General features: G+C 70.1%; 365 protein-coding genes, 7 tRNA genes and 14 pseudogenes (2 of these 386 running past the window's edge). 216 read left to right on the forward strand and 170 right to left on the reverse strand.

The window, feature by feature from the left end:
- On the reverse strand, positions 1–608 hold the 5' portion of the coding sequence (gene ehuB / locus OHA11_RS29850) for an ectoine/hydroxyectoine ABC transporter substrate-binding protein EhuB (protein WP_266501668.1). Its footprint begins 319 nt before the window's first position; 608 of the gene's 927 nt are visible here — the first part of the coding sequence; its start codon is at positions 606–608; the stop codon falls past the left edge of the window.
- Positions 609–703: 95 nt separating this feature from the next.
- Here ehuB and OHA11_RS29855 point away from each other — a divergent pair, with 95 nt between their 5' ends.
- Positions 704–1,204 (forward strand): DUF3830 family protein, encoded by a 501-nt coding sequence (locus tag OHA11_RS29855; protein ID WP_266501671.1) that lies wholly within the window; start codon positions 704–706, stop codon positions 1,202–1,204.
- 155 nt (positions 1,205–1,359) lie between these two features.
- Here the strand turns inward: OHA11_RS29855 and OHA11_RS29860 are convergent, their stop codons facing one another.
- Positions 1,360–2,775 carry an amidase gene (locus OHA11_RS29860; protein WP_266501673.1) on the reverse strand — a complete coding sequence of 472 codons (1,416 nt, stop codon included), beginning with the start codon at positions 2,773–2,775 and terminating at the stop codon, positions 1,360–1,362.
- A gap of 32 nt (positions 2,776–2,807) precedes the next feature.
- Positions 2,808–3,782 carry a D-2-hydroxyacid dehydrogenase gene (locus OHA11_RS29865; protein WP_266501676.1) on the reverse strand — a complete coding sequence of 325 codons (975 nt, stop codon included), beginning with the start codon at positions 3,780–3,782 and terminating at the stop codon, positions 2,808–2,810.
- A gap of 315 nt (positions 3,783–4,097) precedes the next feature.
- On the opposite strand from OHA11_RS29865, the gene OHA11_RS29870 reads away from it, so the two are divergent.
- The 3 genes from OHA11_RS29870 (at position 4,098) to OHA11_RS29880 (ending at position 6,850) form a co-directional block, all read left to right on the forward strand.
- The gene (locus OHA11_RS29870; protein ID WP_266501679.1) at positions 4,098–4,895 is read left to right on the forward strand and encodes an aspartate/glutamate racemase family protein; all 798 of its coding nucleotides are present in this window, start codon (positions 4,098–4,100) and stop codon (positions 4,893–4,895) included.
- On the forward strand, positions 4,892–5,623 hold the full coding sequence (locus tag OHA11_RS29875) for a decarboxylase (protein WP_266501680.1): 732 nt from the start codon (positions 4,892–4,894) through the stop codon (positions 5,621–5,623). The genes OHA11_RS29870 and OHA11_RS29875 overlap by 4 nt, the downstream gene beginning before the upstream one ends.
- Before the next feature lie 96 nt (positions 5,624–5,719).
- Complete coding sequence (locus tag OHA11_RS29880; RefSeq protein WP_266501682.1) at positions 5,720–6,850, forward strand: LLM class flavin-dependent oxidoreductase; 1,131 nt, start codon at positions 5,720–5,722, stop codon at positions 6,848–6,850.
- Here the strand turns inward: OHA11_RS29880 and OHA11_RS29885 are convergent.
- Complete coding sequence (locus OHA11_RS29885; RefSeq protein WP_266507565.1) at positions 6,841–8,532, reverse strand: bifunctional diguanylate cyclase/phosphodiesterase; 1,692 nt, start codon at positions 8,530–8,532, stop codon at positions 6,841–6,843. The two genes, OHA11_RS29880 and OHA11_RS29885, sit on opposite strands and share 10 nt — an antisense overlap.
- A 1,079-nt stretch (positions 8,533–9,611) precedes the next feature.
- Here OHA11_RS29885 and OHA11_RS29890 point away from each other — a divergent pair.
- Positions 9,612–10,886 carry a M6 family metalloprotease domain-containing protein gene (locus tag OHA11_RS29890; RefSeq protein ID WP_266501683.1) on the forward strand — a complete coding sequence of 425 codons (1,275 nt, stop codon included), beginning with the start codon at positions 9,612–9,614 and terminating at the stop codon, positions 10,884–10,886.
- Between the two features lie 113 nt (positions 10,887–10,999).
- Here OHA11_RS29890 and OHA11_RS29895 read toward each other — a convergent pair.
- From OHA11_RS29895 to OHA11_RS29925, 7 genes are all read right to left on the reverse strand, one after another.
- Positions 11,000–11,073: transfer RNA gene (locus tag OHA11_RS29895), tRNA-Lys, on the reverse strand.
- A complete protein-coding gene (locus OHA11_RS29900) occupies positions 11,064–11,945 on the reverse strand; it encodes a bifunctional DNA primase/polymerase (protein WP_266501685.1) in 882 nt (293 codons plus the stop codon). Before OHA11_RS29900 ends, OHA11_RS29895 begins: the two co-directional genes overlap by 10 nt.
- Positions 11,946–12,144: 199 nt before the next feature.
- On the reverse strand, positions 12,145–12,510 hold the full coding sequence (locus OHA11_RS29905) for a hypothetical protein (protein WP_266501687.1): 366 nt from the start codon (positions 12,508–12,510) through the stop codon (positions 12,145–12,147).
- A 221-nt stretch (positions 12,511–12,731) separates the two neighbouring features.
- Positions 12,732–14,066 (reverse strand): AAA domain-containing protein, encoded by a 1,335-nt coding sequence (locus OHA11_RS29910; protein ID WP_266501689.1) that lies wholly within the window; start codon positions 14,064–14,066, stop codon positions 12,732–12,734.
- Entirely contained in the window at positions 14,063–15,730 is a 1,668-nt protein-coding gene (locus tag OHA11_RS29915; RefSeq protein WP_266501697.1) for a hypothetical protein, read from the reverse strand. The genes OHA11_RS29910 and OHA11_RS29915 overlap by 4 nt, the downstream gene beginning before the upstream one ends.
- Before the next feature lie 289 nt (positions 15,731–16,019).
- Positions 16,020–17,153 carry a hypothetical protein gene (locus tag OHA11_RS29920; RefSeq protein WP_266507566.1) on the reverse strand — a complete coding sequence of 378 codons (1,134 nt, stop codon included), beginning with the start codon at positions 17,151–17,153 and terminating at the stop codon, positions 16,020–16,022.
- A 1-nt stretch (position 17,154) separates the two neighbouring features.
- Positions 17,155–18,183, reverse strand: coding sequence for a phosphatase PAP2 family protein (locus OHA11_RS29925; protein ID WP_266501700.1), 1,029 nt, complete (start codon positions 18,181–18,183; stop codon positions 17,155–17,157).
- A 207-nt stretch (positions 18,184–18,390) separates the two neighbouring features.
- Here OHA11_RS29925 and OHA11_RS29930 point away from each other — a divergent pair, with 207 nt between their 5' ends.
- Positions 18,391–19,059, forward strand: coding sequence for a histidine phosphatase family protein (locus tag OHA11_RS29930; RefSeq protein WP_266501703.1), 669 nt, complete (start codon positions 18,391–18,393; stop codon positions 19,057–19,059).
- A 97-nt stretch (positions 19,060–19,156) separates the two neighbouring features.
- On the opposite strand, the gene OHA11_RS29935 is transcribed toward OHA11_RS29930, so the two are convergent.
- Entirely contained in the window at positions 19,157–20,659 is a 1,503-nt protein-coding gene (locus tag OHA11_RS29935; RefSeq protein WP_266501706.1) for a hypothetical protein, read from the reverse strand.
- Positions 20,660–20,932: 273 nt separating this feature from the next.
- On the opposite strand from OHA11_RS29935, the gene OHA11_RS29940 reads away from it, so the two are divergent.
- Positions 20,933–21,301, forward strand: a complete 369-nt coding sequence (locus tag OHA11_RS29940; protein ID WP_266501709.1) for a hypothetical protein — start codon at positions 20,933–20,935, stop codon at positions 21,299–21,301.
- 275 nt (positions 21,302–21,576) lie between these two features.
- Complete coding sequence (locus OHA11_RS29945) at positions 21,577–22,467, forward strand: spermidine synthase (protein WP_266501711.1); 891 nt, start codon at positions 21,577–21,579, stop codon at positions 22,465–22,467.
- A gap of 131 nt (positions 22,468–22,598) precedes the next feature.
- Here OHA11_RS29945 and OHA11_RS29950 read toward each other — a convergent pair whose 3' ends face one another.
- Positions 22,599–23,153, reverse strand: a complete 555-nt coding sequence (locus tag OHA11_RS29950) for a hypothetical protein (RefSeq protein ID WP_266501714.1) — start codon at positions 23,151–23,153, stop codon at positions 22,599–22,601.
- A gap of 110 nt (positions 23,154–23,263) precedes the next feature.
- Here OHA11_RS29950 and OHA11_RS29955 point away from each other — a divergent pair, with 110 nt between their 5' ends.
- The 3 genes from OHA11_RS29955 (at position 23,264) to OHA11_RS29965 (ending at position 27,004) form a co-directional block, all read left to right on the forward strand.
- On the forward strand, positions 23,264–23,977 hold the full coding sequence (locus tag OHA11_RS29955; protein WP_266501716.1) for a response regulator transcription factor: 714 nt from the start codon (positions 23,264–23,266) through the stop codon (positions 23,975–23,977).
- Positions 23,974–25,377 (forward strand): HAMP domain-containing sensor histidine kinase, encoded by a 1,404-nt coding sequence (locus OHA11_RS29960; protein WP_266501717.1) that lies wholly within the window; start codon positions 23,974–23,976, stop codon positions 25,375–25,377. Before OHA11_RS29955 ends, OHA11_RS29960 begins: the two co-directional genes overlap by 4 nt.
- A 136-nt stretch (positions 25,378–25,513) precedes the next feature.
- Complete coding sequence (locus OHA11_RS29965; RefSeq protein WP_266501719.1) at positions 25,514–27,004, forward strand: cellulose binding domain-containing protein; 1,491 nt, start codon at positions 25,514–25,516, stop codon at positions 27,002–27,004.
- Positions 27,005–27,234: 230 nt separating this feature from the next.
- On the opposite strand, the gene OHA11_RS29970 is transcribed toward OHA11_RS29965, so the two are convergent.
- Both OHA11_RS29970 and OHA11_RS29975 read right to left on the reverse strand, forming a co-directional pair.
- Complete coding sequence (locus tag OHA11_RS29970) at positions 27,235–27,426, reverse strand: DUF397 domain-containing protein (protein ID WP_266501721.1); 192 nt, start codon at positions 27,424–27,426, stop codon at positions 27,235–27,237.
- An 11-nt stretch (positions 27,427–27,437) separates the two neighbouring features.
- Positions 27,438–28,319 (reverse strand): helix-turn-helix transcriptional regulator, encoded by an 882-nt coding sequence (locus OHA11_RS29975; protein ID WP_266501723.1) that lies wholly within the window; start codon positions 28,317–28,319, stop codon positions 27,438–27,440.
- 234 nt (positions 28,320–28,553) lie between these two features.
- On the opposite strand from OHA11_RS29975, the gene OHA11_RS29980 reads away from it, so the two are divergent.
- The 3 genes from OHA11_RS29980 to OHA11_RS29990 are packed head-to-tail and all read left to right on the forward strand — an operon-like array spanning position 28,554 to position 29,670.
- Positions 28,554–29,048 carry an ATP-binding protein gene (locus tag OHA11_RS29980; protein ID WP_266501725.1) on the forward strand — a complete coding sequence of 165 codons (495 nt, stop codon included), beginning with the start codon at positions 28,554–28,556 and terminating at the stop codon, positions 29,046–29,048.
- Positions 29,045–29,254: a type II toxin-antitoxin system VapB family antitoxin gene (locus OHA11_RS29985; protein WP_266501727.1), complete on the forward strand. Its 210-nt coding sequence runs from the start codon at positions 29,045–29,047 to the stop codon at positions 29,252–29,254. Before OHA11_RS29980 ends, OHA11_RS29985 begins: the two co-directional genes overlap by 4 nt.
- Complete coding sequence (locus OHA11_RS29990; protein WP_266501730.1) at positions 29,251–29,670, forward strand: PIN domain nuclease; 420 nt, start codon at positions 29,251–29,253, stop codon at positions 29,668–29,670. Before OHA11_RS29985 ends, OHA11_RS29990 begins: the two co-directional genes overlap by 4 nt.
- A 176-nt stretch (positions 29,671–29,846) precedes the next feature.
- Here the strand turns inward: OHA11_RS29990 and OHA11_RS29995 are convergent, their stop codons facing one another.
- The 4 genes from OHA11_RS29995 to OHA11_RS30010 form a co-directional block, all read right to left on the reverse strand.
- On the reverse strand, positions 29,847–31,283 hold the full coding sequence (locus tag OHA11_RS29995; protein ID WP_266501733.1) for a GH1 family beta-glucosidase: 1,437 nt from the start codon (positions 31,281–31,283) through the stop codon (positions 29,847–29,849).
- A 189-nt stretch (positions 31,284–31,472) separates the two neighbouring features.
- Entirely contained in the window at positions 31,473–32,390 is a 918-nt protein-coding gene (locus OHA11_RS30000; RefSeq protein WP_266501736.1) for a carbohydrate ABC transporter permease, read from the reverse strand.
- Positions 32,387–33,415: a carbohydrate ABC transporter permease gene (locus OHA11_RS30005; protein WP_266501738.1), complete on the reverse strand. Its 1,029-nt coding sequence runs from the start codon at positions 33,413–33,415 to the stop codon at positions 32,387–32,389. The genes OHA11_RS30000 and OHA11_RS30005 overlap by 4 nt, the downstream gene beginning before the upstream one ends.
- On the reverse strand, positions 33,412–34,734 hold the full coding sequence (locus OHA11_RS30010; protein WP_266501741.1) for an ABC transporter substrate-binding protein: 1,323 nt from the start codon (positions 34,732–34,734) through the stop codon (positions 33,412–33,414). The genes OHA11_RS30005 and OHA11_RS30010 overlap by 4 nt, the downstream gene beginning before the upstream one ends.
- A 411-nt stretch (positions 34,735–35,145) precedes the next feature.
- Here OHA11_RS30010 and OHA11_RS30015 point away from each other — a divergent pair, with 411 nt between their 5' ends.
- The gene (locus tag OHA11_RS30015) at positions 35,146–36,201 is read left to right on the forward strand and encodes a LacI family DNA-binding transcriptional regulator (protein ID WP_266501744.1); all 1,056 of its coding nucleotides are present in this window, start codon (positions 35,146–35,148) and stop codon (positions 36,199–36,201) included.
- A 199-nt stretch (positions 36,202–36,400) separates the two neighbouring features.
- Here OHA11_RS30015 and OHA11_RS30020 read toward each other — a convergent pair whose 3' ends face one another.
- The 6 genes from OHA11_RS30020 to OHA11_RS30045 form a co-directional block, all read right to left on the reverse strand.
- Positions 36,401–36,796, reverse strand: coding sequence for a hypothetical protein (locus tag OHA11_RS30020; RefSeq protein WP_266501747.1), 396 nt, complete (start codon positions 36,794–36,796; stop codon positions 36,401–36,403).
- A gap of 117 nt (positions 36,797–36,913) precedes the next feature.
- Complete coding sequence (locus OHA11_RS30025; RefSeq protein WP_266501750.1) at positions 36,914–37,123, reverse strand: hypothetical protein; 210 nt, start codon at positions 37,121–37,123, stop codon at positions 36,914–36,916.
- A 547-nt stretch (positions 37,124–37,670) separates the two neighbouring features.
- Positions 37,671–38,519: a helix-turn-helix transcriptional regulator gene (locus OHA11_RS30030; protein WP_266501753.1), complete on the reverse strand. Its 849-nt coding sequence runs from the start codon at positions 38,517–38,519 to the stop codon at positions 37,671–37,673.
- A 12-nt stretch (positions 38,520–38,531) separates the two neighbouring features.
- A complete protein-coding gene (locus tag OHA11_RS30035; RefSeq protein WP_323186705.1) occupies positions 38,532–39,050 on the reverse strand; it encodes a DUF6879 family protein in 519 nt (172 codons plus the stop codon).
- Complete coding sequence (locus tag OHA11_RS30040; protein WP_266501756.1) at positions 39,031–39,303, reverse strand: hypothetical protein; 273 nt, start codon at positions 39,301–39,303, stop codon at positions 39,031–39,033. Before OHA11_RS30040 ends, OHA11_RS30035 begins: the two co-directional genes overlap by 20 nt.
- 374 nt (positions 39,304–39,677) lie before the next feature.
- On the reverse strand, positions 39,678–39,809 hold the full coding sequence (locus OHA11_RS30045) for a hypothetical protein (protein WP_266507890.1): 132 nt from the start codon (positions 39,807–39,809) through the stop codon (positions 39,678–39,680).
- A 235-nt stretch (positions 39,810–40,044) separates the two neighbouring features.
- On the opposite strand from OHA11_RS30045, the gene OHA11_RS30050 reads away from it, so the two are divergent.
- Positions 40,045–40,461 (forward strand): PASTA domain-containing protein, encoded by a 417-nt coding sequence (locus OHA11_RS30050; RefSeq protein WP_266501759.1) that lies wholly within the window; start codon positions 40,045–40,047, stop codon positions 40,459–40,461.
- Positions 40,462–40,736: 275 nt separating this feature from the next.
- Here the strand turns inward: OHA11_RS30050 and OHA11_RS30055 are convergent.
- The 4 genes from OHA11_RS30055 to OHA11_RS30070 form a co-directional block, all read right to left on the reverse strand.
- A tRNA-His gene (locus OHA11_RS30055) sits at positions 40,737–40,809 on the reverse strand.
- Between the two features lie 93 nt (positions 40,810–40,902).
- Entirely contained in the window at positions 40,903–41,505 is a 603-nt protein-coding gene (orn, locus tag OHA11_RS30060) for an oligoribonuclease (protein WP_266501762.1), read from the reverse strand.
- Positions 41,506–41,741: 236 nt separating this feature from the next.
- Positions 41,742–42,971, reverse strand: a complete 1,230-nt coding sequence (locus OHA11_RS30065; protein ID WP_266501770.1) for a helix-turn-helix domain-containing protein — start codon at positions 42,969–42,971, stop codon at positions 41,742–41,744.
- A 377-nt stretch (positions 42,972–43,348) separates the two neighbouring features.
- Entirely contained in the window at positions 43,349–43,672 is a 324-nt protein-coding gene (locus OHA11_RS30070) for a hypothetical protein (protein ID WP_266507568.1), read from the reverse strand.
- A gap of 580 nt (positions 43,673–44,252) precedes the next feature.
- Here OHA11_RS30070 and OHA11_RS30075 point away from each other — a divergent pair.
- Positions 44,253–44,780, forward strand: coding sequence for a universal stress protein (locus OHA11_RS30075; RefSeq protein ID WP_266501773.1), 528 nt, complete (start codon positions 44,253–44,255; stop codon positions 44,778–44,780).
- Positions 44,781–44,982: 202 nt separating this feature from the next.
- On the forward strand, positions 44,983–45,552 hold the full coding sequence (locus OHA11_RS30080) for a GPR1/FUN34/YaaH family transporter (protein WP_266501775.1): 570 nt from the start codon (positions 44,983–44,985) through the stop codon (positions 45,550–45,552).
- Positions 45,553–45,728: 176 nt separating this feature from the next.
- On the opposite strand, the gene glmS is transcribed toward OHA11_RS30080, so the two are convergent.
- On the reverse strand, positions 45,729–47,546 hold the full coding sequence (glmS, locus tag OHA11_RS30085) for a glutamine--fructose-6-phosphate transaminase (isomerizing) (RefSeq protein WP_266501777.1): 1,818 nt from the start codon (positions 47,544–47,546) through the stop codon (positions 45,729–45,731).
- Positions 47,547–47,699: 153 nt separating this feature from the next.
- A complete protein-coding gene (locus OHA11_RS30090) occupies positions 47,700–47,957 on the reverse strand; it encodes a hypothetical protein (protein ID WP_266501780.1) in 258 nt (85 codons plus the stop codon).
- 163 nt (positions 47,958–48,120) lie between these two features.
- On the opposite strand from OHA11_RS30090, the gene OHA11_RS30095 reads away from it, so the two are divergent.
- On the forward strand, positions 48,121–49,701 hold the full coding sequence (locus tag OHA11_RS30095) for a metallophosphoesterase family protein (protein WP_266507569.1): 1,581 nt from the start codon (positions 48,121–48,123) through the stop codon (positions 49,699–49,701).
- A 164-nt stretch (positions 49,702–49,865) separates the two neighbouring features.
- On the opposite strand, the gene OHA11_RS30100 is transcribed toward OHA11_RS30095, so the two are convergent.
- Positions 49,866–50,744: a DUF4429 domain-containing protein gene (locus OHA11_RS30100; protein WP_266501782.1), complete on the reverse strand. Its 879-nt coding sequence runs from the start codon at positions 50,742–50,744 to the stop codon at positions 49,866–49,868.
- Positions 50,745–50,806: 62 nt separating this feature from the next.
- On the opposite strand from OHA11_RS30100, the gene OHA11_RS30105 reads away from it, so the two are divergent.
- Positions 50,807–52,402 carry a beta-N-acetylhexosaminidase gene (locus tag OHA11_RS30105; protein ID WP_266501785.1) on the forward strand — a complete coding sequence of 532 codons (1,596 nt, stop codon included), beginning with the start codon at positions 50,807–50,809 and terminating at the stop codon, positions 52,400–52,402.
- Positions 52,403–52,598: 196 nt separating this feature from the next.
- Here OHA11_RS30105 and OHA11_RS30110 read toward each other — a convergent pair whose 3' ends face one another.
- The 6 genes from OHA11_RS30110 to OHA11_RS30135 form a co-directional block, all read right to left on the reverse strand.
- The gene (locus OHA11_RS30110) at positions 52,599–54,413 is read right to left on the reverse strand and encodes an IucA/IucC family siderophore biosynthesis protein (protein ID WP_266501788.1); all 1,815 of its coding nucleotides are present in this window, start codon (positions 54,411–54,413) and stop codon (positions 52,599–52,601) included.
- Positions 54,410–55,009: a GNAT family N-acetyltransferase gene (locus OHA11_RS30115; RefSeq protein ID WP_266501791.1), complete on the reverse strand. Its 600-nt coding sequence runs from the start codon at positions 55,007–55,009 to the stop codon at positions 54,410–54,412. The genes OHA11_RS30110 and OHA11_RS30115 overlap by 4 nt, the downstream gene beginning before the upstream one ends.
- Positions 55,006–56,259, reverse strand: a complete 1,254-nt coding sequence (locus OHA11_RS30120; protein WP_266501793.1) for a lysine N(6)-hydroxylase/L-ornithine N(5)-oxygenase family protein — start codon at positions 56,257–56,259, stop codon at positions 55,006–55,008. Before OHA11_RS30120 ends, OHA11_RS30115 begins: the two co-directional genes overlap by 4 nt.
- Positions 56,260–56,296: 37 nt before the next feature.
- Positions 56,297–57,763: a lysine decarboxylase DesA gene (desA, locus tag OHA11_RS30125; RefSeq protein ID WP_266501795.1), complete on the reverse strand. Its 1,467-nt coding sequence runs from the start codon at positions 57,761–57,763 to the stop codon at positions 56,297–56,299.
- 208 nt (positions 57,764–57,971) lie between these two features.
- Complete coding sequence (locus OHA11_RS30130) at positions 57,972–58,865, reverse strand: siderophore-interacting protein (RefSeq protein WP_266501798.1); 894 nt, start codon at positions 58,863–58,865, stop codon at positions 57,972–57,974.
- 122 nt (positions 58,866–58,987) lie between these two features.
- Positions 58,988–60,037 (reverse strand): ABC transporter substrate-binding protein, encoded by a 1,050-nt coding sequence (locus OHA11_RS30135; protein ID WP_266501801.1) that lies wholly within the window; start codon positions 60,035–60,037, stop codon positions 58,988–58,990.
- A gap of 248 nt (positions 60,038–60,285) precedes the next feature.
- Here OHA11_RS30135 and OHA11_RS30140 point away from each other — a divergent pair, with 248 nt between their 5' ends.
- From OHA11_RS30140 to OHA11_RS30155, 4 genes are all read left to right on the forward strand, one after another.
- Positions 60,286–64,179, forward strand: coding sequence for a LamG-like jellyroll fold domain-containing protein (locus OHA11_RS30140; protein ID WP_266501805.1), 3,894 nt, complete (start codon positions 60,286–60,288; stop codon positions 64,177–64,179).
- A 161-nt stretch (positions 64,180–64,340) separates the two neighbouring features.
- Complete coding sequence (locus OHA11_RS30145; RefSeq protein ID WP_266501816.1) at positions 64,341–71,276, forward strand: polymorphic toxin-type HINT domain-containing protein; 6,936 nt, start codon at positions 64,341–64,343, stop codon at positions 71,274–71,276.
- A gap of 61 nt (positions 71,277–71,337) precedes the next feature.
- The gene (locus tag OHA11_RS30150) at positions 71,338–71,781 is read left to right on the forward strand and encodes a hypothetical protein (RefSeq protein WP_266501819.1); all 444 of its coding nucleotides are present in this window, start codon (positions 71,338–71,340) and stop codon (positions 71,779–71,781) included.
- Between the two features lie 322 nt (positions 71,782–72,103).
- The gene (locus OHA11_RS30155; RefSeq protein WP_266501821.1) at positions 72,104–72,679 is read left to right on the forward strand and encodes a hypothetical protein; all 576 of its coding nucleotides are present in this window, start codon (positions 72,104–72,106) and stop codon (positions 72,677–72,679) included.
- A gap of 83 nt (positions 72,680–72,762) precedes the next feature.
- On the opposite strand, the gene OHA11_RS30160 is transcribed toward OHA11_RS30155, so the two are convergent.
- Positions 72,763–72,957, reverse strand: coding sequence for a DUF397 domain-containing protein (locus tag OHA11_RS30160; protein WP_266501824.1), 195 nt, complete (start codon positions 72,955–72,957; stop codon positions 72,763–72,765).
- A gap of 11 nt (positions 72,958–72,968) precedes the next feature.
- Positions 72,969–73,820: a helix-turn-helix transcriptional regulator gene (locus tag OHA11_RS30165; protein WP_266501827.1), complete on the reverse strand. Its 852-nt coding sequence runs from the start codon at positions 73,818–73,820 to the stop codon at positions 72,969–72,971.
- A gap of 250 nt (positions 73,821–74,070) precedes the next feature.
- On the opposite strand from OHA11_RS30165, the gene OHA11_RS30170 reads away from it, so the two are divergent.
- Both OHA11_RS30170 and OHA11_RS30175 read left to right on the forward strand, forming a co-directional pair.
- A complete protein-coding gene (locus OHA11_RS30170; protein ID WP_266501830.1) occupies positions 74,071–74,568 on the forward strand; it encodes an ATP-binding protein in 498 nt (165 codons plus the stop codon).
- On the forward strand, positions 74,549–75,289 hold the full coding sequence (locus OHA11_RS30175) for a Uma2 family endonuclease (RefSeq protein WP_323186706.1): 741 nt from the start codon (positions 74,549–74,551) through the stop codon (positions 75,287–75,289). The genes OHA11_RS30170 and OHA11_RS30175 overlap by 20 nt, the downstream gene beginning before the upstream one ends.
- Positions 75,290–75,346: 57 nt before the next feature.
- Here the strand turns inward: OHA11_RS30175 and OHA11_RS30180 are convergent, their stop codons facing one another.
- From OHA11_RS30180 to OHA11_RS30195, 4 genes are read right to left on the reverse strand one after another with little or no spacing between them, the layout of a single operon-like run.
- The gene (locus OHA11_RS30180) at positions 75,347–76,513 is read right to left on the reverse strand and encodes an acyl-CoA dehydrogenase family protein (protein ID WP_266501833.1); all 1,167 of its coding nucleotides are present in this window, start codon (positions 76,511–76,513) and stop codon (positions 75,347–75,349) included.
- A 5-nt stretch (positions 76,514–76,518) separates the two neighbouring features.
- On the reverse strand, positions 76,519–77,475 hold the full coding sequence (locus OHA11_RS30185) for a hydroxymethylglutaryl-CoA lyase (protein ID WP_266501836.1): 957 nt from the start codon (positions 77,473–77,475) through the stop codon (positions 76,519–76,521).
- Positions 77,472–79,628, reverse strand: coding sequence for a biotin carboxylase N-terminal domain-containing protein (locus tag OHA11_RS30190; RefSeq protein ID WP_266501838.1), 2,157 nt, complete (start codon positions 79,626–79,628; stop codon positions 77,472–77,474). The genes OHA11_RS30185 and OHA11_RS30190 overlap by 4 nt, the downstream gene beginning before the upstream one ends.
- 28 nt (positions 79,629–79,656) lie before the next feature.
- The gene (locus tag OHA11_RS30195; protein WP_266501840.1) at positions 79,657–81,273 is read right to left on the reverse strand and encodes a carboxyl transferase domain-containing protein; all 1,617 of its coding nucleotides are present in this window, start codon (positions 81,271–81,273) and stop codon (positions 79,657–79,659) included.
- Between the two features lie 154 nt (positions 81,274–81,427).
- On the opposite strand from OHA11_RS30195, the gene OHA11_RS30200 reads away from it, so the two are divergent.
- On the forward strand, positions 81,428–82,015 hold the full coding sequence (locus OHA11_RS30200) for a TetR/AcrR family transcriptional regulator (RefSeq protein ID WP_266501843.1): 588 nt from the start codon (positions 81,428–81,430) through the stop codon (positions 82,013–82,015).
- Positions 82,016–82,369: 354 nt separating this feature from the next.
- Here OHA11_RS30200 and OHA11_RS30205 read toward each other — a convergent pair whose 3' ends face one another.
- Positions 82,370–82,735, reverse strand: a complete 366-nt coding sequence (locus OHA11_RS30205; protein WP_266501846.1) for a hypothetical protein — start codon at positions 82,733–82,735, stop codon at positions 82,370–82,372.
- A gap of 663 nt (positions 82,736–83,398) precedes the next feature.
- Here OHA11_RS30205 and OHA11_RS30210 point away from each other — a divergent pair.
- From OHA11_RS30210 to OHA11_RS30235, 6 genes and pseudogenes are all read left to right on the forward strand, one after another.
- Entirely contained in the window at positions 83,399–84,556 is a 1,158-nt protein-coding gene (locus OHA11_RS30210) for an acyl-CoA dehydrogenase family protein (protein WP_266501849.1), read from the forward strand.
- 69 nt (positions 84,557–84,625) lie between these two features.
- Entirely contained in the window at positions 84,626–85,498 is an 873-nt protein-coding gene (gene tesB / locus OHA11_RS30215; RefSeq protein WP_266501852.1) for an acyl-CoA thioesterase II, read from the forward strand.
- Between the two features lie 80 nt (positions 85,499–85,578).
- Positions 85,579–86,022: a GNAT family N-acetyltransferase gene (locus tag OHA11_RS30220; RefSeq protein ID WP_266507573.1), complete on the forward strand. Its 444-nt coding sequence runs from the start codon at positions 85,579–85,581 to the stop codon at positions 86,020–86,022.
- Between the two features lie 45 nt (positions 86,023–86,067).
- Positions 86,068–86,310 (forward strand): annotated as a pseudogene (locus OHA11_RS30225) (ATP-binding protein); the annotation flags it as partial.
- A gap of 144 nt (positions 86,311–86,454) precedes the next feature.
- Entirely contained in the window at positions 86,455–87,384 is a 930-nt protein-coding gene (locus tag OHA11_RS30230) for a helix-turn-helix domain-containing protein (protein ID WP_266501855.1), read from the forward strand.
- A 262-nt stretch (positions 87,385–87,646) separates the two neighbouring features.
- On the forward strand, positions 87,647–87,994 hold the full coding sequence (locus OHA11_RS30235) for a hypothetical protein (protein WP_266501858.1): 348 nt from the start codon (positions 87,647–87,649) through the stop codon (positions 87,992–87,994).
- A gap of 203 nt (positions 87,995–88,197) precedes the next feature.
- Here OHA11_RS30235 and OHA11_RS30240 read toward each other — a convergent pair whose 3' ends face one another.
- Complete coding sequence (locus tag OHA11_RS30240) at positions 88,198–88,995, reverse strand: phosphatase (protein WP_266501860.1); 798 nt, start codon at positions 88,993–88,995, stop codon at positions 88,198–88,200.
- Between the two features lie 458 nt (positions 88,996–89,453).
- Between OHA11_RS30240 and OHA11_RS30245 the strand changes: the two genes are divergently transcribed.
- Both OHA11_RS30245 and OHA11_RS30250 read left to right on the forward strand, forming a co-directional pair.
- Positions 89,454–89,915 carry a hypothetical protein gene (locus OHA11_RS30245; RefSeq protein ID WP_266501863.1) on the forward strand — a complete coding sequence of 154 codons (462 nt, stop codon included), beginning with the start codon at positions 89,454–89,456 and terminating at the stop codon, positions 89,913–89,915.
- Between the two features lie 57 nt (positions 89,916–89,972).
- Positions 89,973–90,812, forward strand: coding sequence for a transposase family protein (locus OHA11_RS30250; RefSeq protein ID WP_266501866.1), 840 nt, complete (start codon positions 89,973–89,975; stop codon positions 90,810–90,812).
- Between the two features lie 250 nt (positions 90,813–91,062).
- Here the strand turns inward: OHA11_RS30250 and OHA11_RS30255 are convergent, their stop codons facing one another.
- Complete coding sequence (locus OHA11_RS30255) at positions 91,063–91,734, reverse strand: TetR/AcrR family transcriptional regulator (protein WP_266501868.1); 672 nt, start codon at positions 91,732–91,734, stop codon at positions 91,063–91,065.
- Between the two features lie 106 nt (positions 91,735–91,840).
- Between OHA11_RS30255 and OHA11_RS30260 the strand changes: the two genes are divergently transcribed.
- Both OHA11_RS30260 and OHA11_RS30265 read left to right on the forward strand, forming a co-directional pair.
- Positions 91,841–92,674: an SDR family NAD(P)-dependent oxidoreductase gene (locus OHA11_RS30260; protein WP_266501871.1), complete on the forward strand. Its 834-nt coding sequence runs from the start codon at positions 91,841–91,843 to the stop codon at positions 92,672–92,674.
- 77 nt (positions 92,675–92,751) lie between these two features.
- Entirely contained in the window at positions 92,752–93,501 is a 750-nt protein-coding gene (locus OHA11_RS30265) for an SDR family NAD(P)-dependent oxidoreductase (RefSeq protein WP_266501873.1), read from the forward strand.
- Between the two features lie 101 nt (positions 93,502–93,602).
- On the opposite strand, the gene OHA11_RS30270 is transcribed toward OHA11_RS30265, so the two are convergent.
- Positions 93,603–93,728 (reverse strand): hypothetical protein, encoded by a 126-nt coding sequence (locus OHA11_RS30270; RefSeq protein ID WP_266501875.1) that lies wholly within the window; start codon positions 93,726–93,728, stop codon positions 93,603–93,605.
- A gap of 166 nt (positions 93,729–93,894) precedes the next feature.
- Here OHA11_RS30270 and OHA11_RS48575 point away from each other — a divergent pair.
- Positions 93,895–94,191: pseudogene (locus OHA11_RS48575) on the forward strand (DUF4158 domain-containing protein); the annotation flags it as partial.
- A gap of 4 nt (positions 94,192–94,195) precedes the next feature.
- Positions 94,196–94,484 (forward strand): annotated as a pseudogene (locus OHA11_RS30280) (Tn3 family transposase); the annotation flags it as partial.
- Positions 94,485–94,496: 12 nt separating this feature from the next.
- Here OHA11_RS30280 and OHA11_RS30285 read toward each other — a convergent pair.
- Both OHA11_RS30285 and OHA11_RS30290 read right to left on the reverse strand, forming a co-directional pair.
- Positions 94,497–95,360 (reverse strand): SDR family NAD(P)-dependent oxidoreductase, encoded by an 864-nt coding sequence (locus OHA11_RS30285; protein ID WP_266501879.1) that lies wholly within the window; start codon positions 95,358–95,360, stop codon positions 94,497–94,499.
- 466 nt (positions 95,361–95,826) lie between these two features.
- Positions 95,827–97,224: an NAD(P)/FAD-dependent oxidoreductase gene (locus tag OHA11_RS30290; protein WP_266501881.1), complete on the reverse strand. Its 1,398-nt coding sequence runs from the start codon at positions 97,222–97,224 to the stop codon at positions 95,827–95,829.
- Between the two features lie 210 nt (positions 97,225–97,434).
- Between OHA11_RS30290 and OHA11_RS30295 the strand changes: the two genes are divergently transcribed.
- Entirely contained in the window at positions 97,435–98,397 is a 963-nt protein-coding gene (locus OHA11_RS30295; protein ID WP_266501883.1) for an AraC family transcriptional regulator, read from the forward strand.
- A 210-nt stretch (positions 98,398–98,607) separates the two neighbouring features.
- Here the strand turns inward: OHA11_RS30295 and OHA11_RS30300 are convergent, their stop codons facing one another.
- The 5 genes from OHA11_RS30300 to OHA11_RS30320 form a co-directional block, all read right to left on the reverse strand.
- A complete protein-coding gene (locus OHA11_RS30300) occupies positions 98,608–99,447 on the reverse strand; it encodes a transposase family protein (protein WP_266501886.1) in 840 nt (279 codons plus the stop codon).
- Between the two features lie 57 nt (positions 99,448–99,504).
- Positions 99,505–99,645, reverse strand: a complete 141-nt coding sequence (locus OHA11_RS30305; RefSeq protein WP_266501889.1) for a hypothetical protein — start codon at positions 99,643–99,645, stop codon at positions 99,505–99,507.
- 102 nt (positions 99,646–99,747) lie between these two features.
- Entirely contained in the window at positions 99,748–100,413 is a 666-nt protein-coding gene (locus tag OHA11_RS30310; RefSeq protein WP_266501891.1) for a class I SAM-dependent methyltransferase, read from the reverse strand.
- A 13-nt stretch (positions 100,414–100,426) separates the two neighbouring features.
- Positions 100,427–100,981, reverse strand: a complete 555-nt coding sequence (locus tag OHA11_RS30315; RefSeq protein WP_266501894.1) for an SRPBCC family protein — start codon at positions 100,979–100,981, stop codon at positions 100,427–100,429.
- 192 nt (positions 100,982–101,173) lie between these two features.
- Entirely contained in the window at positions 101,174–102,766 is a 1,593-nt protein-coding gene (locus OHA11_RS30320; RefSeq protein ID WP_266507574.1) for a PucR family transcriptional regulator, read from the reverse strand.
- 244 nt (positions 102,767–103,010) lie between these two features.
- On the opposite strand from OHA11_RS30320, the gene OHA11_RS30325 reads away from it, so the two are divergent.
- The 3 genes from OHA11_RS30325 (at position 103,011) to OHA11_RS30335 (ending at position 107,265) form a co-directional block, all read left to right on the forward strand.
- Entirely contained in the window at positions 103,011–104,486 is a 1,476-nt protein-coding gene (locus tag OHA11_RS30325) for a sodium:solute symporter (protein ID WP_266501896.1), read from the forward strand.
- Positions 104,487–104,548: 62 nt separating this feature from the next.
- Complete coding sequence (speB, locus tag OHA11_RS30330) at positions 104,549–105,550, forward strand: agmatinase (protein ID WP_266501899.1); 1,002 nt, start codon at positions 104,549–104,551, stop codon at positions 105,548–105,550.
- On the forward strand, positions 105,547–107,265 hold the full coding sequence (locus OHA11_RS30335) for a thiamine pyrophosphate-binding protein (protein ID WP_266501901.1): 1,719 nt from the start codon (positions 105,547–105,549) through the stop codon (positions 107,263–107,265). Before speB ends, OHA11_RS30335 begins: the two co-directional genes overlap by 4 nt.
- Before the next feature lie 49 nt (positions 107,266–107,314).
- Here OHA11_RS30335 and OHA11_RS30340 read toward each other — a convergent pair whose 3' ends face one another.
- Both OHA11_RS30340 and OHA11_RS30345 read right to left on the reverse strand, forming a co-directional pair.
- Positions 107,315–107,512, reverse strand: coding sequence for a hypothetical protein (locus OHA11_RS30340; RefSeq protein ID WP_266501904.1), 198 nt, complete (start codon positions 107,510–107,512; stop codon positions 107,315–107,317).
- Between the two features lie 99 nt (positions 107,513–107,611).
- The gene (locus tag OHA11_RS30345; protein WP_266501906.1) at positions 107,612–110,284 is read right to left on the reverse strand and encodes a LuxR family transcriptional regulator; all 2,673 of its coding nucleotides are present in this window, start codon (positions 110,282–110,284) and stop codon (positions 107,612–107,614) included.
- A 224-nt stretch (positions 110,285–110,508) separates the two neighbouring features.
- On the opposite strand from OHA11_RS30345, the gene OHA11_RS30350 reads away from it, so the two are divergent.
- Positions 110,509–111,798: an MFS transporter gene (locus OHA11_RS30350; RefSeq protein ID WP_266501909.1), complete on the forward strand. Its 1,290-nt coding sequence runs from the start codon at positions 110,509–110,511 to the stop codon at positions 111,796–111,798.
- A complete protein-coding gene (locus OHA11_RS30355) occupies positions 111,795–113,138 on the forward strand; it encodes a carotenoid oxygenase family protein (RefSeq protein WP_323186711.1) in 1,344 nt (447 codons plus the stop codon). Before OHA11_RS30350 ends, OHA11_RS30355 begins: the two co-directional genes overlap by 4 nt.
- A 178-nt stretch (positions 113,139–113,316) precedes the next feature.
- Here the strand turns inward: OHA11_RS30355 and OHA11_RS30360 are convergent, their stop codons facing one another.
- The 3 genes from OHA11_RS30360 to OHA11_RS30370 all read right to left on the reverse strand — a co-directional run bounded on the left by OHA11_RS30360 (position 113,317) and on the right by OHA11_RS30370 (position 118,329).
- The gene (locus OHA11_RS30360; protein ID WP_266501911.1) at positions 113,317–114,798 is read right to left on the reverse strand and encodes an FG-GAP and VCBS repeat-containing protein; all 1,482 of its coding nucleotides are present in this window, start codon (positions 114,796–114,798) and stop codon (positions 113,317–113,319) included.
- Positions 114,799–115,002: 204 nt separating this feature from the next.
- Positions 115,003–115,806, reverse strand: coding sequence for an endonuclease I family protein (locus OHA11_RS30365; protein WP_266501913.1), 804 nt, complete (start codon positions 115,804–115,806; stop codon positions 115,003–115,005).
- 237 nt (positions 115,807–116,043) lie between these two features.
- Entirely contained in the window at positions 116,044–118,329 is a 2,286-nt protein-coding gene (locus OHA11_RS30370; RefSeq protein ID WP_266501916.1) for a glycosyltransferase family 39 protein, read from the reverse strand.
- A gap of 471 nt (positions 118,330–118,800) precedes the next feature.
- Between OHA11_RS30370 and OHA11_RS30375 the strand changes: the two genes are divergently transcribed.
- From OHA11_RS30375 to OHA11_RS30395, 5 genes are all read left to right on the forward strand, one after another.
- Positions 118,801–119,325 carry an AAA family ATPase gene (locus tag OHA11_RS30375; protein WP_266501918.1) on the forward strand — a complete coding sequence of 175 codons (525 nt, stop codon included), beginning with the start codon at positions 118,801–118,803 and terminating at the stop codon, positions 119,323–119,325.
- 357 nt (positions 119,326–119,682) lie between these two features.
- The gene (locus OHA11_RS30380; RefSeq protein WP_266501920.1) at positions 119,683–120,705 is read left to right on the forward strand and encodes an esterase-like activity of phytase family protein; all 1,023 of its coding nucleotides are present in this window, start codon (positions 119,683–119,685) and stop codon (positions 120,703–120,705) included.
- A gap of 125 nt (positions 120,706–120,830) precedes the next feature.
- Positions 120,831–124,565, forward strand: a complete 3,735-nt coding sequence (locus OHA11_RS30385) for an ABC transporter ATP-binding protein (RefSeq protein WP_266501922.1) — start codon at positions 120,831–120,833, stop codon at positions 124,563–124,565.
- 90 nt (positions 124,566–124,655) lie between these two features.
- Positions 124,656–125,048, forward strand: coding sequence for a hypothetical protein (locus OHA11_RS30390; protein ID WP_266507578.1), 393 nt, complete (start codon positions 124,656–124,658; stop codon positions 125,046–125,048).
- Between the two features lie 171 nt (positions 125,049–125,219).
- Positions 125,220–126,677 carry a S28 family serine protease gene (locus OHA11_RS30395; protein ID WP_266501924.1) on the forward strand — a complete coding sequence of 486 codons (1,458 nt, stop codon included), beginning with the start codon at positions 125,220–125,222 and terminating at the stop codon, positions 126,675–126,677.
- 158 nt (positions 126,678–126,835) lie between these two features.
- On the opposite strand, the gene OHA11_RS30400 is transcribed toward OHA11_RS30395, so the two are convergent.
- The 7 genes from OHA11_RS30400 to OHA11_RS30430 all read right to left on the reverse strand — a co-directional run bounded on the left by OHA11_RS30400 (position 126,836) and on the right by OHA11_RS30430 (position 135,017).
- Positions 126,836–127,462, reverse strand: coding sequence for an ATP/GTP-binding protein (locus tag OHA11_RS30400; RefSeq protein WP_266501925.1), 627 nt, complete (start codon positions 127,460–127,462; stop codon positions 126,836–126,838).
- Positions 127,443–127,844, reverse strand: a complete 402-nt coding sequence (locus OHA11_RS30405; protein WP_266501926.1) for a DUF742 domain-containing protein — start codon at positions 127,842–127,844, stop codon at positions 127,443–127,445. The genes OHA11_RS30400 and OHA11_RS30405 overlap by 20 nt, the downstream gene beginning before the upstream one ends.
- A 21-nt stretch (positions 127,845–127,865) precedes the next feature.
- Complete coding sequence (locus OHA11_RS30410) at positions 127,866–128,294, reverse strand: roadblock/LC7 domain-containing protein (protein WP_266501927.1); 429 nt, start codon at positions 128,292–128,294, stop codon at positions 127,866–127,868.
- On the reverse strand, positions 128,291–130,738 hold the full coding sequence (locus OHA11_RS30415; protein ID WP_266501928.1) for a nitrate- and nitrite sensing domain-containing protein: 2,448 nt from the start codon (positions 130,736–130,738) through the stop codon (positions 128,291–128,293). Before OHA11_RS30415 ends, OHA11_RS30410 begins: the two co-directional genes overlap by 4 nt.
- Positions 130,739–131,037: 299 nt before the next feature.
- Positions 131,038–131,709 carry a hypothetical protein gene (locus OHA11_RS30420; RefSeq protein WP_266501929.1) on the reverse strand — a complete coding sequence of 224 codons (672 nt, stop codon included), beginning with the start codon at positions 131,707–131,709 and terminating at the stop codon, positions 131,038–131,040.
- Between the two features lie 110 nt (positions 131,710–131,819).
- Positions 131,820–133,634 carry a glycoside hydrolase family 3 protein gene (locus OHA11_RS30425; protein WP_266501930.1) on the reverse strand — a complete coding sequence of 605 codons (1,815 nt, stop codon included), beginning with the start codon at positions 133,632–133,634 and terminating at the stop codon, positions 131,820–131,822.
- Positions 133,635–134,207: 573 nt separating this feature from the next.
- The gene (locus OHA11_RS30430) at positions 134,208–135,017 is read right to left on the reverse strand and encodes a helix-turn-helix domain-containing protein (protein ID WP_266501932.1); all 810 of its coding nucleotides are present in this window, start codon (positions 135,015–135,017) and stop codon (positions 134,208–134,210) included.
- A 359-nt stretch (positions 135,018–135,376) separates the two neighbouring features.
- Here OHA11_RS30430 and OHA11_RS30435 point away from each other — a divergent pair, with 359 nt between their 5' ends.
- Positions 135,377–136,882, forward strand: coding sequence for a short-chain fatty acid transporter (locus OHA11_RS30435; protein WP_266501933.1), 1,506 nt, complete (start codon positions 135,377–135,379; stop codon positions 136,880–136,882).
- Between the two features lie 9 nt (positions 136,883–136,891).
- Here OHA11_RS30435 and OHA11_RS30440 read toward each other — a convergent pair whose 3' ends face one another.
- Complete coding sequence (locus tag OHA11_RS30440; RefSeq protein WP_266501934.1) at positions 136,892–137,197, reverse strand: DUF397 domain-containing protein; 306 nt, start codon at positions 137,195–137,197, stop codon at positions 136,892–136,894.
- Positions 137,194–138,012, reverse strand: a complete 819-nt coding sequence (locus tag OHA11_RS30445; RefSeq protein ID WP_266501935.1) for a helix-turn-helix transcriptional regulator — start codon at positions 138,010–138,012, stop codon at positions 137,194–137,196. The genes OHA11_RS30440 and OHA11_RS30445 overlap by 4 nt, the downstream gene beginning before the upstream one ends.
- Positions 138,013–138,259: 247 nt before the next feature.
- On the opposite strand from OHA11_RS30445, the gene OHA11_RS30450 reads away from it, so the two are divergent.
- Positions 138,260–138,616 (forward strand): ATP-binding protein, encoded by a 357-nt coding sequence (locus tag OHA11_RS30450; protein WP_266501936.1) that lies wholly within the window; start codon positions 138,260–138,262, stop codon positions 138,614–138,616.
- Positions 138,617–138,671: 55 nt separating this feature from the next.
- Here OHA11_RS30450 and OHA11_RS30455 read toward each other — a convergent pair whose 3' ends face one another.
- Both OHA11_RS30455 and OHA11_RS30460 read right to left on the reverse strand, forming a co-directional pair.
- A complete protein-coding gene (locus OHA11_RS30455) occupies positions 138,672–139,472 on the reverse strand; it encodes a sugar phosphate isomerase/epimerase (RefSeq protein ID WP_266501937.1) in 801 nt (266 codons plus the stop codon).
- Positions 139,473–139,727: 255 nt separating this feature from the next.
- Positions 139,728–140,669, reverse strand: coding sequence for a bifunctional helix-turn-helix transcriptional regulator/GNAT family N-acetyltransferase (locus tag OHA11_RS30460; RefSeq protein WP_266501939.1), 942 nt, complete (start codon positions 140,667–140,669; stop codon positions 139,728–139,730).
- A 166-nt stretch (positions 140,670–140,835) separates the two neighbouring features.
- Here OHA11_RS30460 and OHA11_RS30465 point away from each other — a divergent pair, with 166 nt between their 5' ends.
- On the forward strand, positions 140,836–141,681 hold the full coding sequence (locus OHA11_RS30465) for an aldo/keto reductase (protein WP_266501940.1): 846 nt from the start codon (positions 140,836–140,838) through the stop codon (positions 141,679–141,681).
- Positions 141,682–141,915: 234 nt separating this feature from the next.
- Positions 141,916–142,377: a pyridoxamine 5'-phosphate oxidase family protein gene (locus OHA11_RS30470; protein ID WP_266501941.1), complete on the forward strand. Its 462-nt coding sequence runs from the start codon at positions 141,916–141,918 to the stop codon at positions 142,375–142,377.
- A 448-nt stretch (positions 142,378–142,825) separates the two neighbouring features.
- On the opposite strand, the gene OHA11_RS30475 is transcribed toward OHA11_RS30470, so the two are convergent.
- The gene (locus tag OHA11_RS30475; RefSeq protein ID WP_266501942.1) at positions 142,826–143,878 is read right to left on the reverse strand and encodes a LacI family DNA-binding transcriptional regulator; all 1,053 of its coding nucleotides are present in this window, start codon (positions 143,876–143,878) and stop codon (positions 142,826–142,828) included.
- Between the two features lie 519 nt (positions 143,879–144,397).
- On the opposite strand from OHA11_RS30475, the gene OHA11_RS30480 reads away from it, so the two are divergent.
- The 3 genes from OHA11_RS30480 to OHA11_RS30490 are packed head-to-tail and all read left to right on the forward strand — an operon-like array spanning position 144,398 to position 147,581.
- Positions 144,398–145,561, forward strand: coding sequence for a Gfo/Idh/MocA family protein (locus tag OHA11_RS30480; RefSeq protein ID WP_266501944.1), 1,164 nt, complete (start codon positions 144,398–144,400; stop codon positions 145,559–145,561).
- Positions 145,558–146,736: a dihydrodipicolinate synthase family protein gene (locus OHA11_RS30485; RefSeq protein WP_266501946.1), complete on the forward strand. Its 1,179-nt coding sequence runs from the start codon at positions 145,558–145,560 to the stop codon at positions 146,734–146,736. Before OHA11_RS30480 ends, OHA11_RS30485 begins: the two co-directional genes overlap by 4 nt.
- Positions 146,737–146,783: 47 nt before the next feature.
- Positions 146,784–147,581, forward strand: a complete 798-nt coding sequence (locus OHA11_RS30490) for a sugar phosphate isomerase/epimerase (RefSeq protein WP_266507580.1) — start codon at positions 146,784–146,786, stop codon at positions 147,579–147,581.
- Positions 147,582–147,785: 204 nt separating this feature from the next.
- Here OHA11_RS30490 and rbsD read toward each other — a convergent pair whose 3' ends face one another.
- The 5 genes from rbsD to OHA11_RS30515 all read right to left on the reverse strand — a co-directional run bounded on the left by rbsD (position 147,786) and on the right by OHA11_RS30515 (position 153,725).
- Positions 147,786–148,178, reverse strand: a complete 393-nt coding sequence (gene rbsD, locus OHA11_RS30495; protein ID WP_266501947.1) for a D-ribose pyranase — start codon at positions 148,176–148,178, stop codon at positions 147,786–147,788.
- Positions 148,175–149,074 (reverse strand): ribokinase, encoded by a 900-nt coding sequence (locus OHA11_RS30500; protein WP_266501948.1) that lies wholly within the window; start codon positions 149,072–149,074, stop codon positions 148,175–148,177. The genes rbsD and OHA11_RS30500 overlap by 4 nt, the downstream gene beginning before the upstream one ends.
- 73 nt (positions 149,075–149,147) lie before the next feature.
- Positions 149,148–151,103, reverse strand: a complete 1,956-nt coding sequence (locus tag OHA11_RS30505; RefSeq protein ID WP_266501949.1) for a substrate-binding domain-containing protein — start codon at positions 151,101–151,103, stop codon at positions 149,148–149,150.
- Positions 151,093–152,643 (reverse strand): sugar ABC transporter ATP-binding protein, encoded by a 1,551-nt coding sequence (locus OHA11_RS30510; protein WP_266501951.1) that lies wholly within the window; start codon positions 152,641–152,643, stop codon positions 151,093–151,095. The genes OHA11_RS30505 and OHA11_RS30510 overlap by 11 nt, the downstream gene beginning before the upstream one ends.
- Complete coding sequence (locus OHA11_RS30515) at positions 152,640–153,725, reverse strand: LacI family DNA-binding transcriptional regulator (RefSeq protein WP_266501952.1); 1,086 nt, start codon at positions 153,723–153,725, stop codon at positions 152,640–152,642. The genes OHA11_RS30510 and OHA11_RS30515 overlap by 4 nt, the downstream gene beginning before the upstream one ends.
- 468 nt (positions 153,726–154,193) lie before the next feature.
- On the opposite strand from OHA11_RS30515, the gene OHA11_RS30520 reads away from it, so the two are divergent.
- Complete coding sequence (locus OHA11_RS30520; RefSeq protein WP_266501954.1) at positions 154,194–156,455, forward strand: ATP-dependent RecD-like DNA helicase; 2,262 nt, start codon at positions 154,194–154,196, stop codon at positions 156,453–156,455.
- Between the two features lie 501 nt (positions 156,456–156,956).
- Positions 156,957–158,246, forward strand: a complete 1,290-nt coding sequence (locus OHA11_RS30525; protein WP_266501956.1) for a citrate synthase — start codon at positions 156,957–156,959, stop codon at positions 158,244–158,246.
- 627 nt (positions 158,247–158,873) lie between these two features.
- On the opposite strand, the gene OHA11_RS30530 is transcribed toward OHA11_RS30525, so the two are convergent.
- Both OHA11_RS30530 and OHA11_RS30535 read right to left on the reverse strand, forming a co-directional pair.
- Positions 158,874–161,159 (reverse strand): cation-translocating P-type ATPase, encoded by a 2,286-nt coding sequence (locus OHA11_RS30530; protein ID WP_266501958.1) that lies wholly within the window; start codon positions 161,157–161,159, stop codon positions 158,874–158,876.
- Between the two features lie 25 nt (positions 161,160–161,184).
- Entirely contained in the window at positions 161,185–161,424 is a 240-nt protein-coding gene (locus OHA11_RS30535; protein WP_266501959.1) for a heavy-metal-associated domain-containing protein, read from the reverse strand.
- Between the two features lie 552 nt (positions 161,425–161,976).
- On the opposite strand from OHA11_RS30535, the gene OHA11_RS30540 reads away from it, so the two are divergent.
- Positions 161,977–163,020 carry a zinc-dependent alcohol dehydrogenase family protein gene (locus tag OHA11_RS30540; RefSeq protein WP_266501960.1) on the forward strand — a complete coding sequence of 348 codons (1,044 nt, stop codon included), beginning with the start codon at positions 161,977–161,979 and terminating at the stop codon, positions 163,018–163,020.
- Between the two features lie 82 nt (positions 163,021–163,102).
- Here the strand turns inward: OHA11_RS30540 and OHA11_RS30545 are convergent, their stop codons facing one another.
- Positions 163,103–163,303, reverse strand: a complete 201-nt coding sequence (locus OHA11_RS30545; protein WP_266501961.1) for an AlpA family transcriptional regulator — start codon at positions 163,301–163,303, stop codon at positions 163,103–163,105.
- Positions 163,304–163,700: 397 nt separating this feature from the next.
- Between OHA11_RS30545 and iolC the strand changes: the two genes are divergently transcribed.
- From iolC to OHA11_RS30580, 7 genes and pseudogenes are all read left to right on the forward strand, one after another.
- Positions 163,701–164,687, forward strand: coding sequence for a 5-dehydro-2-deoxygluconokinase (iolC, locus tag OHA11_RS30550; protein ID WP_266501963.1), 987 nt, complete (start codon positions 163,701–163,703; stop codon positions 164,685–164,687).
- 80 nt (positions 164,688–164,767) lie between these two features.
- A complete protein-coding gene (locus tag OHA11_RS30555; RefSeq protein WP_266507581.1) occupies positions 164,768–165,646 on the forward strand; it encodes a deoxyribose-phosphate aldolase in 879 nt (292 codons plus the stop codon).
- Between the two features lie 39 nt (positions 165,647–165,685).
- Positions 165,686–165,901: pseudogene (locus tag OHA11_RS30560) on the forward strand (5-deoxy-glucuronate isomerase); the annotation flags it as partial.
- Positions 165,902–166,119: 218 nt separating this feature from the next.
- Positions 166,120–168,003, forward strand: a complete 1,884-nt coding sequence (gene iolD / locus OHA11_RS30565) for a 3D-(3,5/4)-trihydroxycyclohexane-1,2-dione acylhydrolase (decyclizing) (RefSeq protein ID WP_266501965.1) — start codon at positions 166,120–166,122, stop codon at positions 168,001–168,003.
- 14 nt (positions 168,004–168,017) lie between these two features.
- Entirely contained in the window at positions 168,018–169,520 is a 1,503-nt protein-coding gene (gene mmsA / locus OHA11_RS30570; RefSeq protein ID WP_266501966.1) for a CoA-acylating methylmalonate-semialdehyde dehydrogenase, read from the forward strand.
- A 156-nt stretch (positions 169,521–169,676) separates the two neighbouring features.
- Positions 169,677–172,325 carry an alpha/beta fold hydrolase gene (locus OHA11_RS30575; RefSeq protein ID WP_266501967.1) on the forward strand — a complete coding sequence of 883 codons (2,649 nt, stop codon included), beginning with the start codon at positions 169,677–169,679 and terminating at the stop codon, positions 172,323–172,325.
- Positions 172,322–173,263 carry an ABC transporter permease gene (locus OHA11_RS30580; protein ID WP_266501968.1) on the forward strand — a complete coding sequence of 314 codons (942 nt, stop codon included), beginning with the start codon at positions 172,322–172,324 and terminating at the stop codon, positions 173,261–173,263. The genes OHA11_RS30575 and OHA11_RS30580 overlap by 4 nt, the downstream gene beginning before the upstream one ends.
- A 67-nt stretch (positions 173,264–173,330) precedes the next feature.
- On the opposite strand, the gene tnpB is transcribed toward OHA11_RS30580, so the two are convergent.
- A complete protein-coding gene (gene tnpB, locus OHA11_RS30585) occupies positions 173,331–174,782 on the reverse strand; it encodes an IS607 family element RNA-guided endonuclease TnpB (protein WP_266501969.1) in 1,452 nt (483 codons plus the stop codon).
- Positions 174,779–175,354, reverse strand: a complete 576-nt coding sequence (locus OHA11_RS30590) for an IS607 family transposase (protein ID WP_266501970.1) — start codon at positions 175,352–175,354, stop codon at positions 174,779–174,781. Before OHA11_RS30590 ends, tnpB begins: the two co-directional genes overlap by 4 nt.
- Before the next feature lie 273 nt (positions 175,355–175,627).
- Here OHA11_RS30590 and OHA11_RS30595 point away from each other — a divergent pair, with 273 nt between their 5' ends.
- A complete protein-coding gene (locus OHA11_RS30595; RefSeq protein WP_266501971.1) occupies positions 175,628–177,298 on the forward strand; it encodes a VWA domain-containing protein in 1,671 nt (556 codons plus the stop codon).
- A 311-nt stretch (positions 177,299–177,609) separates the two neighbouring features.
- Here OHA11_RS30595 and OHA11_RS30600 read toward each other — a convergent pair whose 3' ends face one another.
- The gene (locus OHA11_RS30600; RefSeq protein ID WP_266501972.1) at positions 177,610–177,759 is read right to left on the reverse strand and encodes a hypothetical protein; all 150 of its coding nucleotides are present in this window, start codon (positions 177,757–177,759) and stop codon (positions 177,610–177,612) included.
- 113 nt (positions 177,760–177,872) lie between these two features.
- Here OHA11_RS30600 and OHA11_RS30605 point away from each other — a divergent pair.
- The 5 genes and pseudogenes from OHA11_RS30605 to OHA11_RS30625 form a co-directional block, all read left to right on the forward strand.
- Positions 177,873–178,232: pseudogene (locus OHA11_RS30605) on the forward strand (SDR family NAD(P)-dependent oxidoreductase); the annotation flags it as partial.
- A 141-nt stretch (positions 178,233–178,373) separates the two neighbouring features.
- Positions 178,374–180,314: a long-chain fatty acid--CoA ligase gene (locus tag OHA11_RS30610; RefSeq protein ID WP_266507582.1), complete on the forward strand. Its 1,941-nt coding sequence runs from the start codon at positions 178,374–178,376 to the stop codon at positions 180,312–180,314.
- A gap of 150 nt (positions 180,315–180,464) precedes the next feature.
- Complete coding sequence (locus OHA11_RS30615) at positions 180,465–180,809, forward strand: hypothetical protein (RefSeq protein WP_266501973.1); 345 nt, start codon at positions 180,465–180,467, stop codon at positions 180,807–180,809.
- A 464-nt stretch (positions 180,810–181,273) separates the two neighbouring features.
- Positions 181,274–181,588 (forward strand): hypothetical protein, encoded by a 315-nt coding sequence (locus OHA11_RS30620; protein WP_266501974.1) that lies wholly within the window; start codon positions 181,274–181,276, stop codon positions 181,586–181,588.
- Between the two features lie 719 nt (positions 181,589–182,307).
- Positions 182,308–183,072, forward strand: coding sequence for an LPXTG cell wall anchor domain-containing protein (locus OHA11_RS30625; protein ID WP_266501976.1), 765 nt, complete (start codon positions 182,308–182,310; stop codon positions 183,070–183,072).
- Between the two features lie 68 nt (positions 183,073–183,140).
- On the opposite strand, the gene OHA11_RS30630 is transcribed toward OHA11_RS30625, so the two are convergent.
- Both OHA11_RS30630 and OHA11_RS30635 read right to left on the reverse strand, forming a co-directional pair.
- The gene (locus OHA11_RS30630; RefSeq protein ID WP_266501977.1) at positions 183,141–184,394 is read right to left on the reverse strand and encodes an NAD(P)-binding domain-containing protein; all 1,254 of its coding nucleotides are present in this window, start codon (positions 184,392–184,394) and stop codon (positions 183,141–183,143) included.
- Positions 184,394–185,653, reverse strand: a complete 1,260-nt coding sequence (locus tag OHA11_RS30635; RefSeq protein ID WP_266501978.1) for an ATP-grasp domain-containing protein — start codon at positions 185,651–185,653, stop codon at positions 184,394–184,396. The genes OHA11_RS30630 and OHA11_RS30635 overlap by 1 nt, the downstream gene beginning before the upstream one ends.
- 201 nt (positions 185,654–185,854) lie before the next feature.
- Here OHA11_RS30635 and OHA11_RS30640 point away from each other — a divergent pair, with 201 nt between their 5' ends.
- Positions 185,855–187,198: a glycoside hydrolase family 26 protein gene (locus OHA11_RS30640; protein WP_266501979.1), complete on the forward strand. Its 1,344-nt coding sequence runs from the start codon at positions 185,855–185,857 to the stop codon at positions 187,196–187,198.
- Here the strand turns inward: OHA11_RS30640 and OHA11_RS30645 are convergent.
- The 9 genes from OHA11_RS30645 to OHA11_RS30685 are packed head-to-tail and all read right to left on the reverse strand — an operon-like array spanning position 187,141 to position 197,836.
- Entirely contained in the window at positions 187,141–188,325 is a 1,185-nt protein-coding gene (locus tag OHA11_RS30645; RefSeq protein ID WP_266501981.1) for a GNAT family N-acetyltransferase, read from the reverse strand. The genes OHA11_RS30640 and OHA11_RS30645 overlap by 58 nt on opposite strands.
- Positions 188,322–188,981: a lipopolysaccharide biosynthesis protein gene (locus OHA11_RS30650; protein WP_266501982.1), complete on the reverse strand. Its 660-nt coding sequence runs from the start codon at positions 188,979–188,981 to the stop codon at positions 188,322–188,324. Before OHA11_RS30650 ends, OHA11_RS30645 begins: the two co-directional genes overlap by 4 nt.
- On the reverse strand, positions 188,978–190,126 hold the full coding sequence (locus OHA11_RS30655; RefSeq protein WP_266501983.1) for a glycosyltransferase: 1,149 nt from the start codon (positions 190,124–190,126) through the stop codon (positions 188,978–188,980). Before OHA11_RS30655 ends, OHA11_RS30650 begins: the two co-directional genes overlap by 4 nt.
- A 1-nt stretch (position 190,127) precedes the next feature.
- The gene (locus OHA11_RS30660; protein ID WP_266501984.1) at positions 190,128–190,892 is read right to left on the reverse strand and encodes a polysaccharide deacetylase family protein; all 765 of its coding nucleotides are present in this window, start codon (positions 190,890–190,892) and stop codon (positions 190,128–190,130) included.
- Positions 190,876–192,675 carry a lipid II flippase MurJ gene (locus OHA11_RS30665; RefSeq protein WP_266501985.1) on the reverse strand — a complete coding sequence of 600 codons (1,800 nt, stop codon included), beginning with the start codon at positions 192,673–192,675 and terminating at the stop codon, positions 190,876–190,878. The genes OHA11_RS30660 and OHA11_RS30665 overlap by 17 nt, the downstream gene beginning before the upstream one ends.
- Positions 192,666–194,027, reverse strand: a complete 1,362-nt coding sequence (locus OHA11_RS30670) for an O-antigen ligase (RefSeq protein ID WP_266501986.1) — start codon at positions 194,025–194,027, stop codon at positions 192,666–192,668. The genes OHA11_RS30665 and OHA11_RS30670 overlap by 10 nt, the downstream gene beginning before the upstream one ends.
- A 5-nt stretch (positions 194,028–194,032) precedes the next feature.
- Positions 194,033–195,460: an exopolysaccharide biosynthesis polyprenyl glycosylphosphotransferase gene (locus OHA11_RS30675; protein WP_266501988.1), complete on the reverse strand. Its 1,428-nt coding sequence runs from the start codon at positions 195,458–195,460 to the stop codon at positions 194,033–194,035.
- Positions 195,457–196,638, reverse strand: a complete 1,182-nt coding sequence (locus OHA11_RS30680) for a glycosyltransferase (RefSeq protein ID WP_266501989.1) — start codon at positions 196,636–196,638, stop codon at positions 195,457–195,459. Before OHA11_RS30680 ends, OHA11_RS30675 begins: the two co-directional genes overlap by 4 nt.
- 49 nt (positions 196,639–196,687) lie before the next feature.
- On the reverse strand, positions 196,688–197,836 hold the full coding sequence (locus OHA11_RS30685; protein ID WP_266501990.1) for a DUF3344 domain-containing protein: 1,149 nt from the start codon (positions 197,834–197,836) through the stop codon (positions 196,688–196,690).
- Positions 197,837–198,660: 824 nt separating this feature from the next.
- On the opposite strand from OHA11_RS30685, the gene OHA11_RS30690 reads away from it, so the two are divergent.
- From OHA11_RS30690 to OHA11_RS30705, 4 genes and pseudogenes are all read left to right on the forward strand, one after another.
- Positions 198,661–198,945 (forward strand): hypothetical protein, encoded by a 285-nt coding sequence (locus OHA11_RS30690; RefSeq protein ID WP_266501991.1) that lies wholly within the window; start codon positions 198,661–198,663, stop codon positions 198,943–198,945.
- 688 nt (positions 198,946–199,633) lie between these two features.
- The gene (locus OHA11_RS30695) at positions 199,634–200,071 is read left to right on the forward strand and encodes a tyrosinase family oxidase copper chaperone (RefSeq protein ID WP_266507584.1); all 438 of its coding nucleotides are present in this window, start codon (positions 199,634–199,636) and stop codon (positions 200,069–200,071) included.
- Positions 200,055–200,921 carry a tyrosinase family protein gene (locus OHA11_RS30700; RefSeq protein ID WP_266501994.1) on the forward strand — a complete coding sequence of 289 codons (867 nt, stop codon included), beginning with the start codon at positions 200,055–200,057 and terminating at the stop codon, positions 200,919–200,921. Before OHA11_RS30695 ends, OHA11_RS30700 begins: the two co-directional genes overlap by 17 nt.
- A gap of 265 nt (positions 200,922–201,186) precedes the next feature.
- Positions 201,187–201,725, forward strand: a pseudogene (locus OHA11_RS30705) (IS5 family transposase); the annotation flags it as partial.
- A gap of 240 nt (positions 201,726–201,965) precedes the next feature.
- Here the strand turns inward: OHA11_RS30705 and OHA11_RS30710 are convergent.
- Positions 201,966–202,038 (reverse strand) — tRNA-Arg (locus OHA11_RS30710).
- 311 nt (positions 202,039–202,349) lie between these two features.
- Between OHA11_RS30710 and OHA11_RS30715 the strand changes: the two genes are divergently transcribed.
- The 4 genes from OHA11_RS30715 (at position 202,350) to OHA11_RS30730 (ending at position 208,501) form a co-directional block, all read left to right on the forward strand.
- The gene (locus OHA11_RS30715) at positions 202,350–203,957 is read left to right on the forward strand and encodes a dynamin family protein (protein ID WP_266501995.1); all 1,608 of its coding nucleotides are present in this window, start codon (positions 202,350–202,352) and stop codon (positions 203,955–203,957) included.
- 5 nt (positions 203,958–203,962) lie between these two features.
- A complete protein-coding gene (locus OHA11_RS30720; RefSeq protein WP_266507586.1) occupies positions 203,963–206,014 on the forward strand; it encodes a YfjP family GTPase in 2,052 nt (683 codons plus the stop codon).
- A 306-nt stretch (positions 206,015–206,320) separates the two neighbouring features.
- The gene (locus OHA11_RS30725) at positions 206,321–206,773 is read left to right on the forward strand and encodes a single-stranded DNA-binding protein (RefSeq protein WP_266501997.1); all 453 of its coding nucleotides are present in this window, start codon (positions 206,321–206,323) and stop codon (positions 206,771–206,773) included.
- Between the two features lie 315 nt (positions 206,774–207,088).
- Positions 207,089–208,501, forward strand: coding sequence for a TQXA domain-containing protein (locus tag OHA11_RS30730; protein ID WP_266501998.1), 1,413 nt, complete (start codon positions 207,089–207,091; stop codon positions 208,499–208,501).
- 219 nt (positions 208,502–208,720) lie between these two features.
- Here the strand turns inward: OHA11_RS30730 and OHA11_RS30735 are convergent, their stop codons facing one another.
- Complete coding sequence (locus OHA11_RS30735; protein WP_266501999.1) at positions 208,721–209,692, reverse strand: GNAT family N-acetyltransferase; 972 nt, start codon at positions 209,690–209,692, stop codon at positions 208,721–208,723.
- Positions 209,693–210,105: 413 nt separating this feature from the next.
- Between OHA11_RS30735 and ettA the strand changes: the two genes are divergently transcribed.
- The 3 genes from ettA to OHA11_RS30750 are packed head-to-tail and all read left to right on the forward strand — an operon-like array spanning position 210,106 to position 212,953.
- Entirely contained in the window at positions 210,106–211,770 is a 1,665-nt protein-coding gene (ettA, locus tag OHA11_RS30740) for an energy-dependent translational throttle protein EttA (protein ID WP_266502000.1), read from the forward strand.
- A gap of 2 nt (positions 211,771–211,772) precedes the next feature.
- Entirely contained in the window at positions 211,773–212,210 is a 438-nt protein-coding gene (locus OHA11_RS30745) for a thioesterase family protein (RefSeq protein ID WP_266502001.1), read from the forward strand.
- Positions 212,207–212,953 carry a hypothetical protein gene (locus tag OHA11_RS30750; RefSeq protein ID WP_266502003.1) on the forward strand — a complete coding sequence of 249 codons (747 nt, stop codon included), beginning with the start codon at positions 212,207–212,209 and terminating at the stop codon, positions 212,951–212,953. The genes OHA11_RS30745 and OHA11_RS30750 overlap by 4 nt, the downstream gene beginning before the upstream one ends.
- 70 nt (positions 212,954–213,023) lie before the next feature.
- On the opposite strand, the gene OHA11_RS30755 is transcribed toward OHA11_RS30750, so the two are convergent.
- A complete protein-coding gene (locus OHA11_RS30755; protein WP_266502005.1) occupies positions 213,024–213,986 on the reverse strand; it encodes an ABC transporter ATP-binding protein in 963 nt (320 codons plus the stop codon).
- Positions 213,987–213,998: 12 nt separating this feature from the next.
- Here OHA11_RS30755 and OHA11_RS30760 point away from each other — a divergent pair, with 12 nt between their 5' ends.
- Positions 213,999–214,322, forward strand: coding sequence for a hypothetical protein (locus OHA11_RS30760; RefSeq protein ID WP_266502006.1), 324 nt, complete (start codon positions 213,999–214,001; stop codon positions 214,320–214,322).
- Here OHA11_RS30760 and OHA11_RS30765 read toward each other — a convergent pair.
- From OHA11_RS30765 to OHA11_RS30775, 3 genes are all read right to left on the reverse strand, one after another.
- The gene (locus OHA11_RS30765; protein WP_266502008.1) at positions 214,291–217,218 is read right to left on the reverse strand and encodes an FtsX-like permease family protein; all 2,928 of its coding nucleotides are present in this window, start codon (positions 217,216–217,218) and stop codon (positions 214,291–214,293) included. The two genes, OHA11_RS30760 and OHA11_RS30765, sit on opposite strands and share 32 nt — an antisense overlap.
- Before the next feature lie 364 nt (positions 217,219–217,582).
- Positions 217,583–221,083: an FtsX-like permease family protein gene (locus OHA11_RS30770; RefSeq protein ID WP_266502010.1), complete on the reverse strand. Its 3,501-nt coding sequence runs from the start codon at positions 221,081–221,083 to the stop codon at positions 217,583–217,585.
- A gap of 213 nt (positions 221,084–221,296) precedes the next feature.
- Positions 221,297–221,710, reverse strand: a complete 414-nt coding sequence (locus tag OHA11_RS30775) for a globin (RefSeq protein WP_266502011.1) — start codon at positions 221,708–221,710, stop codon at positions 221,297–221,299.
- A 229-nt stretch (positions 221,711–221,939) separates the two neighbouring features.
- Between OHA11_RS30775 and OHA11_RS30780 the strand changes: the two genes are divergently transcribed.
- Entirely contained in the window at positions 221,940–222,929 is a 990-nt protein-coding gene (locus OHA11_RS30780) for a methyltransferase domain-containing protein (protein WP_266502013.1), read from the forward strand.
- A gap of 181 nt (positions 222,930–223,110) precedes the next feature.
- Here the strand turns inward: OHA11_RS30780 and OHA11_RS30785 are convergent, their stop codons facing one another.
- The 13 genes from OHA11_RS30785 to OHA11_RS30845 all read right to left on the reverse strand — a co-directional run bounded on the left by OHA11_RS30785 (position 223,111) and on the right by OHA11_RS30845 (position 241,322).
- Entirely contained in the window at positions 223,111–224,487 is a 1,377-nt protein-coding gene (locus OHA11_RS30785; protein WP_266502014.1) for an FHA domain-containing protein, read from the reverse strand.
- Between the two features lie 159 nt (positions 224,488–224,646).
- Positions 224,647–225,993 carry a VWA domain-containing protein gene (locus OHA11_RS30790; RefSeq protein WP_266502015.1) on the reverse strand — a complete coding sequence of 449 codons (1,347 nt, stop codon included), beginning with the start codon at positions 225,991–225,993 and terminating at the stop codon, positions 224,647–224,649.
- 139 nt (positions 225,994–226,132) lie between these two features.
- Positions 226,133–227,617, reverse strand: coding sequence for a PP2C family serine/threonine-protein phosphatase (locus OHA11_RS30795; RefSeq protein ID WP_266502017.1), 1,485 nt, complete (start codon positions 227,615–227,617; stop codon positions 226,133–226,135).
- Positions 227,618–230,416 (reverse strand): serine/threonine-protein kinase, encoded by a 2,799-nt coding sequence (locus OHA11_RS30800; RefSeq protein ID WP_266502018.1) that lies wholly within the window; start codon positions 230,414–230,416, stop codon positions 227,618–227,620.
- A 12-nt stretch (positions 230,417–230,428) separates the two neighbouring features.
- A complete protein-coding gene (locus tag OHA11_RS30805) occupies positions 230,429–231,760 on the reverse strand; it encodes a hypothetical protein (protein ID WP_266502019.1) in 1,332 nt (443 codons plus the stop codon).
- 120 nt (positions 231,761–231,880) lie between these two features.
- Positions 231,881–232,894, reverse strand: coding sequence for a glutamate ABC transporter substrate-binding protein (locus tag OHA11_RS30810; protein WP_266502020.1), 1,014 nt, complete (start codon positions 232,892–232,894; stop codon positions 231,881–231,883).
- A 14-nt stretch (positions 232,895–232,908) separates the two neighbouring features.
- The gene (locus OHA11_RS30815; RefSeq protein ID WP_266502021.1) at positions 232,909–234,366 is read right to left on the reverse strand and encodes a hypothetical protein; all 1,458 of its coding nucleotides are present in this window, start codon (positions 234,364–234,366) and stop codon (positions 232,909–232,911) included.
- 227 nt (positions 234,367–234,593) lie between these two features.
- On the reverse strand, positions 234,594–235,568 hold the full coding sequence (locus OHA11_RS30820) for an N-acetylglucosamine kinase (RefSeq protein ID WP_266502022.1): 975 nt from the start codon (positions 235,566–235,568) through the stop codon (positions 234,594–234,596).
- Entirely contained in the window at positions 235,559–236,824 is a 1,266-nt protein-coding gene (locus OHA11_RS30825; protein ID WP_266502023.1) for a 6-phospho-beta-glucosidase, read from the reverse strand. Before OHA11_RS30825 ends, OHA11_RS30820 begins: the two co-directional genes overlap by 10 nt.
- A 1-nt stretch (position 236,825) precedes the next feature.
- The gene (locus OHA11_RS30830) at positions 236,826–237,743 is read right to left on the reverse strand and encodes a carbohydrate ABC transporter permease (RefSeq protein ID WP_266502024.1); all 918 of its coding nucleotides are present in this window, start codon (positions 237,741–237,743) and stop codon (positions 236,826–236,828) included.
- Between the two features lie 3 nt (positions 237,744–237,746).
- Positions 237,747–238,688: a carbohydrate ABC transporter permease gene (locus OHA11_RS30835; RefSeq protein ID WP_266502025.1), complete on the reverse strand. Its 942-nt coding sequence runs from the start codon at positions 238,686–238,688 to the stop codon at positions 237,747–237,749.
- Between the two features lie 6 nt (positions 238,689–238,694).
- Positions 238,695–240,023 carry an ABC transporter substrate-binding protein gene (locus tag OHA11_RS30840; protein WP_266502026.1) on the reverse strand — a complete coding sequence of 443 codons (1,329 nt, stop codon included), beginning with the start codon at positions 240,021–240,023 and terminating at the stop codon, positions 238,695–238,697.
- Between the two features lie 87 nt (positions 240,024–240,110).
- Entirely contained in the window at positions 240,111–241,322 is a 1,212-nt protein-coding gene (locus OHA11_RS30845; RefSeq protein ID WP_266502027.1) for an ROK family transcriptional regulator, read from the reverse strand.
- A gap of 219 nt (positions 241,323–241,541) precedes the next feature.
- On the opposite strand from OHA11_RS30845, the gene OHA11_RS30850 reads away from it, so the two are divergent.
- Complete coding sequence (locus OHA11_RS30850; RefSeq protein ID WP_266502029.1) at positions 241,542–242,813, forward strand: hypothetical protein; 1,272 nt, start codon at positions 241,542–241,544, stop codon at positions 242,811–242,813.
- A 23-nt stretch (positions 242,814–242,836) separates the two neighbouring features.
- Here the strand turns inward: OHA11_RS30850 and OHA11_RS30855 are convergent, their stop codons facing one another.
- Entirely contained in the window at positions 242,837–243,319 is a 483-nt protein-coding gene (locus OHA11_RS30855; protein ID WP_266502031.1) for a hypothetical protein, read from the reverse strand.
- 697 nt (positions 243,320–244,016) lie between these two features.
- Here OHA11_RS30855 and OHA11_RS30860 point away from each other — a divergent pair.
- Entirely contained in the window at positions 244,017–245,135 is a 1,119-nt protein-coding gene (locus tag OHA11_RS30860) for an IS630 family transposase (protein WP_266493617.1), read from the forward strand.
- A 22-nt stretch (positions 245,136–245,157) separates the two neighbouring features.
- A pseudogene (locus OHA11_RS48420) lies at positions 245,158–245,295 on the forward strand (IS5/IS1182 family transposase); the annotation flags it as partial.
- A gap of 264 nt (positions 245,296–245,559) precedes the next feature.
- On the opposite strand, the gene OHA11_RS30870 reads toward OHA11_RS48420, so the two are convergent.
- Together OHA11_RS30870 and OHA11_RS30875 are read right to left on the reverse strand one after the other, a co-directional pair.
- The gene (locus OHA11_RS30870; protein ID WP_266507588.1) at positions 245,560–245,733 is read right to left on the reverse strand and encodes a DUF397 domain-containing protein; all 174 of its coding nucleotides are present in this window, start codon (positions 245,731–245,733) and stop codon (positions 245,560–245,562) included.
- Positions 245,733–246,584: a helix-turn-helix transcriptional regulator gene (locus tag OHA11_RS30875; RefSeq protein ID WP_266507589.1), complete on the reverse strand. Its 852-nt coding sequence runs from the start codon at positions 246,582–246,584 to the stop codon at positions 245,733–245,735. Before OHA11_RS30875 ends, OHA11_RS30870 begins: the two co-directional genes overlap by 1 nt.
- A gap of 202 nt (positions 246,585–246,786) precedes the next feature.
- Between OHA11_RS30875 and OHA11_RS30880 the strand changes: the two genes are divergently transcribed.
- Genes OHA11_RS30880 through OHA11_RS30890 form a run of 3 tightly spaced genes read left to right on the forward strand, consistent with a single transcriptional unit; the run spans position 246,787 to position 247,830 of the window.
- A complete protein-coding gene (locus OHA11_RS30880) occupies positions 246,787–247,239 on the forward strand; it encodes an ATP-binding protein (protein WP_266502035.1) in 453 nt (150 codons plus the stop codon).
- A 47-nt stretch (positions 247,240–247,286) separates the two neighbouring features.
- Positions 247,287–247,640, forward strand: coding sequence for a hypothetical protein (locus tag OHA11_RS30885; RefSeq protein ID WP_266502037.1), 354 nt, complete (start codon positions 247,287–247,289; stop codon positions 247,638–247,640).
- Positions 247,633–247,830, forward strand: a complete 198-nt coding sequence (locus OHA11_RS30890; RefSeq protein WP_266502038.1) for a hypothetical protein — start codon at positions 247,633–247,635, stop codon at positions 247,828–247,830. Before OHA11_RS30885 ends, OHA11_RS30890 begins: the two co-directional genes overlap by 8 nt.
- A gap of 186 nt (positions 247,831–248,016) precedes the next feature.
- Here OHA11_RS30890 and OHA11_RS30895 read toward each other — a convergent pair whose 3' ends face one another.
- On the reverse strand, positions 248,017–249,096 hold the full coding sequence (locus OHA11_RS30895; RefSeq protein ID WP_266502039.1) for a mechanosensitive ion channel family protein: 1,080 nt from the start codon (positions 249,094–249,096) through the stop codon (positions 248,017–248,019).
- A 275-nt stretch (positions 249,097–249,371) separates the two neighbouring features.
- Between OHA11_RS30895 and OHA11_RS30900 the strand changes: the two genes are divergently transcribed.
- A complete protein-coding gene (locus OHA11_RS30900) occupies positions 249,372–249,908 on the forward strand; it encodes an HNH endonuclease (protein WP_055611422.1) in 537 nt (178 codons plus the stop codon).
- A gap of 262 nt (positions 249,909–250,170) precedes the next feature.
- Here the strand turns inward: OHA11_RS30900 and OHA11_RS30905 are convergent, their stop codons facing one another.
- The 3 genes from OHA11_RS30905 to OHA11_RS30915 are packed head-to-tail and all read right to left on the reverse strand — an operon-like array spanning position 250,171 to position 252,784.
- Positions 250,171–251,517 carry an ABC transporter permease gene (locus OHA11_RS30905; RefSeq protein WP_266502041.1) on the reverse strand — a complete coding sequence of 449 codons (1,347 nt, stop codon included), beginning with the start codon at positions 251,515–251,517 and terminating at the stop codon, positions 250,171–250,173.
- Positions 251,514–252,224: an ABC transporter ATP-binding protein gene (locus OHA11_RS30910; RefSeq protein WP_266502042.1), complete on the reverse strand. Its 711-nt coding sequence runs from the start codon at positions 252,222–252,224 to the stop codon at positions 251,514–251,516. Before OHA11_RS30910 ends, OHA11_RS30905 begins: the two co-directional genes overlap by 4 nt.
- Positions 252,225–252,250: 26 nt before the next feature.
- Positions 252,251–252,784 (reverse strand): PadR family transcriptional regulator, encoded by a 534-nt coding sequence (locus OHA11_RS30915; protein ID WP_266502043.1) that lies wholly within the window; start codon positions 252,782–252,784, stop codon positions 252,251–252,253.
- A gap of 262 nt (positions 252,785–253,046) precedes the next feature.
- Between OHA11_RS30915 and OHA11_RS30920 the strand changes: the two genes are divergently transcribed.
- From OHA11_RS30920 to OHA11_RS30930, 3 genes and pseudogenes are all read left to right on the forward strand, one after another.
- A complete protein-coding gene (locus OHA11_RS30920; RefSeq protein ID WP_266502044.1) occupies positions 253,047–253,298 on the forward strand; it encodes a hypothetical protein in 252 nt (83 codons plus the stop codon).
- Positions 253,298–255,547, forward strand: a pseudogene (gene malQ / locus OHA11_RS30925) (4-alpha-glucanotransferase); the annotation flags it as partial. The gene OHA11_RS30920 and the pseudogene malQ, both read left to right, overlap by 1 nt.
- Positions 255,548–255,768: 221 nt before the next feature.
- A complete protein-coding gene (locus OHA11_RS30930; RefSeq protein WP_266502047.1) occupies positions 255,769–256,053 on the forward strand; it encodes a hypothetical protein in 285 nt (94 codons plus the stop codon).
- A gap of 172 nt (positions 256,054–256,225) precedes the next feature.
- Here OHA11_RS30930 and OHA11_RS30935 read toward each other — a convergent pair whose 3' ends face one another.
- Entirely contained in the window at positions 256,226–256,900 is a 675-nt protein-coding gene (locus OHA11_RS30935) for a TetR family transcriptional regulator (RefSeq protein ID WP_266502049.1), read from the reverse strand.
- A 204-nt stretch (positions 256,901–257,104) separates the two neighbouring features.
- On the opposite strand from OHA11_RS30935, the gene OHA11_RS30940 reads away from it, so the two are divergent.
- On the forward strand, positions 257,105–258,706 hold the full coding sequence (locus tag OHA11_RS30940; protein ID WP_266502050.1) for an FAD-dependent monooxygenase: 1,602 nt from the start codon (positions 257,105–257,107) through the stop codon (positions 258,704–258,706).
- Between the two features lie 18 nt (positions 258,707–258,724).
- Here OHA11_RS30940 and OHA11_RS30945 read toward each other — a convergent pair whose 3' ends face one another.
- The gene (locus OHA11_RS30945; RefSeq protein ID WP_266502051.1) at positions 258,725–259,279 is read right to left on the reverse strand and encodes a MarR family winged helix-turn-helix transcriptional regulator; all 555 of its coding nucleotides are present in this window, start codon (positions 259,277–259,279) and stop codon (positions 258,725–258,727) included.
- A 109-nt stretch (positions 259,280–259,388) separates the two neighbouring features.
- On the opposite strand from OHA11_RS30945, the gene OHA11_RS30950 reads away from it, so the two are divergent.
- The gene (locus OHA11_RS30950) at positions 259,389–260,354 is read left to right on the forward strand and encodes an EamA family transporter (RefSeq protein WP_266502052.1); all 966 of its coding nucleotides are present in this window, start codon (positions 259,389–259,391) and stop codon (positions 260,352–260,354) included.
- Positions 260,355–260,518: 164 nt separating this feature from the next.
- On the opposite strand, the gene OHA11_RS30955 is transcribed toward OHA11_RS30950, so the two are convergent.
- Both OHA11_RS30955 and OHA11_RS30960 read right to left on the reverse strand, forming a co-directional pair.
- The gene (locus OHA11_RS30955; RefSeq protein ID WP_266502054.1) at positions 260,519–260,731 is read right to left on the reverse strand and encodes a helix-turn-helix transcriptional regulator; all 213 of its coding nucleotides are present in this window, start codon (positions 260,729–260,731) and stop codon (positions 260,519–260,521) included.
- Positions 260,728–261,177 carry a hypothetical protein gene (locus tag OHA11_RS30960; protein WP_266502055.1) on the reverse strand — a complete coding sequence of 150 codons (450 nt, stop codon included), beginning with the start codon at positions 261,175–261,177 and terminating at the stop codon, positions 260,728–260,730. Before OHA11_RS30960 ends, OHA11_RS30955 begins: the two co-directional genes overlap by 4 nt.
- Positions 261,178–261,564: 387 nt before the next feature.
- Between OHA11_RS30960 and OHA11_RS30965 the strand changes: the two genes are divergently transcribed.
- A complete protein-coding gene (locus OHA11_RS30965; RefSeq protein ID WP_266502057.1) occupies positions 261,565–262,920 on the forward strand; it encodes a M14 family zinc carboxypeptidase in 1,356 nt (451 codons plus the stop codon).
- A 40-nt stretch (positions 262,921–262,960) separates the two neighbouring features.
- Here OHA11_RS30965 and OHA11_RS30970 read toward each other — a convergent pair whose 3' ends face one another.
- A complete protein-coding gene (locus OHA11_RS30970) occupies positions 262,961–264,178 on the reverse strand; it encodes an erythromycin esterase family protein (protein WP_266502058.1) in 1,218 nt (405 codons plus the stop codon).
- Between the two features lie 58 nt (positions 264,179–264,236).
- Between OHA11_RS30970 and OHA11_RS30975 the strand changes: the two genes are divergently transcribed.
- Positions 264,237–265,055, forward strand: coding sequence for a TioE family transcriptional regulator (locus OHA11_RS30975; RefSeq protein ID WP_266502059.1), 819 nt, complete (start codon positions 264,237–264,239; stop codon positions 265,053–265,055).
- A gap of 105 nt (positions 265,056–265,160) precedes the next feature.
- On the opposite strand, the gene pepN (OHA11_RS30980) is transcribed toward OHA11_RS30975, so the two are convergent.
- Positions 265,161–267,758, reverse strand: coding sequence for an aminopeptidase N (gene pepN / locus OHA11_RS30980; RefSeq protein ID WP_266502060.1), 2,598 nt, complete (start codon positions 267,756–267,758; stop codon positions 265,161–265,163).
- Positions 267,759–267,871: 113 nt separating this feature from the next.
- On the opposite strand from pepN (OHA11_RS30980), the gene OHA11_RS30985 reads away from it, so the two are divergent.
- The gene (locus OHA11_RS30985) at positions 267,872–268,369 is read left to right on the forward strand and encodes a DUF1203 domain-containing protein (RefSeq protein WP_266502062.1); all 498 of its coding nucleotides are present in this window, start codon (positions 267,872–267,874) and stop codon (positions 268,367–268,369) included.
- A gap of 128 nt (positions 268,370–268,497) precedes the next feature.
- On the opposite strand, the gene OHA11_RS30990 is transcribed toward OHA11_RS30985, so the two are convergent.
- Positions 268,498–269,541: an aspartate-semialdehyde dehydrogenase gene (locus OHA11_RS30990; RefSeq protein WP_266502064.1), complete on the reverse strand. Its 1,044-nt coding sequence runs from the start codon at positions 269,539–269,541 to the stop codon at positions 268,498–268,500.
- 43 nt (positions 269,542–269,584) lie between these two features.
- Here OHA11_RS30990 and OHA11_RS30995 point away from each other — a divergent pair, with 43 nt between their 5' ends.
- The 3 genes from OHA11_RS30995 to OHA11_RS31005 all read left to right on the forward strand — a co-directional run bounded on the left by OHA11_RS30995 (position 269,585) and on the right by OHA11_RS31005 (position 271,208).
- The gene (locus OHA11_RS30995) at positions 269,585–269,728 is read left to right on the forward strand and encodes a hypothetical protein (protein ID WP_266502065.1); all 144 of its coding nucleotides are present in this window, start codon (positions 269,585–269,587) and stop codon (positions 269,726–269,728) included.
- Positions 269,729–269,794: 66 nt separating this feature from the next.
- The gene (locus OHA11_RS31000) at positions 269,795–270,349 is read left to right on the forward strand and encodes an RNA polymerase sigma factor (RefSeq protein ID WP_266502066.1); all 555 of its coding nucleotides are present in this window, start codon (positions 269,795–269,797) and stop codon (positions 270,347–270,349) included.
- A gap of 1 nt (position 270,350) precedes the next feature.
- Entirely contained in the window at positions 270,351–271,208 is an 858-nt protein-coding gene (locus OHA11_RS31005) for a hypothetical protein (protein ID WP_266502068.1), read from the forward strand.
- Between the two features lie 89 nt (positions 271,209–271,297).
- Here OHA11_RS31005 and OHA11_RS31010 read toward each other — a convergent pair whose 3' ends face one another.
- Positions 271,298–274,603: a S8 family serine peptidase gene (locus OHA11_RS31010; RefSeq protein ID WP_266502069.1), complete on the reverse strand. Its 3,306-nt coding sequence runs from the start codon at positions 274,601–274,603 to the stop codon at positions 271,298–271,300.
- Between the two features lie 342 nt (positions 274,604–274,945).
- On the opposite strand from OHA11_RS31010, the gene OHA11_RS31015 reads away from it, so the two are divergent.
- The 3 genes from OHA11_RS31015 to OHA11_RS31025 all read left to right on the forward strand — a co-directional run bounded on the left by OHA11_RS31015 (position 274,946) and on the right by OHA11_RS31025 (position 278,330).
- Positions 274,946–275,464 (forward strand): NUDIX hydrolase, encoded by a 519-nt coding sequence (locus tag OHA11_RS31015; RefSeq protein ID WP_266502070.1) that lies wholly within the window; start codon positions 274,946–274,948, stop codon positions 275,462–275,464.
- A gap of 233 nt (positions 275,465–275,697) precedes the next feature.
- Positions 275,698–277,464 carry a TIGR03767 family metallophosphoesterase gene (locus OHA11_RS31020; RefSeq protein ID WP_266502071.1) on the forward strand — a complete coding sequence of 589 codons (1,767 nt, stop codon included), beginning with the start codon at positions 275,698–275,700 and terminating at the stop codon, positions 277,462–277,464.
- 251 nt (positions 277,465–277,715) lie between these two features.
- Positions 277,716–278,330: a hypothetical protein gene (locus OHA11_RS31025; RefSeq protein ID WP_266502072.1), complete on the forward strand. Its 615-nt coding sequence runs from the start codon at positions 277,716–277,718 to the stop codon at positions 278,328–278,330.
- Positions 278,331–278,523: 193 nt separating this feature from the next.
- Here OHA11_RS31025 and OHA11_RS31030 read toward each other — a convergent pair whose 3' ends face one another.
- Both OHA11_RS31030 and OHA11_RS31035 read right to left on the reverse strand, forming a co-directional pair.
- Positions 278,524–278,751, reverse strand: a complete 228-nt coding sequence (locus OHA11_RS31030) for a DUF397 domain-containing protein (RefSeq protein ID WP_266502073.1) — start codon at positions 278,749–278,751, stop codon at positions 278,524–278,526.
- Positions 278,752–278,755: 4 nt separating this feature from the next.
- Complete coding sequence (locus tag OHA11_RS31035; RefSeq protein WP_266502075.1) at positions 278,756–279,637, reverse strand: helix-turn-helix transcriptional regulator; 882 nt, start codon at positions 279,635–279,637, stop codon at positions 278,756–278,758.
- A 203-nt stretch (positions 279,638–279,840) separates the two neighbouring features.
- Here OHA11_RS31035 and OHA11_RS31040 point away from each other — a divergent pair, with 203 nt between their 5' ends.
- Positions 279,841–280,254, forward strand: coding sequence for an ATP-binding protein (locus tag OHA11_RS31040; RefSeq protein WP_266502076.1), 414 nt, complete (start codon positions 279,841–279,843; stop codon positions 280,252–280,254).
- Positions 280,255–280,469: 215 nt separating this feature from the next.
- Positions 280,470–281,579, forward strand: a complete 1,110-nt coding sequence (locus OHA11_RS31045; protein WP_266507590.1) for a serine hydrolase — start codon at positions 280,470–280,472, stop codon at positions 281,577–281,579.
- 118 nt (positions 281,580–281,697) lie between these two features.
- On the opposite strand, the gene OHA11_RS31050 is transcribed toward OHA11_RS31045, so the two are convergent.
- A complete protein-coding gene (locus OHA11_RS31050; RefSeq protein ID WP_266502077.1) occupies positions 281,698–282,756 on the reverse strand; it encodes a hypothetical protein in 1,059 nt (352 codons plus the stop codon).
- Between the two features lie 244 nt (positions 282,757–283,000).
- Between OHA11_RS31050 and OHA11_RS31055 the strand changes: the two are divergent.
- Both OHA11_RS31055 and OHA11_RS31060 read left to right on the forward strand, forming a co-directional pair.
- Positions 283,001–283,642 (forward strand): annotated as a pseudogene (locus OHA11_RS31055) (IS5 family transposase).
- A gap of 72 nt (positions 283,643–283,714) precedes the next feature.
- Entirely contained in the window at positions 283,715–284,314 is a 600-nt protein-coding gene (locus tag OHA11_RS31060; protein WP_266502078.1) for an SMI1/KNR4 family protein, read from the forward strand.
- 227 nt (positions 284,315–284,541) lie between these two features.
- Here OHA11_RS31060 and pepN (OHA11_RS31065) read toward each other — a convergent pair whose 3' ends face one another.
- Positions 284,542–287,145, reverse strand: a complete 2,604-nt coding sequence (gene pepN / locus OHA11_RS31065) for an aminopeptidase N (protein WP_266502080.1) — start codon at positions 287,143–287,145, stop codon at positions 284,542–284,544.
- 224 nt (positions 287,146–287,369) lie between these two features.
- On the opposite strand from pepN (OHA11_RS31065), the gene OHA11_RS31070 reads away from it, so the two are divergent.
- Complete coding sequence (locus OHA11_RS31070) at positions 287,370–288,029, forward strand: DsbA family protein (RefSeq protein WP_266502081.1); 660 nt, start codon at positions 287,370–287,372, stop codon at positions 288,027–288,029.
- Positions 288,030–288,077: 48 nt separating this feature from the next.
- On the opposite strand, the gene OHA11_RS31075 is transcribed toward OHA11_RS31070, so the two are convergent.
- Entirely contained in the window at positions 288,078–288,305 is a 228-nt protein-coding gene (locus OHA11_RS31075; RefSeq protein ID WP_266502082.1) for a hypothetical protein, read from the reverse strand.
- A gap of 171 nt (positions 288,306–288,476) precedes the next feature.
- The gene (locus tag OHA11_RS31080; protein ID WP_266502083.1) at positions 288,477–289,118 is read right to left on the reverse strand and encodes a superoxide dismutase; all 642 of its coding nucleotides are present in this window, start codon (positions 289,116–289,118) and stop codon (positions 288,477–288,479) included.
- A gap of 375 nt (positions 289,119–289,493) precedes the next feature.
- Between OHA11_RS31080 and OHA11_RS31085 the strand changes: the two genes are divergently transcribed.
- Complete coding sequence (locus OHA11_RS31085) at positions 289,494–290,075, forward strand: biotin transporter BioY (protein ID WP_266502084.1); 582 nt, start codon at positions 289,494–289,496, stop codon at positions 290,073–290,075.
- Between the two features lie 121 nt (positions 290,076–290,196).
- On the opposite strand, the gene OHA11_RS31090 is transcribed toward OHA11_RS31085, so the two are convergent.
- Positions 290,197–290,994, reverse strand: a complete 798-nt coding sequence (locus OHA11_RS31090; protein ID WP_266507591.1) for a hypothetical protein — start codon at positions 290,992–290,994, stop codon at positions 290,197–290,199.
- A gap of 151 nt (positions 290,995–291,145) precedes the next feature.
- On the opposite strand from OHA11_RS31090, the gene OHA11_RS31095 reads away from it, so the two are divergent.
- Complete coding sequence (locus OHA11_RS31095) at positions 291,146–293,395, forward strand: serine/threonine-protein kinase (protein WP_266502086.1); 2,250 nt, start codon at positions 291,146–291,148, stop codon at positions 293,393–293,395.
- 158 nt (positions 293,396–293,553) lie between these two features.
- Here OHA11_RS31095 and OHA11_RS31100 read toward each other — a convergent pair whose 3' ends face one another.
- Positions 293,554–295,032 carry an amino acid permease gene (locus tag OHA11_RS31100; RefSeq protein WP_266502088.1) on the reverse strand — a complete coding sequence of 493 codons (1,479 nt, stop codon included), beginning with the start codon at positions 295,030–295,032 and terminating at the stop codon, positions 293,554–293,556.
- 318 nt (positions 295,033–295,350) lie between these two features.
- Between OHA11_RS31100 and OHA11_RS31105 the strand changes: the two genes are divergently transcribed.
- Positions 295,351–295,836 (forward strand): ribose-5-phosphate isomerase, encoded by a 486-nt coding sequence (locus OHA11_RS31105; RefSeq protein WP_266502089.1) that lies wholly within the window; start codon positions 295,351–295,353, stop codon positions 295,834–295,836.
- 163 nt (positions 295,837–295,999) lie between these two features.
- A complete protein-coding gene (locus OHA11_RS31110) occupies positions 296,000–296,809 on the forward strand; it encodes an Fpg/Nei family DNA glycosylase (RefSeq protein WP_266502091.1) in 810 nt (269 codons plus the stop codon).
- 83 nt (positions 296,810–296,892) lie between these two features.
- On the opposite strand, the gene OHA11_RS31115 is transcribed toward OHA11_RS31110, so the two are convergent.
- On the reverse strand, positions 296,893–298,128 hold the full coding sequence (locus OHA11_RS31115; RefSeq protein WP_266502093.1) for a GNAT family N-acetyltransferase: 1,236 nt from the start codon (positions 298,126–298,128) through the stop codon (positions 296,893–296,895).
- Positions 298,129–298,314: 186 nt separating this feature from the next.
- Here OHA11_RS31115 and OHA11_RS31120 point away from each other — a divergent pair, with 186 nt between their 5' ends.
- Positions 298,315–299,496: a PP2C family protein-serine/threonine phosphatase gene (locus OHA11_RS31120; protein WP_266502094.1), complete on the forward strand. Its 1,182-nt coding sequence runs from the start codon at positions 298,315–298,317 to the stop codon at positions 299,494–299,496.
- Positions 299,497–299,944: 448 nt separating this feature from the next.
- Here the strand turns inward: OHA11_RS31120 and OHA11_RS31125 are convergent.
- Positions 299,945–300,196, reverse strand: a pseudogene (locus OHA11_RS31125) (cation/H(+) antiporter); the annotation flags it as partial.
- Between the two features lie 371 nt (positions 300,197–300,567).
- Here OHA11_RS31125 and OHA11_RS31130 point away from each other — a divergent pair.
- From OHA11_RS31130 to OHA11_RS31140, 3 genes and pseudogenes are all read left to right on the forward strand, one after another.
- Positions 300,568–300,807: pseudogene (locus tag OHA11_RS31130) on the forward strand (ABC transporter ATP-binding protein); the annotation flags it as partial.
- Positions 300,807–301,820, forward strand: coding sequence for a hypothetical protein (locus tag OHA11_RS31135; RefSeq protein ID WP_266502095.1), 1,014 nt, complete (start codon positions 300,807–300,809; stop codon positions 301,818–301,820). The pseudogene OHA11_RS31130 and the gene OHA11_RS31135, both read left to right, overlap by 1 nt.
- A complete protein-coding gene (locus OHA11_RS31140) occupies positions 301,817–302,296 on the forward strand; it encodes an HD domain-containing protein (protein ID WP_266502097.1) in 480 nt (159 codons plus the stop codon). The genes OHA11_RS31135 and OHA11_RS31140 overlap by 4 nt, the downstream gene beginning before the upstream one ends.
- 202 nt (positions 302,297–302,498) lie before the next feature.
- Here the strand turns inward: OHA11_RS31140 and OHA11_RS31145 are convergent, their stop codons facing one another.
- Entirely contained in the window at positions 302,499–303,683 is a 1,185-nt protein-coding gene (locus OHA11_RS31145; RefSeq protein ID WP_266502099.1) for an acyltransferase family protein, read from the reverse strand.
- Positions 303,684–304,261: 578 nt separating this feature from the next.
- Here OHA11_RS31145 and OHA11_RS31150 point away from each other — a divergent pair.
- Together OHA11_RS31150 and OHA11_RS31155 are read left to right on the forward strand one after the other, a co-directional pair.
- Positions 304,262–304,456, forward strand: a complete 195-nt coding sequence (locus OHA11_RS31150) for a hypothetical protein (RefSeq protein ID WP_266462266.1) — start codon at positions 304,262–304,264, stop codon at positions 304,454–304,456.
- 84 nt (positions 304,457–304,540) lie between these two features.
- On the forward strand, positions 304,541–305,389 hold the full coding sequence (locus tag OHA11_RS31155) for an alpha/beta fold hydrolase (RefSeq protein WP_266502101.1): 849 nt from the start codon (positions 304,541–304,543) through the stop codon (positions 305,387–305,389).
- A 90-nt stretch (positions 305,390–305,479) separates the two neighbouring features.
- Here the strand turns inward: OHA11_RS31155 and OHA11_RS31160 are convergent.
- Positions 305,480–305,550: transfer RNA gene (locus OHA11_RS31160), tRNA-Gly, on the reverse strand.
- 153 nt (positions 305,551–305,703) lie between these two features.
- Between OHA11_RS31160 and OHA11_RS31165 the strand changes: the two genes are divergently transcribed.
- The 5 genes from OHA11_RS31165 (at position 305,704) to clpX (ending at position 310,737) form a co-directional block, all read left to right on the forward strand.
- Positions 305,704–305,780: transfer RNA gene (locus OHA11_RS31165), tRNA-Pro, on the forward strand.
- Between the two features lie 186 nt (positions 305,781–305,966).
- Entirely contained in the window at positions 305,967–307,406 is a 1,440-nt protein-coding gene (tig, locus tag OHA11_RS31170) for a trigger factor (protein ID WP_266502103.1), read from the forward strand.
- A 483-nt stretch (positions 307,407–307,889) separates the two neighbouring features.
- Positions 307,890–308,495, forward strand: a complete 606-nt coding sequence (locus OHA11_RS31175; RefSeq protein WP_186001018.1) for an ATP-dependent Clp protease proteolytic subunit — start codon at positions 307,890–307,892, stop codon at positions 308,493–308,495.
- 114 nt (positions 308,496–308,609) lie between these two features.
- Positions 308,610–309,290 carry an ATP-dependent Clp protease proteolytic subunit gene (locus OHA11_RS31180; RefSeq protein ID WP_266502104.1) on the forward strand — a complete coding sequence of 227 codons (681 nt, stop codon included), beginning with the start codon at positions 308,610–308,612 and terminating at the stop codon, positions 309,288–309,290.
- 160 nt (positions 309,291–309,450) lie between these two features.
- Positions 309,451–310,737, forward strand: a complete 1,287-nt coding sequence (gene clpX, locus OHA11_RS31185) for an ATP-dependent Clp protease ATP-binding subunit ClpX (RefSeq protein ID WP_055611895.1) — start codon at positions 309,451–309,453, stop codon at positions 310,735–310,737.
- A 98-nt stretch (positions 310,738–310,835) separates the two neighbouring features.
- Here clpX and OHA11_RS31190 read toward each other — a convergent pair whose 3' ends face one another.
- On the reverse strand, positions 310,836–311,783 hold the full coding sequence (locus OHA11_RS31190) for a hypothetical protein (protein ID WP_266502105.1): 948 nt from the start codon (positions 311,781–311,783) through the stop codon (positions 310,836–310,838).
- A 135-nt stretch (positions 311,784–311,918) separates the two neighbouring features.
- Here OHA11_RS31190 and OHA11_RS31195 point away from each other — a divergent pair, with 135 nt between their 5' ends.
- The 19 genes and pseudogenes from OHA11_RS31195 (at position 311,919) to obgE (ending at position 341,535) form a co-directional block, all read left to right on the forward strand.
- The gene (locus OHA11_RS31195) at positions 311,919–314,549 is read left to right on the forward strand and encodes a valine--tRNA ligase (RefSeq protein ID WP_266502107.1); all 2,631 of its coding nucleotides are present in this window, start codon (positions 311,919–311,921) and stop codon (positions 314,547–314,549) included.
- A gap of 203 nt (positions 314,550–314,752) precedes the next feature.
- Positions 314,753–316,258, forward strand: coding sequence for a folylpolyglutamate synthase/dihydrofolate synthase family protein (locus tag OHA11_RS31200; protein WP_266502109.1), 1,506 nt, complete (start codon positions 314,753–314,755; stop codon positions 316,256–316,258).
- 3 nt (positions 316,259–316,261) lie between these two features.
- Positions 316,262–316,621, forward strand: coding sequence for a DUF4233 domain-containing protein (locus tag OHA11_RS31205; protein ID WP_266502110.1), 360 nt, complete (start codon positions 316,262–316,264; stop codon positions 316,619–316,621).
- Between the two features lie 115 nt (positions 316,622–316,736).
- Positions 316,737–317,150, forward strand: coding sequence for a nucleoside-diphosphate kinase (gene ndk, locus OHA11_RS31210; protein ID WP_266502112.1), 414 nt, complete (start codon positions 316,737–316,739; stop codon positions 317,148–317,150).
- Between the two features lie 796 nt (positions 317,151–317,946).
- Entirely contained in the window at positions 317,947–318,966 is a 1,020-nt protein-coding gene (locus OHA11_RS31215; protein ID WP_037747701.1) for a rod shape-determining protein, read from the forward strand.
- Between the two features lie 203 nt (positions 318,967–319,169).
- The gene (mreC, locus tag OHA11_RS31220; RefSeq protein ID WP_266502114.1) at positions 319,170–320,123 is read left to right on the forward strand and encodes a rod shape-determining protein MreC; all 954 of its coding nucleotides are present in this window, start codon (positions 319,170–319,172) and stop codon (positions 320,121–320,123) included.
- 19 nt (positions 320,124–320,142) lie between these two features.
- Positions 320,143–320,823 (forward strand): rod shape-determining protein MreD, encoded by a 681-nt coding sequence (gene mreD, locus OHA11_RS31225; RefSeq protein ID WP_266502116.1) that lies wholly within the window; start codon positions 320,143–320,145, stop codon positions 320,821–320,823.
- 106 nt (positions 320,824–320,929) lie between these two features.
- On the forward strand, positions 320,930–323,197 hold the full coding sequence (mrdA, locus tag OHA11_RS31230; protein ID WP_266502118.1) for a penicillin-binding protein 2: 2,268 nt from the start codon (positions 320,930–320,932) through the stop codon (positions 323,195–323,197).
- Complete coding sequence (gene rodA / locus OHA11_RS31235; RefSeq protein ID WP_266502120.1) at positions 323,194–324,393, forward strand: rod shape-determining protein RodA; 1,200 nt, start codon at positions 323,194–323,196, stop codon at positions 324,391–324,393. The genes mrdA and rodA overlap by 4 nt, the downstream gene beginning before the upstream one ends.
- A 50-nt stretch (positions 324,394–324,443) precedes the next feature.
- The gene (locus OHA11_RS31240) at positions 324,444–325,958 is read left to right on the forward strand and encodes a CYTH and CHAD domain-containing protein (RefSeq protein ID WP_266502122.1); all 1,515 of its coding nucleotides are present in this window, start codon (positions 324,444–324,446) and stop codon (positions 325,956–325,958) included.
- Between the two features lie 141 nt (positions 325,959–326,099).
- A complete protein-coding gene (locus tag OHA11_RS31245) occupies positions 326,100–328,058 on the forward strand; it encodes a TIGR03960 family B12-binding radical SAM protein (protein WP_266502124.1) in 1,959 nt (652 codons plus the stop codon).
- A 353-nt stretch (positions 328,059–328,411) separates the two neighbouring features.
- Entirely contained in the window at positions 328,412–330,550 is a 2,139-nt protein-coding gene (locus OHA11_RS31250) for a restriction endonuclease (protein ID WP_266502126.1), read from the forward strand.
- A 119-nt stretch (positions 330,551–330,669) separates the two neighbouring features.
- Positions 330,670–332,103: pseudogene (locus OHA11_RS31255) on the forward strand (hypothetical protein).
- A gap of 48 nt (positions 332,104–332,151) precedes the next feature.
- Positions 332,152–333,000, forward strand: a complete 849-nt coding sequence (locus OHA11_RS31260; RefSeq protein ID WP_266502128.1) for a TIGR03936 family radical SAM-associated protein — start codon at positions 332,152–332,154, stop codon at positions 332,998–333,000.
- A 249-nt stretch (positions 333,001–333,249) separates the two neighbouring features.
- Positions 333,250–337,500, forward strand: a complete 4,251-nt coding sequence (locus OHA11_RS31265) for an Rne/Rng family ribonuclease (RefSeq protein WP_266502129.1) — start codon at positions 333,250–333,252, stop codon at positions 337,498–337,500.
- A gap of 281 nt (positions 337,501–337,781) precedes the next feature.
- Positions 337,782–339,131, forward strand: a complete 1,350-nt coding sequence (locus OHA11_RS31270) for a phospholipase D-like domain-containing protein (RefSeq protein WP_266502130.1) — start codon at positions 337,782–337,784, stop codon at positions 339,129–339,131.
- Between the two features lie 224 nt (positions 339,132–339,355).
- Entirely contained in the window at positions 339,356–339,676 is a 321-nt protein-coding gene (rplU, locus tag OHA11_RS31275) for a 50S ribosomal protein L21 (RefSeq protein WP_006374708.1), read from the forward strand.
- Between the two features lie 14 nt (positions 339,677–339,690).
- Entirely contained in the window at positions 339,691–339,945 is a 255-nt protein-coding gene (gene rpmA, locus OHA11_RS31280; RefSeq protein ID WP_006374707.1) for a 50S ribosomal protein L27, read from the forward strand.
- A 153-nt stretch (positions 339,946–340,098) separates the two neighbouring features.
- Positions 340,099–341,535 carry a GTPase ObgE gene (gene obgE, locus OHA11_RS31285; RefSeq protein WP_266502131.1) on the forward strand — a complete coding sequence of 479 codons (1,437 nt, stop codon included), beginning with the start codon at positions 340,099–340,101 and terminating at the stop codon, positions 341,533–341,535.
- A 255-nt stretch (positions 341,536–341,790) separates the two neighbouring features.
- On the opposite strand, the gene OHA11_RS31290 is transcribed toward obgE, so the two are convergent.
- Complete coding sequence (locus OHA11_RS31290; RefSeq protein WP_266502133.1) at positions 341,791–343,893, reverse strand: hypothetical protein; 2,103 nt, start codon at positions 343,891–343,893, stop codon at positions 341,791–341,793.
- A gap of 451 nt (positions 343,894–344,344) precedes the next feature.
- Here OHA11_RS31290 and proB point away from each other — a divergent pair, with 451 nt between their 5' ends.
- The 5 genes from proB to OHA11_RS31315 all read left to right on the forward strand — a co-directional run bounded on the left by proB (position 344,345) and on the right by OHA11_RS31315 (position 349,691).
- The gene (gene proB / locus OHA11_RS31295; RefSeq protein WP_266502135.1) at positions 344,345–345,451 is read left to right on the forward strand and encodes a glutamate 5-kinase; all 1,107 of its coding nucleotides are present in this window, start codon (positions 344,345–344,347) and stop codon (positions 345,449–345,451) included.
- A 319-nt stretch (positions 345,452–345,770) separates the two neighbouring features.
- Positions 345,771–346,229, forward strand: coding sequence for a hypothetical protein (locus tag OHA11_RS31300; protein WP_266507594.1), 459 nt, complete (start codon positions 345,771–345,773; stop codon positions 346,227–346,229).
- A 74-nt stretch (positions 346,230–346,303) separates the two neighbouring features.
- Positions 346,304–347,590 (forward strand): glutamate-5-semialdehyde dehydrogenase, encoded by a 1,287-nt coding sequence (locus tag OHA11_RS31305; RefSeq protein WP_266502137.1) that lies wholly within the window; start codon positions 346,304–346,306, stop codon positions 347,588–347,590.
- Between the two features lie 295 nt (positions 347,591–347,885).
- On the forward strand, positions 347,886–348,482 hold the full coding sequence (locus OHA11_RS31310) for a hypothetical protein (RefSeq protein ID WP_266502138.1): 597 nt from the start codon (positions 347,886–347,888) through the stop codon (positions 348,480–348,482).
- 141 nt (positions 348,483–348,623) lie between these two features.
- Entirely contained in the window at positions 348,624–349,691 is a 1,068-nt protein-coding gene (locus OHA11_RS31315; protein ID WP_266502140.1) for a hypothetical protein, read from the forward strand.
- Positions 349,692–349,945: 254 nt separating this feature from the next.
- On the opposite strand, the gene OHA11_RS31320 is transcribed toward OHA11_RS31315, so the two are convergent.
- Positions 349,946–351,076: a M48 family metallopeptidase gene (locus OHA11_RS31320; RefSeq protein ID WP_266502142.1), complete on the reverse strand. Its 1,131-nt coding sequence runs from the start codon at positions 351,074–351,076 to the stop codon at positions 349,946–349,948.
- A 101-nt stretch (positions 351,077–351,177) separates the two neighbouring features.
- Here OHA11_RS31320 and OHA11_RS31325 point away from each other — a divergent pair, with 101 nt between their 5' ends.
- From OHA11_RS31325 to OHA11_RS31355, 7 genes are all read left to right on the forward strand, one after another.
- The gene (locus tag OHA11_RS31325) at positions 351,178–351,333 is read left to right on the forward strand and encodes a hypothetical protein (protein ID WP_266502144.1); all 156 of its coding nucleotides are present in this window, start codon (positions 351,178–351,180) and stop codon (positions 351,331–351,333) included.
- A 238-nt stretch (positions 351,334–351,571) separates the two neighbouring features.
- Positions 351,572–351,736 carry a hypothetical protein gene (locus tag OHA11_RS31330; RefSeq protein ID WP_198655517.1) on the forward strand — a complete coding sequence of 55 codons (165 nt, stop codon included), beginning with the start codon at positions 351,572–351,574 and terminating at the stop codon, positions 351,734–351,736.
- 46 nt (positions 351,737–351,782) lie between these two features.
- Positions 351,783–352,457, forward strand: a complete 675-nt coding sequence (nadD, locus tag OHA11_RS31335; RefSeq protein ID WP_266502145.1) for a nicotinate-nucleotide adenylyltransferase — start codon at positions 351,783–351,785, stop codon at positions 352,455–352,457.
- Positions 352,458–352,473: 16 nt separating this feature from the next.
- Positions 352,474–354,228 carry a LytR C-terminal domain-containing protein gene (locus OHA11_RS31340; RefSeq protein ID WP_266502147.1) on the forward strand — a complete coding sequence of 585 codons (1,755 nt, stop codon included), beginning with the start codon at positions 352,474–352,476 and terminating at the stop codon, positions 354,226–354,228.
- Positions 354,229–354,567: 339 nt separating this feature from the next.
- A complete protein-coding gene (rsfS, locus tag OHA11_RS31345) occupies positions 354,568–355,014 on the forward strand; it encodes a ribosome silencing factor (protein WP_266502149.1) in 447 nt (148 codons plus the stop codon).
- A 38-nt stretch (positions 355,015–355,052) separates the two neighbouring features.
- Positions 355,053–355,712: a histidine phosphatase family protein gene (locus tag OHA11_RS31350; protein ID WP_266507596.1), complete on the forward strand. Its 660-nt coding sequence runs from the start codon at positions 355,053–355,055 to the stop codon at positions 355,710–355,712.
- 288 nt (positions 355,713–356,000) lie between these two features.
- Positions 356,001–356,073, forward strand: a tRNA-Ala gene (locus tag OHA11_RS31355).
- A gap of 17 nt (positions 356,074–356,090) precedes the next feature.
- Here OHA11_RS31355 and OHA11_RS31360 read toward each other — a convergent pair.
- Positions 356,091–357,011: a helix-turn-helix transcriptional regulator gene (locus tag OHA11_RS31360; protein WP_266502151.1), complete on the reverse strand. Its 921-nt coding sequence runs from the start codon at positions 357,009–357,011 to the stop codon at positions 356,091–356,093.
- Positions 357,012–357,273: 262 nt separating this feature from the next.
- Here OHA11_RS31360 and OHA11_RS31365 point away from each other — a divergent pair, with 262 nt between their 5' ends.
- From OHA11_RS31365 to OHA11_RS31380, 4 genes are all read left to right on the forward strand, one after another.
- Positions 357,274–358,650, forward strand: a complete 1,377-nt coding sequence (locus OHA11_RS31365; RefSeq protein ID WP_266507597.1) for an MFS transporter — start codon at positions 357,274–357,276, stop codon at positions 358,648–358,650.
- A gap of 66 nt (positions 358,651–358,716) precedes the next feature.
- Complete coding sequence (locus OHA11_RS31370; RefSeq protein ID WP_266502153.1) at positions 358,717–358,890, forward strand: hypothetical protein; 174 nt, start codon at positions 358,717–358,719, stop codon at positions 358,888–358,890.
- Between the two features lie 3 nt (positions 358,891–358,893).
- Positions 358,894–359,127 (forward strand): hypothetical protein, encoded by a 234-nt coding sequence (locus OHA11_RS31375; protein WP_010986886.1) that lies wholly within the window; start codon positions 358,894–358,896, stop codon positions 359,125–359,127.
- A 215-nt stretch (positions 359,128–359,342) separates the two neighbouring features.
- Positions 359,343–359,415 (forward strand) — tRNA-Ala (locus OHA11_RS31380).
- A gap of 205 nt (positions 359,416–359,620) precedes the next feature.
- On the opposite strand, the gene OHA11_RS31385 is transcribed toward OHA11_RS31380, so the two are convergent.
- Positions 359,621–361,240, reverse strand: coding sequence for an NADH-quinone oxidoreductase subunit NuoF family protein (locus OHA11_RS31385; RefSeq protein ID WP_266502154.1), 1,620 nt, complete (start codon positions 361,238–361,240; stop codon positions 359,621–359,623).
- Complete coding sequence (locus OHA11_RS31390; protein WP_266502156.1) at positions 361,240–362,559, reverse strand: cytochrome b/b6 domain-containing protein; 1,320 nt, start codon at positions 362,557–362,559, stop codon at positions 361,240–361,242. Before OHA11_RS31390 ends, OHA11_RS31385 begins: the two co-directional genes overlap by 1 nt.
- A 416-nt stretch (positions 362,560–362,975) precedes the next feature.
- Here OHA11_RS31390 and leuS point away from each other — a divergent pair, with 416 nt between their 5' ends.
- The 9 genes from leuS (at position 362,976) to holA (ending at position 375,676) form a co-directional block, all read left to right on the forward strand.
- Positions 362,976–365,852 carry a leucine--tRNA ligase gene (gene leuS, locus OHA11_RS31395; RefSeq protein ID WP_266502158.1) on the forward strand — a complete coding sequence of 959 codons (2,877 nt, stop codon included), beginning with the start codon at positions 362,976–362,978 and terminating at the stop codon, positions 365,850–365,852.
- Positions 365,853–366,012: 160 nt separating this feature from the next.
- Positions 366,013–366,846 carry a hypothetical protein gene (locus OHA11_RS31400; RefSeq protein WP_266502160.1) on the forward strand — a complete coding sequence of 278 codons (834 nt, stop codon included), beginning with the start codon at positions 366,013–366,015 and terminating at the stop codon, positions 366,844–366,846.
- 72 nt (positions 366,847–366,918) lie between these two features.
- Positions 366,919–367,764 (forward strand): DegV family protein, encoded by an 846-nt coding sequence (locus tag OHA11_RS31405; protein WP_266502162.1) that lies wholly within the window; start codon positions 366,919–366,921, stop codon positions 367,762–367,764.
- Positions 367,765–367,871: 107 nt separating this feature from the next.
- Positions 367,872–369,206, forward strand: a complete 1,335-nt coding sequence (locus tag OHA11_RS31410; protein WP_266502163.1) for a ComEA family DNA-binding protein — start codon at positions 367,872–367,874, stop codon at positions 369,204–369,206.
- A gap of 83 nt (positions 369,207–369,289) precedes the next feature.
- The gene (locus tag OHA11_RS31415; protein WP_266502164.1) at positions 369,290–371,971 is read left to right on the forward strand and encodes a ComEC/Rec2 family competence protein; all 2,682 of its coding nucleotides are present in this window, start codon (positions 369,290–369,292) and stop codon (positions 371,969–371,971) included.
- 4 nt (positions 371,972–371,975) lie between these two features.
- The gene (locus OHA11_RS31420; protein ID WP_266502166.1) at positions 371,976–372,797 is read left to right on the forward strand and encodes an arylamine N-acetyltransferase; all 822 of its coding nucleotides are present in this window, start codon (positions 371,976–371,978) and stop codon (positions 372,795–372,797) included.
- Between the two features lie 176 nt (positions 372,798–372,973).
- Positions 372,974–373,855, forward strand: coding sequence for a YceI family protein (locus OHA11_RS31425; RefSeq protein WP_266507599.1), 882 nt, complete (start codon positions 372,974–372,976; stop codon positions 373,853–373,855).
- An 86-nt stretch (positions 373,856–373,941) separates the two neighbouring features.
- A complete protein-coding gene (locus OHA11_RS31430; RefSeq protein ID WP_266502168.1) occupies positions 373,942–374,187 on the forward strand; it encodes a hypothetical protein in 246 nt (81 codons plus the stop codon).
- A 502-nt stretch (positions 374,188–374,689) separates the two neighbouring features.
- The gene (gene holA, locus OHA11_RS31435; protein ID WP_266502170.1) at positions 374,690–375,676 is read left to right on the forward strand and encodes a DNA polymerase III subunit delta; all 987 of its coding nucleotides are present in this window, start codon (positions 374,690–374,692) and stop codon (positions 375,674–375,676) included.
- Between the two features lie 386 nt (positions 375,677–376,062).
- On the opposite strand, the gene rpsT is transcribed toward holA, so the two are convergent.
- A complete protein-coding gene (gene rpsT, locus OHA11_RS31440; protein WP_266502171.1) occupies positions 376,063–376,329 on the reverse strand; it encodes a 30S ribosomal protein S20 in 267 nt (88 codons plus the stop codon).
- A 256-nt stretch (positions 376,330–376,585) separates the two neighbouring features.
- Here rpsT and lepA point away from each other — a divergent pair, with 256 nt between their 5' ends.
- Entirely contained in the window at positions 376,586–378,454 is a 1,869-nt protein-coding gene (gene lepA / locus OHA11_RS31445; RefSeq protein WP_266502172.1) for a translation elongation factor 4, read from the forward strand.
- Positions 378,455–378,960: 506 nt separating this feature from the next.
- Positions 378,961–380,847 (forward strand): long-chain fatty acid--CoA ligase, encoded by a 1,887-nt coding sequence (locus OHA11_RS31450; RefSeq protein ID WP_266502173.1) that lies wholly within the window; start codon positions 378,961–378,963, stop codon positions 380,845–380,847.
- 30 nt (positions 380,848–380,877) lie between these two features.
- On the opposite strand, the gene OHA11_RS31455 is transcribed toward OHA11_RS31450, so the two are convergent.
- Together OHA11_RS31455 and OHA11_RS31460 are read right to left on the reverse strand one after the other, a co-directional pair.
- A complete protein-coding gene (locus OHA11_RS31455; RefSeq protein WP_266502174.1) occupies positions 380,878–381,462 on the reverse strand; it encodes a two-component system response regulator in 585 nt (194 codons plus the stop codon).
- A gap of 18 nt (positions 381,463–381,480) precedes the next feature.
- Complete coding sequence (locus tag OHA11_RS31460; RefSeq protein WP_266502175.1) at positions 381,481–385,659, reverse strand: HAMP domain-containing protein; 4,179 nt, start codon at positions 385,657–385,659, stop codon at positions 381,481–381,483.
- Between the two features lie 133 nt (positions 385,660–385,792).
- On the opposite strand from OHA11_RS31460, the gene OHA11_RS31465 reads away from it, so the two are divergent.
- Together OHA11_RS31465 and hemW are read left to right on the forward strand one after the other, a co-directional pair.
- Positions 385,793–387,973 carry an ATP-binding SpoIIE family protein phosphatase gene (locus tag OHA11_RS31465; RefSeq protein ID WP_266502176.1) on the forward strand — a complete coding sequence of 727 codons (2,181 nt, stop codon included), beginning with the start codon at positions 385,793–385,795 and terminating at the stop codon, positions 387,971–387,973.
- 73 nt (positions 387,974–388,046) lie between these two features.
- Complete coding sequence (gene hemW / locus OHA11_RS31470; protein ID WP_266502177.1) at positions 388,047–389,279, forward strand: radical SAM family heme chaperone HemW; 1,233 nt, start codon at positions 388,047–388,049, stop codon at positions 389,277–389,279.
- Between the two features lie 263 nt (positions 389,280–389,542).
- Here the strand turns inward: hemW and OHA11_RS31475 are convergent, their stop codons facing one another.
- Both OHA11_RS31475 and OHA11_RS31480 read right to left on the reverse strand, forming a co-directional pair.
- A complete protein-coding gene (locus tag OHA11_RS31475; protein WP_266502178.1) occupies positions 389,543–390,346 on the reverse strand; it encodes a DUF3097 domain-containing protein in 804 nt (267 codons plus the stop codon).
- A 45-nt stretch (positions 390,347–390,391) separates the two neighbouring features.
- Entirely contained in the window at positions 390,392–391,258 is an 867-nt protein-coding gene (locus OHA11_RS31480; RefSeq protein WP_266502179.1) for an MBL fold metallo-hydrolase, read from the reverse strand.
- A 270-nt stretch (positions 391,259–391,528) separates the two neighbouring features.
- On the opposite strand from OHA11_RS31480, the gene hrcA reads away from it, so the two are divergent.
- The 18 genes and pseudogenes from hrcA to OHA11_RS31570 all read left to right on the forward strand — a co-directional run.
- Positions 391,529–392,545 carry a heat-inducible transcriptional repressor HrcA gene (hrcA, locus tag OHA11_RS31485; RefSeq protein WP_266502181.1) on the forward strand — a complete coding sequence of 339 codons (1,017 nt, stop codon included), beginning with the start codon at positions 391,529–391,531 and terminating at the stop codon, positions 392,543–392,545.
- Positions 392,546–393,682: a molecular chaperone DnaJ gene (gene dnaJ, locus OHA11_RS31490; RefSeq protein ID WP_266502183.1), complete on the forward strand. Its 1,137-nt coding sequence runs from the start codon at positions 392,546–392,548 to the stop codon at positions 393,680–393,682.
- Positions 393,683–393,906: 224 nt separating this feature from the next.
- Positions 393,907–395,019, forward strand: coding sequence for a nitronate monooxygenase (locus OHA11_RS31495; RefSeq protein WP_266502185.1), 1,113 nt, complete (start codon positions 393,907–393,909; stop codon positions 395,017–395,019).
- Positions 395,016–395,762 (forward strand): 16S rRNA (uracil(1498)-N(3))-methyltransferase, encoded by a 747-nt coding sequence (locus OHA11_RS31500; protein WP_266502187.1) that lies wholly within the window; start codon positions 395,016–395,018, stop codon positions 395,760–395,762. Before OHA11_RS31495 ends, OHA11_RS31500 begins: the two co-directional genes overlap by 4 nt.
- Before the next feature lie 258 nt (positions 395,763–396,020).
- Entirely contained in the window at positions 396,021–396,608 is a 588-nt protein-coding gene (locus tag OHA11_RS31505; RefSeq protein WP_266502189.1) for a hypothetical protein, read from the forward strand.
- 146 nt (positions 396,609–396,754) lie between these two features.
- The gene (locus tag OHA11_RS31510; protein WP_266502190.1) at positions 396,755–400,009 is read left to right on the forward strand and encodes a S41 family peptidase; all 3,255 of its coding nucleotides are present in this window, start codon (positions 396,755–396,757) and stop codon (positions 400,007–400,009) included.
- 139 nt (positions 400,010–400,148) lie between these two features.
- Positions 400,149–400,502 carry a histidine triad nucleotide-binding protein gene (locus tag OHA11_RS31515; RefSeq protein WP_266502191.1) on the forward strand — a complete coding sequence of 118 codons (354 nt, stop codon included), beginning with the start codon at positions 400,149–400,151 and terminating at the stop codon, positions 400,500–400,502.
- A gap of 31 nt (positions 400,503–400,533) precedes the next feature.
- Positions 400,534–401,439, forward strand: a complete 906-nt coding sequence (locus OHA11_RS31520; RefSeq protein WP_266502192.1) for a ribonuclease Z — start codon at positions 400,534–400,536, stop codon at positions 401,437–401,439.
- Positions 401,440–401,461: 22 nt separating this feature from the next.
- Positions 401,462–402,454, forward strand: coding sequence for an adenosine deaminase (locus OHA11_RS31525; RefSeq protein WP_266502193.1), 993 nt, complete (start codon positions 401,462–401,464; stop codon positions 402,452–402,454).
- Between the two features lie 252 nt (positions 402,455–402,706).
- Positions 402,707–403,831: a carbohydrate kinase family protein gene (locus OHA11_RS31530; protein WP_266502194.1), complete on the forward strand. Its 1,125-nt coding sequence runs from the start codon at positions 402,707–402,709 to the stop codon at positions 403,829–403,831.
- A gap of 229 nt (positions 403,832–404,060) precedes the next feature.
- On the forward strand, positions 404,061–406,199 hold the full coding sequence (locus OHA11_RS31535; protein WP_266502195.1) for a PhoH family protein: 2,139 nt from the start codon (positions 404,061–404,063) through the stop codon (positions 406,197–406,199).
- A 12-nt stretch (positions 406,200–406,211) separates the two neighbouring features.
- Positions 406,212–406,709 (forward strand): rRNA maturation RNase YbeY, encoded by a 498-nt coding sequence (gene ybeY / locus OHA11_RS31540; protein WP_266502197.1) that lies wholly within the window; start codon positions 406,212–406,214, stop codon positions 406,707–406,709.
- The gene (locus OHA11_RS31545; RefSeq protein WP_266502199.1) at positions 406,706–408,010 is read left to right on the forward strand and encodes a hemolysin family protein; all 1,305 of its coding nucleotides are present in this window, start codon (positions 406,706–406,708) and stop codon (positions 408,008–408,010) included. The genes ybeY and OHA11_RS31545 overlap by 4 nt, the downstream gene beginning before the upstream one ends.
- The gene (locus tag OHA11_RS31550; protein WP_266502201.1) at positions 408,007–408,366 is read left to right on the forward strand and encodes an MmcQ/YjbR family DNA-binding protein; all 360 of its coding nucleotides are present in this window, start codon (positions 408,007–408,009) and stop codon (positions 408,364–408,366) included. Before OHA11_RS31545 ends, OHA11_RS31550 begins: the two co-directional genes overlap by 4 nt.
- A 43-nt stretch (positions 408,367–408,409) precedes the next feature.
- Positions 408,410–408,763 (forward strand): cytidine deaminase, encoded by a 354-nt coding sequence (locus OHA11_RS31555; protein ID WP_266502202.1) that lies wholly within the window; start codon positions 408,410–408,412, stop codon positions 408,761–408,763.
- 476 nt (positions 408,764–409,239) lie between these two features.
- Entirely contained in the window at positions 409,240–409,716 is a 477-nt protein-coding gene (locus tag OHA11_RS31560; protein WP_266502203.1) for a hypothetical protein, read from the forward strand.
- A gap of 306 nt (positions 409,717–410,022) precedes the next feature.
- Positions 410,023–411,348 (forward strand): beta-xylosidase, encoded by a 1,326-nt coding sequence (locus OHA11_RS31565; RefSeq protein WP_266502204.1) that lies wholly within the window; start codon positions 410,023–410,025, stop codon positions 411,346–411,348.
- A gap of 160 nt (positions 411,349–411,508) precedes the next feature.
- A pseudogene (locus tag OHA11_RS31570) lies at positions 411,509–412,552 on the forward strand (DUF916 domain-containing protein); the annotation flags it as partial.
- Here the strand turns inward: OHA11_RS31570 and OHA11_RS31575 are convergent.
- Entirely contained in the window at positions 412,449–412,787 is a 339-nt protein-coding gene (locus tag OHA11_RS31575; RefSeq protein WP_266502206.1) for a P-II family nitrogen regulator, read from the reverse strand. The pseudogene OHA11_RS31570 and the gene OHA11_RS31575 sit on opposite strands and share 104 nt — an antisense overlap.
- 152 nt (positions 412,788–412,939) lie before the next feature.
- On the opposite strand from OHA11_RS31575, the gene OHA11_RS31580 reads away from it, so the two are divergent.
- Both OHA11_RS31580 and era read left to right on the forward strand, forming a co-directional pair.
- Positions 412,940–414,133, forward strand: coding sequence for an RNA-guided endonuclease TnpB family protein (locus OHA11_RS31580; protein ID WP_266502207.1), 1,194 nt, complete (start codon positions 412,940–412,942; stop codon positions 414,131–414,133).
- A 210-nt stretch (positions 414,134–414,343) separates the two neighbouring features.
- The gene (gene era, locus OHA11_RS31585; protein WP_266502209.1) at positions 414,344–415,303 is read left to right on the forward strand and encodes a GTPase Era; all 960 of its coding nucleotides are present in this window, start codon (positions 414,344–414,346) and stop codon (positions 415,301–415,303) included.
- Between the two features lie 112 nt (positions 415,304–415,415).
- On the opposite strand, the gene OHA11_RS31590 is transcribed toward era, so the two are convergent.
- The 4 genes from OHA11_RS31590 to OHA11_RS31605 form a co-directional block, all read right to left on the reverse strand.
- Positions 415,416–416,729, reverse strand: a complete 1,314-nt coding sequence (locus OHA11_RS31590; RefSeq protein WP_266502210.1) for an MFS transporter — start codon at positions 416,727–416,729, stop codon at positions 415,416–415,418.
- A complete protein-coding gene (locus OHA11_RS31595) occupies positions 416,726–418,060 on the reverse strand; it encodes a GH1 family beta-glucosidase (protein ID WP_266502212.1) in 1,335 nt (444 codons plus the stop codon). Before OHA11_RS31595 ends, OHA11_RS31590 begins: the two co-directional genes overlap by 4 nt.
- A gap of 144 nt (positions 418,061–418,204) precedes the next feature.
- Complete coding sequence (locus OHA11_RS31600; protein WP_266502214.1) at positions 418,205–418,471, reverse strand: protealysin inhibitor emfourin; 267 nt, start codon at positions 418,469–418,471, stop codon at positions 418,205–418,207.
- Positions 418,472–418,557: 86 nt separating this feature from the next.
- Entirely contained in the window at positions 418,558–419,628 is a 1,071-nt protein-coding gene (locus OHA11_RS31605) for a M4 family metallopeptidase (protein ID WP_266502216.1), read from the reverse strand.
- A 440-nt stretch (positions 419,629–420,068) separates the two neighbouring features.
- Here OHA11_RS31605 and leuA point away from each other — a divergent pair, with 440 nt between their 5' ends.
- The 4 genes from leuA to OHA11_RS31625 all read left to right on the forward strand — a co-directional run bounded on the left by leuA (position 420,069) and on the right by OHA11_RS31625 (position 426,439).
- The gene (leuA, locus tag OHA11_RS31610; RefSeq protein ID WP_266502217.1) at positions 420,069–421,790 is read left to right on the forward strand and encodes a 2-isopropylmalate synthase; all 1,722 of its coding nucleotides are present in this window, start codon (positions 420,069–420,071) and stop codon (positions 421,788–421,790) included.
- A 172-nt stretch (positions 421,791–421,962) separates the two neighbouring features.
- Positions 421,963–422,673, forward strand: a complete 711-nt coding sequence (locus OHA11_RS31615; protein ID WP_266502219.1) for a TerB family tellurite resistance protein — start codon at positions 421,963–421,965, stop codon at positions 422,671–422,673.
- A 113-nt stretch (positions 422,674–422,786) separates the two neighbouring features.
- On the forward strand, positions 422,787–423,977 hold the full coding sequence (locus OHA11_RS31620) for a hypothetical protein (RefSeq protein ID WP_266502220.1): 1,191 nt from the start codon (positions 422,787–422,789) through the stop codon (positions 423,975–423,977).
- Between the two features lie 533 nt (positions 423,978–424,510).
- Positions 424,511–426,439, forward strand: coding sequence for an HEXXH motif domain-containing protein (locus OHA11_RS31625; RefSeq protein ID WP_266502222.1), 1,929 nt, complete (start codon positions 424,511–424,513; stop codon positions 426,437–426,439).
- Between the two features lie 109 nt (positions 426,440–426,548).
- On the opposite strand, the gene fxsT is transcribed toward OHA11_RS31625, so the two are convergent.
- The 4 genes from fxsT to OHA11_RS31645 all read right to left on the reverse strand — a co-directional run bounded on the left by fxsT (position 426,549) and on the right by OHA11_RS31645 (position 435,190).
- Positions 426,549–431,072, reverse strand: a complete 4,524-nt coding sequence (gene fxsT / locus OHA11_RS31630) for an FxSxx-COOH system tetratricopeptide repeat protein (protein WP_266502223.1) — start codon at positions 431,070–431,072, stop codon at positions 426,549–426,551.
- Complete coding sequence (locus OHA11_RS31635) at positions 431,069–432,124, reverse strand: AAA family ATPase (protein ID WP_266502225.1); 1,056 nt, start codon at positions 432,122–432,124, stop codon at positions 431,069–431,071. Before OHA11_RS31635 ends, fxsT begins: the two co-directional genes overlap by 4 nt.
- Positions 432,121–433,821 (reverse strand): hypothetical protein, encoded by a 1,701-nt coding sequence (locus OHA11_RS31640; RefSeq protein WP_266502227.1) that lies wholly within the window; start codon positions 433,819–433,821, stop codon positions 432,121–432,123. Before OHA11_RS31640 ends, OHA11_RS31635 begins: the two co-directional genes overlap by 4 nt.
- Positions 433,822–433,942: 121 nt before the next feature.
- Positions 433,943–435,190 carry a hypothetical protein gene (locus OHA11_RS31645; protein ID WP_266502229.1) on the reverse strand — a complete coding sequence of 416 codons (1,248 nt, stop codon included), beginning with the start codon at positions 435,188–435,190 and terminating at the stop codon, positions 433,943–433,945.
- Positions 435,191–435,504: 314 nt separating this feature from the next.
- Between OHA11_RS31645 and OHA11_RS31650 the strand changes: the two genes are divergently transcribed.
- The 4 genes and pseudogenes from OHA11_RS31650 to OHA11_RS31665 all read left to right on the forward strand — a co-directional run.
- Entirely contained in the window at positions 435,505–437,607 is a 2,103-nt protein-coding gene (locus OHA11_RS31650) for an MMPL family transporter (protein WP_266502230.1), read from the forward strand.
- Positions 437,608–437,830: 223 nt separating this feature from the next.
- Positions 437,831–439,132 carry a sensor histidine kinase gene (locus tag OHA11_RS31655; RefSeq protein ID WP_266502232.1) on the forward strand — a complete coding sequence of 434 codons (1,302 nt, stop codon included), beginning with the start codon at positions 437,831–437,833 and terminating at the stop codon, positions 439,130–439,132.
- On the forward strand, positions 439,129–439,800 hold the full coding sequence (locus OHA11_RS31660) for a response regulator transcription factor (RefSeq protein ID WP_266502234.1): 672 nt from the start codon (positions 439,129–439,131) through the stop codon (positions 439,798–439,800). Before OHA11_RS31655 ends, OHA11_RS31660 begins: the two co-directional genes overlap by 4 nt.
- A gap of 81 nt (positions 439,801–439,881) precedes the next feature.
- A pseudogene (locus OHA11_RS31665) lies at positions 439,882–440,487 on the forward strand (exo-alpha-sialidase); the annotation flags it as partial.
- A gap of 25 nt (positions 440,488–440,512) precedes the next feature.
- Here OHA11_RS31665 and OHA11_RS31670 read toward each other — a convergent pair.
- Genes OHA11_RS31670 through OHA11_RS31690 form a run of 5 tightly spaced genes read right to left on the reverse strand, consistent with a single transcriptional unit; the run spans position 440,513 to position 447,271 of the window.
- The gene (locus OHA11_RS31670) at positions 440,513–441,448 is read right to left on the reverse strand and encodes a dihydrodipicolinate synthase family protein (RefSeq protein ID WP_266502236.1); all 936 of its coding nucleotides are present in this window, start codon (positions 441,446–441,448) and stop codon (positions 440,513–440,515) included.
- Positions 441,448–442,524 carry an ABC transporter ATP-binding protein gene (locus OHA11_RS31675; RefSeq protein ID WP_266502237.1) on the reverse strand — a complete coding sequence of 359 codons (1,077 nt, stop codon included), beginning with the start codon at positions 442,522–442,524 and terminating at the stop codon, positions 441,448–441,450. The genes OHA11_RS31670 and OHA11_RS31675 overlap by 1 nt, the downstream gene beginning before the upstream one ends.
- A 23-nt stretch (positions 442,525–442,547) precedes the next feature.
- Positions 442,548–444,653, reverse strand: coding sequence for a dipeptide/oligopeptide/nickel ABC transporter permease/ATP-binding protein (locus OHA11_RS31680; protein WP_266507600.1), 2,106 nt, complete (start codon positions 444,651–444,653; stop codon positions 442,548–442,550).
- The gene (locus tag OHA11_RS31685; RefSeq protein ID WP_266502238.1) at positions 444,653–445,615 is read right to left on the reverse strand and encodes an ABC transporter permease; all 963 of its coding nucleotides are present in this window, start codon (positions 445,613–445,615) and stop codon (positions 444,653–444,655) included. The genes OHA11_RS31680 and OHA11_RS31685 overlap by 1 nt, the downstream gene beginning before the upstream one ends.
- Positions 445,616–445,642: 27 nt before the next feature.
- Entirely contained in the window at positions 445,643–447,271 is a 1,629-nt protein-coding gene (locus OHA11_RS31690) for an ABC transporter substrate-binding protein (RefSeq protein WP_266502240.1), read from the reverse strand.
- A 232-nt stretch (positions 447,272–447,503) separates the two neighbouring features.
- Between OHA11_RS31690 and OHA11_RS31695 the strand changes: the two genes are divergently transcribed.
- From OHA11_RS31695 to OHA11_RS31705, 3 genes are all read left to right on the forward strand, one after another.
- On the forward strand, positions 447,504–448,376 hold the full coding sequence (locus tag OHA11_RS31695) for a FadR/GntR family transcriptional regulator (RefSeq protein WP_266502241.1): 873 nt from the start codon (positions 447,504–447,506) through the stop codon (positions 448,374–448,376).
- 20 nt (positions 448,377–448,396) lie between these two features.
- Positions 448,397–448,855, forward strand: coding sequence for a protein-tyrosine phosphatase family protein (locus OHA11_RS31700; protein WP_266502242.1), 459 nt, complete (start codon positions 448,397–448,399; stop codon positions 448,853–448,855).
- A gap of 113 nt (positions 448,856–448,968) precedes the next feature.
- On the forward strand, positions 448,969–450,204 hold the full coding sequence (locus OHA11_RS31705; RefSeq protein WP_266502243.1) for an abortive phage infection protein: 1,236 nt from the start codon (positions 448,969–448,971) through the stop codon (positions 450,202–450,204).
- 46 nt (positions 450,205–450,250) lie between these two features.
- Here OHA11_RS31705 and OHA11_RS31710 read toward each other — a convergent pair whose 3' ends face one another.
- Positions 450,251–450,823 carry a class I SAM-dependent methyltransferase gene (locus tag OHA11_RS31710; RefSeq protein WP_266502244.1) on the reverse strand — a complete coding sequence of 191 codons (573 nt, stop codon included), beginning with the start codon at positions 450,821–450,823 and terminating at the stop codon, positions 450,251–450,253.
- 238 nt (positions 450,824–451,061) lie between these two features.
- Here OHA11_RS31710 and OHA11_RS31715 point away from each other — a divergent pair, with 238 nt between their 5' ends.
- Positions 451,062–451,784, forward strand: a complete 723-nt coding sequence (locus OHA11_RS31715; RefSeq protein WP_266507601.1) for a helix-turn-helix transcriptional regulator — start codon at positions 451,062–451,064, stop codon at positions 451,782–451,784.
- A gap of 32 nt (positions 451,785–451,816) precedes the next feature.
- Here OHA11_RS31715 and OHA11_RS31720 read toward each other — a convergent pair whose 3' ends face one another.
- Complete coding sequence (locus tag OHA11_RS31720; RefSeq protein WP_266502246.1) at positions 451,817–453,253, reverse strand: mucin-1; 1,437 nt, start codon at positions 453,251–453,253, stop codon at positions 451,817–451,819.
- A 289-nt stretch (positions 453,254–453,542) separates the two neighbouring features.
- Here OHA11_RS31720 and OHA11_RS31725 point away from each other — a divergent pair, with 289 nt between their 5' ends.
- The 4 genes from OHA11_RS31725 to OHA11_RS31740 all read left to right on the forward strand — a co-directional run bounded on the left by OHA11_RS31725 (position 453,543) and on the right by OHA11_RS31740 (position 458,006).
- A complete protein-coding gene (locus tag OHA11_RS31725; RefSeq protein ID WP_266502248.1) occupies positions 453,543–454,562 on the forward strand; it encodes a LacI family DNA-binding transcriptional regulator in 1,020 nt (339 codons plus the stop codon).
- Positions 454,563–454,677: 115 nt separating this feature from the next.
- On the forward strand, positions 454,678–456,072 hold the full coding sequence (locus OHA11_RS31730; RefSeq protein ID WP_266502249.1) for a sugar ABC transporter substrate-binding protein: 1,395 nt from the start codon (positions 454,678–454,680) through the stop codon (positions 456,070–456,072).
- Positions 456,073–456,076: 4 nt separating this feature from the next.
- The gene (locus OHA11_RS31735) at positions 456,077–457,102 is read left to right on the forward strand and encodes a carbohydrate ABC transporter permease (RefSeq protein ID WP_266502250.1); all 1,026 of its coding nucleotides are present in this window, start codon (positions 456,077–456,079) and stop codon (positions 457,100–457,102) included.
- 1 nt (position 457,103) lies between these two features.
- Complete coding sequence (locus OHA11_RS31740) at positions 457,104–458,006, forward strand: carbohydrate ABC transporter permease (RefSeq protein WP_323186715.1); 903 nt, start codon at positions 457,104–457,106, stop codon at positions 458,004–458,006.
- A 21-nt stretch (positions 458,007–458,027) separates the two neighbouring features.
- On the opposite strand, the gene OHA11_RS31745 is transcribed toward OHA11_RS31740, so the two are convergent.
- Positions 458,028–458,408: a helix-turn-helix domain-containing protein gene (locus OHA11_RS31745; protein WP_266502252.1), complete on the reverse strand. Its 381-nt coding sequence runs from the start codon at positions 458,406–458,408 to the stop codon at positions 458,028–458,030.
- A 254-nt stretch (positions 458,409–458,662) separates the two neighbouring features.
- Between OHA11_RS31745 and OHA11_RS31750 the strand changes: the two genes are divergently transcribed.
- Positions 458,663–459,070 (forward strand): RidA family protein, encoded by a 408-nt coding sequence (locus OHA11_RS31750; protein WP_266502253.1) that lies wholly within the window; start codon positions 458,663–458,665, stop codon positions 459,068–459,070.
- Here the strand turns inward: OHA11_RS31750 and OHA11_RS31755 are convergent.
- Both OHA11_RS31755 and OHA11_RS31760 read right to left on the reverse strand, forming a co-directional pair.
- Positions 459,060–459,332 carry a DUF397 domain-containing protein gene (locus tag OHA11_RS31755; protein ID WP_266502254.1) on the reverse strand — a complete coding sequence of 91 codons (273 nt, stop codon included), beginning with the start codon at positions 459,330–459,332 and terminating at the stop codon, positions 459,060–459,062. The genes OHA11_RS31750 and OHA11_RS31755 overlap by 11 nt on opposite strands.
- Complete coding sequence (locus OHA11_RS31760; protein WP_266502256.1) at positions 459,314–460,147, reverse strand: helix-turn-helix transcriptional regulator; 834 nt, start codon at positions 460,145–460,147, stop codon at positions 459,314–459,316. Before OHA11_RS31760 ends, OHA11_RS31755 begins: the two co-directional genes overlap by 19 nt.
- A gap of 162 nt (positions 460,148–460,309) precedes the next feature.
- Between OHA11_RS31760 and OHA11_RS31765 the strand changes: the two genes are divergently transcribed.
- The 3 genes from OHA11_RS31765 to OHA11_RS31775 form a co-directional block, all read left to right on the forward strand.
- On the forward strand, positions 460,310–460,522 hold the full coding sequence (locus OHA11_RS31765) for a hypothetical protein (protein ID WP_266507603.1): 213 nt from the start codon (positions 460,310–460,312) through the stop codon (positions 460,520–460,522).
- On the forward strand, positions 460,519–460,734 hold the full coding sequence (locus OHA11_RS31770; RefSeq protein ID WP_266502257.1) for a hypothetical protein: 216 nt from the start codon (positions 460,519–460,521) through the stop codon (positions 460,732–460,734). Before OHA11_RS31765 ends, OHA11_RS31770 begins: the two co-directional genes overlap by 4 nt.
- A gap of 67 nt (positions 460,735–460,801) precedes the next feature.
- Positions 460,802–461,373, forward strand: partial view of a DUF1266 domain-containing protein gene (locus OHA11_RS31775; RefSeq protein WP_266502258.1) — the 5' portion only. 85 nt of this gene lie beyond the right edge of the window; the window shows 572 of its 657 coding nt (coding positions 1–572); its start codon is at positions 460,802–460,804; the stop codon falls past the right edge of the window.

Genomic DNA, 461,373 nt, shown 5'->3' on the forward strand with positions numbered 1-461,373 from the left:
TCCGGCACGATCAGGATGTCGCTCTCCTTGTACCCGGCGTCGACCGCGTACTGGATCTCCGCGTAACCGGTTCCGGTCGCGAACTTCGCCTTCGACTCCACGACGTCCTTGTAGTCGTGCAGGTCCTTCGGGTTGCCCTTGCGCACGATGAAGGAGTCGAGCATCTGGTAGTCGGGGTCGGAGAAGATCACCTGCTCGCAGCGCTCGGCGTTGATGTACATGCCGGCGGCGACGACGTCGAACTGCTGGGAGTTCAGACCGGGGATGAGCGAGCCGAACTCCGTGGGCACGGGCTGGACGCTGTCCACCCCCAGCCGCTTGAAGATGACCCGCGCGAGTTCCGGCGCCTCGCCGGTGAGCTCGCCGTTCTTGTCGATGTAGCCGAAGGGGATCTCGCCGGCGATGCCGAGACGTACGACACCCTGGGCCTTCAACCGGTCCAGGAGATCACCGCCGTCCTTGCCGGACGCCGTGGCCACGCGGCTGCATCCGGCCGCGCCGAGCGCACCGAACGCCGCGATGCCGGCCAGCACCGACCGGCGGCCGGCACTGTGTTTGCGTCGTTCCGCGGAAGCTTCTTTCTCGTCGTTCCCAAGTGGTGGAGCCATGGCCGCGCGGCTACCCGGGACGATGCGAGTTATGCGGATCCATTTGCGCCCCGTTTGCGAAGGGCCCTCTTGACCCGGGGTGGACCATGGAAATCATGACCGACCGCTACATCGACGTGACCCTGTCCAAGCGTGGAGTCCACTGCACGGCGAAGCTGCTCGACGACCGCGCGCCGATCACCTGCGAGGCCGTCTGGAACGCGTTGCCGCTGAGCAGTGACGTGTACCACGCGAAGTATGCCCGCAATGAGATCTACGCCCTGTTCCCGGCGTTCGCACCGGCCGAACCGCCGCTGGAGAACCCGACCGTAACGCCCATTCCGGGCGACCTCTGCTATTTCTCCTTCTCCGGTACGCAGCTGGGTACGCAGGCGTACGGGTATGGCTCGGGCGCCGGAGTCCAGGCCGGCGCTCCGGTGATCGACCTCGCCCTGTTCTACGAGCGGAACAATTTGCTGCTCAACGGGGATGTGGGGTGGGTCCCGGGGATTGTGTGGGGGCAGGTGGTGGAGGGGCTGGATGCGATGGCTGAGGCGTGCAATGACCTGTGGCGTGCGGGTGCGCTGGGGGAGACGTTGAGCTTCTCCCGGGTCTAGGGGCGGGAGGGCTGAGGGGTGGCGGGGAGCTGCGGGCCGGTGGGGGGCTGGCCGCGCAGTTCCCCGCGCCCCTAAAAAGCAGGGGGCTGCCGGCACCGCCTGCCTTTAGGGGCGCGGGGAACTGCGCGACCAGCCACGACGGACCCGCAGTCGAATCACCGGCCTTCCAGCGGAGCGCCCGGCGGGGCGATTCCGCCGAGCCCCGCCTCGTACAGCGCGTGAGCCGTCCGCAGGACCAGCGCGTCCTGGTGACGCGCCCCCACGATCTGAAGGCCGACCGGCAAGCCGGTCTCATCCGTGCCGACCGGGACGGTCGCCGCAGGCTGCTGCGTCATGTTGAAGGGGTAGGTGAAGGGCGTCCAGCCCGTCCACCGGCGGTGGCCCGAGCCGCGAGGAACCTCCGTGCCCGCCTCGAACGCGGTGATCGGGATCGTCGGAGTGACCAGCACGTCGTACGTCTCGTGGAAGAGGCCCATCCGGCGGCCGAGTTCCATGCGGACATCCACCGCGGCGAGGTAGTCCAGCGTGCTGGACCGGGCCCCCAGATCGCAGATCTCCCGCAACCCGGGGTCCAGCAGTTTCCGCTGGTCGGGGCCGAGTCGCTGGGTGACCCGGGCCGCCCCGCCGAACCACAGCACGTGGAACGCCTCGACGGGATCCGTGAAGTCGGGGTCGGCCTCCTCGACGTACGCCCCGAGGGCCGCGAGCCCCTCCACCCCGCGCCGCACCGCCGCGGCGACCCCGGGCTGGACAGCCACCTGCCCGCCGAGGGACGGCGAGTACGCGACCCGCAGCCCCCGCACACCGCCCGCCAGTCCGTCCACGAACGAGCCGCTCACCGGGCCGAGTTGCGACCAGTCCCGTGGGTCCGGACCGCTGATGACGTCCATCATCAGCGCCGCGTCGGCGGCGTCCCGCGTCATCGGCCCGACGTGCGCCAGCGTGCCGAAGGCGCTCGCGGGATACAGCGGCACCCTCCCGTACGTCGCCTTCAGGGCGAAGATCCCGCAGAAGGCGCCGGGGATACGGACGCTGCCGCCCCCGTCCGTGCCCAGCGACAGCGGGCCCGCGCCCAGCGCGACGGCCGCCGCGCTGCCGCCGCTGGACCCGCCCGAGGTGCGCGAGGGGTCGTACGGGTTCCGTGTCACGCCCGACTGCGGTGAGTCAGTGACGCCCTTCCAGCCGAACTCGGGTGTCGTCGTCCGGCCGAGGAACACGGCCCCGTGCTCGCGCAGCCGGGCCACGGAGGGCGCGTCCTCGTCCCAACGGCCCTGCGGGGAGATCGTTTTGGAGCCCTTCAGGGTCGGCCCGCCACGCATCAGCAGGATGTCCTTCACCGAGACCGGCACCCCGTCGACCAGCCCGGCCGGCTCGCCGCGCCGCCACCGCTCGGCCGACTCCCGGGCCTGCGCGAGGGCCTCGTCCCCGTCGACGCGTACGAACGCGTTCACCGCGGGCTGGACCTCCTCGGCCCTGCGCAGCGCGGCCCGCACCACGTCCACGGGGCTGAATTCGCCCTTGCGGTATCCCTCGACGAGTCCTACCGCGGTCAGCTCGGTGAGCTCGGTCATCCGCCCCTCCAACGTGCTTCAGTGAACGTGCTTCAGTGGCCAGGTACGTATCCACGCTGCTTGTCGACGACGTTCGGCAGCGGCTTGCCCGCCTCCCAGAGCTCGTACAACTCCACGAACTGCGTACCGAGTTCGTCCCGCCAGCCCACCGTGTCCCCGCTCATGTGCGGCGACACGATCAGACCCGGGGCCTCCCACAACGGACTGTCGGGGCCCAGCGGTTCGTGCTCGAAGACGTCGAGCGCCGCCCCCGCGATCCAGCGGCTCGCGAGAGCCTCGGCCAGCGCTTCCTCGATCACAAGCTGCCCGCGCCCGACGTTCACGAAGCGTGCCGACGGCTGCATCAGTCCAAAACGCCGCGCGTCGAACATCCCGTACGTGTCCTCCGTCAGCGGCGCCGCGGACACCACCCAGTCGGCGCGGGCGATCAGCCGGTCGAGGTCCTCCGGGCCGTGCACCCCCTCGCGCGCTGTGCGCCCCACGAGCGCCGTCGTGATGCCGAGGGCCTTCAGGGTCCGCTCGATCGCGCGCCCGATCGGCCCGGAACCCACCACGCACGCGCGCGTGCCCGCGATCCGCTGCGACTCGCGGTGCCGCCACTCCCGCGCCCGCTGCAACTCCCAGGTGCGCGGCAGATCCTTGGCCATGGCGAGGACGAGCGCGGCCACGTACTCCGCGATCGGCTGGTCGAAGACGCCGCGCGCGTTCGTCACCAGCGTGTCGGACGCGGCGAGTTCGGGGCACATCAGGTGGTCCACGCCCGCGCTCGCCGTGTGCACCCAGCGTGGTCGCGGGCCCTCGCCGGGCCAGGCCCGGCGCACGGCGTGCGAGGCGAAGTCCCAGACCAGCAGGACGTCCGCGGAGGGCAGGAGCGCGGCCAGCGAGGACTCGTCGGCGTGCTCGATCCGCACCCGGCCGGTGAGCCGGCCGAGCCGGGGCGGCGGCTCGGCGTCGAGCACCAGGAGGGTTGTCTTTTCGGCCAGGTTCGGGGGCGTGGCAGAGGTCATCGGGGGGAAACCATTTCGCAACGAGGGTCCGCTTCTCTGGTATCTGGACGCTGGACGCCGGGCTCTGAGTGCTTGCGGGACATCGGCCGAACCGTCTGGGACCGGCCGTCGGGCCGGGGGCGCACAGCCGTCTCAGATGCGCGGATTGACCACGCTCGCACCGGAACCTACCTTCGTCAACAAGGGCTAGTTTCCGTGGGAATCCCGGAGTCCCGTCCGTTCCCCTGTCCCGACGTCCCGGCACGCGCCGGCTTGTGTCCCCCCGGCCTCCCGGCCGGTCACCACCGCTCGCTCGACCTGAGTTTGGGGCTGCTCATGGACGTCTCCTTCCTTGGTGGACCACACCCTCAACGGGGTGTCGGTGTCGTCGCTCCCTTCGACTTCGCCCTCGACCGCGAACTGTGGCGCTGGGTCCCGGACGAGGTCTCACTCCACCTCACCCGTACCCCGTTCGTGCCCGTCGAGGTCAGCCTCGACCTGGCCCGGCTGGTCAGCGAGCACGAGACGCTCGGCGACGCGGTGCGCGCGCTGAACGCCGTCGGGCCGGAGATCGTCGCGTACGCCTGTACGTCCGGCAGTTTCGTCGGCGGCATCCCGGGCGAGCGCGCGATGTGCGAGGCCATGACCCGGGCCGGCGAGATCCCCTCCGTGACCACGTCCGGCGCCCTCCTGGAGGCGCTGGAGGAGCTGGGCGCACGCCGGATCGCGCTCGTCACGCCGTACACCGTCTCCGTGACCCAGTCCCTGGAGGACTACCTCGCCGAGGCGGGCATCACGGTCACCGGCCGCGCCTACATGGGCCTGACCAGGCACATCTGGAAGGTCCCGTACCGCAACGTGGTCGACATGGCCCGCGGCGCCGTACGCGACCACGCGGACGCTCTCTTCATCAGCTGCACCAACCTCCCGACGTACGACGTCATCCCGCAGCTGGAGGCCGAGCTGCGCATCCCGGTGATCTCGGCCAACCAGGTGACGATGTGGGCTGCCCTGCGTCACCTGGGTACCCGGGCAGTAGGGCCGTACCAGGCACTGATCGACGAGTCGGCACGACAGCGACCCGTACCGCCGGTACCGCCCGCACTGCCGGAAGAACAGGAAGGTTGGGCATGACGGCTCTCGGATTTCTCTACCCGGGCCACTCGGCCGAGGACGACTACCCGCGCATCGAGCAGCTCCTTGGCAGCGACATCCGCCTCCACGTCGTCCACACGGACATCGGTGAGGACGCCCATCGCGTGGACGCGCTGCTGGAGATGGGCTCGGCGCCCCGTCTCGCCGCCGGGATCGAGGATCTGCGCCTGTCCGGTGCCGAGGCGGTGGTCTGGGCCTGCACGAGCGGCAGTTTCGTCTACGGCTGGGAGGGCGCCCACGACCAGGTCCGCACGCTGGCCACGACGGCGGGACTGCCGGCCTCGTCGACGTCCTTCGCGTTCGCCCACGCGGTACGGGAGCTGGGGGTGAAGCGGGTCGCGATCGCGGCGACGTACCCCGACGACGTGGCCGTCCTCTTCGGGACCTTCCTGAGTGACGCGGGCCTGGATGTCCTCGGCGTGCGCAGTTCCGGGATCATCACGGCGGCCGAGGTGGGCACGTGGGGTGAGGCGGAAGTGCTGGCCCTGGCCCGCGCGGGTGACCATCCGGAGGCGGAGGTTGTCCTCCTGCCCGACACGGCCCTCCACACGGCCTCCCACATCCCGACCCTGGAAAAGGAACTGGGCAAGCCGGTCCTCACCGCGAACCAGGTCACGGTCTGGGAGGCGCTACGCCTCACAGGCCGCCGCGTGAACGCCCGCGAACTCGGCGCCCTCTTCACACGGGAGCCGATCGTCCAGGTGTGACGGGCCCGGCGGGGGCGGCGGGGGCGAGGGAATAAGCGGAGCCCCCCTCCTGTTAGGGCACCGCGGACAGCGCGACGTACCAAACAGGAGGAACCCGTGGCGGCACCGGACCACACCACCCCCACCGACCCCGACGAGATCAGGGCGGAGGCGAAGGGCACCGCCCCCGTCCCCCTCTCCGTCCTCGACCTGGTCACGGTCGGCGCGGGCCGTACCGCGAGCGACGCCCTCCGCACCAGCGTCACGCTCTCCCGCCTCGCGGAGGACAGGGGATTCCACCGCTACTGGGTCGCCGAGCACCACTCCATGCCAGGCGTCGCCTCCACCTCTCCCGCCGTGATCCTCGCCCACCTCGCCGCCCACACGACCCGCATCCGCCTCGGCTCGGGCGGCGTCATGCTCCCGAACCACGCCCCGCTGGTCATCGCGGAGCAGTTCGGCACGCTGGAGGCGATGGCTCCGGGCCGCATCGACCTGGGCCTCGGCCGGGCCCCAGGGACGGACGGCCCCACCGCCGCCGCCCTCCGCCGCACCGACCGGCTCAACGAGGGCGCGGACGACTTCCCCCAGCAGCTCGCGGAGCTCACCCGCTTCCTGGACGACGACTTCCCCGACGGCCACCCCTACGCCCGCATCCACGCGGTCCCGGGACCGATCCAGGCGACCTCCCCCGGCGGCGTCCAGTCCCCGCACCGCCCTCCGGTCTGGCTGCTCGGCTCCTCCGGCTTCAGTGCCCGTCTCGCGGGCGTCCTCGGCCTGCCCTTCGCCTTCGCGCACCACTTCTCGGCGCAGAACACCGTCCCGGCGCTCGACCTCTACCGCGAGTCCTTCCAGCCGTCGGCCGTACTCGACTCGCCCTACGCCCTGATCGGCGTCTCCGCCCTCGCGACGGACGACGAGAAGGAGGCCCGCCGCCAGATCATGGCCGCCGCGCTGAACATGGTCCGCCTGCGCACCGGCCGCCCCGGCCTGGTCCCCACCCCGGAGGAGGCCGAGGCGTACGAATTCAGCCCGATGGAGCGGGAGTTCGTCGACTCCTGGAACGCGAACGTCATCCACGGCACCGCCGACGAGGTCCGCTCCGGCCTCGACGACCTCCAGAAGCGCACCGGCGCCGACGAGTTGATGCTCACCTCCAACGCCCACAGCGGGGACGTACGCCTGCGCTCCTACGAACTGATCGCGGACGCCTACCAGTTGCCCACGATCGGCCGGCCTCAGGTCTGAGGGACCGCCGCCGCCGTCAAGAGCGCGGAGATACGATCCGGCGCCACCGGCCGGGAGTACAGCCACCCCTGGCCGGTGTCGCAGCCGATGCGCCGCAGCCGGGACGCCTGGCCCGCCGTCTCCACGCACTCCGCGGTGACCGTCAGACCGAGCCGGTGCGCGAGCTGGATCATCGCCTCGACGACGACCTCGTCGGCCGGGTTGGGCGGGGCCGCGGAGCCGTCGCCGCTCTCGTACTGGAAGCCGCGCACGAACGAGCCGTCGAGCTTCAGGACCGAGACCGGCAGCCGGCTGAGGTAGGCGAGGTTCGAGTAGCCCGTGCCGAAGTCGTCGATGGCGATGCGTACGCCCATGTCGCTCAGCGCCTGGAGGGCCTGGAGCGGGCGGCCCGCCGAGCCCATCACCGCTGACTCGGTGAGCTCCAGTTGGAGGAGATGCGGAGCGAGTCCGGTTTCCGCGAGCGTCGCCGCCACGTCCGCCACCAGGTCGGAGTCCCAGACCTGACGCACCGCCACGTTCACGCTGACGAAGATCGGTTCCGCGTCCGGGTGGTCCAGCTGCCAGCGGCGCGCCTGCCGGCAGGCGGTGGCGAGCACCCAGCGGCCCAGCTGCACGATCGAACCGTCCTCCTCGGCAAGTCCGATGAACCGATTCGGCGTCAGTGTGCCGAACTGAGGATGGTTCCATCGGACCAGTGCCTCGACCCCGCGCACCCCGCCGTCCTCCATGCATACGAGCGGCTGGTACTCCAGGGTGAACTCGCCCTTCTCGATGGCCGGGCGGAGGGTGGAGGAGAGGGCCTGGCGGGTCATCCGGTGGGCGTTGCGCTCCGGGTCGAAGAGCGTCCAGCGGGACTTGCCGTCGGCCTTCGCCCAGTACAGCGTCGTGTCGGCGGCCTGCATCAGACCGGTCGCGGTGGTGCCGGCCGCGTGCCGCTCGACGACACCGATCGAGGCCGAGACCGAGAGCCGCTGCCCGGAGAGGTCGAACGGCACCTGGAGGGACTTCAGTACGGAGTCCGCGAGGTCCGCGAGTTGCTCCGTACCCGTGGAGTCCTCGACCAGCAGGGCGAACTCGTCGCCGCCGAGCCGGGCGACCAGCGGGGTGGCCGGTCGCGCGTGCCCCGCCTCGTTCGCGCAGCGCGTCAGCCGCTCGGCGACGGCCGCGAGCAGCCGGTCGCCGACGCGGTGGCCGAGCGTGTCGTTGACCGCCTTGAACCCGTCGAGGTCCAGATAGCAGAGCCCGATCCGGCCGGTGCCGGACTCCTCGTACGACTCGACCTCCAGTGCGGCCGAAAGTCGCTCGAAGAACAGGGTGCGGTTGGGCAGCCGGGTCACCGCGTCGTGCATCTGCAAGTGACGTAGCCGGGCCTGTAGTTCGCGGCGGGAGCTGATGTCGGAGACCGAGAGCAGCACCGCGCGCTCCTCCTCGGGCAGCGGACTGACCGTCACCTGCGCCCAGAGGGAGTGGCCGTCGGGGTGTTTGAGACGTCGGGTGCAGCGGAGTCTGGCCTGCCGGCCGCGGAGCACCTCGCGGTACGCGTGCCACGTACGGGCGTCCGAGGCGAGGTCCACCAGGTCGGCGGCGATCCGGCCGGTCAGCCCTTCCGGACCCGCGCCGAGGAGCGCGGCCAGCGTGTCGTTGGCCGTCACGACCAGGCCGTCCCGGTCCACGACGGCCATCGCGAGGGGAGCGGCGGCGAAAGTGGCGCGGAATGTGCGGGCGCCGGCTTCGGCACCGGCACCAAAACCGGCCTTGGCACCGGTTGCGGCAGGGCGACCGGCGTCGGCGAGGGGGGCGCCGCCGGCGAGGGGATCGGTGCCGCCGGCAAGGGGATCGGTGCCGACGGCAAGGGGATCGGTGCCGACGCGGGGGTCGGTGCCCGCGTCGAAGTCGATCCCTGGGCGAGGGGGGAACCCGGCCGGGGAACCGGCCGAGAGCAGGGCCGGAAGTCCGGCCAACAGACCGGACGGGAATCCGGCGAGGAAGTCGGCCGGAAGCCCGGCCGGAAGTCCCTCCGAGAGGTCCAGAGGGGGTGCGACCAGGGGATCGACGCGTGGGACCCGTTCCTCGTGAGGAGGGGTCCCGACGCGACGAGAGGCCGCGATGTGACTCTCTGTGACAGTTGGCCGGACGAGGTCTGTCGTGCGCGCCGGCCCATCGGACGTTCCGCTCACCGTTCGCTCCCGCTGTGCACTCGTTCGTCGTACAGGACTCGTCGGGGGGTCGGCCGGTGGTGGACGGCCGCTCTAGCCGTGTCTGCGCAGGAAAGTGTGCCGATCATAGAGGGTGGCCGTTTGGCCTTCCAGCTACTCTCCAGTGTCCCCGATGAACCCCTCTCTCTGACAGATCGTTTCTGCCCGCAGCTGGATGGGTTCCTTCCCTGGTCGATCGCTTGTGACGTTCCGTGAGTGCTCGGGGTGTCGGCGCGTCCTGGCGCCCCCTGGCGCTCCCCGATGTTCTCGGTCGGATGTCGGCCCTCTCACTCCTTTGGTTCAGATAAACAGGGCGTAGGTGATCAAACCGGCACAGGCTGGTTGCGGTATCCCGAATTCCGCATCCGGAGGTCGACGTGCCGCGTCTGCTCCCCTTCAAGGGGCTCACCCGTGGCGGGGTTCGACCCCGTCGGCGAGGCCACGGCCGCCCCGGTGCGGGCCGGCCCGGGGCGGCTCGACGCGGGCATGTCCGGCGCGGGCGGGCCTGGCGCGGGCAGTCCTGGCGTGAGCGGTGGTGGCACGCGCCCGCGGCCGTGTTCACCTCCATGACGGCCCTCGCCGCCACCTCCCTCATCGCGGGCCCCTCGGTCGCCGTCCCCCTCTCCCTGCCGTGCACCCTGACGCGCACCGGCGTGCACCACTCGGAGGGCCTGGACACCTGGAACGCCGCCTATCCGCGCCCCACCAGCCAACTTGACGCGGTGATGGTCTTCCTCTCCTTCCCGGACGCCGCCCCGCTGACCACGCCGGCCGAACTGGCGACCGACTACTTCCCCGCCACCAGCCGCTTCTTCGAACGGGCCTCGTACGGCAAATTCCACCTCCGCCCGCACCCGATCGCCGAGTGGATCCGGATGCCGCGCGCCTCCACCTCGTACGCCATACAGCGCGACTGGACCGCGGCGGCGCGCTCCGCGTATCTGCGCGACGCCCTCGCCGCGGCGGACGACCGGGTCGACTTCTCCCGCTACGACGTCGTCTACTTCGTCGCCGACCCGGACGCGCCGGGAGTCGACTCGGACGCGACGAAGGTGGTGAACCTGGATGTGCCGCTGCGGGCCGACGGCAAGGACATCCGGCGGGTCGTCACGGTGTTCGAGGAGCATCCGCCGGACCGGCTGGTCCTCGCCCACGAGACCGGACACGTCTTCGACCTGCCCGACCTCTACCACCGGCCCACCGACGGAAAGGGCGACTGGGACACGCATGTCGGCGACTGGGACCTCATGGGCAGCCAGTTCGGACTGGCGCCCGACCTGTTCGGCTGGCACAAGTGGAAGCTCGGGTGGCTGGAACCGCACCAAGTGGCGTGTGTACGGAGCTCGGGCGGGCGGGGTACGAGGCTGACGCTGGAGCAGCTGGGAGCGGGACCCGGGGTGGCCGCGGCGGGTTCGGAGGCCTTCCGGAGGGCGGGTGTTCCCGGGGCCGGGGCGGGGGCGGGGGCCATGGGATTCGGGTCCGGGAACGGGACGAAACTCGCGGTGGTGCGGACCGGGCCGGACACCGCGGTCGCCTTCGAGGCGCGCGGACCGGTCGGCAACGACGAGTCGGTCTGCTCACAGGGAGTGCTCGTCTACCGCGTGCGCGGCGGGACCCAGTCCGGCGGCGGCCCCATCGAGGTCGTCGACGCGCATCCCGAGTCCGCGGCCTGCTGGGACGGCTCGGTCTATCCGCAGCTCGCCGACGCGCCGGTCGCGCTCGGGGAGAGCTTCACCGTGCCGGGCGACGACGTACGCGTCGAGGTGACGGACCGGACGGCCTCGGGCGCGTGGACGGTGACGATTTCGATCGGGAGTGCCGGGAGCGCTCGGGAGCGCTGAGAGCACTGGGAGTGCCGAGAGCACCGGGAGTACTGGGCGCTGAGAGTGTCCCGCCGGACGTACGGAGGCATGCGAAAAGCCCCCCGCTTCCGCGAGGGGCTTCTCACCGTCTGTGCGCCGCCAGGGACTCGAACCCCGGACCCGCTGATTAAGAGTCAGCTGCTCTAACCAACTGAGCTAGCGGCGCTTGCTGACGTCGTAGACCTTAGCATCCTGATCGGCGCGAGGAAAAATCGATATCCGGGCCTCGGGGGAGGGCTCCGGTGTCCGCCGCCGGGCCGCTGACCGGGCAGCTCGTATCGCGGCCCAGAGCAGGATCGCCGGGGTCGGCAGCCACGGGTGGCGGGTGTCGGGAGCGACCAGCCAGCGGGATTCGGCACGGGGACAGGACTCGGCGCGGGCGCAGGATTCAAGGCGGGCAGGGGATTCGACTCGGGCAGGGGATTCGACTCGGGCAAGGGATTCGACTCGGGCAGGGGATGGGGTGCGAGACGGGGATTCGATGCCGGGCGTGGCCGGGACGGTCAAGGCGGGCGGCGGGACCGTCACCGCGTCGCCGGTTCCGTGGCAGAGGAGCGGCGGGACGGTCCGGCCCCGGTCCGAGGCGCCGCGCGAGCCCCACTCCTCCCACTTCAGGAGCGCGGGCAGCCGTTGTGCGGTGCCCGGCGCGGCGAACAGGAGCAGCCGGCCTCCGTACGTGGCCACGGGGCCCGATCCCGGGCCCTCGTCCCATAACCGGTCCAGCATGCGGCGGCCGAAGAGCGCGGGCGCGTTGACGACGTCGAAGGCGGAGCCGCAGGACAGGACCATCGGGGCGGTGGGCCGCTCCTCCCAGAAGGGGAGCGTGTCGCGCGGATGGGTTCCTGCCGAGGCGAGCCAGGCGGCGCCCTCGGAAGTGACCCCCGAGACGTCGAAGCGGTCGGGGAGCGGCTCGATGGCGCTGTGGGTGTGGCTGTGGATGCAGCCGTTGCCCTCGCTGCCGCTGCCGCCGGGGTCGTGGCCGGGTCCGGGGCCGGGGCTGTCGGGGGTGATGCTTGCCAGGTTCCGATCGCTGCTCATGGCATCTAGAGCTACCGGGGGTGAGCGGACAGTCCCTGAGGGTTGCGGGAACTGGGGACAGCCGGGTGCGAGGTGGGGTATCTTGCCCGCCTGGCATATGCCGCAGGCGATTTTCGGAAATGCGTGGCTTGGATGTACGACATGCGGGCCCGGTTTGTGCGCCGGTTTGTGCGCCCGGTCCGGCTGGGTGTGTCGGCGCTCAGACCGGGTCGGCGTACCCCTCGGCGTCCGCTCCGCGCAGCAGTTCCCGGCCGAACTCGACCATCTTCTTCGCGTAGTCCTCGGTCCACTCGGCCTGCTCGGCGATCGCCGCGGGCGTCAGCCGGTCGAACCGGCGGGGGTCGGCGAGCTGCGCGGCGGCCATCGCCTGGAACTCGACGGCGCGGTCGGTGGCGGCGCGGAACGCGAGGGTCAGCTCCGTGGCCCGGGCCAGCAGCGCCCCGGGGTCGTCGATCGACTCCAGGTCGAAGAAGTGCTCGGGGTCGGCGCCGGCGTCCGCGGGCTCGAAGAGCAGCGCTGCGGGGCGAAGCCGCGGCTCGTTCCGACGCGACGTGGGCTCCGCCATGACTTCTCCTCCTCGTACGGTGGTCGGCCCGTCCTGTGTGGGTGGGCCACCGTCCATTGTCCCTTGACCGCGCAAGAGGGCGACAAGCCTGGCCTGACCGGCCCTGATGCACGCTCTGTACTACCCTTCGCGATCCCTTACGACTCCCACGCGACCCGGTTGTTCCGACAGATGGGACAGCACCGCGTGGTTCGCCCCCTCGGGTGTCCGGGGTGCGTCGATCACGGCTGCCAGACCACCCGGTGCTTGGACCAGTGGTCCCATGTGGACATCATCGCCTCCCAGCCGTCGGGGAACTTCACCGTGACGCCGAGCTGGACCGGTTCCGTGGACGGGTGGTCGTCGAGGAGGTCGCTGACACCCGCGCGGCAGACGACGACGCAGGCGTGGCGGTGGCGGGACGCCAGGACGCACAGGCGGCCCGTTTCGAGGTGGAAGGCCGTTGCGTCGGGGCGGCCCGACAGGGGGTGCAGGACGACGGTCACGTCGTACTCGCGGCCCTGGAGACGGTTCGCCGTGTCCACGGTCACGTCCGTGACGCCCAGCTCCGCCAGGGCCGAGCGGACGGCCGCCGCCTGGTCGCGGTGCGCGGTGCCGACGGCGATGCGGTCGGCCGTCAGCGGGGTGGCATCGGGGGAGCGCTCGGACGTCGCCGTGCCGCCCCGGTCCAGGAGACGGCGTACGACCTGGGCGAGCGCCCGGATCGCTTCCGGGTCCGTGCGTGGCGTGTGGCGGGCGGGCAGTTCCAGCAGGCCCCAGCCCGATTCGGCCGCCTCGTCGATGACCTGGTCGAGGCCGGAACCGTCCGACGGGACGGTGAAGGCGAGGTGGCGGTCGCCGTGGCCCGTGCCGCTGCGGAACGGCGTGAAGGGGTAGAACGCGTCCGAGACCAGCGGCGCCGCCGACGCCGGAAGCCGCCAGGAGACGGGGAGGCGGTGCTGCGGCAGCTCCGGGTTGTGGGCCAGGAGCGTGGTGACGGCGGAGGCCGAGGGGTCGTACGACAGCCCTGCCCACTGCTCGCTGCCGACGATCGCGAACGGGTCCAGCTGGCCCGGGTCGCCCACGAAGAGCGCCCGCTCGAACAGCCCGGCCACGGCGAGCAGCGCGTCCGAACGCATCTGGTACGCCTCGTCGACGATCGCGTGCCGCCACGGCTCGACGCCCTTGACGTGCGCCCACTTCGCGGCCGTCGAGATGACGACGTCGAGTCCGGTGAGCTCCCCGGCCTTCGCGGACTTGCGGACGTGTCGCAGGTCGTCGAGCGCCTTGTCGTACGGGTCCGAGTCGCTGCTGTGCAGACGGCCGACGGGCAGCTCGGGGTTCTTCTCGGCGAGCCGCAGCACGAGGTCGTCGACCTGTGCGTTCGTCTGCGCGATGACCATCAACGGGCGCCCGGCGTCGGCCAGTTCGAGCGCGGCCCGCACCACGAGTGTGGACTTGCCCGCGCCGGGCGGGGAGTCGACGACGACTCCGCGGTGCGTCCCGTGGAGGGTGTCGCGCAGGATCGCGTCGGTGGCGCGGGCCGCCTCGGCGCCCGGATCGAACACGGTGGTCACAGGACGTCCTCTTCGGTCACGGCGTCGGGCCGCACCTCTGGTGGCGGGGCGGCGGCGTCGGTCTCGCCGGGCGGTCCGCCGTGCGTCCACGGCGTCTCCTCCGGGTCGGGCAGCTTCGCACCGCCCCGCTGCTCGTGCTCGAAGAGCGTGAAGCAGACGAGGTCGCCCTTCTCCGGTACGGATCCGGTCTCGGGCACCTTGCCGCGGCCCATCTTGTCGACCACGCGCAGTACGAGGAGGGCGGGGTTGCCGTCGCGGCTGCTCTCGTGGCTGCTCTCGCGGGTGTCGGCGCCGTCGTCCTCGTATCCGAGGTGCTCGACGAATTCGGCCGCCTGTGGTTTGCCGCCCAGGGACCGGTAGACCTTGGCGCGCTCGCCGAGGTGCGGCCGGTCGTCCGTGCGAACGGTCACGAGGGGGCGCGGGCTGGGCCGCTTGCCCTCGCTGTACGCCATCACGACGTCCGTGACCTCGCCCGAGAAGGCCTCGCCCGCGAGCCGCCGGCCGGCCATGACGAGCGGGTCGTCGAGGGCCTCCTGGGCGTCCAGGCGGGCCTGTTCGCGTTCGCGCGTGGCGAGTTTGTTCGCCGCCGTGACCGCGTCGTCGTGGCGCGGCTGCGGGGGTTCGCCGGCCAGGACACGGTCCCGGTGGCCGGTGAACGACCAGCGGTCCCGGGTCCACCGGTCGGCCGCGTGGGCGCCTTCGGGCAGTTCGCGCAGGAGGTCGAGGCCGCGCCACACCGCGTCCCAGGTGGGCCGGGTGCGGCTCTCCACGAGGTCGCGGATCCGGCGCTCGGCGGCGGCGAGTTCGCCGAGCCGGTCGTCCGCCTCGACGCCGTCCTCGGCCGCCGCGAGCGCCGTACGCGCGCGGTCGTAGAGCTCGATGGCGGGGGCGAGCAGTTTGTTGTCGAACGCCGGGTCGGTGGCCGGCCCGGCAGGCGGGCAGACGAGTTGTCCCTTGCCGTCCCGACGGAGCTCGGCCCGCAGCGCGGCCTCGGCGCCGGACTCGCCCTCCGGCGGATCGATCCAGGCGAGCAGCGCCCCGAGGTGCTGGTCCTCCAGGCTGGACTGTCCGGTCGCCCAGTGCCGGGACAGGACGTCGGTGAGCGCGAGGAGGAGCGAGGACCCGGGTACGCGGGAACGCTCGCCGTAGTGCGTGAGCCACCGGCCGAGCAGGGGCACGCGCGGGGGCGCCGGATGCGGTGTCTCCGGGTCCTGCTCGGCGGTGCGCCTAAAGCGCATGGATCGGCCGAGCAGCCGTACGAAGTCGATGCCCGAGCGGCTCGGCACGATCAACTGCGGGGCGTCAGCGCACAGTTCGACTTCCACCTTGACCCGCTTGCCGGTCTCCGGGTCGGTCTCGTTGCGCTCGGCCGCCTCGACGTCGTCTGCGTACGCGTCGATGTACGGCAGGACGACGTCCGCCAGCTCGGCGAGGAACGCGAACCGGAGGTCGCGGTCGCGGGGCTGCGGTACGACCAGGAGGCGGGGGGTGTCGCGGGCCGTGCCGACCAGTGCCCCTAGCGGGGCCCCGGCTTCTCCTGCGGTGGTGAGCGGTACGAAGACGAGGGGGTGCTCGGAGAGGTGGCGGTGGCGGGCGGTGGCCAGGGGCTGGGTTCGGCCGGTGTCCACGGCTTCCAGCCGGGCGAGGGTGGTGATCAGTGACATGGGGCTGCCTCCCCGGCGGGGTACTCCGAGTGATGCGGTGCCGTGTGCGGTGCCATTTGCTGTGCGGTATATGCGGGTTGTGTTCTGTCTGCGGGGTGGTGGGGGCTGGTCGCGCAGTTCCCCGCGCCCCTTTTGGGGCGCTGTGTGTGGGGCGGTGCTGGATGAGTCGGGCGGTGAGTGGGGTGGTGGGGGGCGGTCGCGCAGTTCCCCGCGCCCCTTTTGGGGTGCTCTGTGTGAGGCGGCGCTGTATGAGTGGGGCGGGCCTGTGTGCGGCAGGGGCGGGAGGGCTTCAGCACGCTGTCCGTCCTGAGGTCTCGGTCCGTAGGCCGTCCTCGTTGCCCAGCAACTCGGTCCCCGGCCTTGCCCCGGCGCCCAGGGCCTCCGCACGCAAGGCCGCCGCTCTGCGCAGCGAGGCGACCGCCGGGTCGGCCGGGTCGCCGGATTCGCCGCGGGCCGCCGAGAGGACGTCGCCGACCGTCGTCAGGCCGCCCAACTCGGCCCGCAGGGACCGGCCGAGCGAGGTCACCGCGCCCTCCGCGCGGGAGTGGTCGCGGCAGTGGAAGGCGAGTTCGCAGGCGGAGAGGCACTCGGGGGCGTAGGACGCCGGGACCGATTCCACCGCGGCCGTCAGGTCGGCGGCGGGGAGGTCGGGAGCGAAACAGGTGCCCTCGGGGAGCGCGTCGGCGATGTCCTCGATGCGGGTGAGGCGGTCCAACTGGCGCCGGGTGACCGAGCGCTGCTTGCGGACGTCGACGGCGGACGCGGTGGGCAGGTTGGAGAAGTCCTTCGGGCAGACCAGCAGCACGGTGTGCCGGACTTCGGGCGCGGGGGCCAGCCGGGCCGCGACCCCCTCCAGGGCCAGGACGTACACCGCGGCCTGGCGCGCTGCCGCGCCCACCTTCGCCGGGTCCGCCGAACCGTCCAGCATCGGGAAGGACTTGATCTCGACGACGGTCCAGGACCCGTCGGGGTGCACGACCACCGCGTCCGGTTCCAGGAAGGCGGGGGAGCCCGCGACCTCCAGGGCGAGCAGGGGGTGGTCGAGCAGCGTCCAGACGCCTGCCTCGGTGGCCTCGCGCAGCGCCAGGGCCGTACGCGCCGTGCGTCCCTCGGGGCCCACGGCGGACAGGTCGGGAACGGCGCCCGACGTGGGCGGCTCCGCCCCGGCGTCCAGCTTCTCGTGCACCAGCCGCAGCAGCTCCGCGCCGCCGTCGGCCTTGACCCGCGCCTCGAAGGCGTTGCCCCGCATGAACGCGAACTGCGACTGCCCGAAGGCCGATGGCGAGCCCAGCGCGCTCGCCAGTACGGCCTTGTTCACCCCGGCGCCGTCGAGGATCGCGCGCCGCTCGCACCCCGGATTCGCGGCGAGCGCCGCGAGGGCGCGCGCGTCGAGCGGCTGCGGCGGGACCGCCGGGCCGCGCAGCTCAGCGAGCCGCTGCCGGAGCCCCGTCCTCCGCGCCCGGGGGACTCGCTCCCGGTTCGGCTCGCGACTCGGCTCGCGCCCGGGCTCCCGGCTCGACGGCACCCGGGACGGCTGGGACCCGCTCCGGGACGGCTGGGACCTTGCGCTGTCGGGGAATTCGCTCACCCGGGGAAGTCTGGCACCCCGCACTGACAATTGAGGAACCTGCGCCGTGCGAGGCGCCTGTGGAATCCCTGGCGGCCAGGGCGAAGGGCCGGATCCCGAGCCGCGCCCGGAGCGTGTCCGCGAGCCGCAGCACCGGCCGCGTCAGCAGGAACCCGATCCCCATCACGACGAAGCCCGCGACCGCGTCGAGGAAGTAGTGGTTGGCCGTGCCCATCACCACGATCGTGGTGATCAACGGGTACAGGACCCCCGCGACCTTGGTGAGCCGCGTGCCGCCGTACGTCCAGAGCATCACACCGCACCACAGCGCCCAGCCGCAGTGCAGGCTCGGCATCGCCGCGTACTGGTTCGTCATGCCGCCGAGTCCGCGCGGCGCGCTCGCCTCGGCGCCCCACCAGCCGTAGTCGCTGTACTGGGCCATCGTGTCGACGAACCCGTGGCTCGCGGACAGCAGCCGCGGCGGGCACGTCGGCAGCAGCGTGAAGCCGATCAGGCCGATGAACGTGGACGTCATCAGCCAGGTCCGGGCGGCCCTGTAGCGCACGGCACGGGACCTGAAGAGCCAGATCAGGACGGCGGGCGTGACCATGTAGTGCAGTGACGCGTACCAGAAGTCGGCCGGTATGCCGAGCCAGGGCTCACGGGTGAAGAGACGGTTCAACGGGTGCTCGGCGTTGAGGAAGAAGAACTTCTCGACGCGCAGGATCGCCAGACCGTGGTCGACGGCGCTGGTCACGTCCCCGCGCGCGAGGAGCCGGCCCGCCGAGTACGCCCCGTACACCAGCAGGATCAGTGGCAGCTCGGTCCACCAGCGGAGGCGGGTGCGTGGTGCCGCCTCGGTGCCCGGTGCATCGGTCCGCAGCATCCGATCCCTCCCCCTCGTGCTTCCCCCGGCCGCAATGCCGCGGCCCAATTTACGTTCTTCGGGCGTCCCCCGTGGCCGCGCCCCCGGTGCTCAAAGACGCAGAGATCGCCCGGCGGGTTGCTCAACCTGTGAGTGAGTGATGATGGAGTGATCCACCTCTCGTTCCTCCGCGGTTCACCGCTCGATCTTCCCTGAAAGGCCCCTTCCATGGCACCGCGTTTCCTGCTGGCCCGGCACGGACAGACGGAATGGTCGTTGTCCGGCAAACACACCGGCAGGACGGACATCCCCCTCCTGGAGGAGGGCAGGCGCGGCGCCAAACTGCTCGGCGAGCGCCTGCGCAGGGCCCCGCTGAGCGGGCTCCCCGGGGTGGAGGTCCGCACCAGTCCGCTGGCACGCGCGCGTGAGACCTGCGAAATCGCCGGGTTCGGCGACCGGGCGACCCCCTGGGACACGCTCATGGAGTGGGACTACGGCGCGTACGAGGGCATGACCCCCGCCGAGATCCAGGCCGAACGCTCCGACGGTTCCGGCGGTTCCGGCGGTTCCGACGGTCCCGACGGTCCCGGCGGTCCCGGCGGTTCAGGCCGTCCCGACTGGCTGATCTGGCGGGACGGGGTGCCCGGGGGCGAGACCCTCGCCGAGGTCTCCGCGCGCGCGGACGAGGTCGTCGAGTGGGCCCGCTCCGCCGACCGTGACGTGCTGGTCTTCGCCCACGGCCACATCCTCCGCTCCATCGGCGCCCGCTGGCTCGGCCTGGACATCGACTTCGCCGCACGCATCCGCCTCAACCCGACCTCCCTCTCGATCCTGGGCTGGGCCTACGGAGAGCCCGCGATCGAGACGTGGAACGACTGCGCCCACCTGGCGGCGTAGTCCCACTGCGGTAACCCCGCGCCCCTCAGGGGCGCGGGGAACTGCGCGACAAGCCCCCACCGGCCCGCAGCTCTGTCACAACGCGTCCAGCGGAGCGCTAGCGCGGCAGCGCCCCGTGCCGCTCCAGGAAGTCCGACACCCCCGACGCGCGCTGGTGCGGCAGCAGTACCCGCGCCGTCCCCGCCAGCATCGTCTGGACCCGGGACGACTGGACCTCGTCCAGCAGGTCCAGGACGCGCAGCCCGGCCGCGGCCGCCTCGTCGGGGTGCCCGGCGCGGGCCAGGTCGTCGGCCAACTCGGCTGTGTAGAGCGCGAGGTTGCGCGTGAAGTGCGGGTCCTGGAGCCGGGTCGCGCGCCGCGCCTGATGGGCCGCGCGCGGCCAGTCACCCAGCGTCGACCAGCACTGGGCCTCCAGGCCGGCCAACTCGGCGTCTCCGTAGAAGCTCATCCACTCCGGGTCGGCGTCACACGGGCCGCGTCCGTACAGTGCCTGCGCGCGGGCCAGTGCCTGTGCGCAGCCCGTGCGGTCGGCGAGCCCCGCCCAGCCGCCCGCCTCGCGCAGCGAGAGGAGCGACAGGAGCCGCGCCGAGCCCAGCGGGCGCGCCGCGTACTGGGCCGCCTGGGCCGCCCGTACCGCCTCGCGCGGCCGTCCCGCGTCACGCGCGAGGAAGGACGTGTTGCAGAAGGCGTGTGCCTCCAGGGCCGGGTCGCCGGCCACCCGGGCGGTCGCGAGCGCCTCCGCGTAGTGCGAACGTGCGTCCTCGTAACGGCCCGAGTCGTGGGCCAGCCAGCCCACGGAGATGGCCAGTTCACCCGCCCCCGTGTGCAGCCGCTCGGCGGTCGTCTGCCGCGTCGCGCCCGCGTCCAGCAGGGCGTACGCGGCCCGCAGCGGAGCCGACGCCCTGCGGTACAGCCCGTCGGCGCCGTGCCGGTCGTCCAGCAGGCGGATCTTGCGTACGGCCTCTTCCAGCGCTCCCGCCTCGGCCTCGCCGGCCCGGCGCGTGGAACGCTCCGCGGCCGCGGCGGCGCCGTTGAACGCGAGCCCTATGGGGCCCAGTGAGGCGGCCGCCACGGTGGCGGTACCGCCGCTCATGAATGCGCGACGTTGCACGTCGCTCTCCTCGTGGTTCTGGTCGTCGATCTCGTGCGGGTCATGCAGGTCGTGCTCGTGCGGGTCGCCCCGGTCGTGCGGATCGTGCATGCCGTACGGGGTGTCATACGGCTCGTACGCCCCGTCCGTCTCATGCGGGGCGTACGTCGGGCTCGTGGTGTGGGGGCCGGGCGCTTCCTCGGTGGTGCGCGCCCCCCGGCCTCGTACCGCCGAACGGGGCACGAACCCCAGGTCCATCAGCGTCCGGCCGGGGAACATGTGCAGGAACACCCGCTCGTACGCGTAGTTGGGACACCGGATCTCCCCCGCCTCGACGCGCCCGATGTAGCGCGCGTCGCAGCTGACCTGTTCGTCGATCTCCCGGGCGGCCCGTCGCACCGCCGCGGCGAACTCGCCCGGCGAGCGCTGACCGCGCAGCCGCCGGAAGGCGAGATTCGGCCGTGGCGGCCGAGGTGACTGGGACGACGAGGTCATCGGTGACGACGCCATGGCCGGGCCCTCTCTCACGAACCGTCGAACCATGCCGGAAACAGGGCGAGTTGATCATGTTGTCGACCTAGGACCTGTGTTTCCGGCGGGCACGAACGTACCCGCTGTGATGAGCCCACCACGCGGAGTTTGGCTACAAAACGGATATCTCATCCCTGATCTGCCATGAACTGCCATCCTTTGCGGCCGAGTTTCGCCGTAGCCGTTGACGCTGAACGGCGTTGAACCATGCGGTGTGCCCGATCGAGGAGGGGTTCCGTGGTGGAGGCCAGGATGGAGACCAGGCAGGGCGTCGATCCTTGTGATCTCGTGACCGTCCCGGCGCGGCAGGGGCTGGAGGCGGTCGACATCCTGCGGCGGGGTGCGTCTGCGGAGGCGGTTGGGCCCGTCCTGCACGACGACAACTGCGGCACGCTCGGATTTCTGGTGCCGCCGGGGACGGCTTCTGCCTGGGATGTCCCAGGCAGTACGTGTACGCGGACGGACGGGCGGGGGCTTCGGCTGGCGCCGGAGCCGCCGGTGGAGGGGTCGGACTGGCTGTTGCCTCCGGGGGAGGCGGAGCTGGCCACGGATCCTGTGGTTCTGCGGGCCGCGTTGGGGGAGGCGGCTCGTCTGATCGAGGCGGCGGACAACTGCAGTTGAGGTTGGGCGGGGGGTTCGGGGGGCTCGCGGGTCCTTGTTGTCTGCGGGTTTGTTTGGGCTGGCCGCGCCCACGATGGGGGTCCCCCCGCTCATGGGGGTCCCCCCGCTCATGGGGGTCCCCCCGCTCATGGGGGTCCCCCCGCTCGAGCGAAGCCGAGAGTGGGGGAGAAGCCGAGAGTGAGGGAGGAGCCGCACAATGTCACAGCCCCGCGCCCCTAAAAGCAAGGGCCTGCTGTCGCTGAGCCGAACCGTCCGGTGCCGTCGATAATGGGCAGATGGCGAGGGCTAAGAACAAGCGGGCGGACGACAAGCGGGCCGGTGACAGACGTGTTGCCGTCTCAGCTGTCGTCGAGAGCGTGGACGGCGGGCTCGCCGAGCTCATGCCCGACCGGGATCGGGGGCGCGCCTGGACCCTGCTCATCGACGGAGCCCCGCAGTCGCACGTCGACCTCGACGACCCCTCGTATCTGAGCTTCGAGTACCAGCGTCGGCTCGGTCACGTCATCGATCTCGTCGCCCCGCCCGGGAAGCCCGCGCAGGTCGTGCACCTCGGCGGCGGCGCCTTCACCCTCGCCCGGTACGTGGCCGCCACCCGGCCCCGCTCCACCCAGCAGGTCGTCGAACGCGACGCGGCCCTCGTCCAACTGGTCCGCCGCGAACTGCCCTTGGACCCGAACGCCCGGATCCGCGTACGGTCCGTCGACGCGCGCGAAGGGCTCGCCAAGGTGCCGGACGGCTGGGCGGACCTGGTCATCGCGGACGTCTTCAGCGGGGCGCGGACCCCCGCGCATCTGACGTCGGGCGAGTTCCTCACCGACGTACGCCGGGTCGTCAACGCCGGTGGCCTGTACGCCGCCAACCTCGCCGACGGCCCGCCCCTCGCCCACCTGCGCGGCCAGATCGCCACCGCCGCCGGCGTCTTCCCCGAACTCGCCCTCATCGCCGACCCGGCGGTCCTGCGCGGCAAACGCTTCGGCAACGCCGTCCTGGTCGGCTCGGCCCTCCCCCTGCCCGTACGCGAACTGACCCGCCGCGCGGCCTCCGACCCCCACCCGGCAAGAGTCGAACACGGCAAGGTCCTGCGGGACTTCACGGGAGGGGCGACACCGGTGACGGACGCGGCAGCAGTCGCCTCACCGGCACCTCCGCCGTCGGTCTTTCGGTAGGAATGTCCCGTTGACTGTTTTGGCTCAGGGCGACGGAGGCGTTTTAGGGGCGCGGGGCTGTGACATTGTGCGGCTCCGCCGCGAGGGCGCGACCAGCCCAAACGCAACCGCAGCCAACCCACCCGCGGCGCTCAGTAATCGTTGATCGAAACCCGCGGCGCCGAGTCGTGCCACGTGCAGAACACCGAAACCCGATCCGCCCCCGCCGCGAACTCCACCCGAATCCACGTCTCGGTCTTCCACACCTGCATCGACCACGGTGACGCGGGCGTCGCGGACACCAACGACGCCGACGACGTGCCGAGGTCGAATACGACCCGGCCCCCATCGGTGTCGTAACTCTTCACCTCACCGGAGGTGTCCGTACTCCCGGCCCCGCCGGAGGCGCCCTCGCTCGGCGTGGCGCGCGCGGACTTCGGCGCCGAGGGCGAGGGCGAACGGTCCGTACTCCGCTCGCGGCTCTTCGACTCCTCGCGCTCGCGCCCGGTCTCGGAATCCGGCCGACTCGTCGGGGAGGCAAGCGGCTTCGAGCTCTGCGTGGTCGCCCCGTCCGCCGTGATCGGCAGCGCGCGCGGCGGGTCGTACGCCGTCACCGCCAGCACCGTGTGGACACCCCACCACGACAGCGTGACCGCCGCGCCCGTGGCGAGCGACCAAGCCAAGCCGTGTACGAGTCCTCTGCGCATCGCCGGCCATACTGCCCCACGCGCCCCGTACATGTCCCGCGTCCGTGCTGCCCGGGTGGTTATCCACAGGCCCCGGACCGGCCCAGCCCGTATGGCGTACGGTGCGGGCCATGGCAAGTGTGCTCGTGGTCGAGGACGACCAGTTCGTACGCTCGGCCCTCATCCGGCATCTCACCGAGGCCGCGCACACGGTGCGCAGTGTCGGTACGGCACTTGAGGCGCTGCGCGAGGTCGCCCATTTCCGTTTCGACGTCGTGATCCTGGATCTCGGCCTGCCCGACCTCGACGGGTCGGAGGCGCTGAAGATGCTGCGCGGCATCACCGACGTGCCCGTGATCGTCGCGACCGCGAGGGACGACGAGACGGAGATCGTGCGCTTGCTGAACGACGGCGCGGACGACTACCTGACCAAGCCGTTCTCGGTCGAGCACCTGGCGGCCCGCATGGCGGCGGTGCTGCGCCGCGCCCGGTCCTCGGCCGGGGACGCCCCGCCGTCCCCGGCGATCCGCGTCGGCGGTCTGGCCATCGACCCACTGCGCCGCCAGGCCGAACTGGACGGCGTACGACTCGATCTGACCCGGCGTGAGTTCGATCTGCTGGCCTTCCTCGCCGGGCGGCCCGGGGTCGTCGTGGCGCGCAAGGAACTGCTCGCCGAGGTGTGGCAGCAGTCGTACGGTGACGACCAGACCATCGACGTCCATCTGTCCTGGCTGCGGCGGAAGTTGGGCGAGACGGCCGCCCGGCCGCGCTATCTGCACACCCTGCGCGGGGTCGGGGTGAAGCTGGAGCCGCCGGGCCCCTCGGGCACGGAGTCACCGCGATGAGGTGGGCGCTGGTCAAGGTCTGCGTCGCGGTCACCACCATGGTCGTGGTGGCCTTCGCGGTGCCGCTCGGGCTCGTCATCAGGGAGATGGCCAGGGACCGCGCGTTCTCGAACGCGGAGCGGGAGGCCGCGGCCATCGCCCCCGCGCTCTCCATCACCACCGACCGGGACCAGCTGGTGCGGGTCGTCGCCTCGGCGGGTTCGGACGAGGGGATGGCCGTGCACATACCCGCGAGCGACGGGGTGAAGGCCGTCGATCTCGGGCGGCAGCGCGCCGTCGACAAGGACATCGCCACGACCCGGAGGCTGGGCCGGGCCTCCACCACCGAGGTCCCCGGCGGCTCCACGCTGCTCCAGCCCGTCGCGCTGAGCTCGGGCGAGATCGCCGTCGTCGAGGTGTACGTCCCGCAGTCGGAGGTCGCCAACGGGGTGGCCACGGCCTGGGCCGTGCTCGCGGGTGTCGGTATCGCTCTCATCGTCGGCTCGGTCGCGGTGGCCGACCGGCTCGGTGTACGGATGGTGCAGCCCGCGCAGCGCCTGGTGGAGAGCGCGCACGAGCTGGGGGAGGGGAAGCTGGGCGCCCGGGTGCCGGAGGAGGGGCCGACCGAACTGCGGCTCGCGGCGGTCGCGTTCAACTCCATGGCCGACCAGGTGGTTCAACTGCTGGCAAACGAGCGGGAGTTGGCGGCCGACCTCTCGCACCGGCTGCGTACGCCGCTGACAGTACTGCGGCTGAACGCGGCCTCGCTGGGGGACGGGCCCGCCGCCGAGCAGACCCGGGCCGCCGTCGCGCAGTTGGAGCGCGAGGTCGACACGATCATCCGGACGGCCCGGGACGCCAAGCCGCAGACCGCGGCGGTAGGCGTGGGCGGCGGGTGCGACGCGGCCGAGGTCGTCCGGGAGCGGATGGACTTCTGGTCCGCGCTCGCGGAGGACGAGGGGCGCAAGGTGCGGGTGGCCGGGGTCGACCGGCCGGTACGGATACCCGTGGCCCGCGCCGACCTCGTGGCCGCGCTCGACGCGCTGCTCGGGAACGTGTTCCGGCACACCGCCGAGGGCACGGCCTTCGCGGTCGACGTGCACAACGGCGAGGACGCCGTGATCATGCTCGTGTCGGACGCGGGCCCGGGGATCACCGACCCCGAGGCGGCGATGGCGCGGGGCGGCGGGTCGGGGAGCGACGGCTCGACCGGGCTGGGGCTCGACATCGTGCGCCGGCTCGCGGAGTCGACGGGCGGGGACGTACGGATCGGGCGTTCCGTCCTGGGCGGGACCGAGGTCCGCATCTGGATCCAGCTGGACGGCCGGGAGCCGGAGCGGCGAGGTCACCGGGGCTCGGTGCGCCGCCGCCGGTCGGCCAAATTGGTCTCGACCTTTAACCGGTCCCGATCCCTTCCTTAAGCGCACTTTAAGATCCCCAACGCCCGTCCGTATCAAGCGCTTTGCCCGTTTCCCGCTCGCTAGCGTGCTGCCGCACCACACCCCCCACAGCCGTGACCCCCTCGGGGACTCCCGGAACAGCGAAGGCAGGCACGCTATGAGCACGCACCGGCGCATGGTCAGTGTCAGAAGCAGAGCGATCGGAGGCGTGGTCGCCGCGGCCGTGGTCGGCGGCGGAGCCGTCGCGTTGTCCGGTACGGCACAGGCGGCCGGGGTCGGCGCCGCCTACACCAGGACCAGCGACTGGTCGACCGGCTACACCGCGCAGTACGTCGTCACCAACGACAGCGGCGCGGCGAAGCCGGACTGGACGCTGGAGTTCGACCTGCCGTCCGGCGCCGAACTGAGTTCGCTGTGGAACGGCGAGTCGAGCGTGAGCGGCCGGCACGTCACCGTGAAGCCGCCCGCCTGGGACAAGAACGGGCTCGCCAGGGGCGAGTCCGCGACGGTCGGGTTCGTGGTGAACGGCTCGGGCAATCCCACCGGTTGCCGCGTCGACGACGCCACTTGCTCGGTGGGCGACGAGACACCCCCGGAGCCGGCCGGCCGCCCGACGCAGACCGAGACCCCGAAACAGACCCCCACCCCTCCCCCCACGGCCACCGGCTCGCCGTCGGAGTCCACCGGCAGTGGCACCGGCACCGGCACCGGCAGCGGCACCGGCAGCGGCAACGGCACCAGCAACGGCACCGCGGCCACCGCCGCCTTCGCGCCCTACGTCGACACGTCCCTCTTCCCTGCCCTCGACCTGCTGGCCACTGCCGAGGCCACGGGCGTGAAGGACTACAACCTCGCCTTCGTCACCGACGGCGGCGGCTGTACCCCCAAGTGGGGCGGTGTGACGGACCTCGGCAGCGACGCGGTCGCCGCGCAGATCGGCGCCCTGCGCGCCAAGGGCGGTGATGTCCGGGTCTCCTTCGGCGGCGCGTCCGGCTCGGAACTGGCGCTCAACTGCTCCTCGGCGGACGCCCTCGCGGCGGTGTACGAGCAGGTGGTGAACACGTACCAGCTCACGAAGGTCGACTTCGACATCGAGGGCGCCGCGCTGCCCGACACGGCGGCGAACACGCGCCGGGCGAAGGCGATAGCCAAGCTCCAGGCCCAACACCCGGACCTGGACGTCTCGTTCACCCTCCCCGTCATGCCCGAGGGCCTCACCCAGGACGGCGTGAACCTGCTCGCCAACGCCAAGTCGAACGGCGTCGGCATCGACACGGTCAACATCATGGCGATGGACTACGGCCCGGCGTACAGCGGCGACATGGGCACCTACGCCGAACAGGCCGCGACGGCGACGCAGGCGCAGATCAAGGGAGTTCTGGGCCTGTCCGAGTCCGCGGCCTGGAAGGCGCTCGCGGTCACCCCGATGATCGGCGTCAACGACGTGGTGACGGAGATCTTCAAGGTCGACGACGCCACCCAGCTCGTGGACTTCGCCAAGTCGAAGGGGATCGGCTGGCTCTCCATGTGGTCCGCCACCCGCGACAAGCAGTGCCCCGGCGGCACCAAGCCCACCGCCGACGCGACCTGCAGCTCGATCCTCCAGGCCACCCACGCTTTCACGAAGGCATTCGCGGCACTCAAGTAGCCGACCCTCGCCCCTACGAACAGCCCGACACACAGCCCGACACACAGCCACCTCCGCACGGGGGAGATACGCGCCCCGGCCGGCCTTCCCCCCACCCGGCCGGGGCGCCCTTCACTCTCCTTGCGGAAGCCCTCACCCCGGACGCTGGTACCACGCCGTCCCGGTCCTCGCCGCCATCGACCCCGACGCCGCCCGCCGCGTACGGAGCGCCGGCTTCGCGCACCTGGGCCTCAGCGACTCAGGCTTCCGGCCTTCACGGTGTGCAGCAGGTTCGCCAGGGCGTGGGTCGTGGTCGTGGTTATCTCGTACGGCTGATCGCTCTCGCGGAGGTGGATGCGGTCGGGGGCCGCTGCGGTCAGCTCTACGCAGTTGCCTTCGCCGCCACCGCTGAACGAGGACTTCTGCCAGATGAGTTGGGGCATGGCCGGTCCTTTCACAGGGTGTACATGACGTGCTGGATGAGGCTCAGTGAGTCGCGTGACGCGTGTGTCTCCGGCGCCGACTCGGGATCGACCGGGGCCAGGGCCAACTCGCAGAGCCGCTCGAACATTTTGGCGTACTCGTCGAGCTGGACTCCATCCCGCAGGAAGAGGGAGTTGGCCGGGTGCTCCAGATAAACCGTGTCCAGTTCCGGGGGTACGCCGCCGAAGATTGCGAACGATTGGCTGTACGCGGAGTAGATGCCCGCCTCGAACGGGAAGACCTGCACGATCACGTGAGGCAGCCGGGACACTTCCATCAGCCGCAGCAACTGCCTGCGCATTACGTTGGGGCCGCCCACGCGGGCGTGGAGCGCGGCTTCGTGGATGACGGCGCGGCAGGTGACGGGGGTGTCGCCGGTGAGGATGCGTTGCCGTGCGAGGCGGAACTCGACGTATCGGTTGGTCCGTTGGGGGTTACCTTCCGTTTCGCTGAGCACGGCATGGGCGTACTCCTCGGTTTGCAACATGCCCGGGATGAACAGCGGTTCGTGTGTGCGCAGGACGGCTGAGCGCGATTCGAGTTCGGCCAGGTCCCGGGCGGCCGGGCCGATCGTGTCCGTGAACTCGTCCCACCATCCCTTCCCGCTCGCCTGCCCCATGCTCATGAGCTCGTCGAAGTACGGCCCCGACGGGCACCCGTACTCGCGCAGCAGCTTGTGCAGGCGGTTATGGGAGACGCTGAGCCGCCCGGACTCGATGTAGCTGATCCGTGAGCGCTCGCCCTCCAGCAGTTTGGCGGCGTTGTCGCTCGACATGCGCGCGCGGAGGCGGAGTTTGCGCAGCTCAGCGCCCAGGCGTCGTTGTCGTTCGCTGGGGCTGCTCCTTGGTGGCATGTTCCCTCCCTGTAGCCGTGCGCAGTGTGCCGCGAATGCGCTTACGTCGTCGACGAGTTGCCGCTCGCGTCACCCACAAGGGTAGAGAGTGGGGTTCACGATTGAACCTGGGTCACGACTGACCCTACAGTCGCCAGAAAGCAGTCCACCCCGCGCCAGGCGGAAGCACCCCCACCCCCGGACCTGGTCACCGCGTGCGCACCCACCCCGCAAACCCAAAAAGGAGCCCCCTCCATGGAGGACCCCCCACGCCCACTCCCCACCGACGTCTCCCTCGTCTTCCCGCCCCACCCCGTCTGGGTCCGCACCGCCCGCGAAACGGTCCGCACCCTCCTCACCGCATCCGGCCACCCCGAACTCACCGACACCGCAGTCCTGTTGACCTCAGAAGCCGTCACCAACGCCATCAACGCCTGCGCGGCCAAGCACTGCACCACCCCCGTCACCCTCCACGCCGGCTGGGCCGACCCCGCCCGCCTCCGCGTCCTCATCCACGACGAAGCCCCCGGCCGGCCCACCTGCCGCACCCCGACCCACCACGACGAGGACGGCCGCGGCATACAGCTCATCTCGTACGGCGCCGACGCCTGGGGTGTGTGTACGCATGGTCTCGGCAGGGGCAAGGCCACCTGGTTCGAGCTGGCAGCGCGGAGGGCGGTGGCGACCGCGATCGACGTCACGTCGGATATACTCGACTCCCGCGAGGATATCCTGGAGGTTCGATCATGACCAAGACGCTGATCGACATTGACGAGGATCTGCTGGCCGAGGCGGCCATAGCGTTCGGAACCAAGACCAAGAAGGACACCGTCAACGCCGCGCTCAAGGAAGGTGTCGAACGTAAGAAGCGTGCGCTCGCGCTGGCCCGGCTCGCGGCACGGGCGGACGCGGGTGACTTCGACGCGTTGCTGGACAAGGAGAACTACCGCCGATGAGTGCGGCCACCTTCCTCATCGACACCAGCGCTCTGGTCCGCATCCTGAAGCGGCAGGCCCGCGCCCGCTGGGAGAAGCCCCTGGAGGAGGGGCTGATCGCTCGCTGCCCGCTGACCGAGGTCGAGTTTCTCTACAGCGCCAGGAACGCAGAGGATCGGGCAGCACTGGTCCAGGATCTGGATGCGTTGTTCGGCTGGACGCCTCTGGACGACCGGGCCGTGATGCGGGCATGGGACGTGCAACGGGAACTCACCGAGAAGAGCCGACACCGTTCCGCTGGGGCGGTAGACCTGCTCGTCGCCGCGACCGCCGAACTCCAGGGGCTGACCATGCTGCACTACGACAACGACTTCGAGACCATCGCCTCGGTCACCGGACAGCCGACCCAGTGGCTCGCGCCCCCCGGCAGCCTCTGATGCTGTTGGCGAATCCCGATCAGCGCCAGTTAAGTGGCGTGAGAGTCCCAGCGACACGCCGTCTGCACGGCGTGTCGCTGGGACTGTGCGCACACTTGGCTCTCGCTTGGCGATACGCCAGCCCGAGGAGCCCGTGAGGAGCCCGTGAGGAGCCCGGGAGGAGCCCGGGAGAAGGTCTACTCGGCCGGAGTCACCGGCGGAAGCTCCCCCGTCCGGGCCGTCTCGCCGTACCAGAGTGCGCTCGACTTCGGTGTGCGGGTCTGGGTCGCGTAGTCCACGTACACCGCGCCGAAGCGCTTGCCGTAGCCGTACCCCCACTCGAAGTTGTCCATCAGGGACCACAGGAAGTAGCCGCGGACGTCCGCCCCGTCGGTGATCGCGCGCCGCACGGCCGACAGATGGCCGTGGAGGTAGGCGATGCGCTCCGGGTCGTGCACGCGGCCGTCGGGGTCGGGCTTGTCGTCGTACGCGGCGCCGTTCTCCGTGATGTACAGGGGCAGCCCGGGGGCCTCCCGCGTGTAGCGCATGATCAGCTCGTGCAGGCCCGTCGGGTCGATGGTCCAGCCCATCTCCGTACGTTCGCCGGGGGTTTGATGGAACATCACATCGTCCGCGCCGGGCCACGGCGAGTGGTCGCTCGCGCCGTGGCCGTCCGCGCCGTGGCGCGGGCTGTTCGGGGCGGTCTCGGCGGCGCCGACCAGAGTGGGGGTGTAATAGTTCAATCCCAACGCGTCCAACGGCTGGTTGATCAGGGCGAGATCGCCGTCCAGAACGTACGACCAGTCCGTCACCGAGGCCGTCGCCGTGAGCAGGGTCTCCGGGTACGCGCCGTGCAGCATCGGGCCGTGGAAGATCCCGTTGGCCAGGTCGTCGATGCGCCGGACCGCCTCCAGGTCCGCCGGGTCCTGCGAACGCGGCCTGACCACCGAGGAGTTGAGGCTCACCGCGATGCTGTTGCGGGCGGGCATCGCGGCCCGCAGAGCCGAAGTCCCCAGCCCGTGCGCCAGGTTGAGGTGGTGCGCGGCGCGCAGCGATGCCTCCGGGTCCGTACGGCCCGGCGCGTGCACCCCGGATCCGTACCCCAGGAACGCGCTGCACCAGGGCTCGTTGAGCGTGATCCACTGCTCGACGCGGTCGCCCAGCGCCTCACCGACGATGTGCGCGTACTCGGCGAAACGCAGCGCCGTCTCGCGCTCGGGCCAGCCGCCCGCGTCCTCCAGTTCCTGGGGGAGGTCCCAGTGGTAGAGGGTGAGCGCCGGCTTGATGTCGTGGGAGAGCAGCTCGTCGACCAGCCGCCGGTAGAAGTCCAGGCCGCGCTGGACGGCGGGGCCGCGGCCCGTCGGCTGCACCCGGGACCACGACACCGAGAAGCGGTACGCGGTCAGGCCGAGCTCCGCCATGAGGGCCACGTCGTCGCGGTAGAGGTGGTAGTGGTCGTTGGCGATGTCACCGGTCTCGCCGCGCGCCGTCTTGCCGGGCGTGTGGCTGAAGGTGTCCCAGATCGACGGCGTACGGCCGTCCTCCCGCACCGCCCCCTCGATCTGGTACGCGGAGGTGGCCGCACCCCAGAGAAAGGCGGGCGGGAAGGTCACGGGCGTTTCGAGCTCAGACATGGAAGCGCTCCCATGGGGAAAAGGTCGTCGGAGACCAGGGATATGGGGTCGGAGGGGGAGAGGAGAGGGAGGGGAGGAGGGGAGCCGAGGCAGCGGTGGCTCGGGCCCTTCGGCCAGGCGCGGCGGCTCGCCTCGTCCGGCCATTCGCCGCAAGCGTTGACTCCGCCGGGTGAAGGCGGGTGCGGCGGTTCAGCCCTTGATCGCGCCCTGCATGATCCCGCCCACGATCTGCCTGCCGAACAGCAGGAAGGCGATGAGCAGCGGCAGGGTGCCGAGGAACGCGCCCGCCATGATCACCGCCTGGTCGGGAACGTAGCCGGTACCGAGCGAGTTGAGGGCGACCTGCACGGTGGGGTTCTGCTGGTTGAGCGCGATGATCGGCCACAGGAAGTCGTTCCAGGCCATCACGAACGTCAGCAGCCCGAGCACGGCCATCGCCGGCCGCGCCGCCGGGAAGACGACGTGCCATACGACGCGCAGACTGCTCGCGCCGTCGACCCGCGCCGCCTCGATCAGCTCGCTGGGCAGCGCCTGTACCAGGTACTGCCGCATGAAGAACGTACCGAAGGCGCTGACCAGGGTGGGCAGGATGACCGTCTGCAACTGGTTGGACCAGCCCAGATCGCTCATCCACAAGTACAGCGGTACGACCGCGAGTTGCGGCGGGATCATCATCGTGCCGATGGTCAGCAGCAGCAGGACGTTGGAGAACCTGAACCGCAGCTTGGCGAAGGCGAACCCGGCGAGCGTGGAGAACAGGACCGTACCGACGGTGATGGTCCCGGCGACGATCGTGCTGTTGAGCATCGCGGTGCCGAGGCCCGCCTCCTCCCACGCGGCCTCCATGTTCTTGAACAGGTTCCCGCCGACCCACAGCGGCGGTGGCGTCTGGGCGAGCCGCTGGTCGGTGCGCGAGGCCGCGACCACCGTCCACAGCAGCGGCGCCAGCGAGACGACGGCGAAGACGGCCAGCACGACGTACGTGACCGGCCCCGCGTGCAGTTGTTTGCCCGCGCCGAGCAGCCGGCGGCGCCCGGAGCCGTCCCGGCCGGTCTTCTCCGCCGCGTCCACCTTCGCCTGAGGAGGCGTCAGTTCACTTGTGGTCATTGGGACTTCCTCAGCCGTCGGGTGATCAGCAGGTTGATCGCGGCGACGATCAGCAGGATCAGGAACATCGTCCAGGCGATCGCGGACGCCTTGCCGAGGTTGCCGATGATCCAGCCCTGGTCGTACATGTACAGGCCGAGCGTCTGGTAATCGTGCCCGGAGCCGCCCTTGGAGCCGCTGACCCCGCCGAACAGGAGCGGTTCACCGAACAGCTGGGTCGCGCCGATGGTGGAGACGACCACCGTGAACAGGATGGTCGGCCGCAGCATCGGGATCGTGACGTGCCGGAACTGCTGCCAGCGGCCCGCGCCGTCCAGGGCCGCCGACTCGTACAGGTCGGCGGGGATCGCCTGCATCGCCGCGAGGTAGATCAGGGCGTTGTAGCCGGTCCACCGCCAGATCACGATCGAGGAGACGGCGAACTGCGAACCCCAGGTGGACTCACGCCAGTTGATTGGGTCGACCCCGACGAAGCCCAGCAGCCAGTTGATCATGCCGCCGTCCCAGGAGTACAGCAGCACGAACACCAGGGTCGCCGCCGCCACCGAGGTGGCGTACGGGGTGAGCATCACGACGCGCCACACGGTGGAGCCACGCAACTTGTAGTTGAGCAGGTGCGCGATGCCGATCGCCATGATCAGCTGCGGCACGGTCGAGATCACACCGATGGTGAAGGTGTTCTGCAGCGCGTTCCAGAAGAAGTCCGAGGACATCAGGTTCTGGTAGTTGTCCAGGCCCACCCAGGTCTGCTGGTCCAGGTTGGACAGCTGCACGTTGTGCAGCGAGTACCAGGCCGTGTAGAGGAGCGGGACGAGCCCGAAGGCGCCGAAGAAGAGGAAGAAGGGGGAGATGAACGCGTACGGCGACGCCTTCATGTCCCAGCGGTACAGCCGGCTGCGCCAGGAGCCGGGGCCAGGGGGCGGTGTACCGCGACCGTGAGCACGGCGCGCCGCGCCCGGCTGGGAGCCGGGCGCGGCGTCGGCGCTCGACGCGGATCGCGCGAGAGCCTGCTTGGAGCTGGTCACTGGCCGAGCACGTCCTTGATCTCCTTGGTGGCCGCGTCCCAGCCCTGGTCAGGGGTCTTGCCCTTCTGCTCGACCTGGAGGATGCCGATGTCCGAGATGGCGGTGTTGATCGGCTGGTCCTTGACGCCGAAGATCTGCGTCGGGATGGTCTTCGCCGAGTCGGAGAAGATCTGCGTGATCGGCGCGTCCGAGAAGAACGCCGTGGTGTCGGCCTGCGGCTTCAGGTTCGCGTACGCCGACGGGGTCGACGGGAAGCTCGCCTGCTTGGCGAAGACCTTCGCCTGCTGCTCGGGGGCGGTCAGCCACTTCGCGAGCGCGATGGCCTCCTTCTGGTGCTTGCTCGCCGTGGGCACACCGACGAACGCGCCGCCCCAGTTGGCCGCGGTGGGCGCCGCCGCCACGTCCCACTTGCCCTTGCCGGAGTCGCCGGACTTCTCCTGGATGTAGCCGATCATCCACGCGGGGCACGCCACCGTCGCGAAGCCGGCATTGGCGAAGGCTTGGTCCCACGGCTTGTCGAACTGCTTCAGCTTCGCCGACATGTTGCTGGTCGCCACCTCCATCGAGGCGTCCCAGGCCTTCTTCACTCCGGTGGACTTGTCCCAGATGACGTTGCCGTCCGCGTCGTAGTAGCGCTGGTCCTCGCCACCGAGTGCCGCGTTGTAGACCGAGGAGGCGGAGTCCACGAACTTGGTGCCCTTGGGCGCCTTCTTCATGTACTCCTTGCCGACGTCGACGTACTTGGACCAGTCGCCCTTCCACTGCTCGGCGAGCTTGACGCGGTCCGTCTCAAGACCCGCTGCCTCGAAGAGGTCCTTGCGGTAGCAGATCGCCATCGGGCCGATGTCGGTGCCGAGCCCGATGGTCTTGCCGTCCTTGGTGGTGGCCTGCGCCGTCTTCCAGTCCAGCCACTGGGACTTGTCGACTTCCTTGCCGAGGTCGACGAACTTGTCGGCCTGCGTCTGCACCGCCTCGGCGACGTTGCCGATCTCGATCGCCTGGAGGTCGTCGGTACCGGAACCGGCCTGCAGACGGGTGAGGGTCTTCGGCCAGTACACGTCGGTACGGGTGGTGACGTTCTCCTTGATGGTGATGTCGGGGTTGATCTTCATGTACTCGTCGTAGAGGCCGGCCTGCTTGTAGCCGAAGACACCGAAGGTGCCGATGGTCAGCGTGGTCTTGCCACCGCCGCTACCGCCGTCCGAGTTCGACGAGCCGTCGTCCGAGTCCTCGGCGCAGCCGGCCAGCAGCCCCGTCGTCAGCGCGGCGACGGCCGCGAGGGCCATCAGCCTGCGGGACCCGCGGGTACTCGTGCGCATTGCGTCCTCCTGTTGCCTGACGTGCCGACCCCCCGGCCAACTGCATTGTTGGGCACGTTAGTTCACGCTGCGGCTCGGGCGGGGAACGTGCGGGATGTGTATGTGTCAGGTACTGTGGGAGCGCTCCCACAAGTGATGTGTTGAAGGTTCGTCGCTCGGCGCGGGGGTGTCAAGGGAGAGGACGTAGAGATATGTCTTCGGTTATCGGGCTGTTAGGTAAGGCCGGTTGGGGTTCGGGAGCGTAGGGCTCCGGCGGTTTCGGGAGGGCCTCGGGGGAGTGCGGCCGGAGCGTGGCGGCGGCCCGGTCTCCGGGCGTCTCACCGGGCGTCTCTCCGGGCACCCGGGCCGGGATCACGACTGTTACATTCCAGGCCAAGTGCGGCGCGAGCCGTGTCGGACGGGAGGCGGACCATGGCAGTCCACGGAGCGCGGGGCCGGAGCGGCGGGCGGCCGACCCTGGAGGAGGTCGCCGCGCGCGCCGGTGTGGGCCGCGGCACGGTCTCCCGTGTGATCAACGGTTCTCCGCGGGTCAGCGACGCCACCCGCGCGGCCGTCGAGGCGGCGGTCGCGGAACTGGGCTACGTGCCCAACACGGCGGCCCGTGCCCTGGCCGCCAACCGTACGGACGCGATCGCCCTGGTCGTCCCCGAGCCCGAGACGCGCTTCTTCGCCGAGCCGTACTTCTCGGACATCCTGCGCGGAGTGGGCGCGGCGCTCTCCGACACCGAGATGCAGCTCCTGCTGATCTTCGCGGGCAGTGACCGGGAGCGGCGCCGGCTGGCCCAGTACCTGGCGGCGCACCGGGTGGACGGGGTCCTGCTGGTCTCGGTCCACGCGGACGACCCGCTGCCCGACCTGCTCGCCCAGTTGGAGATCCCGTCGGTGATCAGCGGCCGGCGCTCGGCCGACGAGACGCTGCCGTCGGTGGACTCGGACAACTTCGGCGGCGGCCGTTTCGCCGTGGAACACCTCATCGCGCAGGGCCGGCGCACCATAGCCCACCTCGCGGGACGCCTCGACGTGTACGGTGCCCAGCGCCGCGTCGACGGCTACCGCGAGGCGCTCCGCGAGGCAGGGCGAGAGGTCGACGACCGCCTCATCGTCCCCGGCGACTTCACGGAGGAGGGCGGCCGCCGGGCGATGGAGGAGTTGCTCTCCCTCTGCCCGACCCTGGACGCGGTCTTCGCCGGCTCCGACGTCATGGCGGCGGGGGCCCGCCAGGTCCTGCGCGAGGCCGGCCGCCGCATACCGGACGACGTGGCCCTCGTCGGGTACGACGACTCGGCCATCGCCCGCCACATGGACCCGCCCTTGACGAGCGTGCGCCAGCCGATCGAGGAGATGGGCCGCGCGATGCTCAACCTCCTGATGGACGAGATCGCGGACCGCCGCCCGGCGGTGTCCCGGGGGTTGGAGAGGCGTCAACTGGTCCTGCCCACGGAGCTGGTGACACGGGCGTCGTCGTAGCCGCAAGCATCGCGTGCGAGCTTCCGGGGGTCTGCGGGGCCCGCAGGGGAGCCTGCGTGAACCATCCGAAAACGCCGGGAGCCCCGCCCCGCTCGGAAGGCGGGAACGGGGCTCTCGTTCTCGTACGGGTCCTCGTACGGTCCTCGTACGGGTCCCGGTCGGTTTCTCGTACAGGCTCTCGTACGGTTGCCGCTCAGGCTTACGCGTGGCTCCAGAGCAGGCCGCCCTGCGGCTTCTCCTCGCTGCCCCGCACCGTGACCGCCCACAGGGCGATGGGCGTGCCCTCGGCGAGGTCGGCGTAGACCCATCCCGTGCAGTACGGGGCGTCGTGGCCGCGCGTGGAGACCTGCTGGTCGGTGGTGCCGTTGCGGTTGACGTCGAGCCTGGCCTCGATGCCCCAGCCGTCGGCCGTGGTGTCGCAGGCACGGAAGGAGTCACCCGGGATGCCGTCGTACGGGTCGGCGTTCCACTGGACGTAACCGCCCTCGGTGTTGGCCCGTACCGGCGCGGCGGCGGCGGTGCCCTGCGCGGCGAAGAGGAGCGCGGCGGTGCCGACAGCGGTTGCGATGACCCGGCCTCGGGTGAACGACAGCATGATGGATCCCCCTGGTGTGTGAACTGTGTGTCTGGTGTGGCGAATTCGCGTGCTAGGCGAACGTACATTCTAGGTTCAAGTGTTCGCAAGATCTTTGTGGTGCTACTCGACTGCTGCTCATGACCGGCCGCCGCGGCGCTTCTTGGGGTGGGGGTGGTTGCGGATCTCGACCTCGCAGTCCGTCGAGCGTCGGATGTTTCCGGCCTCCTCGTACTGGATGCGCTGTGTGTCGAGGGACGCGCAGACGTCGCAGTCGGGCGCCGGTCGTGGCGGCCGCGTCGGATCAGGCAGCGTGATGGATGGTTCCGGGGTTGTCCGCTGGATCATCCGAATGCCTCCGAGGGGAGTCGGGGACCGCCGCCTATCCCTAGAACGGCGGCGAGTTGGGCAGGATCGGTGAGGCGACCGGACCCGTCCGGCCAGTTCACCCAGAAGCGGTTGCAGCGCGGCCGGCCAGTAGGCGGGCAGAGCAGGGGCCACCCGATCGGATGGACCGTGATGGCAGCCACGTGGCGGAAGCGCGCTTCGGAGCCGACGAGCGGTACGAGCCACCAGGCCAGGTCAATGCTGGGGTCCACGAGGGTCGGTCCCCGGCGGAGGACCGGTATGCGGCTCATCGCGGTGAGGACCGCGGGGAGGGGAGCCTCCGCAGCGAGCCAGTGTTTGCCTGTGCGGATGGGGGCGAGGGCGCCGAATTCCCAGGCCTCGCGCGCGAGGTCAGGATTTCTCGGCGCAACCGGCGAGCCAGGCGTCTCCTGCGTCGTGCTGTTCCTGCTGGGTGACCATGTCCGCCCCGTCTCGTGAGGTCCTGTCACGGACCGTACGGACGAGGCGTCAGAGAGTTCCAGAAAGTTCTACGAGATTCTACGGCGATTCACCCGAGGGCCTGTAGCGCCATCGCGATGATGCTCCGGGCCTCGGCTCCGTAGACGGCGAGGTCGGCCAGTTCGGCGAACGTCTCGGCGTACATGGCGACTTCGCGCTGCCGCGTGAGAGTCAGGTAGCCGGAGACCAGCTCGACGGCGACCTGTGCTGAGTCGTAGATCCAGAAGCCCTCGACGGGCATACGTGTCCGGTCGGCGCGCATGGGGACGATGCCGAGGCTGACATTGGGCAGCGAGCCCACGGTGATCAGCTGCCCCAGCTGGCCGGCCATGACTTCCCGCCCGCCCATCCCGGACCTGAGCACGGACTCCTCGATGAGGAACGCGAAGGTGCGGCCGCCCTCGTGCAGGATCTGCTGACGCTCCATCCGTGCGGCCACGGCCGCGTCGACGTCATCGGCGGCGACTCGGCGGCGCTGCACCGCCCGCAGCACGGCCTCTGTGTACGCGCGGCTCTGGATGAGGCCCGGCACGAACCATGAGGAGTAGGCCCGGAATCGGGTCGTGCGCTCGAAGAGCGGCCGTACGGACTCCTGGGCGCGGCGCAGGCCGTCGCGCTCCATGCGTCGCCACTCGACGAACATGCCCTCGACGTCGCGGAGTTTCTGGACGAGGTCCGCGGCCTGGTCCTTTGCGCCGCACGCCGTGCACCAGGCACGGATGTCGTCGGCCGACGGGGACGTGCGGGCGGACTGGATACGGGACACCTTGGACGGGTACCAGCCCAGCCGTTCGGCGAGCTGACTCCCCCTCAGCCCGGCATCCAGACGGATCTCGCCGAGACGCGCGGCGAGATCCTTCCGTGCTTGCTCTGCGCTGGATGATGCCGAAAGGGCCATGGGCGTGCGCGGTCAGACGGACGGGTACTCGTCGTGCGGAACGGCCCGTTGCCAGACGGACTCGAACGCGTCGGCGCACTGCTTGGCGAGCACGGGATCAGGCAGGTACTCGCGGCCATCCTCGGCGAGTTGGCCGTCGCCGGTGAAGTGGTGGACCAGGAGCAGCTCGTCGTCGAACACCCAGAAGTCGTTGACCGGGAGCAGCAGTCCAGTCGTCTTTCGGCGTGGCAGCCATCGGACTTGCTCGCCAGCCGCCACGTTCCCGGCAGTCAGGTCGTACTCGTAGCGGACGTAGTCGTGCAGTGGTTCGGACACAACGCGAGCCCGGCGCACCGTGACGCCACGGTCGGTCGCGGCCTGGACGGCGGCATGCCAGCCGCCCCACCAGGAGGCGCGGTCGTCCAGGTTTAGGCGCTTGCCCTGCTGCCACGCGATGAACTCGGGGTCATCCAGCATGTAGCTGTCGCGCAACTCCAGGTGCACCGCTGATCGTTGAGCCTGTGCCAGGGCGTTACGCGCGGGTGGCTGCACTTGCTGCCTCTCCGTAGTTCTCCGGGTGGGGAATGTACTTCAGCATGACCGCAGGCAGCCTAATGATCGCCTCGTGGTCCGGCACATCTGTGGAGTGACCGGGGATGGAGCCGATCTCCTGGCACTCCCGCACCTCCTCGTCTGTCGCCTTGTACGACTGGATCAGCAGATCCCCAGTCTCCTCGTGCAGCCAGATGGTGGGGGACTCGTCGACCGGGGTGTTCGGGATGATGTCCAGGAACTTCATAGCCACCGCATGCTCCTCTGCCGGGATTCCACGCTGTTGCACGCACCGTCTGCCCGGCAGGTGGGGTGCGTCAAGGGAGCGCCACAGCCAGTGACCGGATCTGGTTGATGAACTGCCGTGCGATAGTCCGCGTGTCTCCCAACGTCGCGCCTTCTGGGTTCGCACGGTCTGCCGCCGCGCCCAACGACCAGATCCGCGAACTCTGGGCAGGTTCTGGCGGACAGCTCAGGACGGAGCAGCGGCGTGGGCACCAGTTGCTCGTCACCCGGTGGGCCTCGGCTGTCGAGCGTGAGCGCCAGGCTGCCCCGGTCATGACCAAGCGGCCCTCGTTCTCCCACGGGAGAACGAGGGCCGAGGCCTTGCCGCGTAGGTTGCCACAGTTAATGGCGGCGGCTGGGGTCGAGGCTGGCCGCCAGCGGGGAGGACGGCTGGTCGCCGCCCGAAGGCGCCCTGTCGCGTCGGCGGGCGAGGGCGTCAGGATCGTCAGCCCGGGGGTTGGAGGGAGTAGTCATCGGGGTAGCTCCGTCGTCGCGGCCGTCAGTGCCCGCGGCCCTGGCTCACCCCGAGGTCCGGTGGGTCCGGGCTCGCTGTCGGATCCTGGGTGCCCAGTCCCGGCCGACGCCATCGAATCCGTCTACCAGCGGCGGGGTCTCATCCGTACGAGTGGCAGCCGCAACGTCTCTGCAACCACACGGCCCACGCACGAGTCGTACACCCCACATCCACACCCGCGCCCCTGGGGGACCCGTGAACACCCGCACCGCCGTCGCACTCGCCGCCACGGCACTCCTCGTGCTCGCAGCATGTGAAGCTCAAGACACCAGCCCTCAGATCCCGGCACCAACAACCAGTCAGGAAAGCACCCCACCGAGGGACTCGGCCCCAAGCGCCACCACCGACCCCAGTGTCGAAGAGGAGCCCTCCGCCGCCGAAGCCGAGACCGCGATGCTGCCCGACATGACGGGCAAGGTCCTCCAGGCCGCCCAGGACGAAGCCCAAGCCCTCGGTTTCTACAGCCTCACCTCGTCCGACGCCACGGGCCAGGGCCGCTTCCAGGCTTTCGACCGCAACTGGAAGGTGTGCAGCCAGACCCCGGAGCCAGGCGAACACCCCGTTGACACGACGATCGACTTCGCCACGGTCAAGCTGAGCGAATCATGCTGACGAGCAGCCGGACGGGTCCGTGCACGGCAATTCATTCACCACCGGCGAGGCCTGTCGCCTCCTGGGTTTACGCGAGTAGCGAAGACAAAGGCCTCGAACTGCTCGGCCTGCTCCTCGCAGCCGGGCTCTTTCTGAGGCGCTCAAAGATGCTCGCCATGGGCGGAGGCTGGGCCCTGAATCGGGCGTCTGGGAGGGCCGTGTTGCCCGAATGTTCCCAAAGAGCCGGATGTGACGAAGGCCCGACCTGTTTGCAGGTCGGGCCTTGATCGTTCGAGGGTGAGTGACGGGACTTGAACCCGCGGCATCCTGGACCACAACCAGGTGCTCTACCAGCTGAGCTACACCCACCATGACCGGATGGTTCTCCGAGTGGTTCACCGACCGGCCGAGAAAAAGTGTACAGGGTCCGAAGGGGTGCTCGCGCCCGCGTTTCGGCGGGGGCTATCCCGCAGGTAGGACGTGCTTCGAGGCGATGGTGCGGGCCGTGTCCGAGTCGGGTCCCGGCTGGGGGACGAAGATCGCCTCGCGGTAGTAGCGCAGCTCCGCGATCGATTCGCGGATGTCGGCGAGCGCGCGGTGGTTGCCGTTCTTCTCCGGGCTGTTGAAGTACGCCCGGGGGTACCAGCGGCGGGCCAGCTCCTTGATCGAGGAGACGTCCACGATGCGGTAGTGGAGGTACTCCTCAAGCGTCGCCATGTCACGCAGGAGGAAGCCGCGGTCCGTGCCGACCGAGTTTCCGCACAGCGGGGCCTTGCCCGGTTCCTTGACGTGCTCACGGACATAGGCGAGGACCTGTGCCTCCGCGTCCGCCAGGGTCGTGCCACCGGCCAGCTCGGAGAGCAGGCCGGAGGCCGTGTGCATCTGGCGCACCACGTCCGGCATCGTCTCCAGCGCGGCGTCCGGCGGGCGGATCACGATGTCCACCCCCTCACCCAGTACGTTCAGCTCCGAATCCGTCACCAGCGCGGCCACCTCGATGAGCGCGTCGTCCGACAGCGAGAGACCGGTCATCTCGCAGTCGATCCACACCATGCGATCGTTCATGGGTTCACCCTACGGCCCGCTCCCGCGCCCGGGCAGGCCCGGGACCTCGGCAGTCCGCACGGAAGTGGGACAGCGCCGAGGGCGGACAGAGTCGAGGGCGGACAGAGTCGAGGGCGGGACCGGGCCGAGCCGCGCCGGTCCCGAACCGCGCCGGTCCCGAACCGCGCCGGCCCCGGACCGTAACGGTCCGGGGCCGGCGCGCGACGCTGTGGCGCTACCGCGCCGACGGTATGGCGCTACGGCGCGCTCCGCTGGCCCGGCAGGCTCGGGCGGCCAGCCGCGTACATCTCCGCGCCGGTCCGTCCCTCCGTGGAGAGGGACGACGTCGCCGGGCCGACCGCGTGCGCGGCCGCCGTACGCCGGGTCTGGAACGGCAGGGGCGCCTCCTGCTGAACCTGCGGCGGTGGTGGCGCGCCGGAACCGTCCGAGTCCGTCTGCTTGTCGCTCTGCGGGCGGCGTGCCCGGTACGCGGCCCGGTACGCGGCGGGCGACGAGCCGAGCTGGCGGCGGAAATGGCCGCGCAGGGCCACCGGGGAGCGGAAGCCACAACGGCCCGCCACCTCGTCCACCGAGTAGTCGGACGTCTCCAGGAGCCGCTGCGCCTGGAGCACCCGCTGCGTGATCAGCCACTGCAGGGGAGCGCTCCCGGTGAGCGAGCGGAACCGGCGGTCGAACGTACGCCTGCTCATGTACGCGCGTGCCGCCAGCGTCTCCACGTCGAACTGTTCGTGGAGGTGCTCCAGCGCCCAGGCGACGACCTCCGCGAGCGGGTCGGCGCCGATCTCCTCTGGTAAAGACCTGTCGAGATAGCGCTCCTGACCGCCGCTGCGGCGGGGCGGGACCACCAGGCGACGGGCCAGCGCTCCGGCCGCCTCGTTTCCGTGGTCCGTCCGCACTATGTGCAGGCAGAGATCGATCCCGGCCGCCGTGCCCGCCGACGTGAGTACGTCGCCGTCGTCCACGAACAGCTCGCGGGGATCGACGTGCACCGACGGATAGCGCTTGGCCAGCGTCGGCGCGTACATCCAGTGTGTCGTCGCGGGGCGGCCGTCCAGCAGTCCGGCCGCCGCGAGCACGAAGGCGCCGGTGCACAGCCCGACTATGCGGGCACCCTCCTCATGCGCCCGGCGCAGTGCGTCGAGCGCCTCCTCCGGTGGTGGTGAGGTGATCGACCGCCAGGCCGGCACGACGACCGTGCCTGCCCGGGAGATCGCCTCCAGCCCATTGGGCGCGGTGAGTTCCAGGCCTCCTGTGGTCCGCAGCGGGCCTTCCTCGCCGGCGCTCACCAACAGTCGGTAGCGCGGCACGCCGGCGTCCTGGCGGTCAATCCCGAACACCGACAGCGGAATGGAACTCTCGAAGATGGGGCCGCCGCTGAACAGCAGCACCGCGACGATCTCCTTGCGGCGTCGCCCGGAAAGTTTCCGGGCCGCGGCTTCCGGCGCGGCAGTGGAGTCGTGGCTCATACTGCTAAGCCCCCCTCGGTGGTCGCGGCTCCTCGGTTGTGTCGCTCCTGCACGTTTCCCCTCGGTCCTGCACGAGTCCCCCGCCGTAAGACGTCAAGATCGAATCTACTGTGTCCCGTGGTGCCGAGGTGGCCAGTTCAGCACTCGGCAGATTGTCGACATGGCAACTTGGCGTGAAGCATTCGATCACGAAGCGTTGCACTCGTGGGCCGTGCAGGGAAGTGCGCCTCGCCCCCGTGGCCGGTCCCAGTAGGGTGCGGGCACCCTACTGGACCCTTTCAGTGCAGGTCGAACGGGGGGTGGGGGCCTGGTCGGCCAAGGGGTGCGTGGTGTCGAGAAGTTGGCTGAAAAGCAACGGGCTCGTGCGCGGAAACCGGTCAGTCAACCGGCGTATTTCCACCGGCATGACGACCGCCCCGGTGCGTTTGCGTACCGACCCTGCCGTGCCGCACATGATGCGGTACCGGCTCCTCGGTACGCAGCCGCGCCGCGCTCCGCTCGGACCGGTGCAGCCGTGCCACGCCGCGCTCGGACCGGTGCAGTCGTGCCACGCCGCGCTCGGACCGGCGCAGCAGCACCCGGCACGCCCCCGTCACCGCGGCCAGGCCGAGGGCCGTGCCGGCGGTGCCCGCCAGAGAGGTTCCGTACCCGACGAGGACGACCGGAACCAGGACGCAGCTGAAGGCCGCCCAGCGGATCACGTCGCTCGCCGTGTCCTGGGCGGCGGCCCGGGCGGAGGTCGGGGTGGAGGTCGGGGTGGAGGTCGGGGTGGAGGTCGGGGTGGAAGCCTGGGCGGCGGGTGTCCTGGAGGGGGGCTGGGGTGCGGTCTGGGGTCGTCCGGACACGGTGGGGCTCTTCCCTGGGGTGATGGCTTACCGGGGTTCAACGCGTGTGCGACCCGGCCGGTCACGGGGAGTCTTCCGGGGGGACCCCGGGAGACTCTGGGGGCGTCGAGGGTGGGCTGTCGGCTGAGGGTGCGTTGTGGTTGGTCGCGCAGTTCCCCGTGCCCCTGGTGGGGCGCCCCCTGTAGGCGCTTTACTGCGGTGGGGCTTCCTATGCTGGGTGAACGCTGTGCAAACCGCCTGTACGGGGCAGCAACCATTGCGTTACGGGCGCCCTCTCGTGCATGCTCCGGGGAACCCTCCCGCGGCGAGAGCGGGATCTGGGCAGAGGAGGCGTGCCGCCGTACCCTTGGGGGTATGGGGTTGGGAAGATGATTCCCGGACACAGCTCCGCAGCACCTGTCGTCCTACCCACGAGGATCCGAACGCCGAGACACCCATGGCCGGACACGAATTCTTCGAACCCGCGGACCGCAAGCGCCCTGTCGCCGACCCCACGTCGGCCGAGCCCTTGGCGGCGGAAGAACCACGTCAGTCCTGCGACCCTGCCTTCAAGCACGGCGTCGTGGTGGGCTTCGACGGCTCCACGTCCAGCGAGCGCGCGCTCGCGTACGCGATCGGGATGGCCTGCCGCTCCGGCTCGGGCCTGATCATCGTCCACGTCGCGAACCGGCTGCCCACCACGGTGTGGGCGGGCTGTGAACCTCCGGTCTTCGTCGACGTCCCGGATCACCGCACCGAGGTCCTGGGGCTCGAACTCGCCTGTGCGGAGTATCTGGCCGAGGTCCCCTGGATCCTCGTCGAGCGCGGCGGCGACATCTGCCACGAACTCGAAGAGGTGGGGCGGGAGTACGAGGCGGACGCGATCGTCGTCGGATCGACCCACGGCATCGTCGGGCGCATCTTCGGCTCCGTCGCCGGCCGGCTCGCGAAACGCGCGCAGCGCCCGGTGGTTGTCATCCCCTGACCGATCTCTGATCGGCCGTTGGTTGAACGCCTCCGGTGTTGCCGTTCCGTAACTCCAGGTCGTCCCAGGTGAGATGAGCCGTGGGGCAGGTCAACTCCCTTTGCGTGTCGGGTAAATCTACTCGCGCGTAGATGTGTTTGTGCGTTTGTGAAGGGCATATACCGGTCACCGCACAACAGCACATGCATGAAGGGAGCCCGCCGTGGACAATGACGTCTCCGCGGGAAGCACCACCTGGACCCTCGGCCACCTCGCGCTCGGACTCACCCTGCTGGCCTTCGGCCTCGGTCACACCGAAGTGATCGACGGCGTCACGGCAGCCGACTCCGTCTCTCTCGCCACCTATGTCGGTGGCATCGCACTCTTCGTCGCCGGCCTCATGGCCTTCCGCGACCGCGACGCGTTCACGGGTACGGCCTTCGCCGGGCTCGGGGCGTTCTGGTTCACCTGGGGCGTCGGGGCCGACGCTCAGGTCTCCGACAATGCGGCGGGGCTGTTCCTGCTGCTCTTCGCGCTTGTCGCGCTCAGTCTGACGCTGGGGGCGTCCGCCTCGGCTCCGCTCACGCGGGGGTCGTACGCGCTGTTGTTCGTGGCGATGCTGCTGCTCGCCATCGCGCAGTTCGGTGACTCCGCGGGGCTGGCCAAGGTCGGCGGATGGTTCGCTGTGGCGGGCGGTCTGGTGGCCTGGTACGCGGCGACGGCCGCGCTGGCGCACTGGCCTACGGCCATGCCGCGACGTGCTGCCGGTCGGGGCGTGACGGCAACCGGCTAACTGGCAGCCGGCCGGGGTTTTGGGCGGCCCCGGCGATGAACGGACCCCCGCGTGTCCTGGTGGCAACACGTGGGGGTCCGTCCCCTTTTTTGCGCCTAAACCGGCGCCGCTCTCGCGGACCTGGTTGCTCGCCGCAGGGGTTCCTCAATTGTCGCTTCGGTGGGCGGGTGGAATTCCTACTCCACTGTTACCGACTTGGCGAGGTTGCGCGGCTTGTCGATGTCCCGCCCTAGTGCCAACGCCGTGTGGTAGGCGAGGAGTTGGAGAGGGATGCCCATCAGGATGGGGTCCAGTTCGTCCTCGTTCTTCGGGACGATGATCGTCTGGTCGGCCTTCTCCTGGTGCTCGTGGGCCACGGCCAGGATCCTGCCGCTGCGGGCCTTGATCTCCTCCAGGGCCGCGCGGTTCTTCTCCAGCAGGTCGTCGTTCGGGACGATCGCCACGGTCGGCAGCGCGGGCTCGATCAGTGCGAGCGGGCCGTGCTTCAACTCCGAGGCGGGGTAGGCCTCGGCGTGGATGTACGAGACCTCCTTCAGCTTCAACGAGGCCTCCCGGGCCACCGGATAGCCGCGTACCCGGCCGATGAAGAGCATCGAGCGCGCCTGAGCGTACTCCTCGGCGAGCTTCTTGATCTCGTCCTCCTGGTCGAGGATCTCCGTGATCTGGCCGGGCAGCTTGCGCAGGCCCTCGATGATCCGCTTGCCGTCGGAGACCGACAGGTCACGGGTGCGGCCGAGGTGCAGCGCGAGCAGCGCGAAGGCCACCGTGGTGTTCGTGAAGCACTTGGTGGAGACCACGCACACCTCGGGGCCCGCGTGCACGTACATGCCGCCGTCGGCCTCGCGGGCGATGGCCGAACCGACCACGTTCACGATGCCGAGGACCCGCGCGCCCTTGCGCTTCAGCTCCTGCACGGCCGCCAGGACGTCGTACGTCTCACCGGACTGGGACACCGCCACGTACAGCGTGTCGGGGTCGACGACCGCGTTGCGGTAGCGGAACTCCGAGGCGGGCTCGGCGTCCGCGGGGATCCGGGCCAGCTCTTCTATCATCTGCGCGCCGATCATGCCCGCGTGGTACGAGGTGCCGCAGCCGAGGATCTTCACGCGGCGGATCTGGCGCGCCTCGCGGGCGTCCAGGTTCAGGCCGCCGAGGTGCACCGTCGAGAACCGGTCGTCGATCCGGCCGCGCAGCACGCGGTCCACGGCGTCGGCCTGCTCGTGGATCTCCTTGTGCATGTACGTGTCGTGGCCGCCCATGTCGTACGAGGCGGCCTCCCACTCCACGGTGGTCGGCTCGGCGGTCGTGCGCGTGCCCTCGGTCGTGTACGTACGGAAGTCGTCGGCCTTCAGTGTCGCCATCTCGCCGTCGTCCAGCGTGACGACCTGGCGGGTGTGGGTGACCAGCGCGGCGATGTCGGAGGCGACGAACATCTCCCGCTCGCCGATGCCGAGAACGACCGGGGAGCCGTTGCGGGCCACCACGATGCGGTCCGCGAAGTCGGCGTGCATCACGGCGATGCCGTACGTGCCCTCGATGACCCGGAGGGTCTCGCGGACCTTGTCCTCCAGCTTCTCGGCCTGGGAGCGGGCGATCAGGTGGGTGAGGACCTCGGTGTCGGTCTCGGAGAGGAACTCGACGCCGTCGGCCTCCAGCTTCTTCCGCAGGTCGGAGGCGTTGTCGATGATGCCGTTGTGGACGACGGCGACCTTGTTGTCGGCCGACATGTGCGGGTGCGCGTTCACGTCGGAGGGGGCGCCGTGGGTGGCCCAGCGGGTGTGGGCGATGCCCGTGGTGCCGGCGAAGCGCTTGGGGACGCGGGCCTCCAGGTCACGGACGCGGCCCTTGGCCTTGACCATCTTCAGGCCGGCCGTCTTCGGAGACGTCACGACGATGCCCGCCGAGTCGTAGCCGCGGTACTCGAGGCGCTGCAGGCCTTCGAGGAGGAGCGGTGCCACATCACGCCTGCCGATGTATCCCACGATTCCGCACATACGTTTTTCGAATCCCCTCTGTCTGCCGGCCGCGCTGAAACGGCTCCGTCGCGACCGGCTCTGTCGTTCTGTTCGGCTCTGTCGTGCTGTGCATCTGTGCATCTGTGCATCTGTGCATCTGGGCATCTGTTCGCCCGGCTTTTCGCCCCGCGGTCAGCCGTAGACGATGCGGCGCAGTTGTCTGAGCGTGAGCTCGGGCGGTGCGACCGCGCGGTACTTCAGATCCGCCGCGATCCGTTCGAAGATCGCCGCGTTCACCAGTCCCTGGGCCTGGAGCTCGCGGTGGCGGCGACGGACGTAGTCGTCGGTCGTCTCGTCGAAGTACGCGAGGACGTCCTGGAGCACCCGCAGCGCCTCGCCCCGGTTGAGGGGTGAGGAGCGCGTCAGATGATCAACAAGTTCGTCGTGCACCCGTCGATCCTGAGGTAAAGCGCTGGCAATCGCAAGAATCCTGCCCGATATCGGGCACGAGCCTGTTGAAACTCTTATGGGAGGCTGTTCGGGGCCTGTTCATCCTGTGGCCCGCGGTGCGATGGTTGCCAGGAGCACCTTTTCGGCCATGGACACTCCACGCATGGGCGTACCGGAGAAGCTCGCCGCGCGCATGAACATGGCCGAGCGGCACGAATACCTCCGCGCCAGATTCTCGCGGCGCACGATGATCAGGGGTGGCGCCGTCACGCTGGGCGCCGTCGCGGGCGGGGCCTTCGTGCCCGGCGCCGTCGCACAGGCCGCGACAGCGACACAGACTTCCGTACTGACGCAGACCGCCGCGAGCCGCGACAAGGTCGACGGCGCTCTCGTCGCCCCGTTCGGCCGCCACCTCGCCTGGGGCAACGACCCCCGTACGGAGATCACCGTCTCCTGGCAGGTCCCGGTCGCGGTCAAGGAGCCCTTCGTCCGTATCGGCGCACACCCCTTGAACCTCTCCCACAAGATCGAGGCCGAGGTCCGCACCCTCTTCACCCCGGCCGGCGTCGGCGCGAGCGGCAACCACACCCAGTACTACGTGCACGCCAAGCTCACCCACCTGCGGCCCGGCCGGACGTACTACTACGGAGTCGGCCACGCGGGCTTCGACCCCGCCGAGGCGCACCTGCTGGGCACGCTCGGCACCTTCACCACCGCCCCCGCGCACAAGGAGCCGTTCACCTTCACGGCCTTCGGTGACGAGGGCGTGAGCTACCACGGCCTCGCCAACAACAGCCTGCTGCTCGGCCAGAACCCGGCCTTCCACCTGCACGCCGGGGACATCGCGTACGCCGACCCGGCCGGTGCGGGCCAGACCGCCGACGCCGGTTTCGACTCGCGCGTGTGGGACCAGTTCCTCGCGCAGACCGAGTCGGTCGCCAAGTCCGTCCCGTGGATGCCGGCCTACGGCAACCACGACATGGAGGCCTGGTACTCGCCCAACGGCTACGGCGGCGAGGAAGCCCGCTGGAACCTCCCCGACAACGGCCCGGACGCCAAGAACCTGCCGGGTGTCTACTCCTTCGTCTACGGCAACACGGCGGTCATCTCGCTCGACGCCAACGACATCTCCTTCGAGATTCCGGCCAATCTGGGCATCTCGGGTGGCACTCAGACCAAGTGGCTGGAGGCGCAGCTGAAGAAGTACCGCGACTCGAAGGACGTCGACTTCGTCGTGATCTTCTTCCACCACTGCGCCTACTGCACCTCCACCGCGCACGCCTCGGAGGGGGGTGTGCGTCAGGAGTGGGTGCCGCTGTTCGAGAAGTACACGGTGGATCTCGTCATCAACGGCCACAACCATCAGTACGAGCGTACGGATGTGATCAAGGGCAACAAGGTCACCAAGAAGCTTCCCATCGGCGGGACCGCGTACCCCGAGACGGACGGTGTCGTCTACGTGACGGCGGGTGCGGCCGGGCGCAGTCTGTACGCGTTCACGGCGGCGCAGTCGTACGAGGGCCATGAGAACGAGGTCGGCTCCGTGGCGTCCTTCATCAACACCAAGGAGGGCAAGGTCAACGAGACGGTCGCCTGGTCTCGGGTGCGGTATCTCGACTACTCGTTCTTGCGGGTGGATGTGACGCCTGCGTCTCCGGGGCGGCTTGCCACGTTGAAGGTGCGGGGGATCGCGGAGACGGGTGAGGAAGTTGACCACTTCACTGTGGCGCGGCGGGTTCGGTGACCTGTTCGTGGTTCGGCGGGTGCGGGTGCGGGTGCGGGTGCGGGTGCGGGTGAGTGGGGGCTGGTCGCGCAGATCCCCGCGCCCCTAAAAGACTGCGCAGTTCCCCGCGCCCCTAAAGGCCCCCCGCGCCCCTTCAGGGGCGCGGGGGGCCTTCCTCTGAAGGGCTACATCCCCCTCAGCACCGCCTGCTTGGCCAGTGTGAACTCCTCGTCCGTGAGGACGCCGGACTTGTGGAGGTCGCCGAGTTCGCGCAGGCGGCGCAGGAGGGCGTCGTGGTCGGGCTCCTGGGGCGGCTCCGGGGCGGCGGCCAGTTGCTTCCGTGGGGTGTCCGTGGTGGGCGGCGCCGACGGGTGCGGGAGGCGGGCCTGTACCGCCGCCGCCACCAGGGCCATCAGCGGGTCCTTCTTGAAGCCCCACAGGTCCACGGAGTTGGGGTCGTACTTCGGCGGGGCCTTCGTGGACGCGCCCCGGACGGTGAAGCGCAGGGAGCCGTTCTCCAGGCCGACCGCGGGGTGCCACTCCACGGACTGGATGTCGGCCAGGGCGATCGTGCGGGCGCCGGCGGCCGACTTGGCCTCCTCCGTCTTCCAGTTCCACTCCAGGCGGATGTGCTCGCCGTCGAAGCTCGCGGTGCCGTCGCCCGCGGAGACCGACAGGGGCACGGCAGGCCCCGGCAGCAGATATCGGTCGACGGCGGTGGCCGGAACCTCGTCCAGGAGCAGCGCGTTGCGGATCTCGTCCACGAAGTACTCGGCGACGCCGTAGCGGTCCGATTCGACGGTCAGCTGGTAGGGGTCGGAGGCGTCCGTGAGCCTGCCGCCGGTCGCGTGCAGCAGCGGGTCGGCGCCGTCCCGCAGCCTGAGCCTGAGCCGCCCGGACTTCTTGCCCTGCTCGAAGGAAACCCCCGCTAACGCGCCCAGCGGGACGGCGAGTTCGCCCAGCGTCTTGCGCAGCAGACCCACGTTCTTGTCATGGCCGGGCACGAGGCGCAGGGCGTCGCCGTCGAAGGTCCAGGTGCCGTCCCGCTGGATGATTTCCGCCATGAGGGGGATTGTTTCACCGGCTGTGCGGGAGAGTGGTCTATACCCATTCGAAGGGAGCGCATGTGAGACAGCACAGAACGCCCCGACTCCTCGGTACGCTGCTGCTCGTGGTGGCCGCAGGTATCTCCGTCGTCGGCGCGGCACCGTCCGCCGCAGACCGAACCGCCACCCCGCTCGGCCAGGTGATTCCGGCCCCCGCATCTGTTGACGCGACCGGATCCCCGTACCGGATCAGCAGTGGTACGCGTATTCGCGTGGACGACTCGGGGGAGGTCCGCCGCATCGGCTCGTATCTCGCCGACGTCCTGCGTCCCTCGACCGGCTATCGGCTGCCGGTCACCGACGACGGCGGTCGCGACGGCATCCGGCTCCAACTCACCGGCAAGGACTCCGCGTTGGGCGCGGAGGGATACCGGCTGAAGAGTGGCAAGAGCGGCGTCACCATCATGGCCCGGGAGCCCGCCGGGCTCTTCCACGGTGTGCAGACGCTGCGCCAGCTTCTCCCGGCCTCCGTCGAGAAGGACTCCGCGCAGCCGGGACCCTGGACGGTCGCGGGCGGCACCATCACCGACACACCCCGCTACGGCTACCGCGGCGCGATGCTCGATGTCTCCCGGCACTTCTTCGGCGTCGATCAGGTCAAGCGCTACATCGACCAGATGGCGCTCTACAAGGTCAACAAGCTGCACCTGCACCTCAGCGACGACCAGGGCTGGCGGATCGCCATCGACTCCTGGCCGCGGCTCGCCACGTACGGCGGGTCCACGCAGGTCGGCGGCGGGTCCGGCGGCTTCTACACGAAGGCCCAGTACAAGGAGATCGTCCGGTACGCCTCCTCGCGCTTCCTCGAAGTCGTGCCCGAGATCGACATGCCGGGCCACACCAACGCGGCGCTCGCCTCGTACGCCGAGCTGAACTGCGACGGGGTCGCCCCGCCGCTCTACACCGGCACCGAGGTCGGCTTCAGCTCGCTGTGCGTCGCCAAGCCGGTGACGTACGACTTCGTGGACGACGTGATCCGGGAGCTGGCCGCGCTCACGCCCGGCAAGTACATCCACATCGGCGGTGACGAGGCGCACTCGACGCCCCACGAGGACTTCGTGGAGTTCATGACCAAGGTGCAGCCGGTCGTCGCCAAGTACGGGAAGACCGTGATGGGCTGGCACCAGCTGACCGGGGCGACCCCCGCGAAGGGCGCGCTGGCCCAGTACTGGGGTCTGGACGACACGGACGCCGCCGAGAAGGAGCAGGTCGCGGCGGCAGCGCGGAACGGGACCGGGCTGGTCCTGTCGCCCGCCGACCGGGTGTACCTCGACATGAAGTACACCGCGGACACCCCGCTCGGCCTTGACTGGGCCGGTCTGGTTGAGGTCAAGCGGTCGTACGACTGGGATCCCGGCAACTACCTTGCGGGCGTGCCCGGTTCGGCGGTCCGGGGCGTCGAGGCGCCACTGTGGACGGAGACCCTCTCGACCTCGGCGAACCTGGACTACATGGCGTTCCCGCGGCTGCCCGGGGTGGCCGAGCTCGGCTGGTCGCCCGCGGCCACGCACGACTGGGACACGTACAAGGTGCGGCTCGCGGCCCAGGCGCCGCGCTGGGACGCGATGGGGACGGGTTATTACCGGTCGCCGCAAGTCCCTTGGCCCGCAGGGTAGTTGAACTCCATAGCGCAAGTCCCTCGGCCCGCCGGGTAGTTGAACTCCGCAGCGCAAGTCCCTCGGCCCGCCGGGTAGTTGACCCCGCCGGGTTGAGGGCCGGCATGGTGGAGTGCGATAGCTGACACGGCGGCGGGCGTCCCCTGGGACCGTACGTGGGGACGCCCGCCTGCTTGTGGGAGCGGTAAGTCGGTGCCTACCGCCCGGCGATGGGGTTCTGCAGTTTCCCGACGAGCTGGAGGGCTCCGGCGGGATCGGCGAGATCCACCATCTGTTCGTTGTCGCGCAGCTGGAGACGGTTGAGGCAGGACAACGCGAACTCGGGCGCGAACAGGTCGAACTGCTTGAACCTGTCCGCGAGTTCGGGCGTGGCCGCCTGGTACTCGCGTACGCACTCGGCGACCGTCCGCCAGAATTCGTCCTCCTCCAGGACGCCCTCGCTCGCCAGGTTCGCGGCGAGGAAGCGGAAGAAGCAGTCGAAGACGTCGGTGAAGATCGACAGGAGTTTCTTGTCCTCGGGGACGTCGACGCGCAGCCGCTCGACCGTCGGTGGCAGCACCGCGTCCGGGTCCATGACGACGATCTCCTCGGCGATGTCCTTGTAGATCGCCCGCTCGACAACACCGTCCTTGAGGACCAGGATGACGTTCTCGCCGTGCGGCATGAACACCAGGTCGTACGCGTAGAAGCTGTGCAGCAGCGGGGTGAAGTAGGCCCGGAGGTAGCGGGCGAGCCACTCCGCCGGCGCCAGTCCCGAGCGTTCGACCAGCGCGGTCGCGATCGACGCGCCCTCGTGGTCGACGTGCACGAGCGAGGCCATGGTGGCCAGGGACTCGCCGTCCTGGAGCGAGGGGACCGGGCTCTCGCGCCACAGGGCGGCGAGCATTTTCCGGTACGGGGAGTAGCGGTCGGTGGCGGCCTCGTACTCCAGGTGCCGGTAGCCGACGGCCGCCCGCTCGCGGATGATCGACAGGCCCGTCGACTTCAACACCGGGTCGTTGTCGATGAGTTGGGCGAGCCAGTCGTTGATGGCCGGGGTCGCCTCCATGTACGCGGCGGACAGCCCGCGCATGAAGCCCATGTTGATGACCGACAGGGCGGTCTTCACGTAGTGCTTCTCGGGGGCGCTCCGGTTGAAGAACGTCCGGATCGACTGCTGGGCCAGGTACTCGTCGTCGCCCTCGCCCAGACACACCAGGTGCTTCTGGGCGACCTCGGCGGCGAAGGTCACGGTGAGCTTGTTCCACCACTGCCACGGGTGAACCGGGATGAACAGGAAGTCGGCCGGGTCCAACTCCTGTGCGCGCAGGGTGTCGTTGAACCGCGCGACCGTCCCCTCGCCCAGCTCCTCGCGCAGGAAGGACTCGTACTCGATGCCCACGCCCGCAGTGAAGGCGGCCCGCGAGCGGTGCGCGGCCAGCCACACGAGCCGTACGGGACTGGCGGTCTCCGGCGCGTACGAGAGGTACTCGTGGACCCCGAAGCCGAGTCGGCCGTTGTTGGCGACGAAGCAGGGGTGGCCCTCGGTCATGCCCGTCTCGATCTCCTGGAAGCCGCTGTTCGCGAGCTCGGCGGAGGTGAGCTGAGGCTTGGTGAGTTTGTAGCAGGTGCCGGAGAGGGTGGAGGAGATCTCCTCCAGGTAGACCGGGAGAACCTCGTCGCTCAGGCCGAGCGCGCCCTTCAGCTCGATGAAGAAGTCCAGGGCGTGCAGGGGGAGTTCGCCGCCGTTCCGGTGGCGGGTGATCGACTCGGCGTCGACCTGCCAGTGGTCGAGGGCGCGGCGGGTGGCGGTGAACCGGTAGCGGGTCAGCCCGTCGTCACTGCGGATGGCGTACTCGCGGTACTCGCGGTACTCGCCGTGGTTGCCGTCGGTGCGGTCGGTGGCGTCGACCGCCTCCGGTGTGATCAGCCGCTCGTGGGCGAACTCGGCGAGGGCCTTGCGGATGAGGAGGCGGTTGGCCCGGGCCCAGCGGTGGGGGGACAGATGCGCCACGGCGTCGGACAGGGTCACAGCGAAACTCCTCGGGTGGCCAGGCTGCGCTTGCTCAGGAACTGCTCGCGCGTGCAGAAGGAGAGCAGCGCGCGCTTCTCCGGTTTGTCGATCTCGCGCGCCGGGACGAAGCCGACGGCCTCGTTCAGCGCGTGGACCGCCGTGTTGGTGACATCCGGCTCGACGACGACCCGCCGGGTGCACGGGTCGGCGAACAGCTCGTCCATCACCGCGGTGATGACGGCCCGCGTGAAGCCGTGCACGGGCCGGTCGGTGGGGGCGACCAGGAAGTGCATACCGACGTCACCCGGCTCGGGCTCGTACAGCCCGACCAGCTCGATGTACCGGGGGTCGTACTTCTCCATCAGGAACGCGGGCCGACCGTCGTGGAAGCCGAGATACGCGTGATGGTGCTCGCTGGCCGCGACGGCCATGTACTCCCGCTCCACGTCCTGGAGTTTCGCCTCCTGCATCATCCAGAAGGCGGCCTTGGGATGCGTCACCCAGGAGTGCAGCAACTCGGCGTCTTTCAGGGGGTCGAGGGGGCGGAGGCTGAGGGGACCGACGGTGTTGCCCGTTCCCGTTCCCGTGCTCGTTCCGGTGCCAGCGGCGCTCATATCGCGAACTCCTGGAACGCGATGGACTTCTCCACCGGGTAGTACTCGGTGCCGAGCAGCTCCCGGATGATGTACGCGTTGCGGTAGGCGCCCATGCCCAGGTCGGGCGAGGTGATCGAGTGCGTGTGGACGCCGGCGTTCTGCAGGAAGATGCCGCGTCCGGTCGTGTCGATGGCGTAGTTGCGGGCCACGTCGTGGTTGCCCTGCTCGTCGTAGCGGATGCGGTCGCGTACGGGCTTCAGGAACGCGGGCTCCACGTACTTGTAACCGGTCGCGAGGACCACGCCCTCGGAGTGCAGCTCGTAGTCCTTGCCCTGCTCCTCCTGGCGCAGGCCGAGGGTGTACGTGCCGGACTCGTAACTCGCGCTGCTCAGAGCGGAGTTGGTGAGCAGACGGGTGGGGACCGGGCCGCCGAGGTTCTTCTGGTAGAGCAGGTCGAAGATCGAGTCGATCAGCTCGCCGTCGATGCCCTTGAACAGGCCCTTCTGCTCCGTCTGGAGGCGGTAGCGGGTCCGCTCGGGCAGTGCGTGGAAGTAGTCGATGTACTCCGGGGAGGTCATCTCCAGCGTCAGCTTGGTGTATTCGAGCGGGAAGAAGCGCGGCGAGCGGGTGACCCAGTTGAGCCGGTAGCCGTGGACGTCGATCTCGCTCAGCAGGTCGTAGTAGATCTCGGCGGCGGACTGCCCGCTGCCGACGAGCGTGATCGACTTCTTCGCCTGCAGCTCCCGCTTGTGCTGCTGGTAGCGGGAGTTGTGGATGAAGTCCCCGCCGAGGTTCTGGCAGGCCTCCGGTATGTACGGGGGAGTGCCGGTGCCCAGGACGAGGTGCCGGGCGTGGAACTCGACACCGGCGGTCGTCCGTACGACGTACACGTCGTCCGCGTACGTCACCTCGGCGACCGTCGTGCTGAACCGGACGCTGGTGAGCTTCGAGGCGGCCCAGCGGCAGTAGTCGTCGTACTCGACGCGCAGCGGGTAGAAGTTCTCGCGGATGTAGAACGAGTACAGACGGCCCGATTCCTTCAGGTAGTTGAGGAAGGAGTACGGGGACGTCGGGTCGGCCAGGGTGACCAGGTCCGACATGAACGGGGTCTGGAGGTGCGCGCCCTTCAGGAACATCCCGGAGTGCCACTCGAAGTCCGGCTTGGACTCCAGGAAGACACCGTCGAGTTCGTCGATCGGCTCGGTGAGGCAGGCGAGGCCGAGGTTGAAGGGGCCGAGCCCGATACCGATGAAGTCGTGGATTTTCACGGCGGATCCGGGAAGCGCGGATTCAGGAAGCCCGGATTCAGGAAGCGCGGACAAGGGACTCTCCCAGGTACTGCTCGGCGTGGCCGGCGATCAGATCGAGTACGGCGGAGATGTCGTCCGGCGTGGTCTCGGGGTTGAGCAAGGTGAACTTGAGGAAGTGGCGGCCGCCGACCTTCGTCCCCGCGACCACCGCGTCGCCGGAGGCGAACAGGGCCTTGCGGGCGTACAGGTTGGCGCGGTCGATCTCGGCCGGGTCGGTGACGGCCGCCGGGATGTAACGGAAGACGAGGGTGGAGAGCGAAGGCGCGACGACGACGTCGTAGCGCGGGTCGGCGGCGAGCAACCGCCAGCCCTCCTCGGCCAGTTCGCAGACCTCGTCGAAGAGCTGGCCGATGCCCTCGGCGCCCATCACGCGCAGCGTCATCCACAGCTTGAGGGCGTCGAAGCGGCGGGTGGTCTGGAGGGACTTGTCGACCTGGTTGGGTATGCGCTCCTCCACCATGCGGCGCGGGTTGAGGTACTCCGCGTGGTAGGTGGCGTGGCGGAGGGTGGCCTCGTCGCGGACCAGCACGGCGGACGAACTGACCGGCTGGAAGAAGGACTTGTGGTAGTCCACGGTCACGGAGTCGGCGCGCTCGATGCCGTCGATGCGGTGCCGGTTCTTCAGGGACGCGAGCAGTCCGCAGCCGTACGCGGCGTCGACGTGCAGCCAGGCACTGAACTGCTCGCACAGCTCGGCGATCTCGGGCAGCGGGTCGATGGAACCGAAGTCGGTGGTGCCCGCGGTGGCGACGACGGCCATCGGGACCAGGCCGTCGCGCTTGCAGCGCTCCAGCTCGTGGGCGAGCGCGACCGTCTGCATGCGCTTGTCGTTGCCGACCGGGATCGAGATCACGGAGTCCTGGCTGAGGCCGAGCAGTTTGGCCGACTTCTTGACACTGAAGTGGCTCACCTCGGAGGCGAAGATGCGCAGTTTGGCGTGCGAGGCCGACGCTTCCCACCCTGCCCGCCCTGGCTTGGCCTCCTCGCGGGCCAGCAGCAGCGCCTGGAGGTTGGACTGTGAGCCGCCCGAGGTGAACACGCCGTCGGCGGCGGGCCCGAACCCGATGCGCTCGTTGGTCCAGTCGATGAGCCGGCGCTCGATGAGGGTGCCGCCGGCCGACTGGTCCCAGGTGTCGAGCGAGGAGTTGACGGCGGAGAGGACGGCCTCGCCGACCACGGCGGGTATGACCACCGGGCAGTTGAGGTGCGCGAGGTAGCGGGGGTGGTGGAAGTAGATCGCGTCCCGGAGGTAGACGTCCTCCAGCTCGTCGAGCACCGCGGTGGTGTCGTGCAGCGGCTTGTCGAGGTCGATCCGCTCGATACGGGGCGCGAGGGCGTCGACCGTGACACCCGTGTACGGACGGTCGGTGGTGGCGAGTTTGGCCGCCACCCGCTCGATTCCTTCGGTCACGGAACGGCGGTACCGCTCCGCGGTCGTGTCATTGAGCAGGTGCGAGCGCATGGGGGAGTCCTCCGGGGGCAGGAGACAAACGGGCGCGTGAGAGACGTGGGGGGCGGCGCTTAACTTAGGTAAGCCTAACCTAAGTTCCTATGGGTTTCCGTTCCACCCGTGCCGCTGTGACCTACGCCTCTCGCCCGTCACTTCTCCGCTACTTCTCCTGCTGCATCTCCCGCTCCTGCTTCCGCTACTTCTCCCGTTGCTTCCTCCGTCACTCGCCTCGCTCGCGCAGCTGCTCCTCGCTCAGTCCGCGGCGCCAGTAGCCGACGAAGGTGACACGCCGGCGGTCGAACTCGCGCTCCCGCACGAGGTGGCGCCGCAGCGCCTTCACACAGCCGGACTCGCCTGCGATCCAGGCGTACGGGGCCTGGGCGGTGGGGAGTTGGGCGGCGCGGATGGCTTCTAGGGCCAGGGGGGTGCCGTCGGTGTGTGTCTCGTTGGGGGGCTGGTCCTGTACGTCGCCGCGTACGAGCCAGGTGATCTCGGCGTCCGCGGCCGTGGTGGGCTCGACGCGGTCACCGGCGTGCGGGACCTCCAGCCAGACGCGGGCCTTCGTCCCGGCAGGCAGCGCCTCCAGGATGGCCGAGGCGGCGGGCAGGGCCGTCTCGTCGGCCCAGATGACGATGAGGTCCGCGTCGGCGGGCGGGCGGAACCGGATCGCCGTGTTGTCGGCGACGGCCGGGCCGAGCAGGACGGCCCGGTCGCCTTCCGCCGCGTCCGCGGCCCAGCGGGAGGCCGGGCCCGCGGGGGTGGCGGCGCCGGGTTCCGTGCCGTGCAGTACGAAGTCGATGTCGATCTCGGTGGTGGTCCCGTGCGTGTCCTGGCGCAGGGCGCGCAGGGTGTACGAGCGCATGACCGCGCGGACGTCTTCGGGGGTGTCGATCCAGGCCTGGCGCCAGCCGTCGCCGTACTCCATCGGCATGACGGGGGTCTGCTGGCCCGGGCGGGGGAGGAAGAGCGAGAGGCTCTGGTCCTGGCCGTCGGAGGCGAAGGCGTGGATGTCCGGGCCGGTGAAGGTGACGCGGACGAGGGACGGGCTGAGCCGCCTCGTCCGTGTGACCTGAAGGGTGAAGAAACGGAACGGGGCGGCTACTGCCGTCGGCATGGTTTTTGGCTCCTGAGTTGCGTCAGGGGGTGGGTGGTTCGCTTGTGTTCGGTCTGCGGTCCCGGTGGGGGCTTGTCGCGCAGTTCCCCGCGCCCCTGAATGGGCACCCCGAACCGAACAGGTCAGGCGACCTTCTTGGCCTTCTCTATTGCCTCGGCGAGGTCGTTGAGCATGGGGGTGCACTTGGCGTAGGAGAGGATCGGCTCGGGGGTGCGGGCGATGACCTGGCCGGCCTTGACCGCGGGGAGATTCTTCCAGGTCGCCTCGGTGATGTCGGCGGGCTGGATGGTCGCGGTGCGGTCGTCCATCATGATGATGTCCGCCGGGTACTTGTCGACGTTCTCCCAGCTCAGGTTCTCGAACCAGCCGCCGCTGGCCTTCAGGGTGTCGGCCGGGGGCTCGACGATGTTCACGCCGAGGGCCTTGAAGTACTCCAGGTCGACGGAGAGGTTCGAGCCGGAGACGTAGAAGATGTCCTGGCTCGCGGAGCCGATGAGAACCTTGATCTCCGGTCGGGCCTTGGCGGCCCTGCGCAGCCGCTCGGCGGCCGTCTCGAAGTCCGTCTTCGCCTCGACGGTCTTGGCGGCCTTCACGTCGGCGCCGAGCGACTCGGCGAGCGCGAGCATGCGCTCCAGCGGCTGGGGCAGCTGGCGGTCGTAGACGGAGAGGCCGACGCTCGGGGCGAGCTTGAGGATCTTGTCCTTGGACTCCTCGGGGACGTACCAGAGGGTGCCCGCGTCATCGAACATCGTGGTGATCAGGACGTCGGGAGCCAGGCCCGCGTACTTCTCGATGTTGAACTGGCCCCACTCGTTGCCGAGGATCGTCAGCTTGCTGATGTCCATGTCGCCGGCCTGGACATCGGCCTTGCCGTCCTTGGTCTTGGTCGGGCCGAAGACGCCCTTGACCTCGATGCCGTAGTCGAAGAGGGCGGCGGCGACACCGGTGAAGGCGACGATGTTGGCCGGAGCCTTGTCCAGCTTCACCGTCGTACCGCGGTCGTCCTCGAAGCTCCAGGGGCCGGCAGCGGCGGCGCTCTTCTTCGAGTCCGCCGAGCCACCGCTCTTCGAGTCTTCGTCACCGCAGGCGGCGAGCACGGCACCGAGGCCGAAAGCGCCTCCGGCGGCGAGGATGCCGCGGCGGGTGAGGTGGGTGGCACGGGCGTTGGACATGGCTTTGGCTGCTTTCGAACAGGGCGGATGACCCACTGGACAGTGCGGAAGGTAGGTTAGCCTAACCTCACCATTTGTCCAGAAGGCGGGTTCCACCTGCTGAAATGCCCGCGGTGGTCCGGGTCGACGCCTGCGAGTGGCGCGTGAGAGCCGGGTGGGCGGGGAAATCCGCGGCGTGATCTTTCGGTCAATGAGCCCCCGGTTCCTTGCGGTCGAAGCCCTTTTGGTCAGGCCTATTTGTCATTGACATGTGCGCACCATGGGTATGTAGGGTGCCTCAACGTGAACATCCCGTGACTTCCTGTTGGGGAATTCGTGGGATTCGGGGGAGGCACGGGGTGGGCTTGTCCATGTGGAAGAGCGGCAGCGGCAGAGCGTTTGTGACAGCGCTTTCGGTAGCGGTCGTCGGGGGTGTGCTGCCGGTGGCCGGGTTTGGCACTGCGGCTCATGCGGATGCGTCGTCGACGCAAAGAAATGTCGCGACGGGAAGTGTTCCGCAGGCGGCCCGATCCGCGGCGGCGCAGGCGGCCGAGGCCGGGGAGCCCGTGGAGGTGCTCTACGAGCGCACCGAGTACTCGCAGGTGTTCGCCCAGCCGGACGGCAGTTTCAAACTGAGCCAGTCGACCACTCCGCAGCGGGTCAAGGGTTCCGACGGATCTTGGCAGCCGGTCGACGTCACGCTGCAGAAGCGCGCGGACGGGCGCATCGCGCCGAAGAGCGCCGTAGTGGACCTGTCCTTCGCCGGCAAGGGCCCGGGTTCGGACATGATCCGCATCGGGGACCGTAAGGGGCATGTGCTCAGCCTGGGCTGGGACCGCGTACTTACGGAACCGCTCCTGGACGGGGACACCGCCACGTACCGCGAGGTGCTTCCTGGGGTCGACCTTCTGCTGACGGCGACGCCGGAGTCGTATCGCGAGGTGCTGGTGGTCAAGACACCGCAGGCGGCTACGAGTCCGGCGCTGGACAAGGTGGTCCTCGGCGTCGACGGTGAGGGGCTGGAAGTCCGGCCCAGCGCCGACGGCGGCCTGGTGGCGGCGAACGAGGACGGGGTGGAGGTCTTCACCGGGCCACCTGGGTTGATGTGGGACTCCGCCGGTGAGGCCGCCGAAGGTTCTGGTTCTCGGACCCTGATGGGCGGCAGTGCTGCCGCAGCCGAGGGCGAGGAGGGCGACCCGGCTGTCGGCCCCGGTAACGGTGCCGCTTCCGCAGTGATGCCTGTGCAGGTCGAGGGCGACAGCATCGCCATCGTGCCGGATGCCGGGATGCTGGAGGGGCCCGGCACTGTCTACCCGGTCTACATCGATCCGGCGGTCGGACTCGGGCACACGTACCGCACGGTTCTGTCTTCCGACGGCGACAGTTTCTGGAAGTTCGACGGAGCCGGATACGGCATCGGCCGGTGCGGCTCCAACTCCCAGGGCGCGTGTACCACCGGTGCCTGGTACACGAACCGGATGTACTTCCAGTTCAACTCCGCGAGTGCGCTGCGTGGCAAGTACGTGATCGACTCGACGTTCCGGGCGTACGAGACGTGGTCGTTCGACTGCAACCCGGCCTGGGTGGACCTGGAGCGCACCGACGGAATCTCCTCGGGCAGCAAGTGGCCGGGCCCGGGCGGACCCAAGTCGGACAACAGCTGGGACCAGCTGGGAGACAAGTACGTAGCGGCGGGACGCGGCACCGCGTGTGCGCCGGAGCAGCCGAACGCGTGGATCGAGTTCAACGACAATCCGGACGAGCCGGATGAGAACCTCAACTCCACGGTGCGGAACTTTGCCGACGGCAGGATCGACAACCTGACGCTCATGCTGAAAGCGAAGGACGAGTCGGACGTCACCGCCTGGAAGCGCTTCGACGACAACGCCGAACTCGAGGTGGAGTTCGCCTACCAACCCGGGGTGCCGACCCGGTATGGGATATGGCCGGGCAACATGGGCGGCGACCCGGACGACGTGCAGTGCTCCACCTCTTCCTCCAACCCGGTCATCGTCACCCGGGCTGAGCCGAATGTGCAGGCGTCCGTGCAGACCAAGGTCGAGCACGGCGAGGGAAAGTCAGAAGGCCAGCTCCAGGCCGAGTGGGTGATGGAGCGTCGACAGGCCGACGGCACCTGGGTGAGCAGTTGGAGCGACTACAAACCCGACGACGGCTGGTCCCCTGACGGCACCGTGGAGACAGCGAAGGTCTCCCCGCGCACGGACAAGACGACATACCGGGTCAAGGCCCGGACCCAGTCGCATTGGGCCTACGACACCAAGTCCGGAGACCTGTTCTCGTCCTACACCCCGTGGTGCTACTTCAAGGTCGATGCCGATCGGCCACAAGCCCCCGTCGTGAGCGCCGTGCAGGGCGGCATCTACGCGCTCTGCGTCACGGAGGACTGCCCTGCCCAGGGCGGCCCCGGCACCCGGGGCAAGCTGCACTTCGCTCAGAACTCCGCGGACACCGATGTCGTGAAGTACGAGTGGCGGCTGCCGGGAATGGCCAAGACCGAGTTCATCACCGGTGCCGGTGTGGACGAGGAGATCACGCCTTTGGTGGCGGGCCGCCAGACCCTGCAGGTCCGCGGCTGGGACGTCGGCGGCTCCGGTGAGTGGGCCTACGTCAAGATCAAGGTCGCAGCCGCGCAAGGCGTGCTCGGCCGCTGGCACTTCGACGACTTCCCGGCGGGCTCAGGCGAAAAACTGGCCAAGGACAGCGCGGTCGAAGGCGCTGTCCGCCACAACGCGACGATGTACACCGACGGCACAGGCTTCTCCTCGCTCGCACGTCGCGGAGACGCGGACCAGTCGCTGTGGCTGGACAGTACCGACCCGGCCAAACAGCAGGGATATGCGGCCACTTCGACACCTGTTCTCAACACCAGTGACTCCTTCACCGTGTCGACCTGGGCGTATCTGACCGACACCTCCGTCAACAGGGTGGTGCTGGCTCAGCCCGGCAGCGCGGCGAACGCCTTCACGCTGTACTACTCGACCGCCCTCAAGGCATGGGTGTTCAACCGCACCGACCAGGACAAGACGAGCCCGGTCTACATCCGCTCCGTCGCCGACCAGCAGAATCCTCAGCTGAAGGTGTGGACGCACTTGGCGGGCGTCTTCAAGACCGAGGGCGATGACGGTATCCCGGACACCGATCCGACGAACGACACGATCCAGTTGTTCGTCAATGGCCGGCCCCAGGGGCAGCCGGTGAACTTGGCCGGCGCGGCCTCCACTTACCAACCCTGGTCGGCCTCCGGCGGTCTGCAGTGGGCGCGTTCGGTCAAGGCGGGTGCGGGTCAGGAATTCTTCCGAGGCCGCCTGGATGAGACGGCGGTGTGGCAACGTTCCCTGACCGAGGCGGAGATACGCCTGGAAGGCACGCTCCAGGAGAACGAGGCCGCCGCGACGGAACTGATGGCGGAATGGGACGCCTCCACCTCGACGGGCACCGCACTGGCGGAGAAATCGGGCTACCCCTTCCCGGGAATGACACTTGCCGGCAATGCCAAACTCGGGGAAAACCCGCAACTGCTGACACTGGACGGTGCCAACAGTTACGCCACCACCACCGGACCAGCGGTCGATGAGACCGGTTCCTTCACTGTCAGCGCGCTGACCCGGGCAGATTCCGCCAAGCTGATCGGCAAGGCCGACGGCTACACCATGAGCGTCGCCAAGCAGAAGATCGGCAATGAGGCGTCGTGGGCCCTGAAGCTGGTCAAACTGGCCGACGACATCGACGGTGACGGCAAACCCGAATGCCTCTGGCGTTTCGAGCGCACCAAGGTCGACGCCACGGGGAAGAAGACCGCAACGACGCAGGTGTCGGCCACCGCTGTGGCGATCCTTGACGAACTCGTGCATGTCACCGGCGTGTACAACGCGGCCGAGGCGTTCGACGACGGCGACGCCACCCGGTTCGGCACACTGCACCTCTTCGTCGGCGCCGACGAGCAGGCGGACGAAGCGACCGAGCCGAACTTCGCCGATCCGCAGCAGGGCACCGGCGAGCTCGCCATCGGCCGTGGCCACAGCAACGGCACACCTGGCGAATACCTGCCCGGTGCGGTGGAGGACTTGCGCATCTGGACCGGAGCCATGGAGAGCCGTCAGATCGCCGAGCGAGTCCTTGGCGAGGCGACGCCCACCGGCTGACCGACCATGCGAGCGGCAGCCGAATCCGGCACGAACACCGCTCACTCCGGCACACAGGCAACCGAACAGATCCCTGCACACGGATGCGGGTGGGTCACACGATGACGATGGGGCGGAAACGGGCAATGAGGGCTGCACACCGAGTAGGACGGCGACGCTGGATGGGGCGTGCGGCCGCGGTTCTGTCGTTGGCCATGCTGCCGGGGCTGCTGGCTCCCATCGAGTACCGAGCCGAGGCTCAGGACAAGGGCCTCGGCCGACCGGATCTGCCCGCCCCTCGCGAAGCCGACCTGCGGCCTGTCGCCACCGAGCCGGACAAGAAGAGTGCCGCTGCACTGAAGAAGGCGGAGGCCGCCGACAAGGCCGCGGCCGGACGGGCGCGCGACCAGCAGGCGGTGAAGCCCGCATGGCCGAAGCCAGGGACCGTCACGGTCGACGTACCGACCACCGGCACCACGCGCGTCACAGCCGGATCCCTGCCCATCACCATCGCCGCCCCCAAGTCCGGGCGCACCAAGGCAGCCGACGCGGTGACCCTCACGGTCCTCAACCGGAAGACGGCTCAAGCGGCCGGCGTCGACGGAGTGCTGCTCACCGCCCAGGGCAAACACAAGGGCGCCGCTCGCCTGACGGTGGACTACCGCAAGTTCGCCGCCGCGGGCGGGGACTTCGGCGGCCGGCTCCGCCTCGTGCAGCTGCCCGCGTGTGCCTTGACCACACCCGACAAGCGTGTCTGCCGCGTCCAGACGGAGCTCGTCTCCTCCAACGACCCTCGGGCCGCCGCGGTGGCGGGAGACATCACGCTGGCTCAGCCGTCGGCCTCGAACGCCGATCGGCCCACGGCCGCCAGCACAGCCACCACGCGCCAGGCGACCGTGCTCGCCGTCACGGCAGGCGCCTCCTCAGGGCTGGGCAACTACAAGGCCACTCCGCTGTCGGCCTCCTCCACCTGGGAAGCCGGTGGCTCGTCCGGCTCGTTCAGCTGGAGTTACCCGTTCGGCGTGCCCGCCCCGGCGGCCGGACCCGGCCCGGATCTGGCCCTCTCCTACGACTCCAGCAGTGTGGACGGCCGGACCGCCAACACCAACAACCAGGGCTCCCTCGTCGGAGAGGGCTTCGATCTCACCTCCTCCTACATCGAGCGCAAGTACCACTCGTGCGACGACGACGGCCAGACCGACAAGTTCGACCTGTGCTGGAAGTACACCAACGCCTCGATGGTGCTCAACGGCAAGGCCTCCGAACTGGTCAAGGACGACACCAGCGGTGAGTGGCGGCTGAAGAACGACGACGCGTCCAAGGTCGAGCACCTGACCGACACGGCTCTCGAGAACGGCGACAGCAGTGGCGAGTACTGGCGGGTGACGACGGGCGACGGCACCAGGTACACCTTCGGCCTGCACAAGCTGCCCGGCGCCCCGAGCGGCGAGCGCACCAACTCCGTGTGGACCGCGCCGGTATTCGGAGACGACGAAGGCGAGCCGGGGTACGCCGGTGGCACCACCTTCGCCGGGCGATGGGACGTCCAGGCCTGGCGCTGGAACCTCGACATGGTCGAGGACACTTACGGCAACGCCATGACCTACTGGTACGCCACGGAGAAGAACTTCTACGCCAAGAACGGTGTCGATTCCCCGGGCACGGAGTACGTCCGTGGCGGTTACTTGAAGGAGATCCGTTACGGCCAGCGCGCCGGTGCACTGTTCAGTGCTACCCCGGCGGCCTCGCACAAGGTCACGTTCCCGGTCGCGGAGCGCTGCCTGGCGGCGTCTTCGGGCTGCGACAGCTTGGACGAGGCGCACCGCACCAACTGGCCAGACGTGCCCTACGACGCGATCTGCAAGGAGGGGGACGCCTGTACCGGCCTGGGCAGCCCCACGTTCTTCACCCGCAAGCGGTTGACCGCAGTCGAAACGTACTTCTGGAACACGAAGCTGACCACCCCGGCCTTCGACCAGGTCGACTCCTGGAAGCTCAAGCACCTCTATCTGGATCCGGGCGAGGTCGGCGACTCGTCGGACCAGTCGCTGTGGCTGGACGAGATCCAGCGCACGGGAACCTACGGCACCGACATCGCGCTGCCCGCCGTCAAGTTCGGCCACCAGATGTTCAAGAACCGCGTGGACGGTACGGGCGACAACATCCTGCCGCTGGGCAAGCCGCGACTGTCCACGATCGTCTCCGAAACCGGCCAGCAGACCACTGTCAGCTACCTGCCCGCCGAGTGCACGGCCGGTATGACCAAACCGGCGGAGGACAAGAACACCAAGCGCTGCTACCCGGTGTACTGGTCGCCCAACGGGGGCTCCGTCCCCCAGCTCGACTGGTTCCAGAAGTACCCCGTCTCGGATGTGCGCCTCGGCTCCATCTACGGCGGCACCCTGGCCGTCAACCACCACTACGACTACTCCGGCGGCGGTGCGTGGCACTACAACGACGACCCCATGACCGTGGAGAAGGAACGCACCTGGTCCGTCTGGCGCGGCTTCGAGAAGGTCACGCGCACCATTGGTGACGACACCGGACCGAAGTCCAAGGACGTCACCGTCTTCCTGCGCGGCATGCACGGCGACAAGCAGAAGGACGGCTCCACCCGCACGGTGGAGGTCACAGGGATCAAAGCCCCGAAGATCACCGACCTGGATCGCTACGCAGGTGTCACCCGAGAGCAGGTCACCTACGACGGCGGCGAGGAGGTCTCCGGGAAGGTCAGCGACCCCTGGTCGAAGAAGACCGCCACGCAACACAAGTCGTACGCCGACACCGAGGCCTACTACGTCCGCACCGAGGCCGGCCACGCCCGCACCCGGGTGACCTCGGGCGGCGCCGCCACGGACAGGACGCGCACCACCCGGACGACCTTCGACGACTACGGCATGCCTCTCACGGTGGAGGACTCCGGTACCGAAGCTTCCGGCGACGAGGTCTGCACGCGAACCTGGTACGCCCGCAACACCACCGCAGGGCTCACCGCGCTGGTCTCCCGTGAGCAGATGGTTGCCAAGGCGTGCAGCGTGGCCACGGGCCTGCTCGACCTTCCGGCCGACGATTCCCGTCCCGGCGATGTGATCGCCGACACCGCCACCGCGTACGACACCACCACATGGTCGGCCGCTCAGTCGCCCACCAAGGGTGAGGTGCGGTGGATCGGTCGGGCCAACGGATATGACGCCTCGGACAATCCGGTCTGGCAGAAGGTGACCGCGACCGACTACGACACCCTCGGTCGCGCGACCCTGGTCTCGAACAACATCGGGAGCAGCACCCGGACCACCTACACTCCTGCGGCTGCCGGCCCGCTGACCCAGACCGAGGTGGTCAACGCCAAGCAGCACAAGGCCATCACGGTGATGGACGCCGGCCGGGGCCTTCCGCTGAAGACCACCGATCCCAACAACCGCATTACCGAGCAGAGTTACGACAGCCTCGGCCGGATGACCGAGGTGTGGCTGCCGAACCGGTCCCGTGCCCTGAGCCAGGGCGGCAACTACAAGTTCGGCTACAGCATCTCGAGCACCGCCCCTTCGTGGCTCTCGACATCGACGCTGGGCAGGACCCAGTACAACACCAGCTACGAGATCTTCGACGCGCTTCAGCGACCACGCCAGACACAGGCGCCCTCCCCGCGAGGAGGCAGGGTCGTCAACGAGACCATGTACGACGATCGCGGCCTGGCGGTCGAGACCAACGCCGACCTCTGGGACTCCACCGCTCCGTCAGGCGAGTTGGTCGGCACGGCGGGTGGGTCCGCGCCGCTGCACACCGACACGAGCTTCGACGGCACCGGTCGGTCGACCCAGGTGGTGACCAAGACCTACAACACCACACGCTGGACCACCAGCAGCAGCTACACCGGAGACTCCGTCACCACCACCGCGCCGGCCGGCGGCAACGCCGTGACCGTGCTGAGCAATCTGCTCGGACAGGTCACCGAGCGACGCGAGTACCCCAACCCCACCGCGACCGGCACGCCGGCCACCACCAAGTTCACCTACGCCCCCGGCGGCCAGACGAAGACGATGACCGGGCCGGACGACAAGCAGTGGTCCTACGGCTACGACCTCATGGGGCGTCGAACCACCACCACCGACCCGGACAGTGGCATCACAAGGTCCACGTACACCAGCCTGGATCTGCTCGACACCAGTAGAGACGCCGAACAGCGAAAGCTGATCTACGGCTACGACGAGCTCGGCCGCAAGACGGACCTGTGGCAGACCGAGAAGACCGACGCCAACAAGCTCGCCAACTGGACCTTCGACACGGTCACGAACGGCAAGGGCTACCCGGCCGCCGCCACGCGCTACGTCGGCGGCAAGGCCTACACACAGAGGGTCACCACCTACAACAGCCTCTACCAGCCCCTGTCCTCCGAACTGCAGCTGCCCGCGGCGGCCGACGAGCCGCTCGTCGCGGCGGGGGTGCCGCAGACCCTGAAGTTCGAAACCGCCTACAACGTCGACGGCACTGTGCAGTACACCCGCGAGCCGGTCGTGGCCGGCATGCCCGCCACGGGCACGCAGGCCTACGAGCAGATCGACTACACGTACAACACCCTGGGCATGCCCAACACGGCCAAGGGCGTGACCGGTTATCTGCTGGGCACCACGTACACGCCCGTCGGCCTGCTGGAGCAGCAGACCCTGGGCAGCGACTCGGCGGGCAAGAAGGTCTATGTCGCCAACCAGTACGAGGACGGCACGCGCCGCCTGACGGAGTCGGACGTCACCACCGACACCCACAGCTACATGGTGCAGGACCTCAAGTACTCCTACGACGCCGTGGGCAACGTCACCGCGGTGTCCGACACCGCCACCTGGCAGGGCACCTCACAGGCGGATCACCAGTGCTTCGCGTACGACGGTCACCGCCGCCTCACGGAAGCCTGGACCCCGAAGACCGCGGACTGTTCGAGCTCCGGCCGCAGCACTTCCAACTTGGGGGGTGCAGCGCCCTATTGGTCCAGCTACACGTACAACAACGCGGGCCAGCGCAAGACCGAGACCCAGCACGGCCTTTCGGGTGACACTGAGATCACCTCGACCCACGGCACAACCACCGGGCAGCCGCACCCTCTGACGAAGACCGAAACGAAGGTCCCGGGAAGCTCGACTCCGACCACGCACGACTACAAGTACGACGCCACGGGCAACACCACCAGCAGGCCGGGCACCAAGGCGACGCAGACTCTGGCCTGGAACAGCGAAGGCCGACTCGCCGAAACCAGCGAGCCCGCAGCCGAATCCCAGCCGGCCACCGGCACCAAGTACGTCTACGACGCGGACGGCGAGCTCCTCATCCGCCGCGCCGCCACCACCGATGGCGAGACGGTCCTGTACCTCGGCGCCACGGAGGTGAAGCTCTCGGTCTCGGGCGGCGGCAAGGACAAGGCACTCTCAGGCACCCGCTATTACGCGGGAGGCGCCGTACGAACCGTCGGCGCGGGCAAGAATGAACTCACCTTCCAGGCGGGTGACCACCACGGCACCATGAGCCTGAGCGTAAAGGCGGATGCCACCCAGACGGCAACCCGCCGCTACCTCACACCGTTCGGAGGTCCACGCGGCAACGAGCCCACCACCTGGCCGGACGACAAAGCCTTCCTCGGAAAGCCCGCTGACGAGACAACCGGCCTGACCCATGTCGGGGCTCGCGAATACGACCCTGCCATCGGCCAGTTCATCAGCGTCGACCCCGTCCTCGACGGCAACAACGCCTGGTCCCTCAACGGCTACAGCTACGCGAACAACAGCCCCATCACTCAGTCGGACCCGAGCGGTCTGTACTGCGACGGCTGCAGTGTGAACAACCCCGGCTCGGCCTGGAAGCCGGAGAACGGCCCGGGATGCACGCACAACGCGTGCTACGACCACGATGGGAAAGTCGAGTACGCGATCAGCCACGGTGGTGGTGGCACGGGTGGCAACAGTGTCGGCAACAGCGGCGGTGGCAACTCAAGCAAGCAACCTGAGATCGTCCCCGGGGTGGCCATTCCCACGGAGGAAGATCTCCGGAACCGTGGGTACGACCCATTGAAGAACCAGACGTATTCCCAGCTTCTCGTGAAGTGGTCGGACAGTAAGTGTCTAAGTGACCCGGCTGGCGACGCCTGCAAAGCGCTCAATGCTCTGGGGTGGGTCAGCCCGACGCAGGACTTCCTGGAGTTCATCGGCGTACGCGACGCCATCGACTGCGCCAAGGGAAGCGTCAGCGGCTGCGTGTGGACGGCAGTGGGGCTGCTGCCGGTGGGGAAGCTCGCCAAGGCGGCGAAACTCGTCAAGAGCGGCGACAATGCAGCCGCCGCGGCAATGGCTTGCGTGAGGAGGAGTTTCCTCCCCGGCACTCAGGTACTCATGGCCGACGGCAGTACCAAGAACATCGAGGACCTACGGGTCGGTGACGAAGTCTTGGCGACGGATCCTGAGACGGGGAAGACGGCGCCGCAAGAGGTGACCGCCGCACTCTTGAGCGAAGGAGTCAAGGATCTAGTAAAGATCGCTATCGAAGATGAACGGGGCAGTCGGCAGACGGTAACCGCCACCGACAATCATCCCTTCTGGGTCATAGACCTGGGCCAGTGGGTGGATGCTCGTGACCTCAAACCTGGTCAGAGGCTCCGTACCTCCGCGGGCACCCCAGCTCAGGTCGAGGCCATCCAGCGCTGGACCCAGATCGCTCGTGTGCACAACCTGACCGTTGACGAACTGCACACGTACTATGTGCTGGCGGGACCCACCTCGGTTCTCGTTCACAATTCCGGGGGTGGCGGAAGCAACCCGTGGGCGAATGCGCACGAGTGGCCGACCGGGCAGAAGTTTCCGACGGGCGGAGACACCCGGGGTGCTGTCTCCGGACCGTCGAACGGGATTCTTTACCGAACCGGTGTGAATGGTGAGATAACGAACTACTCCGTCTATGACGAGAGTGGGATAATCTTGAGGAGGGTGGACCTCGTCGGAGAATCTCACAAGGGTGTTGATACTCCGCACGTCCAGGAATTCCACCGAAACCAGACTCCCGACGGCAGGGTCTTCCCGTACCAGGGGCAGACCGCCCGTCCGACGGGTCCGGACGACCTCCCGCCCATGGGGTGTTGATGCAACAGTTCGTGGTTGTGTCGTCAAGCAAGCGAGCTCTAGACCAAAGAGAGTCAACGTAATGGATCCGCGAGGGTTGCCGCAGTTGTCGGAGTGGGTGACCGGCGCTGAGGCCGACGGGTACCACCTCCAGGGCTTCATGTCTGCCAACGTCTCAGTGGCTGAGGCTGCTGCTCTGGCGGACTTGTACTGGCCGAAGCTCGTTGAATACCGTGACCGTGTATTCCTCGGCTTCAAGTTCGACGGAAAATCGGTCGATGACTGGTACGGCCGTCTGTCAGGTGATTGGCGGGCAGTCGAATCGGTAGTGAACCATGTCCACTTGTGGGACTACTTTGTGATCACTTTGGAATCGGAGTACGCCGCACTCCCCGAACTGGCGGAGAATATTGCCGTCATGTGGCGAGCGGCGGTACAGAAGGCTTTCCCTGGCCGGGAGTTCGAGATCACCGTCTCGGACGGATCCGGTGGCTATGGCCCGACGTTGCGACTCACTGGCAGCTGACACCCAGACAGGCGGCTCCGACTGCCGGGTGGCTTCGCCAAATATTTTGCTCCAAGTCGAGGGTCTGCCTGAGGGGGGAGATTTAGGGTGAGTCGGCGGCGTTAGCGGGGTGACCGCGCCGTTCAAATGCTATGACCTTTGATGCCTATCTTTGATTCGAACAACCCTCGGAGAGTCCATGTATGCGCGCGTGCCACGGTTCATCCGAGTCATGCTTATCTTGGCGACTGGGACACTCGCTGCCGTCGCGTGTTCCTCGAGTACTGATGCACGGAAAGTGGATGGGTCTGGGAAGTCGACCGCGTCTGCCGAGGATTCTCTGGTGCCACTCACGAAAGCGCAGTTGAAGGCGCTCACCTTCAAGGAGAGTGAGGTCCCGCAGGTGCGAGAGGGCGGGATCGTCCTACAGGAATTCGAAACGAAGAGCGGTAGGCCTTCGTTCCCACCGGTTTCTGACCCTTCCTGTAATGTGATGGTCGATATTCGAATCGGTGAGAATGCATCAGTCGTTGTTTCTCAGTCCTTCGACTGGGAGGGAGACATCTATGCAGGCTCCTCGATCATTGCATCGTATGAACAGGGTGAAGCGCGCAAAGTCTTTGCCGAACTCGAACAGGCGCTTGGTGCGTGCCGCTCCTACTCGGGCGGAAACTATGCAGGAAAATTCAAGGCAGCGGTCAAGGTGGAGAAGGACCCGAATGTGGGAGACGAAGCCGCGCGTTTCCGGGAAATCGTCCCCATAAAGGACTTGGGAGACCGGGATATGGAGTTCACCCTGGTTCGGTCCGGGAATGTGATCGTGACCTTTCAGAGGATGAATATCGGGCGCAGCTCTTCCTTCCCTGAAGAACTGATTGGCAAGCAAGTGGAGCGTCTGCATGAAGCGCAACGCAAGTGAGCGCTGGTCGTGCCGTTGCTGCTGCCCTGGGTGGAGAAGGCGCCCGTGCGCAGTTGGCCCGCTCTGAATGGCTTGCCCTCGGCCTATGTCCGCGGTGGCTTGTGTGGTGTGTGCAGGGTGGATATCAGTGCCGCAAGCTGGAGCGGGCCGGTTATGAGCAGGGTTTCCGGTTCGTCGCTTTCTCTGAGGAGGATCATTCCGGCGGAGGGGGCGGCGAGATAGACGCAGGAGGACGCTGTCTCGCTGTATGTGGACTTCTGCCAGTGGAGATCGGTCACGGGGGTCCTCGTCAGATGCTCTTGGCGATGGTGTCGATGAGGTCGTGGGAGGCGGCGGGCTTCAGGGTGGCCTGCTCCATGCGGTCCAGGATGAGCCGGTACGTCTCCAACTTCCCTGCCGCATCAATCAGTTCGCTGCCGTGGCTGGTGTCCAGCTGGGCGGTGTCGAGGGCGGTCACCGGTCCGCTGGCGTAGTCGAGGCCGTGGCCGGCGGTTGGGAACGACGTGCCGCCGAAGGGGATGACGCGCAGGCTGATGTTCGGTTGTTCGCCGACTTCGGCGAGGTGCCGCAGTTGGGCTCGGGCCACCTCTCGGCCGCCGAACTGCATGCGCAGGGCCGCTTCGTGGATGATCGCGGTGTACGGCACTGGGTTGTCACGAAACAGGACGGCCTGGCGTTTGATGCGGTGGGAGATGTAGTGCTCGATTTCGTGGGGTCGCAGGGCCGGGACCACTTCGCGGAAGAGTGCGCGGGCGTGATCGGGTGTCTGGAGCAGGCCGGGGATGTTGATGACCTGGGCAACGCGTAGTGCGGTGGCGTGGTGCTCCATCTCGGCCAAGTCGAGGAGGGGGGACGGAAGTGTGTCGCGGTACTCCTCCCACCAGCCGCGCGTGCGGTTCGCCGCCATGTCCGCGAGGGCGTCGACCAGCGGCTCGTCCGCGCAGCCGTAGATATGGGCGAGCGTGCGTACGCGTTCCCCGCTCACGCCGAAGCGGTTGGCCTCGATATTGCTGATCTGAGCTTGCGTGGTACCCAGCGAGCGGGCGGCCTGCACGGCGGTCATGCCCGCCCGCTCGCGCAGCCGGCGCAGCTCGGTGCCGATACGGAGACGGCGAGCTGTGGGGGTGCTCCGTGGTGCCATGTCCTCGCTCCGTTTCGTACATCTGACGTGGCGGTCACCCACACAGGGCAAATCCCTGAAGGTTTTGCATCTTCAAGCAAAACCTTCAGGGATCGCAGTCTACGGTGAGACCCGAACCGCTCCACCACCCCCGCCGGTAAGCCGGAAGTGCACCACGTACGTGCCTGTACGTGGCACCGCCACCGTCACCGCCCGGTCGAGGCGTCGAGTGAGTCGAATGAAGCAAGTCCCCCCACCGCAGGAGGCTTTCATGGTCACCGTATCCCCGCCGTCCCTGCTGGAGTGTGAAGCGGACCCGACTTGGGTGTACGTCCTCCAGCTGCCCCACGATCCCCGCGCCGCCCGTATCGCCCGCATCACCCTCCGGGCCGTGCTCGCCGGGCACGGCCTGGCGCAACTCGTTGACGTCGCAGAGCTGTTGGCCTCCGAGCTTGTCACCAACGCCTACCGCCACTCCACCGGCCCCTCCGCCCTCCGCCTCCGCGGCCTGGGTGGCGGTCGGCTGCGGGTGAGTGTCTGGGATGCCAACCCTCACATCCCGCCCCCGTTCGACAAGCGCTCAGGACCGTTGCGCCCCGCGCCTGTGCCGGTGGAGGCCGACGGTGGGCGTGGGCTGTTTCTCGTATGCCATTTCGCGGACGCGTGGGGCGGATATCCGCTCGGAGACGATCTCTTCGGGACGAGCGGGAAGATGCTGTGGTGCGAGCTGGGGGTGCCGGTGGCTGATCGTGCTGGAGCCGCCGCGTGACGGCAGAGCGGCCGGTGATCAAGCGGCGGGCGGCCAAGATGGCCCCGCGCTATCGTGGAAGCGCGACACGCTCTGTAACCAGCGGAGGACCGTGGTGACCACCATGACCGAGCGCCCGACGGCCATAGACGCCTCTCCGGCCGGAGCTTTCGAGGACATGCTCCGAATCGTCGAGGAGCTGGACACACCTGACGGCTACAAGGCCGAACTCATCCGGGGGAAGATCATCGTGTCGCCGTGGTCGAAGCTGCGCTACAAGAAGGTGATGAAGTCACTGCGGCTGCAGTTGCAACCCCATGCCCCGGAGGGTCACGACGTCGACGTAGCGCCGTTTCTCTTCACCTTCCCCGGCTCCGAGCGGGGCTTCGGCCCTGATCTGCACGTCGCCGACGAGACTGCCTTCGACGTCGATGGCCGACATGCCGATGGTGCCGCTCTGTCCCTCGCCGCGGAGCTGACGTCCGACTCCACCAAGGACGCCGACTGGCTCGACAAGCTGGACACGTACGGTCGGGTCGTGCCCGTGTATCTGGTGCTCGACATGCAGGTCCAGGAGGTCACAGCCTTCTGGGATCCGTCTTCGAAGGGCTATCGGTCCCGGCACTGCGTTCCCTTCGGTGAGCCGCTGCACGTGCCCGCGCCCTTCGACTTCGAGCTGGACACGTCCGGGTTTTTCGTCCGCGCGAATGACGCGAAAGAAGAGAACACGCGGGATGCGTGAACACCGAGCGTGGGTCTGTGGCCGAGTTGGCGCAGACCGGCGACGGTACGGCGGTTCTCAGCCCACCAGCCCCAACTCCCGTGCGATCAGCATCCGCTGGACCTCGCTCGTGCCCTCGCCGATTTCCAGAATCTTGGAGTCGCGCCACATGCGGGCGACCGGGTACTCGTTCATGAAGCCGTAGCCGCCGTGGATCTGGGTGGCGTCGCGGGCGTTGTCGACGGCGATGGTGGAGGAGTGGAGCTTCGCCAGGGCCGCTTCCTTTTTGAAGGGTTCGCCCGCGACGAGGCGGGACGCCGCGTCGCGCCAGGCGAGGCGAGCCGTGTAGGCCTTCATCTCCATGTCCGCGATCTTGAACTGGATCGCCTGGTTCGCGCCGATCGGGCGGCCGAAGGCGTGGCGTTCCTTCGCGTACTTCAGTGATTCGTCCACGCAGCCCTGGGCCAGGCCCGTCGCGAGGGCCGCGATGGCGATCCGGCCCTCGTCCAGAATGCGGAGGAACTGCGCGTAGCCGCGGCCCTCGGAGCCGAGCAGGTTCGCTGCGGGGACGCGGACGTCCGCAAAGGACAGTTCGCGCGTGTCCGAGGCGTTCCAGCCGACCTTCGAGTAGGGGGCGGCGACCGTGAAGCCGGGGGTCCCCGACGGCACGATGATCGAGGAGATGAGGGGCTTGCCGTCCTCGGTGCGGTCGGTCACCGCCGTCACCGTGACCAGGCCCGTGATGTCCGTCCCCGAGTTGGTGATGAAGCACTTGGTGCCGTTGATCACCCATTCGTTGGTCGCCTCGTCCAGGCGGGCGGTCGTACGGGTCGCGCCCGCGTCCGAGCCGCCGTCCGGCTCGGTGAGACCGAAGGCGCCGAGGACCTCGCCGGAGCAGAGGCGGGGAAGCCACTCCGCCTTCTGCTCGTCGGTCCCGAAGAGGTGGATCGGCATGGCGCCGAGGGAGACGCCCGCCTCCAGGGTGATGGCCACCGACGAGTCAACCCGGGCCAGCTCCTCCAGCACGATGCCGAGGGCCATGTAGTCGCCGCCCATGCCCCCGTACTCCTCCGGGAACGGCAGCCCGAACAGACCCATGCGGCCCATCTCGCGGACGATCTCGTACGGGAACTCGTGGCGCTCGTAGAAGTCGCCGATCTTCGGGGCCACGACGTCGTGCGCGAAGTCGGCCACCGTGCGGCGGAGTTCGTCGAGTTCGGGGGAGAGGCGGTGGTCGAGAGCCATGGGGATCACTCCTGGTGGGAGAGGGCGCGGACGGTGCGGGACGGGCTGGGTCGGCCCAGTTGTTCGGCCATCCACACGCTTGTGGCGGTGAGTCGGTCGAGGTCGACTCCGGTGTCGATGCCGAGGCCCGTCAGCATCCACACGAGGTCTTCGGTGGCGAGGTTGCCGGTGGCGCTCTTCGCGTACGGACAGCCGCCGAGGCCGCCCGCGGACGCGTCCACGGTCGTGACGCCGTGCTGGAGCGCGGCCAGGGTGTTGGACAGGGCCTGGCCGTACGTGTCGTGGAAGTGCACGCCGAGGGAGGGCGTGGATACGCCTTCTTCGTTGAGCGCGGTGAGGAGTCGGCCCACATGCCCCGGGGTCGCCACGCCGATCGTGTCGCCCAGGCTCAGCTCGTCGCAGCCCATGTCGAGGAGCGCACGGCAGACTCGTACGACCTGGGGGACAGGTACCGGCCCCTCCCACGGATCGCCGAAGCACATCGACAGATAGCCGCGCACGTGGGCGTCCTGCGCCTTGGCCCGCCGGACCACCGGCTCGAACATCGCCAGTGCCTCGTCCACGGTCCGGTTGAGATTGGCCTTGGCGAAGGACTCCGTGGCACTGGCGAAGACCGCGATACGGGTCGCGCCGAGGGCCAGGGCCCGGTCCAGGCCCCGTTCGTTCGGTACGAGGACGGGGAGGGCCGTGCCGGAGAGGTCGCCCAGGTCGCGGACGAGGGGGAACAGCTGCTCCGCGTCGGCCAGTTGGGGCACCCACTTGGGGTGGACGAAGCTGGTCGCCTCGATGGTGGTGAGGCCCGCGTCGGCCAGCCGCCGTACGAACTCCGCCTTGGTCTCCGTCGGGACGGTGGCCTTCTCGTTCTGCAGTCCGTCGCGGGCGCCGACCTCGTGGATACGGACGCGGGCCGGGAGCCCCTCGGCCGGTACGGCCATGGGCAGGCCGAGTTCGGGAGTGGTCATGCCTTCTCCTCCTCCTGCGCTTCCAGCTCCTCCGGGGATTCCTCCCGTGGCGCGATCACGGCCAGGATCTGGTCCATGGCGACCGTCGTGCCCGGGGTGACGTCCAGCTCGGTGACGGTGCCGGCGTGCGGGGCGGAGATGACGTGCTCCATCTTCATCGCCTCCACCACCAACAGGCTCTGCCCGGCCGTCACTTCGTCCCCGACGGCCACCTTCACGACGGTCACCGTGCCGGGCATGGGGGCGGTGAGGGAGTCCGCGCCCGCGTGGGCGGCGCCGGTGAGGGAGGCGGCGACGGGGTCGTGATCGAGGACGTTCCACGCGTCGCCGTCGCGGCCGAGCCAGGTGGAGGTGTGGTGGAAGGTGTGGGTCCGGCCGGCGAGGTGGAGGGTGACGGTAGAGGGGTTTTCTTCCCCGATCCCACCCCTTCCCGAAGCTGGGGGCAGGCCCCCAGACCCCCGGAGGGGTTCGGCTGCGCCGTCGAGGAGGAACTCCGTGCCTTCCGCCGTGCTTCGCACCTGGACGGTCACGGGGTCGTGGCCCGGCACCCGCAAGTGGTGCACGGTCCAGGCATGCTCCCCGCCGAGCCGCCACCCACTGGGCACGGAGAACGGATCGATCCAGCCGCTCCCACTCAGCCCGTCCGGCGTTTGAGGACGAGGCCGTTCAGGCCGATTGGCGCTTCGGGAAGGGGCGGGGTTGGGGAAGAGCGCCGCCTGTCGCAGCAACCCACCCACCACGTACACCTCACCCGGCACCGAACCCGAAACCAGCCCCTCGACCTCCCGCTCCACCAGCCCCGTATCCAACTCCCCCGCCACAACCGCGGGATGGCCCAGCAACCTCCGGAGGAACCCCGCGTTCGTCTGCACCCCCAACGTCACCGTCCCCGCCAACGCCCCGCGAAGCCGCCGCAGCGCGGTCGCCCGGTCCGGCCCGTACGCGATCACCTTGGACAGCATCGGGTCGTACAACGACCCGACCTCCGTGCCCTCGGACAGCCCCGAGTCCGTACGGACCCCGTCCCCCTGGGGCTCGTACAACCGCAGGACCGTCCCGCCGGACGGCAGGAATCCCCGCGCCGGATCCTCCGCACAGATCCGGGCCTCGACGGCGTGCCCGGTGAGCGTGATGTCCTCCTGGGCGAAGCCGAGGCGCTCGCCCGCCGCCACCCGCAACTGCCACTCCACCAGGTCGATCCCGGTGATCATCTCGGTCACGGGATGCTCGACCTGGAGACGCGCGTTCATCTCCATGAAGTAGTACGAGGACACGGGGGGTTCGGGGGGTGTCCCCCCGATGGGCACAGTGACGCCCGGCACGATGAACTCGACCGTGCCCGCGCCCGAGTACCCGCAGGAGCGGGCCGCCTGGACGGCCGCCTCACCCATCGCGGCCCGGGTCTTCTCATCGAGGAACACGCTGGGCGCTTCCTCGATGATCTTCTGGTGCCGACGCTGGAGGGAGCACTCGCGCTCGCCGAGGTGCACGACGTTCCCGTGGCCGTCCGCCAGGACCTGGATCTCGATGTGCCGGGGCCGGTCGACCCACCGCTCGACGAGGAGCGTGTCGTCACCGAAGGAGGCCCGTGCCTCCCGGCGCGCGGCGGCGATCTCGTCCGCCAGCGCGGAGGCGTCCCGCACGAGCCGCATGCCCTTGCCGCCCCCGCCCGCCGACGGCTTCAGCAGTACGGGCATCCCGATCTCCCGGGCGGCAGCGGCCAGTTCGGCATCGGACAGCTCACTACCCGAAGACCCCGGCACCACCGGAACCCCCGCCGCCTTCACCGTCTCCTTGGCGCGGATCTTGTCGCCCATCAGCGAGATCGCGTCCGCCGGAGGTCCGATGAAGACCAGCCCCGCAGCGGCGCACGCCCGCGCGAACTCGGCGTTCTCCGCCAGGAATCCGTACCCGGGGTGCACCGCCTGAGCGCCCGTCCTCGCCGCCGCTTCCAGCAGGCGCTCCGCCGACAGATAGCTCTCGGCGGCCGGCGCCGGACCGATCCGTACCGCGGTGTCCGCCTCGCGCACATGCCGGGCGTCCGCGTCGGCGTCGGAGAAGACGGCCACCGAGCGGACGCCCAGTGACCGGAGCGTACGGATGACCCGTACGGCGATCTCGCCCCGGTTGGCCACGAGTACCGTGTCGAACATCGTCGTCCGTCCCCTCACATCCGTCCCCTCACATCCGGAAGACGCCGAACTGGGGGTCACCCAGCGGCGCGTTCGCGCAAGCCGTCAGTGCCAGTCCCAGCACCTGCCGGGTCTCCATCGGGTCGATCACACCGTCGTCCCAGAGCCGGGCCGTGGCGTAGTACGCGTTGCCCTGGTGCTCGTACTGGGCGCGGATCGGAGCCTTGAAGTTCTCTTCGTCCTCCGCCGGCCAGGACTCCCCGCGGCCCTCCAACTGGTCGCGCTTGACGGTCGCGAGGACCGACGCGGCCTGTTCGCCGCCCATCACGGAGATCTTGGCGTTCGGCCACATCCACAGGAAGCGTGGGGAGTACGCCCGGCCGCACATCGAGTAGTTGCCCGCGCCGTACGACCCGCCGACCACCACCGTCAGCTTCGGTACGCGCGTGCAGGCGACGGCCGTGACCATCTTGGCGCCGTGCTTGGCGATGCCCCCGGCCTCGTACTGACGGCCCACCATGAAGCCCGAGATGTTCTGCAGGAAGACCAGCGGGATGCCGCGCTGGTCGCACAGCTCGATGAAGTGGGCGCCCTTCTGGGCGGACTCGGAGAACAGGATGCCGTTGTTCGCGACGATCCCGACCGGGTGGCCGTGGATCCGGGCGAAGCCGGTGACGAGGGTCTGCCCGAACTCGGACTTGAACTCGGCGAACCGCGAGCCGTCGACCACGCGCGCGATGACCTCGCGCACGTCATAGGGGGTGCGGGAGTCCACCGGCACCGCGCCGTACAGCCCGGCCGGATCCACCTTCGGCTCGATGCCCTGCGTGACCGACCAGGGGAGGGGGCCGCGGTCGGGGAGCGTGGAGACGATGGTCCGGACGATCCGCAGCGCGTGCGCGTCGTCCTCCGCGAGGTGGTCCGTGACGCCGGAGATACGGGAGTGGACCTCGCCGCCGCCCAGCTCCTCCGCCGTGACGACCTCGCCGGTCGCGGCCTTCACCAGGGGCGGGCCGCCGAGGAAGATCGTGCCCTGGTTCCGCACGATCACGGCCTCGTCGCTCATCGCCGGGACGTACGCCCCGCCGGCCGTGCACGAGCCGAGGACGGCCGCGATCTGCGGGATGCCAGCGCCCGACATCCGGGCCTGGTTGTAGAAGATCCGCCCGAAGTGCTCGCGGTCGGGGAAGACCTCGTCCTGCATGGGGAGGAAGGCGCCGCCCGAGTCCACCAGGTACACACAGGGGAGGCGGTTCTCCAGCGCCACCTCCTGCGCGCGGAGGTGCTTCTTCACCGTCATCGGGTAGTACGTGCCGCCCTTGACCGTCGCGTCGTTGGCGACCACCACGCACTCGCGGCCGCTCACCCGGCCGATCCCGGCGATGACGCCCGCGGCCGGGGCCTGGCCCTCGTACATCCCGTCGGCCGCCAGCGGGGCCAGCTCCAGGAAGGGCGAGCCGGGGTCGAGGAGTGTGTCCACGCGGTCGCGCGGCAGCAGTTTGCCGCGGGCGGTGTGCCGGGCGCGGGCCCGCTCACCGCCGCCGAGACGGGCCGCGGCGAGCTTGCGCCGCAGCTCGTCGACGAGCGTGCGGTGCGCCTCCTCGTTGGCCCGCCAGGCCTCCGCCGCGGGGTCCCCCGCGGTCGTCAGCTCCGGTGCCTCGTGCATTCTGCGGTCCCCTCACCCGGTGGTCACCGGTCCATGAACCAAGCCGTCGCCGGCCCATGAACCGAGTTGCCGTTGATCCATGAACCAAGTTAATGAGCGTTAACGCGTTTCCTCCAGGTTAACGAGCGCTAACCTCCCTGTCTAGAATTACTCCATGGCCACGAGAACCGACGCCCCCACCCGCCGTGAGCAGATCCTCAAGGAGGCCGCCCGGCTCTTCGCCGAGCGCGGTTTCCACGGTGTCGGGGTCGACGAGATAGGGGCGGCGGTCGGCATCAGCGGCCCCGGCCTGTACCGGCACTTCCCGGGCAAGGATGCGATGCTCGCCGAACTGCTGGTGGGGATCAGCGGGCAACTGCTGACCGGCGGCAAGCGCCGCCTGGCGGAGTCCGACGGGAATCCCGAGGCACTCCTCGACTCACTCATCGAGGGGCACATCGACTTCGCGCTCGACGACCGCCCCTTGATCACCCTGCACGACCGAGAGCTGGACCGCCTCCGGGACAGCGACCGCAAGCTGGTGCGGCAGCTGCAGCGGCAGTATGTGGAGCTGTGGGTGGGGGTGGTCCGTGAGGTCTACCCCGGGCTGACGGAACCGACGGCCCGGTCGGCGGTGCACTCGGTGTTCGGGCTGCTGAATTCGACGCCGCACCTCGGGCGGGCGGGGTCGTTGCCGGGGCGGGGGCCTACGGCGGTGTTGCTGCACCGGATGGCGCGGGGGGCGTTCGCGTCGGCGGAGTAGACCGGCCTTCGGCCGGATGGTGGGGGAGCCCTTCTTCACGTCACGGCCACGCTCCCGATCTTCAGCAGCCGACAACGTCCTAGGGCGCTGTCACGCCACAACGATGCGCCGGTGGTCTGTCCATGCCGCCTGGCAGTGGTCGCGGGACGCCGTGGAGGCGCTGGACGCCGTGGAGGCTCTGGAGGCCGACGGCATCGGCGGGCCGCGATGCCCAGCCCGCCGATGCCGCCGATGCCGCCGATGCCGCCAGTGTGGTGGCGGTGTGGTGGCGCCGGCGCGTTCGGCGGGCCGTCGGGGCGCAAACGCGCGGGAGCCCCGGGAGGGGAAGAAACCTCCCGGGGCTCCCGCGGCTCGCTACGGAGTGACGATGACCGAGTTGTACGGCGTGAGGTCGACGTCCCACCAGGCACCCTGGTAGAAGGTCCAGTCACAGTTGGTGCCGTTCGAGCCCTTGCACAGCTTGAACTTCCAGCCGTCCGTCTGGTTGTTGAACACCGTGTGGACGCCGAACTGGTTGTAGAGCCTGTGGACCCCGCGGGACCAGTACTGATTGGTCACGCCACCGCTGGCGTTGGGCCCTCCGTAGATGCACGCGGCACCGGACGGACAGCCGGTGGGGGCCGCCGAGGCCGGCGACGCCGACAGAACCCCCATACCGAGCGCCAGCAGCGCCGTCGCCACCGCCGCCGCGGCCTTGCTCCGAATCCGCATACGCTTCATGGATTCCCCCTCGATATTCTGGAACGGCCCCGTGTGGCGGGCGTGTCGCCGGCGTGAGCCTGGCGCCGCACGGAGGCCGAGGTGTTTGGAGGAAAAACGTAAGTCGGCGGCGCTTCGATCTGTACCCGGGACAACTGAGGTTGACTGGACGCTGATGTCGCCCGGACAGCGTCGGCCCTTGGCTCCGCGCAGTCTCCGACGGCATTCCTCATCGACGAGGAGTGCGGCCACGTTCGTCGGACGTGGCGGCCGAAGAGGGCTTTGAACAGGCCCGGTTGGCTTTATTCGCGAGTAGCGGGTTCTGGCACAGATCTTGGGGAGCAAGCGCGGAGCTATCGCGGAGCGTTGCCTCGATGTTCCCTTGCGAGGGACTGGCTCGCCCAGGAGCCGACGATTCCCGCACCGACAACGACAACGTCTGACATGAGCCAGACGGTGATTCGCGGTTTCGGTGGAGCCCCGTGATGGTCACGCCGAGCGGTTCGCGCCGTCCCCGCCGGGTTCGCGTGACGAGCGTTACCTGGACGTACCTTCGTACTCGCCGGTACGGTTGGTGAGCAAGCGCTTAGCCCTGGGGGCGCAGCCATCAATTGAGGAACCCCGACGGCGGGCAACCACGTACGCGAGAGCGGCGCCGGTTCAGGCGCAAGGAAGGTGGCGGCGGTGCGCCGTACGGTGTTCAACGAGGATCACGAGGCGTTCCGGGAGACCCTTCGGGCCTTCATCGAGGCCGAGGTCGTTCCCGTCTACGACGAGTGGTTCGCGGCCGGTCAGGCGCCGCGCGACTTCTACTACAAGCTCGCCGAGCTGGGCGTCTTCGGCATACGCGTCGACGAGGAGTTCGGCGGCGCCGGCATCGACTCGTACAAGTTCGAGGCCGTCATGTCCGAGGAGACCGCCCGCGCGGGTGTCAACTTCGGCGGCTCCGGTGTGCACGTGCTGCTCGGCCTGCCCTACATCAAGGCGCTCGCCACCGACGAGCAGAAGAAGCGCTACCTGCCGAAGTTCGTCTCCGGTGAGGAGATGTGGGCGCTTGCGATGACCGAGCCGGGCACCGGTTCCGACCTCGCGGGCATGAAGACCACCGCCAAGCTCTCCGAGGACGGCACGCACTACGTCCTCAACGGCGCCAAGACCTTCATCACCGGTGGCGTGCACGCCGACCGCGTGATCGTCTGCGCCCGTACGTCCGCCGCCACCGCCGAGGACCGCCGCTTCGGCATCTCCCTCTTCGCCGTGGACACCAAGGCCGAGGGCTACTCCGTGGGCCGCAAGCTCGACAAGCTCGGCCTGAAGACCTCCGACACCGCCGAGCTGGCGTTCGTCGATGTCAAGGTGCCCGCCGAGGACCTCCTCGGCGAGGAGAACAAGGGCTTCGCCTACCTCGGCCACAACCTCGCCTCCGAGCGCTGGGGCATCGCCTACGGCGCGTACGCGCAGGCCGCGGCGGCCGTCCGGTTCGCCAAGGAGTACGTCCAGGAGCGCACCGTCTTCGGCAAGCCGGTCGCCTCCTTCCAGAACACCAAGTTCGAACTGGCCGCCTGCCAGGCCGAGGTCGACGCCGCGCAGGCCGTCGCCGACCGCGCGCTCGAAGCCCTCGACGCGGGCGAGCTCAGCCCCGCCGAGGCCGCGTCCGCGAAGCTGTTCTGCACCGAGGTCGCGCACCGCGTCATCGACCGCTGCCTCCAACTGCACGGCGGCTACGGCTTCATGAACGAGTACCCGATCGCCCGCCTGTACGCGGACAACCGTGTCAACCGCATCTACGGCGGCACCAGCGAGATCATGAAGTCGATCATCGCCAAGGACATGGGCCTGTAAGGCCCGCAAAGCACCCGAGAAAGCATCCGAGAAAACATCCGAGAAATCACTGCGCGGTACAACTGACACATGAGCCAGGCACTTGAAGCCCTGCTCGATCTGCTCGACCTGGAGCAGATCGAGCAGGACATTTTCCGTGGTCAGTCCCGGTCCGCCCTCGTCCCCCGCGTCTTCGGCGGGCAGGTCGCGGCACAGGCACTGGTCGCCGCGGGGCGCACGGTCCCCGAGGACCGGTTCGCCCACTCCCTGCACGCGTACTTCCTGCGCGCCGGGGATCCGGGCGTGCCGATCGTCTACAGCGTCGACCGGATCCGCGACGGCCGGTCCTTCACGACCCGCCGGGTCGTCGCCGTCCAGCACGGACAGCCGATCTTCCACCTCTCCGCGTCCTTCCAGACGTACGAGGAGGGCATGGAGCACCAGGCCGACATGCCGGCCGCGCCCGATCCGGAGACCCTGCCGACGGCGGCCGAGCTGCTGCCGCGGTACGCGGACATGTACCGCGAACAGGGCGTCGTGGAGCGGCTGTTGGAGGCACGCGAGGCCGTCGACCTCCGCTATGTCGACGCGCCGCCGTTCGCCAGCGTGGGGGAGGAGCGCGAACCCCGCTCCCAGGTGTGGTTCCGCACCAACGGCAAGCTCGCCGACGATCCGCTCCTGCACGTCTGCCTCGCCACGTACGTCTCCGACATGACGCTCCTCGACTCCGTACTGCTCGCCCACGGGCGCGGCGGCTGGGTCACCGGGGACGTGGTCGGGGCCTCCCTGGACCACGCGATGTGGTTCCACCGGCCGTTCCGCGCCGACGAATGGCTGCTGTACGACCAGGAGTCGCCGTCCGCGTCCGGCGGGCGGGGCCTCGGCCAGGCCCGTATCTACACGCAGGACGGGCGGCTGGCCATCACGGTGATCCAGGAGGGAGTTGTACGGATTCCGCGGTGATCCTGATCCCAAGGACGGACGAGATACAGGCGGGCCGGGTGGCGCCCGGCTTCACGTCGGACCGGCCCTCGGAATGGGCCATGCGCCCCGCGGACCCAGCGGATGTCGAGGCGATCGCGGAGCTGCGTGCCATGGTGATGCGCCCGGACCTGGAGCGGTTGGGCCGGTTCGACGAGCATCGGGTCCGCCAGCGGCTGCGGGATTCCTTCTCCCCGCAGCACACGTCGGTCATCCTGGCCGATGGCGCCTTCGCGGGCTGCGTCACATTGCGGCCCGCCGAGGACGGGCAGTGGCTGGAGCATTTCTATCTCGCCCCGGGTATCCAGGGCCGAGGGCTCGGCTCGGCTGTCCTGCGCTCCCTGCTGGACCGGACCGATGCCGACGGCGTGCTCGTCCGCCTGAACGTCCTGCAGGGCAGCGCCGCCCGGCGGTTGTACGAGCGCCACGGGTTCACCGTGGAGGTTCAGGACCCGATCGATATCTACATGGTGCGATTGCCGGGTGCGGGCGTCCTCGGCACGTGAACGAGGACAGCGGGCGGCCTTCCGCGTCACCGGCCGACGTCCCCCGAGACCGAGGCCGGACGCGGCCTGCTCCTCGTCGAGGCCCTCGCGGACCGCTGGGGCGTCGAACTGGGCCCCGTCCCCCGCGAAACCGTATGGGCCGAACTCGACCTGGCACCAAACTCACCGGAGCCTGACGCCGTGTGTTCCGGTGGGCCTGGCGCTCTTCCCAAAGGACCACGAGAGGGAAAGAAACCCCACCAAGCCCCACCCCTCCCGCCCACGGCGGGCGCTCACTCGCGCGAGTGAACATCACCAACTCGGCTGGCTTCGGGACAGGTTGGCTGCTCTACGCTCAGCGCGACACAACACAACCGCAGACATGCGACGGCCCCCGCCGGGACGGCAATCCCAGTGCGAGGGCCTGACCACCGAGGAAGGCATAACTTCCTGATGGATACGCAGAACCCTAGCGTGCGCCCGCACGCCCAGACCCGTCCCACGGGTAAAAACCACCCCCGCCGAAACGCCCGCGCGAACACCCACCCGGGCGGCGGCATCGCGCACGACAACTCCCGCCACACCACCCGCTTCACGGTGATCGGCAATCACCTCGCCCAGCACCCGGAGCTGTCCGGGCTGGCCATCGGACTCGCCGTCCACATCCAGTCGCTCCCCACCGGCGCCCGCGCCGACATCAAGACCCTCGCCGCCCGCTTCCCCGAGGGCCCGACGCGTATCGCCGCCGCCCTGCGCGAACTGGAGGCCCACGGCTACCTGCGCCGCACCCGCGAACGCACGGAGAGCGGCCGGATCGTCACCCGCACGGTCTCCTGCAACCAGCCGGGCAGGCACGGGGACACGCCCGACGAACCCAGGCACCCGGCCCGGCGGGCGGCCGAGCAGCGGAAGAAGCCCGCACGCCGCGCACTCCCCGCCGTACCGGAGCCCGCGTACTCCTCCCCGGCCCTCCTCCAGACGGCCATCGACGTCCTGGTGGGCCTCCGCCGCGAGGAGCCCCGCTTCCTCCTCTCCGCCACCGACGCCGAACACCTCGCCCCCGGCGTGGCCGCCTGGCTGGAGCGAGACCTCACCCCCACCGCCGTACGCCACGCCCTGGCCTGCGATCTGCCACCCGAGCCCCTGCGCCGCCCGGCCGCCTTCCTGGCTCACCGCCTCGCGGCCCAGCTGCCACCACTGCCACCACTGCCATCGTTGGGCACCGCTGCCGAGCCCCTACCCGTCCGGCATCCCCTCCAGAACTGCGAAGGCTGTGACCGCGGCTTCCGTTCGCCCGAGCCCGGCGCACGCTGCCGAGACTGCCGTGAGCGCCCCGCAAGGCATCCCGGCCCGGTACGCGGACACCAGGAGGTCGAGCGGTGAGCGGCGAGAACTTGTGGGAGCGCAGGCACGCGCTCCTGAGAGGTGCCCGGCAGCCGCCGAGAAGACCGCTCGTCCTCTCGCCGAACCGGGCGCCGAGGAGCGGGGGGACTCGGAGGCCGAGGCCGAGCATCGAGCCGTCCTCCTCGCGGCGACACGTGCGTACGCGGAAGGCGCCCGGCAGCCGGGCACCGCTCCGCCGGTCGCCCGGCTCTGCCGTGCCCCTGGCCGGATACTCTGGCCGGGGCACCCTCTGGAGGACACCATGAGCACCCAGGCCGATCACGGACATGAGCTGATCCCTCGTCCCGAGCGGACACCTGATGCCTTGCGCGCCGCCCTCGCCGTCGTCGCCCCCAGCCGTCTGGAGGAGATGCAGAGCACGAAGGACGACGCCTTTGCCAAGGCAGTCGAGTGGCAGTCCCTGAGTCCAGTACGGAGCTGGGTCCTCACCTGGGCCAGGGACATCGAGATCGCCCGCCGCCCCGATCTGTCCGACCGCCATGCTCATGCGAAGAGCAACCTGGAGCACGACGATCCCGTCCTAGCGCAGGAAGCCCTACGAGAGCTGAGCGCCGTACTGGACGAGGCCATGAAGGCAGTGCGCGAGTGAGCTGGAAGTGGGAGTACGCCTTCGGCGCGGACGTGTGTGCCGCGAGGATGTAACTGCCGACGCGTGTGTGGTCCAGCCGTACCGACGCGACATGCTCCTTGACCGCCTGCGGCCTTCTGCCCCGGCTGCCCGGCGTCCGGCCGCCACCCGCGAAAAACAGATGGACCACCTCAACGGACTGTCCCCGTACCGCACACAAGGGCTCAGTCGGTGTCCGTGAGGCCCGCCGCGTCCAGCAGGTATGCCGTCATCAGGTCGTAGTGCCGGGGGCTCGTTACGTGGTCGTCCATGGGGACGGCCACCTGGACCGTGCCCTCGGACTCGGCGAGGAACAGAGCCGGGTCGTTGCAGTCCGCGTAGCCCACGGAGTCGATGCCCAGCTGGCCCGCGCAGCCCGCCCAGCCGTGGTCGGCGACGACCAGGTCCGGCAGCGGGCGGCCCTCGCTCTCCAGGCCCTTCAGGATCGCGCGCATGGGGTCGCCGGAGTGGGTGTGCCACAGCGTGGCCCCGTGCTCCAGGACCGCGACGTCCGAGAACTGGAAGACGTACCCCTCGTCCGTGCTCAGCCCGTCCGGGATCACGACGATCTCGCAGCCGACGGCGCGCAGGGCGGCGGCGGTGGCGCGGTGCACGTCGAGGAGCCCGCCCGGGTGGCCCGTGGCGAACAGCACCCGCTGCTTGCCCGCCGCCGCCTTGCGCAGCCGGCCCGCCATCCGCTCCAGCGCGTCGACCGTCAGCTCCGGGTCGATGGTGTCCTGGCCGAAGCGGTACTCCGGGTCGTCGCTCACGCCGACCCGCTCGGCCATGACCGCCAGGACGTCCTGCTCGTCGGTCCAGCGGTCGCCGAGCTCCAGGCCCAGCCAGTAGTTGCGCTCGCCGTTCGCCAGCTTGCGGTAATGGGAGAGGTTGTTCTCGCGGGGGGTGGCGACATCCCCCGCGATACGGGTCCGTACGAGGTGGTCAACGAGCTCGGCGCGGCTGGGCGTCCCGGGTATCGGCATGCCCCCCATTCTGCCGGTGCGCTCCGCTGGTCGGCGCCGGTGTATCGAACCGTGGGACATGGGTCACTCGGGGTTTGGGCGGGGGTGGCGGTGATTTCGCGGCGGGACGGGTTTGCGGCCCTCGCGGCCCCTACCCGTCCTGTCCCTTTGGGGGCTGTGCCCCACGTGCTTGCCCGTGTCTCTCGGGCTTCCCGACGGCGGCCATTGCCGCTGCTTGCGGCAATGGCTCCGCCTGGGAGTGCCCCTATTGAGCGGTGTGCATCGTGAAGTTGCAGGTCGCGGGTCTGGTGTGAGTGACGAGTGGGGTACTCGCGCCGGTCGGCGGCCGGTGACCATGGCGTAGATCATCGGGCATGTCCGGTTCCGGCGGATGTGCGGTTCGGCTGCGCCCGTGACCGACCGCTGCCTACGGTCCGTCAGCGGGTCGGCACGCCGCGGAATCGTGGGAGGGTGCGGGAATGCAGGAGCTGGAGTGGATCACGGCTCGCCGGAATGAACTGGACACGCTCGCCGAACGGTTGGCCAAGCAGCTTCAGGAAGTCCAGGTTGAGCGGGACGAACTGGCGATCGCGGAGCGGGTCCTGCGCCGGCTGGCCGAACAGGACCGGGCTGCGCGGGAGGCCGCCGCGACCGTCGCCCCGACGGCGGCCCGGGTGGCGGGGCGGGCGGTGCTGCTCATCCCGCACCGCGGCGAGACGGGCGATGAGGCCGCGCTGCCCGCCGACTACCGCAAGATCCTTGCGATCGTGCGGGCCGCCGACGGGCCGGTGCAGGTCAGGGCGGTCGGCGAGGAGTTGGGCCTTGAGGTGACGGTGCGCGGGAAGCTGGAGCCGCTGCGGGCGAAGATGACCAAGCTCGCTGACCGCGGCTGGCTGCACAAGCGTCCCGACGGCAGGTTCACCGCACGCTCGCAGGCGTAGGGAGGCGGGCGCCGACGGCGCGCAACTGGCGGGCCCCCGGCGGCAGTTGAGTGTGGTGTGAAGAAAAACAACCATCCCGTCGAGGGCCCTGACGGCCTTGTCCACACCGCCCGCCTGCCGCTGTCGAGTGCCACCCTGAACCGGCTCGCCGACCTGATACGCGGCCACTGCAAGAAGATCAGGTCACGGTGGCGGGCCCTGCCCGCCGGGAAGATCGCCACCATCGCGCTCGCGGTACTGCGCTGTGACCAGCGGCCGGGCGACCTGGCCGGCGGCAACGGGATACACCGCACCACCGTGACCCGGTGGGTCAGGGAAGTCGTCGGCCTGCCGGCCGCCCGCGCCCCGCGCCTGGACCGCGCCCTCAAAAAGATCGCCCGCAAGGGTGGCGGGATGGTGCTGCTGGACGGCACGCTGATCCGCACCCGGCGGCGCACCGGCAAAGAGAACCGGAAGAACTACTCCGGCAACAGCAAATGCCATGGCCTGCTCGTCATCGCGCTCACCGACGACCGCGGCCGACTGCTGTGGGTCTCGGCGGCCCGGCCCGGACGGACCTCGGAGATCACCGCCTGCCGACACGACCAGCTCACCGCCCGCCTGCGGGCCGCCGACCTCGGCGCCATCGCCGACCTGGGCTTCGTCGGCCTCGACGACAGCAGTCCCGACGCCGACCCGGCGGTGATCACCGGCTACAAGGCCGCCCGGAACCGGCCCCTGACCCGCGGCCAGAAGCTGTCCAACACCGCACTGGCAGCAGTCCGGGCACCGGAGGAGCACGGCTTCGCCCACCTCAAGAACTGGAGGGTCCTCGGCACGGTACGCACCGACCCCGCCCGGGCGACCGCCCTGGTCCGAGCCTTGCTGGTCCTCACGAACCGCGAAGCTTCCCGGTGACCGACGATCTCCACCGAAGTCACCCGCCAGCGACCAGCACGAGCACCCCGATGCCCACGCACACCAGACCCGTGACCAGCAACTTCAGCTCGCACACCGCTCAATGCTCGTCGCTCACGTCGGTCTTGTAGGGCTGGTGCTCGCTCACGGTACCCAGCCCAACATGCCCATGGCCGCCGACCGGTCGGGATACCGCACCGCCACACGTTCAGGTGACGGCAAATCTCCTATGTACTTTCATTCCGCCCTCTCAGATTCGCGGACCGGTCAGGCCGTTGATGAGTGCGGTCAGCAGCACGGTCATGCGGGGCTCGAAGTCGACGTGTGCCGAGGCCAGTTGAGGCACTCGCTCATACAGGAGCTCCAGGGTCTCCCCAGGGTTCGCGTACTGCCAGAAGGCGGGAGCCAGCGCGGTGGCGGCGGCCACGACCTCGCGTCCGTCCGCCCGAGAGAGGGCGGGCAGCGCCCGGTGGAGGGCATCGGCGAGTTCGTCGACGACCCGGACCGCGGCGCTCTTGTACTCGTGCAGGCAGTCGATCGGAACCTCGCGTTCCAGGGAGACGGCCGCATGGGCTAGGAGGTCGCAGAAGAGTGAGTGCTCCGCGAGGGAGGCGGCGATCGAGCGGGCAAGGCCGTTTGCGTCCAGCGGCCCGGCTCCGGTGAGCTGCTCGGTCAGGTCCCGCGACCACGCCTGCCACGACGCGGTCGCCAGGCGCAGCAGGATCTCCTCGCGCGAGGAGAAATAACCGCGAACGGCTGAGGCGTGCACGCCGGCCCGCTGGGCGATCCCCTTCAGCGTCACCGTTCGGGTTCCGCCCGACTCCGCGAGTTCGGCGGCCGCCTGCAGCAGGTCCCGGGCACGACGCTCCCGATGCTCGGGCGAGCGGGCTCGCTGGAAGGCGGGAGGCTCTGTCGTGTCCATGGAGTCGAGTTTAACGCACTCGGGCTGCGTTGTTAGCGCAACTCAAGTGTGCTAACTTAAGGCAATCGAGTTGCGCAAAGCGCCAACCGTGGACGAGGAGACATCCATGAGCGAGCAGGTCTGGTTCATCACGGGTAGTTCGCGCGGTCTGGGCCGCTCGGTGGCGGAGAAGGCGCTCGCCGCCGGTCACCGGGTCGTCGCCACCGCCCGTCGTACCGAGGCGCTGGACGACCTGGCAGCCAGGTACGGCGACCGGGTGCTGGCGGTCGAGCTGGACGTCACCGACCCGGCGCAGGCCCAGGCCGCGGTCGACACCGCGGTGCGGGCGTTCGGGCGTATCGACATCGTGGTCAACAACGCGGGCTACGCCGACATGACCCCGATCGAGGAGGTCACCCTCGATGCCTTCCGTGCGCAGGTCGACGCCTGCTTCTACGGCACGGTCCATGTGACCAAGGCGGTGCTGCCCGTCTTCCGCAAGCAGAACAGCGGCTACTTCATCCAGGTCACCTCGATCGGCGGCCGGCTGACCGCTCCGGGCCTGGGCGCTTACCAAGCCGCCAAGCACGCGGTCGAAGGGTTCTCCGGCGTCCTGCACAAGGAAGTCTCGCCCCTCGGCATCCGTGTCACGCTCGCGGAGCCGGGCGGCATGCGCACCGACTGGGCCGGTTCCTCGATGGAGATCCCCTCCTTCGACCCCGCCTACGAGCCGACGGTCGGCGCTCAGGCCAAGCACCTGCGCGGCTGGACCGGCACCGAGCCGATCGACCCGGCGAAGGTCGCTCGTGTGTTCCTGGACCTCGCCGACAACCCCGAGCCCCCGCTGCACCTGGTGCTCGGCGGCCACGCCGTCGACTACATCGCCGAAGCCACGGAGCAGCAGGCGGCCGAGGACGCCGAGTGGGCGGAGATCGGACGTTCCGTCGACTTCACCGGCTGAGGGCCGCACCCCGCCCCGGTTCCACCATTCCCGGGCACCGGAGACCCGGCCCCGGCACACGTTAGGAGACAGGCATCATGAACACTGCGCTGGAAGGCAAGGTCGCCCTCGTCACGGGCGCCGGCAGCGGCATCGGAGCGGCGACGGCCCTCCTGCTCGCCGAGCGGGGGGCTGACGTGACCCTCGTCGGACGCCGCAAGGACAAGATCGACGAGGTGGTCACCCGGATCCGTGCGGCCACCGGCCGTGAAGCGCTCGCGGTGGCCGGCGACGTCGCCGTGCCGGACGACCTCGAACAGGCCGTCTCCCGCACCGTCGACCGGTTCGGCGCCCTGCACTACGGCGTCAACAACGCCGGAATGTCCGGCTACTTCGAGCCGCTGCACGAACTCAGCACCGAGAAGTGGAACCGAGTGCTGGGCGTCAACCTGTCCGGCCTGTTCCACGGGATGAAGTACGAGATCCCCGCGATCCTGGCCGCCGGCGGCGGCGCGATCGTCAACGTCTCCAGCGTCTTTGCCGACCGCGGCGGTCCCACGCCCGACTACTCCAGCGCCAAGCACGCGATCCGCGGCCTGACCCGCACGGCGGCCAAGGAGTATGCCTCCCAGGGCATACGTGTCAACGAACTCCAGCCCGGTGTGATCTCCACCGAGATGACCGCGGCCCATCCCGAGGAGGCACAGAAGGTCGCCGACAGCGGGATCCCCATGCGCCGAGTGGGCACCGGTCACGAGGTCGCGACGGCGATCGCCTTCCTGCTCTCGGACGACGCCTCCTACATCACCGGGGCGCACCTTGCGGTGGACGGCGGCTTCCTCGTCTGAGACCCCGGGCGGCCCCCGGGACGGGGACGGTGCCGCTCTCGCCGGCCGGAGCCGGCCGCATCGTCCCGGGCCGCCCGCGAGGCGGCCGACTCCGCCCCTGCTCAGCGCCTGACATGGCAGACGCGGTTCGTGAGTGTCTCGGCAGCCAGCCGCAAGTCGCGCAGACCCGCCTCGGCGGCGATCGTCTGGCCGACCCGGACCGGCTGGGCATCGGCAGCTGGAGCCACGGCGGATTCATGACCGCGTGGGCCGCAGGGCGCGGCGACCGCTTCAACGTGGCGGTCATGTGCGCAGGGATCAGCGACTGGGCGATGCTCGCCGGTACCGGTGACTGGGGAGCGCAGGACAGCGCGCTGGCCGGCGGCTACGGCTGGCAGGGGGCCGACGCAGTGCGAGCACGCGTGGGAGATCCAGGAGGCATACGGCTACCACCTCTACGAGGACCACGCCGCAGGCCGGAAGTTCCGGGCGTTCCTGCACGGGCGGGCCTGGACGGCGCACGCCGAGGGCCCGAAGGCATTGTTCGATCACGCGGTGGGCTGGTTGCGTCGGCATCGGGTGCTGCTGCCCGGGGTGAGTGCGCTGGCCCGGCAGGTCGCCGAGGTTCGGCGGATCGCGGACAAAAGGCTGCACACGACGGTCGCCAAGGCGGCCCGGCGGGCCGATCCGGCTCAGCCCGGGGACCTGGTGGGCGTATCGGGACGGAATGGAGGACCAGATCGGATCGCTCGGCCTGGTTCTGGACGCCGTGGTGCTCTGGACGACGCAGTACATCGACGCCGCCGTCGCCCAGCTCCGCGCCGAGGGGCCACGAGATCCGCGACGAGGACGTCGCCCGCCTGTCCCCGCTCAAGCACCGCAACCTCAACGTCCTGGGCCGCTACAGCTTCAATGCCTCCATCCCTGCCGGCGGGAGCCGGCGGCCGTTGCGCGATCCGCAAGCGGCCGGGCTCGACGACGATGAGAACGGTGGGCAGGACTGACCGGGCGGTGGCTCAGAGGGCGAACTCGACGGGTTCCTTGCCCTGCGTGACGAGGCTCTTCCACAGGTCGCTGGGGTTGCCGGTGGAGGCGTTGCGGAACTCCTCCCAGTACCAGTCGGCGCCCAGGAGCTGCTTGACGCGGGGTACGGCGACTCCGTCGGGCCCGGTGTAGTAGCGGACCTTCTCGATCCTGCCGTCGGTGACCGCCTGATAGATGGCCTTCGCGGTCACGGCCGGGCTGGAGCCGGTGCCCTGCATGCTGAAGAAGCGCTGCATGCCGGACTGGTAGTCCTCGGGAATGTCGCCCGCCTGGTCGATCTTTGTGAAGATGCGTGTGGCGTGGGCGCCCGGGAAGACCGCCTTGACCGAGACGCCGAAGTCGGCCATCTCGACGTTGAGGCCCTCGGAGAAGGCCGCGACCGCGGCCTTGGAGGCGGCGTAGACGGCGGTGTAGGGGTAGCCCTGGTCGGCGCTGATCGAGGAGATGTTGACGATCACGCCGGAACGCTGCTTGCGGAAGTGCGGCAGGAAGGCTTTGGTCAGGGCCATCAGGCCGAAGACGTTGGTCTGGAACTGGTCGTGGATCTGCTCCATCGATGCGGCCTCGACGGGGCCCATGTGGTAGTAGCCGGCGTTGTTCACCAGCGCGTCGATGCCTCCGAACTGGGCGGCAGCCTGTTCGGCGAAGGCAGTGTCGGCGCCCTCGTCGTTGACATCGAGCAGGAGGGTCTTCACGTTCGGCAGGTCGTTGTGGATGGCGAGGTCCGTCTCCTTGCGGACGGTCGCCACGACGTTCCAGCCCTGGGACGCGAACAGGCGGACGCTGTCGCGGCCGAAGCCGGAGGTGGTGCCGGTGATGACAACGGTGCGGTTCATGAGGGGGACTCCTTCGTGACTTTCTGTGCTGGATCGGTAGATGTGCGTCTGCGCTCGGTTTGAAAGGGAGAGCGCAGACGCTTCGCGTCGGCTCCGCAGGTCGCCGTTCGTAAAAGTCCTCTCGAAACAGGCGTGTGGTGCGAGGCACTCCTGAGAGGCTGCCGCCATGGATCTCAGTGCGTTGTGGCGGACCGGATCTTGTTCGAGACGTGCGGTGCGGGGGACCGTCTGGACGGAGGTGCGGGTGCGGCCGCGGGTATGAAAGAACGGGCCCTTTGGTAGTGACGCGGTTACGACACCCAGCACAACCAAGGAAGCCCGTTGCTCGATCGGTTGAGCAGCATCTCTGTGCCTGCGTCCACCGCGGTCATCCCTGCGTGTGCCCGTCCCCGACCCCTGCCGTTGGTCGGACAGGCCCGGTCCACGAACACTGCGGTGCCGCCTCCGACGATGGCACTGCTGCGGGCTATTCGACGTTCTGGTTGGCGGCGACGGCGCGTTCGAGGAGGGCGGGGTCGGCGAGGGTGGCGGGGTGGCGGAGCATGTAGGAGACGTCGTTGAAGGAGCGAGCGACGCTGCCGTCGACGGTGCTTGCGCCGATGACCTGCTGAAGTGCCCAGCGCTGCCGGCGTACGTCGTCGGGGGGCTCGACGCCGGCCAGCGCGTCGAGGCGGGCGCTGTCGCCTCCGGCGGATACCGCCCATGCCGCGTCGACAACCAGTTGCTGCAGGGCGAAGAAGTCGGTGGCGGGCCGGGTGAGGTCAGGGTCGCCGGCGAGGTATGCCGACAGGCAGGAGCCGTGGAGCGCGGCTGAGGACATGCCCTGGCCGTAGACCGGGTTGAAGGAGGCCACCGCGTCGCCGACGACTGCCAGGCGTGCGGGGAAGCGCTCCAGGCCGGTGAAGTGACGCCGCCTGGATTCGGCCTGGTGGTAGGTGACGATGTCGCGGGTGACGGCGCCGGCGGTGGCCTGGGCGAAGACCGGGGGCAGTGCGGCGCAGGCCGCGCGGAAGTCGTCGATGGTCCTGCCGGGCCGGTCGTCTCCGTAGCCCATCAGCATGACGAGCCACTGCTTGTCCTCGACAGCGTTGGCGGCGGCGACGGACACCCCGTCGGGCCCGGCTCCCGGGCTGCAGAGCGCCAGTGCGCAGGGCACGTCGAGGTAGGTGGACTGCACGTCGCGTTCGAACAGGGCGGTGGCGTAGTTGATGGGGCTTTCCAGCCGCTCCAGGGCGGGCTTGTCGTAGCCGTCCTGGCTGATCCACTCCGAGAGCCTGCTGCCGCGTCCCATCGCGTCCACGACGAAGTCGGCCGCCAGGGTGTGCTCGGCGGTGCCGTCGGTGTAGGAGACGGCGCTGACCGCGCCGTCTCGGTACGACAGGCCCGTCGCCCGGCCCCGCACCAGGGAGACGCTGGGCCGGGCCAGGACACGGGCACGGATGCGGGCTTCGAGGAAGGGCCGGCTGCAGGTGAGCAGGTGGTGATCGGCGTGGCTGGGCGCCTGCGGGTGACCGTCGAAGGCGGTGAGTACCCTGCCCGCGCCCGCGTCGGCCAGGACGGCTCCCATGTCGAGTGCTTCCTGGGTGAATCCGGGCAGCCACCGCTCGACCCATCGGTGGCCGGCCGGCAGCAGCGTGTGCACCTGGTGGTCCTGCGGCACACTGGGACGTGACTGGCCTGTGGCCGACAGCTCGTCGCGCTCGATGATGACGACACGGCGTGCGTGGTCGGACAGCACGCGCGCTGCCAGCAGCCCGGCGATGCTGCCGCCGATGACGCAGGCGGTGTCGAGCTTCGGCGTAGAGGCAGCGGGTGGTGCTGCCGCAACGAGTCCGTCGAAGGCGGATATCACAGAGTCGGACATGGGCGAAGTTCCTTAGCGGGACGGCCGTTGCACGGCGTGCAGGGTGAACCAGGAACACGCTAGGGTCCCTCACGTGCCGCGACATTGCACCTGCGTGCCGACGGCGATGGACTTTTGTGCCATCGTGCGTGGACCGGCAGTGGCTCCGCCCACGGCCGACCGCAGGTGTCGGCATAGCGGGGTGAGCCAATCAGGAGGTGGTACGACGCCATGCAGCCCGATGACGGCCCCGGCCGGTTCACCATCGACATCACCGTGCCCTACGCCGATCAGAGCAGGAACGACGTCCTGCTCAGCGAGTGGCAGCGGCAGGCCGGCGGCCTGGTGCCCGCGCCTCCGCTGAGTCTGCCGCGGCGCAGCGAGGGGGCGTACTCGGTGCGTATCAGGCAACGTCCGATCGGGGGCCTGGTGGTGGAGGACCAGTACAGCGACGCTGTCACGGGCAGCACCGGAGGTCCCAACGGCCACCTGGAGGACCGGGTGGTGCTCCACGCGACGTTCCGGGGGAGCTGGCTGTTCACCTCGGCGCGCCGGACGTCGATGGTCGGCGCGGGGCTGCTGTGCGTCCGGCGCAACGACGCGCCGTGGGACTTCGAGGTTCAGCGGGGCACGCGTGCGCTGATGCTGCACGTGCCGGCCCGGGACGTCGATCTGCGTGGTCCCGGCAGGCTCGCCACAGCCGCGCAGGACACGCTGGCTGCCCGGTTGCTCCTGGCCCACCTGCGCACGTGTGCCGACCTGCCGGGCGATCCGGGCCACGCGGCGCGCAACGCGACGGTGGAGTTGCTGAACGGCATGCTGCGGGGTCAGTGCATCGACGACGAGGCATTCTCCCCTGCCCTGGTGGCCGCCGCGAAGGAATGCATTGAGGTCCGGCTGCTCATCGACGCCGATCTGACTCCTCGGGTGATCGCCGCCGCGCTGCACGTATCGGTGCGGACCTTGTACCGTGCCTTCGCCCATGAGGGGACGTCCGTCATGGGCTACGTACGCCGGCGGCGCCTGGAGCGCGCCAGAGCGGAGCTGACCTCGACCTGCTGGACGCTGTCCGAACTCGCCGCACGCTGGCACTTCGGCGACAGCAGCCACTTCATCAGGGCCTATGCCAAGGAGTTCGCCGAGACTCCGTCGGCCACCCGCCGCCGAAGCCTGTTCAGCCGGGGAGGCGAGTGAACTCATTGCGCGGATCGATGATCAGACCGTCCGGACCGACTGTCCTGTGTTCAACTCCGGCTACGGTGATGACAGTGCCGTCTGTCATGCGGGCCGCGCACACCCAGTGAGCGGTGTGCGAGCTGAAGTTGCTGGTCACGGGTCTGGTGTGCGTGGGCATCGGGGTGCTCGTGCTGGTCGCTGGCGGGTGACTTCGGTGGAGATCGTCGGTCACCGGGAAGCTTCGCGGTTCGTGAGGACCAGCAAGGCTCGGACCAGGGCGGTCGCCCGGGCGGGGTCGGTGCGTACCGTGCCGAGGACCCTCCAGTTCTTGAGGTGGGCGAAGCCGTGCTCCTCCGGTGCCCGGACTGCTGCCAGTGCGGTGTTGGACAGCTTCTGGCCGCGGGTCAGGGGCCGGTTCCGGGCGGCCTTGTAGCCGGTGATCACCGCCGGGTCGGCGTCGGGACCGCTGTCGTCGAGGCCGACGAAGCCCAGGTCGGCGATGGCGCCGAGGCCGGCGGCCCGCAGGCGGGCGGTGAGCTGGTCGTGTCGGCAGGCGGTGATCTCCGAGGTCCGTCCGGGCCGGGCCGCCGAGACCCACAGCAGTCGGCCGCGGTCGTCGGTGAGCGCGATGACGAGCAGGCCATGGCATTTGCTGTTGCCGGAGTAGTTCTTCCGGTTCTCTTTGCCGGTGCGCCGCCGGGTGCGGATCAGCGTGCCGTCCAGCAGCACCATCCCGCCACCCTTGCGGGCGATCTTTTTGAGGGCGCGGTCCAGGCGCGGGGCGCGGGCGGCCGGCAGGCCGACGACTTCCCTGACCCACCGGGTCACGGTGGTGCGGTGTATCCCGTTGCCGCCGGCCAGGTCGCCCGGCCGCTGGTCACAGCGCAGTACCGCGAGCGCGATGGTGGCGATCTTCCCGGCGGGCAGGGCCCGCCACCGTGACCTGATCTTCTTGCAGTGGCCGCGTATCAGGTCGGCGAGCCGGTTCAGGGTGGCACTCGACAGCGGCAGGCGGGCGGTGTGGACAAGGCCGTCAGGGCCCTCGACGGGATGGTTGTTTTTCTTCACACCACACTCAACTGCCGCCGGGGGCCCGCCAGTTGCGCGCCGTCGGCGCCCGCCTCCCTACGCCGACGAGCGTGCGGTGAACCTGCCGTCGGGACGCTTGTGCAGCCAGCCGCGGTCAGCGAGCTTGGTCATCTTCGCCCGCAGCGGCTCCAGCTTCCCGCGCACCGTCACCTCAAGGCCCCCGCCGGAACCGGACATGCCCGATGATCTACGCCATGGTCACCGGCCGCCGACCGGCGCGAGTACCCCACTCGTCACTCACACCAGACCCGCGACCTGCAACTTCACGATGCACACCGCTCATTGGGAATCAGGCCTGCGGCGTGCGAGAAGGATTCCCCCGAGCGTGCTCTCCGCTGACGTGAGTGTCCTGTGTGACTCGACGGCGAAACCGGCATCGTTGAGCCAGGTGGTCATTCGGGCGTGCTGCCGACGATGGACATAGACCTTCATCGGGTGGTCGCCATAGCCCCGCGTCTTCAGCTGAGACTCATCACCGACGTGGAAGCCGAGGAGCAGCGGGCCGCCGGGCCGTAGCACTCGGTGGAAGTGTGTGAGGACCGAGCTGATCTCGTCGTCGGGGATGTGGATCAGCGAATACCAGGCGACCAGGCCCGCCATCGAGCCGTCGGCAAGGTCGAGGTCCGTCATGGAGCCGAGTTCGAACCGTAGGCCGGGGTGATCACGCCGGGCCACCTCGATCATCCCGGGCGACAGGTCGATTCCGAACGCGTCCACGCCCAGTTCCCGCAAGTGGGCCGTGATCCTCCCCGACCCGCATCCCACGTCCGCGACCGGCCCTCCGCCACCGGTGCGCACCAGATCGGCGAACAGAGCCAAGAACGCGCGCTCATCAGGTGTTTCGTCCAGGAGGTCGCGCAACTGGTCCGCATAGCTGGCGGCGACGGTGTCGTAGGACGCCCGAGTGTCTTCCAACCAGCCGTTCGTGTTCGGCTCGATTCCCATGACCGCAGGTTATCTACGGCCGCCCGCTGGACGTCTGGCCGCCGGGTGTCTGGCTGCCAGGTGTCTGGCCGCCAGGGGTCCCCGCCCGGGGTGTCCGTGTGGTGAGTTCGGACAGGTGGTGCAGGGAGTTGGTGAGGTGGTCGGGGGCGAACGGCGGGAACTGGATGCCGCGCTCCCGGATGTACTGCGGTACCGCCGACCAGTCGTAGGTGAGCGTGACCTCGGTGTCGGAGGGGCCGTGCGGCGTCAGGTCGTAGCGCCAGAGCCAGCCGCCGAACTCCAGGTCGCCGTCGCCCTTGTCCTGGCCCGTCAGCCAGCCGATGGCGTGCGGTGGGTCGAGTACCTGGACCTTGTTGACCACCTGGTAGTCGCCGTTCGGATGCTTTGCGTGGTGCATGGCCATCCGGAAAATCTGGCCCACCTCGGTCAGCGGCGCCCGGTCGACAGGTTCCTGGACCCAGCCCGTGCCGTCGATCGCCGCATGGGTCGTCGGGTCTGCCAGCACCGCGAAGACCCTCGCGGGGGGCGCGGCGACCGTCAGGGTGGCGCTCACGTTCTCCTGGTGCATGGTGGCCCGCTCCTTGGCGTCCCTTGTCATTGCATGCCTTGTCATTGCATGCCTTGTCGTCTCATGCCGTCTCATGCCCTCTCATCTCGTTCCCCGGGCTGTGCGAAGTGCGGTCGGGGGACGTTCCCACCATGTAGACGACGCGGCGGGGCGAAACTCATCGGACGTGTCGGCGGAAGCGCCAAGGGCTGCTCACGCGTGGCGTAGTGCGAACCACAGGTCCATGCGGACGTCGGGGTCGTCCAGGTCCGTGGACAGCAGCGTCGCGCAGCGGGCCACCCGCTGGCGGACCGTGTTGCGGTGGACGGAGAGGGCGACCGCCGTGCGGTCCCAACTGCCGTGCAGGGAGAGCCAGGTGCGGAGGGTCTCCACGAGGGCGGGGTTCGCCGCGATGGGTGCGAGGACCGTACGGGCGTGGGCGGCGGCCTCGGCCGGGGGGACCAGGCCGGTCAGGCCCGGGTGTTCGCCGTGGCGGACCAGGCGGGCGCGGGTGGCCCTCGCCCGGGACAGGGCACGCGCCGCCTGAGTGTCGGCGGACGCCCACTCGTGCGGGCCGACCGGGGCGCTCGCGCCGCACGTCCAGCCCGGCTGGGCGACGAGTTCGCGGTGGCCCGCGGGCACCAGGACCCGTACGACGTCACCCTCGCCCTCGCCCTCACCGGCCACGTCCACCAGCGCCGAGCCGAGCGCCGCCCCGAGCGCGGACGCGGCGACCGCGTCCGGCGGCGGACCGTCCGGCCGGGCGTGCACCACCACCCATCGTCCGCCGTCGCCGCCACCCAGCAGCGGCGCGACCTCCTCCGGAGCGGCGCCCAGCAGCAGCCGTACGAGCGCCGAGGAGCGGGCCGCGCCCCTGCTGCTCTGGTGCTCCCCGGTGAGGAGGGAGAGCAGCACGGCGCCTACGGACGCGATCGTGTGGTCGCCCGGTTCGCGGCGCGGGGATGCCACGCCCAGCACGAAGCCCTGACCGGTGCCGAGGGCGTACGCGGCGAGGTGGACCCCGGCGGCCGTGTCACTGGCGGAGGAGGGGGTGGGGCCGGTCCCGGAACTGCCCTCGGTGGCCGGGCGCACCACCGCCACCAGCCCGGCCAGTGCCCCGCTCACCTCCGCGCCGGAGCCTGCACCCGAGCCGGAACTCGCACCCACCCCCACCCCCGGCAACCGCCCCGCCGAAGCCACCTCCCCGCCATCCGGGGCGTACAGCGCGGCCCTGCCGCCCACCCGCTGGGCGAGCTGGCGCAGGACTGACGGGACAGGGTCCGGGCGGGCCGCGGCGGCGGCCAGGCTCTGCTGGGCCTCTGTGACGCGGCGCAGTTCCGTGTGCCGGGCCTGGGCCATCAGCTGCCAGACCGCCCGGGCCACGCCCGAGAACGTCGTGCGGGGCGGGACCTCCACCAGCGGCAGCCCGTAGTCGTCGCAGGCCGCCACCAGCGCGCGCGGAACCGTGTCGTGCACCGGCGCCACGCCGAAGCCGAGCGCGGCGCCGCCCGCCGCCACGATTCGGGAGACGTAGTCGTCGAAGTACGTGCCCGAGCCCGCCGCCTCCGGGATGTGCACCCCTGCCGTGAGCAGCAGCTCGCCGCCGAGCAGATACGGGTATGGGTCCGCCATCTCCGAGGTGTGGGCCCAGTGGATCACCGTGGCCGGATCGTGTGGCCCCGCGATCTGGCGCAGGCCGAGGTCCTCCCGGGCCAGCAGTGCGGCGAGAGTGACGGGAGGTGTGGGTGGGACAGCGGGGGCGGAACCGTGAACGGCAGAGTTCGGCATGGTGGACGTTTCCTCCATCCGATCCGGCAGCAGTGGATGAAACGTACACTTCATCGTTCCTTTCCAGCCACCTAGGGTCGTCCCCACCGGAGGCCGCGGGTACGGGCGGATGTCCCCGCGAACAGGCCACGCGAAGACACGAGGCGAAGAAGCCATGGCGATGACGCCATGCGGCGATGCCACGCGCGGTCAGTCACCGGCGAACCCCCAGCACACACCCACCCGCACGACACGCCACCGAACGCGCGAAGAGGAGCCCCCTATGGCCGTCGACTACACCGTGATCGTCGTCTACCTCGTGGGGATGCTCGCCATGGGCTGGTGGGGCATGCGCCGCGCCAGGTCCAAGAGCGATTTCCTGGTCGCGGGGCGGCGGCTCGGCCCGACGATGTACTCCGGCACCATGGCCGCGATCGTCCTCGGCGGCGCCTCCACCATCGGCGGCGTCGGCCTCGGCTACCAGTACGGGCTCTCCGGTGCCTGGATGGTCTTCACCATCGGCCTCGGTCTCCTCGCCCTCTCCGTCTTCTTCTCGGCCCGCATCGCCCGCCTGAAGGTCTACACCGTCTCCGAGATGCTCGACCTGCGGTACGGCGGCCGGGCCGGACTGATCTCGGGCGTCGTCATGTGGGCGTACACCCTCATGCTCGCGGTGACGTCGACCATCGCGTACGCCACGATCTTCGACGTCCTCTTCGACATGAACCGGACCGTCGCGATCATCCTCGGCGGCTCGATCGTCGTCGCGTACTCGACGCTCGGCGGCATGTGGTCGATCACCCTCACCGACATGGTCCAGTTCGTCGTCAAGACCATCGGTGTGCTGCTGCTCCTGCTCCCCATCGCGGTCGTCAAGGCCGGCGGGTTCAGCGAGATGAAGGCCTCGCTGCCCACCGAGTACTTCGACCCGCTGGGCATCGGCGGCGAGACGATCTTCACGTACGTACTGATCTACACGTTCGGCATGCTGATCGGGCAGGACATCTGGCAGCGCGTGTTCACCGCGCGCAGTGACACGACGGCCAAGTGGGGCGGCACGGTCGCGGGCACGTACTGCCTGGTGTACGCGCTCGCCGGTGCCGTCATCGGTACGGCGGCCAAGGTGCTCTACCCGAAGCTGGCCAGCGCGGACGACGCCTTCGCGACCATCGTCAAGGATGAACTGCCCGTCGGTGTAAGGGGGTTGGTCCTTGCCGCCGCCCTCGCCGCCGTGATGTCCACATCCTCCGGAGCCCTTATCGCCTGCGCGACCGTCGCCAACAACGACATCTGGTCGCGGCTGCGCGGAGCCGTGACGAGCGGGAGCGGGAGCGGGACCGAGGACGCGCACGACGAGGTCCGGGGCAACCGTGCCTTCATCCTCATCATGGGCATCGCGGTCATCTGTACGGCGATCGCGCTCAACAACGTCATCGAGGCCCTGACCGTCGCGTACAACCTGCTCGTCGGCGGTCTCCTCGTGCCCATCCTCGGCGGACTGCTCTGGAAGCGCGGCACCGCCCAGGGCGCCCTCGCCGCCGTCGCGGTCGGCGGCCTCGCGGTGATCGGCCTGATGGCCACCTACGGAATCCTCGCGAACGAACCCGTCTACTACGGGCTCCTCGCCTCCCTCGCCGTCTACGTGGTCGTCTCGCTCGTCACCCCCGCGACCGACGCGGCGGTCCTCGCCGCCTGGCGCGAGCGGCTCGCGGGCCGGGGCTCCGAACCCGTGTCCGACCGCGTTCCGGCCCACCAGTAAAGTCGGAGAAGCCGTACATACGCGATGAAGCGTATGAAGAGTGGGAAAGAAGGCATAACCCTATGAGTAGGTACGAGACGCCCCGCGGGCCCGTCGACTCGTCCCGCGTGCCGCGGTACGCGGGGCCGGCGACCTTCGCCCGGCTGCCCCGGCTCGACGAGGTCGGCAGCACCGACGTCGCCGTGGTCGGAGTGCCGTTCGACGCGGGCGTCTCGTACCGGCCCGGGGCCCGCTTCGGCGGCAACGCGATCCGCGAGGCGAGCCGTCTCCTGCGCCCGTACAACCCGGCGCAGGACGCCTCGCCGTTCGCCCTCGCCCAGGTCGCGGACGCCGGTGACATCGCCGCGAACCCGTACAACATCAACGAGGCCGTGGAGACCGTCGAGGGCGCCGCCGACGAACTCCTCGGCACCGGCGCCCGGTTGATGACCCTCGGCGGCGACCACACCATCGCGCTGCCGCTGCTGCGCGCGGTCGCCAAGAAGCACGGGCCGGTGGCTCTCCTCCACTTCGACGCCCATCTCGACACCTGGGACACGTACTTCGGCGCGGAGTACACGCACGGTACGCCGTTCCGCCGGGCCGTCGAGGAGGGGATCCTGGACACGGAGGCCCTCTCCCACGTCGGCATCCGCGGCCCGCTCTACGGCAGGCAGGACCTCACCGCCGACGAGAAGCTCGGCTTCGGCATCGTCACCTCCGCCGACGTCTACCGGCGCGGCGCCGACGAGGTCGCCGACCAGCTGCGCCAGCGCATCGGCGACCGCCCGCTCTACATCTCCATCGACATCGACTGCCTCGACCCGGCCCACGCGCCCGGCACGGGGACGCCCGAGGCGGGCGGCATGACCTCCCGCGAACTCCTGGAGATCCTGCGCGGCCTGGCCTCCTGCCACCTGGTCTCCGCCGACGTCGTCGAGGTCGCCCCCGCGTACGATCACGCCGAGATCACCTCCGTCGCCGCGTCCCACACGGCGTACGAACTCACCACCATCATGTCCCGCCAGATCGCGCAGGCCCGGGCCGAAACCGCGCAGGCGCCCGAGGAGACCGACGCCAAGTGACCCACGACCACGACCTGGTGCTCCGCCCGACCACCGCGCAGACGGAGGCCGCACTCAACCCTCCACCCGGACGCAACGGCGGAGACCTGGTCGTGGAGACCCTCACCGGTCTCGGCGCGACCACCGTCTTCGGCCTGCCCGGCCAGCACGCGCTCGGCATGTTCGACGCGCTGCGCCGCTCCGACCTCGCCTACGTCGGCCTGCGGGTCGAGAACAACGCAGGGTTCGCGGCCGACGCGTACGGCCGGATCACCGGCGAGGCCGCTCCGCTGCTGCTCTCGACGGGCCCCGGCGCGCTCACCTCGCTGGCCGCGCTCCAGGAGGCGGCCGCGGCATCGGCCCCCGTTCTCGCCATCAGCAGCCAGATCCCGACCGCGGGGCTCGGCGGCGGCCGGCACGGCCATCTGCACGAACTCCCGGACCAGCAGGCCTCGTTCAGGGGCGTCGTGAAGTCCGTCCACACCGTCCGTACGCAGTCGCAGATCCCGTCCGCGATCGCCGAGGCCTGGGAGTCGGCACTGACCGCCCCGCACGGTCCGGTGTGGGTGGAGATCCCACAGGACGTGCTGCTCGCCGAGACGTCCCTGCCCGTCGTCACCGCCGTGGACGCCGCGCCCCACGACCTCCCGCCCCGCCCCGAACTGACCGCCGTGGCAGCCCACTTGCTCTCGAAGGCGGCCCGCCCCGCGATCATCGCGGGCGGCGGAGTCGTACGGGCCGACGCGTCCGGCAAGCTGCGACAGCTCGCCGAACGGCTCAACGCGCCGGTCGTCACCACCTTCGGCGGCAAGGGTGCCTTCCCCTGGAACCACCCGCTCTCCCTCCAGTCCTGGCTGGAGGACCGGCACATCACGGACTTCCTGGAGGACGCCGACGTCCTGCTCGTCGTCGGCTCGGGGCTCGGCGAACTCTCCTCGAACTACTACACGTTCAAGCCGCGCGGCCGGGTCATCCAGATCGAGGCCGACCTCGGCAAACTGGAGTCCAACCACCCGGCCCTCGGCATCCACGCGGACGCCCGCCTCGCCCTGTCGGCGCTCCTCGAAACCGTGCCCGAAGGGACTGTTCCCGTACGGGACGACGCGGTGGCCGCCGACCGCGTACGGGCCGTGCTCGGTCTCGTCCGTGAGCGCATCGACTCCCAGGAACTCACCCTGGAACAGCGGGTGTTGGCAGCCGTCCGCGAGGCCCTGCCCGACCGGTCGGCCAGCTTCTGGGACATGACGATCCTCGCCTACTGGGCCTGGTCCGCCTTCGACGCCCGCCGGCCGAACACCATGCACTCGGCCCAGGGCGCGGGCGGTCTCGGTTACGCCTTCCCGGCGGCGATCGGCGGCGCGGTGGCCGACCCGACCCACCCCGTCCTCGCGGTCTCCGGCGACGGCGGCGCGCTGTACTCCATCGCCGAACTGGCCACCGCAAGGCAGCACAACCTCGACGTGACCTGGCTCATCGTCGACGACGGCGGCTACGGCATCCTGCGCGAGTACATGACCGACGCCTTCGGCCAGTCCACGGCGACGGAACTGTCCCGCCCGGACTACGTGGCGCTCGCGGAGTCCTTCGGCGTCCCCGGTGTACGGACCACCCCGGACACCCTCGCCGACGACCTCGCCAAGTCCCTTGCCACGCCCGGCCCTTCGGTGGTCGTGCTGCCGGTACTGCTGCGGATGTTCGCGCCGACGCATCTGGACGCGCCGACGCATCTGGACTGAGGCCAACGGCCCGCTCACGTGGAGGGTTTGCCGCCCCGTGGCGCCCAGGTCAGTCCCAGAGGGAGATCGCCAGGGCCAGGGCGGCGACCGGGATCAGCAGCCACGGCTCGGCCAGGACCAGGAGCCCGGTGAAGATCAGGGCGAAGTACGCCAGTGCCTTGGCGGAGTGCCGCTTGGCTCTGTTCTTCTTCGTGCCCTTGTTCTTCGTCGCGGTTGCGGTGGTGGGGTTCATGTCGATGTCCGTCATGGCACTCAGCCTCGTCGCGAGAGCACCGCCCTCGCGTCGGCGAAGCCCGCCTACCTGGGTGATGACCACCGACGCGTACGTAGTGCCGGCACGGTGCGGCTAGCGAATGTCGGGCAGGTCCCGCAGTTGCCTGCGTGAGGTGAGCCCGAGCTTGCGGAAGATGTTGCGCAGGTGTGCGTCGACCGTCCGCGGGCTGAGGAACAGCTTCGCCGCCACCTCCTTGGACGTGGCGCCGTCGGCGACCAGGCGTGCGATGTGCACCTCCTGCATCGTCAGCCGGTCCGACGCCTTCGACGTACGGCTGCGGGCCTGCTCGCCCGTGGCGCGCAACTCGCCGACGGCGCGCTCGGCGAACGCCTCCATACCGAGGTCGGACAGCGACTCGTGCGCCAGCCGCAGCGCGGACCGGGCGTCACGCCGTCGGCCCTGGCGGCGCAGCCACTCCCCGTACAGCAGATGTGCCCGGGCGCGGTAGACGACCAGCGCGCTGTCGTCGAGCAGGCCGATCGCCTCCTGGTAGGCGGACTCGTCCTCGGTCACCAGGGCTCGCGCGTAGGCCTCGACGCCAAGACCCCACACGTGCCGGCCCGCCCTCGTTCGCTCTCGGAGGGACGCGAGGGCCTCGGCGGCGACCTCGGTCTCGCCGCACCGCACGGCCGCCTCGACCAGCTCGGGCAGGGCAAGGCCCGCCGTGCCGACGGCGCCGTACTCGACCGCCTGCTTCGCCGCCTTCAGCGCGGCCGGGTAGTCGGCCAGGCCGTTGCTGAGCACGGCCGTCGCCCACTGCACGCTGAGGCTCATCCGGGGATCCACCGACGCGAACAGTTCGACGGCGTCCTCGCGCCGCCCGCGCAACGCGGCCAGGTGGAGGCGCGGGTAGACCAGCGGTGCCGCGCCGGTGGCGTCGGCGATCGCCTCCTCCTCGGAGATCAGCTCCATCGCGGCACCGAAGTCGCCCGCGTGGACGGTCGCGGCGGCCTGCATGGCCAACCCGATGGGCAGCGCGTGGAAGGAGCCCGACTCACGGCCCGCCGCGACCGCGCGGGTGGCGATGCCGGACAGGGCGCCGAAGTCCCACAGCTCGACAGCCATCATGAAGCCCAGTGACGGCCGCCTGGCCCACACCTCGTCGTCGAGGTCGCCCAGGACCGGCCGCAGGATGTCCCCCGCCGCCCGGTGCCCGCGGCTGACCAGGCTGATCAGGCCGGTCAGGACCGTGTCCGCGCTGGAGGCCGGCTCGCCCGACGGCGGGGCCTGCCCGGCGGCCTCCACCACGTGGTCGAGGCCGCCGATGAGGAGGCCCATCTCGATGGCGTCCAGGTAGCACTCCCTCGACCAGGGAGGATCGATGGCCGCCAGCCGGGCGGCAGCACGCAGGAGGTGTGCCGTGGGGCCTTCGTCGCCCCGGCGGCGGACGAACGACAGCCTGCCGCGCAGCAGGTCGGCCCGGGCGGCCTGGCTCGGATCGTCCGTCGGGACGGTGGTGAGCAGGTCCGCCGCCTCGTCGAAGTCCCCCACCGAGAGCTTGGCCCAGGCCGCGGCGAGCGCGCGCTCGACACGGAGGTCCTGGTCGATCGTGAGCGCGGCCGAGCGTTCGAGGAAGGCCGCCGCCGCCGCGACACCGCCGCGTTCCCTGGCGCGGGTGGCGGAGGCTTCGAGCTCGGCGGCCACCTGCTCGTCCGGTCCGGCGCTGGCCTCGGCGCGATGCCAGGCCCGCCGGTCGGGGTCGGCGACCGGGTCGGTCACGGCGGCCAGCGCCTCGTGCGCCCTGCGCCGCTCCTCCGGCGCCGCGGCGCGGTAGGCGGCCGAGCGGGCCAGGGGGTGGCTGAACCGGATCCGGGTGCCGAACTCGACCAGCGGGACGGACTCGACCAGCGGGACGGACTCCGCGGCGGCAGCCGCGTCGATGCCCAGGAGTTCGGCCGCACGCCACAGCAGGCCGGGGTCGCCGATCGGGTCGGCGGCGGCGACGGTCACCAGCAGCCGGGCCGCCGGCGGCAGGAGCTCCAGCCGGGACCTGAAGCTCTGCTCGATCACGCCGGGTACCGAGTCGGGCTGGGCGAATCCGCCCGCCATCCCGGCGCGTCCGGCGGTCCTGGAAAGCTCCACCAGTGCGAGGGGGTTGCCGCGCGCCTCGGCCAGGATGCGGTCGCGTACCCGCTCGTCCAACGGGGCGCGGATCGCCGCGGCCAGCAACGCGCGGGCATCCGCTTCGCCAAGACCCTGAAGCGAATGGCCGGGCAGCTCGGGCAGGCGGCTCGGCTCGCGCGCCGCGAACACGAGGGCGATCGACTCGGCCGAGACCCGGCGGGCCAGGAAGGCCAGCGCCTTGGCCGACGCCTGGTCCAGCCACTGTGCGTCGTCGACGACGCACAGGAGCGGGCGTTCCCCCACGGTCTCCACCAGGAGGCCCAGCGACGCGATGCCGACCAGGAACGGATCGGGTGTGCCGGTGTCGAGGCCGAAAGCGATCTCCAGCGCCTTGCGGTGCGGTGCGGGCAACGCCCTCAGCCGACCGGTGACGGGCGCGAGCAACTGGTGCAGCGCGGCGAACGGCAGCTCCATCTCGAACTCCGCGCCCGACGCCCGCATGACGAGGAATCCGGTCGCGGCCCTGTCCAGATGGCGCAGCAGCGCGCTCTTGCCGATGCCCGGCTCACCGCGCAGGACCAGGGCGCCGCCCCGGCCCTCCCGTGCCGCTTGGAGGAGGGCGTCGAGCCGGCGTATCTCGTCCTGACGGCCGATCAGCACATCCGTGAATCTCTCGGGCACGTCCGACAACCTATGCGGTCGTGCGTCGCAGGGGAATCCGGGAAAGACCCCAGTCGCCCGGGCGGTCTCCCCGAGATCGCCCAGGGGCCACCCGCAGGGAGGCGTGTAGGCGATGACCACCGACGCGAACGGCTGTCGCCCGCTGACGACTGCCGACGCGAGCGGTGGACGTCCGCTGATGATCACCGACGCGACCGGCGGACGCCCGCTGCGAGTGTCGAGCCATGACCCGCACCGCACCGCAACGGGCCACCACCGGCTGGATACCGCTGGCGGTTCTGGCCACGGCCCAGTTCCTGGTCGTGCTGAGCACGTCGATCGTGAACGTCGCCCTGCCCCAGATCCGGGCCGGGCTCGATCTGTCGGACACGGGCCAGGCGTGGACGGTCAACGCCTACGTACTGGTCTTCGGCGCGCTGCTGCTGCCGGGCGGGCGCGCAGGCGACGTATACGGCCTTCGCCGCGTGTTCCTGCTCGGCATCGGCCTGTTCGCCCTCTCCTCCCTGGGCGCGGCACTGGCGCCCACGGCGACCGTGCTGATCGCCTGCAGGGCAGTGCAGGGAATCGGTGCCGCGCTGCTGGCGCCCACGGCGCTGGCCCTCGTACTGACGCTCTATCCCGACAGGGAGCGGCGTGGCACCGCGCTCGGAGTCTGGGGCGCGGTCTCCGGTGCCGGCGGGGCGGCGGGCGTGCTGCTGAGCGGGCTGCTCACCAGCCTGTACGGCTGGCGTGCGGTGTTCGTCGTGATGGTGCCCCTCGCCCTGGCCGTCCTGGTGGCCACCTGGCTGCTGGTCGGGGCCGACCGGCCACGCGGCGGAAGCCTGGACGCGCCGGGCGCGGTGACGGTGACGGCGGGGCTGGTCGCGCTCACGTACGGCCTGTCGGGCCCTTGGCCGCTCGCCGTGATCGGTCTGGCCCTGCTCGGCCTGTTCGCGGTACTCCAGCGCCGCGCCGCCGACCCGCTGCTGCCGGCGCGCATGAGCGTGGTGGCGGTGCCCAACGTGCTGATGGCCCTGCTGGGCGCGGTCTGGCTCGGCCTGTTCTACTTCCTGCCCCTCTACCAGCAGCGCACCCTCGGCTACTCGCCCCTGGAAGCCGGGCTGACCCAGCTTCCCCTCGCCCTCATGGTCACCCTCTCGTCGTGGGCCACCGGCAAAGTCTCCGGCCGCCAGGTGCTCCCCGTGGGCCTGCTGGTCCTCGCGGCCGGACTGGCCTGGCTCTCCCGGACCCCGGCCGACGGCACCTTCCCCGTGGACCTGCTCGGCCCGACGCTCCTCATCGGCATCGGGCTGGGGGTGGCCTTCGTCCGGCTCACCGCGATGTCCGCCACGGGCGTCCCGGCCGCCGACAACGGCCTGGCCGGCGGGCTGGTCAACGCCACCCGGCAGATCGGCGGAGCCATCGGCCTGTCCTTCCTGACCCTGCTCCCCTCCTTCGGCGCGGCCTTCCTGGCCTGCGCCGCCCTGACCCTGCTCATCTCCGCCCTCTCGACTCTCTCGACGCGAAAGACATGACCATGACCCTGGACAAGCCGTACATCAGCGGCCACTTCACCCCCGTCACCGACGAGATCACCGGCCGCGAGCTGAAGGTACGCGGCACCCTCCCGCCCGAGCTGAACGGCCGCTACTTCCGCAACGGTCACAACCCCAAACCGGGCATCACCCCCTCCCACTGGTTCCGCGGCGAGGGCATGATCCACGGCGTCCGCCTCACGGGCGGCCGGGCCGAGTGGTACCGCAACCGCTGGGTGAAGACCCCGTACCTGGACGGTGTGCCGTTCACCGGGACCGAGCTCGACGTCAGCGCCGCCGCCACCAACATCATCTTCCACGGGGGCCGCTACCTGGCCCTTCAGGAGGCCAACCTGCCCTGGGAGGTCAGCGCCGACCTCGACACGATCGGCGTCCACGACTTCGGCGGCAAGCTCACCAGCGCCATGACCGCCCACCCCAAGGAGGACCCGGAGACCGGCGAGCTGCACTTCTTCAGCTACAGCCCCTTCCCGCCGTACCTGACCTACTACGTGGCCGACGCCTCCGGCGACATCGTCAAGTCGGAGGTCGTCGACGGCTCCGGCCCGTCGCTCATGCACGACTTCGCCATCACCCGCGAGCACGCCGTCTTCATCAACTCGCCGGTGGTCTTCGACCACGCCGAGCACTCCGGCATCCCCTACCGCTGGCATGACGACGTCCCGCTGCGCATCGGCGTGATGCCGCGCGCCGGGGGCAGGACCACGTGGTTCGAGGTGGCCGACCAGGCGGCGCTGTTGCACGTCACGAACGCCTACACCGACGCGCGGGGCCGGATCGTCCTCGAAGCACCGTGCTTCGACCGTTCCGCCTGGGAGAGCTCGTGGAAGTGGTGGGTCGGCGCTCCCGGCTACGGCACCAGCCCCGACGCCGGCTCGACCTTCTACCGGTGGATCATGGACCCGGCCACGGGCAAGGCGACCACCGAGTCCCTCAACGACCTGGCCACCGAGTTCCCGTCGATCAACGATGCCCACACCGGTTCGGCCTACCGCTACAGCTACGCCATCGCCTTCCCCGGCGCGGGCCTGTCGGGCTACCACACCGTCAAGTTCGACACGCAGACCGGCGAGCAGAAGCTGCACACGCACGGCGAGGGCCGGATGCCCGGCGAGGCCGTCTTCGCGCCCGCCGAGGGCGGGACCGCCGAGGACGACGGCTACCTGCTCACCATCGTCAGCGACCTCACGGCCGACGCCTCGGAGCTGCTCGTCCTGGACGCGAGCGACCTGAGCACCGTGGCCGCCGTCGAACTCCCCCGCAGGGTGCCCGCCGGCATCCACGGCCACTGGATCCCCGACTCCGAGATACCCGCCTGACCCGCCCCAGCCGCCCGGGCCGCCGTTGACTCCCCGCGGCGGCCCGGGCCCCGGCACCACCCTCCACTGGGTAGCCGGTAGCCGGTAGCCGGTAGCCGGTAGCCGGTAGCCGGACACGACGGTGGGGCGGCACCGGTCCGCCCCACCACATCCCCGTTGTCCAGCTCGGTCGCTCAGCTCAGCGCAGGAACGACCCGAAGTGCGCGTCCGTGGCGGGCGCCGAGAGGTCACCGGCGCCGAACGCGAAGGACGACTTCGCGGTGAGGCCGGTCGCCGTGCCGCGCAGCACCCAGACCGCGCCGTTCTCGCTGTTCTCGGCCGTGGAACCGGCCGCGAGGTCGAGGTGGCCGTCGCCGTTGACGTCCAGGAGCGCGCTGCTCACGCCGAACCGGTCCTTGATCTCGGCGACTCCGGGTACACCGGCGGTGTTCTGGTGGAAGACCTGCGCTCCGGCACCCGTGACACCGGAGGCGCTGCCGTGCACGAGGGCGACCGAGCCGGTGTCGAGGACCGTGCCGACGTCCTCGCCGGGTATGCCGAGGGCGATGTCGGCGAAGCCGTCACCCGTGACGTCCGCGACCGAGACCGTGGTGCCGAGGCCGTCACCCTCCTCCTCGACGCCGGGGAAGCCGGGCAGGTCCTGGTCGAAGGTCTGGACGCGGTCCTCGGACAGGCCGGAGGCCGAACCGAGGGCGACCCGCGCCTTGCCGTCCCCGTTGCTGCCGACCACCACGTCGTCGAACTTGTCGCCGTTCACGTCCCCGACGCCGGTGCCCGCGTCGAGCCCGGCGTTCGGGACCCAGCCGCTGGTGAAGCCCGTGCTGCCGCCGCCGAGCAGTAGACGGCTGCCCCAGACGCCGTCGCCCGAGTACCGCAGCATGACGATGTCGTCCTTGCCGTCACCGTTGACGTCGCCGGCCTGGGTGGAGCGGACGGGACCGCTGATCGAGTCGCCGTCCTCCTCGCAGCCGCCGTTGGTGGCGCAGGAGGCGTCGTCGGCTCCGTAGCCCCACCACAGGGACTTGTCCAGGACTGGGAGGGTGGCGGTCGGCTTTCCGGCCCGTGTGACCGGGCCCTTCCACACGGTGGCGGCGCCGCTCGGCGGGTCGTCGCCCGCGACGTTCTGCAGGGCGAACAGGGCGAGGTCCGTCTTGCCGTCGCCGTCGAAGTCGCCGGCCTGGGGGGACTGCCCGTACCCGGCTATGGCCGTACCGCCGGTGAGTCCGGAGGCGGAGCCCCACAGGACGACGGAGCCGGCCTTGCCGCCCGCTATCACCAGGTCGCTGAAGCCGTCGCCGTCCAGGTCGCCCTTGGTGAAGGAGGCCCCGAAGCGCTCGCTCGCGGTGGCGGAGCCGGGAACGCCGGCGGTCGAGCGGCTGATGAGCTTCTTCTTCGCGGGGGAGATCCCGGTGGCGGAGCCGTACGTGACGGCCACATACCCCGCCTTGGCCTTGCTGGACACCGTGGCGTCCGGGGCGGCCACGACCAGGTCGGCGAATCCGTCGCCGTTGAAGTCGTCCTGCGCGTCCGCGGACCCTTGGGCGGCCTGGGCCGAGGCCCCGGTCAGGGCCCAGGCGCCGAATCCTCCGGCGAGCAGCACCGCGGCTGCCAGGGGTGCGGTGAGGCGCGCGGTACGGGTTCTGCGGTGTGCTCGGGACATACGGGGAACCTTTCGAGTCGGTCTGGTCCTGCACGCGGAATCACGCGTTCAGGGAGTTCGACTCGGGCGGGGCGCCCCCAGTTGTACGCCTCAATGTCATGGATTTGTAACCGAGGGGACAGGTGTGGCGCTGAACTCCCTTACTGTCACAGGGAGTTCAGCGCAGGTCACCGTCGGTCTACATCGTGGGTCTGCATCATCGGCCTACCAGATCGCCTCGACCCACTCGGGGTGGTCGATGAACGGGTTCCGGTTGCCCTGGTAGTTCGAGTAGATGAGCTCGTTGCGGCGCTCTTCGAACGCGCTGGGCGGGTCCTGCACGTTCCACTGCTTCAGGACCGAGAGGCGGCCGTGGTAGGGGACGCTGCCGTTGGTGACGGCGTCGTTGGGCTCCAGGTCGTCCCAGGCGTCGTCGCCCTCGTACCGGACGGCCATGTAGAGGATCATGCGGGCCACGTCGCCCTTGACGGCGCTGCGGGGCTCGAAGGAGTTCGAGTCGGTGAGGCTGCCGCCGCTGTTGGTGAAGCTGCTGCCGCCGTTGTCGAAGTCCTTGTTGCCGCGGATGCTGTTGACCTGGACGTCCTCGGGGCGCAGGTGGTGCAGGTCCGTGCCGGGGCCGGCGGAGGTGCCGAAGTCGCCGTGGGACTGGGCCCACGTGTGCTCGCGGTTCCAGTTGCCGGTCGCGCCGCCGTTGAGGGTCTTGCTGCGCGAGATGCCGGAGTACAGCAGGACCACGTTGCTGCTGTTGTTCGGGTCCTGGTCGGTGACCTTGAGCGCGTTCCAGACCGCGGAGTACGAGATCGCGGTCTGGTCGCTGATGATCGTGTGCAGCGAGCTCTTGAGGGCCGTGCCGGTCTTGCCGATCGCGCTCGCGTAGTACGTGTCGTCGAACGCGGTGGTCGTGGCCGCGGCGGGGGTCGCGGCGACCGTCGGGAGGGTGATGCCGACGAGAGCGCCGGAAACGCCTACCGCCAGCGCCTTCCATCTGCCTATCTGCGCAACGGACATGGGGGTGCCCTTTCCCGGGAACGGCACGCGCCGTGACGCGGGGTCCTACTCAACAGGCCCGCGTTCTACGCGTGTTGACACTTCGGTCAATCGGGAGAGTGACATGGACATGGGGTCGGCGGTGTAACCGGGAGGGGGCGTTTGTGTGACGTTCTCGCATACGGCACAACCCCTGGCCGTTCCCGGTCCAGGGGTTGCGCAACGCGAGGGTTCTCCCCAATTGGGGGAGGGTTGACCCTAGTTGACGTCCGAGGCGTCCAGGCGGTAGAGCGCCTGGGTGTTCTGCGCGTCGGAGCTGTCAGAGCTCTCGGAGTCGGTGGAGGAGTCGGACGACGCGTCGCCGTACTCGCTCGCCTTCACCGCCGTGGCGTGCTCCTGCACCCACGCGGTCACCTCGGAGCTGGCGCTGTCGCCGCCGCCCATGCCACCGCCGCCTCCGCCCATGCCTCCGCCGAGCACGATGTAGTGCAGCTCGCCCTTCTTCACGAGCTCCTTCAGCTTGGCGAGGGTCATGGCCTTGTCGCTGCCGGACCAGCCCCACATCGAGATGACGGGCTGCTTGGTGCTGACGATCAACTGGGCCGCGCTCTGCGAACTGGACACCGCCACCAGCCACTTGGCGCCGTCGCGGTGCTTCTCCAGGTACGTGACCATCGCGCTGTCGGCGCCACCGCCGGGCCCGCCGCCCATGCCGCCACCGCCGCCCATGCCACCGGGGCGGGAGGTGGCGTTGCCGCCCTGCTCGCCGGTGCCCGCGGTGCCGTTCGGCGGGGTGCCGGTCTGGCCGCCACCCTGCTCTTGCCCGTTGGGCTGCTGGCCGCTGGGGGCGCCACTGGGCGGCGTACCCATCTGACCGCCGCCCGGTGCCTCGCCACCGGCTTGCTGGTTGCCTTGCTGCTGGCCGCCCGGGGCCTGGCCGCCGCCGGGGAAGCCACCACGCCCCCCGCCGCCACCGCCGCCGGGTCCGCCGCCCATGCCGCCACCCGTGCTGGGTCCGGCCGTCGGGTTCGTACCGCTCATGCCGCCGCTCGAACCCGCTGTCACCGAGGCCGCGTACGCGGTCGGACCGGCCAGGGAGGCGGCGACGGCCGCGGTCACGGCGACGGCGAGCAGCCGTACGCGCCGCCCGGACCGGAAGAGGAAGAGCCCGGCGATCGCCAGGACCATCACCGCGGCGATGGTCGGCCACAGCCAGGAGTTCCAGCCGGAGGCCCGGCGCAGCAGCACGACGGCCCAGATGCCGGTGACGGCGAACGCGGCGGGCAGGACCCACAGCCACTTCTTGTCGGTCCGGAAGGCGTGCAGGAGCATCAGCCCGCCGCCTCCGCACAGCGCCGCGATGCCGGGGGCGAGGGCGGTCGTGTAGTACGGGTGCATCGTGCCCTCGGCGAGGCTGAAGGTCAGGTAGTGCAGCGCGGTCCAGCCGCCCCACAGCACCAGCGCGGCCCGCGTCGGATCCGTACGAGGAACGCGACCGCGCAGGACGAGGCCGCCGACGAGCGCGACGCCGGCGAAGGGGAGCAGCCAGGAGATCTGGCCGCCGAGCACCTCGTTGAACATCCGGCCGATACCGGCGGTCCCGGAGAAGCCGCCTCCGCCACCGCCACCGCCTCCACCGCCGCCGTTGCCCTCGCCGCCGAGGACACGGCCCAGGCCGTTGTAGCCCATGATCAGGTCCCAGGCGGTGCCGTCCGTCGACCCGCCGATGTACGGCCGGTCGGCGGCGGGCACCAGCGACACGGCCGCCGCCCACCAGAAGCTGGAGACGACGAGGGCGACTCCGGCGATCGCGAGGTTGCGTATCCGGCGCAGCAGTCCGCCCTGGGCCGCGTACAGGTAGACGGCGAAGACGGCGGGCAGGGCGATGTAGCCCTGGAGCATCTTGGTGTTGAAGGCGAGGCCGAAGCAGACGGCCGAGCCGACGAGCGGCAGCAGCCTGCCGTTGTGGACGGCGCGCAGGGCCAGGGCGGCGCCCGCGACCATCAGGAAGACGAGCAGTGTGTCCGGGTTGTTGTCGCGGTTGATGGCGACGGTGATCGGGGTGAGGGCGAGCACGAGCGCGGCGACGGCCGCGGCGCCGTGGCCCCAGACCCGCTTGACCGACGCGTGCAGGATCCAGATCGTGCCGAGGGCGGAGGCGACCAGCGGCAGCATCATCTGCCAGGTGCCGAATCCGAAGACCCGGCAGGACAGCCCCATCACCATCAGGACGAAGGGGGGCTTGTCGACGGTCATGAAGTTCCCCGCGTCCAACGACCCGAAGAACCACGCCTTCCAGCTCTGCGTACCGCTGAACACGGCGGCGCTGTAGAAGCTGTTCAGGCTGGACGAGGAGAAGTTCCAGGAGTACAGCACCCCGGCCAGAACCATGATCGCGATCAGCGCGGGGAGGGACCAGCGGGGTGGCTTCCCGGGGTGCGCGCCGGTCTCGGCGGGGGGCGGGGAGGCGGCGGCCCGGTCTGCCGCGGGGGCGGCCGGGGCGGCCTCGGGGGCGTGGGGGTACGGATCGGTGGCAGATGTCACGCGTGCATCGTGCGAGGGCGGTGTGGGCGAGGGCTGTGGCGAACCTGGGGCCCGGCTGTGAGTGGGGGAAGGGCGCTCCCATGGAAGCGTATGAACACGTAAAGGCGTGGACGGTCACGGAGGACGGGCGTTTGACGGGCTGAGATCAACAAGTGAACGACGGGTCGCCCACGTGCGGCGGGTCGCCCAGGCGTAGACGCGGCTCATGCATGTGGCCCAGGCATGTGGCTGGCGCATGTGGCTGATGCCTGTACAACCTCCGACCATCCTTATGAGTCAAGGGAGTTGAGTGCGCCGAGGCGCGCTCGTGTACGTACCCAAGGGATGGAAAGAGTCGATGAATCACCGGATGTCCCGGCGTACCCGTGCACTCTGCACGGATCGCGGCGCCGGGGTCCCAGTGCCGCTCACCGCGAAGCGCCGTACCCCCACCAGCACCCCGCAGGAGACCCTCCCGGCGGTGCCGACTACATGATCATCTGGCTGAACGGCGCCTTCGGAGCCGGCAAGACCACGACCGCCAAGGAACTCACCACCCTCCTCCCGGACGCCAGGCTCTTCGACCCGGAACAGGTCGGCTACATGCTCTGGCACGTCCTGGGAAAGCCCGCGCACGACTTCCAGGAGTTCCCGCCGTGGCGGGGGCTGGTGGTGGAGACCGCACGTCAGGTGCTCGACCATGTGGGCGGCACGCTGGTCGTTCCGCAGACCGTGCTGGAGAAGCCGTACTGGCGTGAGATCCGCACGGGACTGGTCCAAGCCGGCATTCCCTTACGCCACTTCGTCCTGCACGCCGGTCACAACACGCTGGTCCAGCGCATCCAGAACGACACGGACCCGGAGGGCATCGGAGCCCGCCGACGGCGCCTCGACCACCTCGACGACTACGACCACGCCCTGCTCTGGCTGCGCCGGGAAGCGGAACTGATCGACACGACCGACAGCCCACCGCCCACAGTCGCGAAACAGATCATGGGGATGATCCGGACCCCGTAGACGGCCCCCGCGAAGCCTGACCCGTTCGGAGCCCCGCCCCTCCCCCTGACGGGACCCGGCCGGTTGCCACCCACCGGCCGGAGGGGACGCGGCGGGATGTGTGTCCGCAGCGTACGACGACACGAGAACGCAGCAACCGTGCGGCAACCGCGCTTTACGTCACCGGCTGCGGACACACATCCCGCCGCGCCCCCGCCACCCACCAACCGACCGCAACCCCCACCCACCCAGGGGCGCGGGGAACTGCGCGACCAGCCCCCACCCACCCGCACCCGAACACGCCCCCGCCCCGCCCCCGCCCCCCAACCTCCGGACAAATGGCGCCCGCCCTTAACCCCCACCCCCTACCGTGACGCCATGCGCCTGACACCACTCCTCGCTACCGTCACGGCCGCCCTGGCGGCAGCCACCTGCCTCACCGCGGCAGCACCCGCGAACGCCCGCCCCGCCAAGGCCTGTTCGCCCTCCGTCTCCATCGAGCGCTTCTCCGACGCGCTCGACAAGACGACGTACGAGGGCACGTTCGTCGGGAACTTCTCCGCGCTCGCCGTGGACCGTGACGGCCGGATCGCCGCGGTCTCCGACCGCTCCGCCCTGTTCACGCTGGACCGCAAGACCCTCCGACCCACCTCCGTCGTCCCGCTCGCCGACGAGACCGGTGCCGCGCTCGACTCCGAGGGCCTGGCCGTGGACGGCGACGGCACCCGCCTGGTCGCCTCCGAGACCGAGCCCTCCATCCGTCGCTACGCCCGCGACGGCCGCATCCTCGACCGCCTCCCCGTACCGGACGCGCTCAGGGTCGCCCCCGCGGGCCGCGCCACCACGAACCAGACCTTCGAGGGGCTCACCTTCCTCCCCGGCCCCGGCCGCCGCACCCTGCTCGCTGCCATGGAGGGCTCCCTCGCGGGAGACACCACCGGCATCGTCCGCTTCCAGACCTGGGAGCGGCACCGGGGCCACTTCACCACCGCCGCCCAGTACGGCTACCGCACCGACACCGGTCTGAACGTCTCCGAGACCACGGCCACCCCCGACGGCCGCCTCCTCGTCCTGGAACGCGGCTTCACCGCGGGCGTCGGCAACACGGTCCGCCTCTACCTCGCCGACCCGCGCCGTGCCACGGACACGTCCGCCATCGACAAGCTGACCGGCCAGAGCGGCGTACGCCTCGTCCCCAAGACCCTGCTCGCCGACCTCGTGAACTGTCCTTCACTCGGCGCCCAGGCCAAGCAGCCCCAGCCCAACCCCCTCCTCGACAACATCGAGGGCCTCGCCGTCACCGGCAGCCGCCACGGCCGCCTGAACCTGCTTCTGGTCAGCGACGACAACCAGAACCCGGCCCAGATCACCCGCTTCTACTCCCTCCGGGTCCGCCTCTGATCACCGCCCCGGACGTGGCCCCGATTGTTGCGGAGGGATGAAATCACCTCCCGTCCGCGTTAGTGCCTTCCGGACGATCAGGACCGACTGACCGTCTGACCGACTGGGACGGATGGAAGGCACTCGTGGCGACGCAGCGGGGATGGGCACGACGGCTGGCCGGGTACGCCTGGCGGTACCCGAAGGACGTCGTGCTCGCGCTGGGCTCCTCGCTCGGGGGCATGGCCGTCATGGCCCTGGTCCCGCTGGTCACCAAGGTGATCATCGACGACGTCGTCGGGGACCACACCCGGGGCATGGCCCCCTGGGCCGCCACGCTGATCGGCGCCGGAGTCGTCGTTTACGTCCTCACCTTCATCCGCCGCTACTACGGCGGTCGCCTCGCGCTCGACGTCCAGCACGACCTGCGTACGGACATGTACGACACGATCACCCGCCTCGACGGCCGACGCCAGGACGAGCTGTCGACCGGCCAGGTCGTGGGCCGTGCCACCAGCGACCTCCAGCTCATCCAGGGCCTGCTCTTCATGCTCCCGATGACGGTCGGGAACGTACTCCTCTTCGTGATCTCCCTCGTGATCATGGCCTGGCTGTCGCTGCCCCTCACCCTGGTGGCCCTCGCCGTCGCCCCCGCCCTGTGGGTCATCGCCAAACGCAGCCGCTCCAAGCTCCATCCCGCGACCTGGTACGCCCAGGCGCAGGCGGCGGCCGTGGCGGGCGTCGTGGACGGCGCGGTCAGCGGCGTACGCGTGGTCAAGGGCTTCGGCCAGGAGGACCAGGAGACCGGCAAGCTCCGCGAGATCGGCCGCAGGCTCTTCGCGGGCCGCCTGCGCACGATCCGCCTGAACTCCAAGTACACCCCGGCCCTCCAGGCGGTCCCGGCGCTCGGCCAGGTCGCCATGCTGGCCCTCGGCGGCTGGCTGGCGGTCAAGGGCCAGATCACCCTCGGCACCTTCGTGGCCTTCTCCGCCTACCTCGCCCAGCTCGTCGGCCCCGTCCGGATGCTCGCCGTGGTCCTCACGGTCGGCCAGCAGGCCCGCGCCGGCGCCGAGCGCGTCCTGGAGCTGATCGACACCCGGCCGTCGATCGAGGACGGCACGAAACCCCTGCCGCCCATGGCTCCCGCGACCGTCGAGTTCGACGACGTGTCCTTCGCCTACGACGACAACCGCCCGGTCCTGGACGGCCTCTCCTTCGAGATCCGCGCGGGCGAGACCCTCGCGGTCGTCGGCTCCTCCGGGTCCGGCAAGTCCACGGTCTCCCTCCTGCTGCCCCGCTTCTACGACGTGACCGGGGGCGCGGTCCTCATCGGCGGCCACGACGTGCGCGAGCTGACCCTCGACTCGCTGCGGGCCGCGATCGGCCTCGTCCCCGAGGACTCCTTCCTCTTCTCGGACACCGTCCGCGCCAACATCGCGTACGGCCGTCCCGAGGCCACGCGGGAGGAAATCGAGAAGGCGGCCCGGGCCGCCCAGGCGGACCGCTTCATCGCCGCCCTGCCCGACGGCTACGACACCAAGGTCGGCGAGCACGGCCTCACCCTCTCCGGCGGCCAGCGCCAGCGGGTGGCCCTGGCCCGCGCGATCCTCACCGACCCCCGCCTGCTGGTCCTGGACGACGCCACCTCGGCCGTGGACGCCCGCGTGGAACACGAGATCCACGAGGCCCTCAAGCAGGTCATGGCGGACCGCACCACACTCCTCATCGCCCACCGCCGCTCCACCCTGAACCTCGCCGACCGCATCGCGGTCCTCGACGAGGGCCGCCTCGCCGACATCGGCACGCACCGGGAGCTGACCGAGCGCTCACCGCTCTACCGGCGCCTGCTCACCGACCCGGACGAGCTGGGCGGCGTCTCACCCGGTCACGCCCGGCCGTCCTGTCCGCAGGAGGACATGTCGGTACGGGACGAGCTGGACGCCGAGTTCGACGCCGAGCGGGGCGTCACCCCGCACCTGTGGACGGGCGACCGCGAGACCAAGAACGCCCGGGACGCAGCCCTCGACGGCTCGCCCGCGACCCCCGAACTCCTCGCCCAGGTCGACGCGTTGCCCCCGGCCACCGACATTCCCGAGATCGACGAGGCACGCGCGGTCACGCCGGAGGACTCGTACGGCCTGCGGCGTCTGCTGCGCGGCTTCGGGCTCCCACTCCTCGTCAGCCTCGGCCTGGTCGCCGTGGACGCGGGCATGGGCCTGCTGCTGCCGGTCCTGATCCGGCACGGCATCGACCAGGGCGTCTCCGAGGTCGCCCTCGGCGCCGTCTGGGCCGCGTCCGCCCTCGCCCTGGTGACCGTCATCGCCCAGTGGGTCGCGCAGACCGGCGAGATCCGCATGACCGGACGCACGGGCGAACGCGTCCTGTACGCACTGCGCCTGAAGATCTTCGCCCAGCTCCAGCGCCTCGGACTCGACTACTACGAGCGGGAGTTGACCGGCCGGATCATGACCCGGATGACGACCGACGTGGACGCGCTGTCCACGTTCCTCCAGACGGGCCTGGTCACCGCGTTCGTCTCGGTCGTCACCTTCTTCGGCATCCTGGTCGCCCTGCTGGTCATCGACGTGGGCCTCGCACTGGTCGTCTTCCTGACGCTGCCGCCGCTGATCATCGGCACGTTCTACTTCCGCCGGTCCAGCGTGAAGGCGTACGAACTCGCCCGTGAGCGCGTGTCCGTGGTCAACGCGGACCTCCAGGAGTCGGTGTCCGGGCTGCGGATCCTCCAGGCGTTCCGCCGCGAGGGCGCGGGCGGCAAGCGCTTCGCGGAGGGCAGCGACAGCTACCGCCAGGCCCGTATCCGCGGCCAGTGGCTGATCTCGGTCTACTTCCCGTTCGTACAGCTGCTGGCGTCGGTGGCGGCGGCCGCGGTGCTCGTCGTGGGCGCGGGCCGGGTCGACGCGGGCACGCTCACCACGGGCGCGCTGGTGGCGTACCTCCTCTACATCGACCTGTTCTTCGCGCCGGTGCAGCAGCTCTCGCAGGTCTTCGACGGCTACCAGCAGGCGACCGTCTCGCTCGGCCGCATCCAGGAGCTCCTCCAGGAGCCGACGTCGACGAAGGCTGCCGACGAGCCGCTCGAAGTCCTGTCCCTGCGAGGTGAGATCGCCTTCGAGGACGTGGACTTCGCGTACGGGGACGACGAAGAGGCCCTCAGCGAGGTCTCGTTGAGCATCCCGGCCGGGCAGACCGTCGCCTTCGTCGGCGAGACCGGCGCCGGAAAGTCGACCCTCGTCAAGCTCGTGGCCCGCTTCTACGACCCCACGGGCGGCCGGGTCACGGTCGACGGCACCGATCTGCGCTCCCTCGACCTCACGTCGTACCGCCACCGTCTGGGCGTCGTCCCGCAGGAGGCGTACCTCTTCCTGGGCACGGTCCGGGACGCCATCGCGTACGGCCGTCCGGACGCGACCGACGCCGAGGTGGAGGCGGCGGCCCGCACGGTCGGCGCGCACGACATGATCGCCACACTGGACGGCGGCTACCTCCACGAGGTCGCCGAGCGCGGCCGCAATCTCTCCGCCGGGCAGCGGCAGTTGATCGCGCTGGCCCGCGCGGAACTCGTCGACCCGGACATCCTGCTCCTCGACGAGGCCACCGCCGCCCTCGACCTGGCCACCGAGGCCCAGGTCAACCAGGCCACCGACCGCATCGCGGGCCGCCGTACGACCCTGGTGGTCGCCCACCGGCTGACCACGGCGGCCCGCGCGGACCGCGTCGTGGTCATGGCCGACGGCCGGGTCGCGGAGGACGGCACCCACGACGAACTGCTCGAACGCGGCGGCCGGTACGCGGAGTTGTGGCGGACGTTCGTGGGGGAGCCCGACCCGGACCCGGCCGCTACTGTCGCCACGTCGACGTGAGGTGACGTCGCCGGACGACGCAACCATTGGCCATACGCCAGGCGTCCGTACATCAGTACGCCGATTGCTGCGGCCGTGGAAGGGACACCAGTGGACATGGGCGTGATACGCCGACGTCTGGCGCTCGGTACTGCCCTGTTGGCCACGTCGGGGCTGCTGACCCTCGTGGGCCCCGGGGTGCGTGAGGCGTCCGCGGCGACCCCGTGCCCGGGGCGGAAGGTGCGCACGCTGACCTTCTCCACCGGATACGTGCAGGTTTACAAGAAGAGCGGCTACGTCTGCGCGGTGACCCGGCCCAAGACGGTGGGCGCCCGGAAGTACATGATGGTGAGCGTGCAGGCGCGGGGGAACCAACCGGTCCCCAACAAGGGGCAGTTCAAGAGGTTCGCGGGTCCGGTGAAGGTGCACGCCGGCAACCGCTGCGTGTGGATCAAGGGCGCCGTCGGCTCGGGCTCGGTGAGCACGGGCTGGATTCTCTGCTGAACGGCTGTGCCGAGCGGGTCTACTGAGCGGATCCACTCAGTAAACCCGTCTCCGCGGCCGAGTTGCGCGATCTTCGCGCCATTCTGTCCGTAATGCCACCAACATCCCCTGGTGCGACGCGAGTTGCTCCGCTAGGTTCCGGCGGACATCTGCGTATTCAGGGGAGAACGCATGCGCAAAACGCTCAGATGGCTGTTGTCTCTCGTGGTGCTGATAGGCACCGTGAGCACGGCCGGGGCGGCCACCGCCGCCCAGCCGGACGCCACCGGCACGAACGTCGTCACGGACGACGCCGCGGACATCAAGGACCGGCTCCTCGCGATACCGGGCATGAGCCTGGTCGAGGAGAAGCCCTACACCGGCTACCGCTTCTTCGTCCTCAACTACACCCAGCCCGTCGACCACCGGAAGCCGTCCAAGGGCACCTTCCAGCAGCGGATCACCATGCTGCACAAGGACACGGCCCGCCCGACGGTCTTCTTCACCGGCGGCTACAACGTCAACACGGCCCCGCGCCGCAGCGAGCCGACCCAGATCGTGGACGGCAACCAGATCTCGATGGAGTACCGCTTCTTCACTCCGTCCCGGCCCGCGCCGGCCGACTGGACCAAGCTGGACATCTGGCAGGCCGCCAGCGACCAGCACCGCATCTTCAAGGCGCTCAAGCCGATCTACGACAAGAAGTGGGTCTCCACCGGCGGTTCGAAGGGCGGCATGACCGCCACGTACTACGAGCGCTTCTACCCGCGTGACATGGACGGCGTCGTCGCGTACGTCGCCCCCAACGACGTGGTGAACAAGGAGGACTCGGCGTACGACCGCTTCTTCGCGAACGTCGGCACCAAGGAATGCCGCGACCGGCTGAACGCGGTGCAGCGCGAGGCGCTGGTGCGCCGCGAGCCGCTGGAGAAGAAGTACGAGGAGCTGGCCGCGGCCGAGGGCTACACCTTCACCACCGTCGGCAGCCTGGACAAGGCGTACGAGGCCGTCGTCCTCGACTACGTGTGGGGCTTCTGGCAGTACGCCCAGGCCGCCGACTGCGCCGAGGACGAGCTGATCCCGCCGGACGCCAAGACCGCGACCGACGACCAGATCTGGGACTCGGTCAACACGATCTCCGGCTTCTCGTTCTACACGGACCAGGGCCTGGAGCCGTACACGCCGTACTTCTACCAGGCGGCCACGCAGCTCGGCGCGCCGGACATCAACTTCCCGCACATCGAGAAGAAGTACATCCGCTACGGCTACCTGCCGCCGCGGAACTTCGTCCCGCGCGAGATCCCCACGAAGTTCCAGCCCAAGGCGATGCGCGACGTCGACTCGTGGGTCAAGCGCAACGCGAACCAGATGCTGTTCGTGTACGGCCAGAACGACCCGTGGGGCTCCGAGCCGTTCCACGTCGGCAAGGGCGCGCGTGACTCGTACGTCTTCACGGCCCCCGGCATGAACCACGGCGCCAACGTCGCGGGCCTCGTCCCCGACCAGAAGGCCCTCGCCACGGCCCGGATCCTGGAGTGGGCGGGCGTCGCCTCCGCCGCGGTCCAGGAGAACCCGGACAAGGCGAAGCCGCTGGCCAAGTACGACTCGAAGCTCGACAAGCGCAAGGTGGAGCGCGAGCTGCGGCCGTAACGGCAGCCAAGGGCACGCCACTTGATCACCACTGGATCGACCATGGTGTGACGGCGCGGCCCGGTGACAGGACGTCACCGGGCCGCGCCGCTTTCGTGCAGGCCGCCGTGTCGGTCGTCGTGCCGACTGTCGTGCCGACCGCCGTGTCAGCCGCCGTGTCAGCCGCCCGTCGGCACCGGTGCCCGGTCGTCGGCCATCAGGTGGTTGACCAGCGCCACCAGTACGTCCCGGCTCGCCTGCCGGGACCGCATGTCGCCCATGACGATCGGCACGTTCGGGTCCAGGTCGAGCGCGTCCCGCACCTCGGGCACGGTCCGGTCCTGGATTCCGTCGAAGCAGTTGACGCCGACCACGAACGGCACCCCGCGGCTCTCGAAGAAGTCGATCGACGCGAAGCTGCTCTCAAGGCGCCGGGTGTCCGCGAGCACGACCGCGCCGAGTGCCCCGTTCACCAGGTCGTTCCACATGAACCAGAAGCGTTCCTGCCCCGGCGTGCCGAACAGGTACAGGACGAGCTGGGAACTGACCGTGATCCGGCCGAAGTCCAGTGCCACGGTCGTGGTGGTCTTCTGCTCCACCCCGGCGAGGTCGTCCACGCCGAGGCCCGCGACGGTCAGCTGCTCCTCGGTGTGCAGCGGCGGGACCTCGCTCACGGATCCGACCATGGTGGTCTTGCCCACCCCGAAGCCGCCCGCGATGAGAATCTTCACCGCGGCGGGCGCGGTCGGCGTCCCTGCCGCGGACACCAGTGACCCGGCCTGATCGTCAGAGTCTGAGTAGGGCATCCTTCACCGCCTGAAGAAGAGTGAGGTCCGGTCCCTGGCCCACCGCGACCGCCAACGGCGGCCGGGCCGTCACGCGTTCCCGGTTGATGAGGTCGCTGACGAGGATCTTCGTCACCGCCACGGGCAGGTTCAGCCCGGCGGCGACCTCGGCGAGGGCGACCGGTGTACGGCACTGCTGGAGGATCAGCCGGTGTTCGGGTTGCAGTCCCCGGTCGCCGTGCTGGTCGCCGTGCTGGTCCCCGGGCGCGACGGTGGCGATCACGGTGATGAGGGTGAGATCGTCGCGAGCCGAGGCCGTACGCCCCTGGGTGATGGTGTACGGCCTGACGAAGCTCTGCTCCGCGTCCTCATCGTCCGGCGACGCGTCCGCCCAGTGGCTCACTCACGCCCCCGCTCTCGTGATTCACTCACGCCCCCCGCCCTCCACGTGCTGGACCCGCACCTCGGTCCCCAGCCGCTGGCCCACCTGCTGGACGAGGGTGTCCATCGCCACGGCCATCACCTCGGCGTCGACCTCCTGGTCCGCGACGACCGCCAGATGGGTGCCCCGGCCTGCCGAACTGACGAACAGCCAGAGGTTGTTGAGCTCGATGATGACCTGGTGGACGGCTCCGCCGTTGAAGACCTCGCCGACTCCGCGGGCCAGGCTCTGCTGGCCGGTGGCGATCGCGGCCAGGCGTTCCGCGTCGACCCGGGCGATGCTGCTGGACTGGCTCACGACCAGACCGTCGTCGGACAGCACGATGGCGTTCCGGGTGCCCGGAACCTGGTCGACCAGGCGGTCGAGCAGCCAGTCGAGGTCGGAGTTGGTGGCAGTGGTTCGCAGAGTCATCGTCCGTCTTCCTTCCGGGTCCTGTCGGGGCCCGGTGAGGGGTGGGTGGGCTGGTGATCGGCGTCGGGCCGGAGCCGGGAGGCGCGGGACTGACGCTGGAAGGCACCGACGGTGGCGCCGGAGCGGGCGCCGGTCCGGCGGGGCAGTGGCTGTCCGGCGGCGGGGCCGGTGCGCGGCGGTTCGGCGGCGGGGTACGCGGGCGGGGGCTGCCGCAGTTCGGTGACCAGGTTGGCCTGCCGGACGCGCCGCGGCAGCGGGTCGGAGCTCGCCGTGTGGGCCTGGGCGGGGGCGGGCGCGGGGGCGGGCGCGGGCGCCTGGTCCTGGGAGGGCCGGGCCGGTGGCGTGACCCAGGGGCCGATGAGCGGGCGCGAGACCGCCTCCTGGTCACCGCCGGGGTGGGGCCGGGGTCCCGGACGGGTGTGGTCGTCGAGCGGCCTCGGGCGGGGGTTGTCGTTGAGCGGCCCTGGGCGAGACCCGGTGAGCGGTCCCGGGCGGGGCCCGGTCGCGGCGTGCAGCGCGGGCCGGTCCGGGACGGCGGCCGGCGCGTGCCGCGGAAGCGGTACGGCCTCGCCGCCGGTGATCAGTTCCCCGGGGACCAGGACGACGACCCGGGTGCCCCCGAAGGACGAGGGCCGCAGCTCCACCTTCAGGCCCAGGTTGGCGGAGAGCCGGGCCACGACGTACAGGCCGAGGCGGGCGTCGTCGGCGCGGGACATCACGTCCATGCGGGGCGGTTCGGCCATCATCGCGTTGGCCTCGGCGTACTGCTCGGGGTCCATGCCCATGCCGCGGTCCTCGATCTCGATCGCGACACCGCGGCCCACCTGGGAGGCGGTCACCTCGACCGGGGTCGGCGGCCGGGAGAAGGACACCGCGTTCTCCATGAGCTCCGCGAGCAGGTGCACCATGGGGCCGACGGCGCGCTCGGACAGCCAGGTCTCGCCGTCGGTCTCGATCCGGATGCGCCGGTAGTCCTGCACCTCGCCCTGCGCGGAACGCAGCACGTCCAGCAGGAGTACGGGCCGACGCCAGCGGCGTTGTGGCTGGCCGCTGCCGAGGATCACCAGGTTCTCCTCGTAGCGGCGCAGCCGGGCCGCCAGGTGGTCGAGGTCGAAGAGGCCCTCCAGGACCTCGGGGTCCTCGTGCCGCCGCTGCATCTCGCCGAGCCGCTTCAGCTGCATGCCGATCAGCAACTGGGTGCGCCGGGCGATGCGTTGCAGCAGCCGCTCGAAGCCGCGGTACAGCTCGACCTCCCGTACGGCGGTCTCCAGGGACGAGTTGCGGGCCTGGTTGAGGGCCTGGCCGAGCTGGCCGAGTTCGTCGTCGCCGTGGGCGACCTCGGGCAGTTCGGCGTCGGTGTCGACCTTCTCGCCCTGGCGCAGCCGCTCCACGATGTCGGGCAGCTTGGTCTGGAGTTCGAGGGCCTCGGCGCGGAGCGCGAAGATCCGGCGGCGCAGGATGCCGGTCAGGCGCAGCGAGATCACCAGCATCAGCACCACGGCCGCCGCGCTCACGGCGCTGTTGACCACCATGTTGGTGATCAGGTCGTCGAGTTGGTCCCCGGTGGCGGCCTTGAGGTCGGTGGAGTAGGCGGTGCTGGCCTGCATCAGCTGCGGGGTGATGCCGCCGAGGCTCTGCTGCCAGTCCTTGCCGAGCTTCGCGGACACGGCGGTCCGGCCGGCGCCGTCGGCGTCCTTGATGTTGAGGAGGCTCTGCTCGACCGCGGTCTTCTGTTTCCAGGCGGTGCCGGACAGGACGGCCTGGTAGTTCTTGGCCCGGGCGGCGGGCAGTTGCGGGAGGACCTTGTCGTCGTAGATGTGCCCCTGGCTGCCGATCGCCCCGGCGAGCTGGAGGCGCTGCTCACTGGTGAGCCGGCCGCTCGCCACTCCGGCGGCGATGATCGTGTCCTCGCGCGCGAGCATCTCCAGGCCCCACTGCGCGTCGAGCGCGGGCCGCACGAGGACGGACGTCTCGCCGAAGCCGACGTTGCTGAAGTCCTCCAGCAGCTCCATGTCCTTGGCGATGACGTCGGTGTAGTCGTCGTACGTCTGCTGCTGGTTGCCGGACCGCTGGTCCACGGCGGCCCGGTAGCCGGGGAGTTCCTTCAGTCCGGCGGTGACCTGCCGGAAGGCCCCGCTGAGCGAGGGCGGGGCGGCGCCGAGGGCTTCGAGGCTCTGTACGGACTTGTCGGTGATCCCGCGCTGACGTGTCAGCTCGGACTGGCCGGCCTTGGGGTTCGCGAGCACCGCCACGCTCAGCCGCCGCTCCGCCTGGAGGCTGAAGAAGACCGTGACGAGCGGGGTGCCGAATCCTTTCGCCGACTCGTTGCGGTCGTTGACGGTCTTCCAGTCGCCGTACAGCTGGGCCGAGTTCATCGCGCCCAGGGCCACCAGGGCGAAGCAGGGCACCAGGGCGAGGACGAGCAGGATCGCCCGGAGCGACAACTGGCGCTTCGGGGCCGTCTGTCGGGCACTTTGCCGGTGACCTTCGTCCTGTTGCCCTGCCTGTTGGTGCGAAGCGTGTGCGTGGAGTGCCACAGAGGTCCCCGGCATGTAAGTGATGGCGGACTGTCCGAAAAGCGGGGTCCGCGCCATGACAGGGGGGAGCCTACCTATTTACCATTTGATCTCAATAGTTGTTCGAGCGAATTGGCGTCACCCGTCACGTGCGGAAGACGGCATTCCGGTGAACTGGAATGCCTCATTCAGCGTCGGCGGAGGGGGCGCCGACATTCCGTAAAGGATCACACCGGTTTCGCGCACCCGACCGGGACTTCCCCGCCCAGTTGCACGTAAAGCGCCGTGGACGAGGGGCAGTTGGCCCGTTTGACGACCGCCTTCGTGACCTTGTACTCCGGCTTCTTCTGGCCCTTGCCGTCGCAGGCCGTCTCGCGCACCTCGCCCTGTCCGGTGCTGTAGACGCAGTCGCCGACGATCGTGCGCGGGCCTCCGCCGCCGCCCGGATCGCCCGGGTGCGGTGGCTGGAGGTTGCGCATACAGGCGTACCCCTGCGGGACGGCCCCGTCGCCGTCCTCGTCGGACGACGGCCGCTGTTCGCTGATGTGCAGCACGAAATCCGTGGTCGCCGGACAGGCCGGCCCCTTGCTCACCTTGCCGTCGTAGCGCGCCACGACCCGCGCCGCCGCCCGCTCGCCGGTGCACGGCACCTCGGTGAAGCTCGTCGTACCGAACGAGCTGCACTCGTCGATCGACAGGAACACCGAGCCGTACCCGGCCGGCTGGGTCGGCGCGGGCCGGGAGTCGAGCCGGCTGCTCTCGGCGCCGCCGCTCTCGTCCCCGCTCCCGCTCTCCGGACCCCCGGACAACTGCTGGCAGCCCGTGAGCAGCAGCGCGACGGCGAACAGCACCGACGCGCACACGGCCCCCACGGGTCCCCTGGACCTTCTCTCACGCATCTCAATCCCCCCGATACCCCCGACCAGCGTGACCCGCGACAGCGAGCCACGCCAGACGTCGGGGTGATTTGCGTCTGTTGGGGTTGGTGCGCCGGGTGTGCGACGTAGGACTAGTACGACAGTCCGTAGCCGATCGGATACAGCACCTGTGCCGGGTCATTCGCGCGCTGTACCGGTACGGGCAGCTTCCCGCGTGGACGCACTCGCCCGGCGATCACCTGCGCGGCGGCACGCAGCTCGACGTCGGTCCAGGAATAGGTCGCCAAGTAGGCATGCACATCGGGCAGTTGAGCCACATCGTAGGGATTGCGGACGGCGACCGCGACCACCGGCTTCCCGGTGGCGAGCAACTGCTGGACGAGCGTCCGCTGCGATCCGGCGGCCGTCACGTTGTACGTACCCACCACCACCGCGTCCGCGTCCCCGGCCGCCGCGACCGCCTGGGCGATCGTCGCCGCCGAGGGGGCCGTGCCGGTGGACAGGGCGGTGGCGGTGAAGCCCAGTGAGGTGAGGGCGCCCGCGAGGACCGTGGTGGGAGGGCCGGTGGTGCCGGACGGGGAGGCTGGATCGGCGCCGACGACGAGGACCTTCGGGTGCGTACGCCGGGAGAGCGGCAGCAGTTTCCGGTCGTTGACGAGCAGGGTCGTGGTCCGCTCGGCGATCCGGTCGGCCGCGTCCAGATGCCCCGGGACGCCGACCGCGCGGTCGACGCCGGAATGGGTGACGTACGGCTTCTCCAGCAGCCCCAGTTTCGCCTTCAGCCGCAGGACGCGCAGGATCGACGCGTCGAGCCGGGCCTCCGTCAGCTCGCCGTCCTGGACGGCCTTGAGCACGGCGTTCCAGGCGATGCTGAGGGAGGGCGGGTTGAGGAGCTGGTCGACACCCGCCTTGAGGGCGAGCACCGGCACGCGGTCGTCGCCGTACTTCTCCCGTACGCCCTGCATGCCGAGCGAGTCCGTCACCACGACCCCGTCGTAGCCGAGCCGCTCGCGCAGGATGCCGGTGAGGATGGGGTGGGACAGGGTCGCCGGGTCGCCGGACGGATCGAGCGCCGGGACCATGATGTGCGCGGTCATGATCGAGTCGATACCGGCCGCGACGGCCGCCTCGAACGGCGGCGCGTCGAGCTCGGCCCACTGCGCCTCGGTGTGCTCGATGACCGGAAACCCGTAATGACTGTCGACCTCGGTGTCCCCGTGCCCCGGGAAGTGCTTGGACGTGGCGGCGACCCCCGCGCTCTGGTACCCCTTCACCTGCGCGGCGACCAGCCTCGCCACCGCCTGCGGATCGGCGCCGAAGGACCGTACGCCGATGACGGGGTTGGCCGGGTTGACGTTCACGTCGGCGACCGGCGCGTAGTCCTGCCGGACGCCCATCGCGCGCAGCTCGGCACCGCCGATCCGCCCCGCCGTACGGGCGTCGGTGCGCGAGCCACTGGCCCCCAGGGCCATCGCACCCGGGAAGAGCGTCGCGGGCTTGCCCACGCGGGCGACGATGCCGTGCTCCTGGTCGGTGGAGATGAGGACGGGCAGCCCGCGGGGCTGTGCCAGCGAGGCCTGCTGGATGCCGTTGCTCAGGTCCGCGATCTGGTGCGGCTCACGGGTGTTGTGCGCCCACCCGAAGTAGATGATCCCGCCGACCCGGTACGTGGCGATCAGCTCGGCGGCATTGCGTACGCCGATCTCCGCGAGGTTGGCATCGATGTCAGCCTGGTCGGGTGCGGTCGCCGAGTGCCCGTACACCCGCATCACGAAGAGCTGCCCGACCTTCTCTTCGAGCGTCATACGGGAGATGAGGGCCTGGAGCCCCTTGTCGTCGTGTCGTGCCGCGTCGTCGTCCTCGGCCGCCGACGGGCCGCCGCCGACGGCAACGGCCGCCGCCGCGCCCGCGGTCGCCGCGAGCAGCGTACGTCTGGAGGTGTGCACGTGCGCTCCTTCCGGAAAGGGCCCCTGAGGGCCCGTGGAGGGGCGAGTATGAAGGAAACTTCCAAGAAGTCACGGATATCCGGGAACTTTCTGCCAGTCAAGAGCGCGGACAACCGACACGGCGGATCCGACGCCCGTGGCAGGGCCGAGGCAGGGCCTGAGTGCGAGCGGAGTACGAGCGGGGCGCGACCGGGATGTGAACGGGATGTGAACGGGAAGCAGCCGGGGCGCGACCGGGTGAGGGGCCGTCACCGGCGCAGTTGGAGGGGGCGCGCCGATGACGGCGTGCTGCCGACCGCAGGCGGCGGAGAGGGTAAGTCAGCGATCGCAGCCAGCAGCGAGGCCGACACCGCACTGCGGAGACTCATCCGGCAGCATGCGGATTGGACGGGGGGTGGCGGGGATGGGTTCCCTGGATTCCCCAGATTCCCGGAAATTGGTACGGGTGCATACGTGCGTGCCCAACGGGGCTGGTGTGGCGATGTTTTGGGCCGCTCACCCGCCGACGTGAGCTGAAGCCCTCGGCCAGTGCTCCCGCAGCGTGCGAACCGTCTCGGTGAGGGCCTGGTGAGGTCAGAGGTGCTGGGCGTGGGCGTGTGCCCGGGCGTACTGGGCTGGCGTCTGGCCGTACCGCTTCTTGAATTCTCGGATGAAGTGGCTGCTGTCCGAGAACTGCCAGAACCTCGCGAGTTCCGACACGCTGGGCCGGGCGGCGGGTGCGGTGAGCGCGAGCCGGGCCTGTTCCAGCCGCTGCTGGCGGACGTAGGCGGTCACGGACTCGTCGGCCGCGGTGAACGCCCGATGCAGCGTGCGCACGGAGACGTTGAGCTCGCGGGCCAGCATCGCGGGGGAGAGCTCGGGATGGGCGAGGCGGCTGCGCACCAGGTCCTTGGCCGCCTGGACCAACGAGGGCGCCAACTGCGGCTCGGTCCCGTCGGTCCTCTGCCGGAGCACCCCCAACACCAGCTCGACCAGAGCGTTGCGGGCGGCCCGCACCCCGGCCGGGGACAGATCATCCAGGTGGGCATCGACCATGCGGGCGTGCGCGAGGAGCAGCCGCATCTCGGCGGAGTCCGCCGCCCCGAGGACCGGCCGCTTGTGGACGAGCGGTCCCAGGTGGGCGACCGGCAGGATCAATTTCCTTGTCGTGTTGGCGTGTTCCTTTACCGCGAACCGCCATGACGGGTTGTTGTACCGCACGATGAATTGTCCGGCCGACACCAAGAATCTGTCGCGGTCGAGCGCACGGCTGAAATCCCATGTGCCGCGCCGCACGACATCCACGACCAGCATTCCGGAGAAGTAGTCGCAGCCGACCCAGCGACCGTCGACCGTGGCCGCCCCATAGTGAATGTTCGTGACCAGCACATCGTCAATTCTCAAACCGAGAACACTGGCCCGGGAATCACGGGTACTGGTCAACTCGGCCGCAGGCAGCGGAATTGTCCGGCCGGCCTGTACGTCCCACTGGTGCCGGAGGGCGGCGCGCTGAGCTGCCGTGCAGGGGCCGACCAGATCGGTGGAGAACCTCGCACGCGCCGCTCTGCGTTCCGGCTCGACTTCCGTTACCTCACCCATATCCCGTTTGACCCCCTCTCTGCTCTCGCAGTCACGCACACCGCCCAAGTAGAACACCGGCGCCAATTCAATGGAATGTGTGTGCCGTGTTCGCACATCTTCGGTGAAGCCCCACAAGACACGGCCTACGGTGCCGCTACCCCTCCCCGCACAGAGGAATTGCCATGACGACCTCCATGCCCGAGTCTCCTGATTCACCTCATTCATCTGATTCATCCGATTCACCGGCGAGAGGCAAGGAGACCTGGCTCGCCCGCATGGCGCTGCGGTTCACCGACTTCACCGAGAAGTGGTTGCCCGACGCGCTCGGATTCGTCCTGGTCGGCACGTTCCTGATCTTCACCCTGGGACTGGCGTCCGGTGAGGAGCTGCTCGGTGCGCCGTCCGACCCCGCGGCGACGAGCGGGTTCGGTCTGGTGGACGCGTGGGGGCAGGGGTTCTGGTCCCTCATCACGTTCACCCTGCAAATGGCGATGATCATCATCGGTGGCTACGCGGTCGCCGTCTCCCCACCGGTCGGCCGCCTGGTCGCCAGGCTGGCGGCATGGCCCAAAACCCCGCGCGGCGCCATCACGTTCACCGCCGCCGTCGCCATGGTCACCGCGTACGCGAACTGGGCGTTCAGCCTCATCTTCACCGCCATCCTCGCCAAGGAGATCGCCCGCCGGCTCCCCGGCGTGGACTACCGCGCACTCGGCGCGATGGCCTTCCTCGGTCTCGGCACGGTGTGGGCCCAGGGCCTGTCAGGGTCGGCGGCGTTGCAGGTGGCGAGCACGGCATCGAGCCCCGCCTCCGTACAGAAGGTCATCGCCGAGGGCCGCGGCAGCGGGGTCATACCGCTCACCGACACCATCTTCCTGTGGCAGGGCATGCTGGCCACGGGGATCATCTTCGTCATCGCCGTCGGAATGGCATGGCTCCTGACCCCGTCACCGGAGAACGCGAGGACCGCGGAACGACTCGGGATCGACCTGGGCCCCGCCCCCGACCAGCAGCGGCAGGAGAGCCGACGGACCCGTCCGGGCGAGTGGATCGAGCACAGCCCGGTCTTCACGATCCTGCTGTTCCTCCTCGGCGCCTGGTACCTCGCACGGCACTTCTCGAACGCCGACGGCAATCCGCTCAACGCCCTGGACCTGAACACCATCAACCTGATCCTGATCCTGCTGGCGCTCATCCTGCACTGGCGACCGGTGAACCTCGCCCGCGCGGTCAAGGACGGGGTACCCGCGACGTCCGGCGTCCTGCTCCAATTCCCGCTGTACGGCGGCATCTTCGGGATGATCGCCTACACCGGTCTGCACCGGACCATCGCCGACTGGCTGGTGTCGGTGTCGAACGAGTTCCTCTACCCGGCCTTCATCGCGATCTACAGCTGCGTACTCGGGGTCTTCGTGCCGAGCGGTGGCAGCAAGTGGGTGATCGAGGCACCGTACGTCCTCGACGCGGCCAACCAACTCGACGTGAACCAGGGCTGGATGGTCGTCGTGTACGACCTCGGCGAGGCCAGCGCCAACCTGCTGCAACCGTTCTGGATGCTGCCCACGCTGGCGATCCTCGGCCTCAAGGCACGCGACATCATGGGCTACACGTTCGCGATGTTCCTGGCCCTGTTCCCCGCGGTGCTGATACTCGTCACGGTGTTCGCGCAGACGCTGCCGTTCCCGTAACGGCCCGGGTCAGGTACGGGGCCGGGTCCCCACGTCGGCTATGAAGACGCCCCAGGCGGCGGGGGAGACGCGGAGGGAGGGTTGGGCGATGTCTTTGGAGTCCCGGATGTGGATGGTCGAGGTGGCGGCCACCTCGACACAATCACCGCCGCTGGAGTCGCTGTAGCTGCTCTTGGCCCAGGCGCCGGCGGCCTCGACGCATTCACCGCCGGTGTTGTCGCTGTAGCTGCTCTTGGTCCAGTCGAGGGCTGCTTCGAGGCATTCGCCGCCCGTCGAGTCGCTGTAGCTGCTCTTGAACCACGTCAAGTTGCTCATAGCTCACCCGTCAACTGCTCGATCAACTCGATGGAATCCTCCGGCCGGAGGGCCTGTCGTCCGATCATCGCATAACGGCGGGTCAGGACCCCGACGTGTTCCGGACTGGAGACGAGGGTGCTCTGCCCCTCAACTTCCATGTAAACCAGGCTGGTTTCCTCCGGGGTCTCGATCACGGTCATTGGCCCAGGCAGACCGGCATGCCCCGCCGTGGCCATCGGCATCACCTGAAGCACCACGTTGGACCGCTGTGCGCAGGCGGCCAAAGACTCGTACTGGGCGCGCATTACTTCAGGCCCTCCAATCCTCCGTCGCAGGGCCGCCTCTTCGAGGATGACGTTGATGACGCACACCGGCTTGCGGTCGAAGAGAGCCTTGCGTTCCATGCGAGCCGAAACCAACTGCTCGACTTCGTCCTCATCAAGCGGCGGGAACGCGCAGTTCAGTACGGCGCGGGCGTACTCCTCGGTCTGCAGCAGGCCATGCAGGAGCTGCGTGCAGTACGAGGAAACGCTCAGTGCCTCCTGCTCCAACTGCACGAACCCCTGGAAGTGGGCCGGATACCGCTCCAGCCGCAAATACTTGGCCGCCGCCGCGATCACCCCACCCGCATCCAGCGCCTTCTCCGCAGCCTCGATGAACTCATCCGTCGCCGGTTTCGCGCAGGTCTCCACCGCGCTCACCGCCGCCCCCGTGTAGTTCATGCGCTCACCCAACTCGGTCTGCGACAACCCCGCCTTCGTACGCAGCATCCGCAGTACCTCCGCGAAATACTGCGCGGCAGGTGACGACGAGTTCTTCTTGGGTTGCGCCATCGCGAACCTCCCTCTTCACACAGCCACCGTGCTCAACTCACCTCAACGCCAATCAACGCCCGCTCGTACGGAGTTACCTCCCGCAGGCGTCGACGCTCGGTCACTGGTCACGGTAGCCACCAGGGCCGACAGTGTTCATGTGAACACAGAAAGTGACGGAGTAAACCCCCGAGACCCCCGAGACCTTCGAGACCCCCGAGACGTCCAAAGGCCCCGAGTCCGGACCTGGCGGCGCAGGCTCACGCCCGTGACCCGCTCCGTGCCGGAGGTCCGCCGAGGGGCCAGATCCGTACTCAGCGAGTGGCGGATCCCGACCGACGCGGCCGAGGCGATCGAACTGATCGTGTCGGAGCTGTCGACGAACGCCGTACGCCACGGCCGCGCGCCGGGCCGCTTCTTCGAGGTGGCCCTCACCTACGACGGCGAGAAGGCGGTCGACGTGGAGGTCTCCGACGCGTCGTCCCGCCTCCCGGAGTCTCAAGAACCGCAACTGGACGCCGAGTCGGGCCGGGGCCTGCCCCTGGTGGCGGCGCTGGCGGAGAGCTGGGAACTCAGAGGCAGAGTGGTCGGCAAGACGGTGTGGGCGAGGGTGCTGACCCAGTAAGCGCCCTGATGGGTGCCCCTCTCCGGTGCCCCTCGCCAGTGCCCCGCGGCGCGCGCTACGCCGACTCGTTCAGCAACCGCCCCAGGTGCTCCCGCCCCGCCCCCAACAACCCCTCAAGCGGCGCGGCCGACTCGTACCACCGCTTCTCGTACTCCCAGCACAGCCAGCCGTCCCAGCCCTCGCGGGAGAGGAGTTCGACGCACTCGGTGAGGGGGAGGACGCCCGTGCCGAGCGGCAGCGGGGTCGTGTCGTCGGCGGAGGCGATGTCCTTGACCTGGATGTAGCCGAGGTACGGGGAGAGCGCGGCGAAGGTGGACGAGGGCTGTTCGCCGCCGAGCCAGGTGTGCATGACGTCCCAGAGGGCACCGGCCTGACGGTGGCCGACGAGGCCGAGGACGCGGATGGCGTCGGCGCCCGTGCGGTGCGAGTCGTGGGTCTCAAGGAGGATCCGTACGCCCAGGTCGGCGGCGTACTCGGCGGCCGTACCGAGGCGCCGGGCGGCCGTGGCGTCGGCCTCCTCGGGGCTCTGGTCGGGGTCGCCGCCGGGGAAGACGCGGATGAAGGGGGCGCCCAGGTCCCGGGCCAGTTCGAGGAGTGCGCGGATCTCGGCGAGTACGGGACCGTCGTCGCCCGGCGCCGCGACGCGCGCGTACCCCGCGACGCCCAGGATCTCGACGCCCGCGGCCTTGAACTCGGCCGCCACGTCGGCCCGTTCGGCGAGGCCGATGCCGGGGTGGACCGGCTCCTCGGGATGCGCGCGCAACTCGACGCCGTGATAGCCGTGCGTGGCGGCGAGCCGCACCACGTCGCTGATCGGGAGACCGGGAACGCCGAGGGTGGAGAAGGCCAGCTTCATGAGGCGGACCCTACCTGCCCCTCGTCTTCTGTCACTCCCGCGTGCCGCGCGGGTCCGGACACAGGTGTCTGGACGCCCCGGATGTGCCACGCCGAACCGGGCGGAGAGTGACCGGCGGCCCGCTGCGAGCGAGAGGCAAGTGGGTTCTGCGTCCCAGCGACACGCCGTGCGTGCGGCGTGTCGTTGGGACGCAGAACCCACTTGTCCTCATCCGGCGGGATTCGCCCACGCCCGTTGCTCAGGCGGTGCTGTGCATCAGGCGGTGCTGTGCAGCAGGTCCAGGCGCCAGTCCTGGCCGTTGAGGTCGACGCCGAAGGAGCGGTGGGGCTTCTCGTCGACGAGGACGAAGCCGTGGCGCTGGTAGATGCGGCGGGCGGAGGACAGGATGTCGTTCGTCCACAGGACCATCTCCCGGTAGCCGACGCCGCGCGCGAACTCGACGCAGGCGCCCACCAGTTGGTCGCCGATACCGAGGCCGCGCGCGTCCGGTTCGACGAGCAGGAGGCGCAGCCGGGCGGCACCGGGCGCCTCGTCCCGTACGCACATCACGCAGCCCACCGGGCGGCCGTCCAGCTCCGCGATCCACACCCGCTCCAGGTGCGGGTCGTGGTCCTCGGCGAAGTCGGCGACGATCCGGGCGACCAGGCCCTCGTAGTCCGTGTTGAAGCCGTACGCGGAGGAGTAGAGCGCGGCGTTGCGCTGCACGACCCAGCCGAGGTCGCCGGGTCCCGGCTCGCGCAGCAGCACGTCTTCGCGGCGGGGTGGCCGCCGACTCGCGTCCGAGAGGATCTCGCGAATCTCCCGCATGGCTTCGGCGAGCCGGGGCCGGTCGTCCGGCGGCACGGTGGAGAGCAGTGAGCCCACGGCCTCCCGCGATCGCTCGTTCAGCAGATCGGCGGTCTCCCGGCCGCGGGCCGTGAGCGTGATCCGGCGTCGCCGGGTGTCCTTCTCCGAGGGGGCCCGCTCGATGAGCCCGTCCTTCTCGAACTTCGCGAGCAGACGGCTCAAGTACCCGGAGTCCAGACAGAGTTCGCCGCGGAGGTCGGCCGCGTCCGTACGGGGGGAGTGGGCGAGTTCGTACAGCACGCGGGACTCAGTGAGCGTGTACGGGGCGTGGAGCTGGCGGCTGTAGTCGAGCGCGCCGATGAGGTTCGTGTAGAAGCGGTTGAAGGCGCGGATCTCTTGAATGGTCGTCATGACGTCTGACACCTGCCTTTGACACCTGCCTTGGGGCTCGCTCGCACATGAGGCTGGATAGCTGACTCAGTCAGAGATTATGCCCGCAGCTTCCAGTACGCGCACGGGTTTTTTCGTTTTGGGGGCGCTGTTAGCGTGGCCGTTCGACCGAGGGGGAGAGTCGTAGATGACGACCACATCGAGCACGTTCCGCATCGGCGGGGACCTGGAGGTGGGGCGGCTCGGATTCGGGGCGATGCATCTGCCCACCGAGCCCGCGGATGCGCGCGAGACCGCCGTCGCGGTGGCGCGGCGGGCCGTCGAACTGGGCGTGACGCTGATCGACACGGCCCACATGTACGGCGAGGGAGCGAACGAGGAACTCCTCGCGGAGGCTCTGTACCCCTACGCGGACGGGCTGCTCGTCACGACCAAGGTGGGCATCACGCGGTCGGAGGCTTCGGGCGAGTGGCAACTGAACGGCCGGCCGGACGCTCTACGGGCCGAGGTCGACCACGCCCTGCGCCGCCTCCGAGTCGAACGGATCGAGCTTCTCCAACTCCACCGCCTCGACCCGGAGACCTCGCTCGCCGAACAGCTCGGTGCGCTGCGGGAGTTGCGGGACGCGGGCAAGGTGGGGCGGATCGGGCTGTCCGAGGTGAGTGTCGACGAGCTGAACCGGGCGCGGGAGGTGGTGGACATCGCGAGCGTGCAGAACCGGTACAACGTGCTCGACCGCGAGCACGAGCCGGTCCTGGACGCCTGCGCGGCGGCGGGGATCGCGTTCCTGCCGTGGCGGACGGTGGCATGGGGTTCGTCGGGCGACACGGCGGAAATCGCGACGGTGGCGAACGAGCTGGGCGCTACGCCCACGCAGGTTGTTCTGGCGTGGCTCCTCGGCCACTCGCCGGTGATGCTGCCGATCCCGGGCACGGCCCGGCTCGCCCACCTGGAGGAGAACGTGGCGGCGGGCGGGCTCCGCCTGAGCCCGGGGCAACGGGCGCGCTTGGACGGCTTGTCCAAGCCGGGGTGAGGCTGCGCGGGGTGATGGGGGCGGAATTCTGGCTGCGTGTGGGGGCTGGTCGCGCCAGGGATGATGTCCCGCCGAGTGGTGCAGCCGGTCACGGGCCGTGAACGCGCGGATATCTGCTCGGGGCGTGCACCGAAGTTGGTCGCCCGAGCCAAAAGCTGAGGGGTTCCTCGGTCGCTGGGAGTAGGTCCTGCGCCTCAGGCGCGCTTCGCGCCTGCCTGGCTAGGGTCGGTGCTCATGGAGACCACGGGAATGGTTCGCCGGAAGACGGCGGAGCGTGTGCGCGACGCTCTGGAGCGGCTCGTTGCCGAGCGGGATGTATGGGTGTCGACGGCTCACCCTGATCACGGGCCGCACCAGGTGCCGCTGTGGTTCTTGTGGGATGGGCGAGCAGTGTGGATGTGCACCAGCGCCACTTCCGTGACGGCGCGGAACGTCCGCAAAGAGCCGCGCGTACGCCTGGCGCTACCGGACACCTTCGATGTGGTGCTCCTCCAGGGTGAGGCGGAGTGTTTCCCGGACCAAGAGGTGCCCGAAGGAGCAGCGGAGGCGTTCGTCGACAAGTTCGGGTGGGATCCACGCGTGGAGGAGGGTTCCTTTCTGTATGTACGAGTGGCCCCGAGGACTGTGCGCGCTTGGCGAGGCGAGCAGGAACTACGCGAGAGAGTCATCATGCGCGACGGGATGTGGCTGAAATAACGGCCGTCCCTCGCCGAGCGCCTCTCTCGGATCACGATCTCGTCCGTCGGAGTCCGTGAAGCGCAACTGGGTTCCGGAGTGGGGGCGTTTTTCTGCTCGGTGAGCTGAGCCAGGGCGAGTTGGGCGGTGGTGATGTGGTCGGCGGCGGTGTTGCGGCCCGTGTTGCCGGGCCGCGACCGGCTCCCCGCGCCCCTAAAAGTGCCTGCCGTGGTCGGTGTCTCCACAAGTGGCCCCACCGTGCGGCAGCCGCCCTCCGGCGCAAGGGGCCGTGTCGGGGTTTCCGATCGCAGCACGACCTCTCCAGGGCACCCTGATGGCCCGGGATGACACAGCTGCGATCGGATGCCCCGTCGCGGCCCCGACCCACCACCACACGGCAGGCGCATCTTTTAGGGGCGCGGGGAACGGCGCGACCAGCCACACCCCACCCGCACCCGACCCCCCGCCCTCAAGACCCCTTGGGCACCCCAGTAGACCCCCGCACCATCAACTCCCCCCGAATCATGGCAATCCCCCCAGGCGGAACATCCTCGCGCCCCATAGCGATACGCCCCGCCCGAGTCCCCGCCTCCGCCAACGGCAACCGCACAGTCGTCAGCGCGGGCACCGCGTCAATGCTGAAGGGAAGATCATCGAACCCGACGACGGACACGTCGTCCGGGATACGAAGCCCCGCGTCACGCAGAGCCGCACACGCCCCAAGCGCAACCGTGTCGTTCGCGGCGACCACAGCCGTCAACTCCGGGTCACGGCGCAGGAGTTCAAGCGTCGCCTCGTACCCGGCCCGCCGGTCGTACCGCCCATGTACCGTCCGCGCGGGCTCGTCGGGAATCCCGTGCGCCGCAAGCGCGTCCCGGTGCCCCTCCAGCCGGTGCCGAGTCGTCGTACGCTCCTCCGGCCCCGCGATGTACCCCATGCGCCGATGGCCGAGCTCGATCAGATGCTCGGTGAGCCACTGCCCGCCACCCCGGTTGTCGAAGGTCAGCGCCACCGCCCCGGTATCCGCCGGCGCGGGCGGCCGCCCGCACAGTACGACCCGCGTCCCCGCCGCCGCGAGCTTGCGCAGCTTCGTCGCCACCGCCTCCGCGTGCGCGGTGTTCTCCACGGCCCCACCGGTCAGCACGACCGCCGCGGCACGCTGACGCTGGAGAAGCGTGAGATAGGTCAGCTCGCGCTCCGGGGAGCCGCCGGTGTTGCACACAACAGCGAGCCGCTCCCCGCCCGCCCGGCCCCCCGGCCCTCCGATCTCACCCTGGATCGCCCCCGCCATGATCCCGAAGAACGGGTCGGCGATGTCGTTCACCAGGATCCCGACCAGGTCGGACGTCGCGGCGGCGAGCGCGCTCGCGGGGCCGTTCAGTACGTAGTCCAGCTCGTCCACGGCCCGCAGCACCCGCTCACGGGTGGAAGCCGCCACGGGGTAGTTCCCGTTCAGCACGCGCGACACCGTCGCGGGCGAGACCTGCGCGCGGGCCGCCACGTCCGCCAGGGTCACCGTCATCTCGTCGTCCTCCGGTCGCGCATCTCGTCATCGTCCTCAGTGCGGTACTGAAAGCCGTAGTGCAAGGCCGTACCGCGAAGCCGTCCTACAGAGTCGTACGACTCAACAACCGGGCCGATGCCGCGGCGCGGCGCCGGAACCGCACCGCACCCCCGGCCCAAGCTGGTGCAGACCTTACGGTCACGACATCGCACGACCCGCACAGCCCCCACACAGACTCGTACAGGGCAGTCCCCGCACGGACCCGTACAGCACGGCCCCGCGCGGGCCCGTAAGGACAGCGCCCCGCACGCACCCACACCAGCCCCGTCCAGACCCTAAGGCCGCAACCCCGTCCCGTTCGCCCCCTCGAACAACTCTTCACCCCCGCGGTCTTGTCCCGACCGCTTCTGAGAGGCTAGCTTCTCTACACATAGAAAGCGCTTGCTGCAACGCGCACCAGTTCGCCAGGGTTCACCGGACGTGCCGGCGGATACCTGTGGGGCGTACGCGGCGCGGGACGCGTACGAAGGGAATGACGTGACACGCAAGACGGTGCGCATCGCCATGAACGGTGTGACGGGCCGCATGGGCTACCGCCAGCACCTCGTCCGCTCGATACTCGCCCTGCGCGAACAGGGCGGCCTGGAGCTCGGCGACGGCGACGGCACCGTGCTGTGGCCCGAGCCGGTCCTCGTCGGCCGCCGCGAGCAGGCCCTGAAGACGCTCGCGGAGCGGCACGGCCTGGACCCGGAGAACATCTCCACGGACGTCGACGCAGTCCTCGCCGACCCGACGATCGACATCTACTTCGACTCCCAGGTCACCTCGGCCCGCGAGGAGGCGATCACGAAGGCGATCGCGGCGGGCAAGCACATCTACACCGAGAAGCCGACGGCGACCGGTCTCGACGGTGCCCTGGAACTGGCCCGCCTGGCCACCGCCGCCGGCATCAAGCACGGCGTCGTCCAGGACAAGCTCTTCCTCCCGGGCCTGCTGAAGCTCAAGCGCCTCATCGACGGCGGCTTCTTCGGCCGCATCCTCTCCATCCGCGGCGAGTTCGGCTACTGGGTCTTCGAGGGCGACTGGCAGGAGGCCCAGCGCCCCTCCTGGAACTACCGCGCCGAGGACGGCGGCGGCATCGTCGTCGACATGTTCCCGCACTGGGAGTACGTGCTCCACGAGCTGTTCGGCCGCGTGAAGTCCGTCCAGGCCCTCACCGCCACCCACATCCCGCAGCGCTGGGACGAGCGGGACAAGCCGTACGACGCCACGGCCGACGACGCCGCCTACGGCATCTTCGAACTCGACGGCGGAGCCATCGCCCAGATCAACTCCTCCTGGGCCGTACGCGTCAACCGCGACGAACTCGTCGAGTTCCAGGTCGACGGCACCGAGGGCTCGGCGGTCGCCGGGCTACGCAACTGCCGCGTCCAGCACCGCAGTTCGACGCCCAAGCCGGTCTGGAACCCCGACATCCCGGCCACCTACTCCTTCCGCGACCAGTGGCAGGAGGTGCCTGACAACGCCGAGTTCGACAACGGCTTCAAGGCCCAGTGGGAGCTCTTCCTCAAGCACGTCTACGCCGACGCGCCCTACCACTGGGACCTGCTGGCCGGCGCCCGCGGCGTCCAGCTCGCCGAACTGGGCCTGAAGTCCTCGGCCGAGGGCCGCCGCTTCGACGTACCGGAGATCTCACTGTGACGAACGGGCAGATCCAACTACCGGATGCAGACGGCGTGTTGCGCGCCTACACCCCACGCAGCGAACCCCTGCCCCTCACCACAGGCGCCCCCTTCACCGCCCGCACGGTCTACTCGGCGGCCCACGTCGTCGCCAACCCGTACGCGGACACCACCCCGGACTCGCCCGCCGCCGTCGACTGGGACGCCACCCTCGCCTTCCGCCGCCACCTGTGGTCCCACGGGCTCGGCGTCGCGGAGGCGATGGACACCGCCCAGCGGGGGATGGGGCTCGACTGGGCGGGCGCGGCCGAACTGATCCGCCGTTCGTCGGCCGAGGCCAAGGCGGTCGGCGGCCTGATCGCCTGCGGCGTCGGCACCGACCAGCTGCCGGTCACCGAGGTCGGCTACCCCTACAGCCTGGACGAGGTGCGGGCCGCGTACGAGGAGCAACTGGCCCTCGTCGAGGAGTCCGACTCGCGGGCCATCCTCATGGCCTCACGGGCGCTGGCCGCCATCGCCAAGGGCCCCGAGGACTACCTGGAGGTCTACGGCCACCTGCTGCGCCAGGCCGCCGAACCCGTGATCCTGCACTGGCTCGGCCCCATGTTCGACCCGGCGCTCGAAGGCTACTGGGGCAGCACCGACCTCGACGCCGCCACCAGCACCTTCCTTGAGGTCATCGCCGCCCACCCCGACAAGGTCGACGGCATCAAGGTCTCCCTCCTCGACGCCCAGCGCGAGATCGACCTGCGCCGCAAGCTCCCCGACGGCGTGCGCTGCTACACAGGCGACGACTTCAACTACCCCGAGCTGATCGCGGGCGACGACCAGGGCTTCAGCCACGCCCTGCTCGGCATCTTCGACCCGCTGGGGCCCCTGGCCGCCGAGGCCGTACGCGTCCTCGACACCGGCAACACGGGCGGCTTCCGTGAACTCCTCGACCCCACAGTCGAGTTGTCCCGCCACCTCTTCCAGACCCCGACCCGCTTCTACAAGACGGGCGTGGTCTTCCTGGCCTGGCTCGCGGGCCACCAGGAGCACTTCACGATGGTCGGCGGCCTCCAGTCGTCCCGCTCGCTCCCGCACTTCGCCCGCGCGTACGAACTCGCCGACGGCCTGGGCCTGTTCCCGGACCCGGCGCTCGCCGAGGCCCGTATGAAGAACCTGCTCTCCCTGTACGGAGTGAACCAGTGAGCACGAGCAGCCCCCTCGGAGACCTCTCCCGCTTCAGCATCAACCAGATGACGGTCAAGCAGCTGTCGATGCCCGAACTGGTAGACGCCTGCCTGGAGTTGGGCGTCCCGGGCGTCGGCCTGTGGCGTGCGCCGGTCGAGACGTACGGCCTGGCGGAGACGGCCAAGCTGGTCCGCGACGCGGGCCTGGCCGTCACCACCCTCTGCCGTGGCGGCTTCTTCACGGCCATCGACCCGGCCGAGCGCGCCGAGGCCCTGTCCGACAACCGCCGCGCGATCGACGAGGCGGCCACGCTCGGCACCGACACACTCGTCCTGGTCTCGGGCGGCCTCCCGGCGGGCTCGAAGGACCTCCACGGCGCGCGGGAGCGCATCGCGGACGCGCTGGCGGAGCTGGGCCCGTACGCGGCTGCCAACGGCGTTCGGCTGGCCATCGAACCGCTCCACCCGATGTACGCGGCCGACCGCTGCGTGGTCTCCACCCTCACCCAGGCCCTGGACCTCGCCGAACGCTTCCCGGCGAACCAGGTCGGCGTCGCGGTGGACACGTACCACATCTGGTGGGACGACCAGGCCCCCGCAGAGATCGCCCGCGCGGGCGCCGGCGGCCGCATCCACACCTTCCAACTCGCCGACTGGACCACCCCGTTGCCCGAGGGCGTCCTGAACGGCCGCGGCCAGATCGGCGACGGCTCGATCGACATGCGGGAGTGGAAGGCGTACGTGGAGACGGCGGGCTACACCGGCCCGATCGAGGTCGAGCTGTTCAACGACGCGCTGTGGGCGAGGGACGGCCGCGAGGTCCTCGCCGAGACGGCGGCACGGTTCGTGGAGCACGTGGCCTGAGGAACGGACCCGGCCCCGAGGAACCTGAAAAAATCTCAGGAGACCGTGCAACCCTCCCCGTACTCCGTGGGTCGTACTTGGCATCAGGACTTCTGGAGGGGGATCCGGGGGGATCGCGGGGGTTCTGGTTTTTGGGGAGGGGAAACCGAGGGGGCCCGGTCGACGGACCGGGCCCCCTCGAAGCTTTCCAGTTTCGGGAACGCCTCAGAAGAAGACTCCGCAGCGCAGCAGGACGTTCGCGTACGGGCGTGCCTCGCCGGTTCGGACGATCAGGCGGGCGTCCGCCGAGAGGGTCTTCAGGTCCTCGTGGGAGACGTGGGACAGCGCGTCCGGGAAGCGGTCGGTCAGCAGTGCGGACGCCTTCGGGTTCGCCTCGCGCACCTCCTCCGCCGCCGTGGCACCCTCCACCACCAGCTCCTCCAGCAGGCCCGACAGGACCTCCTCGAAGGACGGCACCCCGGCACGGAAGGCCAGGTCGACGACCTTCGGCCCGGCCGGGATGGGCATGCCCACGTCGCAGATCAGTACGCCGTCGCCGTGGCCCAGCTCGGCTATGGCGCCCGCGAGATGACGGTTCAGGATTCCGGCCTTCTTCACAGGGCGGCAACTTCCTCGGCCGTCGGGAAGGACGCCTGGGCGCCCTCCCGGGTGACCGCCGCGGCGCCCACGCGGGCCGCGTACGCCGCCGCGTCCGCGAGGGACTCCCCGGTGCCCAGCCGCCAGGCCAGCGCCGCGGTGAAGGAGTCACCCGCACCGGTCGTGTCCACGGCGGCCACCTTCACGGACGGGACGCGGGCCGTGCCCGAGGCATCGGCGACCAGCGCGCCCTCCTCGCCCAGCGTGACGACCACCGAGCGCGGTCCGAGGGCGAGGAGCGCCTCGGCCCACCGCTCGGGCGTTCCGCCCGGGTCCGCGCCGAGTACGACGCGCGCCTCGTGCTCGTTCACGATCAGCGGGTCGCAGGCCGCGAGCACGGCCGGCGGCAACTCCCGGGGCGGGGACGGGTTCAGTACGAAACGGGTGCCGGACGGCAGGCTCCGTACGACCTCCTCGACCGTCTCCAGGGGGATCTCCAGCTGGGCCGAGACCACCCGGGAGGCCTCGAACAGGGCCGCCGCGTCCCGGACGTCGTCCGGGGTCAGGCGGCCGTTCGCGCCGGGCGACACGACGATGCTGTTGTCGCCGGAGGGGTCCACCGTGATCAGCGCGACCCCGGTGGGCGCCCCGCCGATGAGGACGCCGGCCGTGTCGACCCCGGCGTCCCGCTGCGAGTCGAGCAGCAGCCGGCCGTGCGCGTCGTCGCCGACCCGGGCCAGCAACCCCGTACGCGCCCCGAGCCGGGCGGCGGCGACCGCCTGGTTGGCGCCCTTGCCGCCCGGGTGGATGGCCAGGTCGGAGCCGAGCACGGTCTCCCCGGCGCCCGGCCGTCGCTCGACACCGATGACCAGGTCGGCGTTGGCCGATCCCACGACCAGCAGGTCGTAGTCGTACATGAAATGTCTCCCTGTGGGGGGTGGGTCGAGGGTGCGCGGCCGCCCCCGGCCGTCCGCGCACCCCGTCGAAGGGTCAGCCGCTGAACTCGGCCACGTTCTTCGCCGTGACCACCTTCACCGGAACCTTCACCGTCGTCTCGACCTTCTTGTCGTCGGCCGCCCGCAGCGCGTTCAGCACAGCGATCCTGCCCAGTTCCTTCGGCTGCTGCGCCACGGAGGCGTACATCGTGCCCTCCTTGACGGCCTTCAGACCGTCCGGCGTGCCGTCGAAACCGATGACCTGGACGGACTTTCCGGCCTTGGAGCCGAGCGCCTTGACCGCGCCGAGCGCCATCTCGTCGTTCTCGGCGAAGACGCCCTGGACGTCCGGGTGGGCCTGGAGAAGGTTCGTCATCACGTCGAGGCCCTTGGTGCGGTCGAAGTCGGCCGGCTGCTTGGCGACCACGTCGATGCCCGGGTAGGCCTTCAGGCCCTCCGCGAAGCCCGCGCCGCGCTCACGGCTCGCGGACGTACCGGCCAGACCCTGCAGAATCACGATCTTGCCCTTGCCGCCCAGCTTCTCGGCCAGCGCCTTGGCACCCAGCTTGCCGCCCTCGATGTTGTCGGAGGCCACGAGCGCGGCCGTCTCCGCCTTGTTGACGCCACGGTCGACGCCGACGACGGGGATGCCGGCCTTGTTCGCGGAGCGCACGGACGGGCCCGCCGCGTCCGAGTCCACCGGGTTGACGATGATCGAGTCGACGCCCTCGCTGGTGAAGTTCTGCAGCTGGTTGGCCTGCTGCGAGGCGTCGTTCTGCGCGTCCGTGACGGTCAGGTCGGCGCCGAGCTTCCTCGCCTCAGCCTGCGCACCCTCCTTGATCTGTACGAAGAAGGGGTTGTTCAGGGTGGACAGGGACAGACCGACCTTCGGGTTCGCCGAGGACGAGCCGTTGTTGAAGACGGACAGCCCGCCCACGATCGCCGACACCAGGATCACGGCGAGCCCGTACTTGATGGCCTGTGGCCCCTTGAGGCCCGACGAGCCCCCGGCACCGGCGGTCACCGGAGTCGCCCCGGCCTTGCGCCGCACGGTGTCGAGGAGCACCGCCAGCGCGATGACCACACCGATGACGACCTGCTGCCAGAACGCCGACACGGAAAGGAGGTTGAGGCCGTTGCGCAGCACCGCCAGGATCAGCGCGCCGATCAGCGTCCCGGACGCCTTGCCCGTACCGCCCGCGAGGGAGGCGCCGCCGATGACGACCGCGGCGATCGCGTCCAGCTCGTAGCCCTGCGCGGCCTGCGGCTGCGCGGAGGAGAGGCGCGAGGCGAGCACGATACCCGCGGCGGCCGCGAAGAGACCCGACAGCGCGTAGATGACGAGCTTCTGCTTCTTCACCCGCAGACCGGAGAGACGGGCAGCCTCCTCGTTGCCGCCGATCGCGTACATGGAGCGCCCGATGTACGTACGCCCCAGGATCAGGGCCGTGACGAGGCCCATGACGATCATCACGAGGACCGGCACCGGCAGCCAGCCGCCCAGCGTGTCACCGAGGTGCGAGACCGACTCCGGGAAGGCGATCGGGCTGCCCTGCGAGATCACCAGCGACAGACCGCGGCCCACCGACAGCATGGCGAGGGTCGCGATGAACGGCGGCAGCTTCCCGTACGAGATCAGGACGCCGTTGACCAGGCCGCAGGCTATGCCGGTGGCGATCGCGAGGATCACCGCGATCCAGACCGGTACACCCTCCGAAGTCGCCGTCCAGGCAAGGACGGTGGCGGACAGGGCCGCGACGGAACCGACCGACAGGTCGATGCCCGCCGAGACGATCACGAAGGTCACACCGAAGGCGAGGATGGCGGTCACGGCCGCCTGGACGCCGATGTTCAGCAGGTTGTCCGTCGTCAGGAAGTCGCCGGACAGGGCCGACATCGCGATGACGAGGATGACGAGCGCGGTGAGCGCGCCGTTGTCGAGCAGGAGCCGGCGCAGGCCGCCCGAGGCGCCACTCGCGCCCGATGTGCTCTTGAGCGTGTCAGTGGCCACGGGAGCCCTCCACAGCGGTAACGGAGTCGGTAGTAGTAGTGGCTGGTGCGATGGGTGTGCTGACGGCGAGTGCCATCACGGAGTCCTGGGTCGCCTCGTCGGCGGAGAGTTCGCCGGCGATCCGGCCCTGGGCCATCACCAGCACCCGGTCGCTCATGCCGAGCACCTCGGGCAGATCACTGGAGATCATCAGGACGGCATGACCGGCGGCGGTGAGTTCGTTGATCAGCTGGTAGATCTCGACCTTGGCGCCGACGTCGATACCGCGCGTCGGCTCGTCGAGGATCAGCACCTTGGTATCGGCGAGCAGCCACTTGCCGATGACGACCTTCTGCTGGTTGCCGCCGGAGAGCGTACGGACGTGCTGGCCGAGCCCGGCCATCCGTACGCCGAGCTGCTCGGCGATCTTCGCGGCACCCGCCCGCTGCCCCTTGAGGTCGACGAGCCCGCCGCGGGTCGCTGCCCGCAGGGTGACGAGCCCGAGGTTCTCCTCGACGGAGGCGTCGAGCAGGAGGCCCTGGCCCTTGCGGTCCTCGGGGACGAGCCCGATCCCGGCGGTCATGGCCGCGTTGACGTCGTGGCGGGGCAGCCGGGTACCGGCCATGGCCACGGACCCCTTGTCATACGGATCGGCGCCGAAGACGGCCCGTACGACCTCGGTACGTCCCGCTCCGACGAGCCCCGCGATGCCGACGACCTCACCGGCCCGCACGTCGAAGCTCACGTCATGGAACACCCCGTCCCGGGTGAGCCCCTCCACGGTGAGCAACGCGGTCCCGGCGTCGGCCCGTTCGCGCGGGTACTGGAGCTCGATGGAGCGGCCCACCATGAGGCGTACGAGCTCGTCCTCGGGTGTGGACGCGGGCACCTGGCCGATGCTCCGGCCGTCCCGGAGGACCGTGACGCGGTCTCCCAGGGCGGCGATCTCCTCCAGGTGATGCGTGATGAAGACGACGCCGACGCCGTCCTCGCGCAGCTGCCGCACGATCCGGAAGAGTTTTTCGACCTCTCCGGAGGTGAGCACCGCGGTCGGCTCGTCCATGATCAGGACGCGTGCGTCCAGGCTCAGCGCCTTGGCGATCTCGACCATCTGGAGACGCGCGATACCGAGTTCACGCACCCGCGCGCGCGGGGACACGTCTACGCCCACCCGCTCCAGGAGTACGGCGGCGTCGGCCTCCATCGTCTTCCGGTCGATCATCCCGAAACGGCGAGGCTGCCGTCCCAGGAAGATGTTCTCGGCGACCGTCAGATCGGGAACCAGGTTGAACTCCTGGTAGATGGTCGCGATCCCGAGGCGCTCGGCGTCCTGCGCGTCGTGAATACGGACCTTCTTGCCGTCGACCACGATCTTCCCGGCATCGGGCCGGTACGCACCGGACAGCATCTTGATGAGGGTGCTCTTGCCGGCGCCGTTCTCGCCGAGCAGCACGTGCACCTCGCCGCGGCGCAGATCGAAGTCGACGCTGTCGAGCGCGATCACACCGGGGAAGGTCTTGCGTATGCCTTCGATACGCAGCAACTCGTCGGGACTGCTCACGTGTTGCTCCTTTGCGGGGACGGGTGCGGGGACGAGTGCGGGGATGGCTGCGGGGACAGGGGCTCGCCGCGTGATTCGCCGTGGGACTCGCCGCAGGAGCGGCGGACGACGAGACGGGCGGGGAGGGTGACGGACTGCGGGGGGCGGCCCTCGATGCGGTCGACGAGGGCGCGTACGGCGGCCCGGCCCAGGTCGGCGGTGGGCTGGGCGATGGCCGTGATGGGCGGATCGGTGTGCACGAACCAGGGGATGTCGTCGAACGCGGCGAGCGCGATGTCGTCGGGAACCCGCATCCCGCGCGCGCGGATGGCGTCCAGGGCGCCCAGGGCCATCAGGTTGTCGGCCGCGAAGACGACTTCCGGCGGCTCGGGGAGGCTCAGGAACTCCTCGGTGACCCGGCGACCGCTGGCCGCCTGGAAGTCGCCCTGCCCTATGTAGGCGTCGGGCAGGGGGAGTCCGTACTCCTGGAGGGCGTCCCGGAAGGCATGCACGCGCTCGCTGCCGGTCGTGGTGGCCGCCGGGCCCGCGATGATGGCGAGCCTGCGGTGGCCGAGGCGGTGCAGGTGGGCGACGAGATCGTGTACGGCTGCGAGGCCGTCGGCGCGGATCACCGGTACCGGTACGTCCACGTCCATGCCGGGGATCCAGCGGTCCACGAAGACCATCGGGGTCGCGCGCGCGGCGTCCAGCATCAGCGGGGAGCCGCCGTCCGTGGGCGACACGAGGAGGCCGTCGATGCGGCGGTCGAGGAGCGTGCGGACGTGGTGGTCCTGCAGCTCGGGCCGTTCGTCGGCGTTTCCGATGATGACGCTGTAGCCGAGGGCGCGGGCCTCCTCCTCGACGGAGCGGGCCAGTTCGGTGAAGTACGGGTTGAGTACGTCACTGATGACCAGGCCGAGGGTGCGGGTCTGGTCGGTGCGCAGGGAGCGGGCGACGGCGTTCGGGCGGTAGCCCAGGGTCTCGACGGCGGCCAGTACGTGGGCGCGTGCCGCTGGGCTGACCGAGGGGTGGTCGTTCAGCACGCGGGAGACCGTGGCGACGGATACGCCTGCCTCGGCGGCGACGTCCTTGATGCTCGCCATCGTCGCTCCACCTCCTCGTGGAATCGATTACATGCGTCTACGGGGAGGATTGGAATCGATTACATGGAAGTTAACAAGTGCCTGAGACCGGATCGTGATGGTGGGGGGTGGGGTGGGTGGGGGTGTTGTGGGGGTTGTTTTTGGCTGCGGGTTGGGTGTGGCTGGTCGCGCAGTTCCTCGCGCCCCTAAAAGATGCGCCAGCTGTTTGGTGTCGGGTCGGGGCCGCGACGGGGCATCCGATCGCAGCTGTGTCGTCCTCTGTTTGTTGGGTGCCCATGGGAGGTCGTGCTGCGATCGGAAACCCCGACACGGCCCCTTGCGCCGGAGGGCGGCTGCCGCCCGGTGGGGCCACTTGTCAAGACACGACCACGGCCGCGCTTTTAGGGGCGCGACCAGCCCCCGCCGGGCCGCAGATGTCATGTGCGAATGCAGGCCCTCGTTGTCAGAGGTGGGCGGTAGCGTCGGATCATGTCCAAGCAAGGGGTGGGGAGCGGGGAGCGGAACCTGGCGGTTCTGGAGGGTGTGCTGGAGCGGATCACGTACGCCAATGAGGAGAACGGCTATACGGTCGCCCGGGTCGATACCGGCCGAGGTGGCGGTGATCTCCTTACGGTCGTTGGTGCGCTGCTCGGTGCGCAGGTGGGGGAGTCTCTGCGTATGGAGGGCCGTTGGGGCTCGCACGCGCAGTACGGCAAGCAGTTCACGGTCGAGAACTACACGACGGTCCTCCCGGCCACCGTCCAGGGCATCCGCCGCTATCTCGGGTCCGGCCTGGTCAAGGGCATCGGGCCGGTCTTCGCCGACCGCATCACGACGCACTTCGGCCTGGATACCCTCCAGATCATCGAGGAGGAGCCGAAGCGGCTCATCGAGGTCCCCGGTCTCGGTCCCAAGCGCACCAAGAAGATCACCGAGGCCTGGGAGGAACAGAAGGCGATCAAGGAGGTCATGCTCTTCCTCCAGACCGTCGAGGTGTCGACGTCGATCGCGGTCCGCATCTACAAGAAGTACGGCGACGCGTCCATCTCGGTCGTCAAGAACCAGCCGTACCGCCTCGCGTCGGACGTCTGGGGCATCGGGTTCCTCACCGCCGACAAGATCGCCCAGTCCGTCGGCATCCCGCACGACAGCCCCGAGCGCGTCAAGGCCGGTCTCCAGTACGCCCTTTCGCAGTCCACCGACCAGGGCCACTGCTTCCTTCCGGAGGAGCGGCTGATCGCGGACGCGGTGAAACTGCTCCAGGTGGACACGGGCCTGGTCATCGAGTGCCTGGCGGAGCTGGCGGCGCCGGTGGAGGAGGGCGAGGACCCGGGTGTCGTGCGGGAGCGGGTGCCCGGGCTGGACGGCGGCGATCCGGTCACCGCCATCTACCTGGTCCCCTTCCATCGGGCTGAACTGTCCCTCTCGGCCCAACTCCTGCGCCTCCTACGTACGGACGAGGACCGCATGCCGGGCTTCCGGGACGTGGCCTGGGACAAGGCACTGGCCTGGCTCAAGGACCGTACGGGGGTGGAGCTGGCCCCCGAGCAGGAGGAGGCGGTCCGGCTCGCCCTCACCGAGAAGGTCGCGGTGCTCACGGGCGGGCCCGGCTGCGGCAAGTCGTTCACGGTCCGCTCGATCGTGGAGCTGGCGCGGGCTAAGCGGGCGAAGGTCGTGCTGGCCGCGCCGACAGGCCGCGCCGCCAAGCGACTTGCCGAGCTGACCGGGGCCGAGGCCTCCACCGTGCACCGGCTCCTGGAGCTGAAGCCGGGCGGCGACGCGGCGTACGACAAGGACCGCCCACTGGACGCGGACCTGGTGGTCGTGGACGAGGCGTCGATGCTGGACCTGCTCCTCGCCAACAAGCTGGTGAAGGCGGTCCCTCCGGGCGCGCACCTCTTGTTCGTCGGAGACGTCGACCAACTGCCGAGCGTGGGCGCGGGCGAGGTGCTGCGCGACCTGCTCGCCGAGCGCGGGCCGGTCCCGGCCGTCCGTCTCACCCGGGTGTTCCGGCAGGCCCAGCAATCAGGCGTGGTGACGAACGCTCACCGGATCAACGCGGGGCAGCAGCCCATCACGGACAAGCTCAAGGACTTCTTCCTCTTCGTCGAGGACGACACGGAGGAGGCGGGGCGGCTGACGGTGGATGTGGCTGCGCGGCGCATTCCGGCCAAGTTCGGGCTGGATCCCCGCCGTGACGTTCAGGTCCTGGCCCCCATGCACCGCGGCCCGGCAGGCGCCGGCACCCTCAACGGGCTGCTCCAGCAGGCCATCACCCCGGCCCGCCCCGACCTCCCCGAGAAGCGCTTCGGCGGCCGCGTCTTCCGTGTCGGCGACAAGGTCACCCAGATCCGCAACAACTACGAGAAGGGCGAGAACGGCGTCTTCAACGGCACGGTGGGGGTGGTGACTTCCCTCAACCTCGACGACCAGCGCCTCACGGTCCTGACGGACGAGGACGAGGAGATCCCGTACGAGTTCGACGAACTGGACGAGCTGGCCCACGCGTACGCGGTCACGATCCACCGCTCCCAGGGCAGCGAGTACCCCGCTGTCGTGATCCCCGTCACCACGGGCGCCTGGATGATGCTCCAACGCAACCTCCTCTACACGGCGGTCACCCGAGCCAAGCAGCTCGTAGTCCTCGTCGGCTCCCGCAAGGCCCTGGGCCAGGCGGTCCGCACGGTCTCCGCAGGCCGCCGATGCACGGCCTTGGACTTCCGCCTGTCAGGCACCCGACTCCCGGAATGAGCTTCAACTGCGGCCCGGCGGGGGCTGGTCGCGCAGTTCCTCGCGCCCCTAAAAAGGCCCCTGCTGTGGTCGTGTCTTGACAAGTGGCCCCACTCAGCGGCGGTCGCCCTCCGGCGCGAGGGGTCGTGTCGGGGTTTCCGATCGCAGCACGACCTCTCCAGGGCACCTTGATGGCCCGGGATGACACAGCTGCGATCGGATGCCCCGTCGCGGCCCCGTCCCACCACCAAACGGCTGGCGCATCTTTTAGGGGCGCGGGGAACGGCGCGACAAGCCCAAGACAACCCGCACCCGGCAAAAATGATCGATCAAATCCGTCAGAAACGTCACACGGCACTTTCGGAAGGAGGACGAAGGGGGCAGGATGAACAGGTTGGCGGCACTGAGTGCCGCCAACCGGCCCAATGGCCGACCCCGAGTGCACTCTCCTGCGCCAAATGGGGGATGGTAGAGACAGTCAGGGCACCTCGAAGAAGAGGCACAACGTCGGTGAGGGATGACGTGAGCGACAACTCTGTAGTACTGCGGTACGGCGACGGCGAGTACACCTACCCGGTGATCGACAGCACCGTCGGCGACAAGGGCTTCGACATCGGCAAGCTCCGCGCCCAGACCGGTCTGGTGACCCTGGACAGCGGGTACGGAAACACCGCCGCCTATAAATCCGCCGTCACCTATCTCGACGGTGAGCAGGGCATCCTCCGCTACCGCGGCTATCCGATCGAGCAGCTGGCCGAGCGTTCCACCTTCCTTGAGGTGGCCTCCCTGCTGATCAACGGCGAGCTGCCCACGGTCGACGAGCTCTCCGTCTTCAAGAACGAGATCACGCAGCACACCCTGCTGCACGAGGACGTCAAGCGTTTCTACCAGGGCTTCCCGCGCGACGCCCACCCGATGGCGATGCTGTCCTCGGTGGTCAGCGCCCTGTCGACGTTCTACCAGGACAGCCACAACCCGTTCGACGAGAAGCAGCGTCACCTTTCGACGATCCGCCTCCTCGCCAAGCTTCCGACGATCGCGGCGTACGCGTACAAGAAGTCCATCGGCCACCCGTTCGTCTACCCGCGCAACGACCTCGGGTACGTCGAGAACTTCCTGCGCATGACCTTCTCGGTCCCCGCCCAGGAGTACGAGCCGGACCCGGTCGTCGTCTCGGCGCTCGACAAGCTGCTCATCCTGCACGCGGACCACGAGCAGAACTGTTCGACCTCCACCGTCCGTCTGGTGGGCTCGTCGCAGGCGAACATGTTCGCTTCGATCTCCGCCGGCATCAGCGCCCTCTGGGGCCCCCTGCACGGCGGCGCCAACCAGTCCGTCCTGGAGATGCTGGAAGGCATCCAGGCCTCTGACGGCGACGTCGACTCCTTCATCCGCAAGGTGAAGAACAAGGAGGACGGCGTCCGCCTGATGGGCTTCGGCCACCGGGTGTACAAGTCCTTCGACCCGCGCGCCAAGATCATCAAGGCTGCCGCGCACGACGTCCTCTCGGCCCTCGGCAAGTCCGACGAGCTGCTGGACATCGCGCTCAAGCTGGAGGAGCACGCGCTCTCCGACGACTACTTCGTCTCGCGCAACCTCTACCCGAACGTCGACTTCTACACCGGCCTGATCTACCGGGCCATGGGCTTCCCGACCGAGATGTTCACGGTCCTGTTCGCCCTCGGCCGCCTCCCGGGCTGGATCGCCCAGTGGCACGAGATGATCAAGGAGCCGGGTTCGCGTATCGGCCGCCCGCGCCAGATCTACACGGGCGTGGTCGAGCGGGACTTCGTTCCTGTCGAAGAGCGTTAGGCAGTTCGTTCGTCCGCGGGTCCGCGGGGGCTGGCCACACAGTTCCCCGCGGACCTGAAGAGGGGGCGTCCCTGGCAAGGGGCGCCCCCTCTTCAGGTGCCCAAGTGAGTCGTACGGAACAACAGGTCGTACGGAATAACAGAAGGCGCCCCGCTACGGTCCCCCCACGGGCCGTAGATCGGGGCGCCTTCCCATGTCCCGGTGCGGATTCCCCCCACGGGATCCGGCCGGGCGCCTGAAGGCAGCGCCTGAATCGCTGCGAGCAAAACGAGCAAAACTGGATGGACTACCGCACTGCGGTCTGCCGGGACCCGTACGTACGGGAGGGCCGCTCAAAGCTCCCCGCTGTACGTGCCCCGGCAACGCAATTCCGAGAACGTCCCCCAAGACGCCCTCAGATGCCGGACACGCCCCCCAAGACGTCTCCAGCATCGTCAATCTAGACTCACGAACCCCTTCGTTGGTTACGTTCGCACCACTGTGATCTGCGTCTCCTGCGTATGTCCTGAAGATACGCAAGAGCTCCGACAGCGCTATCGGCACCCAAGCGTAAGGATGATGCGCGAGCCTTGTGAAGAGCTTATGTGAAGGCGTGTGCCGGACTCTAGGGGGACTCTTACCTCTTCGTCATGAAAATGCCCGGAGCCGGAGGCTGTTCGTGATCACGAACACAGAGGAGAAGGCCATGGCCGCGCCCGCGATCATCGGGTTCAGCAGGCCCGCCGCGGCGAGCGGCAGCGCCGCCACGTTGTAGCCGAAGGCCCAGACCAGGTTTCCCTTGATCGTGGAGAGCGTCCTGCGCGACAGCCGGATCGCGTCCGCGGCCACGCGCAGGTCACCCCGTACGAGCGTCAGGTCGCTCGCCTCGATCGCCGCGTCCGTCCCGGTGCCCATGGCGAGACCCAGGTCGGCGGTGGCGAGCGCGGCCGCGTCGTTGACGCCGTCGCCGACCATCGCCACCGTCCGCCCCTCGCTCCGCAGCCGCTCGATCACGTCGACCTTGTCCCGTGGCAGCACCTCGGCGATCACGTCCGAGGGAGCGATCCCGACCTCGCGGGCCACGGACTCGGCGACGGTCCGGTTGTCCCCGGTCAGCAGCACCGGCCTGAGGCCCAGGGCACGCAGGGCGCGGACCGCCTCCGCGCTGGTCTCCTTGACCGCGTCGGCGACGGTGACGACACCGCGTGCCACCCCGTCCCAGGCGACGGTCACGGCGGTGCGCCCCTCCTCCTCGGCCCGGGTCTTGAACGCGACCAGCTCGTCCGGCAGCGCGATCCCGGCCTCTTCGAGGAGGCGGGCCCGCCCCACGAGCACCTCGTGGCCCTCGACCGTGCCGCGCACCCCGAGCCCCGCCACACTCACGAAGCCGTCCACGCCCGGCAGAGCCCCTGTGCGCGCCTGAGCGCCCGCCGCCACGGCCCGGGCGACCGGATGCTCGGAGGCATGCTCCAGGGCGCCCGCGAGCCGCAGTACCCGCTCCTCCTCGGTGCCGTCGGCCGCGTACACCTCCTGGAGGGTCATGCGGCCGGTGGTGACCGTGCCGGTCTTGTCCAGGACGACCGTGTCGACGCGGCGTGTGGACTCCAGGACCTCGGGGCCCTTGATGAGGATGCCGAGCTGAGCGCCGCGGCCCGTGCCGACCATGAGCGCGGTCGGGGTGGCGAGACCGAGCGCGCACGGACAGGCGATGATCAGCACGGCGACGGCCGCGGTGAACGCGGCGGCCGTGTCACCGGTGATGCCGAGCCAGCCCCCGAACGTGCCGACCGCGATCAGCAGCACGACGGGTACGAAGATGCCGGAGATCCGGTCGGCGAGGCGCTGCACCTGTGCCTTGCCGTTCTGCGCGTCCTCCACGAGCCGTGCCATCCGCGCGAGCTGGGTGTCCGCACCGATGCGGGTCGCCTCGACGACGAGCCGTCCGCCCGCGTTCACAGTCGCGCCCGTGACGGCCGAACCGACCGTCACGTCCACCGGCACCGACTCGCCGGTCAGCATGGACGCGTCGACCGCCGAGGACCCCTCGACGACCGTGCCGTCCGTCGCGACCTTCTCGCCGGGCCGTACGACGAAGCGGTCGCCCACGGCCAGCCGGTCCACGGGGACGCGTGTCTCGCGGCCGTCACGTACGACGGACACGTCCTTCGCGCCCAGGTGCATGAGGGCCCGGAGGGCGGCCCCCGCGCGCCGTTTGGAGCGGGCTTCCAGATAGCGGCCGAGGAGGATGAGGGCGACGACCCCGGCGGCGACTTCGAGGTAGATCGCCGACGAGCCCTCCGTACGGGAGACGGTGAGGGTGAAGCCCTCGTCCCGCATGCCTTCCATGCCCGCCATGCCTGCCGTCCCCGCGTCGCCGAGGAACAGCGCCCACAGGGACCAGACGAACGCGGCGAGCGTGCCGACCGAAACGAGGGTGTCCATGGTGGCCGCGCCGTGCCGGGCGTTCGTGAACGCCGCCCGGTGGAAGGGCAGTCCGCCCCACACGACGACGGGCGCGGCGAGGGTCAGCGCGAGCCACTGCCAGTTGTCGAACTGGAGGGCCGGGATCATCGACAGCAGGACGACGGGGGCGGCGAGGAGGGCGGAGACGGTGAGGCGCTCGCGCAGCGCGGCCAGTTCGGGATCGGGGGCCTCGGTCCCCTCGGGGGCTTCGTCCGCGATCGGTTCGGGTGCGGGCTCCTCGGCCGTGTACCCCGTCTTCACCACGGTGGCGATCAGGTCGGTGACCAGCACCTCCGGCGCGTACGAGACCTTCGCCTTCTCCGTCGCGTAGTTCACCGTGGCGGTGACGCCGTCCATGCGGTTGAGCTTCTTCTCGACGCGGGCCGCGCAGGAGGCGCAGGTCATCCCGCCGATCGTCAGCTCGACCTCCGAGGTCCCGCTTATCGGAACGGCCGTGGTGGTGCTGGTCATGTCCGTGCTCCGGGTCCCGCCGGTGTCAGGCCTTGTCGACGAGTTCGAAGCCGGCCTCGTCGACGGCGGCGCGCACGGCCTCCTCGTCGAGCGGGGCGGCGGAGACCACGGTCACCTCGCCGGTGGCGGCGACGGCCTTCACCGAGGTGACACCGGCGATCTCGGAGATCTCGCTCGACACCGAGCCTTCGCAGTGCCCGCAGCTCATCCCGCTCACCTGGTAGACGGTGGTGAGAGAGCCCGGGGTGTCGGTCTGGGCGGTCATGTCGTTGCTCCTCGTCGAGACGTATCGAGATGTGCCGAGATGTATGGGGCGTGCGTGGCCCACGGGGCCTCACCCTATCGACACTGTACCCCTAGGGGGTATTTATCCAAGGGGGGCGGCCCTTCTGGGGCGCGGGGCTGTATCTATGTGCGGCTCCTCCCCCACTCTCGGCTTCTCCCCCACTCTCGGCTTCGCTCGAGCGGGGGGACCCCCATGAGCGGGGGGACCCCCATCGTGGGCGCGACCAGCCCCCACCGTCCCGCAGGCGGACAACCGTGCTCCCCGCGGGGCATCTAGGCCCTGTCGTCAAATTCCCGTCTGCCTCGCGACGCCATGCACGCTCCCCCACTGCCTTAAGGGCGTGGGAGGTGCCCCCACTCGCCGCACCGGGCGTAGCCCCAAGTACGTCCAGTACGAGGGTCTACGCCCGGCGCACCGAGAGCACGCACCTGACGCCGCGAGGCCGCCCTTCGGGCGACGACGCGAATTTGACGACAGGGCCTAGCGTTCGGTCAGGAACGAACGGCGATCCACGACAGAGGGGCAACACGCATGCGGGCAGTCGTGTTCGAGCAATACGGAGAACCGGCCGAACTGCAAACCGTGCCGGACCCGGCCCCCGCCCTGCACGGCGTCGTGGTCCGGGTAGAGGCCACCGGCCTGTGCCGCAGCGACTGGCACGGCTGGCAGGGCCACGACCCGGACATCGCCCTGCCGCACGTGCCCGGACACGAACTCGCCGGAACCGTCGAGGCGGTGGGCGCCCTGGTGACCGGCTGGCGCCCAGGCGACCGCGTCACCGTGCCCTTCGTCTGCGCCTGCGGCAGCTGCCCCTCCTGCGCGGCGGGCGACCAGCAGGTGTGCGAGCGGCAGACCCAGCCGGGGTTCACGCACTGGGGTTCCTTCGCCGAGTACGTCGCCCTGGACCACGCCGACGTGAACCTCGTCGCCGTCGCGGACGAGCTGTCCTTCGGGACGGCGGCCTCGCTGGGCTGCCGGTTCGCCACGGCGTTCCGCGCGGTCGTCGCGCAGGGGCGGGTGGCGCCGGGGGAGTGGGTGGCCGTGTACGGCTGCGGCGGGGTCGGACTGTCCGCCGTGATGATCGCGGCGGCCGCCGGCGCACGAGTCGTCGCGGTCGACCTCTCGCCCCGGGCCCTGGACCTGGCACGGGAGTTCGGGGCGGCCGAGTGTGTGGACGCGGCCGGGGCCTCCCGTCCCGAGGACACCGCGGCGGCGGTCCGCGACCTGACGGGCGGCGGCGCCCACCTCTCCCTCGACGCGCTCGGCTCCCCGGCCACCTGCGCGGCGTCGGTGGGCAGCCTGCGCCGCCGGGGCCGGCACGTCCAGGTCGGCCTGCTGCCACAGGATCCGACGCTGCCGATGTCCCGGGTGATCGGCCTCGAACTCGAACTCCTCGGCAGCCACGGCATGCCCGCCCACGCCTACCCGCCGATGCTGGAGTCCGTACGGGCCGGTGCGCTGCGGCCCGACCTCCTGGTGACGTCCACGATCCCCCTCGACGCTGCTCCCGCCGCGCTGGCGGCGATGGGGGCGGCGCCGGGGGCGGGCGTGACCGTCATCGAGCCGTGGGCCTGAGCCCTTTGCTCCCCGGGCCGGCATGAAACCCGGTCCCCGCACGGCGCACGCGCGGGGATCCGGTTGTCGTGTCGGGAGGTGATCAGCCGGTCCTGCGGCCCCTGTTGCCGGGCCGCGCCGCGACCCACGCGCGGACCGTGTCGGCGTACCAGTAGGGCTTGCCGCTCTCCACGTGGTCGGGCGGGGGCAGCAGTCCGTGCTTGCGGTAGGACCGTACGGTGTCCGGCTGCACCTTGATGTGCGCCGCGATCTCCTTGTACGACCAGAGCCTTCGGTCGGTCATCTGTAGCACCTCCCTGCGCGTGCCGCAGCGGCGGCCGAGGAGCGGCCGTCGGGGGAGCCGGGCACTGCACTGGCGATCACAAAGCCTGTGTCCGTTGAACGACACAGCGTGAGTACCAGGTGGGGCTGTCGCCCGGTTGTGACTCAAGACCCACGTACACGCGACATGCGTGACAGGAAGGGGTCTTTTGTGACACGAGTGACGCATTGTGCATCAGAGGGCCGAAGTTACGCATCGGAAGACCGAGGCGAGGGCCGCGATGACAACGACGTCAGGGGGTCAGCTTCGGGTCCGTCGGGGAACGGTGTCAAGGCCTGGTCCGAATGTCCGGACAACCAATTGACAGGGCTCTGTGAGCGCCGCTAGACCTGGGGTCAACCGATGTGAAGGGAACTCGATGGCCGAGTCCGCGGAGTCCAGTGCGTACGACCTCATCACCATGGGGCGGATCGGCGTGGACCTCTACCCGCTGCAGACCGGGGTGCCGCTCCCGAAGGTGACCTCCTTCGGGAAGTTCCTCGGCGGTTCGGCGGCCAACGTGGCGGTCGCGGCGGCTCGGCACGGGCGGCGTACGGCGGTTGTGACGCGTACCGGCGACGATCCTTTCGGGACATATCTGCACGAGGCGCTGCGGGACTTCGGGGTCGACGACCGCTGGGTGACACCCGTGCCCGGACTGCCGACGCCGGTCACCTTCTGCGAGGTGTTCCCGCCGGACGACTTCCCGCTGTACTTCTACCGGCAGCCGAAGGCGCCGGACCTGGAGATCGACGCGCACGAGCTGGATCTGGACGCGATCCGCGACACCCGGATCTTCTGGGTCACGGGTACGGGCCTGAGCGAGGAGCCCAGCCGCACGGCGACGCTCGCCGCCCTCGCCCACCGCGCCAAGTCCGGCACGACGGTCTTCGATCTGGACTGGCGGCCGGCGTTTTGGAAAGACACAGCCTGGCGCGATCCGGAAGCCGCCCGGCCCTTCTACGCCGAGGCCCTGCGCCACACCACGGTCGCCGTCGGCAACCTCGACGAGGTGGAGGTCGCGACCGGAGTGCGCGAGCCCCACGCCGCCGCCCGCGCGCTCCTCGACGCGGGCGTGGAACTGGCCGTGGTCAAACAGGGCCCCAAGGGCGTCCTGGCCGTGAACCGGCAGGGCGAGTCGGCGGAGGTCCCGCCGCTCCCGGTGACGGTCCTCAACGGCCTCGGCGCGGGCGACGCGTTCGGCGGCTCCCTCTGCCACGGCCTGCTGGCCGGCTGGGACCTGGAGCGGATCATGCGCCACGCCAACGCCGCCGGCGCCATCGTCGCCTCCCGCCTGGAGTGCTCCTCCGCCATGCCGACCCCGCCGGAGGTCGAGCAGGCCCTGAAGGCGGGGGCGGTGCTGTGAGCGCGGGACACGCGGGGGCAGCCGGGTACGAAGGGGGCGTCGCGGAGGCGGGCCCCTCGGCATCGCCCGCCTCGACGGGCATCGACGTCTCGGAACTCGTCCGGATACGGGCCCAGCGCCCCGAGGCCGTCCAGGAGGCCGCCGCCCGACGGCCCCGGCGGTCGCTCCTCGGTGACTCCGGGCGGCTGATGATCGTCGCCGCCGACCACCCCGCCCGCGGCGCCCTCTCGGTGGGCGACCGCAGGCTCGCCATGGCCAACCGGATCGACCTGCTCGAACGGCTCTGCCTGGCCCTCTCCCGGCCGGGCGTCGACGGGGTGCTCGCGACCGCCGACATCCTCGACGACCTGCTGCTGCTCGGCGCGCTGGACCACAAGGTGGTCATGGGCTCGATGAACCGGGGCGGACTCGCGGGCGCGGCCTGGGAGTTGGACGACCGGTTCACCGGACACCGGCCCCGCGACATCGAGCGGCTCCGCTTCGACGCGGGCAAGCTGTTGCTGCGGATCGACTACGACGACCCGGGCTCGCTCACCACCCTGGAGTCGACGGCCCGAGCCGTGGACGACATGGCCGAGCGCCGACTCCCGGTGTTCGTCGAGCCGTTCCTCAGCCGCCGCGACCCCGCCACGGGCGCCCTCCACAACGACCTGGGCGCCGACGCCGTCACCAAGTCCATCGCCATAGCGAGCGGCCTGGGCGGCAGTTCGGCGTACACCTGGCTGAAGGTCCCCGTCACCGCGAACCCCGACGACATGGCCCGTGTCATGGAGACCTCCACGCTCCCGGCCGTCCTGCTCGGCGGAGACGTCGGCGCCGACCAGGAGGGCGCGTACGAGAAATGGCGCGGTGCCCTCCAACTGCCCACCGTCCAGGGGCTGGTGGTGGGACGCTCGCTGCTCTACCCGGCCGACGGCGATGTCGGGGCCGCGGTCGACACCGCCGTGGGACTGCTGTGAAGGGGAGCCGATATGACCGACCAGCCGTACGGCCCCAAGGGCGGTTGCACCGTGCGCCCCGAGGGGAATAAAGAGGACAAACTTGTTCAACTCCTGGGCAGGGAGAGCGTGTTCGCCGGAGTCACCGACTTCGCGCACACCCCCCGTCACGCCCGGGCACCGATCGCCTCCGGCGCGGGAAGCCGCTTCGCCCTGGCAGGAGCGAAGTGCGAGCGACGACTCCCCGCCCGCTACGGCCCCGCGCCGGAGGTCCCCGACACCGGGTGTCCTGACACCGGGTGTCCCGACACCAGGTGTCCCGACACCGGGTGTTCATGGCCGTACGACGGGCCGATGCACGACGGACCCGTTCACGACGGACCGATTGGCGGGCAGGCATTAGAGACGTAGGGCCTGCCCAGACGTATGACGTGGCGGATTCGTTTCCACCCGGGACACGTAGAAAGCGCAGAGGGCTACCGATGACAGAGCCGATGTCAACGACGACAAGGCTGACGGTCGCGCAGGCACTGGTGCGGTTCCTGGCCGCCCAGTACACGGAACGCGACGGTGTGCGACGCCGCCTGGTCGACGCCACCTGGGGCATCTTCGGGCACGGCAACGTCGCCGGGCTCGGGCAGGCGCTCCTGGAGTACGGCGACGACATGCCCTACCACCAGGGCCGCAACGAGCAGTCCATGGTCCACGCGGCCGTCGGCTACGCGCGTCAGTCCAACCGCCTCTCCACGCAGGCCGTGACGACCTCCATCGGCCCGGGTGCCACCAACCTCGTCACCGGTGCCGCCCTCGCCACGATCAACCACCTCCCGGTGCTCCTGCTGCCCGGCGACGTCTTCGCGACCCGCCCCGCCGACCCGGTACTCCAGCAGCTCGAAGTCCCGTACGCGGGCGATGTGTCGGTCAACGACTGTCTGCGCCCGGTGTCGAAGTACTTCGACCGGATCACCCGCCCCGAGGCCCTGATCCCGGCCGCCCTCCAGGCGATGCGGGTGCTCACCGACCCCGTCGACACGGGCGCCGTCACGCTCGCGCTCCCGCAGGACGTACAGGCGGAAGCCTTCGACTGGCCCGAGGAGTTCTTCGCCGAGCGCGTCTGGGCCGTACGCCGTCCGGTCGCCGACCCGGTGGAACTGGCCGCCGCCGTAAGGGCGGTACGGGACGCCCGGCGCCCCCTGATCATCGCGGGCGGCGGAGTCCACCACAGCGAGGCCGAGGACGCGCTCAAGGAGTTCGCCGACCTCACCCGCATCCCGGTCGCCTCGACGCAGGCCGGCAAGGGCTCGCTGACCTGGGACCACCCGGCGGACGTCGGCGGCATCGGGCACACCGGCACCGCGACCGCCTGCGAACTCGCCCGCACCGCCGACCTGGTGATCGGCGTCGGCACCCGCTACACCGACTTCACCACCGCCTCCGGCACCCTCTTCGCCGCCCAGGGCGTCCGCTTCCTGAACGTCAACATCGCGTCCTTCGACGGCCACAAGCTCTCCGGCCAGCCGCTCGTCGCGGACGCCCGCACGGCCCTCGAGTCCCTCACGGAGGCGCTCGCGCTGCACCGCCACCGCGCCGAACCCGCGTACGTCACCGAGTACACGGACGACAAGGAGCGCTGGGAGTACCGCGTCGACGCGGCGTACGAGGCGGAGGACCCGGACATCCGGCCCACCCAGCCGCAGGTCCTCGGCCTGCTCGACGAGATCGTCACCGAGGACGACATCCTCATCAACGCGGCCGGTTCCCTCCCCGGCGACCTGCACAAACTCTGGCGTGCCCGCTCCCGCGACCAGTACCACGTCGAGTACGGCTACTCCTGCATGGGCTATGAGATCCCGGCCGCCATCGGCGTACGGCTCGCCGCGCCCGACCGTCCCGTCTGGGCGCTGGTCGGCGACGGCACGTACCTGATGATGCCGACGGAGATCGTCACCGCCGTACAGGAGGGCATCGCGATCAAGGTCGTGATCCTGCAGAACCACGGGTACGCGTCCATCGGCGGCCTCTCCGAGACGGTCGGCGGCGAGCGGTTCGCCACCGCCTACCGGCACCGGGCCGAGGACGGCACGTACACGGGGCGCGCGCTGCCCGTCGACCTGGCCGCCAACGCGGCCAGCCTGGGCATGCGGGTTCTGCGCGCCAAGACGGTGCGCGAGCTGCGCACGGCTCTCGCCGAGGCGCGGACGGCCGACACTCCCACTTGTGTCTACGTGGAGACCCAAACGGCAGACACAGTGTCGGGCGCGCCTCCGGCGCAGGCCTGGTGGGATGTTCCTGTGGCCGCGACCGCGACCCGACCGTCCGCGGTCAAGGCCCGTGAGCTGTACGAACGGCACGTCTCCACCCGGCGCCGCCATCTGTGAAGGAGCACTCGGTCATGACGAAGATCGTCAACCACTGGATCGGCGGCAAGACCGCCGAAGGCGCGTCGGGCACGTACGGGCCGGTCACCGACCCGGCGACCGGCGAGGTCACCACGAAGGTCGCCTTCGCGACCGTCGACGAGGTGGATGCGGCGGTCGCTGCCGCGAAGGACGCCTACGCGACCTGGGGCACCTCCTCGCTGGCCAGGCGGTCCACGATCCTCTTCAAGTTCCGCGCGCTGCTGGACGAGCACCGCGACGAGATCGCCGCTCTGATCACCGCCGAGCACGGCAAGGTGCACTCCGACGCGCTCGGCGAGGTCGCGCGCGGTCTGGAGATCGTGGACCTGGCGTGCGGGATCACCGTGCAGCTCAAGGGCGAGCTGTCGACCGAGGTCGCCTCCCGGGTCGACGTGGCCTCGATCCGCCAGCCGCTCGGTGTCGTGGCGGGCATCACGCCGTTCAACTTCCCGGCCATGGTGCCGATGTGGATGTTCCCGCTGGCCATCGCCTGCGGCAACACCTTCGTCCTCAAGCCCAGCGAGAAGGACCCCTCGGCCTCCGTACGCCTCGCGGAGCTGTTCGCGCAGGCCGGACTCCCCGACGGCGTCCTGAACGTCGTACACGGCGACAAGGTGGCCGTCGACCGCCTCCTGACCCACCCCGACGTCAAGGCCATCTCCTTCGTCGGCTCGACTCCGATCGCCCGCTACATCCACACCACCGCCTCCGCCAACGGCAAGCGCGTCCAGGCCCTGGGCGGCGCCAAGAACCACATGCTGGTCCTGCCCGACGCCGACCTGGACGCCGCCGCCGACGCGGCCGTCTCCGCCGCGTACGGCTCGGCGGGCGAGCGCTGCATGGCCATCTCCGCCGTGGTCGCGGTCGGTGCGGTCGGCGACGAGCTGGTGGACAAGATCCGCGAGCGCGCCGAGAAGATCAAGATCGGCCCCGGCAACGACCCGGCCTCCGAGATGGGCCCGCTGATCACCAAGGCGCACCGCGACAAGGTGGCCTCGTACGTGAAGGGGGCGCCGGCACAGTACGCGAAGGTCGTGCTCGACGGCACCGGCTACACGGTCGAGGGCTACGAGGACGGCCACTGGCTCGGCATCTCGTTGCTCGACAGGGTGCCGCCCGGCGCGGACGCGTACCGGGACGAGATCTTCGGCCCGGTGCTGTGCGTCCTGCGCGTGGAGACCTACGAGCAGGGGGTGGAGCTGATCAACAACTCCCCCTTCGGAAACGGCACCGCGATCTTCACCCGGGACGGCGGCGCCGCCCGCCGCTTCCAGTTGGAGATCGAGGCCGGCATGGTCGGCGTCAACGTCCCCATCCCGGTCCCCGTCGGCTACCACTCCTTCGGCGGCTGGAAGGACTCCCTCTTCGGCGACCACCACATCTACGGCAACGACGGCATCCACTTCTACACCCGCGGCAAGGTCGTCACGACCCGCTGGCCGGACCCGGCCGACGCCCCCACCGGCGTCGACCTCGGCTTCCCCCGCAACCACTGAGCCGCAACCACTGAGCCCCTCCCGGGACACCCAGGTCAGAGCCCCCGGGTACCGCGGATGCGGTACCCGGCCGGGGTCCCGTACTCCCCTGGGAGGGTTGGGGGATCAGCCTGCAAGCTGTCAGGGGCCGACAGGTCCGGCCCGTACTGTTGACGCATGGATCTTCGACTGCCCGCACTGCGGCGGCCGCGACGGTGGATCGCCGCCGCGGCCGTTGTCGTGGTGCTCGCCGGCGCCGGCACCTGGAGTGCCGTCGCCTCCGACGGGGCACCCGCGGTACACCGCACCGACCAGCTCATCAGTACGGGCGACGGGGTGAGAATCGACACCTCGTACTTCACCGGCGACGCCTCCGGACGCCGCCCCGCCGTCCTGCTCGCGCACGGCTTCGGCGGCAGCAAGAAGGACGTACGGGCCCAGGCCGAGGACCTGGCGCGCGACGGGTACGCGGTCCTGACGTGGTCGGCCCGCGGCTTCGGCAGATCCACGGGCAAGATCGGGCTGAACGACCCCGAGGGCGAGGTCGCCGACGCCTCCAAGCTGATCGACTGGCTTGCCAAGCGTCCGGAGGTCGAGCTCGACAAGACCGGCGACCCGCGCGTCGGCGCCGCCGGTGCCTCGTACGGTGGGGCGGTCTCGCTCCTCGCGGCCGGTTACGACCAGCGGGTGGACGCCATCGCCCCGGCGATCACGTACTGGAGCCTCGCGGACGCGCTGTTCCCGAACGGCGTCTTCAAGAAGCTGTGGGCCGGCATCTTCATCAACTCCGGCGGCGGCTGCGACAAGTTCGAGCAGCAGTTGTGCGAGATGTACGAGCGGGTCGCGGAGTCCGGCACACCGGACGCGGCGGCGACGAAGCTCCTGGAGGAGCGCAGCCCCTCCGCCGTCGGCGACCGCATCAAGGTCCCCACGCTCATCATGCAGGGCCAGACCGACTCGCTCTTCCCGCTCGGCCAGGCCGACGTGATGGCCAAGGCGATCAAGGCCAACGGCGCTCCGGTGGACGTCGACTGGATCTCCGGCGGCCACGACGGCGGCGACATGGAGGTGGACCGGGTCCAGGGGCGGGTGCAGTCCTGGTTCGACCGCTATCTGAAGGACGAGAAGGGCGTCGACACCGGCCCCGCCTTCCGGGTCACCCGGACCCTCGGCCTGGGCTCCGGCGACGGAGAGCCGCGGCTGGGCAGCGCGACCGAGGACAGCTACCCCGGCCTGTCGAGTGCGGGGCGCTCGATCGCCCTGACCGGGCGCGAGCAGCGCTTCGACAACCCGGCGGGCTCCAGTCCGCCCGCCATCTCGGCCCTGCCCGGCCTCGGCGGCGGTGGCCTGTCCCAGCTGTCGTCCCTCGGGGTCGGGGTGTCCCTCGACTTCCGCGGCCAGTACGCCTCGTTCGAGTCGGCGCCCCTGAAGGAGGACCTGCAGATCACAGGTTCGCCGACGGTGACGGTCCACGTGAAGTCGACGAGCGAGGACGCGGTCCTCTTCGCGAAGCTGTACGACGTCGGGCCGGGCGGCGGCGCCCAGCCGGTACTGCCCTCGCAACTGGTCGAGCCCGTCCGGGTGGCGGACGCCAAGGCCGGCAAGGACGTACGGATCACCCTGCCGGCGATCGACCACGAGGTGGACGACGGCCACCGGCTGCGCCTGGTCCTCGCCTCGACGGACCTCGGCTACGCCTCACCGACGGCCCCGGCGACGTACACCGTCTCCCAGAAGAGCGGCCTGACCGTGCCCGCGCCGCTCGGCGGGGACACCGCCGCGCAGCCGCTGCCCGCGTGGGTGTGGTGGCTTCCGCTCGCCGGTGCCGCGCTCGCGCTGGCGCTGTTGCGTCCCGCACGGCGCCGCAACTCCTCGCCCTCGACGCCCGCCCCGGACCCGGCACAGGCCGAAGTCCCGCTCCAGATCACGGACTTGAGCAAGCGGTACGCCAAGTCGGCGGACCGCTACGCCGTGCGGGACCTCAGCTTCCGCGTGGAGAAGGGCCAGGTCCTGGGCCTGCTGGGGCCGAACGGCGCGGGCAAGACCACGACACTGCGCATGCTGATGGGCCTGATCAAGCCGGACGCCGGAGAGATCCGAGTCTTCGGCCAGGTGATCCGGCCGGGCGCGCCGGTCCTGTCGCGCGTCGGGGCCTTCGTCGAGGGAGCGGGCTTCCTGCCGCACCTCTCCGGCCGCGAGAATCTCGAACTGTACTGGCGGGCGACGGGCCGCCCGCCCGAGGACGCGCACCTGGACGAGGCGCTGAAGATCGCGGGTCTCGGCGACGCACTGTCCCGAGCGGTACGGACCTACTCGCAAGGCATGCGCCAGCGCCTCGCCATCGCCCAGGCCATGCTCGGCATGCCGGACCTGCTCATCCTCGACGAACCGACCAACGGCCTCGACCCGCCACAGATCCGCGAGATGCGCGAGGTCATGATCCGCTACGCGGCGGCCGGACGCACGGTGATCGTCTCCAGCCACCTCCTCGCGGAGGTCGAGCAGTCCTGCACCCACCTGGTGGTCATGGACCACGGGAAGCTGGTCCAGGCGGGCCCGGTGGAGGAGATCATCGGCTCGGGCGACACGCTGCTGGTGGGCACGGCCACGCCGACGGACGAGCCCGTCGTGGAGAAGGTCGCCGCGCTGCCGGGTGTGGTCTCGGCCGTCCGCACCGACGACGGACTCCTGGTCCGGCTCGACGCGGACGGAAGCGCGCGGCGCCTGGTCGCCGAGCTCGTACGGATGGACGTACCCGTGGAGTCCGTGGGTCCCCACCGCCGTCTCGAAGACGCCTTCCTCACCCTGATCGGAGAGTCCGCATGAGCACGCTGGCCGACCGCGCGGAGGAGCGCGAGAAGGAGGGTGACGAGGAGCGCGAAGACGAGCGCGCCGGGGCCGGACGCGCCCAGCCCGTCGAGGTCGCCGACGGCTACCGCGCGGGCCGCACGCTGCCCCTGAGGGTCGAACTGGTCCGGCAGTTGAAGCGGCGCCGCACGATGGTCATGGGCGGGCTGCTGTTCGCCCTGCCCTTCATCCTGCTGATCGCCTTCCAGGTCGGCGACCCGGGGGGCGGCGGCAACGGCGCCCAGCGGGTCAACCTGATGGACACCGCGACCGCGTCCGGGGCCAACTTCGCCGCCGTGAACCTCTTCGCCTCCGCGGGCTTCCTGCTCGTCATCCCGGTGGCGCTGTTCTTCGGAGACACGGTCGCCTCGGAGGCGAGCTGGTCGTCGCTGCGCTATCTGCTCGCGGCGCCGGTACCGCGAGCCCGTCTGCTGTGGTCCAAGCTGGCCGTCGCCTTCGGACTCAGCCTGGCCGCGCTGGTACTGCTGCCGGTCGTCGCGCTCGCCGTCGGTACGGCGGCCTACGGCTGGGGCCCGCTGCAACTCCCCGTCGGCGGCACGCTGCCCACCGGGACCGCCGCCGTGCGCCTGCTGATCGTCGTGGCGTACATCCTCGTGTCCCAACTGGTCACCGCGGCCCTGGCGTTCTGGCTGTCGACCAGGACGGACGCCCCGCTGGGAGCGGTCGGCGGAGCGGTGGGGCTGACCATCATCGGCAACGTCCTCGACGAGGTGACGGCGCTCGGCGACTGGCGCCACTTCGTGCCCGCGCACTGGCAGTACGCATGGCTCGACGCCGTCCAGCCGCAGCTCGACTGGAGCGACATGATCCAGGGCACGTCGCTGTCTCTCACCTACGCGATGGTGCTGTTCGCCCTGGCCTTCCGCGGCTTCGCGCGCAAGGACGTGGTGTCGTAGCCACCGTTGCTTTGAGCCTCAACAGCTCTCAGCATTCCGGGCATTTCGGCCCGGAAGGTCCGTCTCGTCACCAGAGCTTGAGGGCTTCGGCTTGAGTACGGTCTCTCGTTTCTGTCTGCCGCTGGTGCGGCAGGGTTGCGCCACCTGCCCGCCCCGTCCCCGTCTTGCGGCGGGGACGGGTGGTGCGGGTCTTCTGGTCGGCTCCACGAGGCTTCGGCTCCGCCTTGGCGGGGCCCAGGTCTCCGGCCACTGCGGTACCTGTGTTCTGGGCCGCGAGTGCGGCCAGGTTGAGTGAGGCGTTGGCGTCCCGGTCGAGGACGAGGCCGCAGTGGTCGCATGTGAAGACGCGGACGCTGAGGGGCAGCTTGGCTTTCGCCACTCCACAGCCGGAGCATGTCTTCGACGACGGGTACCAGCGGTCGGCCACCACGAGGCGGCTGCCGCGCTGGGCGGTCTTGTAGGTGAGCTGGCGTCGGATCTCTCCGAACGCGGCGTCGGCGATCCGTCGGGACAGGCGGCGGTTGCGGCCCATCCCGGCGACGTTGAGGTCTTCGACGACAACCGTGCCGTACTCGGCGGCGAGGCGGGTCGTCAGCTTGTGGATCGTGTCCGCGCGGAGGTTCGCCACCCGGTGGTGGATCCGGTTGCGGGCGGCGTTGGCCTTCTCCCACCGCTTCGACGCTTTCTGTCCGGTGCGGCGGTCGGGGCCCTGGCGGCGGGATACGGTCCGGCTGGTCCGGCGAAGCTGCTTGAGTGCGGTGTCGAGGTGGCGCGGGTTGGGCTCCTCGTCAACGGTGCCGTCGCTGTCCGCGTACACGGCGAGGGTCTTGATGCCCAGGTCGATGCCGACAGCCGCGTCCAGGCGGCGGGCAGGCCCGGCCGGGAGGAGCTGTTCGGCCTGGAAGGAGACGAACCAGCGCAGGTGTTCCAGGCGGACGGTCGCGGACAGGATCCGTAGTTCACCCGCCTCGATGAGCGCGACCAGGTCGGGGCGGTGCTCGTGCAGGCGGACCGTGCCGAGGCGGGGCAGGGTGACGTGCCGGCCACCGGCCTCGATCCGGATGACGCCGGTGGTGAAGCGGCAGGTGCGGCGGGCGCGGCGCAGCGTCTTGAAGCGGGGGATGCCCATCGTGCGGCCCTTGCGTTTCCCGGACTTCGACTTCGCGTAGTTGTTGAAGGCGGCCGAGGCGCCTGCGAGTCCGGTGTTGTATGCCTCCTTGGAGTTCTCCTCCCACCAGGAGGCAAACCGCGGATCGGTCTTCTTCTTCTCGTTGAACGCCTTGCGCAGCGCGTACAGGGAGAAGTCCCGCCATGGCGTCAGCTCGTCCTCGCCGATGCCGTAGGACTGCTCGGCCTTGCGCTGCCACCACGCGGCGGTGACCCAGCCGACAGCCCAGTTGTATGCGGCGCGGGAGGCTCCGGTGTGCGACATCAGACGGCGGGATGCTTCGGCGCCCGGGTCCAGGGCCAGCTTGTGCGCGACGAGCTGGAAGCCGGGGCGCTGCTGGAACTTCTTCATTCGGCGGTCTCGCCGGTCGCGGCGGCGATCGCGCGGGCGGCGCGGCTCTTCGCCGCCCGCTGCCCGTACAGGCGGGCACACATCGACGTCAGGACTTCGGTGATGTCCCGCACCAGGTCATCGGCGGTCTCGGCGGGATCGAGGATGACCAGGCGCCGGCCGGACGCCGACAGTGCGGCGTCCAGGTGCTCGACGCCGAACCGGGCGAGGCGGTCGCGGTGCTCGACGACGATCACGGCCGTGGCCGGGTCGGCGAGAAGCCGGTGCAGCTTGCGGCGACGCCCGTTCAGCCCCGATCCGACCTCGGTCACGACCTCGGCGACGGCCAGGCCCTGCCGGTTCGCGCCGGCCACGACCCGGGCCACCTGCCGGTCCAGGTCGGCTTTCTGGTCGGCCGACGATACGCGGCAGTACGCCACCACGCGTCCGGACGGCTGGACAGCGGGCTCGTCGACCAGCCACGTCCCGGACGGCGCCTGGCGGACCGGGACGGGCATCTTGCCGTCCTTCACCCACCGCCAGGCGGTCTGGTAGCTCACGCCCTGCTGACGCGCCCACTCCGAAAGCTTCACACGATCAAGATACGTGAGATGCACGACCAGGGGTGACTATGAATGACTAGAAAATTTGTAGCAGTTGTCACCCTCCATGTAGCGCCGCCGTACGGGCCCTCCTGGGACCCTCCGGACACCCTCAGGTCTCCGGAGGGTCTCCCACCGGTCTCAACTGCCGCCCACCGTGGCCGCATTGAGATTCATCCGCAACGCCTTGGCCCGCTCCTTCCGGCCGCCTCCGCCGTCACAGTCACAGACGACGGCTCACAGCGGTCACCCGAGGGGGCATACATGAGGCGCAACGGACGGCATCAGGTACGACGGGAGCAGCGACGGCCATGGCGGCGGCAGCGGGTGCGTGCCGCGCTGGTTGCCGGCAGCGTGGCCGCCGGACTCCTGCTCACGGCATGTGGCGGCGGAAGCGGCGAGAGTTCGTACGACCGGGGTGGCAGCAAGGCCAGGGAGAACGACGGCTTCCCGGCGCCCGCCCCTGCTCAACCGACCGGCCCCTCGGGCACGGACGACGGCGCCGCCGAGGACGACCGAAAGGGCGAACTCCGCGAGTCGGCGCCGCCTGCCGACTACCTCTCCACCTTCGCGCTGGACGTCGACACCGCGTCGTACGGCTATGCGCGCCGCACCCTCGAGGAGGGCCGCAGGCCCGACCCGTCGACCGTGCGCCCCGAGGAGTTCATCAACAGCTTCGGCCAGGAACAGGACTACGAGCGCCCGGACGGCAACGGTTTCACGGTCACGGTGGACGGGGCCCGTACGGCCGCCCCGGACGGTTCGCTCAACAAGGACGCCACATACGACACGTTCGGTGAGGAGAACCGGGACTGGCGCTTCCTCAGGGTCGGACTCGCCACCCGAGCGGCCGAGGACGCCGGCGAACGCCCGCCCGCCGCCCTCACCTTCGTCATCGACGTCTCCGGCTCCATGGCCGAACCGGGCCGCCTCGACCTGGTCAAGGAGTCCCTGGGCGTGATGACGGAACGGCTGCGCGACGATGACGCGGTCGCGCTCGTCAGCTTCAGTGACGAGGCCAGGACCGTGCTCCCGATGACCCGCCTGGGCGATCACCGCGGCCGTGTCCACGAGGCGATCGACACCCTCGAACCCACCGACTCGACCAACCTCGGCGCGGGCGTCACCACCGGCTACCGTACGGCGGTGGACGGCCTGCGCGAGGGCGCCACCAACCGGGTCGTACTGCTCTCCGACGCCCTCGCCAACACCGGCGACACCGACGCCGACTCCATCCTCGACCGGATCGCGGACGCCCGCCGCGAGCACGGGATCACGCTCTTCGGCGTCGGCGTGGGCAGCGACTACGGCGACGCGCTGATGGAACGCCTCGCCGACAAGGGCGACGGCCACACGACGTACGTGTCCAACGCCGAGGACGCCCGCACGGTCTTCTGCGACCAGCTTCCACGCAACATCGACCTCACGGCGCGCGACGCCAAGGCGCAGGTGTCCTTCGATCCGGAGACCGTCGACCAGTTCCGGCTGATCGGCTACGACAACCGCCGGGTCGCCGACGAGGACTTTCGCGACGACCGGGTGGACGGCGGCGAGATCGGCCCCGGCCACACGGTCACGGCCCTGTACGCCGTACGCACCAAGCCGGGCGCGTCGGGGCACGTCGCCACGGCCACGGTGCGGTGGCTCGACCCCAACTCCCGTACGCCGCACGAGGAGACGGGCCAGATCGAGACCGACTCGCTCGAACGCGCCCTGTGGGACGGGGAGTCAGCAGCCAGCGGCCTCCAAGTAACCGCGATAGCGGCGTACTTCGCGGACGCGCTGCGCTCCGGCAACGACCGCGGTTCTGCCGTGCCGGCGGCCCCGTCCCTGACCGAACTCGCCGAACGGGCGGACGAGTTGGCGGCCACCACGGGAAGCAAGCCGATACGCCAACTCGCCGAGACGATCGACCGGGCGAGCGATCTGGGGTAGCGGGCGGGTGGGGGCTGGTCGCGCAGTTCCCCGCGCCCCTGAAAGACTGCGCAGTTCCCCGCGCCCCTAAAGGTGCGGCCGTGGCCGTGTCTCAACAAGTGGTCCCACCGGGCGGCAGTCGCCCTCCGGTGCAAGGGGCCGTGTCGGGGTTTCCGATCGCAGCACGACCTCTCCAGGGCACCCTGATGGCCCGGGATGACACAGCTGCGATCGGATGCCCCGTCGCGGCCCCGCCCCGCCCCCACACGGCTGGCGCGTCTTTAGGGGCGCGGGGAACGGCGCGACCAGCCCCCACCCACCCGCACAGGAGGTCAACCGGTGCCGAACCGCTGGCCCGCGCCGTGCAGCAACGTGTCCACGACGAGCGTGGCCAGCGCATCCGGGTCCCGTTGGGCCTGGGACCCGTGCAACGCCTCCCCGATGAGGGCGTAATAGACCCGCCGCGTCCACTCCAGGTCCACCGAGGCGTCGAGCAGACCCTCGTCCCGCGCACGCCCGAGAAGTTCGAGGCAGCGGGCGCCGACCTGCTCCCAGCCCGCAGCCGCGGCCCCGCCCTCGTCGTCCGGACGGCTCAGCGCATAGCTGCACCAAGGCGTTCGTCCTGAACTTCTCCCTGGCCCTGCGGCAGGAGTACCGCGGTCGTGGCATCAGGGTCACGGCCCTGTGCCCGGGCCCGGTGGAGACCGGCTTCTTCGACGCGATCGGCACCCGCAAGGCCGCGGTCTCGGGCTCCTTCACCACCTCGGAACCCGTCGTACGAGCCGCTCTGCGCGCCCTCGACCGCGACCGCGCCTCCATCACCCCGGGCCTCGGCAACGCCCTGGGCGCCCACCTCACCCCGCGCCGCCCGCGCACCCTGGTGGCCGCCATGGCGGAGCGCGTCACCCGCAAGGTCCTGGAGCCGGAGAGCGTGAAGGAACGGGTCGCCGCCTGAGGCCAGCCCGTGAACCGCCAGGGCGGTCCGCCCTGCGAGGTGAAATCTCCAAGCGGGTTGAAATTCCCCTACGCGTGAGTAAGTTGACCCGGAAGTAAGTACGCGCCAACCGTGCAGCGCGAACCGCGACCGGGAGTCGTCATGGGCGTACGCAAGGACCTGAAACAGGCGAAGAAGCGCACCGATCTGGCGGACCGCACCAGGGTCGAGATCACCAAGGACCACCACGGGGTCGTCCGCGAGGCGCGTATGGCGGCCCTCGCCCCGGAGGCCGCCACCGGCAGCATCGCCGACCTGCCCTTCACCAACGCGGCCGAGGCCCCCGACGCCGTGGTCCTCCGCCGCCTGGAGAAAGGCGCCTGGCGGCCGGTGACCGCCGCCGCTTTCGCCCGCGAAGTCACCGCCGTAGCCAAGGGGTTGATCGCTTCCGGCCTCGAACCGGGCGCCCGCGTCGCGGTCATGTCCCGTACGCGCTACGAGTGGACGCTCCTCGACTTCGCGATCTGGGCGGCGGGCGGCCTGAGCGTTCCCGTGTACGCCACGTCGTCGGCCGAGCAGATCGAGTGGATCGTCCGCGACTCGGCCGCCCGCCTCATCGTCGTCGAGACCCCCGAGAACGCGGCGACGGTCGCCACCGGCACGGCCGACCACCCCGAACCCCCGCAGGTGTGGCAGATCGACGGGGGAGCGATCTCGGACCTGACCGCCCTGGGCGGCGGCATCCCCGACGAAGAGGTCACCCGGCGTCGCGCCGCTCTGACCCCCGACACCGTCGCGACGATCTGCTACACCTCCGGCACCACCGGCCGGCCCAAGGGCTGCGTCCTCACCCACGCCAACCTGCGTACCGAGGCCGCGAACACGGTCGAGCTGCTGCACCCCGTCTTCAAGGCGGTCACCGGCCGGACCGCCTCGACCCTCCTCTTCCTCCCCCTCGCCCACATCCTGGGCCGCAGCCTCCAGATCGCCTGTCTGACGGCCCGGATCGAACTGGGCCACTGGCCGAGCATCAAGACCGCCGAACTCCGCCCGGCGCTACGGGAGTTCCGGCCCACCTTCCTGGTCGGTGTCCCGTACCTCTTCGAGAAGATCCACGGCGCCGGCCGCGCCACCGCCGAACGAATCGGCCGCGGCGCCTCCTTCGACCGCGCGTTCCGTGTCGGCGTCCGCTTCGGCGAGGCGCACCTCGACCGGTTCCTCGGCCGCGGCAAGGGGCCTGGCCCCGGCCTGTACGCCGCCTGGGCCCTGTACGACCTGCTGGTCTACCGCCGCATCCGCAGGGAACTCGGCGGCCGCACGCGCTATGCCATCAGCGGCGGCTCCCCGCTCGACCGCGACCTCAACCTCTTCTTCTACGCCGCCGGCATCATCGTCTACGAGGGCTACGGTCTGACCGAGACCACTGCCGCCGCGACGATCGTCCCGCCCCTGAAACCACGCCCGGGTACGGTCGGTCTTCCCGTGCCCGGTACGGCGATCCGTATCGCCGACGACGGTGAGGTCCTCATCAAGGGCGGCATCGTCTTCGGCGCCTACTGGAACAACCCGGCCGCCACCGACGCCGTCCTGACCGACGACTGGTTCGCCACCGGCGACCTCGGGGACCTCGACGAGGACGGCTACCTCACCATCACCGGCCGCAAGAAGGACATCATCGTCACGTCCAGCGGCAAGAACGTCTCCCCGGCCGTCCTGGAGGACCGTCTCCGCAGCCGCCCGCCGGTGGGCCAGTGCGTCGTCGTCGGCGACAACCGCCCCTACGTCGCCGCCCTGATCACCCTGGACCGCGAGGACCTCGCCCACTGGCTCTACGTCCGCGGCATGTCCCCGGACACCCCGCTCTCTGAGATCGTCACCGACCCCCGCATGCGCGCCGACGTCCAGAAGGCCGTCGACTACGCCAACCAGGCCGTCTCCCGCGCCGAGTCCATCCGCGAATTCAAGCTGGTGGAGGGCGAGTTCACCGAGGAGAACGGTTTCCTCACCCCGTCGATGAAGATCAGACGCCACGCGGTGACGGCGGCGTACGCGGCGGCGATCGAGTCGCTGTACGGGGTTGGCATGCGCAGGAGTACGAGCTGAGCCCCGGCGCCGGGCAACACGCACGTGTTGCGGGCGTCATGCGCCCGTGATCATATCTCCACGAAAGGCGCTTAAGGGATATTCGGGCGCCGCAATCAAGGGCAGGCCCCCGTGCGGCGGCCTGCCCAAGTGACGTATGGGAGAGAATCGATGCCTCACCGCGTGATCCGTTCGGCAGTCACCGTGCTGCTGGCTTCCGCCCCGCTCTTCGCCGCTGTGCCTGCGCAGGCGGCAGCGAAGCAGAACTTCCCCTGCAACGTCGCCCTCGTGAAGGTCGACAACGTCGTGACCAGCACTGTCACTCTCGCCGTCGAGTGTGACGAGACGCAGACCCTCGGTGTGAGAATCTCCGCGGGTGGCACCGAAATCGTGAATCTGCAGCAGACCGTTGAGGCCGATGTGCGACAGACCCTCGCCGTCACCGTGCCCAGATTCCTGCCGGTCTGCGCCACGCTGGAGGCCGACGGCGAGAGCACCACGATCTGCACCCCCTGACGACACTCGCATGCGGGCACCGTGTGACGGACACGGACGCCGCCGTCCATTCCGTGCTTGTCGGGGCCTGCATGGACGGCGGCTGCCGGCCGCCAGAGAATCGCGCTGAGCGCGGCCCAGAGGCTTTGCGTCTGCCCGCCCCGCACCCGGGGGCGTTGGTGGTCGATACCGCGGGGCCGGGGCCGCGGGCGAATGCGCGATTTCGGCTGCATATTCGGGTGGAGGTTCGAGATTGAATGGTTGTTCAACTCGATTCGTAGGCGCTGTAGGTGCCTGTGTCATTACTCCATTCGATGACCGACCTGGCCTGACCTGGGCGTTCTGTAATTCATATCAATCACCACTCGGGGCTGTATGGATGAAGTTCCGGGGTCGGGGCCCTCTCAAGTGGTGCGGGCTCGGGTTATTGGGGCAATATCGGTCCCGTTCTTCCGAACGGAAAGAACCGAGAAACGGAGATATAAATGCGCAAGACCATGAAGCTGGGCGCCGCCTCGACCCTCGCTGCGGTGGCCCTGGTTGCAGGTTCCGCGACGGCTGCCACCGCCTTCGGCGGGGGCCACCCGGAGGACCCGTACATCTGCGGCAACTCTGTGGCCGAGGCCGAGGTGGAGGGGGACCACGCCAGCGCTGACACGGCGGGCAACGGCCCGGTGCCGAACTGCCAGGTCGGCTACACCAACATCTACAACAACAACGCGACGAGCGACGACAACGAGGTCGAGTACGACGGTCTTGTCGGGTCGCTCGCCGACCTCGGCGGCATCCTCACCCCCTGACGTCGAAGAGGTGAACGGAGCCCCTGGTCCCGCTTCGTGACTGTCCAAATCCGGTGCGGCAGTCAGGGGTACCCGTTCTCGATTCCCTGAGGGATCGTGTTCCATCCTGAAAGCGTCTTTCCCTGAAGGGCGGATGAGGAAACATTCTCATCCGCCGCGGGAGAGGCGCTTTCCCTTTCTCTGGATCAGTGTTGATCACCGTAAAATCATCATGCCGCAGGTGATCGGAAAATCGGTGTGCATCGGAGGGGAAAATGAGCGACACGATCGTCCTGCCGCGTTGCCCGGATACGGGAAAGGCCTCGTTCCGTACTGAGGGAGAGGCTCGCGCCTGGATTGTCAGACAGCCGCTGATCGAAAAGATTCCCGACCGGATCTACCGGTGCCCCGGCTGTCGGTATTGGCACTTCACCGGATCCCATCATCTCACCAGTCAGAAAATCAAACGGCAGCGAAACCACGGCAGGCGTGAAGCCGCTCCCCGGCGCGGTCGGGGGAGGAGGGGGAGGGGGAGGACCTGACGAGAGATCCAGTCCTTGCATTCGCTGCAGGGACCCGGTCCCGTTGCGGTCCCGCAATCGGCGTCGGTACGTCCGGTGCGACAACACGAACAGGAAGCCGCGCACCACCAGCCGAAGGGCTGCGGCACGGGCCGGCCCTGGAACCGGAACAGGTCCAAGGCAGGCATTCCCACTTGGCTCGAGTAGGAAGACACGAGATTGCGACAGAATCTGAGCAGGGGAATGGTCGTGGCCGCCGCCGCGACGAGCATCCTGTCCCTGTACGGCACGCCGGCGTTCGCGGACATCCGCTCCGAGGAGACCTCAGGGGGCGTATCCGGCGCGCTGTCCGACACGCCTGCTGCGCTACCCGGCGACAGCGCCCTCCACAACCCGGAGAACGCTCCCGCGAGCGCGAGCCCCAAGACCAGCGACGTGAACACCGCGCCCGACCCGTCCCCGGTGAACGCCCGCATCAGCGGTTCGAACCACAGTGGGTGGCAGGGTGCTGTCCGTGACTCCGCCCAGGCTGACGGCCGTGAGCACGGCGACCACGGGCGTCACGGCGACGCTGCCAGGTATGGCGGCTACGGCAGCGGTTACGGTGACGGCGGCGGCTACGGTGACGACGACGACGGCGGCGGCTACGGTGACGAGAGCGCCTACGGTGACGCCGGCGGCTACGGTGACGACGAGAGCGGCTACGGTGACGGCGGCAAACCGCCTACGAAGCCCCCCATCACGCCGTCGGCGTCACCGCCTCCCACCACGCCACCGGTGAAGTCACCGGCCGCATCGGCGCCCCCGACCACTGCGCTCAGCACCCCGCCGCGGACGCCACCTGCCTCGCCTCCGACGCAACCGCCCTCCCTCGCCGAGACCGGCACCAATGAGCAGGTACTGGCGGCGTCGGGCATCGCCGCGCTGCTGTTGACGAGCGGCGCCATCCTGTACCGACGAGGCCGAGCCGGGTCCGGTCGATAGCGTTCCGCTCCGGGTGCCGGAGGAAGCGCCTCCGGCACCCGGCACCCCCTTCGTCGACGGTGCGTCTTTCAAGATGCTTCTGCGCGCCTCCGGCCCACCGGTTCGGGGATCACCTGGACGGGCGGGGCGGCGGTGCGCAGTCGGTGGCGCACTCCTCGTACGAGTGTCGTCGCCGTGAAGGTCGCTCCGTGGACGAAGCGCATGGCCGGGCCGAAGGCGGAGGCGGTCGCCAGGCCTGCCAGGAACAGTCCTTGGCGCGAGGACTCGAAGCCCCGCCCGACAGCAGGGGAGCCGTCGGCCGTTGTTGCCAGGCTCCCACGCAACTCGGCGGAGAGCAGGTCGAGTCGGTCCAGGCCTGCCCGGAACCCCGTGGCCGTGATCACATGTTCGGTATCCAGAGAGCTCAGCTCCCCGGTCCGGCTCACCGTCTCCAGCCGTACGCCGCCCGGCACCGCACGGGCCGCGGAGACCTCGCGGCCGAGCAGCATCTCCACCACCGGCTCGACCCGGTCCCGTACCCACCAGGCGCCCGCCGGTCCCAGCGCGGTGGCCGCGATGCGGGTGCGGGTCGCCTCGGGGAGGCGACGGAAGAGGTCCGGACGCTCGGCGTAGAACCAGTTGCGCCAGCCGCAGCCGAGGCCGCTGTGCGGGGTGCGGGCCGACTGCCACCAGAGGCGCTGCAAGGGCGGCGGCACGTCGTTCCAGCGCAACCGTTGCGCCCGCGCCAGCACCCGTACGCGCGTGCCTTGTTCGGCGAGGAGTGCCGCCGTCTCCAGGGCAGCCTGGCCGCCGCCGATCACCGTGACGTCCATGCCGCGGAAGCGGCCGAGGTCACTGTGGTGGCTGCTGTGCGTGACGAGTGCGGGGTGCAGGCCACGCAGGGGGGAAGGCACCTCTACGAAGGGCATGACGCCGACCGCCAGCGCGACCGTCCGGGCGCGCAGCACCTCTCCGTCCTCGGTGACTGCTTCGAAACCGACCGGACCGGCTGCCACCCGGCTCACCATGCGCTCGTCCACCGGGGGCACGGCGTTACGCGCGAACCACAGGCCGTACTCGGCGAAGGTCTCCACCGGGATCGGCTCCGCATGGTTCGCCGTGAGCCCTGCGGCTGCGCAGTACGTGTCCAGACGCCAACGACCGTCGGGGTCGGCGAGGTTGGAGGCCCACGGCTCCGACTTCAGGTACATGCCGCGGGGCATGTGGGCTCGCCAGGACGCCATGGGCCGCCCGAGGACGCGCAGGTCAAGCCCTGCGGCCGCGGCGTGCGACGCGATGGACAGGCCGTATGGGCCGGCGCCCACCACCAGCAAGTCGTACATCAGCAACTCCTCGCTTTCTCGTCGTCGGTGAGGGGCGGTGCGTCCGCTTGGCGGACCACGCGTGCGGGTGCGGGTGCCGACGGGTGCGCGCGCAGCCGCTCCCGCAGTCGACCGGACACATGGCGGCACCACAGGGCCCACATCGCCCGGCCGGGAGCCGGGTCGTCCGGGGCGTGCCAGGCCAGTTCGCGTCCGTGCGGCGCGGGCCGCAGTGCGGCGAGCGGTGCGTAGTTCTCCACCACGAACGACCGCCCCACCAGGGGTGTGGCCTCCGGCAGGGGACGGTGCGTCAGGTCGAGATGCAGGGCGCGTACGACGTCCAGTCCGGCGGAGTCGCAGAAGAGCCGGAACTGGGCACCGAGGCGCGGGTTGAAGTCGAGCAGGTGATAGCGGCCCGTTGTGCCGCAGCGGCGGAAGTCGAGGTCGAAGATGCCGCGGTAGCCGAGATCGCCGGTGAGCCGCTCGGCGAGCGCCTGCACCTGCGGGTTGGCCGTCCAGCGGCCGACGGCGGTCAGGCCCGCCCCGCGCGGCCACGCCCGCTGCTTGCGGCCCGGCCCGCCCGCGCGCACAACGCCGGAGCGGTCGGCGTATCCGTGGAAGAACCAGTCGCGGTCCGGACCCGGCGGCAGATACGCCTGCAGCAGCAGCGGGCTGCCGGCCTCCTCGGTGCGCAGATACAGCTCCCGGGCCTGCTGAGCGGATTTCACCAGCACCGTGCTGTGCAGCGTGCTGTCGGCGGGCAACAGCCAGGGTCGGCTCCACTTCGCCACCAGCGGAAGTCCCAGCCGCAAGGTGGCGTCGGCGGCCTGCCCCGGGCTGTCCGGGACCAGGGTCACCGGGTGCGCGATGTCCAAGGACGCGCACACGGAGGCCAGACCGGCCTTGTCGGCGACGCGTTCGGGTAGCCCGCCGGGCCCGGCGGGCAGCAGATAGGAGGGCGCGAGTTCCTCACGCACGCGGCCCACGGCGATGGCGCTCGCGTCGTCCATCGGGACCAGGACGGCGGGCCGTGCGATCCGGGCGGTCACCCGGCGCAGTACGGCGGCGATCTCGCGGGGGGACGACCCGGGTTGCGGCGGAGGATGCGTTTCCCGCAGAAAACGCGATCTGGGTACGGGACTTCCCGTGGAATCGGCGACCACATGCACCTCCACTCCCGCTCTGCCGAGCGAACGCACGGCGCCCAGTGTTCCATGGTGAAAGGGATTCCGGTCGATCCGCAGCAGAACGGCGGGGACGCGAGTGTCGAGTAGTTGCACGGACTTCACTCCTTCGGCTTCGCTCACCCGTGTGGGCGAGCGAAGCACTCGAAAGCCGCAACGACAGTGGCGTTATGGCTTTTCATGTGACTGACTTCATGTGACTGGGTGTCAGTAATACGGAAAGCAATGGAGTAGAACAACGGCGGCAGCAGAAACGCCAGGACAGAAGACAGCAGGAGAGCGGAGAAAGGAGCAGGCATGGTTCTTCAGCAGTGTCGGGCCCGGACCAGGCGGCTGGCGGTCGTCGTGGCGGCGGTCGCCGTTTCGGCCGCGCTGGCCTCCGGTACCGGCTTCGCAGCGGGGACGGGGCCCCTCGCCGGTCCTTCCGCTCCGATGGCGGCCACCCCGGCGCCAACGGTGCCCGCGGCGGCCGCATCGGCCGCATCGGCCGCGCCGCCGGCACCGCAGGCATCCGCGGTCACCCCGGACCTCACGACCCGGCCCGTCATCGAGCCGTCGAAACCGGCCCCGCCGAACTCTTCCGCCGTCGCGTCGACGACCTCGGCGCCCGGCACGGAGCGCCCCGCCTTCGGCGCCTTCCTCGGCTCCGGAGTCCGGGGCGTGTACAGCATGCCGGGACTCAGCGGGTGGCTGGGTGGCGCCGAGCTGCGCGTCGGTCACACCTATCTGCCGGGGGACCGTTGGAGCAACATCGAGGGCACTGACACCTTCCTTGCTCCGTGGGCGCGCTGGCGCACGGCGAAGGACGACCGGATTTTCGTCCTCAACGTGCCCATGCAGGAGCGCAACGAGGAGGGGGTCTCCGACGCCGAGGTCAGGTTGCTGCTGCGGCAGGGTGCGGCCGGGCAGTTCGACCATCACTTCCGCGCACTCGCCGCCCGGCTGGTCGCGTTGAACGTGCCGGACACGGTACTGGTGCTCGGCTGGGAGATGAACGGCACGACCTACACCCATCGCTGTGGACCCGACCCGACGGCATGGAAGTCGTACTGGAACAGGATCGTCACCACCATGCGCTCGGTGCCGGGCCAGAAATTCCGGTTCGACTTCACGCCGAGCCGGGGACGGGACGCCGTTCCCTGGACGCAGTGCTACCCCGGGGACGACACGGTCGACATCATCGGCATGGACTCGTACGACCAGCCGCGAGGAGTTTCCTTCGACGAGCAGGTGGAAGAGCCATACGGACTTCAAGCACAAGTGGACTTCGCGAAATCCCATAACAAGCCCATTTCCTATCCCGAATGGGGGCTCTTCCGTAACGGGGACAACGCCGAATACATGCGGCGGATGCTCGCCTGGATCGATGATCACAAGCCGCTGTACAACACGCTGACCGACTACTGCCCGCACGGAGTCTGGCAGTGCGCGGACAATCCCAGATCTTCCTGGGTCTACCGGTCCGCTCTTTTCGGTAGCGCGGACGGACCGGCGACTTCGCCCACACCGCCAACGCCGTCCGTGCCCACCGCACCGTTGCCTCCGACAGGCTGCTCGCCGCTGCGCCCCGGCGACTGGGGCGACTACTGGTTCGGCGGGAGGCTGTGCCTGCGCCTCGACTGGTGGTTGCGGAGCCGATAGCGGCCACCGGTGGCGGGACCCTCGCGGGTCCCGCCACCGGTCCGCTCCCGGAAGCGACGCAGCAACTCCTTGCCCTGCCGCCGTGCGGCCACGTCGCCGATTACCGCCGACATCAGCGGGGCCGTGCGCCGCCGGGCCAGCAGCAGCCGCTGGTTGACGACAGGTTCGGGGCGCCAGTGGTGTTTGTAGGGTTCGTCGCCGCGCAGCAGGCTCAGCGTGCCCGGTCCGCCGTTACCCGTGTGCTGCGTGCATGCGTCGAGGAGTATCACTGCCACGTCCGCTTTGCGTTCCCGCAGGCGTGGATGGGCGCCGTACAGGTAGCCGCCCGCGAGTTGCCGCGACAGCAGCGTCAGGTCCACGGCCACCACGTCGTCGTCGAGCCGGAACTCGGTGACCACCGCGTCGCCGGAGCGCACCATCGGCTCCACGGAACGCACCAGGTGCTCGCAGAAGCGTGTCTGCAGGTGCTCCGACGTCACGTTACGGCCCTGCCACTGCAGTCGGTGCAGTTCGAGCAGCCGCTGAAGCGACGCGCCCACCCGGTCCGGCGGTACGACGTGCCGCTCCACGCCGAGCGACCTCAGCTTGCGCAGCTTGGCGCGGATTCGCTGGGCCTTGCCGGATGCCAGCCGGGATACCAGTTCGTCCATGGGCACGGTGGGCAGCTCCAGGCACAGCGAGTCCTGAAGCCGGCGGCGCGGCCCGCTCCAGCGCTCGTAGACGTGCTCGACCGCTCCGCCCGGCCGCACCTCGCGGAAGTCGATGAGCGCGGTGCGGGCGGCGGCCGACAGCGCCTCGGCGAGCACGGCGGCCGCCCGGTCCGCCCGCTCGTCGTCAATGAGAACGTCCCCGTAGTCGGAGATCGCCCCGCCGAGCGGTACGAGCCTGGGCACTGGGCCCCGCCGGAGCATCAGGGGTGCGGCGGCCACGAGTTCGGCACCCTCGCGCACGAGCACAAGCCGCAGCCGACCGGGCGTGCCGTACGAGAGCCACCACGAGTGCAGCCAGGCGTGGTTCTGGAACGGGGTCGCCGCGCCGCACCGCTTGTACAGCCGCCCCCAGTCCGGGGCCACCTCGGCGAAGGCGCGCCCGTCGGTGACGAGTTCCGTCGTGTACGCCGCCGTCACAGCTGTCCATGCACGTCGGCGGCGGTGGCCGGGCTGGGCACCGAGGCGGGTCCGGCGGTCTCGTCGCTTTCCGTCCGCCTCGGCCGTACGAGCAGCGCCAGGCCGCCGAGCAGGCCGCCCGCGCTCGTGCCGACCAGGCCGGTCACCATCCGTGACGCTGACGTCGGCTCGATCGGCCGCACCGCCGGTGAGAACTGGACGAGTTCGACGCGGGTACTGCCCTTGGTCTTGTTCGCGTGGCGGGTCAGCGCGCCGGTGACCGCGTTGGCCATGCCGGCGGCGAGGCCGGGGCGCTGGGAGGTGGCCGAGACGGCGATCATCGGCGCGTCCGGCGAGGTGGCCGTCCGCACGTTCCGCCGAAGAGTCCGCACCGGTACGCCCGCCGATCGCGCGTCCCCGAGCACCGCGAGCTGCGTGGCGGCGCGGCCGTACGCCTGTGCGAAGCCGAGTGCGGTGGTCGGGTCGGAATTGTTGGTGGGTACAGCGACGAGATAGCTGGTCGCCGTGTACGTCGGGGCCTTGAGCGTGCCGTAGGCACCGCCGAGCAGGCCGCCAACGAGTGTGCCGGCCGCGAGCAGCAACCAGGGCCGCAGGATGCGGGTGCGGGCCGGGCGGCCGGGCTGCCGGCGGACTTGAGTGGTTTTGTCGGTCGTCACGAACAGGCTCCCTGAGGTGAGGGGGACAATGAGCTGGACACCGCTGCCGCGTACACGTCCATGAGCCGGGCAGCGCTGTGGGAGATGCTGTAGCGGTGCGCGGCGTCCGCAGCCGTACGGGGCTGGGGGCCGGCCGCGCGCACTGCGGCGATGGCACGGGCGTACGCCTCGGGGCCGCCGCGCACGCGTAGGGCACCGGGGGCGGCCTGCGGAGGCAGGTCCTCGATCGCCGGGCAGGATGTGTAGAGCACGGGCAGGCCGGACGCCAGGGCCTCCACGACCGCCAGCCCGAAGGACTCCTCCGGGGACGGCGAAGCGAGCAGGTCCATGGCGGCCGTGAGGCAGGGCACGTCGGGGCCGGGGGAGCCGTCGGGGGTGTTGGGACGCTCGCCGGTGAACAGGACGCGGTCGGCCACGCCTGCCTCGTGGGCCGTGCGGCGCAGGACGTTCTCCTCCGGGCCGCCACCGACCAGCAACAGCCAGTGGTCGCCCGGAAGTCGGGCCATCGCCCGGATGAGGACGTCGAAGCGCTTGCCCGCGGTGAGGCGGCCGATCCCGCCGACGACATAGGCGTCGTCCGGCAGGCCGAGGCGTCGGCGGGTGTGGTGGCGCCGGGACACGTCGAAGTGGAAACGGGCCAGGTCGATTCCGTTGGGGACGACCTCGATGCGAGGGGAGGGCACGCCCCAGCGTTTGAGGCGGTCGGCGACAGCGGGGGAGACGGCGACCGTGGTGGAGCCGAGACGTTCGCTGGCGAGGTAGAGCGCGCGGACGCTCGCTGTCAGCTTCCGGCCTTCCATCTGGGAGTCGCCGAGGGAATGTTCGGTGGCGACCACGGCCCTGACACCGGCGAGTCGGGCGGCCAGCCGGCCGTAGACGCAGGCGCGATAGAGGTGGGTGTGGACCAGGTCGTAGCCACCCGCGCGGATCAGGCGGATCAGGCGGGGGAGCGCGGACAGGTCGTGGTTGGCGCCCATGCCGAGGTGGTGCACGCGGACGCCGTCGGCAACAAGCCCGTCGGCGACGGCGCCCGGGTTGGTGAGGGCCACCACCTCGCAGTCGACGGTGAGGTGCTGCAGCAGCAGGCGGAGCTGTTGTTCGGCGCCGCCGACGCCGAGACCGGTGATGATGTGCAGCCCTTTCATGTCACACGCCCTCCACGGGGCGCCGGCGCAGCCGGTGCAGCCGGTGCTTGAGGTGCAGCCGCCAGGCTGTGTCGTTCTGGCCGATGTGCAGACGCGGGAGGGCGTGCGGGCCGGTCAGGGGGCCGGGGTCGATGGCGCAGGCGTAGGCGTACCCGGCTTCGCGTACGGCGGCGACGGCGCGGCGGTCGACCGTGCCGTACGGGTAGCAGAAGCCGTCGACCGGAGCACCGATCAGCTCCGACAGCAGTGCCCTGCTGTCGGCGACCTCAGCCTTCAATGTGGCCTCGTCGGCCCGGGTGAGATCGACGTGCGTCAGCCCGTGCGAGCCGATCTCCACGCCCGCGGCAGCCGCCCGCCGGACGCCGTCCGCGGACAGCAGCGGCTTGCGCGGGCCGAGCGGGTCCCAGGAGTTGACGCCCCCGAGCCGGGCGGGCAGGACGAAGAGGGTGGCACCGCAGTTCCAGTGGCGCAGCGCCGGCAGAGCATGGGCGAGGAAGTCGGCGTATCCGTCGTCGAAGGTGAGACCGACCAGGCCCCGACCTTCGCCCCGGGCGCGGGCGGCGAACAGTTCGCGCAGGGACACGCCGCGTAGCCGGCGCCGGCGCAGCCAGGCCAGCTGCCGCTCCAGCCGCTCGGGCGTGACCGTGATGCGGTACGGGTCGTCGGAGCAGTCGCCCACGGAGTGGTACATCGCCACCCACGGGATCGGACGGGGCCGCGCGGCGGGGTGTCTGCCCGTGCCGACGGATTCAACTGGAACGGCCATGTCTCAGCCTCCGCGTGACGGCGCCTACGGAATGAAGCGCGGATGCGCGGCCCTGGGTGCCCAGGGCCAGTCCGAGCAGGAGGAAAACTGCGGTCACGGTCACGCAGCCGACCGCGAAACCCACCACCGGGGACCCCGGCGCGCTTGAGGCGGACGCCCCCGCCACCGTGGCGACCACCGCCGCCCGCAGCGGCCGGCCCAGATCGGACAGTACGTGCCGGGTATGGATGGGGACCCCGCGTGACCTGCTGTACTGCGCGGCTCGACGACGGCGGCCCGCGGTCCAGGTCGAGAAGACGAAGGAGCTCGGTCCTGCGGGTCTTCCCGCTCGCCGTGCGTTTTTGGGACGGGCGTGCCCGTTCGGCTCCTGCGCGAGACCGGCGAGCAGCAGTGCGGCCGTGACGGTGATGCCGGCGGCGTTGGCGGCGGCGATCGCCGACACGCCCCAGATGTCCACGGTTCCCACCCCGATCCAGGTGGTCGCGACGACACCCGCGGTCATGGCTCCGATCGGATACCAGGTCGGCCGCCCCGCCGAGAAGTACGTGCGGATCAGTACCCCCACCAGGGTCTGGCCGAGCAGCCCGAGGGCGTACACGCGCAGGACGCCCGCGGTCACCACCGTGTCCTGCGCGGTGAACGCACCCCGCTGGAACAGGATTGCGATGATCTGCGGAGCGCAGGCGACCACCGTGGCCGTGCCGAAGAGCACCAGGCGGCAAGCGAGCGCCAAGTCCCGCTCCACGCGGGCGCGAGCCCGTTCGGTGTCGCCGTCGGCGAGCGCCTGCGCGACCACCGGAAAGGTGACGGTGCACAGCATCAGCGACAGCGTCATCGGGATCTGGGCCACCTTCTGCGCGTAGTTGAGGTGCGAGATGGCCCCGGCGGGAAGGGTGGAGGCGAGGAAGCGCTCGATCAGGACCTGGGACTGGCGGCACATGGCGAAGAGGAGAACGCTGCTGATCAGGGCGAGGTTCATCGGGGGTACCTTGACCCCGCCGCCGGAAACGGATGGGCGACTCCTCAGCAGCCGCCGCAGGGACGGCAGTTGGACAGCGACCATCAGACAGCCGCCCGCCGCCACTCCGGCCGCCGCCGATCGCACGCCCCAGCGCTCGCCGAGCAGGAACATCGCGGCGATGATGCCGGCGTTGTAGGCCACGTAGATCGTCGCGGGCGCCAGGAAGCGACGGTGCGCCCGCAGAGCCGCGCTGCAGTACCCGGCGAGCCCGAAGCTCAGTACACAGGTCGCCGTCAGCCGGGTGCAGTCGGCGGCGAGGCCGGGTTCGGGCAGGCCGGGTGCCAGAGCCCCGACCAGGTAGGGGGCCCCTACGATGATCAGAGCGGACACGGCGACGAAGCCGAGGGACAGGCGGGGCAGGGTGCTGGCGACAAGGGAGCGAACCGGGTCGCCGGGGACGCCCTGGGCGCGCCGGGCCAGGGCCAGGCTGAAAGCCGGGATCATCGCGATGGCCAGGCCGTCCTCGATGAGCAGCGTGGCGGCGAACTCCGGTACGGTCCACGCGACCAGAAAGGCGTCCGTCTCGCTGCCCGCCCCGAAGAGCTGGGCCAGTGCCTGATCCCGCACCAGGCCGAGCAGCGCCCCGGCGACCGACAGCGACGCCGTGATCAGAGCGGCCTTCGCGATGAACTTCCCCGTAGCCGTAGCCAAAGGGGAGCCGGTGCCGTTCACGTCCTGCGTGGCTGCCCGTGCCGCGGGCACGACCACCCCGTCGGTCCCGCAACGGGGCGCACGCGGAGTCTGCGGCGGCGTCACGGGCATCGCGCCACGCTCTTCCGCGCGTTTCTGAGTACCGGAACCGGCGGAGCTGCCTGCGCCTCGCCGTTCCCGGCCAGCGCCCACCACGTCACCAACCCGAAGGACACGGCGGTCAGCACGGTGGAGGGGCCGCCGATGTCGGCGTACACGAAGTCGGTGAGCTGCCAGATCAGCAATCCGCAGGCGACCAGCCCGCAGTCGAGGCCGCGGCGCCCCGACGCGCGCGCCCGCACCGTCGCCCGCAGCCCGCACACCAGCAGCGCCAGCCAGCTCCCGGCGAACGCCATCAGCCCGAGCAGGCCCTGTTCGCTCAGCACCAGCAGATACATGCTGTGCGGTGACAGCAGCGGCTGCCTCCGGTACGCGGCCCCCGCGCCCTCGGTGTCGCTGCCCGACGACAGCGCCGGCGAGGCGTACGCGTCCCGGTACTCGGGGAAGCCCTTCAACCCGACGCCGGTCAGCGGGTGTTCGCGCCAGATGTCGGTGGCGGCCGCCCACATCGCGTACCGGTCGACGACGGACTGGTCGGGGGCGTCGGTGACCTGCGTGATGCTGTCGATCCGCTCCTCCAGCACCGCCGTGCCGACACTGAGACCGCCCACCAGGACCACGCCCGCCGCGGCTACGACCGCAGCCACCTTGAGCGCGCGCCGCAGCCCGGCCAGGACCAGCTGCACCGCGCAGGTCACAGCCGTCGCGATCCACGCGCCCCGGCTGAAGGACAGCGCGAGCGGCAGCAGCAGCGCCAGCGCGCATGCGAGGGCGACTCCCCTTTGCCGTACGGATGTCTGCCCGAGCGCGAGGGCGAACGCGCACACAAGGCCGATGCCGACCACCGTTGCCATCCCCATCACGTCCTGTGGCCCGAACGTGCCGACGGCCCGGATCTGCTCGCCCTGAAAGGAGGCGCCGGTCCGGGTGACGTACTGGTGCACTCCGACGGCCCCCTGCCAGCCCGCGAGCCCCACGAACGACCAGGCCAGCAGCCGGAAGTCGCCCCGGCCGCGGATCAGCAGCAGGACCGCCGCCGGGACGAGCACGAAGATCTGCAGATATCGGCCCATACCGCCGATCCCGGCCTCGGGCGAGTACGCCCCCAGGGCAGCGACGACCAGCCCGAGGACCGGCAGGCCCAGCACCACGGCGGCCGTACGCGGCAAGGGGCGCCGCCGGTCCCGTACGAGGCGGATCGCGCAGAGGAGCACCAGGAGTCCGGACACCGCGTCGGCGGGACCTGGGCCGCCCTCGCTGCTCGGGTCGAGCGGCAGCGCCAGCAGGGCGAGCACAGCCACCACGGGCAGGACCGGTGTCAGGACGGTGTCCCGGCGCATGAGCGGCGTCAGTGCGAGCGTCATGGCTCTCAGCTTCCCGTCGGACGCATGAGCGTGGCCACGGTGCGCAACAGGATGCACACGTCCTGCCACAGCGACCAGTTGTCGATGTAGACGTTGTCGAACCGGAAGCGGTCCTCGATGGACGTGTCGCCGCGCAGCCCATGGATCTGGGCGAGGCCGGTGACGCCGGTCCGCATACGGTGGCGAGCCGCGTAGCCGGGGTGGGCCTCGCTGAACTGTGCGACGAAGTAGGGGCGCTCGGGCCGAGGTCCGACCAGACTCATGTCGCCCCGGAGCACGTTCCACAGCTGGAGGAGCTCGTCGAGGGAGGTGCGCCGCAGCATGCGGCAGAACCCGCGCATCTCGTGTTCGTCCGCCACGCTCCACCGGGTCGCCGCCTCGTGCTCGTCGACGGGACGGTGAGTGCGGAACTTCAGCAGCGTGAACGGCTTTCCGCCCTTGCCGATGCGCTCCTGCCGGAACACCACCCCCGGCCCGTCGCTGATCCGCAGTGTCACCGCGCACACCAGCAACAGGGGGCTGACCAGCAGCAGCAGTGTCGCCGACACGACGATGTCGAGCGCCCGCTTGCCCACGCTGCCGCGTGGCGTCGTAGTCCTCTCCAGGCGCCTGCAGGAGAACCCTGCCAGTCGGTCCTTCGTCGCGTACGACGGGGAGTCCGCGTCCACCTCCCACACCACGCAACCCCGCTCGGTCAGCGCGCTCAGCAGCGGTCCCTGTTGGGTCCGTACGGAGGGGTGGACGGCCAGCACCGCCCGCACGCTGTTCTGGACGACCGCCCTCTCGACCTCTTCACCGGTCGTCAGAACCGGCAGGCCCCCGGCGCCGTCCTGTTGTTCGGCCACGATCCCCACCGGCCGTACCCCGCACCAAGGGTGCCGCGACACGGCGGCGGCCACGCGCTGCGCGGTCACCGCCGGGCCGATGACGAGCGCGGTGCGCGGGTTGCGCAGCAGCGCGGCGCGCCACCTCGCGTGCACGATGCCGCGCAGCGCGCAGCTCGCCGCAGCCTGCACGGCGAAGCCCACCAACAGGGTGCGCGTGGACAGCGCGTCGTCCGGCCGGTACGCCGCCACCAGTGCGGCGAGCGCCAGCCAGGCCACCGCTGTCCGGCGGCAGATTGCGGGCAGTTCGTCGAGGATGCCCGGCACCGGTCGGCGCGTTTGGTGCGGGCGCAGCAGCAGCGACGCGGCCAACAGCAAGGCCGATGGGAGCGGGCGGAGTTGAGTCCCGGCCAGTGTCAGGGCACCCAGCAGGGCGGCTGTCCCGTCCGCGACGAGCAGGGGCGCCGGCGAGGCCGACCGTGCGGGCCGCCTGTCGGCGGGGGACGGGGGACTCGGGACGGCGCCGCGCGACGGCATGACCGAGACGGGCGAGAATCCGTGATCCCGGGGCTGTGTGCCGGGAGGGGCGATAGTGCTGTCCGCGGTCACGAGTGGATGGACTCCCTATGCTCCGTGGGTGCGACGCGTGGTGCGGGTCGCACGCCGATCAGGTGGCGGTAGATGTCCGCAACCGCCTCGGCGGTGTGCCGCACGTCGTGCGAGGACAGGACGTACTGGAGCCCCTGGCAGCCGAGCGATGCGCGCAGCGGCGGGTCGAGCAGCAGTTCGGTGACGGCCCCGGCCAGCACCGCCGGGTTCTCGGGCGGGACCAGGCAACGGGAGGCGAGTGAGGGAGGCAGGCTCTCGCGGGCACCGTCGACGTCTGTGGCCACCACCGGCCGGCCGCAGGCCATCGCCTCCAGCGGGGCCAGCGCCATGCCCTCCCAACGGGACGGCAGAACGACGAGATCGGCGGCCTGGTACCAGGGGACGACGTCGGCGACGGCACCCGCGAACAGCACGGACCTCGGCGCGACCGCCCGAAGCCGGTCGCGGTCCGGCCCGTCGCCGACCAGGACGAGACGCGCGCCGGGCACCCTGCGGGCGACGGAACTCCACGCCCGCAGCAGGACGGCCTGGCCCTTCTGCCGGCACAGCCGCCCTACACAGACGACGAGCGGCGCGGCGGGATCGACCTCGCGCAACGGCCTCAGCCCAGCCCGTACGGTGCCGACGGGGGCGGGGCGGAAGCGCTGCAGGTCGACGCCGTTGGGGATGACGCTCCACCGCCCGCTGATCCCGGCGTGCACGCCGGTCATGCGCTCCGCCTCGCTCACGCACACCACCTGGGAGGCCCAACGCACCCCCCACCGTTCCCACGCCCGCGCGAGCGCCGAGGCGGCCCCGCCGGTGGCCTCGAACGACCAGGCGTGCGGCTGGAACACGGTGGGGATCCTCCCCCGGACGGCGAGCCGCCCGGCGAGCCCGGCCTTCGCGCTGTGCACGTGCACCAGATGAGGGCGTACTTCATCGATCACGCGTGCCAGCTGCCGTACCTCCCGTACGAGTGACGGACCCGGTGACCGCGTCGCCTGCCAGTGCCGTACGTCCGCGCCCAGTCGCCGGAGCCCTGTGGTGAGCGCGCCGTCGGGGCAGGCCACCGTGACGGCCAGGCCGGCCGTGAGTTGCGCCTGTACCAGGTCCGTCACGACGCGGGCGACCCCGCCGTCCACGGGCTGGGTGAGGTGAAGGACCCGTGACCGAGGGCTGGTTGATGACGTGTGCATGTGCGATGTCCTCGCTCACGGTGACGCTCGGGACGGGAGGGAACTCGCCTTACCGCTGGGCGTCGACGGCGACGAAGAGCACGCCGGCCCAGATCAGGTCCCGCTGGGAAACGACTCGGAAGGCCAGTTGGTCGCCGCCGCGTCGCAGGCCTGTTCCGAGATCGAACACATCGGAGTCGTAGCCGAGGGTGCGGGCGTACGCCGGCACCCGCTTCGGCTGGGCCGTCCCCGGTCCACTGATCGTGGAGTTCAGGACGTCGGCGCGGGGATTGGCGGAGTTGGTGAGGGCGGTGACCTCGGTGCCGTGGGGCGGCGGGACGGAGCGCGTGCGGGTGGTCGCGAGGGTGAGGGTGTCGCCGGTCGCGCCGCGGTCGCCGTCGTACGTCACCAGGCCCGCCCGGCCGCCCGCGCCCGCCGGGAAACGCATTCCGCGCAGCCGGATCTCCTGCCCCGCACCGGACTTCAGCGCGTCGAAGCCGTCCCAGACGGCGAGGTGCCGCAACGGCTCCTTCGGGTTCTTGTACGCCACCACCAGCGTCCAGCCACCCCACGCGCCGGCCGTCGACCTTCCCATCGCCACGTTGACCTGTGCCACGGTGTACAGACCCGGCCCGTTCTTCCGCACCAGCCTCGTGACGTCCGCCGAGGCCTGGAAGGCGTCCGCACCGTGCGCCACACGGTGGCCGACGACCGTGTCCGCGAGGACCGCCTTGTACTCCCCGCCCTGTTCGGCGACCAGCACCCGCCCGTTGTCCTTGGGCGGCTTCTGCTCGCCGACGCGCAGGTTGCCGCCCCAGTACAGCCGTGCGTAGCTGACCCGTGAGCCCTTGGGTACACGGACCTCCGCGCGGGAGGAGTTGTAGGTGTTCGGGTCCTTGTCGACATCGACGTACGTCATGTCGAAGTCGCCGTTCACCCCGGTCCCGCCTGCGCGAGTGGCCGGGCAGGAACGCGCCGTCGGCGGCAGGGATTCGCGGTTCGCCCGTGGCATCCGGCAGCTGATGGAGACGTTGGCCGCGCGGACGATCCCGCCGTGTTGGCGGGCCTGGTATCGCTGGGCGAAGGGGAGACGGTCGGCCTCCTGCGACGATGGTGCGGCAGGCGCGACCGCCAGGGCGGCTGCGGGAGCCCACATCCCGGCGAGGGCGAGGGCGCCCACCGTTGTACGGCGCAGCAGGAGGGCTAGGGAATTGCGCATGAACGGCATTGCCCTTTCGGGAAGGTGGAGGTGTCAGGGGGCAGCAAGAAGCGATGTGCGTGCTCTAGGAACGCGTCAAGAGGTGCGCAAACTCTAGCTGCTATCGGACATAATCTTGTCAAACTGGACAAGTGTGTCGGATTGGTGAAGTAAGGAACTTCCTGGGCTCGCTTCATCGGTGGTATCCCCGGCAGGACACCGTGTTTTGACACGACGCCGGGCATCCCGCCGGAGCGTCCCTGCCGGTCCCGAGGAGCGGCCCCGCGTCAACGGCTGAGGCCCATGCATGCCTTCGGTCGGCCTTCTATCCTCCTGCTCCTCGGGGTTGTCCCGCAGAGGGCCGCGGGCGGCCTGCGGCCGGTTCCCGTTTGGATGGTCGAGCCGTGGCCATTGCGGCCGACCGGGCCCGGGAGGGTGGCCATGCGGCCTCGGGCCCAACTGCCCGTCCCGGGCGTGGACGTGCTGCCTGGCGCGGACCGGCAGGCGACTCCAAGGCCGCCGACCTCACGAGTGACGTGCCGGCCGCGTTGCTCGCCGGCGGTCCGCCCGCGCCGACCCTGGCCGGTCTGTCCTCGCTGCCGAGTCTCCCGCCGTCGTGAGGCGGGGGCCGCGCCCGCCCCGGCCGTTGCGCCGGCATCGGCCCAACGGCCGTTCTTTATCCGCTTTTTCTCGTACCCCGTCCAGACTTTTCAGAGTCATATCCTTCAGAGGTCTCATATGAGGACTCGGGAATCCTCTGCACGCAGGTTTCCGGACCGGGCGGCGCTCGTTGTGCACGGCGTCGGAATCCCCCCGCTACCCACGTTGCCGAAGAAAGGAACACCATGAAGTCTCTGAAGGCCGCCGCTGTCGTCACCGGGTCCCTGGTCATTGCCGGTGCCGCCGCGCCCGCGTTCGCCCAGAACGCCACCGAGGTGGTGCGCACGGGCCTCAACAACGCGGTGAGCACGCTCGACAAGGGCCCCGTCCACGTGCAGCCGCTGGAGGGGCCGGACGCGCTCGACGGCAAGCAGAAGAAGAAGGAGTCGCTGCTGACCCGGGTGGGACGCTCGTCCACCGCGCTGAGCAACGGCACCCCGCTGCTGGGCGGTCTGCCGCCGAAGGGCTGAGGACTTCCGCGGCCGCCATGCCCGCCGCCCTCTGATCCGGCGCTTCTGGCAATTCCCGGTGTTGCTCCGCAGAGGCCGACTCCGCTCCATGCGGAGTCGGCCTCTGCGTTGCCGGGGCTGTCCGTCGATCGTCGTACCACTGCGGCTCCCGCACGCAGCGCGCTGGGCGGCAGCCATGTCGATGACCTGCCTGCCGTCGGTCCGCGGGCCGTGAGCGTGGTGTCCCCCCGGGTGTGGCTGTGGCTTCTGCGGCCGGATTCATTTCGAAAAGAGTGAGCCTGTGCATGCGATGCCGAAATCCTCTGTTCGGATGGTGCAGGAGGAAACCGGGTCTCGTTGGATGTGATGGAGAATTCTTTGTGCTGACTTACGAGTTGGGTGTGAATTATTGGACGAGGGCCTCGGAGACTCCCTCGTTCGTGTGGTCATGCCGGCGTGTGTGGTCCACTCGGGTGAGAGAACGTCCGAGTGCGATCCGGCACGTCTGTAGGGTGCCGCGGTGACCTCAACCGACGCCTTCGTCGACGGCTCGCGGAAGGAAGACATGACCGGATCGGTGAACACCGCGGCCGATTCCTCGAACTCTGCGGCGGACTCCACGGGAGTCGCCGTTGCCGCCCTGCCACTCCTGGCCGAACCCTCGTCAGCGACCGCGGTCGGTTGCCCGTCATTTGCCGTCGAACCCACGGTGCCCACCGGGCGGAGGCGGATGCTGCGGGGGTTGTTCGCGGTGGCCGGGGTGGCGCTCGCACCGGTCTTGGCGGCGTCGTGGGCGACCGGGCCGAAGGGGGCGTGGTTTCGCGAGACATATCGCGGACGGCGCATCGTCGGCATCAGAGACGACGCCGTGCGGTTGGGGGACGACGTCCCGGCCGTGTGGCACGTCACGGTGGACGGGCGGCCACTGCACCTGATGCGTCGCGTCGACGGCAGTTGGATGACCATGGTCGACCACTACCAGTCGTATCCGACGCCACTCGCCGCGGCGCGCGCGGCTGTGGACGAACTCGGCCCCACCATGCGGTTGGGGGCGTCGGACGGAACCGGCAGCCGCATGGACGACAGCGGTACGCCGAGCGGCGGCCAGGAAACCGAGGGGGACCATCGCCATGGTGTACACGCGTAAGGACGTCAGCACGCTCACCCCTTCCGAGCGGCGCCGGTTCGTGACCGCACTGATCGAGGTGAAACGCCGCGGTGAGTACGACGAGTTCGTGCGCATGCACATCCAGTACTTCGTTCCCGACGGCGAGAGCGGCCCGCGCACGGCCCACATGGCGCCCTCCTTCCTGCCCTGGCACCGCAGGTTCGTGCTGGACCTGGAGCAGGCGCTGCGCCGCGTGGACGAGTCGGTGACCGTGCCGTACTGGGACTGGACACGCAACCGTGCCTCGACGGCCGTACCGTGGACCGAGGACCTGCTCGGCGGCACCGGGCGGCGTTCCGACCGGCAGGTCTTGACCGGCCCCTTCGCCCACCGCCACGGCCAGTGGACCATCAAAGAGGGGATCACCGACGCCGAGTACCTCATGCGGGACCTGGGCCGCTCCCGGGACCCGATCGCTCTGCCCACGGCCGGGGATGTGGACGGCGCCCTCGCGGACCCGGTCTACGACACGGCCCCCTGGAACTCCACGTCCGCCAAAGGGTTCCGCAACAAGCTGGAGGGGTGGGGGCCGGGTCGCGGCGCCGTGTCGTGGCGCAACCACAACCGGGTCCACCGATGGGTCGGCGGCCACATGGTGAGCGGCGCCTCCGTCAACGACCCCGTCTTCTGGATGCACCACGCCTTCGTCGACCTGGTGTGGTCCCGCTGGCAGCGGCGGCACCGGGACGCCCGCTATCTTCCCGCGAAGCCGCCCGGCCCGAGGGATGCCCAGCGCGGCCGGGTCGTCGCGCGGCACGAGAGGATGCCGCCGTGGGACGTGACCCCGGAGGAACTGGAGAATCACAGCGCGGTCTATCGGTACACGTAGGAGACACGACCACCTGCGGGTGGGCCGCCCGAAGGCCTCACCTTACCGGGCTTCGCACGCGACGCCGGGCATCCCGCTGCGGCCTGTCTGTTGGGCGACGCAGGGCATCTCGCTGTAATCGCTTCCCGTGCTCGACAACGTGAGTGAACCGGCGCAGGTCAGGCCCCCTGATCCCTGTCGGGTACGCCTGCTGGCGTGAAAACATGGCTTGAGGTGCCTGTCCGCCGGCCCCGGTAGCTCGTTGGGATTCTCACCGGACGACCATGCCATCGGCCGGTCCCGCGGCGGGCTGACCACCAAGGTCCACCTTGCCGCCGACGGCCGCTGTCGACCGCGGCGTTCATTCTCACTGCCGGGCAGGCCGGCGATGCGCCTGCCTTCGCTGCCGTCATGGCCCGCCTGCGCGTTCCCCGACGCCGCGAACGGCCCCACACCAGGCCGGACGTGATCCTGGCCGACAGGGCTTACTCGTCCCGCGCGATCCGTGACCACCTCCGCAAACGCGGCATTCGGGCCGTGATCCCAGTGCCGGCTGACCAGCGCCGACACCGGCTGCGCCGGCGCAGCTGCGGGGGCAGGCCACCAGCCTTTGACAGCGAGACCTACGAGACCCACAGGCAGCGCGACATCGTCGAGCGATGAATCAACCGGCTCAAGCAGTGGCGAGGCATCGCGACCCGCTACGAGAAGGCAGCCGCGATCTACCTGGCCGGGCTCCCCTTGCCGACCAGGAGGCTGCGACGGTGTCGGTCAAAGAGGAACAAGCTCAGGGGCCGAGGCGTCGACCCGGAGCAGGACTCCTGACTCGTCCCGTCGCGCAGGCTGGACCAGTACCCCGCGGAGGGCTGCGCTTTCCACAGGGTCAACCCCGGGCTCGAATCTGCGGGACGTACAGAATTCCTGAAATCCATATCTGCCTGGGGCGATGCTCGGCACAGCGATGGAGGTCGTCTCCGGCCCAGCATGCCGCGAGCTGCCATTGGAAGGGCCGTCGGTAGGCCAATCAGCCCTACCTGACCTGCGGAAACGCGGAGTGTAGTGGTGCGCCCCCGGCAGGACTCGAACCTGCGGCCAAGCGCTTAGAAGGCGCCTGCTCTATCCACTGAGCTACGGGGGCCGGATGTGGTGGCCTGTGGTGCTGGTGCCCGGGTGTGGGCGGGTCCGTGACCTTGCCGGGGACAAGGATAGAACGCCCGGGTCCCCGTCCCTGGTGCTTCGCCTCCGTGGCTCGATGTGGAGGTTCAGTGAAGCGGTCCTGATAATCGCAGGCAGGTACGAATCGTGCATCGCTTTTGGCGTCTCACGCCCCGGGTGTTGTGCACTCGTTATGCCTGCGCCCCATGCGTCCCTTCCGTCCTGTGTGTCCGATCGGCGCGCAGACATGCCCATATGCTTCAGAAAGCCACTAAAATTGGGCATTCTTCGCATGTGGTGACCTTGGACGTACGGCCTCAGCTGCTCGACGCACTTTCCGCCCTGCGCGACCGTGTCGCCGCCGCACGCTTCCCGCTGCCCCTGGCGGGGGCTCCACGCGCGCGTGCCAACCGCGACGAACTGCTCGCGCAACTCGACGACTATCTCGTGCCCCGGTTGAGAGAACCCGAAGCACCCTTGCTCGCCGTGATCGGGGGATCGACCGGGGCGGGCAAGTCGACACTGGTCAACTCCCTTGTGGGGCGGCGGGTCAGTGAGGCCGGGGTACTGCGGCCCACGACGCGTACTCCGGTGCTCGTGTGCCACCCCGAGGACCATCACTGGTTCAGCGGCATGCGCGTACTGCCCGACCTCACGCGCGTGTGGGTGCCCCGACAGGACTCCCTGGACGATCCGCTGCTGCCGGACGAGGACGACGGGCGCGTGCTGCGCATCGAGACCGCAGACACCCTCCCGCGCGGGCTCGCCCTCCTGGACGCGCCCGACATCGACTCCCTGGTGGCCGACAACAGAGTGCTCGCCGCCGAACTGATCTGCTCCGCCGACATCTGGGTCATGGTCACTACGGCCGCCCGGTACGCCGACGCGGTGCCATGGCATCTGCTCCGTAGCGCCAAGGACCACGACGCCACCCTCGTCACGGTCCTCGACCGGGTGCCCCACCAGGTCGTGTCGGAGGTGTCGCGCCAGTACGGCGCGCTGCTCGCCAAGGCGGGACTCGGCGACGTGCCCCGCTTCACGGTGCCCGAGTTGCCCGAATCGGCATGGGGTGGGGGGCTGCTTCCGGCCACCGCGGTGGCGCCCCTGCTCGCCTGGCTCACGGAACAGGCCGAGGATGCCGGATCCCGGCAGCAGGCGATGGCACGCACGGCGTACGGAGTGCTCGACTCGCTCAAGTCACGGATGCCCGAGCTGGCCGGTGCGGCGGCCGCGCAGTACGCCGCCGCCATGCGGCTCACCGCGGCCGTCGACGGGGCGTACGACAGCGAGCACGCGCGCGTACGGGGCCGTTTGCAGGCCGGGGCCGTGCTCGCCGGGGACGCGCTCAAGCGGTGGCGCAGCTATCCGCTGGACTGCACCGCCGGCGAACTGCTCGACGCGCTCGCCGAGAGCCTGGCCTCATTGCTGTTGTGCGCCGTCACCGCCGCCGACGAGCGTATCGACGAGGCCTGGCGCCGCGAACCCGGTGCGGCAGCGCCGGGGCTGACGGACCGTGATCCGACGGCGGAGAGCGCCGAGCACCGCATCGGGATGGCCGTACGGCGTTGGCGGCGGATCATCGAGGAACACGCCGAGGAAGAAGTGCGCGTCCTTGAGAAGAGCGTCGCGCCGGATCCCGAGGTGGTGGCCGCGCTGGTCGCCACCGCGCTCCTGGGCGGCCGCCGGGCCCGGTCCGCGGGCGAAGGACTCGCCGAGCGGATCGGAGCCCATGGGGCCCTGCGCCTGCGCGACAAGGGCGGCCGGCTGCTCACCGACTACCTCGACAGAACCCTGCACATCGAACGGGAGCGGCGGCTCGCCCCGCTCGACGCACTCGACGTACACCCCCAACCCCAGGCCGAACTCATCGCCGCGCTGTCCGTACTGCAGAAGGAGAGGTGACCGTGGTGACCGCCGTCACGGACCACACGGATCACGCCGATCACCCCGGAGACGACGAGGGGCGTGTCGAGGGGCGTGAGGACAGTGGGCACGCGCGCGTGGAGGACGATTTCGTGACCGACCCCACCGACCCCAAGGGCGCGCGCAAAGACGTGCCCAAGAAGGACCCCGGCAAGAAAAATGTCCGCACGGAGAGTCGCCTTTTTGGGCTCGTGCGCGTGGAGACCGTCATGGACGCCGAGCCGTCCGCCACCAGCGGCGACAAGGGCGGTACTGACCGTACTGACGGCAAGGGCGGCAAGGGCGGCGACGGCGGCGTGGGAGGCGCGGACGGTGGGGCCGCGGACGCCGCGGATGCCGGTGTCTCCTGGGACGACGGGCTGATCGCACGCCGCGTGTCCGCTACGGCAGAGGGGCAGGCCAGGCCCGTGAAGGAGGTATTCGTGGAGAACAGGCCCCCTGTAGTGCTCCCACTCGTGTACGAAGGGTCGCTACGGTCCCGTCTCGACGCGCTGCGTGAACTGGTGGGGCTCTCGCGTACCCGGCTCGACAGCAGGACGCTCGCCGAGGCGGGACAGGTCCTGGACGAGGCCGCGGCGCGGCGCAGGCTCTCCGGGCAGCACACCGTCGTCGCCATCGCGGGCGCCACAGGAAGCGGCAAGTCGCAGCTCTTCAACGCGCTGGCCGGAGTGGCCATTTCGGAGACCGGGGTACGCAGGCCGACCACCGCCGCGCCCATCGCGTGCAGCTGGAGCGACGGCGCGGCGAGCCTCATCGACCGGCTCGGAATTCCCGGGCGGCTGCGACGGCGACCGCTGCAGAGCCCCGAGGCCGAGGCGCAGTTGCGCGGGCTCGTTCTGGTGGACCTGCCCGACCACGACTCCGCGGCCGTCCAGCACCGCGAACATGTGGACCGCATCCTGGCGCTCGTCGACGCCGTCATCTGGGTCGTCGACCCGGAGAAGTACGCCGACGCCGTGCTGCACGAACGCTATCTGCGGCCCATGGCGGGACACGCGGAGGTCACCTTCGTAGTCCTCAATCAGATCGACCGGCTGCCCGGAGAGGCCGCCGGCCAGGTCCTCGACGACCTCAGGCGACTGCTCGACGAGGACGGGATCGCACTCGGCGATTACGGAGAGCCGGGCGCGACCGTGCTCGCGCTGTCGGCCCTCACCGGGGACGGCATCGTTGAACTGCGCGAGGTGCTCGGGCACTTCGTGGCCGAGAGGGGGGCCGCGGCCCGCCGGATCTCGGCCGACGTGGACGCGGCGGCGGCCCGGCTGTGGCCCGTCTACGCGAACCGGCGGTCGGCCGGGCTCACCGAGGAGGCGCGCGACGAGTTCGCCGACCGGCTGGCGGACGCCGTCGGCGCGACGGCGGCGGGCGAGGCGGCCGAACGGGCGTGGCGGCGCAACGCCAACCGCGCGTGCGGCACGCCCTGGCTGCGGATGTGGCGCTGGTACCAGGACCGCCGCGAACCCCCGACCGGACGTCTCTCCCTACGAGTCCACGCCGACGACGAGGCCACGGCGCGCCAGCGCGTCGAACAGGCGGTCCGTACGGTCGCCGAGGAGGCGGCCGGAGGGTTGCCCGTGCCCTGGGCGCAGGCGGTGCGCGAGGCGGCGGTACGAGGGTCACAGGGGTTGTGCGAGGCGCTCGACGAGCTGGCCGTGCGAGCCGGTACGCCGGTTGGGCGGCCGCCGAGGCCCGGCTGGTGGCCGATCGCCGTACTGGCCCAGGCCGCCATGACGATCCTCCAGGTCATCGGCGGGGTCTGGCTGCTGGGGCAGGTCATCGGCTTCATGTCGCCGAACCTCGGGGTCCCAGTGCTGCTGATGGTGATCGGCATCGTGGGCGGCCCGGGCGTCGAATGGGCCTGCAAACTGGCGGCGCGCGGGCCTGCGCGGCGGTACGGGCTGGAGGCGGAACGGCGGTTGCGGGAGGCGGCGTCGGGGTGCGGCCGGGCACGGGTTCTCGATCCGCTGGCGTCGGAGCTGCTGCGGTATCGGGAGGTGAGGGAGCAGTACCTGCGGGTTACGGGGGTCGGTGTCTAGGCGGGGTGACGTCCTCGCGACCTGGCCTCCTCTCGGGGTGACGTCTTCGCGACGTGGCGACCTTGCGAGGTGAACGGTTCTCGTGGGGTGAAGTCCTCGTTCGGGTGGCGGAGTTGTCCACAACCGGGCGGTAGGCCACAGCGCTCAGCGGGCTCGGGCCGGCGGAGGCAGTCTGGAACCGCGGCGATCACGATGCGAACGCAACGGGACCACGACGCGGTCGTGGCGCGGTCGCAGCGCGGTCGCCGCGACAGACGCAGCCGTACGGGACGGGCCCGTGGGCGTGGACAGGGGAGGACTTCCGAGATGAACGAGACGACGGTGTGTGTGGTGGGGAACGTGGCGACGCGGCCGGTGTTCCGGGAGACGGCGACGGGCGCGTCGGCGAGGTTCCGGCTGGCGGTGACGCAGCGGTACTGGGACCGGGAGAAGAACGCCTGGACGGACGGGCACACCAACTTCTTCACGGTGTGGGCCAATCGGGCGCTCGCGACGAATGTGCAGGCGTCCGTCTCGGTGGGCGAGCCGCTCGTCGTGCGGGGGAGGCTGAAGGTCCGCTACGAACAGCGCGACGGGCAGTCGTGGACGGGCGCGGACATCGAGGCCACGGCGATCGGCCACGATCTGGCGCGCGGTACCGCGGCGTTCCGGAGGGTCCACAAGAGTGAGACGCCGTCGGAGACGCCGGCCCGGCCGGAGCCCAACTGGGAAACGGAGCCGACGGTTCGACAACAGCAGGAACCGGCTCTGGTGACGTGAGGTGTGTGACCTGCCCTGGCCTGACGTGACGTAACGCGACGTCAAGTGCACGGCAGGTGTTGGAGTCATCGTCCGACCGAAGTGCGGCTTATCGGCGAATACATTCGGAACGGTCCCCGTGGATTTGTCGATAAGCCCAGCTCGCACCTCAATCTGGCGATAACGATTCCGAGTCGGATCGCTTGTCCGATGGCGTGACTGGGGAGAGAGGTGCGCCCCGTCCTTAGGATGCCGGGCATAGCTCTAGGGGCTTCTGATTCTGCTGGTGGGACCGTAACCCCCCACGTCAACGGGTCCTGCTCGAAGGGGAATTCTGTGCTTTCTTCGTTCTCCGTGTTGTCCGCGCACGGGCGGGGTGCCGCCCGCCTCGCCGCGGCGGCTCTGGTGTCCGGCCTCGTCACCGTGAGCGTCCTGACCGCCGTGGGTACGGCCGCTGCCGATGAACTCCCCCTGAGCCAGGGGGGCGCGACCGCCACGATAGGTGAGCTCAAGACGTCCGGGATCGCGGTCATCCACGAGAACGGCGAGGACAAGCAGGTGTCCGCGGGGCTGTTCGAGATGTCCGTCGACAACGGCGGCACTCTGCAGACCTACTGCGTCGACGTCCACAACCCGACGCAGATGGACGCCAAGTACCAGGAGACGCCCTGGAGCGGCACGTCACTGAACGGCAACCCCGACGCGGGCCGGATCCGCTGGATCCTGCAGAACTCCTACCCGCAGGTGAACGACCTCGCCGCGCTGGCCGCGAAGGCGGGCGCGAGTGGTCTCACCGAGCAGGACGCGGCGGCCGGCACGCAGGTGGCGATCTGGCGGTACTCGGACAGTGTCGACGTGGACGCCGTCGACCCGCAGGCGGAGAAGCTCGCCGACTATCTGCAGCGCAACGCGCGGAACCTCGCGGAGCCCGAGGCCTCGCTGGCCCTGGACCCGCCCGCGGTCTCGGGGCGCGCCGGTGAGCTGCTCGGCCCGGTCACCGTGCACACCAACGCGGGCAGTGTGACGGTGACACCGCCCGCCGACGTGACGAGCGGAGTGAGGGTCGTCGACAAAGGCGGCAAGGAGATCACGTCCGCGGTCGACGGCGGCCAGTTGTTCTTCGACGTCCCCGAGGACACCGCGGACGGTTCGGCCGCGCTGACGGTGCAGGCCTCGACCACCGTGCCGGTCGGCCGGGCGTTCGCCTCCGAGACCAGGAGCCAGACCCAGATCCTCGCCGGCTCCAGCGAGTCGACGGTCTCGGCGACGGCTACCGCGAACTGGGCGAAGACCGGCGCGATTCCCGCGCTGTCGGCCGAGAAGAACTGCGCCAAGGGGGGTGTGGACATCACGGCGGCCAACGAGGGCGACGAGGCGTTCACCTTCGAGCTGATGGGCGTCGAGCACACGATCCCAGCAGGCGCGTCACAGACCGTGACGATCCCGCTGCAGGAGGACCAGGCGTACGACTTCACGATCAAGGGGCCGAACGGCTACGAGAAGCGGTTCAAGGGCGTACTCGACTGCCAGACGCAGAGCAGCCTCGGCGACCAGACGGCCCAGACGCTGAACGAGCCCAGCCCGGCCACGGCGGGCGGCACCGGCACCGGCACCACGACGGTCGACCTCGCCGAGACGGGCGCCTCAAGCTCCACCCCGGTGATTGCAGGCATCGCGATCGCCCTGGTCGTGGCCGGCGGCGCGGCGGTCCTCTTCGTCCGCAAGAAGCAGGCGCCCGAGCAGGACTGAGAGAACCCCCGAGCAGGACTGAGAGAACAGAGAACAAGGAAACAGCACCTTGACAACTGGACAGTGGGTAACTGCTCGCTCACTCGCCCACTGAGCCGTCTCGGCCAGTGACCGCCGCCGCACGGGATCGTCGGGCGGAACGAGGTCTCCGTCCGGCGGCGGGCGGGCCGTCGTCGACAGCCGGCGACAGGCCGACTACAGGGCCGCTCGGCGGTGGTCTCAGCGCCAGTCGTCGATCACATACGCGTCGGGGTGGCTGTACCCGGATTCGCTGGGCCTGTGCATGGTCACGCCCTGCAACCATGTGCGGAAACCGCGGTCGATCATGCGCCGGTAGGCATCCGGGCGACCCAGGTTCATGCCGGCGTCCAGCTGCTCCAGGCCGCGCTCGGCGGCCAGCCGCTCGCACGCTTCGAGCAGTCGCTCGAACCGGTCGGCGGCCTCCGGACCAGGACGTACGGCGCCGAATTTGACGAAGCACACGTCCGCGCCAGCCTCCGACCCGGCTCCGCAGTGGCAGACGGCCAGGCCATCGAGATCGGAGGCAGCGCCATGGAGCAGGATGGTGTCACCGAGTCCCTGCGCGTGCGCGGCCACGATCTCGCGTTCCAGGCTCAGGCCCTCGTACACGGCTCCGGTCAGTGCGCGACAGCGACTCAGCGCGTCAGGCCGCTCGGCAGCCGGCAGTTCGCCATAGAGCACCCGGCCGGGGACTGCGGCACCGTCTGTGACCTGTTTCTTCATGATGGCTGTAAGGAATCGAGGCCAGAAACCGTACCGGCGGTAGAGCTCAAGATGCTTGGGACTGTGCGCGAAGGTGAACAAGCCGAGGTGGCGGTTCCCCCAGGCGTCGAAGCAGTCTATGACCGGCTCCATCAGACGCTTGCCGATGCCCTGGTCCCACAGATCTGGACGCACGGTCAGCGGTCCGAAGAACCCGACGCTGCCCCAGTTGGTGGCGAAGTTCGATCCAACTACTTCGCCCTCGACCGTCGCCGCGAATGCCGCCCGCGGATCGGCCGCCCAACGCGTACGGACATAGTCGACGGTCCCGAAAGGATCAGGGGCCCCCAGGAACGTCCCGAAAGCGACCCTGCAGATCTCATCGGCCCGATCCAGGTCCGCCTCACCCAGCGGGCGGACTGATATTGGGGCCGCGCCACTCTTGCGCTTCGCTTCTGGTGGGATCATCGCTCTGTCCCTCCGACGCCCCTTTCCATCGCACCACGGAGGTGCGCTGCAGGCGAGGCGAGCGGTCCGGCGACCGCCGGCGATCACCATGCCCGCCTGGATCGTCCTCTTCGCTGACACTGGTACCTGACACCAATAAGGCCGGACAGCGGCGGACACCGCCGAACCTCGACGTACAGCCGGTCGAGGCGGGAGACGAGTTGGCCGACGTTCCAGGAGCCCCACGAGCTGGCCACCGGAAAAACGCCGGGGCCGACCACCAGCGACCGACAGTGACAGTCGAGCTACAACCGCCAACGGTGTAGCCCCAGGTCACAGCCCCCCGGCCATATGGGTTACCACCCGAGGGTGGACGTCAGGCAAGATGGGGTGTATCTCCCCACTGCCGATTTCAAGCGTCCGGACGGTTTCTCTTGGCTGAGTACATTTACACCATGCGCAAGACGCGCAAGGCGCACGGCGACAAGGTGATTCTCGACGACGTCACCCTGAGCTTCCTGCCGGGAGCGAAGATCGGCGTCGTCGGTCCGAACGGTGCTGGTAAATCGACCGTGCTGAAGATCATGGCGGGGCTGGAGCAGCCGTCGAACGGTGACGCGTTCCTGTCGCCGGGCTACACCGTCGGCATGCTGCTGCAGGAGCCGCCGCTGGACGAGGCCAAGACGGTCCTGGAGAACGTGCAGGACGGCGCCGCCGAGATCATGGGCAAGCTCAAGCGCTTCAACGAGGTCGCCGAACTCATGGCGACCGACTACTCGGACGCGCTCCTGGACGAGATGGGCAAGCTCCAGGAGGACCTCGACCACGCCAACGCGTGGGACCTGGACACGCAGCTGGAGCAGGCCATGGACGCCCTCGGCTGCCCGCCCGGCGACTGGCCCGTCACCAACCTCTCCGGTGGTGAGCGCCGCCGCGTCGCACTCTGCAAGCTGCTCCTCGAAGCCCCCGACCTGCTACTCCTCGACGAGCCCACCAACCACCTGGACGCCGAGTCCGTGCAGTGGCTGGAGCAGCACCTCGCGAAGTACGACGGCACCGTCGTCGCCGTCACCCACGACCGGTACTTCCTCGACAACGTCGCGGGCTGGATCCTGGAGCTCGACCGCGGCCGCGCCATCGGCTACGAGGGCAACTACTCCGTCTACCTGGAGAAGAAGCAGTCCCGTCTCAAGGTGGAGGGCCAGAAGGACGCCAAGCGCGCCAAGCGGCTCAAGGAAGAGCTCGAGTGGGTGCGGTCCAACGCCAAGGGCCGGCAGGCCAAGTCCAAGGCGCGACTGTCCCGCTACGAGGAGATGGCCGCCGAGGCGGACAAGATGCGGAAGCTGGACTTCGAGGAGATCCAGATCCCGCCGGGCCCGCGGCTGGGCAGCGTCGTCGTCGAGGTGGAGAACCTCTCCAAGGCCTTCGGTGAGAAGGTCCTCATCGACGACCTCAGTTTCACGCTGCCGCGTAACGGCATCGTCGGCATCATCGGCCCCAACGGCGCCGGCAAGACCACTCTCTTCAAGATGATCCAGGGTCTCGAAGAGCCGGACTCCGGTTCGATCAAGGTCGGCGACACCGTCAAGATCTCGTACGTCGACCAGAGCCGCGAGAACATCGACCCGAAGAAGTCGCTGTGGGCCGTCGTCTCCGACGAACTGGACTACATCAACGTCGGGCAGGTCGAGATGCCGTCCCGCGCGTACGTCTCCGCCTTCGGGTTCAAGGGCCCGGACCAGCAGAAGCCGGCCGGCGTCCTCTCCGGTGGTGAGCGCAACCGCCTCAACCTCGCGCTCACCCTCAAGCAGGGCGGCAACCTGCTGCTCCTCGACGAGCCGACCAACGACCTGGACGTCGAGACCCTCTCCTCGCTGGAGAACGCGCTGCTCGAGTTCCCGGGTGCCGCGGTGGTCGTCTCCCACGACCGCTGGTTCCTGGACCGGGTGGCGACGCACATCCTCGCCTACGAGGGCGACTCCAAGTGGTTCTGGTTCGAGGGCAACTTCGAGTCGTACGAGAAGAACAAGGTCGAGCGGCTCGGACCGGACGCCGCGCGTCCGCACCGCGCCACCTACAAGAAGCTGACCCGGGGCTGATCTTGCGGCATATCTACCGCTGCCCGCTGCGCTGGGCGGACATGGACGCGTACGGCCACATCAACAACGTGGTCTTCCTCCGCTATCTGGAGGAGGCGCGTATCGACTTCCTGTTCCGCCCGGACAAGGATTTCCAGCAGGGGTCCGTGGTGGCACGCCATGAGATCGACTACAAGCAGCAGTTGGTCCACCGGCACACCCCGGTGGACATCGAGCTGTGGGTCACGCAGATAAGGGCGGCGTCGTTCACCGTCGCGTACGAGGTCAAGGACTCGGACCAGGTGTACGTCCGGGCCCAGACGGTCGTCGTGCCGTTCGACTTCGAGGCGCAGCGGCCGCGCCGTCTCACCACCGCGGAGCAGGAGTTCCTCGCGGAGTACGCGGACGACGAGGCTGACGAGGGCGACGGGGACGACCCCGCGGGGGCCGTTGCGGCATGACTGCCCTGCACCTCGCCGACGAGGGGGAGGCGGCGGACCTCGCCGCCTTCCTGGCCCGGCTGATCCACTACGACCGCGCGGCCGCGGTGCGGCTGCAGGCGTCGGGGACGACGCTCGCGGTGTTCGGCAGGCCACCGTCGTTCGAGGTGCTCGCGATCCGTACGGCACGCCTCGCGAAGCCGTACGAGAACGGTCTCGACGTCTCGCTCGATGTGACCGTCTCGGCCGGTGAACTCCTGGAGTCCCTCGACGAGTCGGCGGCCACCGCGACCGTGCCCGCCGCCGTCACCGGCCCGCCGTGGGCCGGGGTACTGCCGCCCCGCGGGGGCTGGCGGCCCGAGCCGGGACTGCCCGGGCCCGACGCGGTACGGGCGATGGTGGCCGGGGCGGTCGCAGAATTCCGGTCGCGTATCGACGAGTTGGCACCCGAGGGGCGTACGCGGGCCGCGCTCGACCGGATCGGGCGGGAGATCTGGTCCCGGCCCGTCGGCGACACCGAGCTCCCCGTGCGGGCCGCGCACGCCGCCCAGTCGCTGGGCTTCCTGCGGCCCGCCGCGCACACGGCCCCGCCCGCGAACGGGGCCCCGCCCGCGCGCACGGTTCCGCCCGCGAACGGGGCCACGCCCGATGAGGCCGTACTGCGGCTGCTCTCGTCGGGTGCGTGGCTCAGGCTGCGTACGCCGTACGGGTCGATCGCCGTACGCAGGGCGGGACTTGGGGCGTTGGACGTCAGCGTTCGCTGAGCACCTGACCCCTTCCTTCTCCATTTACTGGTTACTGGCGGCTCGCCATGTCCAGGCCGCCGTTGGCCGGTCAGCCGTTCTCGCTGTCGTCCGGCCATATGCCGATGTGGTCGGGCTCCAGTTCCAGGGCTACCCGGTCGCGCATGCCGAGGGCCGCGGTGTACTCGGCGGGGAGTTGCAGCCGGCCCGCGCGGTCGAGCATCGCGTACTCGCGTGCCACCACCGTCTCGTGTCCGGTCGTGGCGTCGACCTCGGTGCGGCGCAGGACCTCCGTGGAGGTGCGGCCGTCGCGGATGGCGACCGTGCGGCGGACCTCGCCGGCGACCGCCTGGTCGTGCGTGACGATGACGATGGTGGTGCCGAGGTGTTTGTTCGCGGTGCGGAAGGCGGCGAAGATCTGTTCGGCGGTGTGCGAGTCGAGTTCACCGGTGGGTTCGTCGGCGAGGAGTACGGCGGGGGCGTTGGCCAGGGCCACGGCGATGGCCACGCGCTGCTGCTGGCCGCCGGACATCTGGTACGGGCGGCGGGACCGGCAGTCGGCGACGCCGAGCAACTCCAGGAGTTCCAGGGCGCGTTCGGACTGGGCGCGGCGACGATGTCTGCGGGCGCCGGTCAACTGCATCGGCAGGGCGATGTTCTGGGTGGCCGTCAGATAGGGGAGGAGGTTGCGGGCCGTCTGCTGCCAGACGAAACCGACGGTCTCGCGGCGGTAGCTGAGCCGGTCCTTCGCGCTCATCGTCAGCAGGTCGTGGCCCGCGACCCGGGCGGCGCCCGCGGTGGGGGTGTCCAGCCCGGCCAGGATGTTCATCAGGGTCGACTTGCCGCTGCCGGACGCGCCCACCAGCGCCATCAACTCGCCCTCCCGGACCAGGAGATCGAGGCCCTGGAGCGCCTGGACCTCGACACCGTCCGCGGAGAAGATCCGGACCAGCCGGTCGCAGGTGATCAGGGCGTCGTGGCCGTAGGCGGGTCGGTCGCGGCGGGCGGCGGCGCGTTCGGCCAGGTCGGCGAAGGTGAAGTCGGTGGTCGTCATCGGGCAGCTCCCGTGGTGATCGTCGTCGAGGGCACGTCTCCGCCCGTGCCGGTCGCTGTGGAGGGTGCGTTTGTGTTTACGTTTCTGCCTGTTGCGGTCGTGGTGGAGGGTGCCTCTCCGCTGGTGTCAGTTGTCCTGGAGGGCCCGTTTCCGCTGGTGCCGCTCGTAGTGGACGGCACGCTCCCGCCCCTGCCTGGCGTTGTGGAAGGCGCGCTTCCGCCCGTGCCGGTCGGCGTCGTGCAGAGCACGGTTCCGTGCGTGCCGGTCGTCGTCGTGCAGAGCGTGCTTCCGGCCGTGGCGGTTGTCATCGGCCGTCCCCCGCCCGCAGTTCCCTGATCGAGCCCCGCCGGCCCGTCCACCACGCCTGGCCCGCCGCGACGCCCGCCGTGAGGAGGAGCACGGTCAGGGCGGGCAGGACGAGGGATGCCGGGTCGGTGTGCAGCGCGGCCGTGCCGGGCGGAGGCGTCCCGCCGGGAGTGGCGAGGGCGATCGCCGTCAGGTCGATGCCGGGGGCCAGGAGGCGGATCGTCGCCCAGCCGGTCAGCGTGCCGCCCGCCGCGGCGAGGAGGGCCTGAGGCAGCGCCTCCAGTACGAGCAGTCGGCGGCCCTGACCCCGGGTGAGGCCCATGGTGCGCAGCCGGGCCAGCAGGGCGGCGCGTTCCGGTGCCGCGCGCACCAGGGCTAGCAGCAGCGCGAGTACGGCGTATCCGGAGCCCGCCGCGACCGCCGCCGTGTAGATGCGTTCCGCGCCCGACTGGAGGGGGGAGTCGACGTACTGCGCGCGTTCCTCCGAGCGCAGTCGTACGTCCGTGCCGGTGGGGGAGTCGGTGCCGGTCGCGGCGTCGGCACCGGCACCGGCATCCGCATCGGCACCGCCATCCGCATCGGCTGCCTTGCGGAGGGCGGCCCCGTTTAGGTCGTCGCCTGTCACCAGTAGCGCGGTCGGGCGGGCGGCGACGGTGCCGAGGCCGGTGCGGTCCACGACGAGGAAGTCCGTTCCCGACACCGCCGGGGTCAGGTCGCGTACGAGGGTGATGCGGACGGAGACCGTACTGCCGTCCTCCAGGCGTACGGAGAAGGGCTGGGTGCCGTAGCGGTCGGCGACCGTGGGGGAGGCGAGGGCGGGGAGCGGCTGCTGGGCCGAGTCGTCGGCGCCGGCTTCTGCCAAGCCGCTCGCCCCGGAGTTTTCCGGCTTCGCCGAGCCTTCCGGCTTCGCCGAACCCGTTCGTCCTGCCTTCGGTGCCTTCGGTGCCTTCAAGTCGCCCGCCGGGAACGCCCCCATTCCGGTCCGCCCGGAGAGCCGTGCGTACCCCTCCGGGTCCACCCCGGCCACGGGCACCGTCTGCGCGCCGCCCCCGGGCTTCGCCTCGTACGCGATGCTCAGGGCGGTGGTCTCCTGGACGCCGGGGACCGAGCGGATCCGCTCGGGCAGGGCGGTCGGCAGGGGCCCGAGCGTCTCGACGCGCGCGTCCGCGCCGAGGGTGAGGAGGGCCGCCCGGTCTCGCGCGTCCGCGACGCCCGCGAGGACGGAACCGCCGAACGCGGCGGTGGTGAGCGCCGTCAGCAGGGCGAGCAGGGGGAGCACCGCGGAGACGGAGGTGCGGCCCGCGCGCGCCAGCGAGAGATGGCCGACCGCGCCGCGCAGCCGGCCGGCGGGGCGGGCCAGCCAGCGCAGCGGCAGCGGATAGAGCCGGACCAGGACGAGTGCGGCGATGACACCGACCAACACCGGTGCCAGTGAGACGAGTTGATCGCCGGAGCCGCCCAGGCCGAGGGCGCCTCCGCCGTCCGGGCTCAGCGATCCGCCCGCCCCGCCTGTCCCGCCCGTGTCGCCGGATCCGGCGGCCCCGCCCGAGGTTCCCCGCCTTCGCAGTGTGAACACCGCACCCGACGCCAGTACGAGCAGGGTGAGTTCGGCGACGGTACGGCGTCGCGACGGACGTACGGCCGCGAGGTCCTCGCGAGCTCCGTGGACGCGTACGGCGCGGTGGGCGGCAGCGGCGCGCAGGGGGAGCGCGGCGCAGGCGAGGAGCGCGATCGCCAGGGCGGCGCCGACGGCGTACCGCGAGCGGCCGTACGGGAGGACGAGCAGTACGCCCGTGAGGCCGAGCGTGGCGGCCGGCAGGGTGACAACCGCCGTCTCGGCGAACAGCCGTGCCGTGAGGCCGCGCAGGGAGGCTCCGCGGGCGCGGAGGAGGGCGAGTTCGCTGCGGCGGCGGTCGGCGGCGAGGCCACCGGCCATGAGGAGGACGACGACCGCGACCGTACCGGTGCCGAAGGCGGCGACGGCGACGAGGGGGCGGATACCGGAACGGAGTTCGGCGTACGAGGTGAAGACGTCGTCGAGCTCTGTGCTCGCGTCGGCGTCCGGGTCCGCCGTGACCTCACGCACCTTCAGCAGGCCCGGGCCGGACTCCAGCGTGGCGATGGCCTTGCCCAGGCGGGGCAGCTCGTTCGCGGTCAAGGCGGCGGGATCCGGGGCGAGTTGCCAGTAGCGCGCGGGGGCGCCCGGGGTGCCGAGCAGCGCGGGGGCCGCGTCCGGGGACAGGAGCAGGGCGGCCAGCCAGTACGTCTCCGGCTCGCCGCCCTGGGTCGGGGGCCGGATGAGGGACGGGGTACGCAGGAGGGGCTGGGTTGCCCAGTAGGCGCCCTCGGGGTCGCGCGGGGCGACGATGCCGGTGACACGGACGGCGAGCGGGCCGCGCGCCACGCCGGGGACGTGGATCACCGAACCCACCTTGATCCGGAGGGGGTCGGCCGTCTCCTGGGTGACCGCGGCCTCCACTTCCGGGGTCGCGGCGGTCACCGTGCCCTCGGCGCGCGGGAGGCGGCCCGCACGCAGCCGGGAGTGCTCGGCGAGGCCCTCGTGCGCCGCGAGCGACATCTGCGCGGGCCGTCCGCTCGGCCTCGGCAGCCAAGTCTCCGCCGCCTCAAGGGCGGTGACGTTGCGGACGCCGTACGTGGACTGCCCGGGGTCGGTGACGAGGGGCCGTTCGAGCACATTCAGCAGGCGGCCGTACTGCTCGCGCAGGGTGGCCGGGCGCAGCGCCGACTCCCGTTCCTTCTGCGGAAGATCGATGGCCGGTTGCATGGCGAACAGTTGGAGGGAGGTGTTGCGTGGCGTCGCCTCGACGACGGCCTGGCGCAGGCCCTCGTCCTCGTAACGGTCGACGGCACGCGGGAAGGCCGCGGCCAGACAGACCGTCGCCAGCACGAGCAGCCCGAGGGCCATGGCGGCCCCGGGAGCGGCACGGAGGCGGGTTCGGACCCAGGGGACGACGGGGCTGTTGCCCGGGCGACGGAAGCCCGCCCGCGCCCAGGGGCGGGGGCGGCGGCTGGAGTCGGAGCTGGCCCCGGCCCCGGCCCCGGTTCCGGTTCCGATTCCGGTTCCGGTTCCGAATCCGGTTTCGAATCCGGTTTCGGTTCCAGGGCCCGTGGCGGCTCCGGTCTCGCCACCTCCACCTCCACCTCCACCTCCACGGCCACCGACACCCTCACCGGTCTCGCCACCGGCACCGACACCGGAACCGCCACCGTCAGGGGAACCCAGTCCGTCCTTCTCCCCTCGCCGATCCCCGAACCACCGACGTCCCACCTCACTCACCACCCTGCTCGTGCAGCGAACGCAACCACCGCAACGAAGCCACCGCATCCCCCCGCCGCAGCGCCAGTACCGCGGTGACGATCAGGGGCGCGATCACCACACCGGCCAGCAGCAACGCGACCTGGGCGGGCGGGAGTTGCACCAGTACCTCCGGGACCGGCCGAGTGGCCCGGGACGTCAGCACGATCAACGGGATCACCGCCCGGGTCAGCACCGCCCCCAGCGCCAGGCCCACCACCAACGCCAGCGCCACCAGTACGGCCTGCTCGGCCGCGACCAGGCGGGCGAGCTGCCGTCGCGGCGCGCCCAGTGCCCGGAGCAGTGCGAACTCGGCACCCCGCTCCCGCAGGGACCCCGCCGTGCTCACGGCGAAGCCGACCGCGGCCAGTGCGGCGGCGACCACGGACGCCGCGGTGAATGCCGACTCCGGCCCCGCCCCGAAGGGGTCGTCCCGCAGCCGCTCCGCGATCTCGTCGCGCACGACCACCTGCGACGGCTCCACATCGGGCCGCGCGCGCAACTCCGCGGCCACCCGCCCCTCGGCGCCCGGAGCGGTCCGCAGCCACCACTCGGTGGGCGCCACGCTCTCGCCGTACCGCTGCTCCAACACCCGGTTCACGGACCGGAGATCGACCAGCAACGCCCCGCCGGAACCGTCCCCGCCACCGCCGGCGGCGTCTCCGGCTCCGGATCGGGCTCCGGCTCTGGCTCCGGAATCCTCCGTGGTCGGCAGCGCCCGGACGCTCCCCACGATCCGCACCGTCACGGTCGAGCCCGCGAACGCCACGCTCACCCGTTGCCCCGTGCGCGCGCCCGCGGCCTTCAGGAAGGCGTCGGTCGCCACCGCGGTGACCTCGGGTGCGGCGGGCCGTGCCGCCCGCAGCCGGAGCGTCAACGTCGAGAGTTCCCAGGTGTATTCGCTGGGGATGTATCCGGTTCCGTAGCTGACCTTCAGCGGGCTCGTCGACTCCAGGCGGGGGCGGGTCGGCCCGTTGCCCGCCTTGGGATCCACCGTGGTGCTGTTGGAACGGGACGTCACCGTCCAGGAGCCGGGCTCCCGGAGGCGCCGCTCCGAGCCGTCGGGTGCGGTCGTCGTCAACTCCTCGACGGACAGCTGGTGTTGCTCGGCGCGCCCCGACGGCTGGCGCATGTCCAGTTGAAACCCGGCCAGCGAGAGCGGCTCGGCCGCCCGGCCGGTCGGCGCCTCGGCGGCCCGCGCCAGATCCAGGGTGAGCCGGTGCGCCCGGCCGTCGGCGGGCAGTTCACCGATAGGAAGGCTGTACGGAGTGCCGTACCGGTCCTCCAGCGTCACCGTCACGTCGGCCGTCATCTCGGAGCGGTACGCGCCCGAGTCCGAGCCTTCCACAGAATCTGAGCCCGAGCTCTCGTCCGCCCCGACTCCCGCCGCCCGGATCCGCAGCGCCAGCCCCAGCCGCGTACTCCCCTTCGGCAGAGCCGTGCCCACCGGAGCGGTCTCCTCCGGCCGCAGCCGCGCCAGCACCTGCTCGGCCGACTCCTCCGCGAGATCCCCGCGCATCAGCATTCCGCCCCCGCCCGCGCCCTCATCCCCGTCCCCGCCCGCGGAGTCCACCGCGTCCGTCGCGCCCACCGCGTCCGCCGTGTCCAGCGCCAGTACGGTCGCCGTCCGGTTCCCGGAGAGCGGCAGCGTCGTACGCACCGCGGGAGCGGCTCCGCGTACGCCGTCGATGTCGGCGTAGATCCCGGCGCGCCCCAACCCGCCCTCGCCGCCGCTGCCGAGTACGCGTACGGACGTACCGGCCCGGAAGTCTGCCTGGTCGTCCTGCGAGCGGTCCCACGACGCGCCCTGGCCGATCGCGAGCATGCCCATGGCGATGGCGAGCACGAGCAGCAGTACGGGCCCGGCGCCGCGCATCGGGCGGCGGCTGAACTGCCAGCCCGCGAGAGCCGTCGGCAGCCCCCGGCCGCTCGCCGCGCGCCGTTCGGCGAGGCGGGCGACGGGCGGCAGCAGACGCAGGGTGAGCACGGTTCCGGCGAGCAGGGCGAGCGCGGGCGCGGAGACGAGGAGCGGGTCGATGCCGAGAGTGCCGGAGAGGTCGCCGGTGACGGCCCCGGATGTCTGCCCGCTCAACTGCCAGTAGGCGACGGCCGCGATCACCAGCAGGCCCACGTCCGCACCGGCCCGTACCGGCGCGGGCAGCGACGGGGCCCGGCCGCCCGCCGAACCGGGGGACCCCGCGGTGAGCGCGGGCACGGTCACCGCCAGCGCGCATCCCAGGGCGACCCCGGCCGACACCGCCCACACGCCACCGTCCGCCACCGAGGTGTCCAGCCGCAGCCCGAGCCGCGACAGCGCCCCCTGTCCTGCCAGCAGCCGCGTCAACGGCCCGGCGAGCAGCGGCGCGCACACGGCGGCCGGTACCGCGAGGAGCAACGCCTCAAGACCCGCGAGCCCCGCCACCCGTCGGCGCGAACCGCCACGCGCCCGCAACAGCCGGGTCTCGCCCGCCCGTTCGACGCTCAGCAGCCGGGCCACGAGCAGCAGCGCGTATCCGGCGAGCAGCGCCAGTTGCAGCGCCACGATCAACAGCGTCGAACGGGAGACCAGCAACGACCGCTCTACCCGGTCGAGTTCCTCCGGCAGTGCGGTAGTGACGGCCGTGGTGCCGTGCAGGGAGGGGGACTTGAGCAGCGCTCGCGGGCCGGTGCGGGCCGCGTCCCGCAGGGCGTCGATCCGCCCGGTCGTCAGCGTCGAGAAGCCGGCGGACGCCAGCCAGCCGGTCGATCCGGCGCTCACCGCGGGCTTTTGACGTGACGTTCCCGCCAGCACCGAGGGATCGGCGAGCAGTGGCCCGTACGTCGTGAAGTCGACCTTGCTGATGCCGCGTCCGCGCAGATCGTCCAACTGCCAGTAGGGCGAGGTGACTTGGGTGGGCCGGTACAGCCCGGTCACCAGGATCCGTACCTTCGGACCGTCGAACCGGTCGACGAGCGTCAGCCGTGCCCCCGGCTTCAGCGCCAACTGCCGCGCCGCCGCCTCGGGAAGGGCCACCTCGATCTCGCCGCCATCACCGCCACTGCCGCCGCTTCTCGTGGCACGAGGCAGGCGCCCTAAGGCCATTCGCACCTGTGTCCGGTCCAGCGCCGCGAAGTGCGTGAGATCCGGGTCCCCCGACCGTGCGGCGGCCGGCTGCGACGACCTCGGCAGCGCGTACGGCCCCGATCGCGTCAGCGTCCGCAGTGTCACCGGCAGCCCGTCGAAGGTGCGCCGCGCTCCCTCCCGTACGGCCTTGTCGGCGGCCGCGCGTTCCCGAGGGGGCACGTCGGCCTTGACGATCAGGGCGGTGGCAGCCGCGCTCTCCGTATCCGCCGCGCCCTGAGTCGTGTCGACGAGCGAGTGGCGCAGTGCTGCGTCACCGATCGCGCCCGAGTAGGCCGCGAGGGTCGCCAGCACCGCAGTGGTCAGCACGACGCTGATCAGCGCGGCGGACAACAGCAGGCGGTGCGCCCACACGCGCGAAAAGACGAACCCCGTCACCCGGCCCCCCGCCGTATTGCTGCATACCGCTGCCGTACCGCTGCCGTATCGCTGACATCCCGGATCTGGATCTCCGGCGATGTTGTCAGAGCGGGCGGGCTCCGGGTAAGCGCTTGTGAACGGGGCTTGACCGGATCGTGACCGGAATCCGGCGACGAGCGACCGGAATCCGCGCGTCAGCGACGGGTTTCAGCCCTCCGTGTTCACCATCGACGCCGCCGCGTACGTCAGGTAGCTCCACAGCGTGTGCTCGTGCTCCTCGGAGAGGCCGAGCTCGTCGACGGCGACCCGCATGTGCTTCAGCCAGGCGTCGTGCGCCGCGCGGTCGACGGCGAACGGGGCGTGCCGCATCCGCAGCCGGGGGTGGCCGCGGTTCTCGCTGTACGTGGTCGGGCCGCCCCAGTACTGGATCAGGAACAGGGTGAAGCGCTCCTCGGCCGGTCCCAGGTCCTCCTCGGGGTACATCGGCCGCAGCAGCGGGTCCTCGGCGACACCCTCGTAGAACCGGTGCACCAGACGCCGGAAGGTCTCCTCGCCGCCGACCTGCTCGTAGAAGGTCTGCTCCTGAAGCGTGCCGCGCGGAATCTCTTTCACGTCGTCCATGGTCTCAGACCGCGCCCTTGGAGCGGGGGCCAAGGCCCCCACTCCCGCGATCGAGCGCTGGGCGCTCGCCTCCGTGGCTTTATCGCAGCACAGTGGAGGTGTGACTTCGCTCCCATGACGGGGGCTTCCAACCCGGAGGTTGCGGTCCAGCCCGAACCGGCCCATAAGGGCGTCAAAAACGTAGCACGACCCGGGAGGCACGATGGGCGCTTTGCGGAGAGAGCCGGGTATGGGCGCGCACGCCATCGACCACGGTCTCGACGACCTCGCCGTCACGGCGCGGGCGGCGCTGGTGCGCGAGATCGACGCGAGCGGGGCCTGGGCCACGGACCCGGTCTGGCGGGAGGCCTTCGAGAGCGTCCCGCGTCACCTCTTCGTGCCGTACTACTACGTCGGCGCGCTCGGCGGCGGTTACGAGCGCAGGTGGGGCGAGGACCCCAGCCCGCGCAGGCGCGAGAACTGGGTGCGCGGCGCGTACGCGGACGCCCCGCTGGCCACCAGGGTGCGTGACGGCGAGCTGCTGTCGTCCAGCAGCCAGCCGTCCCTGATGGCGAAGATGCTGGCCGAGCTGGAGGTACGGGACGGCGACGCGGTCCTGGAGATCGGTGCGGGCACCGGCTACAACGCGGCCCTGCTCGCGCACCGGCTGGGCGACGAGCTGGTCACCACGGTCGACCTGGACCCGGAGATCACGGAGTCCGCCCGGCAGCACCTGGCCCTCTCCGGCCACCACCCCGTCGTCGTCACCGGCGACGGGGCGCGCGGCTGTCCGGAGCGCGCCCCCTTCGACCGGATCATCGTGACCTGCACGCTGAGCTCGATCCCGCGCGCCTGGCTGGGCCAGTGCGCCCCGGGCGCCCGGATCCTCGCGCCGTTCGCCACCGGCCTCATCGCCCTGCGCGTACGCGACTCCGGGTACGCCGAGGGCCGCTTCCTGCACACGGCCGCCTACTTCGTGCCCCTGCGCGGAGGCGACCGGCGCGATCCCGAACTCCTGGACACGGACCTGGCGGGGCTGCCGCGGCGCACCCGGAACCATGAGCTGTTCCGGTTCCTGCTGACCCTGACGGCCGGCCGCCTCGACCCGCAGGAGGCGTACGGGATCTGGGAGCGCGAGGGGCAGCCGCCGCGCGAGCGGTACGGGATCACGGTCGGCGGCGGCCGCGTGTGGGCGTGGCTGGACGACCCCGCGGGGCCGTACGCCTGGCCGCTGCCGTGAGCTCCGCTGGTTGCGCGGTTCGTCGGCTGCGGGCCGGTGAGGGCTGGGCGCTCCCCCACTCTCGGCTTCTCCCCGACTCTCGGCTTCGCTCGATCGGGGGACCCCCATGAGCGGGGGGACCCCCATCGCGGCGGAGCCGCACATGTCACAGCCCCGCGCCCCTTACGGGGCCTGGTTCTGTCTAACCCCGTCGGACCGTGATCGTCGTCCACGCCCCCACGTGCACCCGGTCGCCGTCCTGCAGCGGTACGGGGACGAAGGGCTGGATGGGCTCCTCGGCGCCGTTGACCGTGGTGCCGTTCGTGGAGTTCTGGTCGACGACCGCCCAGCTGCCGTCGGGCTGCTGGACGAGGACCGCGTGCTGGTGCGAGACGCCCGGGTCCTCCGGCGGTACCGCCAGGTCGATGTCCGGGGACTCGCCCGTGGAGTGACGGCGGCGGCCGATGGTGATCTGGTTGCCGGTGAGCGGGCGCTGCTGCTCGGGCGAGTAGGCGGGCAGGTTCAGGCCCGCTGCCTCCGGGCCCGAGCGCTGCATCATCGCCATGAAGTACTCACGGTCGGGTCCGATCGTGATGTTCCACGACAGCGGTTGCTGTTGCTGTTGTTGCTGGTAGCCGGGGGGTGCCTGGGTCGAGCCGGGCTGCGGGTAGCCGTAGCCGCCGTCCTGGCCGGGAGGGCCGCCGTGACCGCCGGGGCCACCGGGCGCACCGGTCGACGGGGGCGGGAGCACCCAGTCGTCCTCGCCGCCGCCGAAGGACGGCCCGCCGGGGCCCTGAGGGTGCCCGGTCTCCTGCGGGTATCCGGGCGGAGCGGGCGGACCGGACTGCTGGTATCCCTGCGGAGCACCGGGACCACCGGGGCCGGGAGGGCCGCCGGGACCCGGGTATCCACCGAGGCCGTTCTGGCCGCCGGGGCCACCCTGTCCGCCGGGTCCGCCGGGACCGGGGTATCCACCAGGTCCGCCAGGTCCACCGGGTCCCGTGCCGCCAGGCCCGGGAGGCGGCGGTACCGGTCGCGACGGGTCACCGGGGAAGCCCGAGGGGTTCTCGCCGTACGGCGGGATCGGCTCGGCGGGCCGGTTCATCTGCGAGGGGCGCGAGCCCTGGTAGTCGTACCCGCCGGGGCCGCCACCGGGCTGTCCGGGCGGCTGCTGCTGGAACTGCAGCGCCGGGTTCTGTCCACCAGGACCTGGACCTGGACCTGGACCAGGATTGAAGCCGCCGCCGGGCCCCGGAGGACGCGGCGCGGCCGGGGTGTACGAGGTCGCGGTGTTCGTCAGGAAGTTCCACCGGCACTCCTCGCAGAACGGTGCCCCGCCCTCACGCGGGGTACGGCACTGCGGGCAGAGCTCGGCCGAGGGCGCCGGGTCGGGCACCGCGGACAGGTGGGGGCGGCCGCCCTGGCCGGGCGGCGGCGGAGAACCGGGCGGCGGATAGCCGTAACCGGCCGCCGGGGGCGGCGGTGGAGGTGGCGGGGGCACGGCACCGGCCATGCGGTGACCGCAGACCTCGCACCAGTCGTCGGAACCCGACTGGTGTCCGTTCGGGCAGGTCGGCATGTCGGCGCTTCCCCCTCTCCTGTTCCGGCCCACGAAGGACCGCAATGCGTGCAAACCGCTTGCGTACTGCTGGTTACTGCCTGCTGGTTATTGTCTGTTGGCTACTGCCTGTTGGTCGCTGTTTGCTCGCAACCGTGTGCGTACCGCTCTGCTTCGTTTCTACTTCTTTACACGAACAGTCTTTGTGGACCGTGTCTCGAGAGTCATCTCATCGGCCTCCGCGACCTTCGCCTTCAATCGCACAGTACCTGCCGCGGCGTCGACCACGTCCACCACCTTCGAAAGCAGTTTCGCCGTATCCGCGTTTCCGGAAGCGCTGGCGAGCTGAACGGCACGTCCCAGCTTGGCCGTTGCCCCGTCGATATCCCCAGCTTTGCGGGCATCCAGTCCTTGTTGGATGACTTGTGCCAGTTCCGCCTGACCCGTGTAGTGCGCGACCTGCGGATTGATCGACGTGGACGCCGCCATGTCATCGGTCCACACGGCCCGTACGAGTCCCTGGGCGCCCAGGGACTGGGCGGTGCCGTCGCCCTGCGGGATCACCAGGGAGACGCGGGCGGCCAGCATCTCCTGGCCGAGGTCGGCCTCGGGGACCTCGACGCACACGTGGTAGTCACGGGACTCGTCTCCCCAGGAACCGGTGGGGTAGTCCCCGGCGCGCGGGCCCGCCTCCGTGCGGCGGCCGGTCAGCTCCTCGACCGTGGGCGCGACCTGTTTCACGAACTTGATCGACGTGCCGACCGGGGTCCACAGCCGCAGCGCGACGTCCGCGACCTCCTTGCCCATCGCCGTCTCCATCATCTGCGTGAAGTCGGCGGACAGGCCCGCCGGGTCGGCGACGATGTCGGCGGTGCCGAGCAGCGCGGACGCGATCTGGGTGACCTCCTTGACCTCCCAGTCCGTGCCGACGCCCCGCGCGTCGGCGGTGAACCGGCCCGCGCAGGCGTCCAGCGCGGCCTTGAGGTCCTCGGCCGACTCGTGTTCGTTGCGGCCGTCGGTGAGCACGATGCCGTGCCGGATGGCGACGTCCGCCGAGGACAGCAGCCGGTCGGCCAGCCGCAGCCAGGTGCCGATCGCCGTGCCGCCGCCCGCGCTCAGCTTACGCAGCGCCTGCTTGGCCTGCTCACGGGTCTGCGCGTCGGCGACGGCGAGCCGGCCACCGCCCGGATAGACCTCCTTGGCCACATGCGTCCCGCCGATCACCGCGAAGTGCACCCCGTCGCGTACGGCGTCGATCGCGGCGGCCGTCGCGTCCCGGGCGCCCCGCATCTTCGTCGGCGGGTAGTCCATGGACCCCGAACAGTCGACCATGATCGCCACGGCCGCGTCCGGGCCCTGACCGGGCGTGTAGAGGTGGGGTGCCGCGGCGGCACTGCCCACCGTGCCGCCGCCGGTCGAGGTCACCGTGACGATCGCGCTGACCTCGCGGCCGCCCTCGGGCAGGTACTCGTTCTGGTACACGTCCACCGAGAACTGCGGCACGTTCGACTTCGAGAAATTGGCCATGCCTTCTCTGCTCCCCCTCAGGACTCCCACAAGGCGTGGGTGATGTCGGTAGACGGACCGGTCCCCTCCGGTCCTGGCCGTGCCGAGGCCGGTGACGATGCCGGTAGCGATGTCGATGTCGTTTCGTACCGCTTCGGCCTCAGGCCGATCCTGCCCCCTGCGACGGCGCGGGGAACGGCAGGACGGCCACTGTTACGTTGTCGTGGCCCCCGCCGTCCAGGGCGTGACCCACCAGGACCTGGGCGCTGTGCAGTGGCCGGTCCGCGGCGTCGGGCGGGACGACCTCGGCCATCTCCTCGGCCGCCTCCGCGTAGTTCCACAGTCCGTCGGTGCACACCACCACTACACCCGGCCGGTCCGGCTTGAAGGAAGCGGTGTGCGGCTCCAGTTCGTACGCGTCCGCCCCGAGCCAGCCCGTGATGGCGTGGGCGCGCTGGTCCGCGTACGCCTCCGCCTCGTTCATCAGGCCCGCGGCGACCATCTGGGCGGCCCAGGAGTCGTCCTCGGTGAGCCGGGCCGGGGGAGACGTCCGGTCCACGGGCACCCAGTAGACGCGGCTGTCGCCGACCCAGCCGACGATCAGCAGGCTGGGGGTGACGATGGCGCCGACGAGCGTGCAGGCCGGCGCGTTCACATGCGGCTGGTGCTCGTGGGCCTCAGTGACGCGGTCCGCGAGGGAGTTGACGGCATCCGAGGCCGCGAGGATCGCGTCGTGCATGGCCTGCTGCGGGTGCGTGCCGAGCGGCAGGGCCGCCAGGAGGGACTCGTTGGCCGCGCGGGAGGCGGCCAGCGAGGCCTCGTCGGGACGGGTCGCCGAGGACACGCCGTCGCAGACGATCGCGAGGACCGCGGGCGAACCGTCGGACAGCGCGGTCGAGGACACGGTGAACGCGTCCTCGTTGCGGTGGTGGCGCAGACCCCGGTCGCTGACCGCGGCCACCGCGCTCAGCTCCTGCTCCATGTGGTCGCGTTCGCGCGGCTGCGCGTGCCCGCAGTTCTCGCAGTAGCCGTCCCGGTCGACCTGGCCGGCGCGGCAGGCCACACAGACCTTTGTGCCCGCGGCGGGCGTCGCGAGATCGGCCGTCCGCGGATCGGCGGGCGGCGCCTCGGGCGGCAGCGGTGCGGCGAGCGGGTACTCGTCCGGTTCCGCGGACGCCTGCGCGGACGTTTGGGCGGACGTCTGCGCGGGCGTTTGGGCTGCCGTCTGCGCTGCCGCCTGTGCGGCGGGCCCCGGCGGCTGCGTGGGGGACGGCAACGGCGGTGCCGCGGGGGACGGCGGTGGTGGTGCGGCGGGCGGCGACGACGGCTGCGGCTGCGCGCGCCGGTCGAACCGTACGCCGGGGCTGTCGGAGCCGTCCGACTCGCGGCCGTCGATGTCCGTCGGCAGGACCACGGGCGCGGGTGTGTCCGAGGTGTCCACCTCCGGGGCGACCGGCCAGTCCACGGACGCCGCGGCCGCGGGGGGCCGGGACGTCGCGCCGTTCATGGCGACCGTGGGGTTGTCGTCCGGCGGCGCGGGTACGGCCGACAGGTCGTACCCGCACGCACCGCAGAAACGGTCCCCCGACTCCAGCGGCTCCTCGCAGCTGGGGCAGGCGGCCAGTTGGGGCATCTGCGACATCAATTACACCCACGTCCGGGGGCGGTAGCGGTTGGCGCGCTCCACCAGATCGATCCTCTCCTCGCCACGCTGGGCGAGCCGGGCCAGTGTCCGGTACGAGCGCTCCAGACCGAAGCGCAGGCCCCGCTCGTCCAGGTCACTGCCGAGCAGTACGGTCCGCGCCCCGGTGTTGGGCGGGGCGGAACCCTGGCTACCGGAGAGTACCCAGTCCAGGGCGCAGCCGAGGACCTCTGTGGACAACTGCTCCCGGCGCACCGCGTCCAGACCGTACCCGTCCAGTGCCTCGACCTGGGCGGCTGCCGAGGTCAGGTCGTCCAGGAAAGGGGTGTCGGGAACTCCCGCACCGGGCAGCCCCGGCCCGCCAGGTGCACCCGGTGTGCCCGGTGTGCCCAGTGCTCCGGGAGGAGGCGGGGTCGGGGCCGTCCCGGCCAGCCGCTGCCGAAGCCGCGCCCGTACGGCGGCGACCCGGGCCGCCGTGTAGTGGATCGACGCCTCCGGCACCGACTCCAGCGTCCGTACGGAGCCACGGCGGTCGCCCGCCGCCAGCTGGACGCGGGCCAGGCCGAACGCGGAGCTCACATAGCTCGGGTCGGTGGTCCACACCAGGCGGTAGTACTCGGCGGCGTTGTCCAACTGCCCGAGGACCTCCGCGCACAGGCCGAGGGCCAGCTTGGGAGCGGGCTCACCGGGGAACGCGTCGTAGATCGCGTCGAAGGACACCGCCGCGACCTCGTGGTCCCCGGTCGCGAGCGCCGCCACGCCCCGGTACCAGACCACCCGCCAGTCGTCGGGATGGTCTGCCTCCAGGGCTTCGAGTGTCCTGGTGGCGTGGTCGAGTTCGCCCATCTCCAGGCGCGCCCGCAGCTCGCGCAGCCGCAGCTCCAGGGAACCGGTGGGCGCCGCGTGCAGCGCGGTGATCAGCTCGGCCGGCGCGGACGCCATGAGCCCGGCCAGGAACCCGGCGTTCGGGTCGCCCGGGTCCACCCGCGGCACCGGCAGCGCCAGGGCCGCGGCGGCCGTGTTCAGCGGCTTGACGAGGGAAGCCGGAGAGGCGGGAGGGGCCGGAAACGCGGGAGGGGCCGGAAAGGCGGGAGGCAGCGCGGAGGCCGACGGGAGGGCCGCCGGTATGCCGTTCACCCCGGCGGTCCCGCTCGTACCACTCGTACCGTCCGTCGCGTTCGTACCGCCCGTCCCGTTCGTCCCGGCCGTCAGCGCGGGTGCGCCCTTCTTCCCCCGTACGGGATCGGTCCGCAGCCCCAGCCGCGACACCTGGCCGTCCAGTCTGCCGAACAACTCCGTGTCCGTGACCTTCAGTTCGGATCCGAACAGCGTGGACAGCGCGGGCCGGGCGCGGCCCGTCTGTACGGAGACGACCTCGCGCAGCACACCCGTGAGCTGCTCGGCCATCTCCTGTGCGGAGGCGAACCGGCGGGCCGGGTCGGGGTCGGTCGCGCGCACGAGGAGCCGGTAGAAGGACTCGTACGTGCGGAAGACCTCGATGTGGTCGGGGTCGGGCAGGGAGTCCACGAAGACGTTCGTGTAGCCCTGGAAGTCGAAGGTCAGGACCGCCAGTGTGCGGGCGACCGTGTAGAGGTCCGAGGCGACCGACGGGCCGACGTCGGCGACCTCCGGCGCCTGGTAGCCGACCGTGCCGTAGATGGCCGACTCGTCGTCGTCCATCCTGCGCACCGCGCCCATGTCGATCAGCTTGAGCTGGTCCTCGGTCTGTATCGCGTTGTCGACCTTGAAGTCGCAGTACAGGAGGTTGCGGCTGTGCAGATGGCCGAGGGCTTCGAGCGCCTCGATGCCGTACGCGCAGGCCTGCTCCACCGGCAGCGGGTCGCGCTTTCCGGCCGCGGTGCGGCGGCCGTTGGCGATCTCCTTGAGGGACTTGCCGCCGACATACTCCATGACGATGTACCCGTCCAGCGAACCCGTGCGCTGGTCGAGGTGCTCCACGAAGTTGTAGATCCGCACGATGTTGGCGTGCTCGATCTCGGCGAGGAAGCGGCGCTCGGAGATCGCGGCCTCCATCGCGTCCTGGTCGCCCGTGTCGAGGAGGCCCTTGAGGACCACCCAGCGGTCGGACACCGCGCGGTCGACGGCGAGATAGACCCAGCCGAGCCCGCCGTGCGCGAGGCAGCCCACGACCTCGTACTGGCCGTGCACGATGTCGCCGGTCTGCAGCTTCGGCACGAACGAGTACGGGTGGCCGCACTTGGTGCAGAACCCCTCCGTACGGCCCGGCCGCTCGCCGCGTGAACGCCCCACCGGCGCACCGCAGTCGGAGCGCGAGCAGAACCGCTTGCGCTCGGGGACCTCGGGGTTCTCCTGGATCATCGCGCGCGGGTCGGGCCGCGGTACGTCCGGGACCTCCACCAGGCCGACGCCGAGCCGGCCGCGCCCCGAGGACCCGGCGGTCGAGCCGGAGCTGCGCACCGACACCGAGCGGCCCGTGGTCCGGCCCGACACGGAGCGCGAGAGACGGCCCGACACCGAGCGCCGCGACTGGGAGGACCGCGACGAGGCACGGGAGGAGGCGCGGGAGCTGGAGCGCGAACTCGCGCTGCCCGAGCCCCGCGAACCGCTCCTGCCGCCCCCGGTGATCCCGGTCGGCGGGGAGCTCACCATGCCTCCCCCGGAGGAGGGACCCCCGGACGAGACGACCGGGGCCAGACCGCAGGTGTCGCAGTACAGTTCACCGCCGCCCATGTCCTCGTACGACCCGGAGCAGCCGGGCCGTTGGCACGGTCGCTGCTGACTCGGCTCACTCGCTTCGGTGTTGACGTTCTGCTGACTCATGCCGTATCCCCCTTATCGCTCACGCGAGGGCCCCCTTTGGTCCTGTGGTCCCCCGTGCCCGGGGACCCTGGGCACCAGCAGTTCCGCCGCCGCGTGCTGGTAGCGCAGCACCGCCTGTTCCGCCACGCGCAGGTCGCAGGGCGCGCTCCACAGCATGCGGCGCGCCGCGTCGTACCGCTCCACCAGCAGCGGGTCCTCGGCGAAGCCGTGCCGGGCGACCTTCGCCTTGTACGCGTCGAGGCGGCCGCGCAGCTCGGCGCGGACCGCGAGCGGCTGGGTGACCGCGGTCAACGACTCGCGGGCGCGCAGCAGTTCGTCGTCGGCCTTCGCCTCCAGGGACTCCAGGAGCGGTGAGAGGCGGTGCCACTGGGCGTGCCTGCGGTACTCGGCGGCCGTCGCCAGCTGTTCCTGCAGCGCGGTCGGCGGGCCGCTCACCGCGGGCACCTCGGACGCGGCGATCTTCGCGAGGACCTCGCCGCGGGCGCTGCGCGCCTCGGCGAGCGTGCGGTCCGCGCGGCTCAGCACGTCCCGCAGCCGCACGAGCCGCGCCTCCGCGTCCTGCCGCACGGTGAGTACGGCGTCGATCTCGCGGCGCACGTCCTCCAGGGCGCGCGCCTCGCGGTCGTAGCGCGTGGTGTCGGGGCGCCCGCCACCCGGCGCCGAGCTGCCCTGCGCGGGCTTCCAGAAGGCCAGCGGGTCGGACACCACCTGCTCACGCAGCGAGGTCAGCGTGCGCGTGATCCGCTCCAGGTCGTCGCCCGAGGGGTGTTCCCCGGGCCGTACGCCCACGGAGTGCGCGAGCTGGCGGGTGCGCTGCAACTCCGCGGACAGTAAATCGATCCGGGCGGGCAGCGCCGACCACACGGCGTCGGCCGTGACGACCATGTCCAGCGAGGTCGCGTACAACTCGTTCATCCGCTCCACGAGTTCGGCGAGGGTGAAGCGCTCGCTGAGCTTGCCCGTGCCCGCCATCGTGGGCGCGGAAGCCGTGGCGGACGCGCTGCCGGCCACCGTGACGCTCTCGCCGCGCAGCAGCTCCGTCAGCTCCACGAGGTCCTCGCGGTTCGACCAGCGTCTGCGCGAGCGGATCTCCCGCGCGGAGCGCAGCGCGTCGGCGTACGCGTCGAAGTACGCCCACAGCAAGGTGATCGACGCCTCGGCGGCCTGCCAGCGCTCCTTGGTCGTACCCGTGAGCTCGGCGCCTTCGAGGAGTCTGCGGCCCGCGTGGTCCTGGAGGGCGAGGAGCGAGGTCTCGATGGCCTCGTGCTCCGCGCCGAGCCGCGCCAGCGCACGGTCCACCTCGTCCCGGTCCATCACCGGCCCGGAGGGTCCCGTGTCGCCCATCGATCACCCCTCGTTTCGTGGTGCCTGCGGTGTCTGCTCGGTCTCGATGAAGAACTGGAAGAACTTGGGAGAACTGGAAGAACTGGAAGAACTGGATGAGGAACTACCGGAACATTTCGGCTACTTGTACTGGACCGGGGGCGGCCCGCCGCTCTCGCCGAGCGTCCCGGCGAGCCAGGTGTTGTACGACTTCTGCCAGTCGGCCTTGCGGTAGTCCACCAGGATCTGGTTGACCCGGCGTATCAGGTCGGGGGCTTTCTTGTTCATCGCCACGCCGTAGTACTCGTCCGTGAACGGCTCGCCCTTGAGCTGGACCGTCGGGTCCTGCGCGGCCTGGCTCGCGGCGAGCGCGCCGTCGGTGACCACGGCGTCGACCTCACCGAGCTGCAGCCTCACCAGGCAGTCGAGTTGGTTCGGCACGATGGTGCTGATGTCGGCGGACTTGGGGATGACGCCGCTCTCCAGGTCCGCTTCCAGTTTCTCGAGGGCGATCGAGCCCGACGCCGAGCAGATCCGCTTGCCGGCCAGCGACTTGTCGTACCCGGTGATGTCCGACTTCTTCGGGGCGAGCACCTGCTGCCCGGTCTCGAAGTAGGGCGACGAGAAGGCGACGTCCTCCAGCCGCTTGCAGTTGATCGTCATGGTGCGTACCACCATGTCGACCTTCCCCTCCTGGATCGCCCGGATGCGCTCGCTGGTCGGGATGGCCTGGAAGTGGACGTTGTTCTTCTTCTTGCCGACGATCTGGTCCGCGATCGCGTGCACGAGGTCGATGTCGAAACCCTCCAACTGGGCGGACGTCGACGTGCTGTTCGGGTCGCGGTAGCCAAAGCGGTAGCTGTTCTGGTCGACGCCGACCGTCAGATAGCCCTTCACCTTGATCTTCTGGACCGTCGCACCGTCCTGGGTGCCGGAGTCCGGCGACAGGCTCTGCTTCTCGGGGTCCACGCAGTCCTCGGCCTTCGCCTGCTCGCCTTGGGCCACCCCCTGGCCGTCGATGTCCTTGTTGCCGTCCTCGCGGGTCTGGGTCACCGGGAGCAGCAGCGCGAACACCGCCGCGAGGGCGCAGACGACCGCCATCGCGCCCACCCCGCCCCAGCCCCTCAGACTGGCTCGCAAACGCCGTGCGTTCATCGTCATGCCCCCTCTCACCGGTACTCCGACAGCCTGCGCCCGATGCCGAGCACCGCGCCGGCGGCGGCCAGCACCGCCAGCACCGCGGCGCCCACCACGAGGCCGTTCATCGCGCCCCTACCGTCTCCGGCGGCCTGCTTGAACTCCGCCTCCTCGTGCTCGATCCCTGCGGCCAGGGCCGTGTCGACGTTCTCGAAGCACTCGCCCGTCGGCTTCTTGTCCGGTGTGCCGATCACCCTGTCGAGCGCGCCCTGGTAGTTGCCCAGGTTGTCCTCCGCGCGGGCTTCCTTGTGCCGTTCCTTCCAGACCTTCATGTTGGCCGTCGCGGCCTCGACGGGCTTCACCCCCGCGCTGTTGTCGGCGAGGTCCTGGGCGGCGGCCAGCTTCGCGGTGAGGTCCTTCATCTGCCGCTCGTAGTCGTGGTCGTACACGTCCACGACCGGGGCGTCGTCGCCCGTGCCCAGCTTCATGGTCTCCGCGCCGCGGGCGACCAGCGTGAGGTTCTCGTTGCCCCGGGCCTTGAGCGAGGCGATCCGGGCGTCGTTCAGCGTGGTCAGCGAGCGGACCGCGTTGTCGTACGAGTCGTTCAGTCCGGCGCGGGCGACGCTGTGGCCGACGACCAGCCACAGCAGGACGACCGTGGAGGCGGCGGTGGCGGCGACCAGGCCGTGGTTCAGCACGCGGTTCGTCCGCCGGTAGTTGCGGTGCTGGGCCCAGGCGAGGCCGCCGATGGCGAGGACGCCGGCGCCGATCGCGATCCACGGGTAGGGCGTCGCGTTGTCGTAGTCGGCGCGCAGGCGCTGGTTCTCCACCGTGTAGAGACGCTCGGCGTCGGTGAGCATCACCTGCATCTTCGAGTTCGCGTACCGGAGGTAGGCGCCGCCGAGGGGGAAGCCCTGGCGGTTGTTGGCCCGGGCGCGCTCCACCAGGCCCTTGTACTCGGGCAGCATCCTGTTCAGCTTGGTGATGGTCTTCTCGGAGGCGGAGCCGGGTTCCGAGTTGGCCGCCGCGGTGACCAGCTTCTCCGCCGCGTTGTCGATGTCCCGCTCATAGAGGTCGCGGGACGCCTTCGTCTCCTGGCCGCCCGCGAGGAAGCCGCTGGACGCCGCCGTGTTGGCGTCGGCGAGGGAGCGGTAGATGTCGGCCGCGTCGGCGCTCAGCGGCTGGCTGCTGTGCAGCACGTCGTCCGCGGCGGCCGAACGCTCCGTCATCTGCCAGGCGGTGACCGCGCCGAACGTGACGACGAGGAGGGCGAGCACGGCGCCGATGATGCGCAGCCGCCCGGGCTCGGTGGTCGCTGCGGCACGCAGCTGGTCGACGCCCTCCGCCCACGCCGTGCGCCGGGGAGGCCCGGTGTCGGGCACGGTGGACCGGCCCTGCGGCCCGGGCGGCGGAGCCTGCGGCGGCACCGCCGGCATCGTGGGCGCGGGCGCACCCGGTGGCGCCGCACCGCCCTTCTGCTGATATGTCACGTGACCTCCCCCATGGTCATCGGCCGGTCACCTCCGCCCGGGCGCCAGGAAGCGCGGGAAGAGGTCCACGGCCGCAAGTATCGCCGCCGGGACTGACATCCGCACAGGCCTTGACTCGATCTTGTTCGGATTGCAGCAAGGCCATGCCCGGACAGCAGCGCGACGAAGATCCCCTACCACCCCTGTTCATGAATACGCCAACTCGAACTGTTCGGTTCCCGGCACGCTCAGTCCCTCTCGTAAAACTCCCGTACGCGGGCGTGCGCCGAGGCCGGGGCAGCCTCGTGGTCGAGTCCGAGGAGGGCGGAACCGAGGACCGGCCGCGCGGTGACGACACGGGGTACGGCCTTGGGGGCGCGCTCGGCCAGCAGTTCCCTTATCCGGTCGTCGAGTTGGGGGTGGCGGGCGGCCAGGACACCGCCGCCGAGCAGGACCGGGGTCTCCTCGTCGAGCAGGTCGAGACGGGTCAGGGCGACGACCGACATGGCGGTGACCTCGTCCGCGAGCCGGTCGACGAGCGCGCGGGCGACCGGGTCGCCGTCCGCCGCCGTGGCGAAGAGGACCGGCGTCAGCTCGTGGCGCCGCGCGTGCTCGATGTGTCCCAGGTGGAAGGCCTCGATCAGCGCGTACATGGAGCCGAGGCCGAAGTGCGCGGGCAGCGTACGGGCCAGCGCGGTCGGACCGCCCCGCCCGTCCTCGGCCCGCGCCCCGTGCCACACGGCCTCCTCGGAGAGGCCCCAGCCGCCGCCCCAGTCACCGGAGATACGGCCCAGGGCGGGGAAGCGGGCGACCCGGCCGTCGGGCCGCATGCCCACGCAGTTGATGCCCGCGCCGCACACCACGGCCACTCCGCGCGGCTCCTCGACACCGGCCCGCAGGATCGCGAAGGTGTCGTTGCGGACCTCCACCGTCGTCCCCCACGCGCGCGCGTGCAGCGCGGCCGCCAACTGCTCCTCCTCCACGGGCAGATCGGCGTTGGCCATACACGCGGAGACATGCTCCACGGAGTCGACGCCCGCCGCGGCGAAGGCCCGGCCGACGGCACCCGCGACCGTGTCGACCGCCTCCCGGATGCCGACGACGGGCGGCCGGAACCCGCCGGCCCGTGCCGTGGCGAGCACACTCCCGTCGCCCGCCACGACCGCGACGTCGGTCTTGCTGTTCCCCGCGTCGACGGCGAGGACGGCCGCGGTCATGCCCACGCGAGGTGCTCCCGGTTGTGCGCGATCAGCCGGTCGGTGAGGCCCTCGGCATACGCGTACTGGCCCACCAGGGGGTGCGCGAGCAGCGCCCGGAACACCCGCTCGCGCCCCCCGCGCAGCGCGGCCTCCAGGGCCAGGTCCTCGTAGGCGGTGACGTTCGCCATCAGCCCCGCGTACAGCGGGTCCACCGGGCCCACCGGCAGCGGAGTCGCCCCCGCGTGCCCGACCGCCGCCTGCACCTCGATCACGGCGTCGTCGGGCAGGAACGGCAGCGTCCCGCGGTTGTAGGTGTTCACCACCTGGTAGGTGCTCCCGCCCCCGCCCAGCAGCGACGCGGCGAGGTCGACGGCAGCCTCGGAGTAGTACGCCCCGCCTCTCTTGGCGAGCAGCTCCGGCTTCTCGTCGAGCTCCGGGTCGCCGTACATCTTCAGCAACTCCCGTTCCATCTCAGCCACTTCCGCGGCCCGCGACGGCTTCGTCCCCAGCTCCCGTACGACCTCGTCGTGGGCGTAGAAGTAGCGCAGGTAGTAGGAGGGCACGACGCCCAGCCGGTCGAGGATGTCGCGCGGCATGCGCAGGGTGTCGGCGAGGGCGTCGCCGTGCTCGGCGAGCAGCTTCGGCAGGAGGTTCTCGCCCTCGGGGCCGCCGAGGCGCACACCGGTTTCCCAGGTGAGGTGGTTGAGGCCCACATGGTTGAGGTGCACATCGGTGGGGTTGACGCCGAGCATTCCGGCGAACCTCCGCTGGAATCCGATCGCCACGTTGCACAGTCCGACCGCTTTGTGACCGGCCTGGAGCAGGGCGCGGGTCACGATGCCGACGGGGTTGGTGAAGTCGATGATCCAGGCGTCCGGGTTGGCACGCCGTACCCGCTCGGCGATGTCGAGCACCACCGGGACCGTGCGCAGCGCCTTGGCGAGGCCGCCGGCGCCGGTCGTCTCCTGGCCGACACAGCCGCACTCCAGCGGCCAGGTCTCGTCCTCGTTGCGGGCGGCCTGCCCGCCGACGCGGAGCTGGAGCAGCACCGCGTCGGCGCCCTCGACACCCGCGTCGAGGTCGTCGGTCGTGGTGACGCGCCCGGGGTGCCCCTGCTTGGCGAAGATGCGCCGGGCCAGACCGCCGACGAGCTCCAGACGGTCGAGGGCGGGGTCGACGAGGACCAGCTCCTCGATGGGCAGGGTGTCCCTCAACCTCGCGAACCCGTCGATGAGTTCAGGGGTGTAGGTGGAGCCACCGCCCACTACTGCGAGCTTCATGTCAGCCTTTCACTCCGGTGAGCGTGACGCCCTCGACGAACGCCTTCTGCGCGAAGAAGAACACGAGGATCACGGGGGCCATGACCAGGACGGTCGCGGCCATGGTCAGATTCCAGTCGGTGTGGTGGGCGCCCTTGAAGGACTCCAGGCCGTAGCTCAGGGTCCAGGCGCCGGGGTTCTCGGACGCGTAGATCTGCGGTCCGAAGTAGTCGTTCCAGGCGTAGAAGAACTGGAAGAGCGCGACGGCGGCGATGCCGGGTTTGGCCATCGGCAGGACGACCTTCAGCAGGGTCCGCAGGTCGCCGCAGCCGTCGACCTTCGCCGCGTCGATGTACTCGTTCGGGATCGTCATCAGGAACTGCCGCAGCAGGAAGATGGAGAACGCGTCCCCGAACGCCATCGGGATGATCAGCGGCCACAGCGTGCCCGACAGATCCAGCTGCTTCGCCCAGAACAGGTACATCGGGATGATGATGACCTGCGGCGGCAGCATCATCATGGAGATGACCAGCATCAACGACAGGTTCCGGCCACGGAAGCGGAACTTGGCGAGCGCGTACGCCACCGGGACGGACGACACCACCGTCAAGGCGGTGCCGAGGCCCGCGTACAGAAGGGTGTTCTTCCACCAGGTGAGGAAGCCGGGCGTGTCGAAGACCTTCGCGTAGTTGCCCCACTCCCAGGTGTCCGGGACCAGGTCCCTGGTGAGCGTCTGGCTGTCGCTCATCAGGGAGGTGAGGACGACGAACACGAAGGGGAGCACGAAGAACAGCGCCGCCGCGACGCCGAGCGCGTGCACGGCGATCCATTCGAGCAGGGCCTTGCGGCGGGCGGTCCGCTCGGCGGGCGTGACAGGTGCACCCGGCGTCCCCGACTCCGCGGGCCTGTCCAGTGGTTGCGTTGCGGTTGCTTGGGTCATGGGTCAGTCACCTGCCTGGATGAGACCGCCCCGGCGCCGCATCAGAAACGCGGTGAACGCCATGGACAGGGCGAACAGCACCAGCGCGACCACGCACGCGGAGCCGTAGTCGAAGCGCTGGAAGCCGAGGTTGTAGACGAGCTGCGGCAGGGTGAGCGTCGACTTGTCGGGGTATCCCGGTTCGAACTGCTGGCCCGAGCCGCCGATGATCCCGGAGGCGACCTTTCCCGCGACCAGCGGCTGCGTGTAGTACTGCATCGTCTGGATCACCCCGGTGACCACCGCGAACATCACGATCGGCGAGATGTTCGGCAGCGTCACGAACCGGAACCGCTGCCAGGCGGACGTACCGTCCAGCTCGGCGGCCTCGTACTGCTCCTTCGGTACGTCGAGCAGCGCGGCCATGAAGATGACCATCAGGTCGCCGACGCCCCAGAGGGCGAGCATGGTGAGGGCGGGTTTGGACCACGTGGCGTCCGTGAACCAGCCGGGGGTCGGCAGGCCGAGGTCGCCGAGGACCGAGTTGACCGGGCCGGTGCCCGGGTTGAGCAGGAAGACGAAGGCCAGCGTGGCCGCGACGGGCGGCGCGAGATAGGGCAGGTAGAAGAAGGTGCGGAACACCCCCGTGCCCGTCTTGATCTTCGTGATCAACAGGCCGATGCCCAGGCCGAAGACGACCCGGCAGGTGACCATGACGAGCACCAGCCACAGGGTGTTGCGCAGCGCGGGCCAGAACATGGGGTAGTCGTTGAAGACGTAGTTCCAGTTCCCCATCCCCTTGAAGACGGGGACACCGAAGCCGTCGTACTTCATGAAGGAGAAGTACACGGTCGAGATCAGCGGATACGCGAAGAAGACGCTGAAGCCGATCAGCCACGGCGACATGAAGGCTGCCGTGCGCAGTGCCTGTTTCCTGCGCTTCGTACGCAGTGTGAGCGTGGACATCGGGTGCTACTTCGCCTGCTCGATGTCGCGGTCGATCTGGTCGGCGGTCTTCTTCAGACCGGCCTTCAGATCCTTCACCTTGCCGGACTCGACCTGGTAGCCGAAGTCCTGCAGGGTCGTCTGGTAGGTCGCGCCGTTGACGGAGGCCGGCGGGGTGTTGGACTTCGGGTTCAGCGCGATGTCCACGAAGGTCTTGAAGCCGGCGTCGACCGTCAGGCCGGGCGACTTCAGCGCCTCGAACGTGGACGGCACGTTGTGGATGGCGTTGGCGAAGGCGACGACGGCCTCGGTGTCGGTCGTCATGTACTTCACCAGCTCCCAGGCCGCGTTCTGCTTCTTGCTCTGCGGAGCGATCCCCATGATCGTGCCGGAGAGGAAGCCCTTGCCGTACTCGGAGACCTCGTCGTCGGGGACGGGCATGGGAGCCGTGCCGATGTCGAACTTGACGCCCGCGTCCGTCGCCATGCCGAGCCGCCACTCGCCGTCGAACTGCATGGCCACCTGGCCGGTCTGGAAGGGGTGCTTGGCGCCCCATTCGTCACCGAACGTGTTGCGGTACTTCTCCAGCTTCTGGAAGCCGCCGAGGTCGCCGACGAGCTTCTTCTGGTACGTGAACATCTTGGCGAAGGCCGGGTCCTTCGCGATGTTGGACTTGCCGTCCTGGTCGAAGTAGGTGTGCTTCCACTGCGACACGTAGTGCTCCACGACGCTCTCGTAGCCGTGGTAGTTCGGCATGAAGCCGAGCTGCTCGTACGAGTCGCCCTTGGCCTTCGTCAGCTTCTTGGCGACCTCGGCGAACTCGGACCACGTCTTCGGCGGCGCCTTGACGCCGGCCTTCTCGAAGGCGTCCTTGTTGTAGTAGAGGCCGTACGCGTCGCCCAGCAGCGGCATCGCGCAGCGCTTGCCCTCGAACTGGGTGTACTCCAGCATCGGCTTCGGGATGATCTTGTCGAGGTCGAGCTTCGACTTCTCGATGAAGGGCTTGAGGTCGGCGAAGGCGCCGGACGAACAGAACTTGCCGACGTTGGACGTGGTGAACGACGACACCACGTCGGGTCCGCTGGAACCGCCGGCGCGCAGCGCCTGGTTGAGCTTGTCGTCGTTGATGTTGCCGACGACCTTCACCTTGATGTTGGAGTGCTCCTTCTCGAAGCGGTCGATGTTGGCCTGGATGGCCTTGACCTCGGCGGGAGCGCTCCAGCCGTGCCAGAACGTGATCGTGGTCGCCGCGTTCGGATCGTCCGTGGCGCCGGTGTCCGACTGTCCGGTGCACGCGGTGGTGAGAAGGGCTATCGAGGCGGCGGCGAGCACCGCTTTCCTGGGCATTCCGGGCATGGCGAGGTCTCCCTGGGGCGGGACGGGGTGTGGGACAGGTGGTGTACGGAGCCGTGCGGACGTGTGCGGGGGCGGTGCGGGAGTTTGCTAGTGCGAGGTGTCGAAGGCCTCGTCGCGGGTGGCCGCGAGCGCGCTCTCCAGCGCGCCGCGCAGTACGGGTTGTTCGTGGACGCCGCCGACCACGAGGCGCGGCCTGGATGCGGCCAGCTCCTCCAGCTCGGCCTGCACCAGGGCGCGCAGCGGTTCGCCGCCCCTGGTGAGCGAGGCCCCGCTGAGGACGACGAGTTCGGGGTCGAGGACGGAGACGAGCGAGGCGAGACCGGTGGCGAGCCCCGTCGCGTACGTCTCCAGGAACTTCCGGTGGGCCCCCTCGTTGACCTCCGCCGCCTGCCCGACGAGCGCGGCGGCGACATCGGCGTACGGTCCTGCGGGCAGCGGCCGGATGCCGAGTTCGCGGGCGAGTTTCGGGAGGGCCTGGGAGCCGGCCAGTTCCTGATAGCCGCCGCTGTTGGCCTTGGTGACGTGCCGGACGAGCGGCGCGCCGGGCACGGGCAGGAAGCCGACCTCGCCCGCGCCGCCGGTCCAGCCGCGGTGCAGACGTCCGCCGAGCACCAGGGCGGCGCCGAGACCGCCCTCGTTCCACAGCAGGACGAAGTCCTCGTGCCCCCGGGCCGCGCCGAGCCGCTGCTCGGCTATGGCGACGAGGTTGACGTCGTTCTCGTACTCGACGGGCATCGGCAGCGCTGCCGCGAGCTCGTCGAGCAGGGCGGGGGAGTGCCACCCGGGCAGGTGCGAGGCGTAGCGCAGCCGTCCCGTGTTGGGGTCGAACGCGCCGGGGGTGCCGATGACGAGCCGCTGGATGTCGGCCCGGACCAGCCCCGCCGCCTTCACGGCGCCGTCGAGGGCGTCGGTGACCTGCCGTACGACGGTCTGACCCGGGTGCCGGCCGGGGGTGAGCAGTTCGTACTCTCCCACCGTCCGCCCCGTCACATCGGCGACGGCGGCGAGGATCCGCTCGGGCGTCACGTCGAGCCCGGCGGCGTAGGCGGCGGCGGGGTTCACCGCGTACAACTGCGCGTTGGGTCCAGGGCGTCCCTCGGTGGTGCCGGTGACGAGGACGAGCCCCGCCGCCTCCAGCCGGGCCAGCAGCTGCGAAGCGGTCGGCTTCGACAGCCCGGTCAGCTTGCCGATCCGCGTCCGGGACAGCGGCCCGTGCTCCAGCAGGAGATCGAGCGCGGCACGGTCGTTCATGGCCCGCAGAACGCGAGGGGTGCCCGGCGTACCGGCGGTTCCTGCCATGACTGTCGACACCTGCCTTTCAGCTGCCCAGCTTCCCAGTGGTGCCACCGGGAAGTCCACCAGAAGATCACTGTAAAGAAACTTTCCTATTCGGTGGGAGGAAGGTAGGCCGGGGGTGGGCGGGGCGTCAATACCGGTCACTGTCGGGCAATGAAGTCGTTACCTGCGTGCGGCGCCCTCTGATGGGATGCGCCGTCGATCACGGGAGGGCGCTGGCGGATGCCGGAGACGATGATCGCGGCTGCCGGGCTGCCGGGCTGCCGGGCTGCCGGGCTCGCGGTGGCGGTGCTTGCGGCCGCGCTGGCGTGGTCGCCCCAGCGGCTGGCGAGCCGGGATCGCGGTGCGGCCCATTTCTTACGGGTACGGCGCCATGTGAGGGCGTACCGCGCCGACTTGACCGAACGGTGCATCGAGCGGCAGACGGAGCACCGCGCGGACGAGTCGTTGCCCGTGCTGACCAGGCCCGGGTGGATCCCGGTACGGCCACTGCCTCTTGCGGCGGTGAAACTGGTGCTTCGGGAGGCCCTGCCTCAGGAACAACTGCATCGGGTACGCGCGGACCTGCGCCGTCATTGGCCGCGCGAGGCGGGCAAGGGGCGGCTCGAAACCTACGCGGCGGCGGTAGAGGCGCTGGACAGGCCGGGTATCTGGTTCAACGGACCCTCGTACCGCCTGCTGGAGGTGACACCCCCGTCCGCGGATCAACCCGATGCGGGACCAGGACTCACGCTCGCGCTGGGGCACTATTTCGACGGACTCGACACCTCGGAGGTACTGGCCTACGAAGAGGCGTTGCTCGATCTGCGGGGCAAGACCGAGCCGTTGCGTGGTCCCTACCGCCGGGGCCTCGGTGATCCGTTCAAGCTGGACGCACGTGCCGCGATGCCCGGGGTGAGCACCCTCACCGTACGGACTGAGGGGAGCGACGCCTTCTTCTTCCTGCACCGCCGGGAGGGCAGCGAGGTCGCGGTGGCCAAGGACATCACGCATGGGGCGCCGGCCGGAGAGTTCCAGCCGCATGTGGACGTCCTGCCGGTGTGGAAGTCCGACCTGGATCTCTGGCGCACGACGATGCGCGAGTACGCGGAGGAGTTCCTCGGTGCCCCCGATGCCCCCGATGCCTCCGGGGGCGGTGGCGTCACGCTCGACTACGCACACGACGCCCCGTACGCGGACTTCGAGCAGGCGCTGCGTGCTCGTGCTGGTCGTAAGCGGATGACTTCGGCGAAGATCGTCGGTCACCTGGAGGCTTCGCGGGTTCGTGGGTACCAGCAGAGCCCTCACCAGGGCGGTTGCCCACTTCGGGTCGGTGCGGACCTTGGCCGTTTCCCACCCAGTACGCGGGGCTGTGTTGTCCGAATCGAAGCTTGTTGCGATTCTCCTGGCTGGTCCCGGAGCCGAACCAGCCGTGGTCGCCGTCTCTGCTGGTCGGTATCGGTGGCGAGCTGCCGGACAATCCTGACGAGCGGCGCCACGGATCGGGCCGTTTGAGCAGGTCGCGGGGTTGAGCGGGGTTACTCCGGACGATCACCCTCATCGAGCGGCCACAGCTGCAGCAACCACTCTTCGACACCCTCGTAGTACAGCTCGTCGCCGATGAGGGCTTCCGCCTCGGCACGGCCCCGGCAGTGGGCCTTCAGCCGGTAGGAGCCGAGACGCTCGATCGGCAGAGGGTCGCCAACCGGGCCGCCGTCCCATTCGCGCAGAAGCAGGCTTCCGCTGTCGGACCGAAGATCGGCCTCTTCCAGGACCTCCCACAGCGAGGGGTCTTGAGGGTCCGGTTGCGCCGACCAGACTTCAACCCTCACCAGCGGGTAAAAGTCGTTCCCGCCTGTTCGAAGGATGGCCCCGTGCCCCGCAGCCACCACCATGTGGGGCGATCGCGCCCACCCGTCCGGGGCTTCCACACTGGCCCCGTCGTCGACCAGCTGGAAATGCCGGTACTCAATGCGTGGCATTGCATCATCGACGACAGCCAGAAATTGACGATCAGTCATGAGCGATCCTTCCTGAACGCCCCTTCGGCCAGGCCGGCTTGGCCGGCCTGGCCGAAGGGGCGTTGCAACTGAGGCGCGGCCACACTACCGGGGGATTGTGGGGTCTTCGAAGTGGAGCGGTGGCCCCGTCGGGTAACTGGAAGATTTGGGACACTCGCGGCCACCGTAAGGCCTGGTGGCAGCCGTCAGAACTGTCCCGAACCTTCCAAACGTCGCCCTGGGCGGCAGGTGCGGACCAGCGGCCTTGCCGCTGCGCACCGCTCAACCGCCTTGGTGGGCGACCATGCCTGACTTCAGTGCCGCTGCAAGATCCGGTTCAGCCCTTGAATATGAGGACGTAGAAGGGGCCACTGTCGATCACGCGTTGCCGGTCGTAGAACTGCCCAAGGAGCCGTCCGGCAGCTTGGTTGTCATCGGAGGTCAGTGCACGCGCCGAGTACCGATTGTCCTGGGCGGCTCTGGGATTCGTCGGGCTCGACGACAGCAAGCCCGATGCCGACCCGGTAGTGATCACCGGCTACAAGGCCGCCCGGAACCGGCCGCTCACGCGAGGGCAGAAGCTGTCCAACAAGGCACTAGTGCGTTGGCCACGAACGTTCGCCGGGTCTGGTGATACGCCGGTCGATGTCCGGGGTGCCTGGGTCTGTCAGTCTCACTCTCGATAGCGACGTGGTTGTCGTGGGGAGTGAGGTCATGCATGGCAGAGCCGGTCAGAGCACGGCGGTTGACTGATCAAGAGGGCCAGAGACTGCAGCAGATCGTCCGGCGGGGCCGCCATGAGTCCGTACGGGTCCGTCGGGCACTGATCATCATGGCGTCGGCGTCGGGCACTCCCGTGGCGGCGATCGCACGGCTGGCCGCCGCGCACGAGGACACCGTCCGGGACGTGATCCATGCGTTCAACGAGAAGGGCCTGGCCGCGCTGGACCCTCGGTGGGCGGGAGGCCGTCCCCGCCTGATCAGCGATGACGAACGCGAGTTCATCATCGCGACGGCCAGGACCCGCCCAGTCACGCTGGGACGCCCGTTCACGCACTGGAGCCTTCGCAAGCTCACCGAGTACCTGGCCCGCAACCGGGTCCGGACGGTGAAGGTCGGCCGGGAACGACTGCGGCAGATCCTGCGCGAGCACGGGATCTCGTTTCAGCGGACCCGCACCTGGAAGGAGTCCAGGGATCCCGACAAGGACGCCAAACTCGACCGCATCGAGCACGTGACCAGCCGTTTCCTGGACCGGTGCTTCGCGTTCGACCAGTTCGGTCCGCTGTCGATCCGGCCCTGCCACGGCTCCGGCTGGGCCGGGGAGAAGAAACCGGACCGGCTGCCGGCCACCTATCACCGCACTCACGGTATCCGGTACTTCCACGGCTGCTATTCCCTCGGCGATGACCAGTTGTGGGGCGTGACCCGCCGCCGCAAAGGCGGTGACCACAGCCTCTCGGCGCTGAAGTCGATCCGGGCCGCCCGCCCCGACGGCGCCCCCGTCTACGTGATCATGGACAATTTGTCGGCGAACAAGACCCCGGCCATCCGGACCTGGGCCAGGAAGAACAAGGTCGAGTTGTGCCTGACGCCGACGAGCGCGTCGTGGGCCAACCCGATCGAGGCTCAGTTCGGGCCCCTGCGCAACTTCGTCATGGGCAACTCCAACCACCCCAACCACACCGTCCTGTCCTGGAAGCTTCAGGACTACCTGCGCTGGCGCAACGCCAACGCCCGTCACCCCGACGTCCTGGCCGCCCAGCGCCGCGAACGCGCCAAGGTCCGCAGCGAACGCCAGCAACGCTGGGGCCGACCACGACCCAAAGCCGCCTGATCAAACCCGGCGAACGTTCGTGGCCAACGCACTAGCCGCGGTACGGGTGCTGGTCGAGCACGGCTTCGCCCACCTGAAGAACTGGCGCGTGCTCGGCAAGGTCCGCACCGACCCGAAGTGGGCAACCGCCCTGGTGAGGGCTCTGCTGGTACCCACGAACCCGCGAAGCCTCCAGGTGACCGACGATCTTCGCCGAAGTCATCCGCTTACGACCAGCACGAGCATCCCGAACCCCGCCCACACCAGACCCGTGACCTACAACTTCACGATGCACAGTGCTCATTGAGGAGAACGTACTCGGCTACGCGCCCCACAAGGACACCCTCCCCAGCGGCAAGGCATGCCTCGCGCTCGCGTGGCGTTGGCGGCGGGAGCTGGGGTTGAGCGGCTCGGATCGTTGATCCGCGGTGGCAGAACGGGAGGGTCAGGCGAGTGACGCCGTGAACTCCGTCCAGGCCTTCGGCGTGAGGAGGAGTATCGGGCCGTCGGGATCCTTGGAGTCGCGGACGGCGACGGTGTCCGCGACGTTGCGGGCGACTTCGACGCACTCGCCGCTTCCAGTGCTGTAGCTGGACTTCACGAAGTCGAAGCCGTGTATCAATGCATGTCCTCGCTGATGCTCTCGATCAGTCTGAGTGAGTCCCTGGGGGCCAGCCCCAGTCGTGCCGTGCGCTCGAAGGACGAGCTGTACGTGGTGCCCTCGGCGTCGTTCTCGACCCACACGGTAGCGGCGATGCTGTCGACGTGAACCACGTCCACAGCCTCGGTCTCGGCAAACGAGAGGATGTTGAAGGAGCCGCCGACGCAGGCGTGGCCGCCCGCACGGAAGGGCAGTACCTGGACGCGGACGTTGGGGAGTTGAGCCATCTTCAGCAGGTGCTGCAACTGCGCGCGCATTACTTCAGGACCGCCAACCTGCTGGTGCAGCGCGCCTTCCCCGATCACCGCGTAGAACTGAAGTGGTTCCGCTCCTGACAGGCGGTCCTGACGCTTCATCCGGACGTCGACGATCCCTTCGATCTCGTCCGGATCCTGCCAGAGGCCCTCGCTGACAACTACCGCCCTGGTGTACTCGGGTGTCTGCAACAGGCCGGGAATCAATGCCTGTTGCCACGCTCGTACGCCGGTCGCGACATCCTCCATCGCGATGTACTCCGCCATGGCCCCTGCCTGGGGAGCATGCTGCCACCAGCCCTTGGCCTTACGACGGTCGCGGTCCAGCTTCGCCAACTCCAGTAGCCGGGCTACTGCCTTCGGGTCCTCGACCCCGTAGAACTCGCAGAGCACCCGGATGTCCGGGTCCCGCATCGGCACCCAGCCGCGCTCCATCTTCACGATCTTCGAGTTGGTCGCGCTGATGACCTCGGCCGCCTGATGCTGGGTCTTCGCCGAGGCGTCCCGCAGCCGCAGTAGCTCGCCTCCGAGCTTGCGCCCCAGGACGGTTGACATCCGGTTCCCGAGTTGAGCTGTTTCCTTCACGCGCTCCAGTGTCGCCCCAATGGCACCAGTCAGTCGACGAGCATCCCTCGTTGGAGATAATTGTCTCCGAATCACTTGCATCCGAGATCCTTGGTTCTTTACGTTCGGTGCTCAACCGCACACACAGCGGCGCCATTTGGCAAACCCGACCGCACAGAGAGGTGCGTGCCCCATGGCCGAAGCCCCACTCGTCCTCCGTGAGGACCGTCTCGACTACACGCCGCTTGCCCGCAGCGTCACCCTCGCTCGCCGTAGAGCCGCTCGGCTCGTCACCGATTGGGGGCTTCCCGTCCTCGCCGGGGACGCGGCCCTCGTCGTCTCCGAGTTGATGACCAACGCCCTGCTCCATGGCAGCCTGCGGGACCGGCTCGTTCGCGTTCGGATCACGCTCACCGGTTCCGTACTGCGGATCGAGGTGAGTGATCCGCGAGGCGAGCGACTGCCGTGCCTGCGTGCGGCGGAGGGTGCGGACCAGTTCGGCCGAGGCCTATTACTGGTCGAAACGCTGACCGACCGCTGGGGGAGCGAGCCCCGGAGCATCGGCAAGACCGTGTACGCCGAGTGGGACCTGGCCGGACGTTCCGATCTGTTCGCGGGCACCGGGGAGTGGCAGGAATGGCGCTAGCGCGGGCACGTGCCGGAAGGGTGCTGGATGAGCAGAAGGGATGGCCGATGACCATGCCGTACGCGGACGGGGGCGGTCCGTTCATTCCCCGGCCCGAGTTGACGCTCCCTGCCCTGCGCCAAGCCGTCGCCGCGGTCGCTCCGTCCCGGCTTCCCGAGTTCTTCGAGGACCTGCAGAACGCCTTCGTGCGGGCCGGTGACGAGGACAGCGTTGTCCCGATCCGGATGTTCTATCGACAGTGGGGCGTCGTGGTCGAGATCGAACGCCACCCCGAGACGGCACGTCGGCTGCACGCCGCCGAGCAGGCGATCAGCAGCCCTGATCCGGCCGTGCGCGACCGTGCCGTCCAGGAGGCAGGGGACATCATGCGCGCGGCGCACCGTGAGGTCGCCGGTGGCTGACCGGCACTGGGAGCCGTTCCAGGACGACCTGCTGGACGGGCTCCCGAAGGTGGCGCGGGCCGAGACCGAGCGGCTGGCCAACGAGATCGCCGTCCGGGAGTCGATGGTCTTTCTGGAGGGCGCCTCCTACACAGGGCCAGGGCCTGGCGTGCGGACGGAGGCCGGGGGCTGCTCATGCTCGACTACCTGACGGATGTGCGTGGGGAACGGATCGTGGTGTTGCAAGTGACCTGGTTCGGCTGACACCCGCTACAGACACGGTTATTGCTGTGGGGCGGCACCCGGAGTGACCCGGATGCCGCCCCACACGGGTCGGCGCGCGTGCGATCGTCTATGAGAAAGCTCTCTCGGCGCGGGTATGAGAAAGCTCTCGCTCCTACTTCGTCGCATTCGACGGGCCCGCCGCCGGTGTGAGGGGGGACGCCGACTGCGACTGCGGGGATCCGGTGTTGGAGTAGGCCGACGGGGCCGCCATGCCCGCCGTCGGGTCGGGGGCCGGGTCCTCGCCCGGCTGGGCCGGGAGGCCGCCGACGATGCGGATGTCGGCGTTGTCGAAGGCTCGCTTGATGCGCCAGCGCAGTTCGCGTTCCACGACGAGCGCCTTGCCGGGCATCGTCTTCGCCGAGATGTGGACCACCATCGAGTCGAGCGTGACGCTGTCGAGCCCGAGGACCTCGATGGGGCCCCAGAGCCGCTCGTTCCAGGGCTCGGCCTTGCTCATCTCCTCGCCGACCTGGTTGAGCAGGGTCTTCACCCGGTCCAGGTTCTCCGAGGGGTGGACCGTGACGTCGACGCCGGCCGTGGCCCAGCCCTGGGAGAGGTTGCCGATGCGCTTGACCTCGCCGTTGCGGACGTACCAGATCTCGCCGTTGTCGCCGCGGAGCTTGGTGACGCGCAGGCCCACCTCGATGACCTCGCCGGACGCGACCCCCGCGTCGACCGTGTCGCCCACGCCGTACTGGTCCTCCAGGATCATGAAGACGCCGGAGAGGAAGTCCGTCACCAGGTTGCGGGCGCCGAAACCGATGGCCACGCCCGCCACACCGGCGGAGGCCAGCAGCGGGGCCAGGTTGATCTCGAACGTGCCGAGGATCATCAGTGCGGCCGTACTCATGATCGCGAAGGACGCGACCGAACGGAGTACCGAACCGATGGCCTGGGAGCGCTGGCGGCGGCGTTCGACGTTGACCAGGAGACCGCCGAGGGCCGTGCCGTCGACCGCCTGGGCCGTACGGTTCATGCGGTCTATGAACCTCGTGATGGTGCGCCGGATGACCACTCTCAGCACGGCCGCTATCACCAGGATCAGCAGCACCCGAAGGCCGATGCTGAGCCAGGTGGACCAGTTCTGCTCGACCCAGCTCGCGGCGTTGTTCGCGCTCTCCTGGGCGTCCTGGAGCGAAGGCGCCGTCGGTTCATCGGTGGGATCGGCGGCCGACAGGACGGACAAGAACACGGCAGGTACCTCCAGGCGTAGCGGCCCGCCCGCGGCAGGGACATCGGGATAGGGACGCCGACGGGCAGAACCACCACACTAACGGGGCACCATGTGTGGATCGTTGCCATGTTCGAGGGAGAGACTGTGCTCACCTGGGGATGAAGAGGGTGTGGTCGAAAACACTCCCAGCCCGTTACCGGGACATGGTGGCGCTTCCACCAGGCATGAGGGGAGACTGACTACAGATCGTCCCGGCGCGAGCCACGCGCCGCCGGCGTACAAGGAGGCCATCCGTGCCGCATGTCCTGGTCCTCAACGCGTCGTACGAGCCCCTCGGTGTCGTACCGCTCCGCCGCGCGCTCGTCCTCGTCCTCGAGAACAAGGCTGTCTGCCTCGAGGAATCCGGCGCCTTTATGCATAGCGCAACCGTTACTGTCCCCGCACCCAGCGTGGTCCGGCTGAAAAGGTTCGTACGGGTCCCTTACCGGGGGCCCGTTCCGCTGACCCGTCGGGCGCTCTTCGCCCGCGACGGCGGCCGGTGCATGTACTGCGGTGGCGTCGCAACCAGCGTCGACCACGTCATCCCGCGCAGTCGCGGGGGTCAGCACGTCTGGGACAACGTGGTGGCGTCCTGCCGCCGCTGCAACCACGTCAAGGCCGACCGTCACCTGGTCGAGATCGGCTGGCGCCTGCGCCATAAACCCGCCCCGCCGACGGGGCTCGCTTGGCGCATCATCGGAACGGGGCATAGGGACCCGCGCTGGCTGCCATACCTGCAGCCGTACGGCGCGGAGGACGCGATGGCCCGGATCGACGGCATTTCCGCCTGACGATCCGGGCCTTCGTCTTGCCTTGCGCGGGCCGGCTCCGCTGCGTGTCCTGCGCGGGCCGGTCCGACGCTTGTGCGGTGTGGGCAGGTCCGGTGCCTGTCCGGTGCGGGCCGGTTCCGGCGTGTGCCCCGTGCAGGCCGGTTCGCTTTCTTGCGTGGGCCGGTTTCGTCGCGTTTTCCGGCTCCCCGGGAAGTCCCCTCGTGCTTCCCGGAGAGCCGGAGTCCTGTTGCGCGCCGGGCAGCCCGGCGCACGCCCGGCGCGGCTACGCGAAGCGCAGCTCCGCCGGGTGCACCGAACGGCGCAGCAGCGGCAGGGAGGTGGCGGCGGCCAGAAGGCAGCACAGGTAGACGGCCGGGGGGACGAGCAGCGGCGACAGCGGGACCGCCGATCCGCCGTCCTCCGAGAGCACCGCGTACCAGCCGCCGAGGGTGATGCCTCCGACGCCCGCGAGCAGGACCGCCGGCGCGAGCGGCAGCGCGGTCTCAAGGAGCAGCGCCCGGCCGAGCACCCCGCGCGGCACCCCGGCGGCGACCTGCGCGGCCAGGCCCCGGCGGCGGGTGGCCAGCGACTCGGCGGTGCCCACGGCCAGGGCGGAGAGCGTGATCGCGAGGGCGACCAGGACGGCCGCTCCGGCCAGGTCGGCCCCGGTGGTGTAGAAGGACGCATCCTCGGCCAGCGTCCCGGAGCCGCGGTCGGTCAGCGAGTCGAGCAGTGTCTGCCGGATCCCCACGAAACCGGTTCCCACGACCGTCACGAGGAGGACCGCCGCATGAGTGCGGGCGGTCGCCCACGGGTCGTCGCGCAGCCGTTCCGCCGCGAGCAGCACCGCCGGGTTCCCGGTGCGGGCCGCGAGCAGCCTGCCCATGAGGCGGGCCGTCGCGGCGGTCAGCCATACGGCTCCCGTGCCGGTCACGATCACCACACCGAACGCGGTCACCGGGACGGTGCTGAACCCGCCGAACGTACGCGGGGCCATCACGAGCCCCACAACGACGAGGGTGAGCATCGCCGCGAGGAACGCGAAGCCCGGACCCCGGCCCGTACGCGGCCGGACCCGCCGCACCCAGCCCAGCGGCGAGGCGATCACCCGGCGCAGCGCCAGCGCGCTCACCAGCGCCCCCAGTACCGGCACGGTCACCGCGACCAGTGCCGTCCCGGCCCAGGCGGTGGCCGGAGGGTCGTCCCACAGCCGGGACATGAGCAGTACGCAGAACACCGTGGCGGTCGCCGAACCGGCCAGACAGGCGAGCCCGGCCTCCAGCGCCGCGATCCGCCGCACTTGTCCCGGAGCGGCCCCCGCCAGCCGCAGCCCGGCCAGCCGCCGGTCGCGGTGCACGGCGCCGATACGGGCGCACTGGCCGAGGAACCCGAGCACCGGGATCAGCAGGAGCAGCAGGGTGAGCACCACGCCCGAGCGCTCTCCGGGCCGGTCCAGCAGACCGTCGGCGAAGGAGATCCGGTGCTGCCCCCGGAGCGAGGTGACTGCGACGGCCGCCAGGGCGAACCCCGTCGCCAGCGCCGCCCCCACCCCCGTGAGCGTGACCCGCCACCACTCCCGCCGGTCCGAGCCCCGCGTCAGCAGCAGCGCGAGCCGCAGATCGGCCCTCATCGGGACACCTCCACGACGGCGTCCGCCCCGGAGCCGACGGCCCCGTCCCGCAGCTCCACCTCGCGGTCCGCGTACGCCGCGATCTGGGCGTCGTGCGTGATGAGCAGCACCGCTGTGCCGGACTCCCGGGCCGTGTGCGCCAGCGCCGTCATCACACCCTCGCTCGCGAGCGAGTCGAGCGCGCCGGTCGGCTCGTCCGCGAAGACGACCTTCGGGCCGGTCACCAACGCCCGTGCCAGCGACACCCGTTGGGCCTGACCACCGCTCATCTCCCCGGGCCGCAGCCCCTCCTGACCGCGTACGCCGAACCGCTCCAGCCACTCGCCCGCCCGCTCATGGGCCTTCTTGCGGGCGGCCCCCGCGAGCAGCAGCGGCAGCGCGACGTTGTCGAGCGCGGTCAACTCGGGGATCAGCTGCCCGAACTGGAACACCACCCCGAACTCCGTACGCCGCAGCTCGCTCAGCCGCTTCTCCGGCAACTGGTCGAGGCGCTGCCCCGCGTAGACGATCGAGCCCTCGTCCGGGCGGACGATCCCCGCCAGGCAGTGCAGCAACGTGGATTTGCCGCTGCCGCTCGCGCCGGTGACCGCGAGGATCTCGCCCGCGCGCAGCTCGACCGAGGCACCGCGCAGCGCTCGGGCCCTGCCGTGCACCTTGGTGAGGCCGCGGGCGGTCAGGATCGGCACGGCGTGGTCCGTGCTGCTCATGGGCGTACTGCTCACGGGCGGGTTGCTCATGCTCCGTCGACCTCCGCGGTCAGAGTGGTGAGCCGGGCCGCGGTGGTGGTCATCCAGCGCAGATCGGCGTCGAGGTGGTTGAGGCCGTAGTCGGCCGAGAGGACCGTCGCGAGATCGGCGCCAGGCGCCGTCTTGACCGCCGTGAGCTCCCGCATACGCGCCATGTGCGCGGCGCGCTGGGCGCTCAGATACCGGGCGGGGTCGGCCGAGGCGAGGATCGCGCACACGACCTTGGCGAAGATCTCGTTCGTCACGAAGGGCGCGGGCGGGGTGATCTCGCCCGTCCAGTCGACGAGTTCCTTCGCCCCCTCGTCCGTGGACCGGTACAGCGTCCGCTCCGGACCACCGTCCGAGCCGGTCCCGTCGACCTCCGCGAGACCGTCGCGGACCAGGCGCTGCAAGGTCGTGTAGACCTGGCCGTAGGCCAGCGGGCGGGCCTGCGGGAAGCGTTCGTCATGGCGTCGCTTGAGGTCGTAGCCATGACTCGGACCTCCGGCGAGCAGCCCCAGCAGGATATGGCGGGTGCTCATGGGCACCATTATGTACTCAGTATATGTAGCGAGTGAATAGTGAGACCGGAAAACTTTTGGCGGGGTGTCCTAGGTCCTGTCGGAGGGTGGCCCCCAGGCGCTCTTGGTCACGGGCCGCATCCCGGTCAGAATGTGAGCAGGGGCACGTTGTCCGGACCGTCACGTCTGCGCGCCCGCCCACTGGGTAGGGCTGCCCTGACCCGCCGAACGGCTACCCGTGACGGATGCCGTACGGCAACCCGCAACGAACAAGGAGGCCCCCGTGGCCGCATCGGCACAGCTTCTGCTCTCGGCCCTCTCCAAACGCCCGGCGGACCTGCCCGCCGACCCCGACCCGCACTTCTGTGTCTTCAGCGCCGAAGGATCCTGCGCGGAGACGCCCCTCACCAGCGAACCGCCGTTGCCCGACGCCGCCCCCCTCACCAGCGAACCGCCTCTCGCCGACGCCGCCCCCCTGACGAGCGAGCCCACCTCCATGGGCGCCGCCGCGGGCCTGGACCCATCGGGGGTCTGATGCCGCTCTCCCGGCTCGCCGCGCTGCACGGCGTCGCCACCTCCTACAGCCCGTCCCCGGGCCGCACGGTCGCGGCCTCCGACGCCGCGATCGTCGCCGTCCTCGCCGCACTGGGCGTCGGCGCGGCCACGCCGGACGCCGTCCGCACGGCGCTCACGGCGCGCGAGACGGAGCTACGGGAACGACTGCTCCCGCCGACACTGGTGTCCTGGAGCGGGACGGCGGCAGCCGGGGGCAACCGAGGCTCCGGGGCGCGCGAGTCCGACGACCCGGGGGCGGACGAAGGCGCGCCCGCGCCGTCCGGGGACGCGCCCGCGCCGGGGGTCTCGCCGTCCGTGGCCGCCGGTTCCGCGCCCGCGGAGGGCAACCAGGGCGGTCAGGGTGACCAGGACCCGATCGTCCCTCCCGGCTTCCCGGGAGACTCCTCGCTCGTCTCCGCCCTCGCCGCGCTGCCCGCCGGGACCCGGCTGCGGATCCGTACCGAGCAGGGCGAGACGCGGGCCTCCGCAGAGCAACTGCCCCTCGGCGTCCACGAGATGGAGGCCACCGCCCCCGACGGGCGGACGGCCCGCGCCCATCTCGTCGTCGCGCCGACGCGGCTGCCCACGGCACCGGGGCGTACGTACGGGCTGCTCGTGCAGGTCTACTCGCTGCTGTCGCGGCGCTCGTGGGGCATGGGCGACCTCGGAGACCTCGCCGAGCTGACGGCCTGGGCCGGGCGGGCGCTCGGAGCCGGGTTCGTCCAGGTCAACCCGATGCACGCGGCCGTACCCGGCGCGCCCACCGACCCCTCCCCGTACCGGCCCTCCTCCCGCCGCTACCCCGACCCCGTCTACCTGCGCGTCGAGGACATCCCCGAGTTCGCGTACGCCGACGAGCGTGACCGCGACCGCCTCCGTACGCTCCTGGAGCGGGCCGAGCGGCTACGCGAATCCGTGCTGGACAAGGGCGCGTTGATCGACCGCGACGCCGTGTGGGAACTGAAGCGCGAGGCCCTGGAGCTCGTACGGGACGTGCCGCTCGGGCCCGGACGCCGCGCCGCCTACTGCGATTTCCTCGCCGAGGAGGGTGAGGCGCTGGAGGACCACGCCACCTGGTGCGCCCTCGCCGAGGTGTACGGCTCCGACTGGCAGAAGTGGCCGGCCGCGCTGCGTGACCCCCGCTCGGCCGAAACCGCCCGCGCCCGGGGCGAGTTGATGGACCGCGTCGACTTCCACAGCCGCCTCGCCTGGCTGACCGACGCCCAGCTCGCCACCGCCCAGCGCAGCGCGCGCGACGCGGGCATGGGCGTGGGGCTCGTGCACGACCTCGCGGTGGGCGTCCACCCGGGCGGCGCCGACGCCTGGGCGCAGCAGGAGTACTTCGCGGCGGGCATGTCGGTCGGCGCGCCCCCGGACGCCTTCAGTGTGCGGGGCCAGGACTGGGGGCTGCCACCGTGGCGCCCGGACCGCCTCGCCGCCTCCGGCTACGCCCCGTACCGCCGCCTCCTGCGCGCCCTCTTCCGGTACGCCGGCGCCCTCCGTATCGACCACGTCATGGGCCTCTTCCGCCTCTGGTGGATCCCGCAGGGCCGTCCGGCCACCGAGGGAACGTATGTCCGATACGACGCCGAGGCCATGCTCGCGATCCTCGCGCTGGAGGCGTACCGCGCCGGGACACTGGTGATCGGCGAGGACCTCGGTACGGTCGAGCCCGGTGTCCGGGAGAAGCTCCACGAACACGGCGTGCTCGGCACGTCCGTGCTGTGGTTCGAACGCGACTGGGACGGTACGGGCCTGCCGCTGCCCCCCGAAAGCTGGCGCGCCGACTGCCTCGCCACCGCCACCACCCACGATCTGCCGCCCACCGCGTCCCGGCTCACCGGCGACCACGTCGAACTCCGCGACCGCCTGGGCCTGTTGACCCGCCCCGTGGAGGAGGAACGGGCCGAGGCAGCTGCGGACGTGGGGGAGTGGCTGGCGCTGCTCGCCCGGCTCGGACTGCTCCAGGGCGCGGCCGGCGGGCAGTCTGAGGACTCGGAGGAGGCGCAGATCCAGGCCCTGCACCGCTTCCTGCTGCGCACCCCCGCCCGCATGATCGGCGTCTGGCTCCCGGACGCCGTCGGCGACCGCCGCCCGCAGAACCTGCCCGGCACCTGGGACCAGTACCCGAACTGGCGCCTGCCCGTCGCCGACGCCGACGGCCGCCCCGTCACCCTGGAGGACCTCGCCGCCTCGCCCCGACTGCACGCCCTCATCGCCGTGGTGCGGGGCGACCGGGTGGCGGGCGCCGGGGGTGCTGTGGGTGCTGTGGGTGCCGACCGGGCGGTGGGCGACTCCGGTTCGGACGCGGAGGGGACCGGTCAGGAGGCCGGCGGCTCCGGGTCGGAAGCGGCAGGCTCCGGGCCGGACGTCGGAGGATCCGGGCCTCGTACGCCTCGTACGGCACCCCCGGGCGCGCGGCCGGTTTAGGCGTTCGCTACGTTTGCACCGTGGACAAGAAGAACGCCCTGCGCGCCGGCGCCCTGGCTGCCGGTACGACGCTGATGATGCTGCTGATGTCGTCTCCCGCGCTCGCGGTGACGCCCGACGACGGCGACGACCCCGGCCCGGGCCTGAGCGTCATCGAGACGCTGGGGCTCTATGTCGTGGCGCCGATCGGGCTGTTCCTGCTCATCGCCGGTCTGGTCTGGGTCCTCGACGGTTCGACGGACCGTCAGCCGAAGGCGAAGGCCAAGGGCAAGGTCACGACGAAGGCCGCCGCGAAGGCGTCCTGACCTCGGCCCGCTCCGGCCACTGAAGGCCGTTGAAGGTCACTGAAGGTCGAGGAAGGTTTCTGTTTCGAGGGCACCGTCCTCGCGTACCTACGGCAGTCGTCGTACGTGCACGAGGACGGTGCCCTCGACGCGTTCCCGGCCGGTCCGGGCACTGCGTTCGCCGGATGCGGCTTCAGTGGGACGGGCCCGGATGCGGGGCGCTCATATAGCGCTGGATGGTCGGCGCCAGCCAGGCCACGATCTCCTCGGGCCGCAGGTCCACGGCGGGCGGGAAGCGCAGGACGTACCGGGTCAGCGCCATGCCCAGCATCTGTGAGGCCACGAGGGCGGCGCGGGCCGGGGCCTGCTCGGGGTCGGGGCAGACGCGCAGGGCCACCGGCAGCAACTGCTCCTTGAAGATGCCCTGCATGCGCTCGGCCCCGGCGGTGTTGGTGACCCCGACCCGCAGCAACGCCGTGAGCACCTCGTTCTTCTCCCACAGCGCCACGAAGTGCTCGACGAAGATCCGGCCGACGTCCTCCCTCGGCACCTTCTCCGGCACCGGCAGCCGCAGATCGACGTCGATGGCCGCCGCGAAGAGACCCTCCTTGTTGCCGTAGTAGCGCATCACCATCGAGGGGTCGATCTTCGCGTCGCGGGCGATGGCGCGGATGGTCGCGCGCTCGTACCCGTCGGCGGCGAAGCGTTCGCGCGCGGCGCTGAGGATGGTGGCGCGGGTGGCGTCGGAGCGGCGGGCGGGCTGAGAGGGGTGGTCTGGCCGGGCCGGCCGGGCCGGCCGGGCCGGCTGGGCCGGCTGCGTGGACCGCGCGGGCTGCGTGGGCTGTGCGGGGGAGTCGATGTCGGTCATGCCAACAAGCGTAGGCCAACAAGTGTTGACGGGCCATGGGGGTCACCCTATGGTTGCAAACAAGCGTTGGCCTACGGACGTTGGCCTACGGACGTTGGCCTACATGCGTTGACCTACAGGCGTTGGCCTACGAGTGTTGGCAACCGGGCAGCCAGGGTCGGCCAACAGCCCTCGCCCGACAATCGTTGGCACCAGGAGGCCGCAATGAACGGCAAGACCGACCAGAACGGCACCCCCCGTACCGCCACCACCGAGACCGTCACCACCACCCCCGCCGCTTTCCGCGACGTGATCGTCGTCGGCGCGGGTCCCACCGGGCTGCTGCTGGCGGGCGACCTCGCGACCGCCGGTATCCCCGTCACCCTCGTCGAGAAGCGCCCGCACCGGACCAGCAACCTCTCCCGCGCGTTCGCCCTGCACGCCCGCACACTGGAGCAGCTCGACGCCCGAGGTCTCGCCGACGAGCTGGAGAGCAAGGGCCAGACGCTCGACCGGCTCCGGCTCTTCACCCGGCTGACCATCGACCTGACCACCCTCCCCTCACGCTTCAAGCACCTGCTCGTGCTGCCGCAGTACGAGGTGGAGTGGGCGTTGGAGCGGCGGGCGGTGGAGGCCGGGGCGCGGTTCGCGTACGAGACCGAGGTGACCGGGCTGGTCCAGGACGCGGACGGGGCGACCCTCCAGGTGCGCGTGGCCAACGGGGCGGAGGGGGCTGACGGGGCTCACGGGGCTGACGGGGGCGCGCGGGAGCTGAGGGCCGCGTACGTCGTCGGGACGGACGGGATGCGCAGTGCCGTACGGGAGGCGGTGGGGCTGCCCTTCCCCGGGCGCTCGGCGATCCGGTCCGTCGTACTCGCCGACGTCCGGCTCGCCGAGGAGCCGGAGACGCTGCTGACGGTGAACGCGTTCGGGGACGCGTTCGCGTTCCTCGCGCCGTTCGGGGACGGCTACTACCGGGTGATCGGCTGGGACCGCCGACGCGACGTCCCCGATGACGCGCCCCTCGACCTCGAAGAGGTCAAGGAGATCACCCGGCTCGCCCTCGGCCGTGACTTCGGTATGCACGACGCCCGCTGGATGTCGCGCTTCCACAGTGATGAGCGACAGGCGCCGGCGTACCGTGTCGGCCGTGTGTTCCTTGCCGGGGACGCCGCGCACGTCCACACCCCGGCCGGCGGCCAGGGCATGAACACCGGCCTCCAGGACGCAGCGAACCTGGGCTGGAAGCTGGCGGCGACACTCAACGGCCATGCTTCCGCCGACCTGTTGGACACGTATCAGTCCGAACGCCACCCCGTCGGAAAGTCCGTCCTCCGCAGCAGCGGCGGGCTCGTCCGGCTCGCGATGGCCAAGCGGCCCTGGACGCTCGCGGCCCGTGCCCTGCTCGCCACGTTCATGAACCACGCCCGCCCGGCCCGCACCCGCATGGTCGGCCAGATCACCGGCATCGGCTACGCCTACCCGGCCCCACGCGGCGCCCACCCCCTGGTCGGCAAGCGCGTCCCGGACGTGCCCCTCCGGGACGGCCGCCTGTACGAGGCTCTGCGCGGCGGCAGGTTCGTACTGGTCACCCCGGCCGACGCACCCGTGGACCCCGCCACAGGCACGGGCGCCGACACAGGCACCGCCGCTGCCGCTGCCGCTGGCGCCGGCGCCCGCAAGGACCGCCTCACCGTGGCGAGTTGGGCGAGCGACCGCCGTACGACCCTCCTGGTCCGACCGGACGGATACGCGGCCTGGGCGGCGGAGGAGCCGAGCGCCGAGGAGATCGAAGCGGCACTGACGGCGGCGACCGGGCAGGGCTGAACCCCGCCTGGACGAACCCTAAGTACCTTGCTGGCGGCCTGGTTCGCCCGTGCCAGTCAGCAACTGTCGTAGCAGGTCGGCCAGTTGGCCGGCCTGTTGCTCGTCGAGGGCCATCAGTGCCTCCGTCTGGACGGCGAGACCGGCCCCGACCGCCTCGTCGACGAGGGTCAACCCCTTGTCCGTGAGCGTCACTTGGAGGGCCCGGCGGTCGTGGGGGTCGGGGGACCTGCGGAGCAGCCCGGCCCGTTCCAGCTTGTCGAGGCGGCCGGTCATGCCTCCCGTGGTGAGCATCAGCGTCGCCGAGAGCTGCCGGGGCGAGAGGGTGTACGGGGCGCCGGACCGGCGCAGGGTGGCGAGTACGTCGAACTCGCCGCGCGAGATGCCGAGGCCCGCGTACGTCTTCTCCATCCGGTCGCCCATCGCCCGCGAGAGCCGGAAGACGCGTCCGAAGACCTCCATGGCGGCCGTGTCCAGGTCGGGCCGGACGGCGGCCCACTGGTCGATGATCGCGTCGACGGGGTCCCTGGAGGTCTTGGGTGCTTTGGGGGTCTTGGGGACCTTGGGTGTGCTCATGGGGCGAGTATCCGCACCCCATCACTTGGCCGCAAGAGAGTGACTTGACGATAAGTAGCTTAGGGCTAAGCTAATCAATGCCAAGCCACCTTCTCCCATGGAGCCGGTCATGAACCGCAGCACAGCCATCGCGCTCACTGCCCTGGCGCCCATCTCCTGGGGCAGCACGTACGCCGTCACCACGGAGTTCCTGCCGGCGGACCGTCCCCTGTTCACGGGCCTGATGCGCGCCCTGCCCGCCGGACTCGTCCTGCTCGCCCTCGCGCGCACGCTGCCGCGCGGCGTCTGGTGGTGGAAGGCGGCGGCCCTGGGCGCGCTGAACATCGGCGCCTTCTTCCCGCTCCTGTTCCTCTCCGCGTACCGGCTGCCGGGCGGTATGGCCGCGGTCGTCGGTTCCGTCGGCCCGCTCTTCGTCGTGGGCCTCGCGGCGGCCCTGCTGGGCGAACGCCCAACCCTGCGTACGCTCCTCACGGGCATCGCGGCGGCCCTCGGTGTGAGCCTGGTCGTACTGAAGGCGGCGGGCGCGCTGGACGCCGTGGGCGTGCTGGCGGCCCTCGCCGCGACCGCGTCGATGTCCGCGGGCACCGTGCTGACGAAGAGGTGGGGGCGTCCCGAGGGGGTGGGCCCGCTGGCCCTCACCGCCTGGCAGCTGACCGCGGGCGGGCTGCTGATCGCTCCCGTCGCACTGCTCGCGGAGGGCGCGCCGCCCGCGCTCGACGGCCGGGCGGTCGGCGGTTACCTCTACCTGGCGCTGGCCAACACGGCGATCGCGTACTGGCTCTGGTTCCGCGGTATCGGCCGGCTCACCGCCACCCAGGTGACTTTCCTCGGCCCGCTCTCCCCGCTGACGGCGGCCGTCATCGGCTGGGCGGCCCTCGGCCAGGCACTGGGCCCGGTGCAACTGGCGGGCATGGCCCTGGCTTTCGGGGCGACGGTGTTCGGTCAGCTCGGGGTGCGTACGACGGCCCGGGTGGCAGCTTCGGAGCCCGCCTCCCCACAAGCGCTTGTCCCCCGGCCTTTCCCGGACGCCCGGCGGGAGGAAGCGCGTGAGTTGACGGCCCGCCGGCCTGGATGAGGATTCCGCCAGAGCACGCCAGAGCACGCCAGGGGCCGCAAACCGCAGCCCCTGCTGCCGAGGCGCACACGTCCCGGGCCGGCCCGCCCGGCAGTGAGCTGCCGGGCGACTGCCGTTGTCGGAGCCGCCGGAGCCTCGCGCGCGGCCTCTGTCGCAACCGGCGGTCACGGCTTGGAGTCCGTGTCCTCGGCCGGGAAGAAGAGACCCTCGATCGGTTCGCCGAAAACGGCGGCGATCTTGAACGCGAGCGGCAGGCTCGGGTCATAACGGCCCGTTTCGATGGCGTAGACCGTTTGCCGGGACACGTCGAGGCGGTCGGCGAGGTCGACCTGGCTCCAACGGCGCACCGCCCGCAGTTCCCTGAGCCGGTTCTTCATCGGGTTCGCGGGGTCTTGAACAGCAGGGCTGTGATCCAGGTCAGGATGGATCCGATGAAGCTGATCTGGACCAGCTGCCGCAGGTCGCCCACCCCGGCAGCCTGGAGAAGGCCGACGGTGTAGATCGCCATGATCAGCACGCCGAACCCGATCGCCAGCGCCTCCAGCTGGCAACGACGCTGGTACTCGTCGGCGCGGCGCAGGCTCCTGATCACGGCCCGGACGATCAATAGCCCCGGGACGAGGTTCAGAAGTGACCAGAACAGTTTCCATGAACCCGCCGAACCGAAGAGGCCGAGCTCTGAGATCAAGCTGAGCAACCCGAGGGCGACGGCCGGCGGCAACCAGTCGAGGAACCACGCGCGAGCGCGGACCGTATCGCTTCGGCTCTGACGGTTCTCCGATGATTTCTCCATGCGGCAAACGTAAAGGAAGCTTGTCTCCATGTAAATGGTCCTTGTCAAATAGACAAGGGCAGTTGACGCTCCTGTGAGCCGGCCCGCGCCAGGGGCGTGCGTCGCACGGCCGCAGCCGCGCCAGCAACTTGCATGAACTTCTACGTGGTGTTCGGGCATGACGTCAGTCGAGCGGCGGACTTCCCGCCGATTGGGCCGATTGAGGCGAGGCCGCAGCGGTTGCACGTTCTCGTCGGAGCGAAAAGACACCCGGCATATTCGCAGGAGTTGATCTCCGTCCCGGTCGCCACAAGGGCCCCTTGACACTCTGACCCGGCACATCGAGCCTTGACGGGGCGTGCGCCCCCGGAGCATCGGCGTCGGTTTCGGATCACTCGTGGAAGCGGTCAACGTCCCGTACCGAGGTGAGGAGTTGGCGTGAGGGCAGAGGGCGTCGGCAGTCGGGGAAACCCGTATCCCACCGTCGACGAGCTGGCGCGCCGAGCGCGGGCGATGGTCGCGGAGCGGCCCGGCACCCTGCGCCTGCGCACCGTCGGAACCTCGCGCGCGGGCCGCCCCCTGTGGCTGCTCTCCGCAGGGCATGGAGAGCACCAGGTGCTCACCGTGGCCGGCGCCCACGCCAACGAGCCGGTCGGCGGCGCCTCCACCCTCACCCTCGCCGAGGACTTCGTACGCGACCCGCGCGTCCTGGACGAACTCGGCTGCACCTGGCACTTCCTGCTCTGTCTCGACCCGGACGGCGCCACCCTCGGCGAGCGCCGCTTCGCCGAACACCAGGCCTCCGTGCCGACCCTCGACGGCTACTACCGCGGCTTCTACCGGCCCGCCTTCATCAGCCAGCCCGAGTTCCCGCCCGTGGCGGCGGACCCGCACACGGCGATGCCCGAGTCCCGCGCGCTGACCCGGCTCATCGACGAACTGCGGCCCGTGGTCCAGTTCTCCCTGCACGGCGTCGAAGTAGGCGGATCGTTCCTGCAGTTGACCCGGCCCGTGCCGGGCGCGCCGCGCGCCTTCCGTTCCGTGGCGGCCGAGCTCGGCATCCCGCTGGAGTACCGGCCGTTCGACGGCATGGGCTGGTTCGTCGACAGCCCGGGCGTGCTGGTCCTGCCCGACGGCAGCCCCGCCGACGAACGCGACCCCTCCGGCTACACCTCCCAGGCGACCTGGATGTACGCGATGCGGCACGGGACGGTGTCCGCCGTCGTCGAGGCGCCGCTCTGGAGCGTCGCCGCCGTGAGCGACCCCAGCCCCGTCGCACGGCCGGAGCGCGAGATCTCCCGCGCCGCCGAGATCCTCCTCAGCCGCACCAAGCAACTGGAGGAGGTGCTCGGCGCGCTCGCCGACCGGCCGCCCGCCGACGAGGCCCGGCTGCCGTTCCACACCGCCGCGCGTGAACTCATGGACATCGGCCCCGGCGTGGTGGACACCTGGAACACCCACGACGCCCACGGGCTCGGCGACGCCGAACTCGCCACCACCGTCGGCAACTCCGTCTCCCTCGGCATCGCCGCCCGCCGCATCCCCCTGCGCGCGGCCGCGATGATGCGCAGCGCCCTCGACGAACCGCCCGAGGCCCTCGACACCCTCGTACGCGACTGGAGTCGGGAACTGGAGACCACCTTCGCCGCGCGCTGGGTGCCGGTGCACCGGCAGACCGCGCTGCACATCCGCACGATGCTGCATCTGGTCCGGCAACTGCTCGACCGCCCGGACGGGCCGGGCGGTCGAGGCGGTCCAGGCGGGCCGGGCGATCGGCCGCGGTACCAGCACTGACGGTACTGACGGTGGCGCACTGGCTGAGGGCCTGGTGTGGTCAGGTGCCGTGGGGTGCGCTCCGCGGGGCGTCCCTGACGAACACGATCCCGTCGATGTCGGCCAGGTGGGCCGGGTCGAGGGAGGCGTAACCGAACCACGGGGACACGCGGGGCGCGGGCCGCCGGTCGCCGAGGGCGGTGGCCAGTTGGGCGGCGTCGACGACGTAGCGGTCCTCCGGGAGCGCGTACAGGAGTCCTTCGACGGTGTCCGGGGGCGGGGCGTCCACCCCCTGGTGCCGCATCGTGCCGAGAGCCATGGCCAGGAACGCGTACTCCTCGCCCAGCCGGGCGCTCACCAGCGCGCCGGCGCTCCACCACTCCACCGGCAGGCCGCCCATCCGCATCGAGCTCTTCGGCCGCTGGAGATGGCCGTTGTGGGCGTGGACCAGGGCCGGGCCCCGTTCGATGACGGCGAGGAGGTTGTCGGCCATCATCTGGTCCCGCAGGCCCACCAGCCGCGTCATGCGGCCCGGCGAGGTGTCGGCCATCCAGTAGTGGTAGCGCAGCAGGCCGACCGCGGTACGCCCGTACAGACGCGCCCGGTCCCAGGCCTCCCGCGAGGTCGCCTTGATCAGGTGCGGCGTCTGCGTGTCGAGCAGTGCCACCAGATCGTCGGCGTGCAGCCGCAGTTCCCCGGCCTCGGCCGACCGCCCCACGGAACGGGCCGGGTCCATCATCGCGTCGGGATGGGTCCACCGGTCGTCAGGGCCGAGCAGGCGGTCGAGCGTCTCCCCGGTGCAGGGGAACAGGCCGGCGTCCACGTGGGCCGCGAGATAGCCGTGGAGTGAGGTGAGGGCCTGCCGGGGGCTCGCCGGGCCGGTGATCTCCAGCGGGCCGTCCGCACCGGCGAACCGGATCCGCTCGGAGGCGGGTCGGCCCTCGTTGAAGTCCCGCATCCAGCGTACGAGTTCACGGTTGGCCGCGGATGCGCCGAACCCGTGGCTGAATCCGCGCTCCATGACCTCGTCGAGGGTGCCCGTGCCCGAGGTGACGTAGTCGTCCACGACCAGGCCCATCAGGCAGTCGCTCTCGATCGCGATCGTCCGGTGGCCCTCCTGCTCGACGAGTTGCCGGAAGAGCTCGTTGCGCAGGAGGAGCGGAGCGTCCACTCCGTGGGTCGGCTCGCCCAGGGCGAGCAGCCGCGGCGGGGCCGGGAGCGGCTTCAGGACGGCGGCGGCTTCGACGGCATGGGCGATGTCCTTGATGTCAGTAGCCATGCCTTAAACGGTATCGTTGAACCTTCGGTTGAAACTTGGCGGCGATATCGGCAGGCTCATGGGACGAAACCTTCAAAACGGGGAGCGGCTCAGGCCGGTCGACCTGGCGCGCGGGCACGGTCTGTCCACGCAGGCCGTCAGGAACTACGAGGACGCCGGCATCCTTCCGGCCGCCGGTCGTACGGACCACGGTTACCGCACCTACACCCCGCTGCACGCGCGGGCCCTGCGCGCCTTCCTCGCCCTGGTGCCCGGCCACGGCCATCCGACGGCGACGTCGATCATGCGGGCCGTGAACGAGGGCGCGGTCGACGAGGCGTTCCGCCTCATCGACGAGAGCCACGCCCAACTCCTCGACGACCGCCGGACCTTGACGGCGGTGGAGAGCGCCCTCGGCGCCCTGGAGCCGACCACGGTGTCCGCACCCGTGGTGTCCGCGCGCGCAGTGCCAGGCTCCGTGGTGCCAGCACCCGTGAGGCCAGGACCTGCGATGTCAGGACCTGCGATGTCAGGGCCAGGCGGCTCAGGACCCGGCGGCACGTTCATCGGGCCACTGGCCGAGGAGCTCGGGATCCGGCCCGCGACGCTGCGCAAATGGGAGCGCGCCGGGCTGGTGCGCCCGCGCCGCGACCCGCTGACCGGGTACCGCGTCTACGACGAGGCCGACGTACGGGACGCCCGGCTGGCCCACCAGCTCAGGAGGGGCGGCTACCCGCTGGAGCGGATCGCGCCGCTGATCGAGCAGGTGCGGGCGGCCGGCGGACTGGAGCCGCTGGAAGCCACCCTGCGCGACTGGCGGGACCGGCTGTCCGCCCGCGGGCGGGCGATGCTGACCGGGGCCGCCGAGCTGGAGGCGTACCTCCGCGAACGCGAATGAGAGGCCGCGCAGGCGTGGGGGCAGCAGGCCCGTACAGCCGTATGGGGGCGCCCGGTACGACACCGGGCGCCCCCATTCACGTACGACCCACTGGGCCTGTCAGGTCTACGAGGTGGTTGCCGCCGCGTCCGCCGCCTGGGCCCTGAGCGCGCGCTCGATGCCCGCGCGGGACTCCGAGATCAGGCGGCGCAGGGCCGGGGTGGGCTCGGCGGAGGTCAGCCACTCGTCCGTCTTGCGGAGGGTCTCCTCGGAGACCTGGACCGACGGGTAGAGGCCGACCACGATCTGCTGGGCCATCTCGTGCGAGCGTGAGTCCCAGACGTCCTTGACCGCCGCGAAGTACTTGTCCGTGTACGGGGCGAGCAGCTCGCGCTGGCCGGTCTGGACGAAGCCGCCGATCACGGCCTCCTGCAGGGAGTTCGGCAGCTTGTCGGACTCGACGACCGACTCCCAGGCCTCCGCCTTCGCCTCCTCGGTCGGGCGGGCGGAACGGGCGGTCGCCGCGTGGCGCTCACCGGCGGCCGTCTTGTCGCGCTCGTACTCGCCCGCGATCTCCGCCTCGTCGAAGCGCCCCACCGCCGCGAGCCGTTGTACGAACGCCCAGCGCAGCTCGGTGTCGACGGCCAGGCCCTCGATGGTCTCGTGGCCGTCGAGCAGGCCCTCCAGGAGGTCCAGCTGCTCCGGCGTACGGGCCGTCGCCGCGAACGCGCGCGCCCAGGCCAGCTGGTGGTCGCCACCGGCCGTGGCGGACTTCAGGTGGGCCAGCGTGGCGTCCGTCCAGCGGGTCAGCAGCGCCTCGCGCGCGGTCGGGTCGGCGTACAGCTCGATCGCCAGCTTCACCTGTCGGTGCAGCGACTGCACGACGCCGATGTCCGACTCCTTGCCGATGCCGGACAGGACGAGGGACAGGTAGTCACGGGTGGCCAGCTCGGCGTCGCGGGTCATGTCCCAGGCCGAGGCCCAGCACAGGGCGCGCGGCAGGGAGGACTCGAAGTCGCCGAGGTGCTCGGTGACGAAGGCCAGCGACTGCTCGTCGAGACGGACCTTCGCGTACGAGAGGTCGTCGTCGTTGAGGAGGATCACGGCCGGGCGGCGCCTGCCCACCAGCTGGGGCACGGCGGTCAGTTCGCCGTCGACGTCCAGCTCGATACGGCCGGAGCCGTCGGCGCTGTCGTCCCGCAGCAGCTTGCCGCTGTCGTCGTCGAGATCGTAGAGGCCGATCGCGATGCGGTGCGGTCGCAGGGTCGGCTCGCCCTTGGCACCCGCGGGCAGGGCGGGAGCCTCCTGGCGGATGGCGAAGGCGGTGATGACACCGTCCGCGTCCGTCTCGATCTCGGGACGCAGGACGTTGATACCGGCCGTCTCCAGCCACGCCTTCGACCAGGTCTTCAGGTCCCGTCCCGAGGTCTCCTCCAGGGCGCCCAGCAGGTCGGACAGGCGCGTGTTGCCGAACGCGTGCCGCTTGAAGTAGGCCTGCACGCCCTGGAAGAACTCGTCCTCACCGACATAGGCGACGAGCTGCTTGAGGACGCTGGCGCCCTTGGCGTACGTGATGCCGTCGAAGTTGACCAGCACGTCGTCGAGGTCGTTGATCTCGGCCATGATCGGGTGCGTCGACGGCAGCTGGTCCTGCCGGTACGCCCACGTCTTCATGGAGTTGGCGAAGGTGGTCCAGGAGTGCGGCCAGCGCGACTGGGGGGCGTACGCCTGGCACGCGGCCTCGGCGTAGGTGGCGAACGACTCGTTCAGCCACAGGTCGTTCCACCACTCCATGGTGACCAGGTCGCCGAACCACATGTGCGCCAGCTCGTGCAGGATCGTGGCGGCCCGCACCTCGTACGCGGCGTCCGTGACCTTCGAGCGGAACACGTACTGGTCGCGGATGGTGACCGCGCCCGCGTTCTCCATCGCGCCCGCGTTGAACTCCGGCACGAACAGCTGGTCGTACTTCTTGAACGGGTACGCGTAGTCGAACTTCTCCTGGAACCACTCGAAGCCCTGCCGCGTCACCTCGAAGATCGCGTCCGAGTCGAGGAACTCGGCGAGCGAGGGCCGGCAGTAGATCCCGAGCGGGACCGACTGCCCGTCCTTCTCGTACACGCTGTGCACCGAGTGGTACGGGCCCACGACGAGCGCGGTGATGTACGTGGAGATGCGGGGCGTCGGCTCGAAGACCCAGGTGTCGTCCTTGGGCTCCGGCGTCGGCGAGTTGGAGATGACGGTCCAGCCGGTCGGCGCCTTCACCGTGAACTGGAAGGTGGCCTTCAGGTCCGGCTGCTCGAAGCTCGCGAAGACGCGGCGGGCGTCCGGGACCTCGAACTGCGTGTAGAGGTAGGCCTGTTGGTCGACCGGGTCGACGAACCGGTGCAGTCCCTCACCGGTGTTGGTGTACGCGCAGTCGGCGACGACCCGCAGGATGTTGCGGCCCTCCAGGATCCCGGGCAGCGCGATCCGTGAGTCCTTGAAGACCTCGGCCGGGTCGAGCGGGTCGCCGTTGAGGGTGACTTCGTGGACGGCCGGGGCCACCAGGTCGATGAACGACTCGGCGGCGGTCTCGGCCGAGTCGAACCGCACCGTGGTCACGGACCGGTAGGTACCGCCCTCCTGCGCGCCGGAGAGGTCGAGATCGATCTCGTACGAGTCAACGGTGAGCAGCTTCGCCCGCTGCTGTGCCTCTTCGCGGGTCAGGTTTGTGCCAGGCACGCGGTCATCTCCTCGTTATGTGTGGGTTGCGTCATCCTTCCACGGCTGATGCGGGGAATGCGATGTCCGTTTCCCGCCGGTGGGAGGCGTGTGGCGGCGGGAGTCTGGATGGCATGACGACATATACCGCGCGGCCGATCACACCGGGTGTGCTGAAGGAACTCCGTCACGTCGATGACGCGGGGCGGGCCTGTGTTCCGTTCGTGAAGGAGGAGGGCAGGAGTCCGCTGCGGTGCTGTCTGCGGTGGAGTGAGAGTGGTGAGCGGATCGCTCTTGTCTCGTACGCGCCGTTGCGGCGGTGGGCCGCGGGGGTGGGGGTCGAGCCGGGAGCGTACGACGAGCAGGGGCCCGTCTTCGTTCACGCCGGGGAGTGTGCGGGGCCGGCGGGGGATGGGCGGTATCCGTTTGCTCGGCCCGGGGTGCTGTGCACCGTGCGGCGGTACTCCACCGAGGGGCGCATCCTCGGTGGGCGTCTCCTCGACCTCCCGTCGACCCCCGACGAATCGCTGGACGCGGCCTTCTCCGAGGCGTTCACCGATCCCGAGGTGGCTCTGGTGCACGTCCGTGCCGTGGAGTACGGCTGCTTCCTGTATGAGGTGCGGCGGCCGTAGGGCTTTTCTCGCCCCCGCCGCCCCTACCCTCCCCCACTCTCGGCTTCGCTCAAGCGGGGCGGACCCCCATCGTCACTACTCAGGGGCTCCGCCCCCAGGTTCGGGAAGGGGTGGGGCTGGGGAAAGAACTATGCCTTGAGCTCCGCCGCCACCAGCTCAGCGATCTGGACCGCGTTCAACGCGGCCCCCTTGCGGAGGTTGTCGTTGGAGACGAACAGGGCCAGGCCGTGCTCCACCGTCTCGTCCGTGCGGATGCGGCCGACGAAGGACGGGTCCTGGCCCGCGGCCTGGAGCGGGGTCGGGATGTCCGAGAGGGCGACGCCCGGGGCCCCCGCCAGCAGCTCCGTCGCGCGCTCCACGCTCAGCGGACGCGCGAAACGGGCGTTGACCTGGAGCGAGTGACCCGAGAAGACCGGAACGCGTACGCACGTACCGGAGACCTTGAGCGCCGGGATCTCCAGGATCTTGCGGGACTCGTTGCGGAGCTTCTGCTCCTCGTCGGTCTCGTTCAGACCGTCGTCGACGATCGAGCCGGCGAGCGGGAGCACGTTGAAGGCGATGGGACGCTTGTAGACACCCGGCTCCGGGAAGTCGACCGCCGAACCGTCGTGCGTCAGCTTGTCCGCGTCCGCCACGACCTTCTGCACCTGACCGTGCAGCTCCGCCACGCCCGCGAGACCGGATCCGGACACGGCCTGGTACGTCGCGACGACCAGCGCCTCCAGACCCGCCTCCTCGTGGAGCGGCTTGAGCACCGGCATCGCGGCCATCGTCGTGCAGTTCGGGTTGGCGATGATGCCCTTGGGGCGGTCGGCGATCGCGTGCGGGTTCACCTCGGAGACGACCAGCGGGACCTCCGGGTCCTTGCGCCACGCCGACGAGTTGTCGATCACGACGGCACCCTGGGAGGCCACCTTCTCGGCGAGGGCCCTGGAGGTGGCGCCGCCCGCGGAGAACAGGACGATGTCCAGGCCCGTGTAGTCGGCGGTGGAGGCGTCCTCCACGGTCACGGCCGTGCCCCTGTAGTCGATCGTCGAACCGGCCGAACGCGCCGAGGCGAACAGCCGCAGCGTCTCCACCGGGGTGTGCCCGGTCTTCTCGGCCCGCTCGGCGAGGATCCTGAGCATGACCGTGCCGACCTGACCGGTGGCTCCGACGATTCCTACCTTCACAGCGACTCCTTTTGCCTGTGCATTTCTGGCCAGTGTTTCCATCATGCGTCTCACCCCGGCCCGCCTGTCCAATCCTTTGACCCCGGAGACCGAGGACTGGGACGGGCCGGAGGACGGACCGGAGGAAGGACCGGAGGACGGACCGACGGCGTACGCCGAGCTCCCGGACGTCCGTAGAACTCCGTAAAACCCGGTCGAACGTTTCTGGCGCCAACCACGTCATAGAGGAAACGCGGCGAGGGGAGGGGTGGCTGTGCTGCGCAGAAAAGCCCGCCGCGTCCAGGGGGGCGAGGAGAGTGCCGGGGGGACTCTCGATGATCCCCTGGACGCGGCCCAGGAGCGTCGGGTACGGGCTGTGCTCGCGCTCGGCGGGGTGCCGCAGGCGGACCTGCCGGACGGGGTACAGCAGGTCCGCCTGCGGCTCCTGGAACGGGCGGCGAGCGGGACGGAGGCACCGCGTGACGTGTCGGCGTGGGCGGCGGTCGTCGCCTCGAACCTGGCGATGGACTGGCATCGGGCCAGGCGCCGCCAGGAGCGGATCGGCGAGCGGCTGGCCTCGCTGAGGCCGTCGGCGCAGAGCGCGGGCGACTCGGGCGACGACACCAAGGTGCTGTCGCTCGCCGTCGCCCAGGGCCTGGACGAGCTGCCGGACGCCCAGCGGCAGATCCTCGTGCTGCGCTTCTACGCCGACCTGCCCGTCCGTGGCATCGCCGAGGAACTCGGCATCCCGGAGGGCACGGTCAAGAGCAGGCTGCACACGGCGGTCCGCGCGCTGCGCGCCCGCCTGCACGAGGACGAGGTGGTGTGACGTGGCCGAGTACGAAGGAATGGACGCGCTGCTGGCCGCGCTCACGGACGAACCTCTCCCCGAGGGCGCCCGGGACGACGCGGAGTTCCTGGCGGAGCACAGGTCGGCGGCCGCGGACATCGCCCTGCTCAGAGAACAGCTCCGGATCATGGGCGACACGCTGGCCACGCAGACACCGGCCGAGGAAGGCGGGAGGCCAGAACCCGAGCCATCCCCCTCTCCATCCCCGTCCGTGTCCCCATCTCCGGCGCCGTCCCCCGCACCACGCAGGACACCGAAGCCGCCGCGGAAGCCGAAATCGCTCAGGGCGCCGAAACCGGTCAGGCCCGCGCAGCCGCCCTGGTTCCGGCGGTACGCGGGTGTGGCCCTCGGCACCCTCGTGGTGGCCGCGGGCACGGCGATGCTCGGCGGGATGGTGTGGCTCGGTGTGCAGGGCGGCGCCGGAGACGGCGGCTCGACCGACTCGTCCGCTTCGAGCGGGAAGCAGGAGGACAGCGGGGGCGACTCGTCGCTGCACTCGCCCGGGATGCACATCGCGTGCTCCAAGGTCCTCGTCGAGGGGACCGTACAGAGCATCACGCCCACGGGCGACGGGAACGTACGCGTCGTCCTGAAGGTGAAGCGCTACTACCGGCCCGAGCAGTCCGTGGCGGACCGTCCGACGATCACCGTCACGCTGCTCGACAGCGCCAGGGAGGACCTGAAGGTCGGTACGTACACCCTGGTCAGGGTGCCGGTGTACCCGCAGGACCGGCAGGACTGGGAGACCGGTGCGGGCGTCGCCGACGCCCGCGAGGGCATCCTTGAGGCGCTGCCGGGATCGCGGGGGATGGAGTGCGCGGGCCCTGCCGGGGGGTAGGGCCGGCGCGCAACGAGAAGGGCGGGCGCCCGGTGGAACCGGACGCCCGCCCTTCTCGTTCAGCAAGGCCGTTCAGAGCGTGACGGGTGCTACGGCGTGACCTTCCCGATCAGCACGTTGCCCGTGCCGGCCACCGTGCCCCGCGCGTTCACGAGCTGCGCGCGCCCGAAGAACGTCCGGCCCTCCGGCGGCGCCGCGTTCGCGACGACCTTGGCGGCGACCGACGCCGTACCCCCGGTGGCGAGCTTCACGGGCGTCGAGTCGACCTGGACCTCGCCGAGCGCCGGCGAGAAGTACACGTCCAGGTAGTCGTACGCCGTGCTGCCCGCCGGGATCGCGTAGCCGACGACCTCGATGGTGTACGTACCGGCGGCGGGCGACGGGACGGAGACGGACTCCTCGGAGTCGCCGTCCGCGGACTGGGCGACCTGGTTGCCCTGCGCGTCATAGACCGTCAGGTCGAGGTCCGCCGCGCTGTCCGAGACGTTGCCGATGCTGACGTCGAGCGAACCGGCGCCCGCGGGCACGTCCACCGTGGTGGTGTCCGTGGCGCCGTCGGCGATGGTCGGCCGCGCGGTCTTGGAGGAGCCGAGCGGGCCACCCTTCAGCGAACCGTCGACCGGGACGAGCTTGTTCGTCACCGTCCAGGAAACCGGGGCCGGCGTGCCCACCTTGACCTCGGGGACGTTCACGACCTCCGGGTCGAAGTCGGCGCCCAGCACCTCGACGCTCAGCTTGTACGGGTTGTCGAGCAGCGGCGACGTACGGCGCGACTCGACCTCGATCTCCCAGACGCCGGGCTGCGGGTCGACGTACGAACGCACGTCGGGCTTGCAGCCGTTGCCGTCGAGGTAGTTGTTGTAGCAGAACGGCGTCGAGGTCTCGTCGAGCGGAACGCCGTACGGGTGGATGGCGATGAACCGGGTCTGGCTCTTGTCCTTCAGCCCGCCGATCGCGACCTCAAGGGTCTTGGCGCCCTCGGGGACGGTCACGAAGTACGACTTGGTGGAGTTGCGCTGCACCGTGCCGGACGCCGAGTGGGTGTACTTCAGCGGGGCGGAGACCACGACCGTGGTGAGGACCTGCTTGTCGATGCCCTCGGTCTTCGGGTCGTCGACCTCCAGGATCGCGCTGCTGAGACCGGCGTTCTCCGGCTTGGCCGCGACCTTCACGGTCACCGGCTGGTTCAGCGGCAGCGAGACCTCGTCACTGCTGACGATCTTGAACGTGTTGTCCTTGTTGTTCTCGAGGTGCAGCTCGTGGCGGATCGCGCGGTCGGCGCCGGTCGTCCGGGTGATGGTGACGTCGTACGTCTTCTTCTGCCCGGCCTTGAGGCCGCCCTCGCGGTCGTAGAGGCCGGTGCCGAAGCCCGGGGTCTTGAGCGCGAAGTCGATCGCGGTGTCGACCGGGGCCTTCACCGTGTACTCGTGTGCGGTGGCGCCGTCGCGGATCGAGTCCCAGGCGTCCGGGATGTTGATCAGGCCCGCGCCCTCCACGTACGCCTGGGTGCCGCTGATGTGGTCGGCGGTGGAGGTGAGCGCGGTGCGCAGCTTGGCGGGCGTCAGGTCGATGTTCTTCTGCTTCGCGGCGCTCAGCAGCAGCGCGGACGCGCCCGCGGCCTGCGGGGACGCCATCGAGGTGCCCTGGAGCATCGAGTAGCCGGCCGGCAGGGCGTAGCCCGCCTCGGCGACCGGGCCACCGGGGAACCAGGTCTGCGTGGTGTTGATCGAGGCGCCGGGCGCGGTCAGCGTCGGCGTGAAGCCGCCGTCCTCACGCGGGCCGCGCGAGGAGAAGGGCAGCATCGCGTACTTCTTCTCCACGGCCGAGCCGTAGTTGGCGGCCCAGGTCTCCTTGGAGATGGACGCGCCGACCGAGATGACCTTGTCGGCAAGGCCGGGGTCGCCGACCGTGTTGGCGCCGGGGCCCGAGTTGCCGGCCGAGATGACCAGCTGGACGCCGTAGGTGTCGATGAGGCGGGTGTAGAGCTCGGCGCGTGCGTTGTTGCCGTCGTTCAGTGCGGGCAGACCGCCGATCGACATGTTGACGATGTCGACGCCGCGGTTGGTGACGAGGTCGATCATGCCCTCGGTGAGCGCGACGTTGGTGCAGCCGCCGGTCCAGGTGCAGGCGCGCGAGGAGACGACCTTCGCGCCGGGGGCCGCGCCGTTCATCTTGCCGCCGAACAGGCCGTTCGCGGCGGTGATCCCCGCCACGTGCGTGCCGTGCTCGGACTCGATGACACCGACGTTGACGAAGTCGCGCTTCTGACCGACCCAGGGACCGCCGAACGGGTCCATGGGGACGTCCTTGCGGATCTCCACGACGAACGGCTGGCGCTCGACTATGTCGGTGGACGGGTTGTCCGTGCCGAAGTAGCCGATCTGGTAACCGTCCTTGTACGGCTTCATCGGCGCGTCGTCGCCGAAGTCGCCGTTGTTGTTCAGGTCGACGCGGACCGTGCCGGCCGCCGCGTCGTACAGGAGGCCCCACACGTCCGTGGTGTCGCCGTCCCGGTTCGCGTCGCCCGCGGCGTCGCCGCCCGCGGTCGAGGACTCCCGGAAGAGGCTGACCTGGTACGAGCCTGCGGGCGCCGTCCAGGTCCTGCCGCTGTAGGTGAAGGTGGGCCCGGAGACCGGCGTGATCTGCGGGCGCCAGGTCGCGTCGGCGTCCAGGATCGGGTCGGTCGAGGTGACCCAGTCGACGACCTTGCGCTCGCCGGTGGTGGTCTTCTGCAGCGCCGGGTGCGCCAGGTCCACGCCGGAGTCGAGGACGCCGATGGTGATGCCGCGGCCGTCCGCCTTCGGATTCTCCTTCACGAAGTCGACGGCACCCGTCTCGAAGGACGGGTTGTACGGGTTCTCGGCGGGGGTGTTCTTGCCGGGCGCCGGGTAGGCGCCAGCCGTCGGGGCCGTCGGGGCGCCCTTGGCCGTGTCGCCGGACGGCGTCGGGTCGTCCAGCAGGATCTCCTGGCGCAGGTCGATGCCGTGCACGGAGGAGAGCTTCGCGGCAGCCTTGATGGCCGCGTCGGCCCTGCCGGTCGGGACGGTGGCGCGGACGTAGCCGAGCTTGTCGTCGGAGCGGCCGACGGAGCCACCCTTCACCGCGTCCAGCTGCCCCGCGACCTGCTCGGTCTGCCCCGGCGCGGTGGCGATCATCATCGTGACGTTCTTGTCGCCGGCGGCCTTGGCCTCGGCGAGGAGGTCGGCGTCGTCCGAACCGAGCTTGCCGCTCGCCGACTTGACGGCCGTGTCGACGGGGGTGCCCGGCTCGTCCGCGGAGAAGGCCATGGGTATCGGCCCCGCCGCAGAGAGGGCGGCCACGAGACCGGCGGCCACGGCGATGCGCGCCGCGCGTCTCGCGCCGGTCATCGGAGCACGCTGAGGGGTGGGGGTCATCAGCATCCTTGAGGTGAAGGAGAGTCCGTTGGAAAGTCCGTTGACGATCGGAACGATCGCCTCAGTCCGGAATGTGAACCCGGATGACCGCTCAGCTTTGCCCAAGTGACAGATGTTTGGGGAGGGTTGGCCGTGGCGTGAAGTGTGCATGGCGTACTTCCGCCATACGCCACCAAGGTCATAGCGGCGCATGGCGGGACATTCCCGGAGAGCCCATCTCTCCCGCGCGGCGCGCACGGACCTCCCGCGCGGCGCATATTGCCCTCTCCCGCAGGCGCGTTCGGGGCCCTCTCGCGTGCGCGCGTACCGCGCCCCGTACCGCGCCTGCTTTAACGTCTGTGCATGCACAAGGAGTTGAGAGTGGCGGCCTACGCCGTATGCGTGCGGGACGGGCGCATACTGCTCGCGCGCCTGGCGGAGAAGGACGGCAGCAGGCCCTGGACGCTGCCCGGCGGCGGCATGGACCACGGCGAGGACCCGTACGACACCGTGATCCGGGAGGCCGAGGAGGAGACCGGGTACGCGGTCGAACCGGTCGCGCTGCTCGGCGTCGACTCCGTCCGGCGCATCCCGCGCCGCCTCGGCAAGGGCGTCGACTTCCAGGGCCTGCGCATCGTGTACGAGGCCCGCGTCACCGGCGGCGAACTGCGCCACGAGACCGACGGCACGACCGACCGGGCGGCCTGGCACCCCCTCGACGAGGTGCCCGCGCTGGCCCGGGTCGGCCTCGTCGACGTCGGCCTCACGCTGTGGCGGGAGCGGCCGGCGGTCGGACGGGCTACGGGAATCCCGGAGCACCCCGAGATCTCCGGGACCTCCGATCCCTCTGGCGATCCCTCTGGTGATCTCTCCGGAAAATAGGTTCCGTACCCAGTCAAGTGAACGTGGAGTGACCGCCTCTCCTCGGTTCGGAGAGGGCTCGGTGGACGCGGAGGGTAGTCCAAGATCCACGTACGGTGATCGGCGCTGCCCGTTGCCGCTCAGTTAACGCGCAGGTCACCCCGGATGCCAACCATCCAGTATGAGCGGGAAGTTCGCGTGAGTGAACCGCCCGCGACCACTGCTGACGCGTTCGGACTCGGGGAGATCGCGCCATGTCGCGCATACGCTCTGTCGCCACCACCATTCGTGACCGCCGCGCCTTCCTGGCCGCCACCGGGGCGGTGTCCCTGTCCGCGGGGATCGGCTTCGCGTTGCGGCCGGGAACCAGCGAGGCCGCCGACGCCACCACCGACGCCGCCACGACCGATGGCCAGCCCCTCGCCGTGTCCCGCCAGGCGCCCGCCGCGCCGCTGGCTCCGTACACCCGCGGCACCACCCTCTCGACCGTCGCCGCCCCGCGCCCGGGCTCCGGCTTCCGGCGGCTCGGCGACGGGCCCGCCTGGCCGCGTGTCGTCCGCGGCGACCTCGCCGCGCCCAAGGCCGGCCGGGGCGAGCGGCGCACCGCGCTCGCCGCGTTCGTGCAGTTCACCGACCTGCACCTGGTCGACGTACAGCACCCGCTGCGGTACGAGTACCTGCGCGCCGAGACCGCCAGCGCGTGGCGCCCCCAGGAGTCCCTGTCGGTGCCCGGCGCGGTCTCGCTCGTCGAGCGGGTCAACGCGCTGCGCGGCGCCCCCGTCACCGGCTCTCCGCTGCACTTCGTGATGACCACCGGCGACAACACCGACAACAACGCCAAGACGGAGCTGGACTGGTACCTGAAGGTGATGAGCGGCGGCCGGATCACCCCCAACTCCGGTGACCCGACCCGCTACGAGGGCGTCCAGAACAGCGACCTCAAGCTCTACTGGCAGCCCGACGCGGCCCTGCGCGACGCCGACAAGCAGCTCGGCTTCCCGCGTATCGACGGCTTCCTCGCCGCCGCGATACGGGAGGTGCGCAGCCCCGGCCTCAACCTGCCCTGGTACTCCACGGTCGGCAACCACGACTCCCTGCCCGGCGGCTGCTACGCGCCCGGCGACTCCTTCTTCGCCGACTTCGCGGTCGGCGGCAAGAAGCTGATGACGCTCGACCAGTCGGAGGGCGTCACCATCTGGAACAACGTCAGGAAGGGCGGCGACCCCACCGGCGCCGCCTTCAAGGCGATGCTCAAGTCCCAGGCCAGGAAGATGCGTTCGGTCACCCCGGACGAGGGCCGCGCCCCCTTCACCCCCGCCGAGTACCTCCAGGCGCACCTCGACCCGGCCCACACCGGCGCGGGTCCCGCCGGGCACGGCTACTCCCAGGCGAACCTCGCCGCGAAGACGCAGTACTACACCTTCCGCATCTCGGAGGGACTGCTCGGCGTCAGCCTCGACTCCACCGACCCGGGCGGCCACTACGAGGGTTCGCTCGGCACGGCCCAGCTCAAGTGGCTGGACCGCACGCTGCGGACGGCCGAGAAGAACAAGGAACACGTCATCGTGTTCAGCCACCACACCAGCAAGTCGATGCGCAACCTCAACGAGGACCCGGCCCGCCCCGGCGAGCGGCGGCACGGCGGCGACGAGGTGCTCGCCCTCCTGGGCCGCCACCGCTCGGTGCTGGCCTGGGTGAACGGCCACAGCCACAAGAACAAGATCACCCCGCACGCCGCCCCGGACGGCCGCTCCTTCTGGGAGGTCTCCACGGCCTCCCACGTCGACTTCCCGCAGCTCGCCCGGGTGATCGAGATCGTCGACAACCACGACGGCACGCTCTCCCTGTTCACCACGCTCATCGAGTCCGGCGCCCCGCACCGCACGGACTTCACCGACCTCTCCCAGACGGGCCTGGCCGCCCTCTACCGAGAGCTGTCCTTCAACGCCCCGGGCGCCCGAACGGACTTGAGCGGCAAGGCGGGGGACCGGAACACGGAGCTGGTGTTGAGGAAGGGCTGAGCCCCTCAAGAGCTCGTAACGCGATCTTGTTGAAGAGCCCTGGTCGGGCGTGACCGGTGGGGGATCCGGCCGTTCGTGGGGATATGCGCACTCGGCCGTGGATCGTGGACGACGGCTTGTGGGCGCTGACCGAGCCGCTGCTGCCGCCCTGGCAAGTGGGCCCATAGTCCCAGCGACACGCCGTGCAGACGGCGTGGCGCTGGGACTCTCACGCCACTTGCACTGCACCGATTTCCTGCAAGCCTCTGGGCATGCCACACATCAGTCACGCCGGGGCCGTCAACATCGAGTACAGCCACTTCCCCGTCGGGGAGCGGTGGGAATCAGGCTTCGAACGAAGGGACGACAGGCCGGACTTTCAGACGAGTGAAGCAGTCATCGTCGTCCCCGGCAGCATCATCGTAAGATCACGAGTGCAGGGTCACACCGCGCCCGTTGTCCTGGCCCTCAGCGGTCAGCATGGCCAGACGCCGGGGGCCGGGTGGGAACTGCTTGCTTCCGTGGCGTACCGGCCTGTCTACACGGGCCGTATGGCCGCGTTCGACACGACGAGCGGACCGGCACGGAGTGCCGACGAACCCGTCAGAGTGTTCGGACAGCAGGCCGACCCAGGCGAGCCGACCATCGATCTGGATCCGTCTCACACGTATGACGTGCAGGTGTGGGCCCAAGGCCGCTCCGACTCCCGCGAGCGGTTCGACGATGCCGCGCCGGGCGCGGATACCGAGGGCGCCTCCGCCCTGGAGGCGTACCTGATCGTGTTCACTCCCTCCGGCACTCAGGAACCGCCGCCCCAGGCCGCCCGCGAGAGCCGACGAGACCGGCTGACCCGTGCTTACGGAAGACCGCCCCTCAACTTGCGCTGACACGTCACTGGAACGGAGAGGGGAGCGGCTGACGCGGCCGCTCCCCTGACGTCCCGTTGGAGGGCTACTCCACCGCTCGAGCCGGCAGCCCTTCCATCCGGCGGAACTCAGCCCAGTCCTCCACGTGGATCACGCTCTCCCTCCCGACTCCGAGCGGCTCACCTATCACTCGCTCTAGTGGGCCGAGTGCAGGTCAGTCGCTTGAGACTGTCTCGCGGATGTGGGTGACGAAGGTCGTCCACGCCGTGGAGGGTACGAGGAGGGCGGGGCCGGCGGCGTTCTTGGAGTCGCGGACGGCTATGGCGGGGGCGGTGGTGAGGTGGGCGACTTCGACGCAGTTGTTGCCCATGCCGTCACTGTAGGACGACTTGCGCCAAGCGATTTCAGGGGTGATCTGAGGGGCGGTGAGGTGAGCGCTCATGGATCTACAGCTCTCGTTCTAGACGGTTTACGAAATCGGGAGTGTCCTCAGGAGGCAATGCAGAGGCGACCATGGATTCGAACCGCCGGGTGAACCGGTCGATCTCGCGAGGCTTGTCCGAGGTGGAGACTGTGCCCCAGGGGCTGTCCAGCTGGATACGAGACGGCAGTTGGTCGCCAAAGTCGAGGATCGCAAAGTCATTGGTGGTTCGGTATCCCCAGCGGAACGGCAGCACCTGGAGCGTGACATGCTCCCAAGTCGACACCTCCGCGAGCTTTGCGTACTGCTCGTGCATCACCTCTGCACCTCCGACGGGATACCGCAATGCGGCCTCCCCAAGGATGGCGTGCAGCCGGACGGGTTCCTCCCCGGTGAGAACCTCCTGACGCTTCATCCGAAGCTCCACGCTGTTCCGGATCATCTCCGTCGTGGTCTCCTCGATCGGCTTCTGAACCTCATGGATGGCGCGTGCGTACCGCTCGGTCTGGAGTAGGCCGTACACCAGCGTGGGGTGGTACGCCTTCATGTCACGGGCCTCGGGTTCAAGGCCAACAAAGCCGGGCATCCCGGATGGCATCAGTCCGCGGTGCTGTGTCAACCAGTCCTGATTTGAGGACTCCCGGTTGAGGTTGATGAGTGACTCGACAACGGCTTCATCGGTGACACCGTACTTGTCGAGCAGCTTCCTCAGGTCACCCACGTTGCGGAAGTTCAGCGACCCGGACTCGATCCGTTGGAGCGACGCCTCGGAGATGCGCAGTCCCTGGGCCGCCTGCTTGCGAGTAAAGCCGCCGCCCCGGTCACCGAGACCGCAGTTCTCTCTCAACTGGCGGATCTGAAGCCCCAGTTCCAGTCGCTGTCCGGTCCGTCCGCGCTTGGCCGCCATGTGCACCGCCCTTGTGCTGTCGTACGTGTCACCTGGTGCTATGTGCCGAGTGTGACACCCCGTGTGCGGATCGTGCAGCCAGTTGCGCAGATCCGCGCATAGTCCACTTCCTCTTCAGCTGATTAATCAGGCGACTTTCGGTGGAACTCGAACGCACATCACCGTCACCGTAGTTGGGCAGCCCAGCACGGAAAGGGACCCTCATGCCCAACCCCCAACCCCCCGCCCTCCTCACCCACGACTGGTCGATGGGCTACCCCATGACCCTCCGCAGTGTCAGACTCGCCCGCCTGCACGTCCGCCGCCGACTGACGATGTGGCAGTGGACCGGCGACATCGACGACGCCGTACTGGTCGTCTCCGAACTCGTCGCCAACGCCGTACGCCACGCACGTGTCATCGGCCACGAACTCTGGTTGCGCCTGGTCGAGTTGGAGGACGGCGGACTCGTCGTCGAGGTCTCGGACCCCCTCCGGGTGTTCCCCGAGCCGGAGTCGGCCCCCGAGGGCGAGCGCGGTCGAGGGCTGCTCGTCGTCGCTCAACTCGCCGAGGAACTCGACTGGTTCCTCCGTGAGGAGGTCGGGAAGACGGTACGGGCACGCTTCGCCGCAGGATGAAATCCGGCCAATCGGCCCAGAGCGGCAACCCTCGCACCGGCCTGCTCGGTCCTTACCTCCGAGCCGCAGCAGCCGCACCCGCACCCGCAGCCGAGGACGATGGGGGACACATGGCAGCGCGTACCGGACTGGTAGGAGTGACCACGGCGACGGCCATCGCGACGGCCATCGCGACGGCCATCGCGACGGCCATCGCGACGGCCATGGTGACGGCCATGGCCACCGCGGTGGCGGCACCGGCGCCGTCACCGGACCGGCACGGTCCCCTCCAGCGCGCCATGGACGTCACCGTCGCCGACGGCGTACCCGGTGTCACGGCCCAGGTGAGGGACGCGTACGGGACCTGGAAGGGCACCTCGGGCGTCGGGGACCTGGAGACCGGAAAGCCGCGCAGCCCCCGTGACCACTACCGCGTCGGCAGCGTCGCCAAGACGTTCGTCGCGACCGTGGTCCTCCAGCTCGAAGCGGAGGGGGAGCTCGACCTCGACGACACGGTCGAGCACTGGCTCCCCGGGGTCGTCCGGGGCAACGGCCACGACGGCGGCGCCCTCACCCTGCGCCAACTCCTCAACCACACCAGTGGCATCTACGACGTCCTGGAGGACCCGGAGCACCAACAGAGGGTGTTCGGCGAGGAGTTCCTCCAGCTCCGCTACGACACCTGGACCGCCGACGAGCTGGTGGCGATCGCCATGCGCCACGGGCCCTACTTCGCCCCGGGCAACGGCTGGCACTACTCCAACACCAACTACATCCTGGCCGGGATGGTCATCGAAAGGGTCACCGGTCACCCGTACCGGCACGAGATCCGCCACCGTGTCATCGAGCCGCTCGACCTGCACGGCACGCGCTCGCCCGGCACTGACCCGCGTCTGCCCCGACCGAGCAGCCGCGGCTACGCCAAGCTCTCCAGGGACCCGAACGCCCCGGTCCACGACCTCACGGAGCTCAACCCCTCGGTGGCGGGCGCGGCGGGTGACGTGATCTCCACCTCCGCGGATCTGAACCGCTTCTACACCGCCCTGCTGCGCGGACGCCTGCTGCCCAAGGCCCAGCTGGCCGAGATGACGACCGTCGTCAAGGAGGGCGAGAACCGCCCGAAGCGCCGCTACGGCCTTGGCCTCCGCCGGTGGGAGCTGAGCTGCGGCAAGGTGGTCTGGGGCCACGACGGCGACATCCACGGCAGTTCGGCGGCGGCGTTCGCGACCCGCGACGGCCGCCACGCGCTCGCGTTCGACTTCAACGCCAACTGGACGGGCGACGCCCACGCGGTCGTCGAGGCCGAGTTCTGCGGCAGGGAGACCGCCCCGGTCCCCGGCGAATAGACCGCCCCGGTCACGTGTGAAGGGGCAGGTCACATGTGAAGGGCGGACCCCGTCTCCGGGATCCGCCCCTTCACTCCCCTCCTGTCACTCCCCTTTTGATGTCCGCCCCTGGTCCGTCCTACCGGGGCAGCACCACCACATACGCGGCCGGTTCGCGGTCCGCCGAGGCCATCAGGGCCGTGCGTACGACCGTTGACTGTTGCTCCATCGAGTCCCGGAGTTTTCTCGGTGTGATGTGGACGACCGTGATGCCGAGTCGCTCCAGGTGCTCGCGCTTGCGGGCGTACTCGGACCACATGGCGTCGTCGTCCTGCGGATGGCCCTGGCCGGGCGCACGCGTGTCGAGTTCGAGGGCGACGGCGTGGTCCGGCCAGTAGGCGTCGAGGCCGCCGAGGGGCGGGCCGCCGAGCAGGCGGAGGTCCACGTTCCAGACCGGTTCCGGCAGGCCGTGTTCGCGGACCATGCGGTAGAGGCGGTCCTCCGCGATGGCCCGCCCCTCGGCGAGCAGCGAGTCGACGGCGTCCACGACGTGCGGGCGGCTCAGCAGCCGGGCCTGCGTCAACTCCTTGACCACGGCGGCCGGTTCACAGTGCCCGCCGCGCACGGCCTCGGTGAGCAGCCGGCGTACGGCATCTGCGTCCGTGAGGTCGGCGACCGCGTCGGCCAGGGCGCGCGGCACGGGGGCCACCGGGATGCCGGCGATCTGCTCGGGCTCCGGCATGCCCGGCGTACGGACGACGCGTACACAGCATGTCGAACGCAGCCGGCGCAGGCGCGGGACGAGGACGTCGATGCGGTCCAGCGAGAGGAGCGGGGGTGCCGAGGAGAAGCGGTGCAGGGCCAGGGCCGCCAGGCCGGTGATCACCGCGCCGGCGTATCGCCGCGGGGCGTGCGGCGCGCCGGCGCCGGGCTGGGCGGGGACCGCCGGTTGCGTGATGGGGGAGCGGGCCGCGTACATGAGGACCGCGTGCAGCCGCTCCTCGTTGGTGGCCGGGCCGGGGCGGAGCAGATAGACGCCCGGCAGGAGCTGCTGCCAGCCGCCGCCCGGCCGGCAGCGCGCGTTGATGTCGGCGCTGCTCATACCGTGCGACCGCAACTGTGCGGTGGTCAGGACACGGAGCTGGACGTCGGACAGATGGCGGAGGGGCCGGGGGGAGAGCGGGGTGTTGTGGTTCATGACCCCGAATGTCCCGCCTCAGATCCCCCGCCTAACCGCTGTTACACACCCGTCGACAAAACCAGACAATCCCGCCCTAAAGTGCAAACGTTCGACTGCCGAAACCCCCTGGTCCGTACGGGGGTCACGGCACCGATTACCCGCATTCCGTAACTCTTATGGACGGCCTCAAAGTCAACCGCCCGAGCCATTAGCCCCTTTGGAGGCCGTCTCTACTGGACTGATCGCTAGGGTGACGGGCGTGATGGCGATGGTGGAGCGTCTCGTTCCCGACGGATTGTGGGAGTTGTTTCAACGGGTGGTCCCAGCCGCTCCGGTACGCCCTCAGGGCGGGGGCCGCCGCAGGTACGGGAAGGGGAGCTGGACTGGCCGCGATGCGCGATCGACTCGGTGAACATGCGGGCGACGAAAGGGGGGACCCAACGGGTCCGAATCCCGTAGATCGCGGCAAGAAGGGCTCAAAGATCCACTTAATCACCGAGCGGACTGGTCTGCCTCTCTCCATCGGGATCTCCGCGGCAAATACTCATGACAGCCAGGGGTGGAACCCCTAGTACGGGGTATCCCGCCGATCCGCTCCCGACCCGGACCGCGCCGACGACGGTCTGACAAACTCCACGCCGACAAGGGCTATGACTACGACCGTCTGCGTCGGTGGCTCCGAGCCCGAAACATCATCCCGCGCATCGCCCGCAAGGGCATCGAGCCCTTTCATCGGCTGGGCCGTCACCGTTGGACCGTGGAGCGGACGGTGGCGTGGCCGGCCGGGTGCCGCCGCCTGCACCGTCGGTATGAACGCAAGGCAGAACACTTCCTCGCCTTCGCCGGAATCGCCGCCGCCCTGATCTGCTACCGCAGACTTGCGAAGGTCATCAACGCGACGTGATCCGTAAAGTGCAGCCCTATATGACGCGGCCCAACGCGATAGCCGCGCCGCGCACACATCATCGAGGAACTCATGACTGACTATCTGGCTGCCGCGATGGCAATGCTCGGGCCGGCCCAGAACCGCTATGCGGACCCGGCTGCCTGGGACCGTCTCCACGCAGAGCTCGGCATACAACTGCCTCCCGACTACAGGGCCCTTGTGGACGCATTCGCCCCCATTCAGATCAATGGGCACCTGTACCTCTCCCACCCCGCGACCGAGTGGTGGAACCTGGGCCGAGACATTCGGGGCAAGATCAAGGCGTGGTCCGAGGTGTCGTGGGATGACCTCGATCTCGACGCGGATGAGGACCCCCGCCAGCTCTTCGGACTAGACGAGCTGAGCTTTGGCACCCGCAACGGGCTGTGGCCGATCGCGAGCACCGACCGAGGAGAGACCATCTTCCTGCTCGCGGCCACCGATACCCCGAGGCTCCTGGTGAACTATGACGAAACCTGGGCAGAGCACCGCATGAGCTTCGCGGAATGGGTCTACCGCTACCTCATCGGCGAAGACATGACCGGGCTTAACAGCGCAGCCTTTTACCCCGGCCCTGTGCAGTTGCAGCGCCTTCCGATGTCCGCTGACGAACGCCCCGAGCCTTGGTACGGCCCAGACCGCGGTATGTGAGAAGCCGCCGCTCCAGTCACAGCGGCAGCCTAGTGAGATCACTTCTTAGGGCGGCGGAGGCCGGAGTACCTTCTGGGCCGCGGGGGCTGACGCAGCTATCAGGGGCGCGGGGAACGGCGCAGTCTTTTAGGGGCGCGGGGCTGTGTCGATTTGCGGCTCCGCCGCGTGGGCGCGATCAGCCACAACACACCCGCAGCCGACCACAACCCGCACCCCCCAAGCCCCACTCAGCCGACCGCACCGACATCACAAGCCTGCCCCCGCAGACCCCGAGCCAGATCATCCCGAGCCTCCAACACCAACCTCCGCAACGCAGGCGCAGTCGCCCCATGGGCGGCAAGCCACGCATCCGTCGCGTCCAAGGTCTCCTGGGAGTCCTGGAGCGAAGGGAACAACCCCCTCACCACATCCATCCCGATCTGGATCGACCGCTCCTCCCACACCCGCTCGATCACCTCAAAGTACTTCGACGCGTACGGAGCGGCCAGCTCCCGGTGCGACGCCTGCGCGAAGCCCCCGATCGTCGCCTCGACCAGCGCGTTGGACAGCGAGTCCGACTCGACGACGGACGCCCACGCCTGCGCCTTGACCGCCGCGGAGGGCCGCGCCGCCAGACACCTCACCTGATGCCGCTTGCCCGACGCCGTGTCGTCCCGGGCCAGCTCCGCCGCGAGCGCGGCCTCGTCCGCGACGCCGTGCGCGGCGAGCGGCTCCAGGAACGCCCAGCGCAGTTCCTGGTCCACATCGAGGCCGTCGATCCTCGCCGTACCCTCCAACAGCCCCTGAAGCAGCTGGAGATCCGCCTCGCCCGACGCGACCGCCGCGAAGAACCGCGCCCACGTCAGCTGGTGCTGACTGCCGGGCTCGGCCAGCCGCAGCTCGCGCAGCGCGCCCTCGGCGAGCAGCCGCCCGCCCTCGCCCCGCCACTCGGGCGCCGCATAGAACGTACGCGCCGAGTTCGCCCACGCGTGGAGCATCTGGAGCACGCCGATGTCGGTCTCGCGGCCCGCGAAGCGCAGGACCAGGTCGATGAAGTCCCGGGCGGGCATGAGCGCGTCGCGGGTCAGGTTCCACAGTGCCGACCAGCACAGCGCGCGGGCCAGCGGATCGGTGATGCCGCCGAGCCCGTCCCGCAGCGCCGCCAACGAGCCCTCGTCGAACCGGATCTTGCAGTACGTCAGGTCGTCGTCGTTCACGAGCACCAGGTCGGGAGCCGCCGCGCCGACCAGTTCCCCGACGACCGTGCGCGGTCCGTCGACGTCCACCTCGGCGCGCGCGTACCGCTCCACCGCGCCCTCGGGCGAGCGCCGGTACAGGCCGACCGCCACCCGGTGCGGCCGCAGTTCGGGATTGCCCGTCGGCGGAGCCGACTGATGAGCAGAGCCGGCGGCCTCCTGGAGGATCGCCAGCTCGGTGATACGCCCCTCCGCGCTCAGAATCACCTGCGGTGTAAGGGAGTTGACCCCGGCGGTCTGCAGCCAGGACCGCGACCAGGCAGCCATGTCACGGCCACTGGTCTCCTCCAGGACCGACAGCAGATCCCCGAGCCGCGTGTTCCCGTACGCGTTCCGCTTGAAGTAGCGGCGGGCGCCCTCCAGGAACGCGTCCCGGCCGACGTAGGCGACCAACTGCTTGAGAACGGAAGCGCCCTTGGCGTACGTGATCCCGTCGAAGTTGAGCGTGGCGTCCTCCAGATCGCGGATGTCGGCCGTGATCGGGTGCGTGGAGGGGAGCTGGTCGGCGCGGTACGCCCATGACTTGCGGTTGTTGGCGAAGGTGATCCAGCCGTTCGTGAAGCGGGTCGCCTCGACCATCGAGAACGCGCCCATGAAGTCCGCGAAGGACTCCTTCAGCCACAGGTCGTCCCACCACACCATGGTCACCAGGTCGCCGAACCACATGTGGGCCATCTCGTGCAGGATCACGTTCGCCCGGCGCTCGTACGCCGCCTGCGTCACCCTGCCGCGGAAGATGAACTCCTCGCGGAAGGTGACGAGACCCGGGTTCTCCATCGCGCCGAGGTTGTACTCCGGCACGAACGCCTGGTCGTACTTCCCGAACGGGTACGGGTAGTCGAAGTGGTCGTGGAAGAAGTCGAGCCCCTGCTTGGTGACGAGGAAGACGTCGTCGGAGTCGAAGTGCCGGGCCAGACCCTTGCGGCACATCGCGCCGAGCGGGATCTCCAGGCGCGTACCGTCCTCGAAGACCCGCTCGTAGGAGTCCGTCACGTAGTGGTACGGGCCCGCGACGAACGCCGTGATGTACGTCGAGATGGGCTTCGTCTCGGCGAACTTCCATACCCCGTCGGCGAGTTCACCGACGCCGTTGCTCCACACGACCCAGCCCTCGGGGGCCCGCACCTCGAAGCGGAAGGGTGCCTTGAGGTCGGGCTGCTCGAAGTTGGCGAAGACGCGGCGGGAGTCGGCCGGCTCGTACTGCGTGTAGAGGTAGACCTCGCCGTCCTCGGGGTCGACGAAGCGGTGCATGCCCTCGCCGGTGCGGCTGTAGGCGCACTGGGCGTCGACCACGAGCTCGTTGTCCTCGGCCAGGTCCTCCAGGAGGACGCGGGAGCCGTCGAAGACCGCGCCCGGGTCGAGGTCCTTCCCGTTCAGCGAGACGGCCGTGACGCTCGGCGCGATCAGGTCCGCGAAGGTCGAGGCACCCGGCTCGGCGCTGCGGAAGCGGATGGTCGTCACCGACCGGAAGGTACGCGGCGCGGTGTCCGTCCCGCCGACGGCGGAGCGCAGGTCCAGGGACACCTCGTACCCCTCGACGGACAGCAGTGCGGCCCGCTCGCGGGCCTCGTCGCGGGACAGATTCTCACCGGGCACGGGCGGCACTCCTCGTGGCGTCATGGGTACGCGTCGGTACGCGTCTGGGTACGCGTGAACAGCACCGATCCTGCCATGTGCCCTGGCCCCGGACACTCGGGAATGGCACAGGTGACCGGTTGCGTTGGGGGTGAAGGAGACCACCGAGGACCGCTGAAACCTGCACCGAGACCTGTACCGAGATCCCTACCGGTATTCGTCCGAGACCCGCACCGAGGAGAACCATGCCCGAGCAGACCGCGCAGACCGCCGGAAAGACCCCCGTCGACTTCTGGTTCGACCCGCTCTGCCCCTGGGCGTGGATGACCTCGCGATGGGTCCTGGAGGTGGAGAAGGTCCGGGACATCGAGGTGCGCTGGCATCTCATGAGCCTCGCCGTGCTGAACGAGGACAAGCTCGACGACCTGCCCGAGCACTACCGCGAGCTGCTCACCACGAAGGCGTGGGGTCCGGTCCGGGTCGTCATCGCGGCCCAGGAGGAGCACGGCGCCGAGGTGCTCGGCGATCTCTACACCGCGCTCGGCACCCGTATTCACAACCAGGGCGAGGGCCCCGGCAAGGAGAATGTCGCCGCCGCCCTGAAGGACGTCGGCCTGCCCGAGTCCCTGATGGACCACTGGGACGACACCCCGTACGAGCCGCAGCTGCGCGCCTCCCACAAGGAGGGCATAGACAAGGTCGGCCAGGAGGTCGGTACCCCCGTCATCGCGGTCCCCGGCTCCGACGGCGAGCAGATCGCCTTCTTCGGCCCGGTCGTCACCCCGGCCCCGAAGGGCGAGGAGGCCGCCAAGCTGTGGGACGGCACGCTGATGGTCGCGTCGATCCCGGGCTTCTACGAGATCAAGCGGACGCGGACGGCGGGGCCGGACTTCAGCAACCTGTGAGCCGCCGGCTGAGCGGGGCCTGAGCGGGGGAGTGGCTCGGCGGCGGTCTCAGGTCGGCTCCGGCAGGCGCAGAGGTTCCCTGAAGGGCCGCTCGGTGAAGGAGGTCCGGAGGTTGCGGCACTGCTTGCCCTCGTCGTCCAGAGGGGCCATGCACACCATGAACGTGTTCACGTTCTTCTGGCCCGTGTGCTTCTTGAGCCAGGCCGCTTCCGGGGGTTCGAGGAAGCGGTGGTCTTCCTCAAGGCTCTTGCAGGTGAAACAGCTTCGCTTGCGCATCCCGCAACCATCACCCGGAGCCCCCCGTACCGGAAGCCCCGCGTACCGGAAGACCCCCGCGAGTCACGTCCTCGTGGGGGTCTTCCCTCTTTCCGCCTGCCCGCGTGAAGGTGAGAAGACGATCACGAGGCAGGACGCTCCGGGCCGCCCGCGAAGGGGGCCGGGCCGCCCTCAGAGGGTCAGCAGCAACACGTCCGCACGGGACCTTGCGGCGTCGTAACGACGTGCCACGTCCTGCCAGTTGACGACCTGCCACATGGCGTCGATGAAGTCGACCTTCTGGTTCCGGTACTGGAGGTAGAAGGCGTGCTCCCAGGCGTCGAAGACGAGGATCGGCACTGAGCCCTGCCCGACGTTGCCCTGGTGGTCGTAGATCTGCTCGACGACCAGTCGGCCGCTGAGCGGCTCGTACGCGAGGACGCCCCAGCCGGAACCCTGGGTCGTCGCGGAGGCCTTGGTCAGCTGGGCCTTGAACGCGCCGAAGGAACCGAAGGACTCGGCGATCGCGTCGGCGAGCTCGCCCACCCCGTCCGAGGCGAGGGGCTCACCGCCGCCCTCGCCCGTCATGTTGTGCCAGTAGACGCTGTGCAGGATGTGCCCGGAGAGGTGGAAGGCGAGGTTCTTCTCCAGCCCGTTGATCGAGGCCCACGACTCCTTGTCCCGCGCCTCGGCGAGCTGGTCCAGGGTGTCGTTCGCCCCCTTCACGTACGCCGCGTGGTGCTTGTCGTGGTGCAGCTCGATGATCTCGGGGCTGATCACGGGTGCGAGCGCGGAGTAGTCGTACGGCAGTTCGGGAAGTGTGTAGACGGCCATGCAGGTCCCCTCCGACCTCTTATTGCAAATAACTTGCAAGTGCACGCTAGCAGCAAGAGAGGTTGAGGGGTGTGTCCGGTGGGCCCGCAGGCGGGGGTCTGAGGGGCGCAGCCCCAGAAGGGGCGGGAGGGGTAGGGGCGGCGGGGGCGAAACTCTTTGGCGGGACCCTACATACGGCGGTCATTCCATCCCCGTAAGAAACCCCACCCCACCTCAGTGACCAGCATCACGCGCTCAAGGGTGTACGGCACACTCTTTGTAAGAGGTGCACCACACACCCGATGCCTGCTTTGTCGACCGCAGACGGTGATCGCCCCAAACCCCCTGGGATAGCGTCACACCGTCCCCAACTGCCCACCCCGCCGGAGCGCCCCCATGACCACCGCCGTCGCAACCACCCGCCCGGGCCAGGTCCTCGCCGACCTGCTCCCCGCCTCCCGCGTCAGGGACACCGCACTCGTGGCCGGCGGCGCCGCACTCACGGGCCTCGCGGCCCAGATAGCCGTACCGGTCCCGGGCTCCCCGGTCCCGGTGACCGGCCAGACCTTCGCAGCCCTCCTCGTCGGCACCGCACTCGGCACCGGCCGCGGCCTCGCCTCCCTCGCCCTGTACGCGCTGCTGGGCCTGGCCGGCGTCCCGTGGTTCGCCGCCGGCAGCTCGGGCGCCACCGCGTCGTTCGGCTACATCCTCGGCATGCTGCTCGCGGCCACCGTCGTGGGCGCCCTCGCCCGCCGCGGCGCCGACCGCTCCGTCGTACGCATGGCCGGCGCGATGCTCCTGGGCGAGGCGATCATCTACGCGATCGGCGTCCCGTACCTGGCGTTCGCCGCCGGCATGACGACGAGCCAGGCCATCGCGGCCGGCCTCACCCCGTTCCTCCTCGGCGACGCGCTGAAGGCCGCGCTGGCGATGGGCGTGCTGCCCACGGCCTGGAAGCTCGTCAACCGCGAGAGCTGACGGAGCCGACAGGGCTGCCCTCATCTCCGCTGCCCCGACCACGCGGACACGACGGCGCCTCCCCGGTGAGACCGCGGAGGCGCCATACGCGTACCTGCCGTACTGCGTGGGCAGTTGAGGCCTACGACTCGTTCCGCTGAGGCCGTCGCTGTGTCCACCACAGGCCCGCCGCGCCCGCGGAGATCAGCGCCGCGCCGACCGCGCCGAGCGGCAGGACCCGGTCGGCCGGACCGGTCTGGGGCAGTTCCTCGCCGCCGGCCTTGCCCTTGTCTGCCTTGTCCTTGCCCGCCGTGTCACCGCCCGCCCTGTCGCTGCCCGCCTTGTCGCTGCCCGGGGTGACCGGGCTGTTGTCGGTGCCGAGCAGGAGCGGTGTGGCCGGGGCGTTCGGCGACGGGTTGTTCGCGCCGAACGGGACCGGGCCCTGCTGCCAGAACGTCTTCTTGCCGTCGGCGCCCTGGACCGGCAGGCAGATCTTGCCCTCCTTCTTCAGATCGAAGGTCGCGTCCACGGCGTACGACTTCGTCTTGCCGGCGGCCAGATTGTCGATGGCACAGGCGAAACCACTGTTCGAACCTTCGGGGAGGTCTTTCTCGGCGATTTCCGAACAACCCTCGACACTCTTGACCGAGAGGCCATCAAAACCGACCACGAGCAGTCGGATTTCACCGCTGTCCTTCGTTCCCCCGTTCTTTACGGTCGCGGTAATCGCCGTTTCCTGTGAGGTGTTGTCGACCGAGATCTTCTCGGGCAGCAGCGTCGTCAGATCGACACCCGCGGGTGCCTTGTCAATGGCTTTTCCCCCTTTGCCGCTCATCGGCCCCTCGTCGTCCGCACCGGCGGCGAAGGAAAAGATCATCACCGCCGAAAAGGATGCGGTGACCAGCGATCCCCCGATGATCGTCATGCTACGAGAACTCATGTTCGTCCCCCTTGTATCCCCGTGGCTGCGCCTGAATTCGCAGTACTTGAAGAGGTACCACAAGATTTCTCCCCACTATGCTGGTGGGGCACGAAGTTGTGACCGTTGTGCTTCTTTGCGGTTCTTCTGTGGCGGGTGTTGAAGGGGGGGCATGGGGGTGCCGGAAATAACGAGGGGCGGTATTCCTGGATTGCTGGTGACGGGTCGTTACCGACTGGTCGAGAGCATTGGGCAGGGGGGAATGGGGCGGGTGTGGCGGGCATCCGACGAAATCCTCGACCGACGGGTCGCCGTCAAGGAAATGCGCATCGACGGTATGGACCAGGAGAACAGCAGGACCCGCCGCGAACGCACCCTGCGCGAGGCCAGGGCCACGGCCCGGATCGACCACCCCAATGTCGTGCGCGTGTACGACGTGGTGGACCAGGGCGAACGACTGTGGATCGTGATGGAACTGGTCGACGGCCGCTCCCTGGACCGCGTCCTGGCGGAGGACGGGCCGCTGAGCCCGCGCGGCACGGCACGGATCGGGCTCGGACTGGTCGCCGCGCTGGGCCAGGTGCATGCGGGAGGCGTGCTGCACCGGGACATCAAGCCGGCCAACGTCCTGGTCGAGCGGCGCGCGGGCCGTGTCGTCCTCACCGACTTCGGTATCGCCGCGATCCAGAACGCCGAGGCGCTGACGATGGCCGGGATGCTGGTCGGCTCCCCCGACTACATGGCGCCCGAGCGCGTCTCCGGCCGCCCCCAGGGCCCGCCGTCGGACCTCTGGTCCCTGGGCGCCACCCTCTGCGCGGCCCTCGGCGGCCGTTCCCCCTTCGCCCGCGCGACGACCCTCGCCACCCTGCACGCCGTGCTGTACGAGGAGCCGGAGATCCCGTCCGCGGCGGGTGAGTTGCGGGAGGTGCTGACGGCCCTGCTCCTCAAGGACCCGTCGATGCGGCCGGGGTTGGAGGAACTGGCAACGGTTCTCGGCCCGGTGGCGGACGGGAGTACGAGCACGAGCATGGGTGCGGGTGCGGGTGCGGGTGCGGGTACGGGGGCGTCGGCGGGGCCGGCTACGTCGGTTGGTCCGGACTCGGCTGAGCTGATCGAGCCGGCTCGGCCGGTTGGCCCAGGGGAGGCGGAGAGGACTGCTCCGGGGGTGGCGGCGGAGCCGGGAGCGGGAGCGGGCTCCGGGCCGTTGCCAGGACCGGAAGTCGGGCCGGAGCCGCCGCCGGTCACCCCACCGACGGGTGAGGGCACGCCGAGGCTGACGGAGCCGGTGGAGGACGCGGTACCAGTAGGGCGTACGCCGACCTCCAGGTACTCACCGGAGCCCGAAGTGGCGGCGCCCGCCGAGCCGTTGTCACCGCCTTCTGCTGCTTCGCCCCCGGAGGAACCGGCCCCTGACCTGCTCCCCGACCCCGAGAACGCGTCCTCCGAAGCGCCGCCCGTGGGAACTCCCGAGATCCCCTCCGCAGGCGCGGCTCGCGGACACGTGCTGCACGCGCCCGGTATCAGGCCGGAGCACCCGCAGCCGCAGCCGCAGCCGCACCCGCGCTCGCAGCCACCGCAGCAACAGCCGGAACCGACGGCCAACGGGAACAACCCGCCGCCCACAAGCCCCCGTTCCACCCCGATGCCGCCGGGCGAACCGCTCGGTCCCGCCGTGCCGTACGACCCGAGCCGGAGCCCAAGCCGAACCCGGAGCCCAAGCCGAAGCCGAACCCGGAGCCCAAGCCAAAGCCGGACCTGGACCTGGACCTGGAGCCGGAACCGCAAGGGAGCCGTGGCCGCCGCGGGCGTGGTCGTCGCCGGTGTCGTCGCGGCCCTCGTCATTCCAGCGCTCGGCGGATCACCCAACGGCAAGGACGAGGCTTCTCCGTCCTCTTCCTCTTCCTCCGGAACCACCGGCGACAGCCCGTCCACCCCGACCACCCCATCCACTCCATCCACCGCACTCCCCACCGTCGCGGGCACCGCACGACCGCCCACCCTCCCGGAGGGCTCCCGTGCGGAGGCAGGCATGTACGCGTGGGTTCCGCCCGAAGGCTGGGATCGGGTCGTGCAGAGCGGCGCCGAGGTCCACTACACCTCCCCGGACCGTAAACAGGAGATCCTCGCCAACGCGGCCCCGGCCAGGGGCGACCTGATGGAACAGTGGACGAAGACGGAGAAGGACACCAGCAAGGGCCTCGACTACCGGCGGATCCGCCTGGCGGAGACCACGTTCCACGACGCGCCCGCGGTCGTCTGGGAGTACACGGTCACGGCCAAGGGACTGCCCTGGCATGCCCGGCTGCTCGGCTTCAACGCGGACGGCAAGTACTACGAGATCACCACCTGGTACCGCCCGGAGATCGAGAGCCGCGCACTCCCGGTCTACACGAAGGTCAAGGACAGCTTCACGCCCCTGTGACCCACGAGCCGGAGTGGCGACAACACGACAACACGACGACACCACGACACCACGACACGACGACGCCTCCGTGGAGAGTCCCACGGAGGCGTCGTACAGAGGCAGTTGAGCCGGTCGAACCGTCAGACCGTGGAGTCCCGCTCCTCCGGGAGCTCGGCCTAGGCCTTGGCCTTTCCGCGTCGCACCTTCTCCAGCACCAGCGCGATGCCGACGACGACGGCTGCCACGAGCAGTGACAGCAGCACGGTCTCGCGGCCGTCGTGCTCCGTGTCGGTGAGCATGTAGCCGAGTACGAAGACGATCAGCGCGATCGTCGCGTACGTCAGATAGGGGTACAGCCACATCCGCACGACCAGCTTCTCCGGCGTCTCGCGCTCGATGATCTTCCGCATCCGCAGCTGCGAGAGGCAGATGACGAGCCAGACGAACAGGGCGACCGCACCGGAGGAGTTGACCAGGAAGAGGAAGACCGAGTCGGGGAACTCGTAGTTGAAGAACACCGCGACGAAGCCGAAGACGACCGAGGCGATGATCGCCGTCATCGGCACACCACGGCTGGTCGTACGGGCGAAGGCCTTCGGGGCGTCACCGCGCTGGCCGAGCGAGAAGGCCATGCGGGAGGCGGTGTAGAGACCGGAGTTGAGACAGGACAGTACGGACGTCAGCACGATGAACTTCATGATCTCGCCGGCGTTCGGGATGCCGAGCGAGTTCAGGGCGGCGACGTACGAACCGTCCTTCTGGATGGCGGCCGAGTCCCAGGGCAGCAGCGTGACCACCACGAAGATCGAGCCGAGGTAGAAGACGCCGATCCGCCAGATGATGCTGTTGGTGGACTTGGTGACCGCGCGCTGCGGGTTCTCGGACTCGCCCGCCGCGAGGGTGGCGATCTCGCTGCCCATGAAGGAGAAGACGACGAGCAGGATGCCGGTGAGGATCGCGCCCGGTCCGTTCGGCAGGAACCCGCCGTGGTCGGTGAGGTTCCCGAGCCCTGCCGTGTCGCTGTCGACACCCGGCAGTACGCCGAAGACCGCGAGCCCGCCGATGACGATGAACGCGCCGATCGCGACGACCTTGATCCCGGCGAACCAGAACTCGAACTCGCCGTACGAGCCGACGGACACGAGGTTCGTCGCGGTCAGGACGACCATGACGATGAGCGCCCAGCCCCACTGCGGTACGGCGGGCATCCAGCTCTCCAGGATCACGGCACCCGCGGTCGCCTCGATGGCGAGCACCACGACCCAGAAGAACCAGTACAGCCAGCCGATCGAGAACCCGGCCCACCGTCCGAGCGCCCGGTCCGCGTGCGCGGAGAACGAACCCGAGGTCGGATTGGCGGCGGACATCTCGCCGAGCATCCGCATCACGAGGACGACCATCGTGCCGACGAGGGCGTACGACAGGAGGATGCCGGGGCCCGCGGTGGCGATGCCGGAGCTGGAGCCGACGAAGAGGCCGGCGCCGATGACTCCGCCGATGGCGATCATCGAGAGATGACGGTTCTTGAGCCCGGCCTGAAGGCTGTCACCGGATTCTCCGGGGCCTCCGGGGCCTCCGGGGCCTCCGGGGCCTCCGGGGCCTCCGGGTCCGTCGGGGCCGCTTCCGGCCTGCGTCAGGGTCGGCTGCGAGGTCATAGGGGGGTATTCCTTTGCGCCGGGGACGGTGGGGGAGGTGCCTACGAGGGGGGAACGCCCGTACGAGGGGTACGCGAGCGGTGCATGAGCGGTGCATGAGCGGTGCATTGGCGGTGTACGGGCGATGCACGCGAAGTGCACAAGCCGGTCCAGTGAATCCCAGGCGAATGGATTCGTGAACCTTTGAATCCAGATCGTTACTTGAGGTTTCCTTGAGGTTCTGTAGTGTTGCCCACACTTTTCCGCCACTCGACACAGCGCGTTTCGTGCGCCTGCCCCGGCGGCGCCGATCGGAAACAGGCGTGTCACACTCGGACCATGCGTGTGTACCTCGGCTCCGATCATGCCGGTTTCGAACTCAAGAACCACCTCGTCGAGTGGCTCAGGGCGGCCGGGCACGAGCCCGTCGACTGCGGGCCCCTCATCTATGACGCCGAGGACGACTACCCGCCGTTCTGCCTCCGCGCCGCGGAGCGCACGGCGGCCGACCCGGGCTCGCTGGGCATCGTGATCGGTGGCTCGGGGAACGGGGAGCAGATCGCGGCGAACAAGGTCGCCGGGGTGCGGGCCGCGCTCGCGTGGAGCGAGCAGACCGCGGAGCTGGGGCGGGAGCACAACGACGCCAACGTCGTGGCCGTCGGTGCCCGGATGCACACCGAGGAGGAGGCGACCAAGTTCGTCGAGATCTTCCTCAACACCCCGTTCTCCGGCGTCGAACGCCACATCCGCCGGATCGACATGCTGACGGCGTACGAGACGACGGGCGAGCTGCCGGCGATTCCGGCGCACCACCCGCAGGGCTAGGGGCGTTTCCTCGCCCCCTGATCCTTGGTCCGTCCGGCGTTTGAGGACGAGCGCGTTCAGCGCGATGCGGGGGTCTGGGGGCGCCGTCCCCGGTCTCGGGAAGGGGTGGGGCTGGGGAAGAAGAGCCGCCCGTACAGCAACCGCACACCGACCAGGAGGCGCCGTGCCCGAAGGGCACACCATCCACCGGCTGGCCGAGGACTGCCTCGCCGGCTTCGGCGGCCGCAGGGCACAAGTCACCAGCCCCCAGGGCAAGTTCACGGACGCCGCGGCCCTCCTGACCGGCACGGAACTGACCACGGCGGAGGCCCACGGCAAACACCTCTTCCTCCGCTTCGAGTCCGAGGACTGGATCCACATCCACCTCGGCCTCTTCGGCAAGGTGAACTTCGGCACCACCCCCGCACCCCCGCCCACGGACACGGTCCGCCTGAGACTCGCGAACGACACCGCGTACGTGGACCTCCGCGGCCCCACCACCTGCACGCTGATCACGGACGCGGAGAAGCTGGCGGTACATGCCCGCCTGGGCCCGGACCCCCTGCGCGAGGACGCGGAACCGGCCCGCGCGTACCCGCGCATCGCCCGCAGCCGTACGACGATCGCCGCCCTCCTCCTGGACCAGAAGATCATCGCGGGCGTGGGCAACGTCTACCGCGCGGAGGTCCTCTTCCGGCACGGCATCGACCCGTACCGGGCGGGCAAGGACACCACGGCGGCCGAGTGGGACGCGATCTGGACGGACCTGGTCGCGCTGATGCGCCAGGGCGTCCGCAACAACCGGATCGACACCGTCCGACCGGAACACGAACCGGACGTGATGGGCCGTCCGCCGCGCAAGGACGACCACGGCGGCGAGGTCTACGTGTACCGCAGGGCCAACCTGCCCTGCCACATCTGTGGCGGCGAGATCCGCACCGCCGATCTCGCCGCCCGCAACCTCTTCTGGTGCCCTACCTGTCAGAAGGCCTGAAAACCGGCGGTTTTGAAACCGGCAGGCATGGAAGCCGCTGGGCGATCAGGCCCGATGGGCCGGTGGTAGGCGTGCCATACGGCTCAGAAACCATGCGGCAGCCACGGCGCCACGACGGAGGAGAAGCCCAGCGACGCCTCCGCGAGGGTGCCCTGGCGGAGCTCTCGCACCCGCCCGGACGCGGCGAGCGAGGCGAGGGACACGCCGCCGAGATACGCCGACCCCAACTCCCGTACGGACAGCGTGAGATCGGCCGCGTCGGCGGTCCGCGCGCAGGACGCTCCCTTCGCGTCGCCCGTGAGCCGCCAACGCCCCTCGTTCCAGGGGCAGAAGGCGTCCTCGACCTCGAACACGACATCCACGGGCGCCTGGTACGTCCGCGCCTCCAGGGCCGCGCCGATGTCGACGAGCCGGACGTACAACGAGTCCCGGAACGCCACGCCGCAGCGCCGGATGTCGGAGACCAGATGCTGCCAGGCGTCGTCGACGGGCCGGTTGTACGTCTTCACCGTCGACGTCAGGTCGATGTCGAAGAGGTGCTGCCACAGCGCCGCGTACGCGGCCGGGTCGAGCGCCTCCAGATCGCGCAGCTCGATGGTGCCCTTGGGGCCGGCCATGTCGCTGTCCGGCTTGTTGAAGTACCGCGCGTAGCCCACGACTTCGCCGTCCCGCTCCGCGAGCACGCACTGCAACGGCGACGAGCCCTTGCGGTCGCTCTCCGGGTCGAGCACCGGAAGCCGCTCCCAGCCGGGCCGGCGCTCCAGCATCCCGGGCCGGGCCGCCACCTGTCGCGCGTACACGGCCTCGCAGGCGTCGCGTACGGCCGGGGCGTCCGGCACCACGAGCCGCAGACGTACGTCATCCGTGCCCTGAGGCACCGACAGCCGCACCCGGGACGTGTCGATCTCGGCGCGCAGTTGGTGGGTCGCCATGCCGTAGCCGAACCGGCCGTAGATGACGGGCTCGGACGCCGTGAGCACGGCGAGGGGCTCGCCCCAGGACCGTACGTCGTCCAGCTGGCGCCGCATCATCGACCTCAGTACGCCGCGCCTGCGGTGCGTCGAGGCGACGCTCACCATCGTGACGCCGGCCGCCGGCACGGCCGCACCGCCCGGTACGGTGACCCGGTAGGTGAACGCCCCGGCCGTGCCCACACAGTCGTCGCCGTCCCAGGCGCCGATGAACCGGTCGTGCTCCGTGAGGTCGCTCCAAAGCGACCTCTCCTCGGGGGATTCCGTGACCCCGCCGAACGCGAGCTCCAGTTTCCCGTACCACTTGTCCCAGTCGTCCGGGCGCAGCACGCGCAAGTCTGTCGTCATGTCCTCATGCCTACCAGGGCAATCCGGGATGAGCGACTGTATTTCTCCCCACTCGGCAATGTCGGGTACCCATCCGGCCGTACGCTCTGCGAGGGTTGGAATTCCCTGTGACTTCCGTCCCCGGACGGGGGACAAGTGGGACCTCCCGTGCCAAGCACCTGGTCCGATGGATAGGGTCCCGAACTAATGGCAGCAGGACGAGAGCGGCGCGCGGAGGCCGAGACGTTCACGGCCCGGTTGAAGAAGCAGGTTCACCGGGTCCGCACCGGCCTGCGCAGATCCGCCGTCGACTACTTCCGCGGCGACGGCTCCGACTGGGTCGCGCTCGCCGCTCTGCTGCTGACGATTCCCGTGATCGCCGGCCTCACACTCATGAACGCGGTCTGGTGCTCGCCGGCGCTGCTCGTCCTGCCGATCGTCGCGGGCGGGCTGTTGCTGCGGCCGTCGAGTCTGCTCGGGCTGTACGCCGCGGCCGCCACCGCGCTGATCGTGGAGTCGGTGAAACTCGGGCCGTACACGGAGGGGCCTTCCCGGGTGACGCCGGGGATCGTGCTGGTCGTGGCCGCGTGCGGGTTCTTCGGGCTGTTGATCGCTCAGTTCCGCAGTCGGGTGGGTGTGCCGTGGCGGCGGGGCGGGACCATGCTGTTCGACCTGCGTGAGCGGATCCGGGTGCAGAGCAAGTTGCCGCAGCTGCCGATGGGTTGGCATCGGGAGATGGCTCTTCGGCCGGCCGGCGGGCAGTCGTTCTCCGGCGACTTCGTCGTCGCGGCGCGTACGAACGGGGGCCGCACGCTTGAGGTTGTCCTGACGGACGTTTCCGGCAAGGGGATGGACGCGGGGTCGCGTGCGCTGCTGTTGTCGGGGGCGTTCGGGGGCCTGCTGGGCTCGCTTCCGCCGCACGCGTTCCTGCCCGCGGCGAACGGGTACTTGCTCCGGCAGGACTGGGACGAGGGCTTCGCCACGTCGATCCACCTGGTCCTGGACCTGGACTCGGGCGACTACGAGTTGTTCTCGGCAGGCCATCCGCCGGGGCTTCAACTCAGCGCGGGGAGTGGGCGCTGGGAGGAGAAGGCCGCGGAGGGGCCGTTGCTGGGGGTGTACGACGGGGCCCAGTTCGACCCGGTGAAGGGTTCGTTGCGGCCTGGAGACGTCCTGATGCTCTTCACGGACGGCCTGGTGGAAACGTCCGACCGAGACATCGTCGAGGGCATCGACCGGCTGACCGGGGAGGCGGACCGGTATGTGGCCGGAGGCTTCCACGGCGCGGCGTGGCACCTCATCGAGGCGGTGGCGAAGGACGTGAACGATGACCGGGCGTTGCTGCTGATCTGCCGCGAGGGGGCGGCTGTGGGGCCGGTGACGGTTTGAGGGTTCGTGTTTGTCTGCGGGGCCGGTTTTGTCTGCGGGTTGGGTGTGGCTGGTCGCGCAGTTCCCCGCGCCCCTGGGTGGGTGGGGGCTGGGGGTTCGTTTCCTGGGTGCGGGGCCGCGACGGGACGTGCGTCCGCAGCCGGTGACGTAAGGCGCGGTTGCCGCACGGTTGCTGCGTTCGTGTGTCGTCGTACGCTGCGGACACACATCCCGCCGCACCCCTCCGGCAGGGGACCACCCGCACCCCGCCAGGGGCGCGGGGAACGGCGCGAGCAATCCACGTGGACCCGCACTCGACACACCATCCCCAACCCCCACCCACCCCAGGGGCGCGGGGAACTGCGCGACAAGCCCAGGGCGGCCCGCAGGTGACGTACAAGCGACGGGGGTCTGGGGGCGGAGCACCCAGTTTCGGGAAGGGGTGGGGTTGGGGAAAGGGAACCCACGCTCAACCAACCCGTACCTCCACCTTCTCCCGCCCCCCGGGCAACACCCCGGCCAACCACCCCGCCCGCCCCGCCGCCAACGGCCCAAGAACGGCCAGCACCAACACATACCCCGCGATGAACGGCGCCAGCCGCTCATCGAGCCCCACCCCCGCAGCCATCGTCGCGAGAATGAGCGCGAACTCCCCACGCGCAAGCAGCGTGGTGGAAACATTGCCGGCAGGCCCGGCCCCGAACCCGTACACCCGAGCCGCCCCCCAGCCCCGCCAACACGTTCAGGGTCGGGCCGGTCCGGCCAGTCCGGCAGGTCCGATTGGTGGGGTTTTCCTCAGCTCGACTCGGCGGTCGGCCTCATGGTCCCGAGGGGTCCCGAATCCGTAGTTTCGAGACATCGGCAGCGAGCGCGCTGCGACGAGCGATGTCACGAGCGATGCGACGAGTGAGGGAAGGCGGACCCGGCCATGGGGCTGCGCAAGAAGCGGTACGAGGACGGGGCCGCCGTACAGAGCACAACCAGTGCCGGCCGCCCGGCAGTTGTACAGGGCATGACCGGCCCGGCGGGAGACTGCGCTGTCGAACTCTGTGGCGTGCGGCGTCGGTACGGGCGCGGTGCCTCCGCCGTGCGGGCGCGCTCGACACCACCACCGCGGCCGAGGTCCTCGGTCTGCTGAGGCAGGCCGTGGACGGGCTCGGTGCCACGGTCGTCATGGTCACCCACGACCCGGCGGCCGCCGCCTGGGCCGACCGCGTCCTGTTCCTCGCCGACGGCTCGATCGCCGACCACCTGGAGCGTGCCCCGGCCGACCGGATCGCCGCCCGCATGGCGTCGCTGACGACGCCGTCCTACTCGGGAGCGGCAGCCTGATGTTCGTACCCAACGGCCTTGCCCGTGCCGCCGTCCGCTTCAAGCCCGCAGCCTTCGTGGGCAGGTTCGTCGCGCTCGCCATGGCCGCGCTGATCGTCTCGGCGTGCGGCATCCTCCTGGAGACCGGCCTGCGCGTCTCGGTTCCGCCCGTCCTCCCCCAGTCTCAACTTCGTTCGACCGGGGGGACCCCCATCGCCGACGTCCCCGTGGTCGCCGCCGCCGACCAGCGGGCCCACCTCGTCACCGGCCACGGCGAGGACCGCGAGGACGACGCCGTGCCGCTCCCGGACAAGGCCTGGCTGGACAACTCCCTGGTGGAGAAGGCCGGTTCGGTGGCCGGGGCGCGAGCGGCGGTGCCGGACGTGACCTTCCCCGTCCAGACGCGGGAGGGCGAGCAGGTCACCGCACACGGCTGGGGCTCGACCGCGTTCACCGTCGAGCGGCTGACGTCGGGGCAGGCCCCCGGGGAAGGCGAAGTCGTCCTCACGAAGGGGGTCTTCGCCAACGGGGTTGCACAGGGCGCGGTGGGTGACCGCGGCACCCTCACCACGGCCGACGGCCCCCGCACCTTCCGCGTCTCCGGGCTCACCAAGGCCGAGGCGCCCACGGCCTGGTTCACCGACACCGAAGCCGTACGCGTCTCCGGGCACCCCGGTCGCGTCGACGCCATCGCCGTCCTCCCGAAGGAGGGCGTGTCGGCCGGGACCCTCAAGTCCCAGGTGGAGCACGCCCTCGGGAACCGCGCCGAGGTGTACGCGGGCGACGACCGCGGGACCGTCGAGGACTCCTCCCTCGCCGAGGCCAAGGCACTGCTCGTCGCGCTCGCCGGCATCGCCCTCGGCACGGCCATCGCGCCGGCCACGCTCGTCCCGATGATGAAGGGCCTGACGGGCCAGGCGCCGTACATACCCCCGCTGGTGTACGGCTCGTTCGCGGCGGCCATGGTGATCCTCGGCCTGACGGCGGCGACCGTACCGGCCCGGGCCGCGATACGGGGCACACTCGACGCATGACCGAGAACGAGCGCCGAGTGACCGAGAGACCGCTGCTGACCCTCACCGAGGTCGAGGCCCTGGCCCGCAACGCCCACGCAGCCCAGACGGACAAGGCGGGCCGCCCGTACACCGAGCACCTGCGGGCCGTGGCCGACGGGGTACGGGCCCGCGGCGGCGACGAGGAGCAGATCGCCGCCGCCTGGCTGCACGACTCCGTCGAGGACGACGCGCTCTCCGAGGACTGGCTCCGCGAGGCCGCACTGTCCCGCCGTACGAAGGACATCGTGCTGGCCCTCACCAAGCGGCAGGGCGAGCCCCCGGAGGCCTACGCCGACCGCATCCTGGCAACCCCGGGAGCCCTCCTGGTGAAGGAGTCCGACCTGGCCCACAACGCGAACCCGGCCCGCCTGGAGGCCCTGGACGAGTTCACCCGAGCCCGCCTGACCCAGAAGTACACAAAGATGCGCAAACTCCTGGGCTTGCCGCGCCCCTGACCGCGCCCCTGCAGGGGCGCGGGGCTGTGACATTGTGCGGCTCCTCCCCCACTCTCGGCTCCTCCCCCACTCTCGGCTTCGCTCGAGCGGGGGGACCCCCATGAGCGGGGGGACCCCCATCGTGGGCGCGACGAGCCACGGCGGACCCGCAGGTTCAAAACGACGGCATCTCCCGCGCGGAGCGCCGCCGAGGGGCCGGCCCTTACGACTTGGCCCGCTCCCGGGCCAACTCCGCGGCGTCCCTCTTGAACGCCCACGCCATCCTCGGCTCCATGGCGAAGCGAAACACCCGCCGCACAGGCGGAGTACACAGCACCGTGATGAGCGCCGCCGCGGCAACCGTGAGGAAGATCTCGCCGAGTGGCTGGTTCAGCCAGGCGTAGTCGTCGTACCAGCCCCAGAAGCGGGAGCCCTTGGCGAGGAAGCCGTGCAGCAGATAGCCGTACAGCGTGCCCGCACCGAGCACCGTGAACCACATCGTGCGGCGCGGCACCCAGGCGAAGAAGCAGGAGGTGAGTACCAGCGAACAGCCGAACATCGCGAGCGTCATCACCACACCGGCCCACCAGGGGGCACCCAGCTCCTGGGCGCTGTCGCGGTGGTAGAACCACGCCGAGTTCATGCGTGGCCCCGCCCAGTACGCGAAGGCGAGCGCGCCCAGGAGGACCGGCACCGACAGGATCCGCACTTCGCGGCGCCGCATCAGCTGGAAGTGCTCGGGCTTCATGAACAGGCCCACGACGAAGAACGGCAGGAACTGCAGGACCCGCTGGAGGTCGAGGTCGTCGCCGATGTCGGGCGAGACGGAGGCGAGGGCGGCGATGGCGAGCGCGAGCGGCACGGGCCAGCGCACGACCTTCCACAGCGGTACGGTCATCCGCCACACGAACAGCGCGACCAGGAACCAGGTGAGGTACCACGGGTCGAGCAGACTGATCGGGTGGCTCGGGTCGTCGTCCGCCCACTTCTTGAAGAGGGAGTACGCGACCTCGAAGAGGACGTACGGCACGGCGATGCCCGTGACCAGCCGCTGGAGCCGGTCGGCGCGCATGTCGAAACTGCGGGAGAAATAGCCGGAGACGAGGATGAAGGCCGGCATGTGGAAGGTGTAGACGACCATGTAGAGCGCCTCGGCGGCGCGGCTGTGGTCGGTGAGCGGTTCCCAGGCGTGGCCCATCGCGACGAACACGATCGCCAGGTATTTCGCGTTGTCGAAGAACGCGTCGCGCTGCTTGACGGGCTTGGCGTCCGGCCCGGTGGTGGCGGTACCCGGGCGCGGGGATCCCGGGGTCTGCGGTGGTCGCGGGCTCGTTACTCCCGGCGCCGGTGTCTGGGCCGACGGGAGCGGAGCCCCTTGACGGCCGTGCGGACGGAGCGAGTTCGTCACAGGCCCTCCCACCAGGAGCTGGGGGAGACGATCCTGGACCTCGCTGCGCGTGCGGGGGACGTGGCAGCGTAGAACATCTGAGGCACCCTAGCGTTGTCGGTGTGATTTCGTAAAACCTCTGAGGTGAATCCTGCTTATCACCCGACGAGTACCCGGGATTTGATGAAGTCGACATAGTGATGTCCATGTCGATCGGTGTACTGCATGCGGGTGTTACGTCCGTATTCGTCATGACTAAATGGTGCATAGCACTCGCGGGCGACTCTGGTGAAATGTCTGGTTGATTCGTCTTTAGTGACCCGCTGTCAGTCTCGCCGGTGTGTCTGTGGCGGCAATTCGAATTGCCTGCGAACGGGTTGTGCGGGCGAGTGCGTGGACATGGCAACGATCATCCTGAATTTCTTGTGAGGGGAGTCACTCGAATTGCCGTGCGGTGTCTGCCTGTTCGCCTCTGTGACCGAACGGTGGCTCACCGGCCGCATACGCCGGGCCGGTTGGTGGCACGATGGTTCTGGCGGGGGTGCGCGGGGTTGCACCTCCGGGCCGGGAGAGCGGACCGACCTAGGGTGTGATCAGTTGTGGCCATTTCGCTGTCAGTGGTGCTGCTGTTGGGGATCGTCCTCGTGGTGTTGATACGAGGCGGATCGATCAAAGGCGGGCCGGCGGCAGTCGCCGTGCTCTTTGGATTCTTCCTTGCCTCCACAGGCATGGCGGACGACATCCAACGGTTCCTCAACTCGGTGGCGGAGACCATCAACTCGATCCAGTTCTGACCGACCGCGACGCACTCGGTGAACGGGAGCGAGCAGGTCACCAGGACATCGGGGCATCGGGGCACGACCACGGGGAGCGTGACCGTGAGGAGCGAGACCGCCGGGAGCGCCTGGCAGTTGCGTGAGAGCTGGGAGAGCCCGGTCGGAACCCTTCGGTGGGACCGCCTCGGGCCGGAGGGCGGCCCGCCCGTGGTGCTGCTGCACGGCACGCCGTTCTCGTCCTACGTGTGGCACGAGATCGCCCCGGCGCTGGCCGCTGACGGCCACCGGGTCCACGTCTGGGACATGCCCGGCTACGGCCGCTCGGCGAAGAGCGAGGGTCAGGACGTCTCGCTGAAGGCACAGGGCGAGGTGTTCGCCGAACTCCTGGGGGTCTGGGGGCTGTCGAACCCGTCGGTGATCGCGCACGACTTCGGCGGCTGCGTCGCACTCCGCGCACATCTGCTGCATCAGGCCGAGTACCGCCGCCTCGCCCTGGTCGACCCCGTCGCACTCGCCCCCTGGGGCTCACCCTTCTTCCGCCTGGTCGCCGAGCACGCGGCGGTCTTCGAGCAACTGCCCGCGCCGCTGCACGAGGCCCTGGTGCGCGAGTACGTGAGTTCCGCCAGCCATCGGGGACTGCTGCCCGAGGTCCTGGACGAGCTGGCCGCTCCCTGGACGGGCGCGGTCGGACAGGCGGCGTTCTACCGCCAGATCGCCCAGGCCGACCAGCGCTATACGGACGAGATCCAACCCCTCTACCCCACGCTGAACCTGCCCGTCACCGTCTGCTGGGCCACCGAGGACACCTGGATCCCACCCGCCAAGGGCGAGGAACTCGCCGCCCTGATCCCGGGCGCCCGCCTCCGCCCGATCCCGGACGCGGGCCACCTGGTCCCCCTGGACGCCCCGGCCCGCCTCCTGGGCGAGCTGATCGCCTTCCTCCGGAACTGAACCGGATCTCCACCGGAACCGATCCCGCCCCGGAAACGCGTCAGGGCCAGGCCGGAGAATGGATCTCCGGCCTGGCCCTGAGCCGTACAGAGCGGGCGACGGGAATCGAACCCGCGTAGCTAGTTTGGAAGACTAGGGCTCTACCATTGAGCTACGCCCGCACAGGACGCGCCGCAGGTCAGTGACGCGCGGCACGGAAGCATCGTAGCGGGTCGGAGCCCTCCGCCGCACACCCCACTCGGGAGGGCCGAAGCGCCCTGTGAAATGCGGGAGCCGCACTGCCTGCGGGCATGTACCCTACGTGTCGCACCAGACGGGGTGTGGCGCAGCTTGGTAGCGCGTCCGCTTTGGGAGCGGAAGGCCGTGGGTTCAAATCCCGCCACCCCGACCACCGTGCCGGACCACCGGCAAGATCGCCTTTTGGGGCGTGTACCACCTGCGGCTAGTATGCAAACTGCGCGCCCGTGTGTCTGCATTGTTACGTCCCTCAAGGGCCGCGAATCCGCTGAGACTCCGCCGCATCCGGCAGAGGACGTCAGCAGAACCCAAAGATGTCAGCCCCCAAGGAGACCGAACCGTGAAGAGCGCCGTGGAGACCCTGAACCCGACTCGGGTTCGGCTCAGCATCGAGGTGCCCTTCGAGGAGCTCAAGGACAGCCTCGACGCGGCGTACAAGAAGATCAACCAGCAGGTCACGGTGAAGGGCTTCCGGAAGGGCAAGATTCCGGCGCGCGTCATCGACCAGCGGTTCGGCCGCGGTGCGGTTCTTGAGGAGGCGGTCAACGACGCGCTTCCGAAGTTCTACACCGACGCCGTGAACGAGGCCGAGCTGAACGTCCTCGGCCAGCCCGAGGTCGACATCACGGAGCTGAAGGACGGCGAGACGCTGAACTTCACCGCCGAGGTCGACGTCCGCCCGACCATCGAGATCCCGGACTACTCCGGAATCGAGGTCGAGGTCGACGCCGTCGAGGTCGGCGAAGAGGACATCGACAAGGCCGTCGAGGAGCTGCGTGAGCGCTTCGCGTCGACCGCCCCGGTCGAGCGTGCCGCCGAGGCCGGTGATGTCGTCACCCTCGACCTGGAGGCCAAGGTCGACGGCGAGGTCCTGGAGGACGGCGTCGCGAGCGGCGTCTCCTACACCATCGGCTCCGGTGAGCTGCTGGACGGTATCGACGACGCCGTGACGGGCCTGGAGGCCGGTGGCGAGGCCACCTTCGCCTCGGAGCTCAAGGGCGGCTCGGCGGCCGGCAAGGAGGCCGAGGTCACCGTCAAGGTCACCCAGGTCGCCAAGCGCGAACTGCCCGAGCTGGACGACGACTTCGCGCAGCTCGCGTCCGAGTTCGACACCCTCGACGAGCTGAAGGCGGACAGCCGCAAGCGCCTGGAGAACATGAAGCAGTACGACCAGGCCACGCAGGCCCAGGAGCGCGTCCTGGAGAAGCTGCTGGAGCTCGTCGAGGTGCCCGTCCCCGAGAAGCTGCTCGAGGACGAGATCAACACCCGCAAGCACAACCTGGAGCACCACCAGCTCGGCCAGATGGGCATCGACCTCGAGAAGTACCTCGAGATCCAGGGCAAGACGGCCGAGGAGTTCGACACCGAGACCAAGGAAGCCGCGGTCAAGGGCATCAAGACGCAGTTCGTCCTGGACGAGCTCGTCAACAAGGAGAAGCTGAACGTCAACCAGGAGGAGCTCACCGAGCACCTCATGCGGCGCGCCGCCTCCTCCGGCATGTCCCCCGACCAGTTCGCCCAGGCGGTCGTCGAAGGCGGCCAGGTCCCGATGCTGGTCGGCGAGGTCGCCCGCGGCAAGGCCCTGGCCGTCGTGGTCGAGGCCGCCACGGTGAAGGACACGAACGGCGAGCTCGTCGACCTGGACGACGAGGACGAGGACGAGACCTCTGCCGAGGCCTCTGCCGAGGGCTCTGCCGAGGGCTCGACGGAGGAAGCGGCCGAGGAGGCCACCGAGGCTCCTGCGGCCTCCGACTCCTCCGAGGAGAAGACCGAGGCCTAGATCGCCTCGCCAGTACGTACTACGGGCCCCCGGGACATGTCCTGGGGGCCCGTAGGGCCTTCCAGGGGCGCGGGGCTGTATCGATGTGCGGCTCCTCCCCCACTCTCGGCTTCGCTCGAGCGGGGGGACCCCCATCGTGGGCGCGAGCAACCCACGACAACCCGCACCCGCCGACGCACCACCGTGGCAGACGCGACTGCGGCCCGGCGGGGGCTGAGCGCGCAGTTCCCCGCGCCCCCAAGAAGCCGGGGCGGGCCCGCCGTACCCCCTGCTCACCCAGCGGAGCGCATGCGCTCACAGCGAACAGTCACCTCTCCGGGATTCCCCGGAGGGACCCGCGCGTTAGGGTCCATGAGTACGAGGGCAGGGGAGTCCCCGGAGCCGTCCGACACGGCGCGCACACGGGGTCCCACGCCCCCAGCAGAAGACGTGAGACGGCCCGGCGCCGTCGTAAGACGAGCAGGTGGATACGTGACGAATCTGATGCCCACAGCCGCCGGCGACCCCATCGGTGGTGGCCTCGGCGACCAGGTCTACAACCGGCTGCTCGGCGAGCGGATCATCTTCCTCGGCCAGGCGGTCGACGACGACATCGCCAACAAGATCACGGCGCAGCTGCTGCTCCTTGCCTCCGACCCGGAGAAGGACATCTACCTCTACATCAACAGCCCCGGCGGCTCGATCACCGCCGGCATGGCGATCTACGACACCATGCAGTACATCAAGAACGACGTGGTGACGATCGCGATGGGCATGGCGGCCTCCATGGGCCAGTTCCTGCTGAGCGCGGGTACTCCCGGCAAGCGCTTCGCGCTGCCGAACGCGGAGATCCTGATCCACCAGCCCTCGGCCGGCCTCGCCGGTTCCGCGTCGGACATCAAGATCCACGCCGAGCGGCTGCTGCACACCAAGAAGCGGATGGCGGAGCTGACCTCCTTCCACACCGGCCAGACCGTGGAGCAGATCACCCGCGACTCCGACCGGGACCGCTGGTTCGACCCGATCGAGGCCAAGGCGTACGGCCTCATCGACGACATCATGCCCACCGCTGCCGGAATGCCTGGCGGCGGCGGCACCGGGGCGGCGTAGGCCGGCGGTCCGCGTCCGTACGCCGCTTCAGGCGTCGGCGCGTGGACCGACACCTAGCCCCTCCGAGCCCCCAGCCGACCGCCTCAGCCCTTATCAGGCTTTCCAGGAGACACAGTGAACGACTTCCCCGGCAGCGGCCTCCACGCCCGCGCGCAGGCCGAGTACACCGGTCCTCGCGCGGAGTCCCGCTACGTCATCCCGCGCTTCGTCGAGCGCACCTCGCAGGGCGTGCGTGAGTACGACCCGTACGCGAAGCTCTTCGAGGAGCGCGTGATCTTCCTCGGCGTGCAGATCGACGACGCCTCCGCCAACGACGTCATGGCGCAGCTGCTGTGCCTGGAGTCGATGGACCCCGACCGCGACATCTCGGTCTACATCAACAGCCCCGGCGGCTCCTTCACGGCACTCACCGCGATTTACGACACGATGCAGTTCGTGAAGCCGGACATCCAGACGGTTTGCATGGGCCAGGCCGCTTCGGCCGCCGCGATCCTGCTGGCCGCCGGTACACCGGGCAAGCGCATGGCACTGCCCAACGCGCGCGTGCTGATCCACCAGCCGTACAGCGAGACCGGCCGAGGCCAGGTCTCGGACCTCGAAATCGCGGCGAACGAGATCCTCCGCATGCGTGCCCAGCTGGAAGACATGCTGGCCAAGCACTCGACGACGCCGATCGAGAAGATCCGCGAGGACATCGAGCGCGACAAGATCCTCACGGCCGAGGACGCGCTCTCGTACGGCCTGATCGACCAGATCATCTCGACCCGGAAGATGAACAACGCCGCGGTCGCGTGACGCATAGCTGTATCGTCTGCCGCTCCTTGGCACGGTTCACGACAAAGTGAACCGCGCCAAGGGGGGCCCGAACGGGGGGCTCGGCAAGGTACCGTCGGACATAAGGCAGCACCAGGAGCCGCTGGACCTAGGCGTCTCCCAGGCGAAGGGGAAGCACACCGTGGCACGCATCGGTGACGGCGGCGATCTGCTCAAGTGCTCGTTCTGTGGCAAGAGCCAGAAGCAGGTCAAGAAGCTCATCGCAGGCCCTGGTGTGTACATCTGCGACGAGTGCATCGATCTCTGCAACGAGATCATCGAGGAAGAGCTCGCGGAGACGAGCGAGGTCCGCTGGGAGGAACTTCCCAAACCTCGTGAGATCTACGAGTTCCTCGAGGGGTACGTCGTAGGCCAGGAGTCCGCCAAGAAGGCCCTCTCGGTCGCGGTGTACAACCACTACAAGCGGGTCCAGGCCGGCGAGAACAGCACGGGTCAGAACCGCGAGGACGCCATCGAGTTGGCGAAGTCCAACATCCTGTTGCTCGGCCCCACGGGCTCGGGCAAGACGCTCCTCGCGCAGACCCTGGCGCGCATGCTGAACGTTCCGTTCGCCATCGCCGACGCGACGGCGCTCACGGAGGCGGGATACGTCGGCGAGGACGTCGAGAACATCCTGTTGAAGCTCATCCAGGCCGCGGACTACGACGTCAAGAAGGCCGAGACGGGCATCATCTACATCGACGAGATCGACAAGGTCGCGAGGAAGAGCGAGAACCCCTCGATCACTCGTGACGTGTCCGGCGAGGGTGTGCAGCAGGCCCTCCTGAAGATTCTCGAAGGCACCACGGCCTCGGTCCCGCCGCAGGGCGGACGCAAGCACCCGCACCAGGAGTTCATCCAGATCGACACGACGAACGTGCTGTTCATCGTGGGCGGCGCCTTCGCGGGCCTGGAGAAGCTGATCGAGTCCCGGGCCGGCGCGAAGGGCATCGGCTTCGGCGCGACGATCCGCTCGAAGCGCGAGATGGAGTCCAAGGACCAGTTCGAGGCCGTCATGCCCGAGGACCTCGTCAAGTTCGGCATGATCCCGGAGTTCATCGGCCGTCTGCCCGTCATCACTTCGGTGCACAACCTCGACCGCGAGGCCCTCCTCCAGATCCTCGTCGAGCCCCGCAACGCCTTGGTGAAGCAGTACCAGCGCCTCTTCGAACTCGACGGCGTGGAGCTGGACTTCGAGCGCGAGGCCATGGAGGCCATCGCCGACCAGGCGATCCTCCGCCAGACCGGCGCCCGAGGCCTGCGCGCCATCATGGAGGAAGTTCTCCAGTCCGTGATGTACGAGGTCCCGTCCCGCAAGGACGTGGCCCGCGTCGTCATCACCGCCGAGGCGGTCCGCTCGAACGTGAACCCGACCCTGATCCCGCGGGACGCCCGCGGCCGTGGCCCGGGCGAGCAGAAGACCGCCTAGGCGGCACGCACATACGAGGTACGAGGAAGGGGCCCCGGTCAACTGACCGGGGCCCCTTCCTCGTTGAGATTGCCGCTGGGACCGCTTGGAACGTACGGTCAGATCTTGACGCGGACTTCCTTGCGGAGCTTGGCCGCCGTCTCGGCCGATTCCGCGGGGTCGGCGCTCTTGCCCGCCGCGACGTCCGAGAGCTCCATGGGCATGACGAAACCGAGCGTGCTGTGGTCACCCCAGACGCAGTACGTCATGGTCACCGACTTCGGCGCGCCGGCCTCGGCGTCGGAGTTGTCCACCTTGGCGTCCTGGCACTTCATGACGGCCCCCTCCAGCGAGTCGGGCTCGTACGCCTTCGGGCTGCCGACCATGGTGACGCCTTGCTCGCCCTGGGAGTCCTTCTTCATGAAGGCGAGGAATCCGTCGACCGCCTTCTCCGGGTCCTCGATGTCGCCGTAGACGCCACCGTAGGTGAGCATCTTCCCGGCCAGCGGGTTGGACTTGTCGCCCGCCTGGTAGTTGGCGCTGACGTCCTTGGCGTTCTTCACACCCCAGGACTCGGCGTCCTTCAGGTCCGACTTGGACATGCCGTCGGAGCTGGAGGCATCACCCTTCTTGTACTCGGTGAGCACCGTCGCCGGAGTCGTCAGCTTGTGCGGGCCGTCGTCCGCCACGTCCGAGGAGCCGCCGCTGCTGCCGACGACGAAGTACGCGCCGACGGCGATCGCCGCCACGACCGCGACCGCGCCGATGATGAGGCCCGTCTTCTTCTTGCCGCCGCCCGGAGGCGGCGGCATCGGCGCGCCGTAGGGGGCGCCAGGGGGCTGCTGACCGTAAGGCGGCTGCTGCTGGCCGTAGCCGGGCTGCTGGGGCGGAACCCCGGGAGGAGCCTGCTGGGGGTACCCGTAGCCGGGCTGCGGCCCAGGCGCCTGCTGCGGATAGCCGTAGCCGGGCTGGGGGGCCTGCGGCGGCTGGCCGTAAGGACCCGGCTGACCGTACGGTCCGGGCTGCTGCGGCTGCCCGCCGTACGGGCCCGGCTGGTTGTAGCTCATCTCTGGGTTCCCCTCCAGATGCTTATGTGTTCCGGACATCCTGGCCCAAGGGTCGGGCGTGCGGAGGGCCGGGGCCCTCACCGTTACCAAGTAATCGAGTTCAGAGCGAGCCCGTGACACCCCTAAACTGACCCCGTGACCGAGAACGCTCAGCAGCAGACGCCAGCCAACACCCCCGAACTGCCGACCCAGTACGCGCCGGCCGAGGTAGAGGGGAAGCTGTACGAGCGCTGGGTTGAGCGGGGTTACTTCACCGCCGACGCGAAGAGCGAGAAGCCGCCGTACACCATCGTCATCCCGCCGCCGAACGTCACCGGGTCGCTGCACCTGGGCCACGCCTTCCAGCACACGCTCATGGACGCGCTCACGCGCCGCAAGCGCATGCAGGGGTACGAGGCGCTGTGGCTGCCGGGCATGGACCACGCCGGTATCGCCACGCAGAACAAGGTCGAGCAGCAGCTCGCCGAGGAGGGCAAGTCGCGGCAGGACCTCGGGCGCGAGGAGTTCGTCGAGCGCGTCTGGCAGTGGAAGGAAGAGTACGGCGGCAAGATCCTCGGGCAGATGCGCCGGCTTGGGGACGGTGTGGACTGGGACCGTGAGCGGTTCACCATGGACGAGGGGCTGTCCAAGGCCGTCCAGACCATCTTCAAGAAGCTGTACGACGACGAGCTGATCTACCGCGCCGAGCGCATCATCAACTGGTGTCCCCGCTGTCTGACGGCCATTTCGGACATTGAGGTCGAGTACCAGGAGGATGACGGCGAGCTCGTCTCCATCAAGTACGGCGAGGGTGATGAGACGCTCGTCGTCGCCACCACCCGCGCCGAGACGATGCTCGGTGACACCGCCGTCGCCGTTCACCCCGACGACGAGCGCTACCGCCACCTCATCGGCAAGCGCATCAAGCTGCCGCTGACCGACCGCGCCATCCCCGTCGTCGCGGACACGCACGTCGACCCCGAGTTCGGCACGGGTGCCGTCAAGGTCACCCCCGCCCACGACCCGAACGACTTCGCGATCGGCCAGCGCCACGGCCTGGAGTCGATCACGGTCATGGACGAGCGGGCGGTCATCACCGTCCACGGCCCCTTCGAGGGCCTCGACCGCTTCGAGGCCCGCTCCGCCATCGTCGGCGCGCTGCGCTCGCAGGGCCGGATCGTCGCCGAGAAGCGTCCGTACGTCCACAGCGTCGGGCACTGCTCGCGCTGCAAGACCACCGTCGAGCCGCGGCTGTCCATGCAGTGGTGGGTCAAGGTCGGCCCACTGGCCCAGGCCGCCGGTGACGCCGTCCGGGACGGCCGCGTCGCGATCCACCCCGCCGACATGTCGAAGCGTTACTTCGACTGGGTCGACAACATGCACGACTGGTGCATCTCACGCCAGTTGTGGTGGGGGCACCGGATCCCGGTCTGGTACGGCCCCGAGGGCCAGACGGTCTGCGTCGGCGCCGACGAGGAGCCGCCCGGCACCGAGGCCGAGGGCTGGAAGCAGGACACCGACGTCCTCGACACCTGGTTCTCGTCCGGCCTGTGGCCGTTCTCCACGCTCGGCTGGCCCGAACAGACCCCGGACCTGGAGAAGTTCTACTCGACGGACGTCCTGCTCACCGGCCACGACATCATCTTCTTCTGGGTCGCCCGGATGATGATGTTCGGTCTGTACGCGATGGACGGCGAGGTCCCCTTCAAGACCATCGCCCTCACCGGTCTGGTCCGCGACGAGCGCGGCAAGAAGATGTCGAAGTCGTTCGGCAACGTCGTCGACCCGCTCGACTGGATGGACGCGTACGGCTCCGACGCCGTCCGCTTCACCCTGGCCCGCGGCGCCAACCCCGGTACGGACGTGCCGATCGGCGAGGACTGGGTCCAGGCGTCCCGGAACTTCGCCAACAAGATCTGGAACGCCACGCGGTTCGCGCTGATGAACGGCGCGACGGTCGAGGGCCCGCTCCCGGACCCGTCCGAGATGTCGGCGACGGACCGGTGGATCCTCTCCCGGCTCAACAAGAGCGTCGCGGAAGTCGACGCGTTCTACGAGGACTTCCAGTTCGCGAAGCTCTCCGACGCGCTGTACCACTTCGCCTGGGACGAGGTCTTCGACTGGTACGTCGAGCTGTCGAAGACGACGTTCATGGCGGGCGGTGCCGCCGCCGACGTCAGCAAGCGGGTCCTCGGCGAGGTCCTGGACGTCACGTTGCGGCTGCTGCACCCGGTCGTCCCGTTCGTCACGGAGACGCTCTGGACCACCCTCACCGGTGGCGAGTCGGTCGTGATCGCGGACTGGCCGAAGGACAGTGGCTTCCGTGACGTCGGTGCCGAGCGCGAGATCGAGACGCTTCAGCAGGTCATCACGGAGGTCCGCCGCTTCCGTGCCGACCAGGGCTTGCAGCCCGGCCAGCGGGTCCCGGCCCGGCTGACCCTCGACGGGACCGCCTTCGCCCCGCACGAGGCGGCCATCCGTCAGCTGCTGCGGCTCCAGCCGGAGGGCGACGCCTTCGCGGCCACGGCGACCCTGCCGGTCGCGGGTGCTCAGGTCGCGCTCGACCTCTCCGGCACGATCGACGTGGTGGCCGAGCGGAAGCGGCTTGCCAAGGACTTGGCCGCCGCCGAGAAGGAGAAGGCGCAGGCGAACGGCAAGCTCGGCAACGAGGCGTTCCTCGCGAAGGCGCCGGATCATGTCGTGGACAAGATCCGGGGGCGGCTTGCCAAGGCCGACGAGGACATCGCTCGTATCCAGGCTCAGCTGGAGGGGTTGCCCGCGGCGTAGCCGCCTCCGGCGAGGGTGAGTGTGTGTACGTGGCCGAGGGCCCCGGGACCGGGTGGGACGCTGTTGTCCGGGTGGTTCCGGGGCCCTCGGTGTGCCCGTGCGCGAACGCTGCCGCTGGTGCGTTCGGAAGGTGCGGGCCGGTGGGGGCTTGTCGCGCAGTTCCCCGCGCCCCTACCGGGGCGCGGCCTCCGTAGACTGGGTGTGTGAGTGAGCTCCCGCACGACAGTAGTGAGTCCGACCCGTTCGACGAGATCGTCGAGGCGGAGACCGAGCGCGATCCCGATCTTGCCGTGATCGAGGCCGGCAGCCGCACCCTGCGTACGCGGGGCGGGCAGCCGCAGGCCGACGTTCCAGGGCGTCCGGCCGATCCCGAGACGGACAAGGCGCTCCGTGAGGTCGAGGTCGAGCTCGCCACGCGCTGGGGCGAGACCAAGCTGGAGCCGTCCGTGAGCCGGATCTCCGCGCTCATGGACGTGCTGGGGGAGCCGCAGCGCGCGTACCCCTCCATCCACATCACGGGGACGAACGGCAAGACGTCGACCGCCCGCATGATCGAGGCCCTCCTCGGCGCCTTCGACCTGCGCACCGGGCGGTACACCTCGCCGCACGTCCAGTCGATCACCGAGCGCATCAGCCTGGACGGCGCCGCGATCCCCGCCGAGCGGTTCGTGGAGACGTACCGGGACATCCAGCCGTACGTCGAGATGGTCGACTCCCAGCAGGAGTTCCGGCTCTCCTTCTTCGAGGTGCTCACGGGCATGGCGTACGCGGCCTTCGCGGACGCGCCCGTCGACGTGGCCGTCGTGGAGGTGGGCATGGGAGGCAGTTGGGACGCGACGAACGTGATCGACGGGGACGTCGCCGTCGTGACCCCGATCGATCTGGACCACACCGACCGGCTCGGTACCACCCCCGGGGAGATCGCCAAGGAGAAGGCCGGGATCGTCAAGCAGGACGCGACGGTGATCCTGGCCCAGCAGCCCGTCGACGCCGCCCAGGTGTTGCTCAAGAAGGCCGTCGAGGTCGATGCCACAATCGCCCGCGAGGGGCTCGAGTTCGGCGTCGTGAGCCGCCAGGTCGCCGTCGGCGGGCAGTTGCTGACTCTCCGGGGGCTGGGCGGGGAGTACGAAGAGGTGTACATCCCGCTGCACGGGGCGTACCAGGCGCACAACGCGGCGGTGGCGCTCGCCGCGGTGGAGGCGTTCTTCGGGGTCGGGTCCCAGCGGCCCGACCCGCTCGACATCGGCACGGTCCGCAAGGCCTTCGCGGCGGTCTCCTCGCCCGGGCGGCTGGAGATCGTGCGGCGGTCGCCGACGGTCGTGCTGGATGCCGCGCACAATCCGGCGGGGGCCCGGGCGACCGCCGAGGGAGTCCGTGAGGTCTTCGACTTCAGCCGGCTGATCGGTGTCGTGGGAGCGAGCGGCGACAAGAACGTACGGGGGCTGCTGGAGGCCTTCGAGCCGATCTTCACCGAGGTCGTCGTGACGCAGAACTCCACCCCTCGGGCGATGGACGCGGACTCGCTCGCCGCGCTCGCCGTCGAGGTGTTCGGGGAGGACCGGGTGCAGGTCGAGCCCCGGCTGGACGACGCGTTGGAGGCCGCGATCACGTTGGCCGAGGAGGAGGCCGAGTATGCGGGCGGTGGTGTCCTGGTGACCGGTTCCGTGATCACTGTGGGCGAGGCCCGGTTGCTGCTGGGGAGGGGCTGATCCGTGCGTACGCTCTGTGCTTCGACGCTGATCGGTGAGTTCTTCGTCATCGGTTTCGCGGGGCTTGTCGCGATGAAGGATCCCGATCTGTCCATGGCCACGGTGTGGACGGTGAGCGGGGTCGCGATGGTGTTCTGCCTGCTGCTCTGCGGGATGATCACGCGGGCGGGGGGTGTGCAGCTGGGCTGGGCGCTGCAGGTCGCGCTGATCGCGAGTGGGTTCGTCGTGCCGACGATGTTCTTCCTGGGGGCCGTTTTCGCCGCGCTGTGGTGGGCGTCGGTTCATTTCGGGCGGAAGGTGGAGGAGGCGAAGGAGCGGTTCGCTGCGGAGGCTGGGGCTGGGGCTGGGGGGAATGTGGCGTAGGGCGAAACCAGTTGGTCGGCCCCGGCCCGTATCACCTGACACTGCGTAACGCGCACCCGGACACGCCCTGTAGCCTCGTTCATCCGCACGTCTGTGACCTGAAGGAGCCACCACCGTGAGCCAGCGCACCCTCGTCCTTCTCAAGCCCGACGCGGTCCGTCGTGGCCTGACCGGCGAGATCATCAGCCGTATCGAGCGCAAGGCCGGCTGGACGATCACCGCGCTGGAGCTGCGCACACTGGACCAGGACACCCTGGAGCAGCACTACGGCGAGCACAAGGGCAAGCCCTTCTACGAGCCGCTGGTCGCCTTCATGGCCTCCGGACCGGTCGTGGCGCTGGTCGTCGAGGGCGAGCGCGTCATCGAGGGCGTACGGGCACTCGCGGGCCCGACCGACCCGATCGCCGCCGCCCCCGGCTCCATCCGCGGTGACTTCGGCGTGATCGTCCGGGAGAACCTGATCCACGCCTCCGACTCCGAGGAGTCCGCCGAGCGCGAGCTGAAGCTCTTCTTCCCCGGCCTCGCCTGACCCTCACCGCGACGAACCTCGGTGCGTGCCCCCGCCCCGCTCTCGGGCGGGGCCGCCCACCGGGCAGAGCGCGGCGGCCACAGCGAGGCATGCCCAGCGCCGCACCCAACGCCCCGCACCCAACGCCCCGCACCGGGCGGAGTGGGCGCCACACAGGAGTGGGGCGCCCCTGCCTTGGGGACCGGCTTCGGTACCCAGGAGGCCTGAACCTGGTAGGTAGGGCTCGAGCCCGGCCTGCTGGGACTCCGGTCCGACGCCCGCCTGACGGACCGGTCTGCGCCTGGGAGAGCCGACCTGGTTGGTACGGCCCGAGCCCGGCCTATGAAGTTCCCCAACCGGCCACTCCGGTCCGGCGCCCGCCTGACGGACCGGTCCGCGCCCGGGATACCCGGACCTGGAAGGCCAGCCCCCAGCCCGCCACGCCGGAGCCCATCCACCTCATCCACCCCATCCGCCCTACCCGGGTCACCCCCCTCGGTCACCCCCCCCGCTCAGGTCTCCGCCAATTTTCTTCTGATGTCACGTCAGCCTCTGGGCTTCCAAGCCCGGCGCGGCGCAGAATGGCAGCTGTTTGTTGGCATATGCGTGGCGATCGAGGGAACGCGTCCCCCCGATGGACCGTCTCCACAAGCGAGACAGTGCGTCATCTGGTCACAATGGCGAAGACCCTCGCGCGGTGTTCGTGCAGGCGAGACTACGATGGAAGCCTTCACGTCACAGCGCTCACCCTCGCCGACCTAAAAAGCCATCAAAAGCTCCACTTGGGAAGGCCAGACGAATCCTGATGGGGAACTCAATGTCGTTCATCGGCCGTGACATGGCTGTCGACCTCGGGACCGCCAACACGCTGGTGTACGTCAGGGGTCGCGGGATCGTACTCAACGAGCCGTCCGTCGTCGCGATCAACACCAACACCGGTGGCATCCTCGCGGTCGGCGCGGAAGCGAAGAAGATGATCGGGCGGACGCCGGGCAACATCGTTGCCGTGCGCCCGCTGAAGGACGGTGTCATCGCCGACTTCGAGATCACCGAGCGCATGCTCCGCTACTTCATCCTGAAGATCCACAAGCGGCGCTACCTCGCCCGTCCGCGCGTCGTCGTCTGTGTGCCCTCGGGCATCACGGGCGTCGAGCGCCGTGCCGTCATCGAGGCGTCGTCCCAGGCCGGCGCCCGCCAGGTGCACATCATCGAGGAGCCCATGGCCGCGGCCATCGGCTCCGGCCTGCCGGTCCACGAGGCCACGGGCAACATGGTGGTGGACATCGGCGGCGGCACCACCGAGGTCGCGGTCATCTCGCTCGGCGGAATCGTCACGGCACAGTCCATCCGCGTCGCCGGCGACGAGCTGGACAACGCGATCATCCAGCACATCAAGAAGGAGTACTCGCTCCTTCTCGGTGAACGGACGGCCGAGCAGATCAAGATCACGATCGGTTCCGCGTACGACCTCGACAATGACGAACACACCGAAATCCGCGGCCGGGACCTTGTCTCCGGCCTTCCGAAGACCGTGGTCATCTCGGCCGCCGAAGTCCGCAAGGCGATCGAGGAGCCCGTCAACGCCATCGTCGACGCGGTCAAGACCACTCTCGACAAGTGCCCGCCGGAGCTGTCCGGCGACGTCATGGACCGCGGGATCGTGCTGACCGGCGGCGGCGCCCTGCTGCGCGGCCTCGACGAGCGGCTGCGCCGCGAGACCGGCATGCCGATCCACATCGCCGAGGATCCGCTGGACAGCGTGGCGCTCGGCTCCGGCAAGTGCGTCGAGGAGTTCGAGGCGCTCCAGCAGGTTCTGGACGCCCAGCCGCGCAGATGACGTAACTCTTCGATTCCGCCGTACGGGATGATCTCCTCTCGTACGGCGGATCGTTGATATTCAGGCATAAGCTCCCCCATAACGCCGCCCGTAGGTCCGCACTCCGCGTACTTCGGGAACTCCGGGTACCTTCGGGGATTTTCCGGGTGAGCCATACACGTATGTGACACACGTATTCGACGAGGAAGGCACGGCCGCCGCACGTGAGGGACACACGAGAGAGCCGGCTGCTCTTGGTGCTGCTGATCGCCATCGCGTTCGCTTTGATCACGGTGGACATCCGCGGTGGCAAGGATTCGCCGGTCGACGGTGCCCGGCAGGCCGCCGCCACGGTCTTCGGCCCGATCGAGAACGGGGTGTCCTCCGCGGTCGACCCCGTCGGCAACGCGATCGAGGCCGTGAAGGGCTCCGGCGGCCGTCACGACCGCATCGCCCAACTGGAGCGTGACAACGCCGCGTTGAAGGCGAAGCTGGGCAGCGACGACCGTACCCGCAGCCGCGTCAGACAGCTCGACAAGATGCTCAAGACGGCCGGCGCCGGGCAGTACGGCATCAAGGGCGCCGAGGTCATCGCCATAGGAGCGGCCCAGGGCTTCTCCTGGACCGTCACCATCGACGTCGGTGCGAACGACGGCATCAAGCGCGACATGACCGTCCTGAACGGGGACGGTCTGGTCGGGCGCGTGACGACCGTGGGGCCCAACACCGCCACCGTGCTGCTCGCCAACGACCCCGACTTCACCGTCGGCACGCGCATGGAGTCCACCGACGAGCTGGGCTTCGCGTCCGGCCAGGGCGACCGACCGCTGCGCGTGGAACTGCTCAACGGCAAGGCCAAGATCAGGAACGGCGACCGGCTGGTCACCTTCGGATCCCAGGCCGACAAGCCGTTCGTGCCCGGCGTCCCCGTCGGCATCGTGACCCGCGTCGACCCCTCCGGTGGCGACCTGACCCGCACGCTGTACGTCACGCCCTACGTGTCCTTCACGAAGCTCGACATCGTCGGCGTCGTCGTCCAGGCACCGCGCAAGGACCCCCGCGACGAGGTGCTGCCGGCCAAACCGAAGCCGACGCCCACGCCGACGGTGACCGTGACGGTCACGCCCTCGGCCGGCGTGCCCGCCGATGGTCTGCAGCAACAGCAGCAAGAGCAGTAGGAAGTAGGAGCTGAATCCCATGCGCTTCAACCGAATGCTGCTCTCGACGACCCTGGTGGTCGTCGCCCTGGTGATCCAGGTGAGCGTTCTCGCCCGGCTCCATCTGCCGGGCGCCGTGCCCGACCTGCTGCTGCTCACCGTCCTCGGCCTCGCCCTGGTCTACGGCCATGTCGGCGGCGCCCTCATCGGCTTCGGCGCGGGCCTGCTCGCCGACCTGGCCCCGCCCGCCGACCACGCCGCCGGGCGCTACGCCCTCGTGCTGTGCGTCATCGGCTACCTCGCCGGACTCGCCAAGCCCGACAACGGCCAACTGAGGTCCGCGACCGGCCCGATGGCCGTGGTCGTCGCCGCCGCGATCGGCTCCACGCTCCTGTACGCGGGAGTGGGCGCCCTCGTCGGCGACACCGCCGCCCGCCATGTGGGCCTGAGCAGCCTGCTGTTCACGGCCGCGCTGTACGACCTGCTGCTCGCCCCGTTCGTCGTGCCCGGGATCATGGCCCTGGCCCGGCGCGCCGAGAACGACCCGCTCGCCGAAGCTGGTGGCGGTGGCGGTTCCGGCAAGAAACCCGACGTCACCGCGGGCTGGCTGTCCTCCGGCACGGGTCTGAGCATCGGCAGCCAGCGCGGCGGCTTGAGAGTCAAGGCGGCCAAGGCGCGGGTCGCCCGCGCGGGACGCATCAAGGGGGTCAAGCGGCTGTGAGAGCGGCGCTCACGACAACAACTGCACACCGGACGGGCTCTCACACCGCACACCGGATGGGCTCTCACGACGACAGCGCACCGTATGACCTGAGGGAGGGGGATCAGTGACCAACATCCCGGAGACCGGCCGGACCCCACGGGTCCAGATCCGGCTCGTCGTCATCCAGGTCCTCGTGCTCTCGCTCCTCGGCACCCTCGGCGGGCGCCTGTGGTACCTCCAGATCCGCAACGGTGACGAGTACGCCAAGGAAGCCTCCGGCAACCACGTCCAGCAGGTCGTCAGCCCCGCCGTGCGCGGCTCGATCCTCGACGCGCGCGGGGTGCCGATCGCCGACAACGAGACCCGGCTCGTGGTCTCCGCGTCCCGCACCGACCTGCTGAAGATGAAGGACGACGGCGACGCCGTCCTCACCAAGCTCGCGGGCATCCTCGGAATGAAGGCCAAGGACGTCATGGACAAGGTCCGGCTGTGCGATGCGAAGACGCCGCAGCCGTGCTGGAACGGCTCGCCCTACCAGCCGATCCCCATCACCGACGAGGCCACGGCCAAGCAGGCCCTGCAGATCCGCGAGCGCGCCGAGGACTTCCCCGGCATCACCGCCGAACCGCAGGCCGTCCGCCGGTACGCTGCCCCCGGCGAGGCCAACACCGCGCAGGTCCTCGGCTATCTCTCGCCCGTCACCGACGAGGAGATCACCAAGGCCAAGGACACCGCGTCGCCGTATCTGCGCTCCGACCAGGTCGGCCGCTCGGGCCTTGAGCGCCAGTACGACAAGGAGCTGCGCGGCAAGGCCGGCGTCACCCGCTACGAGGTCGACAACCTCGGCCGCGTGATCGGCCAGGCCAAGAGCGACGAGGCCCAGCCCGGTGCCAACGTCGTCACCAGCATCGACTCCCGCGTCCAGCGCGTCGCCGAGTACGAGCTGAACGACGCGATGAAGGAGGCCCGCAAGGGTTTCGACGACAACACCGGTGAGAACTACAAGGCCGACTCCGGCGCGGTGGTCGTCATGGAGGCCAAGACCGGCCGGGTCGTCGCGATGGCGTCCAACCCGTCGTACGACCCGAACGCCTGGGTCGGCGGGATCTCCGGCAAGGACTACACCAAGCTCACCGGCAAGGGCTCCAACTACCCGCTCCTGAACCGCGCGATCCAGGGCCAGTCGGCCCCCGGCTCCGTCTTCAAGGTCGTCCCGACGGCCGCCGCGGTCAACGCGGGCTACTCCTTCGACGGCCCCTACGAGTGTTCCAGCTCGTACTCCATCGGCGGCCAGGTCTTCCAGAACTTCGAGTCGAAGGGGTACGGCCCGATCAGTCTCGGCCGCGCCCTGGAGGTTTCCTGCGACACCGTCTTCTACCGGCTCTCCCACGAGGAGTGGAAGAAGGACGGCGGCATCAAGCCGAACAAGAACGCCAAGAACTGGTTCTACAAGACGGCCCACCAGTTCGGCCTCGGCAGCGAGACCGGCATCGACCTGCCGAACGAGGTCAGCGGCCGCATCCCCGACCGCCAGTGGAAGCTGAACTACTGGAAGGCCAACAAGGCCGCCTGGTGCAAGTACGGCAAGAAGGGCGGCACGTACGCCGAGCAGATCGCGTACGAGAACTGCCTCGAAGGCAACCGGATGCGTGCCGGTGACTCCGTCAACTACTCGATCGGCCAGGGCGACACCCTCGTCACGCCGATCCAGATGGCGACGATCTACGGGGCGATCTCCAACGGCGGCACCCTCTACGACCCGACCGTCGGCAAGGCGATCATCAGCCCCGACGGCAAGACCGTCCAGGAGATCAAGCCGAAGTCGCACGGCAAGCTGCCGATGACGCGGCAGACCCGCGACGAGATAGACGATGCCCTCGCGGGAGTCGCGACCCGCGGTACGGCCGCCTGGCGGTTCGGCGGCTGGCCGCAGGACGAGATCCCGATGCACGCCAAGACGGGTACGGCCGAGGTCTACGGCAAGCAGACGACCTCGTGGTTCACGACGTACACCAAGGACTACACGGTCGTCATGACCATCTCCCAGGGTGGTACGGGTTCCGGCGCCTCGGGTCCCGCCGTGCGCAACATCTACAACGCGCTGTACGGCGTCTCGACGGACGGCAAGATCGACAAGAAGAATGCCCTGCTCTACTCGCCGCAGAAGAGCCTGCCGAAGGTCGAGGCCGACGGTTCGATCGACGCCCCGAAGGTCGAGAAGTACCCGGGCAAGAAGGAGCGGGTCACCGAGGAGGGGCAGCTGCCGGTGGCCGGTGACGACCCGGCCGCCACCGTGACCGACCCCAACACCGGCAACAACCGCGACACCCGAAGGCGCGACGCCCGAAGGGGCACCGGCCGCCCGAAGAAGAGGCGGAGGACGCTCACATGACCGGCGCGAACGGCTTCTCCGTCTCCGGATACGGACCCGAACGCTCCAGCCTGTCGCGGCTGTTCGCCCGCGACTCGCTGGCCCGCAGGCTCGACTGGCCGATACTGTTCTCGGCCATCGCGCTCTCCCTGATCGGCGCGGTCCTCGTCTACTCGGCGACCCGCAACCGCACCGAGCTCAACCAGGGCGACCCGTACTACTTCCTGTTCCGGCATCTGCTCAACACGGGCATCGGCTTCGCCCTGATGATCGGCACGGTCTGGCTCGGCCACCGCACCCTGCGCACGGCCGTACCGATCCTGTACGGGCTCTCCGTCCTGCTGATCCTGCTGGTGCTGACCCCGCTCGGCGCGACGATCAACGGCGCGCACGCGTGGATCGTCATCGGCGGCGGCTTCTCGCTCCAGCCCTCCGAGTTCGTGAAGATCACGATCATCCTGGGCATGGCGATGCTGCTCGCGGCCCGGGTCGACGCCGGCGACAAGCCCTACCCCGACCACCGCACGGTCCTGCAGTCCCTGGGCCTGGCCGCCGTACCGATAGTGGTCGTCCTGCTCATGCCCGACCTCGGCTCGGTCATGGTCATGGTGATCATCGTGCTCGGCGTGCTGCTCGCCTCCGGCGCCTCCAACCGCTGGATCTTCGGGCTGCTCGGCGCCGGTGCCCTCGGCGCGGTCGCGGCCTGGCAGCTCAAGATCCTCGACGAGTACCAGATCAACCGCTTCGCCGCGTTCGCCAACCCCGAGCTCGACCCGGCGGGCGTCGGCTACAACACCAACCAGGCGCGTATCGCGATCGGCTCCGGCGGCCTCTTCGGCACCGGCCTCGGCAAGGGTTCGCAGACCACCGGCCAGTTCGTCCCCGAACAGCAGACGGACTTCGTCTTCACGGTCGCGGGCGAGGAGCTCGGCTTCCTCGGCGCGGGACTGATCCTGCTCCTCCTGGGCGTCGTGCTGTGGCGGGCCTGCCGCATCGCCCGTGAGACGACCGAGCTGTACGGCACGATCGTCGCCGCCGGGATCATCGCCTGGTTCGCCTTCCAGTCCTTCGAGAACGTCGGCATGACCCTCGGCATCATGCCGGTGGCGGGCCTGCCGCTGCCCTTCGTCTCGTACGGAGGCTCGTCGATGTTCGCCGTCTGGGTGGCCGTGGGCCTGCTGCAGTCGATCAGAGTTCAACGGCCGATGTCGGCCTAGTGAACCTTTGCGGGCTGCCCATACGCCGGATTCGCGACTAGATTCGGTTCATGGCGGACACAAAGCGGGAGATCGAGCGTAAGTACGAAGCCGATGAGAACGCCGGACTGTCGGACCTGCCGGACCTGACGCGGGTCTCCGGCGTCTCGGCCGTCATCGACAAGGGCACCGCCGATCTCGACGCGACCTACTACGACACGCCCGACCAACGGCTCGCCGCCGCGTCGCTCACCCTGCGCCGCCGCACCGGTGGCGACGACGCGGGCTGGCACCTGAAACTGCCGGTCTCCGAGGGCGTACGGGACGAGATCCACGCCCCGCTGTCCGACACCGTGCCCCGCGCGCTCAGCGGACTCGTCCGCTCCCGGGTGCGCGACGCCGAACTGGTCCCCGTCGTACGCCTGCGCTCCGCCCGTGACGTCCGCCACCTCGTCGACGCCTCCGGGGGCCTGCTCGCCGAGATCAGCGTCGACCGCGTGCGCGCCGAGCGCCTCAGCGGCGGCGACGGCACCACCGCATGGACCGAGATCGAGGTCGAGCTGGCCGACGACGGCGACCCCGCCTTCCTCGACAAGGTCGAGAAGAAGCTCCGCAAGGCCGGCGTCTCCCGCTCCAAGTCCGCGTCCAAGCTGGCCAGGGCCCTGGGGGAGACGGGAGATAAGCCCCGCAAGCAGGCGGTCGTCGAGGCGGCACCGGTCACCGCGGGCGATCACGTCCTCGCGTACGTCCGTGTCCAGCGCGACGCGATCATCGAGCTCGACCCCGCCGTGCGACGCGACGTGTACGACTCCGTGCACAGCATGCGCGTCGCCACCCGCCGGATGCGCAGCGCCTTCCGCTCGTACGGCAAGGTCCTGGACCGGGCCGTCACCGACCCGATCGGCGAAGAGCTGAAGTGGCTGGCCGGGGAGCTGGGCGTCGACCGCGACCAGGAGGTCCTGACCGAGCGGCTGACGGCGGCCCTCGACGACCTGCCGCGCACCCTGCTCGCGGGTCCCGTCCGCACCCGGCTGCGCACCTGGGCGCACGCCCGGAGCTCCGGCTCCCGGCGCCGTCTGATCGCGGTCCTCGACGGCAGGCGGTACCTGGACCTGCTCACCGCCCTCGACACGCTCCTCGCCACCCCGCCGCTGCGGGGGGCCGCCTCCGGCACTCCGGAAAAGGTGATCGCCAAGGCCGTACGCAAGGACTTCGACAAGCTGTCCGGCCTGGTCACGGAAGCCATCGACCTGTCGCCCGGCGCGGACCGCGACCTCGCGATCCACGAGGCCCGCAAGAAGGCCAAGCGCACCCGGTACGCGGCGGAGACGGCCACCCCCGCACTAGGCAAACCCGCGAAGAGCCTGACGAGCGACATGAAGTCCCTGCAGAGCCTGCTCGGCGAGCACCAGGACAGCGTCATGGCCCGCGAGGCCCTGCGCGACGTCGCCACCCAGGCGCACGCGGCGGGGGAGAGCACCTTCACGTACGGGGTGTTGTACGGGCGTGAGGAGCGGTCGGCCGCGTCGGTCGAGGCCGAGCTGCCGGGAGCGTGGGAGACGATCCGGAGCGGGGTACTCCGCTGACCCGGACGGCCGGTCCCGGCGACTGACCCGGACGGGATCCTCACGACGGACGAGATCGTTACGGCGGACGAGGGGCGGCTCCGCGCACGTTACGCTGAATGGTCACCCCTGTCGGATCTCACCCCACCAAAGGTTTGCGAGATGTCTGCCGAAGTCGCTGCATCGGTGTTCCCGCAGCTCGAAGCTCTGCTCCCGCATGTGCAGAAGCCGATCCAGTACGTCGGCGGAGAGCTCAACTCCACGGTCAAGCCCTGGGAGAGCACGGACGTCCGCTGGGCGCTCATGTACCCGGACGCGTACGAGGTCGGGCTGCCCAACCAGGGTGTCATGATCCTTTACGAGGTCCTGAACGAGCGCGAGGGCGTCCTCGCCGAGCGCACCTACAGTGTCTGGCCGGACCTGGAGGCGCTGATGCGCGAGCACCGGGTCCCGCAGTTCACGGTCGACAGCCACCGCCCGGTGAAGGCCTTCGACGTCTTCGGCCTGTCCTTCTCCACGGAGCTGGGCTACACGAACATGCTGACGGCGCTGGACCTGGCGGGCATCCCGCTGGAGTCGAAGGACCGGGGCTTGGACGACCCGATCGTGTTGGCCGGCGGCCACGCGGCCTTCAACCCCGAGCCGGTCGCGGACTTCATCGACGCGGCGATCATCGGCGACGGCGAGCAGGCCGTGCTCGACATGACCGAGATCATCCGCGCCTGGAAGGCGGAGGGGCAGCCGGGTGGCCGCGAGGAGGTCCTGTTCCGCCTGGCGAAGACGGGATCGGTGTACATCCCGGCGTTCTACGACGTCGAGTACCTGGCGGACGGCCGCATCGCCCGCGTGGTCCCGAACAAGTCGGGCGTCCCGTGGCGGGTGTCGAAGCACACGGTCATGGACCTGGACGAGTGGCCGTACCCCAAGCAGCCCCTGGTCCCGCTCGCGGAGACGGTCCACGAGCGTATGTCGGTGGAGATCTTCCGCGGCTGCACGCGCGGCTGCCGCTTCTGCCAGGCGGGCATGATCACCCGCCCGGTGCGCGAGCGGTCCATCACGGGTATCGGCGAGATGGTCGACAAGGGCCTCAAGGCGACCGGCTTCGAGGAGGTGGGCCTGCTGTCCCTGTCCTCCGCGGACCACTCGGAGATCGGCGACATCGCGAAGGGCCTGGCGGACCGGTACGAGGAGGACAAGATCGGCCTGTCCCTCCCGTCGACGCGGGTCGACGCCTTCAACGTGGACCTGGCGAACGAGCTGACGCGCAACGGCCGCCGCTCGGGCCTGACCTTCGCGCCCGAGGGCGGCTCGGAGCGCATGCGCAAGGTCATCAACAAGATGGTCTCGGAAGAGGACCTGATCCGCACGGTCTCCACGGCGTACGGCAACGGCTGGCGCCAGGTGAAGCTCTACTTCATGTGCGGCCTGCCGACGGAGACGGACGAGGACGTCCTCCAGATCGCGGACATGGCGATGAACGTGATCGCCGAGGGCCGCAAGGCCTCCGGCCAGAACGACATCCGCTGCACGGTGTCGATCGGCGGCTTCGTCCCCAAACCGCACACCCCCTTCCAATGGGCGCCGCAGCTGTCGGCCGTGGACACGGACGCCCGACTCACGAAGCTCCGCGACAAGATCCGCGGCGACAAGAAGTACGGCCGCTCCATCGGCTTCCGCTACCACGACGGCAAGCCCGGCATCGTGGAGGGCCTGCTCTCCCGCGGCGACCGCAGGGTGGGCGCGGTCATCCGCGCGGTCTACGAGGACGGCGGCCGATTCGACGGCTGGCGCGAGCACTTCTCGTACGACCGCTGGATGGCCTGCGCCGAGAAGACGCTGCCGGACCTCGGGGTGGACGTCGACTGGTACACGACGCGCGAGCGCACGTACGAAGAGGTCCTCCCGTGGGACCACCTGGACTCCGGCCTCGACAAGGACTGGCTCTGGGAGGACTGGCAGGACGCCCTCGACGAGACGGAGGTCGAGGACTGCCGCTGGACGCCCTGCTTCGACTGCGGGGTGTGCCCCCAGCTGGACCTCGACATCCAGATCGGCCCGACGGGCAAGAAGCTGCTGCCGCTGACGGTCAAGAAGGACGCGACGAGCGGGCACGTTCACTGACGCGAGCGAAGCGGCGCGGCGCGATGTAGAGGCCCCGGGGGACGGCGGCGGCGAAGGGGCGGCCGCCGTCGCCTGAGTGGCCGCGCTCCGTTCGCGAGTGCCTTCCGGCTTCCAGGCGTGGCGATATCCGCTACGGAGGAGGCCGACATGCCGACGAGCGAGCCGCCCGCGGGCGGACCTCGGGCGAGCGGTCCGCGGTGGGGGCACCCCGCTGACCGCCCTCCCCCCGACCGTGACCGTCCGCGTGGGCGCGGTGATGGTCGATTGCGGACTAGAGTCGTCTGGTTACGGTCGGTTGCGGGGGGCGGGGCCCGATCGAGGGGCTCCGGAGTTCTGGGGAGGGCCTGTAGAGCATGAGTCGTCGCTCCAATGGGTTGGTCGGCATCTGGGCCGAAGTTCAGCGTCAGCAGCAGCGCCAACTGGAGGCGCAGCTCCGGCAGCAGCGGGATCTGGAGCGTCAGCAGCGCTCCCAGCAGAGGGAGTTGGCGCGCAGCCGACGTGAGCATCAGGCCGCGTACCGCCAGCAGCGGGAGGCCGAAGCCCGGCGGCGTACCGAGGAGTTGGAGGCGCGGGTCGAGTCCTTGCAGGGGTTGCTGGCCGCGGGGTGCCGCGCCCCGGCGTTCGGAACCGCGCACCTCACGCGCGTCGAGCAGGTGGAGCCCTTCTCACCCGGCCCGTTGGCGTATCCGAGGCCGATGCCTGATCCGAATCAGTATCAGGCGCAAGGTGGTTGGGGGCTCGGCGCGAACCGGCGGGCCCAGGCCCAGGCGGAGGCACGCGCCCGGTTCGAGCACGACTGGCAGGCCGCGCAGGCGGCGGAGGTCCAGCGGCAGCAGCAACTGGCCGCCTACCAGCAGCAGTACCAGCAGTGGGCCGACGCCCAATTGAGTGAGATCCGTCAACACAACGCCGGTGTCGCCGAGATGGCGGCCGGGCTCCGCGACGGCGACCCCGAGGCCGTGGTGGAGTACTTCTCCGCGGCCCTCTACGCCTCGTCCGCGTGGCCGGAGGACCTGCCGCGCCAGGTGTCCGCGGCGTACGACTCGGCCGCACGACAGCTGGTGCTGAACTGGGAGTTGCCCGCGTACGACATCGTCCCCGAGGCGAAGCTGGTGCGGTACATGCCCGGCGCGGACCAGGACAAGGAGGCTCCTCGCCCGGCGACCCAGCGCCGCGCGCTGTACCGGGACGTGCTCGCGCAGTGCGTACTCCTCGTCCTGCACGACCTCTTCGCGGCGGACGAGTTCGGCGCGCTGGAGTCGGTGGCGCTGAACGGGTTCGTGGACGACCACGACCCGGCGACGGGCAGGCAGGCGCGGATCTTCCTGGCCACGGTCATGGCCTCGCGCTCCGTCTTCACGCAGCTGCGCCTGGAGCAGGTCAGCGCGGTCGACTGCCTGGTGGACGGCTTACGGGGACAGCTGTCCACGCGGCCCGACCAGCGCGCGGTGGTACGGCCCGGGCGACGCCCCGAGGACGTCGGCAACGGTGTCGTGACTCACGGGGGCGATGAGGAGCCGGACCTGTACGAGATGGACCCGGTCGCCTTCGAGTCGCTGGTCGCGGAGCTCTTCCGCGCCATGGGCATGCAGGCCGTGACGACCCAGCGCTCGAACGACGGCGGTGTCGATGTCGACGCGCTCGATCCCACTCCGATCCGGGGCGGCAAGATCGTCGTGCAGGTGAAGCGTTATCGCAACACCGTGCCGCCGACCGCCGTCCGCGATCTGTTCGGCACGGTCCAGGACGCGGGCGCCAACAAGGGCGTCCTCGTCACCACTTCCGGCTTCGGCCCGGGTTCACACACCTTCGCCAACGGCAAACCCCTGGAACTCGTCGCGGGCAACGAACTCGTCGACCTGCTGCACCGACACGGACTGCGCGGGCGACTGGGGAACTCGGGCCGCCCGATTCCGGCCCAGCGCAGGGGGGATGGGCGTACGGGGGAGGGGCGCACACCGGATGCCGGGGACGGGGCGAGCGGGTCGAGCGGGACGGGCGGGGCTGACGATCACAACAGGCTGGGGATGTTCTGGACCGGCCAGGTCGCCCTGGACGTCTGCGCGCTCGTCTGCCACGGCAGCCGGGTGCTGAGCGACGACCACTTCGTGTTCTTCAACAACCCCCGGACACCGGACGGTTCGGTCCGTGCGCTCGCCGCCGCCGCACCGGACAAGGCGGCGATCCGGGTGTCCTTCGACGCGTTGCCCGAGCGGGCCGACCGGCTCGTCCTCGTCGCCGCGGTCGACCCCGAGGTCAACCCCGATGCGGACCTCTCCGGCTTCACCGAGGCGGGCATCCGCCTGTCGGACGCCTCGGGAACCGAGTTGGGACGGCTCGACGTGTCCGACGGCCGCGCAGACGAGACCGCGTTGGTCCTGGGCTCCTTCCGCCGCCGCGCCGGCGGCGACTGGGACTTCGTGCTCGGCGGCAAGGGATATCGGGGCGGTCTGGAGGAACTCATCAGGGAGTACGGGATCGCCGTGGACTAGCGCCCTCACTTCGCTTCACATCCCTTCACTTCACCTCACCTCGCCTCACCGGTCCGGACGCGCGGAGCGGAAAACCGCGGATCTGCATCCGTACGGGCCTTTGGTGCGTCCTCGTCCATATGGACCTGGAAAAGTCGCCGCCGCCCGCGCCTCCCGCGCCGTTGGAGACGCCCACGTCGCCTGTGGCGTCCGGTGGGCCGGCGCGACCGGGGGACGCCGCTCCCGAGGGCTGCCTCGCCGTCGCGATCCGTATTCCGGTGCGGATCGTGGTGTTCGTGCTGGTCCTGCCGGTGCGGATGGCGTGGGACGCGCTGGTCGTCGCCGGGCGATTCCTCAACGACAGGGTGTTCCGGCCGTTGGGGCGGGCGATCATGTGGGTGTTCGCGCCTGTCGGGCGGGCCCTGGTGTGGCTGGTCGAGGCGGTCGCGACCGTCGTCGCGTGGCTGCTGACCGGCATCGGACGCGCCCTGGAATGGCTGGGCAAGCTGGTGTTCGTCTGGCCGTGGGTGGCGCTGTGGCGGTACGTCGTCGTACCGCTGGGACGTGCCCTGGCCTGGCTCGGGAACGTGCTGCTCGTAGTGCCCGCCGTCTGGCTGTACGAGCGGGTGCTGACGCCCATCGGACACGGTGTGGTGTGGGCCCTGCGGGGGATCGGGGCCGGGTGCGTCTGGCTGTGGCGGATGTTGGTCGTCGCCCCCGCCGCATGGTTGTACCGGGCGTTGCTCGCGCCGACCGGGCGGGGTTTCGCCTGGGCCGCGCTCGGGCTGTGGGGTGCCATCACATGGGTCGGCCGCAGTGTGTGGGCGGGCGTGACATGGGTTTCCCGAGGGCTCTGGGCCGGTGTCGTCTGGGTCGCGAGTGGTGTGTGGGCGGGTGTCGTGTGGCTCTCCCGTGGCCTGTGGGCCGGCATGACATGGATCGGTGGGGGTCTGTGGGCCGCCATGACATGGCTGGGGCGTGGGGCCTGGGCGGGGGTGGCCTGGATCGCCATGCTCGTCGGGACTCTCCTGCGGTGGATCTTCATCGTGCCCGCCGTCGCCCTGTGGCGCTGGGTGCTCGCGCCCGCCGGCCGGGGCATCGCCGTCGTCGCGCGGGAGATCGACGAAGCCCTGGGGCACGCGTGGCGTGTCGCCGGGTATGTGTCGCTCGCCGTCGGGCGGTTCCTCGGACGACTCTTCCGGTGGATCTTCGTGGAGCCGTTGCGGTGGGCCTACCAGAGCGTGCTCACCCCCGTCGGACACCTCGTACGGGACGCGGTCTGGCGGCCCGCGGCGGAGGCCGCCCGCAGCGTGGGCCGTACCACCAGGCAGGCCCTCGCGAGCGCCCGCGAGACGGCACGGCAGACCCGGGCCGACATCCGGCGCATGCTCTTCGGCGCCCCGCGCGAACCGGAGCCGGTCGCCCTGGCCAAGCCCCGGAGCGAGCCCGAGCCGGTACCCCTCGCCAAGCCCGGCGGCGGCCGGTAGTCCGGGCCGGGCGGCTCCCGACGGGAACCCGTGGGCGCCGAGACACGTACTCTAGGTAGCAGTACGACCGCTCTCACGAAGGACTGAACGACACTGGGCAAGCGACAGCCCGAAGGCCCGCCGCCCGCACCCGCGGTGCAGCGCATCCGACTGCGCTACACCAAGCGCGGCCGCCTCCGGTTCACCAGCCACCGCGACTTCCAGCGTGCCTTCGAGCGTGCGCTGCGCCGCGCCGAGGTGCCCATGGCGTACTCGGCGGGGTTCACCCCACACCCGAAGGTGTCGTACGCCAATGCCGCACCCACCGGCACGGGCAGTGAGGCCGAGTACCTGGAGATCGCGCTCACCGACGCGCGCGACCCCGAGAAGCTGCGCCTGCTCCTCGACGAGTCGATGCCTGTCGGGCTCGACATCATCGACGCCGTGGAGGCCCGTACGTCGGGTCTCGCCGACCGGCTCACCGCGTCCGTATGGGAGCTGCGCCTCGACGGCGTGACCCCCGAGGACGCGGAGCGCGCGGTCGACGCCTTCAGGTCGGCCGGGACCGTCGAGGTCCAGCGCAAGACGAAGAACGGCATGCGCACCTTCGACGCCCGCGGCGCCGTCGCGAGCCTGGAGGCGCGCACGGCGCAATCAGAGGTACACGCGCAATCAGAGGTACACACAGCACAACCAGAACCACACACGGCACAGCCTGAGACCCACAGTCCACATGCTGATAGGCCGACGGACCAGCCCTGTGCGATACTGCGCCTGGTTGTTCGGCACGTGACGCCTGCCGTTCGACCTGACGACGTCCTGTCCGGTCTCCGAGCTGTGGCCGACCTGGCGCCGCCGGTCCCCGCAGCGGTGACCAGGCTGGCGCAGGGGCTTTTCGATGAAGAGACCGGCACGGTGACCGACCCGCTCGCGCCCGACCGCGAGGCAGTGGCAGCCGATGTACCCACGGCCGCGACCACTGCCGCCGCGAAGGCGTCGGTGTAAGGAAGGTCCCGCGTAAGGACGCACGTCGAAGCGCCGCCCTCGTATCCGGGAGCCACCTGGGTCGGGCAGCGCACCGACCAGAAGACTTTCGCCAGGCCGTACGCACACATGGCGTACGGAACCGGCGAGACAGGACACAGAGAGCTCCCGTGCGGCGCCCGCGCCCCGGACGGCGGCACCGCGCATCGCGCGAGCCGCGGACGTCACCGGATCCGCGGCGCCCGGGAGCCTGACGGGAGATCCACCCGCATGCTCGAACCGACCGAACCCGCTGAGCCCTCCACCGGCTCCGAGAACAGCACCCCCAGCGACACCCTGCCGCCGCGCAGGCGTCGCCGCGCCGCGTCCCGCCCAGCGGGACCGCCCTCCGGGAACCCCGAGGGCGAGAGCGTGGCCGAGACCACCGCGCCGGCCATACCGGCCGTGAGCTCCACCGATCTCGCGACGGAGGAGCCGGAGGAGACCGAAGAGGCGGCTGCGGCTGCCGAGACGGCGACCACTGATACCGCCATCGTTGGGACGGCGGTCACCGACGAGCCCGTGGCCGAGGCCTCCGCCGAGGAGCCCGCTCCGGCGCCGCGTACGCGCCGTCGGGCCACCCGCCGTGCGTCCGCTCCCGCCGGTGCGCCGCAGGCCGCCGAGACGGTTCAGAGCGCCGGGTCCGCCGAGACCGCCGTGGTCGAAGAGGCCGTCGTCACCGCTCCGGCCGTACAGGCGGAGCCCGCCGTACAGGCGGAACCCGAGACGCCCGCCGCCGAGCCCGTGGCCGAGGAGGCCGCTCCGGCGCCGCGTACGCGCCGTCGGGCCACCCGCCGTGCCACCGCACCCGCCGGTGCGCCGACGGAGACCGAGGCCCCGGCCCCAGTGGCCGCCCAGACTGTTGTGACCCCGGTGTCCGACGAGGCCACCGCCCCCGTTGCCGCCGAAGAAGCGCCTGCCGTCGAGGCCGAGGACGCCGCGCCCAAGGGCCGTACGCGCCGTCGGGCGACCCGTCGGGCCACCGCGCCCAGCGGTGCGCCGCAGGCGGAACCCGAGACGTCCGAGACGGTGCCCGCCGAGGCCGCCGTCGAGCCCGCCCGCCGCGCCACACCGCCGACGGCGGAGCGCGCCGAGACCCCCACCGCGACCGAGCCCGTCGAGGCCGATGTCCGCGACGAGCGCAGGGAGGCCCCCGTGGCCGCTGCCAGGAACGACCGGGCCCCCGAGGCCGACACCACCGCCGACGCCGAGGACGCCGCCCCGCGCCGCGCTCGTCGCCGTGCCACCCGCAAGGCCGCCGGAGGCTTCGCCGCGCCCGCGCCGCACAAGAGCGCGCAGGCCGAGGAGGAGTCCACGCGACGCCCCGCGCGCCCCGCGGTCGCCGTGTTCCAGGCGCCGGTGTTCACCGAGCCGATGTTCCAGACGCCGGAGCGCGCCGCGGCCGCCGCCGCTGCCGAGGCCGCCGAGGAGCCCGAGGACGTCGTGGAGCCGGTCCAGGAGGCCGCCGCTCCCGTCGCCGAGGAGGAGACGACCGGCGGACCGCGCCGTCGCCGCCGCAGGAAGGCCGAGGAGCCCGTCGCCCCCGTGGCGGAGGCCCCCGAGGCCGAGGAGGAGCCCGCGGACGAGGAGTCCGCCGAGGACAGCGCCGAGGGTGACGACGGCGAGGAGACCGGCTCGCGCCGTCGGCGCCGTCGTGGCGGCCGTCGCCGCCGCCGTGGTGAGTCCGCCGAGGCGGACGGCGACTCCGCGGACGGTGACGACTACGCCGACGGGCAGTCCGAGCACTCCGAACGGTCTGATCGGTCCGCGCACTCCGAGCGGTCCGCGCAGGCTGCCCAGGACGCCGAGGACACCGCCGAGCAGACGGAAGAGGACGCCGAGGACGAGCGCGAGGAGTCGGGCGGCTCCAGCAGCAGCCGTCGCCGTCGTCGCCGTCGTCGTCGTGCCGGTGACTCGTCCGGCGAGGCCGAGTCGGGCGACAACGACCCCGAGCGCACGGTCGTCAAGGTCCGCGAGCCGCGCAGCAAGAAGGAAGAGCGGTCCGACGCCTCCGACGAGGTGCAGTCCATCAAGGGCTCGACCCGCCTGGAGGCCAAGAAGCAGCGCCGCCGCGAGGGGCGCGAACAGGGCCGCCGCCGCGTTCCGATCATCACCGAGGCTGAGTTCCTGGCCCGACGTGAGGCCGTCGAGCGCGTGATGGTCGTCCGCCAGAGCGGCGAGCGCACCCAGATCGGCGTCCTGGAAGACAACGTGCTCGTGGAGCACTACGTCAACAAGGAGCAGTCGACCTCGTACGTCGGCAACGTCTACCTGGGCAAGGTCCAGAACGTGCTGCCGTCGATGGAGGCCGCCTTCATCGACATCGGCAAGGGCCGCAACGCCGTGCTGTACGCCGGTGAGGTCAACTTCGAGGCGCTGGGCATGGCCAACGGCCCCCGCCGCATCGAGAGCGCGCTGAAGTCCGGCCAGTCGGTCCTCGTGCAGGTCACCAAGGACCCGATCGGCCACAAGGGCGCCCGGCTGACCAGCCAGGTGTCCCTCCCCGGCCGCTACCTGGTCTACGTGCCCGAGGGCTCGATGACCGGCATCAGCCGCAAGCTGCCCGACACCGAGCGGGCCCGCCTGAAGACCATCCTCAAGAAGATCGTCCCCGAGGACGCGGGCGTCATCGTGCGCACCGCCGCCGAGGGCGCGAGCGAGGACGAGCTGAGCCGTGACGTCGAGCGGCTCCAGGCGCAGTGGGAGGACATCCAGAAGAAGGCGAAGAGCGGCAACGCGCCGACGCTGCTCTACGGCGAGCCGGACATGACGGTCCGCGTCGTCCGCGACATCTTCAACGAGGACTTCACCAAGGTCATCGTGAGCGGCGACGAGGCGTGGGACACCATCCACGGGTACGTCGCCCATGTCGCGCCCGACCTGGCCGGCCGCCTTTCGAGGTGGACCTCCGAGGTCGACGTTTTCGCCACGTACCGGATCGACGAGCAGCTCGCCAAGGCGCTGGACCGCAAGGTCTGGCTGCCGAGCGGTGGTTCGCTGGTCATCGACAAGACCGAAGCGATGATCGTGATCGACGTCAACACCGGCAAGTTCACCGGTCAGGGCGGCAACCTCGAAGAGACGGTCACCAGGAACAACCTGGAGGCGGCCGAGGAGATCGTGCGCCAGCTGCGGCTGCGCGACCTCGGCGGCATCGTCGTCATCGACTTCATCGACATGGTCCTGGAGTCCAACCGCGATCTGGTGCTGCGCCGCCTCCTGGAGTGCCTGGGCCGCGACCGTACGAAGCACCAGGTCGCCGAGGTCACCTCGCTGGGCCTCGTCCAGATGACCCGCAAGCGGGTCGGCCAGGGCCTGTTGGAGTCGTTCTCCGAGACCTGCGTCCACTGCAACGGCCGTGGCGTGATCGTCCACATGGAGCAGCCGACCTCCGCCGGAGGCGGCGGCAAGCGCAAGAAGCGCGGCCGTGGCGGCGCCGACCAGACCCCCGACCACGAGCACACGCACGAGGCGGAGACGGCCGAGCCCGACGAGACGGAAGCCGAGGTCGCCGCGGAGGCCGCCGAGCCGGTCGCGCTGCCCGAGCCCTCCGCGGCAGAGCCGCAAATGGACGCTTTCGTACCGGACGAGGACCTCTACAGCAGTGCCGCCGAGGCGGAGGCCGCGGCCACGCGGGGCCGTTCGCGGCGTCGTTCCGGCCGGCGCGCGTCGGCCCCGGCGGGCACGCCGAGGTCCGAGAGCCGTCGGGCCGAGCGCCGCTCGGAGGCTCCGACGGCCCAGTCCGTGACGTCGGAGGACGAGGTCACGCGTTCCGTGCAGCCGGAGTCGGCCGCCCTCGCGCAGGCCGAGCCCGTCGCCGTCGAGGACCCGGTGATCGAGGCCCCGCAAGCCCCGGCAGCTCCGGCCGCCGAGGCCGAGGACGCCGCGCCCAAGGGTCGTACGCGCCGTCGGGCGACCCGCAAGGCCACCGCGCCGGCCGGTTCGCCCAAGGCGGCGGAGGAGGCCGTGGTGACCGTCACCGAGCCGGTCGCCGCCCCCGTCGAGTTCAAGGCGGAGCCGGTCGCCGAGCCCGAGCCGCAGCCGGAGCCCGCCGCGGAGAGCGCAGCCCCGCCGCGTCCGCGCCGCCGTGCGGTCCGCAAGGCCACCGCTCCCACCGCTTCCGCGGAGACGGCCGTCACGGTCCTCCCGTCGGCTTCGGCGGAAGCCGCGACGGAAGCCCGCGCCGAGGACCGGGCCGAGGTGACCGAGCCCGCCGGGACGGCGGCCGAGGCCTCCGCGGAGGTGTCCGGCGACGGAGAGGCTCCGGCCAAGAAGGCGGCCCGTAAGACGGCCAAGAAGGCGACCGCGAAGAAGGCCGTCGCGAAGAAGACGACGACGGCCAAGAAGACGGCCGCCAAGAAGACCGTGGCCAAGAAGACGGCGAAGACCGCCAAGACGGCCACGAAGTCGACGTCGAAGAAGACGGCGGCGGCGGAGCAGCAGTCGCCGTCCACGGTCACGGCCTCCACCGACGAGGGCTGACCACCCGCGTAACCGAAGACGCCCCCTGGCCCGCGGTCCGACCGCAGGTCAGGGGGCGTCCGCGTACTCGGACGATCCGCTGCCCGGGGATCCGAACCGCCGTGAGTTCCGCCCGATTTGGTGGCTCCTGACACGTTTTCAGGAGCATCACGATCATCACAATCACCCCCCGCCTCTTGGAGCACGTTCATCTACCTGTAAAACTCATGTAGTCGTAGGCATGAACACACGGGTGCGCGTTGGGGAGAACGTTCACGCGTGTACAGGGGAGGGGGATCTCAATGGCGCGCGTGCGCCTGAAGGGCACTGGGCGACACCGTGCCGTCAAGCCGGTCAAGGGCGGGCGCCAGGCGCTCGCGCTGGCCACGGTGCTGTCCGCGGCGGGCGTCCAGGCCGCGTCGGCGGGAACAGCGCAGGCCGTGGACAACCCGGCGTGGACCGAGGGGCCGATCTTCAACGACCCGCTCGGTACGGCCGACGAGCAGACCGTGATCCGTACGAGGCTCATCGAGCTGACGAACTCCGCGCTGCCCGGCTCCACGATCAAGGTCGCGGTCTACCACGTCTGGGAGGCCTCGGTCGTCAACGCGCTGGTGGCGGCCAGGAACCGCGGCGTGGACGTCCAGGTGATGCTCGACGAGTCCAGCATCAGCGACCGCCCGACCAACACCGCGTACAGCACGCTGGCTTCGGGGCTCGGCACGGACCGTACGCAGGGGTCGTACGTGGCGACCTGCCCGGCGAACAAGTCGTGCCTCGGTGACCCGAAGTACGGGCAGTCGATCATGCACAACAAGTTCTGGCTGTTCTCGGCGGTCAAGGGCGCCACCAACGTAGTCGTCGAGACCACCTCGAACTCCACGCCGTCGGCGCACACCAAGTTCTTCAACGACGCGCTGCTGCTGCCGAACAACCCGACGATGTACGACGCCTACGCGGACTACTTCGACACGATGGCCGCGCAGGACTGGGAGTCCTGGAACTACCGCACGGTGAGCAACGGCCTCTACAAGGCGTACTTCTTCCCGCGGGCCGGCAACACCCGGGCCACCGACACGGTGTACTCGATCCTCAACAACGTGACCTGCAAGTACAAGGACACCGCGGGCGTCACGCAGTCGACCAAGGTCCGGGTGGCGATCTTCAAGATCACGCGGCTGGCCATCGCGGAGAAGCTGGTCTCGCTGAAGAAGGCGGGCTGCTCGGTGAGCATCGTCTACGCGGAGTCGGACAGCGCCAAGAGCACCGGCGGCACCAAGGGCACGTGGGAGAAGATGCACACCACAGGCGGCCCGACCGTGCGCTGCTACAACGACGACCGGGACCCGCTGAACCCCGGCCAGAAGCTGGCGACGCCGTACATCATCCACTCCAAGTACATCCTCGTGGAGGGCATGTACGACGGTGTGCGGAACAAGGTCAGCTTCACCGGCTCCGGGAACTACACGGGACCGGCGCTGCGCGAGAACGACGAGTCGATCGTGAAGGTCGACGACGACGCCGTGCACGACATGTACCGGGTCCACTTCGACCGGGTGGCCAAGGCGGCCTACCCGGGCACCGCGGACACCACCGACCTGTGCAAGGGCGTGAAACCGCTGCCCGACGACGGCGAGAAGCCGACAGTCTGAGGTTTGAGCCCAGAGCGTGGCCGACGATCTGGGGTTTAACCCCTGGCGGCTCAGTTTGACCCTATGGCCTAGGCCACCGTAACCTTGCCCTTCGGTGTGTCTACTGACGCACCGCATTCCCGTAAACCTCTTCCTCCCGGTGGCTCGCGCCCCGGGAGAGGCCGTCTGCTTCCGTCGGCGGCTGGACTGCGGGGATTCCGATTTCGAGCGAGAGAGAGATCCGCGTGTACGCCATCGTGCGCAGCGGTGGTCGCCAGCACAAGGTTGCTGTCGGCGACATCGTTGAGGTTGACAAGATTTCCACTGCCAAGGTCGGCGACACGGTCGAGCTCTCGACCCTGCTCGTTGTCGACGGTGACGCGGTCACCAGCGACCCGTGGGTGCTCGCCGGGATCAAGGTCCAGGCCGAGATCGTGGACCACCACAAGGGCGTCAAGATCGACATCCTTCGCTACAAGAACAAGACCGGCTACCGCCGTCGTCAGGGCCACCGCCAGCAGTACACGGCGATCAAGGTCACTGAGATCCCCGCGGCTGCGAAGTAAGGGACTGAGGAGAGATGGCACACAAGAAGGGCGCATCGTCCACCCGGAACGGTCGCGACTCCAATGCTCAGCGGCTCGGCGTGAAGCGCTTCGGCGGTCAGGTCGTCAACGCCGGTGAGATCCTGGTCCGCCAGCGTGGCACCCACTTCCACCCCGGCGCGAGCGTCGGCCGTGGCAAGGACGACACGCTGTTCGCGCTGGCCGCCGGTGCGGTGGAGTTCGGTACCCACCGTGGCCGCAAGGTCGTGAACATCGTTCCGGTCGCCTGACCGGATCTTTCGCGAGGCGGACCTCACTTCCCGTACGGGAAGCGGGTCCGCCTTTCGCGTGTTTCAACTGAGTAGTGATCACTGAGCTGAGCGGCGACGCCCGCGCGGTGATCACCGATGAGAGATTTCCGTACGTAACTGGAGGCACATCCCATGACCACCTTCGTGGACCGCGTCGAGCTGCATGTCGCCGCGGGTAGCGGAGGTCACGGCTGTGCCTCCGTCCACCGGGAGAAGTTCAAGCCGCTCGGCGGCCCGGACGGCGGTAACGGCGGCCGTGGCGGTGACGTGACCCTGGTCGTCGACCAGTCCGTCACCACGCTCCTCGACTACCACCACTCCCCGCACCGCAAGGCCACCAACGGCAAGCCCGGCGAGGGCGGCAACCGCTCCGGCAAGGACGGCCAGGACCTGGTCCTGCCGGTGCCGGACGGCACGGTCGTCCAGGACAAGGACGGGAACGTCCTCGCGGACCTGGTCGGCCACGGCACGACGTACGTCGCCGCACAGGGCGGCCGGGGTGGTCTCGGCAACGCGGCGCTGGCCTCGGCCCGCCGCAAGGCGCCCGGCTTCGCGCTGCTCGGCGTACCCGGTGGCCTCCAGGACATCGTCCTGGAGCTGAAGACGGTCGCGGACGTGGCGCTCGTCGGCTACCCCAGCGCGGGCAAGTCGTCGCTCATCTCGGTCCTGTCGGCCGCCAAGCCGAAGATCGCGGACTACCCGTTCACCACCCTCGTCCCCAACCTCGGTGTGGTGACGGCGGGTTCGACGGTCTACACGATCGCCGACGTGCCGGGACTGATCCCCGGGGCGAGCCAGGGCAAGGGCCTCGGGCTTGAATTCCTGCGTCACGTGGAGCGCTGCGAGGTGCTCGTCCACGTCCTCGACACGGCGACCCTGGAGTCGGACCGCGACCCGGTCACCGACCTCGACATCATCGAGGAGGAGCTGAAGCAGTACGGCGGTCTCGGCAACCGTCCCCGTCTCGTCGTCCTCAACAAGATCGACGTACCCGACGGCAAGGACCTGGCCGAGATGGTCCGCCCGGACCTGGAGGCGCGCGGCTACCAGGTCTTCGCGGTCTCGGCGGTGGCCCACACGGGCCTCAAGGAACTCTCCTTCGCCCTCGCCGACCTGGTCGCCAAGGCCCGTGCGGCGAAGCCCGAAGAGGAGGCCACCCGTATCGTCATCCGCCCGAAGGCGGTCGACGACGCCGGCTTCACGGTGGTCCAGGAGGAGGACGGACTCTTCCGCGTACGGGGCGAGAAGCCCGAACGCTGGGTCCGCCAGACCGACTTCAGCAACGACGAGGCCGTGGGCTACCTCGCCGACCGGCTCAACCGGCTCGGCGTGGAGGACTCCCTGATGAAGGCGGGCGCCCGGTCGGGCGACGGCGTCGCCATCGGACCCGAGGACAACGCGGTCGTCTTCGACTGGGAGCCGACGGTCATGGCCGGCGCGGAGATGCTCGGCCGACGGGGCGAGGACCATCGCTTCGAGGCGCCTCGTCCCGCGGTCACGCGGCGCCGCGAGAAGCAGGCGGAACGGGACGAGTCGGAGAAGGAGTTCGACGACTTCGACCCCTTCTAGACCGAATCCGAGGGCTCCGCCCCCAGGCCCCCACAGCCTGTACGCACACTGCGGCCGGTGGGGGTTGTTCGCGCAGTTCCCCGCGCCCCTAAAAGCGGGGCTGCGCCCCTGGCTTTTGTCTTTAAGGGGCGCGGGGAACTGCGCGAACAACCCCCACCCACCCGCAGCCGAAAACGTACGCAGCACAACAGGTAGAGGGCCCGGAGAAATTCCGGGCCCTCTACCTACGTGCTCCCCGCGGCAGCGGCTACGCGGCTACGCGTTGACGGAGTCGTCCGCCTCGTTCGCATCCTGCGCATCCTGCGTGGCCTCCTCGGCCGATTCGGACGCGTCGTCCGTCGTCCCCCGCTGCGACGGAACCTCCGTGGCGAGTCGCGACTCCATGCGGACGCGACGCTCGTCGGCCTCGGTGCACAGGTCGTCGATCGCCTCGTTGAAGCGGGTCAGCGACGGCGGGTCGGACGGGCCGAGCAGGTGCTCCTTGAGCTTGGCACGGGCCGCCGTGAAGCGGTCCTTCTCCGGCTGGCGGACCGACTCCAGGAGCGCCGGCACACCCTCCGCCTCGGGCGTGAGGATCGCGCCCGCGGACACCGTCGGGAAGCCCTCCCGGAACGCCTCCTCGGACATCCCCGAGGTGTTGGCGACCGCGTACGGCTTCTCGCTCGACAGCCAGTCGGAGACGACCGACGAGACATCGCTGATCAACAGGTCCGCCTGGTTGAAGCAGGCGAAGATGGCCGGCCGCGCGTCCGTGACGATCTGGTGCTCCCACTCCGGGAAGGACGCCCAGTAGGCCTTCTCCCAGGCCAGCGTGGCCTCGACGATGGCGGCCTCGCGGTCGCCCCGCGGCGCGCCCTGGAGCAGCATCCGCTCCATTTCGTCCGCGCTCTCCCGGAAGTCGGTGGACGTGAGCCTGTCCAACTCGGCCGTGCGGCGCGCCAGTTCGGCGGCGGCCCCGGCGTCGGGACGGGGGCCCGACCGCAGGGCGCCGGCCTCGCGGATCATCGCCTTGATGCGCTCGTTCGCGGCGCCCGCGCGCGGGTCGACGGAACCGGTCATCGGGTGCGGCTTGTAGAGGAGCCGTACGCCCTCGTCCGCGAGCAGCCGCTTCACGATGTTCTCGCCGGCCAGCACCACCGAGGTGTTGCCGGGGTTGCCGTCCCAGCCCTCCCACGTGGGGGCGTACAGCACGGTCGTGTACGTGCCCGTCGGCGCCCCGGAGTAGGGGCGGATCGGCGCCAGCTGCGGGCGGCCGACCTCCACGATGTCCTTGTCCTCGACGCCGACCTCGGCCAGCGCGTACCGCTCGCGCGCCGCGGGACCGGCCACCCACACCTCGTCGTACGCCTTCGCGTACGGGTTGCAGGAGGACAGCTTGTCGGACTCGCCGTGGTTGATGAAGGCGTGCTTGATCGTGGGGATGCGCAGGACCTGGGAGGTCTTCGCGGCGTTGGCCGGGTGCAGCATCATCTTCAGCGTCGAGTTCTCCAGCGAGAACATCGTCGTGACCTTCGGGAAGCAGATGACCGGGACGTCCGTGGCGTCGATCTTCTGCACCATGAAACGCTCACGCAGCACGATCAGCGGCTTCGCGTCGACCGCGGAGAGCGTGGAGAGCCACATGTTCGCCTGGTACGCGGAGGTCGTACCGCCGGAGAAGTACATCGCGACGGTCGGCCGGTAGTCGGCCAGCCACTTGTCCAGCCACTCCATGACCTTCTGCTCGCTCTTGGCGCGCTTCTTCGGCAGCATCCAGGTGGCGAGGTAGGCGGTGCCGCCGCCGATCAGGGCGAGCGCGATACCGACGCCGATACCGCCCCAGTACGCGTCCGTGGTGGCCGCGGTGACCATCAGGCCGACCGTGGTCGGAATCGAGAAGGTGAGCAGGCGGTGACCCGGGCGGCGGGCCAGGACGCGCGGCGGCGCGGTGCTCAGGCGCAGCGCGGACGCGTCGATGTTGCGGGTGACGATCGGCAGCGTACGCGTGCGGCGGACCACGACCGCGGCGGCCTGGCAGGCGAAGTGCAGGGCGTAGAAGAGGCACAGCGCGATCAGCAGCGGTGCCTGTTCGCGCGTCGGGTCGATGCCCTCGATCCGCAGGAGCCCCACCAGGATCAGCATGTCGCGCAGCAGCTGCCGGACCGTGACGTCGAAGCGGACCTTGCCCAGGAGCGCGAGCAGTCCGGGATCCCGGTACTGCAGGAACACGTCGAGGGCGAGGCCCGCGGCGCTCGCGGCGATGAACACGGGGACGTTCGGCAGCAGAGCGGAGACGATCTGCGCGGTGAAGAGCGCGAACATCGCGAGCAGCGCGGACAGCTGCACGATGCGGCGGGGGGCGAGTCCGGCGGAGGGCACGGAATGGGCTCCTGCGAGGGGTGCGGTGGATGGGGGGATGCGGGGGGTCGCGCCTCGTCCTGCCTCGCGGGGCTCCGCGATTTCTCACGATTCCCGCGGCGGTGTATGTGCACGAGGGACAGGCCGATCCCTGACCGTATGACTTCGGCGGGCCCGCGAGCAATCTTGCACACCGTAATCCACTGCATTTCGGGCTAAAAAGCACGGGAACCGGTGAAGTGTTTCTCTCGTCTTCCTCATACGGGCTTCTCGCCGGTCTCTCGCCGGTCTCGCGCCGACCCCTTGCCGGTCTCGCGCCGACCCCTTGCCGGTCTCGCATCGTCCGCCACTCGAAACGCGGGGGCGTCGGCCACCCTCGGTCACGTAGATTGCACAGACCGGGCTGGTCGGAGCATTGGGGTACAGCGTGTCAGCGGCAAGGCAGGCGGCAGGGCGGTCGGCGAGGCAGGCCGTGGCGGAAGCCCGCCGGATCGTCGTCAAGGTGGGCTCCTCGTCCCTGACCACCGCGGCCGGAGGCCTCGACGCCGACCGCGTGGACGCTCTCGTGGACGTCCTCGCCAAGGCACGCAGCGGCGGCGAGAGGGAGATCGTCCTCGTCTCGTCCGGCGCCATCGCCGCCGGCCTCGCCCCGCTGGGCCTGCGCCGCCGCCCCAGGGACCTCGCCCGCCAGCAGGCCGCCGCCAGCGTCGGCCAGGGCCTCCTGGTCGCCCGCTATGCCGCCTCCTGCGCCCGCTACGGCGTCCGGGTCGGCCAGGTGCTGCTCACCTCCGACGACATGAGCCGCCGCGCCCACCACCGCAACGCCTCGCGCACCCTCGACAAGCTCCTCGCGATGGGCGCCCTGCCGGTCGTCAACGAGAACGACACCGTAGCCACGGACGAGATCCGCTTCGGCGACAACGACCGCCTCGCCGCCCTCGTCGCCCATCTCGTCCGCGCAGACCTGCTGGTCCTCCTCTCCGACGTGGACGGCGTGTACGACGGCGACCCCAGCAAGTCCGGTACCTCGCGGATAGCGGAAGTGCGCACTCCGGCGGATCTCGCGCAGGTCGACATCGGCAGTGCGGGCAAGGCCGGTGTCGGCACCGGCGGCATGGTCACCAAGGTCGAGGCGGCCCGGATCGCGGCCGCGGCCGGCATCCCGGTCGTGCTGACCAGCGCGGTGCACGCCGCGGACGCCCTCGCGGGCCGGGACACCGGCACGTACTTCCACGCCACGGGCCGCCGCTCCGCCGACCGGCTGCTGTGGCTCCAGCACGCGTCCACCCCGCAGGGCGCCCTCACCCTCGACGACGGGGCCGTGCGCGCGGTCGTCGAGCGGCGTACGTCCCTGCTGCCGGCCGGCATCGCGGGCGTCGAGGGCGACTTCACCGCGGGCGATCCCGTCGAGCTGCGCGACAGCGCGGGGCGGGCGGTCGCCCGGGGACTGGTGAACTTCGACGCCAAGGAGATCCCGCAGCTGATCGGCCGCTCCACGCACGAGCTGGCCCGCGAACTGGGTCCCGCGTACGAACGCGAAGTCGTACACAGGGACGATCTGGTGCTGCTCCACCCGTAAACGGCCGAAAGGAAGGCCCCCGCCGGTGGACGTTCAGTGCCGTGTCCATCGGGGGCAACCCCCGGACCCCCGGCCGAAAACAGGTGGGAACGCCCGACAAAGGCGCTGCCCGGAGGTGGACCTTCAGTGCTGTGTCCATCGGGGGCAACCCCCGGGCCCCCGGCCGAAAACAGGTGGGAACGCCCGACAAAGGCGCTGCCCGGAGGTGGACCTTCGGTAAAAGTGCCACGCGGAGCTTTCCCACCTGCTCAACTTTGTTTCAGGGAGACCCCCTCAGTCCGAGCGGACGCATTGCGTAAAGGAGGCCGTCGTGAGACGAATGCGCCCTGGGGCGGCGGCGTCCCGCGGTGGTGTCGGCTCCCGAGTGGCCGGTGAGGAGCGCGCGCTCACCAGCGTCGCGGCCGGCGACACGTACGAGATCGAGGACCCGCGCGATCTGCCGCGGCTGTGGCACGTCACGCTGAGCGTCTCGGGCGCCGAAGCCCCGCTGAAAGAGGTCAGGCGCGGCCTCGAACAGCTCGCCCACGACCACCCCTTTCTGCTGACCAGCCGGTACGCCAACGACCACGCGGAGATCCGCTACTGGGAGGAGGCCCGCGACCTGCACGACGCGGCCGCGGTCGCGCTGCGCCTGTGGGGCGAGCACCGCCAGACCGCGAAGCTGCCGCCCTGGGAGATCGTCGGCCTGGAGGTCATCGACCGCGAGACCTACCACCAGCGCATCGCCGAGGGATACGGACCGCTGCCGGCGACACCTGTGGGCGTACACCCCTTCTAGGGGCATATCCGGACCTGTCTCGCGGTTTGGGACACCGGCTGAACACCTCTCGCGAGCGCACTACCCTGCGGGATATGACCACGCTCTCGCCGTACGACTCGATGTCTCCGGTCACCCAGGCCGCCTACCGTGCCAAGGGCGCCGCCGCCGACCTCGCCCCGCTGCCGCGGGCCGAGAAGGACGACGCGCTGCTCGCGATCGCGGACGCGCTGGAGGTCCGTACGAGCGAGATCGTCGAGGCCAACGCCAAGGACATCGAGCGCGCCCGCGAGGCCGGCACCAGCGAGTCGATCATCGACCGGCTGACGCTCACCCCCGAGCGGATCCGCGCGATCGCCTCCGACGTGCGTGACGTGGTGGCACTGCCCGACCCGGTCGGCGAGGTCGTCCGCGGCTCGACCCTGCCGAACGGCATCGACCTGCGCCAGGTCCGCGTCCCGCTCGGCGTGGTCGGCATCATCTACGAGGCCCGCCCGAACGTGACGGTCGACGCGGCCGCCCTCTGCCTGAAGTCCGGCAACGCGGTCCTGCTGCGCGGCTCGTCCTCCGCGTACGAGTCCAACACCGCCCTCGTACGGGTCCTGCGCGACGCGGTGGGCGGCTCGGGCCTGCCCGCCGACGCCGTCCAGCTCGTGCCCGGCGAGGGCCGGGAGTCCGTACGGGAGCTGATGCGCGCCCGCGGTCTCGTCGACGTGCTCATCCCGCGCGGCGGGGCCTCCCTGATCCAGACGGTCGTCCAGGAGTCCATCGTCCCGGTCATCGAGACCGGCACCGGCAACTGCCACGTCTACGTCGACGCGCAGGCCGACCTCGGCATGGCGATCGACATCCTGATCAACTCCAAGGCGCAGCGGCCCAGCGTCTGCAACGCCGCCGAGACCCTCCTCGTCCACCAGGACATCGCGCCCGAGTTCCTGCCGCGCGCCCTCGACGCCCTCGCGGACGCCGGGGTCACCGTGCACGCCGACGAGCGCGTCCTCGCGTACGCCAAGGATTCCAAGGCCACGGTCGTGGAGGCCACGACCGAGGACTGGGACACCGAGTACCTGTCGTACGACATCGCCGCCGCCGTCGTCGACTCGCTCGACAAGGCCGTGGCGCACATCCGGCTCTGGAGCTCCGGGCACACCGAGGCGATCGTCACCACTTCGCAGCAGGCGGCCCGCAGGTTCACCCAGCTGGTCGATTCCACGACGGTCGCCGTGAACGCGTCCACGCGCTTCACCGACGGCGGCCAGTTCGGCTTCGGCGCCGAGATCGGGATCTCCACGCAGAAGCTGCACGCGCGGGGTCCGATGGGGCTGCCGGAGCTGACGAGCACGAAGTACATCGTCACCGGAGACGGGCACATCCGGCGCTGAGCGGGCGCTGAGCAGGCACTGAGCAGGCACTGAGCGCTGAGCGGGCGCCGAGAGCCCTCTGGATGACGCTCCAGGGGGCTCTGGAGACGTGTCCGGGCGGCTCCGAGGGACTCCGCCGACGGGTTCCGGGGACTCGCGGAGGGGGTTCCGGGGGCCCTGTCGAGGGGCGCTCGGGGAACTCACCGAGAAATCCCGGCCCGGGGTGTTTGGGGGCGTCCCTCGGAAAGCGTCTCGCCAAGCGGATGAATTTCCATACCGTCTGCCCAAATTGACCACCCCGGTCTACTCTGGATCCGTGCCGGAGGACGTGGGGGGCACGCCGTTCCCTGACGGCTGGGAGCCCGACGACAACCGCGACCGCGGGGGTGCGGACGAAGAGTTCGCCTCCGTGGTCTTCGACGAGGCCTTTGTACGGGCGGCCACGGTTCACGAGCCGACCGCCGTAGAGCGCCTCCTGGCCGCCGCCGAGGCGAGAGCGGAGGCTTCCGAGGCCGAGGCGCGCCGGGCCCGCCTGCGCGGGATGCGCGGCGACGACGAGCTCTACGACGACGGGTTCGGCCCCGACGACCATGGTGATTTCGGCCATGACCCGGAGCTGGACGACCTCGACGACCGCGATGTCCTGCAGGGCGGCTACGGCCATCCGGGGACGTACGGGAAGCAGACCCGCTGGCACCGTCCCGTCGCCTGGGTACTCGCCCTCGTGATGGGTATCGGCATGGTCGCGCTCGCCTTCACGGCCGTCTACCGGGGAGCCTCCTCGGGCAGCCGGGACCAGGTCCCGCCGCCCGCCTCCACCGGCCTGGAACCGGAAAGAGGCGTGGGCCCCTCGGCCTCGGCCTCTGCCGACTATTCCCAGCCGGCCGTCTCGGCGGTGCCGCGCACTCCGTGAGGCCGGTCCGGGGACGGGCCCGCTTTGCGAGGCCCTCCCGGGGACGGGCGCGGGACCTTGTCGCGGCCCTGGTGAGAACCTGTCAGAACTTGTCGTGTACGGGCGCGTTTACCTGAGGTCCAGGAGACCTACTCTGAATGTATGGGCGGTCCTGGAGACCCACCTGAGGGGACCCCCGAGGGTGCTCCCGGTGGTGGCGAGGAAGAGTACCGATCCGTCGTCTTCGACGAGTCGTTCGTCCGGGCTGCGCGCCTCCAGGAGTTCTCCGCGCAGGAGCGGATCGGCGACCACACACCGGCCGTCCGCCGCCGCCCGCCGATGCGCCGGGGCCTGTCCCGGCAGGCGCTGATCCTCGTCCTGCTGATCGCCATGGCCTTCGGCACCGCGATCTACATGGGCGTACGCCATCCGTACCAGACGCCCGCCGCGAAACACCCCGAGCCGCTGCGGATGACCGTGATACCGCTCGCGCCGCAGAACGCCGTGCCCGGCTCCACCGACATCGACGCGCTGTACGCGCACAGCCCGGCCGACCAGTTCCGCATCGGCGCCGAGGGCATCACGCTGCCCGCCTCGCGGCGCACGGCCCACTTCTCCGACAGCCAGATCGTCACCGCCCTGACCACCGCGAAGGACTACCTCGTCGAGTCCTCGCTCGACCCGGACGTCCTCACCGGCGGCGCCACCCGGTCCGTGCGGATACGGCTCGACCCGCAGCAGCTCGACCAGTTCGACCAGAGCTTCGAGGCCCCGACCGCGGACGGGCGGCACGCGCCCACCGGCTGGCTGGTCCGCTTCGACCCGACCCGGGCGGAGCTGGCCGACAGCAAGATCCGGGTGCAGGGCACGCTGTCGGCCGCGGAGACCGACTCCGACACCCTTGAGGTCAGCTCCGACCACACCTTCGTCTACGCCCTGCGGCCGACCGGCTCGGACGAGAAGGCCAAGGCCTCGCTGTTCACCGTGCGGCGCGAGCTGCACTTCCGGTTCGACCGGGACGACCTGCGCATGCGCCAGACCGAGCTGGTCGTCTCGTACGTCCAGGCCGGGCCGCTGGCCTGCGCCGAGGACGCGACGAACCATCTGCGTCCGCTGCTCGCGGGCGAGACGGCCAAGGCGGGCGGCCCGGCCGGCACCGATCCGTACGCGACGGGCAGCGCCACGTCGCTGTGCGGGTCACTGGCGGCCAGCGCCCAGCCCAAGCTGTAGGTCGGCCAGAGCCCAGCCCGAGCCGTAGATCGCTGTGCCCGGGTTGTGAGGCGCCCTGCCCAAGCGGCCGATCGCCCAGCCCGGGCTGTAGGTCGCCCTGCCCGGGCTGTAGGTCGCTGTGCCGAAGCCGTAGATCATCGCTGTGCCACAGCCGTAGACCGCCGCGCCACGGGGGTGGGTCTCTGCGCCCGGGGCGGATGCCGCCTTCGCTTTCGCTTTCGCGGACCTCCTCGGTGATCAGTGGCTCCCTGTGATCACCTGCTGCCGTTCGGGCTGTCGTCGTCCGGACGGTCCGTGCGGTCCGTGCGGTCCGTGCGCGGCTGGTCGGTGGGCGAGCTGCCGCTGTCGCCTCCGCTGCCGCTCGCGAAGCCGCCGAAACCGCGCCGGACCCGGCCGCCGAGGTCGCCCGCGCCGCCCGCGATGTCGCTGACCAGCTTCATCAGCGGGTCCTTCGAGTTCTTGACGTCCGTGGCGTAGCTGGAAGCCGACTGGCGGAAGGAGTCCGTGACCGAGGTGTCCCCGTCCTCGTCGCGGCGCGGGTAGTGGCCGTCCATGATCCGCTGGTAGTCGCGGGACTCGGCCCACTTCTTCAGCTCGGCCGCCCGGACCGTGGTGAAGGGGTGGGAGCGGGGCATGACGTTGAGAATCTTCAGCACCGAGTCGCGGAGGTCGCCCCCGGCCTCGTACTCCTCGGCCTGGGCGAGGAACGCGTCCACGTTCATCTCGTGCAGGTGGTTGCCGCCCGCGATCTTCATCAGGCCGCGCATCGAGGCCTTCAGGTCCTGGCCGACCAGGAGACCGGCGCGGTCCGCGGACAGCTCGGACTTGCGGAACCACTCGCGCAGGGCGGTCACGATCGCCATGATCGCGAGGTTGCCCAGCGGGATCCACGCCACTCGCAGGGCGAGGCTGGTCAGGAAGAGCAGGATCGTGCGGTAGACGGAGTGGCCGGACAGGGCGTGGCCCACCTCGTGGCCGATGACCGCCCGCATCTCCTCCTCGTCGAGCAGCTCGACGAGGCCGGTGGTGACGACGATGATCGGCTCGTCCAGGCCGATGCACATCGCGTTCGGCTGCGGGTCCTGGTTGACGTACATCGGCGGGACCTTCTCCAGGTCCAGGATGTAGCAGGCGTCGCGCAGCATCACGTTCAGGTGCGTGAACTGGGCGTCCGAGACGCGCACCGAGTCCGACAGGAACAGCAGCCTCAGACTGCGCTCCGGGAGCAGGCCGCTGAGCGCCTTGAAGACGGTGTCGAAGCCGCTGAGCTTGCGCAGGGCGACCAGGGCCGAGCGGTCGGCGGGGTGCTCGTACGCCCGGGAGGAGATCCCCTCGAAACGTCGGCGCTGCCTGCTCGGTACGTTCTCGTGGCTTTCTTCTGGCATGTGGTCCCCCATGCGTTTGATTGCCTTCTGTGCCCCCGAGGCGGGGGCCAGCCTAGGCGGAGATACCGTGGACGGGCAGTACAGCGAAGGAGTCGTACGTCATGGAGCACCTCCCCGAACCCTGGCTCACCGAGGCCGCGAGCGCCGCCCAGCAGCAAGGGGCGGGGAATCTCCTCCGTGTCGTGCTGATCGTGATGGTCGTCGGCTGTGTGCTGACCGCCTGGTTCCTTCTGCGCGGCTACAAACGGGACGATTGAGGCTGTGCGGAAGGTTCCCGACCACTTAGACCCGCGGAAGGCTCCGGAGGGTTGAGCCGGGCGAAAGGATCTCGCGGCGGATGCCGGGGGCCTGACCGCGGAGACCGATGGCCGCGGGAGTCATGGGGGGATGGACGCCCGGCGTTCCCGACGGCGGAGTCGGAGTGATGTCGGCGACAGCCCCCGCTTACGATGTGCGGAAGTCTTTATCCCGCCCACCGGATAGGTCCTGCCGAAGATGAGCTTCCACAGCACCGCTGCCCAGTTGGTCACACTTGCCGCCGAGGGCGAGGAGCACGGCGGCAACCACGAGAGCCTCAGCCCCTACCTGACCGGCGGCGGGGCCTTCTTCATCCTGATGCTGCTGCTGTGGATCACCACCCGCTTCAACCGGGACCGCTGACGCCCGCGCGACCGGGCCCGTCGTCGGGGCCGGTAGGGTCTGCCGCATGGGAGAGCACGACATGCCTACCGGTCCGGCGGACGGCACGGCGCAGGGCGCACGGCGCGGCCCGGGAAACGGCCCGTCGAACCCGGGCAAGCGCCGCCTCGGTGTCATGGGCGGAACGTTCGACCCGATCCACCACGGGCACCTCGTGGCGGCCAGTGAGGTCGCCGCGCAGTTCCACCTCGACGAGGTGGTGTTCGTGCCGACCGGACAGCCGTGGCAGAAGACCGACCGCAAGGTCTCCCCGGCCGAGGACCGCTACCTCATGACGGTCATCGCGACCGCCGAGAACCCGCAGTTCTCCGTGAGCCGCATCGACATCGACCGCGGCGGCCCCACCTACACCACGGACACGCTGCGTGATCTGCGCGTGCTCAACCCCGACACGGACCTCTTCTTCATCACCGGCGCCGACGCGCTCGGCCAGATCCTCACCTGGCGTGATGCCGAAGAACTGTTCTCCCTCGCGCACTTCATCGGGGTCACCCGGCCCGGCCACATACTGACCGACACCGGTCTGCCGGAGGGCGGTGTCTCGCTCGTCGAGGTCCCCGCGCTCGCCATCTCTTCCACAGACTGCCGTGCCAGAGTCGCGAAGGGCGACCCGGTCTGGTATCTGGTGCCGGACGGTGTCGTGCGCTACATCGACAAGCGAGAGCTGTACCGCGGCGAGTGAGCCGAGAGGGGCACTGGTGAACGACCGATACGACGCTGGGTACGGGGGCGACCAGTACGAGCTCGTCGGCTACGACGAGTTCGGACAGCCTGTGTACCGGCAGGTGCCGTCGCCTTCCCAGACTCCCCGATCTCCCCAATCCCCCCAAGCTCCGCAGGCCCCCCAGGCTCAGCAGGAGTACGGCTCGTACGACCCCTACGGGGGGCAGGCCCAGGGGTACGGGCAAGGCCACCAGGGTCAGGGATACGGGCAGGGGTACGGGTACGACCCGTACGCGGTGGGGCAGCAGGGGCAGCAGGCGTCGCCTGTGGTGTCGTATGACACGGGTCAGCAGCAACCTGTGGCGCCCTATGACACCGGTCAGCAGCAACAGCCGCCGCAGCGGCACGTCGCGGAGCAGACCGCCTACATCCCGCAGCAGGCGCGCCCCGCTCAGTCTCCGGAGCCGCCGCAGCCGTCGGAGGACGGGCGGCAGGGCGACGGGCCGCAGGGTGAACGGGACTACCGGACCGAGCAGTTCGCCTTCGTGGAGGAGCAGCCGGAGAACTCCGAAGACGTCATCGACTGGCTGAAGTTCACCGAGAACCGCACCGAGCGGCGCGAGGGGGCCAAGCGGCGGGCCCGCGGCCGTGTCGTCGCCCTGGTCGTGGTGTTCGCGCTGGTCGCGGTCGGCGGCGTCGGCTACCTCTGGTACGACGGCAGGCTGCCCGGGACGTCCTCCGACTCGACCTCCGGGACGACCACGGCCGGCGGCGCCCAGAACCGTGACGTGATCGTCGTCCACCTGCACAACACCAAGGGTGGCGGCACGTCGACGGCGCTGCTCGTCAACAACACCACCACCAAGCAGGGCACCACCGTCCTGCTGCCCAACTCCCTTGCCCTGACGGACGACAACGGCACCACGACCACGCTCGCGAAGTCGGTGGACGACGACGGGTCCTCCGGGACGCGCGACGAGATGGACACCGTGCTCGGCACGGACATCGAGGGCACCTGGCGCCTCGACACCCCGTACCTCAACAACCTCGTCGAACTCGTCGGCAACATCGATGTCGACACCAACGCGGACGTGCCGGACCCGGAAGCGAAGAAGAAGGGCGAGGCGCCCCTCGTCAAGAAGGGCGAGGACCAGACGCTGAGCGGCAAGATGGCCGTCGCGTACGCCACGTACCGCGCCTCGGGGGAGTCGCAGAACGTGCAGCTGGAGCGGTTCGGGCAGGTCATGCAGGGAGTGCTGCGCAAGCTGTCGTCGGACCCGCAGGCCGCGACGATCACCGTGCAGACGCTCGCGCAGATCCTCGACCCCTCGCTGAGCGACAAGGACCTGGGCGCGTTCCTGGCCAAGCTCGCCGACCGCGCCAAAGGCGGCGACTACAAGACGGCGCTGCTGCCGGTGCAGACGGACGGCAGGCTCAGCGCGCAGGCCAGTGACGGCGTGGTCAAGGACGTGCTCGGCGGCACCGCCAAGAGCCCCGAGAAGGGCGCGGCCGTCCAGGTCGGCATCCGCAACTCGACGGGCAACAAGGACGCCACCGAAAAGGCGCGGGTCGTCCTGCTCAACGGCGGCTACACCTTCGTCGACGCCGGCCAGACCGATGTCGCGCAGGCCGCGTCCCAGATCACCTACACCGACGCCGCGAAGAAGGAGGACGCGGTGGAGGTCGCCAAGACGCTGGGCCTGCCGACGAGTTCGGTGAAGAAGGGCAAGGTCACGTCCAACGCGGATGTGTCGGTCGTACTGGGCCAGGACTACAAGGTGGGTGGCTAGCCGACGCACTCGTCGGCAGACGGGTGACGAGCGGCGGTGACGGGCGGGGTGATCGCGGGGGGATCGCGGGGTGTCCGGGCCCGTACAGCGGGCGGGTCCGTGCGGTGAGTCCGGGCCCGACCTCCCCCGGCCCGCCGCACGGTCGGTCAAAATCACGTGGGGTGCTGTCGGCGGTCCGTGAGACCCTTGGGGTAGGGCCTGCCCGGCGGAGCAGGCCGGAGGAGAGTCACGGCGCCTGACAGGTACGGATGTGCGTGCCGGGCCCGGCTTCTCCGGCATGATCCGCCGCACAGGCCCTACCCCTCGGGGGACTCATGACCGTCTACGGAAAGCCTTGTAGTGACCGCCACTGACCGCTCTCACGAGCTCATCACCGCCGCAGCGCAGGCGGCCGCCGACAAGCTCGCGCACGACATCATCGCCTACGACGTCAGCGACGTGCTGTCGATCACGGATGCCTTCCTGCTGGCCTCCGCGCCCAACGACCGCCAGGTCAAGTCGATCGTCGACGAGATCGAGGAGCGGCTGAGCAAGGAGCTCGGCGCGAAGCCGGTGCGCCGCGAGGGCGACCGCGACGCCCGTTGGATCCTGCTCGACTACGTCGACATCGTGGTGCACGTCCAGCACAGCGAGGAGCGTGTGTTCTACGCGCTGGAGCGGCTCTGGAAGGACTGCCCCGAGCTGGACCTGCCCGCCGACGCCAAGGCCACCCGCGGCAAGGGCGCCGAGCACGCCAAGCTCCAGGACGCGGAGGACGCCGCAGAGCTGCGCGGAGAGCTGCGGTGACCGCCGGGGCGGGGCAACCGGCGCCGGACGGCGGACCGCTGTCCGAGGCCGGGAAGAAGGCGGGCCGGGGGCGCCGCGTCATCCTGTGGCGCCACGGCCAGACGCTGTGGAACGTGGAGCGCCGCTTCCAGGGCACCACGGACGTCGAGCTCACCGAGACCGGCGTGGGCCAGGCCCGCCGCGCCGCCCGGTTGCTCGCGTCCCTGCAGCCCGACGCGATCGTCGCCTCGGACCTGAAGCGGGCGGCGAACACCGCGGGCGAGCTGTCCGGGCTCACCGGACTCGACGTGACGCACAACGAGGGCCTGCGCGAGACGTACGCGGGCGTCTGGCAGGGCCTGACGCACGACGAGATCATCGCGCGGTACGGCGACCAGTACGCGGCGTGGAAGCGCGGCGAGCCGGTCCGCCGGGGCGGTGGCGAACTGGAGACCGAGGTCGCCGACCGCGCGGCCCCCGTGGTGCTCCGGCATGCCGACAAGCTCCCGGACGACGGCACGCTCGTGGTCGTCAGCCACGGCGGCACGATCCGCACCACCATCGGCCGTCTCCTCGGCCTGGAGTCCCAGCATTGGGAGAGCCTCGGCGGCCTCTCCAACTGCTGCTGGTCCGTCCTCGGCGAGGGCGCCCGCGGCTGGCGACTGCTGGAACACAACGCGGGGACACTGCCGGAGCCGGTGCTGGGAGACGACGACTGAGCGCTTCGCTGGATGCGGTGCTTCATCTGCGGGTCCGTCCTGTTGCGGTCCGCCGTGGCTGACCGCGCCCCGCGGCGGCGTCAGGGCCCCCGGCCGGGGCGCGGGGACACGGTCGGGCTGCCTGCGACGGGGCGGGCCTCGGGCCGGCGGTGACATGGTCCCCGAGGCTGATGTCAGGACTCCTGTCCGGCCCCCGATGCCCCTCGGGACCGGATTTCACTTTCCGGCTGGTCGCAGGCTAAAGTTCTTCTTGTTCCGCCGCCGGAAAGCCGGAGTCGGACACCGCAAGGGGCTATAGCTCAGTTGGTAGAGCGCCTGCATGGCATGCAGGAGGTCAGGAGTTCAATTCTCCTTAGCTCCACAGATCGGCTTCACGGATCAGTTCAGCAGATCGATGATCCCGTTCCCATCAGGGGGCGGGATTTTTCGTGCCCTCCGCTGCCTTCGGAGATCCCGCAGCCGGGCGGCCCGCGCACGCGTCTCCTCGTCGGCCGGCCGGTAGACCACGACCCGGCACTCCGGCATCCCGTCGACCGACAACGACACCGACGTCATCCGCAACTCGCCCACCGCCACGTGCCGGAACGTCTTCACGCGCGGTCCCGGTGGCGTCACGTCCCCGTTCCGCCACAGCCGGGCGAAGTGTCCGCTGACCTCCGACAGCCCGCGTATGAAGTCCTCCCACACGGGCTCGCCCACATGTCTCCCGTACGCGGCCCTCAGCGTCGCCACCATCACCGGCAGCTCGCTCTCCCGGAACACCAGCGGACAGTCCTCCTCCGAGGCCGTGAACAGCGTCCACAGGGCGTTGCGGACCGCGCCTTCGGCGGGGCGCCTCTCCGGCACGACGAACAGGTCCCGGTAGGCCGGGTTGGTCGCGAGGATGTCGTACCGCGCGTTGTAGACCACCGCCGGACTCGGATCGAGGGCGTCGATGATCTCCTGGACCTCCGGACTCACGGCCGGAGCGGTCGACTCCGGACCGTGCGTGTACGGCACCTCCGCCAGGTCGTACAGATGCTCGCGCTCCGGCCCGCCGAGCCGTAACGTGCGCGCGACCGCGTCCAGGACCTGCGGCGACGCGTTGATCGGCCGTCCCTGCTCCAGCCACGTGTACCAGGTGACACCGACCCCCGACAGCTGCGCCACCTCCTCGCGCCGCAACCCCGGTGTGCGGCGGCGCGGTCCCGGCGGCATCCCCACGTCGGCCGGTGTCACCCGCGCCCGCCTGCTCCGCAGGAAGGCGGCCAGCTCCGGCCGACGCCGCTGTGTCGTGGCCATCGTCGTCACATCCCCCATCGTCGATTCCCAACCCTGCCCCTGCCAGGTGCTGTCAGTACCAGCATCAGCGGGCTCTCGCTCCCCGTGCCAACTCGCGCCCACGCTCGATGCCATGACGACGACCCCCGCGAGCCCGGGCTCCGTACCAGGACCCGGCCCCGCACCCACATCCGGCTCCAGCCCCGCATCTGCATCCGCAACCGCAACCGCGCCCGCATCCGGCCCCGGACCAAGACCTGCCACAAGTAAAACTCCCGGCACTGACAATCGCCCCGGACGACTGCTGGCGATCGTCCTCGCCGCCCAGTTCATGGCGCTTCTCGACGCCTTCATCGTCAATGTCGCGGTCCCCACCATCGGCACCGAACTCCACGCCTCCGGCGCCGAATTACAGCTGGTGGTCGCCGGATACGCCATCACGTACTCCGTCCTGCTGATCACCGGCGCCCGCCTCGGCGACCTGCTCGGCCACCGCCGCGTCTACCTGGCCGGCCTCGCGCTGTTCACGGCGGCCTCGCTCGCCTGCGGACTCGCCCAGGGCACGGGCGAGTTGATCGCCTTCCGGTTGATCCAGGGAGCCGGCTCGGCGGTGATGATCCCGCAGGTCCTCAGCCTCATCCAGCGGAACTTCACCGGCGAGGCCCGGGGCAGGGCCCTCGGCCTGTACGCGGCGGTCCTCGCGACCGGCGCCGCGGCCGGACAGGTGCTGGGCGGGGTCCTGGTCAGCGCGGACCTGTTCGGCACGGGCTGGCGCCCGGTGTTCCTGGTGAACGTGCCGGTGGGCCTCGTACTGCTGGCGCTCGGCGCGCGCGTCCTGCCGCGCGACGACGCACGCGCCCCGGAGCGCTCGCACCGGCTCGACCTGCCGGGCCTGATGCTGCTGGGCGCCGCCGTGTCGTTGCTCACTGTGCCGCTGGTGCTCGGGCAGGAGGAGGACTGGCCCCTGTGGTCCTGGTTGTCGCTCGCGACCGCCGTGGTCGTCTTCGCCCTGTTCTGCGCGTACGAGTCCCGGCTCGCCCGGCGCGGCGGCACCCCGTTGATCGCGCCCAGGGTGCTGAGGCACCCCGGCATCGGCCTCGCGGTGTTCCGGATCACGGCTGTGATGGCTGTCAACGGAGGCTTCCTGTTCGCGCTCACGCTGCACGTGCAGGGCGGCCTCGGCTACAGCCCGCTGCGCGCGGGACTCACCTTCGCGCCGACCGCGGTGGTCTTCGGGCTGGTCGGGCTGACCTGGCGCGGGTGGCCCGCCTCCTGGCAACGCGCCCTGATCCCGGCCGGGTTCGCAGTCGCCGCGGTCTCCGTGGCGGCCGTGGGCCTGGCACTCCGGGACGGCCGCGGGGCCGGCTTCTGGCTGTACGCTGCGTTCGCCGGTGTTGGTACGGGGCTCGCGCTCGGTTTCGGCCCCACCCTCACGCGGGCACTCGCCACCGTGCGCCCCGAGGACGCGGCGGACGCCAGCGGACTGCTCGCCACGGTCACCCAGCTCGGTCAGCTGATCGGTGTCGCGGCGTTCGGCACACTCTTCTTGAATCGACTTGAGTCACTTGGGGCCTCCGGGGCGTATACCTCTTCGGACGCGCTTCTCGTCTGCATGTTCGCGCTGGCCGCGACCGCTGCGACGGGTGCTGTGTCCGGACTGGTACGAAGGCGTCGCTGACCGTATTGGTCCGGCCGTGGCAGAATCAGACGGCCGGAAGGGGCGGCCCGACGGGAGGGAGTGGCGATGCCTGCGAGCATCCTCGGTGAGGTCGACGACCTTCCCGAATCCGAGGTGATACGGGACCGGATCACTCGCCTCGACTGCCCTTCCTGCGGTTCGGCCCACGTTGCCCTGCTTCTCGGCGACAACGGCGGATTTTCCTACGTGTGCACGGCCTGCGGCCACAGCTGGAGCTGATTGATGGGTGCACACAGGAGAAAGTGCGATTGGTGCGGCAGTGGTACGCCCATTGTCCGCGACATGGAGCCGGTCAACCACGACTACCAGTACTGGTGCGAGGAATGCGCTCGGGCGCTGATCATAAAAGGCGACCCGATCGAGACGTACCGTGAACTGGAGGGTGAGCCGATCTACGGTCGGCTCCTCGACGAGCACTGCACGCTCAAGCGGTTCTATTCGTTCGCCACGGCCTGACGTCGGCCGGGGTTTCGCCACACGGTGACCCCGGTCACGGCAAGGACCGCGGAAGCGGCCTCTCCGTAGAGGGCCGACAACGTCAACTCGACGCTATCCGGCGCACTGTCCCTCTTGTCCGGCTTGTTCTCGCGTACCGGAAACGATTTGGTGGTGCGCCGGAGGGACCGGTAATGTTGGCGTCGCCGCCGGGGAAGTCCGGTGGAACACCACAAGGGGCTATAGCTCAGTTGGTAGAGCACCTGCATGGCATGCAGGGGGTCAGGAGTTCAAATCTCCTTAGCTCCACAAGTTTGTGCGAGGGCGACCTGTGTCCGCGAGAAACGCGGACCGGGTCGCCTTTGTCGTTTCTGCGCGGCTGCGCCGCGCGTTGCGGGGGCTTCGCCACCCGCACCCCCCGGCCAGGCGCGCCGCAGTCCGAGCAAGAGACCTCGGGCGCGCCGGAGTTGGCGCAGGAGGCGGGCCACCTGTGTCCAGGGGCCCACCTTTCGTGTCAGCGGCCGCGGCCCAGGGCGCGGCGGCCGCCGCCCTCGCGTACGGCGGGGAGGTTCTGGCGGGGAGCCGCTCCGCGGGTGTCCTCCTCCAGGCGCAGGGCGAGTGCCGGGCAGCGCCGTACGGCGCGCAGCGCCTTCGCCTCCGCGTACCGGGGCACCTGGGCCTGGGCGACGGTCGGGAAGCCGTCGGCGCCCAGCTGGAAGACCTCCGGGAGGATGTCCGCGCACAGGCCATGGCCACGGCACAGCGTCCAGTCGACGTAGATCTTCTGGCGGCTGGGACCCTGCTCCTGCTCCGGCTGGCCGCCGCCCGGGATGCCGGTGGGCTGCTGGCCGCCCTCGAAGAGCGGCAGAACGCCCTCTACGGGCCTTCCGCAGCCGTTGCCGAGTACATGGGCGGCCAGGTCGTCCGTGAACGCCTTGATGGTCGATTCCAGGAACATCGCGGAGCCGTCGGGGTGCGAGCACGCGCCGCGCCGCTTCACGGCGTTGGCGACCTGCTTGAGCGCCTCCAGGGCGGCCGGGCCGCCGCCGTTGAGGATGTCCTCCATGCCGCGTGCCGCGGCGGGCAGTCCGAGGTAGCAGGGACCGCACTGTCCCGCGCTCTCCTCCGCCAGCCACTGAGCCACCCGCAGCGACTCGCCCAGGGGGCAGGTCGCCGTGCTGATCGGCAGGATCGCGCCCGCGCCGAGCGCACCGCCCACCGCGTCCAGGGAGTTGCGCGAGACGATCGCCTCGTTGACCGTCGCGGCGTCGATCCACTTGCCGTGGTACCCGCCGGTCAGCACGCCCTGCGGGACCGGCGGGGCGCCGGCCAGCTGCAGGATGTAGCGCAGTGGTACGCCGGTGGGGGCCTCGATCACCATGGGGCGGGCGACCGCTCCGGAGACGGTGAGCATGACCGTGCCGGGCTCGTCGTACAGGCCGGTGTTGCCGTAGCGCTCGGCGCCGATGCGCGCGGCGATCGCCAGCTGGGCGAACGTCTCGGCGTTCGACAGCAGGGTGGGCGCGCCGCCGACACCGTTCTGCGAGGCGCTGGTCTTACGGCCGGGCGGGATCGCGGGACCGCCGTCGATGGAGCGGACCAGCGAGGCCGCAGCTCCGGTCACCATGCGCACCGGATTGCGCTGCACGCGCGCGCGGATGGTCGCTCCGCGCCGGTTGCTCAGCCCGCGCTCGGAGAGTGCCGCCTCCATCGACCGCTGTGTGGACTCGCGGGTCACGCCGACGACCAGGGTGCGTGCGCCCAGCGCCTCGGCGACCAGCAGGGCGCCGTCCAGGATCAGGTGCGGGGCACGGTTGATCATCACCGTGTCCTTGCGGCAGGCGGGCTCGTCCTCGCTGCCGTTGACGACGACCACGGGCCGTACACCGCGCTTGATCGCCGCCTCGGCGACCGATCGCAGCTTCTTGTGGAACGGGAAGCCCGCGCCGCCGCGGCCCTTCAGAGAGATCCGCTCGGACAGCTGCGCGAGCTGCTCGCCGCCCATGGGCTCGAGCGGCCCGTGCACCTTCAGGTGCATGGGCAGGTCGAGTCTCTCGACGAGATCGAATCCGGAGGTGAGCTGGGGCAGCCCCACCACTCGGACTTCGGGGACGTCGGGAAGGGCCTCGTTCACTAAAAGCCTCCGGAAGGCGCGTTCCAGGGTTCGCCGTTGCTGGGTGCCTCGTAGGAACCGGGCAGCGTTTCAGTGGCGGGACCGCTGTTGTACGTGTCATTCGGGTTGTACGTACCGAGGGGGTCGTTCGTCTCACCGGTGTCGTACACATCACTTGTGCCGTACATGGGAACGGCACCGGTGTCGTACGCACCGTTCGCGTTGTACGTGGGGATGGTCCCGGTGTCGTACGTCGGTGCCCCGGCGGCGCGCGGCGGGGCCTCGTAGAGCGGCGGGGACGGGGTCGGCCAGCGGGCTCCGGTGTTGCCGTCGACGCGCGGCATCGCCTCCGTGGGCTGCGCGTCCATCGGACCTTGCATGCGCTGGGTCGGGTCGGCCGTCATCGGGTCCTGCGCGCGCGGGGTGTTGACCGCCCGGTAGGCGGCCGCGAAACCGCCGGTGTCCGTGAGGGATCCGGTGTCCGTGAAGGACGCCGTGTCCTGGAGGGCGGGGCGCTGGGAATCGAACGGCGCGGACGGGGACGACGTCCGCTGCGAGGGAAGCGGCATGTCCGGGAAGCCGGGCCGACCGCCGCCGCCGGGCAGCGAGGTGTCCGTGGCACGCCGTGCCGCGGGCTCCTCGCGGAGAGGCCGGTTTCCGCTGTCGAGCAGGGACAGGACGCGCCTGGCGACCTTCCGCTTGAACGACAGGGGGGCCGACCGCAGGAGCAGCGCGCCCATGACCGCGACCAGGGCCAGGCTGTACAGGATCACGAAGATCGGCTTCGCCTCGCGCCCCGCGAAGAGGCCGTGGACCAGGGCCGCGCACCAGGCCGGGTAGGCCAGCATGTGCACCGCGCGCCAGCGGGCGGCCACCTCGGCGGGGGACGCGAACGCACTGCGCAGCGCGCCCGTGAGGGCCGTGAAGACCATCAGCAGGCCGGCCAGGGAGCCGAAGCCGACGAGCCCGTTGGAGCCCGTGACACCGAGACCGAAGGGGATCAGGACCCCGATCAGCGTCGTGTGGTCGAGCGCGAGCTTGACCGTGACGTGCAGCATCAGGAAACCGACCGAGCTCACCGCTGTCGACCTGTGCACGGCCTGGGCGATCAGCCGCTGACGGGTGTTGAGGAAGACCCGGTCGGTGGCCACGAGTCCCCAGAGCACCGAGAGGGTGAGGGCGACGAGCGACAGCACGCCCGCGCCGAAGTTCAGGAAGTCGCGGAATCCGTCACCTCCTACCAGGACGACCACGGGTATGAGCAGCAAAACGGCAGCCGTGACTCCGCCCCGGACCGAGCGGCCCTGGGGGAGCGTGCTGTTGTTGCGGCGAGAGTTCATGGGGGCAACTCCGAACAGTTCGGGAAAGCGGTCCCGCTGCCGCACTCTAGGTCGAGCCATACCGATGGGTACGAGGTTTGAGTTATTGCGCTGTTATCAAAGGGCGGTGAGGGAGTTGTGATGTCCCTTAGGAGCCCTTACGCGAAGTAACTTTTGACTTTCGTTCAGCCTCTGTCGACCTGGTGCGGGCGTGACACGCAGTGCCGCAGCGTAGCCGAAAGCGCGTCGCGGTCCGTGCGGCCGCTGCGGTACCCTGACGCCATGCGTGCCGTACGCCTTCTGCTTAGCGAGCCGCGCTGATCAATCCCGGTCGTCGGACAACCGCGACCGGCATCGGCGCGGCGCCCCCTCCTGTGCGAGGGGCTTTTTCATTTCCCGGGCCGCTGGCAGAGACGATCGATGGAGCTTTGAGGATCATGAGCGAGACGAATACCGCTGCCGCCTCCGAGGTGGCCGCGCCGCACCGCTACACGGCCGCCATGGCCGAGCAGATCGAGGCACGCTGGCAGGACTTCTGGGACGCCGACGGCACCTACGCGGCGCCCAACCCGAAGGGTGACCTGGCAGGTGACCCCGAGCTGGTCGCCAGGCCCAAGAAGTTCATCATGGACATGTTCCCGTACCCCTCCGGTGCGGGCCTGCACGTCGGCCACCCCCTGGGCTACATCGCCACCGATGTATTCGCCCGGTACCAGCGGATGACCGGCCACAACGTCCTGCACACCCTGGGCTTCGACGCCTTCGGCCTGCCCGCCGAGCAGTACGCCGTGCAGACCGGCACGCATCCGCGCGTGTCCACCGAGGCCAACATCGAGAACATGAAGGTCCAGCTGCGCCGGCTGGGCCTGGGCCACGACAAGCGCCGGTCGTTCGCGACGATCGACCCGGGGTACTACAAGTGGACCCAGTGGATCTTCCTGCAGATCTTCAACTCCTGGTACGACGAAGAGGCGAACAAGGCCCGCCCGATCGCCGAGCTGGTCGCCCAGTTCGAGATCGGTGAGCGCGCCGTACCCGGTGGACGCTCCTGGCGCGAGCTGACCGAGGTCGAGCGCGCCGACGTCCTGAGCGAGTACCGCCTGGCGTACGCGTCCGACGCGCCCGTCAACTGGTGTCCCGGGCTGGGCACCGTGCTGGCCAACGAGGAGGTCACCGCCGACGGCCGCTCCGAGCGCGGCAACTTCCCCGTCTTCAAGGCCAAGCTGCGCCAGTGGAACATGCGGATCACCGCGTACGCCGACAGGTTGCTGGATGATCTGGCCGCCCTTGACTGGCCCGAGGCCATCAAGCTGCAGCAGCGCAACTGGATCGGCCGCTCCGAGGGCGCCCGCGTCGACTTCCCCGTGGACGGCGAGGCCATCTCGGTCTTCACCACCCGCCCGGACACCCTGTTCGGCGCCACCTACATGGTCCTGGCGCCCGAACACCCGCTGGTCGAGAAGTTCACCCCGGCCGCCTGGCCCGAGGGCACCCACGGCGTCTGGACGGGCGGGCACGCCACCCCCGCCGAGGCCGTCGCCGCCTACCGCGCGCAGGCCGCCTCGAAGTCCGACGTCGAGCGGCAGGCCGAGGCCAAGGACAAGACCGGCGTCTTCATCGGCTCGTACGCGACCAACCCGGTCAACGGCGAGCAGGTCCCCGTCTTCATCGCCGACTACGTCCTGATGGGCTACGGCACGGGCGCGATCATGGCCGTCCCGGCGGGCGACCAGCGCGACTTCGAGTTCGCGCGCGCCTTCGAGCTGCCGATCCACTGCATCGTCGAGCCGACCGACGGCCGGGGTACCGACACGTCGACATGGGACGACGCCTTCGGGTCGTACGACGCCAAAATCATCAACTCTGTCAACGACGACGTGTCGCTGGACGGCCTGGGCGTCGCCGAGGCCAAGGCACGCATCACCGAGTGGCTGGAGCGCAAGGGCGTCGGCCACGGCACCGTCAACTTCCGGCTGCGCGACTGGCTGTTCAGCCGCCAGCGCTACTGGGGCGAGCCCTTCCCGATCGTCTACGACGAGGACGGCATCGCCCACCCGCTGCCCGAGTCGATGCTGCCCCTGGAGCTGCCCGAGGTCGAGGACTACTCGCCGCGCACCTTCGACCCCGACGACGCGAACACGTCCCCGGAGACCCCGCTGTCCCGCAACGAGGACTGGGTCGACGTCACGCTGGACCTGGGCGACGGCCGCGGCCTGCGCAAGTACCGCCGCGAGACCAACACCATGCCCAACTGGGCCGGTTCCTGCTGGTACGAGCTGCGCTACCTGGACCCGCACAACTCCGAGAAGCTGGTCGACCCGGAGATCGAGCAGTACTGGATGGGCCCGCGCGAGGGCCGGCCGCACGGCGGCGTCGACCTGTACGTCGGCGGCGCCGAGCACGCCGTGCTGCACCTGCTGTACGCACGCTTCTGGTCGAAGGTGCTGTTCGACCTGGGGCACGTCTCCTCGGTCGAGCCGTTCCACAAGCTGTTCAACCAGGGCATGATCCAGGCCTACGTGTACCGCGACAGCCGTGGCATCGCCGTACCGGCCGCCGAGGTGGAGGAGCGCGACGGCGCTTACTACTACCAGGGCGAGAAGGTCTCCCGGCTGCTGGGAAAGATGGGCAAGTCCCTGAAGAACGCGGTCACTCCGGACGAGATCTGCGCCGAGTACGGGGCGGACACGCTGCGTCTGTACGAGATGGCGATGGGCCCCCTGGACGTGTCGCGGCCGTGGGACACGCGCGCGGTGGTGGGCCAGTTCCGGCTGCTGCAGCGGCTGTGGCGCAATGTCGTCGACGAGACGACCGGTGAGGTCACCGTCGTCGACACCGAGCCGGACGAGCAGACGCTGCGCGCCCTGCACAAGGCCATCGACGGCGTGCGCCAGGACCTGGAGGGCATGCGCTTCAACACCGCCATCGCCAAGGTCACCGAGCTGAACAACCACCTGACCAAGGTGGGCGGTCCGGTCGCGCGCACGGTCGCCGAGCCGCTGGTGCTGCTGGTCGCGCCGCTGGCCCCGCACATCGCCGAGGAGCTGTGGCGCAAGCTGGGCCACACGGATTCGGTCGTCCACCGGGACTTCCCGGTCGCCGACCCGGCGTACGTCGTGGACGAGACCGTGACCTGCGTCGTGCAGATCAAGGGCAAGGTCAAGGCGCGCCTGGAGGTCTCCCCGTCGATCTCGGACGAGGAACTGGAGAAGGTGGCGCTGAGCGACGAGAAGGTGGTCGCCGCGCTGGACGGAGCGGGAATCCGCAAGGTGATCGTGCGGGCGCCGAAGCTGGTGAACATCGTTCCCGCGTAGGCGGCGGCCTGAGCGGGGCGGGGGGCAGTTTCCCTAGTCGGGGTAGTCCCCTACGGGCAGGTTGGGGGTTCCGCTGGAACCCTCGGCCTGCCTTTTCCGTTTACCGTGGAAGAGCCGGCAGGCGCCGGCCGGTACTGGACCAGCACGCGAGAGGATCGTCATGGAAGCCGTGGGCGTAATCGTGGCGCTGATCTTCTTGCTGTTCGTGGCGCTGGGCGCGTATGCCACGGTGAGAGTGGTCGGCGCGGCCAAGCGCGGCGTGGACCGCACCGTGGCACAGGCCCGCCGCACGGTGGAGGACTCCACCCTCAGGGCGAAGACCCTCGCCCAGCCGGGACCCCAGGGTGAGATCGCCCAACTACGCCTCTCCTTGCGCACATCGATGCGCGCCACTCAGGACGCGCTGCACGCGGGCGTGACGGAGGACGAGTCGCTGAAGGAGTCCCTGGCACTCTTCGAGCGGCTCAGCGCTCATGGCCACGAGCTGGACGGCGAGCTGAAGCGACTGGAGCGGGAGCCGGACAGGGCCCGCCTCGCCGAGCGGCTTCCCTCGCTGCGGGAGCGTACGGAGCAGATAACGCAGTCGGCGGACGCCCTGCGCTGGGCGGCGCGCGACCGTGCCCAGCGCTTCGTGAACGACGACCTGGACTCGCTGAGCACGCAGATCGGCATGGAGGCGGGCGCACTGCGGCACTGGACGACGGAGCCGTCTCCCACGGGGACATCCGAGCCGTCTTCCGCGGGGACGCCCAGTCCGTCCGCAGGGATGCCCGAGCCGTCTGCCACGCCGACCCCGGATCCGGCTTCGGCACGGACGCCGCCCCCGGCCCCGTGGCCGGAAGCGCCGGCCGTCGCCGCCGCCGACCAGCAGACCTGGCCGGAGACCCCCGAGTCGCGTACGGCCGAGGAACCCACCCGGGCCGCGATCGAACCGCCCGTTCAGCGTGCCGCGTACCCTTGGGAGAAGAAGCCCCGCCCTGAGAGCACGACTTGATTCGGTCGGCCCGGCCGCAGGTGAGAGGGGCCGGGCTGCCGTCCACGGCCCCCGACAGGTAACCTCCAGTTCATGTCCCGCCATGTCGCGATCGTCACCGATTCAACGGCCTACCTGCCGCCGCTGACGATGGAGCGCCACGGCATCACCGCGGTGCCCCTGACCGTGGTCCTCGGCGATCAGGCACTCGAAGAGGGCACCGAGATCTCCGCCCGTTCACTGGCCCTGGCACTGCAGAAGCGACGGTCCGTCACCACCTCCCGGCCCAGCCCCGAGCTCTTCGCCGAGACCTACCGCAGGATCGCCGAGTCGGGCGTCACGGGCATCGTCTCGCTGCATCTGTCCGCCGAGTTCTCGGGCACGTACGACGCGGCGGTCCTCGCCGCGCGCGAGGCGCCGGTACCGGTGCGGGTGGTGGACACCGGGATGGTCGCCATGGCCCTCGGCTTCTGCGCGCTGGCCGCGGCAGAGTCCGCGGAGGCGGGCGGCACGGTCGACGAGGCGGTCACCGCGGCGGAGAAACGGGCCGCGGGTACGTACGCCTACTTCTACGTGGACACCCTCGACTATCTGCGCCGGGGCGGCCGGATCGGGGCGGCGCAGGCGCTGCTCGGCTCGGCGCTGGCCGTGAAACCGCTGCTGCAACTGGACGGCGGCCGCATCGAGCTCCTGGAGAAGGTACGGACCGCCGGTAAGGCGATCGCCCGCCTGGAGGAGATCGTGGCCGACCGGGCGGGGAGCGCGCAGGTCGACATCGCGGTCCACCATCTTGCCGCGCCCGAGCGGGCGTCGGCGCTCGCGGAGCGGTTGCGGACTCGGGTGCCGGGGCTGGCCGACCTGCATGTGAGCGAGGTCGGAGCGGTGATCGGGGCACACACCGGGCCCGGGTTGCTCGGAGCGGTCGTTTCTCCTCGGTGAGGACTGGCTGACTCGTCTGGGTGACGGAGTTATCCACAACTGGGCGGTAATCCCCGGGAATTGAGCAAGATCATCGCGGTGTGGCGGTCGTGAGTGATTCTCGTCGCATGTCACTTCGATCACCTTCACGGACAGCGACAGCAACCAGTGGGCCGGGCCGGGGCCCGGTCTCCGACAGTCGTACGCGAGGCCACCGCCGCCATCACGGCCACCACAACCGTCACCGCTATCGCGGCAGGTCCCGGCGCCGAGAAGCCTCGGCGGAGGCATTGCGCCTGCGCGCGGAGACACTCTTCGCCGAACGGACGAGGGTGCGCGGAGAGTTGAGGCATGGACCGCCGGTGGTGCTGGACGAGCCGGGGTGGGGGCGTCGTCGTGCCCGGACTGGTGTGGCAGCTGGGGCGGAAGCCAGGACGGATACCGGGGCGGAGGGCTGGGCTGAGACCGGGGCGGAAGCCAGGACGGATACCGGGGCGGAGGGCTGGGCTGAGACCGGGGCGGAAAGCTGGGCCGAGGGTGACGCCGGTGCTGAGGTCGAGGCAGAGATCGGCGTGGCTGGGGCCGGAGTTGGGGCCGGAGTTGGGGCCGGAGTTGGGGTCGGGGGTGGAGCCGGATTTGGAGCCGGGGCCGGGGCCGGAGGTGAGGTCGGGGCCGGAGGCCAAGCCGGAGTCGGAGCTGGAACTGGAGCTGGGGCCGATGCGGCGTGGCGGGAGCGGACCGGGCTTGCTGTCCGGGAGCGGATGCCCTTGTGGTTGCAGTCCAGGTGCGGGCTGGAGCGGAGGAGCGTGGTCGCGCTCACTGTGGTTCTCGTTGTCGCGGCGGTCTTCGCCGCCCAGCATTTCTGGTCGGGTCGTACCCAGCCGGTGCGGGCACCCGAAGTGGTGCGGGCCGCGAGTCCGTACGGGGCAGAGGGCGAGGGCGGGCAGGAGGCGGCGCCCGGATCATCCGCCGCCGCACGGGACCCCGTGGGCGCGGCCGGAGCCGCCATCGTGGTGGACGTCAGCGGCAAGGTGCGCGAGCCCGGTATCCATCGGTTGCCGGCCGGTTCCCGGGTCGCCGACGCCCTTCAGGCGGCCGGCGGGGTGCGGCCCGGCACCGACACCGAGGGACTCAACCGGGCGCGGCTCCTCGTGGACGGTGAGCAGGTGGTGGTCGGAGCCCCTCCGGCTTCCCCCGCCGGGCCAGGCGGGGCGGGAGGTCCGGGAGGTCCGGGTGCTGTGGGCTCCGGCGGAGCCGCCGCGGGCGCGGCTGCTCCGGTCGGCCTCAACACGGCCACCTTGGAACAACTGGACACATTGCCCGGTGTCGGTCCCGTGCTCGCCCAGCACATCATCGACTACCGCACCCAGCACGGCGGTTTCCGCTCGGTCGACGAACTCCGTGAGGTGAACGGCATCGGCGACCGCCGTTTCGCCGATCTGCAGAATCTCGTACGGCCATGACATCCCGTACGGCCATGACGGGCCCGGGGATTCACGGTCGGGCTGGGCAGCCAGGAGCACGGCAGGCTGCCCCGGAGCCCGGTGTGCCGGGTGGTGCTCAGTGGTCCGACCGCCGCTCGGGCGTACACGCCACCTCCGACAACCCGCTCGGTGCCGCGCATCCTCGCCAAGAGGCGCCGACGGATCTGCGGTTGGTGCCGCCGGCGCTGGCGGCGTGGGCGACCGCGGCGGTGGCACTGGAGGCGCCACCGGGGTGGGTCACCGGTGTGGTGATCGTCTGTGTGGTCGTGGCCGGTGGGCTGTTGGCGACCCAGCGGGGCCGTACGCGCAGTGAGTCGCAGCCACGTCATCAGCCGCAGCTCAGTCATCGGCCCAATCATCAACTGGAGCCCAGTCATCAGCCGGAGCCGGAGCCGGAGCGACAGTCGGAGCGGGCGCGGGCGCGGGCGCGGGAGCTGGCGCGGCAGTCGCAGCGAGGCGGCGCGTGGCAGGGTCGATGGCGTTCGTGGACGAAAGTCTCCGTTGCCGCCGTGCTGCTCTGTGTCGCGGCGGCGGCTGTCTCCGGCGGTCTGCACGGTGCGGACCTGCGCCGTGGCCCCGTTCCGGAGCTGGCGCGGCAGTACGCCCAGGTGACCGCCGAGGCGGAGATCACCTCGGATCCACGGCTGACCCGCCCCCGGATCAAGGGCGACCACGCGGCGCCGACCGCCATCCTGGTCAACGCCGAGGTCCGACGTGTCGAGAAGCCGGACGGGACGGCGGTGGAAACGCGAACTCCGGTGCTGCTGACCGTGGACGCGGGTGCGCGGGCGGTCCGTGAGCGTCAGGGCGGCTCGCCCTGGCTCTCGCTCCTGCCTTCCACACGGGTGTGTGTGACGGCCCGAGTCGTGCCAGCGCTCGGAGACGGAGACCGGATCGCGGCAGTACTGCGCGTGCGTGGCAGCGGGCCGCCGAGGGTGGTCGGGCCGCCGTCGGACACGCAGCGGTTCGCCGGAGAGCTGCGCGGCGGGCTGCGGGCGGCGACCGACGGGCTGGAGCCGGACGCGCGGGCGCTGTTGCCGGGCCTGGTGGTGGGGGACACCTCACGGGTCACGCCGGAGCTGGACGAGGCCTTCAAAGCGACGGATCTCACACATCTTCTGGCGGTCAGCGGAGCCAACTTCACGATCGTGCTCGCCCTGCTCATCGGGCCGCCCGGCCGTGCCCAGCAGGCGGAACGCCGAGGGCTGGCACCGCGGCTGGGTATCCCGCTGCGGGCGACCGCGCTGTTCGGTGGGGCGCTCACGCTCGGCTTCGTGATCGTGTGCCGGCCCGACCCGAGCGTGCTGCGAGCCGCGGCCTGCGGATCGATCGCGCTGCTGGCCATCGCGACCGGTCGCCGCAGATCACTGATCCCGGCGCTGGCCACGGCGGTTCTGGTGCTCGTGCTCTACGACCCCTGGCTCGCCCGGAGTTACGGGTTCCTGCTCTCCGTGCTTGCCACCGGGGCCCTGCTCACGCTGGCTCCGCGGTGGAGTTCCGCGTTGCGGAGACGTGGGGTGCCGCCGCGGTTGGCCGAGGCGTTGGCGGCCGCGGGCGCCGCGCAGGCGGTGTGCGCACCGGTGGTCGCCGTCCTCTCGGCACGGGTGAGCCTGGTGGCGGTGCCGTGCAATCTGCTGGTGGAGTTCGCGGTCGCGCCGGCCACGGTGCTGGGCTTCGCGACCCTGGCTGCGGCTCCATGGGCGATGCCGGTCGCCAAGGCACTGGCGTGGTGCGCGAGTTGGCCCGCCGGATGGATCGCGGACATCGCCCGGGCGGGGGCCGCGCTGCCGGGCGGAGGAGTGGACTGGCCGGGCAGTTGGGCAGGCGCTCTGCTGCTCGCCTCCGTGATCGCCGTTGTCGTGCTGGTCGGCCGCAGGCTCCTGAGGCATCCCTGGCTCAGCGCCGCCTGCGGAGTGCTGCTTCTGCTCGTGATGGTGCAGCCGCCCCCTCTCACCCGGGTGATCACGGGGTGGCCGCCGCCCGGCTGGCGGTTCGCGATGTGTGACGTGGGGCAGGGCGACGCGACGGTGCTCGCGGCGGGTGACGGTACCGCTGTCGTGGTCGACGCGGGACCGGACCCGGTGCTGGCCGACCGATGTCTGCGGGCGCTCGGCATCACCCGGATCCCGCTCGTCGTACTGACGCACTTCCACGCGGACCACGTCGCCGGGCTGCCGGGTGTGCTGCGCGGGCGTTCGGTGGGCGCGATCGAGACCACGGGCTTCGAAGAGCCGCTGGATCAGGCGGAGTTCGTCCACCGGCAGGCGGCGGCCCGGCGGATCCCGGTGACGCGGGCGGTGGCGGGGGAACGGCGTCGCACGGGTGCGCTCGACTGGCAGGTCCTGTGGCCGCCACCGGAGCGGGCCCCGGAACCGGAGGGCCCGAACGACGCGAGCGTCACCCTGCTCGTACGGTCGGCGGGGCTGACCCTGCTGATGCTCGGAGACCTCGAACCACCGGCACAGCAGGCGCTGCTGAGATCACCGGCCGGGGCGGGCCTGGGGACCGTGGACGTGCTCAAGGTCGCCCACCATGGGTCGGCCTACCAGGACCCGGAGCTCATACGCCGGGTGGCGCCGCGCCTCGCCGTGATCTCCTGTGGCGCCGACAACCCGTACGGACACCCGGCACCCAGCACGGTGGCGGCACTGCGCGCCGGGGGCGCGGCGGTGCTGCGTACGGACGAGGACGGTGCGGTCGCGGTGGCAGGCGGCGGTGAGCGCCTGCTGGTGGCGAGAGACTGAGCACATGAAACCCGCACAGGCTGATGCCTACCTCCGCCGTATCGGCGCCGCCCACCCCGCCTGGCCGACCGCCGACGTACTGCGTGAACTCCAGATGAGGCACCTGCTGACCGTGCCGTTCGAGAATCTGTCGATCCATCTCGGCGAGGAGATCGTGCTGGAGGAGGAGCGGCTGCTGGACAAAGTGGTGGGTTCCCGGAGGGGCGGTTTCTGTTACGAACTGAACGGGGCGTTCGGGATGTTGCTCGGGGCGCTGGGCTTCGATGTGACATTGCTCGCGGCGCGCGTGTACGGGGAGGAGGAGCGGCTGGGGATCCCGTACGACCATGTCGCGCTGCGGGTGCGGACGGTGGACGGGGGCGACTGGCTCGTCGATGTCGGCTTCGGGGCGAACAGTCACTATCCGCTGGCATTCGGGGAACGGGGCGAACAGGCTGATCCGGGCGGTGCGTTCCGGGTGATCGTGGCCGGGGCGGACCCGGCGGGGGTGCGGGGGAACGACAGGCGGTTCGGGGACCTGGACGTCGTGCGGGACGGCAGGGCGCAGTACCGGCTGGAGACCCGGCCGAGGGTGCTCGGGGACTGCGTGGCCGGGGCCTGGTGGCACAGCACCTCGCCGGCGTCGCACTTCACGCGGTCGCTCGTCTGCTCGCGGCTCACCAAGGACGGCGGGCGTATCACGCTCAGCGGGCGCACGCTCACGGTCACGAAGCCCGACGGCGGGAAGGAGGGGGTGGAACTGGCCACGGACAAGGAGGTGTTGGAGGCATATCGAGAGCGGTTCGGAATCGTGCTGGAGCGCGTCCCGGTTGTCAGAAAGGGCTAATTCTGAGGAAGGAAATGAACGGGGCTGCCAATTCGGGCTACTCGTACGTAGTCCCAGCACATGTGCTGGATTCCTGCGATGTAGTCGTCTGTTGCCTCGAAAGTCGCATCAGTGGTCGAATACCTCCTCGGCAACGGTGATTTCACGAGTTCGTGTCAGGCGAGGGCGGGTCGCAGATGGTCGGCAGCTGGATGAGGAACCGCACGAACCGAGTGCAACGGGGGGATCGGCTCGCCGCGGTGCCGATGCCGGACGGGGCCGGAGTGCTCACCTGCCGGGTACTGGATCCGGTCAACCAGCCGGTGCCGCATGCCGAGTTCGTCGTCACGGACGCGGCGGGGCGAAAAGTGGTCGGCGGCGGGCTGGATCCGTTCGGGTCCTTCACGGTGACGCTGCCCGCCGGCGAGTACCGGCTCGCGGTGTCGGCCGAGGGATACGCCCCGCACCGGGCGAACGCCACAGTGGCCGAGAACGCGCTGGCCTCGCTCGGCGAAGTGACGCTGCAGGTAGCCCGGCCACCGGCGCTGCCCCGGCCGGGCGACTGGGAGATCGAGCCGGCGCACTCCTCGATCGGGTTCACCGCCCGGCACATCGGGCTGGCCAAGGTGCGTGGCCGGTTCAACAGCTTCGCCGGGGCGATACGGCTGGCCGAGCGCCCCGAGGAGTCGGCCATGCATGTGGTGATCGACGCGTCGTCCATCGACACCAACGTGAAGATGCGGGACGACCATCTGCGGTCCGCGGACTTTCTGGATGTCGACCGGTTTCCGACGCTGGAGTTCTACAGCGACCGGTTCGCGCACCGGGGCGGCAACCGGTGGGCGGTCACCGGGGCGCTGTCGCTGCACGGGGTGACGCGGACGATCACGCTCGACACGGAGTATCTCGGCGTCGGCAACGGCATGGAGGGGGAGGTACGGGCGGCCTGCCGGGCGTCCACCGAACTGCGCCGCGACGACTTCACGGTGAGCTGGCAGACGATGCTGGCCCGGGGCATCGCCGTGGTCGGCCCGAGCATCAGGGTCAATCTGGACGTACAGATCGTGCCCAAGGGCTGACCTGTCGTGCCCAAGGGCTGACCTGGTGTTTCGGTGGCCGCCCGCCCTCGGTGCTGAGCCCCGCCCGCGTACCGGAAAATAGCCGTGTGAGCGACGTGAGACATGTACTGGTCCTGCCCGACCGCGATGCCGCGCAGGAGGCGGCGGAGGCGCTCGGAGAGCGGTTCGCCCTCGACGAGGAGCCGCAACTCGTACGGGACGCCTTGGCCGGCGAGGACGATGCCGAGGACGCGCAGTGGCTGCTGGTCCTGCGGGACGGGGACGGGCGGCTCGACGCGAAGGAGTTGGACGAGTTCGCGGGGGAGTGGGATGGGTGGCGGGAGGAGCCGTAGGTCAGTGCGGTCGCCACTGCCACTGCCACTGCGGCTGCGATAACCACGGTTACCGCCACCGCCACCGCCACCGCCACCCCCACTGCCGCTGCGGCAGCCACATTTACAGCCACCACAGCGCTGCCGCCGCTGCCGCGGTCGTCGGCCACCGCATGGACGTTGGCTTGTTCACGGGCGTCGGCTCTCTGCATGGCCAGAGCCGGACCAGCAGGCCGCTGAGTCTCCGTGTGGCCGGGCCAGCCCGCCGCTGGGCCTCTGTGCGGCCGGGCCACCACGCCGCCGGTCCAACCTACGCTCGTCGGCCACTCCCAGTCGTCGGTGACTACCTACGGGCATCGGCTCAGCCTTCGGCCGTCGGTGCCGTCGGTGCCGTCTATGGCCGTCGGCCTTGCGCTCCGGCTGCCCGTTTCGCCCTCCGGCAAGTCCACTCCTTGCTGGACGATTCGCTTCACCGTCGGCGGTCGGAGTTCGTTGTCAGTGGTGCGTGGGATGCTTGAGTGCGATGGCCAGGAACTCTGCAAACGACAATCCGCTCGCCCCTGTCACGATCGCCGTCGGCCAGGAGGATCTCCTGCTCGACCGTGCCGTGCAGGAGGTGGTGGCCGCCGCGCGGGCCGCCGACGCGGACACGGACGTACGGGATCTCACGTCGGACCAGGTGCAGCCGGGCACGCTCGCCGAGCTGACCAGTCCGTCGCTCTTCGCGGAGCGCAAGGTCGTCGTGGTGCGCAACGCACAGGACCTGTCGGCCGACACGATCAAGGACGTGAAGGGGTATCTGGGCGCCCCCGCCGAGGAGATCACGCTCGTGCTGTTGCACGCGGGTGCGGCCAAGGGCAAGGGGCTGCTCGATGCCGCGCGCAAGGCGGGTGCGCGGGAGATCGCCTGTCCCAAGATGACGAAGCCGGCGGATCGGCTGGCGTTCGTGCGGAGCGAGTTCCGGGCGCTGGGGCGGTCCGCCACGCCTGAGGCCTGCCAGGCCCTTGTCGATTCCATCGGGAGCGATCTGCGGGAGCTGGCGTCCGCCGTGACGCAGCTCGTCTCGGACATCGAGGGGACGATCGACGAGGCCGTTGTCGGGCGGTACTACACGGGACGTGCGGAGGCTTCCAGCTTCACGGTGGCCGACCGGGCGGTTGAGGGGCGGGCGGCGGAGGCGTTGGAGGCTCTGCGGTGGTCGTTGTCGACCGGGGTCGCCCCTGTTCTGATCACGAGTGCGTTGGCGCAGGGTGTTCGGGCCATCGGGAAGTTGTCGTCCGCTCGGGGTGGGCGGCCTGCCGATCTTGCCCGGGAGCTGGGGATGCCGCCCTGGAAGATTGATCGGGTGCGGCAGCAGATGCGGGGGTGGACTCCGGACGGGGTTTCCGTCGCGCTGCGCGCGGTGGCGGAGGCCGACGCCGGGGTCAAGGGGGGCGGTGACGATCCCGAGTACGCCCTGGAAAAGGCCGTCGTCGCCATCGCCCGAGCGGCACGCTCCCGCCAGGGGTAGCCACTGCCGGGCTCTTTCCCGCCCCCGCCGCCCCTACCCTCCCCCACTCTCGGCTTCTCCCCCACTCTCGGCTTCTCCCCCACTCTCGGCTTCGCTCGAGCGGGGGGACCCCCATGAGCGGGGGGACCCCCATCGTCCCTTTCTGGGGGCTGCGCCCCCAGTCCCCCGCTGTCGGCCTGAACGGCCTCGTCCTCAAACGTCGGACGGGCTGAAAAGCCCAAAGGCCCCAACCCCTCGTCCCGGGAAGGGCGAGTGGTCGGGGCCTCGGTTGGTGCTGGGACTCGTACCCGCGTGGCGAACGCAGGCCGCGTACGAGTCGGGTTGCCGGGCGGGAGCGGATGAGAGAGGGCCCGCTCAGGTCCGTCCGGCGGTCAAATCAAGTGAGGTCAGCCCTGGAGCGAAGCGACCTTGGAAGCAAGCGCCGACTTCTTGTTGGCGGCCTGGTTCTTGTGGATGACGCCCTTCGAGACAGCCTTGTCCAGCTTGCGTGAAGCCTCGCGCGCGGCCGCCGTGGCCGTCTCGACGTCACCCGCGGCAGCAGCCTCACGGGCCTTGCGGATCGCGGTCTTCAGCGAAGACTTGACGGCCTTGTTGCGCAGCCGAGCCTTCTCATTGGTCTTGATCCGCTTGATCTGGGACTTGATGTTCGCCACGAATGAGCCTTCTCAGGTTCTGGTACGCGAGAAACGAGGGACGGGAAACGGAAATACGCCTCACGGACTCGCCTCGTGCACCGTTTGGTTTCTTGAGGATGTGTCTCCTGCAGAGAGGGCATGAGACACAGCTGTTCAGGCTACCAGTCACCGCACGAGTGGCCCAAACCGGTCGCATGCCCCCGCCCATGGGACCATGGAGCCTACGTATCGATCCGACCCGAGGCGACAGGCGCCTCAAGAGACAGGACCCTGCGTGCCCGCGACCCCTAACAATGTGCCCGAGCCGAGCCGCACCGCCCCGGCTCTGATCCGCAATTTCTGCATCATCGCGCACATCGACCACGGCAAGTCCACGCTCGCCGACCGCATGCTCCAGCTGACCGGGGTGGTCGAGCAGCGGCAGATGCGTGCTCAGTACCTCGACCGGATGGACATCGAGCGCGAGCGTGGCATCACGATCAAGTCCCAGGCGGTCCGGCTGCCCTGGGCACCGTCCGAGGATCCGGGCAACACCCACATCCTCAACATGATCGACACCCCCGGGCACGTGGACTTCACGTATGAGGTCTCCCGGTCGCTAGCCGCCTGCGAGGGGACCGTTCTCCTCGTCGACGCCGCTCAGGGTATCGAGGCGCAGACTCTCGCCAACCTCTACCTGGCGATGGAGAACGACCTCAAGATCATCCCCGTACTGAACAAGATCGACCTGCCGGCCGCTCAGCCGGAGAAGTTCTCCGAGGAGCTGGCCAATCTCATCGGCTGCCAGCCGGAGGACGTGCTCAAGGTCTCGGCGAAGACCGGTATCGGTGTGGACGCGCTCCTGGACCGGGTCGTCCGCGACGTTCCGGCCCCGGTCGGGGTCGCCGACGCGCCCGCTCGCGCGATGATCTTCGACTCCGTCTATGACTCGTACCGGGGTGTGGTCACGTACGTACGTGTCATCGACGGGCAGCTCAGCAAGCGCGAGCGCATCAAGATGATGTCGACCGGCGCCACGCACGAGCTTCTGGAGATCGGCGTCTCGTCCCCCGAGATGACGCCGGCCGACGGCATCGGCGTCGGCGAGGTGGGCTACATCATCACCGGCGTGAAGGACGTCCGTCAGTCCAAGGTCGGTGACACCATCACCAGCAAGGACAAGGGCGCCACCGAGGCCCTCGGCGGGTACAAGGACCCCAAGCCGATGGTTTTTTCCGGTCTGTATCCGCTGGACGGCTCGGACTACCCCGACCTTCGCGAGGCGCTGGACAAGCTCCAGCTCAACGACGCCGCCCTGGTCTACGAGCCGGAGACGTCCGCGGCCCTCGGCTTCGGCTTCCGTGTCGGCTTCCTCGGCCTGCTGCACCTCGATGTCATCCGTGAGCGCCTGGAGCGCGAGTTCAACCTCGAACTCATCGCCACCGCGCCCAACGTGGTCTACCGCGTGAACATGGAGGACGGAAAGGAGCACACGGTCACCAACCCGAGCGAGTTCCCCGAGGGCAAGATCGACAAGGTCTTCGAGCCGGTCGTCCGGGCCACGATCCTCGCTCCCAGCGAGTTCATCGGCTCGATCATGGAACTCTGCCAGACCCGCCGCGGCACTCTCCTCGGCATGGACTATCTGTCGGAGGACCGGGTCGAGATCCGCTACACGCTTCCCCTCGCCGAGATCGTCTTCGACTTCTTCGACAACCTGAAGTCCAAGACCCGCGGGTACGCCTCCCTGGACTACGAGCCCACCGGCGAGCAGGACGCCTCGCTGGTGAAGGTCGACATCCTGCTCCACGGCGACCGCGTCGACGCCTTCTCCGCCGTCACGCACAAGGACGCGGCGTACGCGTACGGCGTACGGCTCGTGGCCAAGCTGCGCGAGCTCATTCCGCGCCAGGCCTTCGAGATTCCCATCCAGGCGGCCATCGGCTCCCGGGTCATCGCCCGCGAGACCATCCGCGCCATCCGCAAGGACGTCCTCGCCAAGTGCTACGGCGGCGATATCTCCCGTAAGCGGAAGCTGCTGGAGAAGCAGAAGGAGGGCAAGAAGCGGATGAAGATGGTGGGCTCTGTGGAGGTTCCGCAAGAGGCCTTCATCGCCGTTCTGTCCAGTGATGACAGTGTCGGCTCGGGCAAGGCCAAGAAGTAGCCACCCCTTGGGTCATCGGTCGGCCGTGCAATCACGGGCCCGTCGCGCTTTCGCGCGGCGGGCCCGCGGTGTTTCCGGACCGCCGCATTCCGTCCGCGGACCGCCGTGTTCCGTCTACGCTCTGTGGGCGTTCCGCCCACGCTCTGTGGGAAGTGACAACACGCCGCCCCTTACGCACCGGGCGGACGGGCTTTACTCTGATCACCACTCGTGGTTACTCGTGAGTTAAACAACGAGTGCACCGAGCCAGTCGCACGTGAGTCATCAGCACCAAAGGCTCCTGAGGCACCCGCAGCAGACGCTCCTGAACCATCCGTACGAAACGCTCCTGAACCATCCGTACGAAACGCTCCTGAACCACCCGTACGAAACGCTCCTGAACCATCCGTACGAAACGCTCCTGAGTCACCAGCACCAACCGCCCCTGGGCGAACTGTCAGAGCCAACCGCCAGAGTCAACCGCAATGAGCCAGCCACACGCACTGTCGCGGGCCCCGGAGGATGTCGTGAGCGACACACAGACCCTGATCGAGAACCGTCCGCCGTCCGTGGCGGCCCTCTTCCTGGAGCGGGTGGCGGCGACGCCGGACGCGGAGGCCTACCGCTACCCCGTACCGCCCGCCTCGGGCGAGGGCCCGGACGACTGGAAGTCGCTGAGCTGGGCACAGGCGGCCGACCGGGTCTACGCGATCGCCGCCGGTCTGATCGAACTCGGTGTGCAGCCGGAGCAGCGCGTGGCGCTCGCCTCCTCGACCCGCGCCGACTGGATCCTCGCCGACCTCGGCATCATGTGCGCGGGCGCGGCGACGACGACCGTGTACCCGCAGACGAACGCGGAGGAGTCGGCCTTCATCCTGTCCGACTCCGACAGCAAGATCCTGATCGCGGAGGACGCCGAACAGCTCGCCAAGGCGCGCGAGAAGCGCGCCGACCTGCCCGCGCTGACCCATGTCGTGGTGATCGACCCGACCGGCGTGGAGCCTTCACCGGAGGACGGCGAGTGGGTCCTCACCCTCGCCGAGCTGGAGACCCGCGGCACCGCCTACCTGGAGAAGAACCCCGACCTGATCAAGGAGAAGGTCGGGGCGATCACCAAGGACCAGCTCGCGACCCTCATCTACACCTCCGGCACCACGGGCCGCCCCAAGGGCGTCCGGCTGCCGCACGACAACTGGTCGTACATGGCGAAGGCCATCGGCGCGACCGGGCTGCTCCAAGCTCACGACGTGCAGTACCTGTGGCTGCCGCTCGCGCACGTCTTCGGCAAGGTGCTCACGTCCGGCCATATCGAGGTCGGGCACGTCACCGCCGTCGACGGCCGCGTGGACAAGATCATCGAGAATCTGCCGGTGGTGCGGCCGACGTACATGGCGGCCGTGCCCCGCATCTTCGAGAAGGTCTACAACGGGGTCGCGGCCAAGGCGCGGGCGGGCGGCGACGCCAAGTACAAGATCTTCCAGTGGGCGGCCGGGGTCTCCCGCGAGTACGCGAAGACCACGCAGGACACCTTCCGCCGCACCGGCGTCGCCTCCGCCCCCTTCGGCCTTTCCGCCAAGCACAAGGTCGCGGACGCGCTCGTCTTCGCCAAGATCCGCGAGGCCTTCGGCGGCAACCTGCGCGCCTGCGTCTCCGGGTCGGCGGCCCTCGCGCCCGAGATCGGCTACTTCTTCGCGGGCGCCGGCATCCACATCCTGGAGGGCTACGGCCTCACGGAGTCGTCCGCCGCCTCCTTCGTCAACCCGGGTGAGGCGTACCGCACGGGCACGGTCGGCAAGCCGCTGCCCGGCACCGAGGTGCGCATCGCGGACGACGGCGAGATCCTGCTGCGCAGCCCCGGCATCATGGAGGGCTACCACGGGCTGCCGGAGAAGACGGCCGAGGTGCTGGAATCGGACGGCTGGCTCCACACGGGCGACATCGGCGAGCTGTCCCCCGACGGCTACCTCCGCATCACGGACCGCAAGAAGGACCTCATCAAGACCTCGGGCGGCAAGTACATCGCGCCCGCCGAGGTCGAGGGCCAGTTCAAGGCGGTCTGCCCGTACGTCTCCAACATCCTCGTGCACGGCGCCGACCGGAACTTCTGCACCGCGCTCATCGCCCTCGACGAGCCGTCCATCCTCGCGTGGGCCGCGGACAACGGCCTGTCGGGCAAGTCGTACGCCGAGGTCGTCGCCGCCCCCGCGACGACCGAGCTCATCGCCGGCCACGTCAAGTCGCTCAACGAGGGCCTCCAGCGCTGGCAGACCATCAAGAAGTTCAAGATCCTCCCCCGCGACCTCGACATCGAACACGGCGAACTGACGCCCAGCCTGAAGCTGAAGCGCCCGGTCGTGGAGCGGGAGTACAAGCACCTGATCGACGAGATGTACGCGGGGTCGCGCGAGGCGTAGCCCGGCGAAGCGTTGTGTGTGGGGGCGGGGTCACAGACCCCGCCCCTTTCGCATTTCTCGCAGTAGGTCCTCCATGTGGCGTATGTGGTGGCGCAGTTCGACCACGTCCTTGAGATCGCTGGTCGCCATATGGGTCTCTATCGCGTGCAGGCGGTCGGCGAGTTCGTAGAACTGTGCCTGCTCGCGGGCGAGCATCCGCTCCAACTGCCGGTTCTTGCGGTGCAGATCGAGGAAGACGGTCACCTTGGCGCGCAGCACCCAGGGGTCGAACGGCTTGGTGAGATAGTCGGCGGCGCCGGTCGCGTACCCGCGGAACGCGTACCCCGCGTCGGAGTCCGTGCCGGTCAGGAAGATGATCGGGACGTCCTTGGTCTGGTCGAGCCGCTTGATGTTCGCGGCCGTTTCGAACCCGTCCATGCCCGGCATCCGGATGTCGAGCAGCACGACGGCGAACCGCTGGCGCAGCAGCGCCTTCATCGCCTCCTCGCCGGAACGGGCGCGTACGAGCGGCTCGTTGAGGGACCCCAGGACGGCCTCCAGCGCGATCAGGTTGTCCTCCATGTCGTCCACGAGGAGTATGCTGGCGCGCTCGTCTGTCGAGCCTTCAGTGCTCATGGTGATTGATTGCCTGCCTCATTCGGTCGTCGGCGGGAAGACGGTGGGCTCCTGGGACGCGACGGGTTCGGGTGCGTCGGAACCGACGGGTTCCGACGTACCGGTCGCGACGGAGAGGCCCTGCTCCTCGGCATCCGTGCTCTCGACGTCCAGGAGCGCACAGACGACGGTCAGCAGTTGATCGACGTCCACCGGCTTGGGTACGTAGTCGTTCGCACCGCGCGCGATGGACTTCTCGCGGTCGCCCGGCATCGCCTTGGCGGTGAGGGCGACGATGGGAAGTCCGGTCCAGCGCGGGGTGCGGCGGATGGCGGAGATGGTCTCGTAGCCGTCCATCTCCGGCATCATGATGTCCATCAGGACGAGTTCGACGTCGGGGTTGCGCTCCAGTGTCTCGATTCCCTCGCGCCCGTTCTCCGCGTACAGGACGGGCATCCCGACCCGGCCCAGTACATGGGTGAGCGCGAAGACGTTGCGGATGTCGTCGTCCACGATCAACACCCGGCGCCCCGGCAGGACCTGTCCCGCCCGGCCGGAGGTCCACGCCTCCAGCTTGGTGGGCGCGGGCCAGCCGTCGTGCTGGTCGTGGGCGGTGAAGGGCTCGGAGGACAGCTGCTCGGGCAGGTGCGGCGCCTCCTCCTCCGACCCGGGCCCGGTCGCCGTGTGACCGGGGCTGATGACCGGCACGTACAGCGTGAAGGTGGAACCCTTGCCGGGCATGCTCTCGGCGATGATGCGGCCGCCCAGCAGGCCCGCGATCTCCCGGCTGATGGACAGGCCGAGTCCCGTGCCGCCGTACTTGCGGTTCGTCGTGCCGTCGGCCTGCTGGAACGCCTCGAAGATCACCGGGAGTTTCTCCGGGGCGATACCGATGCCGGTGTCGGACACCGCGAAGGCGATCACGTCGTCGCTGTTCTCGCGGGTGTAGCGGTGCTCGGGGTCCTTGACGCGGTTGACGCGCAGCTCGACCCGGCCCGTCGCGGTGAACTTGATCGCGTTGGAGAGCAGGTTGCGCAGGATCTGCTGGAGCCGCTGCTCGTCCGAGTACATCTCCCGCGGTACGTTCTCGCCGACCGACACCTCGAAGGAGAGCCCCCGGTCGAGCGTGAGCGGCCGGAACGTGGCGTGCACGTAGTCGAGCAGCTTGATCAGCGGCAGCTTCTTCGGGCGTACGTCCATCCGGCCGGCCTCGATCTTCGACAGGTCGAGGATGTCGTTGATGAGCTGGAGGAGGTCGGACCCCGAGCGGTGGATCGTCGTCGCGAACTGCACCTCCTGGTCGGAGAGATGACCGTCCGGGTTGTCGGAGAGCAGCCGGGCCAGGATCAGCAGTGAGTTGAGCGGGGTGCGCAGCTCGTGCGACATGTTCGCCAGGAACTCCGACTTGTACTGGGAACTGGTGGCCAACAGCGCTGCCTTCTCCTCCAGTTCGGCGTTCGAGCGCTGCAACTCGGCCTGCTGCATCTGGAGTTCGTCCGAGCGCTCCTGGAGCTGCATGGCGAGGCGCTGGGACTCGCCGAGCAGGGACTCCGTACGGGAGTTGGCGATGATGGTGTTGATCGCGACGGCGATGGTGTTCACGAACTGGTCGAAGAACGCCAGGTGCACATCGGAGAAGCGGGAGAAGGAGGCCAGCTCGATCACCCCGAGGAGCTTGTCCTCGAAGAGGATCGGGATGATGACCACGCTGGAGGGGGCCGCCTCGCCGAGCCCGCTGTTGATCTTGATGTAGCCGGGCGGTGCCTCCTCGACGAGGATCCGCTTCTTCTCGCGGGCCGCCTGCCGGGCCAGACCGTGCACCGGGAGGCCGCCGGTCTCGACCGTGGTGCCCTGTGCCGCGCCGTACCCGGCGATGAACGCCAGTCCTTTGGTGGGAACGGTGGTGGGGAGCGAGGCGCTCTCCTCGTCCGGGTCGGCCAGGAAGAACGCGCCGTACTGGGCGTTCACCAGCGGGGTCAGCTCGCGCAGCAGCAGGTCGGCCACCTCCATCAGGTCGCGGTGGCCCTGCATCAGCGCGGCCAGCCGGGCGAGGTTCGACTCCAGCCAGTCCTTCGCGCGAGTCGTCTCGCGGAGGTTGGACACCATCAGGTTGATGTTGTCCTTCAGCTCGGCGACCTCGCCCTGTGTCTCCACGCTGATCGAACGGGACATGTCGCCCTGGGCCACGGCCGAGGCGACCTCGGCGATCGCGCGCACCTGGGTGGTGAGGTTCGACGCCAGCTCGTTCACGTTCGTCGTCAGGCGCTTCCAGGTGCCGTACACGCCCTCGACCCGTGCCTGGCCGCCGAGTTGGCCCTCGGAGCCGACCTCACGGGCCACGCGGGTCACCTCGGAGGAGAAGGAGGAGAGCGTGTCGACCATCGTGTTGATGGCGGTCTTCAGCTCCAGGATCTCGCCGCGCGCGTCGACGTCGATCTTCTTCGAGAGGTCGCCGTTGGCCACGGCGGTGGTGACCTGGGCGATGTTCCGCACCTGTGAAGTGAGGTTGTCCGCCATGTAGTTGACGTTGTCGGTCAGATCACGCCAGACACCCGACACACCGAGGACCTGGGCGCGCCCGCCGAGCCGCCCGTCGGTGCCGACCTCGCGGGCCACGCGGGTCACCTCGTCGGCGAAGGCGCGCAGTTGCTCCACCATCGTGTTGACGGTGTCCTTCAGCTCCAGGATCTCGCCGCGCGCGTCGACGGTGATCTTCTTGGAGAGGTCGCCGTTGGCCACGGCGGTGGTGACCTGGGCGATGTTCCGCACCTGTGAAGTCAGGTTCAGGGCCATGAAGTTGACGTTGTCGGTGAGGTCTTTCCAGACGCCGGACACGCCCCGCACCTGGGCCTGCCCGCCGAGGTTTCCTTCGGTGCCGACCTCGCGGGCGACGCGGGTGACTTCGTCGGCGAAGGCGGAGAGCTGGTCGACCATCGTGTTGATGGTGGACTTGAGCTCCAGGATCTCGCCCTTCGCCTCCACCGTGATCTTCTTGCCGAGGTCGCCCTGGGCCACGGCGGTGGAGACGAGCGCGATATTGCGGACCTGCGAAGTCAGGTTGTCCGCCATGAAGTTGACGTTGTCCGTGAGGTCCTTCCAGACCCCGGACACGCCCCGCACCTGCGCCCGCCCGCCCAGGTTTCCTTCCGTACCCACCTCGCGGGCGACGCGGGTGACCTCGTCGGCGAAGGCGGAGAGCTGGTCGACCATCGTGTTGATGGTGGACTTCAGCTCCAGGATCTCGCCCTTCGCGTCGACCGTGATCTTCTGACTCAGGTCGCCGTTGGCCACGGCCGTCGTCACCTGGGCGATGTTCCGCACCTGCGAAGTCAGGTTCGAGGCCATGAAGTTGACGTTGTCGGTGAGGTCCTTCCAGACCCCCGACACACCACGCACCTGCGCCCGGCCGCCCAACTGGCCCTCGGTACCGACTTCGCGGGCGACGCGGGTGACTTCGTCGGCGAAGGCGGAGAGCTGGTCGACCATCGTGTTCACGGTCAGCTTCAGTTCGAGCAGCTCACCGGTCGCCTCGACCGTCACCGTGCGGGTCAGGTCGCCGCGCGCCACCGCCGTGGTGACCAGGGCGATGTCACGGACCTGGGCCGTCAGCCGGGACGCCATCGTGTTCACCGCCTCGGTCACGTCCCGCCAACTGCCCGACAGGCCCGTCACCTTGGCTCGACCGCCCAGCCGCCCCTCCGTGCCGACCTCGCGAGCCACCCGGGTCACCTCGCCGGTGAACAGGGACAGCTGGTCGACCATCTTGTTGACCGTCCGGCCCAACCGGCGCAGGTCGCCCCGGAGTTGGCGGTTCCCGTCGTGCAGGTCGACGCGCTGGGTCAGGTCGCCGCCCGCCACCGCGTCGAGCACGCGGGTCGCGTTGGCGGCCGGCGCGACGAGCGCGTCCAGCAGCTGGTTCACATCGTTGACCCTGGTCGTCCAGTGGCCCTGCCCCGGGCTCGCGGAGAGCCGCTCGTCCAGCCGGCCGTGGCGCACCAGCTCCCTGCGGACGCGCTGCACCTCGGAGTTGAAGTGCAGGCTGCGGTCCAGGATCTGGTTGAACACGGTGACCAGCTCGGCCGCCAGGCCGTGACCCGACTCGGGCACTTTGCTGAAGTCCCCGTCCCGGGCGGCGGTCATGGCGGCGAGCAGAGGACGCAGATCTGATGCCCGAATCTGTCCGTCTTCGAGCACATGCGTAGCACTGTTCTCACTCATGGTGGCCCACTTCGGTAACTCGGCGCTTATGGGCGAGGCCAGTCTGTCACTCTGTCCGCATCGCCTGAGGCGTATTCGTCCGAACTGCTCAGGGAGCCGCACAGTGGGGCCCATACCGACGCAACGGGAGTCCATGTCCCGTGCTCCTGAGGCGCGGGTGCGCCCACGGGCGGTGGCACGTACGTCCTTGCCTGGCAACCCTCTCGCGCCGGGCGCCGCCCGCCGCTTCGTCCGCGCCGCGCTCGCCGAATGGACCGAACTCGCCCTGCCCGGCGCCGAGTTCGTCACCGACCTGCTCGTCGCCGACGCCATGGTGGTCGTCAGCGAACTCGTCACCAACGCGGTGGTGCACGCCGGCACGGACGTGGAGCTGCTGTGCCGGCTCGACCGCTGCGGGGAGGACTGCGCGGCGGCCGGGCAGGGGGGTTCGGGGGCTGGGTATGTGGGCTCGGGTGGCGCGCCGGGGGGTTCCGGTGCCGCGCATGTGGGCTTGGGTGCCGAGCGGATGGCCGCCTCGAACGACGGCTCGCCCGATATCCCGGACGACGGCTCCGGCAGCGGCTCGTACGACGGCTCGTACGACGGCTCGGGCAACGGCTCCAAGGCCGGGCCGGGACCTGATTCCGGACTCGGACGTGATTCCGGACTCGGGCCTGATTCTGGCCCCGAACCCATGCCCGGCCCCGAACCCAGGCCCGGACCCGATTCCGGTGTCCTGGTCATAGAGGTCTCCGACCACCACCCCGCGCGCGTGGTGCGCGACGACGGGGCCGAGCGGCCGTACGACACCGTCGAGTACGGCCGGGGCCTGCATCTCGTCTCCGCGCTCTCCGAAGCCTGGGGCATCACCTACCGCACCGGCGTCAAGACCGTGTGGGCACGCATGCCCGTCGACGGGAGCGCCACCGTCGAGGAGGCGGAGGCCGAGGCGTACGACGGCGAACACGCGCTGCGGCGCGGGCAGCGGGCCGCCGAGATCCTCGCCCCCGCGCCCCGGCGCGGCATGCAGGAACAGGACTGGCGCAGCCGCGGCGTCCTCTCCTTCCTCGCCGAGGCCTCCGACCTGCTCGCCGGACAGCTCGACGAGGACCTGGTCGCCGCGCTCACCGGGCAGCTGCTCGTGCCGCGGCTCGCCGACTGGTGCGCGGTGTGGCTGGAGGACGAGGCCCCGGGCCGCTCCGACGGAGGCGTCGTCGGCGGGCCACGGCTCGCCCGGGTCTGGCACGGTAGCGAGAACCGCATCGAGGAACTGCGCAGGCTCCTGGAGAAGGACCCGCCCGCACTGCCCGAATCCGACCGCGCGGGGCCCGTACCCGTGCCGTGGCCCGCCGAGGCGCTGGGAGCACGGGCGACAGGCGGATCGGCACTCGCGTTCCGCCTGATCGCGGGCGGCAGACCGCTCGGCACGCTGGTCATCGGCCGGGCCGGGCAGACCCGCTTCCCCGACGAGATCACGGGGCTCGTCGAGGATCTCGGCCGACGGGTCGCGCTCGCCATCGGCGCGGCCCGGCAGTACGCGCGCCAGGCCACCATCAGCCGCGTACTGCAGCGCGGACTGCTGCCCGGGGCGGTCGCCGAGATCCCCGGCGTACGCAGCGCGCTCGTCTACGAGCCGTGCGACAAGGGCGGACCCAGCGGGGACTTCTACGATCTCTTCCCCGCCGGGGACGGCCGCTGGTGCTTCGCCCTCGGCGACGTACAGGGCAAGGGCCCCGAGGCAGCCGTGGTGATCGGCCTCGCCCGGCCGTGGCTGCGGCTCCTCGCCCGGGAGGGGTACGAGGTGCCCGACGTCCTCGACCGCCTCAACCAGCTTCTCCTCGACGACGCGACCGAGGCCGCCGACGCTGCCGCCCGGGCCCTGGTGTCCGCGGGCGGCACGGGGCTCGCGGACGAGGGGCCGCAGACCCGTTTCCTCTCCCTCCTCTACGGCGAGCTGGTGCCCTTCGACGGCGGAGTGCGCTGCACGCTCGCCTCCGCCGGGCATCCATTGCCGTTGCTTCTGCAACCGTGCGGGAAGGTCGCCGAGGTGGGTCAGCCGCAGACCCTCCTCGGCGTCTTCGAGGACGCCAGCTACGCCTGCGGGACCTTCGAGCTGCGTCCCGGCGACAGCCTCCTGTGCGTCACGGACGGCGTCACCGAGCGCCGCAGCGGGCACCGGCAGTTCGACGACGACGACGGCCTCGCCGCCGCGCTCACCGGATGCGCGGGCCTGAGCGCCGAACTGATCGCGGAGCGGATCCGCCGCCTGGTCCACGAGTTCGGCGGCAAGCCGCCGGAGGACGACCTGGCGCTGCTGGTGCTGCAAGCGGAGTAGGCGGAGTAGGGGGAGTGGGCGGCCCCAGAGGGGGCTGGGCGGGGAGTGCCGAAGGTGCTGGACAATGGAGTACATGCCTTCCGCACTTCCCGACGGTGAGCCCGTCCCCGACGACGGGGCGCTGCCCGCGCACGCCCTGGCCGGCGCGGCCGACCGTCCGCTCGGGTTCTATCTCCACGTCCCGTACTGCGCGACGCGCTGCGGCTACTGCGACTTCAACACGTACACGGCGACGGAGCTGCGCGGCTCGGGGGGCGTGCTCGCCTCCCGCGACAACTACGCCTCGACCCTGATCGACGAGATCCGCCTGGCCCGCAAGGTCCTCGGCGACGACCCGCGGCCCGTCCGCACGGTCTTCGTCGGCGGCGGTACGCCCACGCTGCTGGCCGCCGACGATCTCGTACGGATGCTGGGGGCGATCCGGGACGAGTTCGGGCTCGCGGCGGACGCGGAGATCACGACGGAGGCGAACCCGGAGTCGGTGGACCCGGCGTATCTGGCCGCGCTCCGGCAGGGCGGGTTCAACCGCGTCTCGTTCGGCATGCAGAGCGCGCGGCAGCATGTGCTCAAGGTCCTGGACCGTACGCACACGCCCGGCCGGCCCGAGGCGTGTGTCGCCGAGGCCCGCGCGGCCGGGTTCGACCACGTCAACCTCGACCTCATCTACGGCACGCCCGGTGAGAGCGACGACGACTGGCGGGCCTCGCTCGACGCGGCGATCGGTGCCGGGCCCGACCATGTGTCGGCCTACGCCCTGATCGTGGAGGAGGGGACGCAGCTCGCGCGGCGCATCCGGCGCGGGGAGGTTCCCATGACGGACGACGACGTGCACGCGGACCGGTACCTCATCGCGGAGGACCGTCTCTCCGCGGCGGGGTTCTCCTGGTACGAGGTGTCCAACTGGGCCACGTCCGGCGCGGGGCGTTGCAATCACAACGAGTTGTACTGGCGGGGGGCCGACTGGTGGGGGGCGGGGCCCGGGGCCCACTCCCACGTGGGGGGTGTGCGGTGGTGGAACGTCAAGCATCCGGGGGCGTATGCGGGGGCCATCGCGGCGGGTCGGTCCCCCGGGGCGGGACGGGAACTCCTGTCGGAGGAGGACCGGCGGGTGGAGCGGATCCTGCTGGAGCTTCGGCTGAGGGAGGGTGTGCCGCTGGGGCTGCTCCACGCGGACGGGCTTGCGGCCTCGCGGCGGGCGTTGGCCGATGGCCTGCTCCAGCCTGAGCCGTACGAGGCCGGGAGTGCGGTGCTCACCCTGCGGGGGCGGTTGCTCGCGGACGCGGTGGTGCGTGACCTGGTGGACTGAGGGCCTTTTCTCGCCCCCGCCGCCCCTACCCTCCCCCACTCTCGGCTTCGCTCGAGCGGGGGGACCCCCACCATCCCGTTCCTGGGGGCTGCGCCCCCAGACCCCCGCTGTCGGCCTGAACGGCCTCGTCCTCAAACGCCGGACGGGCTGAAGATCAGCCCCTCTGGCGTTTGAGGAGCGGGGGTTCGGGGGCTGGCCCCAGAGGAAGCGACGGGAATGGGTAGGGGCGGCGGGGGCGAAAAAAAGCCCTACGGCCGCCGCGCTCACTCCGCTGCCGTCACGAAGTCGATCAGTTCCTCCACGCGGCCCAGTAGCTCCGGCTCCAGGTCTCTGTACGAGTGGACCGAGCCCAGGATCCGCTGCCATGCCGCGCCCGTGTTCTCGGGCCAGCCCAGTGCGCGGCACACCCCCGTCTTCCAGTCCTGCCCGCGCGGCACGCGGGGCCAGCCGGGGATGCCCACGGACGCCGGTTTCACGGCCTCCCAGACGTCGATGTACGGGTGCCCCACGACCAGCGCGTACTCGCTCGTCACCGCCTCCGCGATCCGCGACTCCTTCGTGCCGGGCACGAGATGGTCGACCAGCACCCCCAGCCGCGCATCCGCCCCGGGGCCGAACTCGTCGACGATGGCGGGCAGATCGTCGATGCCCTCCAGGTACTCGACGACGACACCCTCGATGCGGAGGTCGTCACCCCAGACCCGTTCCACCAGTTCCGCGTCGTGGCGGCCCTCGACGTAGATGCGCCCCGCCCGGGCCACCCGTGCCCGGGCCCCGGGCACGGCAACCGACCCCGAAGCCGTACGAGTGGAGCGTACGGGCGCGGCCGACGGGCGCACCAGCGTCACCACGCGCCCCTCCAGCAGGAAACCCCGTGGCTCCAGCGGAAACACCCGGTGTTTGCCGAAGCGATCCTCCAGGGTGACCGTGCCCGCCTCGCAGCGGATCACGGCACCGCAGAACCCGGTGCCGGGCTCCTCGACCACGAGCCCCGGCTCCGCCGCGACCTCGGGCACGGGCTTGGGCTTCTTCCACGGAGGTGTCAGGTCCGCTGAGTACTGGCGCATTCGGATGACGATAGGAGACGGTCCGCGCCGAGTGTGCCCGGCCCCCTACGACACGCCGAAACGCCGTGCCAGCGCGTCCCGTTGGGCCCGTACGAAGCCGGCGTCCACCGCTGCCCCGTGGCCGGGTACGTACACCGCTTCCTCGCCCCCGAGGGCCAGTAGTCGGTCCAGAGCCGCCGGCCAGCGGGAGGGGACGGCGTCCGGGCCTGCCTGGGGGTCGCCCGACTCCTCGACCAGGTCGCCGCAGAAGACGATCTCAGGCGAGCCGGTCGCGGGGTCCCCGGGGCTTGCGGGACGTGCGGGGATGAGAACCGCCAGGTCGTGGGCCGTGTGGCCGGGGCCGACGTTCGCCAGCAGGACCTGGATGCCGCCGCCCAGGTCGAGCGTCCACTCGCCGGAGACGAGATGCCGGGGGCGGACGAGGAGGTCCGCCGCCTCGGCCGCCTCGCCCGGATCGGCGCCGTTGCGTACGGCATCCGCCCGCAACCCGTCCTGCCCGTCCCGTCCGTCGTGCCCGTCCCCCTCGTCGTGCCCGTCCCCCTCGTCCTGCCGGTCCCCCTCGTCCTGCCGGTCCCGCCCGTCCTGCCGGTTCCGCCCGTCCCGTTCGTCGGCGAGCACCCGCTCAAGACCCACCGCCCCGAAGACCTCGGCCCCCGCGAACGCCGCCGCGCCGAAAACGTGGTCGAAGTGCGCGTGGGTGAGCGCGAGATGCGTGACCCGCCCGCCCCCGAGCAACCGCCGCGCCTCCGTACGCAGCCGCGCGCCCTCCCGCAGCCCGGACCCCGCGTCGATCATGAGCGCCGCGTCCTCGCCGACCACGAGCCCGGCCGTGCAGTCCCACACCGGAAGCCGGCACCGCCCCACCCGCGGAGCCAGTTCCTCCCACCCGGCCTCTTCCCAAGTCACCCTCATACGCCGACGCTAGCCCGACGCCCCATGAAGTGCGCAGACAGTAGTCGGGACAGAGCGGGACAGCCCCGTACACGTCGCCGGGCACGTCGCCGTGGCATCGCAACATCGCAGGCCCGTCCTTGCCCGCGCCGTACCTACCGGCCGTACACTTGGGCCGGGGATGCTGGCACTCGTGCGCGCTGAGTGCCAGGCAAGGCGATCGAAGATGATCGAGGACCGCATCGAAGACCGCACGAAGACCGCGGGGAAGACCAGCTGGAGGTGTGCGCGATGCTCAGTGAACGCAGGCTCGAGGTGCTGCGCGCCATCGTCCAGGACTACGTGGGCACGGAGGAGCCGGTCGGTTCCAAGGCGCTCACGGAGCGCCACCGGCTGGGTGTCTCCCCGGCCACGGTGCGTAATGACATGGCGGTCCTTGAGGACGAGGGCTTCATCGCCCAGCCGCACACCAGCGCCGGCCGGATCCCCACGGACAAGGGCTACCGTCTCTTCGTCGACAAGCTCGCGGGCGTCAAGCCGATGACCGCGCCGGAGCGGCGGGCGATCCACAGTTTCCTCGACGGCGCCGTCGATCTCGACGACGTCGTGGGGCGGACCGTCCGGCTCCTCGCGCAGCTCACCCGGCAGGTCGCCGTCGTGCAGTACCCGTCACTGACCCGCTCGACCGTGCGTCATGTGGAGCTGCTGTCGCTGGCCCCGGCCCGCGTCATGCTCGTACTGATCACGGACACCGGCCGGGTCGAGCAGCGCATGGTGGACTGCCCGGCGCCCTTCGGGGAGGCCTCTGTGGCGGATCTACGCGCGCGGCTCAACAGCCGGATCGCGGGCCGCCGTTTCGCGGACGTCCCGCAGCTGGTGCAGGATCTCCCCGATGCTTTCGAGTCGGACGACCGGGGTACGGTCGCGACGGTGCTCTCCACTCTCCTGGAGACCCTGGTCGAGGAGACCGAGGAGCGGCTGATGATCGGCGGCACCGCCAATCTGACCCGCTTCGGACATGACTTTCCCCTCACTATCCGTCCGGTGCTGGAGGCCCTTGAGGAGCAGGTCGTTCTCCTCAAACTCCTTGGTGAGGTCAATGATTCGGGCATGGCCGTACGGATCGGTCACGAGAACGCCCATGAGGGACTCAACTCCACGTCCGTCGTCTCGGTCGGCTACGGTTCGGGCGGCGAGGCAGTAGCCAAACTAGGCGTGGTCGGCCCGACGCGCATGGATTACCCCGGAACGATGGGAGCGGTACGAGCGGTGGCACGGTACGTCGGACAGATCCTGGCGGAGTCGTAAGTGGCCACGGACTATTACGCCGTACTCGGCGTGCGCCGCGATGCGTCCCAGGACGAGATCAAGAAGGCATTCCGGCGGCTCGCACGCGAGCTGCATCCGGATGTCAATCCCGATCCGAAGACGCAGGAGCGCTTCAAGGAGATCAACGCCGCCTACGAGGTGTTGTCGGACCCGCAGAAGAAGCAGGTCTACGACCTCGGCGGCGACCCGCTGTCCCAGGCGGGCGGCCAGGGCGCGGGCGGCTTCGGCGCCGGCGGGTTCGGGAACTTCTCGGACATCATGGACGCCTTCTTCGGTACGGCGTCGCAGCGGGGCCCGCGGTCGCGCACGCGGCGCGGCCAGGACGCGATGATCCGGCTGGAGATCGACCTCGACGAGGCGGCCTTCGGCACGACGAAGGACATCCAGGTCGACACGGCCGTCGTGTGTACGACGTGCAGCGGCGAAGGCGCCGCACCCGGCACCTCCGCGCAGACCTGTGACATGTGTCGCGGGCGAGGCGAGGTGTCCCAGGTCACCCGGTCCTTCCTGGGCCAGGTCATGACGTCCCGGCCGTGTCCGCAGTGCCAGGGGTTCGGGACGGTCGTTCCGACGCCGTGCCCCGAGTGCGCGGGTGACGGGCGGGTGCGGTCGCGCCGGACCCTGACCGTGAAGATCCCCGCCGGTGTCGACAACGGCACGCGGATCCAGCTCGCGGGCGAGGGCGAGGTCGGGCCCGGCGGCGGTCCCGCCGGTGACCTGTACGTCGAGATCCACGAGCTGCCGCACTCGACCTTCCAGCGGCGCGGCGACGATCTGCACTGCACGGTCACGATTCCGATGACCGCGGCGGCTCTCGGGACGAAGGTTCCGCTGGAGACGCTCGACGGGATGGAAGAGATCGACATCCGTCCGGGGACCCAGTCCGGGCAGTCGGTTCCGTTGCACGGGCGCGGGATCACGCATCTGCGGGGTGGTGGGCGCGGGGATCTCATCGTGCATGTCGAGGTCATGACGCCTACCAAGCTTGATCCCGAGCAGGAGCGGGTGCTGCGGGAGCTGGCGCAGATGCGGGGGGAGGAGCGGCCCACGGGGCAGTTCCAGCCCGGGCAGCAGGGGTTGTTCTCGCGTCTGAAGGACGCGTTCAACGGGCGCTGAGGGCTTTTCTCGCCCCCGCCGCCGCTACCCTTCCCGTCCTTTCTGGGGGCTCCGCCCCCCAGGCCCCCGCATCGGCCTGAACGGCCTCGTCCTCAAGCGCCGGACGGGCTGGGTGGGTTGGGGTGGCGCGGTGCGAAAACCCTCCCCGCGTGACCATTCCCGTGGCTTATGCCCGGGGGAAGGCCGGATTCGGACTTGTACGGGGGACGTGACAACATGCCGTCATGTCCTCCGCGCTGACCGATCTCTTCCCGCTGCCGATCGTGCAGGCCCCCATGGCGGGCGGCGTCTCCGTGCCGCAGCTCGCAGCGGCCGTGTCCGAGGCCGGGGGGCTCGGTTTTCTCGCCGCCGGGTACAAAACGGCCGACGGCATGTACCAGGAGATCAAGCAGTTGCGGGGGGCCACGAGCCGTCCGTTCGGTGTGAACCTGTTCATGCCACAGCCCGAGTATGCCGACCCTGCCGCCGTCAAGGTCTACGCCCATCAGCTCGCCGGTGAGGCCGCCTGGTACGAGACCGAACTGGGCGACCCCGACAGCGGACGCGACGACGGATACGACGCCAAGCTCGCCGTACTCCTCGACAACCCGGTGCCGGTCGTCTCCTTCCACTTCGGCTGCCCCAAGCGCGACGTCCTGGAGTCCCTGAACCGGGCCGGCACGCTGACGCTGGTCACGGCGACCACCGCCGAGGAGGCGCAGGCCGTGCAGTGGGCGGGCGCCGACGCCGTGATCGTGCAGGGCGTCGAGGCCGGCGGCCACCAGGGCACCCACCGCGACAACACGGAGGCCGACGGCTCCGGCATCGGACTGCTCTCGCTGATCGCGCAGGTCCGCGAGACCGTGCGGATCCCGATCGTCGCGGCCGGCGGCATCATGCGCGGCAGCCAGATCGCCGCCGCGCTCGCCGCCGGCGCGAGCGCCGCCCAGCTCGGCACGGCCTTCCTCGTCACGCCGGAGTCCGGCGCCAACCCCCTGCACAAGCAGGCGCTGACCAACCCCCTCTTCGTACGTACGGAGTTGACGCGCGCCTTCTCCGGCCGGCCCGCCCGCGGGCTGATGAACCGCTTCATGCGCGAGCACGGTCCGTACGCGCCCGCCGCCTACCCGGACGTCCACCACCTCACCTCCGCGCTGCGCAAGGCGGCGGCCAAGGCGGGCGACGCGCAGGGGATGGCGCTGTGGGCGGGACAGGGACATCGGCTCGCGCGCGAGCTGCCCGCCGGGCAGCTGGTCGAGGTGCTCGCGGCCGAACTCGCCGCCGCCAAGACAGCGTTGTCCTCCCAGCCCTCCCGGTCCTCCTGGTCCTCCGACCCGGGCGGGGGGAACGTCCGTTGACCGCCCCCGTGTTCGTGGTGGACGTGGTGCCCGGCGGGCCCGAGTTCGTCCTCGACGGCTCCGAGGGGCGGCACGCCGTGAGTGTGAAGCGGCTGCGGGCGGGCGAGGACGTCGTCCTCACCGACGGACACGGGCGCTGGGCGGCGGGCGTCGTCAAGGCGGCCGAGGGCAAGGACCGGCTCGTGGTCACGGACATCGCCGAGGTGCGCGAGGAGGCCGAACCGGCGCCCCGTATCACCGTCGTCCAGGCCCTCCCCAAGGGCGACCGCGGTGAACTCGCCGTCGAGACCATGACCGAGACCGGCGTCGACGAGATAGTCCCCTGGGCCGCGTCCCGCTGCATCACGCAGTGGAAGGGCGAGCGGGGGCTCAAAGCGCTCGGGAAGTGGCGGGCCACTGCGCGCGAGGCGGGCAAGCAGTCGCGGCGGGTGCGGTTTCCGCGGGTCGCGGACGCGATGACGACGAAGCAGGTTGCCGCGTTTCTCGCCAAAGCCGACCTTGGGGTGGTGTTGCACGAGGACCGGGGGTACGGGAGCGAGGCGCTCGCGGTGGCCGAACTCCCTTCCTCCGGGCGGATCGTGCTCGTCGTCGGCCCCGAAGGGGGCGTGTCTCCGGAGGAGTTGGAGGCCTTTGCGCAGGCCGGGGCGAGGGCCTTTCGGCTGGGGCGGAGTGTGTTGCGGACGTCGACCGCGGGGACGGCGGCGGTGGCGTTGCTGCTGGGGCGTACGGGGCGTTGGTCCTGAGGGGTTTTTCGCCCCCGCCGCCCCTACCCATTCCCGTCCCTTACTCGGGGGCGCTGCCCCCGAACCCCCGCTCCTCAAACGCCGGAGGGGCTGACTATCAGCCCGTCCGGCGTTTGAGGACGAGGCCGTTCAGGCCGATACGGGGGTCTGGGGGCGGAGCCCCCAGAAAGGGACGGGAATGGGTAGGGGCGGCGGGGGCGAACATCGTGGCCGCATGCCGTCTACCGCGGCCCGCTCACGGGTGGCACGCTGCCGTCCATGGGGGCATTGAGGCGTATACGGCGTCGCCTGGGACGGCGGCGGGGACCGGTCGCGGCAGGCCTCGCCGTCGCGGCCGTGTTCGGCGCGGCGGCGTGCGAACCGGGCGGCGGCATGGGCACCGCCGCCGTGGCGATCACGACCGACCAGGCAGGAACCCGCGAACTGGAGAAGCAGGGCGTCGACGTGCAGTGGCTCAGCTGCACGGCCTCGTACGGGGACAAGGGGCCGACCACCGGAAACTCGCCGAGCGTGCGGAGTGTCGCGACCGTCGACTGCGTCGGGGAGGCGAAGGACGGGCGGGAGATCACCATCAAGGGCAAGGTGACGCAGGAGATCAACGGGGCCTGCGTACGGGGCGATCTGACCGCCAAAGTGGCCGGCAAGCAGTGGTTCCGGGCGGACGTGCTCGGGAACTGCGCCGCGGGTACGCCGAGCACCACGAAGCCGAGCACCACGAAGCCATGGACCCCGCCCGCCGACCACAGGACGACCCCGCCCGCCGACCGGCCCGGGGCGACCGTCACCGTCACCCGGACCGTCACCGTGTCCCCGCACCCCACGTGCTCGTGCTTCCAGGGCAAGTGATCCGCCAAGGGATCTGCTCAGGGATCTGCCAAGGGATCCGCCAAGGGATCTGCCGAGTGATCCACCGAGCGGTCCGCCCAGGGATCCACCCGGCGAAGTGATCGAAAGCTCTGGTCGTGGACAGAGTCGCTGCATAGGGTGATCGGGTGACACAGCCTGCATCCGCCGTAGCCGCCGTATCCGCCGTCTCGTCCGCGTATCTCCGGTATCCGCATCCGCACGGTGAGTTGATCACCTTCACCGCCGAGGACGACGTCTGGGTCGCGCCGCTCGACGGCGGTCGTGCCTGGCGCGTCAGCGCCGACAACGTGCCGGTGAACCATCCCCGCATCTCCCCGGACGGGACGACCGTCGCCTGGACCTCCACCCGCGACGGCGCCCCCGAGGTGCATGTCGCCCCCGTCGACGGCGGTTCCACCAAACGCCTTACGCACTGGGGCAGTTGGAAGACCCAGGTGCGCGGCTGGACCCCGGAGGGCGAGGTGCTCGCGCTCAGCACCCAGGGGCAGGCGAGCCTGCGCCGCAGCTGGGCCCGGGCCGTCCCCCTCGACGGCGGTCCCGCAACCACCCTTCCGTACGGGCCTGTTGGCGATGTGGCCCACGGGCCCGCGACCGTTCTGCTGTCCGCGCCCATGGGCCGTGAGGCCGCCTGGTGGAAGCGCTACCGGGGCGGCACGGCCGGGAAGCTGTGGATCGACCGGGAAGGTGACGGGGAGGCCGGGGAGTTCGTACGGCTGCATGCCGACCTGGACGGGAATCTGGAGTATCCCTCGTGGGTGGGGGAGCGGGTCGTCTTTCTCTCCGACCACGAGGGGGTGGGGGCCGTTTACTCCTCCCTCGCCGATGGGTCGGATCTGCGGCGGCACACGGGCGTTGATCGCTTCTACGCCCGGCATGCCTCCACCGACGGGACCCGGGTCGTCTACGCCTCCGCCGGTGAGCTGTGGATCCTCGACGACCTCGACGGGGCCGAGCCGCGCCGCCTCGACATCCGGCTCGGCGGGCAGCGCGTCGATCTGCAGCCGCACGCCGTGAACGCGTCCCGCTGGTTCGGTGCCGCCGCGCCCGACCACACCGGACGCGGCAGCGCGGTCGCCGTGCGCGGAGCCGTCCACTGGGTCACCCACCGCTCGGGCCCGGCCCGCGCGCTCGCCGCCGAACAGGGCGTACGGGCCCGGCTGCCGCGCACCTTCCGCGCGGACGGTGAGGAGCACGTGGTGTGGGTGACGGACGCCGAGGGCGATGACGCTCTTGAGTTCGCGCCCGCCACCGGTGTCGCGCCGGGGGCCACCCCGAGACGCCTCGCCGCCGGACAACTCGGGCGGGTGCTCGGACTCGCGGTGGCGCCCGACGGCAGCCGCGCCGCGGTCGCCTCGCACGACGGGCGGGTGCTGCTCGTCGAGCGCGAGAGCGGCGAGGTACGGGAGGTCGACCGCAGCGAGGACGGCGAGGTCTCCGGGCTCGCCTTCTCGCCCGACTCCGCCTGGCTCGCCTGGTCGCACCCCGGCCCGCGACCGCTGCGCCAGCTGAAGCTCGCCAACACCGCGGACCTCTCGGTGACCGAGGCGACGCCGCTCCGGTTCCGGGACTACGCGCCCGCGTTCACTCTCGACGGGAAGCATCTGGCCTTCCTGTCGGCGCGGTCCTTCGACCCCGTCTACGACGAGCACGTCTTCGACCTGGCCTTCGTCGGCGGCTCGCGACCGCATCTCATCACCCTCGCCGCGACCACCCCCTCGCCGTTCGGGCCGCAGCGGCACGGCCGGCCCTTCGAGGCGCCCGACAAGGACGAGACGCCCGACAGCGAGGGCTCCCCGGCGACGCGCATCGACCTCGACGGGCTCGGTGACCGCATCGTGCCGTTCCCCGTCGAGGCCGCCCGCTACTCCGGGCTGCGGGCCGCCAAGGACGGGCTGCTGTGGCTGCGGCACCCCGTACGGGGCGTACTCGGCGCCTCCCGCGCCACCCCGGACGACCCGGACCCGAAGACCGACCTGGAGCGCTACGACCTCGCCCAGCAGCGCATCGAGCACCTCGCCACCGACGCCGACGGCTTCATGGTCACCGGCGACGGCAAGCGGATCCTGCTGTGGACCGACAGCAAACTCAAGGTCGTACCGAGCGACCGGCGCGCCTCGCTCGATGACGAGAGCGACACGAACATCACCGTCGACCTGTCGCGCATCCGCCAGACCGTCGACCCGGCCGCCGAATGGCGGCAGATGTACGACGAGACCGGCCGCCTCATGCGCGACAACTTCTGGCGCCCCGACCTCGGCGGCACCGACTGGAACGGCGTACTGGACCGGTACCGGCCCGTGCTCGAACGGGTCGCCACCCACGACGACCTGGTCGACCTCCTCTGGGAGGTACAGGGCGAACTCGGCACCTCGCACGCGTACGTCATGCCGCGCGGCGGATACGGCGGCGGCGAGCGGCAGGGGCTGCTCGGCGCCGACATCTCCCGTCACGAGGACGGCCCCCAGGGCGCGCCGCAGTGGCGCATCGACCGCATCCTGCCGTCCGAGACCTCCGACCCGGACGCGCAATCGCCGCTCGCCGCGCCCGGGGTCGCCGTGCGCGCCGGGGACGCGATCGTGGCCGTCTCCGGGCGGCCTGTCGACCCGGTGACCGGGCCGGGACCGCTGTTCGTCGGCACGGCCGGGAAGGCCGTCGAGCTGACCATCTCGCCCGCGGGCGGCGGCGATCCGCGGCACGCCGTCGTCGTACCGATCTCCGACGAGGAACCCCTGCGCTACCACGCGTGGGTCGCCGACCGGCGTGCCTACGTCCACGAGAAGTCCGGCGGCCGGCTCGGCTATCTCCACGTGCCCGACATGCAGGCGCCCGGCTGGGCCCAGATCCACCGCGACCTGCGCGTCGAGGTCGCCCGCGAGGGCCTCGTCGTGGACGTCCGCGAGAACCGCGGCGGCCACACCTCCCAACTGGTCGTCGAGAAACTCGCCCGGCGCATCGTCGGCTGGGACCTCGCCCGCGGTATGCGGCCCACCAGCTACCCGGAGGACGCGCCGCGCGGGCCCGTCGTCGCCGTCGCCAACGAGTTCTCCGGCTCGGACGGCGACATCGTCAACGCCGCGATCAAGGCCCTCGGCATCGGCCCGGTCGTCGGCACCCGCACCTGGGGCGGCGTCGTCGGCATCGACAGCCGCTACCGGCTCGTCGACGGGACGCTCGTCACCCAGCCCAAGTACGCGTTCTGGCTGGAGGGTTACGAGTGGGGCGTGGAGAACCACGGCGTCGACCCGGACGTCGAGGTGGTCCAGGCCCCGCAGGACTACGCCGCCGGGCGTGACGCGCAGCTCGACGAGGCGATCCGTATCGCGCTGGCGGCGCTCACGGAGAACCCGGCGAGGACGGCTCCGCTGTTGCCGGGTTCGTAGGGGCCCCGGGTTCGTAGAGTGCGGGTGCGTGGGGGCTGGTCGCGCCCACGCGGCGGAGCCGCATATGTCACGGCCCCGCGCCCCCGACGGGGCTCGGTACCATGCCGGGGCAACGATCATCCAGCGTGAGGAGCCGCGCATGGCAGGGGAACTACAGGACGACTGCCTGTTCTGCAAGGTCGTCGGTGGGCAGATCCCGGCGACCGTCGTCCGCGAGACCGACACGACCGTCGCCTTCCGGGACATCAACCCGCAGGCGCCCATCCACGTCCTGGTGATCCCGAAGGTCCACCACCCGGACGCCGCCGCCCTCGCGGCCGCCGAGCCGGCGATCCTCGCCGACATCGTGCGCGAGGCCGGTGAAGTCGCCGTCGACGAGAAGCTCGACAGCTACCGCATCGTCTTCAACACCGGCAGCGGGGCCGGGCAGACCGTCTTCCACGCCCACGCCCACGTACTGGGCGGCCGCGGCATGCAGTGGCCCCCCGGCTAGCCGCGCCACTCGGGAAGCCGGATAACTCGACATGTCCGTACGCGAATTGGTGGTCCTCGGCACCGCCAGCCAGGTGCCCACCCGGCACCGCAACCACAACGGCTATCTGTTGCGCTGGGACAGCGAGGGCATCCTCTTCGACCCCGGCGAGGGCACGCAGCGGCAGATGCTGCGCGCCGGGGTCGCCGCGCACGACCTCCATCGGATCTGCGTCACGCACTTCCACGGCGACCACTCCCTCGGCCTCGCCGGAGTGATCCAGCGGATCAACCTCGACCGGGTGCCGCACGAGATCACCGCCCACTACCCGCGCTCCGGGCAGCGGTTCTACGACCGGCTGCGGTACGCGACCGCCTACCGCGAGACGGTCCCGCTCACCGAGGCGCCGGTCGACTCCGACGGGGTTCTGGCATCCACGCCGTCGTACACGCTGGAGGCCCGCAAGCTCTCCCATCCCGTCGAGTCGTACGGCTACCGCCTCGTCGAACCCGACGGGCGGCGGATGCTGCCCGAGCGGCTCGCCTCGTACGGGATCAAGGGGCCGGACGTCGGGCGGATCCAGCGGGAGGGCACGCTGGGGGACGTGTCGCTCGACGACGTCAGTGAGGCGCGGTACGGGCAGCGGTTCGCCTTCGTCATGGACACCAGGCTGTGCGACGGGGTGTACGCGCTCGCGCAGGGGTGCGACATGCTCGTCATCGAGTCGACGTTCCTCGACGGGGACATCCAACTCGCCGTCGACCACGGCCACCTGACGGCAGGTCAGGCAGGAGCGGTGGCCCGGGAGGCGGGCGTACGGCACCTCGTGCTCACGCACTTCAGTCAGCGGTACAACGAGCCCGACGAATTCGAGCGGCAGGCGCGGGCCGCGGGGTTCGAGGGGGAGCTGACGGTGGCACACGATCTGTTGCGGGTGCCGGTTCCGAAGCGGAGATGAGACGGGGCCGTACGATGCCGTGATGTCCATCCCGAAAGCCGAACTGCACCTGCACATCGAGGGCACCCTGGAGCCCGAGCTGGCCTTCGCGCTCGCCGCGCGCAACGGTGTCACGCTGCCCTACACGGACACCGACGAGCTGCGCGAGGCGTATCTGTTCTCGGATCTGCAGTCGTTCCTGAACCTGTACTACGGGCTCATGGCCGTGCTGCGGACCGAGGACGACTTCGCGGACCTCGCCGACGCGTATCTCGCGCGGGCCGCCGCGCAGGGGGTGCGGCACGCGGAGATCTTCTTCGATCCGCAGGCGCACATCGCCCGGGGCGTCGGGATCGGGACCGTGGTGGAGGGGCTCGGACGGGCGCTCGACCGGAGCGAGGCCGCGCACGGGGTCTCCACCCAGCTGATCATGTGTTTCCTGCGGGACGAGTCCGCCGAGTCCGCGATGGAGACCCTCCAGGCCGCGAAGCCGTACCTCGACCGGATCGTCGGCGTCGGGCTCGACTCCGCGGAAGTCGGGCATCCGCCCGTGAAGTTCCGTGAGGTGTACGAAGCCGCTGCCGCGCTCGGGCTGCGGCGGGTCGCCCACGCGGGGGAGGAGGGGCCGCCCTCCTACATCACCGAGGCGCTCGACGCGCTCGGGGTCGAGCGGATCGATCACGGGCTGCGGTGTATGGAGGATCCCGAGCTGGTGGCGCGGCTGGTGCGGGAGCGGGTGCCGTTGACGTTGTGCCCGATGTCCAACGTCCGGCTCCGGGCCGTGGACGTTCTGGAGGACCATCCGCTGCCCGCGATGCTCGACGCGGGGCTGCTGTGCACGGTCAACTCCGATGATCCCGCGTACTTCGGCGGGTACGTCGGGGACAACTTCCACGCCGTGCGGGAGGCGTTGGGGTTGTCCCACGACCGACTCCGGGAGCTGGCCCGCAACTCGTTCGTGGCGTCTTTCCTCGACCATGACGAGGAGCGGCGGGTTCGGTATCTGGCGGAGGTGGAGGCGTACGAGTTTCCGTAGGGGGGCCAGGGGTTTCTTCGCCCCCGCCGCCCCTACCCTCCCCCACTCTCGGCTTCGCTCGAGCGGGGGGACCCCCATCGTCCCTGCCTCGGGGGCCGGCCCCCGAACCCCCGCTCCTCAAACGCCGGAGGGGCTGACTGCCAGCCCGTCCGGCGGGGGCGAAATCCCTCCGGCCCCGGCGTGACCCGTCACCCCCCGCCGCGTGTTTGGTGCACACTGGCCTGAATCCGCACCACCTCATGGGAGCGCACCGTGACCGCGTCCAACGGAGAGGGACCGCACAGCAGGCCCGCCCAGGTCGACCCTCTCGTCGACCCCCTCACAGGCATGCGCGCCCCGGACGACCCGCCCTGCGACGTCTACCTCACCGGCACCGTCTTCCTCGACATCATCTTCACCGGCCTCGACTCCGCCCCCGTCCGCGGCACCGAGTCCTGGGCCCGCGGCATGGGATCGAGCCCGGGCGGCGTCGCGAACATGGCGACCGCCCTGGCCAGGCTCGGCCTCAGGACATCGCTGGCGGCGGCCTTCGGGGACGACCACTACGGGGAGTACTGCTGGGACGCCCTGGAGCAGGGCGAGCACATCGACCTCTCCACGTCACGCACGGTACCGAGCTGGCACTCCCCGGTGACCGTCTCGATGGCGTACGAGGGCGAGCGGACGATGGTCAGCCACGGACACGAGCCACCCCCGGAGGAGCCCGCCCCGGACTGCCCGCCCCGCGCGCGTGCGGCCGTCGCCTCGCTCACGCCCGGCACCCGTGCCCCCTGGATCGCCGAGGCCGCGGGCAAGGGCGCCCGCATCTTCGCCGACGTCGGCTGGGACGACACCGGCCGCTGGGACCTCGCCGCGCTCCCCGACCTGGCGCACTGCGAGGCGTTCCTGCCGAACGCCGAGGAGGCCATGCGGTACACGGGCGCCTCGTGTCCCCGCGCGGCGGCCCACGCGCTCACCGAGCACGTGCCGCTCGCCGTCGTCACTCTCGGTGCCGAGGGCGCGTACGCGGTGGACGGACGGACCGGGGAGACCGCCGAGGTTCCGGCCATCGAGGTCGAGGCCATGGATCCCACGGGCGCGGGGGACGTCTTCGTCGCCGGGTTCGTCATGGGCACGCTGGCCGGCTGGCCGCTGGCCGACCGGCTCGCCTTCGCGGGGCTCACCGCCGCGCTGTCGGTCCAGGAGTTCGGGGGGTCCCTGTCGGCCCCCGGCTGGTCGGAGATCGCCGCGTGGTGGCGGCGTGTGCAGTCGTACGACGACCAGGATCCGGCGGCGCTCGGCCGGTACGCCTTCCTGGAACCCCTCCTTCCGGAAACGACCCGGACCTGGCCCCTGCGGCGGGCCGTACCGACGATCGGATTCCGCAGCTCGGCGTGAGCCCGCGGGCAGACCCGCGGGAAGCCACCCTCGGACCCACCGGTGGGTCCGAGCGAAGCCACTGGTGGATCAGCGGGAAGCCACGGGCAGATTCGCATGAGGCCACCGGGGTGCGGGCGAAAAGTCCTACGGCGTTGTCGGTGCCCCGTCGTACTCTTGGAATCACCAGGCTGCCGTACCGGCAAGCGTGCCTCACCGAGGAGGATCAGCAGGCCTACAGAGCCGGCCCATGACGCAGACACCCACAGCTCACACCCCCGCACAGGGGCAGTCACGAGCGCAGTTCACCGTCCCGGCCAAGCACCCCATGGTGACCGTGCTGGGGTCTGGAGACGCCCTACTGCGCGTGATCGAGAAGGCCTTCCCGGCGGCCGACATCCACGTCCGGGGCAATGAGATCAGCGCGGCCGGCGACGCCCGCGAAGTGGCCCTCGTCCAGCGCCTGTTCGACGAGATGATGCTGGTGCTCCGCACCGGACAGCCGATGACGGAGGACGCAGTGGAACGCTCGATCGCCATGCTGAGGGCGAGCGAGAACGGGGAGGGTGACGGCCAGGAGACCCCGGCCGAAGTGCTCACACAGAACATCCTGTCCTCGCGCGGCCGCACCATCCGCCCCAAGACGCTCAACCAGAAGCGGTACGTCGACGCCATCGACAAGCACACCATCGTCTTCGGCATCGGCCCCGCCGGTACGGGCAAGACCTACCTCGCCATGGCCAAGGCCGTCCAGGCGCTCCAGGCCAAGCAGGTCAGCCGGATCATCCTCACCCGCCCGGCGGTGGAGGCGGGAGAGCGGCTGGGATTCCTCCCGGGCACGCTCTACGACAAGATCGACCCCTACCTGCGCCCGCTGTACGACGCGCTGCACGACATGCTCGACCCGGACTCGATCCCGCGGTTGATGGCGGCGGGGACTATTGAGGTGGCGCCGCTGGCGTATATGCGGGGTCGGGCGCAGCCTGTCTTCACGAACGTCCTGACACCGGACGGTTGGCGGCCCATCGGTGATCTCCAGGTCGGTGACCTGGTCATCGGCTCGAATGGTGAGCCGACCCCGGTCCTCGGCGTGTATCCGCAGGGCGAGAGGGACATCTACCGCGTCACGGCCCAGGACGGCTCCTGGACCCTGTGCTGCGGCGAGCACCTGTGGACGGTCCGTACGGCCTCGGACAAGCGCCGCAACAAGCCGTGGCGGGTCCTGGAGACCCAGGACATGATCGGCAACCTGCGCGCGGCCCACGCTCGCCGGTACGAGCTGCCGCTACTCACGGCGCCGGTCTGCTTCCCGGAGCGGGAGGTTCCCATGGACCCGTACGCGCTGGGTCTGCTCCTGGGCGACGGGTGCCTCACCGGTTCCACCACCCCGTCCTTCGCGACGGCGGATCCGGAACTCGCCCAAGCGCTGGGAGCCGTGCTGCCCGGTGTCGCGGTGCGGCACAAGGGCGGGCCGAACTACGTCCTCAACCGGGTCAAGTCCTCCGGTGATGTGGTCACTTTGGAGAACCCCGTTACAGGCGTTCTCCGAGAACTGGACCTCCTGCGCACTCGCTCGCACACCAAGTTCGTCCCTGACGACTACCTGCACAACTCGGTCGAGGTACGGCTGGCTGTCCTCCAGGGACTGCTCGACTCCGACGGCGGCCCGGTCACTCAGAAGGACCGCACCTGCCGGATCCAGTACGCGACCACGTCGATCCTGCTCCGCGACGACGTGATCTCGCTCGTGCAATCGCTGGGCGGTGTCGCGTACACCCGTCGCAGGGCTGCCGAGGGCCGCAAGCCGGGTCTCGCGAAAGGGCGGGAGGTGGAGTACCGCCACGACGCCCACGTCGTCGACATCCGCCTCCCCGAAGGCATCGAGCCCTTCCGTCTCGCCCGCAAGCGCGACACGTACCACGCGGCCGGAGGCGGCGGACGCCCGATGCGCTTCATCGACAGCATTGAACCGGCGGGCCGGGAGGAGACCGTATGCATCCAGGTGGCGGCCGAGGACTCCCTCTACGTCACCCAGGACTACCTGCTCACCCACAACACGCTCAACGACGCCTTCATCATTCTGGACGAGGCTCAGAACACGAGTCCCGAGCAGATGAAGATGTTCCTCACCCGGCTCGGGTTCGAGTCGAAGATCGTGATCACGGGGGATGTCACCCAGGTCGACCTGCCGAGCGGGACGAAGTCCGGGCTGCGTCAGGTGCAGGACATCCTGGAGGGTCTCGACGACGTGCACTTCTCCCGGCTCACCTCCCAGGACGTCGTACGGCACAAGCTGGTCGGCCGTATCGTCGACGCGTACGAGAAGTACGACAGCGAGAACGGTACGGAGAACGGCACCCACAAGGGCGCCCGTAACAAACGGAAGTAGACCAGCGCGACCATGTCGATCGACGTCAACAACGAGTCCGGAACCGAGGTCGACGAGCAGGCGATCCTCGACATCGCCCGCTATGCGCTCGCTCGGATGCGTATCCACCCGCTCTCCGAGCTCTCGGTGATCGTCGTGGACGCCGACGCCATGGAGCAGCTGCACATCCAGTGGATGGACCTGCCGGGTCCGACCGATGTCATGTCGTTCCCGATGGACGAGCTCCGGCCGCCGTCGAAGGACGACGACGAGCCGCCGCAGGGGCTGCTCGGCGACATCGTGCTCTGCCCGGAGGTCGCCGAGCAGCAGGGCAAGGACGCCGAGACGCAGCACTCCATGGACGAGGAGCTCCAGCTCCTCGCCGTCCACGGAGTGCTGCATCTGCTCGGGTACGACCATGAGGAGCCGGACGAGAAGGCCGAGATGTTCGGCCTCCAGGCGGCCATCGTGGACGGCTGGCGTGCGGAGAGGGGCCTGACCGGTCCGTCGCCGGCCCCGACCGTCTCATGAGCCCCCAACTCGTCCTGGGCGCCATCGCCCTCGTCGTGGTCGCCTGGCTCGCCGCCTGTGCGGAGGCCGGTCTCGCCCGCGTCTCCAGCTTCCGCGCCGAGGAGGCCGTACGGTCCGGCCGCCGCGGCAGCGCCAAGCTCGCCCAGATCGCCGCCGACCCGACCCGCTATCTGAACGTGGCGCTGCTCGTGCGCGTCACCTGCGAGATGGCGTCCGCCGCGCTCGTCACGTACGCCTGCTTGCAGGAGTTCGCCGAGACCTGGCAGGCGCTGGCCGTCGCCCTCGGCGTCATGGTCCTCGTCTCGTACGTGGCGGTCGGCGTCTCCCCGCGCACCATCGGCCGCCAGCACCCGCTGAACACGGCCACGGCGGCGGCGTACGTGCTGCTTCCGCTGGCCAGGATCATGGGCCCCATCCCGCCCCTGCTCATCCTCATCGGTAACGCGCTCACGCCCGGCAAGGGCTTCCGGCGTGGTCCGTTCGCCTCCGAGGCCGAGCTGCGGGCGATGGTCGACCTCGCGGAGAAGGAGTCGCTCATCGAGGACGAGGAGCGCCGCATGGTGCACTCCGTCTTCGAGCTGGGCGACACGCTCGTGCGGGAGGTCATGGTCCCGCGTACGGACCTGGTGGTCATCGAGCGCTACAAGACGATCCGGCAGGCGCTGACGCTGGCCCTGCGGTCCGGTTTCTCCCGTATCCCCGTGACCGGGGAGAGCGAGGACGACATCGTCGGGATGGTGTATCTGAAGGACCTGGCCAGGAAGACGCACATCAGCCGGGACGCCGAGAGCGAGCTGGTGTCGACGGCGATGAGGCCGGCGGCCTTCGTCCCGGACACGAAGAACGCCGGCGATCTGCTGCGCGAGATGCAGCAGGACCGCAACCACGTCGCCGTCGTCATCGACGAGTACGGCGGCACGGCCGGAGTCGTCACCATCGAGGACATTCTCGAAGAGATCGTCGGCGAGATCACCGACGAGTACGACCGTGAGCTGCCGCCCGTGGAGGACCTCGGCGACGACCGCTACCGGGTGACCGCGCGGCTCGACATCGGAGACCTCGGGGAGCTGTACGGCTTCGAGGCGTACGACGACGAGGACGTCGAGACGGTGGGCGGCCTGCTCGCGAAGGCGCTCGGGCGGGTGCCCATCGCCGGGGCCTCGTCGGTGGTCGAACTGCCCGACGGGCGCGAGCTGCGGCTGACGGCGGAGGACTCGGCCGGACGCCGGAACAAGATCGTCACGGTGCTGGTCGAGCCGGTGGGCCCGGCCGAGTCCCCCGAGGAGGAGAAGCCCGAGTGACCCCGCAGGAGCTGCGCACGTTCTGCCTGTCCTTCAACGCGACCGTCGAGGACTTCCCGTTCACCCCGGAGACCTCCGTCTTCAAGGTGCTCGGCAAGCTCTTCGCCCTGACGCGGCTGGACGCGAGCCCGCTCACGGTGAATCTGAAGTGCGACCCGGATGACGCGGTGCGGCTCCGCGGCGAGTACGAGGGCCTGATCGTCCCGGGCTACCACATGAACAAGCGGCACTGGAACACGGTGACGGTTGATGGTTCGCTGCCCGATCGGCTCGTACGGGAGTTGATCGAGGACTCGTACGATCTGGTGGTGGCCGGTCTTCCGCGTGCGGAGCGCCTTCGCCTGGACCGGTCGTGACCCGGTCGCCGCGGAGCGGTCCCACGCTTCGTATGCTCTGGGCATGACCGACAGCACCGCGCTCGATCCCGAGGACCGCAAGATCGTCACCCTGGCCCGTTCCATCCGGGCTCGCAACGGTGTGCCCGAGGGGGCGGCCGTGCGGGACGAAACCGGCCGTACGTATGCCGCGGGGACCGTTGACCTGCCCTCCCTGCGGCTCAGTGCGCTGCAGACCGCGGTGGCCATGGCCGTGGCCTCGGGGGCGAAGTCGTTGGAGGCGGGGGCTGTGGTGACCGAGGCGGGGTCCTTGGCGGACGGCGATCTGGCGGTGGTGCGGGATCTCGGGGGCGTGGGGACGGTTGTGCTGGTTGCGGGGCTGGATGGGGAGGTGCGGGTGAGGGTGGCCGCGGGCTGAGGCCTGGGCGGTTTCCTTTCCCCAGCCCCACCCCTTCCCGAAGCTGGGGGCTCCGCCCCCAGGCCCCCGTATCGGCCTGAACGGCCTCGTCCTCAAACTCCCCCACTCTCGGCTTCTCCCCCACTCTCGGCTTCGCTCGAGCGGGGGGACCCCCATGAGCGGGGGGACCCCCACGACGGGCTGGGACACCACCGGCCAACTTCAGCCACATCCCCCACCCCCGGAAGAATCCCCACCGCTTCTCTTGCAATCCCGAGCCGCTCGCGTATCAATGGACGACAGCTCTTCCGACGGACCGTCAGATTGGTCGCCGCGCAGCGTGCCGCACCCCGCTCGCGGCGACTGGTCCGTGCGCACGTGACCCCCCGTCCCGTCGCCGACAGACAACTGCCCGGCGGCAAGCACGCGTGCCCGCACGACGGCGCGCCCGTCGCACGTCCCCACATGGCAATTCCCGTACAAGGGAAGGAAATCCAATGAGATGCAAGCGACTCGGAATCGGTGCGGCGTTAGCCGCCGGCACCCTCGCCGCCGGCCTGGCCCTCGCGCCGGGCGCCGCGGCCGTCGTCCCCCAGAGCGCCACGATCATCGCCGACTGCGGTGCCTACGGCGGCGGTGAGGCCACCCTCACGGCCACCCAGACCGGCACCTCCGCCACCATCACCCTCAGCTCCTCCGAGATCACGTCCCCGCTCGCTCTCGCGGCGGACTCGATCGTCTCCACGCTCACCCTGACGAAGGCGAGCGGCGGCACGACCGCATTCACCGGCACCAAGAACCCCGCGATGGCCGCGGGCGACGGTGTCTCGGTCGGCCCGCTGACCGGCACCGTGGCGCCTGGCGACACCCTGGAGGCGAACGGCGGCTCCCTGCAGATGGTGATCTTCGGATTCATCACCGTGACGTGCACGGCGGAGGGACCGCAGTCGCCGGGTCCGTTCGTGTTCGAGTGAGTCGCGGGCAGTAGCTCCCCTCGCGGTGCCCCACACCCCCCACGAGCGAGTCGAGCCATGGACCGGTGTCGCCTGCGCGCGGCGGCACCGGTCGTCGCCCTGCCGATCCCTCCAGGGACGGGGGAGGGGTGAATGACCGCTTCAACTCCCTTGCCCTGCAACGAAGTTGACAGAAACTGATGGCCCATCAGATGGCGTCCCGTGATGCCATTGACTTTTCACACAGCCAACACATCAATGACCTCCTGTCGGCGCGCAAGAACGCGGAAAGAGCCGCTGCGCCCGCATCCTCAGGAGGGGCAAACCATGGGTTCAGGAACCCGAAGACGCCGCCGCTGGGCGGCACTTCTCGGAGCGACCGCACTCGCGGTCACCGGGGGAGGCGCGCTTGCCTGTCCCGCGAGCGCGGAGCCTCAGCAGGTCGACTTCGCCACGCACTGCGTTCCGCCGCCCATCGCGGGCATCCCGCCGATCGACGGCACCACCACCGCCAAGATCACGGTGGACAACGCCGCGCCCAAGGTGGGCGACACGGTCACCGTCACGTACACCGTGGTCAAGCCCGCCGCGAGCAACCCCGTCGACATCGCCCTGCCCGCCGACATCATGACGCCCACCGGCAAGGTCACCCTCGGCGGCGCGCAGACCGGTGACCTCACGGTCGCGGGCCCGAAGAAGAACGAACCGGTACCGGGGAAGGGCGCGTTCCCGTCGTTCTCGATGACCGGCACCTTCACGGTCACCGCGCCCGGCGCGATCACCCTCTCGCCCGGCGACTACAACATCCACACCAGTTACATCCTGGAGCTGGACACCCCGTGCACGGTCACCAACCCGCCCGCCCCCGTCTCCGAGACGGTCACCGCGACGGGCGGCGGACAGACCAACAACCGTGCCATCAGCCTCGGTTCGGCCTCCGGGAAGCCCGGTGACGGCGTGACCGTCACGGGTACGAACTTCACCCCGGGCGCCGCCGTCACCCTCGCCGGACGGGCCGGCGCCGCCGAGACCGCCGACAAGGGCACCGCCACCGCGAACGCGCAGGGCGCCATCAGCGGCAGCCTGACCGTCAGCGACAAGACGACGACCGGGGTCGTGGCGTACGAGGGGAGTGCCTGGAGCGACGACAAGGGGGCGGGTCCCGCCGCCTACGTCGTCATCGACGACACGCCTCTCCCGCAAGGCAGCCAGAAGCTCAACTCCTCGGTCAAGGCAGGCACGTTGGCCATGACCCAGGCCGGCGACACCGTCGAACTCGCGGCGGTCGACTACGGCAAGGGCGGCTTCTCGCGCGGCTCCCTGCAGACGGTGACCGTCAAGGACTTCCGCGGCGGACCCGCGGGCTGGTCCCTGACCGGCAAGGTCACCGACTTCGCCGGTCCCGGCGGGGCGAAGATCGACGCCGCCAAACTGGGCTGGACGCCGGTCTGCGCCACCAAGGCGGGCAGCCCGAGCACCTGCCAGGCCGGTTCGCCCGGCTCGGTCGGCAGCGCGGGAGCGACTCTGGCGTCCACCCCCAACGGCACGCTCACCGGTGGTGAGTTCACCGTCGACGCCCGGCTCTCGCTGAACGTTCCGGCGTTCACCCCGCCCGGTGCGTACTCGGGCGTACTGACGCTGACGCTCACCTGATCATCCACCTGAGCACTGGCTTCAGCACTGCACTGAGCACTGGCCTGAGTGCTGGCCTGAGTGATCGTCTGATCAGACGTCAGCAGGCATGTGCCATCGGTGGGTTGGGCGCGCACCCGCCCGCCCACCTCGTCCGATTCGCCACCGGGGGTCCGCACCCATGCGCAAGCCGTTCGTCCTCCTCCTGTTGCCGTCCCTCCCGCTGCTCCTCTCGCTGTTCCTCGGCCTGGCCGGGGCCCCCGCGTACGCCGCCGACAACGGCAGCTGGTCCGTCTACCCCGTCTCGACGGACCTCGCCTCGCGGCCCTACTTCCACCTCTCCGCCGACCCGGGGACGACCCTCCAGGACAAGGTCACCGTCGCCAACAAGACCGGGCGGCCACTGACCTTCCGGCTGTACGCAGCCGACGCCTACAACACCGCCCGGGACGGCGGGTTCGCGGTGCGTACCCGCAAGGAGAAGCAGCGCGGCGTCGGCGCCTGGGCGAAGCCCGCGAAGTCCCGGGTGACCGTGCCCGCGCACGGTTCGGTCACCGTGCCCTTCACCCTCCGGGTGCCCGAGGGGGCCGAACCCGGGGACCATCCGGGGGCGCTGGTCGCTCTCGACGAGCGGATCGAAGAGGGGGCGGAGGGGGCGGGAGCCGTTGATGTCGGTGTGCGGCGGGCCGTCGGCGCCCGGATCTATCTACGGGTGGGCGGGCCCACCGTGCCCGCCGTCGCCGTCGAGGACGTGCGCATCACCCACCACCAGCCCCTGGTTCCCGGCGCCGGCGACAGCACGGCCACCGTCTCGTACACCCTCCACAACACCGGCAACGTCACCCTCGACCCCAAGGTGGAGCTGAGGGCCGAGGGGCTCTTCGGCCGTACGCTGCTCGCCCGCGACCTGACCAAGGTCCCCTCGGAACTGCTGCCCGGGCAGCGGGTGCGGCTCAGTGAACCGTGGCGTGGCGCGCCCCAACTCGACTGGGGCGACGTGACGTTGACGGCCAGCGCGCACGACACCCGCGAGTCGGCGCGTACGTCCTTCTTCGCGCTGCCGTGGCTCGTGGCGGTCGTCCTGGGCGTGGGGATCGTGGGAGCGGTGGTGGTGATCAGGGTCAGAGGGCGTCGGGGCCGCGCTCGCCCGTCCGTACCCGCACCACCGTCTCCACCGGCACGGCCCATACCTTTCCGTCGCCGATCTTCCCCGTCCGCGCCGCCTTCACGATCCCCTCGATGACGGCGTCGGCGTCCGCGTCATCGACGACGACCTCGATACGGATCTTGGGGACCAGATCGACGCGGTACTCGGCGCCTCGGTACACCTCCGTGTGGCCGCGCTGGCGCCCGTATCCGCTGGCCTCCGTGACGGTCAGCCCGTGCACGCCGATTTCCTGGAGGGCGGTCTTGACCTCGTCGAGCCGGTGCGGCTTGACGATCGCGGTGATGAGCTTCATCGGATTCCTCCGTGGATACTCCGCCCTTCAGGGCGGAGAGGAAACGGACTCCTGCAGGGCAGGGCAACAGGCTGGGATTCGCCGCCAGGGCGGATCGCGGTGCCTTCACCAGCAGGTTTGGCCCTTACATGTGAACCCGCTAGCTTGTGAGAGTGGCCGTGAACCACGTGAAGCGGGCGTTCAAGTACCGCTTCTATCCGAGCGATGCGCAGGCAGCCGAGCTGTCTCGCACCTTCGGATGCGTTCGCAAGGTCTACAACATGGCGCTCGCCGCCCGTACGGAGGCGTGGACGCGTCGGGAACGGGTCAACTACAACCAGACCTCGGCGATGCTGACGGTGTGGAAGAAGACCGAAGAACTGGCCTACCTCTGCGAGGTCTCCTCGGTTCCGCTCCAGCAGACGCTGCGGCACTTGCAGACGGCGTTCACCAACTTCTTCGGCAAGCGGGCCAAGTACCCGCACTTCAAGTCCAGGCGGAAGTCCCGGAAGTCGGCGGAGTACACCACGTCTGGTTTCCGGTTCCGTGACGGGAAGCTGACACTGGCGAAGATGCCTGAACCGCTGGACATCGTGTGGTCCCGCCCCCTCCCCGAGGGAGCGAAGCCCTCGACGGTGACGGTGTCGCAGGACGCTGCGGGTCGCTGGTTCGTCTCGATGCTGTGTGACGACCCGTCCGTCAAGCCGCTGCGGGCCAACGGCAACGCGGTCGGTATCGATGTGGGCCTGGACCACCTGCTGACCCTGTCCACCGGGGAGAAGGTCACCAACCCGCGCCACGAGCGCAAGGACCGCGTTCGCCTGGCGAAGGCTCAGCGGAACCTCGCGAAGAAGACCAAGGGTTCGGCGAACCGGAACAAGGCCCGACTCAAGGTCGCCGAGATCCATGCCCGGATCGCCGACCGCAGGCGGGACGGCCTGCACAAATTGACCACTCGGCTCGTGCGCGAAAACCAAACGCTCGTGATCGAGGACCTGACCGTGCGCAACATGGTCAAGAGCCGGACCCTGGCCCGTGCGATCAGCGATGCCGCGTGGTCGGAGTTCCGGAGCATGCTGGAGTACAAAGCCGCCTGGTACGGGCGCGAGGTGATCGCCGTGGACCGGTGGTTCCCCTCGTCCAGGCTGTGCTCCGCCTGCGGCACCTTGCAGGACAAGATGCCGCTCAGCGTCCGCACCTGGACGTGCGACTGCGGGACGACCCACGACCCGGACGTGAACGCAGCGAAGAACCTTCTGGCCGCCGGACGGGCGGTTGCAGCCTGTGGAGCTGGTGTAAGACCTCAACGGAGCACTCCGGGCGGGCAGTCGGCGATGAACCAGGAAGTCACACGGCGCGAGCCGTAAGAATCTCCCCCCTTCAGGAGGGAGAGCGTCAAGCCGAGTGATCGTAGGCCTTCCGGGCGTGCGCCCGGAAGGTTCGGGGCGGTCGGGGGTGATCCGGGGTGGTCCCTGACGGTCTCTGGCGGGTCCGTGGCGGTCCGTGGGGCGCCGGGTGCGGCGTCAGGTTTGGTGCTGGGTGCGGCGGGGCTCCGATGATCAGGGACAATGGGCGTCATGAGCGTTCGTACCCAGTCACCCGAGCCGCCGGAATCATCGGGGGCACCCCACCGCGCCGGCTTCGCCTGCTTCGTGGGCCGCCCCAACGCGGGCAAGTCCACCCTGACGAACGCTCTGGTCGGCCAGAAGGTGGCGATCACGGCGAACCAGCCGCAGACGACGCGGCACACGGTGCGCGGCATCGTGCACCGGCCCGACGCCCAGCTGATCCTGGTGGACACGCCTGGACTGCACAAACCGCGCACGCTGCTCGGCCAGCGGCTGAACGACATCGTACGGACGACGTGGGCCGAGGTCGACGTGATCGGGTTCTGCCTGCCCGCGAACGAGAAGCTCGGTCCCGGTGACCGCTTCATCGCGAAGGAGCTGGCGTCCATCAAGAAGACGCCGAAGATCGCGGTCGTGACGAAGACCGACCTCGTGGACAGCAAGACGCTCGCCGAGCAGCTCATCGCCATCGACCAGCTCGGCAGGGAGCTCGGGTTCGAGTGGGCCGAGATCGTGCCGGTGTCCGCCGTCGGGGACAAGCAGGTGGATCTGCTCGCGGATCTGCTGGTTCCGTTGCTTCCGGAGGGGCCGGCGCTCTATCCCGAGGGTGACCTCACGGACGAGCCCGAGCAGGTCATGGTGGCCGAGCTGATTCGGGAGGCCGCGCTGGAGGGGGTGCGGGACGAGTTGCCGCACTCCATCGCCGTGGTCGTCGAGGAGATGCTGCCGCGCGAGGACCGGCCCGCCGACAGGCCTCTCCTCGACATCCATGCCTTCGTCTACATCGAGCGGCCCAGTCAGAAGGGCATCATCATCGGGCCCAAGGGACAGCGGTTGAAGGAGGTCGGGATCAAGTCGCGCAAGCAGATCGAGGCGTTGCTGGGTACGCCGGTGTTCCTGGACCTCCACGTGAAGGTCGCGAAGGACTGGCAACGGGATCCGCGCCAGCTCCGCAAACTGGGCTTCTGAAAACCTCCCTCTTTCCCCAGCCCCACCCCTTCCCGAAACTGGGGGCTGCGCCCCCAGCCCCCCGCATCGGCCTGAACGGCCTCGTCCTCAAACGCCGGACGGGCTGAAATTGTCACTCCACCCCCTTGACCCGGCTCACAAACACCGCCCCCGCCAGCCCGATCAACGCCGCCACCAGATACAGCACCCGGTAGCCGCCCAGATACATCACGATCGGCGCGGCCAGCGCAGGGGCCGCGACCTGCGGGATCGCGTTGGCCGCGTTGATGACGCCGAGGTCCTTGCCGCGGTCCAGGGCCTTCGGCAGGACGTCGGTCATCAGGGCGAAGTCGACCGACGCGAAGACACCGAAGCCGAGGCCGAGCAGCGCCGAGGCCACCACCGTGCCGGTCCACGTCGGCCACGCCGCGATCACCCCCGCCGCGATCGCCATGACGATGCCCGACCACGTCACGAACGGTTTGCGGCGCCCCACCCGGTCCGACCACACCCCCGCGACGACCACCGTCGCGAGCAGCATCGCCGCGTTCACCGCCGTCAGGATCAGGACGCCCCGCTCGGGGTCGGGATGGTCCAGCCGGTCCCGTAGGTAGTAGAGGAGGTAGAGCACTCCGATGCTGTTGCTCAGGTTGACCAGGAAGCGGGTCAGCCAGGCCCAGCCGAAGTCCGGATGGCGGCGCGGGCTCAGCCAGAATCCGGCCAGGAAGGTGCGCCGGGACCAGGGCGGGCGGGCCTCGGCGGGAAGGCGTAGGTCCCGGTGGCCGAGTACGTACGGCAGGACGCCCAGCAGCGTGAACGCCGCACACGCCGCGTAGCCCGCCGCGACGCCCCCGGCCAGCGTCGCCAGACCCGTGCCGACGACCACGCCCAGGATCTGGGCGGCGCCCAGCCAGCCGCCCACGGAACCCCGTTGGAGCCGCGGCACCCGGTCCGGCACCGCGGCCGTGACGGCCGCCCAGGCCGCGTTCAGGGTCAGCTGCGCCAGACACCAGCCCAGCGCCATGGTCCAGGGACCGCCCGCGGCTCCGAGGAGCAGCAGCGACAGCGCGCCGCCCGCCGCGCCCGCCACGATCCACGGGGTACGGCGGCCCCAGCGGGCCGTCGTACGGTCCGACAGCGCGCCGAAGAGGGGGTTCACGGCCAGGGCCACGACCGCGCCCACGCCGGTCACCCACGCCAGCAGTGTCTCCTTCGACATGCCGGTACCGGGCGCGAAGTCCTCCGCCTGGGTGGCGAGGAGGATCTGCAACGGGCCGTACCAGCCCACCCAGATCGCCCCGTTGGCCAGGGAGAGGGTCGCCGTCCAGCTCCGGCCCACCCGCTCGACGGGTTCCGCGAGCGCCGCCGTGGCCGCCGTGGCCGACGAGGGCTTGCCCAACGGGCCCAGGGAACCTAAGGGGCCCGAGGAGTCTGAGGGCTCCGTCATCCTTGCGCCCGCAGCACATCCCGCAGCCAGCCGTACGACGCCTTCGGGGTCCGCTCCAGCGTCTCGAAGTCCACATGGACGAGGCCGAAGCGGCGCGCGTACCCCTCCGCCCACTCGAAGTTGTCGAGGAGCGACCACACGAAGTACCCGCGGACGTCCACACCCTGCTCCAACGCCCGGTGCAGCGCCCGCAGATGGCCGTCGAGGTAGGTGATCCGGTCCTGGTCGTCGAGTCCCTCGTACGAGCATCCGTTCTCCGTGATGACCACGGGCGGGAGCCGGTCGCCGTACCGCTCGCGGTAGCTCACGAGCAGTTCCGTGAGCGCCTCCGGGACCACCGGCCAGCCGAAGTCCGTGACCGGGTATCCCTCGATCTCCCTTACGGAGAAGGGGAGTTCGGCGGGCATCGTCAGTCCGCCGAACTCGATCTCCGAGCCCTGCGGCGCGCCCACCCTGGTAGGCGCGTAGTAGTTGATCCCGTACCAGTCGACCGGTTCCGAGATGACCTTCAGGTCGGACGCGAGGTCCTCGGCGTCCCCGGGCATCAACTCCCCGATGCCCTCCGGGTATTGGCCCGTCAGCACCGGGTCCGCGAACAGCCGGTTGAGGAGGACGTCGTAGAAGGCCGCCGCCTCCAGGTCCTCCGGTTCCTGGGACGCGGGCCAGGTCGGGCCGTGCGAGTTGGCGATGCCGATGTCCGTGACTGAGGCCGCGCGCAGGGCCTGTACGGCCAGGCCGTGGGCCAACAGCTGGTGGTGGGCGGCCGGCAGCGCGTCGAAGAGGAGCTGCCGGCCGGGCGCGTGCGCACCCAGGGCATGGCCCAACAGGGTGTGCTCGGCGGGCTCGTTGAGGGTGATCCACTTGCTGATCCGGTCACCGAGCCGGGCGGCCGCCAGGGCTGCGTACTCGGCGAAGCGCTCGGCCGTGTCCCGGTTCAGCCAGCCGCCCGCCTCCGCGGCCGACACCGGCAGATCCCAGTGGAAGAGGGTCGGCACCGGACGTACGCCCGCCGCGCACAGCTCGTCGACCAGACGGTCGTAGAAGTCCAGGCCGCCGGGGGAGTTGACCCGCGGCCAGGAGATCGAGAAGCGGTACGCGCCCACGCCCAGGTCGCGCAGGAGTGCCACGTCCTCGGGGTAGCGGTGGTAGTGGTCGCAGGCGACCGCCGCCGTCGAGCCGTCCTTGATGTGCCCCGGCTCCGCGGTGAAGACGTCCCACACGGAGGACTCGCGGCGGTCCGCGGCGCCTTCGATCTGGTGGGCCGAAGTGGACACGCCCCAGAGGAAGTCCGCGGGAAACTGGGGTATCGGGTTCATCGCCGTGTTCGCCATGCGCGCGATCATCCGTACCGGCGGGTAAGGAAGTCAACGGGGTGAGGGGAACTGGCCGTTGCCCGTGGTTGCTCGCGCCCGCGCGGCGGCGGCGCGTAGGCCACGACCCGCGCCCCGACCGTGCGCCCCCGTGAGCCGGTGCCCTCAGGAACCCTCCTTCAGCACCCTGGAGATCAGCTTCCGCTGCTCCTCCGTCAAGCGCGGATCCGCGCAGTACACCGTCCTGCCGTTCACGGTGATCTGGTAGCTGAAGCCGTCCGGAACCCCGATGGGGGGCGTGCCCCGGCCGGACGCGATCGCCTGTTCGGCCAGGGCCTGCCACTCCTGGGCGTCGGCCCGCCCCGAGGTCTCCACCTCGGCGTGCCGCTCGATGCCCGCGAAACCGCCCGTGCGCCTCACCTGAATACGCATGGGTCCTGTCTAGTACGAAACGGCGCAACTACGAAATGACTCCAGTGCGACACGGCTCTGGGACGGAGCGGCGGCGCGGGGCACGGTCACAGGGCCGGTACCCCGACCTGCTCCCACGCCTTCGTCACGGCCTGCAGTTCGTCGCCCTCGCCGAACGAGGCGCGGGCCTTGGCCACGGTCAGCGTCGCGAAGTCCGTGAAGGTCGCCTTCGAGCCCAGCTCGCCGCCGGTCAGCACGTCGTACCAGACCCGTCCGGCGCGCTCCCACGCGTGCCCGCCGAGCGCGGTCGCGGCGAGGTAGAAGGCGTGGTTGGGGATGCCGGAGTTGATGTGGACGCCGCCGTTGTCGCGGCTCGTCTGCACGTAGTCGTCCATCGTGGCGGGCTGCGGGTCCTTGCCGAGTACGTCGTCGTCGTACGCCGTGCCCGGGGCCTTCATCGACCGCAGGGCCGTGCCCGTGACACGCTCGGCGAGCAGGCCCGCGCCGATCAGCCAGTCGGCCTCGGCGGCGGTCTGGCCGAGCGTGTACTGCTTGATGAGCGAGCCGAAGACGTCCGAGAAGTGCTCGTTCAGGGCGCCCGGCTGGCCGAAGTACGTGAGGTTCGCCGTGTACTGCGTGACGCCGTGGGCCAGCTCGTGGCCGATGACGTCGACCGGGATGGTGAAGTCGAGGAAGATCTCGCTGTCACCGTCGCCGAAGACCATCTGCTCGCCGTTCCAGAAAGCGTTGTTGTACTCCTCGCCGAAGTGCACGGTCGCGTCGAGCGGCAGCCCTTCGTCGTTGATCGAGTTCCGTCCGTACGCCTTCTGGAACAGCTCGAAGGTCGCGCCCAGGCCGGCGTACGCGCGGTTGACCGTGGCGTCCTTGCCGGGCCTGTCGCCCTCGCTGCGGACCTTCCTGCCGGGCAGGTCCTGCCCTTGCCTCGCGTCGTAGATCGTGCGGTGCGGCTTGCCCTCGGCGGCGTCGCTCGGCGGGGCCAGGGTGGGTGCGCCGATGACGGTGGTCAGCCGACGGTGGGTGCGCTCGAAGGCGTCGTGCTCCAGGGTGCGGCGCGCCTTGCCGGCGAGGGCGGGGTCCTCGGCCTGGGCCAGGGTGTCGAGGACGTGCGGCGGGATGATCGTGCAGAAGACGGGCTCGAAGCCCCCGTTTGTCGTCATGGTCGGCACCATTGCACTGCGTGACGCTTCTGTCACTAGAGGCAACCATGATTGGTGAAATGCGGGGATGTGGGCGCCGCGGAGGTGACTCTTTGTGGTAGAGCCGCGGGCTGTGTGTGGCTGGTCGCGCCCTGCGGCGCAGCCGCAAATCGACGCAGCCCCGCGCCCCTGACAGGGGCGCCAATGTGCATCTGTGTGACGTTATGCACCTTTCCTGTCGTGTACGTCTGGCGTTCCGCATACTGATACGGACCCTCGTGTGGAGCGTGGCTCGGCTAGCATGCGGAGCATCATGCGTTTCGGGCTGCTTCTCCTTAGCTGCCGCGGCGAGGGCCTGTAGTCGAGGCCGACCCCCTCCCCGCGGAGTTTGGCGTTGCGCCGTCGGCCGTCCCTCGGATTCTCTCCGAGGATCAAGCGGACCAAGAGGAGCCCCTCGCATCATGGCGAATCGCCAGCAGCCCACGTCCATGCCGATCCACAAGTACCGCCCGTACGACCAGGTCGACATCGCCGACCGTACGTGGCCGGACAACCGGATCACCGTCGCCCCCCGCTGGCTCTCCACCGACCTGCGTGACGGCAACCAAGCCCTGATCGACCCCATGTCGCCCGCGCGCAAGCGCGAGATGTTCGACCTGCTGGTGAAGATGGGCTACAAGGAGATCGAGGTCGGCTTCCCGGCCTCCGGCGAGACCGACTTCGCCTTCGTGCGCTCCATCATCGAGGAGCCCGGTGCCATCCCCGACGACGTCACGATCTCCGTACTGACGCAGGCCCGCGAGGACCTCATCGAGCGGACCGTCTCGTCGCTGAAGGGCGCCAAGCGCGCCACCGTGCACCTGTACAACGCCACCGCGCCCGTCTTCCGCCGGGTCGTCTTCCGCGGCTCCAAGGGCGACATCAAGCAGATCGCCGTCGACGGTACGCGGCTGGTGACGGAGTACGCGGAGAAGCTGCTGGGTCCCGAGACGACCTTCGGCTACCAGTACAGCCCCGAGATCTTCACCGACACCGAGCTGGACTTCGCCCTGGAGGTCTGCGAGGCCGTCATGGACGTCTGGCAGCCGGGTCCGGGCCGGGAGATCATCCTCAACCTGCCCGCCACGGTGGAGCGTTCGACGCCGTCGACGCACGCGGACCGCTTCGAGTGGATGAGCCGCAACCTGTCGCGTCGTGAGTTCGTCTGTCTGTCCGTGCATCCGCACAACGACCGGGGTACGGCTGTCGCGGCGGCCGAGCTGGCGCTGATGGCCGGGGCCGACCGTATCGAGGGCTGTCTGTTCGGGCAGGGCGAGCGGACCGGCAACGTCGACCTGGTCACGCTGGGCATGAACCTGTTCTCGCAGGGCGTGGACCCGCAGATCGACTTCTCGGACATCGACGAGGTGCGGCGCACCGCCGAGTACTGCAACCAGATGGAGGTCCACCCGCGCCACCCGTACGTGGGCGATCTCGTATACACGTCCTTCTCCGGCTCCCACCAGGACGCCATCAAGAAGGGCTTCGACGCGATGGAGGCCGACGCGGCGGCGAAGGGCGTCACGGTAGACGACATCGAGTGGGCCGTCCCGTACCTGCCGATCGACCCGAAGGACGTCGGGCGCTCGTACGAGGCGGTCATCCGGGTCAACTCGCAGTCCGGCAAGGGCGGTATCGCGTACGTCCTGAAGAACGACCACAAGCTGGACCTGCCGCGCCGGATGCAGATCGAGTTCTCGAAGATCATCCAGGCGAAGACCGACGCCGAGGGCGGCGAGGTCACCGGGAAGGACATCTGGGCCGTCTTCCAGGACGAGTACCTGCCGAACCCCCAGAACCCGTGGGGCCGGATCCAGGTCAGCAACGGCCAGTCCACGACCGACCGTGACGGCGTCGACACGCTCACCGTCGAGGCCGAGGTGGATGGCGCCGAGACCGTGCTGGTCGGTACCGGCAACGGCCCGATCTCGGCGTTCTTCCAGGCTCTGCAGGGCATCGGCATCGACGCCCGGCTGCTCGACTACCAGGAGCACACGATGAGCGAGGGTGCGTCCGCGCAGGCCGCCTCGTACATCGAGGTCGCGATCGGCGACAAGGTGCTGTGGGGAATCGGCATCGACGCGAATACGACACGCGCCTCGCTGAAGGCCGTCGTCTCCGCGGTCAACCGCGCGACCCGATAACGCCTTTCACCTGCGTTTCTCCGGTCCCGTCCGCCTCACAGGCGGGCGGGACCTTCGCATATATCCAGCCATGTCACGGGGTGGTCTCGCCCTGGGTACTGACTCTTCCTCGACAATGTGGCTAACATCACGCCAACGCGGCGATGTTGCCGCGGGGTTACGGAGGTGCGACGTGCTGCCAGGACGGGGACGAAACGGCCGGTCTGTGCGCGCCGGCGACGCGGGCGTTTCGCGCTTCCTCGGAACCCGTACGGCGTGGACCACCGTCGGTGACGGCGAGTTCTTCTGCCCCGGCTGCGGAGGCGACCGCAACTACCAGCGCCTCACCGGCCGTCGCCGTTTCACCTGCCTCGGCGTCCCGGTCCTGCCGCGCGGCGAGACGGGTCCCGTCGTCGAATGCGCTGCCTGCGGTCACCACTTCAGCGCGGACGTCCTCGACCATCCGACCACGACCCGCTTCTCGGCGATGCTCCGCGACGCCGTCCACACCGTCGCCCTCGCCGTCCTCGCCGCCGGCGGCACCTGTGCCCGTACGTCCCTGGAGACCGCCGCGAGCGCCGTCCGCTCGGCCGGCTTCGACGACTGCACCGAGGACCAGCTCGCGGCCCTCGTCGAGGCCCTCGCAGCTGACACCGGCCGGATCTTCGGCGAACCCTGCGGACCCGGTCTGGCCATAGAGCTCCACGAGGCACTGGACCCGCTGGCTCCCCACCTCGCCCCCGCCGGCCGCGAGGCCATCCTCCTCCAGGGCGCCCGCATCGCCCTCGCCGACGGCCCGTACACGCCTGCCGAACGCGAGACGCTCGCGACGGTGGGCGCCGCCCTGACGATCTGCGCGGACGACGTGACCAGACTGCTGACAGCGGCGCGTACGCCGTCCTAGCGTGCACCTGGCGCGCACCGTGCGCGCCGTCCCAGGGTGCCCCGATTGCCGACATGAGCAAGGAAGTTGACTGATTTCCGGGACACTCGGCTCATGAACGGGACACTCGGCTCATGAACACGGCACAGGGCGACCCGTCGGCTGCTCGCGCGCTGCTGGTCGCCGTGGAGACGTACGAGGCCGGGACCGCCTGGGACCTCGACGGTCCGGTTCGCGACCTGCTGGCCCAGCGCGCCTGGCTGCTCGGACAGGGGCTCGACCCGGAACGGATCACCCTCCTGGTGTCGCCGCTGCCGAAGAACCGCGCACTGCTGCGCGAGGCGGGCGTGACAGGGCGGCCGGCCGATCGCGAGAGCGTGCACCGGGCCCTGTTCCGGGAGCTGGCCGCGGCGGACAGCGACTGGCTGTTCGTCGCCTGGTCCGGGCACGGCCTGGTGGATTTGGACGGCCACCGGCGCCTGATGTACGCGGACGCGGTCGGACAGGATCTGCGGAGCCTCGATGTCGAAGCCGCCCTGGCCGCGTTCCGCTCCGACGTCGCACCGGGGCACGCGCGGCAACTGTGGCTCCTGGACGCCTGCCAGACCTTCACCGACGCGGCCTCGGCGGCCGACGCGCTGCGGCCCGACCCGGTGCCCCGCGGCCGTCTGCGTGCCGTACGGGAACAGCAGGTGCTGTTCGCCTGCGGGCCCGGCGAGGCCACCGGCAACCGGGAACGGGTCGCGGGTGACCGGGCGGGTGACGGTGCACCCCGTGCCTCCGGTGTCTCCCGTGTCTCCGGTGCTTCCCGTGCTTCCGGTGCCTTCAGCGCGGCGGCCCTGACCCTGCTGCACGCCCATCCCCAGTGGCGGTTCGACGCGGCCCCTCTGGCCGACGCGCTGCGGGAGGAGTTCAGCGCCGCCGCCGCGGCGGGCGGTGCGGCCGCCGTGCTGCCGACCTCGCTCTGGTTCGACGGCGCCGGCCACACGGCTCGCACGGAAGTGGGCCGGGCCGCCCCCCGGCGGCGACTCGGCTCGGCGGACCACCGGCGGATGTACGACGCTCTCGCCGATGTTCCGGTCATGCAGGACCCGGGCCTGCGGGCGGCGGTCATCGGACAGCTGCCGCTGGAGATCGGCGCCAGCGTCCCCCGCTCCCCGGTGATGCGGGTCGAGATCCTCACGCTGATCAGGACCTGCCTGGTGTTCGACAACGGGCTGTTCCACTTGTGGGACGCGGTGTCACTGCTGGATGCCGGAACGCTTGCGCTCGCCGAGCTGGAATCCGTTCTGCGTGACTATCCGGAGTCGTTCACGCCGCCGTGAGCCCCCTGGTACCGGAAGCCGGACGGCTGCGGGCCCGCTCGGGGCTAGGGGGCTTCTGATGGATCTCCGTGGGGAAGGAGCGGCGTTCGGTGCGTTCTCTGGGGGTCCCCCCGGCCGAAGGCTGGGGGAGTGCCGGGCACAGACCCGCGTACTGGACGTACTTGGGTCTGTGCCCGGTGCGGCGAGAGGACGTGCCGGGCGTCGCGACGCCGCGGAGATCCATCAGAAGCCCCCTAACCGGCCAACGGGCCCACCAGGCTGGCTGGTTGACGATGTTTCCGCCGACGGGGGCTTGGGACATGATGTAAGGGCGGACTGAACAGGGCTCGATTCCCGGGGGAGGTCTACCGCAGGATGGAGAAGCCGGAAAGGACTGTCAGGTCGGACCTGCCCGACTTGACGGGAACCTCTCTTGAGGAGCTGCGGGATCACAGCAGCGATCACCGGGAGAGAGCGAAACAGCGGCTGCTCAAGACCATCGGCAGACCGACACGAAGCGCCTCTCCAGGGACCGGCAACAGCTGGGTCGTGTGATGGCACAGGCCTCAGGGGCGGCGCCGGACGCAGAACCACTGCACCGGCTCACCTCTCGGCAGTTCGAGAGTCTGATACGCGGAGAGGGGGACGCGGACGCGCTGACCGCCTTGGTCCTGGCCGAGCGCAGTCACCGGCTGCTGATCCTCGACCTCGTCATGGACTCCCTCACGGCCATGGAAGGTGTCGGCAGGCCGCTACCCGCTCCTCAACGCGCGTGGAATCTGCTGGCGACCGCCCAGCGCATCGCTCCGGCGGTCGTCCAGGAACTGCTGGACCTGCCGGAAACAGGCCTGTGGGCAGGGCAGTTGCTGCAACGGCTGCGCGCGCCCAAGCCCACCGAGCTGCCCCTCTGGGCCGACGTGGGGCACCTGCACTCCATCGCCGCGGCGGCCGCGGTCCGCGCCGGCCTGAGCTTCTCCTTCCCCGTCCCGTCCGTCGAGGGCAGGGTCGACCTCCCCACGCTCGGCCAGGCCCGGCTGCCCCACCGGGCGCCCTGGGAGACCGCCGTACTGACCTTCCGCGACGGCGGTGTCGCGCTGACCTCCGAGACCGGCACCCTGCGGCTGCCCGGCGACCTCGGCCGCCCGGCGCCGGGCTGGCTGCCCCTGCACCGCGACGAGGTCCGGCCACCGGGTGCCCCGGCTGTTCGTGTCACTCTCGACGACCTGGGCCGACACCGGATCGTGCCGCCTCCGATGGGCGCTGCCCGGCGCCTTCCGGCCGACGCGGCGGCAGGGCTGGCCAAGCTGATCCAGGAGGGCTGCGACCTGCTGGTGGAGGCCGATCCGCCGTCGGCCGTGACCGTGGGGGCGCTGCTGCGCACCGTCCAGCCCATGTCGGCGCACGAGGCGTTCCGGGTCCGCAGCGCGAGCAGCGCCCACGCGGTGGGCGGCCTGGCCCTGTCCTGGCCCGACTCCGAACTGGCCTGTGCGGCGGCCCTCGTCCACGAACTCCAGCACAGCAAGCTCAACGCGCTCTCCCATCTCGTCCCGCTGTCCGAGGAGGGGCCGTCCCCCGAACGCCTCTATTACGCTCCGTGGCGAGATGACCCCAGGCCGTTACCTGGCATGCTCCAGGGGATCTACGCGTTCACCGGGGTCACCCGCTTCTGGCGCGGCCGGACCCGGCTGCCCGCCGAGCGGTACGAGCAGCTCAACTGGTTCGAATTCGCCTTGTGGCGAGGCCAGTTGGCGAGCGTTCTGCCGCGGGTCGCAACTGATCCGGAGCTGACGGCGGAGGGCAGGCGGCTGCTCGCCGCGGTGCGGTCCACAGTGGCGGACTGGGCGGCCGAGAGCCCGGCGACTCCAGCGGCCCGGGAGGCCGTACGCCTCGCGGAACGGCTGGCCACCGACCACCGTGCCCTGTGGCGCCTGCACCATGTGCGCCCGCACCCCGCGGACACGGACGAACTGACCGCGGCCTGGCTGCGCGGGGACGAGCCCGTACTGCCGATCCGTCGACGGCGGGTCCGAGGGGAGCGCAGGCAGCGGCATCTGGACGCTCGTGCCGTCCTGGCCCGTATCCGCCTCGTCGACCCGGTCGCGCTGGTCAAACTCCGGGACGTCGTGGAGAAGGACGAGGTGCCGGGGGTGTCGGGCGCGGGTCGGGCCGATCTGCTCTGGGCGACCGGCGACCCGTCCGCCGCCGAGGAACACTTCACCCGTACCGTCGTGGACGGCACCGCCCCGCCGGCCGCCTGGGCGGGTCTGCGGCTGACGTGGGAAGAGACCGGCCGCTCCCCGGAGGCCGTACGCGCCCTGGGCGCTGTTCCCGAGGTGGTCTGTGCCGTGGCCCGTGCCGTCCGGCGGCGCACCGGGACGCCAGTGGATCCGGTCGGACTCGCTCACTGGGTGGCACGAGGCCTCGGCGAGAAGGTCAAAGAGGCCAAAGAGGCCAAAGAGGCCAAGGAGGCCGGCGAGGCCTGACGAAGGGCGCCCTGGCAGGCCGCCGGGTGGTGCCCGGCGGCCTGGGCGGCTCCCGAAGGCGCTGTGTACCAGCCTTCTGGTGCTTCTGGTGCTTCAGGTGTTTCCGGCGTTACAGGTGCATGGGATCGATGTCGCAGTTCGCCCGTCGCCATGCCAGAGCGTCCTGGTGAGCGGGGTGAGCGCTGCCCAGCTTCTCCTTGATCGCCTCTACCGACTCGCTGTGCAGGGCCGCCGCCTTCTCGGTTTGACCCAGGGCCCGCAGATCGGCGGCGAGGTTCGCCTGGAGCACCAGTGCGGTGGGATGCGCTTCTCCCAAGTGCTCCCGCACCAGGCCGAGCGTGTGTTCGTCCAGGTCACGTGCCGCGGCGGCCTCGGCCTGTGCGAACAGGTCGTTGGCCAGGTTGATCGCGGTGATCAGGGTGCAGGGGTGGGTCTCGCCCAGGTGCTCCTTGAAGCGGGCCAGAGCCGACTCGTTGAGCTTGCGGGCCGCGTCCACCTGGTCCAGGAGTCTGAGCGTCACGGCCAGGTCGACATCGGCCGAGATGGTGTGCGGGTGATCGGCGCCCAGCGTCTCGGCGTACAGCTTGCGGGTGCGTTCGCCGAGCTTCAGGGCTTCCTGAAGGTCCCCGTTCTGGCGCAGGTCGATGGAGAAGTTCAGCGAGATCTGAAGGACGTCGGGTGCCTTGTCGCCGTACCGCTCGGCCAGTGCCGCCAGGGCGATCCGTGTGTTCTCGGCCGCCTCCGCGTGCATGCCGGCCTTGCGCTGTGCGACGCCGAGGCGGGCGATGGCCCGGTACGTCATGGGGTGGGAGTCGCCGTAGACCTCCTGGGACTTCTCCACACCCTCTTCGCACATTCCCAGGGCCTGGGTGTACTCGCCGAGTTCCTGGCGGTCCAGGGCGACCGAGGCTTCGGAGCTCAGGGTGATGGGGCTGTCGGTGCCGAACATCTGCACCCGGTGGCGCCAGACCGCCTGGTCCAGGTCCAGTGCCCGCCGGAAGTCCCCGTTGACGCGCAGGCACACCGACAGGTTGAAGGCGTGCATCAGGGTGTCGGGGTCGTCGTCCCCGAAGGCGCGCACCGCTCGGGTGTAGACGTCCTCGTCGAATTCCAGGGCGCCGCGGAAGTCGCCGCGCACCCTGCGGTCGCTGGACACCTGGCCCTTGACGCGGAGGTACTCCTCCTCCAGTTCGGGCCCGGCCGCCTCCAGCGTGGCCAGCATCCGTTCGCCGAGTTCCGCGGCCGCGCTGTACCGCCCCATGCGCCACATCACGAACCGCAGGTGCCGGCCGAGGACCAGCGTCTGCGGATCGCCCTCGCCGAATCGCTCGCGCCAGGTCGAGTAGACCTGGCTCGCGAAGTCCAGGGCCGCCGCGTGATCTCCCCAGTAGAAGAGGTATTCGGCCACGTTGTAGACCAGCTGCCGCACATGGCGGTGGGGCGACTCCATGGCTTCGGAGACGATCACGTGCGAGTACAGCTCACCGAAGCGCACCCAGGAACGTGGGTCCTGGGGGTCGCTCGGCGCGTTGGCGGCGAGCAGCAGATGTGCCCCGTGCTGGAAGCGCTCGCGCTGCTCCTCCGTCATCCGCGCCTTCAGCACGGCCTGGACCAGGCGGTGCATCTGGATCGAATTGGTGCGGTGATCGATCTTGGCGAGGGAATAGCGATTGATCTCGCGGATGGCCCGGCTCAGCCGAATGGGGTCCGTGAAGATGATGTCGAGTTCCGGAGCGATGGGATCAGCGACCGCGTTCGAGAAGAACTGCCGGGAAATCGGTTCCGGCGCGAAATAGGAGCACAGTTGGAGAAGTTGCAGTGCGCCGGGGTTCTTGGTCTCCACATGGTCGAGAGACACGTTCCATGCGGTAGCGACCGTCTCTTCGTACTGGGTGGGCGGCGAGACCGCCATGAGTTCTGCGCGCTTTTCTTCAAACACCCTCAAGTATTCGGCAGGGGGCATGCCTGTCTCGGCGCGCCACGCCGAGGCCTGCTCGACGGCCAGCGGAAGGTCGCCGAGGACTTCGGCGAGCATGTCGGCCTCTTGGTCGGTCAGATCGGGATTGCGCCGCCGCAGCAACTGGATGCTCTCGGAGCGGTCGAACACGTCGACCTCCAAGGGATGGGCGAGGGTGTTCCACTGGGGATTGCGTGAGGTCACGATCACCGAACCGGTCGGCCCGCCCTCGGGTGCGCTGGGGAAGTATTCCTGCACCGCGTTCGGGCTCTCCGCGTTGTCGAAGACCAACAGCCAGTTCCCGTACGGAATTCCGGTGCGCAGGGCTTCCAGTACCGCGGGTACCGCGGTGATCGCCTCGGAACTGACCGGGAGGTGCATTCTCCGGGCGAGTTCGACGAATGCCTGCTGGATCTGGGTCGGGCGCTCCGCCGGAATCCACCAGACGAGATCGTATTGAGAGGCATGCCGGTAGACGAATTCCAGGGCCAATTGTGATTTGCCGACGCCGCCCATGCCGTGCAGGGCGTGCGGAAGGACCGCCGTGGGACCCGAGCGCAGCCCGTGCGCCAGGGCGACCAGGAGTTCGTCGCGACCGGTGAACACCAGGTTCCGCGGTGGCATGTTTCCCCAGACGGTGGGCCTGGTCGGACGGGGACCGCCTGCGGTCAGATGTTGTTCGTGCCCACGTTCGGACGCGGCGGGGACCGTGCTCACTGATGATTCTCCTTCTCCTGGATCGGCGTCTGCCGTGCCGTCCAACGCCTGGGTGCCGAGCGGGAAGCCGTCGCGTGATGACTGCGGCACACCCGAGAACGACGGTTCTGCCGGTTCAGCAACGCGGGGTTGGTCCGAATCGACCACGGCGGCCGGTACTCCACGGCCCTTCGAGCGGCCTCCGAAGGGGCCACGTACCTCATCGAGCGCGTCCAGTTCTCTCGCGCGGGGGCGGTGCGGCCCGCTCAACGCGTGCAGGACGGCGCGCTCGACCTCCCTGAACTCGCGGTCCTGGCTGCCCGCCGGGGCGGCGCTCGCCTCCTGTCCTCGGAGGTAGGACAGCAGGTCACGGGCGGCGGCACTGCGGGGCGCCAGGAGTTCGGCGGCCTGCTCGATCACGTGCTCCGTGGCGTTCCGTGAGCCGTAGGCCAGCAGTTCCTCGCGGACTCCGGGGGCGAAGACGAAGGAGAGCTGGTCGTCGTCGTACCAGAGGAGTGGCGAGACCAGGCCGCTGAGAAGGAATTCAGCCATGTGCTCGGTGTCCGAGTGGGGCATGGTGCGCCGCTGGACCTCGGCCATGGTGGGCAGATCCAGCTGGATCGCGGCCATGTGCGTGGCCAGTTGGAAAGCCTCGGTGGACGCCCAGCCGCGGAACGCCGCGACCTGCTCGGCCGGGTCGGGAGACGACGGCGTCGGTGAGGGCGAGGGCGGCGGCTGGTGGACGGTGGTCAGGACGGCTGCCAGCTCGACGTCGCGCGGTTCGTCCGCGCCCACGAAACGGGCCCAGGGCGTCAGCCAGTCCGGGTGCGGCGCGAGTACCGGTACGGGCACGACGGTTCCCCGCCCGGAGCGGGACCGTAGGACCTCGGAGAGTGCCTCGGCCGGTTCCCAGGAAGGGCGCCGGTCGGCGGCCCACGGGCCGGACGCCCGCAGTCTGACCCAGGACGGGTTCAGGCCCGTACGGTGCCACAGGCGCTGGGGCAGCATGTGCAGCACGGTCACCGGCTGGCGCTTGCCCCACAGCGCGAGCAGGCGTTGGGCCGCGCCCGACCGCCAGGCGGGGGCGGACCCGTCGGTCAGCACGAAGACGACGGACCGTCCCGTCGGGTCGAGCAGACTGCGCGGCGAGGTGGTGCGGGCTCCAGGCGGCCGGCCGGGCGGAGACAGGGTGGCGCGCTCGGCGGACGTCGCGTCCAGCGACAGCTCTATGACGTCACGGAACCCGCCGAAGCGGTGGGCGATCTTCGCGAAGTGGGCCGTGGCCTCGCGCCACGGCGCCATGTGCGGCGCGTTGTCCACCAGCAGCACCGCTCGCCAACGGCGCTCCGCTGTGGGGCGCAGGACCGGCGGCAGGGACGAGGCCAGCGCGATGCGTTCCGCGGTGGCCTCCTCGTTGAGTTCGCTCGCGTACGCGGAGGCGACTGCGGTGCGGAACGCACGCAGCGCGCGCCCCACGGCCCGGGCGCTGGTCGGGCGCCACGTGGTCAACGAGACGGACCGCGGCGCGGACACTGGCCCGGGCACGCGGAACAGCCGCCGACGGGGCTCGGCGGCAGGCTCGGACAGCGTGGCGTCCCCATGCGACGCCACGCCGTTGGGCTCGGAGACCACGTCCCCGGCGTCCCCGGGTGTTCCCTGGTACTCGTCGGTACGGGGCGTGGTGTCCGGCCCTGCTGCGGGTGCGGGTGCGGGAGCGGGTGCGGGCATGGCGGAGTCCGGCGCCGGAGCGGCCGGGCGGCCGTCCTGCCGGTCCGTCTGATCCTCGCTCTCGTCGACACCGACGGACCGCTCCGGTACTCCGGTCAGCCAGGCGTGTTCGCTCGCCACCCACACCGCGTCGGCCACTTCCCAGGGGCGGAGGCCGGTGAGGGACTGGTGTCCCCCGGTCGACGGCGTGCGTGGTCCGTCCCGCCCGCGCACGGTCCGCCCGTCCTGCGCCGGGGAGGGATCGTGAGTCACGCCGGACCCGCCCCTTCACCGCCGAGCGGGTGCCAGATGGCCTCCAGCAGCTCTGTCCAGTCGTCCGTCACACCCTCCTGCGTGGGCTGGTGCGCGTAGTGGCCGGAGGTGACCAGATGTGCAGCGTTCAACAACTGGTCGGCGGCGAGCCCGCTGACCCGGTCGCTGCGCCGCAGGAAGTCACGGATCAGCTGTTCCTGACGGGCGCCCAGCCGGTTCCCGAAGTGCGCGGCCACCAGCTCGCCCAGCGCCGCCGCGTCGGGATCGGGGAGGTCCAGACGCAGACACCTGCGCATGAACGCCTCCGGGAACTCCCGCTCGCCGTTGGACGTCATGACGATGAGGGGGAAGGTGTGGCAGCGCACCACACCCGCCGTGATCTCCGCCGTGCCACCCGGATCAGCCGTGTGGACCGTTGTGGTGGGCTCCTGCGGTTTCACCCGGACCAGCGGAGGGACCTCGTAGTAGCCGTCCTCGAACAGCGTGAGGAGATCGTTGGGGAGATCGATGTCGCATTTGTCTATTTCGTCGATGAGCAGGACGCGCGGCAGCTTGTAGGGCAGCAGTGCCGTCCCCAGCGGGCCGAGCTGGACGAAGGTGCCGGTCCCCGCCGCCGCTTCCGCCGCTCCCGGCGGGCCCTGTAAGGCTTGCGCGCGGCCGATGGCGTCGTACTCGAAGATCCCCGAAGTGAGTGTGGTGCGGCTGGTCACCGCCCAGTGCAGGACGCGTCCCAGGCGTAACTCCCGGGCGATGCGGTAGGCGAGGCCCGACTTTCCGACGCCGGGGCGCCCGGTCACCAGCAGGGGCCTGCGCAGCAGCAAGGCCGCGTTGACCAGTCGTACCTCTTCCGGCAGTGGACGGCGCTCCACTCCCGGCGGGCCGAGCCTGCGGTCGGCCTCTTCGTCCTCGGGTGGCGCGGGCATCGCCGGCGGGTGGTTGAACATGCGCCATGGCGGTCCGGCCGGCCAGGTCCGCTCCTCGTACGGGACATCCGGCACCTGGGCACCGGTGCCCTTGTAGAGAGGCCCTCCGTTATCCAGCGGCGCGTTCAATCGGTCCCCCCTACAAAAGTGGCGGGAGCGCTCGGTCCCCCGTCGAGAAGATGCTCAGGGTCGTCCCAGATCATGCCCATTGAGCGGATTGCCTTGGGATCGTGCGCGGAAGGCCTGCCTGCGGCGGCATCGGTCCTCCACTGTTGCGCGCGCTGGGGAAGAGCGGCCAGCCCATCTTCGGCCAACGCTTCCCGCACCGCCGCCCGACAGGCGGACGCCGCGTGTTCCTCACGGTGATACATCAGTACGGGCACTCCCAGATCCAGCGCCAGGCTCACCTCCTGTATGCCCAACTTGCCGTGATCCCAAGGCGGTTGACACAACAGCATGCCGACCACATCATCGTCGCTGCCGACCACGGCGTCCAGTCGTGCCAGATGCTCGGCATCACTGAGCGTCGGCTCCGGGGCACACTCGTGCACGACGCGCCGCGCGTGCTGCTGCTTGCCCCCGTTTTCCCTCCAGCGTGTCCAGCGCGCCCGCCATGCGCGGTGGAATTCGCGCCGCTGTACGCGGTCCAGACTGTGGACGGACACGCGATACGTGCTGAGCAGAGGGTTGGCGTAACCGCGGGCCGGATTGCGGTCCCACCATTCCACCGGCTCGTTCAGCAGTTCCAGGGGCAGGAAGAACTCCAGGGCGACGAGCTCCGAGCGATTGTGCCAGAGCGCCGCCATACGGGTGATCAACTCGGCGATACAGGAGCCGAGTTGTTCGCGGGTGACGGGCGCCTCGGGCTCCGCACCGGGTTCCCGGTGGAGCGTGGGGGAGTCCGCGTACTTCACGCACGCCGATACGTGGTAGCGCGGGATCCGGGAGGTCCGACGGCGCCCGGTACCCGGCTGGGGCGTGCGGTCGGCGGCCACCCGGATGTACAGGCGGATCAGAGGGCGTCCGTCCGGCGCGGTGTGGTTCTCCTGTCCGGCCGCATCCTCGCCCCCCGGCCGGTCTGCGCCGGTCCGGTCCGGTCCGGGCTGATCCGCCGACTCACCCGCCTGGCCCGCCGGGCCAGTTGGGCCGGTCGGATCGGAACCGGCCTGCTCGTGCCGACGCGCCGCGTCCAGTCGCCGGCGCAGCCCCCGCAGGCCGTCCGCCCCGTCCAACAGACCCCACTCCCGGGCGAAGTGATCGTTCCAGGTCCGTATCTCACCCACCGCCGCGGCCAGTTCGGGGCAGCGCGCGAGATGTTCGAGAAGCACCATCCCCGGAGGCAGCCCGCGGGTCGCCGAGTTGAGATCGGCGAGGTGGACGAACGCCTGCCACGGCGTGCCACAGTGCGCCGGCAGGGCTCGGCGCCCATCGGTCGACAGCGAGACCAGAGAGGCCAGTTCCGGCAGCCGGGGCTGGAGCGCCTGGCGCAGGGCGGACCAACTCCGGCCCGCGTACACCCGATGCGCCCACCACTCCTCCAACAGGGGCTGCAGTTGCCGGCCCACCGCCGGGGCGACCAGCTCGGTGGCGCGGACCAGCTCCTCCAGCGCGCCTTCCTGCCGGGCGCAGGCGCGCACCACACTCAGGAACTCCTGGTGCGGAACCGCGTAGGTCTCCTGCGGCAGCCCGTCCACCGCCTCGTCGACGAACTGCCGCCACAACAGGCGCCCGCCGTCCTGCATCAGACCCCCGGCGGGTTCTTCCAGTATCGCGACGATCGCCGCGATGAGGCCGAGCTGAATCTCGTCGAACCTCTGTCTCGCCACGCGCGTTCCCCCTCGCACCGTGGTAGGGCTGCCGGGTGGCCAACTCGGCTCACCCCGGCCGAAACACTCCAGAATACGGGCCGCACCGCCGCGACCACGACGAACGTGACTTTCACGGGGTTCAAGGGGGAGAAACCTTGTCCAGTACGCCGCCCAGCACGGAGTAGAGGCGGGCGTTGCTCCAGTACGCGCTGTGCGCCGCGGAGACGGGCTGGCGGTTGTCGACCTTCACGTCGGTCACCTGAGGGCCGAACACCTCGCCCGCCAGGTAGGAGAGCAGGTCGCGAGGGTCGTACACGTTCACCCAGTGCGGAAAGTCGCGCGGCAGGCCGCTGCCGTACGGCCGTGACGGCAGGGCGTCCAGTTCGTACAGGAGCGGAGCCTGGGAGCCGACGGTGACCAGGGCCTCGACCTGTCCGGGCCGACCGTCGCGGCCCGTGCCGTCCTCGTCCAGCAGGACGCCCGAGGCCAGCAGGTCGAACGCGACGATGCCGCCCAGGCTGTGCCCGAGCAGCACCACGGGACCGGGTTGCGCGCGTACCGCCTCGGTGACGAAGGCGCGTACCGCCTCACCGCGGACCAGATACCGGGCGATGTCCCCGAAGAACCCAACGGACTTGCCGCTCCACGCCGTACGGCGGGCCACCACCAGGCGGGAGCCCAGCGCGTTCTCGAACAGGCGGGCCGAGAAGCGGACCGCGGCCGCGACGGCCTCGGGGATCGCGCGGACCTCACCGCCGAGCGCGTCGGTCAGCTGGTCGACCAACTCGTCCCGCACCGGCACCGGCACCCGTCCGGCCTCGCTGTCGCCGTGGCCCAGCGCGTACGCCACCAGGGCCCGGGCCGTCAGCCTGGGCAGGACGGCGGCACCGTCACCGTCCGCCCGCACGGCCCGCCGCAGTGCCGGAGCGGCGGCGAGCGCGTCGGCGGTCTCGGCCAGCGGCACCCCGAGCGCCGCCTGGGCCCAGGCCGCCCGTGCCGTGTCGTGACGGTCCAGCCGGGACATCGCGTCCAGGAGCAGGTCGCCGCGCGAGGCGTGGCCCGGAACGAACGGGCCGGGCGCGGCCTCCCCACCGGTGAGGGCGAACAACTCCAGCTCGGCGAAGGGGTCGGCGTACAACAGGGCCCAGCGGGCGACGCTCTCGTCCTCCGGGCCGGGCGCGGCGGGTCCGCGGCCCTCCTGCGCGACGAAACCCGGGATGGATGCGCCCCCGGCCCGCAGGTACGAGCCCAGCGCCGATCCCCAGTCGCACGGCTCCACCCGGACATCCGGGCGCACCGCGGCCACTCCCTCGCGCACGCGCGTCAGCGCGGCACTGTAGGAGGGCTCCCGCACGCCCGTACCGTGCACGAACAGAACTGTCACCATGAGCGTGTTCCCCCGTTGCGTACTCGTGGGTCCGTCCGCGCGGAATCCAGTGACCGTCCGGCGCGCGGGCCCCGTAACCCTCGTACTGCTACCGGGCATTGCTACCTGCAAGGCCGGACAGGAACAAGACCGCGCCGGAAAACGGCGGAAAGTGGAAGGCCCAAAGGGAAACGCGTTTACTCCCGGGGGAGTAATCCCCTCGGCCGGTCACCCTGGGCAGTACACCCCACCTCGCCCTCGCGCCCGACGTAAGCCCCGCTTTCCACCGGAATTCTGGAGAGCGAAACAGACGTCGCCCGGAGGGAGACCGGTCAATGGGGGCCACAAGGACAACCACGGTGAGGACGGGGCGCAGCCGAGCCGTTCCCTGGGTGGTGCTCGGGCTGTGGGTGGCCGCGCTCGCGCTGGTGGGGCCGTTCGCGGCGAAGCTCGCCGACGTGCAGCACGACCGGATCACCGACTATCTGCCGGCGAGCGCCGACTCGACCCAAGTGGCGGAGATCCAGGGGAAGTTGCCCGGCGGCGAGACCACCGAGATGGTGCTCGTGTACCACCGGGAGGGCGGGCTCAGCGCCGCCGACCGGGAGACCGCCGCCGGGCAGGTGGCGGAGATCGCCGGCCGGCACGAACTGATCGGCGGCGCCCCGCAGGGGATTCCGTCTGCGGACGGTACGACCCTGATGTACCCGGTCGCCAGCAACGAGCCGGGAACGGACGAGAAACTGCGGGACGAGCTCGTGGGCGACGTCCGCGAAGTCGCCCAGGGCGAAGGCGGGTTGAGCGTCGAAGTGGGCGGCACCGGCGCGCTGGCCACCGACGCGTCCGAGGTCTACAACTCGCTCGGCGGGCCGCTGCTCTACACCACCGTCGCCGTCGTCGCCGTGCTGCTGATCCTGATCTACCGCAGCCCGGTGCTGTGGCTCGTACCGCTCGTCGTCGCCGGAATGGCCGACTACCTGTCGATGAGCGTCGCCTACGGACTCAACCAGGCCTTCGGCACGACCATCTCGGGACAGAGCTCGGGCGTGATGACGATCCTCGTGTTCGGGGCGGGCACGGACTACGCCCTGCTGCTCGTCTCGCGCTACCGGGAGGAACTGCGGCGCGTCGAGCGCCCGTACGAGGCCATGGCCGCCGCCCTGCGCGGCTGCGGGCCCGCCGTCCTCGCCTCCTCCGGCACCGTCGCCGCCGGACTGCTCTGCCTGCTCGCCGCCGACCTCAACAGCAGCCGGGGCATGGGCCCGCTCGGCGCGGTCGGCGTGCTGTGCGCGCTGATCGCCATGCTGACCCTGCTCCCCGCCATCCTCGTCCTGCTGGGGCGGCGGGTGTTCTGGCCGCTCGTGCCGGCCTTCGGGAGCGAGCCCAAGCAGCGGCGGAGCTTGTTCGCGGCGATGGGCAGCTCGGCCGGACGCAGGCCGCTGACCGTGCTCGCGACCGGAGCCGTACTGCTCGGCGCTCTCGCCCTCGGCTCGCTCAACCTGCCAGGTCCGATCAAGCAGGAGGACTCCTTCGTCGACAGGCCGGAGGCCGTCGCCGCGATGGAGACCCTCGCCAAGGCCTATCCCGAGCAGGGCAGCCAGCCCATCGACGTGATCACCCCGCAGGGCCGCGCCGCCGAGACCCTCGCGGCCGTCCGCGGCACCCCGGGAGTCGGCAGCGCGGAGCAGGGGCGTACCGGAGACGGCTGGACCGAGATCGCCGTCTTCGCCAAGAGCGCACCCCAGTCGGCGGGCGAGACCGCCACCATCAAGTCCCTGCGTAACGAACTGAAGGGCTCGTACGTCGGCGGGGCCAGCGCCCAGCAGATCGACCTGGAGGACACCAACAGCCGGGACATGAAGATCGTCGTGCCGCTCGTCCTCGTCTCCGTGATGCTCATCCTGATCGGGCTGCTGCGGAGTCTGGTCGCACCCCTGCTCCTCGTGGCCGCGGTGGTCGCGGTGTGGGGCGCGTCCCTCGGCATCGGCGGGCTGGTCTTCGAACCGCTCCTCGGCTTCGAGGGAACCGACCCCGGACTCGGCCTGCTGTCCTTCGTGTTCCTCGTCGCCCTCGGCGTCGACTACGGCATCTTCCTCATGCACCGGATGAGGGAGGAGTCCCTGGCGGGCGCGGAACCGTCCGACGCCGCGCTCACCGCGCTGCGCACCACCGGCGGCGTCATCGCCTCCGCGGGCCTCGTCCTCGCCGCGACCTTCGCCGTGCTGACGAACATGGGCCTGGTGCAGATGGTCCAGCTCGGCTTCGTGATCGCCGTCGGCGTCCTGCTCGACACGTTCCTCGTACGGACGTACCTGGTCACCAGTGCCAGCGTCGCCCTGGGCCGGAAGGTGTGGTGGCCGGGAGGCCTCTCGAAGGCACCCGAACCGTCCGAACCGACCGAGCCGCCGCGACAGACGGCACCCGTCGGTGCGCCCTGACACGGCGGGCCCGTCCGGGCGCCTCTCCTTCGGGAGGGGCGCCCGCACTCCCGCACGCATACCGGAAGATGGAGCCGTGCGGGTACGGGGAACGACCACGGCGGTACGCGACCGGGCGTCGGCGGCGACGGCCGGGGCTGGGGCGGGTGCCGGCGCCGGGGCGCGCGCAGGCGGTAGCGGTGGTGCAGGCGGTGGCGCGCGGCCCCGTCGGCTCGAACGCTTCATGGCCGCCATCAACCGCGACCCGCTGACCGCGCCGCACCGCACCCGCAACGACGCGATCTTCGCCGCGGGCGTCGCCGTACTCGCGGTCGCCCTCGTCCTGCTCGTCGACGACGGACGCGAGCTCGGCCCGCTCGGCTGGGCCCTGCTGCTCGGAGCCCATGTGCCGCTCGTGTGGCGGCGCACCCGTCCGGTGCTCGTGCTGCTGGCCGTGGTGGCGTGCGTCGCGCCGTACCACGGCCTCGACTTCCACCACGCGGCGCCGACCCCCGCCTCGTACCTCGCCCTCTACACCGTCGCCGCCACCGGCCGTCCGCTGCGTACCGTCCTGGTGGGCATGGGTGTCCTCGGCGTCGCGATGAGCGTGATGCTCACGGTCAGCGCGAAGGACGCGCTCCAGCTGCTGGAGGTCTCCGGCTGGGTCGTCGCCATGCTCTTCTTCGGCGTCGACGTCCGCTTCTACCGCCGGTACGTCGCCTCCATCGTCGAGCGGGCCGAGCGCGCGGAGCGCACCCGCGAGGAGGAGGCGCGGCGCCGCGTCGCCGAGGAACGGCTGCGGATCGCCCGTGACCTGCACGACCTGCTCGCGCACAGCATCACGCTGATCGGCGTGCAGACGTCCGTGGCCGCGCACGTCCTGACCGCCGACCCGGAGCGGCTCGACCGGGAGGCCGTCGCCCAGGCGCTGGACGACATCGCGGGGACGTGCCGGACGGCCCGGGGGGAGTTGCGTACGACGCTGGAGGTGCTGCGGGCGAACGAGGTCGGTGTGGGGGGAGTGGGGGTGAGTGTGGGCGAGGGCGCGGGAGGCGAGCCTGGGGCAGGCTCCGGCGTCGGTTCCGCTTCCGGCTCCGGTCTCGGCTTCGGGTTCGGGTCCGAGGACGGTCGGGGGCCGTTGCCCGGGCTCGACGGTCTCGCCGACCTCGTGGGGACGGCCCGGGTCGCCGGGGCGAAGGTCGAACTGTCCGTCGACGCGGACGGCGTACCGCCTTCCGTGGGCGCCGCCGCCTACCGGATCGTGCAGGAGGCGCTCACCAACGCCGTACGCCATGGGGGCCGCGACGATCTCACGATCAGGGTGGGGGCGCGGACCGCGGAGGGAGCCCTGCGGGTGAGCGTCACGGACGACGGGGTCGGCGTGGGCGGCGGGGCGGGCGCGTCCGACGGCACGCCGGGGTTCGGGCTCATCGGTATGCGGGAGCGGGCCCGTAGCGTGGGCGGCACGCTGGACGCCGGACCGGGGCCCGCCCAGGGCTTCGAGGTGACCGCCGCGCTGCCGCTGCCACGGAAGGACGCCCGATGACGATCCGTGTACTGCTCGCCGACGACCAGAACCTCGTACGGGCTTCCTTCGCGATGCTCGTCTCGTCGGCGAAGGACATGGAGGTCGTCGCCGAGGCGGGGACCGGGCGGGAGGCGGTGGCGCTGGCCCGGTCCGCGCGGGCCGATCTCGTCGTGATGGACATCCGCATGCCCGATCTGGACGGGATCGAGGCGACACGGCTCATCGCCGCGGACGAGGATCTCGCGGGGGTGAAGGTGCTCGTCCTGACGACGTACGACACCGACGAGCACATCGTCGACGCGCTGCGGGCCGGGGCGTCCGGCTTCCTCGTGAAGGACATCCGGCCGGCCGAACTCCTCGACGCCATCCGGACGGTGGCCGCGGGTGAGTCCCTCCTGTCGCCCGGCCCCACCTCGCGGCTCATCGCCCGTTTCCTGCGCGCGCCGGACACCGCGACGACTCCTGTGGTGGGCGGGCCGAACGGGCTGTCCGAGCGGGAGCGGCAGGTGCTCACGCTGGTCGCGCGCGGCCTCAACAACACGGAGATCGCGGAGGCGTTGGGGCTCAGCCCGCTGACGGCGAAGACCCATGTCAGCCGGATCATGGGGAAGTTGGGGGCGCGGGACCGGGCGCAACTGGTGATCGTGGCGTACGAGTCGGGGCTGGTGATACCTGGGACGGTGTGAACACCCCACGTCCCATGTCCGCCTGTGTCTCCCTACGTCCGTCTGTGTCAGCTGTGCGCGCCTTCAGGAGAAACCGTGGCTGCCAACCACTCGGCCGCGCCGCCGGCCGACTCCGCCGACACCGGGCAGGAGGCCAAGTACTACGGGGCCCATGCGATCTACAGCGACGACGGCGGGGTGACGTGGCGGATCGGGTTCGTGGACGACTCGTACAACGGGCTCGACAACGCGAATGAGAGTGTCGCGGCGCAACTGCCCGACGGACGGCTGTACTTCAGCGCGCGTGACCAGCACGGCACCAGCGTGGGCAACCGCCTCGACAGCTACTCCAGTGACGGGGGCGTGACACTCGACCGGCCCTATCTGGTCCAGCCGACCCTGAATGACGTGCCGGTGGTGCAGGCCAGCGTTCTGCAACTCACGGGAAGCGGCCAGGGAACAGGGGCCCCACTCCTCTTCTCCGGACCGTCCGTACCCACGCTCCGCCAGTCCATGGCGGTCTGGCGAAGCACGGACTCCGGCCTCTCCTTCACCAAGGCGAAAACCCTGTCCACCCGCCCGGCCGCGTACTCCGACCTCGTACAACTGGCCGCCGACAAAGTGGGCGTCCTCTACGAGACGGGGACCACGGGAACGTACGAGAAGATCGAGTTCCGGCGGGTGCCGGTGGGGGAGTTGAGGGGGTAGGGCCTCGCGGGGCGTCATCGGGCCCTTACAGCAACCCCGCCCCCGCCAGGAACTTCCCCACCCGTTCGATCTCCTCCGGTGACAGCGGAACCTGCGGCTCGGCAGTCGCGGGGCAGGCGATGACGCCCCGCAGATACAGCGCCGCCTTGAACGCGCCGAGCGCGGACGAGCTGCCCCCCATCCGCCCCGCGTCCCCCACCCGCACCATCCCGAACAGCGAGAACAACCGCTCCTGCTCGGCCCGAGCCCGCTCCCAGTCGCCCTCGCGGCAGAGCCGGTAGAGGCGTACGTACCCGTGCGGGTCCACGTTCGCGAGGCCCGGGACCGCCCCGTCCGCCCCCATCGCCAACGCGCTGTCGACGACGAGCTCGGAACCGGTCAGGACCGAGAACCCGGAGATGCCGGGATGCGCGCGGACCCCGGTCACGACGGCCCTGAAGCCCCCCTCGTCCCCGCTGGAGTCCTTCAGCCCGGCCAGCACCCCCTCCGCGGCCAGCTCCAGCACCAGCTCGGTGCCCAGCTTGGAATGGACGGCGACCGGCAGGTCGTACGCGAACACCGGTACCGGCGAGTGGGAGGCGACGAGGCGGAAGTGGCGGGCGATCTCCGCCGGATGCGTACGCGCGTAGAAGGGAGCCGTCACGACGACCGCGTCGGCGCCCGCCTCCGTCACCTGCCGGACGTGGTCGAGGACGCGCGGGGTCGTCATGTCGATGGCCCCGGCGAGGACGGGGAGTTCGCACGCCACATGACCGACCACGGTCTCGACGACGAGCCGCCGGTGACGATCCGTCAAATACGCGGCCTCCGAGGACGATCCGAGGACGAACAGGCCGTCCACCCCGCCCTCCACCAGATGGTCGACCAGCCTGGTCAACGACGGGACGTCCACCTCGCGGTCCGGTGTCAGGGGAGTGCAGACGGGCGGTACGACACCGGTCAGCGGGGCGGGCACGGTCATCAGGGCTCCCTGGGCGTCTTGGCCATGGCGGTGGCCTCCGGAACGGTGGTGACGGCCTGTGCGACCAGGTCACGTGTCGACTGACCGTCCTCCACAGGATGGTGGCACCGAAACCGGTGCGCCGGACTCGACGCGCCCGCGAAGTCCGGCATCGACCCGGCGCAGACCGGGTCCGCCTTCCAGCAGCGGGTCCGGAAGGGACACCCGCTCGGCGGTCGTGTCGCCGACGGCACGGGGCCCACCAGCGGGATCGGGTCGATCGGGTCCAGGAGTCCCGGTGTCGCCGAGAAGAGGGCGCGGGTGTACGGGTGGCGCGAGCGGTCCGTCACCTCGTCGGCCGGGCACTCCTCGACGATCCGGCCGAGGTACATCGTGACGACCCGGTCGCTCATCCTCCGCACGGTCTGGATGTCGTGGGAGACGAAGACCAGGGCGAGCCCCAGCCGCTCCTTCAGGTCGAGGAGGAGGTTGAGGATCTGGGCGCGCACCGACACGTCCAGCGCGCTCGTCGGCTCGTCCGCGACCACCAGGTCCGGATCGAGGGCCAACGCCCGTGCGATGGCGACCCGTTGGCGCTGACCGCCCGACAACTGTCCGGGCAGGCCGTCCGCCAGCGCCTTGGGGAGTCCGACCAGGGACATCAACTCCCGTACGCGGTCGTCGCGTTGCCGGGCCGTTCCGCGCCTGTGCACATCGAGGGGGTCGCGCAGGATCTGGCGTACCGTCAGCCGGCGGTTCAGGGCCGTCGACGGGTCCTGGAAGATCATGCCGGTGCCCGCGCCGACCGCGATCCGCCGTTCGGCCGGGGTCATCGTCCACAGGTCGCGGCCCCCGAAGGACACCGTCCCGTACGTCGGCCGCTGCACCCCCACCAGGACCTTGGCGAGCGTCGACTTGCCGCAGCCGGACTCCCCGACGACGCCCACCGTCTCGCCGGGCGCGATGGTGAGGTCGGCGCCGGTGAGGGCGTACACGCGGTCGCGCGCGAACAGACCGCCGGTGCGCGCCTTGTGGACGACGTGGGTGTCGGACAGCTCCACGAGCGGGCTCTCGGGACGGCTCTCGGGACCGCTCACTTCATGGCCATCGGCACGTCGGGTCATCTCACGGCCTCGCTTCCGTCGGCTCCGGATGGCCCTGTTCCGGTCGGTCCGGTCGATCCGGTCAGTCCCGTTGACCCGGTCGAGCCCGTCAATCCCGTTGATCCGGCCGGCCCGGTCGAAGCCGTGGGCATGGGCATGGGCAGGGCGATCGCCGGGTGGTGGCAGGCGACCTCGTGGCGGCGCGGCGGGCCCGCCAGCCGGGGAGCCGTCGTGCGGCAGACGTCGGTCGCCATCGGGCAGCGGTCGGCGAACCGGCAGCCCGCCGGGAAGTCGGCGGGCGACGGTACGACTCCCTTGATCTGTGTCATCCGCTCGGCCGCCGACTCAAGCGACAGGACGCTGCCCAGCAGCCCGCGCGTGTAGTGGTGGGCGGGGAACTCGACGAGGTCCGCCGTCACGCCCGACTCCACGATCTGGCCGCCGTACATCACCACCACCCGGTCGGTGACGTCCGCGATGAGCGCCAGGTCGTGCGAGACGAGGATCAGCGCGAAGTCCAGCTCGGCGCGCAGCCGCAGCAGCAGCTCTATGATCTGCGCCTGCACGGTGACGTCGAGGGCGGTCGTCGGTTCGTCGGCGACGATCAGCTTCGGGTCGCGGGAGAGCGCCATGGCGATGAGTACGCGCTGGCGCTGGCCGCCGGACAGTTCGTGCGGGTAGCTGCGCAGGGTGCGTTCCGGGTCCAGGCCGACCAGTTCGAGGAGTTCGGCGCCCGTGCGCGTGCCGCCCCTCCTCACAACTTGCTTGAGCTGGGCGCGGATTGTCATCGCCGGGTTGAGGGAGGACAGGGCGTCCTGGTAGATCATGGCCATCTCGTGGCCGAGGAGTCTGCGGCGTACGCGCATCGGCTCGCCCACCAACTGCCGCTGGTCGAACCGGACATGGCCGCGCACCCGGGTGCCCTTCGGCTCCAGGCCCATCACGGCGAGCGCGGTCAGCGACTTGCCGCAGCCCGACTCGCCCACCAGGCCCAGGACTTCACCGGGCTGTACGTCGAAACTGATGCCGTCGACGATGTCCACACCCCCGTGGCGGGCATCGAATCCGATGGCCAGGTTCTCCACGCTCAGCACCGGCCGGCCCTCGGGGAGAGGGCGCGCCCGGGCGCGCAGCCGCTGGGCCGCCTCCGTCAGTCCCGGCAGTTCAAGCACCTTGCCGCTGCCGGGCTCGGGAGCCTCAAGACGGTCTTCCTCCTCCTCGTGCGTTCCGACATCGCGGGCGGCCGGCGCGGCCCACGCGTCCGAGACGCCCTCGGAGAGGATGTTCAGCGAGAGCACGGTGAACAGCATCAGCAGACCGGGGAAGACGGTCGCCCACCAGCCGCCGGTCAGCACCATGTTCTTGCCGTCCGCGATGACACTGCCCCAGGACGGGTCCGGCGGCCGCACCCCCGCGCCGATGAAGGACAGCGACGCCTCGAAGACGATCGCCTCGGCGACCTGCACCGTGCAGAACACGAGGACCGGAGCGGCACAGTTGATGGCCACGTGCCGCCACACGATGTGCGGGGTACGCGCTCCTATGACCCGCTCGGCCGTCACATAGTCCTCGCCGTACTGGTCCATCACGTTGGCCCGTACGACCCGTGCCATCGGCGGCATGTAGAGGAACGCGATCGCGCCGATGAGGATCGGGATGCTGCCGCCGAACACCGCGACGAAGACGGCCGCGAGCGCGATGCCCGGGAAGGCCATCACGATGTCGAGGCAGCGCATCAGCGTCTCGTCGACCGCCTTGCGCGAGGTCGCCGCGATGGCGCCGATGAGCGCGCCCACGACGAGCGCGAGCCCAGTCGCGCCGAGCCCGATGGCCAGCGACCAACGGGCCCCGTACATCAGCCTGCTGAGGATGTCGCGGCCCAGGCTGTCCTGCCCCATCCAGTGCTCGCCGGACGGCGCGCCCTCGCTGTGGCCGTTGTCGACCAGGGGCACCTGGTCGAGCGGGTCGTGCGGCGCGAGCAGCGGCGCGAGCAGGGCCGTGAGGACGACGATCCCGATGACCACGACGGCGATCCGCGAGATCAACGGCAGGCGGGTGAAACCCCTGAGGCGGATGCCGGGCAGGGAGAGCTTCTCCGCCAGCCGCTTCCGGTACATCAGCATCATGCTTCGGCACTCCTCAGGCGCGGGTTGACCAGCAGATAGAGGATGTCGATGACGAGGTTCACGATCACGAACCCGAAGGCGATCGTGAGCACACCGCCCTGCACGACGGCCGGATCACCGTTCTTCACGGCGTCGATCATGAGCTTTCCCATCCCCGGCAGATTGAAGATCGTCTCGATGACGACCGCACCGCCGAGCAGATAACCGACCCGCAGCCCCAGCACGGTCAGCGGGTTCATCAGGGCGTTGCGCAGCACGTTCCGCCCGACCACGACCACCGGCGGCAGCCCGCTGCCGATCGCCGTCCGTACGTAGTCCTTGTCCAGCTCCTCCACCACGGCCGTCCGGACGATCCGGGTGAGCTGCGCCGCGACCGGCAGCGAGAGCGCCAGCGCGGGCAGCGTCATCGTCTTCAGCCACCCGGTGAAGGAGTCGGCGGGATTGACGTATCCGCTGGTCGGGAACCAGCCCAGGTCCACGGCCAGGTACTGGATCATCAGCAGCGCCAGCCAGAAGCCGGGCGCCGCGACACCTGTCAGCGAGACGACCCGGATCAGCTGGTCCGGGAACCGGTCCCGGTAGATCGCCGCCGTGACCCCGCCGATCAGCGAGAGCACGACCGCGATACCGAGGCCCAGGAAGGTCAGCTGCATGGTGAGCGGCAGCGCGGTGGTGACCTGGTCGACGACCGGCGCCCGCGTCAGCGCGCTGACGCCCATGTCACCCCGGATCAGGTCCCCGACGAAGCCGAAGTACCGCACCGGGAACGGATCCAGCAGCCCGTTGCGCTCCCGGAAGTCGTGCAGCTGCTGCTCGGTCGGGTTCGCGCCCTGGAAGTACGCGGACGCCGGATCACTGTCCGAGAATCGCATCACGACGAACACAAACAGAATGATCCCGAGCATCAACGGCACGAGCAGGGCGACACGACGGACCAGAATTCTGACGATCGCGACCACGGGTGGTTCTCTCCTCGCCGTTTCGGACTAGACCCACTTCGCCTGGAGAACGTTTATCCCCGGATACGGCTGAGGTCGAATACCCGAAAGGTCCTTGGAATCCCACGCGGTGATCAGCTCATTGTGAACGACCGGATAGATCACGGCGTTCTCCGCGACGATGTCGATGTACTCCTGTGTCATCGTCTTCTTCTTCTCGACGTCCGGCTCCTGCGTGGCCTGATCCATCCGCTTGAACAGATCCTTCGCCACGGAGTTGGTCTCCCAGCGCGCATACCGCATCCAGGTGTTCCCGGGCCCGTAGTTGTAATGCATGATCAGATCCGCGTCGAGACCGAACTGATTCGGATTCGAGGCAGCAGCGACGACCTGGAAATCCTTCTTCTGGTCGAGCTTCGTGAACAGCGCGGCGGTTTCCTGCGGTTCGAGGGTCGTCTTGACGCCGATCGCGTCCCACGACGCCTTGATGGTCGGCAGACAGTCCACGATCCAGCTCACGTTGACCGCCATCAGAGTGACCGTGAGCCCGCTGACCCCGGCCTCCTTCAGGAGCGCCTTGGCCTTGTCCGGGTCGTAGTCGTAGACGGCTTTCGCCTTCCGATACGTCGGATTCCCCTCGTTGAGATACGACGACGCCGCCCTTCCGTGACCGCGCAGCGCGGCCTGGATCATCTTCTCCTTGTCGATGGCGTAGTGCAGCGCCTGCCGCACCCTTACGTCGTCGAAGGGTTTGTGGTCGGTGTTGAAGAGGAGAAAGATGTGGTTCATGCCCGCCCCGCCCTCGACCTTCAGTCCGCCCTTCTCCAGCTGGGAGATATTGGCGTACGGAATGTTGTCGGAGATCTGCGCGCCCGCGCTCGAACCCGAGATCTTCGCGACGCGCGGCGCGGCGTCCACGATCGTCAGCCAGTTCATCTTCTTGAAGGCGGCCTTGCGCGGTCCGTTGTAGGCCGCGTACGCCTCGAAGGTCGTGTTGGACTTTGGGTGGTGAGCGGCCTGCCGGTACGGTCCGGAGCCGATCGCCTTTCCCGTCGTCGCCTCGTCCAGCGCACCCGCCTTCGAGAACACGTGCTTCGGCATGATCTTCGCGAGGGTGAGCCGCTGGGCCCCGTCCGGGAAGGGGAACTTGAGAATGAGTTCCACCGACTTCTCGTCGACCTTCTTCACCTCCTTCAGCCAGGACGCGAAGAAGTTCTTGGCGAGCGTCGTCGTCTTCGGATCCAGTACGCGCTCATAGGTGAAGACCACGTCGTCGGCGGTGACGGGCTGCCCGTCGTGCCACTTCGCGCCCTCCCGCAAAGTGAACTTCCACGTCGTCGCCCGGAGATCCGCCGGAATCGCCGTCGCGAGCGCCGCGTACGGCTCACGGCTGATCGGGTCGGTGTCCAGGAGCCCCTCGTAGATGTGGTGGTTGCCGGCCATCGCGAAGGCCGAGGCCGTCATCAGCGGGTCCCAGCTCTGGTCGTTGCCGTAGCCGATCACCGCGGTGAGCGTCCGGTCGGCGCCCTCGCCCCCACCGCCCGTCTCGTTCGTGGACTCCGGCCCCGACGAACAGGCGGAGAGCGTCGAACTGATCGCGGCGGCGGCGCCCAGCGCGCCGGAGTACTTCAGGAACGACCGGCGGTGCAGCGCCGGTGCAGGGGTCGCGTCGCGCACGGTTCCTCCAGCAAGGGGTGGGAGATACGACGTCCTACGTCATAGGTGCAGCGTGACCATAAGAGGGGGCGTGGGGACGGTCAAGGGAACGCGCACGAATGCCGTTTCTTCCAGAGGTGCGACCAATGTCGCCCTGAAACGCGCCGAGTTGACGGATGGTCAATCACTGATTGACGGCCGATCCTGTCTGGAGGTGGGACGTGGGATGTCCAGCGCGCGTACGATGCGGCGCATGTCTGAGCGGCGCGTGTCCGACGACCCGAGGAACGACAGCCCGAGCAATGACGGCCCGAGCAGCGACGGCCGACCCAAGGACGACGGGCCGAGCAATGACGGCCGACCCAAGGATGACGGGCCCGGGAGCGCCGGCCCCCGGAACTCCTTCCCCCGGGCGCGCTCGGTCCGTGAGCCGCGGGTGAGCAGCCAGATCCAGCGCGAGGTCATGCAGCTGATCCTCGACCGCAGACTCCGGGCCGGCGCGCCCCTGCCCACCGAGGCCGAACTGATGGAGTCCCTCGGCGTCAGCCGCAACTCCGTCCGCGAGGCCCTCAAGGCACTCCAGGCCCTCGACATCGTGGAGATCAGACACGGCTACGGCACCTACGTCGGTGAGGCGTCACTGACCCCGCTCGTCAACGGCCTGACCTTCCGCACGCTGGCCCAACAGGGCGACGACACGGGCGCGTTGGCCGAGATACTCCAGATCCGGGAGGTCCTGGAGGAGGGGCTCGTCCGGCGGGTCGTGGGCAGGCTCTCGGACGCGGAGCTGGCTCGGCTGGAGGCCGTGGTGGAACGGATGGAGGAGGCGGGTGCGGCGGGACATCCGTTCCCCGAACTCGACCGGGAATTCCACGAGTTGCTGTACGCGCCACTCGGAAACGCCCTGGTGCCCCAGCTGTTGGGCGCCTTCTGGGCCGTGTTCCGGCGGGTGGCAGGCGTGCGGGGCTGGACGGACGATCCGACGCCCCATGTCACGGTCCGCCGGCATCGTGACATCGTGGTCGCCCTGAGGGCGGGAGACGTGGAGGGGGCGCAGAAGGCGATGGCGGATCATTTCCGGGGGATCGAGGCGAGGGCCGCGCAGGAGTCACGGGGGGTCGGATGACGGGGGACGACGGGGGTCGGATGACCGACGGCTGGGACGAGCGGGCGGCCGGTGTGCTGCGGCTGCCGTCCGGGCGGCTGGTACGGGGCCGGGGGCTGCGGCACGGGCTCGACCCCTCGGCGGTCCGGCCGACGTACGGCGTCTATCTCCTCGGCAAGCGACCGCCCGAAGTCCCTTGGGAGACACGGTGGTTGAGGTGGCCGGACTTCTGGCTGCCCCGGGACAGGGCGGACGCGCGGAAGGTCCTGACGGAGACCTGGGAGCGGGCCGCGGATCCCGACGAGCGCGTCGAGGTCGCCTGCGGAGGCGGCCGGGGCCGGACCGGCACGGCACTGGCGTGCCTCGCCGTCCTGGACGGCGTACCGCCGGACGAGGCCGTGGAGTTCGTACGACGGAACTACGACCGCCACGCCGTCGAGACGCCGTGGCAGCGGACATACGTACGCCGGTTCGAGGGGGGAGCGGGGCCCGGTTCGTGACGTAGCCGGTCCCCTTGGCGAGCCCTTCCGGCGCCCGCCGCTCATCCCTTGGTCGGGGTGCCGTAGACCATCGGCCGACAGCCGGAACTGCCCCGGGTCGACAGACTGACGGCATGGAGAACACGGGGCGGAACCAGGGGCGGAACACAGCGAAGAACCAGGGGCAGAGCGCCGGGATCAGCAGGGCGCGGTTCATGGCGGCGGCGGTCGCCGGGGTCGGTGCGGCGGCGGGTCTGCCGGCCGGAGGGGCGTCGGCGTCCCCGGCTCAGCCCTCGTCCCAGCCGCCGTCCCCGTCCCCGTCCGGGTCGCTTCGAAGTGCGGCCGGAACCCCGCGCGGGCTCACCCACCGCGGTGTCGTCTACACCATCGGGGCCGGGGAGACGCCGGGCACGGCGTGGAGCGAGCGGCGGATGCGGGGCGACATCCGGGCGATCGCGGACGACCTGCACGCCGACACCGTCGAGGTCACCGGGGACGGGGTCGAGCGGCTGAACGCCACGGCGAGCGAGGTCGCCGAGCGCGGGCTGCACGTCTGGCTGCAGCCGACGCTGGGGGACGTGCCGGAGCGGGAGATCCTGGAGCATCTGGTGGAGGCGGGGCGGCACGGGGAGCGGCTCCGGAAGCAGGGCGCCAAGGTCACCCTCGCCGTGGGCTGCGAGTTCTGGCTGTTCGTGCCGGGGATCGTGCCCGGGGCCGACGTCTCCGAGCGGATCGACAACCTGCAGAAGGGCAACTTCGATGTCGTGGAGATGCAGAAGAGGCTGGCCAGGTTCACCGCGAAGGCGGCGGCGGTCGGGCGGTCCGTGTTCCGCGGCAAGCTGAGCTACGCAGCCATGCAGGACCCGACCTTCGAGAACGTCGACTGGAACCTCTTCGACATCGTGGGCATCGACTACTACTCGTACTTCCCCCAACGGGCCGACTACGTCCGTGAGTTGAGGAAGTTCCTGCGCTGGGGCAAGCCGCTCGCGATCACCGAGTTCGGCACCTGCACGTTCGTCGGTGCCCCGGAACAGGGCGGGATGGGCTGGAGCATCGTCGACTATGACAAGACACCGCCGGAGATCAAGGGAAACGTGGTGCGCAGCGAACGCGTACAGGCGGCGTACCTCACCGATCTCCTCGACGTCTTCGAGTCGATGAACCTGTACGGGGCGATGGCGTTCGAGTTCATCACCGCCGACGCTCCGCACCGCCCCGACAACCCGCGGTATGACCTGGACATGGCGTCCTACGCCGTCGTCAAGCCCATCAAGGACCGCCCCGACGATCCGGAATCGGACTGGCACTGGGAGCCGAAGGAGGCCTACCACGCGGTGGCCCGGCACTACGGCCGGGCGCGCTGCTGAGCCGTCGGTTTCACTGGCGGATTCACCGTCAGGTCAAGCAGCGGGATCAGCTGCGGGTGGCGCGGAAGCGGACGGCGCCGGACTCGGGGTGCCGGTCCACCGACACGTCCGTGAAGCCCGCCTTCGCCAGACGCTCCGGCAGACCGACCGGATCCACCGTGTTCATCGTGTCCCTGAAGTGCAGCAACCGGAACCGGAGACTCGGCTGGCTGTCGCACCCGGCGAAGACGCCGCCGGGGCGCAGCACCCGGTGGGCCTCCGCGAAGATCCGGTCCTGCTGGGCGGACGTCGGCACATGGTGGAGCATCACGAAGCAGACGACGGAGGAGAAGCTCTCGTCCGGCAACGGCATCGCGGCTCCGTCGGCGTGCAGGATCGTGGCCCGGTCGCCCCACTTCCGCTCCAGCAGGGCGGCCGTGCCCTCGTCGACCTCGACGGCCGTGACACGGGGGACCTGCTCGATCAGTACGCGCAGATTCGCACCGTAGCCCGGACCGATCTCCAGTACGTCGTCGCCGAGGTGGACGTCCGCCAGGGTCCAGGGAAGGATGTGGTCCCTGGTCGTCCGGGCCCACTCCTCGGAGCTGCACAGCTTGCGGTGTGCTCGGTTCATCGGCATGAGACGACGGTACGAGCGGGGCGACGGTGTCCGATACGGGCTACGCTGCCGATCCATGTCGCCAAACGGACAGTCGCCAAATGGGCGGTCGCCAAATGGGCGGTCGCCAAATGGGCGGTCGCCAAATGGGCGGTCGCCAAATGGGCGGTCGCCAAATGGGCGGTCGCCAAATGGGCGGTCGCCAAATGGGCGGTCGGCGAGCGGTCCCTCGGCGAGCGGACCCTCGGCCGCCACCGCGATCTTCATCGGCCACTTCGCGATGCCGAGGGGCACCGCGTTCGGCAGTCACTGGCACACGTTCCACCAACTCGCCTGGGCCGCAAAGGGGTTGCTCCGGGTGACCAGCGAGCACGGCACCTGGCTCCTGCCGCCGTCGCTGGCACTGTGGATCCCCGCCCGGGTGGCCCATACGACGCAGGCGGAGGGTGACGCCGTCATGCGCAGCCCGTACGTGAACCCGGCGGCGTGCCCGGAGATCACCTGGACCGAGCCCACGGTGGTGGCCGTGGACCCCCTGCTCCGGGCCCTCATCGACCACCTCGTACGCGAGGACCTCGCCCCCGAGGCCCGGTCGCGCGCGGAAGCCGTACTCCTGGACGTACTGCGTCCCGTCCCGGTCACCAGTGTCTCGGTGACCGAACCCCACGACCCGCGGGCCGTCAGGGTGGCCAGGGCCCTCGCCGCCGACCCCGCGGACGGGCGCCCCCTGGCGTCCTGGGGCGTCGAAGTCGGCGCGAGCGCCCGTACGTTGGCCCGGCTCTTCGTCGCCGAGACGGGTCTCGCCTTCGGCCAGTGGCGGGAGCGGTTGCGCATGCGGTCGGCGATGCCGTACCTCGCCGAGGGGCTGCCGATCGAGTCCGTGGCCCGCCGCGTGGGCTATGCCTCCGCCAGTTCCTTCGTCGCCGCGTTCCACCGAGTGGTGGGCCTGACGCCCAGGCAGTACTTCCCGGTCCGTGACTGAGGGGTCCCCGTCAGCGCGGGGGCAGCGAGGGGTCAGTACGAGGTCGGCCCCGGCCACACCGACGAGGCGTCGTCGCGGTCGGGGTCCGGGAGCCGGATCGGGCGGACCGGGACGGTGTAGGCGCGGCCATCGGTGGTGGCGGTCCAGGGGGAGGGGTGGCCGGAGTAGCTCAGGGTCGTCAGGGCGAAGACGTTGTCGGCGTAGATCTCGACGTACTCGCCGATGGTGAGGATGCGCAGGGTGGCGGCGGGCTCGGTGAGCACCGTCTCGCCGAGTCGTGCGCCGTCGGGGCCGGTGACCCAGAGGTCCTTGCCGTCGCAGCCCACGGTGAGGGCGGGGCGCCCGGCGCCCGGGGCGTCCGTGCGAACGGTGACCTCGACGGGACGGCCGAAGACGCCGATGTCGCCGACCGCGTGGGGGGCGGGGTCGTCCGTCGCCTCGTCGAGCCAGGCGTTCAGGCCGCTCCACCATTCCAGCCTGGGTGCTGAACCAGCCTTCACCACAAGGGACTTGGGCTGCGCGAGCATGCCCCGGCAGCGCTCCCCGGTGTCGGTGAGGCCGACCCGGCGGGGCGTGGTGTGCAGCACTACCCGGGATCCGTCGGGGGCGGCGATGACGCGAGGGGCGTACGAGCCGGTAGGGCCGAGCGGGCCGCGGCGGGTCCAGGGGCCGCGCAGGCGAGGGGCGGTCCACGCCTCGAAGCCGCGGGTGGCACCGACCGAGCCGAGCAGCAGCCAACTGCCGTCGTCGAGACGTTCCAGAACCGGGCACTCCAACTCGTCCACGTCACCTGGTGAGATGAGCGGCGGCTGTACGGTCCAGTGCTCCAGGTCGTCCGAAGTCGCCCAGCCGACACAGCCGCTGACCTCGACGGGCAGGGAGGCATCGGCGGCACAGACCACCATCACCCAGCCCCCGCCCCCGCCCCCGCCTTCGCCCCCGCCCCCGCCCCCACCACCGCTCTCGCCTCCACCACCGCTCTCGCCCTCACCATCGCTCTCGCCTTCGTCGTCGCGTACGACGAACGGGTCGCGCCAGCCCATGTGTTCACCGGTGCGGTACCAGCGCGGGTCCGCCTCGACGACCGGCCCGGTGCCGTGGCGCCGCCAGCCGGTGCCGTCGGTGCGGTCGGAGTACGCGAGGCCGACGGCCTGGAGCGGCCAGCCGTCCGGCGTCAGTCCGCTCACCCCTGTGTAGAACATCGCCATTCCGGTGCCGTGCCGGAAGGGGTGCATGGTCCACACGGCCTGCTCGTCGAAGCGGCCGGGCAGCCCGTTGCCGAAGGCGGTGCCCTGGCACTGCCAGCCGACCAGGTCGGCGGAGGTCGCCCGCCCGTAGGAGGTCTCCATCCGCAGGTGGTCGAACTCCGCTGTCCAGGGCCCTTGTAGATGCAGCACCGCGTACGTGCCGTCCTCGTCGCGAAGGAGGGCGAAGTCGTTCACGCACAGGCCGGGCGGGGCGTATCGCATGCGCAGTTCCTGTCGGCTCACAGCGCCCAAACGCATGCGCTGACCATTGATCACATCGGTATCACTTGAGATTCAGCCCCAGTAGATATGAACGCAAACGCTTGCGCAACAACGAAGGCAGGTCTACGGTCGCGTCACCCACAGATCACACCGACGTGAAATCAGACGCGCAGTCAGAGGCTCAGCCATAGACGCAATCAGACGCACAGTCAGACATGTAGCCAGAGGCGCAATCAGAGGCGCAGTCAGACGCGCAATCAGACGCGAAACCAGCGGGAGGAACTGAGCCGTGACGGTCAGCATCAACGACGTCGCCCGTGCCGCCGGCGTCTCCGCGTCCACCGTGTCCCGCGCCCTGCGCGGCCGGACGGGCGTCTCCGACGAGGTGCGGGACCGGATCGCGGCCGTCGCCGCACAGCTCGGCTACACCGCTTCCCGCTCCGCCTCCAGCCTGGCCAGCGGCCGCACTTACACGATCGGGGTCGTCGTCCCGTACGTGGGCCGCTGGTTCTTCGGCACCGTGCTCGACGCGGCGGAGCAGGTGTTCAGCGCCGCCGGGTACGACGTCCTGCTGTACAACCTGGGCGCGCCCGAGTCACGCAAGCGTTTCTTCACCAAGCTGCCGGTCCGCAAGCGGGTGGACGCGGTGCTGTCGCTGCTCATACCCGACGAGGAGGAGTCCACGGCGCTGCGTTCCCTGGGCGTGCCACTGGCCAGCACGGTCGGCGGCGCCCGGCCCGGCTTCACCGTGGTCGGCATCGACGACCGGGCGGGCGCGGAGAGCGCCGTACGGCATCTGGTGAACCTCGGCCACCGCCGGATCGGCATGATCAGCGGATCCAGCGGGCCGCTGCACTGGACCACGCCCGTCGAGCGCCGCCGGGGCTATCTCGACGTCCTGGCCGAGGCCGGGATCGAGCACGACCCGGCCCTGGAGGCGGACGGCTACTACACCGTCGAGGGCGGCGAGCGGGCGATGACCGAGCTGTTGGCCGCCGCCCGGCCGCCGACCGCCGTGTTCGCGCAGTCCGACGAGATGGCGATGGGCGCGTTGCGTGCCCTGCGGCGGCATCGGCTGAGGGTGCCGGACGACGTGTCGGTCGTCGGCTTCGACGATCACGAACTCGCCGACGTGGTCGGCCTGACGACCGTCGCCCAGCCGGTCGCGGGCCAGGGCGCCGAGGCCGCCCGGCTGCTGCTGCGGCAGCTCGACGAGCCGGACGCCGAACACCCCGGCCATGTGCAGATGCCCATCCACTTCGTGCTGCGCGAGACCACGGCCCCGCCGCGCCCGCGCGGACCGCAGTGACCGTCCCAGCCCCACACCCTCACGCCCTCACACCCCCACCCCCTCACGCCTGGAAGCACACCAGCGCAGAAGCACTTCGCACCTCGAACCCTCGCCACAGCACGGAGGCAAGCCCATGAGTTCAAGGACGAGTTCAAGGACCGGCAGGCACGGTCACACCATCCGCGCCACCCGCGCCAACCGCGCCATCCACACGACCCTGGCCCTCGCCCTGCCCCTGGCCGCGCTGGCGGCCTGCGGCGGAGGCAGCGGCACCGAAACCTCCGCCGAGGAGGGCAGCGGCAAGGGAACGATCAGCGTCTGGGCCCACCAGGGGCAGAAGAGTGAGGCCACCGCGCTCCAGAACGCGGTGAAGTCCTTCAACTCCTCGCAGAGCGCGATCAAGGTCGACCTGAAGCTGATACCCGAGAACGACTACACGAAGACCATCACCGCCACCGACGCCTCCAAGCTGCCGGACGTGATGGAGTTCGACGGCCCGACGATGGCGAACTTCGTCTACAACAAGAAGCTCGCCCCGATCGACACGTACGTCTCCGCCAAGACCATGGACAACGCCACCCCGGCGAGCAAGGCGCAGGGCGAGATAGACGGCAAGCACTACGGGCTGGGCATGTTCGACTCAGGGCTCGGGGTCTACGGCAACAAGAAGCTGCTGGACGCGGCCGGGGTGAAGTACCCCACGGGTCTGTCCGACGACTGGACGGCGGCCGAGTTCACCGCCGCGCTCAAGACACTCAAGGCCAACGCCAACTCCAAGGACTCCGACGGAAAGGTCCTCGACCTCCAGGAGACCGGCGGTTACGCCAACGAGTGGGGCACGTACGGCTTCGCCCCGATCGTCTGGTCGGCGGGGGGCTCCCTCCTCAAGGATGGCAAGGCGGAAGGTGCTCTCGACACCCCTGCCGTGGTCTCCGCCCTGAAGACCTTCCAGTCCTGGAAGACGTACGTCGACCCCAACACCGACGGCAACGCCTTCGCCAAGGGCCGGGTCGCGCTGAGCTGGGTCGGCCACTGGATGTACCCCGCCTACAGCGAGGCCCTCGGCGACGACCTCGTGGTGATGCCGCTGCCCGACTTCGGCAACGGCCCCAAGACCGGCCAGGGTTCCTGGGCGTGGGGCATCGGCGCGGACACGAAGAACGCCAAGGCGGCGGGCGCGTTCCTCGACACCCTGCTGAACGACACCAACATCAAGGCGATGACGACGGCCAACGGCGCCGTGCCCGCCACCCAATCCTCGCTCGCCGCAAGCGAGTTGTACCAGCAGGGCGGTCCGCTCCAGCTCTTCGCCGACCAGCTCGCCAAGCCCTGCGGCGACAGCGACATCACCAAGTCGTGTGTCGCGGTCACCCGCCCGGTGACCGCCGGATACCCGGTCATCACCGCCAAGTTCAGCGAGGCCCTGAACTCGGTCTACGGCGGCGCCGACCCCAAGAGCGCCCTGGAGAAGGCGGCCCGCGCCATCGACCGGGACTACTCGGACAACGCCGGCTACGAGATCCCGTAAGCCCATGACGTCGGCCAAGCCTGCCAAGCCCGTGAACTCCGCCAAGTCGGTGTCCCCCGTCAAGCGCGAGACCTCCGACAAGTCCGCGCCACCCGCATCCCGGCCGCCGCGCTCGCCGCGCTCCTCGCGCAGCAACCGCGACTGGCTGCACGGGCTGCTGATGTCCGCGCCCGCCCTCGCCGGACTCATCGCGTTCGTCGGCATCCCGTTCGGCTACGCGGTCGTCCTCTCCTTCTACAACGTGCGCCTCGGCTCCCCGCTGGAGCCCACCTTCTTCGGCCTGGAGCAGTACCGGCGCCTGTTCACCGACCCCGACCTGTCGGGCCCGTTCCTGCGGGCCCTGCTGAACAACCTGACCTTCGCAGTGGTCGTCGTACCACTCCAGACGGGTCTGGCCCTCGCGCTGGCCATCCTGCTGAACCGCAAGCTCAAGGCGATCGGCCTGTTCCGGTCCTTCTTCTTCATGCCGGTCGTCTTCCCCATGGCGCTGGTCGCCGTGATCTGGCGGCTGATCCTGGCCCGCAGCGACCAGGGCATGCTCAACTCCGCGCTGGACGCGGTGAGTTTCGGCAACTGGGGCGCCTTCGACTGGCTCGGCGACGGCGCCACCGCGATGGCCTCGATCATCGTGCTGTCCGTGTGGCAGGGCGTCGGCTTTCAAATGGTCATCCTGCTCGCGGGCCTCCAGCAGATCCCGGGCGAGCTCTACGAGGCCGCCGAGCTCGACCGCGCGTCCCGCTGGCAGCAGTTCCGCCACGTCACGCTGCCGGGCATCCGCGGCACGCTCGTCTTCGTCGCGATGCTGACGTCCGTACTGTCCTTCCGGGTCTTCGACCAGGTGTACGTCCTCATCCGCGGCGGCGGCCTGGACGAGGACGCGACCCGCACGGTGATGTACCAGGCCGTCACGACCGCCTTCGACCAGAACAACATCGGCCAGGCGTCCGCGATCACGGTCGTCTTCTTCCTGATCGTCGTGATCCTGACCCTCGTCCAGCGCCGAGTCGTACGCCCCGGAAACGAGGACTGACATGAGTACGAGCATGAGTACGCGCGGGAGTTCGGGCGGGAGTTCGGGCGTGAGTACGAGGCCGGGCCCGGTCAGCAGGCCGTTGCGCCGCTTCATCGACTACGCCGTCCTGAGCGTGCTGGCGTTCGTCTTCGTACTCCCCGTCCTCTATCTCTTCCTCGGCAGCCTCAAGCCGTCCGACGACGTCCTGAACGGCCTGTCCGGCTTCCTCCCCACCAACCTCTCCTTCGACAACTACACCGCGGTCCTCGACAGCCTCAACTCCGACAGCACCGGCTACTTCTGGCGCTTCATGGGCGTCTCGCTGCTGTTGGCGTTCGTGGTCGTGACAGGCGGCCTGTTCGTCAACTCGATGGCGGCGTACGGACTTTCGCGGCTGAAGTGGCGAGGCAGGGAAGCGGTGTTCACGCTGGTCCTGCTGCTGATGCTGGTCCCGTTCGAGTCGGTCGCCGTCCCGCTCTTCTACATGTTCAACGACCAGCGGAACACCCTCTACATCCAGGCGCTCCCCTTCATCGCCAACGCCTTCTCCGTCTACCAGTTCCACACGTTCTTCCGCTCGATCCCGCCGAGCATCGAGGAGGCGGCCAAACTGGACGGGGCGGGACCCTGGCGCACGTTCTTCGCGATCATTGTCCCGATGTCGAAACCGGCGTTCGCGTCGGTCGCGATCCTCACGTTCCTCACGCAGTGGGGCTCGTTCCTCTGGCCGGTCCTGATGGTCTCCGACCCGTCGGTCCGCCCGCTCCCCCTGGAGATCAGCGTCTTCCAGGGCCAACAGCCCCCCGACTGGGGCCAGATCCTCGCCTTCGGCGTGCTCCTGGTCCTGCCGGTCCTGGTGATCTTCGCCTTCTTCCAGCGCTGGTTCGTCCAGGGCGTGGCCAGCTCGGCCGTGAAGGGCTGAGCGACGACCGGCTCGGCCGGGTCAGCCGCCGAAGCGGCTGCGGGAGCTCTCGATGTCGCCGAGGTACCGATGGGTCCAGTCGCACATGCTGTCGACCGTCGCCCGGAGCCCCTGACCCGGCTCGGTGAGGGTGTACTCGACGCGCGGCGGCACGGTCGGGTGCACCTTCCGCTCGACCAGGCCGTTGCGCTCCAGCATGCGCAGGTTCTGGGTGAGCATCTTGTGGCTGACGCCCTCGACCTCGTTCCGCAGCTCGCTGAAACGAAGAGTGCGCTCACCGAGGGCCTCGATGATCAGAAACGCCCACTTGTTGGCGATGTCCGAGAAGATCTCCCGCGCCAGAGAGTCCGCGCGCCGCAGGTCCGCCTCGTCGGGCGAGCCGCTGAACTGCTTGGTCACCATCAGGTTCCCCAGTCACCGAAAAGTGCGTTCTTCCATGTCAACGACCACTCTCCTACGGTTCCTGAGTAACCACAAGAGAGTACGAGTGGGGCTTCGAGGTTGTGCGGTGCCTCCCGCAGGGGGATTGGAAGGTTTGGGACACGCGTGACCTCGGCGGGCCTGGGCGCGGGCGCGGGGAGCTGTCCCATTTCTTCCAATCACCAAATCCGGGAGACCCCGCTCAACCTCGAAGACCCGACAAGGAGGCACAGAGCATGGCCATCACCCTGGTAAACCCGAGCGGACTGCCGGAGATCCCGGTGTACAAGCATGTGGCGATCGCGACCGGCTCGAAGACGATCTACGTCGCCGGGCAGGTCTCCTGGGACGCCGACGGGGTCACGATCGGCGAAGGCGACCTCGTCACTCAGGTCGAGACGTGCTACCTCAACGCCGGCAGGGCCCTGGCCGAGGTCGGCGCGTCCTTCGACGACGTGGTAAGGCTGACCGTCTACGCCGTCGACTGGACCGCGGACAAGATGCCCCTGTTCCTGGAGGGCCTCGCGCGGGCCTCCAAGAAGCTGGGGACCACCCCGATGGCACCGGGCACGCTGATCGGCGTGGCGACACTGGACATCCCCGACCACCTGGTCGAGGTCGAAGTCACCGCGGTCATCGACTGAGCGGAATGAACGCGGCCCAGGCCGCGGCACCGATCAGGAGCACGGGCCCGTCCGGGACTTTACTGTCCCGGACGGGGACGGTGCCGGGGACTCCGTCGGCTACCTCGACGCAGCTACCCCCGTTGCCGTCGCTGTAGGTGCTCTTGTGCCAGCGGGCGGCGCCGATGAAGTCGTAGGCGACCTCGACGCAGTCCTCCCCGCCGTCACCGCCGCTGTAGGTGCTCTTGCGCCAGCGGGCATTGGTCAGGTCGAACTCGTGCATCGTCTGTGGTCCTCCGCCGCCGACTCGATCAAGGCCAGGGACGCCTCGGGTGACAACGCGGCGGCCCTGATCAGATCGTAGGACGACTGGGTCCGTCTCACCACAGCCGGTTCGTCCAGCAGATTCCCTGAAAACACGCCTTCTGTATAGACGGTTGGTGGGGCGTCCTCGAACTCCATGAGCTTCATCATCTTGCCCATCGCAGGGTGTGCCCCCGTCGTGAACGGGAGCACCTGCAACAGAGCCTTGCGCTCCCGCACCAGCGCCGCGATGTGGTCCAGCTGTTGGGCCATGACGGCTGGACCGCCGACCTGGACTCGCAGGACCGTCTCATGGAGGACCACCCAATACACGGGCCTTGTGGCGTCCTTGAGGAGTCGCGTGCGGTCCATGCGTCCCTTGAGCAGTTCCTCGATGTACTCGTTGGTGGCGAGTGGGTTGCCCGCCAGGAAGACCGCCTGTGCGTACTCCCGCGTCTGAAGAAGCCCGGGTACCACCGTTGGCGCGTACTCGCAGATCTCTGTGGCCAGCCGCTCCAGCTCCACCACGTGTGCGAAGTACTCCGTATACGGCTGGTCCATGATGAGCTTTCGCCACAGCCGCTCGAAAAAACCACCGGTTTGTAGGACCTCATCGATCCTCTTCGCCACATCCAACTGCGGCTTCCGAATGGCCTGTTCGAATTGCCCAATATAGCCGCCCGACACAAAAACGCGAGAACCCAACTCCGTCTGAGTTAACCCGGCCTCCTCCCTGCGTCTCTTCAGCTCCGTTCCGAAGAACTCCCAAGCAGCCTGTCGTGAACCGTTGGCCATGGCCAAGCCCCCTTGTACGGCCTTGTGCGGCCTTGTAGTGCCTTGCACTGCACCACCGTTGCTGAGCGTAGAGGTCTTCCAAAGTCTAGGCGGCGCGCGTCACCGTAGAGACGAAAAGCGTGAAACCCAAAAGGAAAGGGGAACACCGTGAAGGCTGACGGGATCGACCACGGCGCACAGCACTCGGCGACGTGTGTCGAACAAGCGGAGGAAACGGTGAAGGAATTGCGCGCTGCGCTGGCAACGGCAGGAATTACGTTGCCGTCACTCGGGATCGACCCGGCAAGTTTGGCGCGAGAGGTCCCTCGGCCGCTCGTGGAATTGGGCCGGTGTTCCGTCGAGACGGCGGCCCGGCTCGCGGCGGTGCTCGGATGAAGCCGACGGTCGGGACGTACGTCGTCGACACGAGAACGGGAAGGGTGGGCGTGGTGATGGGACACGTGGGGCCGTACGTACAGCTCAGACCGTACGGCGGCGGCAAGGAGTGGGACTGCGCACCGGACTCCGTCCGGGGAGCCACGGCTGCGGAACGCCTCAGCGCGGCGACCGCGTACGCCAACGCACGCAGCCGGGGCGAGGTCCCTTGAAGGGACCACGTGACGGGGAGGGGCGCCCTGGATGGCCGAAGAGCGGCTTGACATAGGGTGCGGAGCCATGGCTATGGCGATATGGAGACGTCGCAGGCAGAAGGCCGCGCGCAAGTACCCCGTGCCGCTCACCGCGCACCAGCTGTGGATGGTGTCGCTCAGCGCGCCGGTGAACCGTGACCGGGACGCCTCGCGGACGACCCTGTACCCGTTCACCCGCATCGACGACGACAAGGCCCGGCGCTGGCTGGCCGACCAGTGGGAGATCACCTCGCGTGACCAACTGGCCGGCCGGCTCGACGGCCTCGCACGTACTGGTTACCGCGCCCGCGCCCGGCTACGGCTCGGCGTCGAACCCCTGGCGTGGGACGCCGCTCTGTACGTGGACATCTCCCGCAGGGGCTTCGCGTGCGGGATGCTCAGCGAGGCCGACGCGTGGACCGCGCTCAAGAACATCGTCCCGGCGGTGGTGCGTTCGTACACCTCCTGGAACGAGTACGCCGAGCACTACCTGCTCGGCAGGATGGTCTGGCGGGACAACCTCCAGGGCGCGCGGGACGGCGCCCGGAACGGCACCCGGGAGGGCGCCCGGGACGCTTCCTTCCCCGCCCCGCAGGCCGTCTCCGATGCCCACGTGAA

This window comes from Streptomyces sp. NBC_00878 (assembly GCF_026341515.1).
Taxonomy (GTDB): domain Bacteria; phylum Actinomycetota; class Actinomycetes; order Streptomycetales; family Streptomycetaceae; genus Streptomyces.

Bases quoted from the DNA above. Each gene is read 5' to 3' on its own strand.
- OHA11_RS29855 (WP_266501671.1), top strand. From the start codon at position 704: ATGACCGACCGCTACATCGACGTGACCCTGTCCAAGCGTGGAGTCCAC.
- OHA11_RS29860 (WP_266501673.1), bottom strand. From the start codon at position 2,775: ATGACCGAGCTCACCGAGCTGACCGCGGTAGGACTCGTCGAGGGATAC.
- OHA11_RS29865 (WP_266501676.1), bottom strand. From the start codon at position 3,782: ATGACCTCTGCCACGCCCCCGAACCTGGCCGAAAAGACAACCCTCCTG.
- OHA11_RS29870 (WP_266501679.1), top strand. From the start codon at position 4,098: ATGGACGTCTCCTTCCTTGGTGGACCACACCCTCAACGGGGTGTCGGT.
- OHA11_RS29875 (WP_266501680.1), top strand. From the start codon at position 4,892: ATGACGGCTCTCGGATTTCTCTACCCGGGCCACTCGGCCGAGGACGAC.
- OHA11_RS29885 (WP_266507565.1), bottom strand. From the start codon at position 8,532: ATGGCCGTCGTGGACCGGGACGGCCTGGTCGTGACGGCCAACGACACG.
- OHA11_RS29890 (WP_266501683.1), top strand. From the start codon at position 9,612: ATGACGGCCCTCGCCGCCACCTCCCTCATCGCGGGCCCCTCGGTCGCC.
- OHA11_RS29900 (WP_266501685.1), bottom strand. From the start codon at position 11,945: ATGAGCAGCGATCGGAACCTGGCAAGCATCACCCCCGACAGCCCCGGC.
- OHA11_RS29905 (WP_266501687.1), bottom strand. From the start codon at position 12,510: ATGGCGGAGCCCACGTCGCGTCGGAACGAGCCGCGGCTTCGCCCCGCA.
- OHA11_RS29915 (WP_266501697.1), bottom strand. From the start codon at position 15,730: ATGTCACTGATCACCACCCTCGCCCGGCTGGAAGCCGTGGACACCGGC.
- OHA11_RS29925 (WP_266501700.1), bottom strand. From the start codon at position 18,183: ATGCTGCGGACCGATGCACCGGGCACCGAGGCGGCACCACGCACCCGC.
- OHA11_RS29930 (WP_266501703.1), top strand. From the start codon at position 18,391: ATGGCACCGCGTTTCCTGCTGGCCCGGCACGGACAGACGGAATGGTCG.
- OHA11_RS29935 (WP_266501706.1), bottom strand. From the start codon at position 20,659: ATGGCGTCGTCACCGATGACCTCGTCGTCCCAGTCACCTCGGCCGCCA.
- OHA11_RS29940 (WP_266501709.1), top strand. From the start codon at position 20,933: ATGGAGACCAGGCAGGGCGTCGATCCTTGTGATCTCGTGACCGTCCCG.
- OHA11_RS29945 (WP_266501711.1), top strand. From the start codon at position 21,577: ATGGCGAGGGCTAAGAACAAGCGGGCGGACGACAAGCGGGCCGGTGAC.
- OHA11_RS29950 (WP_266501714.1), bottom strand. From the start codon at position 23,153: ATGCGCAGAGGACTCGTACACGGCTTGGCTTGGTCGCTCGCCACGGGC.
- OHA11_RS29955 (WP_266501716.1), top strand. From the start codon at position 23,264: ATGGCAAGTGTGCTCGTGGTCGAGGACGACCAGTTCGTACGCTCGGCC.
- OHA11_RS29960 (WP_266501717.1), top strand. From the start codon at position 23,974: ATGAGGTGGGCGCTGGTCAAGGTCTGCGTCGCGGTCACCACCATGGTC.
- OHA11_RS29965 (WP_266501719.1), top strand. From the start codon at position 25,514: ATGAGCACGCACCGGCGCATGGTCAGTGTCAGAAGCAGAGCGATCGGA.
- OHA11_RS29970 (WP_266501721.1), bottom strand. From the start codon at position 27,426: ATGCCCCAACTCATCTGGCAGAAGTCCTCGTTCAGCGGTGGCGGCGAA.
- OHA11_RS29975 (WP_266501723.1), bottom strand. From the start codon at position 28,319: ATGCCACCAAGGAGCAGCCCCAGCGAACGACAACGACGCCTGGGCGCT.
- OHA11_RS29980 (WP_266501725.1), top strand. From the start codon at position 28,554: ATGGAGGACCCCCCACGCCCACTCCCCACCGACGTCTCCCTCGTCTTC.
- OHA11_RS29985 (WP_266501727.1), top strand. From the start codon at position 29,045: ATGACCAAGACGCTGATCGACATTGACGAGGATCTGCTGGCCGAGGCG.
- OHA11_RS29990 (WP_266501730.1), top strand. From the start codon at position 29,251: ATGAGTGCGGCCACCTTCCTCATCGACACCAGCGCTCTGGTCCGCATC.
- OHA11_RS29995 (WP_266501733.1), bottom strand. From the start codon at position 31,283: ATGTCTGAGCTCGAAACGCCCGTGACCTTCCCGCCCGCCTTTCTCTGG.
- OHA11_RS30000 (WP_266501736.1), bottom strand. From the start codon at position 32,390: ATGACCACAAGTGAACTGACGCCTCCTCAGGCGAAGGTGGACGCGGCG.
- OHA11_RS30010 (WP_266501741.1), bottom strand. From the start codon at position 34,734: ATGCGCACGAGTACCCGCGGGTCCCGCAGGCTGATGGCCCTCGCGGCC.
- OHA11_RS30015 (WP_266501744.1), top strand. From the start codon at position 35,146: ATGGCAGTCCACGGAGCGCGGGGCCGGAGCGGCGGGCGGCCGACCCTG.
- OHA11_RS30020 (WP_266501747.1), bottom strand. From the start codon at position 36,796: ATGCTGTCGTTCACCCGAGGCCGGGTCATCGCAACCGCTGTCGGCACC.
- OHA11_RS30025 (WP_266501750.1), bottom strand. From the start codon at position 37,123: ATGATCCAGCGGACAACCCCGGAACCATCCATCACGCTGCCTGATCCG.
- OHA11_RS30030 (WP_266501753.1), bottom strand. From the start codon at position 38,519: ATGGCCCTTTCGGCATCATCCAGCGCAGAGCAAGCACGGAAGGATCTC.
- OHA11_RS30045 (WP_266507890.1), bottom strand. From the start codon at position 39,809: ATGACTACTCCCTCCAACCCCCGGGCTGACGATCCTGACGCCCTCGCC.
- orn (WP_266501762.1), bottom strand. From the start codon at position 41,505: ATGAACGATCGCATGGTGTGGATCGACTGCGAGATGACCGGTCTCTCG.
- OHA11_RS30065 (WP_266501770.1), bottom strand. From the start codon at position 42,971: ATGAGCCACGACTCCACTGCCGCGCCGGAAGCCGCGGCCCGGAAACTT.
- OHA11_RS30075 (WP_266501773.1), top strand. From the start codon at position 44,253: ATGGCCGGACACGAATTCTTCGAACCCGCGGACCGCAAGCGCCCTGTC.
- glmS (WP_266501777.1), bottom strand. From the start codon at position 47,546: ATGTGCGGAATCGTGGGATACATCGGCAGGCGTGATGTGGCACCGCTC.
- OHA11_RS30095 (WP_266507569.1), top strand. From the start codon at position 48,121: ATGGGCGTACCGGAGAAGCTCGCCGCGCGCATGAACATGGCCGAGCGG.
- OHA11_RS30100 (WP_266501782.1), bottom strand. From the start codon at position 50,744: ATGGCGGAAATCATCCAGCGGGACGGCACCTGGACCTTCGACGGCGAC.
- OHA11_RS30115 (WP_266501791.1), bottom strand. From the start codon at position 55,009: ATGAGCGCCGCTGGCACCGGAACGAGCACGGGAACGGGAACGGGCAAC.
- desA (WP_266501795.1), bottom strand. From the start codon at position 57,763: ATGCGCTCGCACCTGCTCAATGACACGACCGCGGAGCGGTACCGCCGT.
- OHA11_RS30130 (WP_266501798.1), bottom strand. From the start codon at position 58,865: ATGCCGACGGCAGTAGCCGCCCCGTTCCGTTTCTTCACCCTTCAGGTC.
- OHA11_RS30135 (WP_266501801.1), bottom strand. From the start codon at position 60,037: ATGTCCAACGCCCGTGCCACCCACCTCACCCGCCGCGGCATCCTCGCC.
- OHA11_RS30140 (WP_266501805.1), top strand. From the start codon at position 60,286: ATGTGCGCACCATGGGTATGTAGGGTGCCTCAACGTGAACATCCCGTG.
- OHA11_RS30145 (WP_266501816.1), top strand. From the start codon at position 64,341: ATGGGGCGTGCGGCCGCGGTTCTGTCGTTGGCCATGCTGCCGGGGCTG.
- OHA11_RS30150 (WP_266501819.1), top strand. From the start codon at position 71,338: ATGGATCCGCGAGGGTTGCCGCAGTTGTCGGAGTGGGTGACCGGCGCT.
- OHA11_RS30165 (WP_266501827.1), bottom strand. From the start codon at position 73,820: ATGGCACCACGGAGCACCCCCACAGCTCGCCGTCTCCGTATCGGCACC.
- OHA11_RS30170 (WP_266501830.1), top strand. From the start codon at position 74,071: ATGGTCACCGTATCCCCGCCGTCCCTGCTGGAGTGTGAAGCGGACCCG.
- OHA11_RS30180 (WP_266501833.1), bottom strand. From the start codon at position 76,513: ATGGCTCTCGACCACCGCCTCTCCCCCGAACTCGACGAACTCCGCCGC.
- OHA11_RS30185 (WP_266501836.1), bottom strand. From the start codon at position 77,475: ATGACCACTCCCGAACTCGGCCTGCCCATGGCCGTACCGGCCGAGGGG.
- OHA11_RS30190 (WP_266501838.1), bottom strand. From the start codon at position 79,628: ATGTTCGACACGGTACTCGTGGCCAACCGGGGCGAGATCGCCGTACGG.
- OHA11_RS30195 (WP_266501840.1), bottom strand. From the start codon at position 81,273: ATGCACGAGGCACCGGAGCTGACGACCGCGGGGGACCCCGCGGCGGAG.
- OHA11_RS30200 (WP_266501843.1), top strand. From the start codon at position 81,428: ATGGCCACGAGAACCGACGCCCCCACCCGCCGTGAGCAGATCCTCAAG.
- OHA11_RS30205 (WP_266501846.1), bottom strand. From the start codon at position 82,735: ATGAAGCGTATGCGGATTCGGAGCAAGGCCGCGGCGGCGGTGGCGACG.
- tesB (WP_266501852.1), top strand. From the start codon at position 84,626: ATGAGCCAGGCACTTGAAGCCCTGCTCGATCTGCTCGACCTGGAGCAG.
- OHA11_RS30220 (WP_266507573.1), top strand. From the start codon at position 85,579: ATGCGCCCCGCGGACCCAGCGGATGTCGAGGCGATCGCGGAGCTGCGT.
- OHA11_RS30230 (WP_266501855.1), top strand. From the start codon at position 86,455: ATGGATACGCAGAACCCTAGCGTGCGCCCGCACGCCCAGACCCGTCCC.
- OHA11_RS30235 (WP_266501858.1), top strand. From the start codon at position 87,647: ATGAGCACCCAGGCCGATCACGGACATGAGCTGATCCCTCGTCCCGAG.
- OHA11_RS30240 (WP_266501860.1), bottom strand. From the start codon at position 88,995: ATGCCGATACCCGGGACGCCCAGCCGCGCCGAGCTCGTTGACCACCTC.
- OHA11_RS30245 (WP_266501863.1), top strand. From the start codon at position 89,454: ATGCAGGAGCTGGAGTGGATCACGGCTCGCCGGAATGAACTGGACACG.
- OHA11_RS30255 (WP_266501868.1), bottom strand. From the start codon at position 91,734: ATGGACACGACAGAGCCTCCCGCCTTCCAGCGAGCCCGCTCGCCCGAG.
- OHA11_RS30260 (WP_266501871.1), top strand. From the start codon at position 91,841: ATGAGCGAGCAGGTCTGGTTCATCACGGGTAGTTCGCGCGGTCTGGGC.
- OHA11_RS30265 (WP_266501873.1), top strand. From the start codon at position 92,752: ATGAACACTGCGCTGGAAGGCAAGGTCGCCCTCGTCACGGGCGCCGGC.
- OHA11_RS30285 (WP_266501879.1), bottom strand. From the start codon at position 95,360: ATGAACCGCACCGTTGTCATCACCGGCACCACCTCCGGCTTCGGCCGC.
- OHA11_RS30290 (WP_266501881.1), bottom strand. From the start codon at position 97,224: ATGTCCGACTCTGTGATATCCGCCTTCGACGGACTCGTTGCGGCAGCA.
- OHA11_RS30295 (WP_266501883.1), top strand. From the start codon at position 97,435: ATGCAGCCCGATGACGGCCCCGGCCGGTTCACCATCGACATCACCGTG.
- OHA11_RS30305 (WP_266501889.1), bottom strand. From the start codon at position 99,645: ATGTCCGGTTCCGGCGGGGGCCTTGAGGTGACGGTGCGCGGGAAGCTG.
- OHA11_RS30310 (WP_266501891.1), bottom strand. From the start codon at position 100,413: ATGGGAATCGAGCCGAACACGAACGGCTGGTTGGAAGACACTCGGGCG.
- OHA11_RS30315 (WP_266501894.1), bottom strand. From the start codon at position 100,981: ATGCACCAGGAGAACGTGAGCGCCACCCTGACGGTCGCCGCGCCCCCC.
- OHA11_RS30320 (WP_266507574.1), bottom strand. From the start codon at position 102,766: ATGGAGGAAACGTCCACCATGCCGAACTCTGCCGTTCACGGTTCCGCC.
- OHA11_RS30325 (WP_266501896.1), top strand. From the start codon at position 103,011: ATGGCCGTCGACTACACCGTGATCGTCGTCTACCTCGTGGGGATGCTC.
- speB (WP_266501899.1), top strand. From the start codon at position 104,549: ATGAGTAGGTACGAGACGCCCCGCGGGCCCGTCGACTCGTCCCGCGTG.
- OHA11_RS30340 (WP_266501904.1), bottom strand. From the start codon at position 107,512: ATGACGGACATCGACATGAACCCCACCACCGCAACCGCGACGAAGAAC.
- OHA11_RS30350 (WP_266501909.1), top strand. From the start codon at position 110,509: ATGACCCGCACCGCACCGCAACGGGCCACCACCGGCTGGATACCGCTG.
- OHA11_RS30355 (WP_323186711.1), top strand. From the start codon at position 111,795: ATGACCATGACCCTGGACAAGCCGTACATCAGCGGCCACTTCACCCCC.
- OHA11_RS30360 (WP_266501911.1), bottom strand. From the start codon at position 114,798: ATGTCCCGAGCACACCGCAGAACCCGTACCGCGCGCCTCACCGCACCC.
- OHA11_RS30365 (WP_266501913.1), bottom strand. From the start codon at position 115,806: ATGTCCGTTGCGCAGATAGGCAGATGGAAGGCGCTGGCGGTAGGCGTT.
- OHA11_RS30375 (WP_266501918.1), top strand. From the start codon at position 118,801: ATGATCATCTGGCTGAACGGCGCCTTCGGAGCCGGCAAGACCACGACC.
- OHA11_RS30380 (WP_266501920.1), top strand. From the start codon at position 119,683: ATGCGCCTGACACCACTCCTCGCTACCGTCACGGCCGCCCTGGCGGCA.
- OHA11_RS30395 (WP_266501924.1), top strand. From the start codon at position 125,220: ATGCGCAAAACGCTCAGATGGCTGTTGTCTCTCGTGGTGCTGATAGGC.
- OHA11_RS30400 (WP_266501925.1), bottom strand. From the start codon at position 127,462: ATGCCCTACTCAGACTCTGACGATCAGGCCGGGTCACTGGTGTCCGCG.
- OHA11_RS30410 (WP_266501927.1), bottom strand. From the start codon at position 128,294: ATGACTCTGCGAACCACTGCCACCAACTCCGACCTCGACTGGCTGCTC.
- OHA11_RS30420 (WP_266501929.1), bottom strand. From the start codon at position 131,709: ATGCGTGAGAGAAGGTCCAGGGGACCCGTGGGGGCCGTGTGCGCGTCG.
- OHA11_RS30435 (WP_266501933.1), top strand. From the start codon at position 135,377: ATGACGACCTCCATGCCCGAGTCTCCTGATTCACCTCATTCATCTGAT.
- OHA11_RS30440 (WP_266501934.1), bottom strand. From the start codon at position 137,197: ATGAGCAACTTGACGTGGTTCAAGAGCAGCTACAGCGACTCGACGGGC.
- OHA11_RS30445 (WP_266501935.1), bottom strand. From the start codon at position 138,012: ATGGCGCAACCCAAGAAGAACTCGTCGTCACCTGCCGCGCAGTATTTC.
- OHA11_RS30455 (WP_266501937.1), bottom strand. From the start codon at position 139,472: ATGAAGCTGGCCTTCTCCACCCTCGGCGTTCCCGGTCTCCCGATCAGC.
- OHA11_RS30460 (WP_266501939.1), bottom strand. From the start codon at position 140,669: ATGACGACCATTCAAGAGATCCGCGCCTTCAACCGCTTCTACACGAAC.
- OHA11_RS30465 (WP_266501940.1), top strand. From the start codon at position 140,836: ATGACGACCACATCGAGCACGTTCCGCATCGGCGGGGACCTGGAGGTG.
- OHA11_RS30470 (WP_266501941.1), top strand. From the start codon at position 141,916: ATGGAGACCACGGGAATGGTTCGCCGGAAGACGGCGGAGCGTGTGCGC.
- OHA11_RS30475 (WP_266501942.1), bottom strand. From the start codon at position 143,878: ATGACGGTGACCCTGGCGGACGTGGCGGCCCGCGCGCAGGTCTCGCCC.
- OHA11_RS30490 (WP_266507580.1), top strand. From the start codon at position 146,784: ATGACGGTCAAGCAGCTGTCGATGCCCGAACTGGTAGACGCCTGCCTG.
- OHA11_RS30500 (WP_266501948.1), bottom strand. From the start codon at position 149,074: ATGTACGACTACGACCTGCTGGTCGTGGGATCGGCCAACGCCGACCTG.
- OHA11_RS30515 (WP_266501952.1), bottom strand. From the start codon at position 153,725: ATGGCGAGCATCAAGGACGTCGCCGCCGAGGCAGGCGTATCCGTCGCC.
- OHA11_RS30520 (WP_266501954.1), top strand. From the start codon at position 154,194: ATGTCCAAGCAAGGGGTGGGGAGCGGGGAGCGGAACCTGGCGGTTCTG.
- OHA11_RS30530 (WP_266501958.1), bottom strand. From the start codon at position 161,159: ATGACCAGCACCACCACGGCCGTTCCGATAAGCGGGACCTCGGAGGTC.
- OHA11_RS30535 (WP_266501959.1), bottom strand. From the start codon at position 161,424: ATGACCGCCCAGACCGACACCCCGGGCTCTCTCACCACCGTCTACCAG.
- OHA11_RS30540 (WP_266501960.1), top strand. From the start codon at position 161,977: ATGCGGGCAGTCGTGTTCGAGCAATACGGAGAACCGGCCGAACTGCAA.
- OHA11_RS30545 (WP_266501961.1), bottom strand. From the start codon at position 163,303: ATGACCGACCGAAGGCTCTGGTCGTACAAGGAGATCGCGGCGCACATC.
- iolC (WP_266501963.1), top strand. From the start codon at position 163,701: ATGGCCGAGTCCGCGGAGTCCAGTGCGTACGACCTCATCACCATGGGG.
- iolD (WP_266501965.1), top strand. From the start codon at position 166,120: ATGTCAACGACGACAAGGCTGACGGTCGCGCAGGCACTGGTGCGGTTC.
- mmsA (WP_266501966.1), top strand. From the start codon at position 168,018: ATGACGAAGATCGTCAACCACTGGATCGGCGGCAAGACCGCCGAAGGC.
- OHA11_RS30575 (WP_266501967.1), top strand. From the start codon at position 169,677: ATGGATCTTCGACTGCCCGCACTGCGGCGGCCGCGACGGTGGATCGCC.
- OHA11_RS30580 (WP_266501968.1), top strand. From the start codon at position 172,322: ATGAGCACGCTGGCCGACCGCGCGGAGGAGCGCGAGAAGGAGGGTGAC.
- tnpB (WP_266501969.1), bottom strand. From the start codon at position 174,782: ATGAAGAAGTTCCAGCAGCGCCCCGGCTTCCAGCTCGTCGCGCACAAG.
- OHA11_RS30595 (WP_266501971.1), top strand. From the start codon at position 175,628: ATGAGGCGCAACGGACGGCATCAGGTACGACGGGAGCAGCGACGGCCA.
- OHA11_RS30610 (WP_266507582.1), top strand. From the start codon at position 178,374: ATGGGCGTACGCAAGGACCTGAAACAGGCGAAGAAGCGCACCGATCTG.
- OHA11_RS30615 (WP_266501973.1), top strand. From the start codon at position 180,465: ATGCCTCACCGCGTGATCCGTTCGGCAGTCACCGTGCTGCTGGCTTCC.
- OHA11_RS30620 (WP_266501974.1), top strand. From the start codon at position 181,274: ATGCGCAAGACCATGAAGCTGGGCGCCGCCTCGACCCTCGCTGCGGTG.
- OHA11_RS30630 (WP_266501977.1), bottom strand. From the start codon at position 184,394: ATGTACGACTTGCTGGTGGTGGGCGCCGGCCCATACGGCCTGTCCATC.
- OHA11_RS30640 (WP_266501979.1), top strand. From the start codon at position 185,855: ATGGTTCTTCAGCAGTGTCGGGCCCGGACCAGGCGGCTGGCGGTCGTC.
- OHA11_RS30655 (WP_266501983.1), bottom strand. From the start codon at position 190,126: ATGAAAGGGCTGCACATCATCACCGGTCTCGGCGTCGGCGGCGCCGAA.
- OHA11_RS30660 (WP_266501984.1), bottom strand. From the start codon at position 190,892: ATGGCCGTTCCAGTTGAATCCGTCGGCACGGGCAGACACCCCGCCGCG.
- OHA11_RS30665 (WP_266501985.1), bottom strand. From the start codon at position 192,675: ATGCCCGTGACGCCGCCGCAGACTCCGCGTGCGCCCCGTTGCGGGACC.
- OHA11_RS30670 (WP_266501986.1), bottom strand. From the start codon at position 194,027: ATGACGCTCGCACTGACGCCGCTCATGCGCCGGGACACCGTCCTGACA.
- OHA11_RS30680 (WP_266501989.1), bottom strand. From the start codon at position 196,638: ATGCACACGTCATCAACCAGCCCTCGGTCACGGGTCCTTCACCTCACC.
- OHA11_RS30685 (WP_266501990.1), bottom strand. From the start codon at position 197,836: ATGCGCAATTCCCTAGCCCTCCTGCTGCGCCGTACAACGGTGGGCGCC.
- OHA11_RS30690 (WP_266501991.1), top strand. From the start codon at position 198,661: ATGAAGTCTCTGAAGGCCGCCGCTGTCGTCACCGGGTCCCTGGTCATT.
- OHA11_RS30700 (WP_266501994.1), top strand. From the start codon at position 200,055: ATGGTGTACACGCGTAAGGACGTCAGCACGCTCACCCCTTCCGAGCGG.
- OHA11_RS30725 (WP_266501997.1), top strand. From the start codon at position 206,321: ATGAACGAGACGACGGTGTGTGTGGTGGGGAACGTGGCGACGCGGCCG.
- OHA11_RS30735 (WP_266501999.1), bottom strand. From the start codon at position 209,692: ATGATCCCACCAGAAGCGAAGCGCAAGAGTGGCGCGGCCCCAATATCA.
- OHA11_RS30750 (WP_266502003.1), top strand. From the start codon at position 212,207: ATGACTGCCCTGCACCTCGCCGACGAGGGGGAGGCGGCGGACCTCGCC.
- OHA11_RS30755 (WP_266502005.1), bottom strand. From the start codon at position 213,986: ATGACGACCACCGACTTCACCTTCGCCGACCTGGCCGAACGCGCCGCC.
- OHA11_RS30765 (WP_266502008.1), bottom strand. From the start codon at position 217,218: ATGGCCCTCGGGCTGCTCGTGCTGGCGACGGTCTGTCTGGCCGCGGCC.
- OHA11_RS30775 (WP_266502011.1), bottom strand. From the start codon at position 221,710: ATGGACGACGTGAAAGAGATTCCGCGCGGCACGCTTCAGGAGCAGACC.
- OHA11_RS30780 (WP_266502013.1), top strand. From the start codon at position 221,940: ATGGGCGCGCACGCCATCGACCACGGTCTCGACGACCTCGCCGTCACG.
- OHA11_RS30785 (WP_266502014.1), bottom strand. From the start codon at position 224,487: ATGCCGACCTGCCCGAACGGACACCAGTCGGGTTCCGACGACTGGTGC.
- OHA11_RS30790 (WP_266502015.1), bottom strand. From the start codon at position 225,993: ATGGCCAATTTCTCGAAGTCGAACGTGCCGCAGTTCTCGGTGGACGTG.
- OHA11_RS30800 (WP_266502018.1), bottom strand. From the start codon at position 230,416: ATGAGTCAGCAGAACGTCAACACCGAAGCGAGTGAGCCGAGTCAGCAG.
- OHA11_RS30805 (WP_266502019.1), bottom strand. From the start codon at position 231,760: ATGGGCGACACGGGACCCTCCGGGCCGGTGATGGACCGGGACGAGGTG.
- OHA11_RS30810 (WP_266502020.1), bottom strand. From the start codon at position 232,894: ATGAACGCACGGCGTTTGCGAGCCAGTCTGAGGGGCTGGGGCGGGGTG.
- OHA11_RS30825 (WP_266502023.1), bottom strand. From the start codon at position 236,824: ATGAAGCTCGCAGTAGTGGGCGGTGGCTCCACCTACACCCCTGAACTC.
- OHA11_RS30830 (WP_266502024.1), bottom strand. From the start codon at position 237,743: ATGACCCAAGCAACCGCAACGCAACCACTGGACAGGCCCGCGGAGTCG.
- OHA11_RS30835 (WP_266502025.1), bottom strand. From the start codon at position 238,688: ATGTCCACGCTCACACTGCGTACGAAGCGCAGGAAACAGGCACTGCGC.
- OHA11_RS30840 (WP_266502026.1), bottom strand. From the start codon at position 240,023: ATGCCCGGAATGCCCAGGAAAGCGGTGCTCGCCGCCGCCTCGATAGCC.
- OHA11_RS30845 (WP_266502027.1), bottom strand. From the start codon at position 241,322: ATGGCAGGAACCGCCGGTACGCCGGGCACCCCTCGCGTTCTGCGGGCC.
- OHA11_RS30850 (WP_266502029.1), top strand. From the start codon at position 241,542: ATGCCGGAGACGATGATCGCGGCTGCCGGGCTGCCGGGCTGCCGGGCT.
- OHA11_RS30855 (WP_266502031.1), bottom strand. From the start codon at position 243,319: ATGACTGATCGTCAATTTCTGGCTGTCGTCGATGATGCAATGCCACGC.
- OHA11_RS30860 (WP_266493617.1), top strand. From the start codon at position 244,017: ATGGCAGAGCCGGTCAGAGCACGGCGGTTGACTGATCAAGAGGGCCAG.
- OHA11_RS30875 (WP_266507589.1), bottom strand. From the start codon at position 246,584: ATGTCAACCGTCCTGGGGCGCAAGCTCGGAGGCGAGCTACTGCGGCTG.
- OHA11_RS30880 (WP_266502035.1), top strand. From the start codon at position 246,787: ATGGCCGAAGCCCCACTCGTCCTCCGTGAGGACCGTCTCGACTACACG.
- OHA11_RS30885 (WP_266502037.1), top strand. From the start codon at position 247,287: ATGACCATGCCGTACGCGGACGGGGGCGGTCCGTTCATTCCCCGGCCC.
- OHA11_RS30905 (WP_266502041.1), bottom strand. From the start codon at position 251,517: ATGAGGGCCGATCTGCGGCTCGCGCTGCTGCTGACGCGGGGCTCGGAC.
- OHA11_RS30910 (WP_266502042.1), bottom strand. From the start codon at position 252,224: ATGAGCAGCACGGACCACGCCGTGCCGATCCTGACCGCCCGCGGCCTC.
- OHA11_RS30915 (WP_266502043.1), bottom strand. From the start codon at position 252,784: ATGAGCACCCGCCATATCCTGCTGGGGCTGCTCGCCGGAGGTCCGAGT.
- OHA11_RS30935 (WP_266502049.1), bottom strand. From the start codon at position 256,900: ATGACCGACATCGACTCCCCCGCACAGCCCACGCAGCCCGCGCGGTCC.
- OHA11_RS30940 (WP_266502050.1), top strand. From the start codon at position 257,105: ATGAACGGCAAGACCGACCAGAACGGCACCCCCCGTACCGCCACCACC.
- OHA11_RS30945 (WP_266502051.1), bottom strand. From the start codon at position 259,279: ATGAGCACACCCAAGGTCCCCAAGACCCCCAAAGCACCCAAGACCTCC.
- OHA11_RS30950 (WP_266502052.1), top strand. From the start codon at position 259,389: ATGAACCGCAGCACAGCCATCGCGCTCACTGCCCTGGCGCCCATCTCC.
- OHA11_RS30955 (WP_266502054.1), bottom strand. From the start codon at position 260,731: ATGAAGAACCGGCTCAGGGAACTGCGGGCGGTGCGCCGTTGGAGCCAG.
- OHA11_RS30960 (WP_266502055.1), bottom strand. From the start codon at position 261,177: ATGGAGACAAGCTTCCTTTACGTTTGCCGCATGGAGAAATCATCGGAG.
- OHA11_RS30970 (WP_266502058.1), bottom strand. From the start codon at position 264,178: ATGGCTACTGACATCAAGGACATCGCCCATGCCGTCGAAGCCGCCGCC.
- OHA11_RS30975 (WP_266502059.1), top strand. From the start codon at position 264,237: ATGGGACGAAACCTTCAAAACGGGGAGCGGCTCAGGCCGGTCGACCTG.
- OHA11_RS30985 (WP_266502062.1), top strand. From the start codon at position 267,872: ATGACGACATATACCGCGCGGCCGATCACACCGGGTGTGCTGAAGGAA.
- OHA11_RS30995 (WP_266502065.1), top strand. From the start codon at position 269,585: ATGCGTCTCACCCCGGCCCGCCTGTCCAATCCTTTGACCCCGGAGACC.
- OHA11_RS31010 (WP_266502069.1), bottom strand. From the start codon at position 274,603: ATGACCCCCACCCCTCAGCGTGCTCCGATGACCGGCGCGAGACGCGCG.
- OHA11_RS31015 (WP_266502070.1), top strand. From the start codon at position 274,946: ATGCACAAGGAGTTGAGAGTGGCGGCCTACGCCGTATGCGTGCGGGAC.
- OHA11_RS31020 (WP_266502071.1), top strand. From the start codon at position 275,698: ATGTCGCGCATACGCTCTGTCGCCACCACCATTCGTGACCGCCGCGCC.
- OHA11_RS31025 (WP_266502072.1), top strand. From the start codon at position 277,716: ATGCCACACATCAGTCACGCCGGGGCCGTCAACATCGAGTACAGCCAC.
- OHA11_RS31030 (WP_266502073.1), bottom strand. From the start codon at position 278,751: ATGAGCGCTCACCTCACCGCCCCTCAGATCACCCCTGAAATCGCTTGG.
- OHA11_RS31035 (WP_266502075.1), bottom strand. From the start codon at position 279,637: ATGGCGGCCAAGCGCGGACGGACCGGACAGCGACTGGAACTGGGGCTT.
- OHA11_RS31040 (WP_266502076.1), top strand. From the start codon at position 279,841: ATGCCCAACCCCCAACCCCCCGCCCTCCTCACCCACGACTGGTCGATG.
- OHA11_RS31045 (WP_266507590.1), top strand. From the start codon at position 280,470: ATGGCCACCGCGGTGGCGGCACCGGCGCCGTCACCGGACCGGCACGGT.
- OHA11_RS31050 (WP_266502077.1), bottom strand. From the start codon at position 282,756: ATGAACCACAACACCCCGCTCTCCCCCCGGCCCCTCCGCCATCTGTCC.
- OHA11_RS31060 (WP_266502078.1), top strand. From the start codon at position 283,715: ATGACTGACTATCTGGCTGCCGCGATGGCAATGCTCGGGCCGGCCCAG.
- OHA11_RS31070 (WP_266502081.1), top strand. From the start codon at position 287,370: ATGCCCGAGCAGACCGCGCAGACCGCCGGAAAGACCCCCGTCGACTTC.
- OHA11_RS31075 (WP_266502082.1), bottom strand. From the start codon at position 288,305: ATGCGCAAGCGAAGCTGTTTCACCTGCAAGAGCCTTGAGGAAGACCAC.
- OHA11_RS31080 (WP_266502083.1), bottom strand. From the start codon at position 289,118: ATGGCCGTCTACACACTTCCCGAACTGCCGTACGACTACTCCGCGCTC.
- OHA11_RS31085 (WP_266502084.1), top strand. From the start codon at position 289,494: ATGACCACCGCCGTCGCAACCACCCGCCCGGGCCAGGTCCTCGCCGAC.
- OHA11_RS31090 (WP_266507591.1), bottom strand. From the start codon at position 290,994: ATGAGTTCTCGTAGCATGACGATCATCGGGGGATCGCTGGTCACCGCA.
- OHA11_RS31095 (WP_266502086.1), top strand. From the start codon at position 291,146: ATGGGGGTGCCGGAAATAACGAGGGGCGGTATTCCTGGATTGCTGGTG.
- OHA11_RS31100 (WP_266502088.1), bottom strand. From the start codon at position 295,032: ATGACCTCGCAGCCGACCCTGACGCAGGCCGGAAGCGGCCCCGACGGA.
- OHA11_RS31105 (WP_266502089.1), top strand. From the start codon at position 295,351: ATGCGTGTGTACCTCGGCTCCGATCATGCCGGTTTCGAACTCAAGAAC.
- OHA11_RS31115 (WP_266502093.1), bottom strand. From the start codon at position 298,128: ATGACGACAGACTTGCGCGTGCTGCGCCCGGACGACTGGGACAAGTGG.
- OHA11_RS31120 (WP_266502094.1), top strand. From the start codon at position 298,315: ATGGCAGCAGGACGAGAGCGGCGCGCGGAGGCCGAGACGTTCACGGCC.
- OHA11_RS31135 (WP_266502095.1), top strand. From the start codon at position 300,807: ATGTTCGTACCCAACGGCCTTGCCCGTGCCGCCGTCCGCTTCAAGCCC.
- OHA11_RS31140 (WP_266502097.1), top strand. From the start codon at position 301,817: ATGACCGAGAACGAGCGCCGAGTGACCGAGAGACCGCTGCTGACCCTC.
- OHA11_RS31175 (WP_186001018.1), top strand. From the start codon at position 307,890: ATGCCCACAGCCGCCGGCGACCCCATCGGTGGTGGCCTCGGCGACCAG.
- OHA11_RS31190 (WP_266502105.1), bottom strand. From the start codon at position 311,783: ATGAGCTACAACCAGCCGGGCCCGTACGGCGGGCAGCCGCAGCAGCCC.
- OHA11_RS31215 (WP_037747701.1), top strand. From the start codon at position 317,947: ATGTCGTTCATCGGCCGTGACATGGCTGTCGACCTCGGGACCGCCAAC.
- mreD (WP_266502116.1), top strand. From the start codon at position 320,143: ATGCGCTTCAACCGAATGCTGCTCTCGACGACCCTGGTGGTCGTCGCC.
- rodA (WP_266502120.1), top strand. From the start codon at position 323,194: ATGACCGGCGCGAACGGCTTCTCCGTCTCCGGATACGGACCCGAACGC.
- OHA11_RS31240 (WP_266502122.1), top strand. From the start codon at position 324,444: ATGGCGGACACAAAGCGGGAGATCGAGCGTAAGTACGAAGCCGATGAG.
- OHA11_RS31245 (WP_266502124.1), top strand. From the start codon at position 326,100: ATGTCTGCCGAAGTCGCTGCATCGGTGTTCCCGCAGCTCGAAGCTCTG.
- OHA11_RS31250 (WP_266502126.1), top strand. From the start codon at position 328,412: ATGAGTCGTCGCTCCAATGGGTTGGTCGGCATCTGGGCCGAAGTTCAG.
- OHA11_RS31265 (WP_266502129.1), top strand. From the start codon at position 333,250: ATGCTCGAACCGACCGAACCCGCTGAGCCCTCCACCGGCTCCGAGAAC.
- OHA11_RS31270 (WP_266502130.1), top strand. From the start codon at position 337,782: ATGGCGCGCGTGCGCCTGAAGGGCACTGGGCGACACCGTGCCGTCAAG.
- rpmA (WP_006374707.1), top strand. From the start codon at position 339,691: ATGGCACACAAGAAGGGCGCATCGTCCACCCGGAACGGTCGCGACTCC.
- obgE (WP_266502131.1), top strand. From the start codon at position 340,099: ATGACCACCTTCGTGGACCGCGTCGAGCTGCATGTCGCCGCGGGTAGC.
- OHA11_RS31300 (WP_266507594.1), top strand. From the start codon at position 345,771: ATGCGCCCTGGGGCGGCGGCGTCCCGCGGTGGTGTCGGCTCCCGAGTG.
- OHA11_RS31305 (WP_266502137.1), top strand. From the start codon at position 346,304: ATGACCACGCTCTCGCCGTACGACTCGATGTCTCCGGTCACCCAGGCC.
- OHA11_RS31315 (WP_266502140.1), top strand. From the start codon at position 348,624: ATGGGCGGTCCTGGAGACCCACCTGAGGGGACCCCCGAGGGTGCTCCC.
- OHA11_RS31320 (WP_266502142.1), bottom strand. From the start codon at position 351,076: ATGCCAGAAGAAAGCCACGAGAACGTACCGAGCAGGCAGCGCCGACGT.
- OHA11_RS31325 (WP_266502144.1), top strand. From the start codon at position 351,178: ATGGAGCACCTCCCCGAACCCTGGCTCACCGAGGCCGCGAGCGCCGCC.
- OHA11_RS31330 (WP_198655517.1), top strand. From the start codon at position 351,572: ATGAGCTTCCACAGCACCGCTGCCCAGTTGGTCACACTTGCCGCCGAG.
- nadD (WP_266502145.1), top strand. From the start codon at position 351,783: ATGGGAGAGCACGACATGCCTACCGGTCCGGCGGACGGCACGGCGCAG.
- OHA11_RS31360 (WP_266502151.1), bottom strand. From the start codon at position 357,011: ATGGGGGATGTGACGACGATGGCCACGACACAGCGGCGTCGGCCGGAG.
- OHA11_RS31370 (WP_266502153.1), top strand. From the start codon at position 358,717: ATGCCTGCGAGCATCCTCGGTGAGGTCGACGACCTTCCCGAATCCGAG.
- OHA11_RS31375 (WP_010986886.1), top strand. From the start codon at position 358,894: ATGGGTGCACACAGGAGAAAGTGCGATTGGTGCGGCAGTGGTACGCCC.
- OHA11_RS31390 (WP_266502156.1), bottom strand. From the start codon at position 362,559: ATGAACTCTCGCCGCAACAACAGCACGCTCCCCCAGGGCCGCTCGGTC.
- leuS (WP_266502158.1), top strand. From the start codon at position 362,976: ATGAGCGAGACGAATACCGCTGCCGCCTCCGAGGTGGCCGCGCCGCAC.
- OHA11_RS31400 (WP_266502160.1), top strand. From the start codon at position 366,013: ATGGAAGCCGTGGGCGTAATCGTGGCGCTGATCTTCTTGCTGTTCGTG.
- OHA11_RS31405 (WP_266502162.1), top strand. From the start codon at position 366,919: ATGTCCCGCCATGTCGCGATCGTCACCGATTCAACGGCCTACCTGCCG.
- OHA11_RS31410 (WP_266502163.1), top strand. From the start codon at position 367,872: ATGTCACTTCGATCACCTTCACGGACAGCGACAGCAACCAGTGGGCCG.
- OHA11_RS31420 (WP_266502166.1), top strand. From the start codon at position 371,976: ATGAAACCCGCACAGGCTGATGCCTACCTCCGCCGTATCGGCGCCGCC.
- OHA11_RS31425 (WP_266507599.1), top strand. From the start codon at position 372,974: ATGGTCGGCAGCTGGATGAGGAACCGCACGAACCGAGTGCAACGGGGG.
- holA (WP_266502170.1), top strand. From the start codon at position 374,690: ATGGCCAGGAACTCTGCAAACGACAATCCGCTCGCCCCTGTCACGATC.
- OHA11_RS31455 (WP_266502174.1), bottom strand. From the start codon at position 381,462: ATGAGCACTGAAGGCTCGACAGACGAGCGCGCCAGCATACTCCTCGTG.
- OHA11_RS31460 (WP_266502175.1), bottom strand. From the start codon at position 385,659: ATGAGTGAGAACAGTGCTACGCATGTGCTCGAAGACGGACAGATTCGG.
- OHA11_RS31465 (WP_266502176.1), top strand. From the start codon at position 385,793: ATGTCCCGTGCTCCTGAGGCGCGGGTGCGCCCACGGGCGGTGGCACGT.
- hemW (WP_266502177.1), top strand. From the start codon at position 388,047: ATGCCTTCCGCACTTCCCGACGGTGAGCCCGTCCCCGACGACGGGGCG.
- OHA11_RS31475 (WP_266502178.1), bottom strand. From the start codon at position 390,346: ATGCGCCAGTACTCAGCGGACCTGACACCTCCGTGGAAGAAGCCCAAG.
- OHA11_RS31480 (WP_266502179.1), bottom strand. From the start codon at position 391,258: ATGAGGGTGACTTGGGAAGAGGCCGGGTGGGAGGAACTGGCTCCGCGG.
- hrcA (WP_266502181.1), top strand. From the start codon at position 391,529: ATGCTCAGTGAACGCAGGCTCGAGGTGCTGCGCGCCATCGTCCAGGAC.
- OHA11_RS31495 (WP_266502185.1), top strand. From the start codon at position 393,907: ATGTCCTCCGCGCTGACCGATCTCTTCCCGCTGCCGATCGTGCAGGCC.
- OHA11_RS31505 (WP_266502189.1), top strand. From the start codon at position 396,021: ATGGGGGCATTGAGGCGTATACGGCGTCGCCTGGGACGGCGGCGGGGA.
- OHA11_RS31515 (WP_266502191.1), top strand. From the start codon at position 400,149: ATGGCAGGGGAACTACAGGACGACTGCCTGTTCTGCAAGGTCGTCGGT.
- OHA11_RS31520 (WP_266502192.1), top strand. From the start codon at position 400,534: ATGTCCGTACGCGAATTGGTGGTCCTCGGCACCGCCAGCCAGGTGCCC.
- OHA11_RS31525 (WP_266502193.1), top strand. From the start codon at position 401,462: ATGTCCATCCCGAAAGCCGAACTGCACCTGCACATCGAGGGCACCCTG.
- OHA11_RS31535 (WP_266502195.1), top strand. From the start codon at position 404,061: ATGACGCAGACACCCACAGCTCACACCCCCGCACAGGGGCAGTCACGA.
- ybeY (WP_266502197.1), top strand. From the start codon at position 406,212: ATGTCGATCGACGTCAACAACGAGTCCGGAACCGAGGTCGACGAGCAG.
- OHA11_RS31545 (WP_266502199.1), top strand. From the start codon at position 406,706: ATGAGCCCCCAACTCGTCCTGGGCGCCATCGCCCTCGTCGTGGTCGCC.
- OHA11_RS31555 (WP_266502202.1), top strand. From the start codon at position 408,410: ATGACCGACAGCACCGCGCTCGATCCCGAGGACCGCAAGATCGTCACC.
- OHA11_RS31560 (WP_266502203.1), top strand. From the start codon at position 409,240: ATGAGATGCAAGCGACTCGGAATCGGTGCGGCGTTAGCCGCCGGCACC.
- OHA11_RS31565 (WP_266502204.1), top strand. From the start codon at position 410,023: ATGGGTTCAGGAACCCGAAGACGCCGCCGCTGGGCGGCACTTCTCGGA.
- OHA11_RS31575 (WP_266502206.1), bottom strand. From the start codon at position 412,787: ATGAAGCTCATCACCGCGATCGTCAAGCCGCACCGGCTCGACGAGGTC.
- era (WP_266502209.1), top strand. From the start codon at position 414,344: ATGAGCGTTCGTACCCAGTCACCCGAGCCGCCGGAATCATCGGGGGCA.
- OHA11_RS31590 (WP_266502210.1), bottom strand. From the start codon at position 416,729: ATGACGGAGCCCTCAGACTCCTCGGGCCCCTTAGGTTCCCTGGGCCCG.
- OHA11_RS31595 (WP_266502212.1), bottom strand. From the start codon at position 418,060: ATGGCGAACACGGCGATGAACCCGATACCCCAGTTTCCCGCGGACTTC.
- OHA11_RS31600 (WP_266502214.1), bottom strand. From the start codon at position 418,471: ATGCGTATTCAGGTGAGGCGCACGGGCGGTTTCGCGGGCATCGAGCGG.
- OHA11_RS31605 (WP_266502216.1), bottom strand. From the start codon at position 419,628: ATGACGACAAACGGGGGCTTCGAGCCCGTCTTCTGCACGATCATCCCG.
- leuA (WP_266502217.1), top strand. From the start codon at position 420,069: ATGGCGAATCGCCAGCAGCCCACGTCCATGCCGATCCACAAGTACCGC.
- OHA11_RS31620 (WP_266502220.1), top strand. From the start codon at position 422,787: ATGAACACGGCACAGGGCGACCCGTCGGCTGCTCGCGCGCTGCTGGTC.
- OHA11_RS31625 (WP_266502222.1), top strand. From the start codon at position 424,511: ATGGCACAGGCCTCAGGGGCGGCGCCGGACGCAGAACCACTGCACCGG.
- OHA11_RS31645 (WP_266502229.1), bottom strand. From the start codon at position 435,190: ATGGTGACAGTTCTGTTCGTGCACGGTACGGGCGTGCGGGAGCCCTCC.
- OHA11_RS31650 (WP_266502230.1), top strand. From the start codon at position 435,505: ATGGGGGCCACAAGGACAACCACGGTGAGGACGGGGCGCAGCCGAGCC.
- OHA11_RS31655 (WP_266502232.1), top strand. From the start codon at position 437,831: ATGGCCGCCATCAACCGCGACCCGCTGACCGCGCCGCACCGCACCCGC.
- OHA11_RS31660 (WP_266502234.1), top strand. From the start codon at position 439,129: ATGACGATCCGTGTACTGCTCGCCGACGACCAGAACCTCGTACGGGCT.
- OHA11_RS31670 (WP_266502236.1), bottom strand. From the start codon at position 441,448: ATGACCGTGCCCGCCCCGCTGACCGGTGTCGTACCGCCCGTCTGCACT.
- OHA11_RS31680 (WP_266507600.1), bottom strand. From the start codon at position 444,653: ATGCTGATGTACCGGAAGCGGCTGGCGGAGAAGCTCTCCCTGCCCGGC.
- OHA11_RS31695 (WP_266502241.1), top strand. From the start codon at position 447,504: ATGTCTGAGCGGCGCGTGTCCGACGACCCGAGGAACGACAGCCCGAGC.
- OHA11_RS31700 (WP_266502242.1), top strand. From the start codon at position 448,397: ATGACCGACGGCTGGGACGAGCGGGCGGCCGGTGTGCTGCGGCTGCCG.
- OHA11_RS31705 (WP_266502243.1), top strand. From the start codon at position 448,969: ATGGAGAACACGGGGCGGAACCAGGGGCGGAACACAGCGAAGAACCAG.
- OHA11_RS31710 (WP_266502244.1), bottom strand. From the start codon at position 450,823: ATGCCGATGAACCGAGCACACCGCAAGCTGTGCAGCTCCGAGGAGTGG.
- OHA11_RS31720 (WP_266502246.1), bottom strand. From the start codon at position 453,253: ATGCGATACGCCCCGCCCGGCCTGTGCGTGAACGACTTCGCCCTCCTT.
- OHA11_RS31730 (WP_266502249.1), top strand. From the start codon at position 454,678: ATGAGTTCAAGGACGAGTTCAAGGACCGGCAGGCACGGTCACACCATC.
- OHA11_RS31735 (WP_266502250.1), top strand. From the start codon at position 456,077: ATGACGTCGGCCAAGCCTGCCAAGCCCGTGAACTCCGCCAAGTCGGTG.
- OHA11_RS31740 (WP_323186715.1), top strand. From the start codon at position 457,104: ATGAGTACGAGCATGAGTACGCGCGGGAGTTCGGGCGGGAGTTCGGGC.
- OHA11_RS31745 (WP_266502252.1), bottom strand. From the start codon at position 458,408: ATGGTGACCAAGCAGTTCAGCGGCTCGCCCGACGAGGCGGACCTGCGG.
- OHA11_RS31750 (WP_266502253.1), top strand. From the start codon at position 458,663: ATGGCCATCACCCTGGTAAACCCGAGCGGACTGCCGGAGATCCCGGTG.
- OHA11_RS31755 (WP_266502254.1), bottom strand. From the start codon at position 459,332: ATGCACGAGTTCGACCTGACCAATGCCCGCTGGCGCAAGAGCACCTAC.
- OHA11_RS31760 (WP_266502256.1), bottom strand. From the start codon at position 460,147: ATGGCCAACGGTTCACGACAGGCTGCTTGGGAGTTCTTCGGAACGGAG.
- OHA11_RS31770 (WP_266502257.1), top strand. From the start codon at position 460,519: ATGAAGCCGACGGTCGGGACGTACGTCGTCGACACGAGAACGGGAAGG.